Below are 459502 nucleotides of genomic sequence, written 5' to 3' on the forward strand. Positions count from 1 at the left end.
CAAACAACAAACGGGATCTAGCCCCCGACTCGAGTGCCCTCCTTCGTGCCCGATAAGGGACACCCCCCAGCCGGTCCTTGCCTCCGCCGCCGCGAGACACGGCGGCGGACGCACGGCAGCGACCGGAGGCTGTTACCGGGTGATGTTCTTGATCGGGAGCTCCTTGGTCGCACCCGATATGTAGTAGTCCTTGGGCGCCGAGAAGAGCACGAACTCGTTGTCGTAGCCGCGGACCGTGGTGTTGATCGTGAAGTTGCCGGCGGCGTCGGTGGTGGCCTGCGCCTGGTACTCGTTCTCGTAGTACTGCCGCAGGAACACCCGGGTGCCCTCGACCGGCCCGTGCCCGGCGGGCCAGGTGACCCTGCCGGTGACGGTCAGGCGCATACCGGCGCGCACGATGATGTTGCTGACCCGGTGGCTCAGGGAGCTCGCGACGGGCTGGACGCTCACCTCCGCGTCCGCGAACGCCATCTGGCCGTCGGTGGGGTCGTCCGTGTCGTACATGGCACGGAACATCACCTCGTGGCGGGGGTCGAGGTAGTGGCTGGGCTGGGCGTCCCAGCGGTCCGCCGGCACGTCCTCCAGTTTGAAGCGTCCCTCGGAGTCGGTACGGACGGTGCCCAGGCTGCGGGTCTCCCATTCCGTCGGGTCGATGGGGTCGCCCCACGGGTTCCAGGTCTTGAACAGGACGGACTGCTCGAGCTGGACCGGATGGTTCGCGGCGGGTTTCCCGTCCGGACCGGTCAGGGTCCCGGTCAGGTCGACCGTGCGGTGGTCGAAGTCGGTGGTGTCGGTGCTGGTGGTGAGGGTCACCGTGTAGTCCCGGTCCGCCGAGTGGGCGGACGGGACGACCACCGCGCTCGCGAGCAGGGTGAGGGCCGCCACGGCGATCGGTCGGGCGGCTGTTAAGCGCATACGCACGTGAACTCCGTTGTGGTGAGGCGTGATGTCGTGCCGGGAGCATGCGGGGGTGTGCCGGCATGGGTGTGACATCCGGGACGTCACCGGTGGTTGTACGGCATTTCAGATATGCACCGCTCGTGCACCCGGTGTTCGGTGGCAGGTCACCTACTGGTTCCTTTGCGCCTCGTGCTCCATGAGCTGGCCCGGTCGTTCGTGGGCGGTCAGGGTGTGCAGTGCGGCCCGGTCCAGCGGCTTGTGCACCTCGACGTACTCGCCGTGCGGAAGACGCCTGATCACACCGGTCGCCCGGCCGTGCAACACCCGCTCCCTGTCCTGGAGTTGGAGCCCCAGGCAGATGCGCCGGGTGACGATGAACACGAGCACCGGGACGGTCAGCGCAGCGATGCGGACCGCCCAGGTCACCGCGTTGATCGACAGATGGAGCCGGGTCGCCACGATGTCGTTGCCGCCGCCGGCCAGGAGGATCAGATAGAGGCTGATCCAGGCCGCGCCGATGCCGGTGCGGACGGGGCGGTTGCGGGGGCGGTCGAGGAGGTGGTGCTCGCGCCTGTCGCCGGTGATCCAGGCCTCCAGGAAGGGATACACGCCGATGAAGACGAGCAGCAGCGGGAAGACCACGACCGGGATCAGCACTCCGAGGACGAGCGTGTGGCCTCCAAGGGTGATCTCCCAGCCCGGCATGATGCGGACCAGCCCCTCCGCGAAGCCCAGATACCAGTCGGGCTGGGCGCCCGTGGAGACCTGGTCCGCGCGGTAAGGGCCGTACGACCAGACCGGGTTGATCGACGCCACCGCCGCGATCAGAGTGAGGGCGCCGAAGACCAGGAAGAAGAAACCGCCCGCCTTCGCCAGGTACACCGGCATGAACGGGGCGCCGACGACGTTGCGTTCGCTGCGTCCGGGACCCGCGAACTGTGTGTGCTTGTGGTACACGACCAGCAGCACGTGCGCCACGACCAGCGCCGCCATGATGCCGGGGATCACCAGGATGTGCAGCGAGTAGAAGCGGGCGACGACGTCATGGCCCGGGAACTCCCCGCCGAACACGAACATCGACAGATAGGTCCCGACGATCGGGACGGACAACAGCGCCCCGTTGACGAACCGCAGGCCCGTCCCCGACAGCAGGTCGTCCGGCAGCGAGTAGCCGAACAGGCCCTCGAACAGGCCCAGGAACAGCAGGGTCCAGCCGAGCAGCCAGTTGATCTCCCGCGGCTTGCGGAACGACCCCGTGAAGAAGTGCCGCATCATGTGCGTGATCATCCCGGCGACGAAGACCAGCGCCGCCCAGTGGTGCAGCTGCCGCATCAGCAGCCCGCCCCGCACGTCGAAGCTGATGTCCAGCGTGGAGGCGTACGCCTCGGACATGCGGACGCCGTTCAGCGGTAGGTAACTGCCGTGGTATGTCACCTCGTTCATCGACGGATGGAAGAAGAAGGTGAGGTACACGCCCGTCAGGATCAGGACGACGAAGCTGTACAGGCAGATCTCGCCGAGCAGGAAGGACCAGTGGTCGGGGAAGACCTTCCGCAGGTACTTCCGGCCGAGCGAGTGGATGCCGAGCCGCCCGTCGAACCAGTCCGCCACCCGCTCACCCCGGCCCGCGGGCAGCTCCCGGGCGCTCACGCCTCCTCCCGGCGCACGTGGGTCAGCTTGTCGGGGTTGCTGATGACGTAGACACCGGACACCCGGTCGCCGTCCGGCGTGAGATCCAGGACCAGGACGGCGTACGGCTCCTCGCCCTGGAACAGCACCACGGCGTCGTCGCCGTTGACGCGCCGACAGCCCAGCCGCAGCCCTCCCGCGCCGCCCTTCCTCGCGTACGAGCCGAAGAACCGGAGCGCCTTGTCCCTGCCGTGCACGGGACGCAGTGCCGCCGGCTTCCGCTTGCCGCCGGCGTCCGTCCACACCGTCACGTCCGGCGCGAGGATCTCCATCAGCGCGGCGATGTCCCCGCCCACCGCGGCCCGCACGAACCGCTCCGTCACCTCCCGCCGCACCCGTGGATGCGCCTCGTACAGCGGCCGCCGCGCATGCACATGCCCCCGCGCGCGATGCGCCAGCTGCCGTACGGCCGCCGGGCTGCGGTCGATGATCTGCGCGATCTCCGTGTGCGGGTACCCGAACACCTCGTGCAGCACGAAGACCGCGCGTTCCAGCGGCGTCAGCGACTCAAGGACGACCAGCATCGCCAGCGACACGGACTCGGTGCGCAGGGCCGGATCGTCGGCCGCGTCGTCCTCGCCGTCCGCGACCAGCGGCTCGGGCAGCCACGGGCCGACGTACGTCTCCCGGCGGCGGCTGATCGCGGCCCGCCGGGTCAGCGCGTGGTTGACGGCGATCCGCACGAGATAAGCCCGCGGATTGCCGACCCCGACGAGCGGCGCGCCCTCGTTGCGCGCCGTCCACGACAGCCAGGTCTCCTGCAGTACGTCCTCGGTGTCGGCGACGCTGCCGAGCATGTTGTAGACGACGCCGAACATCAGCTCGCGATGCTCGACGAAGACGCCGGTCGCGTCGTCGGTTACGGGTATGGGGGTGTCGGACATGCGTGGGCCTCCCAGTGCGCGCTCACTACTGCGAGGTCCGCCAGGGGCCGGAATGTGACATCCCACCGAGGAATGTGACCCACGTCTCGGCCTCGCGGCGGTACGCGCCTGCCCACCCGGGCGTCCCGACCCCGTCTGGTACCGGCATGGATCACGCTTGACCTGCGGGTATTTACGCGTAAGTACCCGAGCGGTACCGTGAAGGCATGCCAGCTCTGAATGTGGAGTTCAGCGACCGCGAGCTAGAGGACCTGCGGCAGATCGCCAAGGAACGCGGTACGTCGATGAAGGCGCTCGTACGGGAGGCCGCCGCGGCCGACATAGCGCGGCACCGGGCGCTGCAGGAGGGCGCCGAGGCGTTCCGCCGGTTCTTCGCGTCGCACGCCGACGAATTCGCGGCCGCCTTCCCCGACGACGAACCGTCCGCCAAGGGCGAGGGGCGGGCTGCCTGACTCATGGCACCCCCCGTCATTCACATCGACGTGCCCTGGCTGCTCCAGCGTCACGAAGAGGTCCTGCCCGACCAGCCCACGGTCAACGACTTCTCCGCGCTCGTCGCCGCCGTCGCCCGCCATCGCGTGGATCCGCCCCGCCTGGGCATCGACTCCGACCCGGCCTGGCGGGCCGCAGCCCTGCTGCACACCCTTGCCCTGCTCAAGCCGCTCCCCTCGGCCAACGCCCGCTTCGCCTGCGCGTCCGCGGTGGCGTACATGTTCGTCAGCGGCGTCGGCATCGACCCGCCCTACGGCGCCCTCGTCGACCTCGCACGTGACCTCATCTCCGGCAAGACCGACGTGTACGGCGCCGCCGACCGGCTGCGCTCCTGGCAGATCTGAGGCCTGCCGACCGGTCCCCGTTCTCCCCGCCGCCGGGGGCCGCCGACCGAGGGCGGGAGGAACGGGGTCGGCGGCCCGTTGCGCGCAGGAGTGCCGCCGTCCCGCGCGGGGCCTTCCGAGAGGCCGCTCCCAGTGGACTACGCCGACGTGCGCGCCGGGGAGCGCGCGTGGTGCTCCGGCGCGTGCGGGAGATTCACACGGGGCGCATGGAATGTCGAAAGCTCACGCAGGGGTGGCCAGTTGTCGCCGTTTCTGACTTTCTTTCAAAGGGGCGGATGTTGCCCGAGTGTCTTGTTGGCCATCCGTGCGCTGTGCGAGGGTGAACCACCCGTGGGGGGTGGAAAAGGCCGGAGCTCAAACGTTCCGTGGGGAACCGGAGCGGATGGGCTTAGGTGAATTCCTGCTCCCCGCGCCCATGCCGAAGAGGTACACACCAAGTCGCTCGGGCCTTTTCGGCGATCAGAACCTCTGCGTCATGAGCGTGGGAAGGAAACGTTCAGTGCCCACCCCCCACCCCCCTCGTCCTCCTTACCCGCCGCCCGGCGGGGTTCCGGAGGAATCCGACGAAGGTCTTGCCGGCCGGCTCCGGGGCCGTCCGGACGGCGAGGCCGCTCCCTCCGTCGCGCTGCTGATGGCGCGGCACTGGCAACCGGCCCACGAGTACGCGGTGATCTGCCTCGCCTCCCCCGGGACCGCCGCCGACATGGTCACCGCCGCCGCCTTCCACCAGGTCCTCGACCGCCTGACGCTTGGCGAGCCGGCCACCGCCCTTCGACCCAGGCTCCTCGTCGCCGTCCGGGACGCGGTGCGGCAGTGGTCGGCGGACGAGCGAATAGCGAGCGTTCTGCCGGAGCTGGGGAAACCAGCGGGCGGGCGCGGTATGCGTACCGCGAAGTCCATGACGCCCGAAAATCGGAAACTCGCCGATCGGTCATTCCAGGCACTTCCGGGACTTGCCCGTTGTCTGCTCTGGCATACCGAGGTGGAGGCCGAGCCGGTAAGCGTGCCCGCCGGCCTGTTGGGCATGGATGCCGTTACCGCCTCGGTCGCCCTCGAACAAGCGCGTGATAAATTCCGCGAAGGTTGTGTACATGCTCATCGGGAACTCGCGCCGACGAAGGATTGCCGGTTCTACAACCGCCTCCTTGACGTCCCGATTCGCCGGGGCGGCGCCTTGCTGCCGGATGTGCAGCAGCATCTGACGGAGTGCCGTTACTGCCGTGACGCCGCCGAACAACTGAGCCATTTCGAGGGCGGGCTGGGCGTACTCATCGCCGAGGCGGTACTCGGCTGGGGCGCACGCCGCTATCTCGACACCAGACCGGGGCGTACCAAGTCCGACGGACCCCGCCCACGCGGCTCCGCGCGGCACGGCGCCGGACGCCGTGGTCTGCTGTCGCGGATCCCCGCGCAGGTTCGCAGGCCGCCCGGCGCACCGCGTTCCTCGCGGACGCTGCTCACGGGAGTGGGCCTGGCCTCGGCCGGGCTGATCGCGATCATGCTCGCGGCGGGACTGCTGTCCGACGACGACGGGGTCGACCCGGCCGCATCCGCCACCGGCGGTGGCGCCGGATCCCAGCTGCCCCCGGCCGTGTCCTCCGCACCGCCCGGCACGGCGCAACTCCCCAACGCCCCGCGGCGGACCAGGTTGCGCAACGCCGACGCCGACCTGTGCCTCGACATCCGGGGCGAGCCGAAGGAAGGGGCGGGGACCAGGTTGGCCGAGTGCTCGGCCGACGACACCCAGCAGTGGTCGTACGAGAAGGACGGCAGGCTGCGCAGCGTGGTGGAACCCGATCTGTGCCTGGACTCGCACGTGGACGCCGGCGTGGTGATCCTGGGCAAGTGCGCCGACGAGGACTCCGAACGGGCCGACGACGTGCGCTACGACCTCACCGTGCGGGGCGAGTTGCTGCCCCGCTGGGACGAGCGGCTCGCCCTGGCCGCCACGACGGCGGACGCCGACGCCGAGATCGTCGTCAAGGTCCGCGAGGGCTCCGACACGCAGCGCTGGCTCACCGATCCGGCGACATCGGCGAGCCCCGGGTCGCTGTCGAGCGCGCAGGCCGAGACGCCCGGGGCGCGGTCGGTGCGGTTGGGGGAGGAGAGAGCGTAGGGCGGGGGCGGCTCGCGCCGAGCGCGCTCGGCGGCAGGGGCCGGCGGTTCTGACGGTCCCTGCGGTCGGGGCGCTCACCGCCGAAGCGGCTGGGGCCGCGGGGGGCCGGGCTGCGCCGCCGTGGCGGTGTGGGGCATGGGCCGCCACCGGTTTGGGGCCGGGTCGGGCCGAGGTCTGGACGGGTTGAGGTCCGGATGGGCGGGCGGGCTGGGTTGGGGCCGGGTCGGGGCGGGAGCCGGGGCGGTGGGACGCGTGGGGCGACGTGGCCTGAGCCGCCCCACCGCCGACCGCCCGGCCCGCCGCCGCACTGAGCGGAGAGGCGCCAGGCCCGGCTGCCAGGAGCAGGGCCGGCCCCAGCCACATCCCCGGGCTCCCACGCACCCGTGAACCCCCTAGTTCACGACATCCCGAGGCGCCCCGCCCGAGAGGAAGTCCGTCACGTTCTGGACGGCGGCCAGGGCGATGCGGACGAGGGTTTCGCGGGTGACGCCGCCGACGTGGGGGGACAGCACCACGTTCGGGGCGCGGAGCAGGCGCAGGGCCTGGGTGGGGGGTTCGGGGTCGAAGACGTCGATGCCCGCCCCGGCCACGGCGCCCTTCTCCAGTGCGTCCGCGAGGGCGTCCTGGTCGATCAGGGCGCCGCGCGCTGTGTTGATCACGAACGCCGTCGGCTTGAGCAGCGCCAGCCGCTCGGCGTTCAGCAGGAGCCTGGTCTCGTCGGTGAGCGGGGTGTGCAGGGAGACGTAGTCGGACGTGCGCAGCAGGTCGGCGAGCGGGACATGGCGGGCGCCGCCGAACTCGGCCTCCGTCTCGGGCGGCAGCCGTCGCCGTCCGGCGTAGACCACACTCATGTCGAACGCGGCGGCGCGGCGCGCGACTTGCCGGCCGATCTGGCCCAGGCCCACGATCCCGAGCGTCTTGCCGGACAGTTCGGTCAGCGAGTGCTGGAGCCGGGGGAGTGCCCAGTCGGCCTCGACGAGCGCGGTGTGGGCGGGAACGATCTGTTTGGCCAGCGCGAGCATGAGGGCGAAGGTCTGCTCCGCCACGTTCTGTGCCTCGGCGCCGCTGGAGCCGATGTTGCACACCCGCACTCCGCGCTCGCGCGCCGCCTCCGCATCGACGTAGTCGAAGCCGTGGCTCGCGCACTGCACGAGCTCCAACTCCGGTGCAGCTGCGAGGTGTTCGCCGGCCACCGGGGCGAGGGCGGTGATGACGACGTGCGCCGAGCGCAGCGCGGCCGGGTCCTCGCCGGCCGCCTCGACGACGGTGACGTTCGCGCCCTCGGGGAAGAGGGTGGCCAGTCCGGCTCCGATGTCCCGCCCGCCCACGTGCGGCGAGATGACGGCGAGGACGTTCTTCGTGGCGGTCATACGGATTCCTCGATGAGGTCGGCGGGGCCGATCGTGGCGGGGGTGGCGTGCCCGGACAGAGCGAGGGTGAGGTCGAGTTCGGCCAGCAGGCAGCGGATGACGTGCTCGACGCCCGCCTGTCCGTCGAGGCCGAGCCCGTACACGTACGGCCGTCCGACGAGTACCGCCCGCGCGCCGAGCGCGAGGGCCTTGAAGATGTCGTCGCCGGTGCGCACGCCGCTGTCGAACAGCACGGTCAGCCGGTCGCCGACCGCCGCCACCACCCGGGGGAGAGCGTCGGCCGCCCCGACGGAGCCGGCGACCTGGCGGCCGCCGTGGTTGGAGACGACGACGCCGTCCATCCCGGCGTCGGCCGCCGCGCGGGCGTCGTCCGGGTGCACCACGCCCTTCAGGACGATCGGGCCGTCCCAGTTCTCCCGCAGGAACGCCAGGTCCGGCCAGGTCTTCGCGGGGTCCGAGAACATGCCGACGAAGTGCATGACGGCCGCGTTCGGATCCTCGTGCACGGGCTTGGCCAGGCCCGCCTGGAAGGCCGGGTCGGAGAAGTAGTTGGCGGTCCCCACGCCATGCAGGAACGGCAGATATGCCTGGTCGAGGTCGCGCGGTCGCCAGGCCAGCATCGGCGTGTCCAGGGTGACGACCAGGGCGGTGAAGCCGGCCGCCTTCGCCCGGTTCAGGAAACTCCGGGCCACCTCCGGGTCCTTCGGCCAGTACAGCTGGAACCAGCGTTCGGCGTCCCCCATCGCCTCCGCGACCTGCTCCATCGGGGTGCTGGACGCCGAGGACAGGGTGAACGGCACGCCCTGCGCGGCGGCTGCCCGCGCCGCCGCGCACTCGGCGTCCGGGTGCATGATCGACAGCACGCCGACCGGCGCCAGCGCCACCGGAGCGGGCAGGGCGCGGCCCAACACCTCCACGGACAGGTCCCGTTCGTGTACGTCCCGCAGCATGCGTGGCACTATCCGGCGCCGCCGCAGCGATGCCCGGTTGGCGCGGGCGGTGCTGCCGTCGCCCGCGCTGCCCGCCACATAGCCGACGGGACCGGGACCGAGGCGCTGCTCGGTCAGCTCCTCCAGCCGGGTCAGATCGGTGGGCAGCCGGGGTACGACGCCCGTCATGCCGTTCAGATAGATCTCGTACTGGAAGTCCGCCCAGTGCTTGCCCATGCGTAGGCCCCGCCTCTCGTCACTGAGAACGCGCTGTACGCCGACCATACCGACCGGTAGGCGGGGGAGTGGATCAGGGGCTCGCCACCGACTCGTGCAGGATGCGTGCCAGTTCGCGCGGCTGGGAGAACATCGGCCAGTGGCCGGTGTCCAGGGTCACGAGTTCCCAGCTGTCGCTCTTGAGGAGTTCGGCTGCGGCGGGCATCGGCTCGTCGCCGTCGAGCAGGCACTTGATGTAGAGGCCCGGAAGCTCACTCAGCGGGCGGGGCATGACCGCCGGTTCGGTCAGCGTGGCCCCCGGGTGCGGGCTGGCGCCCACGATGCGGGCGATCTGTCCGTCCGACAGGCCCTGGCCCGCGTAGTCGTCCGCTGCGAGCGGTGGCCAGACGCCGCCGTTGTCCTCGATCGCCGCCCGCACCTCGTCGCTCGGCCAGCCCGACAGGAACGACTCCCCGTCGACCGCGGCATTGGCGTCGACCAGCACCACATGCCTCAGCCGGTCCCCGATCCGCTCGGCCGCCTGCCCGACCGGCACCCCGGCATAGCTGTGTCCGACGAGGACGACGTCCCGCAGACCGAGGCGCTCGACCTCCGCCACGATGTCCTGGACGTGGGTCCGCTGCCCGGCGGTGAGACCTGCCTTCTCGGCGAGGCCGGACAGCGTCAGCGGATGGGCGTCGTGCCCGGCCGCGCGCAACTCGCCCGCCACCTCGTCCCACGCCCACGCACCGAGCCACGCCCCCGCCACCAACACGAAATGAGTCATGCCCGCAACGTAGTCGACGGGTCTGACAATGCCCCGTCGTCGCCCGAAGCGCCCGGCCCCGTGATCGGCGGCACGGGAACCTCGACGGTACGGGCCAGTCGCGCACCCTCGGGGCCGTAGACCGCCCGCGGCTCGGGGAACAGCCGCAGCAGCGTCAGGAACAGGACGGCGGCGACTGCCAGCGACAACGGCAGGCCGATGTCCACCCCGTTCGCGAGATCGCCCAGCGGTCCGACGAACTGGCCCGGGATGTTGGTGAACAGCACGCCCAGCAGCGCCGCCACCCACCACGCGCTCATGCCGCGCCAGTTCCAGCCGTGCGCGAACCAGTAACGGCCGCCGCGCTGACGGCGGTTGAAGACCTGAAGGGCGTCGGGGTCGTACCAGCCGCGCCGGGTCCAGTAGCCCAGCATCATCACGACCATCCACGGCGTGGTGCAGGTGATGATCATGGTGGCGAAGGTCGAGATCGACTGGACCAGGTTCAGTCCGAACCGCCCGATGAAGATGAACACGATCGACAACGCGCCGACCAGCAGCGTCGCCTGCACCCGCGAGAGGCGCGGGAACACCGAGGAGAAGTCGAGCCCGGTCCCGTACAGCGCGGTCGTGCCCGTCGCCATGCCGCCGATCAGCGCCAGGAGACACACCGGCAGGAAGTACCAGCCCGGCGAGATCGCCAGCAGGCCACCCACGAAGTCGGGGGCGCCCGGGTCGACGTACTCAGGGACCTTCGTGGCGATGATGCTCGCCGTCGCCAGGCCGAACACGAACGGCAGCAGCGTCGCGATCTGCGACAGGAACGCGGCGCCCATCACCTTGCGGCGCGGGGTGCTCGCAGGGATGTAGCGCGACCAGTCGCCCAGGAACGCCCCGAAGGAGACGGGGTTGGACAGCACGATCAGAGCCGCGCCGATGAAGGACGGCCAGAACAGCGACCGGGTCGCCGCGTCCGCGGAGCCGGTGAAGACGCCTGTGTACGACGGGTCGAAGTCACCGGCGAACGCGACCACACCGAGCAGGAACAGCACGCTCGCCGCGGGCACGGCGACCTTGTTGACGAACAGCATGAAGCGGAATCCGTACACGCACACCGCGAGAACCAGCCCCGCGAACAGGGCGTACGCGACGACGTACGACAGGTCGCCGCGCGGCAGGCCGAAGAGCCGGTGCGCGCCGCCGACCAGGGCGTCACCCGAGCTCCACACCGAGATGGAGAAGAACGCGACGGCCGTCAGCAGGGACAGGAACGAGCCGACCACGCGGCCGTGCACACCGAGGTGCGCGGAGGACGAGACCGCGTTGTTGGTGCCGTTGACCGGTCCGAACACGGCCATGGGGCACAGGATCAGCGCACCCGCGACGACCCCGAGGAGTGTGGCCGCGAGGCCCTGCCAGAAGGAGAGGCCGAACAGGATCGGGAAGGCGCCGAGGACACAGGTGGAGAAGGTGTTGGCGCCGCCGAAGGCGAGGCGGAACAGGTCCAGCGGGGAGGCGCTGCGTTCGGCGTCGGGGATGCGGTCGACGCCGTGGGCCTCGACCTCCGTCAAGGACGGGGCGGGGGAGGGGGGTCGGGCCGGTGAGGCCGCTGGGAACTGTGGGGGCAAGGGAGGGCTCCAGCGTGGGCGGGGCGGTGGAGCGCGTTGTGGCGCGGCGGGACCGACGGCCGGTGCCGGCCGCTGCCGCTGGGGTGTGCGGGCAGCGCGGACGCCGTCCTCTCGGGGGTCTGCAGACGGTAAGGCGGTCCGCCGGAGCTGCACCAGAGGACGGTTCATCCACCTTCGGTGCCGTGCCTGGACGAAACCTCCATCAGTCGCCGTCCTCGGGTGCCTCCTCCGCGTCCGTGTCCGATGCGTCCGGCCCCTGTGCCCGCACCCGCTGGACGTTCTCCAGTGACTCACGCAGTTCGGTGAGCCAGTCGTCCGTGTGCCGCTGGACGAGGCGTACGCACCAGGCGAGGGCGTCGCTGCGGCTGCGGGCGACGCCGCCGGCGATCAGGGTGTCGAGGACCTGGCGCTCGGGCTGCCGGAGCCGCGTCATCACGGGGGCGGCGATGTGCGTGAACATAGCGCGCTCACCGTCGCACTCCACGCCCCAGGAAACCTTTCTGCGGAATCGGTGCTCCGCCTCGCGTGCCACCTCGATCCGGGTCTCCCGGGTGCGCTCCCGGAACTCCTGGATGCGGCCCTCCACGGCTGCCTCCCGCTCGGCTGCCGAGCCACCCTCGGCCAGGTGAGGTGCGGGAATGCGGCCGATCACGGTGATCTCCTCGCGGTCGACCGTGACCTCGGTCAGCTCCTCGAAGAGGTCGTCGGGCAGGCGGCCGGCGAACCAGCCGCGCAGTTTCTCTCGTTGCTCGCTGGTACTCATGTAATCACGATTACTCGGCTCGACCGTGAACGCAAGGGGCGCCGGGGCGTGTCAGCCGAGGGCTCAACCGGAATGTTTCAGGCCTATTAATGAGCGTGCGAGATCCGGCCACTCGGCGACTTGGAACGATCAAGAACCGCCAGGTTTCGGCGTTGGAACGTTCGAACTCCGTTACTTCACGCCACTGTTTCAATACGCAAGGTTACTGAAACTCGTGGTGTCGATGTGAGTTTCGGCGCCGGACTCGGCAGACTCCCGCTCGTCGCTTCGGCACCGATCGCGCCGGAGTCGTCACACCCTGTAACTCAAGCGGAAGGATGCACACAATGCGGAACACCGCGCGCTGGGCAGCGACCCTCGCTCTCACGGCCACCGCCGTCTGCGGACCCCTCACCGGATCCGCCCTGGCTGCCCCGGACCCTGCGCCCGCCTCCCTGTACGCCCCCTCGGCCCTGGTGCTCACCCTGGCCCACGGCGATGACGCCACCATGACGACGCCGGTGCGTGCCGTCACCCTGAGCTGCGCCCCGACCTCCTCCGGCACACATCCCGACGCCGCCTCGGCGTGCGGTGAACTGCGCAGTGTGGGCGGGAACTTCGACGCCCTCGGGAGTAGAGACGGGGTGTTGTGTACCAAGCAGTACGACCCTGTGCTCGTCACGGTCGACGGGGTCTGGCAGGGCCAGCGCGTCTCCTATCAGCGCACCTTCGCAAACGAGTGCGTGAAGAGCTCCTACGGGACCAGCCTCTTCGCGTTCTAGGGGACCGGGATCGCACGGCCTCGTGCAGTTCGGCAGCGGCTCGCGGATGGGGAGTGTGAGCCTGCCGAAGGGGCCCCGGCGATCTCGCACCGGGGGTCGGCCGGGCGGAGTGGGGCCGCCCGGTCGGCACCTCGGATTTTTTCCGAACGACCGACTTCCCGGGGGATACGGGTGACCGTCGCCGTGGGGGCATACGGATCACCCGTCTTCCCCGGGGACCCCCTCTCTGCCGGGGATCCCCTCTTCGCCGGGGATCCCCGGCAGCAGCGCAAACCGGTCCAGCAGGCCGGCGCCGCGCAACAGCCGCCGTATACGCGGCGCGTCCGATACGACCCGCAGGCGTCCGCCGCGGTACCTGGCGCGCGTTTCGGCCCGGCACAGGACACGCAGTCCCGAGCAGTCGAAGAAGTCGACCCGCCGCAGATCGACCAGCACATCCGACTCCGGTCGCGCCGTCGCCTCGTCCAGGTGCTCGGTGACCAGGGCCGCCGTCACCAGATCGATCTCCCCCGCCACCTCGACCACGGTGAACGGGCCGTGTCTGCGGGTGCGGGCATGGGTGTTCGCCGTGGGCGGCACGGACCGGGGCAAGCCCGCGGCCGGACCCTCGGTCGGATGGGAGGCGCGGTCGTCGGCGTCCGGCGTCATGTCCGCTCCACCTCGGCAAGGGCGCACTGATCACGGTAGTTACCCGGGGTCGAGCGTGAGCATCCCTACGGCACCGCGCGCAAGACGTGGTTCACTCGACTTCTGAATTTCGTCCAAGACGGTTGACTTCGCGTGTGCGGGCTCAGCGCTCCCTGGTCCGGTCGCGATGGCTGGTATCGCACCACGGGTAGCGGCGGCTGCGCCGGCAGGTGCACAGGGCCACGCGGAAGCGGTCGGAGGAGACGATCGTGCCGTCCTCCAGCTCCACCTCTACCGGGCCCTCCACCAGGAGAGGACCTTGGCGCTGGACCTTGATCCGGCGCGGCTCGTCAGACCGGGAGTTCGGCACGGACCACCACCAGCTCTTCCCTCTGATCCGGGGCGGACAGCAGGCCGTGCTGCCGCAGCCAGCCCTCCCGCGTGCGCAGCACCGGGCCGAACGGGACGACGCGACGCCGGGTCACGGAAGCCTTCAACCCTGCGTCGCGCAGATGCGACACGGTCCGCCCGGGGGAGCTGAGCGCGGAGTGCACCACCAGGAGGACCCCGCCCGGACGCAACAGGGCGGGCGCCTCCAGACAGATCCGGTCGAGGACGAGCCGCCCGTCCCGGCCCGCGTCCCACGCCCGCGCCGCACCGTGCGGTGCGCGGCCCGTGTCGGGTGCGGGGACGTACGGCGGATTGGCCAGGATGAGATCGAAGGACTGCCCGCGCACCGGCGTGAAGAGGTTGCCGTGCAGGATGCGGACATGGAGACGGGCCATCCAGGCGTTCAGCTGCGCCGTGCAGACCGCCCGCCATGACACGTCCACCGCGGTCACCCGCGTGCCGCGCCGCGCCGCCTCGATCGCCAACGCGCCCGAACCTGTCCCCACGTCGAGGACGTCCGCGCCGTCCGGCAGCGGTTCGTCGAGCAGGGCGTCGACGAGCAGATCAGTGTCTTCCTGAGGGGGGTACACACCCGGCGGCACAAGTGGCTTCACGACGCCCGGGTACCCCGGCATTCAGGAAATAAGGGAGATCCCGGACCGTTGGTGGTGATCGCGGAGCGACGATCGTCCCGCACGCCAGGCGCCGAGCAGCTGCTCGGCGAAGCGGTCCTCCAGGTGGCCGGTGACGTCGATGCCGAAGGCGACGTCGGGGGCGAGGTGCGGCTCCTCGGCGAGCAGACCTGCGATGACGTCCTGGCGCACGACCTGTTCGTGCACCGCGTCCGCCTCGACGTGCTCGTCGTAGAAGTGCTCGGCGGCGGGCCCGGCGCCCGTGCGGCGCATCGCCTCCGCCAGCCGCCGGGACGCCGGCGACGAGGTGATCTCGACGGCCGCGAAATGACCGACGAGCGCTCCGCGCAGTGCCCGGTGCAGTCCGAGCAGGGACATCAGGTTGACCGTGGCCAGGGCTGGTGCGGTCGCCTCGTCGACATACCGGCCGTACGTCGTGTCCAGGCCGAGGTCCGCCATCAGGTCGGCGAACAGGCGTGCGTGGACGCGGTCGGCGCGGCCGCCGCCGTACTCGTCGAACTCCACCGCCGCCATGCCGGCCTTTGCCCTGCCCCACAGCCGGGGCAGCACCCAGGCGTGCGGGTCCGCCTCCTTGAGGTGGTACAGGGACCGCTGGGTCACGTATTCGCGCACATGCCACAACTCGCCCTCGGCGCAGAGGTAGTGGCTGACGCCGGTGCCCTCGACGGGTTCGACGAGGAGGTCGGCCAGCGCGTCCTCGACGCTGTCGTGGGCGTCGGTGTCCGCGCGCAGGGCGGTCAGGAAGCGGTGCTCCAGCGCGGCGCGGACACGCAGCAGCTCGGGGTCCCACTCGAGGTGCTCGGGCACGCCGGCGAAACCGCGGTAGTGCAGCTCGTAGCAGAGGTAGAGGGCCAGCTGGAGATCGTCGCCGTAGACGTCCCCGCGTGCGACGTCCAGGCGCCGGGGCGGTGGCCCGTCACCCCGCAGATACTCCTGCACGGCGGCGGAAACGCCGCCTCGCGCGGACGGCAGCCGGGGCCCCTCGCCGCCGCCTGCCCTGTGGACGTCGTGTGCCATGGCCGCCGAGTACCCGTTGGGTGCAGGGCCACCCGTACGGCCAGCCGTCCTGTGACTGCTTGCTGCCTTCGGGCACGGGTGTCTGTGCCTCACTCGTCGCGTTCAGCTGGTCGCGGGTGCGATCCGTAGGGGCACCGGGTCGGCGCGGGCGTCCTCCTCCTCGAGGCGGGACACCTCCGCCCACCAGGACGCGCCGTCCTCGATGTGCCGCAGCATGATTCCCTCGCGGATCGCCCACGGGCAGACGGTGACCGTTCTGAGGCCGGTCAGCTTCATCGCCGTGTGCGCCACGACCGCGCCGGCCAGGCTCTGTTCGGCGCGCGGCGCGGAGATGCCGGGGAGCAGGGCGCGTTCGGTGGTGGGCAGCGCGGCCAGGCGGCCGACGGCCTCGCGCAGGGCGGAGCGCTCCAACCGCCGTTCCACAAACGGCCCGTGGCGCCCGGGTGCCGCCCCGCACAGGCGGCCGAGCTGCTGGAACGTGCGCGAGGTGACCGCCGCCGTGCGAGGTCCCTCCCAGCGGATCCGGGCCGCGACGTCCCGCAGTTGATGGCGGACCTTGCGGCGCAGCGCCCGTACCTGTGCCGCCGTCGGAGGGTCCTCGCCGGTGAAGAACTCATGGGTCAGCCGGGCCGCACCCAGCGGCAGTGACGCCACGAAGTCGGGCAACCGGCCGCGCCCGAAGGCCACTTCGAGTGAGCCGCCGCCGATGTCCAGCAGCGCGAGCGGCCCCGACCGCCAGCCCATCCACCGTCGCGCGCCGAGAAACGTGAGCTCGGCCTCCAGCTCGCCGGGCAGCGTGCACAGGCTCACCCCGGTCCGCGTCCGCACCGTACGCAGTACCTCCTGTCGGTTCGGGGAGGCACGCACCACGGCGGTCGCGAAGGCCAAGGGAGCGGTCGCGCCCCATCTGTGGGCGGTGCGCTGCGCCGCCGCGACGGCGTCGACCAATCGCTCGACGCACTCCTCGGGGATGGCCTCCCCGGGCCTGACCTGCTCCGACAGCCTCAGTCGCCACTTGGCGGTGTGCACCGGCAGCGGCACCCCGTCCGCCGCGTCGGCCACTACCAGCCGCACCGTCTTCGACCCCACGTCCACCACACTGATTCGCATGAATGCGGAAGTACCCGTTTCCTCGTGCAAGCAACGGGGTCAGCCACTGTGCGCCGTCGCCAATGACACAAGCGCCGCACTCCGGAGCCTGTGTATTCCTTGACTGGAATATAACCGCCGAGGCATATTGAATCCATGGCCGACGCCTCGCTCTGGACCGCCCTCGCCGATCCGCACCGACGGGCCATCGTCGCGCTGCTCCTGGAGCGGTCCCGGCCCGTCGGCGAGATCGTGGAGGCATGCGGGCTGAGCCAGCCGAGCACCTCCAAGCACCTGAAGGTGCTCAGGGAGGCGGGCCTGGTGCAGGTCAGACAGGACGCGCAGCGCCGCGTCTACGCACTGGATCCCGCGCCCATCGCCGAGCTCGACGCCTGGCTGGCCCCGTATCGAAAGCTGTGGAACACCAGCCTGGACAGGCTGGGCCGCCGCCTCGACCAGACGTCGGTCGACTCCGAGGAACCCACCACGAAGGACTGATCCACCATGACCGCCGACCTCACCGGCACCTATCTGACCCTGGACGACGGCCGCCCGGCCGTCCGCTTCAGCCGCACCTACGCCCATCACGTCGAGCGCGTCTGGCAGTTCGTGACCGATGCCGACGAACTCGCCCACTGGTTCCCCTCGCGCGCCGAGATCGAGCTGCGCCCCGGCGGCACCGTCAAGTTCAGCGGCGACCCGAACATGGAGGACTCCACGGGCCGGGTGATCGCCGTCGACGCGCCCCGGCACCTGTCCTTCGAGTGGGGCGGCGACGAGGTCCACTTCGACCTGGAGGCCCTGGACGAGGGGCGCACCCGCTTCACGCTCACCAACGTCCTGGTCGCCGAGAACACCGCCGCCCGCAACGGCGCCGGCTGGGAGGTCTGCCTGGCCGCCCTCGACGCGCATGCGCGCGGGGTCCGTTTCGAGGGACCGCACGCCGGGGCCGGTGCGCCCTGGAAGGAGTTCTACGACGGCTATGTGGCCGCAGGTCTGCCCTCCGGCGCTCCGGTCCCGGGCCTGGACGCCTGAGCGCGATCAGCTCGTCGTGTTCGTCGTGGCAGGCGCGCAACTGCTCCCGGCGCTCGGGATTCTCAGCTCCGTGAGGTAGTCGTCCACGGCGTGACGGGTGCAGTCGCTGCGGCCGTAGACACTGTGTCCGGCGCCTTCGTACGGCAGCAGGACGGTCGTCCCGCGGGTCTGGCGGTGCACGTTGGCCGCCCACGAGAAGTGGTTCGCCGGGTCGTGCCGCGCATGCAGCATGAGGATCCTGGGCGCGTCGGTGATGCGCAGGCGGTGCTGCGGGTTGTTCACCTCGTCGGGCCAGCCGATGCAGCCGGCCACCGCGGGATGCACGCGTGGTGTGCCGCGCATGTGCGGTGCGGCCCGCATCTCGGCCCGGGTCAGCCTGGCGTACTCCGGGTAGTCCTTCGCGCGCAAGCGCCAGTCCTGGCAGAAGACCGCGTAGAAGGGCTCCGCTTCAGTCTGCTCGTCCGCTCCCTGCGGGGGCGACGGCCGGACCTGCCGAGGCTGCACGGGTCGCTGCCGCTCGGGCGGCTCCTGCGCGTCGAGGCCCGCCACATAGGTGGCCAATTCCTCCCGGTCCGGGCCGTAGAACATCCTGAAGACGTCGAACGTGATCTCGTGCGCGGTCAAAACCCGGTCGGGATGCTCCGGATCGCGGATCTCCCCCCGGTCCGCCCGGGCGAGCAGTCCGTCCCACACGGCCGTGACGTCACGGCCGTGCAGGGCGCAGGAGCCGGTGCGGTCGCACCACTTCACGAACTCCTGGAACGAGTCCTCGGCGGCGGCAGCGGAGGAGACCAGGAACTCCCGGGCGCCGAGGCTGTGGTCGATGTTCGCGGTGAGCGCCATGGACCGGATCCGGTCGCCGTATTCCTCCGCGTACTGCTCGCCGATCAAGGTGCCATAGGAGTGGCCGAAGTAGTTGATCTTCTTCTCGCCGAGCGCCCCGCGCAGCGCGTCCATGTCCCGCACGACGCTCAACGTGTCCGCGTGGTCGAAGAGCGGACCGGTGTGCCGCCGGCAGTCCTCGCGCAACGCGCGGTTGTGATCGGCGAGCCGATCGAACTCCGCCTGGTTGCGGGGGTAGACCGACGGCTGTCGGCGCAGCAGTTCGGTGGAGCACATCACCGGGTGGCTGCGGCCGACGCCCCGCGGGTCGAACCCGACGACGTCGAACCTCTCCTGGATGCCCGGACTGAAGTGGGACTTGGCGTCGTCCAGGGCGAAGTCCACACCCGAAGCGCCCGGTCCACCCGGGTTGACCAGCAGCACACCGATCCGGCGAGCCGGATCGGTGGCCTTGCGACGGGCCACCGCGAGATCGAACGTCTCGCCCGACGGCCGGGCCCAGTCGACCGGCAGGCGCAAGGTGCCGCATTCCGCCGTGGCGTCCTCGGGACACGGTTTCCAGTCGATCGCCTGCTGCTTCGTCGACTCTGTGCCCGGCGGGTCGGACTGCGCCGCCGCCACGCTCGGCGTCGACGCTCCGGTGAGCGATCCGGCGAGTAGTCCGACGGCGAGCACTCCGGTGAGCCCTCTGATTCGTGGGTGCATGAAGTCCTTCCAAAGGTCCTGCGAACGGATCACGGGAATGCCCGCATGATCGAACGTGGCAGTGATCCACTCGGGGTCACAACCGTTCAGGACAGGAATCAGGGAAGGCACCGGGTCGTGGTCGGGGTCGTGTGGGGGAGATGCCTCAGGGGTTGTCGACCGAACCCCTGAGACCGCCCCGGACTTGCCACGGCTCCGGCCCGACCCACGGATCACGCCATCTGGCGCCGAACCAGCTCGTGCAGCCGCCCGTGCGTGTCCGCCAGCAGCTGTGCGGGCGGGCCCTGCTGGGCGACCTTGCCGTCCTCCATCACGATCACGCGGTCGGCGTCCAGCACCGTGGACAGACGGTGCGCGATGACGATGCGGGTGGCGTTGAGGGCCTTGGTGCTCTCGATGACCGTGCGCTGCGTCTCGTTGTCGAGGGCGCTGGTCGCCTCGTCGAAGAAGAGGATGCGCGGGCGGCGGATCAAGGCCTGGGCGATCATCAGACGCTGCCGCTGCCCGCCGGAGATAGCGCCGCTGCCCGACACGATGGTGTGCAGCCCCATCGGCATCCGCCTGATGTCCTCCGCGAGCCCCGCCATCTCGGCCGCCGCCATCGCCTCCTCCGGCGTGTACGGCTCCGTACCGCAGATGACGTCGAGGATGGACCCGGTGAACGGCTGCGCGTGCTGGAGCACGACCCCGCACTGTCGTCGTACGGCGGACTGGTCGAGCGCCGCCAGGTCCTGACCGTCGTACAGCACACTGCCCGAGACCGGCTTGTCGAAGCCGATCAGCAGCCTGAGCAGCGTCGACTTGCCGCAACCGCTGGGGCCGACGATCGCCACGAACTCGCCCGACCGCACGTCGAACGAGACGTCGTCGAGGACGAGCGGGCCGTCGTCCGAGTACCGGAAGGACAGGCGGCGCGCCTCGATCGCACCGGTCAGCGGCCCCGGCCGGGTGCTCGCCGTGCGCACCTCGGGCGTGGCCTCCAGCACTGGCTTGATCTCCTCGAACAGCGGCAGCGCGGCCACCGCCGAGACGAACGCTCCGGTCAGCTGGGTGACCGAGGTCAGCAGCATCGTCACAGAGGTGCTGAAGGTGAGGAACGCCGCCGCCGACATCGAGCCGCGCGCCGGACCGGCGAGCAGCATGAACATCAGCAGCGTGCACAGCGGCAGATACACCGCACCCAGCACCGTGGTGAGGTTCTTGATCCGCCCCACCTTCTGCTGGAGCTCCCGGCTGCGCGCGAACTGGTCCGCCCACGCCCCGTAGGCGTAGTTCTCGGCCGCCGCGACCCGCAGCTTGGGCAGCCCGCGCAGCGTCTGGAACGCCTGGTTGTTCAGCTTGTTGCTCAGCACCACCAGCCGCCGCTGCCAGCGCACCTGCCACAGCCCGAGCCCCAGGAACACCCCCGCGATGACGACGAGCATGCCGATCGCCGCCAGCGCCATCGGCACGCTGTACCAGAACAGCAGCGACAGGTTCATCGCGCCGACCGTCACCGACTGCGCGACGACCGGGCCGACCCCGGCCATCAGACGGCGGATCGAGCTGATGCCCATGGCCTGGCTCGCCAGCTCACCGGTCGAGCGCTCGGTGAAGAACTTCGTCGGCAGCCGCAGCAGCCGGTCCCACAGGGCCGGTTGAAGCGTCGCCTCGATACGGCCCTCCAAGCGCAGGATCGTCATGTTCTGCAACAGCATGAACGCCGCGGCCACGACACTGCTGATCATCACGGCCAGACAGAACTGCACGATCAGCTCGGTCTGGGCCTTCGGCACGAACTCGCCGAGCACCTTGCCCGTCGCGACCGGCACCAGCGCACCGATCGCGACCGTGACCAGGCCGCTGATCAGCAGGTTCGTCAGATCGCCGCGCGTGCCCCGCATGCTGAACCGCAGCAGCCGCAGCGGGCTCAACGCGCGATCGGGCAGCGGCCGGTAGAACATCACCGCACGCGGCTCGAACTCCTCCGCGTTGGCCTTCTCGATCGGCGTCTCACGGCCGGTCGCCGGATGCACGGCGACATAGCCGCCGCGCCGCCACAGCAGCGCCACCGGCGCACCCGACAGCGCCCGGTGACCCACCAGCGGCCCCACGTTGTCCCGCCACCAGGGTCCGTCCAGCCGTACGGCCCGGGTGCGCACGCGCGACGCGATGGCCACGCGCTCGACCGGGTCGAGCCGGTCGCTCTCGGTGCCGCTCTGCGCGGGCTCGGCCAGCGTGATCCCGGCCGCCCGCGCGACCAGCTTGCAGGCCGCGTAGCTGGCGTCCGCGTCGGCGGCCGTCGTGCGCTTGTCGCTGCGCTTGCCGATGGATGCCAGCAGCGTCCGGTCGGCCTGGACGCGCACCGCCTCGCCGGCCTTGATGCCCTCCGCCGTGCGCGACTCGTGGGTGCGCTCCAGTTGCTCGATCCAGCGGTCCAGCGTGGTCAGCAGGCGGTACTGCTGGTCGACCATGGACTGCCAGACCGCCGGGTCCATCAGCAGATCGGCGGCGGCCTCGGCGCCGTACAGCGAGCCGTACTGCACACTGCCCGGCGGCACCTGCATCCAGAAGACGTCGTCGTCGGTGACCTCGGCCGCCCGTTCGGTGGCCATGGGTGCCTGGAAGAGGACGGTGAGGCTGCGGCCGACGCCGAGTGCGAGGGCGTACTCCAGCGGGCTCGTCTGCGGCGGGACGTACTGCGGGTTGCCGTACTCGTCGTAGGACCAGGTCTGCGTGTTCGCGGGCTGGTACAGCTCGCGCAGTCCGATCCGGTGCACGACGCAGTCCCTGAGCGGGCGGGCCACCAGGGTGTGCTGCGGTCCCGGGACCGGCCCGAGCAGCAGGGAGCCTGCCTCCAGGCGGCCGAGGTGGTGCCAGTGGCCCTGCTGCCCGGCGTCGACCGCGAACAGGTCGACGGCGCCGGACGCGACCAGCCACAGCACCTGCGGGCCTTCGAGGTCGAGTCGGTTGTGCCCGGCGCAGTCGATGCGCGTGCCCATCTGCCCGAGCGCGTTGAGAACGAGGTCTCCCTCGTGGACGGCAGTCATCTCACCGCTCCTTGACCAGTGCCGCGTACGCGCCACCGCGTGCCACCAGGTCCTCGTGGCGGCCGCGTTCCACGATCGTGCCGTGCTGGAGTACGACGATCTCGTCGCTGTCGCGCACGGTGCTGAGCCGGTGCGCGATCACCACACAGGCACAGCCGCGCTTGCGCAGGTTGTCCATCACGATCTGCTCGGTCTCGGCGTCCAGCGCGCTCGTCACCTCGTCCAGCACCAGGATGCTCGGCCTGCGCACCAGCGCCCGTGCGATCTCCAGGCGCTGGCGCTGCCCGCCGGAGAAGTTGCGGCCGTCCTGCTCGACCCTGCTCCGGATGCCGCCCGGGCGGCGCATGACCACGTCGTACAACGCCGCGTCGCGAAGAGCGTCCACCACCGCCTCGTCGGGGATCGAGGGGTCCCACAGCGCCACGTTGTCGCGGACCGTGCCCTCGAACAGGAAGACCTCCTGGTCGACGAAGGAGACGGAGGCCGCGAGCGCGCCGCGCGGGATGTCCTCGATGCGCTGGTCGTCGATGCGGATGACGCCCTCCCACGGGGCGTACAGACCCGATATGAGGCGGGACACCGTCGACTTGCCGCTGCCGGAGCCGCCGACCAGGGCCACCTGCCGGCCGGGGCCGACGGTCAGGTCGAAGCCGGTGAGCAGAGGCTTGTCGAGCGGGCTGTAGCCGAAGGTGATGTTCTGCAGCTCGACGTGGCCGTGCAGCCGGCGTGTCGAATCGCCCGCGCCGGGGCGGCCGTAGAGCGGGTCCGCCTCGAAGTTCTCCACGTCCTTGAGGCGGGCCACGTCGGCGGCGAAGTCCTGGATGCGGCCCGCGACGCCGTTCAGGCGGGTGATCGGGGCGGTGAAGCGGGTGACCAGGGCCTGGAAGGCGACCAGCAGACCCACGGATATGCCCCCCTCGATCGCCCGCATACCGCCGATCCAGAGGATGAGCGCGCTGTTGAGTGTGGCGAGCGTGGGGGCCACCACCCCCAGCCAGGCACTCGGCACCCCGAGGCGCTGCTGCTCCTCCAGCGTGGTGGCGTGCTGTCCGGCCCACTTGCGGAAGTAGCCGTCCTCGCCGCCGGTCGCCTTCATCGTCTCGATCAGCTGAAGGCCGGTGTACGCGGTGTTGGTGAGGCGGGCGCTGTCGGCGCGCAGCTTCGCCGTACGGGTCGCGCGCAGGCGGATGACGACGCGCATGGCGACGACGTTCAGGAGGGCGACGCCGATGCCGACGAAGGTGAGCTGGGGGTCGTAGGTATAGAGGAGGATCGCGTAGAGGACGACGACCACCGCGTCCACGCCCGCCGCCGCGAGGTCACGTGCCAGCGTCTCGGACACCGCGTCGTTCGACTGGAGCCGCTGCACCAGGTCGGCCGGGCTGCGCTGGGAGAAGAACGTCACCGGCAGCCGCAGCAGATGGCGCAGGAAGCGGGCGCTGGAGAGGGTGGAGGAGATGATCCGGCCGCGCAGCAGGTTCGCCTGTTGCAGCCAGGTCAGCACCACGGTGAGCGCGACACAGGTCCCCATCGACGCGAACAGCACGCCCAGCAGGGAGGTCTGGCCGCCGATGAGGAACATGTCGATGTAGGTGCGGCTCAGCGCGGGCACCGCCGCGCCGACCACGACCAGGAGGAGGCTCGCCAGCACCGCGGCGGGCATGGTGCCCGCGGTGCCGCGCAGCCGCGCCGGCATCGCGCCGAGCACGCCCGGCTTGCGCCCGCCCTTGCTGAAGCTCTCGCCGGGCTCCATGACCAGGACGACACCGGTGAAGCTGCCGTCGAAGTCCTCCATCGGCACGAAGCGGCGGCCCTTGGCGGGATCGTTGATGTAGACGCCCCGGCGGCCGAAGCGGCGGCCCATGCCGTCGTAGACGACGTAGTGGTTGAACTCCCAGAACAGGATGGCCGGCGTCTTCACCTCGGCGAGGGCGGCCGTGTCCATCTGCATGCCCTTGGCCGTCAGCCCGTAGCTGCGGGCGGCCTTCAGGAGGTTGCTGGCGCGCGACCCGTCGCGGGAGACACCGCACGCTATGCGCAGTTCCTCCAGCGGGACATGGCGGCCGTAGTGGCCCAGCACCATCGCGAGGGAGGCGGCGCCGCACTCCACGGCCTCCATCTGGAGCACGGTGGGCGTGCGGACGGTCTTCGACTTCCCCTTGGGCACGGGGCGCTTCGGCGGTGCGGCGCGGCGCCTGCTGCGCGTCTCCTGTGCGGCGCTCACGGCAGCAGCCAATCGACGGGACGCTCGTCGGCCAGCCGGATCGAGGCGTCGGCCATGGTCATGGAGGTGAGGGAGAAGGGCGGGCCGTCCGCGGACGACCACTTGTAGCCGCTCTCGGTGCTCGACTTCTCGTCCAGTTTCACCAGTACGGCGACCGGCCTGCCGTCCTTGGTGAACTGCTCGCCGAGCTGGTTGTCCCCGAGGAACGCGGCGATCTGCTGCGCCGACTGCACGGCACGGTCGACCGACTTCACATGGCCGCGCAGGACGCCGTACTCCTGGGTGGGCACCGACTGGACGGTCAAGTCCACGGCAGCTTTGTCGGGGATGGACGCCGCGTTCTCGGCGGGAACGTACACCGTCGCGTACAGCGGGTCCTTGGTGTCGGCGACCTTCTCCACGGCGGCGACGTTCGCGCCGGTCTGGATGATCTGCCCGATGGTGGCGGCGAGCCCCGTGACCCGGCCCGCGGCGACCGTACGGACGACCGTCTCGCCCTCGGCCGTACGGACCTTCAGGACGGGGGACTTGGCGGGCAGCTGCTGGCCCTGCTTGGCCAGGACCGCGGTGACCTGCCCGGCGACCGGGCTCTGCAGGATGTAGCTGCCCTGCCCGTGGGTGAGGATGGCGGGCGCGCCGACGGTGGAGGCGACCGAGCCGGTCACCGCCCACACGGACGCGGCGGCCATGACGATGACGGTCACGGAGAGGACCAGCCAGCCCTGCGGGCGGGCGAAGCGCACCGGAAGATCGAGCTCCTCCGGTGACTGGAGCTTGGCGAGGGCCTGTTGGCGGAACTGCACGGAACTTTCCCTCACCTGAGGATGAGTGGAGACCGGCGCGCGTGGGCCGGTCGTGGTGCGGACGGTGCCCGTCTGTTTTCAGGCACCCAAGAGCCCCGGAGCCGGGGAATGGCTCCGGGACTCAGAGGTATGAAAGGTGCGATCAGAGACCGGCAACCAGACCCGAGACCGGGGCGGTGTTCAGGCCGGTGACACCCTCCACGGTGCCGACGACCGTGTCGACCAGGCCGGAGACCGGGGCGATGCCGTTGACAGCGTCGAGGGCACCGTTCACGGCGTTGACCTGCAGGCCGCCGGAGACGTTGTCGAGCTCGGCGTCGGAGATCTCGACGGTCGCAACCTGGGGGGTGGAGTTCATGATGGAACTTCCCTTCCTAATGGATATCTCACAAGGGGGAGCGGCCCCCTCTGGGGACAGATGACGGCCGCGACCGCAGGCGTCCGGCGCCCGTTTCCGGGAGCCGTACACGACCCCTGCGGTGCGATGGATCAAAGCACGCTGCGGGTACGGGCTTCCAATCAAACTTCGGCCTCACCAGGGCACTTTGATCTCGGCGGCATCGATCCGTGCAGAAGTGCCCACGCCATGTCGGCGACTTCTTCACATGCGTCACAGCATCGGCTCGGGCGAGCTGTTGCATCGCCTCGGAGGGGAGACGTGAAGGTCGCGGCGAATGCGACACTCCGGCCTCAAGGGGGTGACCCCCGGTAGCGCCCCTGTGCAGAACCTCGGCTCCCGGTGACTTCGTTGAGTATTGAATGTGTAGATTCGCTGAAGCATGGATTCCGCTCCACTTTCTCAACCGACCGTTACTGATCGGTAGCGGATCGTGTCAGCTCGGGATCGGCTCGGGATCGGCTCGGGGCCGGCTCGGATCAGCCCAGAAGCGCGTACACCGTGCTCGCCCGGGCCGCGATGTCCCCCGACGCCTCGTCGGTCATCGCGATGTCGGCGAACGCCATGCGACGGCCCAGCTTGGTGACGACCGCTTCGATCAGGACATCCGAACCGATCACCGCGCGCTGAAATGACGTCGACTGCTGCACCGTCGTCATCGGCCCGTACGACCCGCGCGCCGCCGACACGGCGATCACGGTGGCGGTGTCGGCCGCGGCCATCAGCGCCTGGCCCGACAGGGCGCCGCCCTCCCGGGCCAGCCCGTCCGACCAGGGCAGGCGCAGGACCGCGCGGTGGCCCTCCACCGACTGGACCGACAGGCCCAGTTCGAGGACCCAGGGGGCGAAGTTGGCGGAGAGGATCTTGTCGGCTTCAGCGGTGGTCATCGTCATATGGGGGATTGTTCCCGCCGCCGGACCGGCAGGTGTGGTCCTTGGCCGATTCGGTGTTGCGAACGCGACGCGCTGAAACGGAATTGAACGCCCCGTGCGGCGCGTGCGTACCAACTGCCAACCAGGCGCCCCGAAAAGCTGCCGCACAAGGCGGCACAGACCCCGTCCCCCAGGAGGTCGAGAAGTTTGAGTCACAAGCGAATTCCGAAGCGCAAGGCCGCGATAGCAGCGGGCAGCGTGGTGGCGCTCGGAGCGGCCGCGATCCTGCTGCCCAACGCCAACGCGTCGCAGGACGCCGCGACGGACAGCGCCGCCGCTCCCAAGACCCTGAAGGCGGGGGACGCGTCGGATCTCGCCTCGCAGCTCGCGGGAATGCTGGGCGACGCCTTCGCCGGTTCGTACTACGACGCCGAGAGCCAGCAGCTCGTCGTCAATGTCATCCCCGGCGACAACAACAACGTGATCGTCCAGGCGAAGAAGGCCGGCGCGAAGGTCCGCGAGGTCGAGAACAGCCTGAACGAGCTCGCGTCCGGCGCGCAGACCCTGAAGTCCGAGGCGACCATCCCGGGCACGGCCTGGTCGGTCGACCCCAGAACGAACAAGATCCTCGTCACCGCCGACAGCACCGTCACCGGCGACAACTGGGACCAGCTGGAGTCGACCGTCGACGGCCTCGGTTCAGGCATGGCGACCATCAAGAAGTCGGCCGGCACCTTCAAGACGTTCCTCTCCGGCGGCGATGCCATCTTCGCCGGCGGCTCACGCTGCTCCGCGGGCTTCAACGTCACCGCGGGCGACGGCACCCCCGCCTTCCTGACCGCCGGTCACTGCTCCCTCGGCGGCAACGAGTGGTCGGACACCGAGGGCGGCCAGCCCATCGCCACCGTCGACCAGTCCACCTTCCCCGGCGACGGCGACTTCGCGCTCGTGAAGTACGACGACCCGGCGACCGAGGCGCCGAGCGAGGTCAACGTCGGCGACCAGGCCGTCCCGATCAGCCAGGCCGCGGACGCCGAGGTGGGACTCCAGGTCTTCCGCATGGGCAGCACCACCGGACTGAACGACGGTCAGGTCCTCGGACTCGACGCGACCGTCAATTACCCGGAGGGCACCGTCACCGGGCTCATCCAGACCGACGTCTGCGCCGAGCCCGGCGACAGCGGCGGGTCCCTGTTCACCCAGGACGGCCTGGCGATCGGCCTGACCTCCGGTGGCAGCGGTGACTGCACGGTCGGCGGCGAGACCTTCTTCCAGCCGGTGACCACCGCCCTGGAGGCGGTCGGCGCGACCCTCGGCGGTGACGCCGCGGGCGGCGGTGCGGGTGCCGGTGACGAAGCCGGCGCGGGTGAAGAGGCCGGTGCGGGCGAGGAAGCGGGCGCGGGCGAGGAGGCCGGCGCGGGTGAAGAGGCCGGTGCGGGCGAGGAAGCCGGTGCCGGTCAGGAAGCCGGTGCGGGCGAGGAGGCCGGAGCCGGTGAAGAGGTCGGCGGCGGCAACGCCGACGGCACGGGCAACGGCCTCGGCGAGATCGTCGGAAACGGCGTCGGGAACTGACGCCCTGACACCGGCACACGGATCCGACTGATCCGGACGACAACGCGGTCCGGCCCTCCGGCGGGAGGGTCGGACCGCCGTCGTGTCCAAAGGCGTCAGCCGCGCGCCCGCAACAACAGCAGCGCCACGTCGTCGACACGCTCGTGCCGGGACGCGCTGTGCTGCACCAGCAGATCGGCGAGCTCGTCCAAGGGCAGCTCCCCGGCCTCGGTGAGCAACTGGCCGAGTTCGGCGAGCGCGTCCTCGATGTCGATGCCGGGGGACTCGATCAGCCCGTCGGTGTAGAGGACCAGCACACAGCCGGGCGTGAGCTCGACCTCCGTCGTCGGATACGTGGGCGAGCCGTCGATGCCCAGCAGCGGGCCCCCCGCGAGGTCGAGCACCCGCACGCGTCCGTCCGGCCGTCGCAGCAGCGGCGGCGGATGCCCGGCACGGGCCATCACCGCCCGCCCGTGGTCCGGATCGAGGCGCAGGTACAGACAGCTGGCGAACAGGTCCGAGCCGAGGTCCAGCAGCAGCCGGTTGGTGCTGCGCATGACCTCCTCCGGGGCCTGACCGACGGTCGTGTACGCCCGCACGGCGGTGCGGATCTGGCCCATCAGGCCGGCCGCGGTGACGTTGTGCCCCTGCACGTCCCCGATCACCGCCGCCGTCAGGCCGTCCTCCGTCGGCACCAGGTCGTAGAAGTCGCCGCCGATCTCCATGCCCTGGGTGGCGGGCAGATAGCGCGCGGCCGCTTCGACGCCCGGCAGCGGAGGCAGCGAGTGCGGGAGCAGAGCGGCCTGCAGTCCGTGTGCCAGCTGGTGCTTGACGTCGTAGAGCAGAGCGCGCTCCAGCGCCTGTGCGATGAGCCCGCCCAGGCTGGTCAGGACCGCCCGCTCGTCCGCCGGGAAGGGATGCCGCTCCGAGTAGGCGAGCACACAGGTGCCCACCGGCCGCCCCGAGGCGATCAGCGGCAGATACGCCCAGGCCGCGAAGCCGTCGGGCGTCGAGTGCCGCGTCGGATACAGGCGCTCCAGCTCCTGCTGGGAGTCGAAGAAGGCGGGCACGCCGGTGGTCAGGGCGTGCGTGCCCGGGGTCTGCTCGGTGAGCGGCAGGCCGTCGAAGCGCTCGACGATCCGCGGATCCGGATAGCCGCGGTGACCGAGCACGTGCAGCCGGCCCGCCCGCGACCCCAGGACGACCAGCGCCTGGCTGCCGACGGCCGGGACGATCTCGTCCGCGACCAACTGCACCACGTCCTGCACACCCGCCGCCTCGGTGAGCGCGCCCGCCAGGCTCAGCACCTGGGAGATGGTCACCAACCGTCCCGGCGGGTCGTCCTGCCGCGGCCCGCTGCGGCCCATCTCCGCCACCGCGCGGGCCCTGCTGATCCGCACGCTCAGACCGGTCGTGCTCGGATACATACGGAACGACAGCCAGTCACCGGGCGGGCGCAACGCCAAAAAGGACGTGGTGTGCTGGCTCATCAGCGCGGCCCGGTACCTGTCCTCGTACACGGGGTCGTTCAGCCAGGGCACGGACGCCCACAGCTGGTTGCCCAGCAGGCGGTTGACCGGGACGCCGATCAGCTCGGCCGCCGCGGGGTTGGCGAAGCTGACCCGGCCGTGCAGATCGAGCGAGCACAACCCGTACGGCAGCCGCGCCACCATGCGTGCCGCCTCCACCGTGCCGAGCGTGCCGGCGGCGCCGCTGAAGGCCGGGCCCGCGACCAGATCTGGCTCCGGCAGTGGCGGAAGGCTCTCCTCCAGGGCGCGTTCCAGCCGCACCGCGAGCCGTCGGCAGGCGGCGGTGAGATGGTCGCGCTCCCGCTCCGACAGCTCCGGGGGGTGTGCGCCGGGCCAGGTCACGAAGATCGCGCCGTAGGCGGTGGTCTCGGTGGCCACGGGCAGCGCGGCCAGCGCGAACGGATACGGCAGCACGACGGCGATCCGCGGATAGCGGGCCGCCATGTCCTCCTCGCCCCTGACCCAGACGAGCCGGCGCTCACGCACGGCCTCCGCGACCGGGATCGGCGCGCTCAGCCCGACCCGCTCCCAGGGCGCCGCGAACGCCCGGGGCAGGCCGGCCATCACCGCCATCTCCAGCACGGGCTCGTCGGCCGCCAGCAGATACACCGCACCGGAGTGCGCGTGCACCTCGTCCATCATCGAGGCAAGCGCCAGCGACAGGAGCGGCCGGCCGACCCGGGTCCGCGCGGCCGCCGGCGCCTGGGCGGACGTCTGCCCGTCGGACACGCCGACCACCTCCTCCGCAGGGCCGCGCGACGGGTCCCAGGGCTTCAAATCTCCCTCCTCACGGCCCGACGCGCACGGCGAGCGCCTCCGCGTCCCGCGGGGTCGCCCGACGAGCGGCGCGGGGATCCAGCGCAGGGTCCGGGCACGCCGCATCGTGACGTCGGCGTCCGCGCGGCGAGGGGGCTTACCCCCTGGCCGTCGACCCATGCCCCCACAGTCGATGCGCGACCCCGGCGTACGGGCGCCTCGCGTGCGCCCCCGCGCACCCTGATGGCCGGATCTTCGCGCCCGCAGACGGTCACGGACGCCAACAATGGGGCACGCGCTCAACACCATGAGAGCGACGAACGGCGGGCTGGAGGGGCGGCAGTGATCCGGGTCCTTGTGGTGCATGACGCGTGTCTGGTGCGTTCGGTGCTGGCGGAGTGGCTGCGAGGAGATCCAGGACTGGAGGTGTACGACGCCCCTTGGCGCAGCGCGCCCGCACGCGTGCGTTCCGTCCGGCCGGACGTCTGTGCCGTGGACCTGGAGTGCACGGACTCGTACGGCATACCGCCGCTCGCCGAGCTGCGATTACGGGACGCGGGCCGGACGCCGCCGCACTTGCTGGTGCTGGCGAGCGCTCACCGGCCGGGGCTGCTGAAGCGGGCCCTGGAGGCGGGGGCGCTCGGGTACGTCGACAAGGAGGGCTCGCCGGACCGGCTGGTGCGCGGAATCCGGCGCGTCGCCGAGGGGGAACGTTTCGTCGACGATTCTCTGGGCTTTGCTTTCCTCAAGGCCGCCGAGATGCCGCTGACCCGGCGTGAACTCAGCGTGTTATCCCTCGCGGCGGAGGGAGCCTCCGTCGCGGAGATCGCCGGGAGCCTGCACCTGTCCCACGGGACGGTGCGCAACTACATGGCGGCCATCACCCGCAAGACCGGGGCCCGCAACCGCATCGACGCGATCCGTATATCCCAGGGCGAGGGCTGGCTCTGACCGCTGCCGCGACACGGGCGTCCAGCCGCCGACGAGTTCGCGATAGCGCGCCGAGCGCGCCACGAGCTCGTCGTGTGTCCCGTACGCCGTGTCGCGGCCGTCCATCATCAGGACGCGGTCGGCACGGCGGGCCGAGCTGATGCGGTGCGCGACGACGACCAGCGTGCCGCCGGGGCGGGCCGCGAAGGCCTGCTCCGCGCGTTCCTCGGCCCGCGCATCGAGGTGACAGGTCGCCTCGTCGAGCAGCGCGAGCGGGGCGTACGACAGGTGGGCCCGGGTCAGCGCGATCAACTGCCGCTCACCCGCGGACAGCGCCCCGGGATCCACCCGGCCCTCCGGCCCGCCCAGCGCGTCGAGCACCGGCGCCAGCCCGACCGCCTCGGCGGCGGCGAGCAGCTCCGCGTCCGGGACGGGGTCGGGCCGCAGCAGGGCGAGGTTCTCGGCGAGGGTGCCGGAGAACACGTACGCCTCCTGCGGAATGAGCACCCGCCGCGCGAGCGCACCCCGCCCCGGCACCGCCTGGCCGCACACCCGGATCGTGCCGCACCGGGGCTCCAGCAGCCCGGCCACCAGCGCCGTCAGCGTGGACTTCCCGATCCCGCTCGGCCCGACGACGGCCAGGTGGGCGCCGGACGGGAGGGTGAGGTCGAGGTCGTCGATCACGGGGAGTGCGGTGGGGCCGTAGGCGAAGGTGACAGAGGTGAGGGTGAGGGCGGGGGGCTCGGGGGCGGTGGGGCATGGGAGCTGGGCGGCCGTTCGCAGGGAGGCGGCGTGCTCCGGGGGCCGTGCGGGTGTGTCGGCGGGAGACGGGGGCAGGGCCGGCCTGCCGTCCGGGTGAGTGGGCGATGCGGGAGGCCCGTTGGGTTCGGGCGCGTCGGCTTGGTCGGCCGGCCCACCGGTCGTGCCGAGCGTGCCTCGGTCGGTCGCCTGGCGGGAGACATCCGGCTCGCTCGGCGCACCGACCGTGCCGGACGCGCCTGCCACGCCGAGCCTCCGGGCCCTGTCCGGCCCGCCCTCCTCCGGCACCAGCCGCCGTATCACCACCGCCAGCCGCGACCCGCTCGTGCCCAGGCCGTGGACCAGGTTGTGCAGGGCGGGGAGCAGGGACTGGGTGACGTAGGCGAGGGCGCCCACCAGGGCGCCGGTGGTGACGCCGTGGCGCAGGAGCCAGGGCGCGGTGGCGAGGAGCAGCACGATCGGGAGCTGTCCGCCGAGGGCGAGGGCGGCCACGCGGAGCACCCCGAAGCGGGCGAGGGACCGGGCGGCCCGCAGCTCGGCGTCCACGAGCTCCCCGGCGCCCGCGGCGACCCGGTCCTCCGCGCCGGCCGCCGTGATGTCCCGCAGCCCGGGGCAGACGGCGCCGAGCCGGTCGGCCAGGGCCTCGTCGGCGGAGAGGAAGACCTCCTGTCTGCGGGCCAGCGGACGCAGCGTCGCCGCGAACAGGCCCACCCCCGCGGCCAGCGGCGGCAGGACGACGAGCAGCAGCAATGGGGCCAGCGAGAACAGGCCGGCCAGGGCGCCGACCGCGGTGAACACGAACGACCGCGACACCATGACCAGGCCCGCGAAGGTGTCCCGCGCGATCTCCACCTGCTGGGTGAGCCCGGACAGCGCCCCGCGGTCCGCCTCCCGCACCCCGCGCTCGACCACCCGCGTCACCAGCCGGTCCCTCAGCGGCTCGACCAGCGCCGCGACCGCCCCGTACACACGAGCCGTGCCGTACGCGCCGACGACGACCCCGAGACCGGCGACAGCAAGCCACCCGAGCCCGACCTCCGTACGGCCCCGGAGGAACCCGTCGTCCAGGGCGCGGGCCGGGGCGTATCCGATGAGGAAACTCTGACCCGTCTCCAGCACGGACCAGAGGGCCAGCCGTACGAGGACGGGCCATCGGGCCAGCAGGAAGCGCACCGCGCGCGGGTGCAGCCCGCGGGTCACGCCGATCCCTCCCCGGCTAAAGCCTCCCGGTACTCCGCGATCCCCCACAGCTCCTCGTGCCGCCCCACCGCACGCACCCGCCCGCTGTCCAGCCAGGCCACCGCGTCGGCGCGGGCCGCCGTCGCCGCACGGTGGGCGACCAGGAGGCGGGTGGCGGACGAACCCCCGGTCAGGGCCTCGGTGATGCGGGCCTCCGTCACGGTGTCGAGGCTGGACAGCGCGTCGTCGAGGATCAGCAGGCGGCCGTCGTGGGCGAATGCCCGGGCGAGTCCCAGGCGTTGGGACTCGCCGCCGGAGCACGGGGCGTCGGCAAGTGCGGTGCCATAGCCGTGGGGCAGGCGGCGGATGAAGTCGTCCGCGTGGGCCGTACGGGCGGCCTCCCGGATGCGGGTGGGGGAGGGGCTCGGCAGGCCCAGGCCGATCGCGTCCTCGACGGTGCCGCCCAGCAGGACAGGGCGTTCGAAGGCATGGGCCACGGCGTGGCGCAGGTCGTCGTGGGCCAGCTCGCGCACCGGCACTCCGTCGAGCAGGACTTCGCCGTCGTCCGGGTCGGCCAGGCGCCCGGCGATGGCGGCGAGCAGGGACTTGCCCGCGCCCGAACGTCCGACCACGGCCAGGGTGGTCCCGCCGGGGACGACCAGGTCGATCCCGTCCAGCACGGTGTGTCCGCCGCGCCGGGCGGTCACGCCGCGCAGCTCCAGGCGGCCGGGACCGGGAGGCAGGCGGCGCACGCCATGGGCGGGGGCGGGTTCGGCGACGACCTCGCCGAGGCGCCCGGCCGCCGCCCGGGCGCGGGCCAGGCTCGCGAGCTGCGCGACCAGCACGCCGACGCCGGTCGCCAGCACCGCGTAACGGGAGGCGGCGAGCATCTCGCCGACGGACAGCCTGTGTTGGGTGAGCAGGACGCCGGCTGCTGCGATGACACCGAGCTGCAGCAGCGGGGCGACGGTGACGGCCTGGGCGGCGGCCCGCCCCTGCACCCGCCACATGCGATGCCCCGCACGGGAGAGTTCGGGCAGCGGCCGCAGGATCCGTGCCGTCTCCCGGTCCGTCGCACCCGCCGCGTGGATGGTGCGCCGGCCGTCGACGGCTTCGGCGAGTGCGGCGGCGATCCGGCCCTGTTCCTGCTGGTAGCGAGTCATGCAGCGGGAGGTGTCGCGCGCGAAGGTCCGCAGCAGGGCGGCCAGTAACGGCGCCCCGGCGAGGAACACGGCCGCGAGCCACAGGTCGGTCAGGCCGAGTGCGACGATGCCCCCGACCGGTCCGGCGAGCGCGGCGAGCAGTGCGGCACGGGCAGCCGGTGCCGTGCCGGCCTGAGCGGCGTTGCCGACGAGCCGTGCGACCAGGTCACCGGACCCGAAGCGGGCGTTGGCCCGTGGGCCGACGGCCAGGACATGGCCGGTCAGCCGCCGCCGCAGCCAGGCGGTCGTCCGGGCATCGACGGTGCCGGCGAGGACGCTCTGGCATCCGTCCAGCAGAGCGAGCAGCAGTACGAGTCCGGCGCAGCACAGCACCCAGCCCGTCGCCGGTGCCCGCGCCAGAAGGAGGTCCAGGGTCCGCCCGAGCGCGGCGGGCAGCAGCAGCGCGGCCCCGGTCGCGGCGAGGGTCACCAGGCACAGGGCCGCCGTACGGGCCCCGCTGTGCCGGGTGGCGGCGCGCAGCAGCGTGCCCGAAGCGTCGTCGGCAGGAGTCGTCGTGCCCCTCATTCGGCTGCGGCCTCGCTCCCTCGTTGCGGGCAAGGGCCCCGGGCGGCCCTCCCGTGAGGGAGGGAAACCGCCCGGGGCCGCGGTTGCGCGATGTCCGTCAGAGACAGAGCGAGATGCTGGCCTGGCTGGCGCACAGGAGGAGGCTGACCATGCTGCCGCCGCCGGTGTACTCCTCGGTCTCCATCGTCTGCAGGTCGAGCAGTGCCATGTCGGGTCCTCTCATCGGTGGGGACGGGGTTGTGTCACGGCTCCGTCAGGTGGCGGAGCCGCGTTCCGGGTGCCGCGTCGGCGGCGGGAGGAAGGGCAGGTGGGCCGAGGTGGCGCTCGCCGCGTCGGCGCCGAGGGCGGCTCCGAGCGCGAGCAGGCAGCCGGCCGTTCCGGTGCCCAGGTCCATGGAGAGCCGCATCATCTGGTGTCCGGGGAAGGCCAGTTGGCCCTGGTAGGACATCGCGTACCAGCCGAGCCCGGCGATCTGCCCGGCCAGCCGGTCCGCGTCCGCGCCCGGTGCCGTCGTGCGGCTGAGGTGCAGGATCATCCCGGCGCGTCCCTGGAAGAGGCCGGGCTGGGCGTAGAAGCGTGAGGTGGCGGCGGTGAGGATGCCGGCGCGGGCCTGCTCGAAGGCGTCGATGCCGACGCCGGAGTCCCGCTCGGAGCGCCCACCCCCGCTGCCAGCGGCGTGCGCGAGGTAGTCGTCGACGACCATCCCCACCCCGACGCTCCCGTCGCCCAGATACGGCATGGTCCGCCAGCCCTCGTCGACCTCCAGCGAGCCGCCTTTCTGCTCCACGCAGCACGCCAGGTCCTGGCGCAGCGCCTCGCCGGCCGCGTCCAGCAGCCGCCGCTCGCCGGTCCGTTCGTACTGGCGCAGCAGGAACAGCGCGGGCCCGCTCGCGCCCCGCAGCAGTCCGGCGCGCGGCCGGGCCCCGGACGTCGGCGGTGAGGTCAGCCGCTGTACGAGGATGTCCGCGGCCTCCGCCGCACGCTCGCGCAGCTCCGGCTCCCCGGTGGCGTCGGCGAGCCCGCCGAGGACCAGCCCCAGCCCGGCCAGTCCGCCGCGCAGGTCGGAGGAGAGCCGCTGCCACCTCTCGCGCAGGACGGTGTCGATCAGGTCCAGGGCGCGCTGCCGGTGGCCGAGCATGTCGAGGACGTGGGCCACGCCCGCGAGACCGTCGTACAGGCCGAGCGGAGTGCCGACCGGTGGCGGGGCGGTGCGGTCGAGCAGCCAGCGTTCGCCCTCGTCGTAGCGCTCGGCGCCGGTCGTGGCCAGGGCGTACAGCACGCCGGCCGCGCCGTGGGCGAGGCTCAGCCCGCCGCCGTCGGAGAACTGGGCGACGTCGCCCGGGAAGAGCCGGTCCTCACGCTCCGGGGTGGCCGAGGCGAGCAGCGCCTTGACCATCGAATCGCGGCTGTAGGGCCAGTCGCCCGGCTCCACGAAGGACGCGGAGGCGGCACGGGCCGAGTGCGTGGCACGCTCGGGACCGGTCACGTCCCGGCAGATCTCGGCGACCGCCTCGTCCAGGAACTCTCGTGGCACGTCCGGGAACTGACCCATGATCACGTCCGCCAGATGCGCCGCCTTGTCGCGGTCCACCACGAACAACGAGGTGATCGGCAGGAACATCGCCAGCCTCAGACAGGCCAGCGCATAGCGGTCGACGTCGATGCCCCTGCGGTCGGCGGGGGCCAGGAAGCCGGGGTGGGCGACGACCTGACGGCCGTTCTCGCCCACCGGGGCCGCCGCCTCGAAGTCGAGCAGGGACACCGACTCGTCGTCGGGGGCGACCATGATGTTGAAGACGTGCAGGTCGTTGAAGACGATCCCGCGCGCGTGCACCGTCTCCACCGCACGCTCCACGGCGCGGTGGATGCGCAGGGCCCAGGCCGTGTAGTCGGCCACGGCGCGCGGATCCGGGTCCGGGCCGATCAGCGGGTGTCGTTCGGCGAAGAAGGAGTTGAGGGGGCGCCCGTCAACGAAGTCCATGACCAGGAAGCGGTGTTCGCCGAGCAGGAACCAGTCGCGCACCTCGGGCACCACACCGGTTCCCGCCAGCTGTTCGAGCGCCCGCCGCTCCCGCTCCAACCGGGTCACGGCGTCCGCGCCGTCCGCGGCGAGGCCCGCGTGCGGCCGGCCCTCCTTGAGGACCACCTTGCGTCCGTCCCGCGTGTCGGTGCCCGCGTACACCCCGCCGCCGTTGGAGAAGTGCAGCGCCTTTTCGATGCGGTACGGCAACTCCCCGACCGTCGTGGTGTTGCGGGCCGCCAGCTGCGGCGCGAGGAACGCGGGCAGCGTCACCCACTCCGGCACCTGGAACGACGGCGCCCGCCGGTCCGGCACCAACTGGCCTTCCCCGTCCCGCACCGCCGGCACCAGCGAACCGCGATCGTCGACGACGAAGAGGCGCGCGAAGGCGCCGTAGCGCACGTACAGCGGACCGTCGTCCCAGCGCAGATCGGTGAGGATGTACGGCCCCTCGAACCCCTCCAGCAGCCGGCCCAACTCGCGCAGCACCGTGTGGAGCTGTGCTTCGTCGGCCGGGTAGACGGTGACGAACTTGCCGCTGGAGTCGCGGCCCGCGTACTTGGCGTTGCGCAGATGCAGCAGCTGCGGGCCGGGCACGAACTTGAACGGGATGCCCCGCGGCACGCAGTAGTCCCACACGATCCGCGCGATCTTCTCCGCGTTCGCCAGGGTGGCCGAGGCATGGATCTTCCAGCCCTGCGCCGGGCCCTGCACCGGGGCGCCGTCCGGGCCGAGCGGCGTCAGCGTCAGCCAGTCGCCGATCCGTGCCGCCGTCCAGCCCTCGGGGACCTCGTCCCGCGCCGCCTCGTACAGACGCGCGGCGCCCTGCGTGCCCGCGGACAGCCGGTCCGGCGTCTCGTAGAAGTGCCTGTCGGCGAGCGCGTACACCTCGTAGCGCTTGTCCATGCGTCCCCCTCAGCTGGCCCGGCACCGAGACTTCCAGCGATGCAATGGCTACGGACAGTCACGACTGTCACGAGATCACCGTGCGGAACGCATGCGTAAAGATTTGTTCGGGGCCTTTCGAGCACCGGAATCCCGACCGCTCCACGGAACGCGCCACAGGGGCTGCGCAGGTGTCTCATTAGCGCTGTAATGGCGGACGTGGTCGGTGAGGGCGCCGCGGGACGCGGAACGAGAAGGCTGCGTGCCGAAGTTGCCCTCAAGACGGTCGCCGCCGAGCCCGGCTCACCGGACCGACTGCGCCGCGTGCTGGAACAGGCCCTCGTCTTCGGCGGAGCGACACTCGCCGCCGTGTACGCGCCGGGCGAGGACGAGGACCTGCTGTGCCTGGTCGAGTCCGCCGGTGTGCCGAGGACCTTCTACGGACTGCGCGACAGCTATCCGCGCTCCGGCCGGTCCGCGGTGGCCGGCGCCCTGCGCACCGGACACGCACGGTGGCTCGGCCCGGCGGAACTGGCAGCGCGAACGGAGTCCCGACGGACATCCGGCCGGGACTTCTTCCTGGCGGCCCTGCCGACCCGCGGCGACGAGGGCGGCGGCTGTCTGCTGGCCGTGAGCGAGCGCCCCGGCGGGTTCGACTCCGACGACCGGGAGTGTTTGGAGCTGATCGCCGATGCCGTCGCCTTCCCCGCCCTGCCCGCGGCAACGGACGGGGGCGAGCTGCCGGCCAACGCGTTCAGCCTCGCCATGGACACCGGCCGCGTCGAGGTCGGCGACGACATCCTGGCGCTCTTCGGTCTCGGCCCGGACGAGTTCGACGGCAAGGTCGAGACGCTGCTGGGCCTCACCGTCCCCGAGGACCTGCCGTCCCTGATGTCCGTCGTAGAGGCCGACCACACGGCCCTCGGCGACCGCGACCTGGAGTTCCGGGTCCTGCAGCCCGCAGGCCCGCCCAGGTGGCTCAGGCTGCGCGGGCGTCTGCTGCCGGGCGGCGAGGGACTCCCGGCCCGCATCGTCGGCACCGTTGCCGACGCCTCCACCCTGCGCGCCGAGGTCACCGACGTGGCCCGCGTCCAGCGTCTCGCCGCCGCGCTCGCCACCGCGGGCACCGTCCGCGACGTCAGCCACGCCGTTGTCACCGCTCTGCGGGGGCCGCTGCGCGCCGACCGCATCGCCCTCGCCGAGCTGGAGAACGACCGTCTGGTCGTCACCGTCCTCGACCCGCCCGACCCCGAGTCCTGGCCTCAGCTGTGGCGCGTGGAGTGGCGTACCGAATGGCCGGACGCGCCCGTGCGCGCGATGCCCACCCTCGCCGCCGCCCTGCGCGAGGGCCGCGCCCAGATCTGGCCCGCCGGCAGCCCGCTGGAACCGGCCCTCGCCGACGTCGGCCCCGGCGGCCTGGCCGTCCTGCCGCTGCCCGCCGGGGGCAGGATGGTCGGCGCCTGCCTGATCGGCTGGGACGCCCCGCACGACTTCGGCCCCGACGAGCGCGCCCTGCTCACCGCCTCCGCGGGCCTCGCGGGGCAGGCCCTGCTGCGCGCCCACGCCTTCGACGCCGAGCACGAACTCGTCGGCATGCTCCAGCGCCAGCTGCTGCCGCGCCGCCTGCCCCGGCTGCCCGGCGCGGAGGCCGTCGCCCGCTACCTGCCCACCACCGCCGGACTGGAGGTCGGCGGCGACTGGTACGACGTGATCCCGCTGCCCGACAACCACGTCGCCCTGGTCATCGGCGACGTCCAGGGCCACAGCGCGGCCGCCGCCACCCTGATGGGCCAGATGCGCACCGCGCTGCGCGCCTACGCCGCCGAAGGGCACCCCCCGGACGTCGTCGTCGACCACGCCAACCGCCTCCTCATGGACATGGAGACCGACCTCTTCGCCACCTGCTGCTACGTCGACGTCGACCTGGAGGAGGGCTCCGCCTGGTGTGTGCGCGCCGGTCACCCCCCGCCGGTCCTGCGCCACCCGGACGGCAGCACGGAGATCGTCGAGGCGGAGGGCGGCCCGCCGCTCGGCGTGCTGCGGCAGGCCGGCTTCCCGATGAGCCCGCTCGGCCTGCAGCCCGGCACGGTGGTCGCCCTGACCACCGACGGCCTCGTCGAGTCCGCCGACTCCGACATCGACACCGGCATGGCCCGGCTCGCCCGCGAACTCGCCCGCTCCGACCCCGCCCACCTCGGCCTCGTCGCCGACGCCCTGCTCGTGGGCGCCCGCCGCAGCGACGACATCGCCCTGCTCCTGATGCGCTACGACGGCATGGCCGTACGGCCCCTGCGCGCGAGCTGGACCGTCTGGCGCGTACCGCAGGCGGTCGGTCACGCCCGCCGCTTCACCCGCCGAACCCTGCGCGCCTGGGGGGTGCCGCCACAGGACATGGACGCCGTCCTGCTCGTCGTCTCCGAACTCGTCACCAACGCCCTCGTGCACACCGACGGCCGGGTCCGCCTCGACCTCACCTTCGTCAACCGCCGGTTGCGCGTGGCGGTCGCCGACTCCTCGCCGCGCACGCCGGTCAAACCGGCCGGCATCAGCTGGGAGGCCACCGGCGGGCGCGGCATCCTCCTGGTCGAGGCGATGGCGGCGACGTGGGGAACCGTGCCGGTCAGTGGCGGAAAACAGGTGTGGAGCGAGATCGTCCTCGGCGGCTGACGGAGTGCTCCGGTGAACGGCCGGTGGCATGGAAGTTGCGCGCGAGCCAATCCCGGCACCGTCAAATTGGCCGAATCGGGGCTAAGGTGAACCGATGAAGGCTCTCGTGCTGTCCGGTGGCGCCGGTACGCGCCTGAGGCCGATCACGCACACTTCGGCCAAACAGCTCGTGCCGGTGGCGAACAAGGCCGTGCTCTTCTACGGGCTGGAATCCATCGCCGCGGCCGGGATCACCGAGGTCGGTGTGGTCGTCGGTGACACCGCCCCGGAGATCCAGGACGCCGTCGGCGACGGTTCCAAGTTCGATCTGGAGATCACCTACATTCCCCAGGAACGGCCCCTGGGACTGGCACACGCCGTGCTCATCGCCCGTGACTACCTCGGCGACGACGACTTCGTGATGTACCTCGGCGACAACTTCATCGTCGGCGGAATCGCAAGCCTCGTCGACGAGTTCCGCACCAACCGCCCCGACGCCCAGATCCTGCTCACCCGCGTCCCGGACCCCCGCGCCTTCGGTGTCGCCGAACTCGACGACACGGGCCAGGTCGTCGGCCTGGAGGAGAAACCCGAACACCCCAAGAGCGACCTCGCCCTGGTCGGCGTCTATCTCTTCACCCCGCTGATCCACGACGCGGTCCGCGCCATCACACCGTCCTGGCGTGGCGAGTTGGAGATCACCCACGCCATCCAGCACCTGATCGACGCCCGCGCCGACGTGCGCTGCACGGTCATCAAGGGCTACTGGAAGGACACCGGGAACGTCGCCGACATGCTGGAGGTCAACCGGACCGTCCTGGAGGGCCTCACGCGCCGTATCGACGGCGAGGTCGACGACGCCTCGGAGACCGTCGGACGCGTGGTCGTCGAGGAGGGGGCACGCATCGTCAACTCGCGCATCGTCGGCCCGGCCGTCGTCGGCGCCGGCACCGTCGTCGAGGACTCCTACGTCGGCCCCTTCACCTCCATCGCACAGAACTGCCGTATCAATGACAGCGAGTTGGAGTTCTCCATCGTGCTGCGGGACTCCTCGATCCAGGGAGTGGGCCGGATCGAGTCCTCGCTCATCGGCCGGCATGTCGAGGTCACCCCCGCGCCCAGCGTCCCCAGCGCCCACCGACTCGTCCTCGGAGACCACAGCAAGGTGCAGATCCACACATGAACCTTCTCGTCACCGGCGCCGCCGGCTTCATCGGCTCGACGTACGTCCGCACGCTGCTCGCCCGCGACGCACCGGACGCGCCCGAGGCACCCCGGATCACGGTGCTGGACAAGCTGACGTACGCCGGCACCCTGGACAACCTCGAACTCGACCACCCCCGGCTGGAGTTCGTGCAGGGCGACATCCGGGACGCCGAACTGGTCGACAAGCTGATGGCCGAGGCCGACCAGGTCGTGCACTTCGCCGCCGAGTCCCATGTGGACCGCTCGATCACCGGCGCCGGCGACTTCGTCCTCACCAACGTGCTCGGCACCCAGACCCTGCTGGACGCGGCCCTGCGCTACGCCGTCGCACCCTTCGTGCACGTGTCGACGGACGAGGTCTACGGCTCGGTGGCGACGGGTTCCGCCACGGAGCAGGACCTCCTGCGGCCCAGCTCGCCGTACTCCGCCTCCAAGGCCTCTTCGGACCTGCTCGCCCTCGCCTACCACCACACCCACGGCCTGGACGTCCGCGTCACCCGCTGCTCGAACAACTACGGCCCGCACCAGTTCCCGGAGAAGGTCGTCCCGCTGTTCATCACCAACCTCCTCGACGGCGAGCGGGTGCCCCTGTACGGCGAGGGCCTCAACGTCCGCGACTGGCTGCACGTCGACGACCACTGCGACGGTGTCGACCTCGTCCGCACCAAGGGCCGCCCCGGCGAGGTCTACAACATCGGCGGCGGCACCGAGTTGAGCAACAAGGACCTCACCGCCCTGCTGCTTCGGGCCTGCGGCGCCGACTGGGACCGCGTGGCGCACGTCGAGGACCGCAAGGGCCACGACCTGCGCTACTCCGTCGACTGGACCAAGGCCCGCACCGAACTCGGCTACCGGCCCCGCCACGACTTCGCGTCGGGCCTGGCCGACACCGTCGCCTGGTACCGCGACCACCGCGCCTGGTGGGAACCCCTCAAGCGCCGCGTCGGCGAGGAGCACGGATGAGGTGGCTGGTCACCGGAGCGGGCGGCATGCTCGGCCGCGACCTGGTCGAGGAACTGCGCATCCGCGACGAGCAGGTGACCGGCCTCGGCCACCGTGCCCTCGACATCACCGCCCCCGACGCCGTCGACCGTGCCCTCGCCGCACACCATCCCGACGTGGTCGTCAACTGCGCCGCGTACACGGCCGTCGACGACGCCGAACAGGACGAGGAGAGCGCCCTGCGCGTCAACGGCGACGGCCCTCGCGTCCTCGCCCGGGCCTGCGTCGCGTACGAGGCCCGCCTGATCCAGGTCTCCACCGACTACGTCTTCGCCGGAGACGCCCGCACCCCCTATGCCGAGGACGCCGCGCCCGACCCCCGCACCGCCTACGGTCGCACCAAACTGGCAGGTGAGCGGGCCGTACTGGACGAACTCCCGGACGCGAGCGCGGTCGTGCGCATCGCGTGGCTCTACGGCGTCCACGGCCGCAACTTCGTGCGGACGATGACGGAACTCGAAGCACGCCGGGACACCGTGGACGTCGTGGACGACCAGCGCGGCCAACCGACGTGGAGCGCCGACGTCGCCGCGACGATCGCCGGCCTCGGCCCGCGCGTCGGCCGTGACATGACCGGCGTCCTGCACGCCACCAACTCCGGCGAGGCCACCTGGTACGACCTGGCCCGCGAGGTGTTCCGGCTCCTCGGCGCCGACCCCGACCGGGTGCGGCCCGTCACCAGCGAGGCCTTCGCCCGGCCCGCGCCCCGCCCCGCGTACAGCGTCCTCGCGCACGGCCGCCGGCAGCGGCTCGGCCTCGCCCGAGCACGCGACTGGCGCACCGCCCTGCACGAAGCACTGCCCCGGATCCGCAAGGAGACACCTTCGTGAAACGCCATGAGTTCCTGCGGGAACTGCACAAGGTCAGCGGCAACCGCAACTACCTGGAGATCGGCGTCAACGACGGCCGCAGCCTCCGGCTGTCCCGCGTGCCCACCATCGCCGTCGACCCCGCCTTCAAGGTCGTCACGGAGATCCGCTGCGACGTCCACCTGGTCAAGGCCACCAGCGACGACTTCTTCGCCCGCGACAACCCGCTCGTCCACCTCAGGGGCGGCCGTCATCCGGTGCGGAACCTGCGCCGCGGTCGCAAGCCGTTCGGGTACTGGCGGCGTACCGTCCTCGACCTGTCGTTCATCGACGGCATGCACCTGTTCGAGTACGCGCTGCGGGACTTCATGAACATCGAGCGGCACTCCGACTGGACCAGCGTGATCGTCTTCGACGACATGCTGCCGCGCAACGTCGACGAGGCGGCACGCGACCGGCACACCGGGGCGTGGACCGGCGACGTGTACAAGATCGCCGAGATTCTCCGGCGGTACCGGCCCGATCTGGTGACCGTCCTGGTCGACACCCAGCCCACCGGGCAGCTCGTCGTCTTCGGGGCCGATCCCAGGAACACGGTGCTGCGGGACCGGTACGACGAGATCGTCGCCGAGTACGAGGTGCCCGATCCGCAGAAGGTGCCCGAGGCCATCCTGGACCGGGCGTCGGCCGTGGCTCCGGAGGCGCTGATCGGGGCGGGTTTCTGGCGGTCGCTGGCACGGGCTCGCAGGCTCGGTGTGCGGCGCGGGCGGGCGTGGGTGCCGTTGCGGGCTCAGATTGCGGGGGTTGCCTCCGGCGGTTGAGCGGTTGAGCGGTGGTGCCGGGTTCGGCAGTCGCATGTCTGCGGGCTCGTCGTCGCTGGCCGCGCAGTTCCCCGCGCCCCTCAGGGCGTTGCCGAACCGCCTCCTGTGCGTAGCCGGTCGTAGTGGGCGGTGCAGGCCTCGTACGACGGGAGCAGGCCCGCCTCTCGCGCCTGTGCCAGGGACGGCGCCTGCACGTCCTTCGGGGACAGCACGGGTGGGATGTCCTCGGGCCAGGCGATGGCCAGGTCCGGGTCCAGCGGGTTCACCCCGTGTTCGCGCTCGGGCGCGTAGCCGGTCGAGCACAGGTAGACCACCGTGGCGTCGTCGGTGAGTGCCATGAAGGCGTGGCCGAGGCCCTCCGCGAGGAACAGGGCGTGTCGGCTGTCGTCGTCGAGGCGCAGGGCCTCCCAGCGCCCGAACGTGGGGGAGCCGACGCGGATGTCGACGACCACGTCGAGGATGGCGCCGCGCACACAGGTGACGTACTTGGCCTGACCGGGCGGCACGTCCGAGAAGTGCACGCCCCGCAGTACGCCCCGGCGGGAGACCGAGCAGTTGGCCTGGGCCAGCGACAGGTCGTGGCCGGTCGCCTCCCGGAACTCCGTGCCTCGGTACCACTCGTGGAAACTGCCCCGGTCGTCCGGGAAGACCTTGGGCTCCAGCGCCCAGGCGCCTTCGATGCCGAGCGATCGCATGCTTTCACCTCCTCGTGGCCAGGGCCCGCAGCCGGGCCGTCGTCCGCCCCACGGCCGTACCGAGCCTGCGTCGTGCCCTGCGGGCCAAACGTCGTACCGCACTGGGCCGCGGCGCCTGCACCACGCGCACTCCGCCGACCCCGGAGCGCAGGGCGAAGGGCAGCGGCAGAAAGCGTGGCCCCGGCACGCCGAGCGCCGCCCGCCAAGTCGCCCCGCGCAGCTCGCCGAGCGGCAGCACGGCCTCCAGCAGCGCCGCGGACCCTTGCGGCGACAGCGTGGCGGCGATGTCGTGGACTGTGCCGGACCCGGTGAGCCGGAGCGTCACCTCGGTGCCGTCGTCGGGGACGTGCAGGGGGAGCCGTGCGTGCAGGCGGGCGCCCGAGAGTGTGATCTCGGCCGGGGCGAGGGCGCTCAGGCCGACGCGGTGGGTCGCGCGGTCGACGTCAAGGGCGAGATGGGCATGCGGTGACGTCCAGTACGGCAGGACCACGCGGCCGCCGGTCACAGCGGCGTACGGCGTGGGGCGGTTCCCCCGCGGGGCGGGGCCCAGACGGCACTCCTTGGTCCAGCCGCCCAGCTTGACGCGGACGAGGGCGTCCCACAGACCGTCGCGGGTGAGGCCGGCGGGGTCCACGGTGGCGGTCGCGCGCAGGAGCAGCCGGACCCGGCCGTCGTCACCGGCCGGCACCTCCTCCCGGGTGAACTCGACCGGCTGGAAGTACTGGGCGGCGCTGACGCGCTCGCGCACCAGCAGGTCCGCGGTGGCCCCCTCGAACCGGGCGACAGTGTCGGCACCCACCCAGGCGACAGCCGCCGCCAGGTCCTCGGGCGGGCCGTCGAGAGGCGTACGGGCCGTACTCGCGGCGAAGGTCATCGGCTCCCCGGCGGACGCGTACTCCGCGGTGAAGGCGACCCGCAGGGTGCCGTCCTCCCACGCCACGCGTTCGGGGACGGCCGTGAGGGCGATGCCGGCCTCCCACTCGGCAAAGGCCTCGACGTCGTCGTACCGACCCGCGGCGATCAGCGCGGCGACGACCTGCTGCGTCGGCTGCAGTCCGGCCGCGACACCGGGACCGAAGCGCTCCACGACGACCCCGTGGATCTCCTCGAACAGGTCCCGGCGATAGTCCGCCGGCAGGGCGAGCAGCCGCCGGGCGCGCATCCGCTCGACCATCTCCACCCGCAGCCAGCGCCGGAACAGCCGGTCCCGCAGCGGCCCCGGCTCGGTGTACTGCTCGACGACGTCCAGGGCCTCACGGAGGTTCTTGAAGTAGCCGCCCGGGTCGAAGCGCTGGAAGCCGGCGTTCGAGGCGTCGTCCCGGCGGACGTGGTAGTAGCAGACGTAGTCGCTGAGCACCGAGATGTTGGACGCGCGCAGATACGCCTCGGTGACGAAGACATGGTCCTCCAGCCGTCGTCTCCCCTCGGGGAAGCGCAGGCCGATGTCGTCGAGGAAGGCACGGCGGAACATCTTGTGCGGGGTGAGGCTGTCGATCAGCGGCGCGTTCTCGACGGTGGCATGCGGGTGGTTGCGGCGGAACAGCTCCACCGGCACTCCGCGGCCCTTGCCCGCCATCTTGCCGACCACGACATCGGCGCCGTTGGCGACGCCGTAGTCGTACATCCGCTCAAGGGCCTCGTCACCGAGGTAGTCGTCGTTGTCCACGAACATCACGTACTCGCCCCGGGCGGCGGCGATGCCGACGTTGCGGGGCTTGCCGGACCAGCCGGAGTTCTCCTGGTGAACGACGGTCACCCGGGACTCCGTGGCGGCCAGCACGTCGAGCCGGGCCGGCGTGTCGTCGGTGGAACCGTCATCGACGAAGATCACTTCGTACTCGTCCGGAGGCAGCGACTGCCGCAGCAGCGACTCGATGCAGTCCTCGACATAGACCCCCGGGTTGTACACGGGGACGACCACGCTGACCTTGACCGGCATCGGTCTCCGAGCCCCCTAGGGGTCGCTGGGCGTTTGCGTCGAATTACGGCGCTCGTGGCCAAATGCTAACCCTGACACCGGGTTTGTCCACCGCTCAACCGTGGCGGCCTCGCGTCGGGAACCGGCCCGAAGATCGTCCGCGCGGGTAGCCTGAGGGCGTGCGCCTGCTGCTGATGTCCGACACCCACCTGCCCAAACGCGCCAAGGCACTGCCCGAAGGGCTGCTCGCCGAACTCCCGCGCGCCGACGTCGTGTTCCACGCCGGGGACTGGGTCGATTCGGCCACGCTCGACCTGCTGGAGAGCCGCAGCACCCGACTCATCGGCGTCCACGGCAACAACGACGGACCCGATCTGCGCGCCCGGCTCCCCGAGGTGGCGTACGTCGAGCTCGGCGGCCTGCGCTTCGGCGTGGTCCACGAGACCGGGCCCGCCCAGGGCCGTGAGGCGCGCTGCACGGCCAGGTTCCCCGACCTCGACGTCCTGGTCTTCGGCCACAGCCACATCCCCTGGGACACCACCGCGTCCACCGGTCTGCGTCTGCTCAACCCGGGCTCACCGACCGACCGCCGCCGCCAGCCCCACTGCACCTACATGACGGCGACCGTCACCGAGAGCGGGCTGGGGGAAGTGGAGCTGCACCGGCTGCCGCCGCGCTGAGCTCAAAAAGATCCGGGCCGCTCCGTATGCAGGGAAGCGGCCCGGGCGCTGCGATGCGCTGTCATGGACCTCCTTCCCGCACAGAGGCGTTGTTTCGGGGGGCCCTAAGGCCTCCTTGTCGCCCCCTACCCCTTCGCGTCCGCCTTACACCCCTGATCTCGGGTCGCTCGGGAGTCGATCGACGCCCGAGTTCACCTGCGCCGCGTCCGACGCCCCCGCAACAGGCGCACCAGGACCAGCAGCACCCCGACCGCCGCCACGGTCGCCCCCGCCCGCTTCGCCACCGGCACTCCGGCCGCGCGGATCAGGTCGAGCGGCTGTTCGACCTCCTCCTCGGCAACCGGCGCACCCTGCGCCGGCTCGGTCAGCCGCTCCGACAGACACGTGGCGAACTGCCCGACCAGCCGGTCACCCACCTCGGCCATCACCCCGCGCCCGAACTGCGCGGGCCGCCCGGTCACGGTGAGGTCGGTGTCCACCGACACGGCCGTGCCGTCGTCGCGCTCGCTGAGCGTGCCGGTCATCGTGGCCCGTGCGGTGCCCTGCCCGCGCGTCTCGCGGCCGCTCGCGATCAGCACCATGCGATGCGCCGTCTCGTCCTGCTCCTCGAAGACCGCGGTGCCCTTGTAGGCCACGGTGATCGGACCCACCTTGACCTTCACCGCACCGGTCACGGTCTTGCCGTCGTACTCCTCGACGCTCGCCCCGGGCATGCAGGGCGCGATGCGCTCGATGTCGAGGAGCGTGCGCCAGGCCTCGTCGACCGGGACGGGGACGGTGAACTCGTGGTGCAGCTCCATGGCTTCCTCCAACCGGGTGCTACGACGATGGATGGATCGCGCCCGCCGTGGCCGTCAGCGGGGCTCCCGTTCCGCCCCACCGCAGGGCGACGATCTCGGCGGCGACGGACACGGCGACCTCCTCGGGCGTACGGGCCCCGAGGTCCAGCCCGACGGGGGAGCGCAGCCGGGCCAACTCGGCCTCGCCGAGCCCGGCTTCGGCCAGCCGCTTCATCCGGTCGTCGTGGGTACGGCGGCTGCCCATCGCCCCGATGTACGCCGCCGGGCGGCGCAGCGCCTCCTCCAGCAGCGGCACGTCGAACTTCGGGTCGTGGGTGAGCACGCAGATCACCGTGCGTTCGTCGGTGTCGGTGCCGCTCAGATAGCGGTGCGGCCAGTCCACGATCACCTCGACGCCCGCCGGGAAGCGCTTCGGGGTCGCGAAGACCGGGCGGGCGTCGCACACCGTGACCCGGTAGCCGAGGAAGTCGCCGATGCGGGCGACCGAGGCCGCGTAGTCGATCGCGCCGAACACCAGCATCCGCGGCGGCGGTGCGAAGGAGTGCAGAAAGACGGAGACCGCGTCCTCGCGGCGCTCGCCGTGCGGGCCGTAGTGCCTGAGGCCCGTGGCGCCGAGGGCGAGTTCGCCGCGCGCGTCGGCGCTGACGGCCACGTCCAGCCCGGGCGTGCCGAGCGTGCCCGCGACCCGGTCCGGCCACACGGCGAGCGTCGCCCCGCGCGGCGCGGGCCCGTCGGTCACCGTCGCCACCGTGACCGGACGCCCCGCCGCGACCGTCTCCGCGACCTCGCCGAAGGTCGGGTCCGAGGCGGCCGTGACGGGACGTACCAGCAGGGTGATCTCGCCGCCGCAGGTGAGCCCGACCTCGAAGGCGTCCTCGTCGCTGTAGCCGAAGGTCTCCAGCCGCGCCTCGCCGCTCGCCACCACTTCCTGCGCGAGTTCGAAGACGGCACCCTCGACGCAGCCGCCGGACACGCTGCCCACGACCTCGTCGTCGGGGCCCACCGCCATCGCGGCCCCCGGGCCGCGCGGGGCACTGCGGCTGGTGGCGACCACGGTGGCGAGTCCGAACGGCACCCGGGCCGCGTACCAGGGGCTGAGCACCGGGAGAATCTCACGCATCGTCCGCTCCTCTCACCACCGCCGCCAGCCGCTCCAGGGCGGCCAGGCTGTGCCCCTCGACGAAGGCGTCCACGCTCGGCAGGGCCGCCGCCATCCCGGCCGCCAAGGGCGCGTAACCCGGCCGCGCCTTGCGCGGATTGGCCCAGATCACCCGGTGCGCCAGCCGGTGCAGGCGGCGCATCTGGGCCGCGAGCAGCTCCGGATCACCACGCTCCCAGCCGTCGGACAGCAAGACCACGATCGCACCGCGCGCCAGGCCGCGCTGCCCCCAGCGGTCCAGGAACGCCCGCAGCAGCTCACCCAGCCGGGTACCCCCGCGCCAGTCGGGCACCGCCGCCGCGACCGCCGCCATCGCCAGGTCGGGGTCCCGGTGCGTCAGCTCCCGGGTCACCCGGGTCAGCCGGGTGCCGATCGTGAACACCTCCGTACGGCTGCCCCGGGCGGCCGCGTGGGCGAAGCGCAGGAGCGCGTCCGCGTACGGCGACATGGAGCCGCTCACATCCACGAGCAGCACGACCCGGCGGGGCCGGTCGGTCCGCGCGTGCCGCCGCAGACGCGCGGGCTCCCCGCCGCGCCGCAGCAGCTCCCGCACCGTCCGGTGCGGATCGACCTCGCCGCGCCGGGCCGGACTCCGGCGCGCGGAGCACCGTGCCTCGCCGCGCAGCGCGAACGCGGCCAGCAGCCGCCGCACCTGCTCCCGCTCCACGGCGTCCAGGTCGGCGACATCGCGGTGGCGCAGGACCTCGACGGCACTGGCGAGGGAGGCCGCCGGCGGCGCCGCGTGCTCGCGGTCGGCACGTGTGGCGGTGCCGGCGCCGCCGCTGACGACCAGGCGCAGGCGAGGCGGGGGAAGAGCGGACACCGTACGGCCGGCCCGCCCGCCGTCACCGAAGTACGCGGCGAACACCCGCTCGTACCGCTCCAGGTCGTCGCGGTCCCCGCACAGCGTCAGCCGTCCCGCCCAGTACACGTCCGCCCGCATCCCAGGGCGCAGGGCGTCCACCGCGGACAGGAAGGCGTGCACGCGCTCGGCGTCGGCGTCGACGCCCGCCGCGCGCAGGGCACGGGCGAAGCCGAGGAGCGCGGCGTCCGCGGCGAGTACCCCGGTCACGTCCCGCACCGCCCTCACGCCCCTCGCGTCGCGAGCACCGCCGCGAGGTCCATCCCCCGTGCCCGCTCCGCGTCCTCCCGGTACTTCAGGACCGACCCGAGCGTGGCCACCGCCAGCTCCGCGTCCACCTCGTCCGCACCCAGTGCGTCCAGGGCCTCGGCCCAGTCGATGGTCTCCGCGACACCCGGCGGCTTGAGCAGGTCGTGCCCGCGCAGCTCCTGCACCAGCGCGGTCACCTGCTCCGCGAGGCGGGCCGACACCTCCGGCAACCGCCGCCGCACGATGGCCAGTTCGCGGGCGAAGCCGGGATGCTCGAACCAGTGGTACAGGCAGCGCCGCTTCAGCGCGTCATGCACCTCGCGCGTGCGGTTGGAGGTCAGCACGACCACAGGCGGCTCCTCGGCGCGCAGGGTGCCGAGCTCGGGGATCGTCACCGAGAACTCCGACAGCAGCTCCAGCAGGAACGCCTCGAACTCGTCGTCCGCCCGGTCGATCTCGTCGATCAGCAGCACCGACGGCTGTGTCTGCAGCGCCCTGAGCATCGGCCGTGCCACCAGGAACCGCCTGTCGTACAGCTCGCCCTCCAGCCGGTCCGCGTCGGTCACCCCGGCGGCCTCGGCGGCCCGCAGATGCAGCAGCTGACGCGGGAAGTCCCAGTCGTACAGGGCCTGCGAGGCGTCGATGCCCTCATGGCACTGCAACCGGATCAGCGGCGCGTCGAGCGCGTCGGCGAGAGCGGACGCGAGCGCGGTCTTGCCGACGCCCGCGTCGCCCTCGCAGAAGAGCGGCCGGCCGAGCCGCAGGGCCAGGAAGCAGGCGATGGCCAGCCCGTCGTCGACGAGGTACCCCGTCTCCTCCAGGCGGGCCCGCACCTGCTCCGGTCCGTCCCATCCGGTGATCGTCGCTCACCCCATCCCGGCGGCCGCCAGCACCGCCCGCTTGGTGAGGACCTGGGCCAGATGCGTCCGGTACTCGGGTGAGGCCGAGGTGTCCCGGGACGGCCGGGTGCCCTGCGCCGCCTCCTGGGCGGCCCGCGCGACGGCCTCGGGATCCCCGGCACCGGACAGCGCCTCCTCGGCGGCCGAGGCCCGCAAGGGCGTGGTGCCCATGTTGGTCAGCGCGACGCGTGCCTCGGCGATATGCCCGTCGTCGCGCCGTACCAGCGCGGCCACGCCGACGATCGGCCAGGCCTGGGCGATGCGGTGGAACTTCTCGTAGCGGAAGCCCCAGCCGTCCGCCTTCGGGATCCGGACCTCGACGAGCAGTTCGTCGGGCTCCAGCGCGGTCTGGAGATAGTCGACGAAGAACTCCCGCGCCGGGATCGTGCGCCGCCCCCGAGGCCCCTGCGCCACCAGCTCACCGTCCATCACCAGGACCACCGCGGGCAGGTCACCGGCCGGGTCGGCGTGCGCGAGCGAGCCGCCGAGGGTGCCGCGATGCCGTACGGCAGGGTCCGCGACCGTGGAGGTGGCGGCTGCCAGCAGCCCGGCGTGCCGCCGGACCAGCGGATCCGCGATGACGTCGTGGTGGGTGGTCATCGCGCCGATGACCATTGTGTCGCCGTCCTCCCGGACACCGCGCAACTCGGGGATCCGGTTGACGTCCACGACCAGCTCCGGGAAGGCCAGCCGCAGCCTCATCAGCGGCAGCAGGCTCTGCCCGCCGGCCAGCACCTTGGCGTCCTCGCCCGCGTCGGCGAGCGTGCGCACCGCCTCGTCGACGCTGCTGGGACGGGCGTAGTCGAATGCGGGGGGAATCATGCCGACGCCTCCTTCCCGGACCGAACGGCCTGCCAGACCCGTTCGGGAGTGCACGGCATCCGGATGTCCTGGACGCCGAAGGGACGCAGGGCGTCCACGACCGCGTTGACCACGGCGGGCGTCGAGGCGATCGTGCCCGCTTCGCCGACCCCTTTGACGCCCAGCGGGTTGGAGGTCGCCGGAGTCTCGGTGCGGTCGGTGACGAACTCGGGCAGGTCGGGGGCGCCCGGCACCAGGTAGTCGGCGAGTGTGCCGGTGACCAGGTTGCCCTCCTCGTCGTACACGGCCTCCTCGTACAGCGCCTGGGCGATGCCCTGGGCGATTCCGCCGTGCAGCTGGCCCTCGACGATCATCGGGTTGATCACCTTGCCGACGTCGTCGACGCACACGTACGACCGGATGTGCACGGCACCCGTCTCGGTGTCGACCTCGACCGCGCACAGGTGGGTGCCGTGCGGGAACGAGAACGTGTCGGGGTCCAGGACGTGCTCGGCGTTGATCGACGGTTCCATGCCGTCGGGCAGGTCGTGCGAGGAGAAGGTCGCGAAGGCCACCTCCTGGATGGTCTTGGTCGCCTCGGGCGAGCCCTTGACGGTGAAGGCGCCGTCCTTGAAGTCGAGGTCCGCCTCATTGGCCTCCAGCAGGTGCGCGGCGACCTTGCGGGCCTTGTCCACCACCTTGCGTGCGGCCTCGTGGACGGCGACGCCTCCGACGACCAGCGAGCGCGAGCCGTAGGTGTCCAGGCCGTGGGACGCCAGCACGGTGTCGCCGTGCATCACCTCGATGTCGTCGAACGGCACCCCGAGGACGTCGGCGGCGATCTGGCTCCAGGACGTCACATGGCCCTGCCCGTGCGGGCTGGTCCCGGTGATGATCTCGACCTTGCCGGTGGGCAGCACCCGGATGTTCGCGGCTTCCCAACCGCCCGCCGCGTAGTTCATCTCGCCCAGCCAGCGGCTCGGGGCGAGGCCACACATCTCCGTGTACGTGGAGACGCCGATGCCGAGGCGGACGGTGTCCGCGTGGTCGACACGGTCCGCCTGCTCGGCGCGCAGCTTGTCGTAGTCGAACAGGGCGAGCGCCTTGTCGGTGGCGGCCTCGTAGTTGCCGCTGTCGTAGGTGAGCCCCGCGATCGTCGTGTACGGGAACTCGTCATGCCGGATCCAGTTGTGGCGCCGCAGGTCGACCGGGTCCATGCCGATCTCGGCCGCCAGGTCGTCCATGATCCGCTCGATCGCGTACGTCGCCTCCGGGCGGCCGGCTCCGCGGTAGGCGTCGATCGGGGTGCGGTTGGTGAAGACACCGGTGCAGGAGAACTCGTAGGCGCCCATCTTGTAGATCGCCGGGTACATGGAGGCGCCGAGGATCGGGATGCCCGGGCTGAGCAGCATCAGGTAGGCGCCCATGTCGGCCAGCAGCGAGACCTTCAGGCCCAGCAGGGTGCCGTCGCTGCGGGCGGCGATCTCGATGTCCTGGACCTGGCTGCGGCCGTGGTGGGTGGCGACGTTGGCCTCGGAGCGGGTCTCGGTCCACTTCAGGGGCCGCCCGAGGCGCTTGGCCAGCATGAGGGTGATCACTTCCTCGCCGTACACCTGGAGTTTGGAGCCGAATCCGCCGCCGACGTCGGGGGCGACGACGCGGATCTTGTTCTCCGGGATGCCGGTGGTGACGGCGAGCAGGACCCGCAGGACGTGCGGGACCTGGGTGGAGGAGTAGAGGGTGAAGTCGCCGGACGCGGCGAGCGGGGTGACCACGACCGCACGCGGCTCCATCGCGGTGGGGATCAGGCGCTGCTGGTGGTAGCGGCGGGTCAGGACGATGTCGGCCTTCGCCTTGGCGGCCGCGTAGTCGCCGTCGGCCGTGCGGTAGTCGTAGCAGCGGTTGGTGCCCTTGTCGGAGTGGACCAGGGGCGCGCCGTCCGCGAGCGCGCCCTCGATGTCCAGGGCGGCGGGCAGTGGCGTGTAGTCGACCTCGATGGCCTCCAGCGCGTCGGCGGCCGTGTACCGGTCGCGGGCCACCACCACGGCCACCGGATCGCCGGCGTGGCGCACCTCGTCGACCGCGATCGGGGGATGGTCCGGCACCACGGTGCCCTCGGCGACCGGCCAGGCGCACGGCAGCGAGCCCATCTCCTGCGCGACGTCGCGTCCGCTGAACGCGGCGATGACGCCGGGGCGTTCGAGGGCCGCCGAGACGTCGACGCGGTCGATGCGGGCGTGGGCCATGGGGCTGCGCAGGATCGCCAGGTGCAGCAGTCCGGTGACGCTGATGTTGTCGGTCCAGTTGGTCTGCCCGGTGATCAGATGGGCGTCCTCCTTGCGGTACCGGGCGCGGCCCACCTCGCGTTCGACGGTCTCGCTCATGCCGTGACCTCCTCCTCGGAGGCGTCCAGGACCGCCCGGACGATGTTCTGGTAGCCGGTGCAGCGGCAGATGTTGCCCTCCAGGCCGTGGCGTACCTCGTCCGGCGTGGGGTGCGGGTGCTCGCGCAGCAGATCGCGGGCCGCCATGATCATCCCCGGGGTGCAGTAGCCGCACTGCAGCGCGTGCCGCTCGTGGAACGTCCGCTGCAGCGCCGTCCACTCGCCGTCGTGGGCGAGCCCCTGGACGGTGGTCACCTCGCTCCCGTCCGCCTGGACGGCGAGCACGGTGCAGCTCTTGACGGCCGTGCCGTCCAGCTCGACCGTGCAGGTGCCGCAGTTCGAGGTGTCACACCCGATCGGGGTGCCGGTCAGACCGAGACGGTCACGCAGGTAGTGGATCAGGAGGAGACGGGGCTCCACGTCGTCCTCGTACGTCGTGCCGTCCACCTTCACCGAGATGTGAGTCATGTGCCCTCCAGAGGCCGAGTGGAGATGAGAAGGGGGAAACATCGGCCGGGCGTGATGTACGTCACTCTATGGCGGCCGCGGTGTCACGGCGAGTGCTGCGGCACCGTTCGTTGAGCGTTAATCCATTGCCGGAACGGGGTCGATCCTGCTGCACTGCACGTGGCCCGTCGTCACGCGGACGGGACCCGTCGTCACGCACAGAGGAGCCGCAATGCGCACTGCGTTCATGTCCCCCCAGGAAGGAACGACCCCCTCATCGAAGGACATGACGCTTCGTGCATTTGCTCAACCTCGGGATCCTCGCCCATGTCGACGCCGGTAAGACCAGCCTGACCGAACGCCTGCTGCACACGGCGGGCGTGATCGACGAGATCGGCAGCGTCGACGCCGGGAACACCCGGACCGATTCCCTCGCGCTGGAGCGGCAGCGCGGGATCACCATCAAGTCCGCCGTCGTCTCCTTCGCGCTCGACGACGTGACGGTCAACCTCATCGACACCCCCGGCCACCCGGATTTCATCGCCGAGGTGGAGCGGGTGCTAGGCGTCCTGGACGGCGCCGTGCTGGTCGTCTCCGCCGTCGAGGGCGTCCAGCCGCAGACCCGCGTCCTGATGCGCACCCTGCAGCGGCTGCGCATCCCCACCCTTGTCTTCGTCAACAAGATCGACCGACGCGGGGCGCGCCACGACGCGGTCCTGCGGGCCATCTCGGAGCGGCTGACAGCGGCCGTCGTGCCGATGGGGACGACCGACGGCCTCGGCACCCGCGACGCCCGCTTCCTCCCCGGGCTCGGCTCGTCCGCACTCGACGTCCTCTCCGACCACGACGACGCCTTGCTGACGGCGTACGTCGAGGACACCGTCTCGTACGACCGGCTCGGTGCAGCCCTCGCCGAGCAGACCCGGCAGGCCTTGGTCCACCCGGTGTACTTCGGCTCCGCGATCACGGGTGCCGGGGTCGGCAGCCTCATCGACGGGATCAAGCGGCTGCTGCCCGCCGCCCACGGTGACCCGGACGGGCCGGTCTCGGGCACCGTCTTCAAGGTCGAGCGGGGGCCGGCGGGGGAGAAGGTCGCCTATGCGCGGCTGTTCTCCGGCACCCTGCGCACCCGCGACCGGATCCGCGTCGACGAGGCGGGCGCCGAGGGCCGGGTCACCGCGATCAGCGTGTTCGACCAGGGCGCCGACGTCCGGGGCGACTCGGTGCCGGCCGGCCGGATCGCCAAGCTGTGGGGGCTCGCCGACATCAGGATCGGCGACGTCATCGGCGAACCCCGCAAGGCGTACGGGCACTTCTTCGCCCTGCCCACCCTCGAAACGGTCGTCGTCCCGGCCGGTGACACGGACCGGCGGGCCCTGCACCGTGCGCTCACCCTGCTCGCCGAGCAGGACCCGCTCATCGACCTGCGCCACGACGAGGTAGGGCAGGAGACCTTCGTCTCCCTATACGGCGAGGTGCAGAAGGAGGTCATCCAGGTCACGCTCGCCGAGGAGTTCGGCCTCGACGTCACCTTCCGCCGGACGACGCCGCTGTGCGTCGAGCGGCCGGTCGGCCCGGGCGCGGCGGTCGAATTCAACAAGAAGGACGACAACCCCTTCCTCGCCACGGTCGGCCTGCGCGTCGACCCCGCCCCGGTCGGCGCCGGAGTGGACTTCCGGCTGGAGGTGGAGCTCGGCTCGATGCCGTACGCGTTCTTCAAAGCCGTCGAGGACACCGTCCGCGAGACCCTCGGCCAGGGCCTGTACGGCTGGCAGGTCCCCGACTGCACGGTCACCATGACCCACTCCGGCTACTCGCCACGGCAGAGCCACGCCCACCAGGGCTTCGACAAGAGCATGTCCAGCACCGGCTACGACTTCCGTGGCCTGACGCCGCTGGTCCTGATCGAGGCTCTGCGCCGGGCGGGCACCGAGGTCCACGAGCCGATGCACCGCTTCCGCATCGAGGCCCCGACCGACACCCTGGCGGCCCTGCTGCCGGTGTTCGCCAGGCTGCGCGCGGTGCCGCAGGCAACGGAGACACGCGGTGCCTCCTGCGTCCTGGAGGGATCGGTGCCCGCGGCCCACGTGCACGAACTGGAGCAGCAACTGCCCGGCCTGACGCGCGGCGAGGGCGAGCTGGAGAGTGCCTTCGACCACTACGCACCCGCCGCGCGCGGCACGCTCCCGGAGCGTCGGCGCACCGATCTCAACCCGCTGAACCGGAAGGAGTACCTGCTGAACCTGACGCGCCGGGTCAGCGGTTGAGAAGTGATGGCAGGGGCAGAACTTACTCCAGAGTCAGGGGTGTTGACTGTGTCGTGATATCACCGGACTGTAGTGGACATGCCGAACATCCGGACGCGTCTGCTCGTTGTCCTGGTTGTCCTCTTCGGATCCCTGACGGTGGCGGGCCCCGCTCCCGCCACCGCCGCCACCCTTCCCGGCTCCCTCTGGTTCGACGAAACGCCCCTCACCGTCCACAACGGCCGCTTCACCGACGGCCACGGCCGCGAGGTCGTGCTGCGCGGCTACAACGTCTCCGGCGAGACCAAGCTGGCCGAGAACAACGGCCTGCCCTTCGCCTCGGTCGCGGACGCGAAGAAGTCCGCGACCGCGCTGCGCGCCCTCGGCGGCGGCAACTCGATCCGCTTCCTGCTGTCCTGGGCCTACGCGGAACCCGTACGCGGCCAGGCCGACACCACGTATCTGGCCGCCGCCACGGCCCAGATGCGCGCCTTCCTCGACGCCGGCATCCGCGTCTACCCCGACTTCCACCAGGACCTCTACTCCCGGTACCTGTTCGACCCCGACAGCTGGTACACGGGTGACGGCGCCCCCAAATGGGCCGTGGACGCCGGGAACTACCCGGACGAGTCCTGCGGCATCTGCCTCTTCTGGGGGCAGAACATCACCCAGAACGAGGCCGTGAAGCAGGCGTCGTACGACTTCTGGCACAACGAGTACGGACTCCAGGACGCCTTCCTGGCCACCGCCCAGAAGACGATGGCGTACATCGAACAGAACGTCTCCGCCGCCGAGTTCGCAGGCGTCGTCGGCTTCGACCCCTACAACGAGCCGCATGCGGGCGTCCTCGACTCCGGCCAGACCAGCCGCACCTGGGAACGGGACGTCCTGTGGCCGTTCTACGGGAAGTTCCGGGCCCGCATGGACGCGGCCGGCTGGCAGGACAAGCCGCTGTTCGCCGAGCCGAACCTCTTCTGGAACGCCAACCTCGACTTCCAGAAGCAGGAGGGCGGCCTGCTCGACGCGGGCACACTCGGACCGCGGTACGTGTTCAACACCCACTTCTACGACCAGAAAGCCATCTCCGGCATCTTCATGTGGGGCAAGGCGAAGGACGGCCAGTACGCCGGTGACTTCGGGACCGTCCGCGACCGCGCCTCGGCCACCCGCACGCCCGCCATCATCAGCGAATTCGGCCACCCGCTGGCGGGCTCCGTCTCCGACAAGGCGCCGACCGTGCTCAAGGCGATGTACCAGGCCCTCGACTCTCGTGTCCCGGGCGCGAGTTGGTGGTCGAACCCGGCCGGCTCCGGCCCTGTGCTCTCCGGTTCGCAGTGGCAGTGGGACATCTACAACGGACGCCACCACGAGCTGATGAACGCCAACCCCGACAAGGTCCTCACCACCGGGGACGCCTGGAACGACGAGGACCTGTCCGCCGTACGCCTCGACGACTCGGGCACGCCCGTGCTCCGCCAGGACGGCCGGCTGCTCGACCGGATCTACCCGAGCGCGACGTCCGGTACGACCGTCGCCTTCACCTACGAGGACCGCTCCCGCGACGGCGACACCACCCTGACCTGGAACCCGGTGCCCAGCTCACTGCCGAACGTGGCACAGCTGGTGGGATCGGGACAGTACGGGCTGCTGGTGTGGCGCTCCAACACCGGCACGGCACCGACCGAACTGCACCTCCCGGCATCCTTCCCGACCGGGTCCACCACAGTGGTCTCCGACCTGGGCACGGCATACGCACCGCCGTCGTACACCTCGGCCACCCCGATCGGCGTGGCCGCGGAACCGGGCAGCACCGGCAGCCGGCGCCTGCTGCTCACCGACTCGGACTCCGGCGTCCTGCACTACGCGCTGGTGACGAACGGGGCGACCAGCCCCTCGACCACCGTGCTGAACGCCGCACGGTCCGAGCTCGCCGCATGGGCCGCGCGGACCGCCGGATAGCACCCGGTTGACCCTCCCCTTACGTCAGGCCGCAGGCTGTACCCCGACGAAAGGGCAGGTGAATGAGCTACTCCGTGGGGCAGGTCGCGGCCTTCGCCGGGGTGACCGTGCGCACGCTGCACCACTACGACCGGGCGGGACTGCTCTCGCCCGGTGACCGCAGCGGCGCCGGTTACCGGCTGTACGGCGACACCGACCTGGCCCGGCTCCAGCAGATCCTCTTCTACCGGGAACTCGGCTTCTCCCTCGACGAGATCGCCGAGATCCTCAAAGATCCGCAGGCGAACGCCCTGGAGCATCTCCAGTCCCGGCTGCGGCAGTTGAGCGAGGAGATCGGCCGGCTCCAGCGGCTGGCCGAGGTCGCCGAGCAGGCCATCGAGGTCCAGCGGACGGGCGTGGAGCTGACCCCCGCCGAACGTTTCGAGGTCTTCGGCGAAATCGGCTTCGACCTCAGTTACGCCACCGAGGCCCAGCTCAAATGGCAGGGCTCGGCGGGGCAGCAGGAGTCGATGGCCCGCGCCGCCGCCCACACCAAGGACGACTGGCGGCAGCTCATGGGGGAGGCCGCCGCCTGGCGCGGCGAGTTGCTCGCGGCCTTCGACGAGGGCGAACCCGCCGACGGCGAGCGGGCCCTGGACCTCGCCGAGGAGCACCGGCTGCACATCGCCCGCTGGTTCACCACCTGTCCGCCCGACATGCACCGGCGCATCGCGGACGACTTCGCCGCCGATCCGCGCGCCTTCGCGCTCGTCGTACCGCCCTCGCAGCAGCGGCCCGGACTCGCCGCCTATCTCTGCAAGGCCGTCCACGCGAACGCGGGCCGCCGGGCCGACCGTGAGGAGGACGGATGAGGATCCTGATCGCCGCCGCCGGATCGCGCGGCGACGTCGCGCCGTACACCGGGCTCGGGGCAGGCCTGCGCGAGGCGGGCCACGACGTCACGCTCGCCACGACCGACGCGTTCGCACCGCTGGTACGGGAGGCAGGCCTGGGGTTCCGGAGCCTGCCCAGCCGCCGGCAGACCCACGGCGGTGTCCAGGGCCGACGCGAACTGATGCGGACGGCCGCCGCGTTCGTCACCGAGCTGGGCCACGGCTTCGCCGACGCCGTGGCCCCGGACACGGACCTGCTCCTGCTGTCCACCACCACGGCCCCGCTCGGCCGGCACGTGGCCGAGGCCATGGACCTCCCGACGATCGGCGCCTACCTCCAACCCACCGCCCCGACCGGCGACTTCCCACCCAACGTCATGGGAACCCGCTCGCTCGGCCGCCTCGGCAACCGCATCGCCGGACGCCTCGCGCTGCGCATGGCCGACCGCGTCTACGCCGAAGCCGTGACCGGGCTTCGCCGCCGCCTCGACCTGCCTCCCCTGGGGCCGAGCGAGGTGCGCCGGCGACAGGAGCGCGCGAACTCGCCCGTCCTGCACGGCTTCAGCACGGCGCTGGTGCCACGCCCTTCCGACTGGCGCCGCGGACTCGACGTCGTCGGCACCTGGTGGCCGTACGTCGCACCGGACCGCCGGCTGTCGGCCGACGTGGAGGACTTCCTCGCGGCCGGCCCCCGCCCGGTGTTCATCGGCTTCGGCAGCATGGCGGCCGGCCACGGCGAGCGGCTCAGCGAGCTCGCGGTCCAGGCGCTGCGCCGCGCCGGACTGCGTGGCATCCTCCAGGCGGGCAACGCCGGACTCGCAGCCGCCGGCAACGACGTCCTGACCATCGGCGACGTACCGCACACGCTGCTGTTCCCGAGGGTGGCCGCGGTGGTCCATCACGCCGGGGCGGGCACCGCGGCGGCCGCACTGCGTGCCGGAGCGCCCTCGATTCCGGTGCCGGTCACGGCGGACCAGCCGTTCTGGGCGGCACGGCTCGCCGCGATCGGCGCGGCCACCGACCCGATCCCTTTCATGTCCCTCACCGCCGGACGGCTCGCAGGCGCCCTCGGCCGGGTCGTGCGGCAGCAGACGTACGCCCGTGCCGCCGCGGTCGCCGCGCGGCACATGGCGACCGAGGACGGTGTGGGGGCGGTGCTGAAAGCTTTGGGCTGAGCCCCTTCTCTGCAAGAGTGCGTACACGACAAAATTGATCGTCGGGTAGGCGAGGCGGTGGGAGGACAGCGTGGCGGGCAGGCTCAAGGCGCCCACCGGTCGTTACGGCGGCAAGTCGGCCGAGGAGCGAAAGGCGGAACGACGGCGACGCTTCCTGGACGCGGCGCTCCAACTCTTCGGCGACAGCCCCGGCTACCGGGGCACCACCGTGGCGGCACTGAGCGAGGCCGCCGGCCTGTCGACCCGCCAGTTCTACGAGGAGTTCCGCGCTCTTGAGGATGTCCTGACCGCCCTTCACCTCGAGGTCAACGCCTGGGCGGAGGAGGCCGTCCTGGCGGCGGTGACCGGCGCGCAGGGCCTGCCGCTGGCCGAGCGTGCCACCGCGATCTTCCGCGAGTACGCCGCGAACGTCACCTCCGACCCGCGCCGCATCCGCATCACCTTCGTCGAGATCGTCGGCGTCAGTGCCCGCCTTGAGGAACAGCGCCTCGCCCGCCGTGCCCGCTGGATCGACCTCGTCTGCGTCGAGGTGGCGTCCGCCGTGGCCCGCGGGGAGGCGGCCCCGCGCGACTACCGCCTCGCCGTGACCGCCTTCATCGGCAGCGTCAACGGGCTGCTGCACGACTGGAGCGCCGGGTGGGTGGACGCGACGCTCGACGAGGTCGTCGACGAACTCGTCCGTATCCTGCTGGGCATTCTGCAGCCGGCGGATCCGCGGCTTGCAGGTCGCTGAGACCGGGCCCGGGGCGCGAACTCAAGGCCGGATGATGGGTGCCCGCCCGAGCCTCACGTCCCGAGCCTTCGGCGGCTCATGCCGCGAGCCGGTTCACCGCGTCGACGACCTTGGCCGTACCGTCCTCGGCGCCCAGACCCTCGGCCAGGGCCTGGGCGCGCCGGCCGTACGACGGGTCGCCGGTCGCCTCACGTACGGCCGCCGTCAACGTCTCGGCCGTCAACTTCCGTAGCGGCACGGCCCGGGGCGCCACGCCGAGCGCGACCAGACGCGCGGCCCAGAAGCCCTCGTCGAACTGGATCGGCACCGGCACGGCCGGCACTCCGGCGCGCAGACCGGCGCCCGTCGTGCCCGCACCGCAGTGGTGGATCACGGCGGCCATCCGCGGGAACAGCGCGGAGTGCGGCACCTCGTCGATGGTCAGTACGTCGTCCCCGGCGGCTTCCAGGCCACCCCAGCCCCGCTGGATCACCGTGCGCAGCCCGGCCCGGCGCAGAGCGCGTACGACCTCGGTGCTCAACGCCGCCGGATCGGGCACGGTCGCGCTGCCCAGGCCCACGAACACCGGCGGCGGGCCCGCGTCCAGGAACTCCCGCAGCGCAGGCGGCAGTTGCGCCTCGCCGTCGTACGGCCACCAGTAACCCGTCACTTCCAGGTGCGGCTGCCAGTCGCGCGGGCGGGGCACCACCAGGGGGCTGTAGCCGTGGAGCGTGCGGCCCGGGCGCGCGGCGGTGCGGGGTTTGCCGCGTGACAGCCCCAGGCGTTCCCGGACGTCCGGTACGGCCGCCGAGAAGACACGGTGGATGGCGAGGTTCACGCCGTGTCCGGCGATCCGGTTTCCGACGGCTCCCCAGGAGCCGCCCCCGAGTATCGGCGGCCCGAACTCACGGGTCGGGGCGAGCGGTTGCAGGGGTAGGTTGACGACCGGCAGCGACAGGCCCTCGGCGATGGCGTGCCCCAACGGCGCGGTGGAGCCCGCCAGGAGCAGGACGTCGCTGGTCCGTGCGGCGGCGAGCATGTCGTCCGTCATCTCTCCGGCCAGCGCCCGCGCCATCCGGACCACCCGTACGAGCTTGCCCAGCCCGGTCCCACTGCGGTGCAGGCTCCGCCCCCGCTCCGACTCCAGCTCGGCCCGTGGATCCACCGGCATCGGATGGAAGCGCACACCCGACCCGGCAACCAGCCGCTCGAAGCAACCGTGCGTGACCAGGGTGACCTCGTGTCCGGCCCGGGACAGGGCGTGCCCGAGTCCGGTGTAGGGGGCGATGTCGCCCCGGGAGCCCGCCGTCATGATCGCTACGCGCACATCGGCCAGTATGGCGGTGCGTGCCGCCCATGGCGCCAACTGTGCCTCCGTAAGGGCGACTTCAGGTCTGCCCCATCCGTTGACTTCCCTCTCCCGTGGCCCTACTTTCAGCGCCACGTGTTCGATGTTCCGACGTGCGTACGAAATATCGAACCTGCTGAGTTTCTCCCGCACGAAGGAGCCCGCATGTACCCCCCGCCCCGAATGAGTCCCGTCGGCCGCCGCAGGACCACCGCGGTGCGTGCCCTCGTCCTGGTCCTCACGGCCGTCGCCGCCCTGCTGTTCGCGGCGCCCGCCCCCGCCCAGGCGGCCACGGCCCGTCAGATACCGGTGCCCACCGCCCCCATGGGCTGGGCGTCCTGGAACGCGTTCGCCGCGAAGGTCGACTACAACGTCATCAAGCAGCAGGTCGACGCGTTCGTGGCGGCGGGTCTGCCCGAGGCCGGCTACGAGTACATCAACATCGACGAGGGCTGGTGGCAGGGCACCCGTGACGGCGCCGGCAACATCACCGTCGACGAGGCGGAGTGGCCGGGCGGCATGAAGGCCATCGCCGACTACATCCACAGCAAGGGACTCAAGGCCGGCATCTACACCGACGCGGGCAAGGACGGCTGCGGCTACTACTTCCCGACCGGTCGCCCGGCCGCGCCCGGCTCGGGCAGCGAGGGCCACTACGAGCAGGACATGCTGGCGTTCTCCCGGTGGGGCTTCGACTTCGTCAAGGTCGACTGGTGCGGCGGCGACGCCGAGGGCCTCGACCCGAGGACGACCTACCAGGCGGTCAGTGACGCCGTCGCCGCGGCCAGCGCGACCACCGGCCGCCCGCTCGCCCTCTCCCTGTGCAACTGGGGCTACGACAACCCCTGGAACTGGGCCCCGGGCATGGGCCCGATGTGGCGGACGAACACCGACATCTTCTTCCACGGCGGTACACCGTCGTACGGCAACGTCCTGACCGCGTTCGACCGGAACATCCACCCCACGGCCCAGCACACCGGCTACTACAACGACCCCGACATGATGGTCGTCGGCATGACGGGCCTGACCGCCGCCCAGAACCGCAGCCACATGAACCTGTGGGCGATCTCCGGCGCCCCGCTCCTCACCGGCCTCGACCTCACCACCATGACCGCCGAGACGGCGAGCATTCTCAAGAACCCCGAGGTCATCGCCGTCGACCAGGACCCGCGCGGCCTGCAGGGCGTCGAGGTCGCCGAGGACACCTCCGGTCTCCAGGTGTACGGCAAGGTGCTGTCAGGCAACGGCAACCGTGCCGTCGTCCTCCTCAACCGCACGTCGACCACGCAGAACATGACCGTGCGCTGGTCCGACCTCGGCCTGACGAACGCCGCCGCGACCGTCCGTGACCTGTGGGCCCGGCAGAACCTCGCCACCACCGGCACGAGTCACACCACCAGCGTCCCGGCCGACGGCTCGGTGATGCTGACGGTCACCGGTGGCACGGAGCAGTCCGCGAGCACCTACAGCGGCACGTCTAGCTTCTCCGGCGTGGTCGCGGGAAGCGCCGGCCTGAAGACGGTCGAGGTCTCCTATACCAACAACACGTCGACGGCCCGCACGGCCACGCTCACTGTCAACGGCCAGACCCCGACCAAGGTCTCCTTCCCGCCGACCGGCTCCGCTCCCGGCAACATCTCCGTCAACGTCTCCCTCGCCAAGAGCAGCTCCAACACCCTCTCCTTCACCGGCGCCCCGACCCTCGACGGCATCGTCGTCCGGCCGCTGCCCGGTGGGAACGGCACGCTGATCGCGGGGACCGGGTCCGGCCGCTGCGCGGACATCGACGACAACACCATCGTCAACGGCACCGACGCCCAGCTGTGGGACTGCACCGCCGGGCGGAACCAGGTCTGGCAGTACAACAGCACCCGCAAGGAGTTGGTGGTCCACGGCAACAAGTGCCTCGACGCCTACAACCTCGGCACCACCAACGGCACCCGGGTCGTCATCTGGGACTGCAACGGCCAGAGCAACCAGAAGTGGAACCTCAACAGCGACGGCACCATCACCAACGTCAACGCCGGGCTCTGTCTTGACGCGTACGGGGCGGCCACCGCCAATGGCACCAAGCTGGTGCTCTGGAGCTGCAACGGCCAGGACAACCAGAAGTGGACGGTGAGCTAGTGCCGACCTAGGCGAGGCACACCACGAGCACACCGAGTGCCAGGGCGCAGGCCAGCAGCCAGCCGGCCAGCAGACGGCGCCGCAGGTCGCGGTACCTCGCCTCGTACTCGTCCCGCAGTCTCCCGGCACGCGCCGCAGTGTGTTGCCAGGAGCCGCGGGCGAGTGCGAGGTACTCCGCCTCGAACCGCCGCTCCACCTCGTCGCGCTGAGTGCCCGTCAGCCAGTGCAGCGGCGCGCTGAAACGGGCGGCGGCCGTACGGCCCTCATCGCGGGTCGCGGCGAGCAGCAGATGCCCCTCGACGTCGTTCAGGAAGTCGTCCGTGACGCTCACAGAGTGGTCAACTCCCTCTCCGGCGCGGGTGCGTGATGCAGGTCGAAGGCCGGGGATTCGGATCGGATCCGCGGCAGTATGACGAAGTTGTGCCGCGGCGGCGGGCAGGACGTCGCCCACTCCAGCGAGCGGCCGTACCCCCAGGGGTCGTCGGTCTCGACATTCGCGCCGTATTTCGCGGTCTTCCAGATGTTGTAGAAGAACGGCAGGAGCGACGCGCCGAGCACGAACGAGAAAACGGTCGACAGGCTGTTCAGCGCCGTCAGCCCTTCCACCGCCAGATAGTCGGGAATACGGCGCTGCATTCCGTTCACACCCAGCCAGTGCTGCACCAGGAACGTGCCGTGGAAGCCGACGAACAGCGTCCAGAAGGTCATCTTCCCGAGGCGCTCGTCGAGCATCTTGCCGGTCATCTTCGGCCACCAGAAGTGGAAGCCGGAGAACATCGCGAAGACGACGGTGCCGAAGACGACGTAGTGGAAGTGGGCGACGACGAAGTACGAGTCGGACACATGGAAGTCCAGTGGCGGTGAGGCCAGGATGACACCGGTCAGACCACCGAAGACGAAGGTGATCAGGAAGCCGACCGCCCAGAGCATCGGTGTCTCGAAGGACAACGAGCCCTTCCACATCGTTCCGATCCAGTTGAAGAACTTCACGCCCGTCGGGACGGCGATGAGGAATGTCATGAAAGCGAAGAACGGCAACAGCACACCGCCGGTGACGTACATGTGGTGCGCCCACACCGTCACGGACAGACCCGCGATCGCGATGGTCGCCGCGATCAGACCCATGTAGCCGAACATCGGCTTCCGGGAGAAGACCGGAATCACTTCGGAAATGATTCCGAAGAAGGGCAGGGCGATGATGTACACCTCTGGATGGCCGAAGAACCAGAAGAGGTGTTGCCACAGCAGGGCCCCGCCGTTGGCCGAGTCGAAGATGTGGGCGCCGAACTTGCGGTCCGCCTCCAGCGCGAACAGCGCCGCCGCGAGGACGGGGAAGGCGAGCAGGACCAGGACGGCCGTCAGCAGCACGTTCCACACGAAGATCGGCATGCGGAACATGGTCATGCCGGGGGCGCGCATGCAGATGATCGTGGTGATGAAGTTGACCGAGCCGAGGATGGTGCCGAAGCCGGAGAAGGCCAGGCCCATGATCCACATGTCGGCGCCGATACCCGGGCTGCGGACCGCGTCCGACAGCGGGGAGTAGGCGAACCAGCCGAAGTCGGCCGCGCCGTCCGGGGTGAGGAAGCCACCCACCGCGATGAGCGAGCCGAACAGGTACAGCCAGTAGGCGAACATGTTCAGCCGCGGGAACGCCACGTCCGGCGCGCCGATCTGCAGCGGCATGATCCAGTTCGCGAAGCCGGCGAACAGCGGCGTCGCGAACATCAGCAGCATGATCGTGCCGTGCATCGTGAACGCCTGGTTGAACTGCTCGTTCGACACGATCTGCAGACCGGGCCGGGCGAGCTCGGCGCGCATCAACAGCGCCATCACGCCACCGATGCAGAAGAAAGCGAACGAAGTGACCAAATAGAGCGTTCCGATCGTCTTGTGGTCAGTGGTGGTCAGCCACTGGACGACCCTGGTGCCTGTGACGTTTCTGATCCTCTTCACGCCCCGCCTGTGTCCGCGGCCCACCCGCACGTCACACTCGGGGGGCGCGACAAGAATCACGGAAACGGGTGTGACGATCCGGCCGGTGCCGGACACGAACGGAACATGAGCAACGACGAGATCTTCGCCGCTGCCTATCGCGAGCACTACTGGGCGGTCAGCCGCTATGTCGCGCGGCGACTGGACGGGCGTACGAGTGAGGTCGAGGAAGTGGTGGCGGAGGTCTTCACCGTCGCCTGGCGGCGCCGGGACGACCTCCCGGCCGCACCGCTGCCCTGGCTGTACGGCGTGGCGCGCAACTGCCTGGCGAACGCGGTACGCGGCTACGGGCGCCGGCGGAGACTGGTCGACCGGCTCGGCAACGACGAGACCGCGCACGGCCGGCACATCGTGGACAGCCCCGACGCGGAGGCACCGGGCGCCTGGGTGCACGAGGCGCTGCACCGGCTGTCCCCGGCCGACCAGGAGGTCCTGCGTCTGACGGCGTGGGAGGAACTGGGCGTCGAGGAGGTCGCCGTGGCACTCGGCTGCGGCAGTCGGGCCGCGGCCATGCGGCTGCACCGGGCCCGGCGCCGACTCAGAGCCGAGATCGACCGTTTGAGCCCGACGACCGTGTCCAAGGAACGAAGCCATGGCTGACGAACTCGAACTGCTGCGCGGAGCCAACCCGGTACCGGTCGACGGCCCGCACTTCGGTGACGGCCCGCTGGACCATCATGCGGAACGCCACCTCGACCGGCTGCTGCACGAACGCGCCACCGCCACCGCCACGCCCGCCACCGCCGCCGTCCCCCGTCGCCGCACCCGGCTGGCCTGGGGTCTCGCGGCCACGGCCGTCGTCGCGGCGCTCGTGTCGGCGTTGCTGTTCACGGGCCAGACGACGGCCCCCGCTGTCGCCGCGCCGCGGCCCCTGGTCGTGCAGACGGATACCTCGCCCGTCCCGCTGAAGGAGCTGGCCGAGCGTGCCGAGCGGGCGGCGGCGGACAACGCGCCCGCACTGCGCAAGGGCACGCACGTGCAGGCGTGGAGCCTGGCCATGAGCGACAAGAAGCCGCCCATCACGCTCCCGATCGAGCGCATCGTGCGATGGCACGCCGACGACAGCCACACGGAGATCGTCGTGGCGACCGACCCGCGCCACCCCGGCCGGCCGGTCCTGACCGACGAGGACGGCGAGCCGCGTCCGGTCGAGGACGGCCATGTCCTCAGCAAGCAGACGTACCCGCGCAGTTGGAGCGACGCTCCGCCGCAGTCGCCGCCTCCCACCGACGTCGCAGGCCTGCGTGCCTACCTGCAGGAGGCCGCGTACAGCAGGACCGCGCTGACCACCGGCGAGCTCCTCGACGCCGTCGGGTCGCTGCTCGGCACCTGGACGCTCGGCGCCCGCGAGTCGGCGACGCTCGCGCGACTCCTCGCGGACACGGCGGGGCTCAAGCCGCTCGGCCAGGTGACGGACCGTCTCGGACGGCGCGGACAGGCCTACGTTGTGGACCTGCCCGGCACCCGCGAGATGCTGATCATGGACCCGGCCACCGGCGCCGTGCTCGGCCTTGAGACGACCTTCACGAAGGCCGAACCGGAGTACGGCGTCAAGGCCGGCGACGTGATGTCGTACAGCGCGTGGATGCGCTGATCACGCTCGATGCCGGGTACGCCGGATACGGACAGCACGATGCGATGCAGGAAGCCGGCGAGGCCGCACCGCGCGCAGCGCCGTGCGCGCGAGAGCGGCGGACAGCAGTCGGCCCGCCGCGGACACCGGCCATGGCCGCCCGGACCTGACCAAACGTGACCGGCCCGCGGCGGCACGCGCCGAGAAGGTCCAGCTCAACCGTGACGTGACCTGGACCTCCGGCAGCGTCCTCCCTACTCGTCCCATGCCTCGATGATGATCTGCCGCGAGATCCTGCCGTCGCGCAGCGTGATCATCGACTCGGACATGACGCGCACACCGTCCGCATACTCACAGGACTCGCTGTAGGCCGCGCTGTCGCCCTGGATCACGCAGCCTTCCAGCTTGTGCGTCATGTCGCGGCTGTAGACATCGGTGAGCATGTCGGCGATCTCGTTGCGGCCGTGCAGCACCTTCGGGTGGCTGGGCTGGGCGTTGCGGTTCACGACGCGTATCTCCGCGTCGTCCGTGTACAGCGACAGAAGCGAATCCGGGCTTTGTCCTTCCACGGCCCGGCGCAGTGTGTCGGTGTCGAAAGACGGGCGTGCAGCGGTGCCCATGGTGACCTCCTCCGAGGCCCGCGGCAGGACGAGGAGCGGCCGCGAGGGCCTCACCTTTGAGAGTCCTCCGCCCCGCCGGACTCGGCAAGCCCAGCCGAATCCACGCGCCCGCCCAGGCCCCTCCGCGCCCCGGAACCGCCGTCCAGGAAGTGGAATCCGGGCCGTGGGTGCATGAGGAAGTCATGGTGGGAGATGTTCCACGCATATGCCCCCACCAGCGCGAATGCCACCCGGTCCCCGGCCCGCAGTCCCGGTGCCGGGACCCGGCGGGCCAGGATGTCCTTCGGGGTGCACAGCTGTCCGGCCAGTGTGATCCTCCCCGGGACTTCGTCCGAGGGGGCCCCGATCCCGGTTCGCTCGTCCGCGGCGGCCGGCCGTGGCCATGGGTGCGGCCAGGCGTCCACCGGCAGGACGGAGCACGGCTGGTCGTGCCCCTTGGTCGCCGGCGTCCGCAGATGGTGGGTGCCGCCCCGGACGACGGCGAACTCCTCGCCGTGACTGCGCTTCACGTCCAGTACCTCGGTGGCGTACCAGCCGCAGTACGCCGTGAGCGCCCGGCCCGGCTCGATGCGCAGGGTGAGCCCCGGGTGCCGTTCGGTCAGCCGGGCGAGCCCGATGCCGTACGTCTCCCAGCCGAAGCGCCGTTCCGGGGCGGCGTAGTCGACGTGCATGCCGCCGCCGACGTTCACTTCGGCGAGCCGGACACCGAGCCGGACGCCGAGCCCTGTCGCCCAGGCGACGACGGACTCGGCCACCGCCACCTGCTCCGGGGCTTCGAGCCCGCTGGCCAGGTGGGCGTGCACGCCGCGCAGTTCGAGCTGCGGGTACGTCCCGTCCGTCAGCGCGCCGATCACCGCTTCGGCTCGCTCGGGATCCATGCCGAACGGGGTCGGCCGGCCGCCCATGGCCAGGGAGCTGCCCGCCAACGTCCCGTCGGCCACCGGCAGGTTGACGCGCGGCAGCACCGCCACCCGCCGCCCGGGCGTCACACGTCGCGCCAACTCGGCCAGCATGCGCAGCTCGTGCGCGCTCTCGACGTGGAAGCGCTCGGCTCCCGTCTCCAGCGCGGCCGTCACCTCGTCCGGTGTCTTGCCGGGACCGCCGAAGACGAGCGGACGACCCGGCACCGCCTTGGCGACGTGGGCGAGTTCGCCGCCCGAGGAGACCTCGTAGCCGTCGACGTACGGACCGAGCGCGGCCAGGATCTCCGGCTCCGGGTTGGCCTTCGCGGCGTAGTACAGCTCGACCCGCTCGGGCAACGCGGCACGCACGGCGGCGGCGTGGGTGCGCAGGGCCGTCATGTCGTAGACGTACGCGGGCAGTTCGGTTGCGGGCAGGGACAGGATGCGGTCGCGTACCGCGGGCGTGGGGTCGGTCATCGGGCAGCGCTCCCGGTCGTGTCGCGCAGGATGTCCTCGGCGAGCGGCGACGGCAGCCGGACGTAGCCCGCCTCCCGGTCGGCCTTGCGCTCCCAGCGGGTGAGGAGATTGGCCTTGGCGGGCAACGGCACCCCGGCGAGCAGGGCGGACAGCCGGGGCGGGCAGCCGAACCGGTCGGTGTACGCCCGGAGCGTGTCGCGTACCCGGCTCCACAGCGCGGCCTCCGCCTGCGGGTGCAGGTCGGCGAGCGCGGCCAGCAGCTCGGCGATGTGGTTGACCAGCAGGCAGTACACGACGCGGTCCCAGCCGCGCTGTGCGTCGTAGGTCAGGGGCCCCGCGACCTCCGGCGGCAGCGCGGCGAGGGTGTCCTCGTGGTGGTCGAGGACCAGCTTGGTGCCCTCCAGGTCGCGGAACAGGACCTGGGCGGGCCGACCTTCGCCGTCGACGCAGATCAGGACGTTCTGGAGGTGGGGTTCGAGGACCAGCCCGTGGTCGAAGTAGGCGGCCAGGACGGGCGGCAGGAGAAGGTCCAGATACGTCGACCACCAGTCGAGGGCCGCCTGTTCGTCGGCCCCGGCGAGGAGGCGGGAGATGTGGGCGGGGCCGGTCGGGTACTCGTCGGCGACGGCGGCGGCGAGCAGGGGAGTGGTGCCCGGGGTGAGCCGTCGCGGCAGGCCCTCGCGGACGATGACGCCGAAACCCTCGAACAGTGCGCGGTCCGGTGTGCCGTCGGGGCCGGGGAGGGCGAGCGTGCGGTAGGCGGGCTCGCGCAGGACGGCGCTGGCGGGGAAGCGCTCGGCGAGGTCGGCCAGCGCCGGTGCCAGGACGCGGGTGAGGGCGACGGCGCCGCAGAGCTCGTAACTGCTGTTCTTGCGCAGGCAGTTGGTGATCCGCACATTCAGGCTGAACTTGAGGAACGTCTCCCCGTCGTACAGCGTGCGCACCGACGCGGTGGCGGCGAACGGCCGTCCGCCCGGGCCCACGTCGACGACGTCGCCGCGGTCCAGGGCGGCGCGCAGCAGCGGGTGCTCGCGGAGTGTCTCGTACTGCCAGGGGTGCGCGGGCAGCAGCCGGTAGCCGGCCGGCACGTCGGCGCGCTGCCGGTCCAGGGCGGCGACGGCCGCCGGGTCGGCGTGTTCCTCGGCGATCAGATCGGCGCGCACGGCGAGGTGCCGCAGCGGGAAGGCGGCCCCGGCCTCCGGGGCGTACGCGGACCAGGCGCGCGGGTCGCCCGTGCGGGCCTTCGGCGTGGGGTGGAAGCGGTGGCCGAAGAGGAGGGACTGCTCGGAGGCGAGGTAGGTGGAGAGCCGGTCGTCGGTCGGATGGTGAGCCGCACGCGTGGCGGCGAGAGCCGTGTCGACGGCCTCGTGGCTGGAGGCGATCTGCTCCAGGAACTCCTCGTTGCGCACGCCCGTGCGCAGCGACAGCTCGTCGTGGGTGTACTCGGCGAGGCGCCGCCAGCCCACCTCGGCCCATGCACCGTCCCGCTGCTCGCTCACCGGTCCGGTGAACCGGTGCGCACCCAACAGCGAGGTGCGGCGCAGGGCGACGCGCAGCAGGACGCTGCGGCGCGGCAGCCGCAGCAGCAGCCGTCCGTCGGTGACGACGGACTGGTGCTCGGGGCCGGACACCTCGCGCAGCAGGCAGTTGAGGAGGGTGTGGGCCACTGCCTCGTCGGCGGTGGGCAGGCCGGTGCGGGCGAGTGGGGTACCGCCCCGCTCGTCGAGCGGCGTCGAGAGCTCGGGGGAGCTCCCGTGGGAGTCGGTCAGGGAGGGCATCAGTGGCTCCAGCGGGTGCGCAGGTGCAGAGTGGGGAGAAGAGCGGCTGTGACGGCGGCAGCGGCGCCGCCTATCAGCACGGGTGCGGCCGGCCCGTAGCGGGCGCTGCCGGCCGCCGCGGTCACGCCGGCGGCTACCGCGCCGGCCTTGGAGAAGAACTCCAGTGAACCGAACAGCCTGCCGGGCGCCCGGCCCTTGGCGCTGTCGGCGGCCGGCACCGACAGACAGACCAGGCCGAGCGTGAGGCCGGCCCCCAGCAGCAGCCTTACGGCGATCAGCGCGGTCAGTGGGCCGGCGATCCCGTGTCCGGCGAGCCCAAGCGCTGTGCAGGCGAAGCCGAGCACGAGGCCGGCCCGTGGGCGGCTGCGGAAGGCGGCGTGCACCGCCAGCGCGGCCACCAGATAGCACAGGTGGGGCAGGGCGAACAGGACGCCGGCCAGCGCCGGTGAGGTGCCAGGGAGCCGGTCGCGGACGAGTTCGACGAGGTAGGGGAAGGAGATGACGGTCGCGAACACGAAGGCGAACTCCAGGGCGAACAGGCCCTTGAGCGACCACACCTCGGGCACCTCGGCGGATATGGCCTCCGGCTCCGGCCGAGGCTCCTCGGCCGGAGCCGGTTCGGGCAGCGCCGCGAGCAGCAGCGCGGCCGTCAGCGGCAGTACGGCGGGCAGGGCGTACTGCCGGTGCGGGGACAGCCAGCCCGACAGCGAGCCGACCAGGATCGGCGCGGCGACCAGCGCGGCCCGTGCGCTGCCCTGCATCAGGGTGAGCGCCTTCGACAGGGCCGGGCCCTCCAGGGCCGCGCCCAGATAGCCGTTGGACGCGGCGAAGGTGCCGCCCAGGACCCCCTGGAGCACCAGCGCCACCGTGAACGTGGCCAGCGAGTCCGCCCAGCCCGCCAGCAGGAAGGACAGTGCGAGCCCCAACTGGGCGCGCAGCAACAGCCGTTTACGGCCGTAGCGGTCCGTGAGCCGTCCCCACAGCGGGGCACCGAGCGCACCGAACACGGTCGGCACGACGTAGAGCACGCCCGCCCAGCGTGCGTCCCGGTCGCCCAGCTCCGGCAGGATCTCGGTGAGATACGGCGGCAGCCCCAGCGCGGCGAAGGACGCCACGAAGTAGCAGCCCGCCACCGCGTGCACCTGCCCGCGCCCGAACCCCGACCGCGGCAACCGCAGAGCTTGGGCGCTCATGCCGAAGCCCCCTCCCGCAGCAGGTAGTTGGGTCCCGTCGTGTAGTGCTTGTTGATGTCGGCCGCACCCGAGCGTTCCTTGGACAGCAGCGTCCCGGCGGACACCATCGCCTTCACCGGCAGCTCGGCGGCCTCCAGCACACGGGCGCGCAGGACGTCGGCCGCGTCGCCGCCGAGCCGGTCGACGGCCTCCGCCAGCCGGTCACGCAGGAGCTCCAGCAGCGCACGGCGGTACCGGGGCAGCCCGAACGCGTACGCGCCGGCGCACAGATGCACGGTGATCGTGGCGAAGAGGTCGGCGACCGGCCCGTCGTCCGTACCGAGGATCCGCGCGTCGTCGAACCCCCACGGCCCCGGCAGCACGGCGTCCAGCCGTTCGGTGTTGACGCGCGGCCCGTCGTTGTCCTTGAACAACAGCCGCAGGCTGCCCGGCCGCAGGACCAGCGAGACGTTCTGCTGGTGCGACTCCAGGGCGATGCCATAACCGAACAGCGTGGTCTGCCAGTCGAACAGCAGGGTGAGGGCCGCGTCGAGCAGGGCCGGCGGGTCGCCGCCGTAGAACCGGTCGGCGAGACCGTCGATCACCGGCCGTCCGTCGGGCGCCGGTGCGAGGAGCGCCGCCATCGGCACCACCACGGCGTCGTCGAGGCCGGACGGGTGGCGGCGGCACAGGACGGCGAGCAGCTCGTGCCCGGCATGCGCGTACGTCGTCTCGTCGGCATGCAGGATCGTGTCCCGGAACCGTGGCTCACGGTCGGTCACCGCCTCCAGCAGCCGCTGCCCCGCCGCACCGTCGACGAGCGTGCCGGGCTTGATGGTCCGCTTGTTGCGCAGCCCCAACGTCGCCGTGACAAGGGGGAGTTTGAGATGCACGGAGGGATCCGTGACCGTGACGACCGTCCTCATGGACAACGTCGGTACGACGTCCAGGTGAGCCCGGTCGGCGAGCACCGTGCCGTCCGGGAGGCCGGCGGCGCGCACGGCGTCGACGGTCAGCGGATGGACCGGCAGCATCACATGCGTGCCCAGAACCTCGGGCAGTCCGAGGCTCGCGGGCGTCGGCCAGAACTCCGGCAGCGCACCCGCCAGGGTGACCGCGTCCCGGGGCACGGCGACCCAGCGCAACGCGAAGCGCGGACGGAACTCCGGGGCATACGCCCGAAGTTGCTCCTCGTGCAGCCCCGAGCGGCCCCGCGCCGTCGGGTAGACCGGATGGTCGTGACGGGCGGCGAGGGTGTCGAACACCAGGCCGCTACCGAGGCCCGTCCCGCGCCAAAGGCCGTCCCCGAGGCCCGCCATGACCTCCGCCCGCGTCACGGCGTGCAACCGCATCGTGGCCAGCGTCTGTCGGCACTCCTCGGCGAACGCGTCGAAGCCGCCCCGGTCCTCCGGTTCGGCGAGCGCCCGCAGCGCGCCGAGCACGGTGTCGTGCGACGTCAGCTCGGCGCCGTCCGACTCGCGCAGCAGGAGCGGCAGCCGGGCGGCGTACACGCACTGGTAGCCGTCCTCGGCCACCGGCAGCAGCAGCGCGTCGCCGCCCGGCGTCGTCAGGCGCACCCAGTCGCCGTCCGGCCGGTGCACGAGAGCGCCGCGCGTGCGCAGCCCGGCCACGTCCTCCCGCAGCAGCGCACTGAGCACCCGCGTCAGCAGCTGCGCCTCGCAGGTGTCCGGCACGGCCGGCGCGGTCACGGCTTGATCTCCCAGCGCCGCTCGGCCAGGAATCCGGCCACCACCCGGTCCACGGTCGGCTGGTCGGTGCCGGTGGCCCGCAGGACGCCGAGGTAGTCGCGGTTGGTGCGGTACAGCTCGTGTCGCTCACCCGGCGCGCGCAGCGGACGGTACGTCAGATGCACGCCACTGACGTCGAGTTCAGTGGACTCCGGGGCGTCGACGAGGGTGCCCTCGCGGTCTGCGCACGGGTACTCCAGGCGGGCCGCACCGTCCCGGCGGGTGCCCAGGTCGGCCGGGAGCGGCTCGCCCAGGTGGGTGCGCAGGATGTGCTCGAAGAGCGGGATCTCCAGCAGCCGGGCGAGCAGCAGGTCGCACTGGTCGCCGATGGCGCGGTAGTTGACCTCGATGATCCGCGCCCGTCCCTCGTGCACCACGAACTCGGTGTGACAGGCGCCGAACCCGACGCCCAGCGCGTCCAGTTGCTCCAGAACCCGCGCGACGACCGGCTCGGGGTGGGCGGGGACGAAGGTGAGGCGTTCCTCGATGAAGTACGGAGGCGGCGACAGCTCTGTGTGGAAGCCGCCCAGGACATGGCGGACCCGCCCGTCGCCGAGGGTCTCCAGGGTGAACAGGTTGCCGGGCAGATACTCCTCGACGACCAGGACGGTGCCGGGGCGGCGCTCCAGGATCGCCTTGGAGTGTGTCACCAGCTCCTCCGGGCCGTGCACGAGGACGACGTCCTCGCTGGCCACGCCCTCGCGCGGCTTGACGACACACGGGTACGGCGTGCCGCCGGGTGCGACCGGTTCGGTCAGCTCGGCAGACCGGACGGTGTCCATGCCGGCCGCGGCCAGGCGGCGGCGCATCTCGGCCTTGTCCTTGCAGCGCAGGGTGGCCCGCCAGTCCTTGCCGGGGAGGCCGAAGTAGGCGGCGGCCAGGGCTGCCTGGGTCTGGAGGTGGTCGCTGTTGGTGAAGACGGCGTCGGGCTTGTGATGGGTCGAGACGCGGGTGATCACAGCCCGGAAGTCACGGACGTCGCACTCCAGGATTTCGATGTCCGGGTAGGCGCGGCGGTGGGAGTCGGGCTGGTCGGTGAGGACGGTGACGTCCAGGCCCAGCCGGGCCGCGGCGGGCAGGAAGCCCTCGGAGACGGAGTCGGTGGGGTTGAGAGCGAGCAGGTACAGGCGCATGCCGGGTGAACAACTTCCGCTAGCAGATGGGGGGTTGCGGGGCGGGCCGGGCGCCGGTCGGGTACGGCCCGCCCCGAGAGATAGCGGCAGTTACTTCGCCGAAAGCTCCACTCCGGTGGCTTTCGCGACGTCCTTGAGCATCTCCTCGGCGGCCTGGACGCCGATGCCGGACATCCAGGTCTCGTCAGGGGCCTCGAAGACCTTGCCGTCCTTCACGGCCGGGAGGTCCTTCCACACCGGGTTGGAGAGGACCTGCTTCTTCTGCGTCTTGGCCTCGGCGTCGGCGGCGGTGACGAAGATCAGGTCCGCGTCGGCCTGGTCGAGGGGCACGGAGCGGGCCCCGAGGGCGAGGCTGAGCGCGGTGCAGAGCGCCAGAGCGGCGAGGCCGGTGAGGAAGAGCGGTACGTGCCTGAGGGCACGGAAGGGCACACCGATCGGTGCGCCCTGTTGGGTCGCAGTCACAAACCGTGAGCTTAGGTTAGCCTTGCTTTAGACCTCAAATGCCGCGTGATCACTGTGGTGATCGCGATAGGTGATCAGCCGTCACGAGTCGGCGATCGGTCTTCGCGAACCGCGGAAACCCCACCTGGCACTTTCCACTTGATCACGAGTGTAAGGTAAGCCTTACCTATCTGGCTTTCGCCGAAACCCGCACAGGAGCACCGATGTCCGTGGCCCTGACGACCCCGCCGGCCGGCGCCGTCGCGCATACGCTCCGTGACGCCTATACGCGGCTGGGTGATCTCTGCGACGTGCTGTCCGTGCGGATCGCCGAGCGCGCGGACGATGAGGACCGGGCGGGAGTGTCGGCGGCGGAGCTGGTGAAGGACGAGGCCGTGCTCGACGCCTTCGTCGCCGCGGAGGCCGCCCGAATTCACGATCGCCACGGGGTAGTTCCACGCCGGGATGTCGCCGCCTCGCGCGCCCTGCACGACTACGCGTGGTCGGTCTCACTCCTCATGAGCGGCGTCTGGTACCTGGAACGCCGCGTGCCGCGAATCCGGCCCGAGGACCTGCGCCTGGACCTCGACTCGGCCGAGTTCACCCTCACGCCGGGGAGCGACCTCGCCTGCCTGGCCGACGACCCGGCCGCCCTGCTGCCGGGTGTCCTGACGGTCCCTCATGAGGAGGCCCTTCACGCCGAGTTGCGCACCGCTGTCGCCGATCACATGGGGCCACTCCTGGACGCGATGGGCCCCGTCACGCGCCGCCGCTCGCGCGCCCTGTGGGGCATGGTCGCCGACGACCTGGTCTCGGGCGTCTGGTACCTCGGCCGCACGCTCGGCCGTGAGGACGACGCCGTCGAGGCGGCCACAAGGCTGCTGCCGACCGCCATGACCCCGTACCCCGACGGTGCCGACTTCCGGCACCTGACGACCGACGACGGGCGCCGGCACCCGACGCGCACCCGCACCGGGTGCTGCATGTACTACACGATCCGCCCGGACGAGGCGTGCGGCACCTGCCCCCGCACCTGTGACGCGGAGCGGCTGCGCAGGCTCCAGGCCTGAACCGTCCGGACACCGGGGCCGCACGATGCCGCACGGGCGTCGTCACTCGTCACTCGGTGCTCGGTACTCGGTTTGACGCCCGGCTGTGGTCAGTCGGCCGTGGTCACTCGGCCGTCGCCAGGAACTGCGTCGCCGCCAGCTCCGCGTAGAGCGGGTCGGCCGCCACGAGTTCGCGATGCGTGCCCACCGCGCGCACCCGGCCCCCGTCCATCACGACGATCCGGTCGGCCATCGTCACCGTCGAGAGGCGATGCGCGACGACCAGAACCGTGGTTGTACGGGCCACATCGGCGACCGTGTCGCGCAACGCGGCCTCGTTCACCGCGTCCAGCTGCGAGGTGGCCTCGTCCAGGAGCAGCAGGCGGGGGCGGCGCAGCAGGGCGCGGGCGATGGCGACACGCTGGCGTTCGCCGCCGGACAGCTTGGTGCCCCGGTGGCCGACGAGCGTGTCGACGCCGCCGGGCAGCCGCGCGACCAGGCCGTCGAGGCGGGTCGTCTTCAGTACGCGTGTGACGGCGTCGTCGTCCGCGTCGGGATGGCCCAGCAGCAGGTTGTCCCGCAGCGAACCCGACAGCACCGGGGCGTCCTGCTCCACATAGCCGATCGCAGACCGGAGTTGGGCCAGTTCCCAGTCCGCCAGGTCACGCCCGTCGAGCGTGATGGTCCCGGCCTCCGGGTCGTAGAACCGCTCTATGAGGGAGAAGACGGTGGTCTTGCCCGCGCCGGACGGTCCGACGAAGGCGGTCATGCCCTGCGCCGGTACGGCGAACGTCACCCCGTGGTGGACGTACGGCAGATCGTCGGCGTACCGGAAGCGGACGTCCTCGAAGGCGAGCGCGGCGGGTTCGGCACCGGCGGAGGGCAACGGGGCGGGTGCGGCAGCCGGTTCGGCGGGCAGTTGCAGCGCCTCCTGGATCCTGGCGAGCGCCGCCGCGCCGGTCTGGTACTGCGTGATCGCGCCGACGACCTGCTGGATCGGCGACATCAGATAGAAGACGTACAGCAGGAACGCCACCAGCGTGCCCACGTCGATCGCCCCGGTCGCCACGCGCGCCCCGCCCACCGCGAGCACCGTGATGAACGCTATCTGCATCGCGAGTCCCGCCGTGTTGCCCGCCGCCGCCGACCACTTGGCGGCCCGCACGCTCTGCCGCCACGACTCCTCGGCTGCCTCGTGCAGCGTCCGCTCCTCCCGGTGCTCGGCGCCGGACGCCTTCACCGTGCGCAGCGCGCCGAGGATCCGCTCCAGCGAGGCCCCCATCACCCCGACGGCGTCCTGCGCCTGCCGGCTGGCCCGGTTGATGCGCGGCACGATCACACCGAGGATCGTGCCCGCGCCGAGGATCACAGCGAGGGTGACCAGCAGCAGCACCGGTTCCACCACACCCATCATCGCCACCGTCGCCACGAGGGTGAGCCCTCCGGTGCCGAGACCGACGAGCGAGTCGGTCGTGACCTCCCGCAGCAGCGTCGTGTCCGAGGTGATACGGGCCATCAGATCGCCCGGCTCACTGCGGTCCACGGCGGTGATGCGCAGCCTCAGCAGATACGACGACAGGGTGCGCCGCGCACCCAGCACAACCGACTCGGCGGTGCGCTGCAGCACATACGAACCGAGCGCGCCCACCGCCGCGTTGGTCACGACCAGCCCGGACATGATCACCAAAGCCCCGGTGATGGCCCGGTCGTGGGACAGGTCGTCGATCAACCCCTTTGCCACCAGCGGCAGGAGCAGCCCCGTGGCCCCGGTGACCAGCGAGAGCACGGCACCCACCAGCAGGGTCCACCGGTGCGGGCGCACATAGCCAAGGAGCAGCCGCCAGGTGGGCGGCGTGGATTCGGTCGCTGCGATGCTCACGGGGCTCCTTGGGGAGTCGAACGGAGCCTTCAGGCTACGTCGGCGCTCTCCTGCGGAGCCTGCCGTTTTCGTGCCCGCGCGAGCGCCGGGGCCGTTCGGTGACCGCGCGTAGGCTGCTGTTCCCGAGAACACCCGACGCCGGAGAGTCCCGTGCGGGCCGTTCGAGGCCGGCGGAGCGCGACTGCCTAGTCGGATGGCGTCTGTCGCACCCCCTTACCGATCAGTCACGACTAGGGTCGGCAGTGGACGAAGACCCGCCGAGGGAAGGGTGGAGCACCATGGCGCAGGAAGTACGCGGCGTGATCGCACCGGGCAAGGACGAGGCCGTGCGCGTGGAGACGATCGTCGTGCCGGACCCGGGGCCGGGAGAAGCCGTCGTACAGGTCCAGGCCTGCGGCGTCTGTCACACCGACCTGCACTACAAACAGGGCGGCATCAGTGACGACTTCCCGTTCCTGCTGGGCCACGAGGCGGCCGGCGTGGTGGAGTCGGTCGGCGAGGGCGTCACGGACGTCGCGCCCGGCGACTTCGTCGTCCTCAACTGGCGTGCGGTGTGCGGGCAGTGCCGGGCCTGTCTGCGCGGCCGACCCTGGTACTGCTTCGCCACCCACAACGCGAAGCAGAAGATGACCCTCGCCTCGGACGGCCGGGAACTCTCCCCGGCGCTCGGTATCGGAGCCTTCGCAGAGAAGACCCTGGTCGCCTCGGGGCAGTGCACCAAGGTCGACGCGGCGGTCACCCCGCAGGTGGCCGGCCTGCTGGGCTGCGGTGTGATGGCCGGCATCGGCGCCGCGATCAACACCGGCAACGTCGGCCGGGGCGACACCGTCGCCGTGATCGGCTGCGGCGGCGTCGGGGACGCCGCGATCGCCGGGTCGAACCTGGCGGGCGCGGCGAAGATCATCGCCGTGGACATCGACGACCGCAAGCTCGACAAGGCCCGCACGATGGGCGCCACCCACACCGTCAACTCGCGCGAGACCGACCCGGTGGACGCGATCCGTGAGCTGACCGGCGGGTTCGGCGCGGATGTCGTCATCGAGGCGGTCGGCCGCCCGGAGACGTACAAGCAGGCCTTCTACGCCCGCGACCTCGCCGGCACGGTCGTCCTCGTCGGCGTGCCCACCCCGGAAATGAAGCTGGAGCTGCCGCTGCTGGACGTCTTCGGACGCGGCGGCGCCCTGAAGTCGTCCTGGTACGGCGACTGCCTGCCGAGCCGGGACTTCCCGATGCTGATCGACCTGCACCTCCAGGGCCGTCTGGACCTGGACGCGTTCGTCACCGAGACCATCCAACTCGACGAGGTGGAGAAGGCGTTCGAGCGGATGCACCACGGTGACGTCCTGCGCTCGGTGGTGATGTTCTGATGACCGCCCGCATCGAACGCCTCGTCACCTCCGGCCAGTTCAAGCTCGACGGCGGCACCTGGGACGTCGACAACAACGTGTGGCTCGTCGGCGACGACCACGAGGTGATCGTCATCGACGCCGCCCACGACGCCGACGCCATCGTCAAGGCCGTCGGCGGCCGGCGCCTCACCGCGATCGTGTGCACCCACGCCCACAACGACCACATCGACGCCGCGCCCGCCCTCGCCGACCGCACCGGCGCCACGATCTGGCTCCACCCCGACGACCTGTCCCTGTGGAAGCAGACCCACCCGGACCGCGACCCCGACGCCCACCTCGTGGACGGGCAGATCATCGAGGGCCCGGGCGTCGACCTGACGGTCCTGCACACCCCGGGGCACGCGCCGGGCGCGGTGTGCCTGTACGACCCCGGACTGGGTGTCGTCTTCACCGGCGACACCCTCTTCCAGGGCGGTCCCGGCGCCACCGGCCGTTCCTACTCCCACTTCCCGACGATCATCGACTCGATCCGCACCCGCCTGCTCGCCCTCCCACCCGAGACCAAGGTCCTCACCGGCCACGGCGACGGGACCACCATCGGCGCGGAGGCACCCCAGCTTCAGGAGTGGATCGACCGCGGCCACTGAGGCCGCGTCCGCTTGACGCACCTCGACGCGCGCCTGCGCCCGGCCGGGTGACCCCACGGCAGGATCGGAGCAGGATCCAGCAAAAGACGACAGAAGATGTCCGGCTTACCCGGCACCCTCGAAGACGACATCGCTCGCAGAGGGTCGGGCGCACAGGGTCGGGAGGCCGGACATGTCACAGCCGTTGAAGGACAAGGTCGCACTCGTCGCCGGCGCGACACGGGGCGCCGGGCGCGGCATCGCCGTGGAGCTCGGGGCGGCCGGCGCCACCGTCTACGTGACCGGACGCAGCACGCGTGCCCGGCGCTCCGAGTACAACCGCCCCGAAACGATCGAGGACACGGCCGACCTCGTCACCGAAGCGGGCGGGCACGGCGTCGCCGTACCCACCGATCACCTCGACCCCGCCCAGGTCCGCGTCCTCGTCGACCGCATCGCGGACGAACAGGGCCGCCTCGACGTCCTCGTCAACGACGTCTGGGGCGGCGAGAAACTCTTCGCCTGGGACAGCCCTGTCTGGGAGCACGACCTGGACAAGGGCCTCAGGCTGCTGCGGCTCGGGGTCGAGACGCACGCGATCACCAGCCACCACGCCCTGCCCCTGCTCCTGCGCCACCCCGGCGGACTGGTCGTCGAGATGACCGACGGCACGGCCGACTACAACGGCGCCAACTACCGGAACTCCTTCTTCTACGACCTCGCCAAGACATCCGTCCTGCGCATGGCGTTCTCCCTCGGCCATGAACTCGGACCGCGCGGCGCCACCGCCGTCGCGCTGACCCCGGGCTGGCTGCGCTCGGAGATGATGCTCGACGCGTTCGAGGTGCGCGAGGACAACTGGCGCGACGCCCTGGAACGCGTCCCGCACTTCGCCATCTCCGAGACCCCGCGCTACGTGGGGCGCGCCGTCGCCGCCCTCGCCGCTGACCCCGACGTGGCCCGCTGGAACGGAGAGTCCCTCTCCAGCGGGCAGCTCGCTCCGGTCTACGGCTTCACGGACCTCGACGGCAGCCGGCCCGACGCGTGGCGGTACCTCGTGGAGGTCCAGGACGCGGGCAAACCGGCGGACACGACCGGCTACCGCTGAGGCGGCACCGGGTTCATGACCGGGAGCGGCCAGCGCGCCGAGTGGCCCGGCGGCAGGCCCAGGTCGTCGCGTACGGCCGTGTAGTAGCCCTCGCGCCCGGCCCGCTGCCGTTCCAGCAGCGCCTGCCAGGCCGCACGGTCGTCCCGGCCCTCCCGCACGAACCGTTCCATCTCCATCGCCGCCACGACCCAGACCCGCGCCTTCTCCACCACCTCGCGGCTGCCCAGCATGAGCAGCGCCTCACCCGAGGGGTCCCGGCGCAGGCTCGCCTCGGCCAGCAGCGGCTGCGCCTCTTCGAGACTCAGGGGATCCGGGTACGGATCGACGCCTGCCCGGGCGGCGACCCGGTACGTCACCGTGACCGTCTTCTTCACCGACTGCGCGTAGTCGGCGTACACCGTGAGCCGCCGCTCCTCCCAACGCGCCGTCTGCTCCCGCCGGAACCTCATCCGGTCGCCCCGCACGACCGCCATGTACGAACCGAGCGCGCCGATCACGACGCCTATGAGCGCGGGGAGTTGCTGAATGAACACGGACATGGGCGCACGCTATCTGCCCGGATGATCCTTCCGGCACTACGGTTCGGTCCATGACGGACACAACGCGCTTCGCAGGTCACGGAGTCCTGGTCACCGGTGCGGCCCGCGGCATCGGCGCGGCGACCGCCCGCCGGTTCGCCGAGGAGGGGGCCCGCGTGCTCGTCACGGACGTGGACGGGCCCGAGGCCGAGCGGACCGCGGCGAAACTGCGGGGGCGGGGACTCGCGGTGCGGGCGTCGGCATGCGATGTCGCCGACCTCGCGTCCGTCGAGGCGGCCGTCGCCCACGCCGTCGACGCCTTCGGCTCGCTCGACGTCCTGGTCAACAGCGCGGCCTCCTGCTCGCCCGACACCGCGCTCTTCGAGGACGGCCCGGACGAGGCGTGGGCCCGCGACCTCGACGTCACCCTGACCGGCACGTACCGCTGCTGCCGTGCCGCGCTCCCGGAGCTGGCCGCCACCGGCCGTGGAGCCGTCGTGAACATCGGCTCCGTCAACGGGCTGCAGGACTTCGGCAATCACGCCTACAGCGCCGCCAAGGCCGGCCTCGGTTCCCTCACCCGCACCCTCGCCGGGCACGCCGCCGCGCGCGGAGTCCGCGTCAACCTGGTGACGCCGGGCACGGTGCGGACCTCGGCGTGGGAGGGGCGGGAGGCGGAACTCGACGCGATCCGCCCGCTGTACCCGCTGGGCCGGGTCGGTGAGCCCGAGGACATCGCCGCCGCGGTCGCCTTCCTCGCGTCCCGCGACGCCGCCTGGATCACCGGCGCCACCCTCACCGTCGACGGCGGCCTCACCGCGGTCAACACCGGTTTCCGGGCTGCGGTGCGGCGCCCGGGCAACGCCTGAAACTCCCCACTCACCGAGTGAGCCGGACCACATAGGTCACAGTCAGGCCCGGCGAAGTTTCACCGTTCGGTCACAGCCCGGCGCGCGCCACAACCGAAGCCCCCGTACAGCGGTCTACCTGGCAGAAGTCCACAGGAACACCCAAGGGAGAGGCCCGGCCATGGGGGACAGACACAGACGGCGTGCCGTCGCACTCGGCATCACCACAGGACTCGTCGCACCGCTCGCGCTGACGATCGCCGCCGCACCGGCGCAGGCGGCTCCGAGCTGCACGACGCAGGCCGGCCCGTATCAGAAGAAGGTGGAGAAGTTCCTCGGCCGGCCGGTCGACGGCAAGCAGTCCAGCGCCGACTGCAAGGCCATCCAGGCCTTCCAGACCAAGCACGGCATCACCCCGAACGCCGGCTACGCGGGGCCCGTCACATGGGGCGTGATGGACCTCATGAACAAGCAGAAGGCCGTAGGCACGAACCCCAACAAGGACGGCAAGTGCCCCGTCAACAAGGGCCGCATCGCCTGCGTGAACCTCTCGCTCCAGCTGAGCTGGATCCAGGACGGGAAGAAGCTGGTGTACGGCCCGGTGCCGGTCCGTACCGGCCGCAACGGCTACGAGACGCGCACCGGTCTGAAGAAGATCTACTGGCGCAACATCGACCACGTCTCGACCATCTACGACGTGCCGATGCCGTACGCCCAGTTCTTCGACGGCGGCCAGGCCTTCCACTCGGTCGGCGTCAGCATGTGGAACCCGCCCGGCTCGCACGGTTGCGTCAACATGACCAAGACCGACGCGAAGAAGTACTGGTCGCTGCTGAAGAACGGCGACGACGTCTATGTGTACGGCCGCAAGCCGGGCACCTGACAGACGGCAGGCACCCGGCTCGCGGGCGAGCGGGGAGAAACGTCACGCCTCCGGCGCGTCCCCGAAGTCCGGGATCTCCAGCCTGGCCCCGCCCTGCCGCGCCGACTCGTGCGCGACGATGCCCGGCAGGGTGTAGCGGGCGGCCACCCACGCGTTCACGGACGGCAGTGTGCGGGTGTTGACCGCGGTCACGAAGTCGTCCACCAGGAAGTGGTGGCTGCCCTCGTGGCCGTTGTGCAGGTTGTCGAAGGCCCGCGGCAGCCGGGCGCGGTCGTGCACGGGCGCCGACCCCGAGGTGAAGGCCGCCCGCAGCTCCGGCGCGATGTGCTGGAGCGACGGGTCGTCGGGGGACATGGTGGGCTTGGGCTCCAGCAGCTCACTGATGTCCCTGACGCCCTTTTTGTCCTGCCAGAAGGCCACAGTGGCGAGCTGCTCCATGCTCGCCTCGGTGCCGAAGAACCGGAACCGCGACTCCCGTATGTGTGACGGGTAGCCGACCCTCCGGAACTCGTTCGTACGGAACGAGCCACCGCCCGCGACCTCGAACAGCGCGGTCGCGTTGGACACGTCGTTGCCGAACTGGCTGACGCTCTTGTCGAAGACCCCGTCGCCCCGGTCGTCCACGACCCCGATCGCCGACACGCTCACCGCATGCGTTCGCCAAGCCCCGAGCACACCGCCCACCGCGTGCGTCGGGTAGAGCAGCGGGGGATAGCTGGCGGTCGCCTTCCAGTTCTCGCCGCCGCTGTACTGGTACGCCTCGTAGAACCCCAGGTCCATGTCGTGGACGTAGTCGCCCTCGGCGTAGAAGAGCCGCCCGAAGGCGCCCTCGGCGATCTGGTTGCGGGCGTGCACGGTCGCCGGGTTGTACTCGCTGGTCTCGCCCATCATGTACGTCAGGCCGGTCGCCTTGACCGCGTCGATGATCGCCGCGATCTCCTCCGTGGTGATCGCCATCGGAACCGCGGAGTAGACGTGCTTGCCGGCGTTCAGGCCCTGCAGCACCAGCGGGCCGTGGGTCCAGCGCTGGGTGAAGACGGCGACCGCGTCGACGGCCGCCGACTCCAGCATCGCCTCGTACGAGGGGAAGGTGCCGGCCAGTCCCTGTGCGTCGGCGAGCTGCTCGGCCCGTTCGGGCAGCAGATCGGTGACGTACACGTCGCTGACACCGGGGTGGGCCTGGAACAGCGTGGCGAACTGGCCGGAGAACTGGCCGGCGCCGACGATGCCGAGGGAGAACGTCATGGAGTGTGTGCCTTTCACTGGCCGAGGATGAGGTTGATCTGGTCGTTGGTCCTGGTCAGGCCGCTCGCCGGGGCGTCGTTGGCGTAGACGTCCTGCATCGCGGGGCGCATCAGGGAGTACACGTCCGCCGCGTAGTCGGTGATCGGGAAGGAGAACATGGTGGAGTTCTTCCTGTCGGTGACCGGTTCGGTGAAGGCGGACACGTCGATGCCCTTCTTCCCGTACGCCGCCACGGCCGCCTCGGTGCCGTCAGGGGTCGCGGGGAAGACGATGCCGTAGCCGCCGACGGCCTTCTGGCACTCGTTCGAGGCGAGATACCGCACCCACTTCTTCGCGCCCTCCTTGTTGCGGGCGTTCTTGGTGATCGAGTCGGCGAGGCCGTTCATCATGGTGGCCCGCTTGCCGGTCGGGCCGGTCGGCGTGGGTGCGGTGCCGACGTCGAGACCCTTGGTGCCGTAGTAGGTGGAGATCATCCAGGCGCCGTCGAAGGCGGTCGCCGCCTTGCCGGAGGCGACCTGGGCGTTGGCCGGGTTGGCGCCGTCGGTGTAGTCGGTGAAGGGCGCGAGGTAGCCCTTCTTCGCCAGTCCGAAGTACCAGTCGACCACCGACTGGAATGTCCTGCTGTCGTACTGGTACTTGGTGCCCCAGCGCGCCCGGTCCGTGTAGTGCCAGCCCGCCGAGGCGACGAACGGGCTCCACGTGGTCTGGCCGTCCGCGTCCCCCGCGCCGCCGGTCGCCATCCCGTACACCTTGACGTTGTTCTTGTCGAAGCCCTTCTCGTCGCCTCGCTTGCCGTTCTTGTCGACGGTCAGATGCGCGATGGTCTTCTCGAAGGTGCCGCCGTCCTTCGGGTTCCAGGACAGGCCGTCGAGCCCGTCGGCCGCGAGCCCGGCCTCCTCGACCATCTTCTTGTTGTAGAAGAGGGCGACGGTGTCCCAGTCCTTGGGCGCGCCGTAGCGATGGCCGTCCTGGCCCTTCCAGTTGGCGGCCAGCCCCGCCTGGTAGGCGGAGTCGTCGATACCGAGGTCGTCCAGCGGTTCGAGCACGTTCAGGTCGGCGAACTGCCCGAACTTCTGGATGTGGTCGGTGAACACGTCCGGCTCGGTGCCCGCGATGAAGCTCGCGGTGAGCTTGGTCCAGTAGTCGGCCCAGCCCATCTGTGTGATCTTCACCTTCAGGCCCGGATTCTGCTTCTCGAACCCCTTCGCACAGGCCTGGTACGCGGGCAGCTGATTGGCGTCCCACAGCCAGTACGTCACCGTGTTCCCGCCCGACCCGGCCGCGCCGCCCTGCGCGCAGCCGGTGGCCAGGGACAGCACCATCGCCCCGGACAGGGCCAGGATCGTACGCATCCGAACTCGCATCCCAGTCCCCTTACTTGACGCCGGTGAAGCTGATGGAGCTGACGATGCGCCGTGCGAAGCAGCCGAACAGCACGAGCATCGGAAGGGCGGCGATCAGCGTGGCCGCCATCAGGCCGGACCAGTCGTAGCCCGTCTGGGGGGTCTGTGCCCGGAAGATGGCCAGCGCGACGGTGAGCACGCGCGAGCTGTCGCTGTAGGACACCATCAACGGCCAGAAGTAGTCGTTCCAGGCGGTGATGTACGTCAGCAGGCCCAGCGTGAGGATCGGCGTGGCCGCCATCGGCAGCATCACCCGGAAGAAGATCCGGATCTTCCCGGCCCCGTCCAGCAGGGCGGCCTCCTCCACCTCCCGCGGCACGTTCATGAAGAACTGCCGCAGGAAGAACACCGCGAACGGCGTCATGAACATCGTCGGCAGGGCCACGCCCAACAGGTTGTCGACCAGGCCGAGTTGCTTGATCAGCACGAAGTTGGGGAGCAGGGTGAAGATCGCGGGCACCATCAGCCCGGCCAGGAACAGTCCGAACACCTTCTCCCGCCCGCGCCAGCGCAGCCGGGCGAAGGCGTACGCCGCCATGGCGGAGAAGAAGATCTGGCAGACGGTGATCAGAGTCGAGACGATCACCGAATTGATCAGATAGCGCCAGAACTTGAGCCCGCCGCCCGAACCGCCCTGGGCGATCGCCTCCTCGGCCGACTGCAGACCGAGCGCACGCTCGAAGCCTCCGGTCGTCGGATCCACGGGCAGCAGATCGCCGGGGTGTGCGGCGAGCGCGGTGTTCGAGGACAGCGCGGTGCGCAGGATCCAGTAGAACGGCAACAGCGTGATGAGCACGACGGCGGCCATCACCGCCCAGGCCACGGCCCGTCCGAAGGAGGGCCTGCGCCTGACGCGCCGTACGGTCGTGGTGTCTGCCACGGCAGCCATGTCGGTGTCTCCCTTCCCTCAGCCGAGGTCGCTCTGGCCGGCCCGGGTGAGCCGGTACTGCAGGACGGTGATCGCGCTCAGCACGACCAGCAGGGCCACCGACATCGCCGAGGCGTACCCGAACTGGAAGCGCCCGAAGGCGGCGCCGTAGATGTAGTACTGCAGGACGTTCGTGGCGTTCGCGGGTCCGCCCGCGGTCGTCACGGCGACCGTGTCGAACACCTGGAACGAACCGATCACCGTCATGATCAGAACGACCGCCAGGACCGGTCGCAGCAACGGCATCGTGATCCGCCAGAACATGCGCCACTCGCTCGCGCCGTCGACCTTCGCGGCCTCGTACATGTCGTTGGGGATCGCCATCAGACCGGCGAACAGCAGCAGCGCGGTGTACCCGACATGCCGCCACACATTGATCAGGGCGATCGTCGGTATCGCCCAGGTCTCGTCCGCGAGGAACGGGATGCGGTCGGCGCCGATCCCCGCGATGATCTCGTTGCCGATGCCGAGCTGGGTGTCCAGCATCCACAGCCAGACGATGCCCGCGACGACGTTCGACATCAGATACGGCGTGAGCACGATCCCGCGCAGCACCGCCGATTGGGTCAGCCGCTGCAGCAGTACGGCGATGGCGAGCGCCGAGACCGTCTGGACGCCGATGTTGATGACCACGTACTCGACGGTGACCGCGAGCGATTCCCAGAAGATCGGGTCGTGGACCATCCGCACGTAGTTGTCCAGGCCGACCCACTCCGCCGGCGTGAGCAGGTTGAAGCGGGTGAAGCTCAGGTAGATGCCCCGCAGCGTCGGCCAGAGCAGGAAGGCCAGGAAGCCCAGCATCGCCGGAGCGATGAACACCGCGGCGAGCCGCCCGTCCCCCTCGTTCTCGCGGGAGCGCGCCCGCCGCGTCCTCGACTTGGTCCCCGCTCCCTCGGCGCCACCCAGCGGCAGGCGCGAAGGAGGGCTGCTGGAGGCGATGGTCATCAGGAGACTCCCTCGTCTGCGGCTCATCCTCGGCGCCACTTACTTTCGTCGCGGAAGAATCCAGCAGTCAAGAGGCACGCAAACATCTTCTTCAAGCCAGCCCGGGCGCTCTAGACTGGTCTCGTTGGTTTCGCATAGAAAAAAATCAGAGAGTAAAACCAGAGAAAGATCATGTGGGAGCCTGACGACCATGACCCCAGTAGCCGACAGCTGGCCCCCTCTCAGTCCCGGTGAACGCTCGGTGGCGATCGAGGTGCTCGTCGGCGGGCCCCTGTCGCGTACCGAGCTCGCCCGGCGGCTCGACCTGTCCGCGGGCAGCCTCACCCGGCTCACCAAACCGCTGATCGAGTCTGGCCTCCTCGTCGAGGTGCCCGAAGCGGGCGTTCCGGCCGAGGTGCGCCAGGGGCGCCCGTCCCAGCCGCTGGACGTCGTCGCCGACTCCCTCTCCTTCCTCGGCTTCAAGATCACCGACGACATGGTCTACGGCGTCCTGACCACCCTCAGGAGCGAAATCGTCGCCCGCTACGACCGCCCCCTGGTCACCCGTGAACCCGCCGCGGTCGTGGACCTGCTGGGGGAGATGACCGACGCGCTCGCCGGGGACCACCCGCGGCTCGCCGGGATCGGCATCGGCGTGGGCGGCTTCGTCGAGGACCGGGCCGTCGTCGGGGAGTCCCCGTTCCTGGACTGGCGTGGGGTGCCTCTCGCCGAACTTGTCGAGGAACGCACGGGGCTCCCGGTCGTCGTGGAGAACGACGTGGCCGCCCTGGTCGAGGCGGAGACCTGGTTCGGCGCCGGCCGCGGCCTCGACCGCTTCGTCGTCCTCACCATCGGCGCCGGGATCGGCTACGGACTGGTCCTCGGCGGCAAGCGGGTGCCTTACGCCGAGGAGGACCGCGGCTTCGGCCGCCACTGGATCGTGAACCCGAACGGCCCGCTGACCCCCGAAGGGGCACGTGGCAGCGCCGTCTCCCTGCTGACCATCCCCAGCATCCGCTACCAGGTCCAGGCCGCCACCGGCCGCGACCGCACGTACGAGGAGATCCTGGAGAGTGCCGCGGCGGGCGAGCCGATGTCCGCCCGGGTCGTCGAGGAGGCGGCCCGCGCCCTGGGTACCCTGGTCGCCCAGATCGCCAACTTCGTGCTGCCGCAGAAGATCCTTCTCGCGGGCGAAGGGGTGGGCCTCATGGATGTCGCCGGCAAGACTGTGACGGAGACCATCCGTGCCCAGCGGCATCCGCTGGCCGCGTCGATCGACCTCGAGACCAAGGTGTCCGATTTTCACGACTGGGCCCGCGGCGCGGCCGTGCTGGCGATCCAGGTGCTGGTGCTGGGAGCGACGGGCGACGCCTGAACTCCGCGATCTGCGGGGACAGATGGACGTGATCAGCAACACTGTCCGTTATGTCCATATTGCGCAGTCTTACTCACATGGCCTTCACCTGCGGCGCCGTATGCTTCACAGCATGTCCACCACTGTTGAAATCGCCTCCGATCGATCGGCTGACGAGGTCAACGAGGAGATCCGGGCGCTGTGGCGCCGGTCGGGCGGGACACTGAGCGTCGAGCAGCGCGAGGAATACCAGCGCCTCGTCCTGGAGTGGGCCGCCGCGGCCCTGCAGCCGGCAAAGGCGGCCTGACCGCTCGCCTCGGCGCAGGCCCGAGCATCCTCCTCGGCCCCTCTCGCCGCGCATCGCAACGCCCCACGCGGGCACCCCTGATCCCATGGGTGCCCTCCTCACTGACCTCGGCGGTCTGCCACGGCATCGTCGACTTCGCCGGCGGAATGCCCTCCCGGCGTGCACATCCCCCCGCCGGTGACGTACGTCTCACCGATCTGCCTCGGGGCGCCCTGTCCGGCGTCGGCAGCGCTGCGGCGATGCGTTTCCTCAACCGGGCCTGAGCCGGGGCGCGATGAGCACCGTCGTGCCCGCGAGCACCGTCACGTCCGTCGCATTGTCCGTGCTGGGCGCGGTGCTGCTGCTCGGCGACCGGCCAGGCGCGCTCGGCTGGCCCGGCTTCCTCGTCACCCGCCCGCACTCTGGCTCTCCCTGCTCGCCGCCCAGCGGCAGTTGCCGGCCGTCGCCATGGTCCTCGCCTCGCTCCACCCCGCGTTGCCCGTCGTCCTGGGATTCGTGCTGCTGCATGAACCCCCCACAGTGCGCCGGGTGATCGGGCTGACCGGAGCGGTGGTGGCGACCCTTGTGCGCACCCTCGGGTGACGGGCCACTCACCCCCAGGTCGCCGAGTAGTACCGCCGGTACGCTTTGCGGTCCTGCTCGGCCCGGATGAAACGGGTCGCCGCCAGGGCGACCAGGCTGCCCGCGATGACCAGCAGACCGGGACCGACGTTCTTCGGGTCCGCGAGCCGGGACAGCAGCGTCACGGCGGCCTCGCCCGTCACCGGCGCCGTCGAACCGGGCGACGCGTCACCGGGCGCGCCCGCGTCCTGCGACGGGGCCGGCGCGGCGCCCTGACCGGAGCCGTTCTGTCCGGCCACGATCAGCTTCATGTCGAGCGCGGTCAGCGCCTTGGTGACGGGCTGGAAGAACGTCGTACCGCCCGCGTTGCAGTCACCGCTGCCCCCCGACGTCACGCCCAGCGCGACCCCCTCGGAGAACATCGGACCGCCGCTGTCCCCCGGTTCGGCGCACACGTTCGTCTCGATCAGGCCCGTGACCGTGCCCTCGGGATAGTTGACCGTGGCGTTGAGCGACGTCACTTCGCCGTCGCGCAGCCCGCTCGTGCTGCCACTGCGGAACACCTTCTGTCCGACGGCCGGATCGGCCGCGCCGGTGATCCGCACGCCCTTGCCCTCGCCGATGGACACGACGTCGGCTCCCGCCCCGGCGTCCCCGCTCGCGTATTGGACCAGGGAGAAGTCGCCGCCGGGAAAGCTCTGCTGGATCGTCTGCCCGATCTGCTGCCGGCCCCGGTTGTCGGCGAACCACACCGAACCGTTCGGACCGCAGTGCCCGGCGGTGAGGATGAAGTCGCGCCGTCCGTCGGTCACGTTGAAGCCGGCCGAACAGCGCCCGGCCGTCGACAGCAGCGGCAGCGCCCCGTTGATGCGCGTCGTGAACGTGCCCTCGGTGCGCTCCATGCGGACGAAGCCGCCCATGTCCGCCGCGAGGTTCGTCATCCGGGACCAGTCCGCGGCGGAGACGGTGCTGTCGCCTCGTACGACCACCTCGTTGGAGCGGTAGTCCATGACCCACGCCGTACCGGCCACCCGGGGCGCCGAACGCAGCGTCGACGTCGCCGACTTCATCTCGTCCATGCTGTGGTCGACCATCTTCGCCTGGGCGCCGGCCTTGCGCACCTCGGCGGCGGCGCCCTCGTCGGTGACCGCGACGACCGCCTTCCCGTCGGCGCCGATCCAACTGCCCGCCGTACGGGACGTGCCCAGCCGTGAGACCAGCTCGCTGCCGGAGTCGCCGGCCGAGGCGGCGTAGGTGCGCGGGACGGCCGAGGCGTCCGGGGGCTCGCTCGCCACGGCGCGTGTGACCATCGTTCCTCCGAGGAGGAGTCCGCCGACCGCCGCCAGTCGCGTCACTCGCCGGACGAGACGTCGTCGTGCGTGCCTCATGCATGGCTCCCGAACCAGTACAGCGCGGCGTCAACGCCGCGGGGCCCTCCCGTGGTTGAGCACCCTCACTCCATACGTGGCCCGGTACGCGCGTGTTCACCGCACGGGCAATTCACCGCCCGTCACCGGCCACTGCGCGTCCTCACCGTTCCCGGACACCGGCACATCCCCCTATCTTGTGCCTCATGACCAGGATTCCGCACGAAATGTCCGGTGAACCGAATCCGCTGCGCGCACTGACCCTCGACCGCCTTCGATCGCGTACGAGCATGAAGTGGCGCGCCTACCCCGAGGACGTGCTGCCCCTGTGGGTGGCCGAGATGGACGTGCCACTGGCCGAACCCATCGTGCGCGCACTCACCGACGCCCTCGAACTCGGCGACACCGGCTACCCGGCGGGTACCGGCTACGCCGAGGCGCTCGCCGGTTTCGCGGAGAAGCGGTGGGGCTGGGAGGTCGCCGTGGAGCGAACGGCGATCGTGCCCGACGTCATGCTCGGCGTGGTCGAAATGCTCAAACTGGTCACCGGACCGGGCGATCCGATCGTCGTGAACTCACCCGTGTATCCGCCGTTCTACATGTTCGTCGAGCACATGGACCGCGAGGTGGTCGAGGCCCCGCTCGGCGCCGACCTGCGCATCGACCTCGACACTCTCGACGAGACGTTCCGGCGGGCGACCACGGGCGGCCGACGCGCCGCCTTCCTGCTGTGCAGCCCTCACAACCCGACCGGCACCGTGCACACCGCCGACGAACTGGCCGCCGTGGCCGCACTCGCCGACCGCCACGGCGTCCGCGTCGTCGCCGACGAGATCCACGCACCGGTCACCGCGGGCGGCGTCGACTTCGTGCCGTATCTGCGCGTCCCCGGAGCCGAGAACGGGCTGTCGCTGATGTCGGCGTCGAAGGCGTGGAACCTGGCCGGCCTCAAGGCGGCCCTGGCCATCGCCGGACCCGCGGCCGCCGCCGACCTGGACCGGATGCCGGAAGAGGTCAGCCACGGTCCCAGCCACCTCGGGATCATCGCCCACAGCGCCGCCCTGCGTGACGGCACCGCCTGGCTCGACGCCCTGCTGACGGGCCTCGACGACAACCGGCGCCTGCTCGCGGACCTCCTGGCCGAACACCTCCCGGCGATCACCCACCGCCCGGGCGAGGCCACCTACCTCGCCTGGCTCGACTGCCGCGCCCTGGGCCTCGGCGACGACCCGGCGGACGTCTTCCTGCGGCGCGGCCGGGTCGCGCTCAACTCCGGCATCCCCTTCGGCACCGGCGGAGCGGGGCACGTACGGCTGAACCTGGCGACATCACCCGAGCTGATCACGGAGGGCGTACGTCGCATGGCGGCGGCCCTCGACTGAGCCGCACGACGGGGGCGCCCCCGTTGGCGTCCCCACCTCCGCCGCCCGCACCCGCCCTGCCTAAACTGCGAGCCATGGACGATACGTCGCTCGAGACGCTCGGCGCGGGCCAGTACCTGCTCATCACCAGCTACCGCAAGAACGGCACCGGTGTCGCCACGCCGGTCTGGGTGGTCCGCGACGGAGACGCCCTGGGCGTGTGGACGGTGGCCGACTCGTGGAAGGTCAAGCGCATCCGCGCCCGGAGCGACGTCCTCGTCGGCCCCTGCGACCTGCGCGGCAGGCCGACCGGCGACCAGGTCCCCGCCACCGCCGAGATCTGCGACGAGGCCACCAGCGCCCACTACCGCCGGCTCATCGCCCGCAAGTACGGCATCACCGGCCGCCTCACCCTCTTCGGCAGCCGACTGCGCCGCGGCGTGAACGGCACGGTCGGCATCCGCCTGACGCTGACGCCGGCCGGCTGACCCCCGGTGGTGGCCGCGCCCAGGGGGTAGCGGAGCGCTTCGGGAGGGTTCCCGTCCGAGTCGAGTGAGCATGGTGCCGACGACCGCCCGTGCCGTCCGTCCGTCGTGCCCGTCGGGCAGGAGGCGGCGGCCGGGGGCGTCGTGGGTACGGCGCGCTCGGTGCGCGGGCGAAGGGGGAGAGCGCTGGTGGCAGGGGAGCGGGAGCGGATCATCGCCGGGCGGTACCGGCTGCGGCAGCGGCTCGGCGCCGGCGGCGGAGGTAGCGTCTGGCTGGCCGAGGACAAAAAGCTCCGGGCACAGGTCGCGGTCAAGGAGATCGACGTACCGGACGAGCCGGACGCACGGCTCGGCGACCCCGCCGACCGGGGGCGCGACGAGGCGCTGAAGGCCGCGCAGCTGCGCGAGCACCCGAACGTGATCACCGTGTACGACGTGGTCGAGGACGACGACCGTCCGTGGATCGTGATGGAGTACCTGCCCGGTACCCGCGACCTGCACGCCGTGGCCAGGCAGCGCGGCCCGCTGTCGAGTGAGGAGACGGCCCGGATCGGGGCAGCAGCCCTCGACGGACTCCGCGCCGGGCACCGGCTCGGCATCATCCACCGGGACGTGAAGCCCTCCAACATCCTGCTGGCGCCCGACCACTCGGGCACCGTCGACGGACGGGTCCTGCTCACGGACTACGGCATCTCGCTGCGGCCCCGCGAAACCCGGATCACCCGGAGCGGCATGGTCGTCGGCACCCCGGGCTACGTGGCACCCGAGCGGCTGGCCGGCGGCGAGGCGACCGCCGCCTCCGACCTGTTCTCGCTCGGCGTCACCCTCTACTTCGCCGTCGAGGGCACCGCCCCCTTCGAACGCGACACACTCGACGCCAGCCTCCTCGCGGCACTGAACACGGAACCCTCCGTGCCGCAGCGAGCGAGCGCCCCGCTCGGCCGCGCCATCATGGGCCTGCTGACCAAGGACCCGCTGAAGCGCATCCAGGCGGCGGAGGCGGCCGAGTTGCTCGCCGAGGCGGCGGGCGAGACGCTCGGCACCCGTGGCTCACGGCCCGGCCAACCTGCCCCGCCGGACGAGGGCGAGGGAAGCTCCACCCCCACCCGCCGTACACCGCTGAGCTCGCTCCCCACCCCGGTCCGGCGACTGCCCGTCCTCCTGGCGCTCACCGCCGTGCTGGTCGGGGGCGGCGGGTTCGCGCTGGGTGCCGTCACCTTCGGCGACGCGGGGGAAGGGACGCAGAGTCCGCAGGTCAGGGCGAAGCCTGCCGGAACTCCTTCCCCTGTCCCGTCCCCGACCGCCACCCGCAGCACGTACCCGTACGGCAGACAGGTGGGCCTGCGTGTCGGCCTCACGGCGGGCCAGTGCGTCGACGCCGAATGGAAGGGCGACGACTTCAAGGGGCGGCCGGGCCTCAAGCTCGTCGACTGTCACGACGACGACCCCGAGGGTCAGGTCATCGCGGCCGTCACGGCCGACCGCACCGCACCGGCACCGGACGCGAAGTCCGTACAGGGTGAGTGCACCCGGCGCACCGCGGACCTGCGGGGCACCATGCCCGACCCCGTGCTGTACGTCCTGATCCCCGAGGCCGGCCAGAGCGAGCCGCCGGCATCGGCTTGCCTGCTGTTCCTCAAGAACGCCACCGTCGGCGGCCCGCTCGGCGACTTCCGCAGGTTCGGCGACGAGGTGTACATCACTCAACTGGGCCCGGGTGACTGCATCAACTCCGAGGACGACGAGGACGGTTCGTCCACCGAGACCCTGGTGAGCTGCGACGGGCCGCACGACGAGCAGGTGGCCGGCTGGACCTGGGCCTCCGGGGAGGGCTCCTCGGACAGCGTCGACACCGGAGGGCTCTGCGAGGAGAAGTACGGCGTCGACTGGGCCCGCGGCAAGGGGCACGAGATGTGGGGCTGGTCCTCCACGGACGAGGAGTGGGACGCCGGCTTCCGCCACGTGATGTGCAGCGTGGCCCGCGAGGACGGCAAGAAGCTGCCCGCGGGAGGGCTGAAACCGGCGTACTGAGCCCGTCGCATGCCGCGTTGGCGGCCTTTGGGGACGGGTCCCGTCGCGCCTGCGGGACCCTGGTGAACGCATCCGTACGTGCCGAGAAGTCCACGAACCGTCGAGGAGACCAGCGATGCCCCTGTCCGCCAGCCTCGCGCGCGGCGTCGCACCCACGGCGCCCGGAACCCTGCACGCCCGCACGGTGACCGGCGATCTCACCGCGCCGCCGCGGCCGGGTTTGACGGTGCGTTTCGGGCGGGGCGAGCGGCCGGACGTGGACCTGGGCGTCGGGGTGGACGATCTGCGGGTGAGCCGGCGGCACGGCGAGCTGACGTACCAGCAGGGGCAGTGGTGGCTGCGCAACATCGGCCAACAGCTCGTCCGGCTGCCGCGCGGGCGGATGATGCACATGACGACCGAGCCGATGCCGCTCGGCCCCGGCTACACCCCGCTGTTCGTGAAGGGCTCCGGCTACCGGGAACACCTGGTCGAGCTGTACGTGGCGGGCCACGACGACCAAGGGCCCGTCTCGCGGCGCCGGGCTCAGACGCTGCGCCCCGAGATCTGGCCGCTCGACGACGACGAACGCCTGCTGCTGGTCGTCCTGGGCCAGCGCTACCTGCTGTACGAGGAGGACCCGCGCCCCCTCAGCTACGCCATGGCCGCACGGCAACTCGCCTACCTGCGCCCCGACGTGGGCTGGAACGAACGCAGGATCGAGTACCGCATCGAGGACGTACGCCGTCGCCTGCACCGCACCGGCTTCCGGTACCCCCTGCTGCACGACAAGTCCCAGGGCCGTCCCGGCGACAACCGCCTGCTGCACAACCTGCTGCGCGGCCTGGTGGAGTCCACCACGCTCGTACCGCCGGACCTCGACCTGATGGAGGAGCCCTCACCCCCGGACCCGGGACCGGTCCCGGAGCCCCACGCCTAGGGCCCCGGCATGACCCACTCCGCCTCGGGACCGTTCACACGGAGCCGCGGAGCCAAAGCTGCCACGGCGTTGGCCTGCCTGGCGGCGCCGGCCGCCCTCGCCGGCTGCGGCACGGACGAGGAACCCGCCCGGCCGTCGTCGGACCGGGCGCAGGCCACGCGAAGCCCCTCCCCGTCCGCCGACCCCGGACCCGGCAAGCTCTACGTCGTCTTCGAGGGAACCGAGAAGCATTCACACCGAGGACGATTGCCGGTCGTCGTGCCCTGCTCGGCACTCCCGGCCGTCACTCGGAGGGGTCGTGCATCGCGCTCGTCTCGGCCGGCGACGGTCAGTCGTTCCAGCTCACCGTCGTACCGTTCGGCGAGGGTGCCCCCGGCCCCGACGCACCCACCCTGGCCACGAACTTAGCCAAGGCGATTCTCGCCCACCTGAAGTGACGTCGGGCGCGGCCACCTCAGCGTGCGGGCAGCTTCGCGGCAGCCGAGGTCGCGAGGTCCGCGGCCATCGCGCACAGGTCGTCCACGGGCCGCCGTCCACGAGTGTCCACGCGCAGCATCTCGGCGTACGTATCGGCGTTCCGGCCGCCGTACTCGCGGTACTTCACGAACACCGTGCAGCTGTCGTCGCCGTCCTCGTTGTCGTCCTCCTTCCGCACGACGGCGTCGTGGCCGCCGAGCCGGACCGGGTCACCGTCCGCCGAGGTCTTGGGCTGGTCCCGGTGGAAGGCGATCTCCGCCCCCAGATCGTCGACGTCGCTGAACCACTCGCAGTCCCAGTTCGCGACACCGACCTCCGGGGCGCCGGCCTCGATGCCGGGGACGACGGACAGTGCCTCGGCGTCGAGCAGCTCGCAGGCGTTCGCCCAGGCCAGGGAGACGGCCGGGTAGGCCTGGGAACGGCGGGGGACCGGGCCCCGGCCGAGGACCTCCGCCGCGCTGCGGGCGGCCGAGTCGGCGACCGTGCACAAGGTGGCGGCACCGCCGACCACCGAGCCCTCCTCCTCGTTGGCGCGGACGCCGAGCAGGACACCGTCGGCAGCGGCGGAGGCGCTGTCGGGAGCGTCGTCCGGCGGGAGCAGCAGGCGCCCGCACTCGTCGCTCTCCGGCTGCTCCTCCATGATGCCGATCCGGCCGACGGTGCGCGTGGGGCGTGCCGTCTCCGGCGGTGTGCCCCGGCGCAGGTAGACCGTCACGTCGATACGGCTCTCGTCGTCGGGGTACAGATGCAGCTCGCAGCGGTCGAAGTTGCCGTAGTCCACGTCGACTTCAATCCTGCCGAACCGGCCGAGGGCGGCGGGGTCGCTCAGAGCGCACAGGTCGGCGGTGTGGGGATCGCCGACCAGGGACTGCCGTGCGGTGGCCGTGGCCCCGTCCGCGGGCAGGCCGTTGGCGGCACCGCGGGTGTCGACGCGGCCGTCGGAGCCGCCGGGAGCGAGGGCAACTCCGAGGGCCAGCGCTGCGGCGACACCGACGGCCGCGCCGAGCAGCGTGCGTCGTCGCCGGGGGCGTCCGGAGCGCCGGTCGTCCGACGGGGTGTCCGAGGCGGTCCCCGCGACCGCCGTCAGGAGACGCTCGACCTCCCTCGCGCCGGGCCGTTGCCGTGCATCACGCCGGAGCATCGCGGTCAGCGCGGGATACAGCGGTCCCATGGCGTCGGCGTCCACGTCGACGACGCCCTGCTCGGCCTTCCAGTACGTCAGGCGTTCGGCGTCCTCCCCGTCTTCCCCTTCCTCCACGGGCTCCCCACCGCGCGGAGGCGAACCGGTGACGAGCGCGTGGAGGGTGGCCGCCAGGCAGAACACGTCCGAAGCAGGCCGGGGAACGTTGCCCCGGGCCAGCTCGGGGGCGGCGTAGTCCGGGGTGAAGCTGAAGGGGCCGTTGGCCGTGATGGTCTCGGTGCCGCCGACCCGGTGGGAGGCACCGAAGTCCAGCAACTTCGCATCCCCGTGCCGGGTGAGGCCGATGTTGGCCGGCTTGACGTCGCAGTGGACGATGCCCGCCCCGTGCAGGGCGGCGAGCGCGTCGGCGAGCTGGGCACCGACACGGGCCGCCCGCTGCGGTGACATGCGCGGCAGCCGGTCCAGGCCGCCGCCGGGCACGTACTCCATGACGAACCAGTACGTCTCGGGCCCGTCATCGCCCGCAGGCACGGTCACGACGTCGAACAGGGTCACCACGTGCGGGTGGTCGCGGAACTTGGCCATGGCGCGCGGTTCGCCGAGCAGCCGCCGCACCGCGGTCTCGCGGTCGCCCTCGATCCGCTCCGGTTTCAGCGCGACGTCCTGGCCGACCAGCCTGTCGTGGGCCCGCCACACTTCGCCGCCGCGCCCCGCGCCGATGACCTCCTTGAGGACATAGCGACCGGCGAACTCCTCTCCGGAACGCACGGATCCCCCCTCACCCCGGTTCACGACGCGCACGGTCACGTGGCTGCGCAGCGCGCCTGCGATCAAACCTACGGCGTGAGGGGGCAGTTACTCGGGGTATCCCTCGAGTCTTCATGGGGCGCACTCATCTTGAGCGGCACGACGGATCACTGTGTCCCGACGGGACGGTGACGCGCTGCGGACGGGCATCCGGGAGCCCGCCCGCGAGGCGCGTCACCTCAAAGGCCCTCAGGTGCGTCGCCTCAGGACGCGTCCACCACCGTGCCCTTCACCACCGGCGCACCGGGCACCGGTTCCCCCTCGTCGTCGGTCAACTGGAAGCGCACCGACTCGGCCGGCTCGGCCACCGTGTCCTTGACCGTCGGCACCGTCAGCTCCGTGCTCGTGGCCCCCGTCGGGACGGACATCCACAGATTGAGGTCGTCCACCGCGGACAGCGGGCGCTCCGGATCCGGCGCCGCGCCGGAGGTCTCCTGGAGCCACTCGGGATCGACGTCCTTGGTGGACAGCACGGCACCTTCGGTGACCGGTACCAGGGCGAACACACCGCCCACCTCGACATCGGCCGCCGCGGACAGCGTCACCCGCCACTTCAACGGCTTCCCCTCGGTCACCCGGTCCGCGACCGGCTTCACCTCGATCGTGGGCAACGGATCGTCGTTCTCCGCGGTCACTCCGCCCAGGTGCGAACCGACCACAGCCGTACGGACCGCCTTGACGAAGACGTTGTGCGGCAGGTCGTAGCTGTAGCGGGTGTTGCCCCGGATCTTCACCGGTACGTCGATGTCCTGCGCACCCGGCCGCACCGTCACCAGCCGGTCCGTGGACCTGCCCGTGACCGGGTCGACGACGAACAGCCGTACCTGCCCGCTGCCGCTCCCCGACACCCGCACCGGCACCCGGTACGTCCGTTCGCCCGAATTCCCTTCCTTCACGGTCAGCCGTCCGACGTCGACGCGGGGCAACGCAGCCTCCCGCACCTCCGGCAGGCCCGGCTGCCACCCCCAGGCGTCCATCAGCCAGGCCCGCCCGGACCTCGTACGCGGCGTCAGCTCCAGGGACTTGACGTGCCTCAGGTCGAGCGCCGCCGCGTCATCGGCGCCGAGCGGCACCCGCACCTCGCGCGCCCAGTACGACGCCGTCCGGTCCGACCCCGGCAGTCCGTCGACCTTGACCCGGCCGAGGGCCCGGTGCCGCCCGGCGCTGTCGGTGACCGAGACGTCCAGCTGAGTCCCGGTGGTGTTCGGCGGCACGATCACACGCAGCGCCAACGCCTTCGCACCCGTCAAGGACACCGGCCGCTCGGGACGTACCCGTACGGCCGCCCCCGCCGAGGACCAGCGCAGCGCGATCGCGCGGCGGCCGGGCTCGCGGTCGGTCTCCCACCGCGCAAAGTGCGGGGAGCCGCCGGCCGTCTCCGACGACAGGCACGCGGTGGCCGTGGCGGGATGCACCGCCGAACACAGCCGGCCGCCTCCTCCGTTCACCGCGACCTTGTCGTCGGGCAGGAAACCGGCGCTCCGCCGACCGCCCACGGCATGGGTGAGGACGCGCGCCGGGTCGGCCGAGGGCGCGCGGCGGCCCGAGCCGTCGAGCAGCGGGCGTACTCGGTCGTCCTTGGCGACGAACAGCCGCGCCGCCGCCGCGATGTACGTGGCGCCCGCCTTGTGCTGCTGATCGGCGGTCAGCCGGGTGCGGGTGCCGGGCGCGCAGACCGGGTCGGGCTGCTCCTCGTCGTTCCAGAAGTCGTCGTCGGCGGGCGCCTGGGCCTGGCCCGGCGTCCACTCGCTGTTGAAGTAGTTGTGGTTGGCGCCGACCATGTACACCGCGCTGTGCAGCGCGGTCCCGCGGCTGACCCGGCGGGTTCCGTCGACGAACACCTCGCCCTGCAGATCGGAGACATCGCCGTCACAGCCCGGCAGGATCGTCATCGACGGTACGTCCGGAACCGGGTTCTGCCCGAAGATCGTCGGGCCGATGAGGACCGTGCCGCGGATGTGCCAGCGCACCGGGCCGCGATAGCCGTCCTGGTTCGCGGGCGGCGGGTAAAGGCTGTCCATCGCCGCCCGGTTGACGCCTTCGCCGCCCCGCGAGTGCCCGACGAGCAGCACACGGGACAGATCGGCCGCGGGCATCTGCCGTACGGGCGCGGGGGCCGTGGCCGGGTGGGCGGACCATTCGGCCCAGCGGGCGAGATGCTGCCGTACGAGCGAGGAACGGGCCTGCGCGCCGCCGTCCTCGGCGCTCCAGTCCTGGCCGTTGATGCCGTTGGCGGAGATCGACACGGTCACATAGCCCTGGGAGGCCAGGAGCCGCTGGTCACGCAGATAGCCCCGGTGGCTCGGCACGGGCTCGGCGTCGGCGGCACATGGCCAGTCGCCGCTGATCTCACCCTGCGGTGTGTAGCAGGTGGAGTGGCGGCCGTGCAGGAACAGGGCGAGAGGACGGCGGCCGTCGGCGCCCTTGGGCGCCACCACCGCGGCCCGCATCTCGACCGGCTCGGCGTATCCGGGGAGCCGTACCGGGTCGAGGTCGTACTCGCCCGTGACGGTCCGGTACGTGCCCGGTTTGCCGGGGTCGACCTGGTTCGCAGGCGGTCGCGGCGGGACGGTCACCGCCGAGCGAGCGCTGCCGGAGGTCGGGTCGGGCGCGTCCAACCGGCGGCCCGCGGCCCACACTTCCAGGTCCCGAACGGAGTCCAGCCGGACTCCGTCGAGGCCGAGCCGGAACGTACGCCCGTCCTTGGCCGGCGCCGGACGGCCGAGCAGCCGGTCACCTGAGTAGAACTCGACGCGGGCATCGCCCATCGGCACCCGCTCGTCGGACCGCCACACCAGCTTCCGCGCGGGCCCGTCACGGGTGATGCTCCAGTCGTCCGGCAGGCCCGCACCACCGCCATCGCCACCGCCACCGTCGGCGTCGGTCGAGTGCGCGAGCGGCCTTGCCTCGGACGCCGGTTGAGCCTGAGCCCACCCTGGCGACGCCCCCACCACCGTGAGCACCGCCAAGGCGGTGACCCATATTCGCCGGGCACGAATCACGTGCCCCTCCTTCCGTTCGCACCGGGACGGCCCCGGGCCCTTCACCTGGGAAGGACGGAAGGTGTTAGTTATGCGTTGCCTGTGTCGGGAGGGAAGAATGGTCGCTCGCGAGGCCAACTACGGTGGCCGCAACCGGAGATGGCCGCGCGAACGAGGGAGCGGGGGAGCGGGGGAGCGGGGAGGGCGGTCAGGTCCAGGCGCGGTAGGGCTCGTCGATCAGCTGGAACACCGGCTCGCTGCGGACCGGGTCCTTCGCCGTGGACAGCCGCACCCGGTCCCCGCTGTGAATGCCGATCGGCGGGCCGATGACCCTGCCGCGCACTACGAACCCCTCGGCCATCTCTATGAGGGACACATTGCGTGCCGCGGGGGTGTTGCGGTGGACCACTGTGGAGTGCCGGACGGTCCCCACCCCTTCGCTGCGCTCGGTCCGCAGGTCACTGCCCTGACAGACCGGACACAGCAGCCGGTGGTACATGGCCGTACCGCACCAGCTGCAGCGCTGGAAGACGATGGCGTCCCTGTCGGGGGCGGCGGGTTCGAGTACGCCGGCACCGGAACCGCCGGTCTGGCGAGCAACGCTTCCTGAGTGGTGGTACACGCTGGTCAACTCCCTGCGCTCGGCCGGAATCCCACGTGCGCGGGTCACCCGTGCACGGACGTGCCCGGTTCACCGTGCCACCGTGCACGGCCTCAGCGTATGGCACTGAGTGCCACTCGTAAAGGCACTGCGTACCCTGAATTATTCGCCTGGGCAGAGCGCGCGCATCATGCGCACGGGTCGAGCGTCCGGACTATGTGCCCGGCCGCAGCGCCGTCTCGATCTCCTGAACGACCCGCCACAGCGGGGCCCCGCGCCGGGATACGACGACCACCACGTCCTCGGCCGGTTCGTGACCCCCCGGTTCGCCACCATGCGCGTCGCCACCGTGCGCGTCGACACCGTGCGCGTCGACACCGTGCGCTTCGTCGCCGTCCGGGCGCGGGGCGGGGCCGGTGCCGAAGGCCGACTGCACATATCCCAGGGCGTGGTCCACCTCGGCGCTCGCGTCGCCCTGGCCGTCGGAGCGCAGCCAGGACCGCAGCGCGTTGTTGTGGGCCGCGACCACCGCGGCGGCGATCACGTCGGCCTGGAGCGTCCCGTCGCGCCGGCCGGCGAAACGCTCGCGCAGGTACTCGGCCAGCTGCCGCTCGTAGCGCCACACCACGGACAGCTCGTACGCCCGCAGTCCGGGCACGCTCTTGGTCAGGCGGTAGCGCTGTACCGAGAAGGTCGGGTTCTCCGCGTACATACGCAGCACCAGCCGGGCGGCGTCGCTCACCCGGCGCACTGGCTCGTGCTCCTCGCCGCTTGCCGCCAGGAAGGCCGTCATGTCCGCCAGGCACCGCTCGTGGTCAGGGAAGACCACGTCCTCCTTGGACGGGAAGTAACGGAAGAACGACCGTCGCCCGACGCCCGCGAGCGTCACGATGTCGTCGACGGTCGTCTGCTCGTAGCCCCGCTCCAGGAAGAGCTGGAAAGCCGCCGCGACGAGGGCGTCCCGCATGGGGGGCTTGGCGGCCGTGGCCTCCGCCCTCTCGCCCTTTTCCGCCCGCTCGGCCTTCTCGCCGCGGCCGGATGCCGCACTGCTGGAGCTCATGGACCGGAACGTAGCACCTGAGCTGGATGGATGGCACTCAGTGCAGCGTGATGGGGGAACTGAGTACTGTCCCCGAGTGCTGGCCCTGATGAGGTCCGGGCAGCCGCCCAGCCAGCGCCGACACCTTCGGGTGATCGTATTGATCGGAAATGATCGATACGATTGTGGGCGTAGAGTGAGCGCCTCGGGATCACGCTCCGCGTGGCCCGCGGGATCGTTCGACCGGCCTCGCCCCAGGGGGAACCATGCGACTGCACGTCGACCAGCGCCACGAGCGGGTGCTCGAACTCGTCCGGGAGCGGGGCAGCCTCCGCGTCGCCGAACTCGCCGCCGAACTCGGCGTCTCCGCCGTCACGCTGCGGCGCGATGTCGAAGCGCTCGCTGCGCAGGGCCGGGTGCAACGGCTGCACGGCGCGGTCGTGTGGCCGGGGGACACGGCCGCCGAGGTGCGCGAACGGCCGGCGGGCGCCGAGGGCGCGGTGATCGGAATGATCGTCCCGACCACGAACTACATCTTCGCCGACATCGTGCGCGGCGCCCGGCAAGCGGTCGCGGCCCGGGGCGGCCGGCTCGTGCTGGGGGTGTCCGGCTACGTCGACGCCGAGGACTCGGTGCAGGCCGACCACCTCCTCTCGGGCGGCGCGGAAGGACTGCTCGTCGCACCCAGCTGGTTCGGCGGTGTGCCCGAGAACGGTCAGGAGAAGTGGCTACTGGAGCACGATGTTCCCGCCGTCCTGGTCGAACGCCTGGCCCCGCCCGGAAACCCCGCCGCCGTGCTCGACCGGGTGCGCACCGACCGGGCCCACGGCGCCGCGGTCGCCGTCGGTCACTTCGCGAGCCTCGGGCACCGCAGGATCACCGCCGTTCTGCAGGAGGGACCGCACGCCAACCAGATCACTGCCGGCTACCAGGCGGCCGTGCAGGCCCTGGGGCTCGACGTGGACAAGGGCGCCGCCCCGACCGTGCGGGAACACGGGGACTACGAGGCGAGCGTCGACTATCTCGTCGAAGCGGTGAAGAAGCGTCGCGTCACCGCCGCGCTGGTGCACAGCGACGAGGACGCGATCGTGCTGGTGCCACGGCTCCAGGCATGCGGCATCCGGGTCCCGGACGACCTGGCGCTGATCGCGTACGAGGACGAGGTCGCCGGTCTCTCCGACGTACCGCTCACCGCCGTCGCGCCACCCACGCGCTCCGTGGGGGAGCTGGCCGCCAAGCTGCTGCTGGAGCGCCTCGCCGAGCGTCGCAGCGGGCAGCAGCCGGGGCCGCGTCAACACCTGGACCTGCTCCCGGAGTTGAGGGTCCGCTCATCCTGCGGTGGTGAATCGATCGGCGGATGAGCGAACATGGCTGGTCGCCGCAGGCCCCGGGATCGGCCCGGCGCCGCGTCCGCTACGGCATGCCGATGTCGCGGCCCAGGTGTTCGCCGCCCTCGGCCGACACCCCGACCGGCACTGGACCCTCGACGGCCGCCCCTTCGCCGCCGCCCCGCACGCGGTGCTCCTCGACATGGACGGCACGCTGGTCGACACCGAGTCGCTGTGGCTGCGTACGGTCCGTGAGGCCGTGCCCCGGATCGGCGCCGACGACCTCTTCGATGTCCTGGGCCGTTCGGCCACCGAGGCCGCCGCCCGCCTCCTGCCCCTGACCGGTGACGACGATCCGCAGTCTCTCGCCGCCGTCCTGGAAGCCCGCTTCCTGACGGCCGTCCAGCGTGAAGCAGCCCCGCTCCCCGGTGCCCTCGCGCTCCTCGATCTGCTCCAGGAGGCAGGCATCCCGACGGCGCTCGTCTCGGCGTCCTCGCGGCCGGTGATGGACGCCGTACTGAAGACGCTGGGCGCCGACAGATTCGGTACGACGGTCGCCGAGGGCGAGGCTCCGCACGGCAAGCCCGCGGCCGCCCCCTACCTCGCCGCCGCCCGGTCCCTGGGCGTGGACCCAGCGGCCTGTCTCGCCGTCGAGGACTCGCCCACGGGGGTCGCCGCGGCCGAGGCGGCGGGTTGCCGGGTGCTCGCCGTCCCCTCGTACGCGCCCATCGACCCCGGTCCTCGGCGCACCGTGCGGCGGGGCCTGGAGGGAGTCGGGAGGGAGGAGCTGTGGGCGGCCGGGCTGTGGCCTCGGCCGGTCCGGCGTCTGTTCGTCGGCCTCGGCTGGTCCGATGTTTGTTCGGTGACCGCCGGTCCGCTTACGATCGCCTCCCGCCGCAGCCGAGGAGCACCACATGCCGCCCGCCCGACCCCGCCTCCTGTACGTCACCGACCTGGCCTACCAGGCACGCGGGCGGCGCTACTGCGACGAGGACATCTTCCTCACCTCACGGCTGCGGGACGACTTCGACCTCGCCCTGTGCCACCCTCGGGACGCGGCCGCGCTCATGGACGCCTTCGACGCGGTCGTCGTCCGCAACAGCGGTCCGGTGCTGGGTCACCAGGACGCGTACGACGAGTTTCGCCGGCGCGCGGTCGCCGCGGGGACGCGGGTGTACAACCCGCTGTCGGGCAAGGCGGACATGGCGGGCAAGCAGTATCTGCTCGACCTGACCGTCGCCGGGTTCCCGGTCATCCCGACCGTGGACCGCAGCGAGGACCTGCACCTGCTGCCCGAGTGCGATCGGTATGTCGTGAAGCCCAAGCTCGGCGCCGATTCGATCGGGCTGCGGATCGTTTCGGACCCGGCCGCAGAGGGCGCGGGTGAGGAGTCCGGCGGGACCGTCCTGATCCAGCCGTGCGTCGATTTCGCCTACGAGGTCTCCTTCTACTTCGTCGACCACGACTTCCAGTACGCCCTGTACGCGCCGCACACCGACCGACGATGGCAGCTGGAGCCGTACGAACCCACCGACGGCGACCTGGAGTTCGCCCGGCGTTTCATCGAGTGGAACGGCATCGACCACGGTATCCAGCGCGTCGACGCCTGCCGTGCGCCGGGCGGTGAACTGCTGCTGGTCGAGTTGGAGGACCTCAACCCCTATCTGTCCCTGGACACCTTGGACGACAGGCGCCGGGACGCCTTCGTCGCCGCGATGAAGGCGTCCCTGCACCGTTTCCTCGCCGCGGGAGCCTGACCGCAGCCGCGCGCTCTCACCCCAGCCGAACGGTGATCTTCTGCGTCGCGCCCTTCGTCGTGCTCAGGTCGCCGAAGGTGAGCCTCAGTGACGAACCGGTCGTCGCCGCGGTCACGGTGGACGGTTTGGAGACCACCGCGGACACGGCCCGATTCCAGGTGAGCGTCAGGCCCGTCTGCATCCGCATCGGATCGCTGACGCAGATCACCGCCGTACCGTCGGACTTCTCACTGATCATCACGCAGCACGGATTGCTTGCCACGAGAGGTCCGACCGTGCCGCCGAACCAGAAGTTCACGCCTGTGAAGCCGAGCGAGCCAACGGCGACGCCCTGCTGGTCGTTGGTGTTGGCGAGGACGGTCAGCCAGGTCGTGGCGGCGGCGCGGGCCTGGGTCCGAGCGGCCGTCGCACACGGCATGAGCAGATAGGCATAGCGGCCGTCGGTCGGATTCGTGCCGTGATCGACGTACAGGGTCAGGTACTTGCGGTCGAGTACCGTCGTGGAGCCGCCCTTGTTGATGTCGCTCCACCGACCGTCCCGCGCGTCCCGCAGCGCCTTCACGGTCGCGCCGCCGGGGAACACATAGCCGCCGTGTCCGCCGATGTGCGCCCAGGTGGCGCCGGTGAGCGTCTCCGACCAGGGGTGGCCGGCGGGCTTGGCGGTGCCGTCGACGACGAAGGGGGCGGCGCCCGTGGGACCGAGGTTGCGATTCTCGACCGTCGTCTCCACCGCCGTGCCGTCGGTGCACTTGATGCCGGCACCGAGGCAGACGACCCTGTCGTCCAGGAAGAACCAGGACTTCTTCGCGAGCAGCGTGGACTGCAGGCCCTTCAGGTACTGCCCGATCGCCGCCCGCTGCCCGTCGGTGGCCCCGCCGACCCAGTTCACATCGGGCAGGGACGCACCCCAGTCGCCGCCCGCCGCGTCCGCGAGCGTTCTGCGCGACGTGGTCGTGCCGGGCAGCCGGTACGGGTCGACCGTGGGCCAGAAGGCGTCGCTGTACTGGCCGTTGCCGTAGGTGTCACCCCACCAATAGAGCATCCCGGAACCGGTGTGCCAGCCCCGCAGGTTCTCCCCGTTGCCGGTCTCGTAGTAGGTGACCCGCCGGTCGGCCATGCTGAGTGAGGCGGCCCAGCCGGGCCTGCGGTGCGTGGCCCGGGCCATGTTGGGAAACAGCCGGTGACCGGTCGGCTCGGCGATCGAAGTGATCGAGGTGTCGTCCAGGACCGACTCGAAGCGGGCCAGAGCGGTGAGACCGATCGTCTGATTGCTCATGGGCGGGCTGTAGTAGTCGCGTTGCAGCCACCCCTTGACCAGTCCGCGCCAGCGCGCGTTCTCCGTGGCACTCGCGCTCTGACCGAGCAGAACGATCGACGCGAGGATCGGATGGCCCCTGAGGTGATCGTCCTGCTGGATCTGTTTCGTGTCGGACGCGGACAGTCCCCGGCTGATCGCCCGCCCCGACACACCGTCCATCACCAACCCGTTGTAGAGGAACGGCGCCCACGCCCGCTCCACCGCGTCGAACACGATCTGCCGGTACGCGTCGGTGACCTCCCAACTCGACCCGGCCAGCAGCGCGAACAGCGACCCGAGCCCGCCGAGCAGCACCGAGCCGTACGAGCCCGTGTACGGCACCGTGGTGTGCTGGATGAACGACCCGTCCGTGTAGAGCCCGTCGCCACTGGTCACGTAGGGGAAGACGGGGGAGAGGGCGTCCCGCGCCAGGGCGACCTTGGCGGAGTTCGCGCCGACGATCCCGCGCAGTGCCAGCACCCGGCACAGGTCGACGCGGTTTGCCCCCGTGCTGGTGCCGGTGTAGTCGGCGACCGCCGAGTCGGGCACGAAGTGGTCCACCGCGGCGATGTAGTCGGCGATCCGGTCCGCCGACAGGTGGTCGTACATCAGCACACAGACGTCGAGCAGCGACTGCGGCGCACCGATCTGCCAGCTGTACCAGTTGCCGTAGCGGGCCTGGCCAGCGTTGTAGACCTCCGAGTGGAGGTGATCGAGTCCGGTCAGGATCGCGTCCCTGAGCCCGGTGTCGCCGGTCAGTCCCGTGCCCTGCTGGCAGTACGCCTGGGCGAGCGTGTTGAGCCGGTTGTAGCTGGTGTTCATGTTGCCGGAGTAGCCGTACGACTCCTGATCGGTGTCGGGCTCCGGGTCGGCGTACCCCAGGTCCGGCCAGAGCGAACCGGCGGCCGGGGCCATGGAGGACCGCAACCGACGTGCGGTGTCGCCGAGTTCGGCAAGTCGGCTCTTGAACGGTTCCGAGGTGGGGCTGAACCCGTCGCCCAGAATGAGCGTGCGCCACTTGGCCCGCAGGGTGGTGAACTCGTCAGCCTCCGCGGCCGGTACGGCTGACGGAGGCTCGGCGCTCGCCGGGCCGGACAGGCCGAGCGCGACAGCGGTGCCAGTGCTTGCGGTCAGAAAGCCGCGACGTGACCAACGAGTCGTCATGACGGCGCTTTCTAGCAGGGGAATGTTCAAACGCTCAATAGTCGATACCGAATTGATCGTATTGATCATTTGGGGAGGGTGGGGGTGAGGGTGGGAGTGGGAGTGAGGGCGGGCCTCCTCCGCTGAACCGCTGGGGCGGCAACCCCGTATCACTCCTCGGGAATTGGCGAAGCCCGTGAAGACGGGACGGAAGGAGAGCGGCGTGCCCACTCGGCCCGACCCCGCGCAGCCCGACGAAGACCCGGCCCTGGAACCGATCCGCGTCCTGCGTCCACGCCGCACCGACGCGCTCGCTGAGCTGTTCAAGGAGCTGGAGCAGGAGCGGAACGGCTACGAGACCGTGGTCGTGCCCGGTGCCCTGCCCGGCGCCGAGGAGGCGACCCAGGAACTCCCGGCCGTCACCGAGGAAACGAGGATCGCACCGCGCGGGACTGTCGCTCGCCCGGGCCCGGACGCGCCAGGCGCGGACACGCCAGGCCCGGGGTTTCGTCGCGCGGCCGTCGCGGTCGCCGTGACGGCCGCCGCGGTCATCGGCTTCGGCGGTGCGCTCCTGCTCTCCGGCCGTGACGGCGACACGGCGGCGGCGAAGGATCCGGCTCCGTCCACCACGGCCTCGGCGTCGGCCGCGCCCACCCGGAACGCGCCCGGCGCGGGTGGTTCAGCCGGCGCACCCGGCGCCGACGAACCCGGTGACCCTCCCGCCTGCAGCGCGTCCTTCCGGACCGTCAACAGCTGGCAGGGCGGCTATCAGGGCGAGGTGACGGTGACCGGTGCGCCCGCCGCCTCGGCCGCCGGCTGGACCGCGACGGTCGTACCGGCCGACGGTGCCCGCCTCACCCAGGTCTGGGACGGCACCCTCACCACGACCGGGGACGGCACGGCCACCGTCGCCAACGCGTCGTGGAACGGGAAGCTGGCGCCCGGCGCTAGCGTCACCTTCGGCTTCATCGCCGACACCTCGGCGTCCGGTGCCCCGTCGGCGGAGGTCACCTGTGCGGCGACGGCGGATGCGTCCTGACGCCGCCGCACGGCCGCGCGCCTCGGGTCGAAGGAAGAGCGGCGGCCGGTCAGCGCCCGTGGTCGACCAGCGCCTGCGACACCGCGCGCACACTGCGGGCGATGTGCTGCAGCTGCATGACCTCGGCCGCGTACAGCTTGATGGTGTGTTCGATGACCGACTCCGGCATGCCGAGGGCGGGCAGGTCCGCCCGGGCGGTCTGCAGCGCGGTGCGCGCGACCCGGATCTCGTTCTGGACCTGGATATGCGCATGGCGGGCGAGCAGCACGGGGTGGCGGATCAGGGCCGGGTAGCTGGCGTAGCGGGCCGGCACCAGCTCGCGCAGCCACTTGGCCGCGGAGCGTTCCCAGTCGTAGGAACCGGGGGCCTTGACCTGGCACGGCCAGTCCGGGGTGATGCGCGTGGTCGTCAGGGGCATGATCATCGCTTCCGGGTGTGCGGCGTCGTCCGGGGTGTTCGACGTGGTCGGGGCGGCCCCGGCCTAGGGGATGACCGGGGCCGCCGCCACGGGCGCTCGCGCAGGCGATGCCCGACCGAACAGCCCGCGCGCCGACGCGGGTAGGAGACGGCGGCAACGGGTGTTCGTTGAGGAGCCCGGAAGGGCAGACGGCGGTCGCACGACGGATGGGGTGACGTGCGCATGAACGGACCGGCTGCTCTCTGCGGGCGGATGGTGCGTGTGAAGTATTTATATATGCCGTCCGCTTTGCAAGACGTATGAAAACATTCATGCGCGCTTTGAAGTGAATGGTCCCCTTGTGGTGCGGTTCGAGAGAAGTGAGGGAGCGGTGCCCTGCGGGCGGGTGATGCGGTGGATCAGTCCTGGTGGGGGCTGTTCCGGCGGGATCAGTCCCGGAGGAAGAACTGGTGCTGGTCGGAGATCTGCTCGTAGTCCTCGAGCCGCGCCTGTGTCCGTTCCGGGTCGGCGTCGGTCATGGCCTGCAGCAGCGCGGCGGCCATCACGCCGGGCGCGGCGTAGGAGTCGAAGACCAGCCGGGAGCCGGTGTTGGTGGCGAAGACGACGTCCGCGTCGTCGGCCACCGGGCCGAGTGCCAGGTCGGTGATCAGGGCGACCCGCAGTCCGGCGCTGCGCGCGACCCGTACGGCGGTCAGGGTCTCCTGGGCGTGCCGGGGCATGGAGAACGCCAGCACCCAGGTGCCGCCCGCCTCGCGCGACTGCAGCAGCGCGTCGTAGGCGACGCTGCCGCCCCGGGTCACCAGCCGCACATCGGGGTGGACCCGGCGCGCCGCGTAGGCGAAGTACTCGGCGAGGGACGCCGAGATGCGCAGTCCGAGGATGGTCAGCGGCGTCGACCGGGACAGTTTGCGGCCGATGTCGATCACCTGGTCGGGATCGCCGAAGTCGCGCCGCAGGTTCTCCAGGTTCTCGATCTCGGCGTCCACGGCGGACTGCAGTTCGTTCGCGCCGTTCTCCTCGGCCGCGGGGCCCCCGGCGAGGTGCCCGAGCGCGATCGACTGGAGCCTCTCCCGTAGCGCGGGGTAACCGCTGAAGCCCACTGCCGCGGCGAAACGCGTCACCGACGGCTGGCTGACACCCACCCGTTCGGCGAGATCGGTGATCGAAAGGAACGCCGCTTCGGTGATGTGCTCGATCAGATACTGGGCGATGCGCCGCTGCCCGGGTGACAGCCGAGGCTGATCGAAGAGTGTCCTGAGCTGGGAAGTCGGGGACGCCTCCGCTTCGCCGGCGGACTTGCCCGAGGTGATCGCGGATGCCTGTGCGCGTGCCTGCTGCGGCGATGGCAGGGAGGCGGCTCCATTGTCTTCCACAGTGCTTCAACATAGCTCACACACTGTGGTGACCTGGGCTGGTATGGGGCCCGCGCTCACCGACGATAGATGGTGATCGAATGGCCGACCGTATCGATCGGACGACTGCTGTCGATCAATTCGGCCAGTCGGCCGGTCGCCTTGGCCACCGCGGAGTCCGACACGACCAGCAGTCCGCGCACCTCGCGGGCCGGTACCTTGCGCGGATCGGCCGCGTCGATGCCGTGGGCGGACGGCACCCCGCTGCCCTTGTACACGAGCCAGATCCGCTCGCCCCGATACCGCTCGTTCAGCCGGTCCGCGAGCCGGCCCAGGTCCTGGCCCCAGTCCACGTTCGAGTCGTGCAATCGCAGATGGGTCTTCGCCGGACCGCCGAACGCCTCGTTGGAGTACGGCAGGTAGTACGGATACGTTCGCAGGGAGCTGACCGCGACGAACGCGACCAGTGCCCCGACGGCGACCGGCGCCCACCGCCACCGCACCGCGAGCACACAACCCCCCGCCACCGCCAGGAACATCGGCACGAAGACGGCGTGCCGCGTGCCGAAGTCCCGTGACCCGAGCATGGCCGCGGCGAGCAGCACGGCGGCGGGCACCAGCAGGTAGGGCGCCGCCGGTCGCAGCCGCCGTACGGCCACCACCGCCACGCCACCCGCCGCCCACAGGGCGAGCATGCCGAGCGGCGTCTTCACCAGCAGGGCGGCCGGCAGGTAGTACCAGAGCGAACCCGTGTAGAGCCGGCCGAAGAGGAAGCCCTGCCACGGGTACTCCTCGAACCCGAACTGGACGCGCATCCCGTCGCGGTAGGACTCCGGGAACGGCAGCAGATCGATGACGAGTTCGCGCAGCCCGTGCACCACGGGTACCGGCTGCTGCGGCGCCCAGCGCAGCCGCGGGTCGACCACCAGGTACGAGGCCCACACCACGGCGATCGCGGCCACCGCCACGACCCCGGCGCTCGCGGCCGCCCACCCGAGTACCCGTCGGCGCGGCTCCGAGGGCGACTTCGCGCACCACACCGACAGTCCCGTGAGCGCAAGGAGGACCGGGACCGCGGCCAGGGTGCTCATCTTCGTGGCCAACGCCGCACCGAGGGCCACCCCGGCCAGTGGCACGTACCAGCGCGGCCGGCGGCGGGCCCGCCACAACAGCCAGACCGACGTCAGCACGAACCCGGCCGCCGGGACGTCCAGTGTGGCCAGCGAGCCGTGCGCGATGAGGTCGGGGGAGAAGGCGTACAGCCCCAGGGCCGCCAAACCGCCCGCCGGACCGGCCAGTTCACGGGCGAAGGCGAAGACGATCAATCCGAACGAAAGAGTCAGAACGATCACGGGGAGTCGGGCGAACAGCATCAGCCGCCATGGATCATTGCCCGACTCGTACAGCAGGTGCCGCCCCAACTGGCCCTGATCACCGGCGAAGGAGCGGTCGACATGTGGATCGGCCGCCGCCCCCCCGACGGCGATGACCAGCTTTCCGAGCGGCGGATGCTCGGGGTTGTGGATCAGCCGGTGCTCGTGCAGATACTCGGCCGCCGTGCCCACGTAGACGGGTTCGTCGATCGTCGGAGTCTGCTGTACCGCCGTCGTCACCATCGCCACGGCCATCTGGCCTAGCAGCACGACCACGAGGAGCGGCACGAGCCAGCGCCTGCCGGACAGCCGCGAGGACTGCGAGGGCTGCGAGACGGAGGCGTCGGGCACACCGGAGGGCGCCTCCGGGGTCCGAGCAGGGACCGAGGCAGGGACGGAGGCAGAAACCGCGTGCCGTTCGAGCGCCATCTTCCGCTCCGCGGCGCCGTCGACCCCGCGGCGGCGGGAACTGATCCGGAGCCGGCCCATGGGCCTACTCTGCACCAGGTCCCGCCGGGGACGGCGTCACCGCTTGAGGAGTCGTACCGACAGACCATCCGTCGTGTAGACGGGTACGGCTCGCAGCGTGCGGGAGTTCAGCTCCACCCGGTCGAACTGGCCGCGCAGCTGTGACGCCTCGATGACGGGCACCGTGGTGCCCGCGACAGGCGGACGCTCCGCGTCGAGGCGCAGCGACAGCACGCTGCCCCGGCCCAGCGAGATCCGGCGGGACACCTCGAGCGCCGGACCGTGGTTCTTGCGGACCAGCAGGGCCAGGGCGGAGTCGCCCTCCTGGACGTACGAACCGCGCACCCGCAGCACCCTGTCCGCGCGGAGCGTGCCGCCCTGCACTCGCACGTCACCCTCCCCGAGGGCGTTGGCGGAAGCGGCGACCAGCACGCCGTCCTCGACCACCGTGCCGCCGTGGTACCTGTTGTGCCCGGCCAGGGTGAGCGTGCCGGTGCCGCGCTTGGTCAGGCCGCCGTCGCCGCGGATGTCGTTGCGCCAGACGTCGGCCGCGCCGAAGCCCCCGGCCGCCGCGTCGAGCGTGACGGTCACGTCGGAGTCGAAGGCGCCGTAACCGTCCGCCGCGGTGAACAGGTCGAGCCGTCCCCACTGCTCGAAGCCGTCCAGCAGGACATATCCGCCGGGCAGCGCGGTCGTGCGCAGCACCTCGCGACGCTGGGTCGCGGTCAGGTACGGCTGACGCGTCTCCAGCAGCACCTCCGCGCCCTTCGGCACGGTCAGGGGCTCGTCGCGACCGCGCCGGGTCAGCACATAGGTCAGCTTCGGCCCGACCGTGCGGGCGTTGGCGTCACGGTCGGCGTAGGGGTCGGTGGCGCGGTCGGCCGCGTGGGCGTACGCGTTGAGGGTGTCGGCCGTCGTGCCGGTCCGCTGCTCGAAGTACGCCAGGGCCTGCGCGCGGGCGGCGGCCTTGAGCTCGGCGTTGGCCGGGTCGGCGAGGGCGGCGGCGGCCAGGGCGGTGGCCATGATGCGGCCGCCGAGGACGTCGACCGTGGAGTGCATGCCCGCCACGATGCGGGTGTGGCTGAGCTCGAAGGCGCGGGTCAACAGCTCCTGGAAGCGCTCGGGCACGGCGTAGGCGTACGCCAGGGCCGCCAGGTGCAGGGCGTTGGTGTGCCCGCTGGGGAAGCCGCCGTCCTCGGCCGCACTCTCGCCGCGCTGGCGCAGCAGCTGCGGGGCGACGACCACCTTCGACTCGTAGACGGGAAAGCCGAACTCGTCCTTCCTGCCGGTGTCGACGACCTCGCTGTCCTCGTTCATCCGCCACGGACGCGGGTACTGATAGGCGAACTTGGCCGGGTTGCCGGAGGCGAAGGGGCCGCGCACGGTGTCGACCAGCTTGGCCACCCGGCCGAGGTCCGAGTCGTACGAGCCCGCGCCGATCGCGGAACCGGCCGGAGCGTCCGTGGGCACGGTGTCGCTGATCTTCCCCGAGGGGGTGCCGTCCGGAGCGCTGGTGATCGATGTGACCGCCCTGGCGCCCGACTTGTACAGGTCGGCGAGCGGACCGAGACCGGCGATCACCGAGTAGCTCTGGTGCTGACGGTCGATGATGAACGATTCCTTCGCCTGGGCGTCCGTGCGCGCGGCGGTGATCCGGACGCTGTAGCGCATATTGGCGCGCAGCACGTCGGGCATGAGTGGCGTGCCGGTGTTCCAGGCGCCCCCCGTCTTCCACACCTTCGCGAAGCCGCCGAGAACGCGGACCACCGCGTTGGTCTCGGGCGTCAGGTTCGCGACGACGTTGGTCTTGTAGTCGTCGACGAACGCGGCTCCCTTCGCGGCGGCCTTGGCGTCCGCGGCGGGGAGCCAGCCGGCGACGGCAGGGACGGCCAGCAGGGCCGCACCGCCGCCGGCGGAGGTCAGGAGAAAGCGCCTTCTATTGAGGGACGGGGTGGCGTGGCGCCCGACGGATGCCGGCATGGTGCCTCTCTCGAGTTCATCGGCCCGAACGGCCGGGAGGAGATCGAAATGATCGACTCGACCGTCCCGGTGCACATCGGGTGCACATGAGACGCACCAAACACAGGGGGATCGAGTCTTACGAGCGAAGATCTACGGGCGAGTTGTGGCGGACTCGGGAGAGCGTGGAATCCGGCAGCTGTCACACAAGTGAACGGGCGAGCGCCAGGGCGCCCTCGACCGGCGGCACTTCCAAGCGCCACGGCCGGGCCCCCGGCACGCTGTCGGCGAGCGCGGCGGCGAAGGCGTCGAAGAGGACGGGCTGGGCGAGAATGGTGCTGCCGGCGATCACGACGTCGTCCACCGGGACCCCACGCGAGGCGAGTTGGCCGACCAGCGCGGCCAGCGACCGGCCGCCCTCGTCGATCACCGCACGGGCGAGCGCTGAACCGGCCCGGGCGGCTGCGAACACCACCGGCGCACGCCGGCCCCACTGGGCGGAAGCGCTCTTGGCGTTCTCCAACGCCGCACCGAGTGCGGGCACTTCGGGGACGCCGAACGCGTCGACCAGCCCGCGCGCCAGCGCGTCGGGTTCCTCGCCGAGATCGTGCGCCGCCCACACGGCCCGTACGGCCTCGCGGACGAGGCCCGCCGCGCCGCCCTCGTCGCCGAGGACCGCGCCCCAGCCGCCGACCTGGACCGCACTGCCGTCGGTCAGCCGACCGACCGCGACGGACCCGGTGCCGGCGACCAGCCCCACCCCCTTGTCCAACCCGGCGGCAGGAACGAGCAGTTCCGCATCACCCACCACCAAAGCCGGTGCGTCGAAGTGGAGTTGGAGCGCGGTGCGGATCTGCCCGCACTGGCGCGGTGTCTCGCATGCGTGCCCGCCGACCGCGAAGGCCGAGGGGCGCCCACCGGCCGGCAGGGTGTCGGCGGCCAGTGTCGCCAGCCAGCCGGCGGCGGCGACCGGGTCGTGCGGTCGCCAGCCGCTGCTGGTGCGGACGTGATCGGCGACCATGACGTCCCCCGCGAATGCGCGCAGATGCGTCTTGGTGCCGCCCACGTCGATACCGACCACGAGTGGGGACGAGTGGGGAGTGTCCTGCACGGATCCTCTTTCGTCGTTGCGCGTTGGCTGCGACGGCGGGCGGACCGTGCCTGAGCGGGCGCAGACGTCGCGACGAGCGGCGTGGATCCGCGCCGTTGTTCGTAGGGAAGCCCCGGGACGGGCTTCGTTGCCGAGTGCGGCAGGCGAGTACCGCATCAGTTCGTTAGGAAGTTAACTAACGAAGTAGGGTGCGTCAAGAGGCGCGGAATTCCCGTTGCCGAACGATCATTTCGGCGGTTCCGACCGCCGCGGCACGACCAGGGGAGACCATGGACCTGAGCGAGAGCGCGCGTGCGGTGTTCGCGGTGCTGGCCGGGGCGGGCACCGCCACCCGTCCCCAGCTGGCGGCCGGTGCGGGCCTGTCCAAGCCGACCGTCTCCGCCGCCGTCGCCGAACTGGAGGCCGCCGACCTCGCCGCGCACTCCGGCACCGCCTCCGGCGCCACCGGCAGGTCCGCCGCCGTCTACCGGCTCGGGCCGGCAGCCGGCGCCGTGCTCGCCGTCGACCTCGGCCCCGCCGAGACCCAGGTGCGCGGCTGCGCCCTCGACGGCACCCTGCTGGCCGAGGGCACCGGATCCCGCGACGCCGCCGCCGCCACCGTGCGCAAGGTCCTCGACGCACTGCCCGCCGGCGCTCCGCTGCGCGCCGTCGTCGTCGCCGTCGGTGACGTCACGACCCGGGACCGGGACGGCACCGGAATGCGGCCCGCGACCGCGAAGGCCGGCCCCGTCTTCGACGCCATGGCGGTCGCGCTGCCCCCGGGCGTACCCGTCCACCTGGAGAACAACGTCAACTGCGCCGCCCTCGCCGAATTGCACGAGGGTGCGGCACGGGGCCGCCGCACGTTCGGGTATCTGCGGATCGGCGTGGGCATCGGTCTCGGCATTGTCGTAGGAGGCCAGGTGTTGCGCGGGGCGAACGGGGCCGCCGGTGAGGTGGCCCGGCTGCCGTACCCGTGGGACGAGGGCCGCGAGCCGCGCCACGAGGCGCTGGAGGACCGCATCGGCGTACGTTCCCTGCTGCGGCGGACGGCCGAGACGTGGCAGGACGACGACGAGCCGAGCCCCGAGACCGCGGAGCGGCTGTTCGCCCTCGCCGGGGCGGGCCACGGCCCGGCCGGTGCCGCCGTCGCCGGGCACGCCGCCGACATCGGACGGCTGGCCGCCGCCGTGGCCGCCGTCCTGGACCCCGGGCTGATCGTGCTGGGCGGAGCCGTCGGCTCGAACCCGCAGCTCGTACCGGGTGTCCGGGCCGAGCTCGGCCGGCTGAGCTGGCCCACCGAGGTCGTCAGCAGCGCGCTCGGCGACAGCGGCACCGTGGTCGGAGCCACCCGGCTCGCCGTCGCTCGCGGAATCCAAACCGTGACCGGGGCGGTCCAGGCGAAGCATTGACGGACTCGACCCGCTTCTGCCAATGTCCGGACAAGCGCTTTCTGAGCCGGCGGGACCCGGCTCGGGACGAGGTACTCCGCCGTACATCGCGTACGGCGAGCCGTGCGAGGGCGTGCTCGTACGGTCATGGCCGGGACGACGGCCGTGGACCCTCGTCCGACACGGCGGAACGACCGGGCGAGGTCGCGGGCCGTAGGGCGCCATCCACAGAAGGATCCGAGCCGCGCTGACCGGCCGGGCAATCCGTCACGCACATCCAGGGAGGACCCGGTGGGTCACCAGATCTCGCGCAGAACCCTCTTCCGCACCGCGAGCGGACTGGCCGTCGCCGGCGCGCTCGGCACCTCGCTCAGCGCCTGCGCCGGAGGCACGGGCGCCGGCAGCACCAGCAGCGACCTGACCATGACGTGGTGGGGCAGCGACGACCGGCACAACGCCTACAAGAAGTCGCTCGCCTACTTCCAGAAGCAGAACCCGAAGATCAAGATCCGCGAGACCTACCAGGGCTACGACGGCTACTTCGACAAGTTCAACACCAACATCGCCGGCGGCAGCGCCCCGGACCTGCTCCAGATGGACACCGCCCTGGTGGCGCAGTACGCCCGCAAGGGCGTCCTCGCCCCGCTCGACTCCTACGTCGGCAAGACCCTGGACCTCACGGGCTTCTCCAAGACGCTCCTCGCCGCCGGCACCGTGGACGGCAAGCTCTACGGCGTCCCGTCCGGGATCGGCGTCAACCAGCTCACCGTCAATCGCAGCGGCCTGGAGAAGCTCGGCCTGAAGCTGCCCGACCGCGAGTGGACCTGGGCCGACCTGAAGAAGGTCGCCCAGGACGTCTACAAGAAGAGCGGCGGCAAGACGTACGGCGTCGACGACGGCGGCGGCTCCACCCTCCAGTGCTTCGAGGTGTTCGCCCGCGAGAAGGGACAGACCTTCTTCTCGGACGACGGCAAGAAGCTCGGCTTCACCTCCGACACCCTCCAGGAGTGGTGGGAGTACTGGGCCGAGATGCGCAAGACGAACGCGTCCCCACCGCCGGCCATCACCTCCGCCGCGCACAACGACCTCACCAAGAACGCGGTCGTCATCGGCAAGGCACTGTTCACCTTCGACTCCGGTGTCTACGGCGCGGGCGGGTCCATCACCGACGCCCAGCTGGACTTCCTGCCGACCCCGCAGGGCGACTTCTCCGGCGCCCGCGAGGGCAACTTCGTCAACGGCGGTGTGCTGCTGTGCGCCACCAAGGCCGGCAAGAGGGTCGCCGACTCGGTGAAGATCATGAACTTCTTCGCCCAGGACGACACGGCGATCAAGGACATGCAGCTGTTCCGCGGCATCCCGCCGACCGAGAAGGCCCGCAACCTGATCGCCTCGGGCCTGACCGAGACGGACAAGCTGAACATGGAGAACGCGGACTACATCTCCCAGCGTGTCTCCAAGGCGTCCAACGCCCTGCCCGCGCCGGTGCCGCCGCCGCAGGGGGCCGACCAGATCTGGGATCTGCTGTTCCAGTCGAACCTCGCGGTGGCCTTCGGCAAGAAGTCGATCAAGGCGCAGCTCTCCGAGTTCTTCGACCAGGCGGCGGGGATTCTCGGGGGTTAGCCCCTCGGGGAGTGCCGCGGAGGCGACCGCGATGGGCTGCCGTTCGGCTGCGGGCTCGTTGTGACTGGTCGCGCAGTTCCCCGCGCCCCTTGGGGCGTGGCAGTGAACCGGGGCTTCGAGACGTGCCGCCCCATCTGAGATACCGGGAGAGGGCCAGGGAGACATGAGTATGACCACCGCGCAGACCGGCGAGGTCGTCAAGGAGCCGTCGGCTCCGGCGACCCCGTCCGACCAGCGGGAACGTGACCGTATGCGTCGCCGCCTCGCCAGACGGCGGGGCGGGGGATGGTGGCCGTACCTCTTCCTGGCCCCCTGGTTCGTGGGCCTGTTCGGGCTGACGATCTACCCGATGCTCGACTCGCTGTACCTGTCGTTCACCAACTTCGACCTGCTGACGCCCGCGCAGTGGGTCGGCATGGACAACTACGACCGGATGTTCACCGACGACCCGGTCTTCTGGGACTCGGTGCACGCCACCCTCGTGTACGTCGTCGTCTCCGTGCCCCTGAAGCTGGCCCTCGCCCTCGCGGTGGCGATGCTGCTCAACCGCGATCTCAGGGGCATAGGCCTGTACCGGGCCGCCTTCTACCTGCCGTCCCTGCTCGGCGGGGCCGTGGCCATCGCGATCGTGTGGCGGCAGGTCTTCGGCGGCGACGGCCTGTTCAACGACTTCCTGGGCTGGTTCGGGCTCAACACCGGCCAGGACTGGATCTCCAGCCCGGACACCGCGCTCTACACGCTCGTCCTGCTGGCCGTCTGGCAGTTCGGCACGCCCATGGTGATCTTCCTCGCGGGGCTGAAGCAACTGCCGAAGGACGTGTTCGAGGCGGCCGCGATCGACGGTGCCGGCGCCGTGACCAGGTTCTTCAAGATCACCCTGCCGCTGCTCACTCCGATCGTCTTCTTCAACGTGGTCCTTCAGATCATCGACGCGTTCAAGACGTTCACTCCCGCGTTCGTGATCAGCAACGGCTCCGGCGGACCGCTCAATTCGACCATGCTGTACTCCCTGTACCTGTACAAGAAGGGCTTCACGGACCTGCAGATGGGGTACGCCTCCGCGCTGGCCTGGGTGCTGTTCCTGGTCATCGCACTGTTCACGGCGGTCAACTTCATCGCCAGCCGCTACTGGGTCCACTACGACGACTGAGCGAGGAGTCCTTCACCCATGTCCGCCATCACACCGCCCCGGTCCTCGACATCGCCGCTGCACAAGCTCCGCTCGGCCACCGGGACCCGCCGCATCTTCATCCACACCGTGCTCATCGGCGTCGCGATCGTCATGCTGTACCCGCTGATGTGGATGCTCAGCAGCTCCCTCAAGCCCGACACCGAGATCTTCACCCACCCCGGGCTCATCCCGACCGCGCTGCGTCCCGAGAACTACTCCGAGGGCTGGAGCGGCTCCGGCAACTCCTTCTCCCTCTACATCACCAACTCGCTGATCGTGACGATCGGCGCGGTGATCGGAAACGTCATCTCGTGCTCGCTGGCCGCGTACGCCTTCGCACGCTTCGAGTTCCGCGGCAAGAAGATCTGGTTCGGCCTGATGCTCGGCACCCTGATGCTGCCCACGCAGGCCGTCCTGATCCCGCAGTACACGATCTTCTACAACCTGACCTGGATCAACACGTTCCTGCCGCTGATCGTGCCGAAGTTCCTGGCCGTCGACGCCTTCTTCATCTTCCTGATGGTCCAGTTCATCCGCTCCATCCCGCGCGAGCTGGACCAGGCGGCCATGGTCGACGGGGCCAATCCGTGGAAGATCTACTGGAGGATCATCCTGCCGCTGATGAAGCCGGCGCTGATCACCACCACGATCTTCACCTTCATCTGGACCTACGACGACTTCCTGCACCAGCTCGTCTACCTTCAGCAGAACGACAAGTTCACCGTCCCCCTGGGTCTGACGCTGTTCCTCGACCAGACCAGCGGCTCCTCCTACGGCGCGATGTTCGCCATGTCGACACTCGCCCTCCTGCCCACCCTCATCTGCTTCCTCATCTTCCAGAAGAGGCTGGTGGAAGGCATGGCCACCTCCGGCATGAAGGGCTGACACCCGTGCATCTCCCTCGCCAGCTCGGCGCCCTGCACGACCTCCCGGACACCCCTCAGGCATACGACGCCGTCCTCGCCGGTGTCGCCGAACAGGCCCTGGCCCGGCTCACGCCCGAGGGCAATCTGGAACATCCCGACTGTGTCGACGACATCGGCGACACCTCACTCGGCGTCACCTCACTCCTGGCCCTCGCCTGGCAGCGCGGCCAGGACCCGCGCCTGCCGGAGGCGGTGCGCCGCAGCCTCGCCTTCCATCTGCGCGAGCGCGTCTACACCGAGGACAACCCCGGCTACCCGAACCTGCGGGCCCGCAACTCCGGTCTGCCGTACGCCCGTTACACCCTCGCACCCGGCGCCCATCCCATCGGTGACTGGCCGAGCACGGTATGGGCGCTGCTCCAGGCGGTCAACGTGCTGGACCTCGCGGAGGGACTCGTCGAGGACGAGCAGCGCGCCGAGCTGACCGAGGTGGCGCACGGCTACTGGCGCTGGCTGACCGAGGCGACCTTCTTCAATCCGCAGGAGGCCGGCAACCAGGCCATCGGCTGCATCGTCGGCGGACTGATGCTGGCCCGCCACCTCCCGCCGGGCCGACGCGACCTGGTGCGGTCGCGGGCGATCGCCCTGTACGCCGAGAAGATCCGCGCCCACCGGGTCGCCGACCGCGGCGCACTCCTGCCTCCCGAGCACGGCGGCGCCTACGACAACAACTACGGCCCGATCTCCCTGTCCTTCCTCGCCCAGGCCCACCGGGTCAGCGGCGAACAGGTCTTCGCCGAGGACGGCGACGCGCTCGCCCGGTACCTCGACGCCCGCCTGCCCGGCGGCGGCTTCGACAACGGCGGCCCGCGCTACAGCGAGCAGCACAGCGGCTTCGAGTCGGTCCTCGGCCTGCGCTACTTCAGCCGGCGCATCGGCTCCGACCTCGGCCGTTACCGGGGCGACACCCGGTGGGGCCGGCACGCGGTCAAGGCGGACGGCGGGGTCGACGGTCACTTCGCCTGGATGCTGGTCTGGCAGATCCAGGACACCGCGCGCTGGCACCGCACCCCGTCGCCGGTCCCGGCCCGCCACCAGCTCCGCGCAGGTTCGGTCTCGGTGGCCTTCGACGGCCGTATGACCCCGTCCCTGGTCGAGGCGGCGGGCACGTACTACCTCCCGGCGGCGGTGAACCGGCAGCACGGCTTCGGCCCCGTGACGGACGGCTTCCTCTTCTGCCGCCCGATGGGTGAGGTCCGCGTCCGGGACGTCCGCGCCGACGGCCTCACCGCCAAGCTGGTCACCAAGCCGGTCGTCGGCCGCGACCACGTCCTGCGCCATGTCCGGTCCCTGTACGTCACCGACGGCACGGCCTTGTGGGTGACGGTCGCGGTGGACCGGCTACCCGGCACGCCGTACCTGCTCGCGGGCCTGCCGTACGCCACCGACGACGGCGAGCGCGTACGCAGGACCGCCGAGGGCGAGGTCACGTCGGCCGGCGCACTGCGTCTGACGCACCCCGAGGCGGACGGCCTCGACCACTTCGACGCCCGCGCGGACCGGACCCAGGAGGAGGCGGCCTTCGCCCTCGCAGCCGACCCTCGCGGCTACGGCAACCCCGACCTGGGCTGGAGCCACCTGGTCACCTCGACGGCACTGGAGGCCGAACCGGCCCACGGCGCACCGGAGCACCTCCACGTCTTCGCCGTGCGCTACGGAGCGGGACGCCACGCAGCGGGGCGCCTCGGATCGACGGGCCCGTTCGCGCCCGCCTTCTCCCAGGACGGTCCGGGTCTGACGGTCCGGACCGAGGCGTTCACCGCTGTGATCGGCGAGGCGGCGGGCGACGCGCACGGAGAACCGGAGCTGACGCTGCAGGCCGTGTAGACCGGTCCTGCGGGCCGCATGTGCGGTCCTCAAGCCCCCGCCATGCGGTACTCATGCCCCCGTACGGGCCGTCGACGGCCCGTACGGGACGGGCACCACCGCGGCCGGCACCACCAGGTCGGCCCGGTCCCGGGTCGCGGCCACCAGCTCCGCGTTGCGCTGGTCGGAGCGCAGTACCCAGGCCACGGCCTCGTCGTGCGGTTTGCCGAACTCCTCGTGCCGGGCGATCAGCCGCCGCAGGCGCTCCGGTTCGTCGAGCTCGCAGAACCACACCTCGTCCAGCTGTGGCCGTACCCGCGCCCACGCATCCGTCTCCAGCAGCAGGTAGTTGCCCTCGGTCACCACTAGCCGGGCCGTGGCCTGCACCGGAACGGCGCCCGCGACGGGCTGCTCCAGAACCCGCTCGAAGGCGGGTGCGTACACGGTGCCATCGTCGGGATCCTCGCGCAGGCGCCGCAGCAGCGCCGCGTACCCCGCGGCGTCGAACGTGTCGGGTGCGCCCTTGCGGTCACGGCGGCCGAGCCTGTCCAGCTCCACGTCGGCGAGGTGGAAGCCGTCCATGGGCACATGCGCGACCCAGGGATCCCCGGCACCATTGAGTTCCCGCACCAGATGCTCGGCGAGCGTGGTCTTGCCCGCCCCCGGGCTGCCTGCGATGCCGAGGACCGCGCGGCGGCCGTCGCGTGGGAGGGACCGGGCACGGGCGAGGAGGTCGTCGAAGGTCAGGGCCACACAGCAGAGTGTGTCACCCGGTCGGCGATGACTTCCGGTGGTCCGCGGAGTCTCCTGGACAAGGGGATTCTCCTCGTCACGAGTCACCACGGGGAGGGGAAGGAAGGCGCGCACCATGCCGGACGACGACACCACGCAGATCCGCACACTGATCACGACCTGGGCCGACGCGGTCCACCGGGGTGACCTCGACGGCGTCCTCGCCGACCACACCGAGGACATCGTCATGTTCGACGTACCGCCGCCCCACGACGGCATCCGCGGCCTGCCGGCGTACCGCGCCACCTGGCCGCCGTTCTTCGAGTGGCAGGCCAAGGGCGCCTCCTTCGAGATCGAGTCACTCGACATCACCGCGGGCGCCGACGTGGCGTACGCCCACGCCCTCCTGCGCTGCGGAACCCCGGACGAACTCGCCGAACGCCCCACCCTCCGCCTGCGTCTGACGCTCGGTCTGCGCAAGGAGGGCGGCCGCTGGGTCGTCGCCCACGAGCACCACTCGTTCCCGCACGACTGACACACGACTCGCATCGTCCATGTCAGGCACCTGGCCGAACATCACACTGCACGCTTGCACCTTGCGCGTTAGTTTGTCCGTGTTTGTGATGATTTTCTCGGTTCCCCGTCGGCCAACTCGCCCGGCTGCGGGGCTCGGAACCCTACGACTCGTAGGGGTGAGGGGTGGACGATGGCCCACGGCACGAAACCCATGCTCACGGGCGTGGGACGGCGCGACGAGGCGCTCGCGTCCGGAAGGCCGTGGGGGGCCCGCGGCCACGGCCTGCTCGCGGCGGTGGCCGGTGCTTTCACCCTCGCACAACTCCTCCTCGTACGGCCCTCGATGGGCCTCGGCTGGGACGAGATCGTGTACGTCAGCCAGGTCGGCACCGACGCGCCGGCCGCCTTCTTCAGCGCGCCACGCGCGCGAGGCGTCACCCTGCTCGCGTGGCCCATCGCCTCCTGGTCGTCGTCCACGACACTGCTGCGCGTCTACATCGCCATCCTGTCCGGACTCGCCCTGTACCTGGCCCTGCGCGCCTGGCGCGGCCTGTTCCCGGCCCGTGTCCTGGCAGGCGCCGGAGCCCTCTTCGCCTCCCTCTGGGTGACCCTTTTCTACGGCCCGCAGGCCATGCCCAACCTCTGGGTCGCGTTCGGCGCCCTGTTCTGCGTCGGCTGCTTCCTGCGGGCCCGCGCGGACCGCTTCGACCGACGGGCCCTGTGGGGCGTCCTGGCCGGTGCCGCAGTGATGGCGTGGATGCGGCCCACCGACGCGGTATGGGTCACGCTGCCCCTGCTCGTCCTCGTCGTTGCGGTACGGCACTGGCGGCTCGGGGCCGCTCTCGCGGCGGGGCTCGTGGCCGGGGGCATCCAGTGGGTGATCGAGGCGTTCGTCAGCTACGGAGGTCTGCGCGAGCGGCTGAACCAGGCCTCCCGCATCCAGGGGGACCTGGGCTGGAACCTCGCCGTCGACGACCAGATGCGCAGCCTGGTGGGAAACACCCTGTGCCGGCCCTGCAACGGCGAGATGCCCGACCCGGCCGTCTACGCCTGGTGGTTCGTCGTCCCCCTGCTCGCCGTCTACGCACTCGCGGTCGCCGTCCTGGACGGACGCACCACCCGCACCCTGGTCCCGCTGCTCTGCGCCGTGACGGCCGCTTTCCCGTACCTGTTCCTGATCGGATACGCGGCCCCCCGCTTCCTGCTGCCCGCCTACGCCCTGCTCGCCATCCCGGTCGCGCACGCCCTGCTCCGCCTGGTCACCACGCCGACCGGCCGGTGGCGCCCGGCCGTCGGGGCCGTGATCGCGCTCGGGCTGGCCGGGCATCTGGCCGTGCAGTACGCCGTGCTGGACCACACCGTGGACCGCACCACCGCCAACCGCCAGGCCTGGGCTCGCTCCGCCGCCGAGCTCCACCGCCTCGGCGTGCGCGCGCCCTGCCTGCTGACCGGACACGAAGCGATCCCTGTCGGGTACTACACCGGCTGCGACTCCGGCGCGACGCGCGGCAACAACGCCAACACCACCACGGCCGACATCCTGCGGACCGCCCGCAGCGCACCGGTCGGCGCCCTCACCAATCCCGGCGGCAAGCCTCCCCGGTACGCCCGCGGCTGGGAGCTGCACCGCCTCGACGGCCTGGAAGTCCGCATCGCCCCGGCGCGGGGCGCGGGCGGACGGGCATGACGTCGGAGCCGTTCCTCGCCCCACCCCAGCGCCGACGGGCCTGCTGGCACGCCCTGCTCACGCTCGTCGTCCTCGTGGCCGTGGTGTGGCTGGCCCGCCGGCACTGGGCCGTGCTCGAGACCGGCGCGGTCCGGCTTGCCCTCGCCGACCGGGGCTGGCTGCTCGTGGCCGCCGCGGCCACGCTCGTGACGTGGCCCTGCTCGGCGCTCGCCCAGCAGGGTGCGGTGCCGCTCCGACTGCCGCCCGGCCGGCTCGCGGCAGGGCAGTTCGCCGCCTCCGCGGCCAACCATGTGCTGCCCGCCGGACTCGGCGCCGGCGCGGTGAACCTGCGGTTCCTCATACGCTGCGGCATGCCGATAGCCGCCGCGGCCACCGCCATCGCGGTCAAGGGCACCGCCGGTGCCCTCCTGCGCGGCGCGCTCATCGCCGTACTCTTCTTCGCCGCCGGCCCCGGCCTGCTGCATCTCCCGCACGTCAGCGGGGGAGTCCTGATCGGCGCGTGCGCCGTGGTGGCCGGCACGATCGTCCTGCTGAGCGGCCCCCTGTGGCCCCGGTGCAGCCGGGCGCTGACCGCGGCCTGGGCGTACATCGTCGCCGTCCACGCGAGACCGGTGCGGGCGGCGGCCCTGTGGGGCGGCTCGCTGGCCTTCGTGACGCTGCACTGCGCCGTGCTGATCGCCGTCACCCGCGCGGTCGCGCTGCCCCTCCCGCCGGCCCGGGTGGCACTGCTGTATCTCGCCGCGAGCACCGCGGCGGCTCTGCTGCCCACCCCCGGCGGCCTCGGCTCCCTCGACGCCGTGCTCGTCCTCGCGCTGGCCGCGGCCGGCGCCCCGGCGACCGCGGCCGCCTCCGCCGTACTCGGCTACCGGCTGCTGACGGTGTGGCTGCCGCTGATTCCCGGGCTGATCGTGCTCGCCGTACTCGTCCGGCGCGGGGCGCTGTGAGCGTGCGACCTGGAGAAGGTGCCCCACGACCCTCAGGACGAAGGCACCCCGCTTCACCCGCGCAGCCCCACCTCCTTGCGCCACTTGACGAACTGCTTGTCCGGATCGCCGGTGTATGCCCATGGCGCCCGCGTGGCCCGGCGCTGCAATATCCGGAACAGAGCCGCGGCGATGTCGTGTGCGCCCGCATGACAGGCCGCGTGAGCCAGGTAGTTGAGGTCGCGCAGCTCGCCGGGGGCCACGGTGTTGTCGGTGCGGCCCATGATCCAGCGCTCCCAGGTCCGGCGTACGTCACTGGCGGCGCCGTCGTTGCTCCAGTGCTGTCCGAGGCCGACCGAGGCATGCTGCCCCCGGGCCGCGTCAAGGGCGTAGCGGAACTCCTCGACCCGGGCGTACTGCACGAGCACCGGCAGCGGGCAGCCTGGCGGTGCCACGCCGGCCGCGTCACGGGCGAAGTCGTACATCAGGCCGTGGGTGCCGTGCCAGCGCGAGGAGTAGTAATGCAGCACCTGGAGGTGTCCCTCCACGCTGTACGGGTCGCGCTGGTGCAACTCGTCCCACCAGCGCGCCAGTTCCTGCCGCCGGACGCCCGACGGATACAGCCGCGCGACGGAGATCAGCGAGATCCACGGTGTCGGATCGTCCGGGTAGGAGTCGGCGGCCTTCAGGCACGACAGCACCGCGGTGTCGATGCGCTGCCGGTCGATCGGCACGCCCCGGCCCGCGGTGATTGCCACGTTGAACGCCCGGGCCGTCTCCGTCGCCGCCCGCAGCACCAGCGCGTCGGCGCTGTGCGGCTCGGCGGCCAGCCACGACTCAGCCGTCGAACTGCTCGCGCACGCCTGCGCGAGCAGCCGGGTCCGATGCCCGCGGACCAGCCAGTCGGGGCCGGTCGCCCGCAGCAGCTCCCGCAGCCCCTGCCAGCGGCCGATGACGATGTCCTGGCGGGCGCAGGTGAGGGCGGCGTCACCGCAGTCGGGGTCGAAGTCGGGAACGAAGCGGTCTTTCGCCATCGACGGCTCTCTCAGAAATCGGTGGGAAGACCCTCGTGGACAAGGGAGTCGGTGTCGGACCTGGTGCCGTCACGGCCGGCGGGAACGTAGTCCGCCTCGACGGTCTCGGCGGCGTCCAGTTTCGCCGGCCGGTAGTAGTCGCTGCCCTGCCGCCAGTACCAGAGCATCGGGATCAGCCCGGCCGCGAGACCGCCGATGCCGATCGTGATCGCGGAGGTACTCAGCTCGCCCAGCGACTCGACGAAGATCCAGAACATGAACAGGGCGCCGAACAGCGGCCATACGCCGCCGAGTACGAAGTTGCTCACCGACTTCAGCAGCATCCTGCGGTAGGCGACGACCACCGCGATCCCGGTCAGCCCGTAGTAGACGGCGATCTGCAGCCCGATCGCGGAGATGGCGTCGGAGAGGATCTCGCCCACCGTGCCGAGGGAGTTGGCGGCGACGAACATCCCCAGCGCCACCACGCCGACCACCGCGATCGCCACCCACGGCGTGTTCCAACGCCGGTGCACACGGCCCAGCGCGGCCGGCATCGTACGGTCCCGGCCCATCGCGAACAGCGAGCGCGTGACCTGGATGAGCGTGGTCTCCAGGGTGGCGATGGTGGACAGCATCACCGCCACGATCAGCAACTTCCCGCCCCAGCCCGGCCACACCTCCTCACCGAGCACGGCCAGCACGTTGGCGTCGTTGTCCCGGATCTGCTTCGAGGAGAGGATGACGTTCACCGCGATCGTGAACACCTCGAACAGCAGGAACACGATGCCGACCCCGATGAGGCCCGCGAGGCCGGTCGTACGGCGGCTGTTGCGGGTCTCCTCACTGAGGTTGCTCGTGACGTCCCAGCCCCAGTAGTAGAACGCGGCGATCAGCGCCCCCGACGCGAATCCCGTGACCCCGTCGAAATGGCCGAAGCCGAGCCAGGACCAGTCGAAGGCCCGGGCGTTGTCCGCGTGGAGCAGGGCGAGCACCGCGAACAGGGCCAGTATCACCAGCTCGACACCGGACATCACCAGCTGCGCCCGGACGGTGAGCCGCGCGCCGCCCAGCACCACGAGCAGCATGACCAGGAACCAGCCGGCGCCGACCAGTGTGGACAGCGCGGTGTTGTCCGCGAGGCCCTCGTCGAAGACGGCGAGCGTCATCGATCCGGCGGGCAGCGAACCGGCCACCATGAAGATCGTCGCCGAGATCACCAGCGCCCAGCCGCTGATGAAGCCCAGAAAGGGATGCAGGGTACGGCCGACCCAGGAGTAACTGGCGCCCGCGTTCACGTCGATCCGGCTGAGATAGCTGTAGGCCAGGGCGATGCCCAGCATGGGTATCGCGCAGTACAGCAGCGCGGCCGGGCTGGCCAGGCCCACCGCGCCGACGAGGACCGCCGAGGTCGCGGCGATCGAGTACGCGGGGGCACTGCCCGCGATCGCCATCACCACCGTGTCGAACGTACCGAGGGCATTGGCCTGCAGCCCTCTTCCCCTGTTGTTGCTCATGGATGCGCTGCTTTCCGTCGTGCACGACGTGGGGGCGAGCCGGCCCCGACGGCGTAAGGGGGGTGTGGGGGGTGGAACTACGCCACGAACCGGTGAGGGATGACCTCGGGTCAGGGGCGGCGGAACGGGGGTGGCGGACACTGTACGCCGTTGCGTCGTCGTGCAGTCACGCCGTGTGTGCGAGTGATGATAGCCACACTCCTTGATGCTTCAAGAGCCATGAGATCTTCCGGGGTTGGAGAACGCACAACGGGAAACGCGGTTCAGGACATGCACCGGCACAACCAGCCGCCGCGCGCGAGTGAGGAGGCAGCAATGGGCACCGAACACACGCCCGCCGAGTCGATGGCCGACGACGCGTACCAGCCCACCGGAGGCAACGAGGAACAACAGGACGCGGCTCCGCTCGACCTCCAGGACGCCTTGGACGAGCGGACCTACGACGACACCCTCGACGAGGGCTACTCCCCGCCCGAGAAGCCGCTCGGCGTCACCAAGTACGGCACCACGGCCGCCGAACAGCACGCCGGCGAGACCCTCGACGAGAGGCTCACCCAGGAGGTCCCCGAGGTGGCCGAGCCCGTCGGCGACGACGTGGGTGACCTGCCGGGCGGCGAGGGCGAACTCGTCGACCCGGAGGCGGGCACCGACCGTGCCGGCCGCCTGGTCGCACCGGACGAGGGCGCCCGCGCAGGCACCACGAAGGAGCAGATCGCCTTCGACCAGGGCATCGACGGCGGAGCGGCCGGCGCGGAGGAGGCCGCCATGCACCTGGTCGAGGACGACGCCGACCTGCCGGAGGGCGGCGTGGACACCTGATCAGGTTCGGGAGGCTCAGTCCCCGATCCGGTCGATCTGCCGCAGTCTGTTCGTGGCGTCGAGAGCGGCGACCTTGTAAGACTCCGCAAGCGTCGGGTAGTTGAACACCGCGTCGACCAGATAGTCGACGGTTCCGCCGCACCCCATCACCGACTGCCCGATGTGGATGAGCTCGGTCGCCCCCGTACCGAAGCAGTGCACACCGAGCAGCGTGCGGTCCTCGGGGGAGACCAGCAGCTTCAGCATGCCGTGCGAGTCGCCGATGATCTGCCCGCGAGCCAGCTCGCGGTAGCGCGAGATGCCGACCTCGAACGGCACCCGGTCCTCGGTGAGCTGGTCCTCGGTCCGCCCCACGAAGCTGATCTCAGGGATGGTGTAGATGCCGATCGGCTGGAGGTTGTGCATCCGGCCGACGGGCTCCCCGCAGGCGTGGTACGCCGCCGACCGCCCCTGCTCCATCGACGTCGCGGCCAGCGCGGGAAAGCCGATCACATCGCCGACGGCGTAGATGTGCGGCACCTCGGTGCGGTAGTGCTCGTCGACCGTGATCCGGCCGCGCGGGTCCGCGGTCAGCCCGGCCTTGTCCAGGTCAGTTCGTCGGTGAGCCCCTGCCGGCCCGCCGAGTACATCACCGCGTCGGCGGGGATCTTCTTCCCGCTCTCCAGGACGGTCAGGGTTCCACGGGTATGCCGCTCGACCGCGGCGACCGTCTCGCCGAAGCGGAACGTCACGGCGAGGTCCCGCAGGTGGTACTTCAGCGACTCGATCACCTCGACGTCGCACATGTCGAGCATCCCGGCCCGCTTCTCCACCACGGTGATCTTGCTGCCGAGCGCGGCGAACATCGAGGCGTACTCCATACCGATCACCCCGGCACCCACGATCACCATGGAGCGCGGCACCCGCTCCAGCGCCAGTACGTTGTCCGAGTCCAGGATCGTGCGCCCGTCGAACTCCACACTGGCGGGGCGCGCGGGCCGGGTGCCGGTGGCGATGACGACGTGCTCGGCGGTCAGCAGCCGTTCCTGGCCGGTGACCTCGCGCAGGGCGACGGTGTGGGGATCGATGAAGCGCCCGGTCCCGGCGTACAGGGCGACATGGTTGCGGGACAACTGGCTGCGGATGACGTCCACCTCACGGCCGACCACGTGCTGGGTGCGGGCGGTCAGGTCGGAGACGGTGATGTCCTCCTTGAGCCGATAGCTCTGTCCGTACAGATCGCGCTGGGTGAGGCCGGTCAGGTAGAGCACGGCCTCGCGCAGGGTCTTGGAGGGGATGGTCCCGGTGTGGATGGAGACGCCGCCGACCATGTCGGGGCGGTCGACGACGGCGACCCGGCGGCCGAGCTTGGCCGCGGCGATGGCCGCCTTCTGGCCACCCGGGCCGGATCCGATGACGAGCATGTCGAAGTCGGGCACCTTCAGGAGTCTGGCAGCCGCGAGACCCCTTCGAAAGGGTGAGCCGGAGACCTTTGACGATGTGAAGTGCCGGAGGAGCCCACGAGGTGAAGTTCCGTGGGAGCCAGGGGAGTTGCGCATTCGCCTTGCTGATACCGCAAGGCCCCGCCCACCTCCGGGAGAGGATGCCGGCCCCGGCGCGGAAATGCCCGCCAAGGGTCGATAATGCAGGTATGGGGCATCGACTCGTCGACGCGAGCGCACCGGCCAGGCTGGCCGCCCCCGAGGAGGGCATCGGCCGGGACGAGCTGGCGCTCGCGGCCCGCAACCACGGCCTGCCGCTCGAAGCCCTGCGTCACGACATCACCCCATCCGGACTGCACTACGTCCTGACCCACTACGACATCCCGTACGTCCCCGACGACACCTCCTGGCATCTGGCCATCGGCGGCCAGGTCCGCCGTCCACTGCGTCTGAGCCTGGCCGACCTTCGTACGTTCCCGCAGGTCACCACCCGGGTCACGCTGGAGTGCGCGGGCAACGGCCGGGCCCTGCTGACGCCACGGCCGGTGAGCCAGCCCTGGCTCGTCGAGGCGGTCGGCACCGCCGAGTGGACCGGCGTGCCACTGCGGCTGCTGCTCGCCGAGGCCGACATCGAGCCCGACGCGGTCGAGGTCGTCTTCACCGGCGCCGACCACGGGGTCGAGCGCGGCGTCGAGCAGGACTACCAGCGCGCGCTGCACCTCGACGTGGCCCTGGGCGGCGATCCCGAGGTACTGGTCGCGTACGCGATGAACGGCGCCCCGCTGCCCCCGCAGCACGGCCGCCCCCTGCGGCTGGTGGTGCCCGGCTGGTACGGCATGGCGCACGTGAAGTGGCTGCGCGAGGTCACCGTCGTCGACGAGCCGTTCACGGGGTTCCAGCAGGCCGTGGCCTACCGGCTGCGCCGGCAACCCGAGGACGAGGGCGAGCCGGTCACCCGCATCGCTCCCCGTGCCCTGCTCGTCCCGCCGGGCTTCCCCGACTTCATGTCGAGGGCACGCGTGGTCAGGCCCGGGACCGTGACCTTGGAGGGGCGGGCCTGGTCCGGGCGGGCCGCGGTGACGCGCGTAGAGGTCAGCCTGGACGCGGGGCGGACCTGGCAGGAGGCGGAGCTGGAGCCGGAGGACGGGCATCGCTGGGCGTGGCGCCGGTGGCAGCACAGCTGGGCGGCGATCCCCGGCGAGTACGTGCTGAGCGCCCGGGCCACCGACGCCGACGGGCACATCCAGCCCCTGGAGCAGCCCTGGAACCGCGGAGGCTTCGCGAACAACCTCGTGCAGCGGGTGCCGGTGCTGTGCCTGGACGAGGGCGAGGACGGGTCCGGCCAGTGACGCTGCGGGCAGGGGCCGGCCGCACGCGGCCGCCCCGGGTGCGGTGGCGCACCCGGGGGCGACCCGTGCGGATTCCGGCGGTCGGGCTTGGCCGTGTCCGCAAAGTCCCGCCTGCCTGCGACGCCTGGCACGCTCCCCCACTCTCTTCGCCGGGTGCGGCGGGAGGGTCCCCCCACTGCCGCACCGGGCGAAGTCCCGAGTACGTCCAGTACGTGGGCCTCCGCCCGGCACGCCGAGAGCACGCACCAGACGCCGCGGGGCCCGTCCTCCGGGCGAACGACGGGACCTTGCGGACACGACCTAGGGCAGCAGCTTGTCGAGGGCGGAGGGGCCCTCGGCGGCCAGCTTGCGCTTGGCCCATTCCAGATTGCGCGGGGTGAGGTCCTTGCCTGAGGCAAGCACTATGTCCTCGGGCGACACATCCGTGCCGGTGCGGGCGTGGAGCAGGTCGTCCGGGGTGACGCGCTCCCCGGACGGCCCGGACGCTTCGGGCTGGGACGTCGGCATCATCTCTGCTCCTCGGATCCGGGTGACTTCTTCGGGCCCGGTGCGGTCATCGGGTCTGATAACACCATTCAACGCCCGAGCAAACCCTGCATCCGGAGCCGCCGAGAGCCCCCTGCTCGTGGGCCCGCGTCAGCCCTCGAACGGCGTGAGTGTCAGCCGGATCCCGGTCGGTGCCGTGTCCTGGATGTACGAGGCGAAATCGGCGACGTCGTCGAAGGCGAAGCCGTACGCCTTGCCGTCCTCGTGGGCCGCGTGCATGGCCTTGGCGTAGTGGTTGGTCAGGTCGGTCCGGTAGAAGTCGGCGGGGTCGGTCGTCGGCTGGGCGGGATGGCTGATCAGCGTCGAGCGGTTGAAGCCGGCGCCGAGGACGGCGGCGACGGGACCGGTCGTGCCGTCGTTGGGGGCGGCGAGATTGCCGTCGCAGAACAGCACGTCCCGCGTGGACGGCTTGGCGAAGGACACCTGCGCGGGCCCGTCGAAGGCGAACCGCTCACCGCGTACCCGCCCCGTGAAGGTGCCCGCGTTGGTGGTGACGGTGAGGTCCCTCCCCGTGTACATGCTCCAGACCTCGTCGATGGACGGGGCGAAGTAGTCCTTGGTGAACACGCCGGCGTCCAGGCCGTGACCCGGGGCGATGACGCGCGTGTCGTCCACGACGAGCGGCGCGAACTCCTCGACCTGGCGCACGGCGGCGAACGCGGCCGCGCGTCCACCCTCGCGCAACTTGCCGGTCGTCTGGTCCTTGGCCCCCGTCAGCCGGATGCTCAGCGGCACGCTGAACATGTCGACCATGGTGGTGTTGCAGAACATTCCGGCGGCGTTGAAGGTGAACTCGGCGCAGTCGTGCAGCACCGGGTAGTTCGGGTCCGACGTCACCCAACCCGCGGGATACTGCAGCGCCGCGTTGCCGTTGCCGTCCGCGACGGCCTTGAACTTGAGCTTCGCGCCGAGCGACACATAGATCCGGCCGGACATGTGGGGGAGGGACAGCCGGGTCTCGCCGCCGCCGGACAGGCTGATCGCGTAGTCGGTGAAGCCGTCGGGGCCGTTGTCCGACAGGGCGATCGGCGCGAGGGTGCCGTCGGGCGTGACGCGCACCTGCCTGCCGTCCTGGTTGCCGACGATGTAGACGTGGACGTTCGCGTTGTCGAAGGAGCCGCTGTCGTTGACGATCGTCAGCGGCATCGACTCCGCCGCGGCAGGCGCGGCACCGCCCGCGGGCGTTTCCGCAAGGGCGTGGGGAGCCACGGTGGCGATGGCGGGGACGGCCACCGCGGCGCCGCCGAGGGCGAAGAGGAGCCTGCGTCGACCGAGAGTGCGCTGGTGACGGGGTGTCATGTGGGGGGTCTCCCGGAGTACTTGTGCGGGTACTTGGGCGCGGTGGCGACGGGACCCATAGGTCTGAGAGCGCTCTCGAAGCGGGCCTCGCCGCCACCGGTGGGCCCCGATGCTACGCACGCCCGCCGCAACGGCCAACGGGTCTGCATCGTGACCAAATCCCACTGAGCTGCGGGAACTTGAAAAGCCACGGAATGACCACGACCGCTTAACTCTCTCCTAAGTCCCACTTAAGCTCCGCAGGCGTCCGAAGATGCTCTGAGAGCGCTCTCCGTGCCCCTGTGCATCCGCCCGCATCCGCCCGCAAAAAACCATGGACGGACCCGGGAAAGATCACGTACGGTGTGGCTCCACGCCTTGAGACGGACGGAAGGAGGCGAGTGCCGTGCAGTTCACACCTTTTCAGCGCTCCCTTTCCGTTGCCCCGGCGTGTTTCGCGTGATCTGACCGGGAGCGCTCCAAGCAGTCTGTATCCCGGAGGAATCCATGACCGATCCGGTCATCCGTGCGCTCTCGACGAGCGACGCCCATCTTTTCGACGCACACCCCGACCCGCTCGGCGCCCGTGAGGGTCACCTGCGGACCCGTTTCCGCCCCGAGTGGAAGCGAGTCGCCCTGCGCGACGGCACGGTCGTCGCTCGCGGCGCCTGGTGGGGCGGCCCCGACGACTCGGAGCCCATCAACATCAACTGGTTCGACGTCGCCGAGGGCGAGGAGGAGGCCGGCGCCGAACTCCTGCGCTCCGCTCCCTGGCAGGTCGAACTCGAGATCAACCTGCCCGGCGGCTGGCGGGACGAGCCCGGCCTGAAGGCCGCGGCCGAGGCCCGCTTCGGCGCCGCGCGTGCGGCCGGCTACGAACTCCTGGTGGAACGCTTCCTGTACCGCTGGACCCCGGAACTCGGCCTGCCCGAACGGCCCGGCCGGCTGCGCTTCGTCGCCGAGCCCGATGACGCCGTCTTCTTCGACGCACTGCGCCGCATCCACTCCGTCACCCTTGACGCCCACGCGCTGCGGGCCATCGCGGAGGGCGGCCTCGACCAGGCCGCGCAGGAGGAGCTCGACTTCTTCCACTGGTGCCCGTCCCCACGGGAGTGGTGGCAAGTAGCGCACACCCCGGAGGGCGAGTTGGCCGGCATCCACATCCCGGCACACAACCCCTCCGGCCCGACGGTCGGCTTCATCGGAGTCGTCCCTGAACAGCGCGGCCACGGCTACGCCTACGACCTCCTCGCGGAGTGCACCCACGTCCTGGCCGAACAGGGCGCGGAGTTCGTCACCGGAGCGACCGACCAGGGCAACTTCCCCATGGCCCGCAACTTCGCCAAGGCAGGGTTCCCCGTGGTCAGGGAGCGCATCAACTTCGATGTGACGGGCCGGCCGTAGCCAGGAGCAGCCCCGAGCCGTAGGGGACACCGGGCGGCCCGGACCTTGATCTCAGGTCCGGGCCGCCCGGCGCCGCGCCGCCCGAGCGGTCGGCGGTCGGCGTCAGATCAGCACTCGCCGCCCCACACCGCGCTGTGCAGGGTGACGGGGCCCACGAAGTTGTCGGTGTTGGGGTCGTTCGGGTAGTGCAGGCACCCCTGGAAGTTTCCACCCGGGGCGGTGACGCTGAACCGGATGTGGTCGGCGCCCGGGTAGGGCACACCGTTGTTGACGATGTACATCCCGTGCTCCGAGCGCAGGTTGTACAGATTCCCCGTCGACTTCCAGGTCGGCTCGCCCCACGCCACGTCGTTGTTCCATACACAGACGTATCCCCTGGGGCAGTCCGCCACGGCGGCCGACGCCGACGGCGCCGACACCACACCCGTGGCCGCCGTCATCAGCAGTGCCGCCACGCCCACGCCGGCCCTCATGCGAAATCGTGCCTTCAACGTTTCCTCCGTCCGAGTCACTGCCAGGCGGCTGTTGTCGGCCCGGCCGATTCCAAGTGGCCAAGCATCGCGCCCGGTTCAGGGTCCCGGTCCCTGACAGATGTCAGGGACCACGAGCTCTCGGGCCTGCCTAAAGTGCGGGGCGATGAGTGCGGGACCCTCCCGCGAGCCGACCCGCCACGGCATCGAAAGGAACGACATGCGCAAGAGGACCGCGGCACTCGCCGCCGCCGGAGCACTCGCCCTCGTGTTCACCACCGCTCAGGGCGCCGCGGCCGAGGGTCACGGCCGCGGTTGGTACGGCGTGTGGGCGAACGGGGTCAACGTCCGCGACATGAACCAGGGCAACTGCGCCACCTCGCCGAGCACCTCGAACTGCCCCACGGTCATCGGGCAGATCAACTCCTGGGACGAGGTGCTCGTGTACTGCCAGATCCCGGGCCAGACGGTCGGCGGCAACCCGTACTGGGTGATGGTCTCGCCGCGGGGCTGGGACAAGTACGGAATCGTGTCCAGCTACTACATCGAGAACAGCACCAACTGGATCGACGGCGTCCCCGGCCCGAACGGCTGCGCGATCTAGTGCCGGAACCCGGTCCAGCAGGTCCTCGGCGGACGGCTCAGGGCAGGGCGCCCGCCGGAGTGCGCACCGCGTCGCGCAGGCGGGCGGCGTCCTGGCTGGGCGGGGCGCCGAACTGGCGGCGGTACTCGCGGCTGAACTGGGACGGGTTGTCGTAGCCGACGCGGTGCCCCACTCCGGTGACATTGCCCGGGTGGGTGGCGAGGAGCAGCCTGGCCTCCTGGAGCCGGATCTGCTTCTGGAACTGGATGGGGCTCATCGCGGTCACCGCCTGGAAGTTGCGGTAGAAGGCCGAGACACTCATGCCGGACATCCGGGCCACGTCCTCCACTCGGAAGGGCTGCGCGTAGTGCTCGCGGATCCAGCGCACGGCCCGCGAGACATGGCTGAGACTGCTGTCGGCGAGGCCGAGCTGGCGCACCGTCGCGCCCTGCTCGCCGGTGATGACGCGCCACAGGATCTCCCGCTTGACCAGCGGAGCCAGTACGGCCCGGTCGCGGGGTTCGTCGAGCAGGCGCAGCAGTCGGATCACCGCGTCGAGCAGGGCGGGCGAGGCGTCGCTGACGGCGATCCCCGACGGCGCACCTCCGGTCGTGCGCGGAGTGTCCGCGGGCCCGGCCCGCAGCAGCAGCTCGGCGACGGCGGACGGTTCCAGGACGAGTCCGAATCCCAGCGCCGGCTGCTCGGGGTCGGCCTGGGTGAACTGTCCCGTGACGGGCAGGTCGACGGACGCGACCAGGTACTGCCCGGGTCCGTATTCGAAGACCCGGTCACCCAGCGCGAGACGTTTCGCGCCCTGGGCGATGACCGCGAGCACCGTGCCCGACATGGAGGGCGCCGGCGGATCCGGCCGGTCGACCCTCGAGATCAGGACGCCGTCGACGGCGGTCGTCCAGTCGGGCCGTACGTGCCGGTCCAGCAGGGCGCGGAGCTCTTCCAGCTGCATGCCTCCATTGCAGCACCCTTTCGCGCCCCGGCTCCCGGGCACGCGAGGATCGTGCAAGCACGAGAGAGCATCGTTCTAACGTTTCCGCAGGTCAGGTGGGTTGAATGGAGTCATCGAGCTCCATACGACCGTACCCAGGAGGACCACCATGAAGGTCGCCATCGTCACCGGTGCCAGCTCCGGCATCGGACAGAGCGCCGCGATCGAGATCGCCAAGCGCGGAGTCGGAGTCATCCTGACCTACGGCAACAACCCGCAAGGAGGGAAGGACACCGTCGCCGTCATCGAGAAGGAGGGCGGTACGGCCGTCGCGCTGCCGCTGGACGTCGGGGAGACCGGCACCTTCGACGGGTTCCGCGACACCGTGGCCGGGGTCCTGCGCGACACCTGGCAGCGCGACTCCTTCGACTACCTGGTGAACAACGCCGGCTTCGCGCAGACCTCGCTGATCGAGGACACGACCTGGGAATTGTTCGACGGGCTCATGCGAGTTCTGCTCAAGGGCCCGTACTTCCTCACCCAGAAGCTGTTGCCGCTGATCACGGACGGCGGCGCCATCGTCAACACGAGCAGCAACTCGGCGTCCACCACCACCGGCCTGGAGCCCGGCTACTCGGTGTACGCCGGCATGAAGGGCGGCCTGGACGTGCTGACCCGCTACATGGCCAAGGAGTTCAGCGGCCGGGGCATCCGGGTCAACGCGGTCTCGCCCGGGGCGACCCGCACCCGCCTCGGCGACGACGCCTTCACCCGGTTCCCCGAGGTCGTCCCCGCCCTCGCCGCGAAGACCGCGTTCGGCCGCGTCGGCGAACCCGACGACATCGGCAAGATGATCGCCACGCTCGTCTCCGACGAGAGCCGCTGGGTCACCGCACAGAACATCGAGGTGTCGGGCGGCTACAACCTCTAGGGCTGCACCACCCGCCTCACGGGCCGGCCCGCCGCCTCCTGGGCTGGCCCACCCGCTTCCGGTGCCGGCCCAACTGCCGCCACCCGTCAGGCGTCGCTGTTCAACAACGCCTCGGCCGCAGCCAGGATCTCGGTGACCCGCAGGCCGAACGCCGCGTCGCACGGATGGGGCCGGCCGGTGCGGGAGGCGGTCAGCAGGGCGTCCGCGGCCCGGAGCAGGGCGGACACCGCGCTCTCGGTGCTCTCCGGCATCAGCGTCACACCGGCCGTGCCCCGCAGCTCCACGGTCGCTCCCGCCGCGGCGGCCGGCGCCGTGAGGCTCAGGGCCAGGGTGCTGGACGCGCCGCCGGCGTGGTCGAGGACCAGGTGCACCGTGTCGCCGGGCCCGTGTGCGGCGGCCGTCACCTGCCCGGCGTCGCCCAGGACCGGCAGCAGCACGGACAGGGCATGGGGACCCACGTCCCACAGCGCGCCCTTGTCCTGCCGCCACGGCGAGTCCGCGAACGGGTTGCCGTCACCGCTGAACACCGCGCCGAGCCACTCCGCCCGACCCGTGAACCAGCCTTCCACAGCCGCCTGTTCGGTGATCCACGCCTCGGTCTCCGGCTGGAAACGGGTGGTGAAGAAGACGACCGAGGCCACGCCGGCCCCTTCCACCGCCTCGACGACCGACCGTGCCTGCTCCACCGTCGGCGCGAGCGGCTTGTCCAGCAGCAGATGGCAGCCCACCCGTGCGGCCCGCGCCGCCAGGTCGGCCTGAACGGCCGGCGGCAGGGCGACGGCCACGGCGTCCACGTCGGCGAGCAGCGCGTCGACATCGTCGTAGGCACGCACGCCGTAGCTGTCGGCCAACTCCTTGGTGGGAGCCGTACGGCGGCCCCACACCCCCACGAAGTCCAGTTCGGTGTGCCGGCTCAGGGCGGGAGCATGAGCCATCCGGGCCCACGGGCCGGTGCCGAGCAGTCCGATGCGCATGCCGCCGCCTCTCACGATGCCGTCGATCGATCGGGGTGAGCGTGTCACATCGACCTGGAGGCGGCACAAGCGGTTACGTGGGCGATGCCGGCACCGGGAATTCAGCGTTGGCGTCACTGAATGCATTCGCTTTCTTCTATTGGACCTTCCGCGACCCGGAAGTCACGCTGGAGTCGGTCCGGTACCGCGTGCCATCCATGGCGCGCTCGCCGGGCGACATCGTTCTCCGCGCGACAGCCGAAAGAGGTCACCAGCCCATGCACACCCGCCGCATCGGGGATGCCGAGGTCAGCGCGATAGGCCTGGGCGGAATGCCCATGTCCATCGAGGGACGCCCGGACGAGGCACGTTCCCTCGTCACGATCCACGCCGCGCTGGACGCCGGCGTGGCCCTGATCGACACCGCGGACGCCTACCACCGGGACGCCCACGAGGTCGGTCACAACGAGACCCTGATCGCCAAGGCCCTCGCCTCCCACGACCGGGGCAAGGACGTCCTGGTCGCCACGAAGGGCGGCCATCTGCGTCCCGGCGACGGCAGCTGGACGCTGGACGGCAGCCCGCGGTACCTCAAGGAGGCCTGCGAGGCGTCGCTGCGCCGGCTCGGCGTGGAGGCCATCGGGCTCTACCAGTTCCACCGCCCCGACCCGAAGGTGCCGTACGCCGAGTCGGTCGGCGCCGTACGCGACCTGCTCGACGAGGGCAAGATCCGGATGGCCGGGATCTCCAACGCGAACCCGGAGCAGATCCGCCAGGCCAACGAGATCCTGGGCGGCCGGCTGGTCTCCGTGCAGAACCAGTTCTCCCCGGCGTTCCGCTCCAGCGAGCCGGAGCTGCGCCTGTGCGACGAGCTCGGCATCGCATTCCTGCCGTGGAGCCCGCTCGGCGGCATCTCGCGCGCCGGTGAACTGGGCTCCGCCTACGCCCCGTTCGCGCGGGCCGGCGAGGCCCACGGGGTGAGCCCGCAGCGCGTCTGCCTGGCCTGGATGCTCGCCAAGTCGCCGGTCGTCGTCCCGATCCCGGGATCGAGCCGCCCTGAGACGATCCTCGACTCGCTCGCCGCGACCGAACTCGCCCTCACCGCGGAGGAGATCGCGGAGCTGGACGCGGTCTGAAGCACTCCGGGAACCCGTTCCCGAACGCGGGTGTACTCCCTCTCGGGACGGGATGGGAAAGCGTTTGCTGCACGGCAGGTGTCTGCAATCATCCGGATCCCCGGGAAGGACAACGCCGATGGCGTCGTCGCACGAGAGACCGCTCGACCACCGCTACCGCGGCGAACACCCCGTACGCACCCTCGCCTATCTGTTCCGCGCCGACCGCCACCGCCTCGCGGCGGCGGTCGGCGTCTTCACCGTCAAGCACAGCCCGATCTGGCTGCTGCCGCTGATCACCGCGTCCATCATCGACACCGTCGTCCAGCACCAGCCGATCAGCAGGCTCTGGCTGAGCACCGGCGTGATCATGTTCATCCTGCTGGTCAACTACCCCCTGCACGTCCTCTACGTACGCCTGCTGTACGGCAGTGTGCGCCGGATGGGCACCAGCCTGCGTTCCGCCCTGTGTACGCGTATGCAGCAGCTCTCCATCGGCTACCACTCGCGTGTCAGCGCCGGTGTGCTCCAGGCCAAGGTCGTACGTGACGTGGAGACCGTCGAGCAGATGGTGCAGCAGACCGCGGAGACGGGGCTCGGCGCCGGCACCGTGCTCATCGGCGGCCTGGTCATCATCGCCATCCGCACACCGGAGTTCGTGCCCGTCTTCCTCGTCGTCGTGCCCGCCGCCGCACTCGTCGTCGCCCGACTGCGGGCCCGTCTGCGCACCCACAACGAGCACTTCCGCCACGAGGTCGAGACCCTGTCGTCCCGGGTGACGGAGATGACCCGCCTCATCCCGGTGACCCGCGCCCACGGACTGGAGGGCAAGGCACTGCGCCGCATGGACGGCACCCTGGACCGGCTGCTGACCTCCGGCATGCGCCTCGACCTCGTCAACGGCCGCTTCGGCTCACTCGCCTGGGTCGTGCTGAACGTGGTCGGCGTGCTCGTGCTCGCCGGCGCGGCGCTGGTCTCGTACTACGACGTCTGGGGCGTGACCGCCGGCGACGTCGTCATGCTGAGCGCGTTCCTGACGACGCTCACCAACTCCACGACGACACTGGCGGGACTGGCCCCGGTCATCACCAAGGGCCTGGAATCCGTCCGCTCCGTCGGCGAGGTCCTCCAGGCGCCCGAACTGGAGGACAACGAGGGCAAGGCCGAACTCGCCTCACTGCACGGCGCCGTGACCTTCGAGAAGGTCGGGTATGCGTACGAGGACAGCGGCCGGCCGGCCGTACGGGAGTTCAGCCTGACCGTCGCGCCGGGGGAGACCATCGCCCTCGTCGGCGCGTCAGGTGCGGGCAAGTCCACCGTGCTGAACCTCGTCATCGGCTTCATCCGGCCGACCTCCGGCCAACTGCTGCTCGACGGCACGGACATGAACGCCCTCGACCTGCGCACGTACCGCCGCTTCCTCTCGGTCGTGCCGCAGGAGTCGATCCTCTTCGACGGCACCATCCGGGAGAACGTCGTCTACGGCATGGACGACGCCGACGAGGAGACGGTGCGCGCGGCGCTGCGCGACGCCAACGCGCTGGAGTTCGTCGACCGGATGCCGCTGGGCCTCGACACCGTGGTCGGGGAGCGCGGGGCACGGCTGTCCGGCGGACAGCGCCAGCGCCTGGCCATCGCCCGTGCCCTGATCCGGGACCCGAGGGTGCTCGTCCTCGACGAGGCGACGTCGGCCCTGGACACCCACTCGGAGGCGCTCGTGCAGCAGGCCCTCGCCCGCCTGCTGCACGGCCGCACCACCTTCGTCGTGGCACACCGACTGTCCACGGTGCGCGGCGCCGACCGGATCGTGGTGCTGGGAGACGGCCGGATCCAGGAGACGGGCACCCACGAGGAACTCCTGCGCCGGAACGGGGCGTACGCCGCACTGCACAGCGGGCAGGTTGCCTGACGGACCCGCCCGGACAGCCGGACTACCGGCCGTCCACCACCCGGCCGAGTTCGATCCGGTCGATGTCCGGTGCCCAAGCCGTCGCATTGCCGAATGTCACCGTGTTGGAGCCCTTCCTCAGCTCCACGGGGAGGCCCACGGTCCAGTAGTCGTCCGAACTCCAGGTGTTCTTGAAGGTGACCTTCACCGGCGCCGCGTCTCCCACGGTGATGTCCGCCGTGCGGGACACGATGTCGGCTGTCGGGGCACCTGGACCGCATGTCGCAGCGCCAACTCGCCCTCGTACGAGACGCGGTGGCCACTTACAAGGCGATCCGCCCGGACCTGGCGCGGGCGGTGCCGTTCTGGCCGCTCGGGCTGCCCGGGTGGACCGACGAGTGGCTGGCCCTCGGGATGCGGACGCCCGACGACCGCACGTCGTACGTCCTGGTGTGGCGGCGCGGCGGGGGTCCCGAACTGAGTCTGCCGGTACGGCACTTGGCGGGGAGAGAGGTCAGCGCGGAGATCCTTCACCTGTCCTCCGTGTCCCCCGGATCGGCCGTCTGGAGCCGGGGCGGGCTGCGGGTGTCGCTGCCATGTACGCCGGCCGTTCTCCTCGTCCGCCTCGTCGCCCGACCGGCAATGCCACGATGACCTGCAAGACAACGGAGATATAACAACAGGCAACTAAAGGGTGTTCGGTGCGGTCTAGTCCGCCATGAAGATCTCTTTCCTGCTGCACAACGCCTACGGGATCGGAGGCACGATCGCCACCACCTTCAACCTGGCGCACGCCCTGGCCGACCGTCACGAGGTGGAGATCGTCTCCGTGCTGCGGCACCGGGAACGTCCGAACTTCGCCCTGGACCCGAGAGTGTCCTTAAGGCCACTGGTGGACCTGCGGCACGAGAAGGAACATCCCCTGCATCTCAGACCCGCGAAGGTGTTCCCCGTCGCCGAGTACCGCTACCGGCAGTACAGCGAGCTGACCGACCGGCGGATCGGCGAGAGCCTGGCGGCGACCGACGCCGAAGTCGTCATCGGGACCCGGCCCGGGCTCAACGTGCACCTCGCGCGCCAGGCGCCGGAGCACGTGATCCGCATCGGGCAGGAGCACCTCACCCTCGACAACCACCCGCCCCGGCTGCGCACCACACTGCGCCGGGCCTACCGCCGGCTCGACGTGCTGACCACGGTCACGGAGGCGGACGCCGCCGCCTACCGGCGCAAGATGAGGCTGCCCGGTGTCCGGGTCGAGGCACTGCCGAACAGCGTCCCCGAACCGGTGCTGCCCGCCGCGGACGGCACCGCCAAGGTCGTGGTCGCGGCCGGACGCCTGGTCCCGGTGAAGCGCTACGACCTGCTCATCGAGGCGTTCGCCCAGGTCGCAGCCGAACACCCGGACTGGCGCCTGCGCATCTACGGCAAGGGGGAGGAACAGGCACGGCTGCGGCAGCTCATCGAGAGCCTCGGCCTGTACGACAAGGCCTTTCTGATGGGCGCCGCGGCCCCCATGGAGGCGGAGTGGGTCAAGGGCTCGATCGCCGCGAGCGCGTCCAACTTCGAACCGTTCGGCATGACCATCGTCGAAGCCATGCGCTGCGGCCTGCCCGTGGTGAGCACCGACTGCCCCTACGGGCCCGGCGAGATCATCAAGGACGGCATCGACGGCCGGCTGGTACCGGTCGGCGACACCGACGCCATGGCAGCCGCGCTGCTGGACCTCGTCCGCGACGACGAACGGCGCCGGCAGATGGGCCGTACGGCCGTCCGGAACGCGGGCCGGTTCGCCCCGGTCCCCGTCCTGGAGCAGGCCGAGCGCCTGATCGACGAGGCCAGGTCGGCGCGCGGGACCGGGCGGCCAAGAACGCCACCGGACAGTGGGCCGATACCCCGCCGAATACAGCGAACCCTGGTCAGCCAGGGCTTCGCCACACGCGACGCCGCGTACGCCGTGGCCTCGCGCGCGCTGCGTGCGGTACGGAAGGAGCAGCGATGAGCACGGAACCCGGCACGGCGAGTGGCACGAACCTTCGCGCCGACTGCACGGTCGACGCCGACGGCCGGCTCACCTTCGCCCTCCAGCACCCCTCGACCGCTGTCCTGCAACGACCGTCGACCACTGCCCAGCTGCTTCTGAGACTGCGCCCCAAGAAGGGGCAGCCCGAGAAGACCCTCCACGCCCTCGACCTGGAACCCGCGGAGGACGGGCGTCTGCGTGCCGTACTGGATGCGCAGCCGGCACTCGCCGAGGGCCGGTGGGACGTCTACCTGCTCCCCGAACCCGGCGCGCCACGACAGCGCCTGCGCCCCGGGCTGCGTGACCTGCGGACCCTCGTCGACGGCCACCGCGGTGACCGGCGGGCGCCGGTCGCCGTGCGGATTCCGTACGTCACGAAGGACGGCTACCTCGCGGTGCGGGCATGGCTGCGTCCCGCTCACGCGGAGGTCGAGGGCGTCGACATCACGGACCGCTCGATGACGGTCAGGGCCCGGCTGCACGGCGCCTCGCCGGCCGAGGGTGCCACTGTCCGCCTGCGGCTTCGGGGTGGCGGCGGCACCGTACTGACCCTTGTGCCGCAGCCCGAGGACGACGGCCGAGGGTTCCGGTTCACCGTGGAGTACGGCGAGTTGGTCGCCGACGACGGCGGGACCGGGAACCGTGTCTGGGACCTGTTCGTGCAGACCGGACCTGCGGAGGGGACATCGCCCGTCCGGATCGGCCGCCTGCTGGACGACGTGGCGGACCGCAAAGAGATCTTCGTGTATCCGGCAGCCGACGTCGGTGGTTCGGTGGTGCGCCCCTACTACACGGTCGACAACGACCTCTCGGTACTTGCGGACAGAACCTGACCGCAAGCCTCCGTACGGTCGTGCCATGACTCAGACGCAGAAGATTCTTGTCACCGGCGCCACCGGAACCGTCGGCCGTCAGGTCGTCGCCGAGCTGCTCGCCCGCGGCCACGCGGTCCGCGCGCTCACCCGGAACCCGGCGAGGTCCGACTTCCCGCCCGGCGTCGAGGTGGTCCGGGGCGACCTGACCGAGCCCGACAGCCTGGTTCCGGCCCTGGAAGGAGTCACCGGCCTCCATCTGATCACCTTCGGCGGGGCTTACTTCGCCCCGCTGGAGACCGGTCCGCGCATCCTGGAGCTCGCGCGCGCGGCCGGCGTGCGCCGGGTCACCGTGCTGCACGGCGGCGGGCCGACCCCGCTGGAGGACGCCGTGCGGGCGGCCGACGGGGTGGACTGGACCGTCCTCATGCCGGTTGAGTTCATGGCCAACGCCCTGGAGTGGGCGGACGGGGTCGTGGCCTCGGACGAGATCCGCGAGCCGTTCGTCTCCCGGCTCAGCGCCATGGTCCACGAGGGCGATATCGGCGCCGTCGCCGCCGTCGCGCTCACCGAGGAGGGGCACGGGAGCCAGGAGTACGTGATCACCGGACCCGAACTGCTCACCGTCACCGACAAGGTGGCAGCCGTCGCCGCCGCCCGCGGCCGGGAGATCGCCCTCGTCGAGCTGACGCAGGAGCAGGCCGTCGCCCAGTGGCGGGCGGCGGGTCACCCGCAGGACGTCATCGGCTTCCTGCTGGAGGCGTACGGCAACACCCCAGAGGTGGGCCGTACGGTCGTCGACACCGTCGAGAAGGTCACCGGCCAACCGGCCCGTACCTTCGGACAGTGGGCGGCTGAGCACGCGCGCGAGTTCACGGCACGGTCCGCCGGGGCCGTCTCGTAGTCCTAGCGCCCCGCCGCCATCCGGGTCGCCGCGTCGTGGACGACCTGTGCGTGCAGCTCGAACAACGCCACGAGGTCGACGCTCTCGCCCTTGACCTCCCGCTGCACGAACAGGCCGTCGGCGCCGGCGATGGCGTAGGTGGTGAGGGTGTCCACGGCTTGCTCGTCCAGGCCGGGGAACAGGGTGGCGGCCACCTCGGCGATCTTTAGATGGGTGATGTCACGGACCTGGAGGAACGCCGTGCGGCCCCGAGGCTCGGTGGGGCGTCGCTCCAGGGCGAGCATCAGGCCGAGGCGGAGGAAGTCCGGTGCGTCGACAAGTGACTTGGCCACGTTGGCGGCCATGGTGGTCACCCGCTCCAGGGGCGTACCGGTCTCCTCGCCGGGCAGTTCGACGGCGGTGAGCCAGGCCTCGAAGCTGCGCTCGATGACCGCGGCGATCAGATCGTCCTTGTCCTTGAAATGCCAGTAGATGGAGCTGGCGGGCAGCCCGCACTTGGCGCTGACGGCCGCGATGGACGTGCCGTCGTAGCCGCGCTCACCGGCGATCTCCACGGCGGCGTCGAGGATGCGCTGACGTGACTCCACCCCGTTGGCGCGCTTCTTGCGCGCGGTCTCCGGCCTGGTCATGGGGTGCCCCTCCGGTTGTACAGGGCCTCGGACCCCTGTGAACGATCATGTCCTGAAGCGTCCACTTTAATTGGAGCATCCCCTACAGCAGGAGTGGCGCCGGTACGGCAGGACCGGCGCCGGGTCAGCCGACGAGCGTGTCCACCACGTCGAGGTCCGGCAGGTCGAGCGAGCAGATCCGCGCGGCCTCCTCGGCGGGGATCCCGAACTGCCGCAGCAGGCTGCGGGCGACCAGGTCGGCCGACCGGGCGTCGTCACGGTCGGGCTGGGCGTGCAGCAAGGAGCCCAGCGCCAGCACCGCGGCCGCCGTCATCGTCAGGGCGAGGTCCAGGTCCTCCACCTCGAACCGTCCCGCGTCCACCGCGACCCGGATGTCGTGGAACGCGCGGGGTGCCAGACCGCGCTGGGAGTGGGCCAGTTCGAGCCCCTGGCTCAGCAGGACGCGGCTCAGCTCCGGGTGGCGGCGGTGCAGCCGGCCGGTCAGCCGAAAACTCTGGGCGAAGGCGATCGCGGGGTCCTCAATGTCCGCGCTGAGGCGGTCCATCAGCGTGCCCCACCACTCCAGCGCCTCCTCGACCGCGACGCGGAAGAGTTCTTCCTTGCTGTCGAAGTGGTTGTAGAAGGAGCCGACCCCGATGTCGGCGAGCTCGGTGATCTCCAGGATGGGGACGTCCGTCCGTCCTTCGGCCAGCAGTCGCTGTGCCGCGCCCACCAGTGCCGTGCGCGTCCGCGCCCTGCGCCGGTCGACTCGCCCGGATGCGGTCCGCTCGGCCATCACGCCATCCTCCATGCCACCCCGTCACTCGCTTCACCCCGCACTCTAGCCGCCCCGCACTTGTTTCCTGAATATTTCTTCAGTTCTATTGACTGACGGTAAGTTCGGAAGTGAATATTTCTTCAGGAGGTGGTGGCCGTGGGTGGCACGCACAACGACCTGCACTCCGAGCAGGGAGCGCTCCCCGGAGAGCATCCGGGCCGGGCGGCGAACCCGGTGATCAAGGTCCATGACATCGCGTGGCTGGAGTTCTGCAAGCCCGACCTGGACCGCGCCGAGGCCTTCGCCCGGGCGTTCGGCTTCGCCACGTCGTACCGCGACGGCGGCGAGCTGCACCTGCGGGGCACCCGGGCCGGAGCCCCCTGCGTGATCGTCCGCAGGGGCCGGAAGTCACGGTTCCGCGGCCCTGCCTTCCGCGCGGCCGACACCCGCGACCTGCTGCGGCTGGCGGCCGGCACCGGCACCCGGGTGCACCCGCTGCCCGAGCCCCTGGGCGGGTCGGTCGTGGACCTGCTCGACCCGGGCGGCCTGCGGGTCCGCGTCGTCGCCGACGCGGACGAGCTGCCCGCGGTGACCGGACAGCGGTCGCAGGCGTTCAACTTCGGCGGCGGCCTCGACCGCACCAACGCCACGCAGCGCCCGCCGCGGGAACCGGCCGGCGTGCGGCGCCTCGGGCACGTCGTTCTCCAGACGACCACCTACCTGCGCACGCTGAACTGGTATCTGGAGCACCTCGGCCTGATCGTCAGCGACTTCCTCTACTACAAGGGCCAGCGCGAGCGGGGCCCCACCATGAGCTTCATCCGCTGCGACCGCGGCCGGACCCCGACCGACCACCACACCCTGGCCCTGACGCTCGGCCCCTCCAACCGGTATGTGCACTCGGCCTACGAGGTGACCGATCTCGACGCGCTGGCCGCCGGCGGCGAGCACCTGCTCGGCGCGGGCTACCGGCGCTCGTGGGGGATCGGCCGGCACATCCAGGGCAGTCAGATCTTCGACTACTGGCGCGACCCCGACGGCCTCCTCGTCGAGCACTTCACCGACAGCGACATGTTCGACTCCACCCTGGAACCCGGCTGGGCGCCCATGACGGCCTCCGGCCTGGCGCAGTGGGGCCCGCCGGCCACCAAGGACTTCATGGGCATCGCACCAGGCCGCGAATCCCTCGCCGAGCTGAGCTCGATCATCACCGCCCTCCGGAACGACGACAACGAGTTCGACCTCGAACGCCTGCGCGGCCTGCTGAAAGTGGCTTCCTCATGACCCTCTCCGTCCTCCGTACCTCCGACGCCTGGTGGGTCGCGCTCGACGAGAGCCGTGCCGTCCGGGTCGAGACCTCCGCGACGACGACCGCCGAACTCCTCGACGACGTCGTCACGGTCCACATGGCCCTGGCCGAGGCACGCTCGGGCAGCCGGTCGGCACAGCAGCCGCGCCGCATCGCCGAACTCCCCCTCGTCTCCCCGGTCAGCGCGCCGTGCCGGGTGGTCGCGCAGATGACCAACTACGTCTCCCACGTGCGCGACTCGGGGATGAACCCCGAGACCGTCCCGTTGACGTTCTTCCGCAAGACCTCCGGTTCGATCAGCGGCCCGTTCGACGAGATCGTGAAGCCGGCCCATGTCCGCTTCCTCGACTACGAGATCGAGCTCGGCCTGGTCGTCGGACGTCCCCTCGAAGTCGGCGCCACCGTGACCGCCGCCAACTGGAAGGACCACATCGCCGGCCTCGTCATCACCAACGACGTCTCCGCGCGCGACGTACAGCTGCCCAAGACCCAGTTCTACGAGGCCAAGTCCTACCCCACCTTCACCCCGGCCGGCCCCGCCCTGGTCCTGCTCGACGCCGCGGAACTCGACCGTCTCTCCGAGCTGAGGCTCGTCCTCAAGGTCAACGGCGAGATCCGTCAGAGCAGCGACCTGACCGACATGATCTACAGCCCGCTCCAGGCCCTCCAGGAGCTCTCCCGCTTCCAGGCCCTCGCACCGGGCGACCTCGTCCTCACCGGCACGCCCGGCGGCACAGCGCTCAAGGCGCCGCCCAAGCCGGTGGAGATCATCGGCGCGCTCCTGCCGCCGGCGATGAAGTGGAAGGCGTTCTTCAACTCCCAGGCGAAGAACCCGAAATACCTCCACGACGCCGACGTACTGGAGCTGTCCATCCGCACGCCCGACGGCGCCATCGACCTCGGCACCCAGCAGAACAAGGTGAGGTACGCATGACCACCGAGACCCCCCTGGCGTGGCCGCGCTACGACCACCCCGACGACCTGGCCGTCATCGAGGCGACGCCCCTCACCGCACGCGGGCTGCCCGGCACCTCGTACGACCTGCTGCGGCGGGCGGCCGAGCAGTGGCCCGAGCGGACCGCGCTGACGGTCCTGCCCGACGCGCAATCCTGGCGCACCCCCAGGAACCGCACCTACGCGGACCTCCTCGCCGACGTGCACCAGGCGGCCAACGCCCTGCACCACCTGGGCGTCGGCCGCCACGACACCGTCGCGCTGCTCTCCCCGAACTGCGACGAACTGGTCACCGCGCTCCTTGCCGCCCAACTCGCCGGCATCGTCACCCCCGTCAACCCGGCGCTCGCCGGTGGCCACGTGGCCGAGCTGGTCCGCCGGGCCGGTGCCCGCGTGGTCATCACCGCCTCCCCGGAGCTGGACCCCGACGCGTTCGCCACCAGCGCCGCACTCGCCCGCCAGGGCCTGGTGGACCACGTGCTCGTCCTGGGCCCCACCGGCGACCGGCAGGAGCCAGCCGCGCTGCCCGCCGTGGGGAACGCCGTCGTGGCCCGCCTCTGCGACGTCGCGGCGGACCGCCCGCACGACCGGTTCGTCGGAGAGCCGCCCACGGCCGCCGACCTCGCCGCCTTCTTCCACACCGGCGGCACGACCGGGGCGCCCAAACTCGCCGCCCATACGCACACCAACGAGGTCACCGACGCCTGGATGATCGCGGCCAACTCCGTCCTGGACGAGGACTCGGTCGTCTTCGCGGCCCTGCCGCTGTTCCACGTCAACGCACTCGTCGTCACCCTGCTCGCACCGCTGCTGCGCGGCCAGCAGGTCGTGTGGGCCGGACCGCTGGGATACCGCGACATCACGCTGTACGCGGAGTTCTGGCGCATCGTCGAGCACTACCGGATCGCCGCCATGAGCGCCGTGCCCACGGTGTACGCGGTCCTCGCGTCGTGTCCGGTCGACGGGGCCGACATCGGCTCGATGAGGTGTGCGATGGTCGGCGCCTCCGCGCTGCCCGACGGCGTGCGCACCGACTTCGAGGCGGCGACCGGAATTCCGCTGCTGGAGGGATACGGCCTGACCGAGGCGACCTGCGCCAGCGTCCGCGGGTTCCTGGAGGTCCGCCGGCCCGGTTCCGTGGGCCGGCGGCTGCCGTACCAGGACATCAAGGTCGTCGACCCGGCCACAGCCGAGGAGCGGCCGGGCGGTGAGGTGGGCGCCATCCTCATCAGCGGGCCCACGGTCTTCCCCGGATACGTCCAGGGCCACGACGGGGACGGCTATCTGATCAGCAGTCAGGGCAAGGTGGCCGACGGCTGGCTGGACACCGGCGACCTCGGCTATCTCGACGAGGACGGCTTCCTCCACCTCACCGGGCGCGCGAAGGACCTGATCATCCGGGGCGGCCACAACATCGACCCCCGGGTCGTCGAGGACGCCCTGCTCGCGCACCCCGCGGTCACCGGGGCCCAGGCCGTCGGACAGCCGGACCGGCGGGCGGGGGAGGTGCCGGTGGCGTACGTGACGATCGCCGACCCCGCGGTGACCGAGGACGACCTCCTCGCCTGGGCCGCCGAGTACGTCGGCGAGGCAGCCGCCGCGCCCAAGGCCGTCCGTGTCCTCGACGCGCTCCCCGTCACCGCGGTCGGCAAGCCGTTCAAGCTTCCCCTGCGAGCCGACGCCGCCCGCCGCGTACTGACCGACGCCCTGTCCGGCATCGACGACGTGGCAGGCGTCAGCGCCGAGGCCGACTCCGGGGCGGTGGCGGTCACCGTCACGCTGCGCGCCTCGGCGCCCGCCGCCACGAGGGCCGAAGTCGAGCGCCGGGTCGGCAACTTCGCGGTGCCCTGCCGCATCGCCGGACAGCAGCAGGGGGAGGACTGAGGCATTTCCTGGCGCGCATCGGCCGTTGCCGGGGTGCCCTCATCCGACCTTGATGAGGATGCTCCTCAGGGACGGCCGGTCCGCGGCTCCATCGTCCGCAACGGCGCTCCACTCACGGTCAAGGACTGTCCTGAACCGTACGATCGCCGTGCCGGGGCGCGACGCTCCGAAGATTTGGCGCAATCTGGTGCCCGAATTCGCCAAATCTGGACCTGAAGTCGTCTAGACCTCCTCCGGAGCCTTGAACCCCCGTGTCCGGATCTGCTTGGCTGACGGACCATTGGCCGCCGACCGGTGGCACATAGGGGGAATGGTTTTTGTGCTGGGCCGGCACGGGGGCATGGACGCGCCCCGCGACAGCGGTGTGCGCCCCGCCGGGTCGACCGCGGTCGGGGCCGATGAACGGGGACCGGACACCGCGACGTCGCCACCCGCGCGGCGGATGCGACGGGCGAACGTCCCGGAGCCTGCCGTCCGTATCGAGTCCGCCCCGCCACTGAGCGCGCGGACGACGCATCCCGGCCCGGCACACCACTCACACCCTCCATGCAGACCAGGGGAAGGTGCATGAGGAACTTCCGGCTGCTCGTCCTGGGCAACGGCATCTCGGCGTACGGCAGTTACCTGAACATGGTGGCGCTGAACGTCTTCGTCTACGACGCCACGGGCAGCGCGCTGGCCGCAGGCCTCTTCATGGCCGTACGCCTGGCGACGAATGTCGTGTCGGGCTGGGTGAGCGGGCGGCTCGTCTCGATCTACGACCGCAAGCGCCTGATGGTCGGCGCAGACCTGTGCCAGGCCGTGGCGCTGCTGACACTGCTGCTCGCACCGGACGCCACCCGCGTAGGGCTGCTCTACGTCCTCGCCGTGGTCACCGGCGGCTGCTCGACACTCTCCCAGGTGGCCCTGCGCAGCAGCATCCCGGAGATCGTCGGCGCGGAGCACCGCGTGCGCGCCAACGGGCTCCTGGTGACCGGGCGTTCACTCGCGATGATCGCCGGGTTCGCCTCGTCGGGTGTGGTGGTCGCGCAGCTCGGCTACTCCGCGGCGTTCGCCCTGGACGCCGCGTCCTTCCTGGTCTCGGCGACGGTGCTGTTCCTGCTGCCCGTACGCACCAGGGCGGTGCAGAAGGATGCCGCCGCCGGCGGCACCGCGGAGTCCTCCGGTGCCGCGCGCTGGACGGCGCGGGCGCTGCTGGCCACGGCGCCGCTGTTGATGGCGATGATCGCCGTCCGGGCGGTGGACGGGCTGGGCTCCTCGTCCCACAACGTCGCCCTGCCCATCTACTCCAGCGGCCTGGACCCCGACCATCCGGCCACGTTCATCAGCCAGTTCTGGGCCACCTGGGCCATCGGCAACATCGTCGCCCAGCAGGTGATCGGGCGGGTCACCAAGAAGACCGGGCGCACGCCCGGGGAGCGGGCGTTCGCGCTCGGCGCCTGTGTGATGTCGGCCGGGTTCATCGTCGTCTTCAGCGGGCTGCCGACCCTGCCCGCCGTCATCGCCGCGCTCGTCGCCGGCGCCGCCGACGGGTTCACCGAGATCGTCTACGTGTCGCGGCTGCAGGCCGCCCCGGACGAGCAGCGCGGCCGCCTCTTCGGGCTCTCCGCGTCGGCGGAGAACGCCGGCTTCGGACTCGGCATGCTCGTGAGCGGCGCCCTGCTGGAGACGTTCTCGCCACTGCAGGTCGTGGCCTCCTTCCACGGCCTCGCCATCGTCCTGTGCGGAACGCTGCTCCTGCTGCTTCTGCGCCGGGGCGGCCCACGTGACCATGTCGCTGAGGAAGCGGTCAGACGGGACAAACCGACTGTGACGGAGGGACGCGGCTGATGGCCATGAGCGACCCCGACCCGCGGATGGCCGTCATCGGCATGGCCTTCCGGCTGCCCGGCGCGAACACGCCCGAGGAGTTCTGGCGTGTCATCCATGACGGCACGGACTGCATCACCCGGTTCACGGACGAGGAGCTCGACGCCGCCGGCGTACCCGCCGAGGAGTACCGGGCAACCGACTTCGTCGGCGCCTCAGGGGTGCTGGACGACATCGCCGGTTTCGACGCCCAGCACTTCGCGATGAGTGCCCGCGAGGCCAAGATCACCGACCCCCAGCACCGCATGCTCCTGGAGTGCGCCCAGCACGCCCTGGAGGACGCCGGCTACCCGGACGAACGGGACGGCAGCCGCGTCGGCGTGTACGCCAGCACCGGATATCACCTGTACACCCTGCAGAACTACCTCCTCAACAACGTCCTGCCCACCCAGGCCGCCTCCGACTGGATGGCCGGCATGCAGATCACCGTCGGCAACTACGCCGACTTCACCGCCACCCGGATCGCCTACCGGCTGGGCCTCACCGGCCCCGCGGTCAACGTCCAGACGGGTTGCTCCAGTTCGCTGGTCGGCGTGCAGGCCGCCGCGCAGTCCCTGCTCATGGGCGACTGCGACATCGCCCTCGTCGGCGCCACCGCCGTCCACGTGCCGCAGGTCGTCGGCTACCGCTACGTCAAGGGCTCGATCCTCTCCAAGTCCGGCCGTCTGCGGGCCTTCGACGCCGGAGCCGACGGCACCGTCGGAGGCACGGGCGTCCTGGCCGTCGTACTGAAGCGGCTGGGCCGGGCGGTGGCCGACGGCGACACGATCCACGGTGTCGTCCGCGGCTGGGGCATCGGCAACGACGGCGCCGACAAGAAGGCGTTCGCCGCCCCCAGCGCCCAGGGGCAACGCGCCGCCATCCGCCAGGCCCTGCGCCGCGCCGGCGTCGACGCGGACAGCATCGGCTACCTGGAGACCCACGGCACCGGCACGCTCAAGGGCGACCCGATCGAGTTCGACGGCGCCACCGGCGCCTACCGCGAGGACACCGACCGCACCGGCTACTGCGCCCTCGGCTCGGCCAAGGCCAACATTGGCCACCTCGACGCGGCCTCCGGACTCGCCGGACTCGTCAAGACCCTGCTGGTCCTCAAGCACGGCGTCATCCCGCCGATGGCGAACTTCAGCGAGCCCAATCCCGCCCTCGACCTCGGCCACAGCCCCTTCTACATCCCCGGTACCGCCCGGCCCTGGCCCGAGAGCGACGGGCCCCGCCGCGCGGGCCTCACCTCACTCGGCGTCGGCGGCACCAACGTCCACCTCGTCCTGGAACAGGCTCCCGAGCCCGTTCCCCGGACCGACGCCGCCGCCCCTGCGGACGTATTGCTGGTCTCCGCGAGCAGCGAGGCCGCCCTCGCGGACAACGCCCGCGCCTTCCGCGACCGGTTACGGCAGCCGCCGGGGCACCACCTGGCGGACCTGGTCACCACCGCCGCGCTCGGCCGCGTCCATGGCCGCCACCGGCTCGCAGTCCGTGGCACCACCCCGACCGCGCTCGCCGACGCCCTCGACGCCTGGCTCGCCGGCACGGCCGGGGCAGCCACGGCGGGGACGACGCCGGTGGAGGGGCACGCGCGCGTGGCGTTCCAGTTCACGGGGCAGGGCAGCCAGTACGCGCGTATGGCCGACGCCCTGTATGAACGCTTTGCGGTCGTGCGCGAGGTGCTCGACGCCTGCGACGACCACTTCCGCGACCTCACCGGCGACTCACTGCTCGCCGCGCTGCGAACGGCAGACGCATCGGCGGAGGGGACACCGGAGCACACGCCCGACGGACCGTTCGCGGGCACGGACACCGCGCAGCCCGCGCTGTTCGCCCTCCAGTGCGCCCTCGTGCGGCTCTGGCGCGACACCGGCATCGAACCGTACGCCGTCACCGGGCACAGCGTCGGGGAGTACGCCGCGCTCCACGCGGCCGGAGCCCTCTCACTCCAAGACGGTCTGCGTCTCACCACCGAACGCGGCCGGCTGATGCAGCAACGCTGCGCCCCCGGCGCGATGGTGGCCGCGGCGGTGGACCGGGAGGCGGCCCTCGCCCTGGCCGCCGAAGTGCCCGGTCTGGAACCGGCCGTGACCAACGGAGAACGCGCACAGGTGCTCGCCGGGCCGGTCGAGGCCGTGGAACGGGCGTGTGCCCTGCTGGACGTGCGCGGCACGCCGGGCCGGCGGCTGACGGTGACCCGTGCCTTCCACACCGCTCTGATGGAACCGATGCTGGAGGAGTTCCGGAAGATCCTCGACGACGTCGACTTCCGTCCGGTACGGATCCCGTTCGTCAGCGCCCTCGACGGAATGACCCGCCCGCCCGGCTGGACCCCGGACGCCGACTACTTCCTACGGCACACCCGCGACCCCGTCCGTTTCGACGAGGCGCTGCGCGGCATCGGCGACGGGCGGCCCGACGTCCTGCTGGAGATCGGGCCGCACACCACCCTCAGCGGCCTGTCGCGCCGGGCGCTGCCCGCCGTGCAGTCCCTCCCGTCGATGCGGCGCGGTGCCGGGCTCGGCGCCCTGTGGGGCGCGGCGGCGGGGCTGCACTGCGCCGGGGCGGACGTCGGCTGGCGGGTCCTGCTGGCCGGCAGCGGCGGCAGGCGGGTCCCGCTGCCCGGATACCGGTTCCAGCACAGGAACTACTGGACAGGGCCGGAGTTGACGGCCCTCAGCACAAGAACAACAGCGAGTGAGGGAGCCGAAGTGGTTCAGCAAGAGGCAGCGGTCGCGCGCGTACTGCACAGCATCGTCGAGGCGACGGCCCGGCACCTCGGCGAGGAGCCGTCGGCGATCGTCGGCGACGCGTCCTTCTTCGACCTCGGCGCCGACTCGCTGCAGATGATCAGCGTGCTGCGGGAGCTGGAGCAGGAGCATCGGGTCAAGGTGACGATGCGGCAGCTGTTCGAGGAGACGGGAACGCCGCGGCGGCTCGCCGAGTTCATCGCCGCCCGGATGCCGGGGACGGCAGGCGGGACGGCACCGGTGGAACTCCCGGCAGAACGGGCGGGGTCGGCACAGCCGGTCGCTCCCGAAGTCCCCGCTCGCGAGCCCGCTCCGGAGCCCGTCGCGCCCCAGCCCGTCGCGCCCCAGCCCGTCGCACCCCAGCCCATCGCGCCGCCCAGGGTTGCCGCACCTGCACCCACACCTCCACCCACGCCGGCTCCCGCGCCCGCGCCGGCTCCCGCGCCCCTCATTCCCGCGCCCGCCACCCCCGCACCCGCCACCCCCGCACCCGCCACCCCCGCACCCGCCACCCCCGCACCCGCCACCCCCGCACCCGCCCCCGAGTACGCGACCCGCGAGGAGCTGGAGGACCTCGCCCGCAAACTCCAGCAGATATCCCAGATACAGCTGCAGATGATGTCCCAGCTCTCCCAGTTGCTGGCCCTCCAGACGGCCTCGGTGACCGAGCGGCTCAACGGCAAGGTGGCCAAGTGACCGGGCTGCACGGCATATCCGCCGCACTGGACCAGGATCTGGCGGCGATGGCGGAACTCTCGCAGCGCATCGCCGAGCAGATGGGCGGAGCCGCCGCCTCCGTCCCGGAGCAGCGGTCGCCGGAGGCACCGCGCGTCCACGGACCGCGCGTGACGGTCGCGAAGACCTCCGGAATGGTGCAGGGCGTGTCACCGCACTCCCAGCAGGAGCACCTCGCCGATCTCGTACGCCGCTACACCGCAAGGACCCCGACCTCCAAGCGGATCGCCCAGCGCTACCGCCGCGTCCTGGCCGACAGCCGTGCCGTCGTGGGCTTCCGCAGCGGTACGAAGGAGATGCTGTACCCGATCGCGGGACACCGGGCGAGCGGGGCACGGCTCCAGGACGTCGACGGCAACGAGTACGTCGACATCACGATGGGCTTCGGCGTCCTCCTGTTCGGTCACGAGCCCGACTTCGTCACCGAGGCCGTGCGCGAGCACCTGTCCCGGGGCATCCAGCTCGGCCCGCGCAACGTCGAGACCGGCGAAGCGGCGGAACTCCTCGCCGAACTGACCGGACTGGAGCGGGTCGCCTTCGCCAACTCCGGTACGGAGGCCAACTCGGCGGCCATCCGCCTCGCCCGCGCCGCGACCGGCCGCGACAAGATCGTCACCTTCCTGGGCGCCTACCACGGCCACGCCGACAACGTCCTCGGCCGCGCCTCGGGCAGCGGCACCGACCAGGTCACCGTGCCCGTCTCCCGAGGCATCCCGCAGGCTTCGGTCTCCGATCTGCTGGTCCTCGACTACGGCACCGACGCCGCCCTGGAGGCGATCGCCCGGCACGCCGGCGACATCGCCGCGGTCGTCGTGGAGCCGGTGCAGAGCAGACACCCCTCCCTGCGGCCCGTCGAGTTCGTACGGAAGCTGCGCGAGCTGACCAGCCGCCACGGCATCGTGCTGCTCTTCGACGAGATGCTGACCGGCTTCCGCCCGGCCCTGCGCGGCGCGCAGGAACTGTACGGCGTCACACCCGACCTCGCCACGTACGGCAAGCTGCTCGGCGGTGGCTTCCCCATCGGGGCCATCGCCGGCCGCGCCGACATCATGGACGGCGTCGACGGCGGCCACTGGTCCTACGGCGACGACAGTTACCCGCCCGCCGACACCACGTTCTTCGGCGGCACGTACATCCAGCACCCGGTGTCGATGGTCGCCGCGCGCGCCGTGCTGACCCACCTCAAGGAGCACAGCCCGCGCCTCCAGGAGCGGCTCAACGCGCGTACCGCCGAACTGGCCGCGACGCTCAACGGCTTCTTCGAGGCCGAGGAGTTCCCGCTGCGGATGAGCCACTTCGGCTCCCAGTTCCGCTTCGAGCACCGCGCCGACATGGAGCTCCTCTACCACCACCTGATGCTGCGCGGCGTGCACGTCTGGGAGTGGCGCAACTTCTTCCTGTCCACCGCCCACACGGACGGCGACATCGAGTTCGTGTCGGACGCCGTACGGGATTCGCTGCGCGAGCTGCGGACGGCGGGCTTCTTCCCGGGCGGGCGGCCGGTTGTGCCGAAGGCTGCGCCACCTGAACCGAAACCGGCAATCGCACCGGCACTCGCACCGGGCCGGGCCGCGGAACCGAAACCGGCTGTTCCCGCGGAGGCACCCGCCCCGGTCGCCGCCATGGCCTGGAACGCCGCCGCCGTCACCGACTCCCGCACCGCACCCGTGAGCCAACCCGCCGCCCGCACCGCCGCCCGCACCGCTGACTTCAGCGTCTACTTCTTCGGCGACTACCCGCAGGAGGCCTCCGGGCCGGCGAAGGGCGGCCCGTACGAACTTCTCATGGACGTCGCCCGGTTCGCCGATCGGCACGACTTCCATGCGCTGTGGATGCCCGAGCGTCACTTCCACTCCTTCGGCGGCCTCTTCCCCAACCCCGCCGTGCTCGCCGCCGCGCTGTCCCGGGAGACCGAACGCATCCGGCTCAACGCCGGCTCCGTCGTCCTGCCGCTCCACGACCCCATCCGGGTCGCCGAGGAGTGGTCGATGGTGGACAACCTGTCCGGCGGGCGTGTCGGCATCGGCGTCGCCAGCGGCTGGAGCGCCAAGGACTTCGTGTTCTTCCCCGACCGTTTCGGCCGGCACAAGGAGCTGATGTACGAACAGCTGGAGGAGGTGAGGAAGTTCTGGCACGGCGAACCCGTGCGCCGGGCCAGTGGGGCCGGCGAGGCCGAGGTACACCTCTTCCCGCGTCCGGTGCAGGACGCACCGCCCATGTACACCGCGGTGGTCGGCAACCCCGCCTCCTTCGAACTCGCCGCCCGTCACGACCTGGGCATCGTCACCAACCTGATGACCCAGAGCGTCGAACAGCTCGGGGAGAACATCGCCCGCTACCGGCGTACCCGGGCCCAGCACGGCCTGGACCCGGACGCCGGGCGGGTCGCCGTCCTGCTGCACACCTACCTCGCGGCCGACCACGACATCGCACGGAGCGAGGCGTACGAACCGCTCTCCCGCTATATGCGCGCGTCCCTGTCCGTGTTCAGCGGTGTCACCAACAGCCTCGGACACAACGTCGACCTGGCCGAGCTCAGCGAGGACGACCTGGACGCGGTGTTCCGCCGGGCCTACGGCCGTTACTGCGACCAGCGCGCCCTGATCGGCACGGTGGACAGCGTCCGCCCGGTGGTGGACGCGGTGACCGCGGCGGGCGCCGACGAGATCGTCGCCCTCGTCGACTTCGGTGTCGCCCCGGACGACCTGCGCGAGGGCCTGCCACATCTGGACGCGCTGCGCCGCACATACCGGCGGACGGCCGCGCCGGCCCCTGCCGAGGCGCCGCTGTCGCCCGGCCAGGAACGGATCTGGTTCCTGGAGCGCCTGCTCCCTGGTCGTACCGCCTACAACGAGGTCAAGGCGATCCGCCTCGAAGGCCCCCTCGACGTACCCGCATTGCGCGCGGCACTGCGCGGCCTCGTCGCCCGGCACGAGGGCCTCCGCACCGTCTTCCGGGAGAGCGGAGGCGAGCCACGACAGGTGGTGCGGGCAGCGCCGGTCGAGCCCGACTTCGAGGTCGTCGACGGCACCGGCAACCCGCGGACCGCGCTCGGCGACCTCCTGGCGGCGGAGAGCGCACGCCGCTTCGACCTGGCGGACGGGCCGCTGTTCGTCACCCGGTTGGTCAGGCTCGCCGAGGCGGAACACGTCCTCGTGCTGTCCCTCCACCACATCGTGGTCGACGCGGCCTCCGCCACGGTTCTCGCCCGCGACCTCTCCGCGCTCTACCGCGCCGAACGCGACGGCACCACTCCCGACCTGCCCCCGCTCACCTGGAGCTACGCCGACCACGCCAGGGAGCAGGCGGCGTCCGCGAACAGCCCCGAGGCCGACGAGGACCTGGCCCACTGGCGCCGCGCCCTCGACGGCGACCTGCCCGTCCTCGCCCTGCCCACCGACCGGCCGCGCCCGCCGACGATGACCTCCAACGGCCGGGCGGTCTTCCACACGCTCGACCCGGAACTCTCCGGGCGGCTGCGGGAGTTGAGCCGCGCCCGCCGCAGCACCCTGTTCATGACCCTGCTCGCCGGCTACGGGGCGATGCTGCACCGGATCACCGGGCAGACGGACATCGTCGTCGGCACCCCCATCTCGGACCGGCCCGAGCGGGCCCAGCAGGTGCTCGGGTTCTTCGTGAACACCCTCGCGCTGCGCCTCGACCTGTCCGGCGATCCGGCGTTCGGCACGCTGCTGGACCGCGTGCGCACGGTCGCTCTCGACGCGTACGACCACGCGCGCGTGCCCTTCGAGACAGTGGTGCGCGAGCTCGCCCCGCCCAGGGCGGTCGACCGGACTCCGGTGTTCCAGGCGTTCGCGGAGTTCCAGCGCGCCGAACCGTTCCGCTTCGACCTGCCCGGCATCGAGGCCACACCGCTGGACGCCGGCCCGGACAAGTCCCTGACGGACCTCACGGTCTACTTCACGGACCAGAGCGAGGGCATCCGCTGCCACCTGGAGTACAACACCGACCTCTTCGACCAGGAGACGGTCGACGACTTCTTCGCCACCTTCCGGACACTGCTCGCCGCAGCGGTCGACACCCCTGACACGCCGTTGTCCCGGCTCGCTCCGGCGGCCGTCGACACCGCCGCCGACGGGGAGCCCGTTCCGAGGTCCTGGCAGCACGGCCCGTCCCGCCCGCTCGCGGACACCACCGTCCACGACCTGGTCGCCCGGCAGGCGGCAGCGCGGCCGCACAGCACTGCCGTGATCAGCGGCGACACACGGCTGTCGTACCGCGAACTGAACGACCGGGCCGAGCAGTTGGCCGCCGCCCTGCGGGAACAGCCCGCCACGGACGGCGGTGCCGAGGTCGTGGCGCTGTGGCTGCCGCGCTCCACCGACCTCGTCGTCGCCATGCTCGCCGCACTCAGAGCGGGCCGCGCCTACGTGCCGCTGGATCCGTCCCTCGGCCGGGTGCGCGCCGAGCAGGTCATCGCCGAGTGCGGGGCGCGGACCGTGGTGTCGGCGCCTGCCGGGGCGGCCGTTCTGAAGCTGCCGCCGGGCGTGACCGTCGTACCCCCCGACGCGACCGCGACCGCACCCCACCCGCCGCGCCCCGCGTCCGCCACCGACGACCAGACCCCGTGCTGCGTCATCTACACCTCGGGCAGCACCGGCACACCCAAGGGGGTGGTGCTGGCGCACCGCGCGGTCGTCGACCTGTGCGAATGGCACCACCGGCGTTTCGCGTTCACCTCGGCCGACCGCAGCGCCGCCGTGTGCAGTCAGAGCTTCGACGCCTCGATCCTGGAGATCTGGCCGGCACTGACCGCGGGGGCGTCGGTCACCATCGCCGACGAGGAAATCCGCAGGGACCCGCTGTCCCTGGCCCGGTGGTACGCCGGCGAGAGCGTCACCTTCTCCATCCTCCCCACCGCCCTGGGCGAACAGTTGCTGCGGCTGCCTCCGCACGAGCAGCCGCCCCTGCGTCACCTCCTGCTGGGCGGAGACGTACTGCGCACCAGGCCGCGTCCCGAGGCGTCGTACGAGACGGTGAACGTCTACGGGCCCACCGAGACCACCGTGCTGTGCACCGCGGAAACCGTCGCCGCGCACAACGACGACCCCGCCCGTCCCATCGCGATAGGGCGCCCGGCCGACAACGTACGGCTGAGCGTGCTCGACGAGTCGGGCAGCCCGGTGCCCGTCGGCACGGTGGGGGAGTTGTACGTCGGCGGACCGGGCGTGGCCCTCGGCTACCTGCACCGCCCCGAACTCACCGCCGAGCGGTTCCTGCCCGACCTGGACGGCGGCCCGGACGCCCGCAGGTACCGCACCGGCGATCTGGTCCGCTGGACCGGCGGCGGGACGCTGGAGTTCTGCGGCCGGGCCGACGACCAGGTGAAGATCCGGGGCTTCCGGGTCGAACCGGAGGAGGTCTCCCGCACACTCAACGCCCTGGACGGCGTGCGCGAGGCGGCGGTACTCGCCCGGCGCAACGATCGCGGCGACGCGTACCTCGCGGCCTATGCCGTCCCCGCCGACCCGATCGGCGATGCGGCCGACGACCGGCAGGCCTATGCCGATCTGCTGGCCGAGGAACTGGGGGCCCGGCTCCCGGAGTACCTCGTGCCGCGCGCCTGGCGGGTCCTGCCCGCGCTGCCCGTGAGCGGCAACGGCAAGCTGGACCGCGCCGCGCTGCCGGCGCCCGACCTCGTCACCTCGGCACCGGCCCGCACGCCGAGTGCCGGCGGCGAAACTCCCACCGCCGGACACCTGACGGGCATCGAGCGGCGGGTGCGGGAGCTGTGGGCCGAAGAGTTCGGCATCGACGCCGACGGCATCGCGGCCGACGCCTCCTTCTTCGACCTGGGCGGCCACTCGATCACCGCGATGCGGCTGGTCAACCGGGTCCGGGAGGACTTTGCATCCGAGTACCCGATGCTGAGCTTCTACCAGGAACCGACGCTACGGGCCATGACGGCCCAACTGGCCGCGGCGGCGGGCGAGACCGCGGCGCCGGCGACCGCGAGTGCCTCACCCGAGGCGGACGAGGACGGACCCGGCACGGTGGAGCACCGCGCCCCCGCCACCGTGCAGCAGTCCCGCTTCGCCACCGTGCACGCCGACCACCGGCTCCCACAGGTCTTCAACGTGGCCCTGCGGATCACCCTCACCGGCGACCTGGACGTGGCGGCCCTGCGCACCGCCCTGACCGGGCTCGTCGAGCGGCACGAGGGGCTGCGGACCCGCCTGGCCCGCAGCGGCGACGGCTGGGAGCAGCAGGTGCTGCGGGCCCGCCCGGCGGAGCTGCCGGTGCGGGACCTGACCGGGCTGCCCGCCCGAGAACGGCAGGCGGCGCTGGACCGGGCCAGTTCCGAGGCGGCGGAGACGCCACTCGACCCCACCGGCGGGATTCCGATGGCGCTGCGCCTCCTGCGCACCGGCGAGAGCAACTGGACACTGCTCCTCGTCCTGCACCACTCCGCCTGCGACGGATGGTCCGTCAGCCTGCTCCTGAAGGAACTCGCCGGGCTCTACGGCTCGGCCGTGAAAGGCGAGCCCCATGCCCTGCCGCCCGTGCAGTGCCAGCCCGTGGCGTACGCCCATTGGCAGCAGGAGCAGGTGGACGAGGCGGCCGAGGAGCGGAAGGTGGAGTTCTGGCTGCGCGAGCTCGACGGAGTGCCGTTCACCGTCGACCTGCCGCTGGACCGGCCCCGGCCGCAGAGCGCGAGCGGACGGGGCGGCGCCGTGATGTTCACCGTGCCGGCCGAGACCCGGGCCGCCGTGGAGCGGCTGGCAAGGGAGCGGGGGACGACGCCGTTCGTGGTCACGGCCGCGGCGCTGGGCCGGATGCTCGCGCGGAAGTCCGGGCAGTCCGACGTCGTGTTCAACGTCTCCTACGCCAACCGTGAGCGCCGCGCGTTCGAGTCCCTGCTGGCCTGCACGGTCACCGGCTTCGCGCTGCCGGTGCGACAGGGTGTGGCGGGTTCCTTCGCGACCCTGACGGACCAGGTCGCCCGGACGACCGTGGAGTGCATGGACCAGGCCCTGCCGGTGCGCCGGATCGCCCCGGCGATGCGGGAGCGCAAGGGTGTCGACGTGCCGGACCGGCTGGACGTCGGCTTCGCCTACCAGAGCTCTCTGGACGCGGAGGTCGAACTGCCCGGTCTGACCACGGCCATCGAGGACCTCGCGCCCGCGGCGGCCCGCACGGAACTCACCTTCGGGCTCGTCCCGGCCGGCGACGAACTCAAGGGCTTCGTGGAGTACTCGGCCGACCTGTGGGACCGCGCCACCATCGAGGGCTGGACGCGTGACTACGTCGCCCTGCTGAGCGAGGAGGCCGACCGGGCGCTCGGGCGGTGACACCCGTCCGTGACGCCGTCCCGCCCCGCGCCACCCCGGCGCGCGGGTCGGCGTCACGGACGCTCACGCGGCGCTGCTGCTCCTCGGCATCCAGTGCCGGCACGTCACCTCGTGCTCACTGCCGAGGCTCGTCCACCAGCGCTCGCAGCACGCGGAGTCGAGCTCCGCACGGACGATCGCCTCGGCGGCGTCGCCGGCGCGCCCGGCGCGTGTCACCAGCTCCAGGAGCCACCGCCGCTGGTCGCCGATCACGGTCTCCCGCACCACCGCGATGACCGGCACGAGACTGGCGGCGGCGAACAGGCACGCCGCCCACGCGGGCCCGTACCGGATCTCCAGGACCGAGGTCCAGGCCAGCCCCGCGCTCGTGGCGATGTAGAGGACGCAGAGAAGGCGGCTGGAGCAGTTCATGGGCGTACACCGTCCTTGGGGCGGGATCGATACCCTTGTCCAACTGCTGACGGCCCGTGTGGACTCGGGTGATTTATCCCACCGTGACCTGACAGCAGGCCTCGCCCCGGTCAGGACGCGGCGCCGACCAAGGCCTTGGCCCGGAACGCGGCCCGATAGGAGTGCGGCGTGGTGCCGACCACCCGGCGGAAGCGCTCACGGAACGCCGTCGGCGACCCGAACCCCGCCTGACGCGCGATCCGTTCGATCGGATGGTCGCTGTTCTCCAGCAGATACTGGGCCCGCCGCACGCGCGCCCGCAGCAGCCACTGCAGCGGCGTGGTGCCGGTCTGCTCACGGAACCGGCGGCTGAAGGTGCGCTCGCTCATCCCCGAGCGCTCCGCCAACGCTGCCAAGGTGACCTCCCCGGCCAGGTTGTCCTCGACCCACTCCAGCAGGGGTTCGAGCGCCGAGCCGCGCGGCACCGGCGGATACTCGTGCACGATGAACTGCGCCTGTCCGCCCTCCCGTTCCAGCGGTACGACGGACATGCGCGCGGTGTGCGCGGCCACGGCCGAGCCCAGGTCCCGCCGGATCATGTGCAGACACATGTCCAGTCCCGCTGCGGCCCCGGCGGACGTGAGGATCTGCCCGTTGTCGACGTACAGCACGTCCGGCTCCACGTGGACGTCGGGGAAGCGCCGTGCGAGCTCGTCGGTGCCCATCCAGTGGGTGGTGGCGCGCAGTCCGTCCAGCAGTCCGGCCTCGGCCAGGACGAAGGCGCCCACGCAGACGGATGCGATCCGGGTGCCCGCCCGGGCCGCCTCGCGCAGGGCCGCCACCACGCCGGGGGAGGGCGGTCCGGTCTCGTCGCAGCCCGGCACGATGATCGTGTCCGCGTCCTCCAGCCCGTCCAGCCCTCGGTCGATCCGCAGGGCGAAGCCCTCCGTGCGCACCTCCGGCGACTCGGCGCACAGCCGGACCCGGTAGGGACGGCGGCCGTCCGGCAGCCGTGTCCAGCCGAACATCTGGAACGGTGTCGCCATGTCGAACGGCACCACGTTGTCGAGAACAAGGATCGCCACGGTGTGCATGAAGGACACCCTAGGCGGATTCCCGCCACCGGCATAAGCACAGGTGGATTCGGTGATGTGTGGTGAAAGGGCGGAGAGCGCGCTTGGCGGGAACCCGTTGGAGGCTGTCGTTTCTGCCCCTGTGCGATCACCCGGAAGATCCCTAGCGTGGGGCGGGTGACCAAGATCCTCCTCACCCTTCACGTCCTGGCCGCCATCATCGCGGTCGGCCCCGTCACCGTCGCGGCCAGCATGTTCCCCCCGGCCGCGCGCCGCGTCCCGGCGACCGACGGGGCGGTGGCGGTGGGCACCGTCCGGCTCCTGCACCGCATCTGCCGTGTCTACGGCGCCATCGGGGTGTCGGTCCCCGTCCTCGGCCTGGCCACCGGCCTGGCGATGGGAGTGCTGGGCAGCGGATGGCTCATCACGTCCATCGCCCTGACCGCCGCGGCCGCCGGCATCCTGATCGCCTTCGTCCTGCCCCGCCAGGAGGAACTCGTCGGCCAACTGAGCGCCGAGAAGCCCGTGGAGCGCTCGGTCACGGCTCAACTCGCCATGTTCACCGGCATCTTCAACCTCCTGTGGGCGACCGTCACGGTGCTGATGATCGTCCGGCCCGGTGCCACGACGGGCGCCTGACCCGGGCGGCGGGCAGCGGGGGACGGGCGGCACCGCGACCACGCGTCGGGGTGGAACCGCCCGTTCGTCGCACGTCAAGCGCTCTGGCAGAATTCGTACTTCAGTGTGCGTCGGCGCCTAGACTCGACAGCCGTGCCCATCTGCACACAGGGCCACGACATGAAAGGCGCGTTGACGGGTGTTCCAGGATTCCCCCATTTACGACCGGCTCATCGCGGAGCGCGGCGACATCCCCACCCAGGTACGCAGGGAGGCCGAACGCGTCAGCAGGGAAATCGAGTTCGCCATGCAGCCCCTGTTGCAGTCCAGCGGCCACGCACCCCCTCCCGGACGCCCCGCACCCCCCGCCCCGACCTGGCAGCGAAGCGCACTGCCGCCGGGGCCGCAGTCGCTCTGAGCCCGGACGGCCGGGCGGACCGGTCACGGCACCTTCGCGCTCGCCCCGTTGGCGTGCGGCTGCTCCTCGGAGGCCGGCTGCGCGAGCCACTCGGCGATGGTGCGGGCGATCGGCTGGCCCGTGTCGACCTCGATGAACCCGAACTGCCCCGACTGGTTGCACTCCAGGAACCACCACGTCCCGTCGGCGTCCTCGACGAAATCGAAGGCGCCGTAGGCGAGTTCCGCGTCCTTCAGATAGGCGCGGACGCCCTCGGCGACACGCGGCGCGACCTCGACGGGACACCACGGCGCGTCGGACGCGGCGAACCGGACGTCCACCTCGGTCTCTGTACCCGTCGCCTTGCGGGCTGCCAGCAGCTGCTCGCCCACCGCGGTGAGACGGATGTCGGCACGCTTGGCCACGCGCCGCTGCAGCAGCGTGGGCCCGAACGCGACAGCGGAGAAGTCCGCGTCCGGCCCCACCCTGCTGGTCGGCACCGCGCGCGGCGGATCCTGTGGGTGCGCGCCGGACACCGGCTTGACCACCAGATCCGGATACCGCTCGGCGAAATCACGGGCGGCCTGCGGGAACGTCGTGATCAATGTGGCCGGAACGGGCAGACCGCAGCGCTGCGCCAGCCGCAGCTGCCAGGGCTTGTAGCGAGCCCGGCGCGCCGCGTCGGGATGGTTCATCCAGCGCACGTCACAGCCGCGCAGCATGCCGTACAGCGCCTGCTCCGCCTCCTGCGTCAGCCAGGCGGAGGGCACGGCAGCCCGCGCCGCCGCGGCCCCCGGCCTGCGCATCCAGATCGACCGCAGGCCGCTGACGCTCACCAGGCGTCCCGCGGACGACAGATGGCCACGGAAAGAGCCGTGCACATACTCGCCCGACAGGGCGACCCCGTCGGTCACGTCGGCGGGATCGAGCCGGACCACCGGAACGCCGGATGCGTTCAGGTGCACGACCACCATGTCCGCCGTCACGTCTTCTTCGTTGGTCACAATCAAGACCGTCATCGTCGGCGACCTGCGTTCAGTCGTCGAAGTGGGTCTTCGAGCCCGCCGTGGATGTCGTGGTCCCCAACTCCCGCAAGAGCGCGTGATCACAGGCGGCTATTCGCCCGTCACGCAGCACGTTCAACTGCAGACCGGAGTCGTAAGCATATGCAGCGGCGACCTCCAACTCCGCTGCCGGCCGTGCATAGTTGAGCGCGAACGGTTGCATCGTCTCTCCCTCACAGGTGCTGCTCCGATCGAGCTTGGTCACCCAGGGGCGCCCTTCGGCCCGCCGACGCCCCTCGGTCTCCACTTACTTAAACGAATCGAACGAGTGATTGGTTTCCTTACTTTCTGTAATCAACGGCGTCCGGCGGTCCCGCATCGGGAGAACGGCGCAGGGTACGCAGTGCCAGCAAGAGCACGCCGATGTCGTCCAGATACACCGGATCGGGCATCAGATCGGTGGGCAGCACGAAGTACAGAACCGCGCCCCAGAACACCCAGCGCGGCCCCGTCGGCAGTCCGGCGCGCCGCATCACACGCCGCGTCCGCACGAGCCGCGCCAGTACCCAGAAGGCGACGGCGAGCACGACGGCCGCGAGGGCCACGACGACGACGATCACCGCGGTGGTCGACTCCATGGACCCTCCTCCTGCCGGCGGCGCGCACCATGTGCACCTGCCGGTCGGATTCCCCCTTGCGGCCTGTGCATTGCATGGCAGCGCTCACTCGGCCGCACCCCGTCACCCGTCAGGACGGAAGACGCACGGATCGGCCCGGTCACCTGCTCGCGCAGGCGCACGATCCGTCCACCCGCGCGCCGAAGCGAGCCCGCAGGACGCAGTACGCCCCATCCACTGATCCGGCGCAGCCGTCCTACGCCCCGCGGCGGCCCGGGATCTGCGGCTGCTCCTCGACGGCCCTGGCCTCCTGCGCGTCCCCCGACTCGGCCGCGGGCCTGCGTGTCCGGCCGGAGACCTTGAGGCGCTCGAAGGTCCGGGTCAGCTGCTGGAGCGGGGACGCCGCCGGGGACGCGGGGGTCTCGAGCGGGCTCTCGGGCGCGGCGTCGGCGGACTCCCGGAAGGCGGCCAGCGCCGCGTGCGCCTGCTCGGCGGCCTCCCGGTACAGATCGCGGGACTTCGTCATCGCCTCGAGCGCCTCGGCGTACATCGCCACGAGCTTGCGCTCACGATCGAGCTCCTCCTCGAGCGTCAGCAGCCGCCAGTCCTCCCGCAGGGCGGTGAGGGCCTGCTCGGCGCCGTCCGGCAGTGGGCGCGCCAGGGCGGCGAACCGCGTCACGGCGTGAATGAGCTCGGCCGGTTCGGTGCCGTCGAGGAAGACGCTGCGTACGGCGAAGTCGTCCGCGTCGTAGCCGGACGGCGCCGGGTTGCCGGGCAGCACCACGGCGCCCCCGCGCGGCACCTGCACGCCGAGGTCCCGCAGGGCCCAGTTCACGACGCGCAGTTGGCTGGGGGCGGCACGGTGCTCGACCAGCCGATGCCGCAGGCCCGGCGGCAGCATCCCGGCCAGCGGCGTGCGGCCGCGCTGGTCCGTGGTCATGGCCTCGTGGACGACCACATGGATGCCCCAGCCGTCTCGCGCGCAGTCCCGCAGCAGCTGCCGTACGGCCTTGTCGTCCGAAGGCAGGGGGTTGATGTCCGTAAGGCGCAGGTCCGAGACCGGCGTGTGGTCCCAGGTCGCGTCGGGTTCCTGAGGCCAGAACAGGGCGGCCGGCGACGGCCACCGGGGGTCCCACGGCGCCTCTGCCTCCGCTGCCAGCATCCAGTCCTGGCCGCTGCCGGAGTCGTGCTCGACGGTGAGCCGGGCTCGCACGGTCACCGACCCCGCGACCCGCCATCGGGCCTCGAAGATCCACTCCTGGGCGCCCTCGGTCTCGGGCAGCTCCAGGAAGTCGTCGATGGTCCGGCTGTCCTTGAGCCGGCGCAGGCTGAGCCGGAGTACCTCTTCCGCGGCGGGCCCGAGATGTCGGCCACGGGCCAACCACACCGAGGGGGGAGTCGTGGGGCGGGGGCTGGAGGAGCTGGGCATGGGGTCCATCTGTGGGCGGGAGCACGTGCTCGTATCAGTATCGTCGCCGCAGATGCCTGCCCGCTGGGCGGGGTCCGCACACGGGGTGTGCGCCATCCGCACCGGCCGGCGTCCCTCACTCGTGGTCCGCACCGCTTCCGGTCATGACAATGACTCGGTGAGCGGGACCCGCCCACCATCCGCATTGGGGCGGGTCCTGCTCGTGACTCGGGGTCCGCTCAGTTGTGGTACGTGATGTAGCCGTTGCCGTCCCGGTCGTTCCCGCTCTTGGTGTAGGAGTGCGAGTCCGCCCCGGCGCCGGAGGGCTTGTTCAGGTAGATCGAGTCCTTGTCGTTGTTCCACATGAAGTTGCAGTTGTCGCGGTAGACGACGTTCTTCGCGTCGGAGTCGCTGCCGTTGCCGCCCCGGAGCTTCACGTAGTCGCCGGGCTGGAGGTAGTGGTTGGCGGTGAAGGCGAACCGGTTGCCGGCCTTGTCCTTCACGACGTAGCCCTTGAGGTTGACCGTGGTACCGGACGAGTAGTTCTTGATCGTCAGGTACTCCTCGTCGGTGTTGCCGGTCCGGCAGTTGTTCGAGTCGCTGCCGGGTGCGTCGTACTGGATGCCGCGGATCTTCAGCGCGGACGAGTACTCGGTGGCCTGGGCCGGTGCGGCGGACAGTACGGCGAGCGTGCCGGCGGCGACGGCGGTTGTGGCGACGATGCGTATGCGCATGGAGAAATATCCCCCCTGTGTGGAGCTTGTGTGAAGATCAGGAGTGTAGGCAACTCCCGCGCGCGGTGGGGAGGCTTCACCGAAATGTGAGACGCGGGCGCGTCAGTGGGGGTATGCGCGCGGTGGCCGTTGATGGGTGAGCTCGTCGCGGAATTCCGCTATGACCGAGCTGATCTGGCGCATCAGCGCGGTGTTCTCGATCCGGTCGAGATACAGGTTGCGGCCGGCCAGGGCGGGTGCGTCGACGCAGAAGTACTGGGTCATGAGCGGATTGATGAAGAGTTCGCTGTTCCTGGTGCGCTCGGTGAACCGGACGTCGCCGAAGTCGCCGCGCACGGCAGCCGCGACGGAACCCTGGACGATGCTCGGGTGGTCCGGCGTGGCCCGCTGGGCATGCTCCACCGCGTCGAGGTACGCGCGCCCCTCCTCGCTGTGGCGCGGCAGCGAGAACGTCCCCAGGTAGCCGCCCTCGCGGTCCAGCGCGGCGAGGTTCTCCAGCACCAGGGAGTGGTTGACCCCGTGATAGGAGTCCACGCCGAACCCGAGGCAGGCCACGAGCCGCACCGGAACCTCGTCCAGCCCGGACACTGCGGCCAGGCTGGCCATGTCCTCCTCCGGCGTGCCCAGCCCGTGCTCGTCGCCGCGCATCAGGATGTCGGTCCCGCCGTCCACCAGCACGATGGCGTCCACGCCGCCCAGGTGCTCCAGGAGCGTGCGATAGGCGGCCCTGAGCGGCTGGACCCCTGTGCGGGGGAACGCGTACACCGTGTCGGGCAGGTCATGCACGGCGAGCCACCGCGCGAGCGTCCGCTCCGGGAAGTAGTCGCCCCGCACTGCCGTGTCGGGGCATATCGCCGCGACGTCGTGGTCCACCCACGCGTCGAGTGAGAGTCCGAACAGGTCCGAGAAGGACAGGTTGGCCAGCTGGACTTCCTTGCCGGCCGCGCGGAGCGCGAGCGCCAGGGGCAGTCCGGCGTACACGTCGAAACCGCCGCCCGCACCGGCGACGAGCACGCGGCGCGCGTCGCGCAGCCGGGTGAAGAAAGGGGGCTCGAGGAGGGAGAACACCGGGGGACGCTAACAGGTACTGATCACCGCAAGCGCGCCGATAAAGACCGAGGGGGCCGAGGGTTGGAACCCCCGGCCCTCAGCGAGGGTTGGGACCCCCGGCCCTCAGCCTTCAGCCTCAGCTTCGGCTACGGCGTCTTACGCGCCGCTCTCCCGCAGCATGTCCTCGCGCTCGACGAGCTTCACGCGCTCACGGCCCTGGGGCTCGCCCAGTGCCTTCTCGGCGGCGTCGAGCTTGTACCAGCCGTCCCAGGTGGTGAAGCGGATCTCGCGCTCGGCGAGGAAGGCCTCCACCGCCTCCGGCTCGGGCGAACCCGGCGTCTGCAGACGGCCATTGGCGAAGTCGGCCAGCAGGTTCGACACCGTCTCGTTGGCGTCGCCCTTGGTGTGGCCGATCAGGCCCACCGGGCCGCGCCGGATCCAGCCGGTGACGTACATCGACTGCAGGTGCTCGCCGGACTCCTGGATGACCCGGCCGCCCTCGTCCGGGACCGTGCCCGAGTCGATGTCCCAGGGCAGCTTGGGGAGTTTGTCGGAGAGGTAGCCGACCGCGCGGTAGATCGCGGTGACGTCCCAGTCCTTGAACTCGCCGGTGCCCTTGACGTTGCCGGTGCCGTCGAGGACGGTGCGCTCGGTGCGCAGGCCGACGACCTTGCCGTCCTCGCCGAGGATCTCGGAGGGCGACTCGAAGAAGTGCAGGAACAGCTTGTGCGGCCGGTTGCCGACGTCGCGGATCGCCCAGTTCTCCAGGGTCTTGGCGACCATGTCGGCCTGCTTGTTGCCGCGCCGGGTCTCGATCGAGCCCGCGTCGTAGTCGATGTCCTCGGGGTCGACGATGACCTCGATGTTGGGGGAGTGGTCCAGCTCGCGCAGCTCCATGGGGCTGAACTTCGCCTGCGCCGGGCCGCGGCGGCCGAACACGTGGACTTCCAGGGCCTTGTTGGCCTTGAGGCCCTCGTGGACGTTCGGCGGGATCTCCGTCGGGAGCAGTTCCTCCGCCGTCTTCGCCAGGATGCGGGCCACGTCGAGGGCGACGTTGCCGACGCCGAGGACGGCGACCTTCTCGGCCTCCAGCGGCCAGGTGCGCGGAACGTCCGGGTGGCCGTCGTACCAGGAGACGAAGTCCGCGGCGCCGTACGACCCGTCGAGGTCGACACCCCGTATCGGCAGCGCCCGGTCCGCCGTCGCACCCGTCGAGAAGATCACGGCGTCGTAGAACGCGCGCAGGTCGTCCAGGCTGATGGCGGTCGGGTAGTCGACGTTGCCGAAGAGGCGGATCTGCGGCTTGTCGAGGACCTGGTGGAGGGCCGTGATGATGCCCTTGATGCGGGGGTGGTCGGGGGCGACGCCGTACCGGATCAGTCCGAACGGCGCCGGCATGCGCTCGAAGAGGTCGATGGACACACCGGGTTCGGCGGCCACGTCGGACTTGAGCAGGGCGTCGGCGGCGTATATCCCGGCGGGGCCGGCTCCGACGATGGCTACCCGCAGGGGGCGGGGCATGATCAGGGTCCCTTCGAGCGATGACAAAAGTGATCTCGACGGGAAGCCTAAACTAAGGCAAGCCTAAGTCGGTACACGGGTCCGACCTATGAGCTCATAAATCAATTCTATGGGCTGAAAAGTGTGAGGACGACGCGGGGTGCCGCACCGCGCGACGGCGGCACGGCACCCCGTGGACGGGTCAGCCGATGTGGTAGCTGTCCCCGTACACCTGCCAGTCGAGCGGCGGGTTCAGATCGAGGTTGCCCGCGCGCAGGAAGACCCGCTGGGCGGTGTCGACCCGGCTGGTGTCGCTGTGGGCCTCCTCCTGCTTCATGGCCCACACCCGCGCGTCCAGGAACGCGTGCAGGTAGGTGACCTCGTCGCCGCCCTGCGCCGGCGGCCGGGCCTGGTTCAGCGCACGCCTGCGGATGTTGCGGAAGCTGGTCGGGTCGGTGCCGTCGCCGTGCATGACGATGGCGTCGTAGTACGCGAACTGGCCGAGCACGCGCAGCCCGTCCGTCTTGCCCTGCCGCACGGCCGGGCCGAAGTACACGCGGTCGCGCTCGTCGTCCTGCGCCCGCCGGAACTCCTGGTCCTGTGCGGCCCGGGCCCAGTCGCGCGGGAAGTTCGGGTCGAGTCCGTCGTGGGAGTCGGTGCCGTCCACCCGTCGCAGCGCCGGCAGGTACGGGGCGAGGACGTTGCCGGGGCGGCGGTCGGTGTAGAGCTCGACGAGGTCGAGCATGTCGCCCGTGCCGGAGCAGAAGCCGATGATCCCGGCGGTGTAGCCGCGGCCGTCGCCGATGTCCTCGATGTACTTGTACTGCGCCTTCCAGTCGAGCGAGGAGTTCTCCGCACTCGACACCAGCTTCATGGCGATCTCCTTCTTCGCCGGGTCGTCGAGTCCCACCGCGGCCGCGGACGCGTGGGGGGAGTTGAGGAGTGGGGCTGACGCGAGGGATGCGCCGACGAGGGCGAGCAGAGTTCGGCGCGACGTGCGTGCTGGGTGCTTCACGGCGGCTCCAAGTGGAGGTGGGGGGTGGAGTGTTGGCCGTTGCCTGACACTGATAGGAAGGTTTCCTATCAGATGGCGCGCGTGAGAGGCACCGGTTGCGTCGAAGGTTCGTACCTATGTACAAACAGCCGCCGATTACGGCAGCGGCTGCTCCGCCCAGATCACCTTGCCCGCGGGCAGGTACCGGGTGCCCCAGCGGTCGGCCAGCTGCGCGACGAGGAAGAGACCGCGCCCGCCCTCGTCCGTCATGGTCGCGTAGCGCAGATGCGGCGAGGTGCTGCTGCTGTCGAAGACCTCGCAGATGAGACTGCGGTCGTGCAGCATCCGGACCCGGATCGGCTCACCGCCGTACCGGATCGCGTTGGTGACCAGCTCGCTCAGGATCAGCTCCGTGGTGAACGACAGCTCCTCCAGGCCCCACGCCTCGAGCGTCCGTGTCACGTCGGAGCGCACCTGGCCCACGGCCGCCGGATCGGACGGCACCTCCCATTCGGCGACCAGGTCGGCCCCGAGCGCCCGGGTGCCCGCCACGATCAGCGCGATGTCGTCCCCGGCCCGGGTCGGGCGGCGGGCCTCCAGCACCGCCTGACAGGTCTCCTCCGGCGACGGGCCGGCCTGGGACAGCGCGTCGCGCAGCAGTTCGAGGCCCTCGTCGATGTCCCGTTCGCGGTCCTCCACCAGACCGTCCGTGTAGAGCACGAGCCGGCTGTCCTGCGCCAGCTCCAGCTCTGCCGTCTCGAACGGCAGCCCGCCCAGGCCCAGCGGGGGACCGGCGGGCACGTCGGGGAAGCCGACGCTGCCGTCCGGCTGGATCAGGGCCGGCGGCGGATGGCCGGCGCGGGCCATGGTGCACCGCTGGGTCACCGGGTCGTAGACCGCGTACAGACAGGTCGCGCCGGTCACCGGGGCGCTGTCGCCCTCCTGTGCCTCGTCCTGGTCGATGCGGGCGACCAGCTCGTCGAGGAGCGCGAGCAGTTCGTCGGGCGGCAGGTCCAGGGCGGAGAAGTTGTGCACGGCGGTACGCAGCCGGCCCATCGTCGCCGCCGCGTGCAGCCCGTGGCCGACGACGTCCCCCACCACCAGCGCGACCCGGGCGCCGGACAGCGGCAGCACGTCGAACCAGTCGCCGCCCACCCCGGCCTGCGCGGGCAGATACCGGTAGGCGATGTCCAGGGCGTTCTGCTCGGGCAGCCGGCGCGGCAGCAGGCTGCGCTGAAGCGTCACCGCCATGCTGTGCTCGCGCGTGTACCGGCGGGCGTTGTCGATCGACACCGCGGCCCGGGCGACCAGCTCCTCGGCAAGCGCCACCTCGTCCGCGTCGAACGGCTCGCCCTTCTGCGACCGCCAGAAGCTGACCACGCCGAGCACCAGGGACCCCGCCCTCAGCGGCACCGCGATCAGGGAGTGGATGCCGAACTCCACGACCTGCGCCGAGCGCTCCAGATCCTGGGCACGCCAGCCCGGCGCCTCGTCCAGCCGCGGCGCGATGACGGCGTGTCCGTCCTTCAGGGCGCGAGCCTGCGGCGAGGAGTCGACGAACCTCAGCTGCTCGCCCACCGGGTACAGCGGCGCGTCCTTGCGTATGCCGCTACTCGCCGTGCGTCGCAGCCGCGTCGCCGCCTCCGGCTGCCCGCCGCCCAGCACGGCCTCGTACAGGTCGACGGTGGCGAAGTCCGCGAAGCGGGGCACCGCCAGCTCCGCCAGTTCCTCGGCGGTGCGGGTGACGTCCAGGCTGGTGCCGATGCCCACACCGGCGTCGTACAGCATGTTCAGGCGCTCGCGGGCCTCCTCGGCCCGGCCGGACAGGGCCCGCAGCTCGGTCGAGTCGCGCAGGGTGGCGACGCTGCCGGACGGGCGGCCCCGCAGGGTGGTGGGGCGCTGGTTGACGGCCAGCAGCCGGTCCTTGATCAGGTGCACCTCGTCCGTGGCCATCCGGCCGGAGTCCAGCAGCTCGGCGGTGTCGGGGGCGAGGCCGAGATGCAGCACCCGGTGTCCCTCGGCGTCGGCGGGCAGGTCGAGCAGGCGGTGCGCCTCGTCGTTGGCGAGCAGCAGCCGGCCCTCGGTGCCGACGATGATCACGCCCTCCCGCACGGCGTGCAGGACGGCGTCGTGGTGCTCGTACATCCGGGTCATCTCGTGCGGCCCGAGGCCGTGTGTCTGCCGCAGCAGCCGACGGCTGACCAGCGCCGTGCCCGCCGTCGACAGGGCGAGCGCCACCGCCGCCGCGGTCAGCACCAGCGGCAGCTGCCGGTCCGCGGTCCCGCCCACGGTCGCCTTGGTGACCCCGGCCGAGACCAGCCCGACGACCTGCCCGTCGGGTGCCTTGATGGGTACGACGGCCTGTACGAGCGGTCCGATGGTGCCCGTGATCTCCTCGGTCACCACCCGGCCGGCCTGCGCGGGTGCGATGTTCCCGACGAACTGCTTGCCGATCCGGTCCGGCTTGGGGTGGGTGTAGCGGATGCCGTCGATGTTCATGACGACGATGAAGTCCACGTCCGTGGCCTTGCGCGCCGCCTCGGCACGGGGCTGCAGCACCGCGGACGGATCCGGGCTGCTCAGCGCCTCCCGCGTGCCGGGCGCGTTGGCGAACGACTCGGCGACGGCCACCGAGCGGTTGCGGGCCTCCTGCGTGGTGTCGTACCGCACCTGCAGCACCAGCGCCACCACCGCGGCGACGACCAGCAGCAGCACGATCACCACCTGCAGCAGGAACACCTGCCCGGCGACACTGCGCCCGCCCACCGCCGCCCGCAACGAGGCGAACCACCCCGTGCGCCGCCCCTGAGCCGGCTCGTCGCTCAGGACCCCTCGTTCGGGCACTCCAAGGAAGCGGTCGGACGCACCGCGTGTGCGCAGACCGCCGGGACGAGAGGCCGACCGGGCCCCGGATCGACCCAATAGTCGGACCATGTGCCCATGTCTACACTGCCGGGCCCCGGGAGGCGAGAGACGTCACGGACCGTGACAGGACTTGCCGGCTCTCCCACACCTCGGCCACGGGCGTGATGCCCTGATTGGGACAACTCCCGTCCCCGCAACAGGGATACGACGCCGAGGCTGCCCACAGCGCCATCGGCGCGGGCCTCAGCTCGGGCGCAGGGGCGTGGCGCGCCGAGTGGCGAGCAGCAGCGCGATGTCGTCGGGGCGGTCCGCCATGTGCCGGGCCGTCGCCGTGAGCCGGTCGGCCACGCCCGCCAGCGAGCGCCCGCCCGGCCGGGCGCCGGGGGCACCCGCCTTGGCCAGCGCCACCCGCAGACCGCTGATGCCGTCGTCGATGTCCACCCCGGGCCGCTCGACCAGCCCGTCCGTGTACAGCGCGAGGACGGCACCCGGCTCCATCCGCAGCTCCGACACCGGATACGTGGCCTGCGGATCCACGCCGAGCACGATCCCGCCGGGCAGGTCGAGCACATGGGTACGGCCGTCCGGGCGGCGCAGCAGCGGCGGCGGGTGCCCGGCCACGGCAGCCTGGGCGACGCCGGTCCTTGGATCGAGCCGGATGTAGCAGCAGCTCGCGAACAGGCCGGCGTCGAGGTCGATGAGCAGGTGGTTCGTGCCGCTCATGACCTCGTCGGGCGGCCGGTCGCCGAGCGCGAAGGCTCGCACGGCGCTGCGCAGCTGGCCCATGGTGGCCGCCGCCTGCACGCCGTGCCCCTGCACATCACCGATGACCAGCGCCAGGCCGTCCCCGGCGGCGACGACGTCGTACCAGTCACCGCCCACCTCCATGCCCTGGGTGCCGGGCAGATAGCGTCCGGCGGTCTCCATCAGCGGGTGCTGCGACAGCCGCCGGGGGAGCAGCGCCTGCTGCAGCCCACGGGCGAGGGCGGCCTCGCTCTCGTAGCGCTGGGCCTTCTCCATGGCGTGGGCGATCAGGCCGGCCATGGCGGTGAGCACCGTGCGTTCCTCGGTGCTGAAGCTGCGCGGCCGGTCGAAGCCCAGGATGCACGAGCCGACGGGTCGCCCGGAGGCGATCAGCGGCAGGAAGGCACGGGCCCCTTCCGTCGCGTCCAGCGCGATGCCCGGATAGGCGTCGGAGAGCTCCTGCATCGAGTCGAAGAACAGCGGGCGGCCACTGGTCAGCGTCTCGACCCCGGGCAGCCGGTCGTCCAGTCCGACACCGTCGAACGGGGCGAGGAACCCCTTGGGGAAGCCCGTCTCCCAGGCCAGGTACAGATGCCGCTCCTGCAGCAGGTAGATGGCGAGCCGTCGGCCGCCGAACGCGGGCAGCAGCTCCCGCATCACCACCGCCGACACCTGCCGCGCGGTGACCGCTTCGGTCAGCGCGATGGCGAGCACGATGGGGCGGTACAGCGGGGCGAGCGAGGGCGCGCCGGTCGTCGCCGGGGTGCCGTGCGCCTCCGGGGCACCGGACGGGCTGTCCGCGACCCGGTGCCCCAGACGGATCGTGCAGGTCAGAATGTCCGGGCCGGGATAGACGGACAGGGCGAGCCAGTCGCCGGCCAACGGCTGGGTGGCGCGCTCACGGCCGTGCGCGGACGGTCTTCGGACGTGGAAGTGGACCGGGTCCGGGGACAGCAGCGCGCCGCGCAGATGGTCCTCGAGGGTGGGCTGGTTGAGCCATGGCACGCCCTCCCACAGGGCCCGGCCCAGCAGCTCGGTGCGCGGCCGGCGCAGCAGCCGCGCCGCGGGCGGGTTCGCGTAGACGACCGTCCCGAGCCGGTCCAGGCAGAGCACTCCGTCCGGCAGCAGATCGGCCGCCGCGTCCGCCACGGTGCCCGGCCCCGGGTCGACGACCACGCCCCGTACGCTCGTCGCACGCGGGCGGGCGGAGTCGTCGTACGGCCCCCAGACCTCGACCAGGCGAAGGGCGCCGTCCGCGGTGCGCACGTACAGCGGCAGCGCCGGCGGCCGGCCACCGGCTGCCTCGCGCAGCGCCGCCAGGATCCGCACCGCGTCGCCCGGAGCGACCGCGTCCGCGAACGCCTCCGCCGTGCTGTGGGCCTCCGCCGCAGCCATGCCGAGTACGGCGTTCAGCCGTTCGTCCGCCGCCAGGACGCCCGTCACTGGATCCCAGGTGAACCGCCCGAGGTGCCCGGACGGAGGCCGGCTGGCCGGCGGCCGGACACACAGCGGCCCGCTCTCCCAGGACACCGCGGACGCGTCCTGGTCCTCCAGCTTCTCCAGCGCCATCCCCAGCTCCTCGGCCAACTGCGCGACGCGCTCGCGCAGAGGCAGCAGCTCGGTGCCGTCCGACGCCGACGGCAGCAGCACGGTCAGCACACCGAAGACGGTCGACGCACCCGCGACCGGAACGTGCACGGACCCGAACGGGAACGGCAGACCCGCCGCGAACTGGGGATAGCGGCGCATCGTCTCCGTCGCGTTGGGCAGCGCCACCTCGACCCCGAGCCGATAGGCGTCCGCGACGGGGAACGGCCGGTCCACATGCACTCGCCACCACGGCCGGAACAACGGCCCGGGCAGCCCTTCCAGCACCGCCAGACGCAGCAGTCCGGGCGTGCCGCAGCGCAGGTAGACCCCACCGGCGTGGCCACCGGTCGCGCTGATCGCCTCCGCCGAGGCATCGATCAGCAGCGCCGCCAGCCTGCCCGGCGCCCGCTCTGCGCCCTCGGCGCTCCCAGTCATCGGCCCTACCTCGTCCGTACGCCGTCACGCGCGCGACACAGCAAGAATGCGCCACGAGGCCCCCCGCCCGCACCTGGGCGGCACGAACCAATCACCCGGTCGCGGCACCGGACTCGGCACCGCACCCCGCCGAGTACCCAGGATGACGCGGACCGACGCCGGCACCGCAAATGGCAGCCCTCCGCAACCGGGCAGGGCCTGTCCCCGTTGTCGGTGCGAGACCCGGTGCTCTCGGGAAGACTCGGGAACGGACCGGCGGGGCGCACAGGCAGGAGACTGAGCCATGGAGTACTACGACCTCGGCACCTACACACGCTCCGTGACCACGTCCTCGACGCAGGCCCAACTCTGGTTCGACCGCGGGCTGCTGTGGACGTACGCCTTTCACCACGAGGAGGCCGTCGCCTGCTTCCAGGCGGCTGCCGAGGCCGACCCCGACTGCGCGATGGCCCACTGGGGCATCGCCTACGCACTCGGCCCGAACTACAACAAGCCGTGGGAGTTCTTCGACGACGAGGACCTGGTGCGCACGGTCGACCGCACCCACGCCGCCGTGGAGACGGCCCACGTGAAGGCGGCAGCCGCCACCCCCGTCGAACAGGCCCTGATCGGCGCACTGCGCGCCCGCTACCCCCAGGCGAAGGCCGTCGACGACTGCTCGGTCTGGAACGCCCCCTACGCCGACAGGATGCGCGCGGTCTACGAGCTCGCCCCCGACGACCTGGACGTGGCCACCCTCGCCGCCGACGCGCTGATGAACCTCACCCCCTGGCAGCTGTGGGACCTCAGGACCGGCGAGCCGGCCGAAGGCGCGCGCACGGCGGAGGCCAGGGCCGTCCTCGAACGCGCCCTCGCCACCGACGCGGGACGCGACCACCCGGGCCTGGTCCACCTGTACATCCACCTGATGGAGATGTCCCCGACCCCCGAAGCCGCCCTGCCGGCCGCGGACCGCCTGCGCGGGCTGGTGCCCGACGCCGGGCACCTGCGTCACATGCCGTCGCACCTGGAGGTGCTCTGCGGCGACTACCGGCGGGTGGTCTCGGACAACACGGCGGCGATCGCGGTCGACGAGAAGTACCACGCCCGGGCCGGCGCGATGAACTTCTACACCCTGTACCGCTCGCACAACTACCACTTCAAGATCTACGGCGCGATGTTCCTCGGCCAGTCGGAAGTCGCTCTCAGGACGGCCGCGGAGCTGGAGGCGTCCATCCCCGAAGACCTGCTGCGCGTGCCGAGCCCGCCCATGGCCGACTGGCTCGAGGCCTTCCTCGGCATGCGGTTCCACGCCCTGATCCGCTTCGGCCGCTGGCACGACATCCTCGCCCTGCCGATGCCCGCCGATCCCGGGCTGTACTGCGTGACGACCGCGATGCTCCACTACGCCCGCGGCGTCGCCCTCTCCTCGACCCACCGCGTCCCGGAGGCGGAGACGGAACGCCGGCTCTTCCACGAGGCCGTCGGCCGGGTCCCCGAGACCCGCATGCTCTTCAACAACACCTGCGCCGACATCCTCGCGATCGCCTCCGCGATGCTCGACGGCGAACTGGAGTACCGCAAGGGCAACCACGACGCCGCCTTCGCCGCACTGGAACGCTCCATCGAACTGGACGACAACCTCCCCTACGACGAACCGTGGGGCTGGATGCAGCCCACCCGGCACGCCTACGGCGCCCTCCTCCTCGAACAGGGCCGCGTCGAGGAAGCGGAGGCGGTCTACCGGGCCGACCTAGGCCTCGACGGCACCCTCCCGCGCGCCCTTCAGCACCCCAACAACGTCTGGTCCCTGCACGGCCTGCACGAGTGCCTGACACGCCTGGGCAGGACCGGGGAGGCACAGATGGTGGCCCAGCAGCTGCGTCTCGCCGCCGCGCTGGCGGACGTACCGGTCGAGGCCTCCTGCTTCTGCCGGCTCGACGCGATCACCGCGGGCGGCACCGAGGGGGACTGCTGCGCCGGCTGACGGGTTCAGCCGTCCGCAGGTGTGTCGGGCAGGGGCTGCTCGAACCAGACCACCTTGCCCGTGCTCACCCTCGTCGCACCCCAGCTCTGTGACAGTTGGTCGACGAGGAACAGGCCCCTGCCGCCCTCGTCGCTCAGCCGGGCGTGCCGCATCCTCGGCACGATCGGGGAGTCGTCACCCACTTCGCAGCGCAGCACGTCCGTGCAGAGCAGCCGCAGGGTGATCGGCCGGGACGCGAAGCGCACGGCGTTCGCCACCACCTCGCTGACCATCAGCTCGGTCGTCTCCACCAGGGACTCCAGTCCCCAGTGCCCCAGCGTACGGCGGGTCAGCCGGCGGGCCTGGCCCGCGGTCTGCGGGCGGGGCGCCATGTACCAGTAGGCGACGGTCTCCGGCAGGATGCCCTCGAAGCGGGCGGCGAGCAGCGCGATGTCGTCGTCCCGGCCACCCGCCCCCAACGCGCCGAGCGCCTCGTCGCACAGCTTCTCCAGCGTCGGCGGCGCGGGCCCGGACGTGGCCGCCCGCAACCGTGCGCGCAGCGCCTCCACCCCGGTCAGCACGTCCGAGTCGCGGGACTCGACCAGGCCGTCGGTGTAGAGCAGCAGGGTCGCCCCGGCCGGTGCGTGTGTCTCGACGGACTCGAATCCGCCGCTGCCGACGCCGATCGGTGCCCCGGGCGGGACCCGGAGAACCTCCGCTCGCCCGTCGGGATGCAGCAGCACCGGTGGCAGATGGCCGGCGCTGGACACCAGCAGCCGCTGCTGCACGGGGTCGTACATGGCGTACAGGCAGGTCGCCGTGTGCTCGCTGCCCAGCCGGCCCGCCTGCTCGTCGAGGTGGTGCAGTACCTCGTCCGGGGGCAGATCGAGCCCGGCCAGGGTCTGCACGCTGGTGCGCAACTGGCCCATGATCGCGGCCGAGGTCATGGAGTGGCCCATCACATCGCCGATGACCAGGGCGACCCGGTTGCCCGGCAGCGGGATCGCGTCGTACCAGTCACCGCCGACCTGCGCGGTCCGCGAGGACGGCAGATAGCGGCTGGCCAGTCGGACACCGGGCTGTTCCGGCAGCGACGGCGGGAGCATGGTGCGCTGCAACGTGTCCGCGATGGCCGCCTCACGCTCGTACAGCATCGCCTTCTCCAGGCCGAGAGCGGTGTGTGTGGCGAGCTGGGAGGCGACGATCAGGTCGTCATCGGTGAACTCGGGGCGGCCGGGTCCGCGGATGAGGACGGCGCTGCCGAGGACGTGGCTGCGGCCGTGCAGCGGGGCGATGATCAGCCGGCGGCCGGGCGGCACCGCCGGAGCGCTCGTCGCCCCGAGCAGTTCGGCGGCCGCGGAGGTGACGCCCGGTGTGTTTCCGAACACCGGTCGCCCGTCCTGGAGCAGTTTGCTCAGCAGGCCGTCCGCGGCGGGGGTCACGACCTCTGCCGCCGGGAGGGCGTGCGGACCGGCCGGGGGCGGTCCGGAGCCCCGCGCGTCCGGGGCCCGAGGTGACGCGCGGTCCGCGCTGCGCAGCCGCAGGACGCCGGGGGCGGCGCCCGCCTCGTCGCCGACCGGCAGCGGGGCGTACAGGTGCACGAACGCGGTGTCGGTGAATGCCGGTACTGCCGCGCGGCACAGTTCGCGCAGGGTCTCGTCGAGGTTCATGCCCCGGGCGATCCGGCGGGTCGCCGCGTCGAGGTAGCGGAGCCTGTCGGTGAGCGGCTCGGCGTCGTCCGGTCCCGCGGCGAGGGGAGTGCCGGGCGGAGCCTGTGTGGCCGGCGGTGCGGGATCACCACCTCCGAGCTGCTTCGTCATGCCTGTCCTTCCGGCCGTGCGGCCTGCGCCGGGGCGGGCGGGTCAGAGGTTGTCAGGCGTGCCGTCCAGTCCGCACCGCAGGAAGATCTGTACCTCGGGCTGGATGTCGGCGACCGACGGAGCGTAGGTGTACGAGGACTCCCCGACGATCTCGAAGCCCGCACCCTCGACGACCTCGCGCAGCTCGTCCCGCAGATAGCCGGAGACACGGATGCTGCTGCCGATGAACGGGATCGCGAAGTCGTCCACGTCGGCCTCCACCATCGACAGCGCGAACAGTCCCCCCGGAACCAGCAGGTGGCGGACGGTGCGCAGGGCGAGGGGGATCTCGGCGCGCGGCAGCATGAGCAGGGCGAAGAAGGCGGTCAGTGCGTCGAAGCGGCCGAGGTCCAGGGAGCCGCCGGGCCGCAGGTCGGCGATGTCCGCCCGGTGGAACTCGCCGCCGGGCACATGGTCACGGGCCAGCGCGACCATCCGCTCCGACAGGTCCACCCCGACGACGTCGAGGCCCCCCTCCGCCAGCTGGCGTGCGGTCGGGAGCCCCGTGCCGCACCCGAGGTCAAGTACCCGGGATCCGGGCGGCAGCGACCCGATGAGCCACTCGGCGGCTGCGACCTGCCCTTCCTTGTGCGGGAAGGCCTCGTCGTAGCGCCGGCCGATGGCGTCGAAAGCCTCGGCCTGACCGGTGCGGTCGAGCCGTAGGGTCCGGTAGTCGAGCTTGTCGGCGGGGTTGCTCACAAGGGTTCTCCTTGCAGGCATTATGGGCTATTTCTGAGGATTCCTATAGATGAGTCCGATCTGCCGGATCCCGACGAAGCACGCCGGGACTCTTTGGATCCCGGCGTGCCGCGGCGTCTCCCGGCGTGCCGACGGCCTACGGCGCCACGTCCTCCAGCCGCCGCCCGCTCGTCTCCTCCGCCGCCACCCCTGCCGTGACCGCCCCCACCAGGGCAACCGCCGCGAGGGTCACGAAGACGGTGCCGAGGGCGCCGCCCGCGTACACCGCGCCGACGACGATCGGGCCGAGGATGACTCCGAGCCGGTTCACGGCGCCGCCGAGGCTGGTGCCGAGGGCCCGCATCCGGGTCGGGAAGAGTTCGGGGGTGTACAGGTACAGGCAGATGTTGGCGCCGAAGAAGAACACCGCCGACAGGGACGTCCAGATCAGCACGCTGCTCGCCGAGCCGCCGGCGAAGAGGCCGAGGAACAGCAGGCTGAGGGCGGCGCCGCCCAGACACCAGGTGACGGTGTGCCGGCGGCCGACGCGGTCCACCGTCAGGGCGACGGCGAGGCAGCCGAGGAAGCCCGCGCAGGACGTCACGGTCGAGTACAGCAGCGCGTCGGACAGGCTCAGGTGGAAGCGGGAGCCGTAGATGGTGGGCAGCCAGGACGAGATGCCGTAGTTGACGAAGTAGCCGCAGAACCACAGGACGCAGACGACCAGGGTGCGCTTGCGGTAGCGGTCGGAGAGCAGCTCGCGCAGGGCCCCCTTGGCGGCGGGCTTGTGCGCGACGGGCGCCGCGGGCGCCGGCTGCGGCAGCGGCTCGCCGGTGATCCGCTCGACCTTCGTCTCGATCGACGCCATCGTCGCCAGTGCCTCCTCGTGCCGGCCGTGGTCCGCGAGCCAGCGCGGCGATTCGGGCACACAGCGGGCGACCAGCACGCACAGCACGCCGGGGATCGCGGCGAGGCCGAACATCCAGCGCCAGCCGAGGATCGGCATCAGCCACCAGGCCAGCACGGCGCACGCGGTGAGACCCGCCGGGAAGACCAGCTCGTACAGCAGGACGAAGCGGCCCCGTTTGTGGGCGCGGGTGATCTCGGCGATGAAGGTGGCCGCGACAGGTACCTCGCCGCCGATGGCGAGACCCTGCACGAAGCGCAGCGCCATGAACGGCCCCGGTGAGTCGCACAGCGTGAGCAGCAGGCTGCCGATGCTGGACAGGGCGATGCAAGCCGCGATCACCTTCACCCGGCCGATGCGGTCGGCGAGGCGGCCGGAGAGGAGCGCGCCGACGAGCATGCCCAGGGAGCCGACCGTGATCAGGGACGTGGTCTGCCCGGTGGTCAGCTGCCACTCGGCGCGCAGTTCGGGCAGGGCGTAGGCGATGAGCAACTGGTCGAAGGCCTCGAAGAAGGTCACCGCGCCGATGATGAGCCGGACGGTGACGTGCCACCGGCACAGCGGCAGGCGTTCGAAGCGGGCGCCGATCGCGGCGACGAGCGCCGCGGTGTCCGCGGGCCGGCCCGCGGTGGCATGGGGAGTGTCGGTCGTCATGGAGGGGTCCTCCGGACCCGCGCACGGGGTGCTGGGAAAGGCACAGGATACGCACGGGACGGTTCGGGCCGGTCGGCGGCGGCTGCACAGCCGTACGCCGGCTCGGCGACAGAGGGGACGGGGCTCGGAGATCGGGGGTCACCAGGCCATCTGGCTAAGCGCTAAATCTTTCAGCGCTCAAGTTTTATCCCGCCTGTGAAGCGGCCAGTCAAGGGTTCTTCCCCACGTGGTGCAAAAAACTTCCCCGGTTCCCCTTGCGACCAAAATAGTTAAGCCCTTAGATATTCAGGACTTCGATACATCCGATCCGGAGGTCCTGCCATGCCGCGCACACCAGTCGACGAGATCCTCATCGCGGGGTGTTCCAGGCGCGGCGCGGGCGCGCCGATCCACACCGTGAACCCCGCCGACGGCACCCCGATCACCACCGTCCACGCCGCCTCGCCCGCCGATGTCGACGAGGCGGCCGAGGCCGCCGCCGAGGCCGTGGCGACGCCCGCGTGGCGGGACCTGCTCCCGCACCGGCGCGCCCGCCTCCTGCACCGCATCGGCGACCTGATCGAGGAGCACGCCGACGACCTGTCCGCCCTGCAGACCGCCGACACCGGCAAGACGCTCACCGAGACCCGAGCGCTCGCGCTGAGCGCCGCCGCCACGTTCCGGTACACGGCCGCCGCCCTGGAGACCGCAGAGGACTCGCTCACCCCCGCCCGAGGGCCGTACGTCACGATGAGCGTGCACGAGCCGATCGGCGTGGTCGGCGCGATCAACCCGTGGAACTCGCCGATCGCCTCCGACGCCCAGAAGGTCGCCCCGGCCCTCGCCGGCGGGAACGCTGTGCTGCTGAAGCCCGCCGAGTGGACCCCGCTCGTCTCCCTCGCCTTCGGGCGGCTGGTCCACCGGGCGCTCGCCGAGGAGGGACTGCCGACCGCGCTGCTGTCCGTACTGCCGGGGAAGGGGCGCGTCGTCGGGGACGCGATCGTCACCCACCCGCTGGTCCGCCGCATCGGCTTCACCGGCGGCACCACCACCGGCCGCGCCATCGCCCGGACCGCCGCCGACAAGCTCGCCCCCGCCTCGCTGGAACTCGGCGGCAAGTCACCGACGATCGTCCGCGAGGACGCCGACATCGAGCAGGCCCTCGCGGGCGTGATGTTCGGGGTCTTCTCCTCCAGCGGGCAGTCCTGCATCGCCGGCTCCCGGCTCTTCGTCCACCGGTCCCTGTACGACTCCTTCGTCGCCGAGCTCGTCGAGCGCGTACGCAAGCTGCGCGTGGGACCCGGGACCGACCCCGACACCCAGGTCGCCCCGCTCGTCCATCACCGGCACCGGGACGCGGTCGCCGCGTACGTGGACCTCGCCCGGGAGGAAGGCGGGCGCGTCCTGTGCGGCGGCGCGGTCCCGGAAGGGGAGGCGTACGCCGACGGCGCCTACTACCTGCCGACCGTCATCGACGGCCTGCCGAACTCCGCCCGGACCTGCCAGGAGGAGATCTTCGGCCCCGTCCTCGTCGCACTGCCCTACGACGACGAGGACGACCTGGTGCGGCAGGCCAACGACAGCGTGTACGGGCTCGCCTGCGGCATCTGGACCCGCGACGCCCGCGCCGCCTGGCGGCTCGCCCGGCGCATCGACGCGGGGACCGTCTGGATCAACACCTACAAGCAGTTCTCCATCTCCACCCCCTTCGGCGGGACGAAGGACAGCGGCCTCGGTACCGAGAAGGGCCGCGACCTCATCCGCTCCTACCAGCGGCAGAAGTCCCTGTACTGGGGCACGGAATCCACGCCCCTGCCCTGGGCCAACTGAAACGCATCCCGGAGACCCTCACCATGACTCACCCCCCGATAGCCCGGCTGCGCGCCCTGCGCTCGGTCGAGCTGCTCACCCCGGAGTTCACGCAGGCCACCGACTTCTACGAGGAGGTGTGGGGACTGGAGGTCGTCGAAGCCGAGCCCGGCACCAGCTGGCTGCGCGGCACCGGCGACGAGCACCACGCCCTCCAGCTCACCCGCGCCGACCGGATCGGCCTCGGCCGGCTCGCGTTCGCCGTGGCCACCCCCGCCGAGATCGACGAAGCCGCACGGCGCCTCCAAGCGCGCGGCATCACGCCGGTCTGCGGACCGGGCCCGCTCGACCAGGTCGGGGGCGGCTACGGCCTGCGGTTCCACGACATCGACGGACGGCTCATCGAACTCTCCGCCGAGACCTGGGCCGTCACCGCCCGCGGCCGCGACGGCGCCGTGCCGGTCGGCGTCACCCACGCCGTGCTCAACACTCCCGACATCGACGCCTCGGTCGCCTTCTACCGGGACGTCCTCGGCATGCGCGTCTCGGACTGGTCCGAGCACCAGATGGCGTTCCTGCGCTGCAACGCCGACCACCACTGCATCGCCTTCAACCAGGCGCCGTGGGTGTCGCTCAACCACGTGGCGTACGAGATGAGGTCGGTCGACCACTTCATGCGCGGCCTCGGCCGGCTCCGGCACCACGGCGTCACCCCCGAGTGGGGTCCCGGGCGGCACGGGCCGGGCAACAACACGTTCTCCTACTTCACCGACCCGACCGGCCTCGTCTGCGAGTACACCTCCGAGGTCGCCCAGGTCGTCGAGGACGCCTGGATCTGCAAGGTGTGGCGGCGCACGCCCGAACTCTCCGACGTCTGGGGCACGGCAGGCCCGCCCTCCCCGCAGATCCGCGCCCACATGGCGGGCACACCCGACGGCAGTCCTGTCGTCCCGCCCGTCGACGCGGAAGCCGACACCGCAGCAGATGCCGCAGCAGATGCCTCAGCCGATGCCTCAGCCGATGCCGAAGGAGTCCCCGCATGAGCAGCACCGCACCGAGCCGGGCCGCCACCTCCCGCCGAGTCGGCCTCATCGGCTGGGGCGCCATCGGCCGCGTCGTCGGCGGGGCCCTCGCCGCCGGCGAGATACCCGGCGCCGAACTGGTCTGCGTCGTCGACAACCGGCCGCTCGGCGACTCGGTCCCGGCACCGCAGCGCACCCTCGAACAGGCCCTGGACTCCTGCGACCTGATCGTCGAGGCGGCCGGGCAGGGCGTCGTCCGGGAATGGGGTACGGCGATCCTCGCCTCCGGCACGGACCTGCTCGTCGCCTCGACCGGGGCGCTCACGGACGAACAGTTGGCGAAGGAACTCCTCAACGCCGGACCGGGCCGGGTGTACTTCACCGGCGGCGCGGTCGGCGGCCTCGACCTGCTCCAGGCGGTACGCGCCATGGGCCCCCTCGACGGGGTGCGGCTGACCACCACCAAGCTGCCGTCCACCCTCGAACAGCCGTGGATGGACGAGGAGTTGCTGGGCCGGATGCGGTCGGCGACCGGGCCGGTCGAGGTGATGGCCGGCACCGCGCGGGAGGTACCCGTGAAGTTCCCCAAGTCGACGAACGTGGCCGCGTCCGTGGCCCTCGCGATCGGAGACCTGGACGCGGTGCGGGTGAGCGTCGTCGCCGACCCCGACGCCGCGCACACCTCGCACGTGGTCGAGGCGAGCGGCGCGCACGGCACCTACCGCTTCGAGGTACGCCACCTGCCCGACGCCGCCAACCCGGCGACCAGCCAGGTCGTCCCCTACGCGGTACTGCGGTCGCTGGCCGCCCTCGCCGGCCGGACGGGACAGATCCTGTGACGGCTCCTGCTGCCGCGTACGACCCGGCGGGGCTCCGCCTGGAGGAGGCGGGGGACAGCGGTCCGCTCGTCCTGTGCCTGCACGGCATCGGCTCGTCCTCGGCTGCCTTCGCCCCGCAGTTCGCGGCGCTGAGCGGGTCGTACCGGATGGTCGCCTGGGACGCCCCCGGATACGCCAAGTCGGCCGACCCGACCGGCCCGTTGACCATGGACGACTACGCCGACCTGGCCGCAGACGTGATCCGCGCCCGCGGCGGTGCCGCCCACGTCCTCGGCGTCTCCTGGGGCGGCGTGATCGCGCTGCGGCTGGCCACCCGCCATCCGGACCTCGTCGAGTCGGTGACGGTCGTCGCCTCGACGCCCGGCTCCGGCACCGATTCCGACAAGGCGGCAGCAATGCGGGCCCGGGCAGACGAGCTCGCCCGGCTCGGCCCTGACGCCTTCGCCGCCGCCCGGGGCCCGCGCCTGCTGTCCGCCGCCGCGCCCGCCGGCCTCGTCGGGCGCGTCACCGCCACCATGGCCGCCGCCGTCCGACTGCCCGGCTACGGCCACGCCGCCGAGGCCATGGCGGCCACCGACCTGCGCGGCGAACTGCACCAAGTCACCGCGCCCACCCTCGTCCTGTGCGGCGACCAGGACCGGATCACCGGTCCTGACGCCTCACAGGTCCTGGCCGGCGGTCTGGACAGGACCGCGTACGTGATCGTCAAGGACGCCGGTCACCTGGCCAACCAGGAGCAGCCCGAGCACGTCAACGCCTGGCTCGCCTCCCATCTGCACATCGTCACCCACCGCTAGGAAGGCCCGAATCCCATGCCGCTGACCACCGACGACTACGACAACAACGGCGACCTCGCCAAGTACACCGACGCCCTGATCGCCACCAAGGACTCCCGCGAACCCGACTGGGGCACCCTGTCCTTCCAGGAGAAGGCCGGCCCGCAGTTCAAGCGCGCACAGATCCGCTACGTCGGCTCCGGCGCCACCGGCGACCACGACAACGACAACCGGATCCTCCCGTCCGGCGGCTTCACGTTCTCCAACATGCTGCTGCCGCCCGGCGCCGAGGGCCCCGCCCACACGCACCACGACGTCGAGGAGGCGTTCTTCGTCCTGGAGGGCCAGGTCCGCGTCGGCATCCACCGCGGCCCCGACGAGGTCGAGTACCGCACCCTCGGCTACCGCGACATGATCGTGGTGCCGGCCGGCGTCACCCGCTCCCTGAAGAACGAGGGCGACACCGACGCGCTGTTCTGCGTGATCATCGGCACGCAGAAGCCGCAGGTGCCGACCTACCCCGAGTACTCGCCGCTCTACGGCGTCACCCGTGACTGAGCAGAGCACCGCGCGTACGGTCGTCGTGACCGGGGCGGGCCGTGGCCTGGGGGAGGCCATGGCCCGCCGGGCGGCGGCCGACGGGTATCGCGTCGTGGTCGCCGAGATCGACGCCGCCCGGGGCGAGCGCACGGCGGCGTCGATCCGCGAGAGGGGCGGCACGGCGGACTTCGTGCCGCTCGACGTCGCCGACCAGGAGTCGGTCACCGCGCTCGCCGGCCGGCTGGCGACCTCCGGCCCGGTGTACGGCCTGGTGAACAACGCGGCGCTCGCCAACGGCGTGGGCGGCAAGGAGTTCCAGGACATCGACGTCGAGACCTGGGACCGGCTCATGGCGGTCAACGCCCGCGGGCCCTGGCTCGTCGCCAAGCATCTGCTGCCGCTGATGAGCCGGCCCGGCCGGATCGTCAACATCGCCTCGGACGCGGCCCTTTACGGCTCTCCGCGCCTCGCCCACTACATCGCCTCCAAGGGCGCGGTCATCTCCCTCACCCGGGCGATGGCCCGCGAACTGGGGGAGCGGGGCATCACCGTCAACGCCCTCGCCCCCGGCCTCACCGAGGTCGAGGCCACCGAGACGGTCCCGCCCGAGCGTCACGCGCTCTACGCCGAGGGCCGCGCGATCTCCCGGCCGCAGCAGCCCGACGACCTGACCGGCCTCGTCTCCTTCCTCCTCTCCGAGGAATCCCGGTACCTCACCGGTCAAGCGATCGCCGTCAACGGCGGCTTCACCATGCACTGAACCACCCCATCTGCAAGGAGTACGTCATGGATCTCGGCCTCGCCGGCCGCACCGTCCTGGTCACCGGCGGCAGTTCGGGCGTCGGCCTGGCCACGGTCCGCGCCCTGCTCGACGAGGGCGCCCGCGTCGCCACCTGCGGACGCGACCCCGAACGGCTCGCCAAGGCCGCCGCCTGGCTCGGCGCGGGCCCCGACCGACTGTTCACGGGAGCGTGCGACGTCCGCGACGCGGCTGCCGTACGGCACTTCACGGAGGAGGCCGCCGAGCACTTCGGCGAGGGCCTCGACGGTCTGGTCAACAACGCCGGGCAGTCCCGCATGAAGCGCCTCGACGAGACGACCGAGGAGGACTGGCGCGACGAACTGGAGCTGAAGTTCGCCGGCGTACTGAACCCCCTCTCCGCCGCCCGGAGTTATCTGCGCGCCTCGGACACCGCCGCCGTCGTCAACGTCAACGCGGTCCTCGCCAAGCAGCCCGAGACCCGCCTGATCACCACCAGCGCCGCGCGCGCCGGCATCCTCAACCTCTCCAAGTCCCTGTCCGCCGAACTCGCCGCCGACGGCATCCGGGTCAACTCCGTCTGCCTCGGCCTGATCGACACCGGCCAGTGGACCCGCCGCCACGCCGCCGCCGACGACGGCCGGACGTACGAGGAGTGGCAGGCCGGCCTCGCCGCCGACCGCGGGGTCGCACTCGGACGCCTCGGGCGCGCCGAGGAGGTCGCCTACGCGATCGTCGCGCTGCTCTCCCCGCGCGCCTCGTACATCACCGGAACCAGCATCGACGTCTGCGGCGGAGTCGGCCGCGGCATCCTGTGAGGACTCTTCCCATGCAGTACGACAACGGGGGCGAACTCCTCGTAGCCCACCTGAAATCCCTCGGCATCGACACCGTCTTCGGCGTCGTGTCCGTACACAACCTGCCCCTCGTGGAGGCCGTCGACCGGCACCTGCGCTTCGTACCGGTCCGGCACGAGGCGACCGCCGTCAACGCGGCCGACGGCTACGGACGGGCGCGCGGCTCGATCGGCTGCGCCCTCACCTCGACCGGCACGGGGGCGGGCAACGCCGCCGGTTCGCTGATCGAGGCACTGGCGTCCGGGACGGCCGTCCTGCACGTCACCGGGCAGGTCGAGTCGGCGTACCTGGGCAGCGGGCGGGGCTTCATCCACGAGACCAAGGACCAGCTCGGCATGTTGAGCGCGGTCTCGGCGTACGCGGCCACCGTCACGTCCGCCCGTGATGCCGGGCACATCCTGCGTGAGGCTGCGTCGGCGGCACTCGCGGTGCCCGGCGGCCCCGCCAGCGTGGAGTGGCCGATCGATCTGCAGTACGCGGCGCAGGATGATGCCGAGGAGACAGTCCCCGGCGCTTCGCCTCCCCCCACGGATGCCGCCGAACTCGCCGCAGCTCAGCAGCTGTTGAGCGGCTCCCGTCGCCCGCTGATCTGGGCCGGCGGCGGTGCGTGCCGCGCCCGACCGGAACTCCTCGCACTGCTGGAGACGACCGGGGCCGGCCTGCTCACCTCCAACTCCGGGCGTGGGTCCGTTCCCGAGGACCACCCCCTCGTGATCGGCAACTTCGCCACCACTCCGGCCGCCCGCGCCCTGCTGGCCGACGCCGACGCCCTCGTCACCGTCGGCACCCACTTCCGCTCCAACGAGACCGCCGACTACGGCCTCAAGCTCCCCGACGCCCACATCCAGATCGACGTGGACGCGGCCGCACTCGGCCGGGTCTACCCGGCACGCCACGCCCTGCACGGCGACGCGGCCACCGTCCTGCCCGCCCTGACCGGGGCCGCCGTGCGCGCGGACGCCGACTGGACGGCCCGTGTCACCGCTGTCCGCGAGGAGGTCCGGGCCGCCCTGCACGAGGGCATCGGACCCCAGGCCGCGATCTGCGACGCCCTCGCCGCCGCCCTGCCGCGCGGCACCGTGGTCGCCCGTGACGTCACCATCCCGTCGTCCTCCTGGGGCAACCGGCTCCTGCCGATCCACGACCCGCGCGCCAACGTCTTCCCGCGCGGCGGCGGCATCGGACAGGGCCTCGGCATGGGCATCGGTGCCGCGCTCGCCCGCCCCGACGAGCCGACCGTGGTGATCGCAGGCGACGGCGGCCTCGCCGTGCACTTCGGTGAACTCCTCACCGTCGCACAGGAACGGCCCCGCCTGACCCTGATCGTCTTCAACGACGGCGGGTACGGAGTGCTGCGCAACATGCAGGACAAGTACGCCGAACGCCGTTCCGGCGTGGACCTGTTCACGCCCGACTTCGGCCCCCTCGCCGCCGCCTGCGCCCTGCCGTACGCCCGCATCGCCGCCCCGGCGGACGCCGCACCGGCCCTTGAGGCGGCCCTCGCCGCCGACGGCCCGACCCTCGTCGAGGTCGACCTTGCAGCGCTCGGCCCGATGAAGAACCCGTTCACCCCGCCCGTCAAGATCCCCACCGCGTAGGGAGGCCACCGCCATGACCACCACTGCCGACGAGCACGAACTCGACCTCCTCGTCCGCCGGATGACCTGGGAGGCGGACGGCGTGCTCTCCGTCGAACTGACCCGGCCGGACGGCAAGCCGCTGCCCGCCTGGACCCCGGGCGCCCATCTGGACCTGCACGTCGGCGGGTTCGTCCGCCAGTACAGCCTCTGCGGCGACCCGGCCGACCCGACCACGTACCGCCTGGGTGTCCTCAACGAACCCTCGTCGCGGGGCGGCTCGCGGCACGTGCACACCAAGCTCCGCCCCGGGCAGAGCGTCCGTGCGGCCGGCCCGCGCAACCACTTCGCGCTGGAGCCCGCCTCCTCGTACGTGTTCCTCGCCGGTGGCATCGGTATCACTCCGATTCTGGCGATGGCCCGCCAGGCGGAACGGGACGGCATCCCGTACCGCCTGGTCCACGGCGGCCGGTCGCGCGCCTCGATGGCCTTCGGCGCCGAGCTGTCCGCCCTCACCGGCGACGTGACCCGCGTACCGCAGGACGAGCGGGGCCACCCCGACCTGGCGGCCGCCCTTCGGGACCTGCCGGCCGACGCGCTCGTCTACTGCTGCGGGCCGGAACCCCTCCTCAAGGCCGTCGAAGAGGCTTGCCCCGCAGGGCAGTTGAGGGTGGAGCGGTTCGCCGCCCCCGTCGTCGAGCGCACCGGCGACGACACCCCCTTCGAGGTCGAGTGCCGCACCTCGGGCGTGACCCTGACCGTCGACGCCGCCACCTCCATCCTGGAGGCCGCCGAGAACGCGGGACTGAACGTCAACTCCTCCTGCCGGGACGGCATCTGCGGCTCCTGCGAGACCCGCGTGCTGGCCGGCACCCCCGACCACCGCGACTTTCTGCTCAGCGAGACCGAACGCGCCACCGGCAGGACGATGATGCTCTGCGTCTCCCGGTGCGCCTCCGACCGCCTCGTCCTCGACCTGTGAACCGTACGGAGACCCTGATGACCACCGAAGCCACCACGTGGCCCTACCTCACCCCGCACCAGACCCGCGACCACGAGCCCACCCCCTACGAGCTGAAACTCGCCCGGACGCTGGAGGAGATCTTCACCCACGACGGCCACGAACTGGCCGACGTCGTCGGCGGGCTCAACGCCCGCCAGGTCCGCACCCCGTCCGGAGAACCCTGGACCGAGGAGACCTTCCGTACCGAGATGCACCGCCTGGGAGCCTGAGATGCCACTTTCCGTATCCGACACCGCGGACCACGTCTACGCCCACGGCCTGCGCAACCAGTGGCACCCGGTCGTCCCCTCCCACTTCGTCGCGCCCGGCGGTCTGCGCAAGGTCACCGCCCTCGGCGAGAACTGGCTGCTGTTCCGCAAGGCCGATGGGACCCTGTCGATGCTCGCCGACCGCTGCCCGCACCGCGGAGCGCCGCTGTCCCTCGGCAAACACCTGGGCGACCGGGTGGCGTGCTGGTACCACGGTGTCGAGGTCGACGGCTCCGGCACGGTCACCTCCGTCCCCGGCCTGCCCGGCTGCAACCTGGAGGGCAAGACACTCGTCACGTCCCTGCCGGTGCGCGAGGTCGGCGGTGCGATCCTCGCCTACTTCGGCGACGACGAGCACCCGGAGCCGGCGGACCTGACCCTCCCCGAGCCGCTCACCGACCCCGCCGTCTCCGCCTTCCTGTGCTACGCCGAGTGGGACGTGCCATGGCGCTACGCGATGGAGAACCTCCTCGACCCGATGCACGGCGCGTTCCTGCATCACGAGTCGCACACCATGTACGACGGCGACACCCGGGCGAAGTTCCGCATCCGGGAGACCGAGCGGGGCTACTTCTTCGAGAAGACCGACCAGCGGGGCGTCAACTTCGACTGGGTGGAGCTGTGCCGGACCGGCGTCGACTGGGTGGACCTGTCCATCCCGTACCCGCCGTCGGCGGGACCGGGCGGCCCGTTCGGCATCGTAGGCATGGCCTGCCCGGTGGACGCCGAACGCACCGGAGTCTTCTTCTGGCGCTACCGCAGGGTCGACGACTGGCAGCGCGACACCTGGCGGTTCCTCTACAAGGCGCTCATCGAGGAACGCCACTGGCAGGTCCTCGAACAGGACCGCGTCATGCTGGAGGCCATGCCCGCCGACGCCGACCAGTACGAGAACCTGTACCAGCACGACCTCGGCGTGGTCCGCCTGCGACGCCTCTACCAGGGCCAGGCGGCACAGCAGTCCAAGGCGGCGCCGCAGTCGTAGTCCTCGAGACGGCCCGGGGGAGGGCGCGGCCCGCTCGTCAGCCCGCCGCGCCTTCCCCCGCCGCGCCTTCCCCCGCCGTGTCGGATTCGACGATCGAGAGTTCCAGCCCGGACAGCAGCCGGGCGAGTTGGCGGCGCTCGGTGAGGGTGAGCCCACTGAGCATCCGCCGCTCGTTCTCCAAATGCTCCGTGAACACCTCGTCCACCTTCTTCAACCCGGCGTCGGTGAGCCGCGAGTAGACCACGCGCCGGTCCACCGCGTCGCGCTCGCGCACCAGGAGCCCGTCGTTCTCCAGCCGGTCCAGACGCAGCGTCACGCCCGCCGACGAGATCAGGCCGGACGCGGCGAGTTGGCCGGCCGTGAGCCGGTAGGGGGCGCCGGCCCGGCGCAGCGCCGTGAGCACGTCGAACCCGGCGACCGACAGGCCATGCTTCTCGATCTGCGCGGTGAGCCGCGACTGGTACTGCAGGTAGGCACGGTGCAGCCGGGCGAGCACCTCCAGCGGCGAGGTGTCCAGTCCCGGTCGCTCGCGCGCCCAGTCCTCCACGATCCGCGCCACGGCATCCGGCCGCTTCGCCCTGCGCTGAGCCATGTCGTCCCTTCGCGGAATCCTGTCGGAAAACGCGGGCTCCGTGGCCCGGCGCAACCTCGGAGAAATCTTAGCCCTGAAACAACGGGCGGCGAACGCCTCCGGTCATTCACCTGGCTGACCGGGCGGCGCGCAGCAAGTCGAAGAGGTACGGCATCGAGTCGTCGGGGGTGCGCAGCAGCGGGGTGGTGAGGCGGTCGCGAACGAGCGGGTAGAGGAGGACGACGCCGGGGCCCAGGTCCGCCGGGGTGAGGGCTCCCACCTCGCCCACCGCGTGGAGCACATCGAGTCGGTGCCCGACGACACCGTGGGCCGGTTCGCCCGCCTCGGCGTCATCGCCTCCACGCTGCCCCCGCACACCGGCTACACCCGGGCCGACCGGTCCGACGAGTGGTCCCTGCGGCTCGGCGACGAACGTGCCTCCCGCGCCTGGCGCCTGCGCGATCTGCGGGACGCGGGGGCGGTCGTCGCGCTCGGCTCGGACTGGCCCATCGCCCACTACGACGCCCGCGCCGTCCTGGCCACCGCACGGACACCCCCGGGGCGCGGCCTCCGCCAGGGCGGGACTCATTGGTCTGCAGGCTCTGGAGGGCTGCACCACACACGCGGGCCTCGCGGCCGGCGAGGCGGCCTCTGCCGGCCGGATCGCCGAAGGCTTCCGGGCCGACCTGACCGCAGTGGGCCTCGACCCGGTCGGCGCACCCGCCGACGAGGTCGCCGAGGCGCCGGTCCGGCTCACCGTGACCGGCGGGCAGATCGTGCACCGGAGCGCCTGAAGGGGCGCGGCACGAGAGGCCGCGGCCCGGTCAGGGCAACTCCGCCTGTGCTGGGCTGTCCTCGAGGAAACCGCCCGACTGGTGCTGCCACAGCTTCGCGTAGGCACCGTCCACAGTGAGCAGTTCGTCGTGGGTGCCCTGCTCGACGATCCGTCCACGGTCGAGGACGACGAGCCGGTCCATGGTGGCCACCGTGCTCAGCCGGTGCGCCACCACGAGCGCGGTCCGCCCGTCCATGAGCCGCCACAGTGCCTCCTGGACGAGGATCTCGCTCTCGGAGTCCAGGGCGCTGGTCGCCTCGTCGAGCAGCAGGATCGGCGCGTCGCGCAGAATCGCCCGGGCGAGGGCGACCCGCTGGCGCTGGCCGCCGGACAGCTTGATGCCGCGCTCGCCCACCATGGTGTCGAAGCCGTACGGCAGCGCGTCGGCGAATTCCGTGACGTGTGCGGCCTCCGCCGCGTGGCGGATCTCGGCATCGGTGGCGTCCGGCCGGGCGAAGGCGATGTTCTCCCGCAGCGTGCGGTGGAACATCGCCGGGTCCTGCGGCACATAGGCCATCAGGCCGCGCAGGTCCGCCTGGCGGAGCATGCTGATGTCCTGACCGCCGATCAGGATCCGGCCGCCGTCGATGTCCGTCATGCGCAGCAGCAGCCGGGTCAGCGTGGTCTTGCCGCCGCCGGAGCGGCCCACGAGGCCGATCTTCGCCCCGGCGGGCACGGCCAGTTCGAGGCCCTCGAACAGGGGCCGGCCGCCGGCGTGGGCGAAGGTGACCTTCTCGAAGCGGACGTCGGCGGGCGCGGGCAGCAGCGGCTCCGGCAACGGCGGATCGAGCACGGTCGGTGGCGTCAGCAGCAGTTCGGTGAACTGGGCGGCCTCCGTCATCGAGCTCTCCAGCCGACGGTAGATCTGATTGAAGTCGAACATGATCCGCGTCGCGTTGTTGTAGTAGGTGAAGGCCACCACGATCGCCTCCACACCGTGCGCGCCCCCGGCCAGTGTGACCGCGAGCAGCAGCCCCAGCGCGTTGGTCAGCACCGACATCGGCGCGACCAGCGTGTCGATGCGCAGATTGCCGTAGTCCCACGCCCGCAGGGTGAGCCGGCGTGACACCGCGACCCGGGAGCGGTGCTCGGCGGCCTCGCGCTCCTCGGCGCCGAACGCGCGCACTGTGTCCATGTTCATCAGGCTGTCGGCCACGTGCCCCGACACCCGGGCGATCGCCTCCTCCCGCTGGTCGACGAGGGCCTGACGGCGCCGGATGAGGGGCACCACACACCCCGCCGTCAGCGCGATCATCGCCAGCAGCCCGACGACGAGCAGCGGTTCGTAGCGCCACAGCACCACCGCGCCGAACACCAGCGGCACGAAGCTGCCCACGATCTGGAACGTCAGCGTGTCGACGAACTGCTCGAAACGCGAGGCGAAGCTCAGCACGCGCTTGGTGAGCGACCCGGCGAAGTTGTCGTGGAAGAACGCGGCGTCCTTCGCGAACAGCTCGTCCATCCCGATCACGTACAGATGCTCGATGCCGAGGGCGTCCAGCCGGTTCAGGCAGTGCAGCGCGACCCGCCACAGCGCCTCGGCCAGCAGCAGCACACTGACGAAGCCGAGGACGTACGGAAGCGTCGAGCCGACCGTGACGTCCCCGCCGTCGGCGATGTCACCGACGAGCTTGGCCACGATCAGCGGTGCGACGTAGTTGATGCCGATGTTGCCCAGCGCCGACAGCGCCATCGCGGGAGCCGTCAGCAGCCGAAGCCGGGCCAACTCCCGTCCGTAGTAACGAAGTGCCAGAAGTACCGAGCGCCTGCCCGGCTGAACCTTGTGCGATTCAGGAGTTCCCATTTCGTCCCGAGTGTCCCGTGGCGGCGACCGCGGAGTCCAAGCGTTTTCCGGTCGGTGAGGGGCTCACAGGGGGCGTTCGGTGACCCGCGCCGGAGCGTGCGGTCGCACGGGAATCACGACTTTCCCGTACCACAAGTAACATGATCAACTTTGTCCTCAGGTGGACCTCGCAGTCACCGCGGCACCCGCTCCGCCACCGACCCTCCTTCCGTCGTCAACTCCGAGGACCTCGATGTCGTCTCAGACCGATGCCCTGCAACAGGCACGTGCCGACTACGAACACCACATGCAGACCTGCCGGCAGTGCTACGCCGACTCGGCTGCGTGCGCGGTCGCCAAACACCTGCTGCGCCTGTACAACAACACCCGTAGAAGCGGCGCCCAGCCGGGCGCGAGAGGCCGCTGACCGTCACTCATGGAGGACCGCGTGCGACGCCTGCCCTACTCCCCGTCCGGCTGGACCATGGCGGTGTTCGGCGTCCTCGCCGCCGTCATGGGCGCGGTCGGGCTCGTCGCCCCGGACGCCCTGCTCACCGTCATGGGCTTCGCCCCTGAGGCGGGCTCTCGGCGCGCGGAAGGGGACCACACGCTGGTCTTCCTGACCGCTTCCTCCATGGCAGCGCTCAACATGGGCGTCTACTACGTGCTGGCCGCGCTCTCCGACTGGAAGGCGTTCTTCCGCTGGACGGTCCCCTTCCGCCTGCTGACCTGCACGGTCTTCACATTGGCGGTGATCAGCGGCCGCGCCCCCGCCGGTTTCCTGGGCGTGGGCCTGTGGGAGGGGATCGGCGCGGTGGTCACGGGCGCGGCCCTGCGCCTGGAGAGCCGGCGCGCAGCGGGCTCCGGCCAGGTCGAGGTCGGGGTCAGCTGAGCACCGTCTCCCAGGTGTCGACGGCGTAGTGCACGGCCATGCCGTGCCGGGCGTACAGCGCGGGCGCCCCCGTGGGGTTGGCGGTGTCCACGCCCAGCCCCACCGTGTCCCGCCCTCGCGCCGCGAACGCGGCGAACGCGTGCCGCAGCAGCAGACCGCCGAGACCGCAGCCGCGTGCCTCACTCAGCACGCCGATGCTCCGGATCCAGCCCATCGCCTCACGGTCGTCGCGGGCGAGCAGGAAACCGACGTCCCCCAGGTCCTCCGTACCGGCGATCCACACCAGCGACCAGTCGAGCCCCTCGGCGTCGACGTCGTGCAGCCACTGGTCGTAGCTGCGCGGCTGGAAGTCGAAGTGCTCGGCGAAGCTCGACTGGTACAGCGCGTGGACGCGCGCACGGTCCGCCTCCTCGGCACAGGCCCGCAGCCGTATGCCGTTCGGAAGTTCCGGTACGAGGTCCACGGCGGCGTCAACGGGCCGTTGCAGCACGTGATAGCGCCGTACGACGCACCAGCCCCGTCGCTCGATCAGTTCCGTGTCGAGCGTGGGCTCGGTGTTGAGGTGCAGATGCACCACCGCCCTGGCCGCACCGTTCTCGCGGGCCTTCTCCAGGGCACGGGCCTGAAGCGCGTCCAGGATGAGTTCGCCGGCCTGCTGGTGGTCAGGCAGCACATAGTGGTCGACGTCGACGCGCTCACTGGCCGATTCGGCCCACAGCAGGCCGTACGCGACCAGCCGTTCGCCGTCGAAGGCCAGCCAAGAGTCGCTTTCCAGAACCACGTCGGGCCGCTTCAGGTCGGCCTCGACGGTGTGCAGGTCGGTCTCGGGCCTGCCTATCTCGATGCGGTCGACTTCGTTGAGCAGTTCGGTGATGGCGGCCGCGTCGGTGAGGCCGGCCGGCCGAAGGGCATAGGGCATGGGCCAAGGGTCGGGGGAGGGGAGGACGGCCGCAACGGCTTTTCGGTGCCCGCCCGCCCGCCCTCCTCTCCACGTGCCGGAGGCCGATCAGCAGGACGCGGATGCGGGCAGGTCCCCGTACGCGTTGCCCTTGAGGTGGACCGCGCTCACGTAGCCCTCGACGAGCGGACGTTGACGGTCTCGTACGGTACGACGGCGTAGGGCGCGGCCATGATGCGGGCCCCGCCCGCGTCCGCGTCGGATGCCCCCACGGAGTTCGCGGCGGTGAGCGGCCCGAGCAGAGCCAGCGCACCGGCGCCGACGAGCGCCGTACCGCGGACGGTCGGGGCCGGCGGCAACCGAGAGCGCCACGAACTCGTCTTCGGGATCATGGTCACCACAAGCGTCGCCGGCACCCTGACGGCATCCTTGCGCCAGCTGTTCGATTTCGCCTGGACACAGACACGGTCCTGCGCCTTCGCCATCGCCCTGATGTCCGGCGTGGCCGCCTCCGCCCTGCTGCCCGGCCTTCCCGTGGCCCGCTACGACCTGCTCGTCGTCTACGGCGTGCTGCTGACGCTGCTGTTCTGGCTGCGCGGCTGGGAGAACGGGCGAGACGTCGCCGTCATCGCCGTCTGCCACGTCATCGGCCTGGCCTTCGAGCTGGTGAAGGTGTCCCTCGGCTCATGGAGCTACCCGGAGCCCGCCGTACTGAAATTCGCGGGCGTCCCGCTGTACGGAGGTTTCCTGTACGCCGCGGTCGGCAGCTATGTCTGCCGCGCCTGGCACCTGTTCGACCTGGAGCTGGTCCGGTACCGCCCGCGGGCGACGGCCGTGGTCGCCGCGGCCATCTACGTCAACTTCTTCAGCCACCACTGGCTCCCCGACGCCCGCTGGCTCCTCGCCGCCCTGCTCCTGGCCGTCACCGCGGGCACCTCGGTCCGCTACACGGTGCGCACCACCCGCCGCAGGATGCCCCTGGCGCTGTCCTTCGTCCTGATCGGCTTCTTCCTGTGGGTCGCGGAGAACCTCGCCACCTACCTGGGCGCGTGGCGCTACCCCTACCAACTCGACGGCTGGCAGCCCGTGGGAGTGGAGAAGTTCGGCGCCTGGGCCCTGCTGATCAGTGTGACGTTCGTCCTCGCGGCGGTGACCCGGTCGCGCGGGCGGCCTGCATCAGTTTGCGAGTGAAGCGATGCAGGTGGGGGTCCATCGAGTCGAGTGACTCGGCGAGCACCCGCTCGGGAGTCAGCCATCGGATCGCCGTGAACTCCTCCTCGTCGTAGGAGGTGAGGGTTCGGGCGTCCGCGGTGATGACGTACCAGAGCGAGACGTCGGCGTGTTCCCCCTGGCCGCGGGTTCGGGTGACGGTGAGGAAGAGGGGGTGCTCACCCGTGATGTCCGAGGCGACCGCCGGAATACCCAACTCCTCCCGGCACTCGCGTTCAACCGCCGCCCACGGGCCCTCACCCGGCTCGACGTGCCCGCCCGGGGGCAGCCACAGGCCGGCTTTGCGGTGCGCGACCAGCAGCAGTTCGCCGCGCTCGGCATCCAGCACGACGAAGTAGCTCACAAGGTGCGTCTCCGGGACGTCGGGCTTGCGCGTCCGGTGGACGGGTGCGCCGCTGGAGAGCCACGCACCGGCCAGGCGCAGGTGGGCCCGCTCAAGGTCGTCCCAGGGGGCGATGCCGTTGACCAGGCCGATCAGCTGGGCCCGAAGGCGACTGTCGGAGGAAGCAGGGACGCCGGGTGAGGACACCATCGCTGCATTCTCGCATCGAGCGCGCGACCGGAGCCGAACACGGCGGGGGCTTCGCCACAGCCCCCGCCGCCTACCGCCAACCGCTCGTCGTCACTCGCCCTTCGGCCCCGCCTGCTGCACGACCTCGAAGGACCACAGCGTGGACCCGCTGGCCGCCGGCTTCGGGCGCTCGGCGCCTTCCGGGCCGCCGCCCTGGTGGGCCGACTTCATGGGGCCCTCCATCCAGGCCTGGAAGGACTCCTCGTCGCGCCAGCGCGTGTACACGAGGTAGGTGTCGGTGCCCTCGACCGGCCGGAGGAGCTCGAACCACTCGAACCCGTCCGAGTTCTCCACGGCGTGGGCACGGGAGGCGAAGCGCTTCTCCAGCGTCTCGCGCTGCTCGGCGGGCACGGTCAGTACGTTGATCTTGACTACGCTCATGGTCCTCATCCTGCCGCACGGCCGCCGGCAGAGGCGCGGCGGCTCGTGCTTCACAGGTGTGGCGCCACGAATCAGGTCCGGTGCGTCAGGCCGTGTGCAGGGTCAGCCCGTACCGGCCGAGTATCTCGTTCACCGGCTGGAACCAGGTCTCCCCGCCGCCGGAGCAGTTGCCCCAGCCGCCCGAGGTGACCCCTTGGGCCTGGTCACCGCTGATGAAGGAGCCTCCGGAGTCGCCGCCCTCGGCGCAGACGCTGGTCTTCGTCATCTGGTGCACCGCGCCCTGGCTGTAGTTGACCGTCTCGTTCTTGGCCAGCACGGCTCCGCAGTGCCAGTGCGTCGTGGAGCCGGAGCGGCATATGGACGTGCCGACGGGCGCCTCGGCCGAGCCGCGTACGAGCTGGTCCGGGACCGTACCCCAGCCGAGGACGACCGGCACGGTCCACCAACCGCTGCCGACGCTCACCCAGGCGTAGTCGTTGTCGGGGAACGAGGAGCCCTGGAACGTTCCGATGTAGCTGCCGTCCCAGCCCCGGACACCGGCTCCCTGCCCACCGCAGTGCCCGGCGGTGACGAAGCCGCCGTGCACCGAGAAGCCTATGGAGCAGCGGACGTTGCCGGTGTAGTAGGGGTCGCCGCCGACCGTTCCCGCCGCGAAGGTGCGCGGGGCCGCCGCGATTGCCTCCACGGTGACGGGTCCGGCCGCACGGGCGCGGGAGACGAAGCCGCGGACATCGTTGTCCGACCGCTGGTCGCGGACGACCTTCACGACGACCGTGTTGGCCGCCGGATCGACGTGCCAACTGCTCACCCCGGACGGCGCCGGGAGACGGTCGATGCGTGCCTTGACCGCGTCGAGGTCGCGCGCACTGTGCGCGACGGTGCGCACCGTCACGCCGGTGGCGCGGACCGCCCGTACGGTCGCGGGCGCGGCGTCCGACGTGACGGCCACGGTGAGCCGTTCGCTGTCGGCGTCGAACCACGAGCCGCCGTAGGCGGACCCGGCGGCCTTGCGCGCCTTCGGTGCGACGTCCATGGCGGTGCGTTCCGCGGCCAGACGCGCCTCGGCCCGCTCCTTCGACAGGCCGAGGTCGCGCTGCATCGCCTGCAGCAGTGCGGGGGAGGCCGGTTCGGCATCCGCCACCGTGGGGGAGCCGTCCGCCGTGGCCCGCGCGGTTCCGCCCGCGGTCCAGCTGCCGAGGACCAGGAGCGCGGCGAGGCCGGCGTACTTGAGTCTGATGCGTCTCAAGGGAGTTGCCCTTCGTCGTTCCAACAAGGTGGGGTGGAACAACCGCAATCTGAGAGCGCTCTCATTCAGGGTCGGGCAGAGCCTAGCCCTGACGACGCATCAGGTCCATACCAGCGACCGGGTTCGAGTGGGGGCCGGCGGCCCGGATGCCTCAGCCGAGGTTTCCGGTCCGCGCGTCCTGCCACAGGTCGACGCCGCCGTCGGTGGCGTACTTGTCGATCTCGGCCAGTTCCTCGTCGCTGAAGTCGAGGTTCTCCAGCGCGGCCACGTTCTGCTCCAGCTGCTCGGTGCGCGAGGCGCCGATGACCAGCGAGGTCACCCGCGGGTCGCGCAGGGCCCAGGCGAGCGCCATCTGGGCGAGGCTCTGGCCGCGGCGCGCCGCGATGTCGTTCAGCGCACGCAGCCTGCCCAGCATGTCCTCCGACAGCCACGTCTCGTCGAACGACTTGCCCTGCGTGGCGCGCGAGTCGGCGGGGACGCCGTCGAGGTAGCGCCCGGTCAGCAGCCCCTGTGCGAGCGCGGTGAAGCCGATGACGCCGAAGCCCTCCTGCCCGGCGGCCTCCAGCAGGCCCTCGTTCTCGATCCAGCGGTTGAGCATGCTGTACGACGGCTGGTGGATGAGCAGCGGTGTGCCCAGCTCCCGGAGGATGGCGGCCGCCTCCCGCGACCGCTCGGCGTCGTAGGAGGAGATGCCGACGTACAGGGCCTTGCCCTGACGGACGGCCGTGTCGAGCGCCCCCATCGTCTCCTCCAGCGGCGTGCTCGCGTCGAGCCGGTGGGAGTAGAAGATGTCGACGTACTCCAGCCCCGTTCGCCGCAGCGACTGGTCGAGCGAGGCGAGCACGTACTTGCGCGAGCCGCCTCCCTGACCGTAAGGACCGGGCCACATGTCCCAGCCGGCCTTGGTGGAGACCACCAGCTCGTCCCGGTACGGCGCGAGGTCCTGCTTCATCAGCCGGCCGAAGTTGATCTCGGCGGAGCCGTACGGCGGGCCGTAGTTGTTGGCGAGGTCGTGGTGGGTGATGCCGAGGTCGAAGGCGCGCAGGGCGATCTCGCGCTGGGCCTCGAAGGGCCGGTCGTCACCGAAGTTGTGCCAGTACCCCAGGGACAGCACGGGAAGGTCGAGTCCTGAGCGTCCGGTGCGCCGGTATCGCATGGTGCCGTTGTACCGCTCGGGATCCGCGACGTGGTTCATCGAGTGTTCTCCGCAGGGTCGGGGTGGTTCGGTCCAGGTGAGGACGTGTTCACTGTGCTCCTGCCTGATTCTGACGTCCAACGCATCCTTTTCATCGGATTCAGCGATGCCGTCTCTGAATGGCGCTCCGACCTCACGTGCGGCCCCGGCCCACGGTCGTCGTCGGCACGTTGTAGCCCTCCAGCCGCACGGCCGGCCTGCCGGAGGCGAGGGAAGCAGCCGGCCAGGACAGCGTGACGGTGCGGGACTCGCCGGGGAGCAGCCAGAGGTAGTTGTCGCCGTACAGCGTGGGCAGGACCCGGTGACCGGACCCGGCGTCGAGCAGGGAGAGCCGCACCATCGCCGCGACCGTCGTGCCGCGGTTGCGTATGCGGGCGGTGAGGCCGTGGCGGTCGCCCGAGCGGTTCGTGTCGGTGATCTCCACCGACACCCTCGTGCGCGCGACCTGGTTCAGGGCGCGCATGTCGCCGGCCTCGCGGTACCGCCAGTAGGTGTTCTCGGCCAGCAGCTCCCCGCGCGCGTCCACCAGGCGCAGCCGCAGCAGATGGAGGCCGGGCAGGTCGTCCGCGCGGCTCGCGGTGAACGCCGGCGCGGTCGACGAGGCGGCGACGTCCACGGTCGCGCGCTGCTCGGCGCCGAGCCGACGGCCGGAGAGGTCGTAGCGGCGCGCCGAGAGCGTCGCACCCGAGATACGGCGGGGGGTGTGGTTGACCGCGATCACCTCCCCGCTCACCGGGTCGGCCTGCACATGCACGGCCTCGCTCGCCTTGCGGACCCCGTAGTAGGCACCGTTGACGTCGAAGTCGTAGTCGTACGTCTGCCACACCGTGCTGTACCAGGCGGGATGGGACATCCACAGCATCAGCCCGCTCGCGTCGTCCCACAGCCGGGCGTTCCACGCCTCGAACATGGCCCGGAAGTTCTCGTAGTTGACGAACTGCGCCTTGCGGCAGAAGTCGTCGAGGTCCTTCGCCTCGCCGAGTCTCGCTTCGATGGCCGCCCGGTAGTTCTGCGGTGCCTGGTTTCCGCGGGTGCTCCAGTCGTGGTAGTACCAGGCGCCCTTGACGGGCCACTCCGGCTCGTCGCCCACGAGCCGGCGCATGGTCTGCGCGGTCGGCAGCACCGGCATGCCGATCTCGGTGTGGAAGCCGAAGCTGCCGCTGCCGTAGGTGGTCGCGGAGGAGTAGCGCTGTGGTTCGACCCAGCCGTACGGGCCGCCGCCGGAGACGATGCCGCCCGCGGAGTTGTTCTGGTACAGCAGATCGGGCGCCTCGGCGCGGACCGCGGCACGCATGCCGTCGTCGACCGGGCCGGGAGGGTTGCCCTCGTTGGCGCCGCACCACACGACGATGCTGGGGTGGCTGCGGTAGCGGCGCACGGTGTCCTGCGCCAGGCTCAGGAAGGCCTCGTGGTCGGGCGGGTCCATGGCCCAGGCGTTGGGGAAGTCGTTCCAGACCAGCAGGCCGTGCTCGTCGCAACTGGCGTAGAACTCCTCGCGGTTGCTGGACCCCAGCCAGTTCCTGATCATGGTGAAGTTCATGTCGCGGTGCATCCGCACGGCCGCGTCCATCCGCTCGGCGGGCATCCGCCGCAGCAGCTCGTCCCAGCCCCAGTTGCCGCCCCGGCAGAACACCCGGACCCCATTGACGCTGATCTTGAGCGGCACGGTCGAGTTGTCGACGGACTTCACGTCCGTCCAGTCCTCGCCGTCGTCGGACACCTGGACGGTGTACTTCTTCGCGTATGCCTGCTCCCACAGGATGACCACGCGGTCGAACCTCACCCGCTCGCCCAGGTCGACCTGGATCGACTGCCCGTCCTCGTACGCCGAGGACCAGCGGGTGCCCGGATCGCCGTCCACGGCGTTGGCCGCTCTGCCGCCCGTGCCCTCCTCCGAGGACGCGGTGGCCGTCTTGCGCAGCGCCAGGTCGGTGCCGGGGGAGGAGCTGTTCACGACCGACAGGTTCCACATCGACGCGCCCCAGCTCGTCGCCCGGCTGTGGCACAGCACCCGGACGTGGCGTGCGGTCCGCGCCTCGAACTCCACGTTCTGAAGGGCCGCCGCGCCCGCAGTGCGGAAGGGGAGCGGAGCAGCGGTGTTGTCGACGGCCGAGGCCTCCCGCCAGTCGGTGCCGTCGTCGGAGACCTGGACGGTGTACGTCTTCGCGTACGCCTGCTCCCATGTGACGACCACGCGGTCGAAGGACACGGCGGCGCCGAGGTCCACCTCGATCCACTGCTCGTCCTCGAACTCCGACGACCAGCGCGTCTTCGGATCGCCGTCCGTCACGTTGCCGGGCCGATTGGCGGGGTCGTCCACGGACGACGACGTGGCCGGCCTGTGCAGGGCCAGGTCGGTGCCGGGGGAGGAGCTGTTCACGACCGACAGGTTCCACATCGACGCGCCCCACTCGGTGGCCCGGAGGTGGCACAGGATCCGCACGTGACGGGCCTTCTGCCGGGCGAAGTCGACGGTCTGTGCGTAGGCGTCGCCGCCGGACTGGAAGGTGAGCGGGACGTCGAACTCGTAGCCGAACTGGCGGATGCCGAACCGGGTCGTGCGCCGGTCACTGACCTCGCCCACGACCGAGGCGGTGAGGGTCAGGCGGTGCAGGGCCGGCTCACCGTAGCCGTTGGGCCACCACAACTTCGGCTTGCGGACGCGCAGTTGCGGGTGATCGGCCGGGCTGAAGGTGACGTCGGCCGTCTCGCCCGCGGGAACCGTGACCGTCCGGGTCAGCCGTACGTCGTCGAAGGCGGCGGAGACGGTGACACTCCGGGCGGCGGAGTCCGCGTTGCGCACCGGGACCACGACGGTCAGCTCGGCCGTGCCGGTATCGGGCAGATCGGGCAGCCGGGTGTCCACGCGCGGGTCGCCGATGACAGCCGCTCCCGTCGAGCGGAGCCGGACGTGGTTCCAGATCCCGGCGGCCCGGTCGCGCACCGCCGGCATCCAGTCCCAGCCCGAAGCGGCCAGATACGTCGGCGAGTTGCGGTTCATCATGTTCGCCCCGGCGTCCACGAACGCCAGACCGGCCGGCCCCTTGTCGCCGGGGCTGCCCGGGTACGGCATGGGCTTGATCCGCACGGCCAGGGCGTGATCACCGCCGCCGGTCAGGAACTTCGTGACGTCAAAGGCGGCGCGTGCGAAGGGGAACACGACGGTGCCGAGCCGGCTGCCGTCGAGCCAGACCTCGGCCTCGTGGTTGACGCCGTCGAACTCCAGCCAGACGCGGCGCCCGGTGCCGGTGCGCAGTCCCTTGGGCAGGCGGAACTGACGTCTGTACCACCAGGCGTGCCGGGAGAGAGCCTCCGGCACGTGGAGGTTGTTGAACCCGGCGACCGGGTCGGGCAGGTGCCCCTGGTCCACCAGGGAGGACAGCACGGTGCCGGGCACCGTGGCCGGCAGCCAGCGGCTGGTGTCCACCGACGGCTCCGACAGGTCGGTGCCCTCCCCGCCGGCCCAGTCGTCCATCGTCAGCTCCCAGCCGGACTCCAGCGGTACGGTGCCGTCCGCGGCGACCTTCAGCGCCTCAGGCGTGCGGTGCCGGACGCCCCAGTCCGTCCAGCCGGTGGCGTCCGGGCGGCGCTCGCCGCACGTGCCGTACACCTGGAGGCCGTTGAGGCCCAGGGGGTTGGCGTTGGAGCGCTTGTGGACGGTCATGCGCACCCACCGCGCGCTGACCGGCCGGGGCAGCGCGATCTCCACGACGCCGCCCCGGCCGGACTCGGTGCGGTACACGGACGTCCACGACTCGCGGTCGCGCGAGGTCTCGATCACGAAGCCGACCGCGCAGCTGGACAGGACCTCCTGTCCGGTGGTGTTGTCCCGCGGATTGCCCCCGGGCGCGTCGACGTAGGGCGGATCGTCCGCGGTCGCCTCGAAGGTGAGCCGCAGCGACTCCACCTCGCACAGCGCCTGGAGGTCGACGCAGATCCACTGCGGGTCACCGCCTGCGGCACGCCAGCCCGTCCCGCGCACCCCCACGCCGTCGAGGCCGTCCACCGCGAACTCGGCCGGCGTGGGGGCATGGTCGGTGGAGGAGACCGACACCGGTCGGTACGCGGCGAGTTCGCCTCGGGTGGGAGCCTGGCGCGGGTGGCCGGTTCCGGCCGAGGCGGCGCCGGGCGGCAGGCTCATGCCGATCCCGAAGCCCGCGAGAAGGGTGGACCCGGCGGCGAGTACGGCACGGCGGGACGGCACAGAAGGCTGATCCGGCATGGGACAAGGGCTCCGATCAGGGATGTCCGGTGAACGAGGCGACCTGAGAGCAGGGGTGTGACAACGTTGTCGAACAGCGCCTGACAACGTTGTCAAACCCTGCACCGCGGGCGTGAGCCCGTCAAGACTTCCGGCACGGCCGAATCCGTGTTTCTTTAAATTAGTAATTAATATTGACAGGGTTCCGGCCGCGCGCCACAGTCATCGCCGTGACGCCGACGGCCCCGGCCCCCTGCACGGCCCGCGTCACACCTCCTCCTGCTTCCCAACCTCCGGGAGAGGCACGTGACTTCACTCGCCCTCGCGACCGCGATCTCCGTGGTCCTGACCGCGTCCGCGACCCCCACCGCCACCGCGCACACCGCCGTTGACCAGGGCGCGCCCGACTATTACGACAGCGGACTCGCCCCCACGCCGTACATGGGCTGGAACACCTACTACGGGCTCGGCGCGCCCACCGAGAAGGAGGTCAGGGCGGTCGCCGACAAGCTCGTCAGCAGCGGGCTGCGCGACAGCGGCTACGACATCGTGTGGCTGGACGGCGGCTGGCAGGCCGACAACCCCCGTGACACGCAGGGGCGGTTGACGGCCCACCCCGACCGCTTCCCGTCCGGCATCCCGGCCCTGGTCTCCTACCTCCACCGGCGCGGACTGAAAGCCGGCATCTACACCGACGCCGGCACCTACGACGGCGGCAAGACCTGCGGGCTCGGCAGCCGCGGCCACTACGACCAGGACGCACGGCAGTTCGCCGACTGGAAGATCGACGCGATCAAGGTCGACTTCCTGTGCGGCATCGGGGCGAAGCTCGATCCCGGGCCCGCGTTCAAGGAGTTCAGCGACGCCGTCGCCAAGTCCGGCCGCAGGATGCTGCTCAACCTCTGCAACCCGCTCACCGACGACTGGGGCCTGCCGCACACACCCGAGCAGGACGCGCACAACACCTACGCCTACGCCCCGACCATCGCGGACTCCTGGCGCACCGGGACGGACATCGCCTCGGGTACCCCGAGCCCCGGCCAGTGGCCCAACGTGCTGCGCAACATGGACGCCAACGCCTGGCACCCGGAGGCTCAGGGGCCCGGTCACTACAACGACCCCGACTACCTCATCCCGATGCGCCGCATGACCGACGGGTCGTACGAGCTGACGCAGGAGGAGTCCACCACCCAGTTCGTGATGTGGGCCGAGATGGCCTCGCCGCTCGTCCTCGGCTCCGACCCGCGCACCCTGTCCGAGTCGATGATCAGGACCCTCCGCAACCCCGAGATCATCGCCGTCAACCAGGACCCGCTCGCCGTCCAGGGCGTCCGTGTCGCCACCGACTCCGTGGGCGACGTCTACAGCAAGGTCCTCTCGGGGCAGGGCCGCCGCGCGGTCGTCCTCCTCAACCGCTCCGACCAGCCGGTCCAGCGCACCGTGAACTTCGCCGACGCGGCACTGGGCGGTGCGGTCGAGGTGCGCGACCTGCGGGCGCGCGCCGATCGTGGCACGCACACCGGGTCGTACACCGTCGAGGTCCCCGCCCACGGCACCGCGTTCCTGACGCTGACCGGCGCGGACGCCCTGCCCGGCACCGGCCTGGGGGAGAAGGCCACCGCGAGCCCGGCTGTGGTGCGCACCGGCGACACGCTCAGCACGTTCTTCCGCGGCCCCCGCGGAAACCTCGTCCAGCACTCGGCGTCGACGAACGGCAGCGGAACGCCGCGTACCAGGGACCTCGCAGGCCCGGCCAGGGGCGGGATCCTCGGCCAGCCCGCCGCCTACGCGTCCGTCGGCGGCCGTATCGACGTCTTCGTGCGCGGCGCCGACTCCCGTGTGTACAGGCGGGTGTTCGACGACGGACGCTGGGGTGGCTGGCAGAGCCTGGGCGGGCGCGTGACCGACGCGCCGTCGGTGGCGTTCACCGACCCCACGCACTGGACTCTCGTCGCGCGCGGGGCGGACGGGCGGATCGTGCAGCGCGGGCCGTCTTCCAACTGGTCGTCGCTGGGCGCGCCGGGTGACCGGCCGACGTACGGCAGGCCGTCCGCGGCCGTCGACGCGCAAGGGCGGGTCCATGTCGTCGTGCGGACCTCGGCGGACGACGTGTGGACGCGGACGCGGGACGCCTCGGGGGAGTGGTCGCAGTGGACCTCGCTCGGCGGAACCGTGAGCGGCAGTCCGACCCTCGTCGCCGTGGGGGGCGCAGTGGTGCTGTACGCGCGGGCCGGTGACTACACGCTCTGGCAGCGGCGCTACGACGGTGCGGCCTGGCAGGGCTGGTCGAAGCGGGAGGAGTTCCCCGGTGCCGCCTTCGAGGGCTCGCTCGGGGTGGTCGCGGGGGAGGGCGGCGCGGTCGACGCCGTGTTCCGCGGGGTCGACGGATATGTCCACCGGACCCAGTTCAAATAAATTAGTAATTAATCTTGACGTGGTGGAAGCGCCACGTGAACCTGGATCCGCCGCGCGGACCCACAGGGAGCACTCCATGACCAACCCTCAGCCCAGCCGACGGCGCTTCCTCGCCGGAGTCGGCGCCGCCGGGACGGCCTCGCTGCTCAGCGGCTGTGTCACGTCCACCTCCTCCTCGAAGTCCTCGTCCACGGGCGCTGTCACCCTCCAGTCCAACCTGTCGGCGCCGCAGGCCAAGGCGGCGATGGAGGACATCGTCGCCGCCTACGGCAAGAAGGACGCCGGGAGCGTCAGCCTCAACACGGTCGCCGCGGAGACGTTCCGCACCCAGCTGCCGACGTACCTGACCTCCGCCAACCCGCCGGACGTGTACACCTGGTACCCGGGCTCGGTGGCGGACGCCTACGCGAAGAAGGACCTGCTGCTCGACCTGGGCGAGCTCTGGGACTCACCTGACCTCAAGCGCTACTCCAAGGCACTGAACTCACTGTGCACCGCCGGCTCAGGCAAGAAGGTCTTCGTGCCCACCACCTACTACTGGTGGGGCATGTTCTACCGGAAGTCCAACTTCGCCAAGTGGGACGTGCGCGAGCCGCAGACCTGGGACGACTTCCTCGACCTGTGCGACAAGCTCAAGAGCAAGGGCGTCGCCCCGATCGGGCTGGGCGCCGGCGGCAACACCGCCTGGGTGGCCTCCGCCTGGTTCGACTACCTCGACATCCGCATCAACGGCGCCGAGTACCACCGCCAACTGCTCGCCGGACAGCACCGGTTCGACGACCCCGAGGTGCGCAAGGTCTTCGACCGCTGGCAGGAAGTGCTGCCGTACTTCGACCCGAACGGCACGGCCGGCGCCTTCCAGGACGCCACGACCGCGCTGCTGAACGGCCGCAGCGGCATGATGCTGATCGGCACCTTCTTCGCCGACGCGGCACCCAGGGACGCCCTCGACGACATCGACTTCTTCCGTTTCCCGGTCATCGACGCGAAGGTCCCGCTCGCCGAAGAGGCCCCCACCGACGGCTACTTCGCCAGCGCGCGCACCGGACGCCGCGACGGGGTGCTCGACCTGCTGGGCTACCTCGCCACGGCCGAGGCGCAGGAGATCTACATCAAGGGATCGTCCGGCACCGCGCTGCCCTGCCACCCCGACGCCGCCGACGCCGGCACCGCGCTGGTGAAGAAGGGCCGTAAGCACATCGAGGAGGCCGCTGAGATCACCCAGTACTTCAACCGTGACTCCAGCGACGCTCTCCAGCCCACCGCCGACACCGCGCTGACCAAGTTCCTCGCCAAGCCCAAGGAGATCGGGAGCATCCTCACCGACTGGCAGCGCGACGCCGAGAAGATCTGGAACGCCTGACATGGCCGTCCTGACCGCCCCCCATCGCAAGCTCCCGGTCCCGGCGCCGTCCCGTGGCGGCCGGGGCCGGGGACCGCGGCGCACACCCCCGCTGGTGGTCGCCTTCGTCCTCGTCCCGCTGCTCGCCGAGGCGGTGTGGGTGTTCTGGCCCGCGCTGCAGGGCTTCTATCTCGCCCTGACCAGCTGGGACGGCGTGTCGGCACCGAAGTTCGTCGGCCTGGACAACTTCCGGGAGATGGCGGGGGACGACATCTTCCGCGGTGCGGTCGGGCACACCGTGCTGTGGCTGGTGCTGTTCGGCGGCCTCTCCGCCCTGCTGGGCCTGGCCGCCGCCCTGCTGCTCCAGCAGGAGCGGCGCGGCATCGGCTTCTACCGCGCCGCCCTCTTCCTGCCCGTCGTGTTCTCCCTGGTCGCCACCGCCCTGGTCTGGCAGGCCATCTACCAGCCCGACGGCGTCCTCAACCAACGCCTGGAGTCGGTGGGCCTCGGCAGCCTGCGGCACGCCTGGCTCGCAGACCAGGACACAGCCCTGTACGCGGTCATCGTGCCCGCGCTGTGGCGGCAGATCGGCTACGTGATGGTCCTCTACCTCGCCGGGCTCAAGGGCATCGACCCGGCGCTGTACGAGGCAGCCAAGGTCGACGGTGCGAGCGCCTGGCAGCGCTTCCGGCATGTCACCCTGCCCCAACTGCGCAGCGTCAACGCGGTCGTTCTGTCCGTCATCGTCATCGACTCGCTGCGCTCCTTCGACGTCGTCTGGTCGCTGACCCGCGGCGGCCCCTACCACTCGTCCGAACTGCTGAGCACCTACATGTACTCGACCGCCTTCCAGTCCCTGCGCCTCGGATACGGCTCCGCCCTGGCCGTCGTCATCTTCCTGCTGGCGTTCGGCGTCATCGCCTCCTACCTCGTGCGCGCCTTCCGGGAGACCGACTGATGGCGACCACCCGTGCCGACGCCACCCGTACCCCGGCCACGCGCCCCTCCGCCGGATCCGCGGCGCTGCGCCGCCGCCGTACCGCCACCGCGGGATTCCACCTCGGCGCCGGTGCGCTCGCGGTGCTGTGGCTGCTGCCCATCGTCCTGGTCCTGGTGACCAGCCTGCGCTCCTTCGACGACATCGCCGCGCACGGCCTGGGCAGTTGGCCCCGCTCCTTCACCCTGGACAACTTCCGGCTGGCCTGGGTCGACGGCGGCCAGCAGCGCGCCCTGATCAACAGCCTGCTCGTCACCGTCCCGTGCGTCCTGGTGACGCTGGCCCTGGCGGCCATGGCCGCGTTCGCCCTCAGCCGCTACGAACTGCCCCTGCGCCGCTCCCTGTTGCTGCTCATGCTCGGCGGCAACCTGCTCCCGCCGCAGATCCTGCTCATCCCGGTGTCCAAGCTGAGCGAGCTGATGGGCGTCCACGACACCCTGACCGCGCTCATCGGCGTGCAGATCGGCTTCGGTGTCGGGTTCTACGTCTTCGTCCTGCACGGCTTCATGCGGGCACTGCCTGCCGAGATCCAGCAGGCCGCGGTCGTCGACGGCGCCGGACCCTGGCAGATCTTCTGGCGGATCATCCTGCCGCTGACCCGGCCCGCCCTCGCCGCGCTGAGCGCCCTGTCGTTCACGTGGATCTTCAACGACCTGCTGTGGGCGATCACCGTGCTGCGCAGCGACACCAAGATGCCGATCACCGCCGCCCTCATCGGACTCCAGGGACAGTACGTGTCGATGTGGAACGTGATCGCCGCCGGCTCCGTCATCGCCGCCGCGCCCACCGTCGCCGTGTTCCTGCGGTTCCAGCGGCACTTCGTGGCCGGCCTCAACCTGGGAGCGGTGAAGTGACCTCGCACCTGCGCTGGACCCTGCGCACCGAGCACACCAGCTACACAGTGCGTCTCTCCGAGCAGGGCCCGTGGGCCGAACTCGACGCCTGGGGCCCGCTCGGCGTCGAGCACGGGCCCTGTGCCCTCGACCGCTCCAGGCGGACCCACTTCATCACGCCCGCCGACGCGGCCCCCGCCGAGTATCTGCCGCACGGACTACGGCCGTTCACCGGCGCCGACCTCATCGCGGCACGCCCGGGCCAGGAGCGGGGCGTGTGGTGGGACTTCGACGGAGCGGAGGAAGAGGAGGGAACGCTGCGGCTCGCCTTCACCGACGAGACGCTCGGCCTGCGTACGGTCCTCTGCTACGAGACCGTGCCGGGCACGGACGTGATCCTCCGCTGGACCGAGCACACCGGCAGGGAGGAACTGCGACTGGAGCGGTTCGACTCCGGCGCAGTGAACATCCCGGTGACCGACGCGGCCCGCCTCACCTACCTCACCGGCCAGTGGTCGCAGGAATTCCAGCGCACCCAACTCGACCTGCCCAGGGGGACGTTCACCATGGGCAGCCTCCAGGGCGCCCCCGGACACGCCTACGCGCCCTGGCTCGCCGTGCAGGACGGGGACGCGCAGGCCACGTACGGCATCGCACTCGAATGGCCGGGCAACTGGCACATCACCGCCGAGGCCGAACCGGGCGGCTCGGTGCGCGTGCGCGCCGGGCGGGTCCCCCACGAAGGCGCGATCCTCCTCGCGCCCGGAGACACCCTCGTCACTCCCCGCCTCGCCTGCGCCTTCAGCCCCGACGGACTCGACGGTCTGTCCCGCGTCTGGCACCGCTACGAACGCCACCTCGCCGGCGACCGGCTGCACCGCCCCCGCAAGGTCCTCTACAACTCCTGGGAGGCCACCGGCTTCGACGTCGACGCCGCCGGACAGCTGGAGCTGGCGAAGGCGGCGGCGGACATCGGGGCCGAGCTGTTCGTCGTCGACGACGGGTGGTTCACCGGCCGCGGCGACGACACCGGTGGGCTCGGCGACTGGTACCCCGACCCGGCCGGCTTCCCGCAGGGCTTCGACCGGTTCGTCGACGAGGTGCACGGCCTGGGCCTCGACTTCGGCCTGTGGGTCGAACCCGAGGCCGTCAGCCCCGGCGGCCGGCTCCACACCGAACACCCGGACTGGGTCTACCGCATCGACGGCCGGCCCGCCCGACTGATCCGCAACCAGCTCCTGCTCGACCTCGGCCGCACCGACGTTCAGGACTTCGTGATCGGCACCCTGGACCGGCTCCTCGGCACGTACGACATCAGCTATCTGAAGTGGGACATGAACCGCCCGCCCACCGAACGCGGCCGACCCGGCGCCGGGCGAGCCGACCGCCTCGACCTGGACGCCGAGCACGTCCACGGCTACCTGCGCGTCCTCGACCACCTGCGCACCACCCACCCCGACGTCACCGTCGAGGGCTGCGCGGGCGGCGGCGCCCGCGTCGACCACGCCACCCTGGCCCGCACCGACGTCGTCTGGCCCAGCGACAACACCGCCCCGCTGGACCGGCTGTCCATCCAGTACGGCTTCCTGCACGCCCACGCCCCGCACGTCATGAGCTCCTGGGTCACCGACGCGCCCGGCGTCTTCGACCCACGCCCGCGCAGCCTCGCCTTCCGCTTCGTGAACGCCATGTGCGGGGTCCTGGGCATCGGGGCCGACCTGCGCGCATGGACGCCGGAGCAGCGGACCGAGGCCGCGCTGTGGATCGCCCGCTACAAGGAACTGCGCGAGGTCATCCACCACGGAGAGGCCCGGCTGCTCGGCTCGCCTGCCGACGCCACCTGCGGGGTGCAGTACGACGCGGGGGACCGCACGGTCGTCGCCGCGCTCGGCACCGGACGGCTCGACGGTTCGCCCCTCGTGCCCGGCCGCCCCGACCGGCTCCGGCTGCGGGCACTGGAGCCGACGGCACGCTATCGGGACACCGCCACCGGGACGACGTACAGCGGCGCCCATCTGCTGCACTACGGGCTGCCGTTCGCCTGGAGTGCCGATCATGATGCGGACCTGGTGGTACTGAAACGTCAGTGAGCCGCATATGTTTCCCGCACGGCCTGTCCCCGCTCACGGAGCATGCGCGACACGCTCACGAAGGAGTCGATCACGATGGACCGCTTCACCGGCCGCACGGCCGTGGTCACCGGTGCGGCCTCAGGCATCGGCGCCGCCACCGCCGCACGCCTCGCGGCGGAGGGAGCCGCCGTCGTCCTCGCCGACGTGTCGCCGGAACGCGGCACGGCGGTCGCCGAACGGATCGTGAAGGACGGGGGCCGGGCCCGGTTCGTGCGGGCCGACGTGGCGGCCGAGGACGACTGGCAGCGGATCGTGGCCGCCGCCCACGGCTTCGGACCCGTGGACGTCCTCGTCGGCAACGCCTACACCGTCGACGTCGTCCCGGCCCACGAGATGACCCTGGAGTCCTGGCAGCGGCAGCTCTCCGTCAACCTCACCGCGAGCTTCCTCGGCTTCCGGGCGCTGCTGCCCGATCTGCGGGCCCGGCGTGGAGCGACCGTGCTGACCTCGTCCGTCCACGCCCGCGTGGGCATCCCCGGCCACCCCGCCTACGCCGCGTCCAAGGGCGCGCTGCTGTCCCTGTGCGGTCAGCTCGCCGTCGAGTACGGGCCCGACGTCCGCGTCAACGCCGTCCTGCCGGGCCCCATCCTCACCGCCGCCTGGGACCGGGTGCCGCCCGAGGACCGCGAGCGCAGCGTCGCCGAGACGGCCGCCCGCCGCTTCGGCACCCCCGAGGAGGTGGCCGCGGCCATCGCCTTCCTGAGCGCCGACGAAGCCGCCTACATCACCGGCACGAGCCTCGTCGTGGACGGCGGCTGGAGCGTCGTCAAGGCGTCCGCATGACCGCCGCCGTCCCCACTCCCCAGCAGAAAGGCTGTACGACATGACGCCCTACGCCCGCCGCGGCGTGCACGGCCAGACAGTGGAGGCCCTCGCCCGCCGCATCCTGGGCGGCCGGATCCCCGAGGGAGCCACGCTCGACCTGGTGGCGCTGCAGAGCGAGTTGGACGTCAGTCTCACCGCCCTGCGCGAGTCCCTGAAGGTCCTCGCCGCCAAGGGGATGGTCGACGCCCGCCAGAAACGCGGCACCTTCGTCAGAGCCCGCGCCGACTGGAACCTCCTCGACGCCGACGTGCTGCGCTGGCAGTTCGAGGGCGCCGACCTCGCCACCGACGCCGACCGGACGCTGCTGGCCGACCTCGCCGAAGTACGCGCCATCGTCGAGCCGGCCGCCGTACGCCTCGCCGCCGAACGCCGTACCGACGCCGACCTGGCGGCCCTGGACGCGGCGCTGGAGGCGATGGGCGAGCAGGGCTCCGACCCGGGACTGGCCGTGGAGGCCGACCTCGCCTTCCACCGCGCCCTGCTCTGCGCCACCCACAACGAGTTGCTCCAGCGCATGGAGATGGTCATCGAGCCCGGCCTCGCCCACCGCGACCGCATCGTGCACAGCCACCCGCACAGCGAGGACCCCGTACCGGCCCACCGGGCCGTCCTGGACGCCGTACGCGACCGGAACGCGCAGGCCGCGGAGGCGGCGATGCGGGCCCTGCTCGTCCAGGCCGGACGCGACCTGGACCGGATCGACGGACCCGACGACACGAAAGGCAACGGCGGTAAGTGAAGATCACCCGCATTGAAGCGTTCCTGGTCCCGCCGCGCTGGCTGTTCTGCCGGATCGAGACCGACGACGGCGTGGTCGGCTGGGGCGAACCCGTCGTCGAGGGACGGGCCGAGGTCGTCCGCGCGGCGGTGGATGTCCTCGCCGAGTACCTCGTCGGCCAGGACCCGCTGCGCATCCAGGACCACTGGCAGGTCCTCACCAAGGGCGGCTTCTACCGCGGTGGCCCCGTCCTCTCGAGCGCCGTCGCCGGCCTCGACCAGGCCCTGTGGGACATCGCCGGCAAGACGTACGGAGCCCCCGTGCACGCCCTGCTGGGCGGCCCCGTGCGCGACCGCGTCCGGGTCTACGCCTGGGTCGGCGGCGACGAACCCGCCGAGCTCACCGAGCAGATAGCCGCCCAGGTCGAGGCCGGTTTCACCGCGGTCAAGATGAACGGCGCCGGCGCCACCTCGCCGATCGGCACCGCGGCCGAGACCGCGGGCGTCGTCGCCCGCGTGGCCGCCGCCCGCGAGGCGCTCGGCCCCGACCGCGACGTCGCCGTGGACTTCCACGGCCGCTTCACCGCCGCGAGCGCACGCCGGGTCCTGGCCGAACTCGCCCCGCTGCACCCGCTGTTCGTCGAGGAACCCGTCGTCCCCGAACACGGCCATCTCCTGCCCGGCCTGGTCGCCGCGACCCCGATCCCCCTCGCCACCGGCGAACGCCTCTACTCCCGCGCCGAGTTCCTGCCCGCCCTCACCTCGGGCATCGCCGTGGCCCAGCCCGACCTGTCGCACGCCGGCGGCATCTCCGAGGTCCACCGCATCGCCTCCCTCGCCGACACCTACGGCGCCCAGCTCGCCCCGCACTGCCCGCTCGGCCCGATCGCGCTGGCCGCCAGCCTCCAAGTCGCCTTCGCCACAACCAACTTCCTGATCCAGGAACAGAGCCGCGGCATTCACTACAACAAGGACGCCGACCTGCTGTCCTACCTCGCCGACCCCGCGCCGTTCCGTTTCGTGGCCGGCCACGCACCGCTGAACGACGCGCCGGGCCTGGGCATCACCATCGACGAGGCGGCAGTACGGGCGGCCGACCGCACCGGACACGCCTGGCGCAACCCCCTCTGGCGGCACGCCGACGGCTCCTTCGCCGAGTGGTGACGACCGTGCCGGCCATCACCACCGACCCCGCGCACGGCGGCCGCTGGACGTCCCTGCGTTCGGCGGGCCGTGAATGGCTCTGGCACCGTTCGGCGCCGGAACGGGACAGGGCCGTACCGGGTGATGCGTTCGTGGACGCGGGCGGCCTCGAGGAGTGCATCCCCACCGTCCGCGGCCTCCCCGATCACGGCGACGTCTGGTCACGCCCCTGGACCCGCACCGGCGACACCGAACACGTCGAGTGCGAATCCTTCGCCCTCGCACGGTCGATCCGCGCGACGCCCGACGGCACCCAGGTCGACTACACCCTCACCGCACGGCCCGGGTTCCGCTTCGTCTGGGCCGCGCACGCCCTGCTCGACCTCTCCCCGCACGCCACCCTGCGCATGCCCGCCGGCGCGACCACCCGCCTCTTCCCCGAGGCTGCCCCGCTCCTCGCTCGGAGCTGGCCCGCCGGGGCACCCTGGATCACCGGCAGTTGGCCCGCGCCCCACGGACTTCCCCTCGACCGGCTCGGCCCCGACGACGGCACCGCGGTCGGGGCGGTCGTCGACTCGGCGCGGTGCTGCGTCCACGACGACCGCGACCGGCTCGCCCTGGAGCTGGTGGCGGACGGACAGCCCGTGTCGACCGCCCTGTGGCGCAACCTCGCCGGCTACCCCCAGACGCACCCGTACCGGAGCACGGGCGTGGAGCCCATGCTCGGCCGCGTCTTCGACCTCGCCGACGCGGGCCCCGACGACGCCGCGCGGGTACCGGCGTCCGGCGAGGTCCGCTGGCGTCTCACGCTCACCGGGGCCTGCCGCTGCCCCTCGACCCCCGCCCAGAAGGAGCACCGTCCGTGGACCTGACCGCCGCGCTCGCCACCCACCGCCTGGTCGCGATAGTGCGGGGCGGCGACCCCGACGCCGCACTGCGCACCGTGCTGGCCCTGGCCGAGGAGGGCGTCGAACTCATCGAGGTCTCCCTCGCCGCGCCGGACGCCCTCTCCGTCATCGAACGCGCGCGGACCACGCTCGGCCCGGACCGACCCCTCGGCGCCGGCACCGTCCTCACCGCCGAGGACGCCCGCGCCGCCCACAGCGCCGGAGCCGACTTCGCCGTCACCCCAGGACTCGGCGACGGCGTCCGCGCGGCGCGGGAGCTGGGCATGCCGGTCCTCGCCGGCGTGCTGACCCCGACCGAGATCATCGCGGCCCAGGCCATGGGAGTGGCCGCGCTGAAGGTCTTCCCGGTCGCCGAGGCCGGGGGAGCGGCCTATGTGAAGGCCCTGCGCGGCCCGTTCCCCGACGCCGCGTTCGTCCCGGTGGGCGGAGTGGACGAGGACGTCGCCCGTGCGTGCCTCGCGGCCGGTGCGATCGCGGTCGGCGTCGGCTCCCCTCTCGTCGGCGACGCGGCCGACGGCGGCAGCATCACCGCGCTCAGGGAACGCGCCCAAACCTTCCGCAAGGTCGTGGAAGAGGCGACGCGATGACCGCAGAACTGCGCCCCACCCGACCCGACCGGCTCGAACTGGGCGAGGGCATCCGCTGGACCGGCTCCGGCATCGTCCTCGTCGACATCCTCGCCGGCCGTCTCCTGTCGGCCCCGGACGACCCCACGGCACCCCTGCGCACGGTGGCCCAACTCCCTGTCCCCCTGGGCGCGGTGGCACCCCTGGCCGGTCACGCCGGCACCTGGATCGCCGCCGCGGGCACCGGCATCTGCGTCCTCCACTCCGACGGCACGGTCGACTGGCTGGCTCGGCCGGAGGACAACGCCCGGACCGCCATGCGCATGAACGACGCCGTCGCCGACCCGTTCGGCCGCTTCTGGGCCGGCAGCATGGCCTACGACGCCGAGGCGGGCGCCGGTTCGCTGTACCGCCTCGACCTGGACGGCACGGTCGTTCGGGTACTGGAGGGCATCACCGTGCCCAACGGGCCGGCGTTCACGCCGGACGGCAGCGTCATGTATCTCGCCGACAGTGCGCGGGGGGTGGTCCGGCGCCATCCCGTGGACCCCGTGACGGCGGACCTCGGCACACCCCAGGAATTCGTCACGATCGCGGAGGGCAGCCCCGACGGCATGGTGGTCGACGTCGAAGGCGCCGTGTGGATCGCCGTCTGGGGCACCGGCACCGTCCGCCGCCACCTGCCCGACGGCACGCTCGAACGCACCCTGCGGCTGCCCGCGCGGCAGCCGGCCGGGCTGTGCCTCGCCCAGGACGTCCTGCACATCACGACAGCCCGGGTGGGCCTCGCCGCACCGGGCCCGGACGACGGAGCCCTGTTCAGCGCCCGGGTGCCCGTACCCGGCACGCCGACGCCCGCGGCTCGGATCGACCTCGCCCGGGGTGCTGCGACCAGCGGGGGGCCGGCGAGGCCGACCACCGTCGCAGCCCCGGCAAGGCCCACTGCAGTCGGGGACCAGGCGTGATCGCCGGGCGTCCGCCCGGTACGGCAGCCGGGAGCACAGCCGCGGAGACATCCGGCGTGACCGTGGGGCGGCCGTCCGGTCCGGCCGCTGTAGGGGCATCCGGGACGGCAGCTGCTGACGCTTCTGGTACGACCACTGCGCTGCCATGCGCTGCCGGAGTCGCAGAGGCACGCGGCATGACCGCTGCGCCGCTGTCCGGTCCGGCCGCTGTAGGGGCATCCGGGACGGCAGCTGCTGACGCTTCTGGTACGACCACTGCGCTGCCCTGCGCTGCCGGAGCCGCAGTGCCACGCGGCATGACCGCTGCGCCGCCGTTCAAGACGGCAGCCGTAGGGGCATCCGCGACTGCACCCGCTGAGGCCTCCGGCATGACCGCCGCGTCGCCATCCGGCACGTCGGCCTTCCGGGCATCCGGCACGCCGGCCTTCGAGGCATCCGGCACGCCGGCCCTCCGGGCATCCGCCACGCCCGTCCCTCAGGTATCCGGCACGACCGCCGCCCCCTGGCGCCCCACCCCGGGCCCGGTCGTCTGCGTCGGCGAGACGATGGCGGCCCTGGCCCCCGACCCACCGACCCCGCTGGCGACCGCGGCGGACCTGCGGCTGTCGGTGGCGGGAGCCGAGTCGAACGTCGCCATGTACCTCGCCGACCACGGCATCCCGGTGACCTGGCTCTCCGCGCTCGGCGACGATCCCTTGGGGCACCGCGTGCGCACCGCCGTGGCCGCCGCCGGTGTCGACGTGTCGCACGTGCGCACCGACCCCCACCGGCCGACCGGCCTGCTGGTGAAGGACCCGGGCCCAGCCGGAACCCGCGTGCACTACTACCGGCGCGGCTCGGCCGCCTCCGCCCTGGGGCCCGAGGCCCTGGACAGCGAGCCCCTGCGGACGGCCTCGCTGCTGCACCTGACCGGCATCACACCGGCGCTGTCCGAGCCGTGCCGTCAACTGGCGACAAGGGCGCTGACCGCCGAGGGCGACGCACGCCCGTACGCGGTGAGCTTCGACGTCAATCACCGCGCCGCCCTGTGGCCGGACGGGTCGGCCCCGACGGTGCTGCACGAGCTGGCGGACCGGGCGGACATCGTCTTCGTCGGCCTGGACGAGGCACAGGCCCTGTGGGGCGAGAAGCTGACACCGGCGGACGTACGGGAACTCCTCCCGCGCCCGCACATCCTCGTCGTCAAGGACGGGGCGAACGCCGCGACCGCGTTCAGCGACGAAGGAACGGCCACGGTGCCGACGCCGCGTACGACGGTGGTGGAGGCGGTCGGCGCCGGCGACGCGTTCGCGGCCGGCTTCCTCGCGGGGCTGCTGCGGGGCGGGACCACGGCACGAGCCCTCCGACTGGGCCACATCACCGCCGCCTCCGCCCTCCAAGTGGCCGGAGACCACGGGCCGTTGCCCGACCTGGAGGACATGGAAACGCTGCTCGGTCTCTCGGCGCGGGAGTGGGCGGAGCGGGCCGGGGGCATGCCGCCGGCCTGAGCCGGGCCATGCCCCGGTGGGCCTCCGCCCCAGCCGGGACCCGGCTCGACGAGCGGTGCGGCATTTACCTCCCTATGCTCCATTTGTGTGACGAACATATTCGATGAGCTCGTGGAGAAGCAGCGCGCGGCCGAGCAGGCGCACCATCGCGTGGAGGAGCTGCGGGGTATGTACGGGCCGCCCGCTCAGGAAGGCGGCTGGAGCCCGCGGCAGACCACCACGTACAACACGGCGTGGCGCGCCTGGCGGGACCTGGCTCGTGATCTGCGGACCGCCGTCGCCGACTACGCGAAGGCACAGGGCGAGCCGCGCAGCGATGTCGAGACGCAGGTGAGGAAGGCCGTCCTGCAGCAGGAGCCGGGCGACGTCGGCGCGTAGCCGGCGCGCAAGGGACGAAGATCCGCACAGCCTGGCTCCGCCGAACTCTTGACGCAGTCAGTCTCGTTACGCAACTCTGAAGGTCACAAGTGTTCGTCGGGGATGGAGTGGGTGCGGAGTGGAGTGGACGGGCGCACGCTATGCGGATACGCCGACGGTCGAGGTGCGGACGTGGGTGGACGCGTCGCCGGACCGGGTGTGGGAGATCGTCTCCGATGTGACGCTGATGCCGGACATGAGCGATGAGCTTCAGTCCGTGCACTGGCTCGACGGCGCGGTCGGGCCCGCCGTGGGTGCTCGGTTCGTCGGCAGGAGCAGGCACGAGTCCCTGGGGGAGTGGGAGACCACGTCGCATGTGATCGAGTGCGAGCCCCCGCACGTCCTCGCCTGGGCCGTGTCCGACCCAGCCAGCCCCTCCGCCGTCTGGCGCTTCCGCCTGGAGTCCAAGGACGGCGGAACCGAACTGGCCGAGTGGATGCAGATGGGGCCCGGACGGTCCGGTCTGTCGTTCGCCATCGACAGCATGCCGGACAAGGAACAGAAGATCGTGTTCGTACGCCTGCGTGAGTTCGAGCGCAACATGACCGTCACGCTGGGGCAGATCAAGAAGCTGGCGGAGGCGTGATGAGGGCCGCGATCACCGTCGAGGCGTCTGGTCTCGGCTCCTGGACCCGGCAGGCGGACTTCGTCGTCGAGGCGGAGAAGCTGGGCCTGGACATCTGCTGGGTGGCCGAGGCATGGGGCTCGGACGCGCCCTCCGCCCTGGGCTACTACGCCGCCCGCACCGAACGCATGCTGCTGGGCTCCGGAGTCATGCAGGTCGGGACGCGCACCCCGGTCGCGCTCGCGCAGACCGCGATCACCCTCTCCAACCTGTCCCAGGGACGCTTCCTGCTCGGCCTCGGCCCCTCGGGCCCGCAGGTGATGGAGGGGCTGCACGGCGTTCCCTTCGCCCGCCCGCTGGCGCGCGTCCGCGAGACCGTGGAAATCGTGCGGCAGGTCCTGGCCGGCGGCAAGATCGACCACTCCGGCACCGAGTACCGCATCCCGCTGCCCGGCGGCGACGCCGTACCGATGAAACTGTCGATGCGGGCCGAGCACCCCGTGCCGCTGTACCTGGCCGCACTGTCACCGGCGATGCTCCGGCTGACCGGCGAGGTCGCCGACGGCTGGCTCGGCACCAGCTTCGTGCCCGAAGGGGCGGCGGGTGCCTACTTCGCCCACCTGGACGAAGGGCTGGCGCACGGCGGGCGCGTCCGGGCGGATCTGGACGTGTGCCAGGGCGCCGAAGTGGCCTTCGCCGCCGACGAGGACGCCCTGAGCGCCATGGTGACCGGCCGCAAGAAGGAACTGGCCTTCAGCCTCGGCGGCATGGGCTCTACGTCCACCAACTTCTACAACCGCGCCTACAGCAGGCAGGGCTGGGCCGAGGTCGCCGCGGAGGTACGGCAGCGCTGGCAGGCCGGCGACCGGGAAGGGGCGGCCGGGCTGGTCACCGACGAGATGGTCCTCGCGACCACGTTGATCGGCACCGAGACCATGGTCCGGGAGCGGCTGCGCGTCTGGCGCGACGCGGGCGTGGACACCGTCCGCCTGTACCCGGCCGGCGCGGACCTGGCCGCCCGGCTCGACACCCTGGGTCGTGCGATCGAGCTGGTCCACGAGGCCGGAGCGCGGCCATGAGCGCGCGGACGTCCTTCGCGAACTGGCCCTGCTCCATCGCGCGGACCCTCGACGTGGTGGGGGACGCCTGGACCCCGCTGGTCCTACGGGAGGCGTTCTACGGCTGCCGCCGCTTCGACGAGTTCCAGGGGGAGTTGCGCATCGCCCGGAACACGCTCACCGACCGGCTGCGCCGCCTGGTCGAGGCGGGGCTGCTGGAGCGACGACTCTACGAGAGCGAGCCGCCCCGCCACGAGTACCTGCTGACGGAGCAGGGCAAGGACCTCTTCCCGGTCCTCGCCGCGATGGCGAGCTGGGGCGACCGCTGGCTCGCCGGGCCCGAGGGACCTCCGGTCACCCTGCACCACGAGGCCTGCGGCCACGACGGTCACGCGGAGGTGGTGTGCTCCACCTGCCACGAGCCGCTGCACGCCGACGACACGACGGCACGGATGGGCCCCGGCTACCCGGACCGCCTCAGGTCCCGGCCCGACGTACAGCGCCGTTTCTCCAAGGGCTGATTCGACCGGTATGTGCGAGGCTTGTGATACTCGCTCAACTGCCAGTAGATTCAGGCGAGTTCGTGCGGGTGCACTTCATACAACTGGGGGGTTTTGAAATGACGCTCAAGAACCGGATCGAACATCTGAGACTGCGCGGGGCAACCGTATCCGCAGCCATTGCCGTAGCAGCCGTCACCACCATGGTCGGTGCGTCTCCTGCCGCGGCCATGTGGATCGACGACAACCCCGGGCCCACCGTCGACAACTGCTCGCCCGGCCACGTCTGCGTCTACGACACATTGATTCCCGTGGGCAATCCGGTCCCCGAGCACCGTTACTACTACTACGGCACGTACAACTTCGTGAACGAATACGACGACCACACCGTCTGGAACAACCAGACCGGCGGCGCCCGTGCCCTGCTCTGCCTTGGCTACAACGGTACGAACTGCACCGTGACCATTCCCGCCGGGAAGGCGTTCCACGGTTCGCTGACGCCGTACAACTCGATCAAGCTGGTGCCCTGACCGTCCCTCACCGGATGCGGTGCAGCTTCCAGAACGGATTCAGGTCCTTACCCGTCACGGATTGTGCGGCCTTCTTGAATTCCGCGGTGGTGGAAACGCCGTACCAGTGGTCGCGGGCGTACTGCTTGAGAAGGCGGGCCATGCTGTCCGCTCCGAGAGTGCGTTCCAGATCCGCCAGGGCGCAGGAGCCGGCCGTATAGAGGAAGTGGTATTCGCCGGGGTGCCCGGCCCAGTACGCCATCGAATTGGTCAGCGCCGCTTCGTCGCTCGGCCACTCGACCTCTGACCAGCAGTCGCGGGTTTCCCAGCCGTAGAAGCGGGCGTTGGCGTACTGGGCAAAGCTCTCGTCGAGCCAGGGCGCGCCGTATTCGTCGTTGCCCACGATGCCGTACCACCACTGGTGGGCGACTTCGTGGACGACGGCGCTGCCCTCCTCGGTGGTGCCGAGGAGTACCAGGCCCGGATATTCCATCCCGCCGCCGAACCCGCTGGTCATCACGAGGTCGATCTCACCGTACGGATAGCGGCCGAACTCCTCGCCGAACCGGTCGACGGCGGCGGCACCGTCCTGACGGGTGAGGCGCACCCCCTCCGCGGACGTGCCCGGCGCCCAGTAGGACTTCACCCGCACGCCGCCGGGCGTGATCTCGGTGGCGGAGCGGAACGGGCCCGCCGCCCACGCGAAGTCCCGCACTTGGTGCGCGACGCTGAGCGTCAGACTGCGACCGGGCTCGGCGGGACGTGTCCAAGTGCGGCCGGTGGCCGGGACCTTGAGGGTCCTGGGGTGGTCGATGGCCACCCGGAAGTCGCCCGCCAGGGCGTAGAAGCTCTCCCCGGTCGACACATACGGATCGAGGTGCCAGCCCTTGGCATCGTGCACGGCCAGCACCGGCAGCGCATTGCCCAGGAAGCGGAAGGCGCCCTCGCGGCCGAAGCGGTTGTTGCGCTCGGGCACGGCGATGGAGACGTCGAAGGCGACGACCGCACGCTCCCCGCGCGCGAGCGGCTTCGGCAGAGCGATCCGCAGCGCCGTGCAGTTCACGGAGAGCCGGCCCGCAGTGCCCCCGCTGACCTCGGACACCTCGACGGGCGACGGCGCGCCGGGCGTGCCGCACCTGTCCACGCCGTTGCCCCAAAGGCGTATGTACACCTCACGCAGGGGGCGATCGGAGGAGTTGCGGAACGACACCCGCTGCCTGCCCGTCCAGCGGGAGCCGTCGGCGTTGCCGCGCAGCGTCACGTCGTAGCGAAGCCGATCCGGTGTCGCCGCGCGCATGGTCGTGGCCTCGGACCTGGCTGCCGTGACGGCATCGGCGCCGGTGCCGCCCTGCGCGGCGAGCAACGCGAGCAGGACAACCAGTAGACGACCAGCGGTCCTTGACGGCCACGAGGGTAACGACGGCATGGGAGCGGATCATGCCACAGCGAGTGAGGCATGAGCCCTCGCCGACGGGAAGTGGCGAGCTCGACCCCGCTCCCGGCGTAGTACGCGGGAGGTGGTGAAGACTGCGGGCATGGAGTTCTTCTGCTACCACCGTGATCGGCCCGGCTCTCTGAAACTGCGCGACCAATTGCTGGAGGAGCACTGGTCGTACATGGACCTCTTTGCCGCGCAGATGATCGCCCGGGGGCCGACGTTCGCCGCCGACGGTGACACGCCGTCCGGCAGTGTGCACATCGTCGACCTGCCCGACGCCGCCGCCGCCCGCGCGTTCGCCTTCGACGAGCCCAACTACCAGGCCGGCGTGTACCGGGACGTCCTGATGCGCCGTTGGCGAAACCTGCTCGGGCGCACCATGTGGGACTTCCCCGGCGGGGCCACCGAGGGCGATCGCTACCTGGTGCTCGGCCTCGGCTCGAGACCGGCCGCCGACCACGATCTGCCGCCCGAGCAGGAGGAGTTGATCGCCTACGGGCCCCTGCTGTCCGACGACGGAACCGCCTGGCTGGGCACGGCAGCACTGGTACGGGCGCCGGACGCGGCGACGGCACGTGCCGTACTGACGCCCGAGCGGTACGCCGATGTCGAGGTCCACGACTGGCAGTTCGGCGGGCGGCAGTCCTGAGGCGAGGCGAGGCCCCCGGAGCCCACGGGACCGAACCGCCTCACGTGTCAGTCAGCCGTTGCGAGCCTCGACGCGCGGGCTCGGGGTCCCGTCCCCGGGCACCGTGCGCATGGTTCGCAGCGGCGACAGGAGGTTCGGGACAACACTCAGCGTCATACCGGCCGCACCGATGCCCAGGGTCCCCGCCGCCCCGAACACGGAGCCCGAGGCTCCACCCAGCAGCCCGCCCAGCGGGATACCGCCCCAGGACACGAAGCGGGCAGTCGCGCTCACCCGGCCCAGAAGCCGATCCGGGGTCAGGGCCTGTTGGACGCTCGACTGGGCCACGACACGGACCACGCCACCCAGGGAAAGCCCCGCGAGTCCGATCGCGGCGACGGCCACGCTCCACCCCGGCCGTGCCAGCGGCATCAGAGCCGTCGGCGGACACGTGAGCAGCGGCGCGAGCCAGATGACCGGGCCCTGTCCGCACCATTTCGAGAGCCTGGTCGCCAGCAATGCACCCAGCAGGGCACCGCAACCCATTCCCGAGAGAACGAGGCCGATACCGAAGGGCTCGAGACCGGCCTCTCGCTCCAGGAACACCAGCAACATGGTCTGATACATGACCAGGAAGAGATTGAATGTCCCGTCGGCCGACAGGATGGCGCGCAGGGCAGGCTGCCCGTGGACGAACTTCAATCCTTCCGTGACGTCTTTGACCAGTTGAGGTCGCTCGCTCGACTCCGGCTTCTGTTCGCGTGTGCGGATACCGGCAGCGAGCAGGCCGGACAACGCCATTCCCGCCGAGCTCAGCACGAGAGTCACGGGGGCTCCGACCAATCCGACCAGCGGCCCGGCCACCCCCGGTCCACTGATACTGGTCACCGAGCGGATTCCCGAGAGCTTTGAGTTCCCTTCCAGCAGATTGTCGCGCCCCACCAAGTGCGGTAGGTAGCTGACGTACGCGACATCGAAGAACACGGTCAGCACTCCATGAGTCAGAGCGACCGTGTAGAGCCACCACATGGTGAGAATGTCGGCCCACCACGCCATGGGTATCGTCAGCAGAGCCAGTGCTCTCGCGAGATCAGTGCTGATCATCACCGATCGTTTCCGCATGCGGTCCACCCAGGCGCCGGCCGGCAGCCCGACCAAAAGTGAGCCCGCCGTGCTCATTGCGGTCAGCAATCCGACCTCGAACTCGTCGGCATGCAAAGCGGCGATGGAGACAAGTGGAAACGCCAGAAACATGATGCGATCGCCCAACTGACCCAGCGCAGTGGCGGCGAACAGACGCCCGAAGTCCCGATGGCGTAAGAGCCCGGGCCGTGAGGTCTTTGGCATGTGTGGTCACACCTACTGTCAGATCCGGAAACGACGCCTTGAGACGCCTTGATGAGTACAGGCGGCTAGGGACAGTCGACCGCGAATTCGTAGGCCACTTCCCGGCGCCTGTCCGGAATGACCATGTCGGACGTCTCCACCGGACGCCCGTCGGTGTCGTAGATCGTCCGCTCGATCTGGAGCACCAGATCCCCGAGACAGATCCCCAGCAAGTTCGCCTGCGCGCGGGTGGCTCGTGCCGGACGGGGCAGTTCGATCACGGTCTCCACGACAACGCCGAGGGAGCGCATGCGCTGGACAACCCCCTTGCCCGCGAGGGGGCCCTTCTCGGGCAGTACGACCGGCGTCCCGTCCGTGATGGCCATCGGCTCCCACGACTCCGAGAGTTGGACGGGCAGCCCGCCGGCGAGGAACTCGTAGTGCGTGCGGACGCACAGGTCCCCGGGGCTGATGGCGAGTCGCTCGGCGATGCCCTCAGGGGCGGGGACACGTACCTGGCTGTGCGCATCCCATGCGTCGGCCTTGCCCCGTTCCTTCACGCCGACGACGGAAGGGGAGCCGCCGCCCGTATGTTCGCCGCGCCGCGAGCGGACCAGCCGCAGGCGCTCGCGCGGCACGCGGACGTAGGTGCCGGAGCCGGCGCGCCCTTCGAGGAGACCGTCGATGATCAAACGGTCCGTGGCCCTTTGCAGGACGTTGCGTCCGACCCCGTACTCCTCGGCCAGCCGCACCCTGGACGGCAGGCGTTCCCCGATCGCCCACTCTCCCGCGAGGATCCGCGCGCGCAGGGCCTCGGCTACGGCAAGATACGGCGCGTGTCGGGGCACGGGGACTCTCCGGTTGTTCCGCTGCGCAGCAGCTCGCACGGGCAAGGGGCGTTGGCAAGCTACTGCACCGGCGGAAAGCTACTGGAGTAGAAAAGCGCTCGGTGTCCGTGCTGCGTCCTGGCTTCGTGCGCGGCGAGGGGTGACCGCGCCGCGACGGACGCACCTGGCTGACGTTCTCAGACGGGGTAGGCGTGGGTCTGTGTCGCCTTCACCGTCGCCCAGACCTCCGCGCCCGGGTGCAGATCGAGTTCGGCGGCGGCGACCGTGGTGAGGTCGGCGGCCAGGGGGAGTTCGCCGGCCAGGTCGGCGCGGATCTGATCGCCGTGCGTCTCCAGGCCGGCGACCCGGCACCGCCACAGGTTACGGGCGCTGGAGCCGGCCGGGCGGTCGCGGTGGAGCGTGACCGCGCTCGGCGGGAACGCCACGAAGACGGGACCGGAAAGGTCTTCCGTCGTGGTGACGGACGGGCCGTCGTCGAGCCGGACGGTGTGCCCCTCGGCCTCGCCCCGATAGAGGTTCAGACCGACCAACTGGGCGATGTAGTCCGTACGGGGGTGGCGGGCGATGTGGGACGGGGTGCCCTCCTGGACGACCTGGCCGTGTTCGACGACGACCAGTCGGTCCGCCAGGACCATGGCGTCGAGCGGATCGTGCGTGACGAGTACGGCCACCGCCTCGAACTCGGTGAGGTGGCGGCGGAGTTGGGCGCGGACCTCCAAGCGGGTACGGGCGTCCAGGGCTGCCAGGGGTTCGTCGAGCAGCAGCAGCCGGGGGCTCGTGGCGAGCGCACGGGCGAGGGCGACGCGCTGGGCCTGGCCGCCCGACAGTTTGCGTGGCTTGGCGCCCGCGTGGTCCGTCAGCCCCAGGCGCCCGAGCCACTCTGCGGCCTGCGCCCGCGCCTCGGCCTTGGACGCGCCCCGGCAGCGCGGTCCGAAAGCCACGTTGTCGAGGGCGGTGAGGTGGGGGAAGAGCAGGTAGTCCTGGAAGACGACACCTACCGGGCGGGACTCGGGCGGCGTACGGTCCAACTCCGCACCGTCCAGCCGCAGATGCCCGCCGCTGAGCGGGGTCAGGCCGGCCAGAGCACGCAGGGCGGTGGTCTTCCCGGCGCCGTTCGGGCCGAGCAGCGCGACGACCTCGCCGGGCGCGACGGCCAGCGCCACGTCGAGGCGGAAGGCACCACGGTCCACGACGAGGCGGGCGTCGAGCCCGTCCAGAACGGCGTCGGCGTGGATGTCGAAGGTCTCGGTCATCCGGCAGTCATCTCAGAGTCGGGCAGGTCCGGCCAGCGGTGGGCGGGCGAGCCTGCGGTGGTTCGAGTGGCGTGCAGGGCGGGTCGTACGGCGGTGGTCCGGCGGTCGGGTGGGGCGCGGTGGTGGGTCGGCGGGCGGTCGGAGAAGCTGGGTGGTCGGGCTGTCGTGCAGCGGTCGAGCAGGGCGGGTGGCCCGGTTGTCGTGCTGTGGTGGGCGGGCCCGGGGTTCGGGCTGTCGTTCTGGGGTTCGCGGAGGGCGGTGGTCGGGCTGTCGTCCGCGGGCCCGGCAGGAGGGCGGCCGGACCGTTTCCCCGCGGACGGGAAGCCCCGGACGGTCAGGCCGGCCTCCCACGGTCGCGCAACCCCGCTCATCCCGCTGTCATCCAGCGGTCCCGCAACCCTGCCAGCACCGCGATCGACACGGCCAGCAGCACCAGGCTGAGGGCGATCGCGGCCTCCGGGTCGCTCTGGAGGGCCAGGTAGACGGCCAGGGGCATGGTCTGGGTGCGGCCCGGGAAGTTGCCCGCGAAAGTGATCGTCGCGCCGAACTCGCCGAGTGCCCGGGCCCAGGCCAGGACCGCGCCCGCTGCGATGCCGGGGGCGATGAGGGGCAGCGTGACCCGGCGGAACGCGGTGAAGCGGGAGGCACCCAGGGTGGTGGCCGCCTCTTCGTAGCGGGGATCGGCGGCCCGCAGGGTGCCCTCGACGCTGATGACGAGGAACGGCATCGCCACGAACGCCTCCGCGATCACGACACCCGCGGTCGTGAACGGAAGCGTGATCCCGAACCATGAGTCCAGCCACTGCCCGACGATGCCGTTGCGGCCGAGCGCCATCAGCAGCGCGACACCGCCGACGACCGGCGGCAGGACGAGGGGCAGCGTGACCAGGGCCCGTACGAGGCCGCGGCCCGGGAACTCGACCCGGGCCAGCAGCCAGGCCAGCGGCACGCCGATCACCAGGCTCACCGCGGTGGCGGCCGTGGCGCAGATCAGGGACAGCTGGAGCGCCTGCCACACCTCGGCGCTGGTCAACTGCTCGGGCAGACTGCGCCACGGAGTCCGTACGAGCAGGGCGATCAGCGGCACGATCAGGAACGCGAGGCCGATCAGGGCCGGGAGCAGCAGGGGAAGCGGCACGCCCCTGCGGATGCGTCGACGCCGCGGCCCACCCCTCAGGGAATCGGTCGCGGCGCCGACCTTGTCGCTCGGGATCACGGCTTGAGGAACCCGGCCGCGGTCAGGACCTGCCGGCCCTCGGCGGACTGCACCAGCGTGATGAACGCCTTGGCGGCCTCGGCGTTCTGCGCGTCCTTGAGCAGGGCGATCGGGTAGTCGTTGACGGCGTCGTCGGACTCGGGGAACTCCACGCCCTCCACCTTGTCACCCGCCGCGTGCACATCCGTCTTGTAGACGACGGCCGCGTCGGCCTCCTTCAGCTCGACCTTCGTCAGGGCGGCCTTCACGTCCTGCTCGTAGGAGACGGGCGTGAGCTTCAGGTCGCTCGCCTCCAGGGCCTTCTGCGCGGCGGCGCCGCACGGCACCTCCTTGTCGCAGAGCACGACCTTCAGGCCCGACTTGGTGAGGTCCTTGAGGGAGGCGATCTTGTCGGGGTTGCCCGGGAGTGTGGCGATCTCCAGTTCGTTGCGGACGAAGGTCGAGGGTGTGCCGGAGGCGTCCCCCGCATCCGTGACGATCTTCATCGTCTTGGGGCTGGCCGAGGCGAACACATCGGCCGGGGCGCCGCCCGTGATGCTCGCGGCGAGCGAGTCGCTGCCGCCGAAGCTGAAGGTGACCTTCGTACCCGGGTGCTGCTTCTCGAACTCCTTGCCCAGCGTCGTGAAGCTCTCCTTCAGCGAGGCCGCCGCGAAGACGGTCACCTCGCCGGAGAGCTTGCCCGACGAGGAGGCGGACGCGGACGAGTCCGACGTCGTCGAGGAGGCGTCGTCGGACGACGAGCAGGCGCTCAGCGCCAGCAGCGCGGCGGCTCCTGCTCCGGCCACCTGCAGGGTCCGGCGGTTCCGGCGCGCGGTACGGGTCATCACGGGTCCACTCCCTCTGGTCCTGACGGACGCACAATCACTGGTGGTCCTGACGGACCATCTTCGGTCTCTCGACCACCACGTTGGTCGACTTGATCACGGCCACCGCCGGAACACCGGGTTCCGGCTTCAGCTCCTCAGCCGACTCACGGCTGACCGTCGCCACCACCCGGACCGGTCCGGCCCGGGGATGATCCGGTGACCATGTCGTCGCGTTCGGCGGTGAGTCTCCCGCCGTCGACCAGACGCCTCACGGTGTCGGCGCTGACGCCGAGGAAGGCGGCCGCGTCCCCGATCCGGTAGGTGTGCATACGCCGATGATAATGCCGCAGATGCGAGGAGAAAGTCTCCTGTCGCATCGCATGAGCCGGAGCTGTGATCGAACGGGGTAGCATGTGCGTTTGTACGGGCCGGGGGTCCGGGTACGGTCATCCGGGAGGTGGTAGCCCGTGAGTCAGTCCTTGGCAGCTGCCGGTACGGAAATCGGGCAGGTGGCGGAACTCGCCCTCACCGGCGATCTGATCCGTCCGGCTCGCCTGACGGTGTCCGACCTGCTCGCCTGGCCGCAGCACGAGGCCGAGGTCAGCTTCGAATGCGCCACCAGCGGCATCCGGCACCACCGTTTCACCGGGCCGCTGCTGCACGACGTTCTGTCGGCGGCCGGCCCCGGCTTCGACCCGGCCCGCCGCAAGGACCGCCTGCGCTTTCTGATCGCGGTCTCCGGCGCGGACGGGCATCACGCCCTGCTGTCCTGGGCCGAGATCGACCCGGACTTCGGCCGCGCGCCCGTCCTGCTCGCGGTCGGCATCGACGACACCTCCCTAGACCGCGCCGGCCCACAGCTCGTCCTGCCCCAGGATCGCTGCGGGGCCCGGCACATCAGCGGCATCACCGCGATCCGCGTGGACGGCGGCTACACCTCGTGGGCATGAGTTCCCGGCTTCAGCGTCCGCTAGTCCCTTGATCCCGCCTCGCCGACCGCTCGCCGAACGCCTCGACCTGCGGTCGGCCCTGCTGTGCCGGTCGTGACCGGCGGAGCCGGTGGGTAGGCCCACCGCAACCCCGGGAGGTGAGGCATGCAACTGCGCCAGCTGGAATACCTGGTCGCACTCGCCCGCGAGCGCCACTTCGTCCGCGCGGCGGCCGCCTGCTACGTCTCTCCCAGCCGTCCCTGTCGGCCGCGATCCGCGCCTCGAACACGAGCTGAACGTGCCGATCGTCCGGCGGGGCAGACGCTACGAAGGCCTCACCCCGGAGGGCGAGGTGGTGCTGGCCTGGGCGCACCGCATGCTCGCCGAACGCGACGCCTTACGACAGGAGTTGGCCGCCCTGCGCGACGGCATCACCGGCACGCTCCGGCTCGGAGTCGTCCCCACGGCACTCCCCGCCGCCACCCTCCTGACGACCCCCTTCTGCGACCGCCACCCGCACGCCCGTGTCAGCATCGAGTCGCTGCCTCTCTACGAGGAGCGGTACACGCTCCTGACCCCGGTCGACGGCCCGCTCGGCGCCGCACAGGTGGCAGGTTGGTCGCAGGCCGCCGCCCTCCCGCTGTGACTGCTCAACTCCCGTATGCGCAACCGCCGCATCATCGACGAGTGCTTCGCCGCCGACGGCGCCACGACCACCCCGCGATCGAGGCGCGCCCTGCGTAGCGGCCAGTTGGCGGCCCGCCCCTGCCGACCACCCGTGGGGGGTCATGCCCCACCACGGCATGACCCCCCACATCTCCGGCTCCTCCCTCTCCGCCCAGTCCCGCTACGCGGTCGGCACCCGGGAGATCCTGGAGTCCTGGCTGGCGGGCACCCCGATACGCGATGAGTACCGGATCGTGGACGGCGGCGCACTGGCCGGAGCCGGGGCGCCCTCGTACTCCGTCACGAAGTGATCGCCCGGCCGGCCGGCAGCGGCCCCGAGGCGATGGCACAGGCGCCGGGACAGGCGGTCAGGGCGGAGCCGCCCTACCGCCGGCAGGTAGCAGTGACCGCCGGCGAACACTGTCCGTGGCGACAACTAAGCTCCCGCCCATGAGTGAGGCAGACAGAGGTCCCGGCAGACGAGTCGTCGACGGGCGCTTCGAATTGGAGGCCCGCCTCGGTGGCGGCGGGATGGGGACGGTCTGGCGGGCCAGGGATCTGGTGCTGCACCGGCTGGTGGCGGTCAAGGAGGTCCGCCCGCCGGACCGGGACCTCGCCGAATACGATCCCGACAGCGCGCGGATGCTGCGCGAACGCGTACTGCGCGAGGCCAGGGCCCTGGCCCGGATCGACCATCCGAACGTCGTCACCATCCACCACATAGTCGACGGCGGCGACGGCACCTACCCGTGGATCGTGATGGAGCTGGTCAGCGGCGGCTCGCTGGCCGACCGGCTGGCCCAGGGGCCGATGCCGCCGGCCGAGGCGGCGCGCATCGGCCGGGGCGTGCTCGCCGCCCTGACCGCCGCGCACCACGCCGGCATCCAGCACCGGGACGTGAAGCCCGCCAACGTCCTCATGCGGCCCGACGGGCGCCCCGTCCTCACCGACTTCGGCATCGCAGCGATCCGCGAGTCGACCAACCTCACCGCCACCGGTTCCATCATCGGCACGGCCGACTTCATGGCACCGGAACGCATCTCGGGGCACGAGGGCGGCTCTGCCTCCGACCTGTGGTCGCTGGCGATGATGCTGTACAACGCCGTCGAGGGCCGCCACCCGCTGCGTCGGGGCAACACCCTGGCCACCCTCGCCGCGGTCCTCCACGACGACGTGCCGCCGCCGGTGCGTGCCGGGGCCTTGGGGGACGTCCTGATGAGCGTGCTCGTACGGGACCCGTCGGCGCGGCCGTCCGCCGCAGTGCTGGACCGGAGGCTGGCCGAGGTCGAGTCCGATGCGGGCGGTGCGGGCGGTGCGGACGGGCCGGACGGCCCGGTGGTGCGGGACGAGGCAACGTCGTACTCGCTGAACCCGCCGTCCGCCCACACCTACGCGTCCACCCCGGCCTCCGCCCCTGCAACCCCCTCGTACCCCGCCGGGTTCGGGCCGCCGCCGGTCCAGCCCTGGCCGGGGCAGGCCCCTCCCCAGCCGTTGACTGTGCCCGCGCAAGCAGCCCCTCGACGCCGCCCGGGCCGGACCGCCCTGCTGGCCGTCTCCGGGACGTCGCTCGCCGGCGCCCTGGCTATGCTCTGGTGGCTGCTGCCCATCGGGGGCGACTCGGGTGACACGGACGCGCGCGGCAACACGCCCTCCACCTCGGCCCCGCAGTCGACCGTCTCACCGACCGACGCCGATGCCGGCACCGACGCCGACGCCGATCCGGCGGCCCGGCAGTCGGAGCAGCCGACGACCGGCACCCTGCTCACCCCGGACGGCATCCGCGAAGCCATCAAGGCGTTCAAGGAGGAGACCGGCCGGAACAGGTTCGGCGACTTCACCGTGTACCCGGAGTACGCCTCCGCCGAGCTGATGGTCGACGGCAGCGACACGAAGTACGACTCCTACACCTACCGCCCGGGCCAGGGTGTGGAGAAGGGCATCATCTCCGGCACCCTCTCCGGCGGCGACCAGCCCGTCAGCCTGGACGACTTCAACTGGGACCGGGTTCCCGCGCTCTTCAAAGAGGCGGAGAAGAAGCTCAACGTCGACAAGCCGGAATCCCGGTACCTGCTGGTGCGGCAGCCCAGCGACGTCTTCGGCACCCCGGCCGGAATCGCCGTCTACCTGACCGACGCGTACCAGGCCGGCTACCTGGAGGCCGACACCAAGGGCAAGGTGACCCGCGTGATGCCGGCGGAGGACTGACACCCGCGTCCGGGGCACCCGGAGTTGTTCAGGACCGTCGGGCCTCAGGCTCCTCGGCGGCCACGTCGTCCCAGTGGACCGTGCGGTCGCACCACCGCTGCAGCAGCGTGCGGTCGTGGCCGATCGCGAGTACGCCCGCGCCGGTGGTCCGGCGGTAGTCCTCGACGACCGTCACCAAGGCGGCGGTGGTGGACGCGTCGAGCATCGCCGTCATCTCGTCGCACACGAGCCAGCGAGGGCGGCACACGAGGGCGCGGGCCAGGCAGGCGCGCTGGAGTTGGCCGTCGCTGGCCTCGTGGGGGCGCCGGGAGAGCAGGTCGGGGGTGAGGCCGACGGCTTCGGCCAGTTCGGCGACCCGTTCCGCCGAGCCCTCCCGTCGCCCGGTGGCGAGCAGGGGCTCGGCGATCAGCTGGGCCAGGCGCAGCCGGGGGTCGGCGGAGAGGCGGGGTTGCTGGAAGACGACGCCGAAGGCGGTGCGCTGTTCGCGCGGGGCGGCGTGGCGCCAGCGGCGGACGGGGGTGCCGTCGAGGATGACGGTTCCGGACTCCGGGCGGTGCAGGAGCGCGGCGACCCGGGCAAGGGTGGACTTGCCGCAGCCGCTGGGGCCGAGCAGGCCGACGGCTTCACCCGGTTCGACCGTCAGGGAGGCGTCCCGTACGACGGGCGCGCCTGTGTCGTATCCGGCGGTGATGGCGCGCAGTTCAAGCACGGGCGTCCTCCGGGACGTGCGGATGGTGGCAGGCCACGGCCCCGGTCACCGGGGGCAGACCGGCGCAGGCGTCCGTGGCAAGGTCGCAGCGCGGCGCGAAGGCGCATCCGGCGGGGAGCTCGCCGAGCTCCGGGGGCATGCCGGGGATGGGTGCGAAGGCGCGGTCGGGGAGGGCGTCGAGGAGGCCGCGGCTGTAGGGGTGGCGGGGGCCGGGGGTGCCGAAGAAGGCGGCTGCGGCGGTGAGTTCGACGATGCGGCCCGCGTACATGACGGCGACCCGGTCGGCGATGCGCTCGGCCGCCGCCAGGTCGTGGGTGATCATCAGCAGGCCCCGGTCGCCGTCGTCGATGTGGCGTCGCAGTTCGTCGACCGTGTGCTCCACCAGGTCGCGGTCCAGCCCGGTGGTGGGTTCGTCGGCGAGCAGGAGAGGCGCGTCGCCGACCAGGGCGAGGGCGGTCGCGGCACGTTGGGCCAGCCCGCCGGACAGTTCGTGCGGGTGGCGGTCGAGGTGGTCCAGGGGGAACGCCGTGCGCTCGGCGGCCGCCTCGGCAGCGGCACGTACGTCCGCCCGCCCCCGCACACCCGTCAACGCCCTGACCGTCTCCTCCAGTTGCGAGCGGATGGTGCGGACCGGGGTCAGGTGGGCCGCGGGGCTCTGCGGAACCAGGCCTATCCGGCGGCCCCGCACCGCGCGGGCAAGCGTTCGCTCGTCGGCGGTGAGCAGGTCGAGGTCGCCGAGCCGGGCCTCGCCGGCGGTCTGGGCGTTGGCGGGCAGCAGGCCGAGGAGGGCGGAGGCGAGGACGGACTTGCCGCAGCCGCTCTCGCCGATCAGGGCGAGGCATTCGCCGGCCGCCACGTCGAAACGGGCGTCGGTGACGGCCGCGACACGGCGTCCGCCGGGCATGAGGAAGCGCACGGACAGCCCACGCACCGACAGCACGGGAGGTCGCTCGGTCACAGCATCAGCTCCGATCGGCGGCGCGGGTTGATCCGCTCCCGCCAGGCCCCGGACAGCCCGGCGATGGCGAGGGTGGGGACGATGATGAACAGGCCCGGGAACAGGGTCGGCCACCACTGTCCGGCGAGCAGCGAACCCCGCGCGCCCTGGATGAGGTTCCCGAGACTGGCCAGGTGCGTGGGCAGGCCGAGCCCGAGGAACGACAGCGCCGACTCGTGCCACATGGCGTGCGGCACCATCAGTACGGCGGCCAGCGCGGCCTGCGGCAGCACGGCGGGCAGCAGATGCCGTACCGCGACCCGCCAACGCGACGCACCGCCGGAGACGGCGGCGTCGATGTACGGGCGTGACCGCAGGGACAGGACCTCGGCGCGCACGATCCGGGCGGTGGACAGCCAGTGGGTGAGCGCGACCGAGACGATCACCGGCCAGACGCCCGGCCGGAACATCGCGACGATGAAGATGCCCAGCAGCAGATGGGGTACGGAGGAGACCGTGTCGACCACCCGCATCAGCGCGCGGTCGGCCCAGCCGCCCAGTGCCCCGGCCGTGGCCCCGACGGCCGTGCCGATGACGGTCGCGGTCAGCGCGGCGGCCACGCCGACCAGCAGGGAGACCCTGAGGCCGTAGACGCAGCGCAGCAGCAGGTCCCTGCCGACGTCGTCGGTGCCGAAGGGATGCGCCCAGGACGGCGGTTGCAGTTTGGCGGCCAGGTCGACGGCCTGCTGGTCGAGCTGTACCAGCGGCGGTACGAGCAGCACCGCGAGGACGGTCACGGCGACCAGCGCGGCCGAGGTGCGTATGCGCAGGGTGCGGGTCGAGCGGCGCTCGGTGCCGGGGGAGCGCCAGGCGGGCCCGGACCGCACCTCGGTCTCAACTGACGTCATGGGAGTCACATTTCACTGAGCTTCACCCTCGGGTCGAACAGTCCGTAGAGGAGGTCGGCGAGCAGGTTGCCGACGAGGACGGCGGCGGCAGCCAGCGTCGTGAGCGCCGCGAGCAGGGGGAAGTCGACGGCGGTGGCCGCCTCGACGGTGGCCGCGGCGATGCCCGGCCAGCTGAAGACGGTCTCCACGAGCAGGGCGCCCGTGATCAGTTCGGGGACACGGGAGCCGATCAGCGTGAGGACCGGCAGGAGCCCGGAGCGCAGCGCGTGGCCGAGCAGGACGGTGCTCTCGCTCAGGCCCCTGGCCCTGGCGCCGCGTACGGGGTCCTCCGCGAGCGCGTCGCCGACCCCTTGCCGTACGTACAGGGCGAACCAGGGGAGTTGGGAGACCGCGAGCACCCCGGCGGGCAGGATCAGATGGCTCGCCACCTGCCCCGCGGTGACCTGTTCGCTGGCCGTGTCCGTGAGGCCGCCGGCCGGGAGGACGTCCAGTTGGAGGGCGAACAGCCAGACGGCGAGCAGCGCGATCCAGAAGACCGGGGCCGCTTCCAGGGTGTACGCGAGCGAGCTGACGGCCCGGTCCAGCATCGAGCCCGGGCGTCGAGCGGCCAGCACACCGAGCAGCGTGCCGGTCAGCACGGCGGCGACGAACGCGACCGTGCACAACAGGGCGGACCATACGAGGCGTTCCCCGATCACCTGCGCCACGGGCTGCCGCAGCACGCTGGAGTGGCCCAGGTCGCCGCCGAGGGCGGAGGTCAGCCAGTGCCACCAGCGGGCGGTGAAGGGCTGGTCCACGCCGAGGTTCTCCCGCAGCCGGTCCAGGGTCTCCTGGTCGGCACCGAGGGCGGCCGTGCCGGCGTACGCCTTGACGGGGTCGAAGGGGGATGCGGCGGCGATGGCGAACACGCCGAACGTGACGACCATCAGGACGGGGACGGCGAACAGGGTCCGCCGTCCCGCCAGGCGTGACATCGCTCCCCAGGGCAGGGACCTGATGCTCACTTCTTCGGCTGCCAGTCCTCGATGTTCCACCAGGGGCCGCTCGCGAAGCCGTGCTCGTGCGGTTCGAGCTGCGTGGTCAGCCCGTCCCAGCGGTCGGCGAGCACATAGAGGTGGTCGATGTGGGTGAGGAACGTGTAGCCGGGGTTCTTCACGAGCTCGCGCTGGACCGCCTCGTACGCGTTCTTGCGCTCGGCCGCGGCCTGGGTGCGGCGGCCGGTGTCCAGGGCCTTGTCCACGGCCGGATTGTCGTAGCGGGCCATGTTGTTGAAGCCGTCTCCGGCGAGGGAGGAGTGCAGCAGGGTGTAGAGGCCGAAGTCGGGGTCGCCGGTACTGCCGAAGCCGGCGAGTACCGCGTCCTTCCCCATCCGCGGTTCGATGACCTCCCAGGTGGCGCTCTCCACCGTCACCTTGATGCCCGCCTTCTTGGCGTCCGAGGCGTAGGCGAGGGCGTGGTCCTGGCGGACCTTGTCGCCGGACGGGTAGAGCAGCGTGAACGCGGCCTGCTGCGCGCCCTTGGCGCGGATGCCGTCCTTGCCGGCCTTCCAGCCCGCCGCGTCCAGAATCCGCCGGGCCTTGTCCAGGTCCTGTCCCCGCTCGATGCCCTTGGCGAACGCGGGATCGTCGACGGGCAGCGGCCCGTACGCCGGTGTACCCGCGCCGTCGAGGATCTTGTCGACCATGGCTTCGCGGTCCACGGCGGCATCCAGGGCCTGCCGGATCGCGCGGTCGCCGGTGACCTTGCCGGCGGTCGGGAGGGTCACGGCGCGGAAGTCGTAGCTCCTCGCCTCGTACGACTTCGTGCCGTCGTCGTGCTTGAAGGTGGTGGCGAGGTTGGGCGGCAGGACCGCGCCGTCCAGGTCGCCGGAGCGCAGCCGGGTGGCGCGCACGTTGTCGTCCGCGATGACCGCCATGGTGAACGTCTTCACCTTCGGCGCGCCGCCCCAGTAGTCCGGATTGGCCTTGAAGGTGAGCTTCTCGCCCTTGCTCCAGGCGGACAGGACGTACGGGCCGGTACCGACGGGCTTGGTGTTGAAGGAGCCGGTGTTGGGGTCCTGCCCACCCGCGACATGCTCGGGGACGACGGGCAGGACCGTGCGCCCGGCGAACGGCGCGTACGGGTACTTCAGCGTGAAGACGACCTTGTCGTCACCGCTCGCCCGCACGTCCTTGACGGCGTCCAGCTCGCTGCGGGCCGTGTTGTTGGTCTTCTCGTCCAGGATCGTCCGGTAGGTGAAGACCACGTCGTCGGCCGTCAGCGGCTCCCCGTCGCTGAACTTCACGCCCTCGCGCAGGGTGTACGTGTACGTGAGGCCGTCGGCGCCGATCTCGGGGAGCGTCTTCGCGAGGGCGGGTCTGAGCTTCAGGTCGGCATCGCGGGCGAGTAGACCGTCGAAGATCTTCGAGTTCCCGTCCTTGCCGTAGCCGAGCAGCGGGCTGAGGGTGTCCGGCTCGGAGGCCACGCCGATCACGACGGATTCGGCGGCCTTGCCGTCGCTGCCACCGCCGCCGGGTGCGGAGCAGGCGGCGACCCCGGCCAGCATCGCCGCCGCCGTCACGGCAGCACTTCGTACTCGACGGGTCGTCATGAGCGTCACACCCTTGCTGCTTGCGAAAGACCTGCATCCATCTAGTTATTGCGATGAGTATGCAATAAGAGTCGGGGTGCTGTGTACCAGGGGGCTGCGCGGGGGCCAGGCATGACGGAGGGCTCCCGCAAGCACGTGACGTGCGGGAGCCCTCGGGTTGGTGGGGGTCAAGTGGCGGCGGGTGCCGCGGGCAGCACGTGGTCGCCGACCTTGTCGGTGCTCAGGCACAGGGAGCAGACGACGGCGTCATGGGTCAGGCAGGCGGCCACGTCGGGCCGCTCGAACTGCTGTCGGCACACATGGCACTCGTACGTCGCGCCGCTGGGGTTGCCGTCCGCGTCCAGGATCGGTTCGGCGATGCCGTCGTCGGTACGGCGCAGGTAGTACTTGCCCCTGGTGGCCACGGCCGTCAGCGGGGTGAGGGCGAAGGCGATGACGGCGGCGGCGACGGGGGAGTACGGCTGGAGGGTGTCGCCCAGCGCATGGAAGTACATGGCGATGGAGAGCCCGGAGGCGGCGACGAAGGCGACGACACCGACCGGATTGACGGCATAGAGCATGCCGCGGCGGAACTCGGGGGCGTGCGGCGAGAGCTTCAGGAGGTACTTGTTGACGCCGATGTCGGTGGCGACGGTGACGACCCAGGCGATCGCGCAGTTCGAGTAGAAGCCCAGAATGCTGTTGAGGAAGCTGAACATGTCCGCCTCCATCAGCGCGAGCGCGAAGGCGAGGTTGACCAGGACGAAGACCATTCGGCCCGGGTAGCGCCCGGTGACGCGGGTGAAGGAGTTGGTCCAGGCGAGGGAGCCGGAGTAGGCGTTCGTCACGTTGATCTTGATCTGGCTGATCACTACCAGGACCACGGCCAGCGGGACCACGAGCCAGGACGGCATCATCGCGTCGAAAGCGCCCTTGAACTGCTGGATCGGCTCCGGCGCGGCGGTGGGCCCTACCTCGCCGAGGATGTACACGGCGAGGAAGACGCCGATGGCCTGCTTGAGCGCGCCCAGCACGACCCAGCCGGGCCCTGCCATCACCACGGCCGTCCACCAGGCGCGTTTGTTCGCCTCGGTCTTGGGCGGCATGAAGCGCAGATAGTCGATCTGCTCGCCGATCTGCGCGATCAGCGACAGACACACGCCCGCGCCCAGCAGTACGGTGGCGGTGCTGACGCCGCCCTCGCCGTCGGTGCCGGCGTGGGCGAGGAAACGGTCGACGGTCCCCGGGTCGGTGGCGACCAGGTAGACCAGCGGGGCGACCATCAGCAGCAGCCAGATCGGGGTGGTCCACACCTGGAGCTTGCTCAGCGCCGACATACCGTAGATCACCAGCGGGATCACCATCAGCGTCGACACCAAGTAGCCCAGCCACAGCGGCAGTCCGAGCCCCAGCTTGAGACCCTGGGCCATGATCGAGCCTTCGAGGGCGAAGAAGATGAAGGTGAAGCTGGCGAAGATGACGCTGGTGAGGACCGAGCCGAAATAGCCGAAGCCGGAACCTCGGGTGATGAGGTCCAGGTCGACGTTGTAGCGGGCGCCGTAGTAGGCAAGCGGGAAGCCGGTCACGAAGATGACGACGGCCGCGACGAGGATCGCGAGCAGCGCGTTTCCGGTGCCGTGGGCCAGGCCGATGCCGGCGCCGATGGAGAAGTCGGCCATGTAGGCGATGCCGCCGAGGGCGGTGGTCGCCACGACCATCGGGGTCCAGCGGCGGTAACTGCGGGGTGCGAAGCGGAGGGTGTAGTCCTCGAGGGTCTCCTTGACGGCCTGGTCGGTACCCGGCGATGCCTGCTGCTCGGGTCCGGGCTCGGTGACTTCTGCCAGTCGTGGCTTCGTGCTCACGCCACGCCTCCTTGCTGCGGGTCGGGGACTGCCGTGGGGGGCGCCTCGGTCCGGGAGCGGTGCGAGGGGTGGAGTCCCGCGTGACGAACGTCGGCGAGACAGGAACGCTAGGCAGGAGTCGTTTCCCCTGAGGACTCCTTGGATGAAGGGCATGTTTCCCGCAGGACCGGAGTGACGGCCACTGCCCTCAAGGACCTCAAGGAGCGCCGGTTTCGTATCAACTCGCCTTGTGTACCGCGGCGTCCAGCAGTGGGCCGAGCTCCCGCGCCACGGTCGTCAGCGCCCGGACGTCCCGCTCCGCGCGCGCCATCAGGATCGCCCCCTCCAGCGCGCTGATCATGAGCGTCGCGAGCGAACCGGCCCGCTCCCGCGGCACACCCATGTCCACCAGAGCCTCGGTGACCGGCCCCGTCCAGGTGCCGAACGCGGCGGTCACCGCCTCCCGCGTGGACTCGCTGGACTCGGCCCAGTCCACGGTGGCGGCGGCGACGGGGCAGCCGCCCGCGAACCCGGCGGCTTCGTACTCATCGGTCCACTGGCGGACCATCTCCGCGAACAGACCGCTCGGCGTCGGCTCGTCCAGCGCGGCAAGGAACCGGGCGACACGGTTGCCCGCGTACCGGCCCGCCCAGCCGACCGCCTCATTGACGAGCTGCTCCTTGCCGCCGGGGAAGTAGTGCTGCAACGAGCCGCGCGGCGCACCGGCGTGCACGGCGACCTCACGCATCCCCGTGGCGGCGACCCCGTCGCGCCGGATGAGCTGGGCCGCACTGAAGACCATCCGCTCGCGCGGCCCTCGTTCGGACACAGCCATGCCGACCTCCAGCCACCGTTCTCAATGTTCCGGAGTCCAGTCTATGACCGTCGTCATATCGGGGGGTTACTATGACCACTGTCATAGAGAATGGCGGTGCATCGTGGACGTGGGATTCATCGGTCTCGGAGTCATGGGACAGCCCATGGCGCTCAACCTCGCCCGGGCCGGAACGCCTCTTGTCGTGTGGAACCGCAGCCGCGACCGCTGTGAACCCCTGCGCGCCGCCGGCGCCCACATCGCCAAGACTCCCGCCGAGGTCTTCGCAAGGGCGGAGACGGTGCTCCTGATGCTCGCCGACGAGGCCGCCGTGGACACGGTCCTCGGACGTGGCACCCCGGACTTCGCCGCACACATCGCCGGACACACCGTCGTCCACATGGGTACGACCGCGCCGGAGTACTCGGCCGCCCTCCAGGACGCCGTCCGGGCCGTGGGCGGACGCTACGTCGAGGCGCCGGTCTCCGGCTCCCGCGTCCCGGCCGAACAGGGCGCTCTGGTGGCGATGCTGGCCGGCGACGACGCGGTCGCGGCCGTACGGCCCGTCCTCGCCCCCATGTGCCGCGAGACGTTCGACTGCGGCGGCGTACCGGGCGCCCTGCTGATGAAGTTCTCGGTCAACCTGTTCCTGATCACCCTCGTCACCGGTCTGACCGAGGCGTTCCACTTCGCCGGCCGGCACGGGCTCGACCAACGCCTGCTCCGGGACGTCCTGGACGCGGGACCGATGGCCAGTGCCGTCTCCCGGATGAAGGGACCCAAGCTGCTGGCCCGGGACTTCGCGGTCCAGGCCGGGGCGGCGGACGTCCTCAAGAACAACCGGCTGATCGCCGAGGCCGCCCGCAAGGCGGAAGTGGCGTCTCCCCTCCTCGACGTCTGCCACGCCCTGTACGGCGAGACCGTCGCGCAGGGCCACGGCGGCGAGGACATGGTGGCCGTACTGCATGCGCTGGAGACCCGCACGGAGGGCTCCGCCGTGCCCGGCTCCCCGGACAGCAGCGCTGATCGCCGCCCCACCGTCGACAACACCACGCCATGAACGGCGAGCCGGCACCGAACCCCGCCCGCCGCACGGCCCGATTGCACACGGAGGTACGGCCATGAGCTGGACGATCGAGCGGCGGGGCCGGGTGGCCGTGGTGACGATGACGACCAATCCGGTCAACGCGCAGGGTCGCGCCTTCTTCGCCGATCTGCATGAGGCGTTCGACCGGCTGGAGCGCGATCATCCGGAGTGCCCCGTCGTACTGACGGGCACGGCCGGCCGGTTCTCCGCCGGCCTGGACCTGGGCGAGCACTTCCCGCTGTTCGCAGGGGATCGGGCGGCCGTGGCGTCGTGGTTCGTGGACTACCGGGCGACGAACATGCGGCTGTTCACCTATCCGCGTCCGACAGTGGCGGCGGTGAACGGGCATGCGTTCGCCGGGGGCCTCATCACGGCGGCGGTGTGCGACTACCGGGTGTCGGTGGCACAGGGAGCAAGATTCGGGCTGAACGAGGTGCCCATCGGAATCCCGATGCCCTCGGTGTACGTGCGGATGCTCGCGTACGCATGGGGTGAACCGGTCGCGTCCCGCGCCTGTCTGCTCGGCGAGATCTTCAGCCCGGCGCAGGCACATGCGCTGGGGATGGTGCACGAACTGGCCGAGGCCGGTGAGGTGGTGGAGCGGGCGGTCGAGGTCGCCGGGACGACGCCGCAGGACTGCATCGAGCAGTACGCGTTCACCAAGCGGGCCTGCCAGGCCGCCGCGCTGCGGGACATCGCCGACCTGGCCGATCCGCTCGACGAGGAGTTGCCTGCCGGGATGACGAGCGACGGGGCGAGGCATGCGCACCGGCGGTACTGGCAGCACCTCAAGGGCGGCCCGGCTCCGTGGTGACGGGCCGCAGCGAGGACGCGTCGGACCGCGGCGCCGAGCATCTCCCGGCCTGGGTGACATGGCAGCGCAGGCCGTTCCCCGACGCCAACCTCCTCCTGCTGCACGGCCGTCGACCGGCCCTCGTCGACAGCGGATTCGTCGGCCACGCGCAGGAGACGTCCGCGTGGGTGCATGCCAGGGAGAACAGCCTCGCCATGGTCGTGAACACCCACTGGCACTCCGACCACGTCGGCGGAAACGCCCTGCTCCAGGCGGGCGGCGCGGCCATCGCAGCCGGTGCCCCGGACGCCAGGGCCCTCGCCCGCCGCGACCCCGGGTGCTGTCTGGCGGAGTACCTCGACCAGCCGGTCGCCCCCTACACCGTGGACCTGCCGCTCCACGACGGGCAGGTTCTTCGCCTGGGCGATGCCGACTGGCAGGTCGTGTCCACCCCCGGACACACGCCGGGCCACCTGGCACTGTGGCAGCCGGAGGAGCGGCTGCTGGCCGTCGGCGACGCGCTGTCCGACTACGATGTCGGCTGGATCAACCTCGCCCTCGACGGACCCGACGCCGCGACCCTCGCGCTCAACTCCCTACGCCGGCTGGCGGACCTCGACCCGAACGTGCTGCTGCCCGCACACGGACCGATCCCCACCGACCCCGGGGCCGCCTTCGCCACCGCACTGCGCCGCGCACAGCGCCTCGTCGACGATCCGGCCGGACCGGTCCGGTACGGCGCCCGGAGAATCTTCGCCTTCGCCCTGATGATCCGCGACGGAGTGCCCTCCGCCGAGGTCGATTCCTACCTGCTCGCACGAGCATGGCTGACCGACGCGGCACGACAACTGAACCGGGGGCCCGAGGACTTCGCGGCCGAACTGGTCGACTCGATGCTCCGCAGCGGCGCCATCGTCCTGCGCGCCGGGCGGCTTCATGCGGCGGCCGAGCACACCCCTGTCGCCGCTGCGTCCCTGCGGGCAGTACCGTTCCCGCGGGCATGGCCGAGGCAGGGCACCGTCAGCGACGGGTGACCGTTTAAGGTCATCCGATGACGAGTAGCAGCGTGTCGCGGGCCCAGGTCCTCGACGGCACCCCGCCGACGGCAACTCCCGACGAATGGCAGGCCCGTCTGCGCCGGTTCGGATACGTCGGACGCCCTCGGACCGACACCCGCGAACGTCTCGTCCCGCCCTTCCCCGAGCCCTCGACCCGCATCCCGACCGAATGGCTCGCATGGCTGGGGCCGGTACTCGTCGCCGCCCTGGCCGCGGCGATCCGCCTCTGGCACCTCGGGCGTCCGCGGGACGTCGTCTTCGACGAGACCTACTACGCCAAGGACGCCTGGTCCCTGCTGCAGTTCGGCTACGAGGGCACCTGGCCCGACCGCAAGATCGCCGACCCGCAGATACTCGCGGACCCTCAGGTGATCCCGCTCTCCGACACCGGCGCCTTCGTCGCACACCCGCCGATGGGGAAGTGGGTGATAGCCGTCGGCGAGTGGATGTTCGGTCTCGACCCGTTCGGCTGGCGCTTCATGACGGCGATCCTGGGCGCGCTGTCGGTGCTGATGCTGTGCCGAATAGGTCGGCGCCTGTTCCGTTCGACGGCGCTGGGCTGCCTGGCCGGCGCGCTGCTGGCCGTGGACGGCCTGCACTACGTGATGAGCCGCACGGCACTGCTGGACCTGATCGTCATGTTCTTCGTACTGGCGGCCTTCGGAAGCCTGCTGATCGACCGCGACCACGCCCGGGCCCGACTCGCGGCCGCCCTGCCCGTCGGTGAGGACGGCCATGCCCGCCCGGACCGTCACACCGGCGAGCACGCCGGGGCGGGAGTACGTCCATGGCGGCTCGCGGCCGGCTTCTTCCTGGGGCTGGCGGCCGCGACCAAATGGAACGGCCTGTACTTCCTCGCCTTCTTCATGGTCCTGACCCTGCTGTGGGACGTCGGCTCCCGCCGCGTGGCAGGGGCCCGGCACCCGTACCGGTCGGTACTGCGCAAGGACCTCGGATGGTCGGTGCTGTCCTTGGTCCCCGTCGCCGTGGTGACGTACGTGGCCACATGGACCGGCTGGTTCCGCTCCGACCACGGCTACGCGCGCCACTGGGCCGACGGCCGTGGCGGCACCTGGTCGTGGATCCCGGCCCCACTGCGCAGCCTGTGGCACTACGAGTACGGGGTGTACCAGTTCAACGTGGGGCTGCACAGCTTCCACAAGTACGAGTCCAACCCCTGGAGTTGGCTGGTCCTCGGCCGCCCGGTGCTGTTCGACTACGAGTCGCCGGAACCCGGAACGGACGGCTGCCGCACGACGGTCGACTGCTCGCAGACGATCCTCGCCCTGGGCACGCCCCTGCTGTGGTGGACGGCGTGCTTCGCCCTTGCGTATCTGCTCTACCGGTGGGCCCTGCGCCGCGACTGGCGCGCCGGCGCGATCCTGTGCGCGGTGGGCGCCGGTTACCTGCCCTGGTTCCTGTACCAGGACCGCACGATCTTCTCCTTCTACGCGGTCGTCTTCGTGCCGTACCTGTGCCTGGCCGTGGCGATGATGCTCGGCGCGCTGCTGGGTCCGCCCGGGGCGGGCGAGACGCGCCGTACGGGGGGTGCGGTCGCGGCGGGCGCGCTGGTCCTGCTCATCGCCTGGAACTTCATCTACTTCTTCCCGATCTACAGCGGGCAGACGATCCCCTACGCCGACTGGCACGCCAGAATGTGGCTCGACACCTGGATATGAGTCCAACGGGGGCCCGCCTGCCGGTTGTTCGCGAGGCGTCCCTCTCGTCACTCGCAGAGCGCCGTCCGTACGGCCGCCTTGATGTCGTCGCTCTGTGCGTCCGGACCACCCGGGCCGAGGTTCACCATGACCGTCGCCTGCCCGCCGTCGACCGTGGCACCGGCCGCCGCAGGGCAGCGGCCTGCTCTCCAGGCCGAGGCCGTACGCGCGGCCGTCCGAGTTGCCGGTGTGCGCGCCGTGGCCGAAGACGAGATGGCCCGGCGTGGGGCGGCTCAGGTCGAGACGGTCGGGGTCGGGGAAGCGCGTGGGGTCCCGGTTGGCCGCGCCGATGCAGGGGAACAGGGACTCGTCCGCCGGGACGGTCATCGCCGAACTCGACGGGCTCCGGGGTGCCCCGCCAGCTGGTGAAGGGCAACGGGCCCTCGTAGCGCAGCAGTTCCCCCATGCCGGTCGCGAGGAGGGCGGGATCGTCGCGGAGCGCGGCGAGTTGGCCGGGGTGGGCGAGCAGGGCGTGCAGGCTGTTGCCGACGTTGTTGATGCTGGGGTCCTGGCCGGCGACGAGCTGGTGACTCGGGGCTGATCGCCAGGGACGGAGTCGCTGGCGGCGCCACCCTGTGACCTGCCGTCCCGACTGCGCACGGCTCAGGGATGGGTTGTGGGGTGAGTAGTCATCACACACACGGCTGAAAAGGATCATGCCAGGGAGCGGAACTCGGGCGTCAGCTCCCCGGCAGATCGCTCCCGGTCTCAGGACGCGGAGAGTTCCTCACGGACCGTGCGGGCCGCGGCGACAAGGTTCTCCAGGGAGGCGCGCGTCTCGGGCCAGCCGCGGGTCTTCAGGCCGCAGTCGGGGTTGACCCAGAGCCGCTCGGCGGGGATGGCTTCAAGTCCCTTGCGCAGCAGGGCCGCTGCCTCCTCGGTGCTCGGTACGCGAGGGGAGTGGATGTCGTAGACGCCGGGTCCCGCCTCGCGCGGGTAGCCGTGCTCGGCCAGTTCGCGGGCCACCTGCATGTGCGAGCGGGCCGCTTCCAGGCTGATGACGTCGGCGTCGAGGTCGTCGATGGCCTGGACGATGTCGCCGAACTCCGCATAGCACATGTGCGTGTGGATCTGTGTGTCCGGGCGTACGCCGCTGGTGGTGAGGCGGAAGGATTCCGTGGCCCAGTCCAGGTAGGCCGGGTGGTCGGCGGCGCGCAGCGGCAGCGTCTCGCGCAGCGCGGGCTCGTCGACCTGGATGACCGAAGTGCCTGCGGACTCCAGGTCGTTGACCTCGTCGCGCAGGGCGAGGGCGACCTGCCGGGCGGTGTCGCCGAGCGGCTGGTCGTCGCGGACGAAGGACCAGGCGAGCATGGTGACCGGGCCGGTGAGCATGCCCTTGACCGGACGGGAGGTGAGGGACTGGGCGTACTGGGTCCAGCGCACCGTCATCGGCTCGGGGCGGGAGATGTCGCCGGCCAGGATCGGCGGACGGACGTAACGGGTGCCGTAGGACTGGACCCAGCCGTGCTGCGTGGCGAGGTAGCCGGTGAGCTGCTCGGCGAAGTACTGGACCATGTCGTTGCGTTCGGCCTCGCCGTGCACGAGGACGTCGATCCCGGTCTTCTCCTGGAAGGAGATGACCTCCTGGATCTCGGCCTTGATGCGCTCCTCGTACCCTGCGGCGTCGATGCGCCCGCCGCGCAGATCGGCGCGTGCGGTGCGCAGTTCGCCGGTCTGCGGGAAGGAGCCGATGGTGGTGGTCGGCAGCAGCGGCAGGCGGAGCTGGGCGCGCTGCGCGGCGGCCCGTTCGCCGTACGGCTGTGAGCGGCGGGTGTCCGCGTCGGTGACCGCCGCCGCCCTGGACCGGACGGCCGGGTCGCGGGTGATCGGAGAGCCGGCGCGGGACGTCAGGTCGGCCCGGTTGGCGGCGAGTTCGGCGGCGATGGTGTCGGTGCCCTGGGCGAGGCCCTTGGCGAGGGTGACGATCTCGGCGGTCTTCTGCCTCGCGAAGGCCAGCCAGCGCAGGACCTGTGGCTCGATGTCCCGCTCCAGACCCGTGTCCAGGGGCACATGGAGCAGTGAGCAGGAGGCGGCCACGTCGACCCGGTCGGCCAGCCCGAGCAGGGTGCCCAGGGTGGACAGGGACTTCTCCAGGTCGTTGACCCAGATGTTGCGTCCGTTGACCACGCCGGCGACCAGGCGCTTGCCGGGCAGACCGCCGGCGGCGGCGAGCGCGTCGAGGTTGGCGGCGGCGGACTCGGTGAAGTCCAGTGCCAGCCCGTCGACGGGGGCCTTCGCCAGCACCGGCAGGGCGTCGCCGAGCCGGTCGAAGTACGAGGCGATCAGCAGCTTCGGGCGGTCGGTGAGGGCACCCAGATCGCGGTAGGCGCGCTCGGCGGCGTTCAGCTCGGCCGGGGTGCGGTCCTGCACGAGTGCGGGCTCATCGAGCTGTGCCCACTGGGCGCCGGCCGCGCGCAGGTCGGCGAGAACCTCGGCGTACACCGGCAACAGGCGGTCCAGGAGCGTCAGCGGCTCGAAGTCGGCGGGCACACCGGGGCCGGGCTTGGCGAGCAGCAGGTAGGTGACCGGGCCGACCAGGACGGGGCGGGCGGCCAGGCCCAGCGCCAAGGCCTCCTTCAGCTCGGCGACCTGCTTGGCCGAGTCGGCCGTGAAGACGGTGTCCGGGCCCAACTCCGGCACCAGGTAGTGGTAGTTCGTGTCGAACCACTTCGTCATCTCCAGCGGTGCCACGTCCTGCGTGCCGCGGGCCATGGCGAAGTAGCGGTCGACGGTATCGGCCGTGACGGCGTCCCGGTGCCGCGCGGGGATCGCGCCGACCATGACGGTGGTGTCCAGGACGTGGTCGTAGTACGAGAAGTCGCCCGTCGGGACCTCGTGGATGCCGGCGTCGGCCAGCTGACGCCAGTTGGCGGCGCGCAGTTCGGCGGCCGTGGTGCGCAGGGCGTCGGGCGTGACGCGGCCCTTCCAGTAGCCCTCGATCGCCTTCTTCAGTTCCCGGTTCGGGCCCTGGCGGGGGTAGCCGTACACGGTGGCCCGTGCTGCCGCGGCTGCGGACTTCGTGGTCACGGAGATCTCCTTCGCGAGATGAATCCCTGGAATCCCGGGGACGGGACGAGAGCGCGAAGGGGTGACGAACCCGACGGTCGGAGCGTGCGCGGCTGGGCACGGTCGTCCGCCTGGTATGTACGCCGACCCGCCCTCGAGGTCACCGGGATGTCCGCGCGCGAGGTGTCCGCGCGCGGGCAGTTGGCAGGTCTTCGGACTCGCGGGCACGTCCTCCTGACCGGAGGACATCTACTGGCCGTCGCTTCCCAGGCCCCGTTCGTCGGGCCCAGTGCGGATGACGGCGGTCGTTCCCACTCACCGCTGCGGGGCAGTCCCGGATTCCCACCGGGTTCCCTCTTGCGACGCATCCCACCTGGAGGGCGGGGCGAACCAGCTGCACCCGCCAGCCTACGGGGTGGCACCTCGCAGGGGCGGACGGCGTCCGTCTTTCGGATGGTGAAATGGGACACCCGTGTGCCCGAGTTCCCCGAGCTCCCCGAGTGCCGGGAGTTCCCTGAGATCCCCGAGCTTCCCGAGCGTCCCTGGGCTCGCAACGCCACAAGGCGGGAAGCGCGCCGCGTCCGCGCTTCCCGCCCTTCCCCTGTGTCCGCCGCGCGGGAACCCTCACTCCCGGCGGCGACCTGGGCCCCTCGGCCCGCGGCGTACCAGGCCCTCAGTCCTGGTCGTAGACGTGGAACCCGCGGCCGGTCTTCCGGCCGAGCAGTCCCGCCTCCACCATCCGCTGGAGCAGCGGGGGAGGGGCGTAGAGGGGTTCCCTGAACTCGTCGTAGAGCGACTCGGCGATCGAGGCGATGGTGTCCAGCCCGATCAGGTCTGCCAGTTTCAGTGGGCCCATGGGGTGCGCGCAGCCCAGCTCCATGCCCGTGTCGATGTCGGCGGCGGTGGCGAAGCCGGACTCCGCCATCCGGACCGCGGACAGCAGGTACGGGATGAGCAGAGCGTTGACGACGAAGCCTGCCCGGTCCTGGGAGCGGATGACGGTCTTGCCGAGCGCGCGGACCGCGAAGTCCTCGACGGCGGCGACGGTCGTCCCCGACGTGTGCAGCGAGGTCACGACCTCCACCAGGGGCAGCACCGGCACCGGGTTGAAGAAGTGCAGGCCCACGACCCGGTCGGCCCGGCCGGTCGCCATGCCGAGCCGCATGACGGGGAGTGAGGAGGTGTTGGTCGCCAGCACCGCCTCCGGGTCCTCGACGATCTTGTCGAGCGTGGCGAAGACCTCGGTCTTGGCGGCCGGGTTCTCGACGACCGCCTCGACGACGAGCTGCCGGTCGGCGAGATCGTCCAGGCTGCCGCTGAAGACCATGCGGGCGAGGGCGTCCCGAGCCGCGGCCTCCTCCAGCTTGCCGCGGCGCACCGCGCGGCCGAGTGATGCCGCCACCCGGTCCCGTGCCGCGCGGGCCGCGACCGCGTCCACTTCGCAGACCACGGTGTCGAGCCCGGCCCGTGCGCACACCTCGGCGATCCCGGCCCCCATCTGCCCGCCGCCGACCACCCCGACGCGCCGGATGCCCCCGCTCACGCGCCGGCCTCCGTCCGCTTCACGAGGTGCCGGGTGTACGCGTCCGGAGTGAAGAACTGCGGCAACTCGCCTGCCAGCGCCGTCCGTTCGAACAGGGCGCGGATCTCGTCGACGGGCGCCCACGGGTATGCGGCGCCGAGCGCGACGACCTCGTCGTCGAGCAGCCGCAGCACCGTCTCCCGGTCGATCACCCGGTGCCGGAGCCACTGCCAGATCTGCACGCGGGCGATCTCGGCGGTGGCCGCGTCCTCCATCAGGCCGTACAGGGCGACGGCGCCCTGCCCGCGCAGCCAGGCGGCGAAGTAGCGCAGCGCGACGGCGATGTTGCTGCGGACACCCTCCGCGGTCGGCGGCCCGCTGATCCTTCGCACCGACAGCAGGTCGGCCGCGGTCACCTCGACGTCGTCGCGGGTACGGTCGAGTTGGTGGGGCCGTTCGCCGAGGACACCGTCGAAGACCTCGCGGCAGACGGGGACCAGCCCGGGGTGGGCCACCCAGGAGCCGTCGAAGCCGTCCTCGGCCTCACGCTCCTTGTCGAGCCGGACCTTGGCGAGCGCGGCCTCGTTCGTGTCCGGGTCCTTGCCGGGCACGTGGGCGGCCATGCCGCCGATGGCGTGCGCGCCGCGACGGTGGCAGGTGCGCACGAGGAGTTCGGTGTACGCCCGCATGAAGGGGGCGCTCATCGTCACCTTGGCCCGGTCGGGGAGGAGGAAGTCGGTGCGGTGACCGAAGGTCTTGATCAGGCTGAACAGGTAGTCCCAGCGGCCCGCGTTGAGTCCCGCGCTGTGCTCACGCAGTTCGTAGAGGATCTCCTCCATCTCGAACGCGGCGGTGATCGTCTCGATGAGGACCGTGGCGCGGATCGTGCCGCGTGGGAAACCGAGCAGTTCCTGGGCGAGGACGAAGACGTCGTTCCACAGGCGTGCCTCGTAGCGGTTCTCCAGCTTCGGCAGGTAGAAGTACGGACCGTACCCGGCGTCGATCTGGCGCTGGGCGCAGTGGAAGAGGTACAGGCCGAAGTCGACCAGGGCGGCGGGCACGGGCCGCCCGTCCAACTCCAGGTGCTCCTCGTCGAGATGCCAGCCACGCGGGCGGACCATCATGGTGGCGAGCCGGTCGCTCTCGCCGAGCCGGTATTCCTTGCCCTCCGCCGTGGTGAAGTCGATACGGCGCTCTACGGCGTCGAGCAGGTTGAGCTGGCCGCCGATGACGTTGTCCCAGAGGGGAGCGGTGGCGTCCTCGAAGTCCGCCATCCAGACCTCGGCGCCGGAGTTGAGCGCGTTGACCGCCATCCGGCGGTCCGGCGGGCCGGTGATCTCGACGCGGCGGTCGGTCAGGCCGGGTGCGGGCGGTGCGACGCGCCAGGCCGGGTCGGCGCGGACGGCGGAGGTGACCAGGGGGAAGCCGAGCGGTGAGCCCGACGCCAGCCGCAGCGCCAGCCTGCGGCGCTCCTTCATGAGTTCCCGGCGGCGTTCGCCGAACTCCGCGGCGAGCCGGCCCACGAAGCCGAGGGCGGCAGGCGTGAGGATCTCGTCGTGACGGTGGCCCGGACCGGCGAGGACGCGGACATCGTGGGTCAATGCGGTGGTGGACATCGGGTCTCCTGAGGGGTGGGAGCGGAGGGGCTGGACGGGGACGGACGCCCGCCCCTCAGCTCGACAAGTGCGGCCCGGCGGCCGAGGTCGTGTCCGCAAGGTCCCGTCGTTCGCCCGGAGGGCGGGCCCGGCGGCGTCTGGTGCGTGCTCTCGGCGTGCGGGGCGGAGGTCCTCGTACTGGACGCACTTGGGCCTTCGCCGGGTGCGGCGGTGGGGGAACCTCCCGCTCGGGCGAAGCCGAGAGGTGGGGGAGCGTGCCAGGCGTCGCGGGGCAGGCGGGACCTTGCGGACACGAACTAGTGGAACTGCTCTTCCTCCGTGGACCCGGCGAGCGCGGTCGTGGACGAGGCGGGATTGACCGCCGTCGACACCAGGTCGAAGTACCCCGTACCGACCTCGCGCTGGTGCTTGACGGCGGTGAAGCCGTGGGCCTGCGCGGCGAACTCCTTCTCCTGGAGGTCGACGTAGGCGGTCATGCCGTGCTCGGCGTAGCCGCGGGCGAGGTCGAACATGCCGTGGTTCAGGGAGTGGAAGCCGGCCAGCGTGATGAACTGGAACTTGTAGCCCATCGCGCCCAGTTCACGCTGGAACTTGGCGATCTGGTCGTCGTCCAGCGCGGCCTTCCAGTTGAAGGACGGCGAGCAGTTGTACGCCAGCATCCGGTCCGGGTACCGGGCGTGGATCGCCTCGGCGAACTCGCGGGCCTGCTCCAGATCCGGGGTGCCCGTCTCCACCCAGATCAGATCGGCGTACGGCGCGTAGGCCAGACCGCGGGCGATGACCGGCGCCATGCCGCCCCGCACCCGGTAGAAGCCCTCCGCCGTGCGCTCGCCGGTGACGAACTCGGCGTCGCGCTCGTCGACATCACTGGTGAGGAGGTTGGCGGCGAGAGCGTCGGTGCGGGCGACGATGACGGTCGGCACGTCGGCGATGTCTGCCGCCAGACGGGCCGCGTTGAGGGTGCGGATGTGCTGCGAGGTCGGGACGAGGACCTTGCCGCCGAGGTGGCCGCACTTCTTCTCGGAGGCGAGCTGGTCCTCGTAGTGGATGCCGGCCGCACCCGCCGCGATCATCGCCTTGGTCAGCTCGAATGCGTTGAGCGGGCCGCCGAAGCCGGCTTCCGCGTCGGCCACGACCGGCGCCAGCCAGTCCGTGGTGTCGCCGGCGTCCTCCGCGGTGGCGATCTGGTCGGCGCGCAGCAGCGCGTTGTTGATCCGACGCACCACCTGCGGAACGGAGTTGGCCGGGTAGAGGCTCTGGTCGGGGTAGGTGTGCCCGGCCTGGTTGGCGTCGGCGGCGACCTGCCAGCCGGACAGGTAGATCGCCTGGAGGCCGGCCTTGACCTGCTGGACGGCCTGGCCGCCGGTCAGCGCGCCCAGGGCGTGGACGTAGTCGAGCTCGTGCAGTTGGCGCCACAGCCGCTCGGCCCCGCGCCGGGCCAGCGTGTGCTCCTCGCGGACACTGCCGGACAGCCGTACGACGTCCTCGGCGCTGTAGGTGCGCTCGATGCCCTGCCACCTCGGGTCGGTGGCCCAGCGCCGTGCGAGCTCCTCGGCCGCGTGCTTCCTCGCCTCTGCCATGACTGTCACCGTCTCCTCGGTCTGTTGCGTCTGCCAAATCGTGTGTTGCTCTCCGCACGAATGGCACTGCGTGTCTCATCAAGGGGTGCGGCCCGCCGTCACCCCGAAGGGCGAAGGTGAGCAATGCTGCCGGTACGGGCTGCCGTCCTGCCGGGATCTCCGACGTCAGGGCTTGAATCGCGCCCCGGTTCCGGGCGGAGCCTGCCGGGTCCGGCGGGCCGCACTCACACTCTGGCACTGGCACTCAGTGCCGCCAACCGTGGAAGCCTGCCAAGCTTTGCGAATCTTCCGGCCGCCGTTTGCCAACTTTGCGAAGGACGTGAGGTGCTCTGGCCGGCGTACGCTGACCTGGTCTCAGCCGGTCCCTACATGGAGGAACGCACGCGGTGAGCAAGACCTATGCGGGGGCACGGCTGCGAAGGCTCCGCGAGGAGCGCCGAATGAGCCAGGCCGAGTTGGCCCGGGTCCTCGCCATCTCGCCCAGCTATCTGAACCAGATGGAGCACGACTCCCGCCCGCTCACCGTCCCCGTCCTGCTCCGGCTGACCGAGACCTTCGGACTGGACCCGAACTTCTTCTCCGAGCGCGACACGACCCGTCTGGTGGCCGACCTGCGCGAGGCGCTCACCGGTGAGATCGCCGAAGCCCGCGTCTCCCCGTCCGACCTCGCCGAACTCGCCTCCCGCATGCCCGCGGTCGCGCGGGTCCTCCTCGACCTGGGCCGCCGCAATCAGCTCCTGTCCGAGCGGCTCGCGGGAGCGGCCGACGGCCGGGACACCGCCGTCGAGACACCGCGCTCACCCCACGAGGAGATCCGGGACTTCTTCTACCGCCGCCAGAACTACCTGCACGACACCGACCTCGCGGCCGAACGCCTCGCCGACGAGATGGGCATCCGGCCCGGCGAGGTCGTCGGCGCCCTCACGGCGAGACTGGCCGACGCGCACGACGTCCGCCCGGCCGCAGGGACCGGCGACCGGCTGCACCACTTCGACGCGGCGACCCGCACCCTCCACCTGTCGACCCGCCTGCGCCCCGGCCAGCGAGCGTTCCGCATGGCCACCCAACTGGCGCTCCTCGAATACGGCGACGAACTCGACCGTCAGGCCGCCGAGGACTTTCCGCCCGGCTCACCCGCCCACGCCCTGGCCCGCATCGGCATCGCCAACTACTTCGCGGCCGCGTTGATCCTGCCGTACACCGCCTTCCACACGGCGGCCGAGGAGTTCCGCTACGACATCGAGCGCCTCACCGACCGCTACGGCCTCGGCTACGAGACGGTCTGCCACCGCCTGAGCACCCTCCAGCGACCCCGACTGCGCGGCGTGCCCTTCTCCTTCGTGCGTGTCGACCGTGCCGGGAACATGTCCAAACGCCAGTCGGCCACCGGCTTCCACTTCTCCCGGGCCGGCGGCACCTGCCCCCTGTGGAACGTCTACGAGGCGTTCGCCGCCCCCGGGCGCATCCACGTCCAGATCGCGGAAATGCCGGACGGGCAGCGCTACTTGTGGACGGCCCGTGCTGTCACCCGGCACCGAGGCGGCTGGGGCGAGCCCGGCAGGACGTATGCCATCGGGCTCGGCTGCGAGATCCGCCACGCCCATCGCCTCGTCTACTCCGACGGCCTCGACCTCACCAACGCCTCCGCGGCGACCCCGATCGGGATGGGCTGCCGGGTCTGCGAACGTCTCGACTGTCCTCAGCGGGCGGCTCCTCCGCTGGGCAGGACACTCGCCGTCGACGAGCACAGCAGCACCTTCGTGCCGTATCCGGTCGAGGCTGAGAACGACAGACGGGCGTGACCGGCCCGGGCGCTGTCGTTCAGCCGGCAGAAGGAGCCGTACCGGGTGGTGCGGTCGGCCTCCTCGATGCCGGGGACGAGGACCGCGTCAAGGGTTGGGCGGCCAGGGACCGGGCGGGGTGACGAGGGCTCAGGAAGACGACGATGCCCGTGCCGTCGGGGGAGGGGTGGGTGGCCTGCGTCCAGCCGTGGCGGCGGTAGAAGGACATGGCTCGCCCCGACCGGACGGAGGTGAGCAGCCAGGAGCGGCCTTCGGGGGCGTCTGCGGTGACCGCTTCCAGCAGGTCGGCGGCGAGGCCGGTGCCCCGGGTGGCGCCGCGGACGGCGAGTTCGTCCACCTCGCGGGCCCCGCACAGCCAGTCGACGCTGCGGTCGGGGCCGAGCCCGGCTGCGGCCTGCGGGTAGCAGCGGTCGGTGGGGAGGGGGGTGGGGGTGGTCCGGGCGGTGGCGAAGCCGAGGGCCTCCTGGCCGTCCAGGGCGAGCGCGGCGGTGAAACCAGGACGGCGGACGTCCAGCGTGAGCCGCTTGGCGAACTCGACCGCGTTTTCCTCGCCCTCGTTCCATGGTGGGCCACTGAAGGCGTCGAGATAGACGGCGCGCAGCGCGGCGGAGTGGGCGAGGAGATCGGCGCCCTTGAAGACCCGGACGACAGGGCTCATCAGGCCGCCACCGCCTTGGTGATGGCCGCCACAGGGTGCAGCGCCGCGTACTCCAGCGGCGCCGACGGATCGATCGACACGTCCAGCGGGGCCGGTTCGGCTCCGGCACGCACGAGGAGGTCGCCGACGGCGGCGATCATCGCGCCGTTGTCCGTGCACAACCGCAGGGGCGGCACACGCAGTTCGACACCCGCGGCGCGGCAGCGCTCCTCGGCCAGGGAACGGACACGGGAGTTCGCGGCAACCCCGCCGACCACGACCAGGGTGCCCACACCGTGCTCGACGCAGGCTGCCACCGCCTTGCGAGTCAGTACGTCGGCGATGGCCTCCTGCAGCGACGCCGCGCCGTCGGCGACGGGCAGTTCACGGCCCGCGTGCCCCTCCGCCCACCGCGCGGCAGCCGTCTTCAGCCCGGAGAAGGAGGAGTCGTACGGCTCGTCGCGCGGGCCGGTCAGCGGGCGCGGGAAGGGGGCAGCGCGCGGATCCCCCGCGCGCGCTGCCCGGTCGATGGCCGGACCGCCCGGATACGGCAGCCCGAAAACCCGCGCGACCTTGTCGAAGCACTCCCCGGCCGCGTCGTCGAGGGTGTCGCCGAGATGGACGATCGGATCGCGGGCCAGGTCCTGGACGAGGAGCAGCGAAGTGTGGCCGCCCGAGACGATCAGCACCATGCAGGGATCGGGCAACGGCCCGTGCTCCAGGGTGTCGGCGGCGACATGGCCGGCGAGGTGGTGCACGCCGAACAGGGGGACACCGAGCGCGTACGCGATGCCCTTCGCCCCGGCCAGCCCCACCTGGAGCGCGCCCGACAGGCCCGGTCCGGTGGTGACGGCGACCGCTCCGATGTCGCAGAGCCGCAACCCGGCACCGTCCAGGGCCTGCTGGACCACCGGTCGTACCGCATGCACATGGGCGCGGGCGGCGATCTCGGGCACGACACCGCCGTAGCGGGCGTGTTCGTCCATGCTCGACGCGATGGCATGGCCGAGCAGCCTGCCGTCCTGGACGAGACCCGCGCCCGTCTCGTCGCAGGACGACTCGATGCCCAGCACGATCGGAGATTCCTTGCGCCCCATACCGGATCACCCCTTTCTGCACCATCCATGCTATTGCAATCCATGTGCAATAAGGAAATCCTGACGCGGGCTTTGCCGCCCCTGCGTTGTTCTTGCAACTGATGGGCAGAAGCCTGGGCCGCGCGGCTGAGAACAGCCATCGGACCAGCAGTAAGGCCCCCACCTCCATGACTTCCTCGTGGCACCGCATCGTTATGTCCATGACCCGCAAGGAGTGGGCGAACCTCGGCGGAATGGCCGCGTTCATCCTGGTGCTCCACGTCATCGGCTGGTTCACCCTCGTGGTGGTCGTCGCCCCCGAGCACTACAGCCTGGGCAGCAGGACCTTCGGTATCGGCATCGGCGTCACCGCCTACACCCTCGGCATGCGGCACGCCTTCGACGCCGACCACATCGCCGCCATCGACAACACCACCCGCAAGCTGATGAGCGAGGGGCAGCGACCGCTGTCCGTCGGCTTCTGGTTCTCCCTCGGCCACTCCTCGATCGTCTTCGCCCTCGCCCTCCTGCTCTCCCTGGGCGTCAAGGCGTTGGCCGACCCGGTGCAGAACGACGACTCGGCGCTGCACAGCGTGACGGGCTGGATCGGTACGACGGTCTCGGGGGCGTTCCTCTACCTCATCGCGGTCATCAACATCGTGATCATGGCCGGCATCTGGAAGGTCTTCCGGCGGATGCGCACCGGCCACTTCGACGAGGCCGCCCTCGAAGAGCAGCTCAACAACCGGGGCTTCATGAACCGCCTCCTCGGCCGCCTGATGAAGTCGATCACCAAGCCCTGGCAGATGTACCCCCTGGGCATGCTCTTCGGTCTCGGCTTCGACACCGCGACCGAGATCGCACTCCTCGTCCTCGCCGGCTCGGGCGCGGCATCAGGGCTGCCTTGGTACGCCGTCCTGTGCCTGCCGCTCCTGTTCGCGGCCGGCATGTCGCTGCTCGACACCATCGACGGCTCGTTCATGAACTTCGCTTACGGCTGGGCGTTCTCCAAGCCGGTCCGCAAGGTCTACTGCAACCTCACCATCACGGGCCTGTCGGTCGCCGTCGCCCTCATCATCGGCACCGTCGAGCTGCTGGGCCTGATCGCCGAGCAGGCGGACCTGCACGGCCCGTTCTGGGACTGGGTGTCCGGCCTCGACCTGAACGTCATCGGCTACGTCATCGTCGGCCTGTTCTTCGCCACGTGGGCGTTGGCCCTGGTGGTGTGGAAGGCCGGCCGCATCGAGGAGAAGTGGACGGCCGGCCTGGCGCGGCCCGCGCAACCGGGCTCGGGCAGCAGTGACACCGCGCTGCGACACGGCCCAGGTCCTAGGTCCAACGCCTGATCGAAAAGCTGTCGCTCTTACTGTTAACGTGCAGCTGCATACCATTCGCAATAACGTCGGAGGACGTTGGACATGGCGGTTTACACGCTCCCGGAGCTTCCGTACGACTACGCGTCGCTCGCCCCGGTCATCAGCCCCGAGATCATCGAACTGCACCACGACAAGCACCACGCGGCGTACGTGAAGGGCGCGAACGACACGCTGGAGCAGCTCGCCGAGGCGCGGGACAAGGAGTCGTGGGGCTCGATCAACGGCCTGGAGAAGAATCTGGCCTTCCATCTCTCCGGCCACATCCTGCACTCGATCTACTGGCACAACATGACGGGCGAGGGCGGCGGCGAGCCGCTGGAGAAGGACGGCGTGGGCGAACTCGCGGACGCCATCGCAGAGTCCTTCGGGTCCTTCGCGAACTTCAAGGCCCAGCTGTCCAAGGCGTCGGCCACGACCCAGGGTTCCGGCTGGGGCGTGCTCGCCTACGAGCCGCTCAGCGGCCGCCTCATCGTCGAGCAGGTCTACGACCACCAGGGCAACATCGGCCAGGGTTCGACGCCGATCCTGGTGTTCGACGCCTGGGAGCACGCCTTCTACCTCCAGTACCGGAACCAGAAGGTCGATTTCATCGAGGCCATGTGGCAGGTCGTCAACTGGCAGGACGTGGCCAAGCGCTACGCCGCCGCCAAGGAGCGCGGCAACAGTCTGCTTCTCGCGCCGTGACGCCGTAACACGCCGCGGATGCCCTGCTCGTGATCGTCTTCTCACCCTTCACCGGCAGGCAGCACGACGAAGGGCTCCCACAAGAACCTGACTTGTGGGAGCCCTTCGCGATCTCGTGGCGCTGTCTCGTGACGCTCTGTCCTACTGCGCACCCGAGCTCTGCGGCCTCGGCCCCTCCGGGGCGACGGTCTCCCCCGGAATCACCCGAGGCGCCCCCGGAGCGTCCTCGTCCTTCATCGCCCTGGCCTCGGACTTGAGGATGCGCGCCGACTTGCCCGCCGAACGGGCGAGTTCGGGAAGCTTCTTCGCGCAGAGGACGGCGATGACGACGAGGAGGATGATCACGAGTTCGCTCAGTCCGAACATGAGGTTCCCGTCCTTCTGGTGAGCTGGGTGACGTGGTGGAGCAGGTGGAGCAGGTGTGAGCAGCGTCCCACGGTCGAGCGGGCCCCCGCTGTCAGACGTCGACACCGAAGTCGGCGGCGATCCCGGCGAGCCCGGAGGCGTAACCCTGTCCGACCGCTCGGAACTTCCAGTCGGCGCCGTGGCGGTACAACTCGCCGAAGACCATGGCCGTCTCGGTCGAGGCGTCCTCGGACAGGTCGTAGCGGGCGATCTCGGCCCCACCGGCCTGGTTGACGATGCGGATGAAGGCGTTGCGGACCTGGCCGAAGCTCTGGCCGCGGTTCTCGGCGTCGTGGATGGAGACCGGGAACACGATCCGGTCGACGTCGGCGGGCACGGCCGCCAGCTCGACCTTGACGGACTCGTCGTCGCCCTCGCCCTCACCGGTGAGGTTGTCACCGGTGTGCTCCACGGAACCGTCCGGGCTGGTGAGGTTGTTGTAGAAGACGAAGTGCCGGTCGGACGGGACCTTGCCGGAGGCGTTCAGCAGCAGGGCGGAGGCGTCGAGGTCGTAGTCGGTGCCGGTGGTCGTGCGCACGTCCCAGCCCAGTCCGACCAGGACGGCGGTCAGGCCCGGTGCCTCCTTGCTGAGTGAGACGTTGCCGCCCTTGGACAGGGAAACTCCCACTGATGCTCTCCCCTTCGCGTGAGGTGAATGCGCTGATTGCGGTCCCCTGAAATCTACATCACTGTAGAAGGAATGGAAGGCCGCCTCTGCTTTCCTTACGATGTACCGCTCGATGAATCGCATATGACGCGCAGGTCAGCGGAAGGGAGACAGGGCATGGCGGATGACCGGCAGCGTTCCCGGCGCCGGGGACAGGGCGAGCTGGAGGCGCTGATCCTGTCGGCCCTACGGGAGGCGGACGGTCCGGCGACGGCCGGCTGGGTGCAGGAACGGCTCGGCGGGGATCTCGCCTATACGACGGTGATCACGATCCTGACCCGTCTGCTGGCCAAGGGCGCGGTGACCCGGGAGCGTGCGGGCCGCTCCTTCGCGTGGACGTCGGCCTCGGACGAGGCGGGCCTCGCGGCGCACAGGATGCGCAGGGTGCTGGACGCCGAGAGCGACCGCGGGGCCGTGCTCGCCAGCTTCGTCACCGGTCTGGGGCCGGACGACGAGCGGCTGCTGCGTGAACTGCTCGGCCAGTCCCGGAGCGAACCGGGCGGGTCCCGGAGCGAAGGGGACAACTGACACCTCATGGGGGTCTTCGTCTTTCTCCCGCTCGTCCTGCCGCTCACGGCATGGCCGATCGCCCGCCTCGCCGAGCAGCACCTGCATCCGCGCACCGCGACAAGGCTGCTCACCGCCGTCGCCGCCGTCATGGCGGTGTGCAGCACGGTGTGCCTGGCTCTGGCGATGGTGGTCGGCACCGCCCAACTGCCCGGCAACCCGCTGCCCGACGGCTGGTCGGACCCCGAGGTGCGAGCAGCCGTGCCGTACGACGAGATCGTCGGCAAGGCCGCCATTCCGGCGCTGTGCACGGTGGTTGTGGCCTGCGGCCGGACACTGTGGCGGCACGGCCGGTTCCGCCGCCACGCCCACCGGGCGCTCGCCGGGCTGCCGGGTACCGGGGTGGTCGTACTCCCCGACGAGGTGCCGTATGCCTACGCGCTGCCGGGTGGCCGACGGGACCGGGTGGTGGTCACCACGGGGCTGCTGGACCGCCTCGAACCCGCCGAACGCCGGGCGCTGTTCGCTCACGAGCGGGCCCATCTGGCCGCGCGGCACCACCGTTTCCTGCTCGCCGTCCAACTGGCCGCGCGGGCCAATCCGTTCCTGCGCCCGCTGCGTACGGCGGTGTCGTACACCGCGGAACGCTGGGCGGACGAAGAGGCGGCCCGGGCCGTCGGCAGCCGCAGCGCGGTGGCGAGCGCGATCGGCAAGGCGGCGCTGGTGTCCCGGGGCACTCCGGTCGCGACGCTGGCGGGCTTCGCGGCGCCGGGGCCGGTGCCGCGCCGAGTGGCCGCGCTGCTCCGGCCCGCTCCGCAGGGGCGTCGTTGGCCGTCACTGTTCACCTCGGTGGGCCTGGCGGCGTGGTGCGCTGCCGCGGGGACGGCCGTCTCGGCGATGTCCTCCGCGAACTCGGCGGTGACCATGGTCCTCATCCTGCGCGCGGCGACGCCTCTCTGAACGGGGGCTTCCCGAGCGGACATTGGGGTTCCCGGCCGGCCGTCGACGGGTGCTGCCACGGGAATTTCTCCGGTTCGTACGATCCAGGCAACGGATGTTGCAAAGATCGTCGTCTGTTCCGGGTGAGGGGTTCGGGCTTCGGCCATTCATCTACAGAGGGGGCGCGGTGACGGGAACGGGGAAACGCCGGCGTATGCAGGGCGGCGCGGGGAAGACCCGGTTGACGCGGAGGGGGCGGATCCTGGCGTGGGGGGTGGGGACGACGTCGGCCGTCGTCCTCGGAGTCGCCGGGGTGGGTGCCTGGGTCTACCAGGACCTCAACGACAACATCAAGTCCGCCGACGTCGATGACAAGATCGGCGGGGACCGGCCCGAGAACCTCAGCCCGGGGTCGAAGAACATACTCGTCGTCGGCTCCGACAGCCGCGACGGCGCCAACGCGGAGTACGGCAAGGACCTGACCACCATGCAGTCGGACACGCTGATGGTCCTGCACGTCCCGGCCAACCGGAAATGGGCCACGGTGGTGTCGTTCCCCCGTGACTCGTGGGTGGAGGTACCGGCCTGCGACAAGGGCGACGGGAGCACCTCCGCGCAGCACCACTACAAGATCAACGAGGCGTTCGCGCTGGGCGGCACCAGCGGCGAGGTCGCCGGGGCGGCCGCCTGCTCCATCAAAACGGTCGAGGCCAACACGGGCCTGCGCATAGACCACTTCATGTCCGTCGACTTCCAGGGCTTCAAGGGCATGGTCGACGCCCTGGAGGGCATCGAGGTCTGCCCCGAGCAGGCCATCCACTCCAAGAAGGCCCGACTGGACATGGAGCCCGGCTGCCAGACGGTCGGGGGTGAGAAGGCGCTCGGCTATGTGCGTGTCCGCTACGGCGTCGGCGACGGCTCCGACATCGGACGCATCGGACGCCAGCAGGAGTTCATGGACGCCCTCGCCGAGAAGGCACAGGCCAAACTGACCAGCCCGAAGGCGCTCTACGGCTTCCTGCAGTCGGCCACCAAGTCCCTGACCACGGACCCCGATCTCGCCGGCATCAAGCCGCTGTACGGCCTTGCGTCGGAGCTCAAGGGGATCCCGAGCGACCGGCTGACCTTCCTGACGGTCCCCAACTACCCGCGCGAGGCCGACGTGGCCACCGACAAGGCCAACGTCGTCTGGCAGTACCCGCAGGCCACCGACCTGTTCAGCTCCCTCGCCAGGGACAAGGAGGTCGACAAGAAGCGCCTGGAGGCGGACACGAAGAACCCCTTGTACGCCTCGTCCGTGCGCGTCCAGGTTCTCAACGGCACGGGGACCTCGGGGCTGGCCGGCACCGTCGCGGAGAAGCTGCGCGCGGCCGGCCTCACCGTCGCGGGCACGGGCAACGCCCCGCAGAACAGCGGCACTACGAAGGTCACCTACCCGGCGGGCCTGGAGAAGCAGGCCCGGGCGCTCGCGGCCCGGCTGCCCGGAGTCCGGGCCACGCCAGACCCGGCCGCGGGGGCGGGAGTGGTCACCCTGGTCGTCGGCAAGGACCTCGACCTCGACGACATTCGCTGACCCGCCGAGCCGGGGCGGACGCCGCCCGCCCCGGCAGCCGGCCGCGTCCGCCCGAGGCGGGCGGGTGCCGACCGCTCAGAGGTCGAACTCGTGCGGCGGCAGGTCGAGCGCGTAGCACGCCTCCCGCACCACGGCCTGCTCGTCCTTGTCGAAGTCGCCGTCGGCGCCGCCGATGACGATGCCGATCTGGATGACGGCGCGTGCCTCGGCGGGCTTCTTCCTCGCCTTGGCGATCTCCTGCATCACGCTCACCTTGCCGAAGTCGAAGTCGGTGGTGAGCCGGTTCAAATTCTCCTCGAAGCGCCGGCGCAGATCCTCGGCAGGGAAGTTCTGCAACACCTCGTTGGTGGCGAGCAGTTGGGCCACCCGCTGCCGCTCGGAGGGGTCGACCGTGCCGTCGGCGGCGGCGACGAGCGCGCACATAGCCATGCTCGCGTCGCGGAAGGCGCCGCTCCTGAGGTCGTTCTTCCTCGCCACCAACTGGGTCTGCATCGTCGATGCGGACTCCTTGATGCGGTCCCACAGGGCCATGAGAACTCCAAAAAGGGTATGGGCTGCTTCGCGGCCGCCGAAGCAGGCGGCCGCATCTTCTACAGTAGTGTAGAAGATGGCGCGTCAGTACACGGTGCGGTTGAATCGATGCAGGGACATGTGCTTAGGGTTCTGGCGATGTCCGTTGACGCCACCCCCGCACCCACTGTCACGCGCGCACCGGAGCGACGGCAGGAGCCGCTGCTGTCCGCAGGAGCGGCAAAGAGACGGGTCGAGCGGCGGGATCCCTTCCTCGACAACGCCAAGTACCTGGCGGTCCTGCTGGTGGCGGCGGGCCACGCCTGGGAGCCGATGCGGGAGGGAAGCCGGGCCGTCACCGCGCTGTACATGCTCGTGTACGCCTTCCACATGCCGGTGTTCGCGGTGATCTCGGGCTACTTCTCGCGCGGCTTCGAGGCGGAACCCCGCAAGCTCGGGCGGCTGCTGACCGGTGTGGTGGTCCCGTACATGGTCTTCGAGGTGGCGTACACCCTCTTCACGCGGTGGACCAGCCATGATCCCGACCGGCCGATCAGCCTGCTGGACCCGCTGTACTTGACCTGGTTCCTGGCGGCGCTGTTCGTCTGGCGGCTCACGGCTCCGATCTGGCGGCTGGTGCGCCGGCCGCTGCCGCTCGCTCTCGGCGTGGCGATGCTGGCCACCCTCTCGCCCTCGATCGGCAGTGACCTCGGTCTCCAGCGTGTCCTGCAGTTCCTGCCGTACTTCGTGCTCGGCCTGCAGCTGAAGCCGGGGCACCTCCTCCTGGCACGCCGCCGTAAGGCGCGCACCCTCGCCCTGCCGGTCCTCGGCTGCGCCCTCGTGGTGGCGTACTTGGCGGTCTCGCGGATGGACTACGGCTGGTTCTTCCACAGCGAGAGCGCCCAGGAACTCTCCGCCCCCGCCTGGTACGGCCCCCTGATGACCCTGGCCACCTTCGGCTGTTCGGTCGTCCTGGTCGCCGCCTTCCTCGCCTGTGTGCCCGGGCAGCGGACCTGGTTCACGGTGCTGGGCGCCGGCACGCTGTCCGGCTTCCTGCTGCACGGGTTCGTGGCCCAGGCGGCCAAGTACTTCGGCTGGTACGACCACGCCTGGATCCGGCAACCCGTGGGGGAGGTCGCCGTCACGCTGATCGCGGTCGCGGTCATGTCCGTGCTCTGCGCCCCCGGGGTCCAGCGCGTCCTCGGCTGTGTGACGGCACCACTCGCACCGCCGACGTCCCTGGGCCGGCCCGCCCGATACCCGAGCCGACGCCGGCCGGAGCCGGCCTGACGGCCCGTTGCACCCTTGAGTCCGTGCACGGGGTACGGACGTTGTCGGCAGTGTTCGTGCAGGTCCGCCACCAGGCGTTTGTGCAGGTCCACCACCAGGAAGGATGGGAGTTGGGCCTGATGGCGGGAGCGGCCGGGAGGGGATGCCGGAACCGGCCGTGTGCGGTGCCGAGCAGATGTGGACGTCGGCCACCGTTCGCCCTCGCCCTGCCCGTCACACCTGCCCCCGGCGAAGACGCCCATGGCTCCGGCTGCCCCACCGCCCCACCCGCTCGAGGACGGCGACCAGTACGGGGAAGGAGAGCCATGGTTCAGTCCGACGACGAGGGTCTGGGCGCGCTCGAAGCACGACTGGCGCGTGATGACCCCCGCTTCGCCCGGGCGCTGGGCGCCGGACGGCCCACCAGACCCCGCGAGTACCGCCGCACCGGCGTCTGGTGGATGCTGACGGGCGCGGTTGCCGTACTGGTCACCGGAATCGTCGTGGCCGACGGACTGCTCATCGCCGCCGGCCTGGTCCTCACCGGCATCGCCGGGCAGCTCTTCGATCCGCATCGCCCGCGCACCGGGCGCCGCTGCCCGCCGCGTCGCTGACGCGCCGGACCGGGACGGCCGCGGATACGACAACTTCCGTATGATCATCGGAATTTGGCATGCGCTAGAATCCTTTACCGAGCCCTTACGCTCCGTTGAGCGAGGGGTTGCTCAGTCGTTGGTGGTCGTTGCCGGTTCCGGCCGACGTGATGGGGGGCGTGACATGGGTCCAGTCATCCGTGTGCGCGCCGAGGTCACCTCACGCGTCGAGAACGCCGCCCGCGACGGCGTTCCTGATACCGGCAGCGTCGTCGGCCTGAGGGGCCGCTCCGCGCGCTGACGCGCCCCGCGCCCGACGAGGAAAACCGGCCACGGTACGCCGGTCACCACGTCACTCGCGGGCGGGCACACCTGCCGGCCCGTTGGAGCCCGCCGCAAGGACACGACCCACCTCGCCATGCGCTCAGCCGCTCACCCGGCCCGCGCACACGAACCTCAGCACCGTCTCGCCGCACGACACCACCGAGCCGGCCGGCCCGCGCGGTTGCCCGCACCCGCGACGGCACCCAGGCACTCCCGGAGCTCAACTCCGTTGCCGGCACCCGCACCTGGCACAGACGCCGCCACCGAACCGATCACGGAGGTCAGACGCCCGTGCACAACACCACAGCCATGCTCATCGAACTCGGCGCGATCATCCTCGCCCTGGGGCTGCTGGGCCGCCTCGCCGGCCGGGTGGGCTTCTCGCCCATACCCCTGTATCTGCTCGCCGGACTCGCCTTCGGCCACGGCGGCATCCTTCCTCTCCAGGCCAGCGAGGAGTTCGTCGCCACCGGCGCCGAGATCGGCGTCATCCTGCTGCTGCTCCTGCTCGGCCTGGAGTACAGCGCCTCCGAACTGGTCGACACCCTCAAGACCCAATACCCCTCAGGCGCGGTCGACTTCGTCCTGAACGCCGTCCCCGGCGCCGCGATGGCCCTGCTGCTCGGCTGGGGCCCGGTCGCCGCAGTCGCCCTCGCCGGTGTCACCTGGATCTCCTCGTCCGGCGTCATCGCCAAGGTCCTCGGGGATCTGCGCCGACTCGGCAACCGCGAAACCCCGGTCGTACTGGGCGTGCTGGTCCTCGAAGACCTCTCCATGGCCGTCTACCTGCCCATCCTCACTGCCCTGTTGGCCGGCGTGAGCCTCGCGGGCGGCGCCCTGACCCTGCTGATCGCCCTGGCCACGGTCGGCGCGGTGCTCTACGTGGCGCTGCGCCACGGCCGCCTCGTCAGCCGTGCGGTCTCCTCGGACAGTGCGGAGATGCTGCTGTTGGTCGTGTTCGGCCTCACTCTGCTCGTCGCGGGCATCGCCCAGCAGCTCCAGGTGTCGGCGGCGGTCGGTGCGTTCCTGGTCGGCATCGCGCTGTCCGGCGAGGTCGCCGAAGGGGCCGGCAACCTTCTCACGCCGCTGCGGGACCTGTTCGCCGCGGTGTTCTTCGTCTTCTTCGGCCTGCACACCGACCCCGCGGACATCCCACCGGTCCTGGTACCCGCCCTCGCCCTGGCCGTCGTCACCACCCTCACGAAGATCGCCACCGGCTACTGGGCCGCCCGCCGTGCCGGCGTCTCACGCAAGGGACGCTGGCGGGCAGGCGGAACCCTGGTGGCGCGGGGCGAGTTCTCGATCGTCATCGCCGGACTCACCATCGGCGTCGAGCCGCGCATCGGCCCGCTGGCCACTGCCTACGTACTCATCCTGGTCGTACTCGGCCCCCTCGCCGCCCGCTGGACCGAGCCCCTGGCCCGCCGCCTGGGTCGCCGCTCGCCGCGCGAAACGCCGGCCGTGCCGACGGTGGCCGAGCCGGCCGAGGTCGCGCATGCGAACGGCTGAGCCGCCCAGCCCGGGGCGGGTGGGCGCGACGCCGGCGGGATCGCCGACGCACGCGCCCGGCCCCGTCGGCCGACGACAACTGCCGTTGCCGAAGGGGGAGAACGTGACAACGACGGAGTGCGCCACCGACGTGTTTCTCGAAGGATTCGAGCGGATCCTCGCGGACGCCGCCGCCTCGGGCCGCCGTCTGACCCGCGCCGAGATCGAGTCCCGCAGGGCCCTCGGCGCCAGGGCAGCCGAGGCGGGGCACGGCTGGCGTGCCCTGGTGCGCGCCCATCTCGCCGCGGGCAGCCGCAATCGGCCCGTCCAGGCCGGCCCCGACACCGTCCTCGCCGTCATCGAGCAGGCGGTGGACGCCTTCGCCGACGGCTACGAGCGCGCGCAGCGGCTCGTGATCCGCAAGGAGGAGGCCGCCCGCCGCGAGTTCATCGACGACCTGCTCCACGGGCGCGGCGACCCGGGGCATCTCGCCGCCCGCTGCGAGCGGTTCGGGCTGCGGCTGTCCCGCGCCCACGCAGTGGCGGTGGCCGAGGGACCGGAGAAGTGCGACGAGACCGACCCGGCACCCCGCCAGGTGGCGGGGGAGTTGTTCGCACGCTTCGAGAACCGGCGCATCCTGTTCACCACGAAGGACGGGCGGATGGTGTGCGTCGCCCCCGGTGATCAGGACGACGTCCTCGCCCACTTCGCCAGGCTCGCGCACACCGCCACCGGCGGCGGCCAGGTCGCCGTGGGCCGTCCCCGGCAGGGCGCGGTCGGCATCGGCCACAGCTACGAAGAGGCCCTCAACACCCTGGACGTGGCTCAGCGCATGGGCCTCGACGATCCGTTGCTCCGGGCCGCCGACCTGCTCGTCTTCCCCGTGCTTGCCCGCGACCGGCAGGCACTGGTCGACCTGGTCCACACCGCACTCGGCCCGCTGGAGCAGGCGCGCGGCGGCGCACAGCCGTTGCTCGACACGCTCACCGTGTACTTCGACTCCGGCTGCGTGGCCGCCGCCGCGGCCCGGCACCTGTCGCTCAGCGTGCGCGCGCTGACGTACCGGCTGGCCCGCATCCGCACCCTGACCGGCAGCGACCCCACCGATCCCGCACACCGGTACGCCCTGCAGACAGCGGTCATCGGCGCCCGCCTCCTGAACTGGCCGAACAGACCTCTGTGAGCGCCTGGTTCTCCAGGTGCGGTGGCGATCGCCTACGACCGGCCGGCGGTGTCCGGATCGTCGACCGTTTCGAGCGGTGCCGCCGGTGATGCCGCGCGCTCGGCCGGGACATGGGCCGTCGGCGAGGGCTTCCCCAGGCGGGCGACCAGTCGCATGGCCACCGGTTCGGTGTAGCGGGCGGTGAGCGGGCCGAGGATGACCAGGATGAGTACGTAGGCGGTGGCGAGCGGGCCGAGGGAGGGCTCGATGCCCGCGGTGACGGCGAGTCCGGCGATGACGATGGAGAACTCGCCGCGGGCCACCAGGGTTCCGCCTGCGCGCCAGCGGCCCTTGGCGGAGATTCCGGCGCGCTTGGCCGCCCAGTAACCGGTGGCGATCTTCGTGAGGGCGGTCACGAGGGCCAGAGCAAGTGCGGGTACCAGGACGGGCGGAATGCTCGCCGGGTCGGTGTGCAGGCCGAAGAAGACGAAGAACACCGCGGCGAACAGGTCCCGGAGCGGAGCCAGGAGATTGTGCGCGCCCTCGGCTGCCTCGCCGGACAGTGCGATGCCGACCAGGAACGCACCGACCGCCGCCGACACCTGGAGCTGCTGGGCGAGCCCGGCGACCAGCAGGGTCAGGCCGAGGACGACCAGGAGCAGTTTCTCCGGGTCGTCGCTGGAGACGAAGCGGGAGATGTGGCGGCCGTGGCGCACCGCGAGCAGGAGGACGAGTCCGGCGACGCCGAGTGCGATGGCGAGGGTGGCGCTGCCCGCCGCGAGACCGGCCCCGGCGAGCAGGGCGGTGATGATCGGCAGGTAGACGGCCATCGAGAGGTCTTCGAGGACCAGGATGCTGAGGATGACCGGGGTTTCGCGGTTGCCGAGTCGTCCGAGGTCACCGAGGACCTTGGCGATGACGCCGGACGACGAGATCCAGGTGACGCCGGCCAGGACCACCGCGGCGACCGGTCCCCAGCCGAGCAGCAGGGCCATGACCGCGCCGGGCAGGGCGTTGAGGGCGGCGTCGACGAGGCCGGCCGGGTACTGGGTCTTGAGGTTGGAGACCAGGTCACTGGCCGTGTACTCGAGGCCGAGCATCAGCAGCAGCAGGATCACGCCGATCTCGGCGCCGATGGCGACGAACTCCTCGCTGGTGCCGAGCGGGAGCAGTCCGCCTTCGCCGAAGGCGAGTCCGGCCAGCAGGTACAGGGGTATCGGCGAGAACTGGAAACGGGCGGCGAACCGGCCGAGCAGACCCAGGCCGAGGATGATGGCGCCGAACTCTATGAGGAAGACAGCGGAGGAGTGCAAGGCCGGTCACTCCCGTCCGAGTATCGCGGCGGCCGCCTCCACACCCTCGCGGGTGCCGATCACGATCAGGGTGTCACCGCCCGCCAGCCGGAAATCCGGCGTTGGCGAGGGGATGGCTTCGGCGCGGCGCAGCACGGCCACGATGGACACGCCGGTCTCGGTACGCATCCGGGTCTCGCCCAGCACCCGCCCGTTCCAGTGCGAGGTGGCCGACAGCTCGACCCGCTCGGCCACGAGGCCCAGGTCGGTCGTGGACAGCAGGTTCGGGCTGTGGTGCGCCGGCATCAGCGCGTCGATGAGGGCCTCCGCCTCTCCCGACGTCATCCGCACCGACAGCGCGCACGCGTCCGGATCGTCCTGCTGGTACGCGTTCAGCGTCCGCGACCCGTCCCGGTGCGCGACCACGGACACGCGACGCTGCTCCCGGGTGGTGAGGTCGTAACGGACCCCGATTCCCGGCAACGGCGTACTGCTCAGGCGTGGAGCGCCCACCACGGTCCCCCTGTCTGGTTCGGGTATTTCTTTGGACAACCTTTAATGACACCCTAACGAGCGCCCGGAACCGACCGCCGGGCAGGTGACCCGGCGGCCGCCTGGAACAATGGGTTCGGGGGAGATCGGGGAGGAAACGTCAGCATGATCGAGTGGGTGTCGCTCAGCTCCGGTGCCAGGCCCGTTCCCCGGCCCGTCGCCACCCCGCTGGTGTGGGCCGCGGCCTTCGGCGGGGCGCTGGCGCTGGTGGCACTGCTCAACTCCCTCGTGGGCACCGACCGGCCCGGGCTCGCCCTGGCCTTACTGTCCCTGCTGGCCGCCCTGCTGGGCCTGTGCGCCCGCTTCACCGCGGCTCCCGGCACGGCCCTGCTGTGCTGGCTGTTCCTCAACGGCTTCGCCATTCCGCCCGCCGGCATCCTCACCTGGGTCGGGCACCGCGACACCTTCTGGCTGACCTGCCTGCTCGCCGCTGCCCTCGTCGGTACGGCTCTGGCACGCCTGCTGCACGCCCGGGCCGCCTACCGCCGCCTCACCGGCGGCCTTGGCTCCACAGGGCCGGGCACCGGCAATGGGCCGCACGACGTGTGACGCTTGACGACTGGCGCAGGCAAGGCCGCGAAGACAGCCGTCGAGGGTCATTCGGTCGGCGGAGTCAGCGACCTGACTAACCCGGTCCACCCGTCGGGAACGCCCGCCCATGTCGCTTGCTACCTGGCGAGCAGGGCCGGCCGGCGACGTCGACCGATCCGGCGGGCGCCGCCTTCTCCCTTTGCAGGCGAACCACTTCACGGGGTGGGAGTTCCCACCTCGCCGGTGCCCCGCATCGCATGGTGCCGGCCTGCGAACAGCCCGAAGAGGCCCGCCAGTTCGGATGTGCCCGGCGTCCTTGTCCGTGCGCGTCGGCATGGCCAGGAGGCCGGCACCTGGTCCGACGGGGCGGGCAGGACCATCGCCCGGATCACCACCCTGGAGGGACTGACCGTCCAGGTGCGCGACATCAGCGTGCGGACCTGACCGTCAGGTCACGGACCTGTGCGCCGGTCGGGCTGCCCTGCGGGGGCTTGTGTCGCTTCCGGGGCCGGTGTCGCTTCCGCGTCCGTGTGCGTGGGCGTCACCGCGCGCCCGCCCGGGTGGCGCAGGGCGCACAGGAAGCCGATGCCCAGGGCGATGGCCATGCCGTAGAACACCCACTGGTTGGCCTCGGCGAAGTCCATGCGCACCGCGTTCATCGAATCGCGCAGAGCCGTGGCCGCAGGTCCCGTGCCGGTGGGTGAACTGTTGTCGCCCGTGCCCGTGATTGACTCACTGATATTGCGGGCCACGTTTTCCGCCACGTCGGGCGGGAAGCCGCGGGCTTCCAGGGTTTGCGTCACGTTGGAGTTGGTGCGGTGCGTCAGCACGGTGCCGAGGACGGCCAGGCCCACGCTGGCCGCGTAGTTGCGTACCGTCTGGGTGATTCCGGTGACCTCCCCGTAGGAGGGACCGATCGCCCGGTTGACGGCGTCCGTGGAGGCGGGGGCGAGGATGAAGCCGATGCCCGCGCCGGCAAGGGCGGCGTACGGCCACTGGTCGTGCATGCTCAGATCGGTGAGTTTCTCGGCCCACAGGGCGAATCCGACGCAGCCCAGGACGCAGCCGATCTTCAGCGCCGGGCGGGCGCCCTGCTTGTCGAGGATCCGGCCGCCCCACTGCGAGGCGATCGCGAAGCCCGCGAAGAAGTAGAGCAGGAACAGCGCCGCCTGGTTCGGCGAGGCACTCAGACACACCTGGGCGTACACGGAGGCGAAGAAGAACAGCGGGACGAAGGCCAGCATGGCGAAGAAGAGCACCACCGTGTCCACCGTGAACGCCCGGTCCTTGAAGACGCGCAGATCGATCAGCGGATGGTCCACTCGCCGCTCGTACGCGACGAACCCGCAGAGCACCAAGAGACCGCCGACGATGCAGACCCAGGTCGCCGCGCTGCCCCACCCCCAGGACCACGCCTGCTGAAAACCGAGGACGCTCAGACCCATGCCGACGACGATCAGAACAGCACCCCGGACATCGAGCGTGCCGGGTCGTCGCCGGTCGGCGATATGGGCGAATGCCGTGAGGGCCAGGGCCACGATGGCCACGGGGACGTTGACCCAGAACACGGCGCGCCAGGTCCAGTTCGTGAGCCAGCCGCCCAGGAGAGGCCCGAGGGCCGTCAGCGCACCGGAGATCCCGAAGAACAGGGCGAGGGCACGTCCGCGCCGCTCGCGCGGGAACACCGCCACCACCACGGCCAGCGCCGCGGGGAACAGCAGTGCCGCCCCGAAGCCCTGGGTGGCCCGGAAGGCGATCAGCCAGCTCTGTGCCGCGTCGCCCTCGGGGACGCAGCCGCACAGCACCGACGAGATGACGAACACCAAGGTGCCGATGACGACGATCCGGCGCGGCCCGTAGAGGTCCGCGAGACGGCCGCCCAAGGCGAAGAAGGCGGCCAGGGACAGCAGGTAGGCGTTCACGACCCACTGCATGCCAGAGGTTGACAGACCCAGTTCACGGACGATGTCCGGGGCGGCGATGGCGACGATGGTCTGGTCGATGAACGTCATCGCAACCGCGAACATCATGGCCGTGAGCGCCAAGGTCTGTCGTGGTGCCGACCGAGGTTCGGGCGCGGCTTCGCCACGCCCCAGATGGGTGCCACTCACCCGTCCAGTCTGCGCCCGGTCCGCCGCCGCCGCATCACAAGCGGCTCCTGCGGGTGAGTGGCCCGGGGGCACCGCTCTCCTGACGTGCGGACGGGTTGCCGGAATGCGACATCACCCCTGAAGGGCAAGGGTGCCGTCGCAGTTCTGCCAGCCGCCTCACCATGAAGCCTGCTGGACTGACCGTCGGTCACACTGCCTTTCACGGACGGAATGTCATGTCGGCAACCACCACTGCCTGTCCGGCCAACGGTCCGCTCCCGTCCTCCCGTTCCCCGCTGACGGGATGGACGGCCGTGGTCTCCGTGATGCTGGGGATCTTCGTCATCGTCACCACCGAGATCCTGCCGATCGGTCTGCTGACCTCGATCGGATCGAGCTTCACCGTGTCGGACGGAATGGCCGGCCTGACGATGACCATGCCCGGCTTCGTCGCGGCGATCGCCGCTCCACTGGTCACGGTGGCCACTGCGCGCTGCGACCGACGACTGATGCTGTGTGTCTTCACGATCTTGTTGGCGTGGGCGAACTTTCTCGCCGCCGCGGCGCCCGATTACTGGCTCGTGCTGGTCTCGCGGGTCATGGTCGGCATCACGATCGGAGGCTTCTGGTCGATCGGGGCCGGGCTGGCGGAACGACTCGTGCCGGCTGCCTCGGCTCGCAGAGCCACCGCCGTGATCTTTTCCGCCGTCCCGCTGGGATCCGTCCTCGGCGTACCGGCCGGCACCCTCGTCGGAGACCTCGCCGGATGGCGAACGGCCTTCATGGCCATGGGAGTTCTCGCAGTCGGCGTCCTGGCCATGCTGCTCGTGTTCGTGCCGCCGCTTCCGCCGGTCCAGGTCACACGGCTCGGTGTGCTCAACGGCCTGCTCCGCAGCGCCAACACCCGCTTCGCGCTTCTGCTGACGTTCCTCGTCGTGCTGGCGCACTTCGGCACCTACACATATGTGACACCGTTCCTGGAACAGGTCACTCACGCCGGCGGAGCACTGATCACCACCTTCCTGCTGGTCTACGGAGCCGCCGGCATCCTCGGCAATTTCCTGGGCGGCGCCTGGGTGACCCGGTACCCGCGCACCGTCTTCGGGCTGGCGTCCGGCCTGATCGCCGCGGTGACCCTCCTGCTGCCGGCACTGGGCCGCGGGAAAGCCGGCGCGGTGGCACTGCTGATCGTGTGGGGCATCGCGTACGGCGCCGTACCGGTCGCGTCGCAAACCTGGTTCGCCAAGGCGGCACCACACGCCCCGGAAGCGGCATCGGTCCTGTTCACGGCCTCCTTCCAGGCGACGATCTCCATGGGAGCGCTGGTTGGGGGCATCGCGCTGGACCGCACCTCTGCGTCCGCGGTGATGCTGTTGGGCGGCTGTACGGCGGGACTCATGGTCCTGGCGGTAGGAACACGCCGCGCCGCCCTATCGTGATGTCGATCGGATCACGAGTCACAGCGGTCACCAGGGAGGACCACCATGACTTCTTCTCCGCACAACGACAGCGACAACGACTTAGCCGGCCTCCTCTCCAGGCGCCGCTTCGCCCGGCTGGGTGCCCTCGGACTTGCTGGAGTTGTAGGCGCGCTCGGTCCCGGCTCGACTGCCGTTGCTGCCGGGCGGGACGGGCAGGATCACTACGACCGTGCCCGGGCGCTCGCCGGAAGTGACCCGGTTCTGCTCGCCCTTGTGACGGCGCTGACGCCCGACTTCGAGTTTCCTCGTCCGTCCGCGCCGGAGCCGCTGAAAGTTTTCGACAACCTGGCCTTTGTGAGCACTGGTTGGGTCTCCGCGATGGCAGTGCTGACCGATGACGGGATCGTGCTGATCGACTCGCTCACCTCGCCCGCGGACGCCGAGGACGTTCTCGTCCCCGGGCTGCGTGAGCTGGGCGCCGATCCCGCGACGATCAAGTACGTCGTCGTCACGCACGGGCACGACGACCATTTCGGCGGCGCACAGTATCTCGCGGACCGGTACGGAGCGCGCGTTCTGATGGCGCCTGCCGACTGGGACCTCATCGCCCGGACCCGACCGGACAACGCCCCCACCCGGGATCTGGACATCGTGGACGGGCAACGGCTCACGCTCGGCGGCACGACGATCCGACTGCACCACACCCCGGGCCACACGGCGGGCACCGTCTCGCCGATCATCCCCCTTCGGTCGGGATCCGACCGCCACACGGCCATGCTCTGGGGTGGCGTGAACCCGCCCGGCACGGTGCCGGAACTGTGCACCTACCGGGCGTCCGTGCGTTCCTTCCGGAACCGGATGCGCCACGCGAAGGTGGACGTGGAGCTGTCCAACCACCCCAACGATTACGGCCTCCAACGCGTCGAACAGCTGCGGAACCGACCCGACGGCGTCAACCCCTTCGTGCTCGGCGAGCCGCGGGCACAGCGGTTCATGGCGGTCCTGGATCTCATGCTGCGGGGCAGGATCGCCGACGCCGGCCGGGCGCTCTCTGGTGGCGTGGGGGAGTAGGAGGTGGTGAGGTGAGGCCTGTCAGGAGGTGACTGCGCAAGGCCGCGGAAGGGGACGTGCATGTCCGCACCGGCTCGTTCCGACCCGCTGCCGAAAGTGCTGATCGCCTTGACCGCGGTCACCGGGATCGTCGACGCGGTGGCCTTCCTGGGCCTCGGGCAGGTCTTCACCGCTTTCATGACGGGCACCATCCTCTTCCTCGGCTTCGCGGTCGCCGGTGGCGTCGGACTGACGCCCATGGGTTCGCTCACGGCACTCGCCGGTTTCGCGGCCGGCGCGGTGGCCGGCAGCCGACTCGGCGCTGTCACGGCTGCCCGGCTCCGCCGGTGGCTGCTGACCTCCGCCGCCATCGCGTCCACGCTGCTGGTCGCCGCTGCGCTCGCGGCGATCGGACTGGACAGCGTGCGGGGCGACCTGGAGCCGCGGCACTATGCCGTGATCGCTCTGACCGCACTGGCCATGGGTGTGCGCAGCGCGACGATGTGGCGGCTCGGGGCGGGCCTGAACACCACGTTGGTGACCGGCACGCTCGTCACCCTGGTCAGACACTCGGAGCTGGGCGGCGGCACGCCGGACACCTCCCAGCCGTACCGCGCCGCCGCTCTCGCGGCGGTCTTCACCGGCGCGGCCGTCGGCACGCTGCTGCTGCGTGCCGGGCTGACCGTTGCGCTGCTCGTCGCCGCCGCGGGGGTACTGGGCGGCATCGGGGGCTACGTGGCTCATCCGGCGTCCGGACGGGCGCACAATGCCTGACCCGGCCGTACGTCTGCCCCGGTCGGAGAAGCGGGACCTGCCTCGCCGGTAAAGGCGGAGCAAGTCCCGCTGCATGTGCGTGCGGTGTCAGCGGATCAGCACTCGCCCCGCCAGACGACACGCGTGATGGTGAGCCCCGGCTCGGCGTTGGCCTTGTACTTGCCCGGGCCGGGGTTGTAGTGGAAGCAGTCGGTCGACGGCTGACCGCCGAGGAACGACGTCACGTCGACATGGTCGGCGCCCGGGTAGACGACTCCGTTGTTGAAGATGGAGCCGACGGCCAGGTTGCCGGACCAGTTGCCCGCGACCTTGAGGAGGAGCCGTCCCGTTTGATTGGCGCCGCTGTAGGCGCAGAAGTAACCCTTGCCGCAGCCCGGCGGGTTGGCTTCCGCCGACGCCGCAGGGGCGAGGGCGAGGACGCCGGCGAAGGCGGCCGCGACGGTCCCGGCACCCAGAGCGGCGAGTCGCTTTCCGGTCAGCATGATGAGCATCCCTCCGTTGTCAGCACTCGCCGCGCCATACGACCCTGACGACATGGGTGCCCGGAACGGCATTCGCCTTGTAGCCGCCGGGGCCCGGGTTGTAGTGCAGGCACGCCGTTTCCGTGCCGCCCTCGACGGTGTAGGTCACGTCGACGTGGTCGGCGCCCGGGAAGGGCTTTCCGTTGTTGAACGCGGAGCGGAAGGCGACGTTGCCGCTCCAGTTCCCCTTGGTTTTCACCACGAGTTGACCGGTCTGGTTCTCTCCGCTGTAGGCGCAGAAGTACTCCTTCGGGCAGCCCGGTGGATTGGGTTCGGCCGAAGCGGTCGGCGCGGTGACCAGCACGGTGGCGAAGGCGGCAGTGGCCACCGCCCCGATCGCGGCACGTTTGCGCATGTCTTTCTTCCCCCTTGGTCGGCATGGCGAAGATCTTGGTCGTGTACGTCTTTCAGGCTGCCCGTCACCGCCCCTTCCTGCCAGGTGATTCGGCGCGCGCCGAAAGTGACTGCTGACGCACATGGACGACGGTGCGCGCCGGGCGAGTTGGCGTGAAAAGAGATTTTGCGATTCACCGAAATACGGGGAGTATCGGGAGGACCATCCCACGCCGAAACTTCAGTTGATCACGCGACCGACTGAGATGGAATTCCGTGCTCCGAGTGCACTTCACGCGCCAAGACCTGCTCAGGACACGCGTCGCCGCCGCACCCGACCCGCTGTGGGAGCTCGTGCTCAGCGTGAACCTGCTGGCGACGCGTCAGGGACGTGCCGTATTCGACGCCTGGCGTGCACAGGCGCGGGTCGGGCTCAGCAAGGTGCCCCGTCAGCAACTGCACCTCGTCCGGGCGTTGGCCCCACCGCGCGGCAGTTTTCCCGACTTCCTCAACCCGGCGGAGGCCTCCGAGGGGTTGTCCGAGGGCGTGCGGGCCGTTCTGTCCACGCCTCGCCGGCGTCTGACCAGGGAGATGAACGTCCTCACCGCGGCACCGAGGTGGCTGCGTCCGCTCGCGGACGGCGAGCCCTGGGCACTGGAGAACCTCGGGCAGGCCCTGCACGGGTACTTCCACGCCGCACTGGCCCCCTACTGGTCCGCCGTACGGGCGCAGATCGAGGCCGACCGTGCGGTGCGGGCGCGGGAAATACTGCGGGGCGGGGTCGACGCGCTGCTGTCGACGCTGGGCCCGTCGATGCGCTGGCGGCCACCCGTGCTGGAGACGCAGTATCCGCTGCAGCGCGAGTGGCGCCTCGAAGGCAGGGGCCTGCTGCTGGTGCCCTCCGTCTTCTGCTGGCAGGCACCGATCACCCTGACCGACCCGAGCCTGCCGCCCGTGCTGGTCTATCCCGTCGCCCGCACGCACCGCTGGTGGCTGCCTCCCCAGGGCGGCACCGGGTCCCGGGCGCTGGCGAGACTGCTCGGCCACGGGCGGGCCGCCGTGCTCCGGGCCCTGGAGGACGGGTGCACCACGAGCGAGGTGGCCCGGCGCGCGGGGGTGACCCCGGCGACGGTCAGCGAGCACGTGAGGATCCTGCGGGAGGCAGGGCTCGTCGCTTCGGTCCGCGACCGGAACACAGTTGTGCACGTCCTCACCCCGCTGGGCCACAGCCTCCTGACCGCGAACAGGTCCGGCCAGCCGCTCACGGTCGGCAGTTAGCCCGCCGATCGCCGGGCCCACGTGCTGCGCCGGTACAACCTCCGGCCGACTCGCTGGTCTGATTCCTCGGGGTGTTCATGGGATCCGAGCAGCAAATCGCCTTCTTTCTACGGGCGTTGAAGCACGGCGACCGATGGCGGCGCGCCGCCGCGGCCAAAGGACTGGGGAGGGTCGGACGGGCCGAGCACGCGTGGGTCCTCGTCGGAGCGGCGGACGACCCTGCACCCGAGGTGCGTGAGGCCGTGGCCGTGGGGCTCGGGCGCAGCGGGGTCGCCGGGGCGGGCCGTACCGTGTTGCCCGCCCTGATGGGCGACGAGGATCCGTGGGTACGGCGCCGGGCTTCGCGCGCCGCGATCCGCCTCGGGCTCGACGGACCGGCGGTCGTGGACGCCTTCTCCCGCCTGCTGCGCGACCCTGACCATCATCTGCGGATCAACGCCCTGGACGGCTTGGCGGCCCTGGGCGTGCCAGGTGACGTCCCCGGCCTCGTGGCGCTGCTCGGCGACCCGGAGGGAGCCGTGTGGGGACGCGCCCGTGCGCTCGTGTGGCGCTTCCGGGACGACCCGGCCGTCGGCGCGGAGCTGATCCGTACGGCCGAGCAGGGCGCAGCACAGGCTCGCGTGCAGGCTCTCGAACTGCTGCCCAGGCACTCGACCGAGCGCCTTCTCGGTTCGCTGGTCACGGGACTGCGCGACGAAACGGCCCAGGTGCGGATCGCGGTGACGCGCCGCCTGCTCCACGTTGAGGACGCGCACACGCAGGACGCCCTGGCCGGGGCGCTGGAGGACGAACGGGACGCGCACGTCGCGGACTTACTGCTGCACGCGCTCGGCCGGCGGGGCGAGGAACGGGTCACCGGACCGGCGACGCGGTGGCTCGCCGACTCGGTCGCCGGACTGTCGGCCGCGTACGCGCTCGGAGCCGCCGGCACGCGGACCGCCGCCACGACGCTGCGTACGGCCCTCATCGACACCGCGCTGCCCGGCCGTACGCGTGCGGCCGCTGCGAAAGCCGTTGGGGAGGCGGGGCGATGGGACGCCGTCTGGGTGCTGCTGCCGCTGCTGGACGACCCCGACGGCGATGTGCGAGCGGGTGCCGTGGCCGGCCTGGACGCGTTGGTGCAGGAGGGGCTTCGACCGTGGGAACGCCACGCTGTGGCCGAGGCGTTGGTGGCCCACCTCGTCGCCGATCCCGACACCCTCTGGCAGACGCACAACGCCCTCATCGGCCTGGCGGAGGCGCTGCCCGCCCTGCGACGGACCGTGGACCGGACCCCTTCGGCCGAGGTGCGGGCCGCCGCGCTCTCGCTGCTGGACACGTACAACGCCACCGACGAGGACACCGGTGCGGACCTGGCGCGCTTCGTCCATGCTCTGGAGGACCCGGACGAGACGGTCCGGTTCCACGCCGCGGAGGGTCTGGCGCACTGGCTGGCGGACACCGGGACCCGGCCGCAGGACGGGGAGCGGCTGCGCGCCCTCCTCACCGCCCTCGCCGCGGAGGCCGCCGAGGCAGAGACCCGCGCGGCGGGCGACGAGGCGCTGCGGGCACTGGACGGGCGCGGTCCCGACTCGCCGTGACGGCGGCTCAGGCCGCCGCCTCGCGACCGCGCTTGTCGGTGTGGATCAGGCCCTGATCACGATCCGTTGGAGGCTTTGGTGCGGTTGTCCGGCACGGCGTCGCCGGCGAGTGCGTCGCCGCGGCCGTAGTGGTGGGTGGTGAACATGTAGAGCAGGCCGGTGCCCAGGACCACCGCGCCGCACAGCAGGACGATCCAGTTCTCCCACCAGGACTTCTCCGGGGAGCGGGCCCAGCAGATGTTGATGATGGCGAGGATGCCGTAGGCCAGCGCGGCGATGTTCACCGTGAGACCCCAGCGGCCCAGGGTGAACTCCCCCGCCGGTTTCCAGCCCTTGAGCCGGGCGCGCAGTGCGGCCAGGACCACCATCTGGAACGAGCCGTAGATGCCGAGGATCGCGAACGAGACGATGTTGGTGAGGGCGTCCTCGGAGAGCAGTGAGGCGAAGGCGATGATCAGCGGCACCGCCGCGGACACGAACAGCGCCCAGCTCGGCACCGCACGGGCGTGGACGAACCGCCGCAGCAATTGGTGCCCGACGATCATCTCGTCCCGGGCGTAGGAGTAGATGAGCCGCCCGGCCGCGGCCTGGAGGCTGATCGTGCAGGACAGGAAGGAGATCAGCACCACGGCCATCACCATCCGCGCCCCGGTCTCGCCCATGGCGTCGTACAGCACGTCCACCACCGGGTCGGCCTGCTCGCCCGAGATGATCGCGTTGAAGTCCGTGACCGACAGCAGCAGCGACATACAGGTGAACGTGGCCGCCGCGCCGCCGATGTAGATGGTGCGGCGCATCGCGCGGGGGATGACCCGGCCCGGGTGGGCGACCTCCTCGGCGGTGTCGCCGCACGCCTCGAAGCCGTAGTACTGGTAGAGGCCGATGATGCCGGCTGCCAGGAACGCCGGCAGGTAGGAGCCGTCTCCTTCGACGCCGTAGGTGTCGAAGATGACGCCGAGGTTCTGGTGGCGGTGGGTGGACAGCAGGTAGACGCCGACGACGAGGGCGCCGATGAGCTCGCCGGCGAAACCGATGAGCGCCGCCGTCGACAGTGCTTTGGTGCCCATGTAGTTGACGAGGATGGCGACGACGATGAGCACGGCGGTGCACAGCACGGTGGTGTGCACGGTGGCTCTGAAGCCGAAGAGGATGGCGATGTAGGGGCCGGCGCCGTACGCGACGGAGGTGATGGTCACCAGCAGCGCCCACATGTACACCCAGCCGGTCATCCACGCCCAGCGCTTGCCCCACAGCCGCCGGGCCCAGGGGTAGACGCCGCCCGCGATCGGGTACTGGGCGACGATCTCCCCGAAGATCAGCGCGACGAGGAACTGGCCGCAGCCGGCGATCAGGAACGCCCAGATCATCGGCGGTCCGCCGTCGGCGATCGCGATGCCGAAGAGGGTGTAGGTGCCCACCACCGGGGAGAGGTAGGTGAAGCCGAGGGCGAAGTTGGCCCAGGGGCTCATGTCCTTGCGGAACTCCGAGCCCGGTTCCCCTCCGGGGATGCCGGAGGCCGGTGCGGGAGGCTGGGTGCCGGTCACCGCTGCACCTCTCTTTCGATGTGGCCGGGGCGGCCGGTGATGCCGGCCTTCGGGACGTCGGGGGCGCCCGATCGGCGCGTACCCACCGGGTGGTACACGATGTGCGCGGTGGTGGGGGCCATGGGTGCCTTTCTTCGGTGGTCGTCGTGCGGGGCGGGCGGGCGGCCGGCCTTGCGTCGGTGGTCCTCGTGCCTCGGGCCGGCGGCGTGCTGCGTCGCCTCAGCCCTTGAACCAACCGGAGCGGGCGGGGGCGAGGTTCTGGTAGATGTGCTTGGCCTCCTGGTACTCGCGCAGCCCGGTGGGACCCAGCTCGCGCCCCACGCCGGAGCGGCCGAACCCGCCCCACTCGGCCTGCGGGACGTAGGGATGGAAGTCGTTGATCCATACGGTGCCGTGGCGCAGCCGCCCGGCGACGCGCTGGGCGCGGCTCGCGTCGGAGGTCCACACGCCGCCCGCCAGGCCGTAGCGGGTGTCGTTGGCCAGCTCCACCGCCTCGTCCTCGGTGCGGAAGCGCTCTACGGTGACGACCGGGCCGAAGACCTCCTCCTGGACGATGCGCATGGAGCGGTCGCAGTCGGCGAAGATGGTCGGCAGCAGGAAGAAGCCGCTGCTCAGATCGGGGTCGTCGGGGCGGGTGCCGCCGGTGACGAGCCGGGCGCCCTCCTCCTTGCCGATGGCGATGTAGCTCTCGACCTTCTCGCGGTGCTCGGCGGAGCTGAGCGGGCCGCTCTCGGTGCCTTCCGCCAGGCCGTTGCCGAGCCGGATCTGCCGCGCACGGTCGGCGTAGGCCTCGACGAACCGGTCGTGCAGGGAGTCCTGGACGAGCAGGCGCGAACCTGCCGAGCAGACCTGTCCGGAGTGCAGGAACGCGGCGTCGAGCGCGTAGTCGACGGCGGCGTCGAAGTCGGCGTCCGCGAAGACGATGTTGGGGTTCTTGCCGCCCAGTTCCAGGGCGATGTTCCGCGGACCCTCCGACGCGCTGGCCATGATGGCCCGTCCGGTGTTCAGACCGCCGGTGAAGGACACCAGGTCCACGTCGTGGTGGCTGGTCAGGGCCGCGCCGACGGTCGCGCCGGGGCCCAGCACCAGGTTGGCGACGCCGGGCGGTGCGCCGGCCTCCTCGATGAGACGGATCATCGCGATCGTGGTGAGGGGCGTGACCTCGCTGGGTTTGAGGACGAAGGTGTTGCCTGCGGCCAGCGCGGGCGCCACCTTCCAGGAGGCCTGGAGCAGCGGGTAGTTCCAGGGGGCGATGAGCGCGCACACGCCGAGCGGCTGGTAGACGACGCGGCTGAGGACGTCCGGGCCGACGTCCACGATCCGGCCGCCGTCCTTGCCCGCGAGCTCGGCGAAGTAGCGGAACGCGTTCGCCACGTCCTCCACGTCGATACGCGCCTCGGTGAGCGTCTTGCCCGTGTCGAGTGTCTCGGTGTGGGCGATCTCCTCCTGATCGCGCATCAGCAGGTCGCGCACGCGCAGGAGGAGGTCCGCCCGGTCGCGGGTCGGAGCGTTCGACCAGTCGCCCTTGTCGAACGCACGCCGGGCGGCGCGCACCGCGCGGTCCACGTCGGTGGCGTCGGCCTCGTCGACGGTGGTGACGACAGAGGCGTCGTAGGGGTTGACCACCTCCCGCCGTCCACCGGCCGTGGCCTGTGTCCACTCGCCGTCGATGTACAGCTCACCCACCGCGGGGCCTCCTTCGCATCCGGCCGGTGCCGATCGGCTCGACGGTCAGCAACATGGCCCATCGGGCGGGCGTCGGCCACGTGGCGCACCGCCGTGCTTGCGTCCGGGTGACCCAGAGGACCCAGGTGGGCTAGGGATGTTCCCCCTGGAGCCGTTCGCCGACGTGCGCCACGGGGCACCGCTCACGGCATCCGTTCCGCCGCCCGGTCCTTTTCGTCGGGCGCCACCATCGCCTGGGTGAGCGGAATCCGCGCCAGGGCGAGGACGCCGGCGGCGATCAGCACGACGCCGAACAGCTGGGGCAGCAGCCACCACCCGGTGCGGATGCTCTCCTCGTAGAGCGTGATGCCGAGGGCGAGGCTCACCAGCGCGTCGCCGAGGGTGAGCGCGGGCTGCGAGGCAACCAGCGGACCGGCCTGCATCGCGTTCTCCAGCAGGAACAGCGCGCACACGCCGGTCGCGGCGAAGGCGTACGTCTGCCAGGCGGAGAGGAAACCACCGAGTCCCTGCTCCTCGAGGATGTGCGTGGAGGCCTTCATCAGCGCCGCGGTCAGCGCGTAACTGATCGCCGTCGCGGCACCCAGACAGGCCGCCCGGGCCCGGCCTTCCGGGCGCCGCAGGGCGGCGAGCGCGAGACCGGCGACCAGCCCCATGCAGACGGCGAGCGCAGGAATCCAGCGGTCCAGCTCCACGTGCGTGCGATTGCCGCTGGGGGAGGCGGCGGCGAGCGCGACCCCCAGACCGGCGACCACCACCGCCACGGCCAGCCAGCCCCTGCCCGGCAGACGCCGGTGCATCAGCAGCGACGCGACGATGAGGGTGAGCGGCAGTTCCAGGATGAACAGCGGCTGCACGATCGTCAGCGGGCCGGTCGCCAGCGCGAGGGCCTGGCAGATGGCGGCGGCGATCACCGCGAGGATGCCGGCCAGCCACACGGGGCGGCGCAGCAGGTCGAGGATGAGACCGGCCCGGAACCCCTTGGAGCTCGGCACGGTGAGCGCCGCCTTGCGCTGGAGCACCGTCGCGACGGCGTTGCTCAGTGCGGCGCAGATCGCGAAGAGGACCGAGAGCGGAGTGTGCAGCTTGGGTCACCTCCAGGATCGGCGGGCGCGTGACGCCGACCGGCTTGTGCCGGACATGGCCGGCCGGCTTCGACCGACCGTGGCCGGCGGTGTTCCGCCGACCACGGTGGGCGGACTTCCTGGGGCCATGGTCGCCCGGACGGACCGGCGTGCGCGATCGGAGGCAGTGGCTGCCGGTCGTTGACCATGGGCCGGGTGGCTGAGCGCAGCGGACTGTGGGGGCCTGCGCCGAGCGTCGCCGTCGGCCCCGCGGCGACCGTGCCCGCGACGGTGGGTCGACTGGGGTGACCTGCGTGGACATGCTGCACCTGCGTTACTTCGTCGCCGTGGCCGAGGAGCTCAACTTCTCGCAGGCGGCCCGCAGACTGCACATGTCGGCCTCTCCGTTCAGCCGGCGCCGGTGAATCTCTGGAGATCCCCGGCCGCGGCTTCGGCGGGCTCACTCAGGCGGCGACGACCAAGCCGCTCATTGTCGCCGTCGAGGGCTGGGCCATGGGCGGCGGCTTCGAACTCGCCCTCGGCTGCGACCTGATCGTCGCCGCGGACGACTCCCGCTTCGGCCTCCCGGAAGTCAGCCGCGGCCTGATCGCGGCCGGTGGCGGAGTGATACGGCTGCCCGAGCGCATCCCTCACCACCTGGCCATGGAGCTGCTGCTGACCGGCGAGCCGGGTCACCGGCGAACAGGCCGGCCGGCTCGGCATCGCCAACCGTGTCGTGCCGGCCGGGGAAACCGTGGCCACGGCACTGCAGCTCGCCGAACGGATCGCGCGGAACGCCCCGCTGGCGCTGGCCGCCGTCAAGGAGTTCGTCCGCGCCGCCGACGGCGCCTGCGAGGACTGGGCGTTCGCCGACAGGCGCGGCACATGGCCCAACTGGCCGCCTCCGCCGCCGTGCGCGAGTGCATGACCGCCTTCACCGAGCGCCGCTCCCCGGTCTGGCAGGGCCGGTAGCGGCCGAGGGAACCGAGGGAGAGAACGCATCCCGCATCCCGGACGGCCAAGGCATACGTCACCTCCCGGATGCGCGAGGTCGTGGCGTGGTGCCGGGAGACCTTCGGCGGCAACGGCATCGTGCTCGGTCACGACATCGCCCGCTTCTTCGCCGACGCCGAGGCGATCTACTCGTTCGAAGGCGCCCGCGAGAGCGCCTTCGTCCGATTGCGTCCATGCAATGTGGGCGCTTGCGTGTAGTGCGCGTGCGCAAGTAACGTCCCGGGGTACACAGCCACCGAATCCGTAAGTGAAAGGGGCTGCCAGGCATGCAGATCGATCTGAAGGGCCGCACCGCACTGGTCACCGGTTCCACCCAGGGCATCGGCGCGGCGATCGCCGCCGGACTGGCCCGCGCCGGGGCCCGCGTCGGCGTCAACGGCCGTAGCCCGGAGCGCGTGGAGCAGAGCGTCGCCGAGTTGGCCAAGCAGGTTCCGGGCGCCGAGTGGGTGCCGGTGCCGGCGGACGTGACCACTCAGGAGGGCGCGGACCAGGTGGCCGAGACGCTGCCCGAGGTGGACATCCTCGTCAACAACCTCGGCATCTTCGGCTCGGCAGACCCCCTGGAGATCAGCGACGAGGAGTGGCGGCGCTACTTCGAGGTGAACGTGCTGTCCCCCGTACGGCTGACACGGCTGTTCCTGCCGGGCATGACCGAACGCGGCTGGGGACGCGTGCAGTACATCGCCAGTGACTCGGCGATCGTCACCCCGGCCGAGATGATCCACTACGGAATGTCCAAGACCTCGCTGCTCGCGGTCAGCCGGGGATTCGCCAAGCACGCCGCCGGCACGGGCGTCACGGTGAACTCCGTCATCGCCGGGCCCACCCACACGGGCGGCGTCGAGGAGTTCGTCTACGAACTGGTCGACCGGGACCTGCCCTGGGACGAGGCGCAGCGCGCGTTCATGCGCAAGCACCGGCCGCAGAGCCTGCTGCAACGGCTGATCGAACCGGAGGAGATCGCGAACATGGCGGTCTACCTCAGCTCGGACCAGGCCTCGGCCACCACCGGCGGCGCGGTGCGCGTGGACGGCGGGTACGTCGACTCCATCCTGCCCTAGCGCAGTGCGCGGGGTTGGCGGCATGGGTTACCACCTGCGCAATGGTCCGCACGGCTACGGCCTCGTCACGAAGGTGCTCCACTGGCTGGTGTTCGCAGCCATCGTCGTGCAGTTCGCCGTGGGCTACCTCCTCGACGTGGACGACCGTGGCCGGGGGCGAGGCCGTGGCCGTGGGCGGGGTGAGGGCTCGGGCCACGGACGGGGCCGTGGCAGAGGCGGGGAGGACGGCTACGACCCCTTCGGCGACGACGCGCTGCTCACGGTGCACGTCGTCCTGGGCGCCACCGTGCTGCTGCTCGCTGCCGCCCGCCTCGCCTGGCGGCTGGCCACACCGCTGCCCCCGTGGGCGCCGACCCTCACCGCACGGGAGCGACGCCTCGCACACGGCACCGAGACCGCCCTGTACGTGACCACGTTCGCCGTACCCGTCACCGGTCTCGTGCTGCTGCTGTCCGGCGACGACGACCTGCTCGGCGTCCATGTCGCGGCCCAGATCGTCCTCTACGCGGCTCTCGCGGTGCACGTCGGACTGGTGCTCAAGCATCAGCTGATCAATCGTGACCGGCTGCTCGGCCGCATGCTCTGAAGCCCGGCCGCGCCGTCCGGCCGGGAGTCAGGCGCGGCCGGTGAACAGGCCGTGGAAGCCGTACGGCACGATGTGCGGGGCCTGTGCCCGGGCCAGTACGTCCAGCGTCCGGGCGGACAGGACCAGCAGGGACGACGAGCCGTTCGCGGAGTCGAGGACCAGGGACAGCAGTACACCGTCGTCCTCGTCGGCCGCGTCCGGGGCGGGGACGAAGACCGGCTCGCCGGGATAGCAGCCCTCCTCGTGCCAGGTCAGGGTCGCGCCCGTCCGGGTGTCGACCTTGACGAGCTGGTTGATGAAGTCGTCCTCGCGGCCGTCGAGGGAGCTCACGCCGTACGCGTACCGGTAGTCGCGCCCGTTGTGCCGCTCGTAGGCGATGCGCGGCAGCTCCATGGACTCCTCCGCCAGCCGCTCCGTCTCGACGCGTCCGGTGCGCAGACCGATGCGGAAGCGGGTGGGATACGAGACCGGAACGCCCCCGCCGGCCCGCAGCCGGTCCAGGTAGAGCGCGTCGATCACCGAGGCGTCGGAATAGGCGCACAGATCGAGCACCAGGTCACCGTCGCGGTCCTCGTCCTCCCAGGCGTTGATGTGATGGAAGGCGAAGCACGCCGTCGTCTCGTACACCCCGCGCACGCCGCCCTCGCGCTGGTCGAAGACGATGAAGCGGGTGCCTCGCTCGGGATCCCAGCGGTAGTTCTCGATGAACGGCCGGCCGCTGAGGATCAGGCTGAGCGGGTTCACGGTGAGCGGGAACTCGGCCAGGACGACGTACCGGCCGGTGATCGCGAAGCTGTGCATGTACCCGGGCCTGGTGACCGGGTGGCGGCCGATCAGCTCGCGTTTCGTGCCCGTCGTCGGCTGGCGGTGGACGCGGTACTCGCTGCGCCGCGCGAAGTGAGTCAGCTGGTTCACCAGATCGCCGGTGCCGGGGTCCTGGTGCGGGTGGGCGGTGGTCAGCTGGCCCTTCAGCGCGTCCTCGTAGCCGACGACACCGGCGGTCGCGAGCGTGTCGGGGTCGAACTCCACCGGCAGCGGTGTCTCGGTCAGCGCCACGAAGCGCTCGCCGAAACGGGCCACGCTGACGTTGGTGTTCGCCACTTCCGGACGCGAGAAGACGCTGAAGAAGCGGGCGAACAGGGAGCGGCACGGGTCGGTGGCGAACTCCGGATAGGCGATCCGGCCCGACTCGCGTGCGGCCCTGCTGCTGGGTGTGTCGACGAACCTGTTCGTGTAGGTGACCCGGCCGTCGGCGAAGGCGAAGCGGTGCAGCATGGCCTGGCCGTCGAACCAGTGGCGGAACGCCCTGCCGGCGGCCCCGCTCCCGGCCTCGAAGCGTGCCGGGCCGTTGCGCAGCAGACTGCCGCGCAGCCACGTCGGCAGGGTGCCCTCCACGGGCAGTTTCCGGTCGCTGACCTCGGTGTCGAGGGTGCGGAACCCTGCCGCGTACCCCTTCTCCGTGTTCATGCGGATCACCTCACAGTCCACAGTGGACTATTGTATGTGTCATCAAGGCGACCACAGTCCACAGTGGAATGTCAAGGGAAGGCTCATGCCCGGTACCGAACTCAACGCGTCCGCGGCCTCGCTGCTGGGATTCCTGCACGCGGGCGAGGCCAGCGGCTATGAACTGGTCAAGCTCGCCGAGGAACTGATCGGCGACTTCTGGACCCTGACCCGCAGTCAGGTGTACCGGGAGCTGGCGACGCTGGCGGACCGCGGCCTCGTGTGTGCCGGACCGGCCGGGCCGCGGGCACGGCAGCCCTACCGGCTCACCGAGGAAGGTCGTGCGGCGTTCGCCGAGTGGGTCACCCGCCCGCCGGGCACCGAGCAGATCCGCTACCCGCTGCTGCTCACCATCGCGTTCGGTTCGGCCGTGGAGCGGGAGCGGCTGCTGGAGTTCGTCGCCGAGCACCGAGCCCTGCACGAGAGCCGGCTGGCCGGCTACCGGGAGCGCACCGCGGCCGGCGGACTCGACGCGTATCAGCGGGCGACCCTCGCCTTCGGGCTGCGCTACGAGGAGGCCGTCCTGGAGTGGATGGACGAGCTGCCCGGAATCCTCGGTGAGACCTGAGCCGCAGCGCCTCCCACGCCGGCGGTGGCCCGTTGTGGCAGGTCAGCCTTCTGTCTCCGCGGGGGGTTCCGGCAGCGGCTGCTCGGCCCAGATGGTCTTGGAGTTGCGGCCGTAGCGTGTGCCCCACCGTTCGGCCAGCTGGGCCACCAGGAACAGGCCGCGGCCGCCCTCGTCGGTGCTGCTGGCCTGGCGCAGGTGCGGCGAGGTGCTGCTGCTGTCGGAGACCTCGCAGATCAGCTGGCCGTCGCGGATCAGCCGGAGCACGACCGGGCCGCCTGCGTAGCGGTAGGCGTTCGTGACCAGCTCGCTCACGATGAGCTCGGTGGCGAACGCGCACTCCTCCAGCCCCCACTCGGTCAGCCGGTCCGTGACCAGTGCCCGGGCCCGCGCGGCGGCGGTGGCCTCGGCCGACAGCTCCCAGGTGGCCACCTGCTCCACCGCCAGCACCCGGGTCCGGCCCAGCAGCAGCGTGACGTCGTCGGCGGACCGGTCGGGCAGCATCGCGTCCTCCACCGCCTTGCACATGTGCTCCAGCGACTGGGCCGGACCGGACAGCGCGGCACGCAGCAGGGCCAGGCCCTGGTCGATGTCGCGATCGTCGGCCAGGAGGAGACCGTCGCTGTACAGAGCGATCAGGCTGCCCTCCTCCAGTTCCAGCTCGGCCGTCTCGAACGGCAGCCCGCCGAGGCCGAGCGGCGGTCCGGCGGGCAGGTCGAGCGGGCGGACCTGGCAGTCCGGCCCCAGCACCGTCGGCGGCGGGTGACCCGCGCGGGCCATGGCGCAGTGCCGGGAGACGGGGTCGTAGATCGCGTACAGGCATGTCGCGCCCAGGATCTGGGGCATGTTCGCATCGATCTGCTGCTGTTCGGTGGCCAGCTGGTCCACCAGGTCGTCGAGCCGGGCGAGGACCTCGTCCGGAGCCAGGTCGAGGTGCGCCAAGGTGCGCACGGCCGCGCGCATCCGGCCCATGGTCGCCGAGGCGTGCATGCCGTGGCCGACCACGTCGCCGACGACCAGCGCGACGCGCAGCCCCGACAGCGGAATGACGTCGAACCAGTCGCCGCCGACCCCGGCGGAGGCCTGCGCGGGCAGATAGCGGTGGGCTGTCTCGACCGCCGGGTGCTCGGGCACCTCACTCGGCAGCAGGCTGCGCTGGAGGGTTTCCGCGGCCTGGTGCTGCTGGGTGTAGCGGCGGGCGTTGTCGATGCAGACCGCGGCTCTGGCGGCGAACTCCTCCGCCAGGGTGAGGTCGTCCTCCTCGAAGGGCTCCGGCCGCTGGGAGCGCCACAGGCAGACCAGGCCGAGGATGACACCGCGCGCGGTCAGCGGCACCACCATCAAGGAGTGGACACCCATCGCGAGCGCCTTCGCGGTCCGTTCCGGCTCGGCGGCGAACCATCCGCGATTGCCCTCCACGAGGGGCTCGAGGACCGGACGCCGTTCGGCCAGGCACCGTGACGGCGCCGTGTCCTCGGGGAAGGAGAACAGTTTGCCGACGGGATACATCACCTGCCGGACCCCGGGCTGGATGCTGTGCGCCGCCATCCTGCGCAGCGGGCCCGTGGCGTCGGGTGCGGGCTCCTCGCCGCGCGTCACGGGCTCCAGCAGATCCACCGAGAGCGCGTCGGCGAGTTCGGGAACCGCCGACTCGGCCAGCTCACGTGCCGTCGTGGCCACATCCAGGGTGCTGCCGATCCTGGCGCCGGCCTCGTTGAGCAGCGCGAGCCGGCGACGGGCCCGGTGGCGGTCGGTGACGTCCTCGACGATCTCGGTGACGCCCAGCACCCTTCCGGACGGGTCCTGCATCCGGAAGGCGGAGATGGAGATGAACAGTTCCTTGCGGGTGTCGCTCAGCAGCCGTGCCGGTTGCTCGGCGAAGATCACGGGCCTGCCCGTCTCCAGGACCGACCGCAGCTTCTCCTCGGCGAGGTCCGCGTCCGCACCGAGGAGGAACTCGCCCGCGCGTCGCCCGCGGTACGCCTCCGGCGGCAGTCCGCCGAACCTTGCGACCGCCCGGTTCATCCGCAGCACGCGCAGGTCCGGCCCGAGAACCACGACACCCACGGGGGACCGGCTGAAGAGGCCGTCCAGCACGCCCCTGTCGATCTCCCACTGGATGACGTCCTCGGCGCGCGAGCCGACGAGAAGCCACTCGACGCTGGAGTCCAGCCGTTGCACGCACCGGGCCCTGAACCCCACGTACACGCGGTCGCCCGCGCGGTGCCGTAGCGGCAGCAGCCCGAACCAGCCGCCCTCCCGCAGGCACGCGTGCGTCGCCTCGGCGATCACGGACTCGTCCCCGCTGTCGATCAGGACCTCGCGGACCTGCCGGCCCAGCACCTCGTCGGCCCGGTATCCGAGCAGCTTGGTGGCCTGCTCGCTCCAGGCGACGACCCGACCCCCCCTGTCCACAACGGCGGAGGCGGACTGGTGGATCGAGAACGGATCCTCCGGGCTCTCGCTGAGCGTCGTCGGGGGTGTGTCGTGCATCGCCCACCCGTCCCGCGCCGTTCGCGGGGCCGTACTGCGGCCCCGGGGCGCTCCTACCGTTCGGCATGCCTGGCAGCGGCTCAGTCCCAGTATCGGGTGTACGGGCACACCGTGCCTCAGAAACTGCTCCTCAAGGTCCGGCGGGCAAGGTCATCGCGGCAGAGCCCGGGCCAGGAGAACCGCCACGTCGTCGTCGGCGCCCTCGGGCATGACGTGGGCCAGGAGGCCGTCGCAGATCTTCGCCAGTGGGCGGCCCGGCTCCCGCAGTGCCTGTGCCAGACGGTGCATGCCCTGGTCGAGGTCCGTGCCGCGGGTCTCGATCAGGCCGTCGGTGTACATCACCAGAAGCCCGTGCGCGGGGAGGACCACCTGCTGGACCTCGCAGTCCATTCGGCCGACGCCGAGGGGCGGGCCCGCCGGGCAGTCCAGGAAGGTGACCGTTCCGCGCCCGTCGGCGACCACGGGCGGCGGGTGACCCGCCCTGGCGATCAGACACAGGCCGGTCCGCGGATCGTGAACGGCGTACAGGCACGTGGCCATCTCGTTGTCGCCCAGATCCGCCACCACGGCGTCCAGGGCGGGCAGCACCTGGTCGGGCGCGGGCTCCTGGCGGGCCAGGGTCCGGATCGCCGTGCGCAGCTGCCCCATGACCGCCGCCGCGTGGATGCCGTGCCCCATCACGTCCCCGATCACCAGGGCGGTCCGGCCGTCCGACAGGGCGATGGCGTCGAACCAGTCGCCGCCGACCTCGTGGTCACCGGCCGGCAGATAGCGCCCGGCGAGTTCCAGTCCGTCGACGGGAGGCAGGACGGGGTTCATCAGGCTGCGCTGCAGGGTGAGGGCCGCGTCGCGCTCCCGGCTGTACATGCGCGCGTTGTCGATGTTCAGCGCCGCCCGGGCGACCAGTTCGTCGATCAGCAGCGTGTCCTGGTCGTCGAACGGCCCGCGATGCCGGGTCCGGGTGACGATGACCGCGCCGAGCACGCTGCCGCGGGCCACCAGCGGGATCAGGCGCGCCGCGCCCACATGGGTGCGCAGGTAGGAGCGCAGCCGGTCGGCGCCCGGGGCGATGATCATGGGGCCGATGTCGGACCGGGACAGGTTCATGGGCCGGCCCGCCGTGATGACCTGCTCGTACACCGACCCCTGCGGGACCTGCTGGGTCATGCCGACGGCGAGTTCGTCGACCGGCGCCGCCGGATCGGTGAAGGACGCCGCCGCACGGCGCACCACGCCGTGCGCCGATGCCGCGGTCTCGTCCGGGGCCACCGCCTCCTCCAGCAACTGCACGTCGGCCGAGTCGGCCAGCCGGGGCACCAGCACGCGGACCACCTCCTGCGCCGTCTGCCGCAGATCCAGCGTGGAACCCATCTGCGTGCCCGCCTCCGCCAGCAGCGCGAGCCGCCGACGCGCCCGCTCCGCCTCCAGGTGGGCGCGCTGTCCCTCCGTGACGTCGATCACCGAAGCGATCAGTCCGATCCGCCGGCCGGCGCCATCGAGCAAGGGCGCGTAGGAGCAGGACCACGTCCGCAGCAGGTCCGGCTGCTTCGTGCTGACAGCGGAGTAGCGGAAGTCCACCACCGCCTCACCCCGGTCCAGGACCTGCCGCATCACCGACTCCAGCACCTCGGTGCCGGGGGCGACCTCGCTCACGCGCCTGCCGACGTGCTCCGCCACCGGTACGCCGTCCACACGGGCCAGCGCCTGGTTCACCCGCAGGAAACGCAGGTCGGAACCGAGCATGGCCAAGCCGATCGGGGACTGGGTGAACAGCCCCTCCAGAGCCGCCAGCGCATCGCGCATCTGCTCCACGGCGGTCGTCTCCGCCGCGATGGCCATCACGCCCGTCCGCCGCCCGTCCGCGATCGGGCAGATCCACATGTCCATGTCGACCAGATGCCCGTCCCGATGCCGGACCGGTAGCCGGGCGACGACCGCCGCGCCCCCCTGCACGGTCCGGGTGAGCCGCTCGGCCAGGTCGCGGTTCTCCTCGGGGACGAGCACACGGTTGACGTCCTGACCCACCACCTGCTCCGGGGTGTGACCGAGCAGGTCGTGGGCGGCGAGCGACCACTGCGCCACGCGCCCCTCGGCATCGGCAACCCACAGGGCCAGCGGCAGCAGATCCTGGAACACCCCTGGGTGTCCCACCGCGGACATGCGCCGGTCGGGGGTTTCGCCGACCGCTTCGTGCGCATGCGCACCGTAGGGACTGGCGCTGGTCATAGGGGCACCTCGCTCACCCGACACCGGCCCACCGCGGCCCGGGGTCCGCGACGGACCGACGCCACCCTTGACCACAGGAGGCTCAAGGACAGCGTAGGCCCGTCCGGCCGCTCGGGGGTCGTCGGTGCGCTGTGACAGGTTGCCGAACCTGGGCAGGTGAGGGTGGAGATCGAGAGTGGCCCGGCTCACATGGCGTGAAAGAGGCGCCGCCGACACCATGGGTGCTCCGTCACCGCAAGGCTGAAGGGATCAAGAATGTTCCGCAAGGTGCTGGTCGCCAACCGCGGGGAGATCGCGATTCGTGCGTTCCGCGCAGGCTATGAGCTGGGCGCGCGCACCGTCGCCGTCTTCCCGCACGAGGACCGCAACTCCCTGCACCGGCTCAAGGCCGACGAGGCCTACGAGATCGGCCAGCCCGGACACCCGGTACGGGCGTATCTCTCCGTGGAGGAGATCGTCCGGGCGGCACGCCGCGCGGGAGCGGACGCCGTGTACCCGGGGTACGGATTCCTGTCCGAGAACCCCGATCTGGCCCGGGCCTGCGAGGAAGCGGGCATCACCTTCGTCGGACCGAGCGCGGACATCCTGGAACTGACCGGGAACAAGGCCCGCGCGGTGGCCGCCGCCCGCGAGGCCGGCGTACCCGTGCTCGGCTCGTCCGCGCCCTCCAACGACGTCGATGAATTGGTTCGCGCGGCCGACGACGTCGGCTTCCCCGTGTTCGTCAAGGCGGTCGCGGGTGGCGGCGGCCGCGGCATGCGCCGCGTGGAGGATCCCGCCCAGCTGCGGGAGTCCATCGAGGCGGCGTCCCGTGAGGCGGCGTCCGCGTTCGGCGATCCCACGGTGTTCCTGGAGAAGGCGGTCGTCGAGCCCCGCCACATCGAGGTGCAGATCCTCGCCGACGGACAGGGCAACGTGATCCACCTGTTCGAGCGGGACTGTTCGGTGCAGCGCCGCCACCAGAAGGTGATCGAGCTGGCGCCCGCGCCGAACCTCGACCCGGAGCTGCGCGACCGGATCTGCGCCGACGCCGTGCGGTTCGCCCGCCAGATCGGCTACCGCAACGCCGGCACCGTGGAGTTCCTCCTCGACCGCGACGGCAACCACGTCTTCATCGAGATGAACCCGCGCATCCAGGTCGAGCACACCGTGACCGAGGAGGTCACCGACGTCGACCTGGTGCAGTCACAGCTGCGCATCGCCGCCGGCGAGACCCTCACCGACCTCGGCCTCGCCCAGGAGACCGTCACGCTGCGCGGCGCCGCGCTGCAGTGCCGTATCACCACCGAGGACCCCGCCAACGGGTTCCGCCCGGACACCGGCCGCATCAGCGCCTACCGCTCGCCGGGCGGCTCGGGCATCCGCCTCGACGGCGGCACCACCCACGCCGGTACGGACATCAGCGCCCACTTCGACTCCATGCTGGTCAAACTCACCTGCCGGGGCCGGGACTTCAACACCGCGGTGGGCCGTGCCCGGCGCGCCGTGGCCGAGTTCCGCATCCGCGGCGTGGCCACCAACATCCCCTTCCTGCAAGCGGTGCTGGACGACGCCGACTTCCAGGCCGGCCGGGTCACCACGTCGTTCATCGAGCAGCGCCCGCACCTGCTCACCGCCCGCCACTCCGCCGACCGCGGCACCAAGCTGCTGACCTACCTGGCCGACGTCACCGTGAACAAGCCGCACGGCGAACGGCCCGACCTGCTGGAGCCGTTGACCAAGCTGCCCGAGCTGCCGGCCGGTGAGCCGCCGGCCGGGTCCCGGCAGCGGCTCGCCGAACTCGGCCCGGAGGGCTTCGCACGCTGGCTGCGCGCGTCCCCGACCATCGGCGTCACCGACACCACGTTCCGCGACGCCCACCAGTCGCTGCTCGCCACGCGCGTGCGCACCAAGGACATGCTCGCCGTCGCTCCCGTGGTGGCGCGCACCCTGCCCCAGCTGCTGTCCCTGGAGTGCTGGGGCGGCGCGACCTACGACGTCGCCCTGCGCTTCCTGGCCGAGGACCCGTGGGAGCGCCTGGCGGCCCTGCGGGAAGCCGCGCCGAACATCTGCCTGCAGATGCTGCTGCGCGGCCGCAACACCGTGGGCTACACGCCGTATCCCACCGAGGTGACCGACGCCTTCGTGCACGAGGCGGCAGCCACCGGCATCGACATCTTCCGCATCTTCGACGCCCTCAACGACGTCGCCCAGATGCGGCCCGCCATCGACGCCGTACGGGACACAGGGACGGCCGTCGCCGAGGTGGCCCTGTGCTACACCTCCGACCTGTCCGACCCGTCGGAGCGTCTGTACACGCTGGACTACTACCTGCGTCTGGCCGAGCAGATCGTCGAGGCGGGCGCGCACGTACTGGCCGTCAAGGACATGGCGGGCCTGCTGCGCGCCCCGGCCGCGGCGACGCTGGTGTCGGCCCTGCGCAGGGAGTTCGACCTGCCCGTCCACGTCCACACCCACGACACCGCCGGCGGGCAGCTCGCCACCTACCTCGCCGCCATCCAGGCCGGCGCGGACGCGGTGGACGGCGCGGTGGCGTCCATGGCGGGCACCACCTCCCAGCCGTCCCTGTCGGCGATCGTGGCCGCGACCGACCACTCCGACCGCCCCACCGGCCTCGACCTCCAGGCCGTCGGCGACCTGGAGCCGTACTGGGAGAGCGTCCGCAAGGTCTACGCCCCCTTCGAGGCGGGTCTGGCCTCGCCGACCGGCCGCGTCTACCACCACGAGATCCCCGGCGGCCAGCTCTCCAACCTGCGCACCCAGGCGGTCGCGCTGGGCCTGGGCGACCGCTTCGAGGAGATCGAGGCGATGTACGGCGCCGCCGACCGGATGCTCGGCCACCTGGTCAAGGTCACCCCGTCGTCGAAGGTGGTCGGCGACCTGGCCCTGCACCTCGTGGGCGCGGGCGTGTCCCCGAAGGACTTCGAGGCGGAGCCTGCCAGGTTCGACATCCCCGACTCCGTCATCGGGTTCCTGCGCGGCGAGCTGGGCACCCCGCCCGGCGGCTGGCCCGAGCCGTTCCGCACGAAGGCGTTGCAGGGCCGCGCCGAGGCCAAGCCGGTCCAGGAGCTGAACGCCGACGACCGCGAGGGCCTGGCGAAGGACCGGCGGTCGACGCTGAACCGGCTGCTGTTCCCGGGCCCGACCCGCGAGTTCGACACGCACCGCGACACGTACGGCGACACCAGCGTCCTCGACAGCAAGGACTTCTTCTACGGGCTGCGCCCCGGCAAGGAGTACTCCGTCGACCTCGAACGCGGTGTCCGGCTGCTGATCGAGTTGCAGGCCGTCGGCGACGCGGACGAGCGCGGCATGCGGACCGTGATGTCCACCCTGAACGGCCAACTGCGGCCGATCCAGGTCCGCGACAGGGCGGCGGCCTCCGACGCCCCGGTCACGGAGAAGGCCGACCGTGCCAACCCCGGCCATGTCGCGGCACCGTTCGCCGGCGTGGTGACCCTCACGGTCGCCGAAGGTGACGAGGTGACGGCCGGCGACACGGTGGCCACCATCGAGGCGATGAAGATGGAGGCCTCGATCACCGCCGCGAAGTCCGGCAAGGTGGCCAGGCTCGCCATCAATCCCATTCAGCAGGTCGAGGGCGGCGACCTCCTCGTCGAACTCGCCTGAGCGGCCTCCAGGGCCGGTGGTGCAGGGGCACGGTCTCGCGGACTTCTCCGCCGGGCCGTGCCCCTGCCGCCGGCACGGCGTCAGTCTGACTGTTCCCGAAGGGTGTCAGCCTGTCCGTTCCTGGAGGAAAGCCATGAGCAGGGCCGTGAGTTCGGCAGGCGCGTCCTCCTGGACCAGGTGGCCTGCGCCGGCGATCGGCTCCAGCCGCGCGCCGGGGATCCGGGCGGCCAGCTCGTGGCCCTTCGCCAGGGGGATCCAGGTGTCGTCCGCGCCCCAGCAGACCAGGGTCGGGAAGCCGATCTCGCCGTAGCGCTCCTGGACCTCGTCGGTGTAGCGCTGGTCGGCCTGTGCGATCTGCCGGTAGAAGGCCGGTTGGCCGACATCGCCGAGCCAGGGCAGGGTGAGCCGGTCGAGGACGGCAGGGTGCAGGCCGGGGCTGCTGGCCGAGCTGACGTACTCGCGCACCAGTGCGCGGTGCAGAGCGGGCGGCAGTTGGTCGAAGACGTCGCAGTGCTCGCCGACGAGACGGAAGAACGGGGAGCCCCACGGGGCCAGCGCCACCGGGTCGACCAGGGCGAGCGCGCGGTAGCGGGCTCCGTGCAGCAGGTGTGCCCGCAGGGACACGGCTCCGCCGAAGTCGTGCGCGACCACCAGAGGTTCGTCGAGCTTCCAGTGCGCCAGGAGCTCGGTGAAGACCCTGCCCTGGGTTGCCAGGGAGACATCCTGGTCGGCCGACATCTCTGATTCCCCGTAGCCGGGCATGTCCCACACGAACACCTGGTGGCGACGGGCGAGCGCGCGGGCGACGGCGCGCCAGACGTACGACGAGAAGGGCGTGCCGTGGAGGAGGACGACCGGATCCTGGCCGGGTTGCCCGAGGCTGCCCCAGCGGATCTCGCCCGACGTGCTGCGGAATGTCTCGGTCAGCTGCCATTCACTCACGGGTGCTGGTCCTCTCGGTCGTTTCTGCCGAAGTCGGTGTGGTCCGCCGAAGCCTCAATCATGGTGAGGACGGCACTGAGCGCGACGGCTCCGTCGAGCAGTGCTCTGGAGCGCGTGGCGATGCCGGCCTCCCTGGCGGCCAGCGCGGACGTGACGTCCTCCGAGCGGTGGGCGCCTCGCAGCTCCGGCACGAGGGCCCGCAGGGGTGCGATGCGGTAACCGGCCTTGCGCAGCTGATGCACGATCCGCGCATCCCGGACCTGGGCGGGTGTGTACCGGCGTGTGCCACGCGCGGGGTCGCGGTTCGGGACGACGAGTTCCTCCGCATCCCAGTGCCGCAGCGTCGAAGGACGGACGCCGAGAGCGGCGGCGAGGTCGGAAACGCTCATCGAGTCCGACGCCCGTACGTCCTCGATCGGTTCACCGGCGATGGCCCGGGCCGCCTCCTGGGCCAGCCTCAGTTCCCTGCGCTCCGTGTCGAGTCGGGCGTGGGCCGCGTCGAGCAGGGCCAGTGCCTGCGAGGCGGGGGTGCGGTGGACGGCCCGGACGATCCTCTTGGCCTCGGTCGGACCCACGCCCGCAGCGAGGGCACGGTAGGCCAGCGCCGACTGCACATGCGGGTCCCCGTAGATCCGGTAGCCCGTGGCGGTGCGCGTCGCCGGCGGAAGGACACCGTCGCGTTCGAGATTGCGCACCTGTTGAACGGAGTACCCGCAGCGCCGCGCGACATCGGCGGTGCGCAGAACACCTGATTTGAGACTTGCCACCCTGAAGGTCCTCTGTTTCCGCCTCGAAGTCTCCACAAGCACTTCAGTGCAACGCTAGAGCACATGACCATGGACGAGATCATCAGCTTCGTGGACGGACTGGACGGCGTGCTGACTCTCAGGCCGGCGCCCGGCGACGGCACACCGGAGATCAGCTGGGGCGACACGTTCTTCTTCTACGCGCCCGATCGGGTGCCCCCGACCACGACCCAGCCGTTCGCGACGATCGTGACCAAGAACTACCCCGGCGACGAGGCCTCCCGTCTGGACCGGGCGGACACCTTCCGCGTGAACATCAACGCCGGGAAGGAAGCGTTCGTCCGATGGACCGGTCACGCGCCCCGCGAGCCGGCCGCCCGCGAGGTCGATCCCAGCGCCGCCGACACCGTGATCGCCCACCCCGTCTACGGCGCCGCCGGCTGGCTGGCGGTGGTGAACCCGGGCCCGCGCACCGCAGCGGCAACCCGTGAGCTGCTGCGTGCGGCCCATCACTTGGCACGCTCCCGCCATGAGCGACGCACCGCGTCGACTCCCTGAGGCCGGACGCGCCCGCCCCGCATGCGCCCGGGCGCACCGCATCGCACCCTGGTGCTATGGCAGGTGCGCAGCCCATCGTCATCTATCCGCCCGCCGAGGACGGCGGCCGGCGGGTGCGTGCGGACACCCGGTTCCTGGGCATGGCGTACGGGCTCCTGGACGTGGCCGAGTTCCTGAGCCTGGCGGGGATCGAGGACGCCGATCCCGAGTACGTACGGCAGTCCGGGCTCATCGAATGGCGGGGCGGCGGCCCGGACGAGTGGGGGCACTGAGCGGGGGCGACCACGACCACAGCCTCGCCTGCACGGGCTCCTCGGTCGGTCAGGCGGCCTTCTTCTTCCCTCGGCGCCCCGACCGGGCGAGGGCGTCGATCAGCTGGTCACGGGTCATCTTCGAGCGGCCCGGGACGTTCTGGTCGGAGGCCTGCTGGTAGAGCTCCGGCTTGCTCATCCGCCGCAGCTCGCTCTTCTGCGCGGGACGGTCGGCGGCCGACTTCTTCTTGCGCTCTTTCCTGGCGCCACCCCCGGGGGAGCGGGCCTGGTCGAGGCTGTGCTGGAGGACGTCCATCAGGTCGACGACGTTGGTCGCCTCGGGGGCCTCCTCGGCGACGGCGATGTCCCTGCCCTCGGCCTTCGCCCTGACCAGCTCGCGCACCTTCTCCTGATAGGTGTCGTGGTAGCGGGCCGGCTCCCATTCGGCGCTCAGCGCGTCGACCAGCTGCAACGCCATGTCCAGCTCCTTGCCGCGGCCGGCCCGGCCGGAGGGCAGCTCGGGCAGTTCGCTGCCCGGGTCGCGGACCTCGTCGGCCCAGTGCAGGGTCTGCAGGACAAGGACCTGGTCGGCCGCGCGCAACGCGGTCAGGTACTGCCTGCCGCGCATCACGAAGGTCGCGATCCCCGCCTTGTCCGCCTCGGCCAGCGCCGCGCGCAGCAGCTCGTACACCTTCAGGTGCTCCTTGCCGCGCGGGGCGACGTAGTACGTGCGGGCGAAGTACACGGGCTCCATGTCGGCCAGGTCGACGAAGTCCGAGATCTCGATTGCCTTCGAGCGGCCCGGCGCGATCTCGTCCAGCTCGTCGGGGTCGATCACGATGTACTCGCCCTCGGCGGCCTCGAAGGCCTTGACGATGTCCTTGCCGTCCACTTCCTTGCCGGTGCGCTCGTTGACCCGCCGGTTGCGGATCCGGTCCGCGGTGCCGCGCTGCAACTGGTGGAAGTGGACGGTGTGGTCCTCGGTGGCGGTGTACAGGCCGACCGGCACGCTGGCCAGCCCGAACGTGATCACCCCTGTCCAGATCGCACGAGCCATGCCGTCCCGCTCCGTCCCGCGTGCAACCGACGGCCCGTTGGGGGCCGTACCTCACCTCCACGCTCGCACCCCGCACCCCGTCCCGCGCGCGGAGAGCGGATCGGGAGTGCCCTCACGCGTCCGCCAGACGGTTGGGCTGAAGCAGGAGCAGAGCGATGTCGTCGGTGTGACGGTTGGTGTGGCGGGTGTGGCGGACCAGGCGGTCCACGAGTTGGTGCAGGGGCAGATCGCTCGACTCGCTGAGGTGCTGTGCGAGGTCGGCGATGGTCTGGGTGATGTCGGTGCCGGGGACTTCCACGAGGCCGTCGGTATAGAGGGCGAGGAGCGTCTCCGGGCCCAGGGGCAGGGTGGTGAGCGGGTAGGAGGGGGTGCCGAAGCCGAGGCCGAGCGGAGGGCCCGGGCGGACGTCGACGGGATGGGCCCGGTTGTCGGGGTGGCGCAGGAGCGGCGGAGGGTGCCCCGCGCTGGCCAGGGTCACCTGGTGGCGGGCGAGGTCGAGGTGGGCGTACAGGCAGGATACGAAGCGGCTGGCGTGCAGGTCGGCGAGGTCGCGGTCGGTGCGGGCGAGGACCTGGTCGGGGGCGGCGCCGGCCGTGGCATGGGCGTGCACGGCCATGCGGACCTGGCCCATGAGGGCCGCTGCCGTCATGTCGTGGCCCTGCACGTCGCCGATGACGGCCGCGGCGGTGGTGCTGGTCAGACGGATGAGGTCGTAGAAGTCGCCGCCGATGTTCACACCCTGGCTGGCGGGAAGGTAGCGGGCGGCGACCTCCAGACCGGCCACGGTCGGCAGAGCGTGCGGCAGGAGGGTCTGCTGCAGGGCGTGGGCGAGGTTGTGCTTGGCGTCGTAGAGGCGCGCACGGTCCAGGGCCTGGGCGATGAGACCGGCGAGGGGCGTGAGGATGGACCGTTCGGCGGCGGTGAAGGTGTGGGGCCGGTTGTAGGCGAGGATCAGGCAGCCGATGGGGCGACCGGAACTGAGCAGCGGCAGGAAGGCCCAGGCGTGCTTGTCGCTGATCTGCGGTGCCCTCGGGTAGAGGCGGGCGAGTTCGCCGCGGTTGGCGAAGAACAGGGACGCACCCGTGGCCAGGGCGCGTCCGGCCGGCGTCAGGTCGGCGTCGGTGGGCAGTCCGTCGAACTGCTCGATGAGAGCGGGGTCGTAGCCACGGGAACCGATGATCTGGATCCGGCCGGCGTCCGCGGCCGACATGATCATGCCGTGGGCGCCGAAGGCAGGCAGGATCTGGTCGGCGATCAGGTCCACGACGTCCTGGACACCGACGGCCTCCGTCAGTGCCGCTGTCAGAGCCATCAGCAGATGGATCCGGCTCGCCGGCGGAGTGCTGGCGGGGGAGGCGGGCTGGATACCGAGGGGCTTGGACGACTGGTCGGGGGTGATGAGGATGCTGGTGCCGCTGTCGTCCGTGTGCAGGCGCAGGTCCAGCCACTGGTCCGGTGGGCGCAGGACGGTGAGGGCGAGGTGCTCCCGGCTGCTCATGGCAGTGCGGTACGCGTCCATGTACGCGATGTTGTCGAGCCACGGAAGTGCCTGCCAAGGCTCGGTTCCCAGCAGTTGCTTCGCCGGTCTGCCCAGCAGACGGGCGGCTGCGGTGTTCACGTAGGTGATGCGTCCGCCCAGGTCGAGGGCGAGAGTGCCGAGGGGAAGGCGCTCCACGAGGTCGGCCGCCGCGACCTCGGACTGGGGCCTCGGCTCCGCACGGTGCGGATGGACGAAACGGGGCCGGTCCGGAATGACCGGAGCGACGGCCTCCGCGTCCAGAACGCGCGCGATACGGCGTGCGCTGACGGCGATGCGGCCGCGCTCGCGGCGGCTCAGGCGGGGGGACCGGTCCGGGGCCCAGATCAGCAGCAGCGCACCCCGGCAGTGCCGGATCTGCTTCAGCGGGACGATCGCGAAGGCGACCTGGTAAGGGATGGTCGCCGCGGCGCGCGGGTACTCACGGGCCAGCGCCTCCAGGGAACTCACCCAGACGAGCTGCTCGTGGCGAACCGCATCCTGGGCCGGGCCGCGGATGGCGAACGACATCCGCCACCACGGTGCGAAGGCGTCTACCGGGAGACCGCACAGTGCGAGCAGACCCATGGTGGTCTCGGCCGGGTCCAGCGCGTAGACACCCCCGGACCTGGCGCCGGTGCGACGCACAGCCGTCGCCAAGGCCTCACCGAGCGGATCAGCCACCTCCGGCTGCTCACCGGACCCGCTCATGCGGCGCACCACCCAACGCCCATGTTCAGAACGCTAAGCCCGACCTGGCGTGACGGCATGTGGATCAGGCGTCCTGTGCCGTGCCGGGCGGCGACGTCGGCGTGCCGAGGCGGCGCCGCAGAAACGGCTCCTGGGACAGGACGGCCCCCGTGCTCAGGCCTACCGCGACCGCCACGCACACGATGATCAGCCAGGACAGCAGCACGAAGACCGGACCCGCGGAACCGTAGTCCGCCAGTGCCCGATTGAGCGCCCGTGGCATGTAGAAGTGCGCGGTCAGGGACAACGCGCTGACCGCGATCGCCGTGATGACCGCACCCGGCAACAGGGGTGACCAGCGGATGCCGCCGCCGAGCAGAAGGTGCTGGGTCCACCACCACAGGACCGTCTCCGCGATCAGGATGGCCGGGATTCCCAGTCCCGCCCCGAGGCCGCCGCGGTTGTGCAGCAGCCCCTGCCCGACCAGCGCGCCGAGCCACAGGACGATCCACGCGAGCCACCGCCACGGAGCGACCTTCGCCCCTGACCGGGGCAGCAGCCAGGCCCGTCTGCACAGGCGCTGCACCGCGCGACTGACGGCGGTGGCCGACAGCAGCACCATGAGTGCGCCGACCACGCCGGTCGCCTGGCGCAGATCGTCGCTCGGGGGTTGGAACGCCTGCTCCAACTGCCCCTTCGCCTGCCCGTTCAGACCGAAGACGGCACTGACCGCCGAGGTGACCTGTTCCTGCACCGCCGGCGGCGCGTACGCACTCAGCACGAACACCAGGGGAACGGCGGTCAGGAAGCACTGCGCCGCGATGCGGGTGGCGGAGTCGAAGATGTTCACCGACACCATGCGGTCCACGAGCCCCGTGACCACCGGGAAGCGGGTCTCCACGCGCGCGTGGACTGCCTTCAGCCAGGCAGTCAGTTTCCGGGTACGACCACGCCACCAGGACGCGTGCAGCAGCGAGCGTATCCGCCGGGGGCCGCCGGCCGGGACGCCCCTGCCGCCGCGCGGCATCAGTCACCGGCGCGCGGGTAGCCCGGGCATGGTGTGCTGACCCGCTCCGCCGTCGCCACCCGTGCGGAAGTCTCCATCGCGCCGCTCCTTCCCGGACTCCAGATTGCGCGACCGAGCGGGCAACGGCACTCCGTCGCCCGCCAAGAGGCGCGTACGCGGACGCCGGGGACGCCGGTCAAGAGATGCGGCGGAGCACGGCCGTGCCTACGCTCGTGCCGTACGGCGCCTGATGGGATCGCCCATGGTCGTGGACCTGCTGCTCATCGCCCTCGCCATCACGCTCGACCCCCTTCCGCTCATGGCGTTCGTGCTGGTGGTGGCATCCGGCAGGGGGGTACGGACAGGGCTCGCCTTCATCGCGGGCTGGATGGCGTGCTTCGTCGCGGTGATCGCCCTGGTCCTGACGCTGACCGGCGGGCAGCCCCCGGCTCCCAGGTCGCCTCCGTCCACGGCGAACCTCGCGGCCAAGCTCCTCATCGGGGTGTCGCTGATCGGGTACGGCCTCCACCGACACCGGCACCGACGACCCGGCCACGACCGCACATCGAAGGCCACGCCCGACGACGCCGCAGTCTCGCCGTCGCGCGGCAAGTCGTCCTCCTTCCTGGCCACCCGGATGGACCGCGGCTCGCTCTGGCCGGCGGCGGCGCTGGCCGTCCTCCTCCAGCCGTGGGGACTCGTCGCGGCGGGCGCCGTGACCGTGGTGGAGGCCGACACCTCCCACGGCACGACATGGGTGGAGCTGATCGCGTTCTGCATCGTCGCGACCGCCGGCCTGCTTGCCGTCGAGCTGTACGTCGTACTGAAACCGGCATCGGCCCGGCGCCGCCTGCTGAGCCTGCGCACCTGGATGGCGGACCACGCACATCAGGCCATCGTGCTCGGCAGCATCGCGATCGGCCTGTGGCTGACGGGAAAGAGCGTCTACGAGCTGGCAAGTTGACCGCCCGGCCGTCCCGGAGCTCCCGGACCGCCCGGACGCCCCGGACGTCCCGGAAGGACCTCTCGCGCGGCGGCTCGCCGGGTCCGGGGCGATAGTGGGCCTACCGGAGCGCTCCACCGTCACCTCAGGGAGGGAGCTTGACCGCGAAGCCCGACGGCCCTCAGGTCGTGATCGTCATGGGCGTGTCGGCGTCCGGGAAGTCCACCGTCGGGACGCGGCTGGCCCAGCAGCTCGGCGTGCCCTTCCTGGAGGGCGACGAACTGCACTCCGCGGCCGAGATCGCCAAGATGGCCGCCGGGCACCCCCTCGACGACGCCGACCGCCGGCCCTGGCTGGCGGCCCTCTGCCAGTGGATCCGGTCGGTCGTGTCACACGGGGGCGGTGGCGTGGTCGCGTGTTCCTCACTCAAGCGCCGCTACCGGGACGAGTTGCGGAGCGCGGGCGAGGGCGCGCACGTGTGCTTCATCCACCTGGCTCTGGATCATCGGTTGGCGGCGGAGCGGATCGCCGCCAGGAAGGGGCACTTCATGCCGCCTGGGCTGCTGGACTCCCAGTTCGCGATCCTGGAGCCGCTTCAGGACGACGAGCCGGGCGTCACCATCGACGCCGGCGCACCCCGGGAGCAGGTCGTGGCAGCGGCGCTGCGAGCGGTGGCCGAGCCGGACGGATAGCGGGCCTACCGCTTCCCGCTCACAGGAGACCCGGATGGAACTGGTCCACTTCCGTATGGTGATGCCGGCCGCCCTCACCCGGCCGGCCGTCGGCCTGCTCACCTCGCACGGCAGCGTGCTCAATCTCGTCGTCGTGAGGTCGAGCCAGATCCCCGAGGGCGACGCGGTGGAGTGCGACGTGGTGCAGGGCGTCGCCAACGACGTGCTGAGTCAGCTGCGCGAACTGGGCGTCGACCGTGCCGGGTCGATCGCCGTGGACGGCATCGACGTGATGTTCTCGCAGCAGGCCGAGCAACTCGAAGCCGACCAGCCGAGCGCGCTCGTCCACGCGCCGTTGTGGGCCGGCGTCGAGGCGCGCATCCGCGCGGAGGGAACCTACCGGCCGTCCTTCTACCTGTTCCTGGTCATCGCCGGGATCATCGGCTCGGTCGGCATCATGACGAACTCTCAGATCCTCATCGTGGCGGCCATGGTCGTCGGCCCCGAGTACAACGCCATCACCAGCGTCGCCCTCGGCCTCGACCGCCGTAGCCGGCGCAGGGTCCGCGAGGGGGTGCGTGCGCTGGTGGTCGGGTTCTCCCTGGCGATCGTGGCCACCTTGGGATTCGCCGCGGTGGCCCGGGGCTTCGGCCTTCAGTCGGAAGCCTTCGACCTGGGTCTGCGGCCCGTGTCCAACCTCATCGGGACGCCGAACTTCTTCTCCGTCGCCGTGGCCTTTCTCGCCGGCATCGTAGGAATCGTCTCGCTGACCGAGGCGCGCGGCAGTGCCCTGCTGGGTGTCTTCATCTCCGTCACGACCATCCCCGCCGCCTCGGACATGGCGGTCTCGCTGGCTTTCGGGGACTGGGACCACGTCTGGGGCTCGTTCGTCCAGCTGCTGCTCAATGTGGTCGTCCTCGTGGCCGTCGGTGTCCTCGCTCTCCGTGTCCAGCGGCGACTGTGGCACCGCGCGACCCGACGGGCCGCGGCTTCCGGGCGCTAGGCCGTGTCCGCAAAGTCCCGCCCGTCCCACGACGCCTGGCACGCGCTCTCGCGACGGGACTTCGCGGACACGACCTAGGGCATGCCGGACGGTCCCTGCCCGGCCCCGCACTCCCGCCGCCCTCATCCCCGCGCGCCGATCTCCGACCCCCGGCTTAGTCTGAGGCGGGGGGCATTCGGGTGAAAGCACGCCGAGAGGTGGCCTCGATGGACGACTACCCCCTGATCGAGAACCACGGCCTCCTCGGCGACCTGCAGACCGCCGCACTGGTGACGACCGACGGCTGCATCGACTGGTTCTGCGCCCCGAGATTCGACTCGCCCAGTGTGTTCGGGGCACTGCTGGACCAGAACAAGGGCGGGCACTGCACGGTCCGGCCGCAGACCGGCGCCTACGCGACCAAGCAGTTGTACTTTCCCGACACGGCCATTCTGGTCACCCGCTTCATGACGGAGGCGGGAGCCGGTGAGGTTCTCGACTTCATGCCGGTGACGGGCGCGACGGTCACGGAAAGTCACCGCCTGGTGCGCATGGTCCGCTGCGTGCGCGGCAAGATGACCTTCGAGGTCGAGATAGCGCCGCGGTTCGACTACGGCCGACAGGCGCACAGGTTGCACATCACCACGCACGGGGCGGCGTTCGCCGCGGAGGACGGCACGGCACTCACCGTGCACCCCATCCGCGAGGCCGACGACGAGCGCTTGCTCGACCTGCTCGCCGACCGACGGGACGCCCTGCACTTCACGCTGACTCTGGAGGCGGGCCAGGAGCGGGGGCTGGCACTGGAGTGGGGCGCCGACGGGCCGCCCAGGGAGATGCGACTGGCCGAATACCATCAGCTCTTCGACGAGACGGTGCGGTTCTGGCGTAACTGGCTGGGCCAGTCCCGCTACACGGGACGCTGGCGCGAAGCCGTGGAGCGCTCCGCGATCACCCTGAAACTGATGACGTTCGCGCCCACCGGCGCCGTGGTGGCCGCCCCGACGGCCGCACTGCCGGAGCAACTGGGCGGGGAACGCAACTGGGACTACCGGTTCACCTGGATCCGGGACGCGTCCTTCTCGGTGTACGCCCTGCTGGGGCTCGGTTTCACCGACGAGGCAAGGGCGTTCATCCTGTGGCTCGCCGACCGGGTCAACGAGCGAGCCGGACGGCACGGTGACACCGGTCCGCTGAACATCATGTACAAGGTCGACGGTTCTTCCGACCTGGACGAACAGGTCCTCGACCACTGGGAGGGCTACGCGGGATCGGCGCCGGTGCGGATCGGCAACGGCGCCGCCACGCAGCTCCAGCTGGACATCTACGGCGAGGCGTTGGACAGCATCTACTTCGCGCACCGGCACGGTCTGCAGCTGGGGCACCGGGGGTGGAACTCCCTGCTGACCAACCTCGACTGGCTGGTCGACCACTGGGACCAGGCGGAGGAGGGACTGTGGGAGACCCGCGGCGGCCGGCAGGACTTCACCTACGGCCGCGTCATGTCCTGGGTCGCCTTCGACCGAGCCCTGCGGCTCTCCGACGCGAACGGACGCCCGGGCCCCTCCGAACGCTGGCGCAGGGCACGCGACGACTGCTACGAGCAGGTCATGGCCAAGGGCTGGAGCGAGGAACGCGGGGCCTTCGTCCAGCACTACGGCAGCGAAGTCCTCGACTCCTCGCTGCTGCGCATGTCGACGGTCGGGATCATCACGCCGGAGGACCCGATGTGGACGAAGACCCTCGGCGCCATGGAACAGGAACTGGTCAGCGACAGCCTCGTCTACCGCTACAACCCCGACGCGTCCCCCGACGGCCTGCGCGGCTCCGAAGGCACCTTCTCGCTGTGCACGTTCATGTACGTCGACGCGCTGGCACGCGCGGGACGGACCGGCAAGGCGCGGCTGGTGCTGGAGAAGATGATGGGATACGCCAACCACCTGGGCCTGTACTCGGAGGAGATCGACCCGACGGGCCGTCAGCTGGGCAACTTCCCGCAGGCCTTCACCCATCTCGCCCTCATCGACGCGGCCATCACTCTGAACAAGGCACTCGAGCGGGCCTGACGCCGCCCCCGCTTCAACCGGCCGTGTCCACGCGCGGTGCCGGCGCGGGCCCGAGCAGCACGAGCGTGTCGCCCTCCGCGGCCGTGACCGCCCGTGCCTCGGTCGTCGGCTCCAGGCGCCCGTCCGGCCGTACGACGAAAAGCGTCTCGTGCCCCGGCGGATACGGGGCCGACGCGGGCTGTACGTGGAAGCGGGCGCCGTGCGCATGGCGGTCCGCGACGGTGTGGCGGACGAGTTCGCGGCCGAAGAGGATCTCTCCGGAGGTGTAGGGGGCGACCACGCCCCGGGTGTCCGGCGGTGGGCCCACCCGGTAGACGGGGCCGTCGACGCTGTCCCGCAGGACGACCGAGACGAGCGCGTTGAAGTCGTCGTCGTCCGTGAGGAGGAAGACCGACGTGATGCCTTCCAGGCGGGCTTGCGGATCGGTCGCCACGGCCATGAGTTCCCCGGCCGCCTGCTCGATGCCCGCCGCCTCGATCCGGGCCCGCCCCCGGGTGGATCCCGCCCACATCAGCACGTCCAGCCCGGCCGTGCGCAGCGCCCGGGCGAGGTCCACGACCCACGGGTCGTCGCCCAGCAGCAACGGCCGGAAACGCGCGGTGCGTACGACGTCCAGCTTGGTGGCCACGGGCTTCGCGGTCAGTCCGTAGACGAGGACCGTGCCGACGATCACCAGGAAGGTGACCGGGAGGATCTTGTCCGCGTCCCGCAGACCCTCGTCGGTGAGCGCGGCCGAGAAGGTCGTGGCGGTGGAGGCGGCGACGATGCCGCGCGGGGCCATCCAGCCGATGAGGGCGCGCTCCCGGCCGGTGAAGTCCGTCCTGAGGGTGGACAGCAGCGCGATCACCGGCCTGACGAGCAGGACGAGCGCCGCGACCAGCACGAGGGTGGGCAGCAGCACCGGAACGAGCGAATCGGGCGTCACCGAGGCCGAGATGGCGACGAACAGCAGACCGATGATCAGCTGCACCAGCGTCTCGAAGAACGGCCGCCGCGCGGGCATGTCGAAGCCCGGCAGGTTCGCGGCGACGAGGCCGGTGACGATCGCGGCGATGAGTCCGGTGTCGTCGTACACCGCGTCGCAGCACGCGGCCACCACCACGACGACGGCGAGCTGGGCGAGCGTGCCGAGGGTCTCACCGAGGCGGAGCAATCGGAGGGTGAGCCACAGGAGCGCGGCCCCGACCACGCCGCCCGCCAGACCGACGGCGATGCTGCCCAGGAACGAGCCCACCCGGAAGTGACCGGTCCGCAGGCCGCCGGCGACGATGGAATGGAAGACGACGGCGCCGAGGATGCCGCCGACGGCGTCGATGAGGGAGCCCTCCCACACCAGCACACGCCGCACCTTGTCCGACGGCTTGACGTGCTCCAGCAGCGGACCGACGACGGTCGGCCCGGACACCACGAGGATCACCCCGATCATGCTGGCCACGGCCGCCGGAACGCCGAACAGGGCCGGCCCCACGGCCATCACCGCCGCCCAGGTGAGCACCACTTGGAACACCAGGAGCCGGATGACGGTGTTGCGGGTCGCCCCCGTGAGCAGACGCATGTCCAGCCCCAGCCCGGCGTCGTACAGGATGAGCGCCACCGACAGCGACACCAGCGACGAGAAGTCCTCTCCGACGAGCTGGTCGGGGTGGACGATGTCGGTGAGGGCTCCCGCGGTGAACCCGGCCGGCAGGAGCACGATCAGGGCCGGGATCCGCAGCCGGCCGGCCAGGATCTGGGAGCCGACGGCGAGGGCCACGACCAGGGCGAGCCCCAGCAGGATGTCGTCCTCGCTCACGGTGCCCTCACCCTTCGCCGCGGGGCTCAGCCGTCGTCACCGGCACCGAGCCGCAGATCGGTGTCGGTGAGGCCCTCCAACTCCCCGTGGGTGTCCAGCCAGTACAGGAGGACGACCGCGGGCATGACGAGCACGACGGCGACGAGGGTGACCACCCCCAGCCAACGCAGCGTCGTGTCCGCACCCGCGCCCTGCGCGATGGTCAGGGAGGTCGGGACGAGGTACGGCCGCTGTGCCAGGCCCCAGGCGATGACCGCGGACGCCACCACGCCGACCGCGGTGACCCGCGACCATGACCCGGACGGGCGGATCAGCAGCCAGGCGGTGGCCAGGGTGCTCACCGCCGCCACGATCACGAACACGAGTCCCGCCCCGTGGGTGAGTCCGTGCCACACGTGCGCCGCGTCGTCGTGCGCGACGATCAGGGTCACCACCGACAGAGCGGCGACGGCGGCCAGGGCGGCCAGTGCCCGCCGCCGGAAGTAGCCGTCCAGGTCCGGTGCTTCGAAGCGCCGGGCGTCCGCGGCGAGGAACACGGCGCCGAGCAGGGCGGTGGTCGCCACGGCGAGCACGCCGAACAGCAGCGGGGTGGGGTGGGCCCAGGCGTGGTCCGAGGGCTTGGCGTCCGCGGTCACCCGACCCGACGCCACACCGCCCGCCGCGGCGCCGAGGAAGAACGGGGTCAGGAGCGAGGAGACGGCGAACACAGCGCCGTACAGGCGCCGTCCGGCCAGCCGCTGGGCGGGCTTGCGCAGCGCGAACCCCGCGCCGCACAGGACCGTGCCCACGACGGCGAGAGCGAGCGGCAGCCACATCGACTGGAACAACTGCTGGAAGAGGACCGGGAAGCCCGTCCACATGATGACGAGTACGAAGATCAGCCAGACGTTATTGACCTCCCACACGGGCGCCATCGCATGGTCGACCAGCCACCGGGGCCGCTTGCCGCGCTCCGCTCCGCCCGCGATCAGGTCCCAGAACCCGGCTCCGTAGTCGGTGCCGCCCGCGCAGGTGTAGGCGGCGATCGCGAGCAGCAGGACGACGGCGATGACATCGGCGATCACGGCCGGCCCTCCGCGGACGCGGACGGTCCGTCACCGCCGGAGGGCGCGGCACCGGACGGGACGGGGGGACGCGGCCCGTAGGGGGTGTCCGTCTCGGGCGCCTCCGTGCTCGCCCGCGCCCCGGTTCCCGCCCTGTCCTCCTCGTCGGCGAGCCGCCAACGGGTGCGCATCCGCAGCAGGATCGCGAGGAACGACCCGAAGATGAACACATACACGACGACGACCAGGCCGAACATGGTCCACAGCGTGCCGGACCGGGTCGAGGTGACCGCTTCGGCGACCCGCATGTTCTCGTAGACGATCCACGGCTGGCGCCCCACCTCCGTGGTGATCCAGCCGCATTCGACGGCGACGACGGAGGCCACGCCGGACACGGCGGCGCACCGGTAGAACCAGGGCGAGGCGGGCAGTCGGCGCCGCCGCCACCAGATCAGGGCGTACCACAGGGCGAGCACCGCGAGCAGCGAGCCGATGACGACCATGGCGTCGAAGGCCCAGTGGGCGATGGTCGCCTGGGTGGCGTTAGGCCGCTGGTCGGCGGGGACGGAGGTGAGCCCGGTCACCCGGGTGTCGGGGCTGAAACCGGCGAGGATGGAGTCGAGTTGCGGAATCTTGATGCCGCCGGAGATGGTTCCGTCCGGATGCAGCCGGCCGAACAGGTACTCCGGCATGTGCGTGTCGGTCTTCCAGACGATCTCCATGGCGGCGAACTTCACCGGCTGCTTCTGGAAGACCTGCCGGGCGATGGAGTCGCCCAGCATGAACTGCACCGGCGTGAACACCGCGGCGACCGTGAACGGGACGGCGAAGCCGAGCCGGTGGTAGCGGTCCCGGCGCCCGCGCAGCCAGCCGACGGCGTAGACACCGGCCACGATGTAGCCGGCCGTCACGAGCATCGCCACGACGAAGTGCCAGTACTGCGGGCCGAACATCGGCGTGAAGATCGCCTTCCAGATGTTCACGTCGACGGGGTCGCCCGCGGAGTCGAGGCGGAAGCCACGCGGCGTGTTCATCCAGGAGTTGGCCGCCAGGATCCCGAAGGCGCCGAGCAGGGCCGTGGCGGGCAGCGGCAGAGCGAGCAGGAAGTGGGTCCGGGCCGGGAGGCGTCGCCAGCCGTACAGGTAGATCGCGATGAGGACGGCCTCCAGGAAGAAGGCCCACGCCTCGACGCCGAACCCGATGCCGAAGACATCGCCCCACCTGCCCATCAGGCCCGGCCAGAGCAGCCCGAACTCGAAGGACAGCACGGTGCCGGTGACCACCCCGATCGCGAACTGGACCGCCATCACCGCCGACCAGCGGCGCGCCAGCAGCAGGGCCGTACGGTCGCCGCGGCGCAGCCCGTAGCCGTGCAGGATGAGCGTGATCAGCGGCAGGGCCACACCCAGGGGCACCAGGATGATGTGGGACGCCAGGGTAAAGGCCATCAGGGATCTGGCCGGCAGCATCTGCGCCGGCGCGTCCGCCAGCACCTGCAAAGTGATGTGCATGGATGGGTTCCGTCCGGGGCCGTCGTGCGTGCGCTGTCAGCCGCCGGTGGCGAAACCGGGGAAGAGGGTCATCCCGCCGTCCACGTACAGCGTGGCGCCCACCACGTAGTCCATGAGGTCGGAGGCGAGGCCGACGGCCGCGTGCGCGATGTCCTCCGGGTCGCCGACGCGGTCGTAGGGAATCAGCTTGAGGAGGTCGTCGCGGGCCGCGGGCGTCTCCCAGGCACTGCGGTTGATGGGGGTCGCGATGGCGCCCGGGGCGATCGCGTTGACGCGGATCTTCTTCGGCGCGAGTTCCTGCGCGAGCGTCTCCATCATCATCTGCACACCGCCCTTGGACGAGGCGTAGTTGACGTGCCCGGCCCACGGGATGACCTGGTGCACGGAGCTCATGCAGATGATCTTGCCGGCGGCGCGCGACACCTCCGGGACGACACCGCGCCGCAGGAACTCCTTGGTGGCCTCCCGGGCGCACAGGAACTGCCCCGTCAGGTTGACGTCGATGACCTTCTGCCACTGGGCGAGGGTCATCTCGGTGAACGGGGCGTCGCGCTGCAGGCCGGCGTTGGCGACCAGGATGTCGATCGTGCCGAACTCCTCGACCATCCGGTTCGTCATGGCGACGACCTGGTCCTCGTTGGAGACGTCCGCCTCGTAGGCCGCCGCCCGCACACCGAAGGACGTGATCTCCTCGACGACCTTCTCGGCCTCGTCGCCGCCGGCCACGTAGTTCACCACCACGTCGGCGCCCGCCCGGCCCAGAGCCACGGCCGTCGCCCTGCCGATGCCGGAGTTCGCGCCGGTAACCAACGCCTTCTGGCCCTTGAGCAGGTGGGCGGGGATCACGTCGCGGGGCACGCCCTCGGGGGAACTCACGATGACTGTCTCTCCATTGCGTGGCCGGGTCGCCCGGGCCGTGGCCCGGAGGTCAAGGGGTCACACAATCACCGCGGGCGCGCGGCGGCGCGTGGCACGAGCCGGTGTTGGGCCGACCGGCTCAGGAACTTCGCCCGCTCGAAGGCGAGTCGCCGGGCCCCGCTCAACCCAGCCGTTCCAGGAGGTGATCGCCCACCCGCAGGGCGTTCGCCATGGCCGTCAGGGACGGGTTGACCGCGCCGATGCTCGGGAAGAAGCTCGTGTCGACCACGTACAGGTTGTCGACCTCGTGTGCCTTGCAGTGGACGTCCAGGGCGGAGGACGCCGGGTCGGTGCCGAACCGCACCGTGCCCGCCTGGTGCGCGGTCGCCCCGATGGGCATCCCCTTGTGCAGGTAGATGCTGTGCGACAGCAGGTGGTGCTCGTGCATGCCGAGATGACCGAGCATGTGCTGGAGCTTGTGCCGCAGGCGCTTCAGCCCGGCCGTGTTGTTGTCCTCGTCGAGCGTCAGGCGGATACGGCCGTCGCCCTCCAGCGTGACCCGGTTGTCCGGCAGCGGCAGATCCTCCCCGCACAGCCAGAAGTCGACGGCGTGATGGGCCAGCACCTCGAAGGGCATGTCGGGGGCCACCGCCCCGGCCCAGCGCGGCGCCTCGCCGTGGATCTGCTCGGCGTCCGACTTGCCGAGCATCTGGATGCCGCCGAGCGGATACTCCCAGTCGTCCGCGCCGAGGTACCAGTCGTGCAGTGCCAGCGTCTTCTGGAACCGGGTGTCGTTGGGCTCCTTCGACACGGCCATCAGCGCGAGGTTGTTGTGCCGCATGTAGTGGCGGCCGACGACGTCGGAGCTGTTCGCCAGCCCGCCCGGATGCCGGTCGTCGGCCGAAGCGAGCAGCAACGCGGCCGAGTTGACCGCTCCGCACGCCACGACCACGATGTCGGCCTCGAAGCGGGCCTCATGCCCGTCGGCGAGCGTGGCGACGACCGCGGAGACGCTGCGCCCCGTCGGGTCGGTGTCGAGGCGTGTGACGTGGGCGTTGGTGATCATCTCGACATTCGGTTGCCGCAAGGCCGGTTCGACGCAGACCACTTGGGCGTCGGACTTGCCCCGGACCAGACACGGGAACCCGTCGACCCGGTTGCAGCGGATACAGGCGCTGAAGTGGGTCGCCCCGCCGTTCGCGTCCTGGGTGAGGTCGACCCCGATGGGCAGATGGAAGGGGTGCAGGCCCTGCTTCTCCAGGTCGTCGCTCAACTGCTGGATGCGCGGCTCGTGTTCGACCGGAGGATGGGCGTACTGCTCGCTGTACGGGCCCTCCCAGGGGTCCTCGCCGTGCCGCCCGTGCACCCGGTAGAGGTGTTCCGCCTGGGTGTAGTACGGCTCCAGGTCCTCGTAGCGGATCGGCCAGGCGGGGGAGAGGCCGTCGTGGTGACGCAGCTCCCCGAAGTCCTCGGGCCGCAGCCGGAACAGGGCCGCGCCGTAGAACTTGGTGTTGCCGCCGACGTAGTAGTTCACCTCGGGCGGGAACTCGTTGCCGTGCTTGTCCAGCCAGAACTCCGGGGCCCGGTACTTGCCCTTGACGAACACGGCCGTGGAGTCCCAGTTGTCGCGCTCACGCGGGAGGTAGTCACCGCGTTCCAGGATCAGGACCCGCTTGCCCGACGGGGCCAGCCGGTGGGCGAGCGTTCCCCCGCCGGCTCCGGTGCCGATGATGATGACGTCGTACTGGGGCGAGTCGCCCATCACGACCACCGTCCTTGGCTGGGGTGGTCTCCCGCCGCGGCGGTGACCCGGACACGTCTGAGGGCCCTCTTCGAACGTATACGGACCCCGCAGATGCGGCATCCGCAGGGGAACCCGCCCCGGTCGCTCACAGAACGGCGATCGGGTTCACCGGCGAGCCGGTGGCGGACGGAAGCCGCAGCGGGGCGACCACGCACAGGAACTGCGAGCGCGACGCACCGGCGCAGACCTCCGCGAGCTCCTCGAGGTCCAGCCAGTCCAGCAGGTGCAACCCCATGGCGTTCACGGCCAGGACGTGCACGGGGTAGCCGACGCCGGTCACCGCGCTCGGTGCCGCGTCGTTGTTGCCGTCCGATCCGAGTACGGCGACCCCCCGCTCGGCCGGGAAGCGCATCGCCTCCGGATGCAGTCCGGCCCTGGCCTGGGACGGGTCCCAGGCGCCGAGACTCCGTCGCCGGCCGCGATGCCCCACGCGCACGAACAGCAGATCCCCCGGGCCGACCGTGACCCCCTGTGCGGCCTCGGCGGCCTCGAGGTCCTCGGCGCTCACCTGCTCGCCGGGCTCCAGCCACGGGACGCCCCGCAGCCGGGGGATGTCCAGCAGCACACCGCGCCCGACGATGCCGTCCCGCACGAGGTCCAGCGTCAGGGCGCCGGCGTGGTCCGGCGTCACCGTGCCTGCCGGGACGCCGCCGTAGAGCCGGCCGTCGAACATGACGTGACAGAGCGCGTCGAGGTGGCTGTCGGCGTCGCCGTGCACGTTCATGGCGAACCGGTCGCGGGCGAAGTGCAGCCCGTGGGCGGTGGACTCCTGCGCCGTCGGGGCGACCATGCGGTAGGACGCGGGCTGCGGATCGTCGGGCCCCGGCACGGTCTCGATGGGTGCGGCGAGCGAGACGGTACGCCCGGTACGGACCTCGCCGACGGCGGCGACGACCCGCTCGGGCGTGAGCCGCGACAGCGCCCCGCGGGGACCACCGGTGCCGTCCGCCTGCTCACGTAACCTGCGGTACAGGGCCCGGAAGGCCGCCTCGGACATGTGCTCCGGCGCCGAGGTCCGCGGACGCGAACTCATCGCAACCGACGGCCGAGCCCGGCCGGGCTCCGCTGAGCGGTGACCTGGACGAGCACTGCGAGCGCGGTGCGCTTTCGGCGATCGGCCATGTGAACTCCGTTTCCATGGTGGCTCCCGGCAGCGTCAGGCGCCCTCCGACCGGGCTTCCGGTGCACCGGAAGCCCGGTCGGCCGAGGGCCCGTCCGGTGGGCCGGAACTCGGGTGGGCCGGGGGCCCGTCCGGTGCGGGGGCCGGCTTGCCCAGCGGTGGGACGGGACGGCCCGGGGGGAGCAGTTGGGCCGTCACGAAGCCCACCACCGCCGCGAGCAGCACCACGGGAGTCATCGCCGCGCTGCCCATGAGCAGCACGACCAGCACCGCACTGCTCACCGGCAGTCGCAGCGCGGCCGCGGCCGAGGCCGCCATGCCCGCCGCCAGGCCGGGCACGACTCCCAACCCGGGCAGGGGTGCCAGCAGGACGCCCAACGCCGCGCCCAGGAACAGCGCGGGGAAAATGGGACCGCCGCGCAGACTGCCCAGACACAGCGCGTACGCCGCCCCCTTGCACAGCAGCACGGCGATCAGAGCGCCGACGCCCCAGGAGTGGGGGTCTTCGGCCAGCCTGGCCAGCGTGGCCTGGCCGGAGGACGCCACGTCCACCGGTGACCGGTCGACGGCCAGCGTGTAGACCGTGCCGCACGCCCCGGCGGCCAGGGCGCAGACTGCCGTATGGACGACGGTACGTTTTGCGACGAACACCGCGGCCAGGCGCCCGGTGTCGAGGATCAGGTGCACAGCGATTCCGATCGCGACGGCCATCGGAATCGTCCAGAGCACGTCCCCGGCGTCGAGGCGGGGCGTGGGCACCCCCAACGTGAGCGTCAGGTTGCCTATGGACAGCCCGGTCCAGCGGCCGAACCCGGTGAAGATCAGCGACCCGATGCCGCTGGACAGGAGCGCAGGCAGCATGACGGCGAACAGCCGCGGCCCGCCCACTCCGGCCACCTCGATCAGGATCACCGCTCCGACCAGCGGGTTGCCGAAGATCGCCGGAAGCGCCGCAGCTGCGCCGGCCGCGGCGAGAAGTGCCGTGTTCTGCGCCGTGACCGGGGCGCGCGCCAGTTGCCCGAAGAGCAGGGCCAGACCGCCGCCGAGCGCGATCAGCGGGGCTTCGGGGCCGAGGGTGGCACCCAGCGGCAGGCTGGCCAGGGCCGCCAGGATGACCCCCGGCAGGGTGACCGGGGGCTGCCCCGAGGCGTGGAGGCCCGCGGCGGGAACGTGACCGCCGGCTCCCGGCAGATACCGGACCACGAGACCGACGGTGATGCCGGCGAGCGTCAGTAACGGCAGCGGCCACCACCACGGAGGGGTGTCCCAGCCCAGCCCCGAGGGCAGGTCGGCCCACAGCAGGTGTTCGAGTTCGTGCAGCGCGGCCAGGAACCAGAACGCGGCCAGCGAGACCGGGACACCGATCAGCGCGGAGAAGACGAGCGCCTTGTGGTAGGCAGGGGTGCGCAGCAGCTCGCGCAGCCGGTCGGCCTCTTCCGGCTGCGTACCGGTGGCGGGCGCGGCCGAGGGCCCCGGCTCAGGCACGACCCCGTTCCCCCCGCGTCAACCGAGGACCTGGCGCTTCTGGGCCGCGAATTCCTCGTCCGTGAGCACGCCCTGGGCCTTGAGGTCGCCGAGCTGCTTCAGCTGGTCGATCTTGCCGGCCATCTCGTCGGCGCTCGACTGCTGCGCGGCCGGCGCGGGTGCGGCGGGGGCCGGCGGTGCGACGCCCTGCTGGTAGGCGACCTGCCGTTCGGTGTCCTGCTGGGCCCACCGGCCCGCCTGCCGCCGTGAGACGCGGTTCGACACGGCCGTGGCCGTCCCCGCGACGACGGCGGTGCGGGCGACGCCGCGAAGGAGTCCTGGCATGTCACTCATCTCCCCTGTGATCCGTGGGTGGTGTGGCGCCGGCCGGTGTGGCACCGGGTGGCGTGGTGCTGCGAGGGCGGCATCGGTTCCCCCTAGGGCGCCGCCGTCGCCTCGGCGGCCTCCAGCGACGCCAGCAACGCGTCCACGGGGATGCGCCCACTGGCCACCACCTCGGCCCCGCCGCGCCGCAGCGCACGGGCCAGGGGCGCGGCCCAGACGTTCTCGTACACGACGACGGCGGCGGAGTTGCCGGCCTCCAGCGCGGCACCGGCGTCGTCCAGGTCGCCCTGGTCCAGAAGTCCTGACGAGGCTCCCTCGAACACGGTCAGGTCGACCTCGTCCCCGACGTTGCGGAGTTCCACCAGCTCGACCGAACCGTCGGTGCCCTTGTGGATGAAGACGAGGTCGAGGATGCGGATGACGCCGCCCTCGACCAGGTCGACGAGCAGGGGCAGCCCCTCACCCGTCATACGGCTGCCGGGGAACTCGACGATCAGGTAGTCGACGGGCCCCATGTCCCCGATGTCCTGGTGCATGGCCACTCCTCAGAGGTGGGTACGGGCCCGGTCACACTTCGTCGGACGTCGGTCGCCCGCGGCGCAGCCGGAGGATCAGACCCTCCAGCCATTGCAGCACTCGGCCCGGCGCCCTGCATGTTCACGGGGCGCCCGGGCCCCCGGCGTCCGACCGGATCCCCGGCCGATGTCAGGTTTTGACGCTCACCGTCTCGTCGGGCATCCGTGTCGTCTGCCCGCCCGGTCCACGTCCGGCGTAGTGCATGGCGATGCAGGCCCCCAGGTACAGCGCGGCGACGACCAGCAGCAGCGCCTGATAGCCCGTCATCAGGGCCAGGTACTCGAGCGCGCCCCCGGTCAGCGCACCCAGGAGATTCGCGCCGAACGCCGACGTCGGGTCGGCGGCCTGCGCGAGCCGGTCCGAGAAGATGAGGTTGGCGCAGAAGATGGGCGCGAAGGCCAGGGCGATGGCGGCGGCCAGCCGGCCCGCGGTGGGCAGGGAGAGCACGGCCTGCGGCGGGACGAGAAAGGCCACCGCGAGAGAGCCGAAGAGCATCAGCTGCAGCACCAGCATGTTGACCCGCCGCAACCTGCGCCGCACCTCGACCGCGGCCAGGACGGAGAGCAGAACACCGAAGAAGACAAGGGCGTTGACCAGCCAGGTCGTGCCGAAGTAGAGCGCGAAACCGATCACGTTCTTCGTTTCGAGCAACAGGAAGGCCGCGCCCAGCAGGAACATGTCGAAGTAGCGGAACGTGCTGCGGATGCGGACCCCGGCCAGGCGCACCGACAGCAGTGTCACCAGCAGGATCGCACCCAGGGCGCCCAGATAGATCGTGGGGATGGTCCGGTGCAGCAGATACGGGAACGGGTGGTCGTCGGTCGCGGCCGCCGGGACCGGCCCGCTCGGCTGCCAGGTCTGCTTGCAGGACTGGTCGGCGGGGGTCATTCCGGCCACCAGCACGGCCGCGTTCCGTTTGAACGTCGTCATGCAGGGGGCGTGGCCGTACAGGTCGTCGAGGTCGCCGGCGAAGCGGTCGACCAACCAGCTCTTGCGGTAGTAGTTGTACATCGCGAACGCGCCGTCCGGCGTCAGGTGATCGCGGGCCGCTTCGAACGCCTGCCGGGTGAAGAGGTAGCTCTCCAGCCGCAGGTTGCTCGCCCCCGACACCAGGGTCAGGGAGTCCGGCAGCGCCAGGATGATGAGGTCGTACTTGGCGTTCGTCCGCTCCAGGAACGCCCGCCCGTCGTCGATGTGGACGTGCACCCTGGGATCGTCGTACGGCCTGGCGGGGTGCAGCTGCGCGCCGATCTCCTGGAGGCGGGGATCGATCTCCACCGCGTCCACGTGCTGTGCTCCGTGCGCCAGCGCGACGGCGACGTCGTTGCCGTTGCCGGCTCCGATGATCAGCACGCGCTTGTGCGGGTTGCGGGGCGTCTGGTCGTACGCCTGCCGATAGGGCGAGTTCTCCCGCATCAGCACCGGGAGCGGCGCGGTGCTCTGGTGCGGGACACCGTTGGCGGAGATGTAGTACGTCCGCGTGGTGGTCGGCGAGGACTTCAGCTCGATCTTGTAGTACGGCGACCAGGAGATGCCGGCCGTCGTCGACTCCAGGAACAGAGCGGCGACCATCGCCGCGAGGGGGACGCCGTAGAAGAGGGTGTTGCGGCGGCCTCCGATGATCAGCAGGGCCACGGCCGCGAGCACACCCCACACCACCGAGGGGGCGCGCAGCCAGGACAGTACGGCGAAGGAGACCGAGCCGGTGATGCTGCCGAGCAGGTCGTAGCGGTAGGCGTCGAGTGAGGGGAGTTGGCGGAAGAGGTCGGCGGTGATCTTGCCGATCCCCGCCATGATCACCGCGGTCAGCAGGAAGATCGCCGGCAGCGTCACCCACTGGGGAAGGCCGGTGGTCTTCACGGCGGTGAAGTAGATGACCTCACTGCTGCTCTGACGGACCTGGACCGGATACGTGCGCACGAGGATGACGAGCAGAGCCAGGGGGATCGGGGTCCAGCGTTTGAGCCACTGTCCGCGCGCGGCGGGGAGCAGGAAGCCGATGCCGATACCGAGGAACGATCCCAGCAGGATGAAGTTCGAGAAGTAACTGAGATGGACGACGTTGGCGCCTGCCCATCTGATCAGCGCCAGCTCTACGAAGAGCATGGTGGTGCTGGCGAGCACCAGCCTCCAGCGCACCGAACTTACCTTTTGTCCGGAATCGGTCAGCTTCATGCCGGATTACGGTGCCATTTCCGGGTCGACGAGTCGAGATGCCTTGCCGGTGGGAGTCGCGGACATTGAGGCGGACACCGGACAGGAGCACTGTGGCGAGAAGCGGGACGTCAGACGTGTTCGAGGAGGCGCTCCAGCGGCCGGGGCACACGATCGAGGTCCAGGTGCGCGACCAGCGACTGCGCGTAGAGCGCCTTGCGACCGCTGTGCGTGCCCATGAAGCGCCGCAGTTGGTGTTCCACCGGCCGTTCCCGCTGGGCCGGCTGGTTCCGGAAGGTCTGGAAGGGGCGCGACTCACCCTCGGCCTCGATCACCTCCTGCACGTTCTCGGCGCCGAGAGCGCGGATCAGCTCGTCCTCCAGGTCGGCGACACACATGTGGAACCCGAGTGCCTCCAGCCCGGCGTGGGTGAGACCGGACCCGAGTCCGACCCGCTCCAGATGGCGCCGGAAATGCCGTTCCTCACCGATGTCGCAGAGACCGGCCAGCGGGAGGCCGAGCCCCGGCGGACCGCACACGTCCAGGAAGTGCCCGATATTCGTCGCACCTCCGAGCGGCACCACCGCGACGCCCTCCGTACCGAGGTCACGGCCGTGACGCGTGGCCAGCGCTTCGAGCGCGACCTGATCGCTGCTTCCCTCGACGAGCACGATCGTCCGCACCTGGCCGCCGGCCAGCTCCCGCGCCGTCGCGGCGGCCGTACCCGCCCTCGCGCCGCCGGCCGCCCAAGTGACCACCGCGCGGCGCCATCGCGTCAACTCGTCCACGAGACCTCGCTTCCCCGAGCCATCGTGACACGCCGGAGATCCTGTACGCGCGGACGTTTTCCGTGGGCGCGTGGGCGCGTGGGCGCGTGGACCCGTGGGGCACGTAAATCCGTCGCGCCCCGCGCGCGTGAGCCGTTAGCCTCCGGCTGAGGCGCAGTGGGATGCGTTTCTCGAAGGGGGCCCGGCATGGACATCGGTGGCGTGCGGACCGACCGATTCGGCTTGCTGCTCGACCAGTTCGACCGCGCCAGGGAGATGGCGGAGGTACGGCTCACGGGACTCGGCGACGAGGAGTACCTGTGGGAGCCGGCACCCGGCAGTTGGTCGATCCGGCGCCGGGCCGAGGCGACGACGCCGAGAGCCTTCGGGCCGGGTGAGTGGCTGCTGGACCAGGGCGCCCCGGACATCCCCTCCAACGAGTACGCCGAGGTCGCCCGGCAGGCAGTCGGCGGCATGTCCGTGGCGAAGATCGCCGAGGACTGGAGCGTGAGCGTCGAACGCGTCGAGCAGATCCTCGCCCACACCGGCCCGACCGAGCCGGACGAGACACCGATCACCACGATCGCCTGGCGGCTGGGCCACCTGCACTACCAGTTCGCCGGCCAGTGGGAGTGGACCTTCGGCGAACGGCGTCAGGACCCCAAGCTGATGGTCGACTTCAGCCCGTCCGCCGCTTTGACGCTCGACCGCTTCTGGGCAGTGCTCGACCGCTGGCGCGAGAGCGTCGGCGCCATGACGGACGAGCAGCTCGACACGATCGGCTTCTCCCAGTACCCCTACGGCTCCGACCCCGACGAGCCGTTCATCTCCGCCCTGTGGGGTGCCAACCTCGAGCTGATCCACCACATGGCCGAGATCGCGCTCCTGCGAGACCTGTGGCGGGCTCGCCGTACGTGATCAGCGTCCCGTAGTCTCCGTCTGTTCGGGGCAACGGGGATGCGGTACCGAAGGCGGGGGACGGGGCGATGACGATGACGTATCGGCGTGCGGTGATACCGGCGTTGGTCGGAGGGGTGCTGCTGACGGCGCTGCTCTGGTGGGCGGGGGCGAGTGCTCACGCGCTTGAACTGCCGGGTGCCGACGGGGTGCTGGGTGGGCAGACCGCCGTGGGACTCCAACAGTGGCTCGCTCCCTGGGCGTACGATCCTCCGGCCTCGCTCCAGTACGGCGACCGCTACCGCGAGTTGTACGGCACCGCGCTGCAGATCCGCTTCGGCGCGGCCTTCGCCTTCTTCGTGCTCGGCGCGCTGCTCCTGGTCCGCCGGCTGCCGCCGGTGCGGGGCCGGATCACGGCCACGTTGCTTGCGCTATGGGCCTGGGGTCTGGTGGCCGGGACCCTCGCGGTGACTGTCTCGGCCCCGTGGCTGATCGCCGCATGGGGGCACGGCAGTTACCGCTTCCTGCCGCAGTTGGCGAGTGTGGGCGCCTCCGGGCGGCAGATCCTGATCGTGACCGCGCTGGTCGCGGCGGCGGGCACGGTGCTCGCCGCCCGGGTCGCCGACAAGGGGACCGAGCCGCCGGCACCGGAGGCCGTGCCGGCGCGCGCCGCCCGCCTGGCCGCCACCGTCGGGACCGCGGTGATCGCGCTGTCCCTGGTGGTGCTGTCGTACCAGCGGGTCGCCGCCGCCATCCAGACGTCCGCCGTAGGTGATGGGCTGCTCTCCGAACCGGGCGACCTGTTGCGCCAGTGGCTGTTGCTGGGCGCCTGGTCGGGCCCCTCTGGGGCGGCTCTCGGGGACTGGCTCGTGGTTCGCCTCGCCGATGCGTTGTTGCTCGCCGTGGTGTGGTGGGCGCTACGGCGGTTGCCGGCGCTGCTCACCCGGGCCACGGTCCCGGCGATGGCGGTGGCCACGGTCTGCGCGACCGTCCTGGGGCTGCTGGCGAGCCAGTTGCTGCGGATCGCGATGGACGGGACAGGCATGAGCTACGGGCTGCTGCAGGCGTTCGCCGGCCTGGGCGGCGGCGTCCCGGCCGCACTGACCTTCGGCCTGGCGGCGGGAGCCGCGGCGGCCGTGACCCTGAGGCTGGCCGCGGGCCGCGTCGATGAGACAGCGAAGGCCACGGTCTCCGCGTAGGCCGGCGATACAGGCAGTACAGGAAGTACGGGCGACACCGGCGGCACACACGGAACGAGCAACGTCAGTGACCGGAAAGGGAGTTGACGGCCCGTCGAGTGCCGCCGGATACCTTTCCCACCCCCGGACCGGTGTGCCGCGCCAAGCGCCAACTCATTGACAGGTCCATACCAGAGCGCGATTCTGAGAGCGCTCTCAGAAGCGTCCTGATCGACCGGAGTCGAACGGAGACAGAGCATGCTGCGCACACTCAAACGCAGAGCCTCGGCCGTGGGGTTGACCATCGCCACGGTCCTCACCGGAGGGCTGCTCACGGCAGGCGCGCAGTCGCCGGCCCAGGCCGCGGTCCCGGCGACGATCCCCCTGGAGATCACCAACAACTCCGCCCGCGGCGAGCAGGTGTACATCTACAACCTCGGCACCGAACTGTCGACCGGACGGCAGGGCTGGGCCGACGCGGGCGGCACCTTCCACCCGTGGCCCGCGGGCGGCAACCCGCCGACCCCCGCACCCGACGCCTCGATACCGGGGCCGGCGGCGGGCCGGTCGACGACCATCCGCATGCCGAAGTTCTCCGGCCGCGTGTACTTCTCCTACGGCCAGAAGCTGGTGTTCAAGCTCACCACCGGAGGCCTGGTCCAGCCCGCCGTCCAGAACCCGACGGACCCCAACCGGAACATCCTGTTCAACTGGTCCGAATACACACTCAACGACTCCGGCCTGTGGATCAACAGCACACAGGTCGACATGTTCTCCGCGCCGTACGCCGTCGGAGTGCAGCGCGCCGACGGGAGTACGGCCAACACCGGCCGGCTCAAGCCCGGCGGATACAACGGCTTCTTCAACGCCCTCAGAGGACAGCCCGGAGGCTGGGCCAACCTCATCCAGACGCGACCCGACGGGACCGTGCTGCGCGCCCTGTCACCCCTGTACGGCCTGGAAACCGGCGCACTGCCGGCCTCCGTCATGGACGACTACATCAACCGCGTCTGGCAGAAGTACTCCACCTCGACCCTGACGGTCACGCCGTTCGCCGACCAGCCGGGCACCAAGTACTACGGCCGGGTCTCCGGCGGCGTCATGAACTTCACCAACACCGCCGGCGCCGTCGTCACCAGCTTCCAGAAGCCGGACGCCTCCTCCGTCTTCGGCTGTCACCGCCTGCTCGACGCGCCGAACGACCAGGTGCGCGGCCCGATCTCGCGCACACTGTGCGCCGGGTTCAACCGATCCACGCTGCTGGTCAACCCCAGTCAGCCCGACTCCAACGCCGACGCCTTCTACAAGGACGGCGTCACCAACCACTACGCCCGGAAGATCCACGCGCAGATGGCCGACGGCAAGGCGTACGCCTTCGCCTTCGACGACGTGGGCCACCACGAATCGCTCGTACACGACGGCGATCCACGCCAGGCCTACCTCACTCTCGACCCCTTCAACTGACAGCCCGTCACAGATGGGCCGGGCAGCCACCGGCACCGTGAGCCGATCGCGGTGCCGGTGGATTGCGTGCCCGCGAGGCCTCGCCGCCGTACGGAGGCGTCGGGCTGCGGTTCGTAGCGGGTCCGCCGACAATGGGCAGTGGATCACTTGTCCGGCCCGCCCAGGGCGCCGCGGCGGCGTCGGCCCGAGAGGAACGTGCTCATGCGCGCTGAGTCTTCGCCGGCCGCGCGGGCGGGGGCGTTCATCGCGGTCGCGGTCGCCCTGTTCTGCATCCAGCTCGACTTCTTCGCGCTGAACCTGGCCGTCCCCGGCATCGCCGACGAATTCGCCGTCACCGCCTCGGCCGCCCAGTGGACGCTGTCCGCGTACATGCTCTCCATCGGCTGCTGCTTCATCGTGGGCGGCCGGGTCGGCGACGTCTTCGGCCGCAGAGGCGCCCTGCTCGGCGGGACCGCGCTGTTCGCGGCAGGGTCGGTCGGCTGTGCGCTCGCGCCGGGGCTCTGGGCGCTCGTCGGGGCACGGATCGTGCAGGGCATCGGTGCGGGTTTCGTCTTCCCGGTGTCGGTCTCCGTCATCACCAACGCCTTCCCCGACACGACCCGGGCCCGGGCGCTCGGGGCGGTGTTCGGGATCGCCAACGTGGGCACGGCGCTGGGGCCGTTCATCGGCGGCGGCTTCACCGAGGGGCCCGGCTGGCGCTGGATCTTCTGGCTCCTCGCGCCACTGAGCGTGCTCGCGCTGGTCGTGGCGTACGTGTACGTCCCCGACTCCCGGGACCCGACGGCCCCACGCCAGCTCGACCTGACCGGCTGCCTGACCGTCGTGTGCGCCCTGGCGGCGCTCACGCTGGCCGTGGAGCGGGGCAGCGCCTGGGGCTGGGACCATGCCCGCACCCTCACCCTGCTGGCGATCGCCGCCGTCGCGGGCGCCCTGTTCGTCCGGCGGGAGCAACGCGCCCGGCATCCGCTCATCGACCTGCGGCTCTTCCGCAACACGCCCTACGTCCTGGTGACCGGCGCGGGGACCGTCACCAACATGGGCTACGCCGTCACCGTCTTCGTCTCGACGCTGTACCTCCAGCAGGTGCGGGGGCTGTCCCCGCTCGTCGCCGGCGTGGTGTTCCTCGCGCCCGCCGTGTTCGTGGCGCTCAGCGGGCCGCTCGGCGCCAGACTGTCCCCGCACATGCAGCCGACGGCGGTGATGGCGCTCGCCGGGGCGGTCGCCGGTTCGGGCATGATCGTGCTCAGCCTCGTCACGGCCTGGTGGCTGTACGTTCCGGTGTTCGCCTGGTGCGGACTGGGCCTCGGTCTCGGCTGGACGTTCGCCAGCGTCGCGACCCAGCAGGTGGTGGCGCCCGAACGGGCCGGCGAGGCCTCGGGTGTGCTGCTGACGTTCCTGGTCACGCTGGGCGGCGTGGCGCTGGCGGGTGCCGCGGCCGCCATCACGGCGATGGTCCCCGAGCGGTCGGCGGAGGCCGCGTACGACGTGATCCTGCGCTTCGGAGGCGCGGTGATCCTCGCGGCTTCCGTGGTCGTCATGGCGGTACGCCACCGGCTCGTGGTCATCGGCAGGGTCCCTTCGCTCGGCTCGCGGGCGCCACGTGGCCGGCGCCGGCCGTGAAGGGCGGGGCGGAGCGGACGCAGATCCTGCACCGGTCGGTGCGGGTGACTGTCGCTGCGGCCGCGGGTTTCTACAGCTTCGTGTACGGGCTCGACGAACCGGTGCTGGCGCTGTACGGCCTCTTCGCGCCGATCTCCCTCGGCCTGTTGTCCCCGATCCCCGGGTCCGGGCGGCAGCGTGCCGCGGTGATGCTGAAGGCGCTGCCCGTGGGCCTGCTCCTGGTCACGCTGGGAACCGGGCTGGCGGTGAAGACCTGGGCGGCGGTGCTCGGCATGCTCGTCGTGGGCTTCTTCCTGGCCTTCGCCGCGATCGCGGGCCCACGCCCGGCCGGAGCGGCACCGGGACTCCAGCTCTTCTACATCCTGGCCTGCTTCCCGCCGTACGAACCCGAGACGCTTGGGCTGCGGCTGGCAGGGCTGACCTTCGGAGTGGTGGCGTTGGTGCTGTGCGAGCTGTTCCTGCTGCCACAGCCGCCGGACCCGCCGTACCGGGCGACCCTCGCCGCGGCGCTGGCGACGGCGGGCGACACCATCGCGGGGCGGAACAGCCTGTCTCCGGAGGCTCTGCGCGAGGCAGGGGCGCGGCTACGGCTGTCCGGCATCCCGCCCGCGGAACGCCCTGCCGGCCCGGGCCGCGCGGCCCGCGGCCTCGCCCAGGCGGGGTCCGCAACCCGCAGGCTGCTCGAACAACTGGCCCATCTCACCGAGATCGGCGAACTGCGCGAACTCGTCCGGGAAGGCGCCGGCGCGGTCGGCGGCCGGGGCGGCACGGGCCGTCCCGACACACCCTCCGGGTTGCTGCTGCCGCAGGTGGCGGCCTTGTGCGACGAGACCGACACCGCCCTGCGCACCGGCCGGCCCGCCCCCGGACCACAGCGGATGGACAAGGCCATCGACGCCTTCCAGCAGTTGCGCGTACGCCAGGCCACGGGACCTGCCGCCGACGTACCGCCGGTGCCCGTGCTGCGTAGGCAGGCGGCGCTGCTGGCCGTCGCCGAGTCGACGCGCATTCTGGAGATCTCCGTACGGGTAGGCCTCGACGGGCGGCGCACCGCGCCGATCCAGCCACGGGAACTCTTCTGGTACACGCAGGCGGCGGCGCCCCAGCTGTGGCTGCGCCGGTTCACCGGCAACATGACGCTGCGCTCGGTGCAGTTCCAGAACGCCGTACGGATCGCCGTGGCTCTCGCCGCCGCACGGCTCGTCGCCGGCTCGCTCGACCTGACCCACGGCTTCTGGGTGCTTCTGGCGGTGCTGACACTGAGCCGGACCACCTTCGGGGCGACCTGGGCGGCCATCCGACAGGCCGTCACCGGCAACCTCGTGGGCGCCGTCGCGGCGGGCGCCCTGCTCATCGGCCTCGGCCGGCACACCGAGGCGTACGCCGCGATCCTCGCGCCCGCCATGCTCATCGCCTTCGCGCTCGGACCACTCTTCGGCATCGCCTGGGCCCAGGCCCTGTTCACGCTCGTGGTGTCCACCGCGTTCGCCCAGATCGCCCCGGTCTCCTGGCGGCTGGCCGAGGCACGGATCGTGGACGTGGTGACCGGCAGCGCCATCGGCCTGCTGTGCGCGATGCTCGCCTGGCCGGCCGGCGCCCGCAGAGAGGTACGCAGAACCATGGCGGGGCTGCTGCGGGACTGCGGCCCGCTGATCAAGGGCACCGTCGACATGCTGACCGCCGTTCCGCCGGGGTCGGCCCCTGCCCCGCCGACGCTCCCCGCCCTGCACCGGCTGCGCCTCGCCGAGTCCGCGTACGCCCAGTTCCGCAGCGAGCCCGGGGCCGACCCGCCGGTGAGTGCCGACTGGCACGGCGTGCTCATCACGGCCAATCACATCCTGCTCGGCGCCCAGTGGCTGGCCCGCTTCGACCTGCCCGCGACCGCGCTGTCCCCGGACACCGCCGACCGGGCACGGACCGGCGCCCGCGCGCTGGCCCAGGTCACCGACCGGCTCGCCGCCCTGTGCGCCGCCGGCCCGACGCAGCCGCTCGGGGCACGGCCGACGCCGCCCTCGGAACCGGACGGACCGCTGCTGCCCGTGCTGGTCGACCTCGACATGTGGTTGCGCAGCCTCACCATCCAGCTGTCCCGGATCGAGGCGGGGCTGCCCGAGGCGCTCAGCGGGACGGCCCGCGGCACGCCGGCCGCCCATGGAAGCCAGGGAAGTTAGGGGGCGCGCCGTGTCCAGCGGGAATCTCCGCTCCGAACTGCGGCCGCCCTCGGCGCGAGGGTGGGTGTGGTGGCTGCCGTTGGCCGCGGTGCTCGTCGACGTGGCGGCCGAACTGATCGTCAGAGGACGCGAACCGGTGAGCTTCATGCTCATCGCCGTACCGCCGCTGGCCGCGGCGACACGCGGACCGCGGGGCACCGCCCTGTCGGCGGTGGTGTGCCTGGGGCTCCAGATGTGGATGGCCGCCCGGCGCCCCGGCCACTTCGACGAGCAGCACCACGTCGCGATGTACCTTGCCACGACCCTCATCGGCATCGCCAGCATTGCGCTGGCCTGGCAGCGGGAGCGGACGAGGCGGCATCTGATCCGGGCCAACTCGGTCGCCGAAGCCATGCAGCGCACCCTCCTGCGTCCCGTACCGCGCAGGCTCGGACCGGTACGAGCCGCCGGGTTCTACGAGGCGGGGGAGGGCGGCACGCTCGTCGGCGGGGATCTGTACGACGTGTGCGAGACGTCCTTCGGAGTACGCGCGATCATCGGCGACGTGCGCGGCAAGGGACTGGACGCGGTCCAGACGGTCGCGGCGGTGCTGGGCAGCTTCCGGGTCTCGGCCCACGAATGGCAGAACCTGAGCAGCCTGGCCGAGCGCCTGGAGCTCAGCATCGCCCGTAACAGCCCGGCCGGCGGCGACGGCGACCCCGAACTGTTCGTGACCGCACTGGTGCTGGAGTTCCCGCCGGAGGGCGGCGAGGTACGAATCGTGGACCGCGGCCATCCCTCGCCCGTGGTGGTCGGCCCGCAGGGCGCCCGACGGCTGATCACGGCACCCGGTCTGCCCCTGGGCCTGGGCGCGATGGCGCCGGGCGCGGTCGACACGACCGTCCACCTGCTCAAGCCCTCCGAGGTGCTCCTCCTGCACACGGACGGCGTGAGCGAGGCGCGCGACGCGGACGGCGTCTTCTACCCGGTCCTGGAGCGGCTCGGCGAACGTTTCTCGGGCCGGCACGCCGTCGACCCGGAGACGGTCGTGTCGTTCGTACGCAGCGACGCCGAGCGCTGGTCGACGCAGTCGGACAACGACGACCGGGCCGTCCTCGGCCTCGCCCTGGACGATCGGCCATCTCGGCCGCGCTAGCGGGAAGTTGACTGTTCACCAGTTCTGAACATCAAGTACAACTTTGCCGGTTCTTGGTGTAGCTCTGCCGTGGATTACGTGAGCCTCGTGGGCACCACACGGTGACTGCAGGCCCACCGGTAACAGGGTGCAGCGGCCTGGTCACCAACCCCCCCCACGTACGGTGGAAAGGCAACAACGATGACGATCAACCGCGCTCTGCGGTACGGCGGCCGCACGCTGGCGCTGACGGCGACCGCCCTCGGGACGATCGCGGCGGCCGTGCCCGCTGCCGCCGACGAACAGCCCACGGCGGAGCAGATCCTGGCCGACTGCGCTTCCGGCGAAGGCAAGTGCAGCTTCAACTCCCCCGAGATCGGCGAGGCTTACCTCGGCAAGCCCCGTCAGGTCTCCGAACTGCTCTACAACTGCACCGCCTCGCCCGCCGCCCAGACGATGTCATGGGCCGACACCGTGGGCTCCTCCCACTCGGTGGGCGGCTCGATCACCGTCGGCGGCGGCATCGAGGGCATCATCACCGCCAGCGTCACCGCGACGTACAACTACACGTGGCAGAGCTCGCACACGGAGACGAGCTCCTTCACGGTGAACGTGCAGCCGGGGGAGGTGGGTTGGATCTCCCGCGCCCAGGTGATGCAGGACATATCCGGCACGTGGCAGACCCACTACGACGACCCCAAGTGGGGTCACTACTACTGGTTCGTGCCCGACGTGGTCACCGGCCCCGCCCCGAACGGCACGGACGGCAAGCACAACGCGGTCGTGGTCGAGTCCCGCAAGATGACGGCCGACGAGAAGAAGCTCTGCTCCAGCGGCTCCACCAAGAACGAGGTCTTCACCCGCGACAGCTGAACCGGGCCACCTCAGCGATGCGGGCGAGCCGGCCGGAAGACCGGCCGGCTCGCCCCCGGCTCACCTTCGTGCCGCGAGGAGGGAACGGAGGTCAACGACCCGGTAACCACGGTCGGAGATCGCATCGAGGATGCGTGGCAGGGCCTGGGCATCGATCACCTCGGTGCGGCCCTGCGACGCACCCACGTGCATCTGAAGGATCGCCCCCGGGCGCACGGCGTCCAGTGCCCTGCGCACCGCGTGGTCGACGGTCATGCCGCCCTCGGAGCCCTTCCACCCGTTGGTGTCGGTGGTGAACTCGACGTCCGCGAACCCCAGCCCGTTGACTTCCCCGATCTGGGCAGGGCTGGTCTCGCTGTAGGGAAACCGGAAGAACGGGGTCAACGCCCCGCCCGCCCCGCCCGCCCCGGCCGCACGCAGGGCCCGGTCCGCTGCCTGCACCTCGCGGCGCCTTCCCGCGGCCGACAGATCCGCGAAGTACGGGTGGCTGTAGGAGTGGTTGCCCAGCCCGTGCCCCGCAGCCGCGATCCTCTTCACCACCTCGGGGTACCGGTCGGCGAAGGTGCCGGTCAGGAAGAACGTGGCCGGCGCGTGCCGCCGCTCCAAGTCGCCGAGGATGCCGGTCAGGCCGGCGTCGTTCCAGGCCGCGTTGAACGTCACGGCGACCACCCGCTCGTCCGTACGGATCACCCGGTTCTCCGATCCGAACAGTGCCCGCAGCCCCTCCTGGTCCGCGGCTGCCGCCGGGCGCGAGGGGACGGGCCCGGCCGCCAGTGCCTCCGGTCCGGGCACCACGGCCCCCCAGAGAAGGACGAACAGCGCGGCGACCACCGCGATCAGCCGGCGGTCCACACGGGGGTGCATAACGACGAGGGAACGAGTCTCCATGCCACCGGCATCGGCCGCTCGGTGCCCTTCCTTGAGTGTGCTCGCCCGCGGAGGGCTCACCGTTCTCTGATCGGCAGCGTTGGTTTGTCGCGCGATTGCCGCGGCACTCGGAAAGCCACACGGATGGTGGTGTCCTGCGGGGTGATCAGCACTGTGTGAGGTGCGTCGGCCAGACGCATCAGGACCTGGCCCGGCAGTCGGGCGGAGCATAGGGCGGTCGATGACGACGATCGGCGTTGAAGAGGAGTACCTGCTGCTCGACCCGGACACGGGCCTGCCGGTGGCGCGGGGGCCCGAGGTGCGGGAGGCGGCGGGTCTGGGGCGTCTGGCGGCCGACCGGGAGGTGCAGCACGAGCTGCTCCAGGCGCAGGTCGAGGTGGCCACCCCGGTGTGCGACACGCTGGACGAGGCCGGGGGGCACCTGCTGCGTCTGCGGCAGGCCGTCTCGGTGGCCGCCGAGGAACACGGCTGCCGGCTCGCGGCCTGTGGGACATCACCCCTGCGGCATGGTCGTCCCGAGGCCGTGACCGACGAGGCCCGCTACCGGGCGATGGTCACGCAGGCGCCGCAGCTGGTGGCGGAGCAGCTGGTCAACGGCATGCACGTGCATGTGGCCGTGCCCGGGCGTGAAGAGGGCGTCCAGGTCCTGAACCGGATCAGGGCATGGCTGCCGACACTGACCGCCATGTCGTCGAATTCCCCCCTGTGGGACGGGCAGGACACCGGCTTCGCGAGCTGGCGCACGGTGATCTTCAGCCGCTGGCCGGTCAGCGGCCTGCCCCCGTCGTTCGAGGACGCCGCGGACTACAACCGGCGCGTGCAGCGACTGCAGGACGCCGGTTTGATCGTCGACACCGGCCAGGTGTACTGGCAGGCCCGCCTCTCGCCGCGCTTCCCCACCATCGAGGTGCGGTGCTCGGACGTCCAGCTGAGCGCGGACGAGGCGATCATGCTCGCCGGGATCATCCGGGCTCTTGTGGAGACCGCCCTGAGGGAAGCCGCCGCCGGAGCGCCGGCGCTCACCCACGAACCCGAACTTCTCCGGGCCGCGATGTGGCATGCGGCCCGCCACGGCCTCCGTGACACCCTGGTCGGCCTCGGCGGCACGCTTCAGCCCGCCGCCGCCGTACTGCACCAACTCCTGCGCCACATCTCTCCCGCGCTCGACGCGTCCGGCGACACCCGGCAGGTCACGGCACTGGTACGTCGGCTCCTGCGCGACGGAACCGGCGCCGACCGGCAACTCACCGCGCTCGCCGAAGGCGGCCTCCAGGCGGTCACCGACCTGATCGGCGTTCGGAGCACTGTGCCGTAACCACAGAGATTTTCCCCTTGTAGACGGACGGCTCCTGGGTACTCGCCGCACAGCGAAAGGAGATCAAGGATGAGCACAGTCAAGGAAACCGTCGAGGTCGAGGTCCCCGTCGGCACCGCCTACAACCAGTGGACGCAGTTCCAGGAGTTCCCGAACTTCATGGAGGGCGTCGAGGAGGTCCGGCAGCTCGACGACAGCCACAACCACTGGACGACCAAGATCGGTGGGGTACGGCGGGAGTTCGACACCGAGATCGTCGACCAGCTCCCTGACGAGCGGATCACCTGGCGCACCGTCAGCGGCGACACGCAGCAGAAGGGCACGGTCCGCTTCCAGCGCGTCGACGACACCCACACCCGGGTGGAACTCGTGATGGACGTCGAACCGAGCGGAGCCGCCGAGAAGGCGGCGGACATGGCGGGGACCATCGACCGTCGCATCAAGGGCGACATGCGCCGCTTCAAGGAATACATCGAGCACCGCGGGATCGAATCCGGAAGCTGGCGCGGCCGCATCACTCCCGGATGAGCCCGAACGCCTGGATGGACCCGGGAGCCCGACGCACATCAGGTCCTGGGACCATCCGAGGCACGGAGGTCCGGGCGGTTACGCCTGGGCGAGCGCGATGAGCAGGGAAAGAGAGTTCCTCCAGGCCATGGCACTGGTGGCGGCGTCCTCCAGAGCACCGCTCTCGGTGATCCGGACCAACGTCCCGTCGCCCTCCGGCGACAGGGCGATCTCGACAAGGTCGCCAGGTTCCGGCAACCACCGGAAGGCGAAGCGGCGGCCGGGCTCGACTGCCTCCACCCTGGCGGGAAACGCTCCGTGCTCGTCCCAGCGCAGAACCATCGCGCCACCCGGTGCCAACTCGATGTCAGCGCCCCCGAACGCGTACCACTGCTCGACGTACTGAGGGCCGGTGATCAGCCGCCAGGTGCGGTCGGGGTCGGCGGGGACGAGGGCCTGTTCGGAGACTTCCATAGCTCGACGATAGGGCCGAGGAGGGCGCGGAGCGGGCCGGCTCGGCGTACATGGACGCCCGACCGAGGGCAGCGAACTCCTGGCGCGGCTGTCTAACTCCCCTGCTGACGACGCACCATCTCGCCGATCCAGATGGGTGCGAAAGGAGAGGTGCAGTTCGGGGGAGTCGGGTAGTCCTTGAGCACTTCCAGGCGCTCGCCGATGTCGATCGCGCGGGCGCGGTATTCGGCGTGCTCAATCCCGATCTGAGCCAGACAGTGGTTCATCGCCCACTGCAGACGATCCGGGGCGCCCTTCATCTCCGCCTCGATGACATCGAGCAGTCCCGCCAGGTCGAGGCCCTCGGGCTTCTTCGCCACCCGCTCGGTGGTCAGCGCCCAGCCGGCGCTGGCGACCACCGGATCCGGGTCCGTGAACCAGGCGAGGCGCAGTTCCTCGGAGTGCGGGTTCTTCTTGACCACGTAGTTCACGAGCCAGTCGTGCACCTTGGGGGCACGTGTCTCGCGGACCATGGTGTCCAGCTCGTCCCGCTCGAACGCCTTCGGCCGGCAGATCAGCATGGCGAGAAGCCTCGCGGCGGTGTCGTCCGTCGCCCAGAGCTCGCGCGCAAGGTCCTGCTGCGTCTTGAGCTGCTTCGCGAGCGCGCGCAGCTTGCCGAGGTTCACACCGTGATCGTCGCCGCGCCTCTCATTCGCCGCGCGCATCTTCGGGTCCTCAAGCACGGCCAAATCGGCCATGACCTGTGCCACTGTCGTCTCGGTCACCTCGGCCTCCTCGCTGTCGCGCCTGAAATCTAGCCGACGGTCACCAATCTTGGCGACGTTCAGATCTCGACCTCGGGGTAGGACTCGGTGTAGCTGTCGCCGTCGGCGCCGTAGTAGGTGCAGGTACGAGCGGCGAGGTCGACGTCGTACCAGACCACGCCGGCCCTCCAGCAGCCCTCGACGAACTCGGGGAAGGTGGTCTCGCCTGCCTGATCGGTGCGCAGAGCCGACACGAGTGCCTGGCCGTCGAACGGCAGGACATCGACCATGCCGGTCACCAGGGGCTCGCCCTGAACAGCGACGGGGCCGGTCTCGGTCAGGTAGAGCATGGCATTCGACGGCACCGCCATGCGGCAGCGGGCAACGCCGGCCTGCCGCAGCGATTCGGCGAGGTACGGGAAGCCGCCGACCTTGGGCCGGATGGCGGCCGCGCGCGCCAGAGTGGCCTGCAGATTTGATATCGCGGTGCTCATGATCTTCTCCAGGAGATCGGTGGGTGGTGCGGGGGCGCGTTGCGATGGCCCCAGCCAGTAATATGACAACATGTTTCCCAAGCGGAAACATGTTGTCAATGTGAGGAGCGGGCATGTCCGACGAGGTGGCCCTGCTGGTGGCGGACGTGTACGAGGCAGCTGGAGCGCTGCGGAAGTCGGGGGAGGTGATCGCCGCATCCCAGGGGCAGACGCAGGCGCGATGGCAGCTCTTGAGCGTGGCGTCCGGCACCCCGCTGACCGTGGCCCAGGCAGCCCGCCGCCTGGGAGTCGCACGCCAAGGCGTGCAGCGCCTCGCCAACGACCTCGCGAACGAGAGCCTCGTCGCCTTCCGCCCCAATCCGGATCACCGCAGTTCGCCGCTGCTGGAGCTCACGCCCGCCGGGCGCCGCGTCCTGGACGGGATCACGGTCCGCGCGGCAGAAGTCCACCGCAGGCTGGCTGCCGACATTCCGGCCGGTGAGATCGCCGCGGCCCGTGAGCTGCTACGTCGCGTCATCGACGAGGTCCGCCGCCAACACGAGGGGTAGGCCTGGAAGGCCCTGCTCGCCGGTGCGGCTCGTGGCACTCGACAGCCCGCGCCGAGTGAGAGTGTACGTTCGTACGCTCCAGCTTGTAGGCTCCGCCGCATGACAGTTGACGTATTGCGTCCGCCCACCCGGCATGAACGGCATGCCCGTGCGGCCGTAGCCATGCTGTTCTTCACGAACGGGGCCCTCTTCGCCAATCTCATTCCGAGATACCCGCAGATCAAGGCCGACCTCGGCATCGGGAACGCCGCGTACGGACTGGCCGTGGCGGCCTTCCCGGCCGGTGCCATCGCGGCCGGCCTGGCCGCAGGTGTGCTCATCCGACGGCTGGGGTCGGCCCGTGTCGCGGTGGCCGGAACCCTGCTGACCGGCGCGGGAGCCCTTGCCGCCGGACTCGCGGGGTCGGCGGCCGTGTTCGCCGGAGCGCTGTTCCTGGCCGGGGCCATGGATGCCATCACCGATGTCGCCCAGAACGCGCACGGCCTGCGGGTGCAGCGCCGCTACGGACGGTCCATCATCAACTCCTTCCACGCCGTCTGGTCCGTCGGCGCCGTCACGGGCGGTTCGATGGCCGCCGCCGCGATCGCGCTGGGTCTGTCACGCGGGCAGCACCTGCTGATCTCGGCGGTGGTGTTCGGGATCGTTTCTCTCGTGGCGCTGCGCCACTGCCTGCCCGGTCCCGACACCGAGCCCGTGGCGGAGGAGGCAAAGGTCCGGGACGAGAGTCCGCAGCAGTCCTCCCAAGGCGGCCTGCGCGTGGGTTATGTGCTCGCGGCCCTCGTCGTCATCGCGACGGCCGGCACGGTCGTCGAGGACGCGGGCAACTCCTGGGCGACGCTCTACCTCTCCGACTCCCTGCACGCCTCGGTCACCGTGGCGGCGTCCGGATTCATCGCCCTGGTCGGTGCCCAGTTCGTCGGCCGTCTCGTCGGCGACCGTCTGGTCGACCGGTTCGGTCAGCGCACAGTGGCGCGCACCGGCGGGCTCATAGCCGCGGCCGGCATGGGGCTGGCGCTGGCCGTGCCCACGGTGCCCGGCACGATCCTCGGCTTCGCCGCGGCCGGGTGCGGCGTGGCCACCCTGGTGCCGGCCGCGATGCAGGAGGCCGACGAACTGCCCGGCCTCAAGCCGGGGTCGGGGCTCACGATCGTGTCCTGGCTCATGCGCCTGGGCTTCCTGTTGTCCCCGCCCGTGGTCGGCCTCGTCGCCGACGCGACCAGTCTGCGCGTGGGCCTGCTGGTGGTGCCGCTCGCCGGGCTCCTCGTGATCCTCGTCGCCCAGGTGCTGCAGAACCGTCGCCGGTAACTCCCGTACCGCCTCGACGTAAGGGAATCGGGAACCCCATACCGATTCTGAACCCTGGCGCCCCCACGCCGCAGAATGTACGTTCGTACACTCTGCGGTGTACGCTCGTGCGCATGCCGACGGACTACTTCGCGCAGGATCCGCGCACGAACCTCGAGCGCATGCAGGCGGGCGACCTCTACATCGCCGACGATCCGGAGATCGCCCGCCGGCAGCAGGAGGCCGTTCGCCTGGCCGCTCGCTACCAGGCCGGCTACGCCGAGGACGCCGACGCCGCCCGGCCGATCCTCGCCGAACTGCTCGGCGCGCTCGGTGAGGAGGCCCACGTCCGGCCGCCCCTGTACGTCGACTACGGCAGCAACATCACCATCGGGGCGCGCACCTTCGTCAACTACAACCTCACCGCACTGGACGTCGCGGCCATCACCATCGGTGACGACTGCCAGATCGGACCGAACGTCCAACTGCTCACCCCCACCCACCCGTTGGAGCCGCAGCCCCGCCGCGACAAGCTGGAGGCCGCCAAGCCGATCACCATCGGCGACAACGTGTGGCTCGGCAGTGGCGCGATCGTCCTGCCCGGCGTCACCATCGGGGACAATTCCGTCATCGGCGCCGGTGCGGTGGTCACCAGAGACATCCCCGCGAACGTCGTCGCCGTCGGGAACCCCGCTCGCGTGGTGCGGAGCCTGTAAGTCTGTCGTCATGGCCACCGGACACACCGACCCCCAGCGCCGCGAACGCATCATCGCCGCCACCCTCGACCTCATCGCCGAGGAGGGCATCGCACGCGTGTCCCACCGGAAGATCGCCGTGCGCGCCGGCGTCCCGCTGGGATCCATGACCTATCACTTCAGCGGTATGGACGACCTGTTGCGCGAAGCGTTCAGCCGCTTCACCGACCACATCGTCGCCGTCTTCGACGCCCACCTGTCCGCCCCGGCCAATCCCGACCAGGCCCGGCAGGCAGTGGCCGACCTCGTCCACATGCTGTCCGAGGGAAGCGGACGCGACCTGGTGCTCACCCAGGAGCTGTACACCCTCGCCGCCCGCCAGCCCGCCTACCGGGAACTCACCCACGAATGGATGCGCCGCAGCCGCGTCCACCTGGAAAAGCACTTCGACCCGGACACCGCCCGCCAACTCGACGCGCTCATCGAAGGCCTGACCCTCCACCGTGCCCTCTCACGTCAACCCCACGACCGTGCCCTCACCGTCGAGGCGATCGCCCGCATCACCGCAACCGGCACGCGTGCCCCCTGACCCGAGCGCAGATGTCTGCACAGCCTTGACCGGTCCGGACCGGGGAACCGCGCAAGATCACCCCATGGATGTAGCGACAGAACGATTCGCCAGGTGAACGGCGCGATACTCCCTCAGCAGCGTGGGGCGGCACGGCGATCCTGATGCAGGCATCCAACTGATCGGCAGGCACCGGGCCTTGGGCCCTTCAGCCCTGCCCCGGCCAAGGAGTCTCCCTTGCGCATTCGCCGTATGCTGACCGGCGCTCTCGGTTCCGCCGCTCTCGTCCTCACGTCCCTGGGCGCGGTGACCGCCCAGGCGGGCCCCGCGGCAGCCGACCCGTGCGGCTTCTACGAGACCGGTTCCGACGCCTTCTACAACCACTGCACGTCCGACGGCTCGCGGGTGGTCATCAAGGTCGAGGTCGCCCTCGCGGCCGACTACGAACGGTGCGTCGGCCCGGGCAAGTCCTGGCTCGGTTCCGCCAGCAAGATTCAGGGCGCCCACTACGTCGGTCGTACCTGCTGACGGATCATCACCCCCGGGTGACGCGGCGTCGGGCAGTTCACGAACGGGTCAGCCGGCTCGGGCCGGCCGGCCCGTTCGGTCGGCCCCCGGTGGACACGGCCTAGGGCAGACGGATGTTGGTGAGTGGGATGTTCCAGTCATTGCTCTCGACGGTGCCATGGTCGTCCTGAGCCGGGGCCGGGGCGGCGAACAGCATCAGCCCGGCGAAGACGGTGGCCAGTACGGCGACGACGCGACGCTTCACAAGTCCTCCTCGACGACGACAGCACCGACCACCATGCTTCGGACCGACGGCAGAGGCCCCCGAAGGCACGCCGCGCAGCCTGCGGATTCAGCCGCTTGGTGGCGGGACCGCCCCTTCGGTGAAGGAACAGGGGCCCGCGGGATATGCCTGCGTGACCGCACCCCAACGGAAAGAGCGATCTCTACGGGAGTGTTGCAAGTGACCGTGAACGAAGAGGCCGAGGCAGCGCCGCAGGCGGATGCCGGATCGGAGCCTGCCGTGGTGTGGGTGCCCCGCGAGGAGTGGATCAAGACCCAGCCTCAGGCGCTCATCGCCTCGTGCGTCATGCTCCTGGACGGTCAGGGGCGGATCCTGCTCGTGCGCTACGGCCCCGGCCAACCGATGGCCGGGGACTGGTGGCTGCCGGGCGGAATACTCGATCACGGAGAAGACCCGTGCGCGGCGGCGAGGCGGGAAACCTACGAGGAGATCGGAGTCGAGCTCCGGTCCGCGCCGAGGCTGATCGGCATCGACCACCGCGTGGACGTCTGCGGAACCGGGCCGGTGCTCGACTGTTTCTTCGACGGCGGAACGCTCGCAGAGGGCACCCCGATTCGTCTGAGTCCCGAGCACGATCAGTACGCCTTCGTCAGCCTGGACGAACTCCAGGACGTGCAAACCGCCACGGACGTACGTACCTTGACGGCACTTCACGCTGCGGTTGTCTCCGGCACGGCGGTCTGCATGCGGGAAGGTGAGCCGGTGCAGGAACTGGCCGGCTCAGGCACCCGACCGGGTGACCGTCAGATGCGTGACTCCGCTGGGTGAGGAGGTGGCCTCGATGTCGTAGTCCTTGTCGAGGTCCTCCAGCCCGTCCCAGAGGCGGACGCCTCGGCCGAGCACGATCGGGACTACCGCGACGTGCATGTGGTCGATGAGTCCGGCGGCAAGGAAGTCGCGGATCACGGTGGGCCCGCCGCCGATGCGTACGTCCTGGCCGCCCGCTGCCTCGCGGGCCGTCTCGAGCGCCTTGGCGGGTGAGGTGTCGAGGAAGTGGAACGTCGTGTCGCCCTCCATCTCGATCGACGGGCGCGTGTGATGAGTGAGGATGAAGGTCGGCGTGTGGAAGGGCGGATTGGGTCCCCACCAGCCCTTCCACTCCTGGTCCTCGTGCCATCCGGGGTAGCCGTACTTTCCGGCGCCCATGATCTCGGCCCCGATCCCCGGCGTGAACTGCCGCACGAGGGCGTCGTCGAGGCCGCTGGTACCGCCGGGCTCGCCGACCCTTTCGTGCCACCACCGGGTGGCGAACATCCACTCGTGCAGCCTCTCGCCGGCGTGCCCGAACGGCGCGTCACGGCTCAGCCCCTCGCCGGTGGCGAAGCCGTCGAGCGAAATGGAGAAGTTGTGGACGCGGGCGCGTGACATGGCTGACGACTCCCTTGCCAATGGATCGGTGACCGGATCGGCAACCGGGCCGGGTTACTCCCAGTCGTCGCTCAGCCACCACCTGGGGCCGCTGGAAGCCGCCACCGAGGTCGGTCATACGTGCGCCTCGGCCGCGTCTTCGCCGCGGGTCGTTTCATCGTGGCACGGACTCGTCGAGGGCGGCCATCGGATCGAGCACCTTGCCACCCCGAGGTCGCGGTCCGGGCTCGGCCGGTTGGCGCCGGACGGCCCTTGATGCCGATGACCGTTGTGTCGCGGTGACGAAGGATGCGCTGCTCCACCTGCGCGCCCCTGCCGCGATGAGTTCCGGCCGGGTTGCGAGTCTGTTCTGGTGACCGCCGAACGACGCCGTACGACGCTGCCCGGCACCGAACGCCACGGAGGACACCATGACGACCACGCCGCACGACCCGACCACCGAGCTGCCGGGCCGCCCGCCCGTCGTCGACCTGGCCACCTGGCAGGCCGCCCGTGACGAGCTCGTGGTCCGCGAGAAGGCCCACACGCACGAGGGCGACGCCATCGCCGCGGCCCGCCGCCGGTTGCCGATGGTGGAGTTCGACGGGACCGTCGAGGTCGTCGGACCCGACGGGCCGGTCCCGTTCCTGGACCTGTTCCAGGGCCGCGACGAGCTCATCGTCTACAAGCACATGTGGTACGACGGCGCGCCGCACCAGGGGCAGTGCGAGGGCTGCACCACCACGGCCTGGCACATGAAGGACGCCGTCTACCTCAACGCCCGCGGTGTCTCCTTCGCCATCGTGACCACGGGCGAGTCGGACGAGGTGGCTTCGTTCGTGGACTTCATGGGCTACACCCAGCCCTGGTACTCGGTGCGCGACGTCGACGAGCCGGTCGGCGGGGACATGGGATACCTCACCTGCTACCTGCGCGACGGCGACCGCGTGTTCCTGACCTACTCGACGACCGGGCGGGGCAACGAGCCGGTCAACGGCTCCCTCGGCCTGCTCGACATGACTCCCTACGGCCGCCGCGAGGGCTGGGAGGACAACCCGGAGGGCTGGCCCGAGGCCCCTGAGGCCGGCGCCCCGGTCGGTGGGCACGGCTCGCCGATCTGCTGGTACTGGCGCACGGACGCCGACGGCGTCGCCACGTGGGGCCCGACCGGCCGCCCCGTACCGCAGTGGACCCGCCCCGGCGCGACTCCCGTGGAGACCCTTGGTCGACAGGGTCGGTGCCACTGACGCGTCTCGGCGGAAACAGCACGGCTGAGGTCCCGTCGCCGGCTCATGACCGGCGACGGGCGCCCGGTCCCAGGCGGGCCGTGACGTCCCAGGGGTTGAGGGAGGAGTGTTCCGCGGAGCATTCGACGACGACCCGGACCGGAGCGTCGCAGTCGGTGTGCCGGATGTCCAGCAGGGTGTCCTCGGGGTCGAGGAGGTGCGTCTCGCCCCACTGGCCCAGCGCCATCAGCGCGGGCCACAGGTCCCAGCCCTTGCGGGTCAGGCGGTACTCGTTGCGGGCGCGGCTGCCGGGCTCCTGGTAAGGAACGGTTTTCAGGATGCCGGCCGAGGTCAGCTTGCGCAGGCGGTCGCTGAGGACGGCCTCCGACAGGCCGATGTGGCGGTGGAAGTCGTCGAAGCGGCGGACTCCGTTGACGGCGTCGCGCAGGATCAGCATGGTCCATTTCTCTCCGACCACGTCGAGCGTGCGCTGGACGGGGCAGTTCTCCGTGCTCGCCTCAAGCCACTCCATCCCACCATCGTACGGGCCTGGCTTCGCCATTGACAGTCAGATGGAAGCAGAGCTAGCTTCAACGGACGAAGTCAGAGGGGAAGGCGCTGGACCGTGGGACGAACACGTACGTACTCCTGGGACGATCCCGTCGTCCTGGCGGAAGCCGCCGGACGCATGGCAGGTATCGACTTCCTGCATGAGCTGGTGGCCGGGCGGCTACCGGGACCGCCTGTCAGTCGCACCCTCGACTTCACCCTGGACGAGGTGGAGCCCGGCAGAGCGGTGTTCTCTCTGACGCCGGGCGAGGAGCACTACAACCCGATCGGCAGCGTGCACGGCGGCATCTTCGCCACGCTCCTCGACTCGGCCGCGGGGTGTGCCGTCCAGTCCACCCTTCCGCAGGGCATGGCGTACACCTCGCTCGACCTCACCGTGAAGTTCCTTCGGCGGATCACCGTGGACACCGGGACGGTGCGCGCCATCGGTACGGTTGTCAATCAGGGGCGTCAAACCGCGCTGGCGCAGGCGCAGTTGGTCGACGCGAAGGATCGTCTTCTCGCGCATGCCACCAGTAGCTGCATGCTGTTCCCGGTGCCGCCCACTCAGGGGTGAGCGGCCGAGGTGCCCTTCGTCGTCCGTGCCGGGTCTCAGCCGTTCACGAGGTGTGACCGGAGCGGCGGAGAACGGGCCGCAGGGCCTCGATGACGCTCGCGTCATCCACGGTGGAGGGGATGGGTTCGTCGTGGCCGTCGGCGATGCCCCGCATCGTCTTGCGCAGGATCTTCCCCGAGCGGGTCTTGGGCAGAGCGGCCACGACCGTGACGTCCTTGAGGGAGGCGACGGCGCCGATACGGTCGCGTACGAGCTGGACGAGTTCGGCCTCGACCTCGCCCGGTTCGCGGGCGGTACCGGCCTTCAGGACCACGAAGCCGCGCGGCACCTGTCCCTTGAGGGCGTCGGCGACGCCGATGACGGCGCATTCGGCGACGTCCGGGTGGGCTGCCAGGGCCTCTTCCATGCTGCCGGTCGACAACCGGTGTCCGGCGACGTTGATGACGTCGTCGGTACGGCCCATGACGAACACGTAGCCGTCCTCGTCGATGTGCCCGCTGTCGCCGGTGAGGTAGTAGCCGTCGAAGGCGGAGAGATACGAGGCGACGTAGCGGTCGTCGTCGTTCCAGAGCGTCGGCAGCGCGCCGGGCGGCAGGGGGAGCTTCACGACGATCGCTCCGTCGACACCCGGGGGTACCGGGGCGCCGGACGCGTCGAAGATGCGGACGTCCCAGCCCGGCAGTGCGCGGGTGGGGGAGCCGGGCTTGAGTGGGGCGGCTTCGATGCCGGCCGGGTTGGCGACGATGGGCCAGCCGGTCTCGGTCTGCCACCAGTGGTCGATCACCGGGATGCCCAGGAGGGCGCCGGCCCAGTGGTAGGTCTCGGGGTCGAGCCGTTCACCGGCGAGGAAGAGATAGCGCAGGTGGGAGAGGTCGTAGTCCGCCGTGAACGCTCCCTTCGGGTCCTCCTTGCGGATGGCCCGGAAGGCGGTGGGCGCCGTGAACATGGTCTTGACCCGGTACTCGGCGGCGACGCGCCAGAACTGGCCCGCGTCCGGGGTGCCGACCGGCTTGCCCTCGTACAGGACCGTCGTCGCGCCGACCAGCAGGGGTGCGTAGACGATGTACGAGTGCCCGACGACCCAGCCGACGTCGGAGCCGGTGAACATCGTCTCGCCAGGACCCACGTCGTACACGGCGCCCATCGACCAGTGCAGAGCGACCGCATAGCCGCCGCTGTCGCGGACAACTCCCTTGGGTTTTCCGGTCGTTCCGGACGTGTAGAGGATGTACAGGGGATCGGTGGCGGCGACGGGAACGCAGTCGGCCGGCGGTGCGGCGGCGGCCAGCTCGGCCCAGTCGAGATCGTCCGGCCCCAACTCGGCCCGCTCCTGCGGGCGTTGCAGGATGATGCTCTTCTGCGGCTTGTGGGTGGCGAGTTCGATCGCCCGGTCGAGCAGCGGCTTGTACGCGATGACACGCTTGCCCTCGACGCCGCAGGAGGCGGAGACGACCACCTTGGGCGCGGCGTCGTCGATACGCAGGGCCAGCTCGTGCGGGGCGAACCCGCCGAAGACGACCGAGTGGACCGCGCCGACGCGCGCACAGGCCAGCATCGCGACGGCGGCCTCCGGCACCATCGGCATATAGATCACCACCCGGTCGCCCCGCCCCACACCGAGCTGCGCGAGCGCCCCGGCGAAGGCCGCCACCTCGTCCCTCAACTGCGCGTAGGTGTAAGTGCGTTGGGTGCCGGTGACGGGGGAGTCGTAGACAAGCGCCGGCTGGTCGCCGCGGCCGGCTTCGACGTGCCGGTCGAGCGCGTTGAAACAGACGTTGAGCCGTCCGTCGGGAAACCAGCGGTAGAACGGGGCGCCCGAGGAGTCCAGGGCGCGCTGCGGAGCGACATCCCAGTCGATGGCCTCCGCCGCCGTCAGCCAGAAGCGCTCCGGGTCCTTCGTGCTGGCACGGAAGACATCCTCGTACTTTCCCATCACGGACTCCTTCGTCCCGTCGGTGCCTGACTGCGGTGGCGTGGAAAGGGGCGGGGGACACCAACACCGTATGCCGCCCGAGCGACAAGATCGAGTGGGACGCGGCCGTCGGGGCCGGTCGAGGAGTGCGGTGCCGGTGGTGCGTCCCCGGTGAGCCGGAAGTGGAGCTCAGCCCCGACGGACTCGCAGCCCCTCCGTCACCAGGCCGATCCCGAACTCGAAGTGGGGCGCGAAGTCGGTGCTGGTCAGCGTGGGGAGGGTGGCGCTGAGATGCGGATACGAGCCCGCTGTCACCGCGGCGTGCAGGACTTCCGGAGCTGCCGGAGCCCCGCTCTCCGGCTGGAGGGCCGCCTGTTCCTCCAGGGTGTGTCCCACGGTGAAGTTGACCACCGCGAACAGGGCCCGGGCCGCCTCTTCGTCGGTGAAGCCCGCATCGCGCAGAACTCCGACGAGGCGGTCGGCGAAGCGCAGGGTGTTCGCCCCGGTGGAGTGCGTGCCGGCGAAGACGCGCGCGCCGTCGCGATGGGCGAGCAGTGCCGCGCGCATCGCGTGGGCGAGAGCGCCCAGTTGCTCGCTCCAGTCGCCGTCGGTCGCCTCCCCGCCTGATTCCGCCAAGCCCGCCAGCATCCTCTCCGCCATCGCCGTCAGCAGGTCCTGCTTGGTCGCGAAGTAGCGGTACAGCGCACCGGCTTGGACACCCATCGACTCGGCGAGCCGCCGCATGGTCAGTGCTTCCAGGCCGGACTGATCCAGCAGGTCGAGTGCCGTTTCGACGGTGCGCACAGGGTCGAGTCGCGCGGGCCGTCCGCGGGCGGGGGTTGACGTGGAACTCATGGCTCTCACTATAGTGAACGGCGTTCACGTGAACACTGTTCACTAAATGGGAGGCGCGATTCTGATGGCCGTCGATGTGATCGTCGTGGGTGCCGGCCCGACCGGGCTCATGCTCGCCTGCGAGCTGGCACTGGCCGGCGTACGTACCCGGATCCTGGAGCGCCGCACCGAAGCGCAGCGCGACTCGCGGGCGCTGAGCCTGCACCCACGCAGCGTGGAACTGATCGACCAGCGGGGGCTGCTCGACCGGTTCCTCCGGCTCGGCCGGACCGTGCCGGGCTGGCACTTCGCAGGGCTGCCCACACACCTGGACTTCAGCCGCCTGGACTCCCGGCACGGCTACACGCTCTTCCTGGCCCAGGCCCGCACCGAGGCCCTCCTGCACGAGCGGGCGCGCGAGCTGGGTGTGCAGATCAGCCGGGGATACGAGACCGTCGGCGTACGTCAGGACAGCGCCGGGGTCGCCGTGGAGGCGCGCGGCCCCGGGGCCCGTACCGAGGCACTGCGCGCGCGGTACGCGGTCGGCTGCGACGGCGGACGCAGCGTCGTACGACAGGCCGCGGGGATCGACTTCCCGGGCACGGACGAGACCCTGACCGGAGTGCTCGGGGACTTCGCCGTCATGGACCCGCAGCCCGGCGCGCTCGACGACGCGCGGGCCCGCGGGCTGATCATCGCGCCACTTGAAGAAGGGCTGACCCGGATCGTCTGCCTGGACCCGGAGCGGATGCGCGTGCCGTCCCTGGAACCGGTGACCCTAGAGGAGTTCCGTACGTCCCTCATCCGTGTCGCCGGCACCGACTACGGCATCGCCGAGCCCCGCTGGCTGTCGCGCTTCGGCAACGCGACCCGGCTCGCGGCGAACTACCGCTCCGGGCGCGTCCTGGTGGCGGGCGACGCCGCCCACATCCATTTCCCGGCGGCCGGGCAAGGGCTCAACACCGGGCTCCAGGACGCCATGAACCTGGGCTGGAAGCTGGCGGCCGTCATCAACGACTGGGCGCCGCCCGGGCTGCTCGACAGCTACGACGCGGAGCGCCGGCCGGTCGGGCAGTCGGTCACGGAGAACACCGAGATCCAGACCCTGCTCGTGGAGCTGACACTCGTCCCGCGGTACGAGCGGGCGGGCGCCGCGCTGCGGGGGTTGCTCGACCAGCTGCTGGGCATGCCGGAGGTCAACCGGGGACTCGCCGACCGGATTTCAGCACTCGGCACCGTCTATCCGCCGACGGTCCCGGACGCCGATCCGTTGGTGGGGCGGCGCATGCCCGACGTCGGACTCAAGGCCGTGGAGTCGGCGGCGACACGGGTGTACGAGCTGCTCCACCAGGGCCGCTTCGTTCTGCTCTCGCCGGCCGGGGACCAGGGCCCGAAGGCGGCCGTCGACTCCGGGTACGCCGACCGGGTCGCGGCCGTGAGTGTCGACACGTACGACGAGCATGCGGAGCTGGACGGAGTGCGCGAGGTCCTCGTACGGCCCGACGGGCACGTGGCCTGGGCCACCCGGACCGGCGATGCCGACGAACGTGGTGATGAGCGGGCCCGGGCGTTGACCGCCTGGGCCGGTACTCCCGCTTGATGCGCGGCCTGTGGCCCTTGAGGCGATCCCGGACGCGCTTCGCCCTTCCGTCAGTCGAGCAGGACGCCGGGGTTGAGGATGTGGTGGGGGTCCAGGGCGTCCTTGGTGGCGCGCAGGGCCAGTGCGAAGGGCTCCGGGCGTTGCAGGTCGTAGCCGGGGCGGTGGTCGCGGCCGACGGCGTGGTGGTGGGTGACCGTGGCGTGGTGGCGGTGGAGCAGGTCCGTCACGACGGCCTTGATGTCGTCCCAGACCTCGACCTCGTCTCCCGGGCGGCCGGCGACGGCCACGGTGAAGTAGGGGGCCGCGCCGTCGGGGTAGACGTGGGTCAGACGGCAGTTGATGGCGGCCTCCTGTCCCGTGGCCTTCAAGGCGGCGGCGCCGACTTCGGTGCGGACCGCCTCGATCAGCGCGGGGAGCCTGTCCCACGTGGTGGCGGTCTCGAACGTCTCGACCACGGCGCCCATGCGGGCGAGGCCGTCGCGCAGATACGGCATACGCAGGAACGCGGAGCGCCAGGCGTTGACGGCCCCGTCGGCGGGAGCGTCGCCGTGCGCCGTCGGTGCCTCGCCACGGCCGCCGTGGGCGCGAGCCAGGTCCAGAGCGGTCGCGAGGCGATCGTCGACCTGGGCGGTGGCGGACTCGAAGCCCAGGACCAGGATGGCGGATCCGTCCTGCGAGGCGCCGGACAGCGCGGCCTCGCCGGGGTCGAGCAGGCGACAGTTGGCCGGGAAGAGGTCGGACTGGGCGATCACGCGCACCGCGTCCAGCGCGCGCTGGAAGTCCGCGAACGCCACCGACGCCGAGGCCTTGAACCGGGGGCGCTCCTGCAGCCGCATCCAGGCCTCGGTGATGACGCCCAGGGTGCCCTCGGACCCCAGGAACAGCCGGTCGGGCGACGGCCCCGCACCGGACGCGGGCAGCCGCCAGGACGTGCCCGCTCCCGCGGGTGTGATCACGCGCAGGGACTGCACGAAGTCGTCGATGTGCGTGTGGAGGGTGGCGTAGTGGCCCCCGGCCCGGGTGGCCAGCCAGCCGCCGAGGGTGGAGAACTCGAAGCTCTGCGGGAAGTGGCGCAGTGTGAGGTCGTGGGGCCGCAGCTGTGCCTCCAACGCGGGACCGAGAGCCCCTGCCTGGATACGGGCGGCGCGACTGGCGGTGTCGATCTCCAGGACCCGGTCCATCGAGGTCAGGTCGAGCGACAGCACAGCCTGGTGGGCGTCGCCGCGGTACTCCACGCCGCCGACGACCGAGGAGCCGCCGCCGAAGGGGATGACGGCCAGGCCGCGCTCGCCGGCCCACTCCAGCAGGTCGGCCACCTCCTGGTCGCGGGTCGGGCGGGCGACGAGGTCGGGGATCCGGCGGGGACGGCCGCGCAGGGCCCGGATGACATCGCGGTAGGCCTTGCCCATGGCGTGGGCGGCGCGGGCCCCGGGGTCTTCGGTGACCAGATGCGCCAGGGCGGGCGGCGGCATCACGCCGGGGCGGCCGATGGCGAGGTCGGCGACCCGGGGTATCGGCAGCGGGCGGGCCAGGGTGCCCGGCAGCAGGGCGCCCAGGGCGGCGCATTCGGCGTCCTCGGGGTGGGCGTCGGTGTAGCCCCAGCCCCACCAGGAGCGGGAGGCGCCGGGATCGATCGGGTGGATCGCGGACTCGGGCATGACGGCGCTCCCAGCGGATTGAATTTACCCTACGGTAAATTACCGTAGGGTAAATTAGAGCCCATGACAAGACTGAACTCCAAGGCCGGTACCAAGGGCGTGCCACGGGCCGCGCGCGAACGGCAGGTCCTCGCCGCGGCCACGGAGGAGTTCGGTCGTCATGGCTACGAAGCCACGACCGTGGCGGCCGTCGCCGCGCGCGTGGGCGTCACCAAACCGCTGGTGCACCAGTACTTCGGCAGCAAGCAGGATCTCTACCTCGCCTGCCTGAAGCCGATCGGCGACCGGCTGCTCGAAGCCATCCGCGCCGCGATGACTGCGGGCGACACGGACGGGCCGCCCGCGCCCCTGCGTGTGCTGCACGGGTTGTTCACGGCGCTGGACGGGCAGCGCGAGGCGTGGTTCGTCCTGTACGACGCGTCACTCCCGCCCGACAGCGACGCCGCCGACCGCGCGGCGTACTACCGCGGCGCCATCGACGACCTGGCGGCGATCGGAACCGCCGATCTCGTGCACGCGGACGGTGCCGGCGATCCGCTCGACGCCGACGCGCTCAAGCATGCCTGGAGGGGCCTTTGCACGGCCCTGGTCCGCTGGTGGATCAACCACCCCGACCAGACGCCGGAGGCCATGGCACAGAGGTGTGCGCGGCTCTTCGTCGTCGGACGCGGCGTCCTGGGCACGGGTGGCGACAGCGGGTCACCTTCGGAGCCGAGCGCACCTACCTCGTAATGCGCGTACTCGGCCGCTCTGGGACCGTGCGGCGGTGCGACGGGCATGGCCCGATCGGACGGTGCCCGCCGCTGCCGCCGCCGCTCAGAAGTCCGTGGGCAGCCCGCTGGCCTCGGCAATTCCCCGGAGCTCTTCTGTCTCCCTGTGCCGTTCCCTGATGTAGTCGGCGATCTCGCTGAGGCGGTCGGGGTCGGAGGCGGTGGTCGCGTCCGTGACGATCCGGACCGGGCCGGTGTCGTCCACGTCGATCTCGACCACTTCGTTGTCCATACGGCCGGTGACGGCGGTGGCGATCACCAGGGCGGCCTCGTCGCGCACCTCCTGCGGCAGCTCCTCGCCGCCCCCGGAGTCGAGCGCTACGTCGAGGCCGGAGAGGCGCTCCTCGGCGATCGCCTGGAGGACCGGTTCCACCAGGCGCCGCAGAAGACGGTAGTCCTCCGTGTCCATCCGGATGCGCAGGAGGTCCAGGTACGCGTCCACGGGCCGGCCGTCGCCATTCGGAATCTCGGAATCGCTCATCTGCTCCGTGTTTCCAGCACGACGCCGCTCACACACGTTGCCAGCGAGCCATGGCGAACGAGAACACACCGAACAGCACCAGACCGGCTGCGACGCAGGCCAGCAGCCAGGGGCCGAGCGGAGTGTCGGCGAATGTACGCAGAGTGTCGTCCAGCCCCTTGGCCCGGTCGGGCTCGTAATCGATCGCCGCACGGACGGCGAAGACACCCGCCACGGCGAACACCAGCCCGCGCGCCACACCACCGACCACACCGGTGACGTCCACCAGCTGTCGTGCCCGGCGGCTCATCTGCCCGAGCTTGAGCTTGTCGTGGTACTTGCGCAGGATGGCCCGTACGGCGATCCAGCCGCCGGCCACGACGACGGCGATCCCGGCCGCGCCGACCAGCCACTGGCCGGCGGGCATCTCCAGTGCCCTGGAGGTGGCGTCCCGTGACTGCTGGTCACTGGATCCGCCACCACTCTGGTTCCGGGTCGCCGCGAAGGACAGCACCGAGTACGCGACGAAGACGTAGAACGCGAAGCGGACGGTCGCCAGCAGTCGCTTGCGCGCGCTGCGGCCGTCCTTGCCGACGGAACCGAACAGCGCCTCGGACAGCCGCCACAGGGCCATCCCGACGAGGCCGATGCCCAGCGCCCACAGCAGTACCGCACCAAATGGCCTGTGCGACAGTTCCTCCAACGCCCCGCCGCGGTCGGCCTGTTCGCCGGTGTTGCCGAAGGCGATCTGCAGCGCCAGCACACCGACGAGCAGATAGATCACTCCCCGGGCGGCAAGACCCGCCCGCGCCGCTCCCTCGGTGACCGAACCCCGCGCTGCCCGCTCCGCCCGGAACCGTCCCGTACGTGCCAACGCACTCGTGTCCATGGAGACCTCCCGGCAGACCGAATGCCCCGGCAATGCCGTCACACACGCTGCCCTGCCGCCGGCCAGGGGAATTTCCGGTCAGCCGGGGCCGGTGCCGTGACCGCGTCGGTGTCCTGGGGCAGGTGTTCTCCATGGGCGCGTACGTGGAAGCCAACGGAACCACGATCTGGACCGAGAGCCGGGGCGAGGGGCCCGGTGTCCTGCTGATCGCAGGGCTGAGCGATCCCGCGGAGGCGTGGCAGGCGCAGCTCGACGGGCTGTCGGACCGGCACCGGGTCATCGCCTTCGACAACCGGGGGTCGGGGCGGACCCCGCTGCCCGACGGGCCCATGTCCGTGGCGATGATGGCCGACGACGCCGCGGAACTGCTCCGGGCTCTCCAGATCGACAGGGTGCATGTCGTCGGTTTCTCGGGCGGCAGCGCGATCGCGCAGGAGCTGGCGCTTCGTCACCCGGAAGCTGTCCGCAGCCTCGTCCTCACAAGTACGTGGGCACGAGCGGATGCGTACTTCACCAGCATGGCCCGCTTCTGGCGGTGGCTGGTGACACAGGCGCCGGACGAGCGCGCCATGCTGGAGGCGTTCTTTCTGTGGATCTACACGCCGCGCGCCCACGCCGACGGCACGGTGGAACGGTTCATCCAGGAAACGCTCGCCTTCCCGTACCCGCAGTCCGCCGAGGCCTTCCAGCGTCAACTGGAGGCGTTCATGCCCCACGACACACTCGACCGGCTTCCCGGCATCACGGCACCGGCCCTCGTCCTGGCCGGCGAACGGGACATCGCCGCGCCGCCGCGGTTCGGACGGACCGTGGCCGACGTCATCCCTGGCGCCCGCTTCGAGATCCTGGCGGGGGAGGCGCATCAGCCGTTCCAGGAGTCCCCGGACGTGTTCAACGCACGGGTTGGTGACTTCTGGCGCGAGGTCGAGGGCGGGATCCTGCCGAACTGAACCGACGACAGGTGACCTCGGGCCGACGAGGAGTCTCAAGGTGACCTTCGGTACCGCTCCCGTCCGCACGTACGCGTGCCCGCACTGTCAGTGGGTGCTGCCAGGATGACGTACATGAGGATCAAGGAAGTCGCACGTCACGAAGTCGCCGAGCAGCGGATCGAGAACACCCTCGAGCGCGGGGCCCACACGGCCTTCGGTCACGCATCGGCCATGCGACACGACGGTCGGCCGTTGCGCCGGAGTCTGCGTGAAATGGGCGGCGATCTGCTCGACTTCGCCGCTGCCCGCACCCTGCAGGACCCCGCCCTCGACGAGCCGCGATCCCGTGCTGTCCTGCTCACGGCGGCGGAGTGCGCCCTGGGGGAGCTGACGTTGGGCTGCTTCCCCAACGGCGACTTCGACATTCCCCTCCCTCTCGTCGGCGAGACGCTCAGCAACGCGGACATCCGGTACCGGGAACGCAGCGAACCCGCCGTTCCGGCGACCACGGCCCGGACCTGGGTCCAGGCGTTCGCCCTGTGCGTTGCCAGTGGCCTGATATGGCAGCGGGAGCGCGTGATCGGCCCGCTGCTGCACGAGGACTACGCGCCCGCCGTCCGTGACGGAATCCCGTACTCGGAGCGGGAGTCGGTATCCGCGCCCGCCGACCTCGCCGAGATGGACGCGCTGTGCGCCTACCTGACCGTCGTGCACGGGCCGGTGCCCGGCGCGCTGCCCGGCCCGGTCCCGCTGTGCAAGCCGGACGCGGAGGCCCGTGCGCGGGCGGCCGGGCAACTCGACGCCGGCGGGACGCCGACGCCGGACCAGCGGCTGCTGCGGGTTCTTCTCGACGACGACCAGGTCACTTTCGAACGTGCCCTGGAGGAGCGGCTCGTGGCGCACCGGGTGAACGTCGGAAGCGACCCGGCCCCACGCAGTCTGCTGCCGGTGGGTGTCGTGGCGCTGGCCGCGCTGGCCTCCCTCGCACACGGCTGGCAGTTGGGCGTACGGTCCGGCTACCTGCCCGAATCCCTGGTGCGTGCGCCGCGGCGGTAGCCGTCGGTAGCGTGGCCGTCGTGATGGTGGGAACGGGTGAAACCCGGCTGGTCGTCCTGCGCGGCAACAGCGCCTCCGGCAAGTCGTCCGTGGCGGCCGGCCTGCGCGAGCGGTTCGGCCGCAACCTGGCCCTGGTCGGCCAGGACAACCTGCGCCGTATTGTGCTGCGCGAGCGCGACCGCCCCGGCGCCGCCAACATCGGCTTGATCGACATGACGGCCCGCTACGCACTGTCCGCCGGGTTCCACACGGTCGTCGAGGGCATCCTGAACGCCGACCGGTACGGCCCGATGCTCACAGACCTGATCCACGACCACCGGGGTACCACGCGCTGCTACTACCTGGACGTGCCGTTGCAGGAGACCCTCGTGCGGCACGCGACGAAGCCCGATCCGGCGTTGCTGGCCCAGGTCACCGACCAGCACCTGCGCGACTGGTACCGCGAGCGGGACCTGCTGCCCGACGGGATCGAGACCGTCATCGGCGCAGGGAGTTCCTTGCACGCGACGGTGGACCGCATCATGCGCGAGACGGGCCTGGACGGGGTGCCGGCGATCGACCGCTGAGGGGACACGGGGCGGCTGGACCGGCTGACTGATCCGATGCCGCCCTCCCGTGCGCGTCATGAGACCCAGGACAGGCCGTCCGCCGCGACGGTGAGTCCCTCAGGGGTGGTCGGGCCCGGTTCGTCGAGCGGACTGCCGTACAAGGCCTGTTCCTGGAGGTCATTGCCGGTGCGGAAGGTGTCGGTGACGACTTGGGTGGCCAGCAGGGGGTTCACGCGGTCGTCGCCGGTCGCCAGGCGGTCCACCGCGCTGTTCAGTTCGGCGGACGCGGCACTCCAGTGGGCGTGGCCGGCGGCGATCACTGCTGTGTCGCCGGAGGCCACGCCGCCGGCCAGCTCGGCGAAGGCGGCGACTTCGTCCAGGTCGACCCGGGTGACCTTCTTCGCCGACCAGAAGTACGACTGCTCGTTGCGCTCCATGTCGTAGAAGGCGATGAGGAACTCGTAGAACACGCCGTACTCACGGCGGTAGCGCGCCTCGAACTCGGCGAAGCCGCGCACCTCGGGGACGCTGCCGTCCAGGGCGGAGTTCACCGCGCGGGCGGCCAGCAGGGCGCCGTACGTCGCCAGGTGGACTCCGGAGGACAGCACCGGGTCGACGAAGCACGCGGCGTCTCCGACGAGGGCCATGCCCGGTGTCCACAGTGACTTCTTCCAGTACGAGTAGTCCTTGCGCACGCGCACCCGGTCGTACGGCGGCTCGGTCGCGACCGGTACGCCCGTCAGCAGGCGGTCGACTTCCGGGCACGCCTTGATCATGTCCTGCCATGCGCCGCGCGGGTCATGCTGGACGGCCGCATAGTGCTCGGGTGAGATCACGGCGCCGACGCTGGTGAGGTCGTCGCGCAGCGGGATGTACCAGAGCCATCCGGCGTCGAACGCGGCGCAGAAGATGTTGCCGCTGTTCGGTTCGGGGAGGCGGCGGCCGCCGGCGTAGTAGCCGAACACGGCGAGGTTGCGGAAGAAGTCGGAGTACACGCGGGCGCCGCCGACGTGAGGGTGAATCCGGCTGGTGTTGCCGGACGCGTCGATCACGAACCTGGCGTGCGCCGTGCGCGCGGTCCCGTCGGAGTCGGTGTAATCGACGCCGTGCACCCGCTCGCCGTCGGTGAGAACGCGGCGTACGGGACTGCCCTCGCGCACGTCGACGCCGACGCGTTCGGCGTTGCGCAGCAGGATCTCGTCGAACCGGGAGCGCTCCACCTGGAAGGCCGTCGCGGTGGGCTCGGGCAGGCGGGGCGTCATGGAAAAGGAGAACTGCCAGGGCTCAGGGGCGCGGCCCCAGCGCAGTGTCCCGCCGCGTTTGAGGGTGAAGCCGGCTCGCGCGACCTCGTCGGCCACTCCGAGGATGCGGCACAGCCCGTGCACGGTGGCGGGCAACAGCGACTCGCCGATCTGGTAGCGGGGGAAGGTCTCGCGCTCCAGCAGGAGCACCCGGTGCCCGCGCAGGGCCACGGCCGTCGCGGCGGTCGAGCCGGCCGGCCCGCCGCCCACGACGACGAGGTCGTAGTCCGAGGTCATCGAAGGGCTCCTGTTCTCGACTATGGCTACGCGGCCAGGCATTCGTGATGGCCATTGCAGTGGTGGTGTGCGTCGTCATCGGGGCGTGGGTGCTCGTGGTCATCCGGTCAGCCAGGCACGGATCGCCGCTGCCGTGTCGTGGGCATCGCGGTTCAGCACGGAGAAGTGATCGCCGGGCAGGTCCGCGCTGTCGTGGGACAGCGGCCAGTGGGGCTGCCAGTCCCCGTCAGGAGCCGTCTGCCGCATGTGCGGGGTGGGCCGGCCACGCAGCAACAGGGTCGGGACCGGCGACGGTTCGGGCTGCCAGTTCTCGAGCACGCGCGCGTAGCCACCCCCGGTGATCAGCAACGAGTCGTCCAACTGGTCGACCACGTCGTCCGGCAGAGCGGCGCCGGCGGACACCAGGGCCAGCCCGCGAGGGTCGTTGCGGCGCATCAGTCCGGCATGGGAGTCGATCAGGATCACACCGGCCGGCGGGTGTCCCGTGTGCGCGAGACGACGGGCAACGGCGTGCGCGATCGCGCCGCCGGCGCAGTAGCCGACGATCACCGGTGCCCGGTCCGTGGGCAGAGCCCGCACGGTCTCGGCGTGCGTCCGCACCAGCGTGGCCATGCCGTCCGGGACGGCCCGGCGCGTCCCGAATCCGGGATGCTCCAGCAGGTACAGGTCGCGCTCGCCGTCGAACCGCTCGGCCAGAGCGGTGGGTTCGCGGTGCAGCGGCGAGAGGTAGTCCGGGATGTACGCCAGCGGTGTGCCGCCGCCGTGAGCGAGCCGGACCGGCGGGACGGCATGCCGGGTGCGTTCCTTCTCGGAGAAGGTCGGCAGGGCGTGGGACGCGAGATGCCGCAGACCCATCGCCTCCAACGGCCCCTGATCGCACAGCACTCGGTGGTAGAGGGCGCTGAACCGGAAGGGGGAGGAGGGCGTGGAGTGAGGGTCGTGCGCGTCCCTTACGTCGTGCGCTTCCGCTGAGCTGTCCGCCCGGTCTGCCGCCGGAGTTGGTGTTTCGGAACTGTCCTGCGGCACCGCGCCCGCCTCGACCAGAGCGGCGTGGACGTGCGCGGCCAACTCGGGCAGCGTGGGGAACTCCATCACGACGGTCGGAGCCAGGCGCACGCGGGTGAACGCGCTGAGGCGGTTGCGGAGCTGTACGGCAGTCAGCGAGTCGAAACCGAGCTCGCTGAAGGCCCGTTCGGCGGGGAGCGAGGCCGGGTCGGCGAAGCCGAGCACCGCGGCGACCTCGACGCGGATCAGCTCGGCCAGGACGGTCTCACGTTCGGCCGCGGCGACGACGGCGAGCCGCTCACGCCATGCGCCGGGCGCCGGCGCCGCAGCCCTGACGTCCCCCTCAGCCTCAGCAGTCCCAGGGTTCGGTACGTCAGGGACGTACCGCTCCGACCGAGCCGTACGCTGTGCCACCAGATCCGCGAGGACGGACGGCGCGGCCGGGCCGCCCGCTGCCGCGAGGTCCAACGGGATCGGCACCAGCACCGGTTCCGCAAGGCGCATGGCCGCGTCGAGGAGTCGTACGCCTTCCCCTTCGGTGACGGACAGCACGCCGCCCTCGCCGAGGCGGGCGGGCGCGACGCGGGCCGCCATCCCTTCCTCGTCCGCAGTGGTCCACGGACCCCACGCCAAGGCCTGGGCGGGCAGCCCGTGCGCCACGCGGTGCCGGGCGAGCGCGTCGAGGAAGCCGTTCGCGGCCGCGTAGTTCGACTGGCCCGGCCGGCCCAGGACTCCGGCGGCCGAGGAGTACAGCACGAACGCGGACAGACCGAGGTCCTTCGTCGCCGCGTGCAGATGCCAGGCGCCGTCCGCCTTCGGCGCGAGCACGGCCGCCAGCCGGTCCCCGGTCATCGTGTCCACCACGCCGTCGTCCACCACCCCGGCAAGGTGGAAGACCGCCGTCGGCGCCGGTCGGCAGGAGGCGACCAGGGCTTCGACGGACGCGCGGTCGCTCACGTCGCACGTCACCACGCGCACCTTCGCCGGCAGACCGCCCGCCCAGTCCGGGACGCGTCCGCTGCGGCCCGTCAGCAGGAGGTGCCGTACCCCGCGTTCGGCGACCAGATACCGCGCGAGGCTCACTCCGAGCGCACCTGTGCCGCCGGTGATGAGCACCGTCCCCTCGGGGTCCAGGGCGGGCGGCTCGGTGGTGGGCGGATCCGTGAGGATCAGGCGGGGCACCAGGACCACACCGTCGCGCACACGAACCTGTGGCTCGCCGGATCGCAGCGCCGTCTCCAAGTCCCCTGATGCGGTTTCCAAGTCCCGTGGCGAGCCCGGAAGTCCACCCCGGTCGACCAGCACGATCCGGTCCGGGTGCTCGGACTGGGCACTGCGCACGAGCCCGGCGACCGCGGCCTCGGCGAGGTCCGGGTCGTCGCCGGTGGCGTTGTGGGTGAGCACCATCAGACGGCCCGGCCGCGCATCGGAGGTCCATTCGCGTACGGCCTCCAGCACGGCGGTGAGGAGCTCACGGACGCGTTCGGGCGGGGTGGCGTCCGCGGGCAGGGCCGCGGCGAGTCGGGCCACGTCGAGGAGTTCGTGCTCCGTGCTCGCGTCGTGGACCGGCGCCGCGGGCCGCCAGGTGAGGCGGTATGTCTCGGCTCGCGCTGCGGCGGCCGTCGGGATCGCGCGGGTGACCATGGACTCCACGGCGGCCAAGGGCCGACCGGCGGGGTCGGTGAGGGTGACCCGGAACTCGTCCTCACCGAGGCGCCGTACGACGGCCCGCGCCGCCGAGGCACCGGTGGCGTACACCGTCAGGCCCGTGCAGGCGAGCGGGGCCCGCGGCTCACGCGTTCGCGCGCCCGGCTCCTCGGCCAGCAGCGCGGCATGCAGCGCCGCGTCGAACAGAGCGGGGTGCAGGGTGTACGACTCGGCTGTTGCCGATTCAGCAGCTGACAGCGCCAGTTCGGCGAAGACCTCTTGGTCCCGGCGCCACAGGGCGCGCACCGCGCGGAAGGCCGGCCCGTAGTGGTGGCCGTTCGCCGCGAGGCGCGGATAGTCGACGGCTGTCCGCTGGGCGCCGGCGGGCGGCCACGCCCCTCCCGGCTCGGTGGGCGGAGCCTGGGCCGGCGCGGTCGTCGCGGTGGCATGCCGGCTCCACGGCCCCGTGGTGCCGGCCGTGCGGGCCCAGACGGTGACCGGGCGCCCGCCCGCTGCGTCCGGTGCTCCGGCCACCACCTGCACCTGTATCCGATCCGCCGGGGACAGCACGAGCGGCTCGTGGAAGGCCAGTTCGGCCAGCCGGACGGCGCCGGGGGTGCCGGTGGCTCGGCAGGCCAGTTCGGCGAAGAGGGTGGCGGGCACCACGGTCCGGCCGCCGATCGCGTGGTCGGCGAGCCAGGGGTGGTACGTGGTGGACAGTACGGCGGTGTGCCGGATCCCGGGCCCGTCGGCATCGTGCTGCGGCAGGCCCATCAGGGGGTGACCGGACGGGGTGCGATGCCGGACGGCGTTCAGCCAGTAGCGCTGTCGCTGGAAGGGATAGGTGGGCAGCGCACGCCGACCTGCACCGCTGCCCGCGTACACCGACCGCCAGTCCACCGGCACCCCGTGCACATGAAGCGCGGCCAGCGCCTCCACTGCCGTACGCGGATCGGGGCACGACGTGAACACCGCGCCCGCGTCCGGCGCGACGCAGTCCTCTGCCGCCACTGCGAGCGAGGAGGAAGGCGCGGCCTCGACGTACGCCGTGATGCCTTCGCCGGCCAGCCAGCGCACCGCGTCGGCGAACCGAACCGTCTCACGCGCCTGCCGTACCCAGTGCTCGGCGTCGGTGAGCGCGTCCTGCTCCGGACGGCCGGTCAGCGTGGACACCACCGGAACGGACGGCCGTTGGAAGGTCACCGTCTCCGCGACCGCCCGGTACTCGGCCAGCATCGGGTCCAGCAGCGGTGAGTGGAAGGCGTGGCTGACCCGTAGCCGGTGGGACGGGCGTCCGATGGCGGCGGCCAGCGCGGTCACCGCGTCCTCGGCGCCGGACAGCACGACCGACGTGGGTCCGTTGACCGCCGCGACCGCCACCCGGCCGGGCTCCTCACCGAGATGGCGAGTGACGTCGGCCTGCGTCGCACGCACGGCGATCATCGCGCCGCCGGTGGGCAGGGCCGCCATCAACCGGCCGCGGGCGGCGACCAGTCGGACCGCGTCGGCCCGGGAGAACACACCGGCAAGGTGAGCGGCGGCCAGCTCACCGATCGAGTGACCGACCAGGAAGTCCGGCCGCACGCCCCATTCGGCGAGCAGCGTGTGCAGGGCGACCGTGAAGGCGAACAGCGCGGGCTGCGCGTAGTCGGTGCGATTCAGCAGGGCGGCGTCGGGGGAGTCGATCACCTCCAGCAGCGGCCGGTCGAGCCAGGGCGTGAACTCCTCGCACCACCCGGTGAACGCCGCGTCGAAGACCGGGAAGGCGGCGCGCAGTTCGCTGCCCATCCCGGGCCGCTGGCCGCCCTGGCCCGCGCAGAGCAGCGCCACCTTCGGGCGGGTACGGGCGGTGCCCCGCAGCAGCGCCGGTGTGTCGACACCGTCGGCCAGGGCGCGCAGCCCGGCGAGCAGCCCCTCGGCATCGGCGGCCAGCACGGCGGCCCTGTGGGAGAGGGGTGCCCTGCTGGTCGCCAGTGAGTACGAGACGTCCAGCGCTGCGGACGCGCCGGTCACATCAGCCAGCGCGGCGGCCAGCTTCGCGGCATGGGCGCGCAGGCCGGCCTCGTCGCCGCCGCCGACCAGCCAGGGCGTTGTCGGCAGTCGGGCCGCCGGCACGGTCGGGGCGGCCGGGAGGACGTCGGTGCCGGGTGCCCGCTCCGATCCCGCGCCCGATCCCGCGCCGGCTCCGTGCGGGGAACGGACGCCCGGTTCCGTGCTCGCCACGGCTCCGCCCTCGGACCCGGACCCGGTGACCCCCGCCCCGCCACCGGAATCGGCCTCCGTCGGCTCCTCGATGATCACGTGGGCGTTCGTACCGCCGATGCCGAACGACGAGACCGCCGCACGCCGCGGCCGTTCCCGGCGTGGCCATGGCCGCGCCCGGTCGAGCAACCGCACCGCGCCGGCGGCCCAGTCGACGTGCGGGGAGGGCTGCTCCGCGTACAGCGAGGCCGGCAGTTCGCCGTGGTGCATCGCCTCGATCATCTTGATCACGCCCGCCACGCCTGCCGCGGCCTGGGTGTGCCCGAGGTTCGACTTGACCGAGCCCAGCCACACCGGGTCGTCCGGATCACGGCCCTGCCCGTAGGTGGCCAACAGGGCGCCGGCCTCGATCGGGTCACCGAGCGCGGTGCCCGTGCCGTGCCCCTCCACCACGTCCACGTCCGATGCCCGCAGTCCCGCGTCGGCGAGGGTCAGCCGGATCAGTTCCCGCTGCGCTTCGCCGTTGGGGGCGGTGAGACCGTTGGACGCTCCGTCGGAGTTCACCGCGGACCCGCGCAGCACGGCCAGCACCGGATGGCCGTTGCGCCGGGCGTCCGACAGCTTCTCCAGCAGCACCAGACCGACGCCCTCGCCCCACGCGGTGCCGTCCGCACCCGCGGCGAACGGCCGGCAGCGGCCGTCCGGCGACAAGGCGCGCTGCCGGCTGAACGGGACGAACGGCTGCGGACTCGACAACACCGTCACACCGCCGGCCAGTGCGAGCGTGCACTCCCCGGCGCGCAGCGACTTGGCGGCCAGGTCCATCGCGACCAGCGAGGACGAGCAGGCCGTGTCCAGGGTCATGACCGGTCCGCGCAGCCCCAGGACGTAGGCGATACGTCCGGAGGCGACACTGCCGGACGACCCGATGCCGATGTGCGACTCCAACTCGTGCGGCGAGACGCCGTTGCCGTAGCCGACGTGCATCAGTCCGACGAACACGCCGGTGCTCGTGCCGCGCACGTCCGGCGCGGGAATGCCGGCGCGTTCCAGAGTCTCCCAGGCGACTTCCAGCAGCAGGCGGTGCTGAGGATCGGTGGCCATCGCCTCGCGCGGCGACATACCGAAGAACAGGGGGTCGAAGTCCGCCACGTTGTCGAGGAAGCCGCCACGCCGGGCGTACGTGGTGCCGATCCGGTCGGGGTCGGGATGGTGGAGGGAGTCGATGTCCCAGCCCCGGTCGGTGGGAAAGTCGCCGGTGGCGTCCACTCGGTCGGCCGTCAGACGCCAGAGGTCTTCGGGCGTGACCACCCCACCGGGGTAGCGGCAGCCGACGGCCACGATCGCCACCGGCTCGGCATGCGGACGCTGCGGTGCCGCCGTCGCGGGCGCGGCCGGGCAGGTGGCCGTGGGCGCGGCGGTCCGCTGCAGTCGGGCGTCCAGATAGGCGGCGACCGCGGCCGGGTTCGGGTGGTCCCAGACCAGCGTCGCCGGCAGCCGCAGCCCCGTGCGCAGGCTGAGCCGGTGCCACAGGGACATCGCGTCCATGGAGGTCAGGCCGAGATCGGCGAACGCGGTGCCGGGATCGGCGGCCGACCCGCGGATGGCCGATGCCTCCGCACACACCAGGTCGGTCAGCGCGGCCCGCCGCTCGCCGGACGTGCGGTCGGCGAGCAGTTCGAGGGTCGGCTCGGCCGCCCGCTCGGCGAGGGCCTCGCGCAGCAGGGCCCGGCGCGGCTTGCCCGCAGCGGTGCGCGGAACGGCCGGCGTGAACAGGACCTCGTCGGGAACCTTGTGCGCGGAGAGCACCGCGGCGCAGGCCCGCACCAGGCCCGCAGTGTCGAGGGTGGACTGTGCGGGAACCACGAACGCCACCGGAACCTCGCCGAGCAGCGGATGCGCCCGCGCCACCACGGCCGCGTCCCGCACCCCGGGCAGGCCGCGCAGCACCTGCTCGACCTCGGCCGGGTCGACGTTCTCGCCGCCGCGTACGATCCGGTCGCCGACCCGCCCGGTGACGCTCAGGCAGCCGTGCTCGTCGAGTCGACCCAGGTCACCTGTCCGGTACCAGCCGTCGCGTACGGCATCGGCGGTCTCCTCGGGCCGGTTGTGGTAGCCGAGCATGACGCCAGGTCCGCGGACCCAGATCTCGCCCTCTGCGCCGTCGGTGACCGTGCGTCCGCTCTCTGGATCGACCAGCCGAATGTCCGTACCGGGCAAAGGCGGCCCGCTGCTGCCGCGCCCCGACGACCCGTCGGGCAACTCCATCGCGATCTTGCCGCAGGTCTCGGTGCTGCCGTAGCCGTCGAGGAGCGGCGCACCGAACCGTGTCCCGACCTGCTCTCGCAGATCCGGGTCGCTGGGGGCGCCGGCGGTGACACAGAATCGCAAGCCGGGCATTGCCCCCAGGCCGCCATCGAGCAACTGCCGGTACGTGAGGGGAACTCCACCGAGGACCGTGGGCGCGTACTCCTCGACCAGCCGGACCAGTTCGCCCGGCTCCGGTGCCGCAGTGATCCGTGCGCTCGCACCGGCCACGGTGGTCCCCAGTACGCACAGCGAGTGGGCGTAGGTGTGCGACAGAGGCAACGGCCACAGCACCCGGTCGGTCGCCGCCAGCCCGAGCCGGGGGACGTAACAGGCGACGGAGGACCAGAGCGCGGAGCGCTGGCTGGACACCGCGGCCCTGGGCGTACCGCTGGTGCCGGACGTGTAGAGCAGCCACGCCGGTTCGTCCAGGCCGAGATCGTCAGGGGGCGAGGCCGGGGTTTGGGCGACGAGGTCCTCGAATCGCGCGGCGCCGTGGGGCAGTTGGCCCTCGCCGGTCACCACCAGCCGCAGTTTCCGACCTGCCGTCAGCCGGGCGATCCGCGGCAGGTTCCGCCGGTCGGTGACCAGTACCTCCGGATCACAGTCGGCCAGCAGCGCCGCGAGTTCCGTGTCGGTGGCGCGAGAACTCAACGGCGCACCGACGGCGGTGGCCCGTACGGTGGCGAGGAGACCCTCGACCACCTCCACGCTGTTGTCCAGGCAGAACGCCACCCTGGCACCCCGGCGGACCGCCAGCCGCACCGCCAAGCGAGCCGTCCGACGCTCCAGGTCGGCCCAGCTCACCGCGCGCCGGTCATCGGCGAACGCGACCTTGTCGCCATGGCGTAAGGAGTTCTCGACGAGCAACTCCGGGACAGACCGCACCTCGAACACGTCCGCCACACCCACCAGACATCCCCCTCGTCCGCACCGCGTCGACTTGTCGATCAGCGTACGGCGCGGGAGACGGTGCACGGCGGTGAAGGCCTGTGATGCCGCCGGGGACGCGCTCACGACGTCACACGACACTCAAGGGCGGTCACCGCCACCGAAAGGATCGCGGTGACCGCCATCGACGAGTGCCGCAGGGTCAGGGAGGGGGCGTTGGGTCAGTCGGCGTAGACCCGGCCGTCCTTGATGACGTAGTGGGTCGGCTCGGAGCAGCCGAGGGACGGAGTGAGTAGCAGGCTCACCGTCAGCGGGGCGGGCTCGGTGCTTGCGGTGGAGAGCTGGCAGACGGCGCCCGCGCCGGTGAGGGGGAACCAGAACCAGCCGTCCACGTCGCCCACGGTGACGCGGTCCGACTCCTTCCAGGTGCCGTCCGACTGCGTGTATACCTGCAGACGCACGGAGGCGGCGTACTCGTCCTGCGTCGAACGCAGAGCGGTGAGCGTGATCTTGTAGTCGGTACCGAGCACCGACGAGGCGATCTGCCGTGTCTGCGGCGCTGCGGCTGCCGTACCGGCCGTCGACGCCCCGGCGCCGGCGGCGCCGAGTGCCGCCGCCATCAGCATCGTGAGGGCTACGGCCGTGCCGCGGCGGGTGCGGGTGCGGGTGCGGGTGCGTGTGCACATGCGTGCCAAGCTCATGTGTTCCCCCGTTGGAACGAGTTGGGAAGAAACGCTCGGAGGCGTTCCGGTCAGAGGTGAAGACACGTCACCTCGGTCTGGGGTTGTACGGGCTTTCGGCCGCGGTGGCGGGCCGGCTCGGTGAAAGTGGACGCGGCTGCCGAGCTGCCCCGGAACCTGCGGTGGAAGGCACCGCACAGGGCCGGACCATCCGCCTGCCCCGTCCCGGGCCGGGGAATTGGTGTCGTAGGTGATGGTGGGAGCCTTGCCGACCTTTGGTCAGCAGGGTGTAGCCCAGAAGGATCTCCATCGGCGTTCGTCAGGACGGCGTCCCGTCGGCGGGCTACCGTACAGAAACGCTGCGTCGCCCACGGTCGTCCGAGGAGGAACCCTGTGCCATCGCCCTGCGATCCCGAGAACGCTCCCGTCGGCGATGTGGGTGCAGCACTCATGATGATCGACTCTCGGCTCAGAACCATCTACGCGGGCAAGGCCGAGACCGACCCCGAACAGCAGCAGCTGGTCGACCAGTTCATCGCGTCGCTGGGCCCCGAGGAAGTCGATGACCTGGTGGACGGCGCGTGCACGCTGATCTACATGTTCGTGCAGTGGCTGCGTATGACCTACGAGGACCACGACAGGGACGTCATCGAGTACGTGGTGCCCAGTTTCGTGGGCTCGCTGCGCATGATGCCCAAGAGCATCCCTGCCGAGTCCATTCCCACGATGGCCGCCCTGGTCGTCGCGGCCGGTACCGGCCTGAGCCCCGGGCTGTGGCGCAAGCAGTTCGGCGACTGGACCGGGGACGAGATGAACCCCCTGGAAGCCACGGCGTTCCTGCTCGCCGAGCACATCAACCGGATCACCGACGACCGCGACTTCGCCACCCGCATGATCACCGAAGCTCTGTCCAGCTCGAACATGGACTGACGCAGAGGTTGACCTGAAACCGGCCCGCAGCCATCCCTGCCCACCGGTCCAGACCAGTGGCGGTCGAACCGGAGCTCTCCAGCAGCCCGCGGATGCCGGATTCCCCCCTCCCACCTGGGCCGTAGAGCCTGGAGCGCCCCACGGCGGTCCTCCGTGATCCACCGCCGAGGCCGCCGTCGGCCCGGAGGGACCGTTCGCCACGCACCTGCGTTTTTCCGTCAGGTTGCGCAGCAAGACCACGAAAGCTCCACAGATACCTCACTATTTGACGCGACGGATGCGTCGACGACCGGTCTCTGAGGGGGAAGCCGGCGTCACGCGCGGGGGTGCGTTCGCTCAGCGGAGCCGTGCTCGCCCCTGCCCTGGGAGGGGACAGCACCGCATGAAGCGGACCTTGAGCACCACTCTGCTCACGACGGGCGCGCTCATAGCCGCCTTAGGTGTACCGACCGCATACGCCGCGGATCCGCCGCCGCCCCGCATCGACCTGCGGGTGCTCGTCGTCAGCGATGGAGGCCCGGCCACCGACGCCATCGCCGCCGAACTGGACACCGCGGGAACCCCGTACACGGAGATCGACCTCACACAGTCCGGCCGCCCGGTGATCGATGCCGGATATCTCGCGGACACCGTGGACGGCCGGGACCGCGCCAAGTTCCAGGCGGTCGTCCTTCCCAACGACAACCCGTTCCCCGCGAACTCGCCCGAGATGGCCGCCCTGGTGGCCTACGAGAAGGCCTACGACGTCCCGCAGGTCGACGCGTACACGTACGCCCGCCCCGAGGCCGGACTCCAGTACCCGGTGTACGGCGGCTACTCGGGCAGCGTCGACGGCGTGCAGGCCCGGGTGACGGACGCCGGGCGGGCGGGTCCGTTCGACTACCTCGACGGGCCGGTGCCCTTCGAGGACAACTCGCCCACCGTCGGCGAGAGTTACGCCTTCCTGTCGACCCCGATGGCCGGAGCCGACTTCACTCCCTACGTGCAGGCGCCGATCCCGGGCACGAGCAAGCAGGGCTCGCTGGTGGGGGAGTACCGGCACGACGGGCGGCGTGAACTCGTCGTCACCTTCGTCTACAACCAGTACCAGCAGCAGTTCCGGCTGCTCGCCCGCGGCATCGTCGAGTGGATGACCGGCGGAGTGCACCTGGGCGCCTCCCGCAACTACTTCGCCGTACACGTCGACGACGTGTTCGCCGCCGACGACCGCTGGAACTCCACGCTCAACTGCACACCCGGCGACGTGGACTGCACCGACCCCGACGCCACGCCCGACCCGATCAGGATGACGCCCACCGACGTCGATCACGCCGTCACCTGGCAGCGCGAGCGCGACTTCACTCTCGACCTCGCCTACAACGGCGCCGGCAGCGTCGACCACCGCGAGGACAACAACGGAGCCGACCCGCTGGCCGACCGACTCATCGCCGGACGCGCCGAGTTCCGCTGGATCAACCACACCTACACACACGCCTTCCTCGGCTGCGAACAGGACACCTCCGTCGTGCCGTGGCGGTGCGCCACCAACACCGACGGCAGCACCAAGTGGGTCAGCCGCGCCGATGTCGCCGACGAGATCGCCCACAACCAGGTGTGGGGTCAGCAGGCTCAACTGCCTTTGGGCAATGACGAGTTGGTGACCGGCGAGCACTCCGGGCTGCGGGTTCTGCCGCAGCAGCCGGCCGACAACCCCAACCTGGCGCTCGCCCTCGCCGACACCGGCATCGGCTGGCTGGCCTCGGACAACTCCCGTGAGCCCGGCCAGCGGAAGGTCGGGCCCGCCACGACGGTCCCCCGCTACCCGATGAACATCTTCTACAACGCGGGCCGGGCGGCCGAGCAGGTCGACGAGTACAACTGGATCTACACCAGCCGCGCACGGGGCGGCAGCGGCATCTGCGAGGACAACCCGGACACCACGACCTGCCTGCCCGCGCCGCTCGACACGGCCACCGGCTACGCGCAGCACATCGTGCCCCTGGAGCGGCAGATCGCTTTCGGCCACGTCCTCGGCAACGACCCCAAGCCGCACTTCATCCACCAGTCCAACCTGGCCGAGGACCGGATCGCCTACCCGGTCCTGGACGGCGTGCTCGACACCTACGACACGCTGTTCGCGCAGAACACGCCGATGGTCAACCTGCGGATGAAGGACATCGGCAACGAGCTGAAGCAGCGCGCCTCCTGGCGGGCCGCGGTGGGCGACGGGCAGGTCACCGCCTACCGGATCGGTGACACCGTCACCGTCGAGAGCCCCGGCGGCGTGGCCGTCCCCGCCACCATGCCCGAGGGCACCACCCGGGCCGGCTCGGCCTTCGGCGAGGCGTACGCGGGCGAACGGTCCGGGTGGGCCCCGGCCGCCGAGCCGCTCACCCTCACCCTGCCGCAGTCCGCGGCCTCCACCACGGCCCCCGGCACGGGCGGTGCCGCGTCGGCCACCGCCCCGGCACCGGACGCCCGCGTGCCCGAGGGCGTGGCCGAGCCGGTCCTGCCCGCGGGGAGCTGACCGGCGTACCGGCAGCGAGGTCCCGGCCGCCCGTCGGCAGGCCGGGACCGGCATCCTTCCCCACACCTCGGCCGTGGAGCACATCAATGCACGTTCACCACGGCGCGCGACGCAACGACGCCGCGCGCGTCACCCTGCTCACCGAAGGCACCTACCCGCACAGTCACGGCGGCGTGAGCGTCTGGTGCGACCAGCTCGTCACCGGCATGCCCGACATCGAGTTCGACGTCATCGCCGTCACCGGCACCGGACGGGAGCCCATCGTGTGGGACCTCCCCGACCACGTCCGCGACGTCCTGTCCGTTCCCATGTGGGGTTCCGCTCCGGAGGGCCGCCCACCGCGCGGCCGGTCCCGTCGCAGGCTCACCGACGCCTACGAGCGGTTCCTGACCGCGCTCGTCGACCCCGGCGCCGAGGACGGCTTCGCACCCGCCCTGCACACCATGGCGTGGGCGGCGGCGAACGGCGAACTCAGCCCATTCCTGCGGGGCGACACGGCGATCGCCGTCCTGACCGCCGTATGGACGCGTCCCGGGCTGGCCGTGCGCGAGGCGCGGCCGACCCTGCACGACGCGCTCACCGCCACCGCCCTGCTCGAACACGCGTTGCGCCCGCTGGCCGCGCCGTCCCCGCAGGACGGCGTCGCACACGCCGTCAGCGGAGGTGTCGCCGTCCTGCCGGGGCTCGCCGCCCGCGAGCGGTACGGAGTTCCGCTGCTGCTCACCGAGCACGGGGTCTACCTGCGCGAGCGCTACCTCGGATACCGCACCGCGCCGTACCGCTGGCCCGTCAAAGCGGTGATCCTGGACTTCTTCCGGCTGCTGGCCGAGGAGAGTTACCGCCAGGCTGCCCTGATCACCCCGGGCAACCGCTACAACCGGCTGTGGGAGGAGCAGGGCGGCGCCGACCCGGAGTCGATCCGCACCGTCTACAACGGCGTCGATCCCGCCGCGTTCCCGCCGGCCGGTCCGGAGCCGGAGGCCCTCACGCTGAGCTGGGCCGGGCGCGTCGACCCGATCAAGGACCTGGAGACCCTGATCCGTGCCTTCGCGCTCGTCCGGGACCGACTGCCGGACGCCCGCCTGCGGTTGTTCGGGGGTACGCCCCGGGGCGGAGAGGCGTACCGCGAGCGCTGCGAGGCCCTGGCCGCCGAGCTGGGGCACGGCGACGCCGTGACCTTCGAGGGGCGCGTCGACGACATCAAGGACGCCTACGCCGCCGGCAACGTGGTGATGCTGTCCAGCATCAGCGAGGGCTTCCCGTTCACGCTCATCGAGGCCATGTCGTGCGGCCGGGCGACCGTCTCCACCGACGTCGGCGGAGTGCGCGAAGCCGTCGGCGACACCGGCCTCGTGGTGCCGCCGCGCGACCCGGCCGCCATGGCCGCCGCCGCGCTGGAGCTGCTGGACGATCCCGTCCGGCGCCGGGCGATGGGCGAGGCGGCACGGCTGCGGGTGATCGAGCAGTTCACCCTGCGGCAGACCATCGACACCTTCCGCGCCATCTACCACGAACTGGCGGCAGGCAAAGCAGAGTTGCCCGCCAGAGTCGTGCTGCCCGCTCCGGCGGTCACCGGCACGAGGAGCCTCACCGGATGAGCGGACCGATATCCCTCGAACCCGGCGACGCGGGGCAGGACACCCTCGCCCTGCGGCTGGCCGAACCCCGCCCGCCGCGCCGCCGCCCACGCTGGGCGCTGGACGACGCCACACTCGCGATACGGCTGCCCGGCCACGGCCCCGACGAGGCGGCGGTCAGCACGCTCGCCGCCGAACTCGCCGACGCCATAGGGCCCGCCGTCCATCCCTACGAGGTGGCGGCGCTCCTGGAGGCGGAGGGCCTGTCCGCCTCGCTGATCAAGGAGCGGTACGGCCACCCCAACCTCTTCTCGCTGGCTACCGCGCTGTACGAGAGGGTGCCCCGGACGTTCCCCGAGCCGCCGCCCGCGACCGACCCGTGGCGACCGGACACCCTGCGCTGCCTGCTGCGCGGCGTGCTCTTCGCGCTCCCCGCCCTGGCCTACCTCCTCATCGCACCGCTCTGGCCGATCGACCGGCACGCGCCTGTGCTCATCGTGGCGGGCATCGCCTCGTGGGCGTGGGGACAGGCACTGGGCCATCGCGCGCACCTGCGACTGGTGACCGGACGCCGGGAGGCGTCAGGCACGCTGCTAGCCGGGTCCGCACTGGGCGCCGCGGTGGCCACAGCCCTCGCCGCGCTGCCCGCCGACGGCCCGTCGGCCATCGGCGTGGCGGCCGCCCAATCGCTGTATCTGGCCGGGGCGAGTGTGCTGCTCGTCCTGGGCCGCGAGCGACTGCTGCTGGCCGCGCTCAGCCCGCTCATCGCGGGCGCCGCGGTACTCCCGTGGTGGGAGCCCGGGCCGGAACTGCGGGTCGGGTTGCCTCTCCTCGCCCTGCTGGCCACGTCGGTGGCCGCCGGACGAGTCCTGTGGGCGGGGCGCGCAGGCCAGGCCGCTGCCGACGCCGGGCGGCCGCGACTTCGCGCATCCCTGCCGTACGGTCTGTTCGGACTCGCCGCGGCGGTGCTCGTCATGCTGGAGGGCCGGCGGCAGCCGTACGCGGTGATCGCACTGACCCTCAGCATGGGCCCCGCCGAGTGGCTGCTGTACCGCTACCGAGGCTGGTCGGTCGCCGCGTTACGCGTCAGCGCGACTCCCGGCACCTTCCTGCTGCGCTCGGCCGCCGTACTCGGCCTGTGCCTGTCCGGCTATCTGCTGTTGCTGCTGCCGGCGGCCCTGCTCACCGACTCCGAGGCCTCCCTTCTCCTGCTCGCGGCGGCCCTGTGGACCGCCCTGCTCCTGCAGGCGTTCGGGGTGGCCTGGCCGCCCGCCGTTCTCTGCCTGGCCGCCGCCGGCGCGGCCGGAGCGGTGACCCTGCTGCACCTGCCACCGGGACCGGCCGTACTGCCGGCCGCCTGCGGTGTGGCCGCCGTCTGTCTCGCGGCCTGCGCGATACGCCTGCTCGGCCGGCCCTCCCCGCACGCCTGACCACGCGAACGACCCCTGGCAGACCGCAGACCCGCATCCCGTCCACGCCGGGTCTCCCGCCTGACGACCACTACGAAGGGACCAAGAGTTGACCTCCGCACCGCTCGCCGCCGTCACCGGAGCCGAAGGCTTCATCGGCTCGCATCTCACCGAGGCGCTCGTCGCCTCCGGCCACCGCGTGAGGGCCATGGCCCAGTACAACTCCTTCTCCTCCTACGGCTGGCTGGAGACCCTGCCCTCCGACGTCCTCGACCAGGTGGAGATCGTCCTCGGCGACGTACGGGATCCCGGCTCGGTACGCGGCCTGCTCGACGGCGCCGACTGCGCGTACCACTTGGCCGCGCTCATCGCGATCCCGTACTCCTACCAGGCCCCGCACAGCTACGTGGACACCAATGTCACCGGCACGCTCAACGTGCTGGAGGCGGTGCGCGCCCTTCGGACCCCGCGCCTGGTGCACACCTCGACCAGCGAGACGTACGGCACCGCGCAGACCGTGCCGATCACCGAGGACCACCCCATCAACACGCAGTCCCCGTACGCCGCTTCGAAGGCGGGTGGTGACCGGCTGGCCGACAGCTACCACGCCAGTTTCGGCACCCCCGTGGTGACGCTGCGGCCCTTCAACACCTTCGGCCCGCGCCAGTCGATGCGCGCCGTGATCCCCACGGTCATCGGCCAGGTGGCGGCCGGGCAGCGCACCATCACGCTCGGAGACCTGCGCCCCACCCGGGACTTCACCTTCGTCGAGGACACCGCCCGGGCTTTCCTCGCGGTGGGCACCGCGCCGGCCGAGCAGGTCGTCGGCCGCACCTTCAACGCCGGGACCGGCGGCGAGATCTCCGTCGGTGACCTCGTCGCGCTGATCGGCAAGGTCATGGACGCCCCCCTCGACGTCCGCGAGGACCCCGAACGCCTGCGGCCCGCGGCCTCCGAGGTGATGCGGCTCGTCGCCGACGCGACCCGGCTGACCGCGGCGACCGGCTGGCAGCCCGGCCACACGCTGGAGGAAGGGCTCGCGCGAACCGCCCGGTGGTTCGTCGATCCGGCCAACCTGGCCCGCTACAAGACCGGCATCTACAACATCTGACCCGCCCGGCACGTACCCGCAGGAGGTATGTCATGCATGCAGTCATCCTGGCCGGAGGAAAGGGCGTTCGGCTGCGGCCGTACACCACCGCGCTGCCCAAGCCGCTCGTCCCCATCGGGGATCAGCACGCCATCCTGGAGATAGTGCTGCGCCAGCTGTCCACGGCCGGCTTCACCCGCTGCACCATCGCCATCGGCCACCTCGGCGAGATCATCCGCGCCTACGTCGGTGACGGCACCCAGTGGGGTCTCAGCGTCGACTACGCCACCGAGGAGAGCCCGCTCGGCACCATGGGCCCCCTGCTCACCCTGCGCGACCGGCTGCCCGAGAACTTCCTGGTCATGAACGGCGATGTGCTCACCGACCTCGACTACGCCGACGTGCTGCGCAGGCACGAGGCGTCCGGCACACCCCTGACCATCGCCACGTACGCCCGCAAGGTGCACATCGACTTCGGGGTGCTGACCACCGACGCCAGCCGCGTCGTGGCCTTCACCGAGAAGCCCAGCATCGACTACCGGGTGTCCATGGGCGTCTACGGCGTCTCCCGGGCCACCCTGGACGGCTACACCCCCGGGCTGCCGCTGGGCTTCGACGAGCTGGTGATGGACCTGCTCGCGGCCGAACGCCCGCCGCACGCCTACGAGTTCGACGGCTACTGGCTGGACATCGGCCGCCCCGACGACTACGACCGGGCCAACGCGGAGTTCACCAGCCGCAAATCGCTGCTGCTCAAGGGAGCCTGAGGGAACCATGCACATCCTCGTACTCGGCGCCACCGGCTACCTCGGCACGCACATCACCGAGTACCTGCGCGCCCTGCCGGACGCGCGGGTCCTCGTCGGCGGCCGCTCGTCCGCCGCCGACATCGGGGTGGACCTGGCCGCCGACCGTCCGCAGGACCTGGCGGCGGCCCTGGCCGAGGTCGCGCCCGACGCCGTCGTCAACTGCGCGGGCGCGACCGGGGGCGACGCCGTCACCCTCGCGGAGGTGAACGCCCGCGGTCCCGCCGTGCTGTGCGCGGCACTGCGGGTCGCGGCGCCCGGGGCCCGCCTGGTCCATCTGGGCTCGGCCGCCGAGTACGGGCCCGCCGAGGCCGGAGCACGGGTGACGGAGTCGGCGGCGACCCGGCCGGCCGGCCCGTACGGCGCAACCAAGCTCGCGGGCACGGTTGCGGTGACCGCGTCCGGGCTGGACACGGTGGTGCTACGGGTGGGGAACCCGGTGGGCGCGGGGGCACCGCCCACCGGGCTGCCCGGCCGCGTCGCCGCTCTGCTCGCGGGCGCCGGGGACGACCCGGCGGCGACGCTGCGACTCGGTGACCTCTCCGCGTACCGCGACTTCGTGGACGTACGCGACGTGGCGCGGGCGGCCCAACTGGCGGTCACCGCCGCGGGACCGCTGCCGCCGGTGCTGAACATCGGCGGCGGTGACGCCCGCCCGGTGCGGGACCTCGTGCGGGGGCTGGCGGACGCGGCAGGCTTCCGCGGCCGGATCGACGAGGCGCAGGGCACCGCATCCGTCCGCTCCGCGCAGGTGTCGTGGCAGTGCTCGGACATCACCGCCGCCCGCCACGCCCTGGGCTGGTCGCCGTCCCACGCTCTCGACTCGTCCCTGGCGGCACTGTGGGCGGCCGTCCGCCCACGGGCCCGCAGCGCCGAGGGGGCACCGGCGCGGTGAGCCTGCTCGTCCCGCTGTACGTGCATCCGGCCGAGGACCCGGGCGCCTGGCACCGGCTCATCACGCGCGCCGCGCGCACCTACGCCGTCGTACTGAACCCGGCGAACGGCCCCGGCCGCGCCCCCGATCCGGCGTTCGTCAAGGCTGCCGAGGCACTGCGCGCGGCGGGAGCCCGTCTGCTCGGCTACCTCGACACGGACTACGGAGCCCGTGAACACGCCGAGATCACCGCGGATCTGCGCCGGCATCAGGAGTGGTACGCCGTCGACGGCTGCTTCCTGGACCAGGTGCCGGCAGCCCCCGACGCACTGCCGGACTGCCGCCGCCTGGTCCGCTCCGCCCGCCGGCTCGGGGCCTCCACCGTGGTCCTCAACCCCGGCGTCCATCCCGCACCCGGCTACGCCCGGCTCGCCGACCTGACCGTCACCTTCGAGGGCCCCTGGTCGAGGTACGTGTCGGACTTCAGCCGCCCCTCGTGGACCGAGCGGCTGCCCCCCGACCGACTGTGCCACCTGGTCTACGGCGTACCCGAACCGCTCGTGCCACTCGCCCTGAGGACCGCGCAGGAGCGGGGCGCGGGCGTGTGCGGCCCGGTGACGGGAGAACCACCGAACCCCTGGTCCGGGCTGACGCCGGCGCTGACCGAGGGGGAGAGCTGACCGAGGGGGACAGGTGAGGCGAAACGTCCAGGCCGCCGCAGCCACCCCTGCTGACCCTGGCTGATCCGACCGCGTCCCTCGTCATGCCGCGTCGGCCGTGAGCCGGCCGATGACCCTGATTGCCTGCCGTCGAGTGGCCAGGCGGCGGGTTCCTGCTGTCCATGGCGGCATGCGCCGTGCGGACGACGTCGACGGGGGAGGCTCGGTGAGGCCCAGTACGAACGCTTCGCCGCGTTGACGAGTACCCCGCGCCCTGCCGTACGCAGGTGCTCGATGACCAGGCCGGCAGACGTCGCGGTGCGAGGCCGGATGCCGTGGCCTCGCACCGCGGGACGGTCAGATGCCGAAGGGTGCTGCGTAGTGGACGGTTCCGCCGGGCAGCGGGTGGGTGGCGTCCAACGTGAGGGCCATCAGGGCCTCGTCGGGTACGTCGATGGTCAGGCCGATGCCGTGGGCGGAGGCGCGGTCGAAGCCGAACCGGGGGTAGTACGTCGGGTGCCCGAGGACGACGACGTAGTGCTCGCCCTTGTCCTTGGCCGCTGCGAGTGCGGCGCGGATGACCGCGGAGCCGGCGCCGCTGCTTTGCTGCTCGGGCCGCACGGCGCACGGGGCCAGGCACAAGGCCGGGACGTCGCCGATGTGGCAGCGGGTCAGCAGGGCGTAACCGACGGGGCGGCCGTCGTCGTCCGTGGCGACGAGGGACAGGCCCTCGATCCAGGCGGGGTCGGCGCGCAGGGCGTCGACGAGGTCGGCTTCCGAAGACGTCGCGAACGCGGCGAGGTTGATGTCGCGGACGGCGGGGACGTCGGCGCTGGTCTCAGCGCGCGTGATCCAGTTGCGCATGATGGATGATGATCCGTTTCCAGGTGGTGTTCGTGCAGGCGCCCCGCGAGCTCACGCTCCCAGCGAGGGCGGACAGGACGGTGTCAGGCCACGGCCCGGGACGTGAGGGAGACCCGGACACTGCGCATGGTGGCCACGAGCGCGGTCATCAACCCCACCTCCCTGTTTCTCTGATCACCTGTGGACACGAACAGCCGTCAGCATACACAGGGCGCCTGCGTGAGGTGCCGGGTGGGATCACTCCTCCCGGCACACCGTACGAGGGTCGGCCCCCTTGCGGCCCGGCGGTGCGGAGAGCGGCTGGTCGCTGCCCGCGGGCCGCCCGCACACGGTCGCCGAGCGCACCTTGTGGTCGCGATAGGTCACCCGTACGATCTTGTAGCCGTGCCCCCGCTGGTCGGCGTAGGGCTGGCTGCCGGCGAAACTGACCGTGCCGACCGGCAGGTTCGGGTTGGGCCGCCAGCGCAGGTCGGCCCAGGTCTCCGGTGCGGTCTGCGGGGCGTCGCCGTTCTTCGAGGCCCGGTACAGCACCGCGGTTGCGCTGTAGGCCAGCACCGACTGACCGCTGGAGAACAGCGGGTCGTCCCACGGCCGGGCCGGGTCGGCGAGCGCCCTCGTCGCCGCGCCCGCCGGGAGCAGCTCGCTGAGCACGCGGTGGGAGTCCTGGTAGAAGCCCGTCGCGCCGACGAGGTCCATCGGTGCCAGCGCGAAGTGGTAGAGGGTGACCTCAGGAGGGATGCGCAGACTCTCGCCCTCGTCGTAGTTGCTCTTGGTCAGGTCGTCGCCGGTGAACACGGTCATGGGCCGACCGGAGCAGCCGGGCGTGGACCCGAGTTGGGACATCAGGTTGGGCACGTCCTCCACCCGGCCCGCGAAGTACAGGGCCCGGGGCACGGGTTGACTGGCGCAGATCGCCTCGACCGGGTCGGTGAGCTCCGGTTCGCCGTTGGGGCTGAGCCGGTAGGACCGGGAGGGCTGCAAGGTGAAGCCGGCCCGGTCCAGCATGCCCTTGCCCACTCTGGCCTGCTCGGTCGTGTAGAAGTCCTTCTCGCTGCCGACCTTGCGGGCCAGCACCACCGCCCGGTCGCCGTCCTCGCGCCGGGCGAGCTGCCTGGCGACGACGAGCATCGCGTTCGCCTCCTCCTCGTCGGTGGCGGCCAGCCCGAACCAGTTCGACAACTCCCGCGCCAGATGGCTCCCGGAGTTGGTGGTGCTCACCACGGGCAGGCCCGCGCCCTTGAGGATCTCCACGGCGTCATCGCTCTCCGTGGTGTCCCGTCCGAGGCCGACGACGCCGACGACCGACCTGTCGCGCCGGGCCAGTTCGGCTATGTGCCGGGCCATGGGCAGCACCTGGAGCATGTTCTCGCCCGCGTTGGCCAGCAGGACTCTTATCTTCGTCGGCTGGTGGGTGCTGACATTGGCGTAGCGCTGGTAGAGGTAGACGCCCGTGATCTCCTCCAGCCCCTTGCGGGTGCCGGACTCGTCGGCCGCGGTGACCGGGCCGGCGTAGACGATCGTGACGTACTTGTCCTTCGCGCCGATCTTCGCGTTCTCGGCCCGGATCGCCTGCTCGACGGCGTCGAAGGTGATGCCCTTGCCGGCGCCGTACAGTTCCAGCGCGTTGCCCGCGGCCAGCCGTACGTCCCCGGTCGCGACCCCCACGCACTCGCCGCCCACCAGGACGGAGTCCGTGTTGGAGCCGACCAGCCGGCCCTCGCAGTAGCGCTGGGCCATCCACCGGTTGCCCAGGAAACCGAGGCAGAGGGCGATGGCGAGGACCACCGCCAGGCAGGGCCTGGACCACAGCAGCCAGGCCGCGGTACGGCGGATCCTGGTGGTGGAGTGCTGTATGGAGTGCCGGCGGACCAACTCGTCGGTGGACAGCGGTATCCGCAGGATCCACGGCAGCGCGGCCGCCCGCCCGGGGGACTGGCCGACGTTGAGGCCGGTCACCCACTCCTGGTACCTGGCGTCCGCCCCGAAGAGGCGCTCCGGATCGTCGCCTGCGGACCCGGCCGGATACGGTGCTGCGGGCAGGCTGGGACCTCGGGCAGGCAGGCCGGGCGTCTCGGATCCCGGCGGGCGCAACCGCTCGGCCGCCGGGATCGCGGCCAGTACCAGCAGCGGGTCCACTTCACTGCGACGGCTTCGTACGTTGCTGATCGCCCGCAGCAACAGCAGTCCGCCGTCGTCCTCGGTGGCGCACGGCAGGTACACCACGGGCGGGACCGTGCGCTTTCGGCGCCGCAGGTCCAGTGTCCGCGGCCGGAAGTTCTCGCGGAGATCCTCCAGCAGCGCCAGCACCCGCAGCTCCAAGTGGAACTGACGTGCCGTCATGTCACCGGCCTCGGCGGCGACGACCTGCTGGGCGGCTGCGAAGGCCCGGCCGCGGATGGTCGCCCAGGACTTCGTGGGCCGCCACCGCGACCACTCGGCGGCGGCCGGGCGGTCGCTTGAAGGCGCCAGGAACGTGGTGGTCGCGAACCACCGGCTGGCCCGCCGCAGCCACAGCAGCGGCGGCGCGCTGCGCGCCAGCAGATGCGCCACACCGAACGCCGCCAAGGCCAGGGCACCGCCCCACACAGCCGTCTGCCAACCGCCCTCGCCCAACAGCACGCTCAGGCAGGCGATGAACATCGCCCCCACGAAACCGGACGGGTTCACCACGGCGCCGACGGTGTCGGCCAGCCCCGAGGCGCGGTTCGACTCGTCGGCGCCGTCCGTGTCACGCCCCGGCCGCCAGCGCAGCTCGGCCAGCCGTCGCATCAGCCGTTCGCGGCGCTGGGCGGCGGACCACACCGTGCTGACCTCTCCGCCGACCTCCGGCGCGGCCTGCTCGATGGCCCGCAGCAGCCGTGAGCGCGGAAAGGCGAAAGGCTTGTACTGGGACTGGTTCTGGTTGTCCCAGGGGTGCTCACACAGCTGGCGCACCATGTCGATCGCGGAGGAGTAGGCGTCCACGCCGCCTGAGCCGTCCAGCCGCTTGGCGATCAGCCCCCGCGGCTGATGGCCCTGGCGGACGAACTCCACGACCTGCTCGACCCGCCGGTCGAGCGTGCCGGTGTCGTCCTCCTCGGTGGCCTGCAGGACCACCAGCGGCGTCACCGGAGGGTGGTCCCGGAAGTTGTCGATGAGTCGTCTCATCAACGCGAAGACGGCGTCCGCAGCCTCGATCCCGGCGCTGCCGCTCCACACCTCTTTGCTCACTCGCTCCGCCCCCGTCGCATCCGCCCGACCCGGGCACTCCCGGATCCGATGGAGATACCCACGCCCAAACACCCTGCACCGAAAGGACGTTGCGATTCTCGCGACGCTGCACCGGCCGGCGTGTGGGCCGGTCGAGGTCAGCCGGTGGGATCGAGAAGGATCTTGCGGACCCCGTCCGAGCGGTCGGCGAAGAGTTCGTACGCGGCAGCGCCCTGGGAGAGGGGGAAACGGTGGGACACCACGACCTCCGGCTCGATCCGGCGTGCCTGGGTCAGCGCGATCAGGGTCGGAAGCTCGTAGTGGATCGAGCACAGACCGATGGCGAACTCGAGTTCCTTGATCTGTGCAAGTCCCATGTGGAAGGGGAACGCCTTGCTGTGGCTGACGCCGATGACACTGACCCGGCCGGCCTGCCGGACCGCCTTGAGGGCGAGCTCGATGGTGGCGTCCGAGCCCACGGCCTCCACCACCGCGTCCGGGCCACGACCCCCGGTCATCTCCCGTATGGCGGCCTTCGTGTCCTCGCCCTCGACCGGTTCGACGCCCAGGGATGCGGCGAACGCGCGTCGCTCCGCGACCAGGTCGGCACCGAGCACCCGTGCGGCGCCCATCGAGAAGGCGGACTGCGCGGCCATCAGACCGACGGGACCCAGACCGATGACCAGCACCGTCTCGCCGGGCTGGATCCGGGCGCGACGGCAGCCGTACCAGGCCGTCGGAGCATTGTCCGTCAGGACGACGGCAGCCTCGTCGGAGATGCCTTCGGGCAGGTGCACCAGGTTGATGTCGGCGTAGGGCACCGCGAGCGCCTCGGCCTGGCTGCCGGGGAGCTGCGGGCTCACGCCGTAGCAGAGCTCCGTACTGGACTTCGCGTTCTCGCAACGGGCGGTGAACCCGGCCGCGCAGGACCGGCACCGGGTGCAGCCGGCCGAGGCCGGAACGAGGACCCGGTCGCCGGGCTTGAAGCGGGTGACCTGGTCGCCGATGTCGACGACCACGCCGACACACTCGTGTCCGGGTGTGTAGCCCAGTTCCGGACTGAACGGGTTGCCCTGGTAAATGTGCAGGTCACTGCCGCAGATACCGGCCGTGGTCACCTGGACGACCGCGTGGGTGGGGCTCGTGACGGCCGCATCGGGGACGTCCGTGAAACGGATGTCGTGACGGCCGTGGTAGGTAAGTGCCTTCATCGGAACGCTCCTCCCCCTGCCGGCTCAGTCCGCGATCTTCAGCACGAGCTTGCCCTGGTTCTCACCGCGGAACAGGCGCATGAGGGTGTCGGGGAACGCCGCCACGTCACCGGACACCACGTCCTCAAGTGACTTCAGCCTGCCTTCCTTCCGCCACGTGGCCATCCGGGCGATTCCCTCGGCGTATCGGTCGGCGTAGTCGAAGACGACCATGCCCGTCATGGTGGCCCGGTTGACCAGCAGCGACAGGTAGTTCGCGGGGCCCTGCGGCTTGACGCTGTTGTACTGGGAGATCGCGCCGCAGACGACGACGCGGGCGCCGCGTGCGAGCCGCAGAAGTACCGCGTCCAGGACGTCGCCGCCGACGTTGTCGAAGTACACGTCGACGCCGTCGGGGGCGTGGGTGCGCAACGCCTTGCGGATGTCCTCGTTCTGGTAGTCGATCGCGGCGTCGAACCCGAACTCGTCGACCAGCAGCCGGCATTTGGCCTCGCCGCCGGCGATGCCGACGACCCGGCAACCCATGATCTTTGCGATCTGACCGACGACGCTGCCGACCGCTCCCGCCGCACCGGAGACGACGACCGTCTGGCCCGGCTCGGGACGCCCGATGTCGATCAGTCCGAAGTAGGCCGTCAGCCCCGACATGCCGAGGGCGCCCAGGTACGTCGGCAAGGGGGCCGCCGCCGGATCGACCTTGATCACATCTCGTCCGTCCGACAGGCAGTACTCCTGCACGCCGAACGACCCCGAGACATGGTCGCCGACCGCGAATCCGGAGTGCCCTGAGGCGATCACGCGTCCCACCGCACCGGCGCGCATGACCTCACCGATCTCCACCGGGCGGATGTAGGACCTGCCCGCGTTCATCCAGCCGCGCATCGCCGGATCGATCGACAGACAGAGCACCTGCACCAGGAACTCCCCGTCGCCCGGCTGCCCGATCGGCTCCTCCACGTGCTCCCAGTCGGTGGACCGCGGCTCGCCCACGGGACGCGCGGCCAGACGCACCTGGTGGTTGGTTCGGCTCATCTTCGGCGACTCCTCAGTCCTCGCGGTGACCAGGTCGGCGGGCATACCATCCGGTCGGTATGGCCCGTGAGCGTACGGTGCCGAGGCGCGCGAGGCAAGGTATGCCGGGCTCGAGACGAGGACCCGGCTTCGGGGCATACCTGAAATCCGAGGTCGGACGAACGGGTTCGGTGGGCATTCGGTCAGGGAACAGCCGTACGACAAGGAGGGGCGACGCCATGGGTACCGCCGTCCACGTGCCACAGACCCGGGACATGATCGGGGAGGAGCTCTCCGGAGACGAGGCGTTCGCCGCCCTGCGCCACTACGGGGGGCTGCGGCTGCTGGCCGACTCCTTCGCACGGTTCCGTTACGCGGACGGGTTCACCAACGCCCGAGCGCTGGCCTTCCAGGTGGTGCTCGGGCTGGTTCCCTGCACCGTGGCACTTGTCGGCCTGGCGACGTCGGTGCACACCGAGGGCGTGGGCCGGGTCGTCGAGCTCACCCTCGGCCGGATCGTGCCCGGCGCGAGCGCGGAGATCGTCGCGGACGCCTTCGACGGGACGCGGCGCACCGCGCACGGCGATGTCTGGAGCACACTCGCCCTGTGGCTCGGTCTGGGCTTCGCCCTCCTGAACCTCGCCTCTGCCATGGGCCAGATCGAGCGTGGCGCCAACCGCATCTACGGCATCGAGCGCGACCGTCCCTTCCCCCGCAAATACGCGCGGGGGATAGTTCTCGCGATCGCCGCCGGTCTGCCCCTGGTCCTGGGGTTCGTCGCGCTCGTCGCCGGTGAGGCCGTGGGCGAGGCGGTGGCCGAGACCGCCGGCTGGGCGGACAGTGTGCCGCAGTGGTGGAGTGTGCTCGACATCCCGCTGGGCCTCGCGCTGGCCTGGGTGGCCTCCGCCGTGATCTTCCGCTGGTCGCCGCGGCGCGTCCAGCCCGGCTACACGTGGCTGGCCTTCGGTTCGGCCGTGCACCTGTTGCTGTGGGTGGCGGCCACCTGGTTGCTCGCGCTGTACGTCAAGGAGAGCGGTGCCTTCGGTGCCGTGTACGGCCCTCTCACCGCCTTCATCGCCCTGCTGCTGTGGGCCAACCTCACCGCCGTCGCACTCTTCCTCGGCATCGCGTTCGCCGCCCAGCTGGAAGCGGCCCGCGCCGGCATCGAATCACCGGTGCAGCCCGACCCCGGCCCGGGCAGGTGAGGCCGGCCGCCCGGTCGTTCCTCCGCGCGAGGGATCGCGGCGGTCCGCAGGCATAGACCTTTCCAGGCGGGGCACTTGGAGTTCTGCTCGGCGCCATCTGTGTCGATCACTGGCGTGAGCCATGTATGCAGTCTGTCCCTCGCGGCGGCGTCGGCCGCCGAGCGAGCTGTGCTTCGAGAGAGGAATCGCCATGCTCCTTCCGGCTGAGAAGGAACTGCGTACCGCGCTGGCCCGATTCGCCGAGGCGCGCATCGCACACGACGTGCTCCCCACCGGTCGCACCAGCCGCGCTCTCGAAGATGCCACGTACACGCTCTGCGTGATCACAGGCGCCTGCACGGCCGACGACGCTCTGTTCGCAGCGGATGCACTGCTGCAGAGGTACCGCGCCGACCGTGAGGGCCCCACGCAGGAGGACAAGACGCTGGCCGCGTAGGACGGGAGACGGGACGACCTGCGTCACGAGCCGGCGGCTCCCGCGGAACGGCATGTGCATCGACGAGTCAGCCCGCTCCCACGCAGAGATCGACGTGATCATTGACGTGACCCACACGGGGAGGACTGGGACTCCGCCACCCCTACGGCCCTCGGACCCCCGAGCCGGAAGCTCGCCGCGAGTCGGGGCGCCGCGGGTGAGCAGTACGCCGTGGTGCTGCGGGAGCGAGGGCGCCCGCGGTCGATCGCCGTGCTGTACATCGCAGGGGCGTACGGCTGTCTCGGCGTGCGGGTGTACGTCGCCCGCCTCCAGCCGCTCGCCCGGCCAGTGGGGGGAGTCCGATCGGCGGGTGACTCCGGACTGCTCCGAGCGGAGTCCACGAGTGGTGGACGGACGGGACTCACCGACCTCGGCGAGCACGGCGCCGGCCTGGGCGATCGCTTGGTGGCTCGCGACCCCGAGGCAGGCTGAGCTACTGCGGCCGGCCCGGCCGGGCGAGCGCGGCTCTGATCGCCGGCCACTCCGGACGGATGCCTGGATGGCTGCGGAGCGTTTCGCGCGCCGCAGTGCCGGCCTCGCCGCCTTCGGCGACGGTCACCTCCAGACAGCGCCGGTGGAGCTTGCCCCAGCGGTCGTCTACGAACGAAGGGAGATCAACACGCCACGCCGTCAGATGCCTGACCGGTTACGGCAGATCAGTCCGTCGCTTCGCGGACATCCTTTCCCTGCTCGGCGAACGCCTTGAAGTCCTGCATGTGCTGTTGCGACTGCTTGCGGAAGGCGCCGGGCATCAGAAGTCCCACCACCTTCATCAGAAAGCCGCTGAACCGGTATTCGTTCTCGCACTCCCAGAGCGTCGTTTCCGGGCCGGCTTCGGTCAGCCGGTCGCGCACGGCGCTCCACATGCCCTCGCCGACGATCTCGCGGTCGAAGTGAACGACGCTCGCTTTCGGGATCTCGCGCAGGTCTGCCGGTTCCCGGCGTGTGATGGTCTCGGTGCACTCCATCTTCCGCTGGCCCATCTGCATCACGACCCGCGACTGGGTGCCGAGCTGCCCGTGCTCCCCACTCAGCGGCTCGTGCAGCACCAGGCCCCGCAGCCATTTCGGCAGGTGTACCGGGTCGGCGAGCAGCTGGGCCACCTTCTCCCGCGGCAGGGCGATCTCGAGGGAGACGGTGTATTTCATGGGGCGCATCGTTCTTTTCCTTCTAGGTGTGGGACAACGTGCTTTGTAATGCTCCTCATGCTCCTCGGCTGAGGGCACTGCATTCTGTGTCCGTAAAGTAGAGGGCAGACGTGTGATCAGCGGTTGGGTGCCAGAGGATGCGTTCACTGTGCGATCTCGGTACGCATTGATGAGCTTACGCAGTGCGGGAGCGGCCCTTCGCCCTGGCGATTCGTAATTGTCATCGTGGGTGCGAGCGCCGATGGCGCCGGTCAGCCCACCGCAGCAGGAATGTCAGGCCGGGTCGGTTCCGTAGAACATGGTGGTGGCCTCGACTGCGACCGCGACGTGCTCTGGTTTGCCAGCGCCGGCCAAATGAGCCTGGCCCCAGGCTGCGGCGTCTTAATATTGCTCAAGGCCCGGATCATGCTGCGCGAGTGGGCAAAGGGCCAGCACCTGCTGTGGCAGGCCAGCCAGGTCGAGGGCCGTTCTTCGATCGACCTCGACGCCCAGGCGCACGCACGACGCGGTCCTGTCCCTGACCGAACTCGGCGACGACGAGACCCGCTCCGAACGGGGCACCCGATGACCGAGGCCCCGCTTGCCGCGGTCCCTGTCCGCCCTCCCCCTGGGACGTCGGACTTCCCGACGTCCCAGGCCCTGCTCACCAGTCGCGACATCCTGCTGCTCGGCACCTCCGGCGGCCTGCTCCCCTCCCGATCCGCGTTCCTCGTCCTGCTCAGCGGGCTTCCGGCCGGCCGGATCGGCACGGCGATTGCGATGGTGGCGGCGTCGGAGTGGGCATGGCGATGACCCTGACCGGCGTCGGCCTCGCGGTGCTGCGCGGCCGTGAGGCCATCCTCGAATGAGCTTCGGCCTCAGCCGTGCGGCGCACTTGGAGCAGCCGCCTCCCGGCCGTCTCCGCCGGGGCCGTGGTCATCGGCGGCACCGTGGCATCAGCCGCCGCCGCGGGCCGCGTCCTGGCACCGTGAACTTCCTACCGGGCCGGCGCCGTGAGGTCGTAGCCGCCCTGGATCACCTTGGAGTGGGCGGCCGGCGCCATGCACTTGCTCAGCAACGGCTCGCCGGCCGCGGTGCCTCCGGAGAGCCCGATGCGGCTGGGACCGCTGCCCTCGCCCTCTCCCACGTAGAAGCTGATCCCGATGCGGACGTGCCGCTTCAGATAGTCGTCCCAGGCACCGACGTTGCCCCCGGTGCGCACGAGGCGTCCGGTCACGGTGGCGGTGGGGCCGCCGCTGGTCAGGCAGGCGACCTTGAAGTCACCCCAATTGACCTTCTCGGGCTCGCCATTGGCGGCAGGCATCCGGTGGTGGATGCGGAAGCTGCCCCAGGCCTTGTCGGGCGTGGTCCAGCCGATGCCCTTGAAGGTGGCGTGAGCGTCGACGGTGACCTGGATGTCGTGACCGGCATCGGGGTAGTCCATGCGGCCCCAGCCCTTGAGGCTGGACATGAGCGCCGCGGAGGAGGCAGAGGCCCGGGGGGGGTGTCGGGCGTGGCTGCGGGGACCGTTGCCGCGGAGGCCATCCCCGCGGGACGCAGTCCCGCCCGGCCGGAGCCGACGCTCCGACCGGGCGGGATCTGCGACTTCGGGCGGTGGAGCGGTGCCCTCACACTCTTCCCTGAACTCTTCCCTCTCACTGCGGCCAAGGCCGGGCGTGTGTGCTGGCCGCGCCGATCGCCGCTCTCGCCGCCCGTTCGACGAGTGAGATCCCGCTTTCCATCGTCGGGTTGCCGTCGCTGAGGACCGAGACGAGATACCGGTGCCCGTGGACCGTGACCTGACCGACGCTGTTGATGACCCACAGGTCGGTCGTGTTCCGCCGTAGCCAGCCGTTCTTGAGGGCCCATCGGGAGCCGGGGGAGCGGGCGGCGGACACCCCCCAGTCCTGGTCGTCCGTGATGCCATCCATCAGGTCCCCGATGGAGGCACGGGATGCCCGGGTCAGCCCTCTGGGTGCGGGGGGAGCCCATCGGCCCTCGGCGAAGACCGCGCGCAACAGCTTGACCTGGTCCGTCGCGGTGGTCTGGGTGAGGCCCCAACTGATGCCGCCTTGCGTCGAGGAGAGCCCCAGGCGCTCGTTCGCCGCGTCGAGGCCTTCCGCCCTGCCGATCGCCTGCCACAGGACGTTCGCCGCTTCGTTGTCGCTCGTCCGGATCATCTCCTCGGCGTGGAGGCGCTCCGGGTACGTCAACTCGCGGCCCTCGTCCTGTGCCTGGAGCAGCAGCGCCGCGAGGATGTTCACCTTGCTGATGCTTGCGGTGTCGAACGTCGCCTCCTCGCCGTACGACGTGATCTGCTGGTAGGCGCTGTCCAGGTCGAGCACCGCCACCGCCAACCGCGTGTCGCCGTCCGGCAGGACCGGCCTGAGTGCTCGCGCGAGAGTGCCACGCAGGTTCTCGCGCGGCGCCGCGGCCAGCCCGGGGGCCGGCGCGCCCGCCCGCGCGGAAGGCGTCTGCGCCTCGCGGGGCGCCTCGGTGGCGGAGCAGGCGGCGAGCGACGCCACGACTGCGGTGGCGGCGCCGGCGGCGCAGACCCTCAGAGTGTGCGCGAGGCGCTCGTGTGTCGGGTGCATTCGGTTGGGCTGTCCGTCGGGCATGGCAGGGCAGGCCTCGGTGTTCCTGTCGGGGCGGCGGAGAACAAGCAGAAAATATGACAAACGAGTTGTGATGGTGGTGATTGACATCAGGATCGGCGTGTCGGGCGCCCGCGGGTGGCTCCCGCATGCTTTCGACCCTTGCCTTCGCGGTCATTCATTGCAACGAACCGTTGCATTCAGCGACAAGGCCATTGCATCAAATTGGCGCTGTTGACCTGGGAATACGCGTTCTTGCACATTGACCGAACTGTGAATGCAACGTAGCTTTCGGGAAGCTTCAAGCCACCCGCGACATCGCGAGATGAGGAATGGGCATGAGCGAGTCCCTCCACACCGTCACGACGCTGCCGACGCAGCGTCAGTCCGGCTGCCCCTTCGACCCGCCGACAGAGCTGCTCGATGCCCGTCGGCACGGCCCCATCAGCCGCTTCACCCACGAGGGAGGAAAACCGGGCTGGCTGATCACCGGATACGACCTGGTCCGGTCGGTCCTGGCCGACCCGCGGTTCAGTTCCCGCAAGGAGCTCCTGAACGTGGGCGACTTCGAGGTCCCTCCGGCGCCGCCCGGCGAGTTCCTCCTCATGGACGAACCGCAGCACGGGCGCTACCGCAAGCCGCTGGTGGGCAAGTTCACGGTACGAAGGATGCGGCTACTCACCGAGCGCATCGAGCAGATCACCGCCGACTGCCTGGACGCCATGGAGAAGGCCGGGCCGCCGACCGATCTGGTGAGCGCGTTCGCCAAGCCCATCCCGACCATCGTCATCTGTGAACTGCTGGGCGTGCCGTACCAGGACCGGGGCTCATTTCAGCAGCAGATCGACACGTTCATGGGAGGGGAGACGAGCGACGAGGAACTGATAGCGGCCTACACCGCAACCCAGGACTACCTTGCCCAACTGGTGGCCGCCAAGCGCGCGAACCCCACCGACGACGTGCTCAGCGAACTCACCGACAGCGACCTCACCGATGAGGAGCTGAAGGGGATCAGCCTCATCCTGCTGGCCGCCGGATTCGACACCACCGCGAACATGCTCTCCCTCGGTACCTTCGCGCTGCTGCAGAACCCGGCACAACTGGCCGCGCTGCGCGCCGACCCCGAGCTCACCGACAGGGCCGTGGAGGAACTGCTGCGGTATCTGAGCGTCGCCAAGACGTTCATGAGGACGGCCCTGGAGGACGTCGAGGTGGGCGGCCGGACCATCGAGGCGGGCACCACCGTCGTCCTGTCCTACAACACCGCCAACCGAGACCCCGAACGCTTCGCCGACCCCCACACGCTGGACCTCCAACGGCCGGACACGGCCGGGCACCTGGCCTTCAGCCACGGCATCCACCAGTGCCTGGGGCAGCAACTGGCCCGCGTCGAGATGCGGGTCGCCTTCCGCGCGCTGGTCGACCGGTTCCCCACACTGCGTCTGGCCGTACCGGCTGAAGAGGTCGGCCTGCGCCCGGAGACCGCGGACATCTACGGAGTGAAGAGCCTCCCCGTCACCTGGGACGAGGAGGAGTCGGACGAGGAGGAGTCGGACGAGGCGGAGTCGGACGAGGCGGAGTCGGACGAGGAGGAGTCGGACGAGGAGGAGTCATGACCACGACGCACCTGCGCGTCGACCGCGAGCGCTGCATCGGCGCCGGCATGTGCGCACTGACCGCCCCTGAGGTCTTCGACCAGGATCCGGACGACGGCCGTGTGCTCCTGCTGCACGCCGACCCGCCCACCGCCCATCGCCAGGCCGCACAGCTGGCCGTCGGCGTGTGCCCCTCCGGGGCGATCACCCTCCACGGACCGAAATCCAGCGGCCCCTGACGCACGGGCCACCGCGGCCGGACCCAGGAACCCGAGCCACTCGTCGGCGGGGTCTTGCGTGTGTACTCGGCCCTGGCCCACGTGAGCGGGCGTAGCGCCGAGAGACAGGAGTCGCGCAGCCAATTCCGCCCAGAACCGGCCGACCGCCGAGTCGTCGGCGCCCGCGACGGCCGCCGCGTCATCCAGGCATCACTCGCTCTCGACCGCCGGTTCGCGGGAGAACGACTCCCAGCGGTCGAGCTCGGCCAGGCGGGAGCGCAGCGAGCTTCGGATCCCCTCGACCGGGTCCGCTCCGACGGCCACACGCAGGGGCGGGGCTCCTCCATCTCCACGACCGCCGTAATGGCGTTGGCCACCTGCTCGGGGTCGACGAAGGCCTCGGCCGGCAGCGCGGAGAAGTCCGTGCGGGACTTCCCCACGGTGTGTACACCTCGTTGGGGGCGACGATGTGGGCGGAGGCGGCGAAGTCGGTGCCGAGTTCGTCTACCTTGCCGATCCGGGCTCCCGGTCCGAGGAAGCCTTGGCCGTCCTGTCGTCCTGTCGTCCTGGGCCGCCGGTCCAGAGCCATGCCGACGAGCGCACGACGGCCCCCGACTCCCATCAGGGGACCGAGCGGCGGCGGAACACGGCCGGGTAGCGCTCGTCGTCCGGTCGCCGGACGGGACCTTGTTCGAGTCAGGGACCGGGCTGCCGGCCCCGACCGCCGGCGACGCCCGTCATGGGCCCGCGTGCGCTCACGTCGTGGGCGTGAATTCGGGCAGGGTGAGAGCCGAATGGGCCGGTCGTCCCTCCGCGGCGGGCATGGCGCTGAGATTGCGCAGCATCTCGTTGCGCAGCTCCAATGCCTGAACGGTGGTCGGGAAGAGTGCGGCATCCCCCTCGCCGACCAACTCCTGGTTCACGGTCACGAATTGACGGGTGTTGTGTTCGTAGGCTGCGAAGCCCGCTGCGTGGTCCCGGTCGGCAAGGGAACCGGCGAGCATGTACGCGCCGACGAGCGCGAGACTGGAGCCTTGTCCGGTGAGGAACGAGGGCGCGTACGCGGCGTCGCCGACCAGCGCGACCTTGCCGCTGGACCAGCGGGGCATGCGGATCTGGCTGACCCCGTCGAAGAACAGGTCGTCGGCGTCGCGCATGGCGGCAAGCATGCCCGGGACCTCCCAACCCGCGTCGGCGAAGACCGCTGTGACCAGGTCCCGTTGGGCTTCCGGGTTCCGGAACGCGTCGTACGGCGGTTCCGGGTGGGCGAAGTTCAGGAAGGCGTGCACGTCGGCGTTGTCTCCCACGGCGTAGAGCACCGCGGCCCTGCCCGGGGTGTTCCACAGCACGGCCTCGTGGGAGAGCCCGAAGGTGTTGCGCATGGTGAACCCGGCGAAGCAGTAGCCGAGATATCGGTGGAACTGCTTTTCTGGGCCGAACAGGAACTCGCGGGTACGTGAGTGCAGACCGTCCGCGCCGAACACCATGTCGAACGTACGCCTGCCGCCTCCGCGGAAGGTGACGTCGACCCCGTGACCGGACTGGTCGAGGGTGTCGATGGAGTCGTTGAACAAGAACTCCACGTCGTCACGGACCGCCACGTACAGAGCGCTGGTCAGATCCCCGCGCCGCACCTCCAGGTCCCGCCCCGCGACACCGCCGGTGACGGTGTGCGGGTTCACCGAGGTCACCTCGCTGCCGTCCTCGTGGAGGAAGGTCAGCCGGCGCAGGTCGACGTGCGCGTCCCGGAGGAGCGGCAGGATTCCCATCCTCCGGACGACCTCAAGGGCGGTGCCGCGTACGTCGATGGGATACCCACCGCCACGAAGTGAGCTCGCCTTCTCGACCACCGTGACGGCGAATCCGTAGCGGTTCAGCCAGAATGCGAGGGCGGGCCCCGCGATGCTGGCCCCCGATATCAGGACGTTGCGCCTCGGCGCCGTACGGATGCCCCTCGACTCCGCCGACTCCCTCGACAGGTCGGTGCGCGTCATTCCTTGACTCCTTTGCTCATGGTCCGGACGACAAGCAGGCACAGCGCCGTGACGGCGCCGGCTAGGACGAAGCCGGTGACGAAGGCCCATTCGGCTGGGACGTCCGACCCGGATGGGGTCGCGGCGGTGAGGATCGCTCCGCTGACCTGCACACCCACGGCATAGCCGAGCACGCGAGTCACCAGGACCAGGCTGGTGGCGATGCCGGTGTCGCCTTGCTCGACGGACGTGGCGGTGCCGGTCACCAGCGCCGTGACGCACAGACCGTTGGCAAGCGCGATCATCATCTTGGCGATGACGATGTGCCAGACCTCGGTGTGCACGGCGGCCAGGGCGATCAGGGCGGCGGCCATGATGACGATCCCCGCGGTGACCACGGCGCGCGAGCCGAAGCGCCGCGTCCCCATGCCACCCATCGGCCCGGCCAGCGACGCCGCCACCGCGCCGGGCAGCAGATAGAAGCCGATCCGGGTGGCGTCGGCCCCGAAACCGTATGCGTCGGCGGACACCGCGAACAGTTGCGGGACGAGATGGACCGGCACCGCGGTGCCGACGCAGATCAGGAACGTCAGCAGACACGACTGCCACACCGCGGGCCGTGCCAGCATGCGCAGATCGACCATCGGCGAGGCCGCACGACGTTCCACGGCGATCCATCCGGTCGCGAAGGCGGCCAGAACCACGATGAGGGCGCCGAGCACGAGCGGCTGCGCGCCGATGTCCGGTGCCAGCGCGAGCACGAGCATGAGCGTGACCAGCGTGCCGCTCAGGAGAAACAGGCCGGGCCAGTCGATCCCGGTGTCGCCCGACCGGCCGGACCGGCCCGGCAGATCGCGCGGCATCAGCCTGTTCACCAGCGCGGTGGCCCCGATGACCGCGATCGTCGGCAGCGCGAACATCCAGTGCCGGGACAGCCCTTCCGCCACAGGCCCGGCCGACAGCGTTCCCGCCATCCCGCCGCCCACGAACAACCCGCTGACCACCCCGATGGCGACCTTCGACTCTCCCGCGGGGAGGTGTTCGCGCACCAGAATGAACGACAGGGGCAGCGCGCCCACCATCGCTCCTTGCAGTACCTGGCCGAGCAGCAGCACGGGCAGGCTCGGCGCCAGGGCGGACACCAGGCCACCGGCCGAGACCACCGCCATCAGCCGGACCAGGACCCGTTTTCCGCCGTAGCGGTCGCCTAACTTGCCTGCGACCGGTGTGATGAGCGCGCCCGTGATGAGGAGCACGATGCTGAGTAACGCCCCTTCGGCCGGACTCATGTCCAGGTCCCGTTGCAGGAGCGGGAGCGTCGGCGTCACCACCGACTCCAAGGCGCCGGTGGCGACTGCCAGCAGGCCGAGAGCCGCGACAGCGGGCTTTCCGATGCGGACCGGGGGAGCGAGCGTTGCGGTCATGGACGTCCTTTCCGTCATGCCGGGCGAGGTGCGCTGGGTGCTCTGTGGGCAGGTCGGGTGCCGCCCTCCGGCGTGAACCCGGGGAAGTGGCAGCCGAGTTGGCGCATGCACGGCTCCGCCCGGCGGAGCGGGTCGACGAGTGAGGTCCTCGCGATGAGCCGAGATTACACTACACCGTGCAGTGTAGGACGGGTAAGATGGGGCCATGCCGACCACGAAGACACTGCGCGAGGGGTCCACGCCGAAGCGGGCCGCCATCCTCTCGGCGGCCCAGGAACTGTTCCTTGCCGACGGCTTCGACCGGTCCAGCGTCGACGCTGTCGCCGCCCGGGCCGAGGTGTCCAAGCGGACGGTCTACGACTACTTCGGCGACAAGCAGACGCTGCTGAAAGCGGTCGTCGACGCCGTCGGCCAGTCGCTGATCACCACGATCCGACGCACCCTCGACGAGACCCTCACCGCCCTCACCGAGGACGCCGAACTCGAGGACGCGCTGGTCACGTTCTCGATGCGGATCGCGACCGACATGCTCGGCTCGGCGGAGTACGCAACGCTGCAACGACTGGTCCGGGCAGAATCCGCCCACTTGCCGAGCCGGGGCTACAACTCGATGGCCGACACCCCCGACGAGGCAATCGCCGAGCGGTTCGCCGCCCTCGCCGCCGCCGGGCTGCTCGAGGTCCCCGACCCCCGCCTCGCGGCCGACCAGTTCATCGCGCTGACCTTCGGCGTCGCCCTGGACAGACTCGGTTCGGCGAACGCCGCGGAGGATGCCCGCGTCCGGCCCCTCATCGTCGAGGGAGTGCGGACGTTTCTCCGGGCCTACCGGACCAGGCAGGGCGGGCCCGTCTCGTAGGCCCTTCAGTCCACCGGATGCCCGGGCTCGATCGAGACGGCATCAGCGAGCCGTAGCAGTGGCGAGTCGTCCGTCTCCCCGCGCTCGCCGTACTGCACGGGATCCAGGACGAAGCCGACATGGTCGCCTGCGTCGGTCTTCTGCTCGATCCTCCCGACGAACCACGCGCACGCGTCCTGCAGCACGTGGGCCCCGCCGTGCCCCGGGGCCCACGCCGCACGCGCGAACTTGTCCACCTGGTGACCGGTTTCGCCACCGAACAGGGCAGCGAGCTCCTGCTGCTCCCGGGTCAGGAGATGTACGGCGAGGAAGTCGGCCGCACAGGCCACCTCATACGTCCGGTTCACCTTCGACAGCCACACCACGAACCGCACCGGCCGGATGGAGCACTGCGAGGCGAACCCCACGAGACAGCCCGCCCGCTCGTCGCCGGCCGTGGCCGTGACCACGTACATGTCGGGGTTGAGCCTGTCGGTGAACGCGTCCATGCCCACCATGTTCACGCATACGCCCGCTCTCGACTCCTCGCCTCGCCAGATGCTCGGTGGTCCCATAGGGTCACGGTGCCGATACGACATTACGGGCGGCGCGGCCGGCGAGCGCACACAGCAGCTCCCCACTGGCCGGGCGGTCCGGCGGACGTTTCCCGGGAAGCCATGGTCATGCAGCTGTGGCTCAGGCGATTGAGGAGCGCTGATGTCAGGACAGTTTGAAGCGACGGTCGAGGTCGATCGACCTGTCGAGGCGGTGTTCGACTACCTCGCCGACGGACGCAACGATCCCCAATTCAGCCCTCGAGTGCTCGGGATCGAGAGGGTTCCCGACGCCCCGACGACCGTAGGTACGGTCTTCCGCAGCACGGTCAAGGACGCCGGCATGAAGACCGCCAGGGAGTTCCGCATCACCGATCTCGAAGCCCCGGTACGTATCCGGTGGGCCGAGGCATCGAAGAACACAGTCACGGTCCGCGAAGGCGGATACGACCTGGAGTCCCTGGCCGACGGCAGGACCCGGGTTCGTATCTACAACGTTCTGGAGGGCCACGGCGTTGGCAAGCTCCTGGTGGGCCTTGCGCTCGCGGCCGCCCGCAAGGACGCCGACGCCTTCGGCGCCCGGATCAAGGCAGCGGCCGAAGGGGCGATCGTCCAGCGCTGACGCGTCTCGAACGGGTTGGCCGACGAACCAACCGACGCCGTCAACTTCCGTGACGCGGGCGGCTGTCGGACCAAGGGCGGCCACTGGGTGAAGGTGCGTGAGGCCTACCGGTCCGACGCCCTCGACCACCTCAACGACGCCGACCTCGCCAAGCTCGAACGCCCCGATACCGACGCCGTGTACGACCTGCGGATGGCGTCGGAGCGCTCGGCCGCCCCGGACCGGGTGCCGGCCTGCGCCACCTACACCGTCGCCGACGTCATGGGTGCCCCGGACGCCATCACCATGCCGCGCTCCGAGGCGGAAGCCGTACTGCTCACGGCGCTGGGCGTGCCCCGTGAGACCGTCATGGCCGACTACCTCGCCGCAACACCCACCGTGCCGCCGTCAACGAGGCGACCTTCGCGGCGCTCCCCGCCGAACAGGCAGAGATCAGCAAGCCGCTCCTCGACGTTCGCCCCGAGTACTCCGCACGGCCGACTTCAGAGGCGTAGAAACCGGCGCCCGAACTCTCATCCGCGCTTACGCAGGTATGCCTCCAGCTCCGCGGCCCCGGTCAGCATCGCCCGCCCGCGGGCGGACAGTCGGCCGCGCCAGTCGTACAGGGCGGCCTCCAGTGGTTCCAGACCGCCGGCCGACCGCACCTGGGCGATCAGCGGGGCGATCTGCTCCAGCAGGTAGCCGCCCCTCCTGAGTTGGTGGGCCAGCCGGGCGTCCCGCACATCGGCCTCGTCGTAGCGGCGGTACCCGGTCCGCGGGTCACGCCGAGGGCTCACCAGCCCGACGCGCTCCCACTTACGCAGCGTCGCAGGCCGGATTCCGAGGTCCTGTGCCAACGGCCCGATGAACGTGCCGCCGGGCTCGGCCGCAGTAGGGGGCTCCAGGTCGCGGAGGGCGCTTTCCACGGCCTGCAGGGTCCGCCGGTCGTCGAGAAGCTGGGCGTGGCTCTCGTCGATGAGCCGGAACGCCTCGTCGTCCGAGCCCTGGTTCACGGCCCGCATGACCGACGACGCCGTCTGGTGACCGTGACCGGGCACCAGGGCAAGAAACGCACACAGGGCCCCCGCGTGCAGCGAGGTGTAGGTGCGGTAGCCGTGGAGTGTGCGGCCGGCGGTCGGAAGGATGCCTGCCTCCTCGTAGTTCCTGACCGCCTGGGTGGACAGGCCGTGCCCGCGTGCCAGATCAACTGGCCGCAGCCGTTCCTCGGTTTGAAGGTTTTGTCCCATGCTCCTGCCAATATCGCGAGAAACTTTCAACCGAAGGTTCAACGATACCGTTGAAGGCATGGCGACTCCCATCAAGGATTCCATCCACGCCTTCGAGGCCGCGGCCGTCATGCGGCTGCTGCCCGCCCGGCCCCGGCTGCTCGCCCTGGGCGAGCCCACCCACGGCGAGGACACGCCGCTCGAAATGCGCAACGAGTTGTTCCGGCAACTCGTCGAGCAGGAGGGCTACCGGACAATCGCGATCGAGAGCGACTGCATGACGGGCCTGCTCGTGGACGACTACGTCACCTCGGGCAGGGGGTCTCTCGATGAGGTCATGAAGCACGGATTCAGCCACGAGTGGGGCGCCTACCCGGCCAACCGCGAGCTCGTGCGCTGGATGCGCGCCCACAACGACGGCAGGCCCACGTCCGAGCAACTCCGCTTCGCCGGCTTCGACGGCCCGCTGGAGATCACCGCCGCCGCGAGCCCCCGACAGGCCCTCACCGCACTGCACGGCTACCTCACGGCCAAAGTGGACGCGGACCTGCTCCCCTGCACCGCTAAGACACTGGACCACCTGCTCGGTGCCGACGACCAGTGGACCGACCCCGCCGCGATGATGGACCCGGCCCAGTCCATGGGGCAGTCGGCAGAGGCCGCTCAACTGCGGCTGCTCGCCGACGATCTGGTCGCTCTGCTGGACACCCAGACACCGCACCTGCTCACGGCGACCTCACCGGACGACTGGGACCGGGCACGCCTGTACGGACGCACCGCGACCGGCCTGCTGCGCTACCACCACTGGATGGCCGACACCTCACCGGCGCGCATGACCCGGCTGTGCGCACAGCGGGATCTGATGATGTCCCACAACCTCCTCGCCGTCGCGGCCAGGGGCCCGGCGTTCATCCACGCCCACAACTCCCATCTCCAGCGGGCCAAGAGCACGATGCAGATGTGGGAGGGTCCGGTGGAGTGGTGGAGCGCCGGTGCCCTGGTGAGCGCTCAACTCGGCCAGGAGTACGCCTTCGTGGCCACGACCCTTGGCACGATCCGACACCAGGGAGTGGGCACCCCGCCCCCGAACACCCTCGAAGGGCTCCTGTACGCGCTCCCGGACGACCGCTACGTCATCGACGCCGCGCGCCTGGCCACCGCGCTCGGCGACATGCGGCCGGCGCTCCGCGAATCCCCCTGGTTCGGCTACGCCCCGTTCGACCCGGCCCACTTGGCGGACACCGACGGCATCGTGTTCGTCAAGGACGTCCTGGACGTCCCGCACAGCTGAGGTCAGCGAAAGGAGTCGCCATCGCCGACGGTGAGGTCAGGCACCTGTTCGCTGCCTCGGACTTGGGCCAGGACATGCTCTACAGCCCCATCGAACATCCTCCGCGGGAACAAGCACGCCGTAGATATTCGCTTGCACGTCATCGTCACTCGGGTCAACGTCGCCTGACACCTGACGAAGGCAGAGAAGATGACCACGCAGACCCACCCCGTCGACCACGAACTCATCCAGGCCGCGGCGCATGTCGCCAGCACTCGCTGCCGGGGCGACAACCACACCATGGCGGCCGCGGCCCGCGCCCAGGACGGCCGGATCGTCACCGCGGTGAACGCCTACCACTTCACCGGAGGCCCCTGCGCCGAACTCGTCCTCATCGGCGCGGCAGCCGCCCAGGGTGCGTACGGGCTGGACACGATTGTCGCCGTGGGTGACCGCGACCGAGGGGTTGTCCCCCCGTGCGGCCGGTGCCGTCAGGTCCTCCTCGACTACTTCCCCGCCCTCAAGGTCATCGTCGGCGAACAGGACCGCGTCCGAACCGTCCCTATCACCGACCTGCTTCCCGAAAGCTATGTCTGGGCCGACCACCAGCTCGACGCCGAGTAGACCGTGCCACCCAGACCGATACCGTCGCCCAAGATTGGCGCCGTCAGCCGAAAACAGAGCGAGCGTCTGGCGCATCGGCATATGGCAGCCCGGCGGCGGAGCGGATGACATTGTGCGCCCGACGAACGACGGAGGTGTGTGGCGTGGACGCGGTGACGTCGCGATACGGCGGTGAGGTCCTGCAGGATCGGGGCTGGGCCGGCGACCCGTGGCAGGGAGTGGACGCGGCGGCTCTCGCGCAGGCCGTGCGGGCCCAGGCGGGGCGGCCGGTGACGGGTATCGACGACATGGCGTCGTATCTCGCCCGCCAGGTGTCGGACGCCTCCCACCGCGAGGTCCTCGGTCCGCTTCTCGACGGTCAGGGGGCCGGCGGTGTCGTCGTGCGGCGCGGCGCGGTTCTGGCCTCGTGGGGCGACCCGTCCCGAGCGGAGATGGCCTACAGCGCCACGAAAAGCGTGCTCTCGCTGGTGGCGGGCATCGCCTTCGACGACGGGGCGTTGCGCCTGGACGAGCCCGTGTCGCAGTCGGTGGACCTGCCCGAGTTCGGCACCGAACACGGGCGTGCGATCACCTGGCGCCACCTGCTGGACCAGACCAGTCAGTGGGAGGGCGAGCTGTGGTCCAAGCCGACCTGGGTGGACGCGCAGAGCACCCGCGAGGGCACGGAGTCGGCGGGCGGCCTGCCCGGCGCGGGCTGGGCCTACAACGACGTGCGGGTGAACCTGACAGCTCTGGCGCTCACGGTCCGGTTCGGCCGTGCCCTGCCGGACGTGCTGCGCGAGCGGGTCATGACAGCGGTCGGCGCCTCCGACGGCTGGTCCTGGCACGGCTACGCCAACTCGGTGGTCGACGTCGACGGCACCGAGGTGCCGGTGGTCTCCGGTGGCGCGCACTGGGGCGGCGGCCTGTGGATCAGTGCCCTGGACCTGGCCCGCATCGGCATGCTGTGTCTGTGCGGCGGGACATGGGGGGAACGCCAGGTCCTGTCGCGTCGCTGGATCGAGGAGCTGTGGACTCCCTGCCGGGTCAAGCCCGAGTACGGCCTGTCGTGGTGGCTCAACGACCACGGCACGGTGTGGCCCGGGGCCCCGCGCACGGGCCGCTGTGCCCGCGGCAATGGCGGCAATCACCTGCTGTGGGTGGACCCGGCACGCGACCTGGTGATCGCCTCACGCTGGGGCGCCGAGGTGGAGCGCCTCCTGGCCGGGGTTTCATCGGCGGTGCCGCCCCACGCGTGACGCGCAGGAGGCGCTTCTCAGCTCGGCTTTCACGGCATCCTCGCCAGGCCTGACCCGCGTTGCCGGCGGCGCCCCTTGCCGCCGAGGAACCAGGCGATCTCACAGCGGCACTGGCAACCGAACCCCCTTGCGTCCGGGGCTTCTTGCCAGGCACCGGCGGCCGCAGGCCTGGGAGTACGTGCGCGACGGCGGCATGGTTCTCGTCCTCGCCCACCAGGACGTGACCACGCAACAGCTGGATGTGCAGGGAGGCTCCACCCTTACGGCCTGGTACGCAATTGCCTCGCGCTGAGCCGCCCTGCGATCTACCCTCGCGGCCATGACGTCACACGATGCGCCTGAAGTCTCCCGGATCGCTGCCGGCAATGCCGGGCTGGTGATCCGGCAAGAGACGCCTGACGATCACCGAGATGTGCGCGAGGTTCATACGCGCGCCTTCGGTGACAGCGAGCGGGTTCCCGGGCTCGTGGAGGCACTTCGCGTTGCGGAGGCTGCATTGGCGCCGATGTCCTTCGTCGCTGTCGTTGATGACCGGGTCGTCGGGCATGTCCTGCTGAGCGCGACGCGGTTGGACGCTCCGCGCCGGATCGTGGACGTCCTGTCCTTGTCACCGCTGGGCGTGGACCCGGAGTTCCAGCGTCAGGGCATCGGTACACAGCTCATCGCCCACGCCCTCGAGGCGGCCGACAGCCGGGGTGTGCCGTTGGTATTCCTGGAAGGTTCGCCGCGCTACTACGGCACGCGCGGCTTCGAGGGTGCCGGCGCGGTGGGCTTCCGTTCGCCGTCGCTGCGTATCCCTGAAGCGCCTTCCAGGTCGCCCGGTTGTCCGCTCACGAGCCGTGGATGACGGGCACCTTCGTTTACTCAGAGGCGTTTTGGGCGTTTGACTGCGTCGGCCTGCGCGACCCCGAGGACTGAAGGGCTACCCGACTCGACCTGATTCAGGGCTGTCAGATTCGGGTCACTGAACCCAGCCCGGCCAGCCGGGTTGTGAACGTCAGACAGCCGCTCGCGGCGGCGCGGCCCGAAGGGCACATCAGCCCCCAACGTCATCTCCCGGTGCGGAAGCTCTCGCGGCCCACGACCGGCGACGGCGTCCGCGAGGGCCGCGGCCAGGTCTCCGCCGTATGTAGTGTGCCCAAATGACAAGAAGCGAGCGGCTCGCGGAGCAACTGGACTGGCACTGGCGCACGAACCTGCGGCCACGGCTGGACGGTCTTACCGATGAGGAGTACTTCTGGGAGCCGGTGCGCGGCTGCTGGAGTGTCCGCCCGCGTGGCACGTCGGCCGCATCGATGTCGGAAGGTTCGGGGGAGTGGACGATGGACTTCGCGTCCCCCGGCCCGGTGCCGGCGCCGGTGACCACGATTGCCTGGCGGCTGGCGCACATCATCGTCTCGTGCCTGGGCTATCGGGTCGGATGGTACTTCGCTGGCCAGGACGTCGACTCCCAGACATTCGCCTACGCGGGGACCGCTGACGAGGCGCTGAAACAGCTCGATGAGACGTACGGGAGATGGAACGAGGGGGTCCGCTCGCTCTCGGACGCTGACCTGGAGAATCCACCTCCGGTGGGTCCTGAGCAGTTTCCGATGGAGAACAGGGTCCTGCACGTCAATAGGGAGCTGATCCATCACGGCGCTGAGATTTCCCTGCTGCGCGACCTCTACCGCTGGCAGGACGGAGCCGTACCGCGCCGAATGTGACTTTCCGGTGACCGGCGATCGAGCTTCGGAACCTACGTGGACTCAGTGACGCTCCTTGGCTGCGAGCGGGCTCCTTCGAGGTTCGTCAGGGCGAACAGGGCGCGCGGCAGGCCGGTCGCGCGGGCGGGATCGGTGCGGCGGTTGGTGAGGATCCGCCAGTTCTTGAGATGGGCGAAGCCGTGCTCGACCGGGCGCGTGCGGCGGCGAGCGCCCGTTTCGTTCGCTTCCTCATGCGCCGGGGCCTAGTTGTTCGACGTCGAACGGTGCACCGTGCCGTGATCAAGGCCATCGGAGAGATCAAGCCGCTGCCGGCCGCCCGAAGCTTCGCTGCCCCCACCGGGTTCCGGCTCACCGGCTCACCGCTCGCCATGCGGCAGGCGACCTCGGGAATGGATCACGCCGACTCGTGGCTGTGACGAATGGATCATGCCGGACAGTCCCGCCAATCGGCTTTGTCCGCCCCGCTACTGAGGGAGTATCAACATCGTGTCCATCACCAAGCCCGTCACCGAGCGCGAACGCGTCAGCGCCGATCCCGACTGGTACGAGACGGCCGGAATCTCACTGGGCGTCCGCGTCGGCGACCTGGTCTTCACCTCGGGACAGGCTCCGATCGACGCCCATGGCGGCACTGTGGGCGAGGGTGACTTCGAGGCACAGGCCCGCCAGGCGCTCGCCAACCTGTCGACGGTCCTGACGAACGCCGGCTCCGGCCTCGCACACGTGGTCAAGGCGACGGTGTTCGTCACCGACATCGCCCAGCAGGACGTCTACGCGGCACTGCGCGCCGAACACTTCCCCGAACGACCACATCTGGCGGAATCCTTCGTGGAAGTGTCCTCGCTCGCAGACCCCGCATGGATGATCGAGATAGAGGCCATCGGCCTCATCCACCAGGGCTGACTCCAACACCGCCGCCGGCCGGGACTGTGCCTGCCACGCTGATTCCCGGCCGAGGCACCGAGGCACCGGTGCCTCGCGGCTTCAACCGGTGCCTCGTGGCTTCATGCGGGTGCGGCGTGCCAGGCGCAATCGACAATGACGCCGACGGCGCGCTCTCGGCGCATCGAGACGGTTAGGATCAGGGGCCGAACCCTCCCGTCAGAGCTGGGATCTCCGTGCCGAGTGGACAACACCTTTCCGCCATCCGCCCCGCGACCGGGGCAGATCTTGATGATCTCCAGGGTCTGGCGCGTCGCACGATTGACGCCTGCTACCGCGCATTCCTCGGTGACGAGGGAGTGGACTGGTTCATCGGCAGTGGGGCTTCGGACGCTCACGTCAAGAGCCATCTCGAGAAAGGCGGGGTGCACTGCCTCAGCCAGGAGGGCCGGATCATCGGCTTCTCCATCATCGATGGCTCCACGATCGACTTGATGATGATCGACCCGGATCGTCATCGCCGAGGGCTTGGCCGTCGCCTGCTCCGTCACGCGGAAGAAACGCTCCTCGCCCGGTACGCGTCCATCCGGCTGGAGAGCTTCGCGGACAACGCTGCGGCCAACTCGTTCTATGAATCGTGCGGATGGCGCCACGGGGACAGGCTTGAGGGCGAGGGGCCGACCAAGGTTGAGTACGTCAAGAACGCAAGCGGCGACTGACGAACTCCGGGGCTTCAGGCGTTCGCGGACTGGAAACCCTCGGCGCTGACGTTGGGCATCACCGTGCTCGTCACACGGTAACGGCCGTTGGGGACATCGCAGGATTTGGTGACGTGCACAGCCAGCGGTCCCGCCCATTCATACCCTTCGTGCTCGCCGTGCTGTGCCAGCCGGTCGGTGAGAGCCTGCCCCACCTGACCTGCGTTGCGGGCGAGTTCATCGTGGACGTGTTCGGCCAGTTCCACGTCGTACGCGTTCGGGACCACGACCCGGCTTTGGCTGCACACCACGGCGTTGCTGTCACACTCACGCCGCAACGCATCCACCAACTCGACCGGTTCCCTGCGGAAGAGCTGTCCCCAGAGCGCCTCTCCGGCGCGCTCGAGAGTCCGTTCCCATCCGGTGAGCGTGCTCATCTGCTCGTCACTCCTTCGTCCTCGTCATCACACTCGTCGTCACGCGTCGCCATTCGTCAGGCGTCGCCATTCGTCACGCGTCCATCGTCACTCGTCATCAAGGCGGCACGCGGCCGCGGTTCAACCCGGTGCGTCCGACTGCGGCCCCGTCACCGGCAGCAACCGCAACGCCTACTCGAAACGGCACCGGTCCTCCTCGTCCCACGAGCGGGTGTCACGCGGCTCGACGTACGGCTCCTCCTGTGGCGGGTACCCTCCGGCGATGGCGCGCTGGCGGGCCGTCTCGGCGTCGAACTCAAGGCCCAGCAGGACGGCGATGTTGGTGATCCACAGCCACACCAGGAAGACGATCACGCCGGCGAAGGCGCCGTAGGTCTTGTTGTAGGAGGCGAAGTTCGCCGCGTAGAACGCGAAACCGGCCGAGGCGATCATCCAGATCACCAAGGCGAGGACGCTGCCCGGCGTGATCCATTTGAAGCCGCGGATCTTCGCGTTGGGACTGGCCCAGTACAGAATCGCGATCATGAAGGTCACCAGGATGACCAGGACCGGCCATTTCGCGATCGACCACACCGCCAAAGCGGTGTCACCCACCCCGAGCACGTCGCCGACCCGGTGGGCGACGGCGCCGGTGAAGACCACGATCAGGGCGCTGAGCACCGCGAGGATCACCAGCACGATCGTCAGGGCCAGCCGCAGCGGCAGAACCTTCCATACGGGGCGGCCTTCCGGCACGTCATAGACGGCGTTGGACGTGCGGATGAACGCCGCCACGTAGCCGGACGCCGACCACACTGCCAGGGCCAGGCCGACGATCGCCATGATCGACCCGATGCCGGAGTTGCCCTGCAGCTGGTGCACCGCGTCGCGGATCACGTCGTGGGCGGCGCCCGGGGCGAGCTGCTGGACGTGGTCCAGCACCGTACTGCCGGCCGACTGCCCGGCAACTCCCAGCAAGGAGACCAGCACCAGCAGGGCGGGGAACAGCGACAGGATGCCGTAGTAGGTCAGTGCGGCCGCGCGATCCGTGAGCTCGTCGTCCTTGAACTCCTTGAGCGTGCCGCGCAGCACCGCCAGCCAAGACTTCCTCGTCATCCGGGTGAGTGAGTCCGGCTCCTTGCGTTCCACGTCCGGACCCGGACCGAACCTTTCCTGCTCGCCTGTGCGGGCGTGCCTGTCAGGGCGGTCTTCCTGCGTGCCGGCCTCCGGGCCCTGTGTGGGGCCACGGTCAAGGCGAGCGTCCTCGCGTCTGTGTCCCGGTTTCATGAGCTTCGCCATAGGCGGCGAGTAACCACAAACGACGCAGTCACCCGGCTCGAGCCCTACTGCGGTAAGCCGGCGCGGTGTTGCCCCGGGCCGACGTCCTCTCGGGCGGCGATCCGAACCGGTGAAGGAGCCGCCGCCCATCGCGCACGGCCACTGCCTCGCGTGAGCCCCGTCTCACCTGGGCGGCGCCACTTGGCTATGCAACGAGTTGCATATAAAGATCGAGGTATGGCGCTCGAGCACGCGATCCTCGTCTCCCTGCTGGAGAAGCCGGGCACCGGCTATGAGCTGGCCCGGCGGTTCGACCGGTCCATCGGATACTTCTGGACCGCCACGCACCAGCAGATCTACCGCGTCCTCAAGCGCATGGAGAGCGATGGCCTGCTCGCCGTCCGCGGACTGCCGCAGCAGAACCGGCCGGACAAGAAGGAGTACTCCGTCGTAGGGCCCGGCCGCGCCACCCTCTCACGGTGGCTGCACGAATCGATCGAACCCGAGAGCATCCGGCACGAACTGGCCGTGAAGATCCGCGGCGCGGCCTTCGACGACCCGTCCGTGCTGATCCGTGAAGTCGAACGGCATCGGCAGGTGCACAGCGACCGGCTGGCGCACTATCTCGCCGGTGAGCAGCGCGACTTCACCGGACAGGCGGCCCCCGCCCGGCTCGACGCCGGTCAGGAACTCCAGCATGTCGTGCTGCGCGGAGGAATCGCGTACGAGCGAATGACCGTCGCCTGGCTCGACGACGTACTCGCCACCCTTCGCCGGCTCGGCACGTCAGACCCGCATTCCTGAACTGCCGGCCACGGCCGCTCGCGCTCCGCGACCTTCAGTTCTGCACCCTCAACCCTCAACCCTCGACTCTCGGAAGGCGGACCTCCATGGCCGACCCCCTCCTCTTCAATCCGCGCACGTACGATCCGGCACAGTTCGACCCCGAGACCCGCAGGTTGCTGCGCGCCACCGTCGAGTGGTTCGAGGACCGGGGCAAGCGCAGGCTCATCGAGGACTACCGCTCCCGCGCGTGGCTGGCCGACTTCCTCGCGTTTGCTGCCGAGGAAGGGCTGTTCGCGACCTTCCTCACCCCGGCGTCCGCCGCCGGAAACAAGGACCAGCGCTGGGACACGGCCCGGATCGCCGCCCTCAACGAGATCTTCGGGTTCTACGGTCTCGACTACTGGTACGCGTGGCAGGTCACGATCCTCGGCCTCGGCCCGGTCTGGCAGAGCGACAACACTGCGGCTCGCACCCGCGCGGCGGAACTCCTCACCCAGGGTGAGGTGTTCGCGTTCGGCCTGTCCGAGAAGACCCATGGCGCCGACATCTACTCCACCGACATGCTGCTGACGCCGGACGGCAACGGCGGCTTCACGGCGCAGGGCTCCAAGTACTACATCGGCAACGGCAATGCCGCCGGGCTCGTCTCGGTCTTCGGCCGACGCACCGACATCGAGGGCCCGGACGGCTACGTCTTCTTCGCCGCCGACAGCCGTCACTCTGCGTATCAGCTCGTGAAGAACGTCGTCGACTCCTCGAAGTACGTCAGCGAGTTCCGCCTCGAGGACTACCCGGTCGGTCCCCAGGACGTCCTGCACACGGGCCGCGCCGCGTTCGACGCCGCCCTCAACACCGTCAACGTCGGCAAGTTCAACCTCTGCACCGCCTCGATCGGCATCTGCGAGCACGCGATGTACGAGGCGGTCACCCACGCGCACAACCGCATCCTGTACGGCCGCCCCGTCACCGCGTTCCCGCACGTACGCCGCGAGCTGGCCGACGCGTACGTCCGCCTCGTCGGCATGAAGCTGTTCAGCGACCGCGCCGTCGACTACTTCCGTTCCGCCTCGCCGGACGACCGCCGCTACCTGCTCTTCAACCCGATGACGAAGATGAAGGTGACCACGGAGGGCGAGAAGGTCATCGACCTGATGTGGGACGTGATCGCCGCCAAGGGCTTCGAGAAGGACACCTACTTCGCACAGGCCGCCGTCGAGATCCGTGGGCTGCCCAAGCTCGAAGGCACGGTCCACGTCAACCTCGCGCTGATCCTCAAGTTCATGCGCAACCATCTCCTGAACCCGGCGGAGTTCGAGCCCGTGCCGACCCGCCTCGACGCGGCCGACGACACGTTCCTCTTCGAGCAGGGCCCGGCCCGTGGCCTCGGCTCCGTGCGCTTCCACGACTGGCGCCCCGCCTACGACGCTTTCGCCGGTGTGCCGAACGTCGCCCGCTTCCGGGAGCAGGCCGACGCCCTGTGTGAGTTCGTCGCCACCGCAGCCCCCGACGAGGAGCAGAGCCGCGACCTCGATCTCCTCCTCGCCGTCGGCCAGCTGTTCGCGCTGGTGGTCCACGGCCAGCTGATCCTGGAGCAGGCCCGCCTGACGGGCCTTGACGAGGATGTCCTCGACGAGCTGTTCTCCGTCCTCGTCCGCGACTTCTCCGCGTTCGCCGTCGACCTGCACGGCAAGGACTCCGCCACCGCGGATCAGCAGCGTTGGGCGCTCGGTGCCGTCCGGCGTCCCGTCATCGACGAAGCGCGCTCGGGACGCGTCTGGGAGCGTGTCGAGGCACTGGCCGGGGCGTACGAGATGGCGCCGTGACGGCGTCCTCAGGGGGCTCGTCGACACGTGACGGTCGTGGTCCCCGGGAGCACTGACGCCGGCACCACAGACCTCGCCGGTACCCGCTGTAGCCCTTGCCGCGGCGGGTACCGGCGACGCCCGCCCGCTTGGCCCAGCAACGTATCGGCGAAGAAGGGGGAGACGAAGCGTCTCGTGAGGGCTCTTCGTGGTTCACCGCGCTATTCGCTGATGTGGGCGAAGCCGCCCGCGGTGTTATTCAATGAGGTGTGCGGTCAGGGATCTCGGGGCCCGGTCGCACGCGTCCGATTACAGCCCCGGTGCTGCGCCGGGGATTGCTGAGAGAGTCGCATGGACTCCACACCCTCCCGCTCATCCTCTTCGGCGTTCCACCTGGTCAGCCGAGCCCTGGGGCGCTACATCCCCCGCGGTGGAGCGGCTGCCGGGCCCGCCGACGCGCAGGGCGACCGCAGCCCGCGCCACCCCGCACCCGACGACCCGGCAGCCAGTCATCAGGAGCAGATCCTCGGCGCGGTCAATGTGGACCGGGATTTGATGATCACCCGCGCCAATCTGGACGCACCCGTGTTCGCGGGTCTGGACGCCGTGGCGGGCAAGCCGTTCGTCGATCTCCTGCCACCCTGGGACGTACCGACGGTCACACGGCGGTTGCGGCAGGTCATGGAGAGCGGTGAGGCGCACGTCGCGCGAATCCAGCGCCTGCGCCGCAGCGACGGGTCGGAGCTGGTGGTCTCGCTGAGCATCCTGCCCGCTGCGGCGCCCGAGGACGGCCTGACCGTCTCCATGATCGCCATGGCCAGGAGGCTGCACCTGTACGCCGCCGAGACCGCGATCGGCACCTCGCTGGACATCGGCGAGACCGCGCAGTCGCTGGCGGAGTCCCTCTTGGCCTGGGGAGACGTGGCGGCCGTGGACCTCGACTTCGCCGTGTGGACGGGTGAGGGAGTCACCGGGCAGGTGCAGAGGCGCATCCGACTGCGGAGGGCAGCCCTGGTGCCGGACCGGGCATGGCCCGAGGGCTACGTGACACCGGGCGGCGACCTCCCCAGCGACGCCAGTCGCCTGCTGGCACAGGCAGTGCTGCAGAACGATGCTCCGCAGACCATCGTCATACCCGACCGGGAGGCGATCGAGCGGGTACTCGACAACCCACGAGTCGTGCGTGCCCTCGTGCCCGTCGACCGGTCGGCGGGTGTGGCGTGCATACCACTGGTTCTGGACGGCGTGCCGCCCCTGGTACTGGGCGTGGCGGAGGTCTGGCGGCGGGCGGACCGCCCCTTCCGCGACAGCGAGCTGTTCGACTTGCAGGAACTCGTGGCCAGGACCGCCCACCACGTCGACCTGGCTCGCCAGCACCAGCGAGAGCACACGCAGGTGCTGGCACTGCAGCGCCGACTCCTGCCGCGGACCGGCGGTGACACCATCGAGATCGCCAGCGTCTACCAGCCCGCCACTCCCGACAGCGCCGGCGTCGGCGGCGACTGGGTGAACAGCTTTCCGCTGTCGGACGGCCGTACCGCGCTGGTGGTCGGTGACGTCGTCGGGCATGGCCTGGGAGCTGCCGCAACCATGGGCCAGCTGAGCATGGAAGCCCGCGCCCTGCTCTCCGCGGGGCTCGCGCCCGACGAGGTACTGGAGCACCTGGACGAGACCGTGACCCTGCTGGACGACGCGGAGTCGGGCCTGACGGCCGGCTACAGCGCCCTCGGCTCGACCTGCTGCATCGCCCTCTACGACCCGGTCAGCCACCAGGTGGCCCTGGCCAGCGCCGGCCACCTCCCCCCGGTCCTGATCACCCCGGACGGGCACGCCGGCCCGCTCCCGCTGCCCCCTCACCCCGGCCTGGGCGCCGAGTTCGCGCTGCGGGAGCCGTTCGACGTCCACACCTTCGTCGCCGCCCCGGGCTCCCTGCTCGCTCTCTACACCGACGGCCTGGTCGAAGATCCCGCTCTGTCGATCGATGAGGGCATCGACAGACTGGCCGCCGCCGTGTCCACGGTGCACCCCTGGGACGCACTGCAGCAGGCCGCGCGGCACGTCGTCTCCGAACTGGCTCCCGTGCGCCCGCGCGACGACGTGACGCTGCTGCTCGCGCGGATGATCGGCTACCGCAAGGGGGACACGGCGACCTTGCGGCTGCCCGCCCGCTACGACGCCCCCGCTCGCGCACGGGCACAGGTCTTCGCGCTGCTGACGCAATGGCGTATCAGCGCCGCCACCCGGGACAAGGTCGTGCTGCTGGTCAGCGAGCTGGTCACGAACGCGGTCCGCTTCGCTGCCGGACCCATCACGGTACGGCTGATCAGGGCCGGCAACGGCCTGCTGTGCGAGGTGGGAGACACCGGTAACGGCAGGCCACGCCTGAGGCGGGGCGCCCTGCTCGATGACGGTGGCCGTGGCCTGAGTATCGTGCACAGGCTCACCACCCGGTGGGGAGTGCGCTGGACGGACACCGGGAAGGTCGTCTGGGCGGAAGTCGCGAGGTGAAGCTGCTTCGCGTCGGGGAGGCGGCAGGCGTACGGGAGCGCGGCCAGGTTCAGCCGGGGCGGGGTTCTCCTGGTACGCAGTTCTTCTCGTACGGGGTGGCGCGGCCTCGTTCTACAGCCACTGCCCTTCCAGTGCGGTGGCGGTGAGACCGGGCGCCGCCGCGTACAGAACGGCGCGATTGCCGGGCTTCTGCTTCCCCGCGTCATGTGCCCGCCGCAGGATGTCGAACACGGCGGCGCCTCCGCGGTTGCCGCTGGTGTAGCTGTCCCGGCTGTAGTCCAGCAGCCCCGACGGCCACGCCTCGGGCATCGTCTGCTCCATGTACTCCAGCACCCGGGTCCCGCCGGGGTGGGCGAGCAGCACGTCGGGGTGCCAGGAGTCGGGGTCGTCCTGGTAACGCTCGCGCAGCCAGTCCCACATTGCGGTGACCGTCTCCTGCACGGCACGCGGTCCACGCCGGTCCATCACGAAGTGGGTGCCGTCCGACCGTGTCTCCAGGCGGTGCAGGTCCTGGGTGCCGGGCAGGGTGTGATTCCAGGCGGCGTCCAGCCGCAGCACCGACTCGGGCCTCGGGCGGCCCGTGACCACCGCGGCCACTGCCGTGTCCGCGAACAGCAGCCGGACGATCAGCGACTCCAGGGTGTCGTCCGCGGGCTGGTAGGTCGTGCTCAGCGCTTCCGAGATGACGATCAGAACCACCCGGTCGGGGTCTGCGGCCACGAGATCCGCCGCGAGCGCCAGGGAGCGGGTCCCCGCGATACAGGCCCACTGCGTGGCCGGCAGCAACATCACATCGTTGCGGAGCGAAAGCCTGTTGGCCAGGGCTATGTCCAGTCCGGGCAGCGCCGGCGTGGTGGAGTGACTGGTGATCAGGCAGTCGACGTCCGAGGCGTCCAGCCCGGCTGACTGCAGGGCCCCGCGCGCCGCACGCTCCCCGTAGGACTGCACGGCCTCCCAGGCCGGCGCCGTGCGCTCCTGGACGGTCTGCGGCGCGGGTACGGCCTCGAGGGCGGCGATCACGCGGTCCACGTCCTGCTGTGTGAACCCGTCGCGTACAAGCGCCTCTTGGGTCGGCTCGACGCCCACAGCTTGCAGGGCGCTGCCGCTGCCGGGCGCTACAGCGGTCTCCAACGGCAGCATCCACCCGCGGGTCTCGATGCCGGTACTGGCCGCTATGCCGTCGACCCGCGGCGCCCACGCCGCATCCGGGTGCCGGTCGCTCACCTCGGCCACGATCTGGCTGGTCTTCACTGCGTGCTCGCCGTGTATCACGGCAGGAGGAGAGAGGTAAGCGGCCATGATGGGGCACCTTCCAAGAGGGAACGGGGGAACAGGGGAGGGGAAACGAGGGGGAGGGCCACAAGTGCTGTGTCATGGGCCACGTAGGAACTTCGCGCCCAAGAGCATGCAGAGGGGCCCCACTTCGGGCGTCTGCGTCCGTCCCGAGCCTGGCGCTAAATGGACATTTGCGCTGTGATGCAGACAACTTAGGCGTGGACTGGAATCCGTGACACGGCACACACCGCTGTCTGCGACGGGAGCGCGCCGCCAGGTCGGTGAGCCTTGATGTCGAGCCGTATCGCGGTGAGTTCCCCATGTCCCCACGCCGTTCGGAAGCGGCGTCGAGCTTGCGATGGCGACTGCCTGGGCGACGGCCCCTCCTGGGGTCGTCCACGTCCGGCACGGCCCGAGGTGTTCGCTGGTCGCACGGTCCTCGCGTTGACGCATGCCGATATAGGCATATGATTGCTGCATGGCACGAGCGGCGACGACCTCGGACGCGTTCAACGCGATCGCCGAACCGCAGCGGCGGGAGATCCTGCTGCTCCTGCGGAGCGGCGAGCGGCCCGTGACCGAACTGGCGCGGGACCTGGGGATGACCCAGCCGCAGGCGTCCAAGCACCTGCGGGTGCTCCGCGAGGTCGGGCTCGTGCGGGTCCGCGGGGCGGGCAAGCAGCGGCTGTACGCCCTGGACGCACGCGGGCTGCGGCCGGTCCACGAGTGGGTGGGCGGCTTCGAACAGTTCTGGCACGAGACCTTCGACCGGCTGGACGAGTACGTGCGAGATCTGAAACAGGCAAGACGGGAGGAACCACCGGATGACGACGACCAGTAGCGGCGGCGAGCATGACCACACGACGGCGGACCGCGAGGTCGTGGTCTCCAGGGACATCGGCGCCCCACGGGAGCTGGTGTTCGAGGCGTTCACGCAGGTCCGCCACCTGTCGCGGTGGTGGGGACCGGACGGGTTCACGACCACGACGCGGTCCTTCGCGTTCCGCGCGGGCGGGGTCTGGGACTTCGTGATGCACGGGCCGGACGGGACCGACTATCAGGAGTGGATCACCTGGACCGAGATCGTCCCGCCGGAGCGGATCGCGCTGGTGCACGGCGAGTCCCGCGACGACCCCAATGCCTTCGAGTCGGTCCTGACCTTCGAGCCGGCCGGCGAGGAGACCCGGATCGTGATGCGCACGGTGTTCCCCACCAAGGAACTGCGCGACGACGCGGTGGAGAAGTACCACGCGATCGAGGGCGGCGAGCAGACGCTGCGCAACCTCGCGGACTACGTCGCCCGACTCACCTCGAACGAGACCGCCCGCAACGAGACCACACCGAAGGGAGCGGAAGGCTGATGGCCGGGAAGGTGTTCTTCAGTGTGACGATGTCACTCGACGGCTTCATGGCCCCGGAGGCCGTGCCCGTCGAGGACGTGTTCTCGCCCGAAGGCCAGACCGACCCGAGGGTCCGGCGCTGGATGGCGAAATGGTCGGAACTGCAGGCGTGGGCGTTCCCGCAGCGCTGGTTCAGGGAGAACCTCAAGCTCGGTGAGGGCGGCGAGGAAGGACTCGACAACGACATCGCACGGGCGACGTACGAGCGCACCGGCGTGAGCGTCATGGGCAAGCGCATGTTCGACGCCGGCGAGCTGGCATGGCCTCAGGAGGCGCCGTTCCACACCCCGGTGTTCGTCGTCACCCACACCAAGCGTGACGCGTGGGAGCGGCCGGGCGGCACCACCTTCCACTTCGTCAACGACGGCATCACCAGCGCCCTCGACCAGGCCCGCGAGGCCGCCGGCGACCGCGACGTCCGCATCGCCGGCGGCGCCGAGACGATCCAGGAGTACCTGGACGGCGGCCTGATCGACGAGTTCTCGATCACCCTCGCGCCCGTGCTGTTCGGCACCGGCATCCGCCTGTTCGACCGTGTGGACCCGGCCCGCCTCGCCCTCGAGCAGACCCGCACGGACGCGTCATCCCGGGTGACCCACCTGACCTACACCGTCGGGAAGCGGTAGCCGGCGCACCGCACGGCAACTCACAGTCCCGCGACCTTGCCGCTCGCCGAGATCTCGTAGACCAGGGTGACCGTGCGGTGTCCGCCGGGCGCCAGGCGCAGGTCCCAGCGTGCGATGCCGTCGGCGTCGACCGCATCGGGCTCCGGGGCGCAGGCTTCCCTGCGCAGGCGTACTTCCACCGCCGAGACCTCGGACACCGGGATCCGCTCCCGAAGCGCGATGACCTGCTCGCGCTGTTCTCCGGGCGCGTTGAAGCGGGACACATGCAGCCGGACCGTGCGGGTGATGACGGTTCGCTGGGTCAACGTCGCAGTGTCGCGGGACTCTTCGGCCTGCCGGATCACCCGGTAGTCGTCGTGGCTGCCGAAGGCGAGCTCGACAGGGGCACCCGGTGCGGTGAAGCTCAGTGTGCCGCGGCCGGTGAATCCGCTGCCGCGAACCAGGTCCACGGGCCCGGCCAGCAGCGCGTGCCCGGAGACGTTGTCGAACCGCACGACTTCGGTGACCAGCGGCGACAGTTCGGGCGATGAGGAGTACTCGCTGCTCGCGGTGGCGGTGACGGCGGTGAGCGGTACCCGGTGGGCGCAGCCGTCCGCGGGGACGGAGACGGGCGCGGGGGAGTGCAGCACACGCGTCCGGCCGCCGTCGTCCACTCCAGGAAGACCGAGTACCGGGGCCGGCCCGAGGTCCGCGGTCTCCTCCTCGCGCAGCTCCACGTCGACCGTGCGGCGCTCCGCGGCGGAGCGGTCCCTGAGGGTGAGACGGTCCTCGGTCAGCTGCGGCGGTTCGGTGGTCAGTGCCGAGCGCGCCGTCGACAACGTGAGGTGTACGTCCGACCAGTCCTCGCCGGTGCGCTGCCAGACCATCGCGTCGGTCTCCAACGTCAGCGATTCCCCGTCGAGTACGGCCCGGTAGGCGGGGCGCCACAGCGCGCACGAGGTGAGGTGGGTCAGACGCAGCCGGACCGGCTCGGCGACTGGGGCCTGTACGGTCAGCTCGACATGGCCCACCAATTCGGCGGGCTGTTCCTCGGAGAGGTTGATGGCCTGCTGGGCCTCCGTCAACTCTCTGGCGAGGTCCGTCAACCGTGCTTCGGCGGCACGGAGTTGCTCGGCGTACAAGTCGCGCTCGGCGTCGATCCGGTCCAGTTCGCCGTTCCAGCGGGATTCGTCCGTCTCCCCGTAGCCGGTCCCTTCGGCGATGTCCCGCAGCAGATCGGCGGCGAGCCGGCCGAGGAGGTCGAGGCGGGCGCGCCGCCGGTCGCGTGCGTGGCCGAGCGTGAGCCGTTCCTCTTCGAGGGCGCGGATCCGCGTGCGCAGGGCGGAGTCGTCGGCCGAGGGCAGCGGCGCCTGCGGTGTCCAGGTGCGGACGATCCGCACGTCGAGGACGGTCGCCCGGTGGTCGCCCGCCAGTTCCGCGTGGAGCGTGCGGTCGACCGCCAGTGAGCTGATCGGCCCGAGGCGCAGTCGCTGGATGCCTGCGCTCAGGTCGAGTTCGGCGGTCCGCTCGATATGGGCGCGGTCCTCCAGGCAGGTGACAGCTGTGACGGGCAGGGGGATCGGCCGGGTGCCCGCATCCATGTCCGTGTCCGTGACCGTGTCTGTGTCCATGGGCATGGTGTCAGCTCCTGCGGTTGCCGCCGACCAAGGCCTTGGCGGCCGGGACGCGGATGTCGTAGCCGCCGTCGAGGGTGGCGCTGCCGCCGGCGGGGAGGTCCACCCGCCAGACGCGGGTCCCCGGGGCGTGCCGGTCGGGGCCGCTGTCCTGCTCGGGCGCTGTCCAGTCGGCCCGTTCCTCGATCCGGACCTCCGGTTCGGTGGTGACCGGAACCTGTTCGCGGACCTCGACGGTGGCGGCATGGGCCAGCCGGTTGCCCAGTTCCACGTGGACCTGGTGGGCGAGCACGGTCGTGTTGTTGCGCAGACCCGATGTCGACTCGCGCAGGTTCGTGCGGCGGGTGACCCGGATGCCCTCGGCCGGTCCCAGACCCATCCGGCGAGCGCCGCCGGGAGCGAGCGTGGGCAGGGCGGCGGTCGTCAGGAAGTCGTCGTCGCTCGTGACCTCCACCGGCCCCGCGAGCAGGGCCTGGTCGGTGGCGTTGGACAGCACGAGCGTGGCGTAGACCGTCTGCTCCACGGACGGCACGCACACGTACTCGGTGCGTAGGCCGACCGGGATGTCGGTGACGGTGACGGTGTGCCAGGTGCCGTCGGAGGGGATGTCGGCGCGGGCGACGGCGTCGTAGCGGTGGTCGAAGGAGCCCGCCGACTCGCGGGGCCGCACGGCGTGTCCGGGCAACGGCAACGCGGACACCGCGTCCGCGCTGCGGCGGTACTCGTCGGCAATCGCGTCGTAGGGCGTGTGAGGAAAGAGCCTGCCCCGGCGGCCGTCGTTCGCCTCGGCGCCGAACAGCACGAGCGCGGCGTAGTCGAGCTCCGCGCCGCTGGGCTGCGGCGGACCGACCGCCACCGGTGATGCCTGGGGCGCAGGCGGCGGACCGGCCTGGACCGCGGCCGCCGACGCCATGGCGTCGGGAGCAGCGACGCGCCTGGCCGCGGGCCCAGCCCCGGCGCTCGGTCGTCCTGACGGCGTCCTCGGCGCCGCCGGGGCCGGACCGGCGGCGCCGAACGCGGCCGGCGGAGCACCGGCGAAGCCAGTGAGTTCAGCGGGTCCGGGGGGCGGCGCGCCGTATCCCTGCGGTGCCGGCGGAGGGGGCGGGACGGTACCGGGCATGGGGGGCGGCAAGGTGTAGTCCAGCGATGCCGGCGGCGGGGGGACTTGCGCGGGTGTGGGCACGGCGGGCGTGCCGTACCCCTGCGGTACCGGAGGCGGGGGGAAGGCACCGGTCGCGGCCACAGGCACAGGCACTGCGGCCGAAACAGGACGGGGACCTGCCGCGTCGTAGCCGGAGAAGAGATCGGCTAGCCCCACGGGGGGCTCCCGCCAGCCGGAGGGCGCGGGGGCGGGCTGCCGCCGTCCCACCCGGATCGACCGCAGCCTCGGCAGGTCGGTGCGGCGCCGCAAATCAGCGGTGGCCAGCCCGACGCGGACCCCGGTCCAGTCCTCTCCGGTGCGCTGGGCGACCGAGGCACGCAGCACCAGGGTGCCGCTGTCGTCGCCCTGACGGTGCGTAAGACGGTAGGCAGGGACCCAGACGGCGCCCGGCACACCGTACTCAAGCTCCAGTTCCACAGTGCCGGTTCCGGTTCCGGTTCCGGTTCCGACGAGTGTCAGGACCGCGACGACCGTGGTCGCGACGTGTCCGGACTGCACGTCGGTGGAGGCGCGGACCCAGCGATCCGTGGCCACGGAGAGTTCGTGCTCGACGCGGCGCAGTTCCTCCTCCAGTTCGACGAGCCGGAGGTGCAGGACCCGCAGCCGCTCGTCGACGAACTCGGCGAGCCGCAGCCAAGCGTCGGCGGGGGTACGGCGGGGCGGGTCCTCGGGCTTGCGGGTCGGCGGAACGGGGCGCAGCCCCGTCACTTCGGAGATGAGGATCAGCTGCCGGTCACGGCGGCCCTGTGCCGCGGCGCAGACGTCGCGCAGCCTCTCCATCTCGTGCCGCAAGGTGTCGGCGGTGTCGGCGCCGGAGGGTTCGGCATCCACCTCCACACGCACCTCGGTGACGCGTACGCCTTGGTCACCGACGACCTTCGCGCGCAGCGAGCCCGGGTCCATCGACCGGGGCATTCCCGTCACCCGCACCCTGCCGTCCGCCGGCACGGTGCCCCGCGCCACCCGGGTGCAGAGCGCACCCTGCGCGTACACCACGACCGCGTCGAGCGACGACGCCCATCGCTGCGCTACCTCAGACTCCATACACTCCGCCCCCGTTGTGTCCGTGCCGACCGAAGCCTACGCCCCGGCCCAGGCATGACATAGATCACGTCAAAACGCTGCCGGATCTTGGAATGCGCGGTCTCCGGTCGCTGCTGCACTGTTCATGGGCTCGCCCTGTGTGGGGGCGCGCTGGGCAACGGTGCTCGACGCGGCCGGCCGAGGTAGGTCCCCCCGACCTCGGCCTTCTCTGCTCCCTCGTCCTGCTCGTCCTCGGACCGCTGTCTTCGAAAGGTTCCCCCGCACCATGCCTCTGGCTCTGCTGGCCCTTGCCGTTGTCGCCTTCGGCATCGGCACGACCGAGTTCGCCACCATGGGGCTGCTGCCCCAGATCGCCGACGGGATCGGGGTGTCGGTGCCGCACGCCGGCAACCTCGTGTCGGCGTACGCGCTCGGCGTCGTCGTCGGTGCCCCCGTTCTGACCGGCATCGGTGCACGCATACCGCACAAGAAGCTGCTGCTGCTGTTGTCGGGACTGTTCGTGGTCGGCAACATCGCCTCCGCGCTCGCCCCGAACTTCGGTCTGCTGTTCGCCGCGCGTTTCCTGGCGGGACTGCCGCACGGCGCGCTGTTCGGCGTCGGCGCCGTCGTCGCCTCCAGGCTGGTCGCCCCCGAAAGGGCCGCACGCGCCGTGTCGATGATGTTCCTCGGCCTGACGGTCGCGAACATCGTCGGCGTCCCGGCCGGCACCGCGCTCGGCCAGCAGTTCGGCTGGCGGTCCGCCTATGTCGCCGTCGCCGTCATCGGGCTCGTCGCACTCGCCGCACTGGCCGCGTTCGTCCCGCACCAGCCACGCGGTCAGCAGGCCGGCATCCGCCACGAGGTGCGGGCCATGAAGAACCGGCAGGTCGCGATCGGCCTGGCCACGGCAGTGGTCGGCTTCGGCGGCTTCTTCGCCGTCTACAGCTACCTCGTGCCGATGTTGACGCACCTGACGGGCATGTCCGACACCTCGACCACTTTGGTCCTCGCGCTGTACGGCGTGGGCATGACGGTCGGCACGCTGATGGCCGGCCCCCTCACCGACCGCGCCCTGCGCCCGACCCTGTACGCGGGGCTGGCACTGCTCGCGGCCGGACTGGTGATGTTCTACTTCACGGTCCACAGCACCGTTCCGGCCCTGGTCACGATCACCTTCATCGGCGCGATGGGTGCCCTCATCACCACCCCCGTCCAGATGCTGCTCATGGCGAAGGCCAAGAACGCCCCGACGATGGCCGCGGCCTCCAACCACTCCGCCTTCAACCTGGCCAACGCGGGCGGCGCCTGGCTCGGCGGACTGGCCATCTCCGCGGGCTGGGGCTGGGCGTCGCCCAACCTCGTCGGCGCCGCCCTGGCTGTCGCAGGCCTCGGCCTGGCCTTCACGGGGGGCCTCATGGACCGGCGCGGCGGACGCTCCGCGACCTCCGAAGTGATCACGTCATCCGCTGCGGAAACCCCGACGGAGGCGGCACCCACCACACCGGCCAAGGGATGACCCCCGGCCGGCGACGTCGCTTCGCAAGATGAGGTGGCCTGTGTGAGACACACAGGCCACCGGTTCGATCACACTCATTTACGTTCGCCGATTACCAGTTGTCCGGCGACTGCCCTTGATCCCGGGACTACCAGTTGTCCGGCGACATGATGCGCTCGCGAATCCAGACTCCGGCGGGCTTCAGCGGTGAAGTGCCGGTCCAGGGGCCGGACCTGTCGCACGTCCCGGTCTTGAAGACGGCCCCGGAACGGTTGTCGTCGGAGAAGTTCCAGTTCGTCCAGCTGATCTTCTTGGAGGCCATGAGGTCGAGGTAGCGCTGCGACATGGCGAAGTCGTTGCTGCCCTCACCGGCGTAGTTCTGGGTGCCGAACTCGGTGACGAACACCGGGAGCTTGTCGGCGGCTCGGGAGAGCGTCGCCAGGTACTCGTCGCGGTGCGAGTACGCGTAGAAGTGGAAGGTGTACATGATGTTGGACGCCCTGACCGGGTTGTTCACCACTTCCGACTCGTTGGCGCCCTCGGAGACACCGAACGAGGACCATGCGCGGGTCCCGACCAGCACGGGAGCGTCGGAGTCGATGCTGCGGATGGTCGGGATGATCTGCTCCGCGTAGCTCTTGATCCGTGACCAGCTCACGCCGCTGGGCTCGTTGGCGATCTCGTAGAGGACGTTGTTCTTGTCCTTGTTGCGGTTGGCGATGTCGGTGAAGAACTGCCGGGCCTTGCTCAGGTTCGTGTGGGGGTCGCCCGGGGTGAGCATGTGCCAGTCGACGATCACGTACATGCCGCGGTCGGTCGCCTGCTGGATCAGGGAGTTCGCGAGGTTGGTGAAGTGCCGCGGGTTCGTCTCGTAGCCGCCCTCCTGCACGTAGGTCGAGACGCGCAGGACGTCGGCCTTCCAGTCGCCGGCCAGGGCGTCGAGCGAACCGCTGGTCAGGCAGTGCGGGTACCACTGGGTGCCGTGGGTGCTCATGCCTCGCAACTGGATGGGGTTCCCGCGGCTGTTGCAGAGCTTGGTGCCACAGACTCTGAGCTGGCCGTTGACGGAGACCGGCGTGGCGGCCGCGGCACGCTGATCCGTGCCGGCCGCTCGGGCGGTGCCGGTCGGGATGACGCTGAGGAGGAGCAGGAGGATGCTGCCGAGCGCGGCGGCTACCGCACCCTGCCGAAGCGACAGAGGTGATGCCCTCATATGAACCTCGTTCAGGTGGGGGATTGATAGGAAACTTTCCTAACCAGGAAAGCAGAGCCCACTTGGGGCTACAAGAGCCCTGTCGTCATCCACAATTGCTTCGGCATTCACAGAGATGTGGTTCGCTATGTGACTGAGAGGCATACGCGGAGCCGGGCCCTCCACCAAGGCACGAGCCTGGCGGCCGGCCCGGTTGAGGGTGCGTTGGAGCTGCGCGCCGGAGCTGCTCGCGGGAGCCGCTCGCCGAGCCGAGGGGCGTTTGTTGCGGTCTGGTGTCCGTTAGCCGGGCGTTCGGAGTGGTCACGCACCAGGCTCTCGGCGGACCGTGCGGCACGCCGACCCGGGTCCGGCAGGCCTGCGGAAACGCCGAACTGTCACTGGGGCGGCGTCCACCGCCCTCCGCTGGTCGCAGCCCTCAACAACCGGCTGCGACCAGTACGTTCATCGCCGGCCCTGGTCCCCGTCGTGTACGGACGTGAGTCCGTTGAAGACGCCCGTGTAGGCGGTGCCGTCAGGGCCGATGGTGACCGGGGCCCAGTTGTTGTCGTAGAGAAGGCCGGTCCCGACGAGTTGCTTCCACCGCGTGGCGCCGGTGCGGAAGTCGACGGCCGTCAGGTACCAGGCGGCGACGCCAATGGAGTTGGGGTCCTTGGTGTACAGGTAGATCAGGCCGTTGGCGGTGGAGAGCTTCGGCACGACGGACGGGGCTCGCTCGCTGCTCTCCCAAACGGTGTGGCATCCGCTGCCGTCGGGGCTGACGTCGATGCGGGTGACGCCACCGACGACGCTCTTTGCGAAGGTGAGCGATCCGACGTTCTCGTAGCCGTAGTTGTTCTCGACGACGAGGCTGTTGCCCCAGCTGATCAGGGAGTTGTCGGTCGTGGATGCGCCGGAGCCGAAGACCGGAACCTTGCACAGGACCCGCTCGCCGGCCGACACGCCGGTGCCGCGCCGGTAGACCAGCACGTTCATGCGGTCGTCGGCGTTGTCGGTGATCGCGACGTACTTCCCGTCGGGGCCGAAGATGTCCGGGGTGGTACCCGAACCCTGGTTGACGGAACCCGGCTTGCTGCCGGTGCCCCTGTCGTAGGCCTGCCGCCACACCACGGATGGTGTTCCGTCCGCAGCGGCGGTGAACTCGTACAGGGCATGGTCGGAGACGATCGACACACCGTCGACGGCAACCGAGAAGGAGTTCTGAATCTCCTCGCCGGCCAGACGAATCGAACGGACAGCGCCCGTTCCCGGGTCGACGGTACCGACCCGGCCTTGCCGGGTGACCCACCAGATGCGGCCCTGCCAGTCCGGCATCACCGACGTGATGGGGTCGCACTCCCCACTGGGGTACAGGTTGGTCCAAGTCACGCAGTCGTGCGGGGTGTGGCCGGTCAGGTCCCAGTCGTCGGCGACGGTGAACTCCCAGCTGCCGTCGGGCTGTTGTCGGTGGGCGAGACGGATGATGTGCTGCCGCGAGTCCGCGAGCACCAGGCGGTCCTCATCGTCCAGGTACGAGTACGCGCCCCCGGACGTGTCCTTGAAGATCCGGGAGAAGTCCAGCCGGGTGATCGCTTCCACGGTGGACGGGCGCTGCGGCAGCTTGTACTCCGCCAAGGTCGCGAGCGTACGGGGATCGAGCAGCTTGACCAGGAACCCGGTGAACGTCCCGCACACCGTGACGATCCGTCCTGCCCTGTCGAAGGTCACGTTCGCGCACTCGCCGCCGAGGGCCGCCATCTTCTCGCTGCCGACCTCCGGCCCATTACCCAGAGGGCCGCTCCACGGGTACGTCGCGCTGCCCCAGGCGTCGGCGTGCATGCCGCTGCGGCCGTTCGCTGCCATGTAGGGATGCCGAGGCGGCTGCTCGCCGGGCAACGGCTTGGGCTCGGCGGGTTCGCCCGAGTAGGAGGCGACGAGACGGTGGCCGGGCGCCTTCGGGATCGGGTCCGCCTGCCCGGGGACCGTGGCGGCCACCAGCGTGGCTGCCACGGCCAGGGCGACGGCCGAGGCACGTCTGACTGCTGGTAAGGACATGCGACTCCTTGGTTGCGTACGACGATGCCGCGCCGTCGGTGACGGTAGGAGCCGGCCCTTGAGGTGTCCACGCAGATGCGGGACTTTTCCAGGGACTGCAATCATTTGCCGGGCCGAGCGACCGCACTGGTCCGGGTTTCGGGCCACTCATTGCACGTGCCCATGTGCCTCTTCGGCAGCCGCCCGCGCTGCCCCCGGCGCACCGGACAGAAGGCGTTCCTCCCGCCGGCGCGGGAGGAACCGAAGGGGCAAACTCAGCCGCCGCTCTTTCGCCGGAATGACCGCTGACTGGCGGCCGGGCCGTGCGCACCCCGGATCTTCGACGCGTCGCTGCTCGCGGACAGGGTCGCCGCGTCCTCCTCCTGCCTGGCACGCTTGCGCGCCAGGGCCTCCCGGAACTTGCCCTTCAGGTCGTACTGGCCCTCCTCGTCGGGCGCCAGGGCAGGGCTCTCGGACTCGACCGGCTCCGAACCTTCTTGCTGTGGAGACTCTGTAGTCATGGCGACCTTCCTGGGTTCGGACAGTGTGAGCACAGCTTGTCATGCTGGGTCCCGTGCCGGCCCCGCGTCCGGCGTCGAGCGATCCGGCCCGCACACCCCGGCAGGGCGATGCACTCGGGGACGGGCGGGTAGAAGTGCGAGGTGACCGACCTCGTAAGGACCGCCCGGTGCTCCGCGCGGCGAACGTGGCGAGCCAAGTGCGCACCTCGTGCGCCGGGTTGCGATGTCGATCACCCGCTTGCGGGCGTGCCTCCCGGGACGTGGCTGTGGGGTGACGGCCGTTCAGCAGCATGTCCCGCTGCGCCGGGGCAGCCGCAGGTGGTGGTGCGGCCCGGCGGGTCGGTCGCCGAGCTCGGCTCGGCCAGGTCGGATCAGTTGGCCGGCCCCGTAGTTTGCCGTTGCTGGCGTGTGCGCGCGGGGCAGGTCACGAGCGGGTCGACGATGCTGCCGGAGCGCGGTGCTCTTTCGCGGAGGCTCCGGCTGTCCAGACACGCCGTGCGAGAGCGAGAGTCCGCACAGTGGCCAGGGGGATCGGCATGAGGGTGATGGCGACGCCGCCGACAGCGATCGAGTAGAAGCAGAAGCCGGCCACGGCGGGTTGTTGACCCGCATCGCCTGTAGCCAGCCACCGCAGCGCCAGGATCGTGGTGAGCAGCAAGGAGGTCGAAACGGCCGCCCAGAGCAGCGCGAGACCGGCGAGGAGCGCCGAGTTCCGCAGCCGCTTCCACGCGGCCGTCACCCATCCGTGCGGGTGGGTGACGGCCTGAGAGGCCAACTCGGCGACATCGTGCTCAAGACGCTCTGTGCTTCCTGCCGACGGCTGACCAGGCGCTTGGCGACTCGGTGATACTCCACCGCCCCTACAAGCCATAGCTTCTCAGGGGCGCTCTCCTTGCGCAGCAGGCATGCGCCGGACCACAGATCGCCGTGAGGGTGTCGGCGGCCCGCATGGATTGTGTGAGCCGCCGGTGCGGACGATGTGCTGCGGACCGCGGCTTGATCAGACCTGGTAGCGGTCGGCGGCGAAGAGGTGGAGGTTGTCGGCGACCCAGTCGGAGGCGCGCCGCAGTCCTTCGTCGAGCGGGACCCGCGGCTCCCAGCCGGCCCACTCCCGGGCGCGGGAGTTGTCGGACAGCAGCCGGTGGACCTCACTGCCCGTCGGCCGCAGCCGGCCCGGGTCGACGACGATCTCGGCGTCGCGGCCGGAGGCGTTGATGAGCGCCTTGGCGAGGTCTCCGACGGAGATCTCCTGACCGGTGCCGAGGTTGACGGCGTGGCCGAGGGCGCGATCGCAGGCGGCCAGGGCCAGGAAGCCGTGGGCGGTGTCCGTGACGTAGGTGAAGTCGCGGGTGGGCGTGAGCGAGCCGAGCTTGATCTGCCTTGCTCCGGCGTGCAGTTGGGACAGGATGGTGGGGATCACCGCACGGGCGGACTGCCGGGGGCCGTAGGTGTTGAAGGGGCGTACGACCGTCACCGGCAGCTCGAAGGCGTGCCAGTGTGACAGCGCCATCATGTCCGCGCCGATCTTGGAGGCGGAGTAGGGGGACTGCGGCTGGAGCGGGTGGTCCTCGCTGATCGGTGCGGTACGTGCGGTGCCGTAGACCTCGCTGGTGGAGGTGTGCACCAGGCGCCGCACCTGGTGCCGGCGGCAGGCCTCGGCCACGTTCTCGGTGCCGACCATGTTGGTCTGGACGTAGGCGCCGGGGGAGTCGTAGCTGTAGGGGATGCCGATCAGCGCGGCGAGATGGAAGACGGTGTCGCAGCCCTCGACCGCGTCCATGACCCGCCCCGCGTCCCGGACGTCGCCGGCGAGTATCTCGACGGGGCTGTGCGGGTCGGCGAGATAGGAGGCGAGGTGGCCCTTGTCGCCGTAGGGCTTGTAGTGGACGAAGGCGCGGACGCGGGCACCTCGGGAGACGAGCAGATCGACGAGAGTGGAACCGATGAAACCCTCGGCGCCGGTGACCAGCACGGTGCGTCCGGTCCAGTCGAAGTCGGCGGGCGTGGGCTGGGGAGCGGGGGTGGTCATCGGGCGATCTCCGTCTCGGTCGTCGTGGGAAGGATGGGGTGGCGGGAGGGGCGGCCGGCCAGACGCAGCACATGGGCGGCCAGCAGGTCGGCCGCCTGTGCGTGCCGGCCGGGGTGCGCGGCGGCGGACATGGCGGCCAGCCGGGACGGCTCGGCCAGCAGTGGCTCGGTGAGGACGGCCAGGCGGTCGGCGTCGGTTTCGGCGTCGGGCAGCAGCAGTCCGGCGCCCGCGTCGGTCAGGACCCTGGCGTTGTGGCTCTGGTGGTCGCCCGGCGCGTACGGGTAGGGCACCAGCACGGCCGGTGTACGGGTCGTCGCGAGCTCGGCGACGGTCGCGGACCCCGCGCGGCAGACCGCCAGGTCGGCGGCCGCGTATGCCAGGTCCATGCGGTCGAGATAGGGCACGGCGGTCGCCACCCGGTCGCCACCGGTTACGGCGAGCTGCCGGCGGGTCTCGTCCAGGGCGGCAGGCCCGGTCTTGATCAGCAGGTGTACGTCGGTCCGGTGCCGCCAGCGCTGGGCGAGGCCGGTGGCCGCTGCGGTGAGCCGCGCTGCCCCCAGGCTGCCGCCGTTGACCACCAGCAGTCGGCCCTCGACCGGAACCCCGAGCCCCCTCCGGGCCTCGGCGCGCTGCCCCGTTCGGTCCAGTGCGGCCAGTCCCGCTGCGATCGGCATGCCGACGACGTCGGCGTGCCGGCTGCCGGTCAGATGCCCCCGGCTCTCCTCGAAGGCCAGGGTGATCTGGTCGGTGAGCAGCGCGGCGAACCGGTTGGCACGTCCGGGGACCGCGTTCGATTCGTGGATGACGCTGGGCAGCCCGGCCATCCGCGCCCCGACGATCACCGGGGCGCTCGGGTAGCCGCCCATGCCGACCGCGACCTGCGCGCCCTGCGCGCGCAGCACCGCCTTGGCCTGGGTACCGGACTTGATCAGCGCCGCCGGCAGCAGGAAGCGTCTGGCGCCGAGCGACGGATCGAACGGGATCATGTCGACGGTGTGGAGGCGGTAACCGGCCTCGGGGATGAGCCGGGTCTCCAGCCCGCGCTCGGTGCCCACGAAGGAGATCACGGCGTCGGGCGCGGCTCGCCGCAGCGCGTCCGCCAGGGCCAGACCGGGATAGATGTGCCCACCCGTGCCGCCCGCGCCGATCACCACCGACAGCCGGGCCTGGGATATGTGCGATGTCCTCATGGCGATCACGCTGCTGACCGCCTCTAAGAAGTTCCTAAGAGCGCGTTTTGGCAGGCTGTCTGCCATGAGTGGTGATGGTGGGTGCCCGAGCGCACCGAAGGTTCTGGTGGTCGACGACGAGCCGGAGGTGCGGTACGCCGTGGAGGACGGGCTCGCGGTCGAGGGCTATCGGGTGCGCGGGGCGGAGGACGGCATGGCGGCGCTGACCGCCATCGCCGACTGGGAGCCCGACGCCGTGGTGCTCGACGTCATGCTCCCCGGCCTGGACGGCCTCGCGGTCTGCCGTTGCCTGCGTTCCCTCGGCGACCGTACGCCGGTGCTGGTGCTCACGGCGCTCGGCTCGGTCAGTGAGCGGGTGGACGGTCTGGAGGCAGGGGCCGACGACTACCTGGTGAAGCCGTTCGCACTGGACGAGCTGGTGGCACGGATCAGGGCCCTGCTGCGCCGTACCGCCGTGACCGAGCCGGACGCCGGGAGCGAGCTGGGCTTCGCCGACCTCGTGGTCGACCCGGCAACCCGGACCGGACGCCGGGCAGGGCGCGCGATCGAGTTCAGCCGCACCGAGTTCTCCCTGCTGGAGCTGCTGCTGCGGCACCCCGGACAGGTGTTGCCCCGGGAGACGATCCTGGAACGGGTCTGGGGCCGCGACTTCGGCCCCGAGTCCAACTCCCTCGCCGTCTACGTCGGCTATCTGCGCCGCAAGCTGGAGGCGGACGGCGAGACCCGGCTCGTCCACACGGTGCACGGAGTCGGCTACCGGCTGGACCTGGCATGACCGCACCACGACGCCACCGCTCGCAGCCCGAGCCGCAACGAAACGGTCGACGCCGGCACGCCCGATGGCTGCGTCGCCGCCCTCTGCGCACCCGCCTGACCGTGACCGCGTCCCTGGCGGTGGCGGCCGTCGCCGTAGGCCTGTGCGCCGCAGCCTTCCTGGTCATCCGTCACCAACTGCTCCACCAGCTCGACCTGCACCTGACCCAGTCGGCGCGACTCGCGGCCCAGCAGTACCGGCAAGAGCCGCCCGGCGTCGTGCAGGGCCAGTGCCGCTTCCTCGCCGCCCCGGCCTGCGCCCAACTGGTCCCCGCGCAGCCCGCTGACGACCCGGAGCAGCCGTACCTGCTGCCCGTCACCAGCACCACCCGCGAGGTCGCCGCAGGCGCCCACGGGCCCTACTACAGCGAGGTGCGACTGGCGGGCCACAGCGCCAGGATGCTCACCACGCCACTGGACGAAGGCCGAGCCATCCAGGTCGCCGTGCGTGCCGACACCGTCGACCGAGGGGTCCGGCAGGCCGCGGTACTGCTCACTGTCATGGGCGGGGCCGGCGTGGTGCTGGCCGGGGTGCTCGGATCCTGGGTTTCCCGCACAGGTCTGGCACCGGTCAGTCGGCTCACGGCCACTGCCGAGCGCATCGCCTCCACGCGTGACGCCCGGCACCGCATCGAGCTGCCGCCAAAAGGCTCTGGCAGAGACGACGAGATCACCCGCCTCGCGGCCTCTTTCAACACCATGCTGGACGAGTTGGAGAAGTCCGTCACCGCTCAACGCCGCCTGGTTGCCGACGCCTCCCATGAACTACGCACCCCGCTGACCGCTCTGCGCACCAACGCCGAACTCCTGACCAGGGCCTCCCGCCTCAACGACGCCCAGCGCGAGCGCGCGGCGAACGCGCTCGCCCGCCAGCTGCGCGAGGTGACCCTCCTGGTCAACGACTTGATCGAACTTGCCCGGGACGAGGAACCGGACCCGCTGATTGAGGACGTACGTCTGGCAGACGTCGTGGCGCATGCCGTCGACGCAGCCCGCGATCACTGGCCGGCCGTGCCCTTCGCGCTCTCGGCCGACCCCGGCGTGCGCAGCGCCACGGTCGCCGGTGTGCCTGCCCGGCTCTCCCGGCTGCTGTCGAGCCTGCTGGACAACGCCGCCAAGTTCAGCCCGCCCGGCCGGCCCGTCGAGGTCACCCTCACCACCGCCCCCGGCACGCTGGAACTGACCATCCGCGATCACGGACCCGGCATTTCCGACGAAGACCTCCCTTACGTGTTCGACCGCTTCTACCGGGCCCGCACCGCCCGTGCCCTGCCCGGCTCCGGCCTCGGACTGGCCATGGCCCGCCAGATCGCCCACGCACACGACGCCGAGCTGACGGCCGAGCACGCGTCCGGGGGAGGGGCGCTCTTCCGGCTGCGGGTTCCGTGTTGATGCGCTTGACGCTCCGGCGAACATGGCGACGGAGCGCCGCCTGTGCGGCAGTGGTCGGCGGTATGTGCCGTACGGCTATCCGAGGTTGCGGTCCGGCCTCGAACACCGCTGAGGACGTTGCCCGCCCGGCCGACCGTGGGTTGAACGGCTCATGGACGATTGGTTCGCAGCGCTGGACGGCGCGACCCCGACCCCGACCGACCCCGCGGGATGCCCCTACTGCGCCTGCCTCCTGGCCGCACACCCGGCTGACGGTGCCTCGCCCGAAGCAGAGGTGGGGGAGGACGGCGACAACTTCGCGAGTTGGCTGCGCTTGTGCATGGTGCTCGTCGCAGGGGTGAGCGTGGTGCTGACGTTGTCCGGAACGTGGGCAGGATGAGGTACGCAGGCACGTCAGGGCCGGCGTGGGACCGTGCCCCGCACGCCGCGGTTGGCCAGATGTCCATGGACAGATGCCGATGGTCAGATGCCGATGGTCAGATGCCGAACGATGTGGCGTAACGGTTCCGAGGGGCGGCGGGTGGCTGGCATCCTGCAACAGCGAAACCCGGACCCACTGTTGGGCAGTTGTTGGTCAGCGCATCCAGGCTCGGGTGCCGAACGAGGTGCATGCCTGTGAGGCGAGGAGGGCGGCGGCGTGCAGGCCTTGGACGAAGCTCTGTGAGGTCAGGTGCCGCTGGTCGGCAAGGTGATGGGTGAGGGCTCCGTGCAGGATGTCTCCCGCGCCGAGAGTGTCCGCCACCGGCACGGTGGGCACCGCGATGGTCCCGCTGTCGTCGGGGCCTGCCCACAAGATGGGCCCGCCTCCCTGCGTGACCGCCGTCCAGGAGACCCCGTGGCGTCCGAGAGATTGCAGAGTGTCGGTGGGGGTGCGAACGCCAGGCGGGTGGAAATCGGCGGAGCAGACGGCCACGTCGATCCACGGCAGGAGGTTCTGTGTCCCCGGCTTCCAGCTGCCTGAGTCGAGGACGGTGCGGCGGCCGGCGACTCGCGCGGCTCGGGCGGTGGCCGTGGCCAGTTCCATGTGATGGCCGTCGAGTTGGACGATGTCGCAGGCTGCCACCAGCGAGTCCAGATCGTCGGGTGGGGCGAACCTGTGTCCGGTTGCGTTGGTCGAGGCGACGGCGCGTTGTCCGCTGGAGGCGGTGACCATGATGGAGGACACAGCGGGCGGGTCGGTCGACGGAACCGCCAGGTCCGACACCGTCACTCCTGCCCGCTCCAGGTCGGCCTTGATCGCGAGCCCCAGCGGGTGGGAGCCGATCGCCGTGAGCAGCCTGGCTGCGCCGCCCAGGTACGCGAAGGTCACGGCCGCGTTCGCAGCCGGGCCGCCGGCGGCCACGGTCTGTTCGCGGGCGGTGAGTTTCTCGTCTGGCGCCGGGACGTGATCGACGAGCTGGATGACATCCAGTGTGCACAGGCCGACGAACAGCCCTTCAGGCCGGCTTCTCTTTCGTGGCCCCATCCAGTTACATCTCCTCTCGCCCCGGCGCCGCGCCCGGGGAGTCACGTCGTGGACTCGCCGCTTCCCGCCAGATCAACGGGCCCGGTTCCTTCTTCCGTGCCCCGGCCCGCGGTGACCCATCCGCCCGCCCGCTGGTGGCTTGAGCGCTGCGTCCGACGTGTCCCTTGCACAAACGCATTTCCTGATCACAACCCGTCGCGTTCGCCCTGACCATCGGTGTGGCGATCGACGCCTTGGCCATACGCGTGACGCTCGTACCGGCGGTGCTCGCTCTCGCCGGCCGGGCGCCTGGTGGCTGCCGCGCCGGCTGGACCGGAACCTGCCCGGTCTCGACGTCGAGGGAACCAGCCTTCGGAAGGCCCGGCGACGGATGACCGGCGACTCCGGGCCGTCACTTGGAGCCCTTGTCCCACGGCATCCGGTGGACTCGTCATGCGGTCGGCACCTCCAGGCGCAGGATCCCGTGCTCGGCGCTGGGCAGCGGCACAGCCCGGGACATCGATCTGATCGCCGGGCACAACCGGGACGAGTACCGTCTCTTCCTCTACCGTCTCTTCCTCGTGCTCGGCGGCCGTCGGTACAAGCGGGCGGCGACGTTGGAGAACCCGTCCGAGGGCTACGTGCGGATGGCTCGCGCCGATGTCGAACCGCGGAGCGATGGGGCGCAGCGTCAAGGGATCGCCGGATCGCTCCCCCGGTGAGGGCGAACTCTGCCAGGGCCGGGGTGGCCTCGGGGGCATATCCCCGTCCGTGGCGGGAAGCCGCGAAGCCGTATCCGATCTTGAGGGCGCCCTCGCTGGGCGGCCAGAACAGGCCGCTCGATCCGACCACCAAGCCGCTCTCGCGTTCGACGATCAGACAGTGACCATACGCTCCGAGCCAGGCGGTGTGCTGGTCGAAAGGCCCGCGATGACTCGATCGCGGCCAGCGGGAAAGTCGTCCGCCCAGTGCGGGGACCTGGTGTCGTGAAGGACACGGCAGGTGCTCCCAGCCTCCTCAAAACGGTGCGTCAGTTGACCGGGGCGGGCAACGACGCCCTCAGGGCCGGCTCGTGATTGACACCCCGGCACCGTCGCCGCGCTCATCCGTCGATCCGGTCTCCGATGGCTACCGCTGCGAGGCAGGACCGATGCCACGGAGGTTGAGCGCGTGGGTCAAGAGACTGTGGCCGCCGGCGGGTTCCATCGGTGGGTGCGCGGCACGTTGTGGGAGACGCCGTAGTCCTGCTTGAGCTGTTCGGGGATGGCGTAGTGCATGACTCGCCCGCGGGTGAGGGAGGACAGCTCGAGGATGGTGGTCAGGTGGCCGAGACGGTCCAGGGCCCAAGCGCCGAGCGGGGAGCGGTCCTCGATGGTTTCGAGGATGCCGAGGAGGTGGGGCAGAGTCCTGACTACGGTGTCCCATGGCGTCTGCGGCACGCGGAGCCAGTCGGCGCAGGTGTCGCCGATGAGGTGCCGGATGAGGGCGGAGACGATCGGATCGAAGAAGGTACCGGGCACGACCTCCTCGTAGAGGTCGATGAGTTGCCGGGTCAGGTGCGTGCCCTCCTCGGAGGGCCCCATGTGCCGGATCATGTAAAGATCGAGGAACGCGCGCGCCTCCTCCACGGTTTTGGGGACGGCGTCCTGGTCGACGCCGAGCATGGCACCGACGACGCGCCACGCGTAGTAGTAGGCTTCGGCGCCTTCCTGTGACATGTGGATGCCGAGACGGTGCAGGCTGTCCAGGACGAGCAGGGAGAAGAACATCTGACCGCCGATCATGTCCTCCTGGCAGATCGGCGTCCCCAGCCCGGTGCTGTCCCACCGGTCCTCGCGCTTGAGGTGGTGGCGGATGGAAGCGTGCAGGAGGCGCACCTTCTGGGCGGCGGGGATGAAGCGGCTGCCGCTCTCGAAGGCGCCCGGCTGCATCAGGTAGACGGTGAACTGACCCGTCTCCGCCATGCGTTTGGAGGGGTACTTCAGTCCATGGCTGGCCGACAGCAGTCTTGCGACGTGGGGGACGACGTAGCAGGCGGGCATGGAGGCGAAGGAGAGCGCGGTGGAGATGTGCACGTTGTTGTCGATGAAGAAAAGCCGGGCCTTTTCCATCTCCGCCCAGTCCACCCAGGACGGCGGGACTCGGGTGGCCTCAAGGTACTCCCGGGCGACATCGGGCAGCCCGTCCGGCAGGGGAGCCCCGGCGGTGGAGACGTAGCGCATCAGGGTGTTGAACGTACCTACCTGGCCGCTCTCGAAGAGTGCGGCGACGGTGGCGTCGGCGAGTTCGTCGCCGCCGCGCCGTAGGGAGTCCATGGCTGCCTCGGTGTAGTTCATGGCGGGGCTCCTTGCTTCTTCGGAACCGTCGACTACCGATGGGGTCGACGACCGATGGGGGTCGACGGCTGTTCGGAGGGCCGGCGGCCGGGCCTGGCGTGGCTGTGCCAACCGGGGTGCAGAGGTTCAGGACTGGCGGTCTGCCGCGGACTGCGCCAGCGTGGCCAGCGCGCTCGTGGCAAGTGCGGGTACGGTCAGCTCGTGGAGAGCGTCGAGTGCCTCCTGGACGCGTGCGCTGATCATGTCCTCGATGCGGTCGGGTGCCCCGAGCCGGCGCATCACCTCGCGCACCGCGTCCAGCGCGACCTCGTCCGGACGGCGCCGGCCGAGCAGGGCGCGCAGCCGTTCGCGGTCTCCGTCACCGGCAAGGCGCCAGGTCTCTGCCAGCAGGGTTGTGGGCCGGTGGCCGCGCACGTCGTCGGCGTTGGCCTTACCGGTGCGTTCCGGGTCTCCGAACAGGCCGAGCAGGTCGTCCCGCAGCTGGAACGCCTCGCCCAGCGGCAGCCCGTATGCGCAGTAGCCCTCACGCAGCCGCGCCCCTGCACCGGCCAGGGCGCCGCCGATCAACAGGGGCTGTTCGACGGTGTACTTGGCGGTCTTGTAGCGGATCACCTTCAGCGACGCGGTGGTGTCCGGACCGCCTCCGGTGCGCAGGATCTCCAGGCACTCGCCCGCGATCAGCTCGCGAGCCATCACCGACCACAGGGGGCGAGCCCGGGCGAGGTATGCGGCGGGCAGCCCGCTGGTGGCGAACAACTGCCCGGCCAGCGCCATCAGCAGGTCCCCGACCAGCATCGCCAGCGACCTCGCAGCGGCGTCGGTGCGCGGACGGCGCCGCACGGCACCACGCAGCGCGATGTGCGCTGTGGGGCGCCCGTGCCGCAGCGGACTGTCGTCGATGAGATCGTCGTGCACGACTGCGGCGGCATGCACCAGCTCCATGGAGGCCGCCGCCCGCACCAGTGCGTCGCTGTCCGGCTGCCCCACCGCACGCCAGCCCCAGTAGCAGAAGGCCGCCCGCAGCCGCTTGCCCTCCGCGACCGCCGCCTCCAACTGCTCGGCCACCGGGGTCAGGAGCGGATCGATCGCGGCGAACCGGTCGGCCTCCTGGGCGACGAACTGGTGCAGTACTTCGTCGATGCGGGCCTTGAATACGGCTGGCTCCCACCGGTCAGATGATGCCATCGGCGGCCTTCCGGGACCGGGCGTGCCGGGCGAGGATCTCTAGGTGGGCCGGGGGCACGGCAGCGTACCGATCCAGGGCCAGGCGCCCACGCGCCATCAGCTCGTTCTCGGCCTGCGCTGCCAGCTCTGCGGAATCCGAGCGGCGCAGCAGCCCTCGCAGCGTCCCCACTGCCGAGCCCAGCGTGCTCACCGCCAAATCGGTCAGCCCGGCCACGAGCAGCACCGCCTGCTCGTCCAAGCCGTCACGCCGTCCCGCTTGTCGCGTCATGGTTTCCCCCACCCCACAGAACGTCCTGGCGGCGCCGGTCACGCGCCGTGCTTTTGAGCATCGGTCAGACCGGGCGCGACAGCAGAAGAACTCACCATCGAGGGATCACCTCGCTCGGGAGTACGGATCAACGGCGGGGCATCCCTGGCCGACCTTGGCCCTGTCCGGCAAGTGCAGGTGTTCGCCCCGGAACTGTGCCCGCAGTGCTCGGTCATGCGTGACCAGGACGATGGCACCCGGGTAATGGGCCAGCGCGGCCTGCAGTTCTTCGACCAGCGCGGGGGAGAGATGGTTCGTCGGCTCGTCGAGCAGCAGGAGGTCGGTGGGCTCGGAGACAAGCCGTGCCAGTTCCACGCGGCGGCGCTGGCCGTACGACAATTCGCCGATGCGGAGACGGAGTTCCACCGGGCGGAAGAGGCCGAGGGCCAGCAGGGCGTCCGCGTGCTCGTCGACGGAGACCACACGGCCCAGCGCGAATGCCTCCGCCACCGTCAGGTCCGACGGCCATGGCGTCTCGTCCTGGCGCAGATGGCCCACCCGGCCCGGCACCCGCACCGAGCCCTCGTCGGGCGGCAACTCACCTGCGAGCAACTTCAGCAGCGTGGTCTTGCCCGCGCCGTTGGGGCCGGTGACCAGTAGCCGGCCGGAAGGGCCGAGACTGAGTGAGTCCAGGTGAAGGCGGTGTCCAACGCGTATGTCCGACAGCTGCACGGAGGGGAGCTCCGCCGCTGGCGTATCCGTACCGTCCCCCGCCGTCCCGATGCGCGCGGTGAAGGTCAGCGGCTGCGGTGGCGGCGCCACCGGGTTGGCCGTCAGCCGGCCGACCCGCTCGCGCGCGTTGCGGATACGGGCCATCGCGCCGTGCGCCCGGCCGCGGGCCCGGAAGCCGCCGTGGCCGAAGTTGGCCAGCGGTGCCTTGCGCGGGATGCCGTCGAGGCGGACCGCATGGCCGGCCGCCAGCCGCTCGTTGCGGGCCAGTTCGGCCCGCCACTCCTGGTACTCCTGGAGCCGGTTGCGGCGTTCCGCGGCCTTGGAGGTGCGGTAGCCGGCGTAGCCGTCTCCGTACCGCGTGACCCTTCCCGCCTCGGCCTCCAGGACCGTCGAGGTCAGGCGCTCCAGGAAGACGCGGTCGTGGGTGACCGCGAGCACCGTGCCGCGGTGTGCCCGCAGCTGCGCCTCCAGCCACTCCACGGCATGGTCGTCCAGGTCGTTCGTCGGCTCGTCCAGGAGCAGCAGCTCCGGACGGCCCGCGAGAACGGCTGCCAGGGCCAGTCGGGAGCGTTCCCCGCCGGAGAGGGTGCCGAGTCGCCGGTCGCGGGGGAGCGCGGGCAGGCCGAGATGGTGCAGGGCGAGGTCGACGCGGTGGTCGGCGTCGTAGCCCTCGCGCGCCTCGAAGCGTTCGAGGAGGGCGGCGTACGTAGCGAGCGCCGTCGGGTCCGCGCCTGCGCCGAGCGCCTGCTCGCATCGGCGCAGCTCGGTCTCCAATGCGCGCAGATCCGCGAGTGCCAGGTCGACGGCGTCCTGCACGGTGGCGGTCGGGGGCAGGGGGATGGTCTGCGGCAGGTAGCCGATGCCATCGGCGGCGGTCACGGTCAACTCGCCGCTGTCCGGGCGTTCCTGGCCTGCGATGAGCCGCAGAAGGGTGGACTTGCCGGAGCCGTTGTCACCGATGAGCCCGACCTTCTCGCCCGGCTTCAAGGCGAAAGAGACCTGGTCGAGGACGGTGCGGCCGGGATAGCGCTTGGTGACGTGGTGAAGGGTGAGTTGTGAGCAGTGCATGAGTGGGTCCCTCCTGGCCGCGGGCTTCGCCCCGGGCCGGGTCGGGTGGATGAGAGGGCACGGTGGGGCGCGGCGATGGCGGAGCGGTGCTCTACGCCGTCGGCGCCGGCTTTCTCACAGGGAACCCATGCGGAGGACGGTACGACATAGCGGAGGGTTTGGCAAGACGATACGTATCGTCACGTAGGGAGGTGTCACCGTTGTGGTGCCGCCTTACGGAGGCGGGTGCTGGTCATGGCGCTGCGCCGGCTGCGGCGTTTCAACTGCTCGGGGTTGCACGGCCGGAGCATCTGGTGGGCCCGGACGTAAGCGGAGGATCACCGAGGCCGCGGAGGGCCCGGTCGTCGTCATCCGGGTGTCCAAGACCTCCTCCACCGTATGTGCGCAGCCGCCGCGGCAGCCGCCCCGCGACCTGCCCGGTCCGGCGGCTCTGGCGCGTGTGGAAGGAAGCCGTACGACTCGACGACCCGGACCGCAGTGGTTCCTGTCCGGGGATCCGTTCCGCCGGCCCTCCTCACCTGTCTGTGGGGAACCCGGCGGTGAGATGGGCCGACAGCTGCCCCGGCGCGTCTTCCTGGAGAAGGTGGCCCGCGCCCTCGATCCAGTGCAGCTCGGCGTGTGGGATGCGCTGGTGCAGCCATTCGGCGTACTTCGGGGGGAGGATGCGGTCCTCGCGACCCCAGAGGAGGCGTACCGGAAGCGACATGCCACCCAGCAGGTGCTCGTACGCGGCGGTGTCCGCCTGCCTGATCTGGCTGTACTGGCGGTAGAACGCGGCCTGCCCTGCGGCCCCCCGCCACGGTGCGAGGAACGTTTCAAGCACTTCCGGCCGGAAGCCGATGTGCGTCGCGTGCCGCATATGGCTGGCGACGAGCGCTTCGTGCGCGTAGACCGGAAGCTGCTGGAAGACATCCGCGTGCTCCAGGACGAGTTGGAAGAGTCCTCGCTCCCAGTCACCGCCGCTCACTGCGTCGAAGAGGGTCAGGTCCCGGTAACTCCTCTCCTCCAGCAGCAGTGTCCGCAGTGCCACGGCCCCGCCGATGTCGTGGGCGACGACGCTCGGGTGGGACAGCTCCCAGTGGTCGAGGAGCCCTGCGAAGTTCCTCGCGTGAGCCGCAAGGCTGAGGTCCTGGCCCTCGCGCTGGTCCGACTGGCCGAAGCCGAGATGGTCGAAGACGAAGACCGTGCGAGTACGGGCGAGCGCTGGAGCGATGTCCCGCCAAAGAAAGGAGGAATACGGGGTGCCGTGCACCAGCACGACCGGATCCCCGCTGCCGAGGACGCCCCACCGCACCATCCCTTCAGGCGTCTCGAATTCCTCGCCAAGTGTCCAGTTCACCCTTGGTCTCCTCTTCTGCAGCGTGCACGGCACCTTTCACCAGGACCGCGGCCGATGCCGACCTGGCAAGACGTCCCGTGCCTCCCGACCTCATCAACGACACCCGTCCGGAAACGGGCGCTTTCCCGAGCCATCGACAACTGACTTCCCATTCTCTGGGGGAGGCTGTGTGGGGCGAGGCTCGAGCGGAGGGTCCGAGCAGCTCAGAGCCCATGCCGACCCACCTGGTTGGCGCAGTAGGTATGGCGCCGCCGCCGAATCGACTGGTCCTCAGGTGTTCTGTTCACACCCCTGCAGCAGACACAGCGAGGGCCGCCGTGGACGCTGGTGGGTCCGCGGCGGCCCTCGTGGGCGTGACAGTCGGTCAGTGGCTGCCGGCGAGTTCGCCGCTGAGCCTTTCGTGGATCTGGGCGCTCGGCTTGTTCAGGCCGATGATCTCGACGGCCTTGCCGCGCTGGGCGTACTTGGTCTCGATCGCGTCGAGTGCGGCGACGGAGGAGGCATCCCAGATGTGGGCGGCGCTCAGATCGATGACGACCTTTTCGGGGTCGGTGGCGTAGTGGAACTGGCGGACGAGGTCGTTGGAGGAGGCGAAGAACAGCTCGCCGGTCACGGAGTAGACCACGCTGCTGCCGTCGGGGTCGGTGACCGCTGTGACGTTCGAGAGGTGGGCGACGCGCTTGGCGAAGATGACCATGGCGGTGACGGAGCCGACGACGACGCCGATGGCGAGGTTGTCGGTGGCGACCACGCAGGTGACGGTGATGACCATGACGGCGATTTCCCCGGCCGGCATCCGCTTCAGCGTCTTCGGGGCGATGGAATGCCAGTCGAACGTCGCGAACGACACCATCACCAGCACCGCGACCAGGGCCGCCATGGGGATGGCGGACACGACCGGCCCGAAGACGATGCACAGCGGCGTCCGGTCACCCGATACGCGGGATCCGGACGACAAGGAGCCACCTTGTCAGTCTCTGCTGGTGGGACCTCAAGACCCGCGACGTTCTGCTGGTGGGACCTCAAGACCCGCGACGTCCCCGGCCGCGGCCCTTCTCGACGGCGCAGGGCCGGCGCTTCGTGGTGGATGAGGGCGGTCGGCGCAAGGCCACCAAACCTTCATCGCCCCGACCCTCTTGACCGACGTTTCCGAGGCACCGAGGTCGCCCGCGAGGAGATCGTCGGCCCGTTGATCACGGTCGAGGCCTACGCCGACGAGGAGGAGGCGGTACGACGGGCCAACGACGTCCCGGTCGGCCTGCAGGCGACGGTGCGGACGGAGAACGCCCGCCTCCTCAGTCACGACATCTCGGCGAGGCTCGACTTCGGGACCGTGTGGGCCAACTCCCATCTGGTACTGGCCGGCGAGGTCCCCCGGGGCGGCTTCAAGGGCTCCGGCTGCGGCCGCGATCTGTCGATCTACGCCTTGGACGACTACTCGCGGACCAAGCACGTCCTGCACAACCACGGGTGCTGACACGGGAGCTGGGAAAGCATTGGATGTGCGGGAGTGTCAACAACCCCCTGATCAGTCCCTTCGGCCTGAACAACCTGCTCTCCGTAACCGCATCGTGAGCACATCCCACGAGCCCGCCCACAGCGAGGACGCCTGCCCAAGGCCGCTCGGCGATCACCTCCGGCGCCGGTGATGTCGAGGCGGTCGGCGATCAGGGGGCGGTAGGCGCCCTTGGCACACCGACGGCCTGCCCAACAGCGCCACAGGCATGAACGACCCCTGCACTTCCCACTGTTCATCTGAGAGATCAGCTCGCCCCACATCGAGAACATCGCGGCACGGGGCGAGTCACCACCCGCGTGGAAGGCGTGGCAGGATCGCGGCCATGTCCCTCCGCGTTCCCCGCCTCTGGATCGGCTCGACCGAGATCATCGCCCTCGCCGACGCCGAGGGCCCGTTCTTCTCCCCGCGCACCGAGGCCTTCCCCGAGGCCACGGCAGCTCAGTGGGCCGAGGCCGACCGCTACGACCCGGGCGCGGTCGACGCCGAGGGCCGTTGGCGGCTCCAGTTCCGCGCGTACGCGATTCGCGGTGACAAAGGCCTCACCGTCGTGGACGCCGGGATCGGTCCGGCGGACAGCCCGGCCGGCTCGTGGGCGCCCGTGCCCGGCGCGCTCCCCAAGTCGCTCGCCGCCGCGGGCATCGACCCGGCCGAAGTCGACACCGTGGTGCTCACACATCTGCACACCGACCACGTCGGGTGGGCGGTCGTGACCGAGGCGGCCGTCCCATCGACGGGCGGCGCGGTGGACGGCGACGCTTCGACCGGCGGTGCGACCAGCGGCCGCCGCCCTTATTTCCCGAACGCCGAATACCTGCTCCAGCGGGCCGAGTTCGACGCCCTCGACGCGCTCAACCCGCGGCTTCGTGAGACCCTCACCGACCCGCTCGCGGCCGCCGGTCGGCTCCGGCTCCTCGACGGGGACGCACCGCTGCGCGCCGGGCGCGTGGTCGCCACGCCCGGTCACACGCCCGGACACCAGAGCGTGCTGGTCGCCGAGGGGCGGGAGCTGGCGCTCGTCACCGGCGACCTCCTGGTGCACGCGCTGCAGCTGCTCCACCCCGAGCTCGCCTACGCGCACGAGGCCGACCCTGAGGCGGCCAGGCACTCGAGGGAGCGCATGCTCGGCCGCGACACCGCCACCACGCTCCACCTGGCGACGCCGCATTTGACGGAGCCGTTCCTCTCGGCGTGATGGAGCCGCATGACGCACGGACAAGCGGCCGTTGACCCGATCAGCGAGCGGCGTCCAGGTTCACGGCCAGCTCCTCGGTCTCTGTCCAGAACCGTTCGTCGGCGTCCTGGAGCCGGGAGGCCGCCTGCTTCATGTGGGTCAGCGCGGCGGCGCGGGCCGCGTCCGGGTCGCCGGTGCCGATAGCCGCGAAGATGGCGTGGTGTTCCTTGCGGACCTCTTCGATGAAGTCGCCGCGGCGGGCCTCGTTGGCGCGGGTGACGCGGATGCCGCTGCGCATGACCTCGCCCAGGTACCGCATGGTCGAGACCATGACCGCGTTGCCGGTCGACTCGGCGATGGATCGGTGGAAGGCCAGGTCCTCCTCCACACCGTCACCGCCGGCCGCGACCGCCGCGTCGATCGCGTCCAGGGCCGCCCGCATGCGGGAGAGGTCGGCGGCGGTGGCGCGGGTGGCCGCGAGGGACGCGGCCTCGCCCTCCATCGCGCGCCGCACTTCCACGATCTGCAGGACCTTGGACTTGGTGTCGGCGGCCTCGGCCTCCAGGTCGAGCGGCCGGGTGCGGCGCGGCAGGATGAACACGCCGCGGCCCTGGCGCGGCTCGACCAGGCCGGCGTTGCGGAGCCGGGACACGGCCTCGCGCACCACCGTACGGCTGACGCCGAGCTGCTTGACCAGCTCGACTTCCGTCGGCAGCTTGTCGCCCTGGGCCAGCCGTCCGGACTCGATTTCCTCCGCGAGGATCGCGGCGACCTGATCCGCGAGCCGGACGGGACCGCTCACCTTGGAAAACATGGTGTTCAGTCTATCGGCGCGGGTCCAGTCGAACTCGCCGCGAGCGGCTCGACGACCGCCTCCGGGTGCGCCTCGATGTAGTCGCGTACCACCGACTCGAAGCTCGGGTCGGGCTCCAGGCCGAGGGCGGCGGCGCGGGCGTTGTCGAACTCGGCGGGCCATGAGCCCACGATGGCCTCGACCGCCGGGTCGGGTGAGATCGTCACCAGGTCGGCGACGGAGTCCCCGGCGACGCGCCGCACTGTGGCCAGTATGTCGGCGACGGACACGGTGAGCGCCGGCAGGTTGACCGGCAGCCCGCCGTCGATCCGGCCCGGACCGGAGCCCCGCTCGGCCTCGGCGATGCGCAGGATGCCCTCGACGGTGCGTTGCGGCGAGGCCAGGGCCACCCGCAGGGCGGGATCGACCGGGCAGGTCGCCGGCAGGCCCGCCAGCGGTTCGCGGACGATCCCGGACAGGAAGCCGGAGGCGGCCGCGTTCGGCTTGCCCGGCCGCACCGACACGGTCATCAGCCGGGCCACCCGCCCGTCGAGGAAACCGCGCCGCGTGTACTCGGCGACGAGTTGCTCGCAGACCAGCTTCTGCGTCCCGTAGCTCGACCGTGGGCTCGGCAGCGTCGCCTCGCTGACCACCGGCGGCAGCGGCAGCGTCGGGTCGGAGCCGTACACCGCGACGCTGCTGGAGAACACGACGCGTACCGTCGGCCCGCCGGCGGCCGACTGCGCCCGCGCGGCGTCGAGCAGCGCCCTGGTCGTGTCCAGGTTGGCGCCCATCCCGAGGTCGAAGTCGGCCTCGCACTCGGCCGAGACCGCGGAGGCGAGATGGATCAGCACGTCCACCGGCTCCGCGAACACCTCACCGATCCGGTCGGCCAGATCGCCCTGCACGATGTCGACCAGCGGATCGGCCGCTTCGGGTGCCTCCAGCGGGACGAACCGGTCGGCGAGGACGAGCCGGTCGACGGGCGCGCCGCGGAACGTCCGGCGCTCCAGCAGTGCGGCGGCGACCCGGCGGCCCAGGAAGCCGAAGCCACCTGTGATGACGATCCTCATGCGGTTTCTTCTCCTCGGAATCCTCGGACGTGCAGGTTGTTCTTCAGCCAGGCGAGCCCTTCGCTCGTACCGGCGCGGGGGCGGTACTCGCAGCCGATCCAGCCGTCGAAGCCCAGCTCGTCGATGACGGAGAACAGATGGCCGATGGCGAGTTCGCCCTGGTCGGGCTCATGGCGGTCGGGCACGCCCGCGATCTGCAGATGGCCGACCCGGCCGGTCGGCAGGTCCCGGCGCAGGGTCGTGGTGAGGTCACCCTCGACGATCTGGCAGTGGTAGAGGTCGAGCTGCACCTTGAGATTCGGCGCGCCCACCGAGTGGACCACGGCGTGCGCCTCGGACTGCCGGCTCAGGAAGTAGCCGGGCATGTCACGGTGGTTGATCGGCTCGATCAGGATGTCGACGCCGACCGCGGCGGCCTTCTCGGCGGCCCAGGTGAGATTGGCCAGGTACGTGTCCCGGGCCGCGGACACGGCGTCGGGCCCGACCAGTCCGGCCATCACGTGCACCCGGGGGCTGCCGAGGGCCGCCGCGTACTCCAGGGCCCGTTCGATCCCGGAGCGGGTCTCGGCCTCGCGCCCGGGCAGCGCCGCGGTACCGCGCTCGCCGGAGTCCCAGGCGCCGGGCGGTGCGTTGAACAGGACCTGGCGCAGGCCGTTCTCGTCGAGCAGCCGGCGCAGTTCGGCGGCCTCGTAGGCGTACGGGAAGAGGTACTCGACGGCCTCGAAGCCGTCCGCCGAGGCCGCGGCGAAACGGTCGGGGAAATCGTGCTCGGTGTACATCATCGACAGGTTCGCGGCGAACCTCGGCATGGTGTGGCTCCTCGGTCGGGCCGGTGGTTGACGATCCGGCCCGGCTAGCGGTTGACGATCTGCTTCTTCGTGGTGAGGACCGCGCCCGCGCCGACGACGAGGCTGAGCGCCAGCACGTACATCGGGAGCTCGGTCGAACCGGTCGCGTCCTTGAGCGCGCCGATCATGTAGGGGCTGACGAAGCCGGCCAGGTTGCCCACCGAGTTGATGACGGCGAGACCGGCCGCCGCGGCGGTGCCGCCCAGGAACGCGGTCGGCAGCGACCAGAACAGTGGGGCACAGGTCAGCACACCGGCCGCGGCGAAGGACAGCGCGGCCAGGGACAGTGCGGTCGACCCGGACCAGCTCGCCGCGAGCGAGAAGCCGACGGCGCCCATCAGCGACGGGATCACCAGGTGCCAGCGGCGCTCACGGAGCTTGTCCGCGGACCGTCCGAACACGTTCATCGCGACGAGTGCGGCAAGGAACGGCACGGCGCTCAGCACACCGATCGCGAGGCTGCCCTCGATGCCGGTGGACTGGACGAAGGTGGGCATCCAGAAGGTCAGGGCGTACTGGCCCATCACGAAGCAGAAGTAGATGAGGCACATCAGCCACACCTTGGGCTCGCGGAAGGCGCCCCATACCTTGCCGTGCACGGTCTGGTGCGCGGTGTCCTCGGCGATCGCCCGCTCGACGATGCCTTTCTCCTCGTCGCTGAGCCACTTCGCGTCGCGCACTCCGTTGTCGAGGTAGAAGAGCGTCGCCACACCGATGATCAGCGCCGGGATGGCCTCCAGCAGGAACATCCACTGCCAGCCCTGCCAGCCGTTCACGCCCTGGAAACGGTCCATGATCCAGCCGGAGAGCGGGTTGCCGAAGATGCCGGCGACCGGGATCGCGGACATGAACAGCGCGATCACCCGGGCCCGCCGGTGCGAGGGGAACCAGTAGGTGCAGTAGAGGATCACGCCCGGGTAGAAGCCGGCTTCCGCGGCACCGAGGAGGAACCGGAGCACGTAGAACGTGGTCTCGCTGTTGACGAACATGAACGACGCCGAGACCAGGCCCCAGGTGATCATGATCCGGGCGATCCAGGTACGGGCGCCGATCCGCTGCAGCATCAGGTTCGACGGCACCTCGAAGAGGAAGTAGCCGATGAAGAACAGACCGGCGCCCAAGCCGTACGCGGCCTCGCTGAACCCCAGGTCGTCCGACATCTGCAGCTTGGCGAAGCCGACGTTGACGCGGTCCAGGTACGAGAAGACGTAGCAGAGGATCAGAAAGGGGACGATGCGTCGTACGACCTTGCGGAAGACGGCGTTCTCACGGGCGAGGTCGGGGGTGGCCTCGTCCGTCGTCGCAGACAGGGACATGGAGCAATCCTTCGTAAGCGGCTCAGGGGATTCTCTGACGGGGTGGGGGCTGGTCACCACGCTGCTCGGAACGTGGACCTCAGTTCGTCGATCGCGTGACGGGGGAGTGGCTCAGGGCGACGATCGGTCAGGAGCCAGAGACGGGCCGTCTCCTCGAGTTCCTCGAGGACGGCGAGGGCGGTGGCCGGGTCGGGACCCCAGACGACGGGGCCCAGACGTTCCAGCAGCACGGCCCGGATCGGAGTGCCGCCCGCCGCCCGGTCGGCGATCCGGGCGGTCACCAGGTCGGTCACGCGCGGATCGCCGGGCCGGTGGTAGGGGACGAGCGGAACGTGCCCCACCTTCATCACGTAGTACGGCGTGATGGGCGGGAGCACGTCGTCCTGGTGCCACACACCGGCCAGGGTGAGCCCGACCAGGTGCGTGGAGTGGGTGTGGATGACGAACCGGGCCGCGGGGTCGGCCTCGTAGATGCGCCGGTGCAGCGCGAGGGTCTTGCTGGCGCGGTCGCCGGCCACCTGCTCACCGGAGGCGTCGACCAGCGCGAGCCGGTCGGGGTCGAGGAAGCCGAGGGCGGCGTCGGTGGGCGTGATCAGGTGGCTGTCGCCGACCCGCGCGCTGATGTTTCCGGCGCTGGCGTGCACATATCCCCGGGCGAACAGGCTGGTGCCGACCCGGACGATCTCGCGGCGCGCGGCGTCCACGGCGGTGTCCGGTGTGGTGTCCGTGGTCACGTCGGTGGTCACGACGCCTCCCCGTCCAGGAGGGCCAGCGAGTCCGTGAAGAAGTCGGGGCCGCCGAAGTTGCCGGATTTGAGGGTGATGTGGAGGGTGTCTCCGCCGGGCAGCGTTGCCGCGCACCACGGCACTCCGGGTGCGATCTGGGGTCCGATACGGAGCCGGGTGATGCCGAGCGCCTGGACGACGGCGCCCGAGGTCTCGCCGCCCGCGACGACGAGCCGGCGGACCCCGCGGTCCACGAGTCCCCGCGCCACGCGGGCCAGTGTCCGCTCCACCAGCTCACCGGCCTCGGCGGCACCGAGCCGGCCTTGGACGGCCCGTACCGCGTCGGGTGCCTCGGTGGAGTGGACGAGGACCGGCCCGTCCGCGAGGTGCGCGTCGGCGAAGGCGAGCGCCTGCCCGGCCACGTCCTCACCGGCCGCGATCCGCAGCGGGTCCACGCTGTAGGCGGGCCGTCCGGTGCGCAGGAACTCCAGCACCTGCCCGTTCGTGGTGTCGGACACCGAGCCGGAGACGACGGCGGCATGCCCGTCGGCCGGCGGCAGTTGTGCGGCCGCGGCGGACGGCTCGAAGCCCCAGTTCGCGGGCAGCCCGATCGCGAGTCCGGAACCGGCTGTCACGAGCGGAAGGTCCCGTACGGCCTCGCCCAGCCGCACGAGGTCGTCGTTGGACACGGCGTCGACGATCGCGACCCCGGCACCCTCCTTGCGCAACTCGTCGAACCGGGTCCGGACGGCATCGCCGCCGCCCGCGACGACGGTGTGGTCGACGAGACCGACGGGCCGCCCGGTCTGCGCCCGCAGTACGGACACGAGGTTGGAATCGGTCATCGGCGTGAGCGGATGGTGCCGCATCCCACTGTCGCTGAGCAGCACGTCACCGACGAAGAGGTGACCCTTGAAGACAGTGCGGCCGTTGTCGGGGAACGCCGGAGTGGCGATCGTGAAGTCCGCGCCCAGGGCGTCCATCAGCGCCTCGGTGACCGGGCCGATGTTGCCCGCGGGGGTGGAGTCGAAGGTGGAGCAGTACTTGAAGTAGATCTGCTCGGCGCCGGCGGACCGCAGCCAGGCGAGGGCCCGGAGTGAGGCGTCGACGGCGTCGGACGTGGGGGTCGTCCGCGACTTGAGGGCGATGACGACGGCGTCGGCGTCGATGGCCTGCCCGTCGATCCGGTCCTCCGGTACGTCGATCAGCTGGACGACGCGCATGCCCGCACGCACGAGGTTGTTCGCGAGGTCGGTGGCGCCGGTGAAGTCGTCGGCGAGGCAGCCGAGTCGGATTCCCATGTCAGCCCTCCGCCTTGGGCAGGTCCGTCGGATCCGGGAGGCCGGCCCGCTTCGGCAGGTCCACGCCCGGGAAGATCTTGATCACCGCGCTGTCGTCCTCGCCGCCGAGCCCGGAAGCCGAGGCGTGCAGGAACATCTGGTGCGCGGCGGAGGCGAGGGGGAGCGGGAACCTGTCGGGCCGCGCGGCGTCGAGCACCAGCCCGAGGTCCTTGACGAAGATGTCGACTGCGGACAGCGGCGTGTAGTCCCCGGCGAGCACATGCGCCATGCGGTTCTCGAACATCCAGGAGTTGCCCGCGCTGTGCGTGATGACCTCGTACAAGGCTTCGGCCGGGACCCCGGCCTTGATGCCGAGGGCCATCGCCTCGGCCGCCGCCGCGATGTGCACGCCCGCGAGGAGCTGGTTCACGATCTTGACCTTGGAGCCGAGCCCGGCCCGCTCGCCGAGCCGGTAGACCGTGCTGCTCATGGCCTCCAGGAACGGGTCGGCGAGTGCGTACGCGGCGGGGGAGCCGGAGGTCATCATCGTGAGCTCACCGGCGGCCGCGCGGACGGCGCCGCCGGAGATGGGGGCGTCCAAGTACAGCACGCCCTTCGCGGCCAGCCGCGCCTCCAACTCGGCGGACCAGCCGGGGTCGACCGTTGAGCACATCACGTAGACGGCACCCGGGCGGAGTCGGTCGGCGGCGCCTTCGGGGCCGAACAGCACGGCCTCGACCTGTGCGGCGTTGACCACGACGCCGACGAGGACCTCCGTCTCGGCGGCGAGGGCGGCGGGGGAGGCGTACGCGGTGCCGCCGTCCCGGGCGAAGTCCGCGCCCACCTGCGGTCGGAGGTCGTGGACCCCCACCTCGTGTCCCGCGCCGCGGAGGCTGCGTGCCATGCCGAGACCCATGGCCCCGAGCCCCACCACGCCCACGCGCGTCGGTGCCGGCCTGTCCGGCGTCTGCTGGTCGTTCATGCCCATCCTCGTCCTGCTGTGCGGCTCTCTCACGGGGCGCGGCCGGTCTCGTACCGCGCGCGACCCTGGTCGCTCGCCCCGGTCATGCGGCGATCGGGTCATATGATGACCTGAGGATGGACTCCCTGCCTACTGTGATGCCAGTCACATGAGTGCGGGATCGCGGTCGGGGTCCTGAGGCGGGGCGGGTACGGCAGCCTTTGCCTCGTCGACGACGGCGCACCAGGTGGACCGTCCGTACGGGGACACAAACCTCGACGGGGACCCGCGTGAACCTCACTGCGGGCTCGACGGCTCGCCGCCGTCGTTCCGCGGCGGCCGTCGATCAGTCGGGGCTGAGCCGCACGGATCCGTGAACCCCGGCTCTGCGTCCCCGCAGTCACCTCCGTAGGACGACGCAAGCACGACGCATTAGCCGTCGCTGGTTCGGGAAACCGAAGAAGGAATAGCGCCGCGCGGCCGTCGGTGCGGCGCAGATAACGTGCGCGAATGAAGTGGATTCAGCGGGCCGCCGGCGCGGTCGTCGGCTCGGCGGTGGGTGACGCCCTGGGCGGCCCCTTCGAGTTCGGTCCCCAGGGAGCGTTCTCCGCGCGGTTTCCCGTGCCTGGTGCTGGTGGCGAGATGTGCGGAGGGGGTGGCTGGGACCCCGGCGAGGCCACTGATGACACGCAGATGGCCGTCCTAGTCGCGGAGTCGCTGCTGGAGCGGGGCGGACTGGACCTGCCGGACATCTTCGCCCGCTTCCAGCGGTGGGCGGCATCAGAACCCAAGGACATCGGTTTGCAGACCGAAGACGTCCTCACCAACGGCATGCCGTGGGACCTCGCCGCCGCGATCCATTTCCAGGTCAACCAGCGAGCAGCGGGAAACGGCTCCTTGATGCGGGCATCGACCTCCGCGGTCCACTTCGCGCCCGCCGGCCAAGAAGCCACCATGGACGCGGCCCGCCGCATCGCTGCCCTCACCCACGGTGACCGCGCGGCCTGGGAAGGCACCGCGATATTCCACGAACTCATCCGCGTCACGTTCGAGGACACCGACCCCCTCACCGCGCTCCCCGACATCCTGGCTCTCGTCCACCCTGACCACCGCGCCCGCTACGCCACGGTCCTCGCGCCCGACTGGCACCCCGATCAGGCGACCGAGTTCAACGGTGCCGTCTGGCCCTGCCTGGGCTCCGCCGTCTGGGCTCTGCGCACCACCACCGGCTTCGAGGACGCGATACGTGCGGCGATCGACCTCGGTGGTGACACGGACACCGTCGCCGCGGTGACCGGCGGCCTCGCAGGGGCGTACTACGGGCTGGATGCGATCCCCGCCCGCTGGACCCAGCCGCTCCATGTCCCCCTCCCAGGGTCCGACGGACGGGTGCTGCACCTGACAGATCTGCTCCGCCTTGCACACCGCCTCGGAGGCTGAACCGATCGGTCTCCACCTTCACGCTCCCCGAGGGAGCTTGAATGCGCCTTGGTGCGGGAGAGCCGGAGCACCACCCGGCTGGCGACGGGCACCTGCGGTCGCCGACGGGGTGTTTCGCCGCAGCCAAGGCGCGGCGGCGGGGGGCCTGGACGCGGTACGGGCCTGGCGGTGACTCTCACACGAGACCACCGACCACCTTGTGTTCGCCAGGGAACCTGCCCGCATGCATGAGCAGCAGGCGGTGGAGGTACTGGAAGCGGTGGAGGTACTGGAAAAGGCGCCGTGCGACGTCTCCGCCGATGTCGAAACTCACCGGCCTGCGGTCGAGGGCATCGCCTGGAACGTCGCGGACTCCTCGCGCGGTGCCCCCAGCCTCCTGGTGGTGGGCGCCGAGGGTCACCACCGGCACTTCGTTCTTCAGTTGGGCCGGGTGGCCTACGGAGTGCTGTACCACTCGGCCTGTCCGGTCGCCATCGTGCCCAAGCGGGGGTGAGCATTCGGGCAGGACGCCCTGCTCGACAGGGTCGCCGTCCTGCGGCTGACCCTTCCAGTTTCACGGCCCTGCGACCTACGACTTCCGGAGTTCCCAATGTCCAAGGTGGAACACCAGAACGCCACCGCACTGCCCGACGACGAACTGCTTACGCTCGAAGCCCACTGGCGCGCCGCCAACTACCTTGCCGCGGGACAGATCTACCTGATGTCGAACCCGCTGCTGACCGAGCCCCTGAAGCCGGAGCACATCAAGCCCCGGCTGCTGGGCCACTGGGGCACCTCGCCCGGGCTCAACCTCGTGTACACCCACCTCAACCGGGTCATCAAGACGCGCGGGCTCGACGCGCTGTGCGTGTGGGGCCCCGGGCACGGTGGTCCGTCCGTACTCGCCGGCTCGTGGCTGGACGGAAGCTACAGCGAGATCTACCCAGACGTGTCGCGCGACGCGCAGGGGATGGAGCTGCTGTTCCGGCAGTTCTCCTTCCCGGGGGGTGTGCCGAGCCATGTGGCGCCGGAGGTTCCGGGGTCCATCCATGAAGGCGGCGAGCTCGGATATTCGCTCGCTCACGCCTACGGCGCCGCCTTCGACAACCCGGACCTGCTCGTCACATGCGTCATCGGCGACGGCGAGGCGGAGACCGGACCACTGGCCGCTTCCTGGCACTCGAACAAGTTCCTCGACCCGGTCCACGACGGCGCGGTCCTGCCGATTCTGCACCTCAACGGCTACAAGATCGCCAACCCGACCGTGCTGTCCCGCCTCCCCGATGCCGAACTCGACCAGCTGCTTCGGGGATATGGCCACGAGCCGCTCCACGTCACCGGCGACGACCCCGCCGCCGTCCACCGGGCGATGGCCCACGCCTTCGACGAGGCACTGGACCGGATCGCCCTGACGCAGCGGTCCGCCCGCGAGGGCGACGCCGGCGAACGCGTCCACTGGCCGATGATCGTCCTGCGCACCCCGAAGGGCTGGACCGGCCCTGCCGAGGTCGACGGCCTGCCGGTGGAGGGAACCTGGCGTGCCCACCAGGTCCCGCTCGCCGGCGTACGGGAAAACCCGGAGCATCTACGGCAGTTGGAGGCATGGCTCCGCTCGTACCGGCCCGAGGAACTGTTCCACCCGGACGGCCGACCCGTCGCCGACGTCCTCGCCTGCGTTCCCGACGGTTCCAGGCGCCTGGGCGCCACCGCGTACACCAACGGTGGGCTCCTCCTACGAGACCTGCCCATCCGGCCGCTGGACTCCTTCGCCGTGCCCGTCGACAAGCCCGGAACGACCCTCCACGAACCGACCCGAGTCCTCGGCGACCTCCTCGAGCAGGTCATGAAGGACACCGCACGCCGACGCGACTTCCGCGTCGTCGGCCCGGACGAGACCGCCTCCAACCGGCTCCAGGCAGTCTTCGACGCCAGCGGCAAGGCCTGGCAGGCGCAGACCCTTCCGGTCGACGAGCACCTGGACCGTCACGGCCGGGTGATGGAGATCCTTTCCGAACACCTCTGCCAGGGCTGGCTGGAGGGCTACCTCCTCACCGGCCGGCACGGACTGTTCTCCTGCTACGAAGCCTTCGTGCACATCGTCGACTCGATGGTCAACCAACACATCAAGTGGCTGAAGGCCTCGAGGGAGCTGCCGTGGCGCGCCCCCATCGCCTCCCTCAACTACCTGCTGACTTCACATGTCTGGCGGCAGGACCACAACGGCTTCTCCCACCAGGATCCCGGGTTCGTCGACCACGTCCTCAACAAGAGCCCCGAGGTGGTGCGGGTGTATCTGCCGCCGGACGCCAACACCCTCCTGTCCGTCGCCGACCACGCGCTGCGCAGCCGCGACTACGTCAACGTGGTCGTGGCCGGTAAGCAGCCCTGCTTCGACTGGCTGTCCATGGACGCCGCCCGCGCCCACTGCGCCCGCGGCGCCGGCATCTGGGACTGGGCCGGCACGGAGAACGGCGCCGAACCGGACGTCGTCCTCGCCTGCGCCGGCGACGTGCCCACCCAGGAGGTCCTGGCCGCCGCCCAACTGCTCCGGCGTCACCTGCCCCAACTCGCCGTGCGCGTGGTCAACGTCGTCGACATGGCCCGGCTGCTGCCGCGCGAGGAGCACCCGCACGGCATGACCGAGTTCGAGTACGACGGCCTGTTCACCACCGACAAGCCGGTGATCTTCGCCTACCACGGCTACCCTTGGCTGATCCACCGTCTCGCCTACCGCCGGTCCGGCCACCCGAACCTGCACGTACGTGGCTACAAGGAGTCCGGTACCACGACCACGCCGTTCGACATGGTTGTCCGCAATGACCTGGACCGATACCGCCTGGTCATGGACGTCATCGACCGCGTCCCCGGCCTCGCCGTCCGTGCCGCCACCGTACGCCAGTCGATGGCCGACGCCCGCACCCGCCACCACGCCTGGATCCGCGAACACGGCACCGACCTGCCCGAGGTCGCCGAATGGACCTGGAACGCCTGAATCGGCCTGCTCCTGGGCGGAGTTCGCCCACGGGCAGTTGCTGAGGGCCCGGTGCTCAGCGAGAGCCGGGCCCTCAGCAACTGCCCGCATCGCCCTTACAGAGGGGCCGAGTGGGCCCCGTGCCGGACACCGGCCCCAGTAGGACAGCGCAACCGGTCAGGAATCCTGCCGCTCGCCAACGGCGTGAGGAGGGCCGCATGCGGCCTCGCCGACCAGCACCTCGGGCGGTGCGGGCCTTTGGGCGTACTTGAAGGACGTCTTCGGCGACCTGGCTGAGTCCGATCCTGGTGTGCTGAGACCGCTAGGAGCACCGTGAAGCCGCCATACGCGGTTACGCGGCCCAGCGTGGTCAGCACGCCGGTGGCTCATCCGGAGCTCGCGCCCCGTGTCCCGCCGCCTGGACCGGTTTGGTTGTCGGCCAGGGTGCGGGCGCTGTCCTCACGCCCGCACCCACTCAGGGCTCAGGCCCGGTGGCTGCCGTAGTAACCGCCGAGCTGCTCGTGATAGCCCGCATCCTCAGCGTGCTTGTCCTTGTCGAACTCGGGAGCGTTCTTGATCTGCTCTTTGGTCCGGTCGACGAAGATCGTCTCGGCGGCCGTGTCGATGTCGCTGACGAGGCCGGCCGGGACAAGGACATGCTTACCGAAGATCCACACCCCCGTGTCGACCACGAGGTGGGAGGCGCCGACGTCGTCGGAGTGCTTGTCGACCTTGCCGATGCTCCCGTCAGTCGCTTCGACCTTGTAGCCGATCAGGCTGCTGCCCGCCGTATGACCAGCCGTGGGCTGATAGCCCCACATGTCCGCACTCACGAATCCATCTCCATCTGCAACGAGTTCACGGCCGAAATAAATTGTCGGCCCGGATTCCTTGAATTGTTCATGCGCCGAGTGCCCGCTGCTGCCGACCGTACTCATCACCCGGTGCGTACATCGCAGAAAACGTACCTCTATCAGCGGTACCAGCTGCCCCGGGATCCGCCGTCGGGCCGTAGAACGAACCGCAAAACTCAGCACGCACAGGAAGAGAACGGCAACTTCACCCCAGGGGCTCAAATGTGAACCCCGCAACGAAAGCACCAGAACAAACAGAAGAATGAGGTGCAATTGAAGCCGCAATTATCGGTCTGGGGGAGCGACACGCTTCACCTTAAACTTGAACGCGCCGACTGGGTCACCCACCACCCCACCGGTGGCGCGACGAGGCAACGGGCCCGTGTCCGCGCCCCGCACGACGGATGCGTCACCACCCTTCCGCAACTGCACAGCGACTGGCTATTACAGCGGGTGCTGCGAAAGAGCAGCTCCTGGCTGCGACAACTGCTCGACGAGGCGCACGCGCACGCTCTGGGCCCCTGGGGTCGCGCGGGCCGCCGCGTCGGCGGCCAGATGCGCTCGAACGCAGGCCAAGTTGCTGCAAGGCCAAGCTCTCAAGACCCCGTCACCTCGGAGCGCGTCCTCTGTGGACTGTATCGGCGGTCCTGGGCGTGGGCAGGAATGACCGCACCGTCTCGCGTCGTAACGCGAGGGCGATGGCGCGCGCCTCGATGCCTGCCTGACGAAGGACACCCGTAAGGGGATTGGTGTATCCGGCAAAGTACAGGCGTGCGGCTTCGGGGTGGGTCTGTGCCCCTGCGGCGAGGGGTTGCCCGTCCTCGTCGAGTACGCCCAGGGGTCCGACCAGGTCGTGCAGGTTGGTCCGGTACCCGGTGGCGGCGATGACCGTGTCGGGTCGCATTCGGGTGCCGTCGGCCAGTACCACGTCGGGTCCGTCGAACGCCTGGACGGCCGCGACCGGCTCCACTCGACCGTACCGGACGGCGTTCACGAAGCCGTGGTCGAGCACGGGGTTGACCCCTTCACGGGCATTGCGGGTGTACAGACCTGTGCGGGGCGGGGGCAGTCCCCGTGAGGTCAGGTCGGGCACCGCGAGACGTTGCGTGAGCAGGGAGGTGCGGTCGCGCCACGCGAGCGGGAGGGCCTGCGTCAGTCGGCCGGCCACATGCCATCGTGCGCTGGAGCGGGGCAGGATGTTGGGTGGGGTACGGACTGCGATCCGTACCCTCCCAGCTCCGGCCTCGGCCAGGACGCTCGCGATCTCGGTGCCGCTGTTACCGGCGCCGACGACCAGGACGTCCCGCCCGCGGTAGGGGGCCGGAGAGCGGTAGTGGGCCGAGTGCAGCAGGGTGCCGGTGAAGGTCGAACGCCCGGGCCAGCGAGGGAGGTTCGGGGTGTGGCAGCGGCCGGTGGCCACCACGACCGCACCCGTGGGCACCGGGCCATCGAGGGTGTGCACCAGCCACTGTGCTTCCGAACCGGGCTCGGCCCGTTCGATGCGGTCCACCGGGGTGGTCACCCGGACGTCCAGTCGGTGATGGGCTACGTAGCGCTCCAGGTATCGCACATAGTCGTCCCGGCTCACCCACGGGCCCGCCTGGCGCGGCACCGACAGGCCGGGGAGCTTCGACGTGCCGGGAGTGGTATGCAGTCGCAGGTGGTCATAGCGCTGCGCCCAGCTCGCTCCCACGCGGTCCGACCGTTCCAGGATCACGGTCGGCTCTCCGGAGCGGTTCAGTAGCGCGGCGGCCGCCAGGCCGTGGGGGCCGGCTCCGATCACGAGCGTGGGAGCGCTGAGGTCTCGTTGTGGTGTCGGGGGCATCGCCTCCTACAACGGCAGACCGCGGCGCACGTCACGCCCAACTGGCAGGTATGGAAGAGCGGGTGACCGTCGTTACACCGCCGGTACGGACTCGTTGGACACCGGGCAGCAGACGTTGCGTGGGGG

396 protein-coding genes, 12 pseudogenes and 1 riboswitch are annotated in these 459502 nt (G+C 71.0%); of the genes and pseudogenes, 204 read left to right on the top strand and 204 right to left on the bottom strand.

Translation table 11 applies throughout. From position 1 onward, the window contains the following. Positions 1-132 precede the first annotated feature (132 nt). The 3 genes from ACZ7L5_RS16960 to sigJ form a co-directional block, all read right to left on the bottom strand. Positions 133-915, bottom strand: coding sequence for an acyl carrier protein (locus tag ACZ7L5_RS16960; RefSeq protein WP_471517381.1), 783 nt, complete (start codon positions 913-915; stop codon positions 133-135). 153 nt (positions 916-1068) lie between these two features. Beyond that, positions 1069-2550 carry a cytochrome bc1 complex cytochrome b subunit gene (gene qcrB / locus ACZ7L5_RS16965; protein WP_471517383.1) on the bottom strand — a complete coding sequence of 494 codons (1482 nt, stop codon included), beginning with the start codon at positions 2548-2550 and terminating at the stop codon, positions 1069-1071. Beyond that, the gene (sigJ, locus tag ACZ7L5_RS16970) at positions 2547-3473 is read right to left on the bottom strand and encodes an RNA polymerase sigma factor SigJ (protein WP_471517384.1); all 927 of its coding nucleotides are present in this window, start codon (positions 3471-3473) and stop codon (positions 2547-2549) included. The genes qcrB and sigJ overlap by 4 nt, the downstream gene beginning before the upstream one ends. A gap of 206 nt (positions 3474-3679) precedes the next feature. On the opposite strand from sigJ, the gene ACZ7L5_RS16975 reads away from it, so the two are divergent. The 3 genes from ACZ7L5_RS16975 (at position 3680) to ACZ7L5_RS16985 (ending at position 6425) form a co-directional block, all read left to right on the top strand. Further along, positions 3680-3925: a hypothetical protein gene (locus ACZ7L5_RS16975; RefSeq protein WP_048578995.1), complete on the top strand. Its 246-nt coding sequence runs from the start codon at positions 3680-3682 to the stop codon at positions 3923-3925. Between the two features lie 3 nt (positions 3926-3928). Next, complete coding sequence (locus tag ACZ7L5_RS16980) at positions 3929-4309, top strand: toxin Doc (protein WP_365059738.1); 381 nt, start codon at positions 3929-3931, stop codon at positions 4307-4309. 499 nt (positions 4310-4808) lie between these two features. Further along, the gene (locus tag ACZ7L5_RS16985) at positions 4809-6425 is read left to right on the top strand and encodes an RICIN domain-containing protein (RefSeq protein WP_471517385.1); all 1617 of its coding nucleotides are present in this window, start codon (positions 4809-4811) and stop codon (positions 6423-6425) included. A gap of 392 nt (positions 6426-6817) precedes the next feature. On the opposite strand, the gene ACZ7L5_RS16990 is transcribed toward ACZ7L5_RS16985, so the two are convergent. The 5 genes from ACZ7L5_RS16990 to ACZ7L5_RS17010 form a co-directional block, all read right to left on the bottom strand. Then, positions 6818-7795: a 2-hydroxyacid dehydrogenase gene (locus ACZ7L5_RS16990; protein ID WP_471517386.1), complete on the bottom strand. Its 978-nt coding sequence runs from the start codon at positions 7793-7795 to the stop codon at positions 6818-6820. Then, positions 7792-8961, bottom strand: coding sequence for a lactate 2-monooxygenase (locus ACZ7L5_RS16995; protein WP_471517387.1), 1170 nt, complete (start codon positions 8959-8961; stop codon positions 7792-7794). Before ACZ7L5_RS16995 ends, ACZ7L5_RS16990 begins: the two co-directional genes overlap by 4 nt. Before the next feature lie 73 nt (positions 8962-9034). Then, positions 9035-9727 (bottom strand): alpha/beta fold hydrolase, encoded by a 693-nt coding sequence (locus ACZ7L5_RS17000; protein WP_471517389.1) that lies wholly within the window; start codon positions 9725-9727, stop codon positions 9035-9037. Then, positions 9724-11334: a purine-cytosine permease family protein gene (locus ACZ7L5_RS17005; RefSeq protein ID WP_471517390.1), complete on the bottom strand. Its 1611-nt coding sequence runs from the start codon at positions 11332-11334 to the stop codon at positions 9724-9726. Before ACZ7L5_RS17005 ends, ACZ7L5_RS17000 begins: the two co-directional genes overlap by 4 nt. 202 nt (positions 11335-11536) lie before the next feature. After that, positions 11537-12097 (bottom strand): hypothetical protein, encoded by a 561-nt coding sequence (locus tag ACZ7L5_RS17010; RefSeq protein WP_471517392.1) that lies wholly within the window; start codon positions 12095-12097, stop codon positions 11537-11539. Positions 12098-12423: 326 nt separating this feature from the next. Here ACZ7L5_RS17010 and ACZ7L5_RS17015 point away from each other — a divergent pair, with 326 nt between their 5' ends. After that, positions 12424-12858, top strand: coding sequence for a protease inhibitor (locus ACZ7L5_RS17015; RefSeq protein WP_328877471.1), 435 nt, complete (start codon positions 12424-12426; stop codon positions 12856-12858). Between the two features lie 198 nt (positions 12859-13056). On the opposite strand, the gene ACZ7L5_RS17020 is transcribed toward ACZ7L5_RS17015, so the two are convergent. The 5 genes from ACZ7L5_RS17020 to ACZ7L5_RS17040 all read right to left on the bottom strand — a co-directional run bounded on the left by ACZ7L5_RS17020 (position 13057) and on the right by ACZ7L5_RS17040 (position 16655). Continuing rightward, a complete protein-coding gene (locus ACZ7L5_RS17020; RefSeq protein ID WP_471517393.1) occupies positions 13057-13506 on the bottom strand; it encodes an STAS domain-containing protein in 450 nt (149 codons plus the stop codon). Between the two features lie 142 nt (positions 13507-13648). Continuing rightward, the gene (locus tag ACZ7L5_RS17025) at positions 13649-13855 is read right to left on the bottom strand and encodes a CDGSH iron-sulfur domain-containing protein (RefSeq protein ID WP_328877469.1); all 207 of its coding nucleotides are present in this window, start codon (positions 13853-13855) and stop codon (positions 13649-13651) included. Beyond that, positions 13836-14510 (bottom strand): HemK2/MTQ2 family protein methyltransferase, encoded by a 675-nt coding sequence (locus ACZ7L5_RS17030; RefSeq protein ID WP_471517394.1) that lies wholly within the window; start codon positions 14508-14510, stop codon positions 13836-13838. Before ACZ7L5_RS17030 ends, ACZ7L5_RS17025 begins: the two co-directional genes overlap by 20 nt. Next, entirely contained in the window at positions 14511-15545 is a 1035-nt protein-coding gene (locus ACZ7L5_RS17035; RefSeq protein ID WP_471517395.1) for an iron-containing redox enzyme family protein, read from the bottom strand. A gap of 102 nt (positions 15546-15647) precedes the next feature. After that, positions 15648-16655: a Ppx/GppA family phosphatase gene (locus ACZ7L5_RS17040; RefSeq protein WP_328877466.1), complete on the bottom strand. Its 1008-nt coding sequence runs from the start codon at positions 16653-16655 to the stop codon at positions 15648-15650. A gap of 135 nt (positions 16656-16790) precedes the next feature. On the opposite strand from ACZ7L5_RS17040, the gene ACZ7L5_RS17045 reads away from it, so the two are divergent. Next, on the top strand, positions 16791-17132 hold the full coding sequence (locus tag ACZ7L5_RS17045; protein WP_471517396.1) for an ArsR/SmtB family transcription factor: 342 nt from the start codon (positions 16791-16793) through the stop codon (positions 17130-17132). A gap of 6 nt (positions 17133-17138) precedes the next feature. Next, positions 17139-17669 carry an SRPBCC family protein gene (locus tag ACZ7L5_RS17050; RefSeq protein WP_471517397.1) on the top strand — a complete coding sequence of 177 codons (531 nt, stop codon included), beginning with the start codon at positions 17139-17141 and terminating at the stop codon, positions 17667-17669. Positions 17670-17675: 6 nt separating this feature from the next. Here the strand turns inward: ACZ7L5_RS17050 and ACZ7L5_RS17055 are convergent, their stop codons facing one another. The 6 genes from ACZ7L5_RS17055 to ACZ7L5_RS17080 all read right to left on the bottom strand — a co-directional run bounded on the left by ACZ7L5_RS17055 (position 17676) and on the right by ACZ7L5_RS17080 (position 26563). Further along, the gene (locus tag ACZ7L5_RS17055; protein ID WP_471517399.1) at positions 17676-19217 is read right to left on the bottom strand and encodes an alpha/beta fold hydrolase; all 1542 of its coding nucleotides are present in this window, start codon (positions 19215-19217) and stop codon (positions 17676-17678) included. A gap of 212 nt (positions 19218-19429) precedes the next feature. Continuing rightward, positions 19430-22246, bottom strand: coding sequence for an NHLP bacteriocin export ABC transporter permease/ATPase subunit (locus ACZ7L5_RS17060; protein WP_471517401.1), 2817 nt, complete (start codon positions 22244-22246; stop codon positions 19430-19432). Between the two features lies 1 nt (position 22247). Next, entirely contained in the window at positions 22248-24470 is a 2223-nt protein-coding gene (locus ACZ7L5_RS17065) for an NHLP family bacteriocin export ABC transporter peptidase/permease/ATPase subunit (protein ID WP_471517402.1), read from the bottom strand. After that, entirely contained in the window at positions 24467-25273 is an 807-nt protein-coding gene (locus ACZ7L5_RS17070) for a hypothetical protein (RefSeq protein ID WP_471517403.1), read from the bottom strand. The genes ACZ7L5_RS17065 and ACZ7L5_RS17070 overlap by 4 nt, the downstream gene beginning before the upstream one ends. Positions 25274-25415: 142 nt before the next feature. Next, entirely contained in the window at positions 25416-25631 is a 216-nt protein-coding gene (locus ACZ7L5_RS17075) for a hypothetical protein (RefSeq protein ID WP_030052098.1), read from the bottom strand. Positions 25632-26149: 518 nt separating this feature from the next. Next, the gene (locus ACZ7L5_RS17080) at positions 26150-26563 is read right to left on the bottom strand and encodes a PaaI family thioesterase (RefSeq protein WP_471517405.1); all 414 of its coding nucleotides are present in this window, start codon (positions 26561-26563) and stop codon (positions 26150-26152) included. A gap of 186 nt (positions 26564-26749) precedes the next feature. Here ACZ7L5_RS17080 and ACZ7L5_RS17085 point away from each other — a divergent pair, with 186 nt between their 5' ends. Further along, positions 26750-28114 carry a S1 family peptidase gene (locus tag ACZ7L5_RS17085; protein WP_328877458.1) on the top strand — a complete coding sequence of 455 codons (1365 nt, stop codon included), beginning with the start codon at positions 26750-26752 and terminating at the stop codon, positions 28112-28114. Between the two features lie 95 nt (positions 28115-28209). Here ACZ7L5_RS17085 and ACZ7L5_RS17090 read toward each other — a convergent pair whose 3' ends face one another. Further along, positions 28210-30360 (bottom strand): PP2C family protein-serine/threonine phosphatase, encoded by a 2151-nt coding sequence (locus tag ACZ7L5_RS17090; RefSeq protein ID WP_471518110.1) that lies wholly within the window; start codon positions 30358-30360, stop codon positions 28210-28212. 261 nt (positions 30361-30621) lie between these two features. Here ACZ7L5_RS17090 and ACZ7L5_RS17095 point away from each other — a divergent pair. Then, a pseudogene (locus ACZ7L5_RS17095) lies at positions 30622-31245 on the top strand (LuxR C-terminal-related transcriptional regulator); the annotation flags it as partial. Here ACZ7L5_RS17095 and ACZ7L5_RS17100 read toward each other — a convergent pair. The 4 genes from ACZ7L5_RS17100 to lanKC all read right to left on the bottom strand — a co-directional run bounded on the left by ACZ7L5_RS17100 (position 31168) and on the right by lanKC (position 37899). Beyond that, on the bottom strand, positions 31168-33267 hold the full coding sequence (locus tag ACZ7L5_RS17100) for an ATP-binding cassette domain-containing protein (protein ID WP_471517407.1): 2100 nt from the start codon (positions 33265-33267) through the stop codon (positions 31168-31170). The pseudogene ACZ7L5_RS17095 and the gene ACZ7L5_RS17100 sit on opposite strands and share 78 nt — an antisense overlap. Then, positions 33264-34973 carry an ATP-binding cassette domain-containing protein gene (locus ACZ7L5_RS17105; protein ID WP_471517408.1) on the bottom strand — a complete coding sequence of 570 codons (1710 nt, stop codon included), beginning with the start codon at positions 34971-34973 and terminating at the stop codon, positions 33264-33266. Before ACZ7L5_RS17105 ends, ACZ7L5_RS17100 begins: the two co-directional genes overlap by 4 nt. A 97-nt stretch (positions 34974-35070) precedes the next feature. Then, positions 35071-35181, bottom strand: a complete 111-nt coding sequence (locus ACZ7L5_RS17110) for a SapB/AmfS family lanthipeptide (RefSeq protein ID WP_471517409.1) — start codon at positions 35179-35181, stop codon at positions 35071-35073. Between the two features lie 45 nt (positions 35182-35226). Continuing rightward, the gene (gene lanKC / locus ACZ7L5_RS17115; RefSeq protein ID WP_471517410.1) at positions 35227-37899 is read right to left on the bottom strand and encodes a class III lanthionine synthetase LanKC; all 2673 of its coding nucleotides are present in this window, start codon (positions 37897-37899) and stop codon (positions 35227-35229) included. Positions 37900-38088: 189 nt separating this feature from the next. Between lanKC and ACZ7L5_RS17120 the strand changes: the two genes are divergently transcribed. From ACZ7L5_RS17120 to ACZ7L5_RS17140, 5 genes are all read left to right on the top strand, one after another. Then, a complete protein-coding gene (locus ACZ7L5_RS17120) occupies positions 38089-40545 on the top strand; it encodes a SpoIIE family protein phosphatase (RefSeq protein WP_471517411.1) in 2457 nt (818 codons plus the stop codon). Positions 40546-40639: 94 nt separating this feature from the next. Then, positions 40640-41707 carry a glucose-1-phosphate thymidylyltransferase gene (locus ACZ7L5_RS17125; RefSeq protein ID WP_471517412.1) on the top strand — a complete coding sequence of 356 codons (1068 nt, stop codon included), beginning with the start codon at positions 40640-40642 and terminating at the stop codon, positions 41705-41707. Beyond that, positions 41704-42693, top strand: coding sequence for a dTDP-glucose 4,6-dehydratase (rfbB, locus tag ACZ7L5_RS17130; RefSeq protein WP_471517414.1), 990 nt, complete (start codon positions 41704-41706; stop codon positions 42691-42693). Before ACZ7L5_RS17125 ends, rfbB begins: the two co-directional genes overlap by 4 nt. Then, on the top strand, positions 42690-43562 hold the full coding sequence (gene rfbD, locus ACZ7L5_RS17135) for a dTDP-4-dehydrorhamnose reductase (RefSeq protein WP_471517416.1): 873 nt from the start codon (positions 42690-42692) through the stop codon (positions 43560-43562). The genes rfbB and rfbD overlap by 4 nt, the downstream gene beginning before the upstream one ends. Next, positions 43559-44362: a class I SAM-dependent methyltransferase gene (locus tag ACZ7L5_RS17140; RefSeq protein WP_471517417.1), complete on the top strand. Its 804-nt coding sequence runs from the start codon at positions 43559-43561 to the stop codon at positions 44360-44362. The genes rfbD and ACZ7L5_RS17140 overlap by 4 nt, the downstream gene beginning before the upstream one ends. Positions 44363-44442: 80 nt before the next feature. Here the strand turns inward: ACZ7L5_RS17140 and rfbC are convergent, their stop codons facing one another. Both rfbC and ACZ7L5_RS17150 read right to left on the bottom strand, forming a co-directional pair. Continuing rightward, positions 44443-45057, bottom strand: a complete 615-nt coding sequence (gene rfbC / locus ACZ7L5_RS17145; RefSeq protein WP_471517418.1) for a dTDP-4-dehydrorhamnose 3,5-epimerase — start codon at positions 45055-45057, stop codon at positions 44443-44445. 4 nt (positions 45058-45061) lie between these two features. Then, entirely contained in the window at positions 45062-46996 is a 1935-nt protein-coding gene (locus ACZ7L5_RS17150) for a glycosyltransferase family 2 protein (protein WP_471517419.1), read from the bottom strand. 158 nt (positions 46997-47154) lie between these two features. Between ACZ7L5_RS17150 and ACZ7L5_RS17155 the strand changes: the two genes are divergently transcribed. After that, positions 47155-47655: a metallophosphoesterase family protein gene (locus tag ACZ7L5_RS17155; protein ID WP_471517420.1), complete on the top strand. Its 501-nt coding sequence runs from the start codon at positions 47155-47157 to the stop codon at positions 47653-47655. A 191-nt stretch (positions 47656-47846) separates the two neighbouring features. Here the strand turns inward: ACZ7L5_RS17155 and ACZ7L5_RS17160 are convergent, their stop codons facing one another. From ACZ7L5_RS17160 to ACZ7L5_RS17190, 7 genes are read right to left on the bottom strand one after another with little or no spacing between them, the layout of a single operon-like run. Continuing rightward, positions 47847-48455, bottom strand: a complete 609-nt coding sequence (locus ACZ7L5_RS17160) for an SRPBCC family protein (RefSeq protein ID WP_471517422.1) — start codon at positions 48453-48455, stop codon at positions 47847-47849. Positions 48456-48474: 19 nt separating this feature from the next. Then, positions 48475-49575, bottom strand: a complete 1101-nt coding sequence (locus ACZ7L5_RS17165; RefSeq protein ID WP_471517424.1) for an XdhC family protein — start codon at positions 49573-49575, stop codon at positions 48475-48477. After that, positions 49568-50686 (bottom strand): vWA domain-containing protein, encoded by a 1119-nt coding sequence (locus ACZ7L5_RS17170; RefSeq protein ID WP_471517426.1) that lies wholly within the window; start codon positions 50684-50686, stop codon positions 49568-49570. The genes ACZ7L5_RS17165 and ACZ7L5_RS17170 overlap by 8 nt, the downstream gene beginning before the upstream one ends. Positions 50687-50700: 14 nt before the next feature. Continuing rightward, complete coding sequence (locus tag ACZ7L5_RS17175) at positions 50701-51585, bottom strand: AAA family ATPase (RefSeq protein WP_471518111.1); 885 nt, start codon at positions 51583-51585, stop codon at positions 50701-50703. Between the two features lie 6 nt (positions 51586-51591). Beyond that, positions 51592-52446 carry an FAD binding domain-containing protein gene (locus ACZ7L5_RS17180; protein ID WP_471517427.1) on the bottom strand — a complete coding sequence of 285 codons (855 nt, stop codon included), beginning with the start codon at positions 52444-52446 and terminating at the stop codon, positions 51592-51594. Beyond that, positions 52443-54809 carry a xanthine dehydrogenase family protein molybdopterin-binding subunit gene (locus ACZ7L5_RS17185; RefSeq protein WP_471517429.1) on the bottom strand — a complete coding sequence of 789 codons (2367 nt, stop codon included), beginning with the start codon at positions 54807-54809 and terminating at the stop codon, positions 52443-52445. The genes ACZ7L5_RS17180 and ACZ7L5_RS17185 overlap by 4 nt, the downstream gene beginning before the upstream one ends. Further along, positions 54806-55276 carry a (2Fe-2S)-binding protein gene (locus tag ACZ7L5_RS17190; protein ID WP_328877441.1) on the bottom strand — a complete coding sequence of 157 codons (471 nt, stop codon included), beginning with the start codon at positions 55274-55276 and terminating at the stop codon, positions 54806-54808. Before ACZ7L5_RS17190 ends, ACZ7L5_RS17185 begins: the two co-directional genes overlap by 4 nt. Positions 55277-55551: 275 nt before the next feature. Here ACZ7L5_RS17190 and ACZ7L5_RS17195 point away from each other — a divergent pair, with 275 nt between their 5' ends. The 5 genes from ACZ7L5_RS17195 to ACZ7L5_RS17215 all read left to right on the top strand — a co-directional run bounded on the left by ACZ7L5_RS17195 (position 55552) and on the right by ACZ7L5_RS17215 (position 62240). Next, complete coding sequence (locus ACZ7L5_RS17195) at positions 55552-57522, top strand: GTP-binding protein (RefSeq protein WP_471517431.1); 1971 nt, start codon at positions 55552-55554, stop codon at positions 57520-57522. Positions 57523-57600: 78 nt separating this feature from the next. Beyond that, positions 57601-59460 carry a cellulase family glycosylhydrolase gene (locus ACZ7L5_RS17200; RefSeq protein WP_471517432.1) on the top strand — a complete coding sequence of 620 codons (1860 nt, stop codon included), beginning with the start codon at positions 57601-57603 and terminating at the stop codon, positions 59458-59460. Positions 59461-59522: 62 nt separating this feature from the next. Then, the gene (locus tag ACZ7L5_RS17205; protein WP_471517433.1) at positions 59523-60311 is read left to right on the top strand and encodes a MerR family transcriptional regulator; all 789 of its coding nucleotides are present in this window, start codon (positions 59523-59525) and stop codon (positions 60309-60311) included. Next, the gene (locus ACZ7L5_RS17210) at positions 60308-61507 is read left to right on the top strand and encodes a glycosyltransferase (protein WP_471517434.1); all 1200 of its coding nucleotides are present in this window, start codon (positions 60308-60310) and stop codon (positions 61505-61507) included. The genes ACZ7L5_RS17205 and ACZ7L5_RS17210 overlap by 4 nt, the downstream gene beginning before the upstream one ends. A gap of 70 nt (positions 61508-61577) precedes the next feature. Then, a complete protein-coding gene (locus ACZ7L5_RS17215; protein WP_383230379.1) occupies positions 61578-62240 on the top strand; it encodes a TetR/AcrR family transcriptional regulator in 663 nt (220 codons plus the stop codon). A gap of 76 nt (positions 62241-62316) precedes the next feature. Here ACZ7L5_RS17215 and ACZ7L5_RS17220 read toward each other — a convergent pair whose 3' ends face one another. Then, entirely contained in the window at positions 62317-63531 is a 1215-nt protein-coding gene (locus tag ACZ7L5_RS17220; protein WP_471518112.1) for a glycosyltransferase, read from the bottom strand. Between the two features lie 201 nt (positions 63532-63732). Between ACZ7L5_RS17220 and ACZ7L5_RS17225 the strand changes: the two genes are divergently transcribed. Further along, complete coding sequence (locus ACZ7L5_RS17225; protein ID WP_471517436.1) at positions 63733-65694, top strand: RICIN domain-containing protein; 1962 nt, start codon at positions 63733-63735, stop codon at positions 65692-65694. Between the two features lie 7 nt (positions 65695-65701). Here ACZ7L5_RS17225 and ACZ7L5_RS17230 read toward each other — a convergent pair whose 3' ends face one another. Together ACZ7L5_RS17230 and ctaD are read right to left on the bottom strand one after the other, a co-directional pair. Continuing rightward, complete coding sequence (locus ACZ7L5_RS17230; protein ID WP_471517437.1) at positions 65702-66025, bottom strand: hypothetical protein; 324 nt, start codon at positions 66023-66025, stop codon at positions 65702-65704. After that, complete coding sequence (gene ctaD / locus ACZ7L5_RS17235; RefSeq protein ID WP_471517439.1) at positions 66022-67650, bottom strand: aa3-type cytochrome oxidase subunit I; 1629 nt, start codon at positions 67648-67650, stop codon at positions 66022-66024. Before ctaD ends, ACZ7L5_RS17230 begins: the two co-directional genes overlap by 4 nt. 105 nt (positions 67651-67755) lie before the next feature. On the opposite strand from ctaD, the gene ACZ7L5_RS17240 reads away from it, so the two are divergent. Together ACZ7L5_RS17240 and ACZ7L5_RS17245 are read left to right on the top strand one after the other, a co-directional pair. After that, complete coding sequence (locus tag ACZ7L5_RS17240; RefSeq protein ID WP_471517441.1) at positions 67756-68289, top strand: RNA polymerase sigma factor; 534 nt, start codon at positions 67756-67758, stop codon at positions 68287-68289. Beyond that, on the top strand, positions 68282-69283 hold the full coding sequence (locus tag ACZ7L5_RS17245; protein ID WP_471517442.1) for a CU044_5270 family protein: 1002 nt from the start codon (positions 68282-68284) through the stop codon (positions 69281-69283). The genes ACZ7L5_RS17240 and ACZ7L5_RS17245 overlap by 8 nt, the downstream gene beginning before the upstream one ends. 233 nt (positions 69284-69516) lie before the next feature. Here ACZ7L5_RS17245 and ACZ7L5_RS17250 read toward each other — a convergent pair whose 3' ends face one another. The 7 genes from ACZ7L5_RS17250 to ACZ7L5_RS17280 form a co-directional block, all read right to left on the bottom strand. After that, the gene (locus ACZ7L5_RS17250; protein ID WP_471517443.1) at positions 69517-69882 is read right to left on the bottom strand and encodes a nuclear transport factor 2 family protein; all 366 of its coding nucleotides are present in this window, start codon (positions 69880-69882) and stop codon (positions 69517-69519) included. Positions 69883-69932: 50 nt separating this feature from the next. After that, positions 69933-71261 carry a type III PLP-dependent enzyme gene (locus ACZ7L5_RS17255; RefSeq protein ID WP_471517444.1) on the bottom strand — a complete coding sequence of 443 codons (1329 nt, stop codon included), beginning with the start codon at positions 71259-71261 and terminating at the stop codon, positions 69933-69935. Beyond that, positions 71258-73039 carry an IucA/IucC family protein gene (locus tag ACZ7L5_RS17260; RefSeq protein ID WP_471517445.1) on the bottom strand — a complete coding sequence of 594 codons (1782 nt, stop codon included), beginning with the start codon at positions 73037-73039 and terminating at the stop codon, positions 71258-71260. Before ACZ7L5_RS17260 ends, ACZ7L5_RS17255 begins: the two co-directional genes overlap by 4 nt. Next, a complete protein-coding gene (locus ACZ7L5_RS17265) occupies positions 73039-74232 on the bottom strand; it encodes an MFS transporter (RefSeq protein WP_471517446.1) in 1194 nt (397 codons plus the stop codon). The genes ACZ7L5_RS17260 and ACZ7L5_RS17265 overlap by 1 nt, the downstream gene beginning before the upstream one ends. Continuing rightward, positions 74229-75920, bottom strand: coding sequence for an IucA/IucC family protein (locus ACZ7L5_RS17270; protein ID WP_471517448.1), 1692 nt, complete (start codon positions 75918-75920; stop codon positions 74229-74231). Before ACZ7L5_RS17270 ends, ACZ7L5_RS17265 begins: the two co-directional genes overlap by 4 nt. Further along, positions 75917-77092, bottom strand: coding sequence for an ATP-grasp domain-containing protein (locus tag ACZ7L5_RS17275; RefSeq protein ID WP_471517449.1), 1176 nt, complete (start codon positions 77090-77092; stop codon positions 75917-75919). Before ACZ7L5_RS17275 ends, ACZ7L5_RS17270 begins: the two co-directional genes overlap by 4 nt. A gap of 90 nt (positions 77093-77182) precedes the next feature. Beyond that, a complete protein-coding gene (locus ACZ7L5_RS17280; protein ID WP_471517450.1) occupies positions 77183-77554 on the bottom strand; it encodes an ABC transporter substrate-binding protein in 372 nt (123 codons plus the stop codon). 203 nt (positions 77555-77757) lie between these two features. Here ACZ7L5_RS17280 and ACZ7L5_RS17285 point away from each other — a divergent pair, with 203 nt between their 5' ends. Beyond that, complete coding sequence (locus tag ACZ7L5_RS17285) at positions 77758-78603, top strand: (2Fe-2S)-binding protein (protein WP_471517452.1); 846 nt, start codon at positions 77758-77760, stop codon at positions 78601-78603. Between the two features lie 103 nt (positions 78604-78706). Here ACZ7L5_RS17285 and ACZ7L5_RS17290 read toward each other — a convergent pair whose 3' ends face one another. Beyond that, positions 78707-80461: an ABC transporter ATP-binding protein gene (locus ACZ7L5_RS17290; protein WP_471517454.1), complete on the bottom strand. Its 1755-nt coding sequence runs from the start codon at positions 80459-80461 to the stop codon at positions 78707-78709. A 278-nt stretch (positions 80462-80739) separates the two neighbouring features. Between ACZ7L5_RS17290 and ACZ7L5_RS17295 the strand changes: the two genes are divergently transcribed. From ACZ7L5_RS17295 to ACZ7L5_RS17305, 3 genes are all read left to right on the top strand, one after another. Then, the gene (locus ACZ7L5_RS17295; protein ID WP_471517456.1) at positions 80740-81828 is read left to right on the top strand and encodes an S-(hydroxymethyl)mycothiol dehydrogenase; all 1089 of its coding nucleotides are present in this window, start codon (positions 80740-80742) and stop codon (positions 81826-81828) included. Beyond that, positions 81828-82457 carry an MBL fold metallo-hydrolase gene (locus ACZ7L5_RS17300; protein ID WP_471517458.1) on the top strand — a complete coding sequence of 210 codons (630 nt, stop codon included), beginning with the start codon at positions 81828-81830 and terminating at the stop codon, positions 82455-82457. The genes ACZ7L5_RS17295 and ACZ7L5_RS17300 overlap by 1 nt, the downstream gene beginning before the upstream one ends. A gap of 172 nt (positions 82458-82629) precedes the next feature. Continuing rightward, positions 82630-83544: an SDR family oxidoreductase gene (locus tag ACZ7L5_RS17305; protein WP_471517459.1), complete on the top strand. Its 915-nt coding sequence runs from the start codon at positions 82630-82632 to the stop codon at positions 83542-83544. Here ACZ7L5_RS17305 and ACZ7L5_RS17310 read toward each other — a convergent pair. Next, positions 83535-84083, bottom strand: a complete 549-nt coding sequence (locus ACZ7L5_RS17310; protein ID WP_363036488.1) for a hypothetical protein — start codon at positions 84081-84083, stop codon at positions 83535-83537. The genes ACZ7L5_RS17305 and ACZ7L5_RS17310 overlap by 10 nt on opposite strands. Before the next feature lie 50 nt (positions 84084-84133). On the opposite strand from ACZ7L5_RS17310, the gene ACZ7L5_RS17315 reads away from it, so the two are divergent. Both ACZ7L5_RS17315 and ACZ7L5_RS17320 read left to right on the top strand, forming a co-directional pair. Continuing rightward, positions 84134-84931, top strand: coding sequence for an SDR family NAD(P)-dependent oxidoreductase (locus ACZ7L5_RS17315; protein ID WP_471517461.1), 798 nt, complete (start codon positions 84134-84136; stop codon positions 84929-84931). A gap of 160 nt (positions 84932-85091) precedes the next feature. Next, on the top strand, positions 85092-85793 hold the full coding sequence (locus ACZ7L5_RS17320) for a L,D-transpeptidase family protein (protein WP_471517463.1): 702 nt from the start codon (positions 85092-85094) through the stop codon (positions 85791-85793). 42 nt (positions 85794-85835) lie between these two features. Here the strand turns inward: ACZ7L5_RS17320 and ACZ7L5_RS17325 are convergent, their stop codons facing one another. The 4 genes from ACZ7L5_RS17325 to ACZ7L5_RS17340 are packed head-to-tail and all read right to left on the bottom strand — an operon-like array spanning position 85836 to position 90314. Beyond that, complete coding sequence (locus ACZ7L5_RS17325) at positions 85836-87038, bottom strand: Gfo/Idh/MocA family protein (RefSeq protein WP_471517465.1); 1203 nt, start codon at positions 87036-87038, stop codon at positions 85836-85838. A gap of 14 nt (positions 87039-87052) precedes the next feature. Next, positions 87053-88390, bottom strand: coding sequence for an ABC transporter substrate-binding protein (locus ACZ7L5_RS17330; protein ID WP_471517467.1), 1338 nt, complete (start codon positions 88388-88390; stop codon positions 87053-87055). A 22-nt stretch (positions 88391-88412) separates the two neighbouring features. After that, the gene (locus ACZ7L5_RS17335; protein WP_365063649.1) at positions 88413-89330 is read right to left on the bottom strand and encodes a carbohydrate ABC transporter permease; all 918 of its coding nucleotides are present in this window, start codon (positions 89328-89330) and stop codon (positions 88413-88415) included. 18 nt (positions 89331-89348) lie between these two features. Next, positions 89349-90314 carry a carbohydrate ABC transporter permease gene (locus ACZ7L5_RS17340; protein WP_328420017.1) on the bottom strand — a complete coding sequence of 322 codons (966 nt, stop codon included), beginning with the start codon at positions 90312-90314 and terminating at the stop codon, positions 89349-89351. 190 nt (positions 90315-90504) lie between these two features. Between ACZ7L5_RS17340 and ACZ7L5_RS17345 the strand changes: the two genes are divergently transcribed. The 3 genes from ACZ7L5_RS17345 to ACZ7L5_RS17355 all read left to right on the top strand — a co-directional run bounded on the left by ACZ7L5_RS17345 (position 90505) and on the right by ACZ7L5_RS17355 (position 92217). After that, positions 90505-91668: an ROK family transcriptional regulator gene (locus ACZ7L5_RS17345; protein WP_471517469.1), complete on the top strand. Its 1164-nt coding sequence runs from the start codon at positions 90505-90507 to the stop codon at positions 91666-91668. A 100-nt stretch (positions 91669-91768) separates the two neighbouring features. Then, positions 91769-91954 (top strand): hypothetical protein, encoded by a 186-nt coding sequence (locus ACZ7L5_RS17350; protein ID WP_328884230.1) that lies wholly within the window; start codon positions 91769-91771, stop codon positions 91952-91954. An 89-nt stretch (positions 91955-92043) separates the two neighbouring features. Further along, complete coding sequence (locus ACZ7L5_RS17355) at positions 92044-92217, top strand: hypothetical protein (protein ID WP_471517471.1); 174 nt, start codon at positions 92044-92046, stop codon at positions 92215-92217. Here ACZ7L5_RS17355 and ACZ7L5_RS17360 read toward each other — a convergent pair. Next, complete coding sequence (locus tag ACZ7L5_RS17360) at positions 92204-92461, bottom strand: hypothetical protein (RefSeq protein WP_471517473.1); 258 nt, start codon at positions 92459-92461, stop codon at positions 92204-92206. The two genes, ACZ7L5_RS17355 and ACZ7L5_RS17360, sit on opposite strands and share 14 nt — an antisense overlap. 83 nt (positions 92462-92544) lie before the next feature. Beyond that, positions 92545-93903 (bottom strand): S1 family peptidase, encoded by a 1359-nt coding sequence (locus ACZ7L5_RS17365; protein WP_471517475.1) that lies wholly within the window; start codon positions 93901-93903, stop codon positions 92545-92547. A gap of 185 nt (positions 93904-94088) precedes the next feature. Here ACZ7L5_RS17365 and ACZ7L5_RS17370 point away from each other — a divergent pair, with 185 nt between their 5' ends. The 4 genes from ACZ7L5_RS17370 to ACZ7L5_RS17385 all read left to right on the top strand — a co-directional run bounded on the left by ACZ7L5_RS17370 (position 94089) and on the right by ACZ7L5_RS17385 (position 98678). Next, positions 94089-95264: a MalY/PatB family protein gene (locus ACZ7L5_RS17370; protein ID WP_471517477.1), complete on the top strand. Its 1176-nt coding sequence runs from the start codon at positions 94089-94091 to the stop codon at positions 95262-95264. Positions 95265-95338: 74 nt separating this feature from the next. Next, positions 95339-95731 (top strand): PPOX class F420-dependent oxidoreductase, encoded by a 393-nt coding sequence (locus ACZ7L5_RS17375; RefSeq protein ID WP_363036466.1) that lies wholly within the window; start codon positions 95339-95341, stop codon positions 95729-95731. Between the two features lie 186 nt (positions 95732-95917). After that, positions 95918-97759 carry a serine/threonine-protein kinase gene (locus ACZ7L5_RS17380; RefSeq protein WP_471517479.1) on the top strand — a complete coding sequence of 614 codons (1842 nt, stop codon included), beginning with the start codon at positions 95918-95920 and terminating at the stop codon, positions 97757-97759. 115 nt (positions 97760-97874) lie between these two features. After that, positions 97875-98678, top strand: a complete 804-nt coding sequence (locus ACZ7L5_RS17385; protein WP_471517480.1) for an FHA domain-containing protein — start codon at positions 97875-97877, stop codon at positions 98676-98678. Between the two features lie 454 nt (positions 98679-99132). On the opposite strand, the gene ACZ7L5_RS17390 is transcribed toward ACZ7L5_RS17385, so the two are convergent. The 4 genes from ACZ7L5_RS17390 to ACZ7L5_RS17405 all read right to left on the bottom strand — a co-directional run bounded on the left by ACZ7L5_RS17390 (position 99133) and on the right by ACZ7L5_RS17405 (position 105652). Then, the gene (locus tag ACZ7L5_RS17390) at positions 99133-101064 is read right to left on the bottom strand and encodes a serine/threonine-protein kinase (RefSeq protein WP_471517482.1); all 1932 of its coding nucleotides are present in this window, start codon (positions 101062-101064) and stop codon (positions 99133-99135) included. 242 nt (positions 101065-101306) lie between these two features. Then, complete coding sequence (locus ACZ7L5_RS17395) at positions 101307-104105, bottom strand: hypothetical protein (protein ID WP_471517484.1); 2799 nt, start codon at positions 104103-104105, stop codon at positions 101307-101309. 187 nt (positions 104106-104292) lie between these two features. Beyond that, positions 104293-104706: a Zn-ribbon domain-containing OB-fold protein gene (locus ACZ7L5_RS17400; protein ID WP_471518113.1), complete on the bottom strand. Its 414-nt coding sequence runs from the start codon at positions 104704-104706 to the stop codon at positions 104293-104295. Positions 104707-104899: 193 nt separating this feature from the next. Next, a complete protein-coding gene (locus ACZ7L5_RS17405; protein WP_471518114.1) occupies positions 104900-105652 on the bottom strand; it encodes a TetR family transcriptional regulator in 753 nt (250 codons plus the stop codon). A gap of 338 nt (positions 105653-105990) precedes the next feature. Here ACZ7L5_RS17405 and ACZ7L5_RS17410 point away from each other — a divergent pair, with 338 nt between their 5' ends. From ACZ7L5_RS17410 to ACZ7L5_RS17420, 3 genes and pseudogenes are all read left to right on the top strand, one after another. Then, positions 105991-107085 (top strand): substrate-binding domain-containing protein, encoded by a 1095-nt coding sequence (locus ACZ7L5_RS17410; protein ID WP_471517486.1) that lies wholly within the window; start codon positions 105991-105993, stop codon positions 107083-107085. A 169-nt stretch (positions 107086-107254) separates the two neighbouring features. After that, positions 107255-107755, top strand: a pseudogene (locus ACZ7L5_RS17415) (HAD family hydrolase); the annotation flags it as partial. 211 nt (positions 107756-107966) lie between these two features. Next, on the top strand, positions 107967-108809 hold the full coding sequence (locus ACZ7L5_RS17420; protein ID WP_471517488.1) for an ATP-grasp domain-containing protein: 843 nt from the start codon (positions 107967-107969) through the stop codon (positions 108807-108809). Positions 108810-108825: 16 nt separating this feature from the next. Here the strand turns inward: ACZ7L5_RS17420 and ACZ7L5_RS17425 are convergent, their stop codons facing one another. Then, positions 108826-111270 (bottom strand): polysaccharide lyase 8 family protein, encoded by a 2445-nt coding sequence (locus ACZ7L5_RS17425; RefSeq protein WP_471517490.1) that lies wholly within the window; start codon positions 111268-111270, stop codon positions 108826-108828. Positions 111271-111472: 202 nt separating this feature from the next. On the opposite strand from ACZ7L5_RS17425, the gene ACZ7L5_RS17430 reads away from it, so the two are divergent. Continuing rightward, a complete protein-coding gene (locus ACZ7L5_RS17430) occupies positions 111473-112288 on the top strand; it encodes a cellulose binding domain-containing protein (RefSeq protein WP_471517492.1) in 816 nt (271 codons plus the stop codon). Between the two features lie 49 nt (positions 112289-112337). On the opposite strand, the gene ACZ7L5_RS17435 is transcribed toward ACZ7L5_RS17430, so the two are convergent. From ACZ7L5_RS17435 to ACZ7L5_RS17455, 5 genes are all read right to left on the bottom strand, one after another. Beyond that, positions 112338-112712: a hypothetical protein gene (locus ACZ7L5_RS17435; RefSeq protein WP_328877390.1), complete on the bottom strand. Its 375-nt coding sequence runs from the start codon at positions 112710-112712 to the stop codon at positions 112338-112340. Between the two features lie 422 nt (positions 112713-113134). Further along, on the bottom strand, positions 113135-114055 hold the full coding sequence (locus ACZ7L5_RS17440; protein ID WP_328884228.1) for a MurR/RpiR family transcriptional regulator: 921 nt from the start codon (positions 114053-114055) through the stop codon (positions 113135-113137). Positions 114056-114135: 80 nt separating this feature from the next. Continuing rightward, on the bottom strand, positions 114136-115920 hold the full coding sequence (locus ACZ7L5_RS17445; RefSeq protein WP_471517494.1) for an ArnT family glycosyltransferase: 1785 nt from the start codon (positions 115918-115920) through the stop codon (positions 114136-114138). Positions 115921-115956: 36 nt separating this feature from the next. After that, positions 115957-117879, bottom strand: coding sequence for a phosphatase PAP2 family protein (locus ACZ7L5_RS17450; RefSeq protein WP_471517496.1), 1923 nt, complete (start codon positions 117877-117879; stop codon positions 115957-115959). Positions 117880-118060: 181 nt separating this feature from the next. Next, on the bottom strand, positions 118061-118969 hold the full coding sequence (locus tag ACZ7L5_RS17455; RefSeq protein ID WP_471517498.1) for an N-acetylglucosamine kinase: 909 nt from the start codon (positions 118967-118969) through the stop codon (positions 118061-118063). A gap of 269 nt (positions 118970-119238) precedes the next feature. Here ACZ7L5_RS17455 and ACZ7L5_RS17460 point away from each other — a divergent pair, with 269 nt between their 5' ends. From ACZ7L5_RS17460 to ACZ7L5_RS17480, 5 genes are all read left to right on the top strand, one after another. Continuing rightward, positions 119239-120360 carry an ROK family protein gene (locus ACZ7L5_RS17460; protein WP_471517499.1) on the top strand — a complete coding sequence of 374 codons (1122 nt, stop codon included), beginning with the start codon at positions 119239-119241 and terminating at the stop codon, positions 120358-120360. A 270-nt stretch (positions 120361-120630) separates the two neighbouring features. Beyond that, the gene (locus tag ACZ7L5_RS17465) at positions 120631-121962 is read left to right on the top strand and encodes an ABC transporter substrate-binding protein (RefSeq protein ID WP_471517501.1); all 1332 of its coding nucleotides are present in this window, start codon (positions 120631-120633) and stop codon (positions 121960-121962) included. A 169-nt stretch (positions 121963-122131) separates the two neighbouring features. Continuing rightward, complete coding sequence (locus ACZ7L5_RS17470) at positions 122132-123112, top strand: carbohydrate ABC transporter permease (protein WP_471518115.1); 981 nt, start codon at positions 122132-122134, stop codon at positions 123110-123112. Between the two features lie 18 nt (positions 123113-123130). Beyond that, positions 123131-124018 (top strand): carbohydrate ABC transporter permease, encoded by an 888-nt coding sequence (locus ACZ7L5_RS17475; protein ID WP_328877384.1) that lies wholly within the window; start codon positions 123131-123133, stop codon positions 124016-124018. Between the two features lie 5 nt (positions 124019-124023). After that, positions 124024-125886 (top strand): hypothetical protein, encoded by a 1863-nt coding sequence (locus ACZ7L5_RS17480; RefSeq protein WP_471517502.1) that lies wholly within the window; start codon positions 124024-124026, stop codon positions 125884-125886. A gap of 51 nt (positions 125887-125937) precedes the next feature. Here ACZ7L5_RS17480 and ACZ7L5_RS17485 read toward each other — a convergent pair whose 3' ends face one another. Then, entirely contained in the window at positions 125938-126618 is a 681-nt protein-coding gene (locus tag ACZ7L5_RS17485) for a nucleoside/nucleotide kinase family protein (protein ID WP_471517504.1), read from the bottom strand. 115 nt (positions 126619-126733) lie between these two features. On the opposite strand from ACZ7L5_RS17485, the gene ACZ7L5_RS17490 reads away from it, so the two are divergent. The 3 genes from ACZ7L5_RS17490 to ACZ7L5_RS17500 all read left to right on the top strand — a co-directional run bounded on the left by ACZ7L5_RS17490 (position 126734) and on the right by ACZ7L5_RS17500 (position 129744). Then, positions 126734-127132, top strand: a complete 399-nt coding sequence (locus tag ACZ7L5_RS17490) for a YybH family protein (protein ID WP_363036421.1) — start codon at positions 126734-126736, stop codon at positions 127130-127132. A 171-nt stretch (positions 127133-127303) separates the two neighbouring features. Next, positions 127304-128800: a hypothetical protein gene (locus ACZ7L5_RS17495; RefSeq protein ID WP_471517506.1), complete on the top strand. Its 1497-nt coding sequence runs from the start codon at positions 127304-127306 to the stop codon at positions 128798-128800. After that, a complete protein-coding gene (locus ACZ7L5_RS17500; protein WP_471517508.1) occupies positions 128797-129744 on the top strand; it encodes a lysylphosphatidylglycerol synthase transmembrane domain-containing protein in 948 nt (315 codons plus the stop codon). Before ACZ7L5_RS17495 ends, ACZ7L5_RS17500 begins: the two co-directional genes overlap by 4 nt. A 53-nt stretch (positions 129745-129797) precedes the next feature. On the opposite strand, the gene ACZ7L5_RS17505 is transcribed toward ACZ7L5_RS17500, so the two are convergent. Together ACZ7L5_RS17505 and ACZ7L5_RS17510 are read right to left on the bottom strand one after the other, a co-directional pair. Next, the gene (locus ACZ7L5_RS17505; RefSeq protein WP_328877379.1) at positions 129798-130757 is read right to left on the bottom strand and encodes a hypothetical protein; all 960 of its coding nucleotides are present in this window, start codon (positions 130755-130757) and stop codon (positions 129798-129800) included. Positions 130758-130768: 11 nt separating this feature from the next. Then, positions 130769-132253 carry an APC family permease gene (locus tag ACZ7L5_RS17510; RefSeq protein ID WP_471517510.1) on the bottom strand — a complete coding sequence of 495 codons (1485 nt, stop codon included), beginning with the start codon at positions 132251-132253 and terminating at the stop codon, positions 130769-130771. Positions 132254-132568: 315 nt separating this feature from the next. Here ACZ7L5_RS17510 and ACZ7L5_RS17515 point away from each other — a divergent pair, with 315 nt between their 5' ends. Next, a complete protein-coding gene (locus ACZ7L5_RS17515; RefSeq protein WP_471517512.1) occupies positions 132569-133072 on the top strand; it encodes a DUF5709 domain-containing protein in 504 nt (167 codons plus the stop codon). 15 nt (positions 133073-133087) lie between these two features. Here ACZ7L5_RS17515 and sthA read toward each other — a convergent pair. After that, a pseudogene (sthA, locus tag ACZ7L5_RS17520) lies at positions 133088-134490 on the bottom strand (Si-specific NAD(P)(+) transhydrogenase). Between the two features lie 212 nt (positions 134491-134702). Here sthA and ACZ7L5_RS17525 point away from each other — a divergent pair. Continuing rightward, positions 134703-135842, top strand: coding sequence for a sulfite oxidase (locus ACZ7L5_RS17525; RefSeq protein ID WP_471517513.1), 1140 nt, complete (start codon positions 134703-134705; stop codon positions 135840-135842). Positions 135843-136142: 300 nt separating this feature from the next. Here ACZ7L5_RS17525 and ACZ7L5_RS17530 read toward each other — a convergent pair whose 3' ends face one another. Both ACZ7L5_RS17530 and ACZ7L5_RS17535 read right to left on the bottom strand, forming a co-directional pair. Beyond that, positions 136143-136349, bottom strand: a complete 207-nt coding sequence (locus ACZ7L5_RS17530; protein WP_328430330.1) for a hypothetical protein — start codon at positions 136347-136349, stop codon at positions 136143-136145. A 129-nt stretch (positions 136350-136478) separates the two neighbouring features. Then, positions 136479-137687 carry a glycoside hydrolase family 64 protein gene (locus ACZ7L5_RS17535; protein ID WP_471517515.1) on the bottom strand — a complete coding sequence of 403 codons (1209 nt, stop codon included), beginning with the start codon at positions 137685-137687 and terminating at the stop codon, positions 136479-136481. A 486-nt stretch (positions 137688-138173) separates the two neighbouring features. Here ACZ7L5_RS17535 and ACZ7L5_RS17540 point away from each other — a divergent pair, with 486 nt between their 5' ends. Beyond that, on the top strand, positions 138174-139070 hold the full coding sequence (locus ACZ7L5_RS17540; protein ID WP_471517517.1) for a GNAT family N-acetyltransferase: 897 nt from the start codon (positions 138174-138176) through the stop codon (positions 139068-139070). Between the two features lie 107 nt (positions 139071-139177). On the opposite strand, the gene ACZ7L5_RS17545 is transcribed toward ACZ7L5_RS17540, so the two are convergent. After that, positions 139178-139543 carry a peptidase inhibitor family I36 protein gene (locus tag ACZ7L5_RS17545; RefSeq protein ID WP_471517519.1) on the bottom strand — a complete coding sequence of 122 codons (366 nt, stop codon included), beginning with the start codon at positions 139541-139543 and terminating at the stop codon, positions 139178-139180. A 217-nt stretch (positions 139544-139760) separates the two neighbouring features. Here ACZ7L5_RS17545 and ACZ7L5_RS17550 point away from each other — a divergent pair, with 217 nt between their 5' ends. Beyond that, the gene (locus ACZ7L5_RS17550) at positions 139761-140144 is read left to right on the top strand and encodes a hypothetical protein (RefSeq protein ID WP_471517521.1); all 384 of its coding nucleotides are present in this window, start codon (positions 139761-139763) and stop codon (positions 140142-140144) included. 37 nt (positions 140145-140181) lie between these two features. Here the strand turns inward: ACZ7L5_RS17550 and ACZ7L5_RS17555 are convergent, their stop codons facing one another. Further along, complete coding sequence (locus ACZ7L5_RS17555; protein WP_471517523.1) at positions 140182-141087, bottom strand: AraC family transcriptional regulator; 906 nt, start codon at positions 141085-141087, stop codon at positions 140182-140184. 148 nt (positions 141088-141235) lie between these two features. Between ACZ7L5_RS17555 and ACZ7L5_RS17560 the strand changes: the two genes are divergently transcribed. Next, positions 141236-141997 (top strand): SDR family NAD(P)-dependent oxidoreductase, encoded by a 762-nt coding sequence (locus ACZ7L5_RS17560; protein ID WP_471517525.1) that lies wholly within the window; start codon positions 141236-141238, stop codon positions 141995-141997. 86 nt (positions 141998-142083) lie between these two features. Here ACZ7L5_RS17560 and ACZ7L5_RS17565 read toward each other — a convergent pair whose 3' ends face one another. Then, complete coding sequence (locus tag ACZ7L5_RS17565) at positions 142084-142971, bottom strand: Gfo/Idh/MocA family protein (RefSeq protein WP_471517527.1); 888 nt, start codon at positions 142969-142971, stop codon at positions 142084-142086. 257 nt (positions 142972-143228) lie between these two features. Between ACZ7L5_RS17565 and ACZ7L5_RS17570 the strand changes: the two genes are divergently transcribed. Further along, positions 143229-144086, top strand: a complete 858-nt coding sequence (locus ACZ7L5_RS17570; RefSeq protein WP_471517529.1) for an aldo/keto reductase — start codon at positions 143229-143231, stop codon at positions 144084-144086. 118 nt (positions 144087-144204) lie between these two features. Then, positions 144205-145974: an ABC transporter ATP-binding protein gene (locus ACZ7L5_RS17575; RefSeq protein WP_471517531.1), complete on the top strand. Its 1770-nt coding sequence runs from the start codon at positions 144205-144207 to the stop codon at positions 145972-145974. A 22-nt stretch (positions 145975-145996) separates the two neighbouring features. Here ACZ7L5_RS17575 and ACZ7L5_RS17580 read toward each other — a convergent pair. Then, a pseudogene (locus ACZ7L5_RS17580) lies at positions 145997-146221 on the bottom strand (hypothetical protein); the annotation flags it as partial. Positions 146222-146232: 11 nt separating this feature from the next. Between ACZ7L5_RS17580 and ACZ7L5_RS17585 the strand changes: the two are divergent. The 4 genes from ACZ7L5_RS17585 (at position 146233) to ACZ7L5_RS17600 (ending at position 149689) form a co-directional block, all read left to right on the top strand. Further along, positions 146233-146607, top strand: coding sequence for a hypothetical protein (locus ACZ7L5_RS17585; RefSeq protein ID WP_471517533.1), 375 nt, complete (start codon positions 146233-146235; stop codon positions 146605-146607). Between the two features lie 64 nt (positions 146608-146671). Further along, the gene (locus ACZ7L5_RS17590; RefSeq protein ID WP_471517535.1) at positions 146672-147952 is read left to right on the top strand and encodes a glycosyltransferase family 4 protein; all 1281 of its coding nucleotides are present in this window, start codon (positions 146672-146674) and stop codon (positions 147950-147952) included. Further along, a complete protein-coding gene (locus ACZ7L5_RS17595) occupies positions 147949-148806 on the top strand; it encodes a transferase (RefSeq protein WP_471517537.1) in 858 nt (285 codons plus the stop codon). The genes ACZ7L5_RS17590 and ACZ7L5_RS17595 overlap by 4 nt, the downstream gene beginning before the upstream one ends. A gap of 25 nt (positions 148807-148831) precedes the next feature. Then, entirely contained in the window at positions 148832-149689 is an 858-nt protein-coding gene (locus tag ACZ7L5_RS17600) for an SDR family oxidoreductase (RefSeq protein ID WP_471517539.1), read from the top strand. Between the two features lie 2 nt (positions 149690-149691). On the opposite strand, the gene ACZ7L5_RS17605 is transcribed toward ACZ7L5_RS17600, so the two are convergent. Continuing rightward, positions 149692-150318: a TetR/AcrR family transcriptional regulator gene (locus ACZ7L5_RS17605; RefSeq protein WP_471517541.1), complete on the bottom strand. Its 627-nt coding sequence runs from the start codon at positions 150316-150318 to the stop codon at positions 149692-149694. Positions 150319-150442: 124 nt separating this feature from the next. After that, positions 150443-151093 (bottom strand): TetR/AcrR family transcriptional regulator, encoded by a 651-nt coding sequence (locus ACZ7L5_RS17610; RefSeq protein ID WP_471517542.1) that lies wholly within the window; start codon positions 151091-151093, stop codon positions 150443-150445. A gap of 138 nt (positions 151094-151231) precedes the next feature. Here ACZ7L5_RS17610 and ACZ7L5_RS17615 point away from each other — a divergent pair, with 138 nt between their 5' ends. From ACZ7L5_RS17615 to ACZ7L5_RS17640, 6 genes are all read left to right on the top strand, one after another. Next, complete coding sequence (locus ACZ7L5_RS17615) at positions 151232-152359, top strand: VOC family protein (RefSeq protein ID WP_471517544.1); 1128 nt, start codon at positions 151232-151234, stop codon at positions 152357-152359. After that, on the top strand, positions 152356-153318 hold the full coding sequence (locus tag ACZ7L5_RS17620; protein ID WP_471517546.1) for a fumarylacetoacetate hydrolase family protein: 963 nt from the start codon (positions 152356-152358) through the stop codon (positions 153316-153318). Before ACZ7L5_RS17615 ends, ACZ7L5_RS17620 begins: the two co-directional genes overlap by 4 nt. Further along, positions 153315-155222, top strand: coding sequence for an acyl-CoA synthetase (locus ACZ7L5_RS17625; RefSeq protein WP_471517547.1), 1908 nt, complete (start codon positions 153315-153317; stop codon positions 155220-155222). The genes ACZ7L5_RS17620 and ACZ7L5_RS17625 overlap by 4 nt, the downstream gene beginning before the upstream one ends. 567 nt (positions 155223-155789) lie before the next feature. Next, entirely contained in the window at positions 155790-157052 is a 1263-nt protein-coding gene (locus ACZ7L5_RS17630; RefSeq protein WP_471517549.1) for an MFS transporter, read from the top strand. Further along, positions 157052-160522 (top strand): type I polyketide synthase, encoded by a 3471-nt coding sequence (locus ACZ7L5_RS17635; RefSeq protein ID WP_471517550.1) that lies wholly within the window; start codon positions 157052-157054, stop codon positions 160520-160522. Before ACZ7L5_RS17630 ends, ACZ7L5_RS17635 begins: the two co-directional genes overlap by 1 nt. Continuing rightward, positions 160519-167874, top strand: coding sequence for a MupA/Atu3671 family FMN-dependent luciferase-like monooxygenase (locus tag ACZ7L5_RS17640; protein WP_471517552.1), 7356 nt, complete (start codon positions 160519-160521; stop codon positions 167872-167874). Before ACZ7L5_RS17635 ends, ACZ7L5_RS17640 begins: the two co-directional genes overlap by 4 nt. 63 nt (positions 167875-167937) lie before the next feature. Here ACZ7L5_RS17640 and ACZ7L5_RS17645 read toward each other — a convergent pair whose 3' ends face one another. Both ACZ7L5_RS17645 and ACZ7L5_RS17650 read right to left on the bottom strand, forming a co-directional pair. Continuing rightward, positions 167938-168285 carry a hypothetical protein gene (locus tag ACZ7L5_RS17645; RefSeq protein ID WP_328877352.1) on the bottom strand — a complete coding sequence of 116 codons (348 nt, stop codon included), beginning with the start codon at positions 168283-168285 and terminating at the stop codon, positions 167938-167940. Between the two features lie 110 nt (positions 168286-168395). Then, positions 168396-169358, bottom strand: coding sequence for a GlxA family transcriptional regulator (locus ACZ7L5_RS17650; RefSeq protein ID WP_471517555.1), 963 nt, complete (start codon positions 169356-169358; stop codon positions 168396-168398). Positions 169359-169514: 156 nt separating this feature from the next. On the opposite strand from ACZ7L5_RS17650, the gene ACZ7L5_RS17655 reads away from it, so the two are divergent. Both ACZ7L5_RS17655 and ACZ7L5_RS17660 read left to right on the top strand, forming a co-directional pair. Next, positions 169515-169976, top strand: coding sequence for a DUF2269 family protein (locus tag ACZ7L5_RS17655; protein ID WP_471517557.1), 462 nt, complete (start codon positions 169515-169517; stop codon positions 169974-169976). A 178-nt stretch (positions 169977-170154) separates the two neighbouring features. Beyond that, entirely contained in the window at positions 170155-170373 is a 219-nt protein-coding gene (locus ACZ7L5_RS17660; RefSeq protein ID WP_328877349.1) for a hypothetical protein, read from the top strand. A 23-nt stretch (positions 170374-170396) separates the two neighbouring features. Here ACZ7L5_RS17660 and tgmB read toward each other — a convergent pair whose 3' ends face one another. The 10 genes from tgmB to ACZ7L5_RS17710 form a co-directional block, all read right to left on the bottom strand. Beyond that, positions 170397-171371: an ATP-grasp ribosomal peptide maturase gene (gene tgmB / locus ACZ7L5_RS17665; protein WP_471517559.1), complete on the bottom strand. Its 975-nt coding sequence runs from the start codon at positions 171369-171371 to the stop codon at positions 170397-170399. A 16-nt stretch (positions 171372-171387) separates the two neighbouring features. After that, a complete protein-coding gene (gene tgmA, locus ACZ7L5_RS17670; protein ID WP_328884225.1) occupies positions 171388-171579 on the bottom strand; it encodes a putative ATP-grasp-modified RiPP in 192 nt (63 codons plus the stop codon). Positions 171580-171697: 118 nt separating this feature from the next. Further along, positions 171698-171994, bottom strand: coding sequence for a DUF1232 domain-containing protein (locus ACZ7L5_RS17675; RefSeq protein WP_471517561.1), 297 nt, complete (start codon positions 171992-171994; stop codon positions 171698-171700). Positions 171995-172229: 235 nt separating this feature from the next. Then, on the bottom strand, positions 172230-173402 hold the full coding sequence (locus ACZ7L5_RS17680; RefSeq protein ID WP_471517563.1) for a hypothetical protein: 1173 nt from the start codon (positions 173400-173402) through the stop codon (positions 172230-172232). A 218-nt stretch (positions 173403-173620) separates the two neighbouring features. Next, positions 173621-174115 carry a lamin tail domain-containing protein gene (locus tag ACZ7L5_RS17685; protein WP_471517565.1) on the bottom strand — a complete coding sequence of 165 codons (495 nt, stop codon included), beginning with the start codon at positions 174113-174115 and terminating at the stop codon, positions 173621-173623. Between the two features lie 102 nt (positions 174116-174217). Then, positions 174218-175183: a DUF1152 domain-containing protein gene (locus ACZ7L5_RS17690; protein WP_471517567.1), complete on the bottom strand. Its 966-nt coding sequence runs from the start codon at positions 175181-175183 to the stop codon at positions 174218-174220. Between the two features lie 138 nt (positions 175184-175321). Continuing rightward, complete coding sequence (locus ACZ7L5_RS17695) at positions 175322-176686, bottom strand: FAD-dependent oxidoreductase (RefSeq protein WP_471517569.1); 1365 nt, start codon at positions 176684-176686, stop codon at positions 175322-175324. Between the two features lie 181 nt (positions 176687-176867). After that, the gene (locus ACZ7L5_RS17700) at positions 176868-177680 is read right to left on the bottom strand and encodes a chitosanase (RefSeq protein WP_471517571.1); all 813 of its coding nucleotides are present in this window, start codon (positions 177678-177680) and stop codon (positions 176868-176870) included. Positions 177681-177815: 135 nt separating this feature from the next. Beyond that, on the bottom strand, positions 177816-180593 hold the full coding sequence (locus ACZ7L5_RS17705; RefSeq protein WP_471517573.1) for a SpoIIE family protein phosphatase: 2778 nt from the start codon (positions 180591-180593) through the stop codon (positions 177816-177818). Positions 180594-180767: 174 nt separating this feature from the next. Further along, positions 180768-183293: a SpoIIE family protein phosphatase gene (locus tag ACZ7L5_RS17710; protein ID WP_471517575.1), complete on the bottom strand. Its 2526-nt coding sequence runs from the start codon at positions 183291-183293 to the stop codon at positions 180768-180770. 283 nt (positions 183294-183576) lie between these two features. Between ACZ7L5_RS17710 and ACZ7L5_RS17715 the strand changes: the two genes are divergently transcribed. After that, the gene (locus tag ACZ7L5_RS17715; protein WP_471517576.1) at positions 183577-185259 is read left to right on the top strand and encodes a hypothetical protein; all 1683 of its coding nucleotides are present in this window, start codon (positions 183577-183579) and stop codon (positions 185257-185259) included. 5 nt (positions 185260-185264) lie between these two features. Here the strand turns inward: ACZ7L5_RS17715 and ACZ7L5_RS17720 are convergent, their stop codons facing one another. The 3 genes from ACZ7L5_RS17720 to ACZ7L5_RS17730 all read right to left on the bottom strand — a co-directional run bounded on the left by ACZ7L5_RS17720 (position 185265) and on the right by ACZ7L5_RS17730 (position 189336). After that, positions 185265-187058, bottom strand: coding sequence for a SpoIIE family protein phosphatase (locus tag ACZ7L5_RS17720; RefSeq protein WP_471517578.1), 1794 nt, complete (start codon positions 187056-187058; stop codon positions 185265-185267). Between the two features lie 42 nt (positions 187059-187100). Continuing rightward, positions 187101-187796, bottom strand: a complete 696-nt coding sequence (locus ACZ7L5_RS17725) for a class I SAM-dependent DNA methyltransferase (protein ID WP_328877338.1) — start codon at positions 187794-187796, stop codon at positions 187101-187103. Between the two features lie 136 nt (positions 187797-187932). After that, positions 187933-189336, bottom strand: coding sequence for an MFS transporter (locus ACZ7L5_RS17730; RefSeq protein WP_471517580.1), 1404 nt, complete (start codon positions 189334-189336; stop codon positions 187933-187935). 321 nt (positions 189337-189657) lie between these two features. On the opposite strand from ACZ7L5_RS17730, the gene ACZ7L5_RS17735 reads away from it, so the two are divergent. The 11 genes from ACZ7L5_RS17735 to ACZ7L5_RS17785 are packed head-to-tail and all read left to right on the top strand — an operon-like array spanning position 189658 to position 199752. Then, complete coding sequence (locus ACZ7L5_RS17735) at positions 189658-191145, top strand: aldehyde dehydrogenase family protein (RefSeq protein WP_471517581.1); 1488 nt, start codon at positions 189658-189660, stop codon at positions 191143-191145. Positions 191146-191168: 23 nt separating this feature from the next. Beyond that, positions 191169-192167, top strand: coding sequence for a VOC family protein (locus ACZ7L5_RS17740; protein ID WP_471517583.1), 999 nt, complete (start codon positions 191169-191171; stop codon positions 192165-192167). Then, positions 192164-192985, top strand: a complete 822-nt coding sequence (locus tag ACZ7L5_RS17745; protein WP_471517584.1) for an aspartate dehydrogenase domain-containing protein — start codon at positions 192164-192166, stop codon at positions 192983-192985. The genes ACZ7L5_RS17740 and ACZ7L5_RS17745 overlap by 4 nt, the downstream gene beginning before the upstream one ends. After that, positions 192982-193782 carry an alpha/beta fold hydrolase gene (locus tag ACZ7L5_RS17750; RefSeq protein WP_471517586.1) on the top strand — a complete coding sequence of 267 codons (801 nt, stop codon included), beginning with the start codon at positions 192982-192984 and terminating at the stop codon, positions 193780-193782. The genes ACZ7L5_RS17745 and ACZ7L5_RS17750 overlap by 4 nt, the downstream gene beginning before the upstream one ends. A gap of 15 nt (positions 193783-193797) precedes the next feature. Beyond that, entirely contained in the window at positions 193798-194319 is a 522-nt protein-coding gene (locus tag ACZ7L5_RS17755; RefSeq protein ID WP_471517588.1) for a cupin domain-containing protein, read from the top strand. Continuing rightward, the gene (locus ACZ7L5_RS17760; RefSeq protein ID WP_471517590.1) at positions 194312-195061 is read left to right on the top strand and encodes an SDR family oxidoreductase; all 750 of its coding nucleotides are present in this window, start codon (positions 194312-194314) and stop codon (positions 195059-195061) included. The genes ACZ7L5_RS17755 and ACZ7L5_RS17760 overlap by 8 nt, the downstream gene beginning before the upstream one ends. A gap of 26 nt (positions 195062-195087) precedes the next feature. Then, the gene (locus tag ACZ7L5_RS17765) at positions 195088-195879 is read left to right on the top strand and encodes an SDR family oxidoreductase (protein ID WP_471517591.1); all 792 of its coding nucleotides are present in this window, start codon (positions 195088-195090) and stop codon (positions 195877-195879) included. Positions 195880-195890: 11 nt separating this feature from the next. Then, positions 195891-197516: a thiamine pyrophosphate-binding protein gene (locus tag ACZ7L5_RS17770; protein ID WP_471517593.1), complete on the top strand. Its 1626-nt coding sequence runs from the start codon at positions 195891-195893 to the stop codon at positions 197514-197516. A 13-nt stretch (positions 197517-197529) separates the two neighbouring features. Then, entirely contained in the window at positions 197530-198477 is a 948-nt protein-coding gene (locus ACZ7L5_RS17775; RefSeq protein ID WP_471517595.1) for a PDR/VanB family oxidoreductase, read from the top strand. Positions 198478-198494: 17 nt separating this feature from the next. Continuing rightward, entirely contained in the window at positions 198495-198728 is a 234-nt protein-coding gene (locus tag ACZ7L5_RS17780; RefSeq protein WP_363036327.1) for a recombinase-like helix-turn-helix domain-containing protein, read from the top strand. Position 198729: 1 nt separating this feature from the next. Then, a complete protein-coding gene (locus ACZ7L5_RS17785) occupies positions 198730-199752 on the top strand; it encodes a Rieske 2Fe-2S domain-containing protein (RefSeq protein WP_471517598.1) in 1023 nt (340 codons plus the stop codon). Between the two features lie 37 nt (positions 199753-199789). On the opposite strand, the gene ACZ7L5_RS17790 is transcribed toward ACZ7L5_RS17785, so the two are convergent. Next, a complete protein-coding gene (locus ACZ7L5_RS17790) occupies positions 199790-200344 on the bottom strand; it encodes a MarR family winged helix-turn-helix transcriptional regulator (protein ID WP_471517600.1) in 555 nt (184 codons plus the stop codon). A 106-nt stretch (positions 200345-200450) separates the two neighbouring features. Beyond that, positions 200451-200612 (bottom strand): hypothetical protein, encoded by a 162-nt coding sequence (locus ACZ7L5_RS17795; protein WP_471517602.1) that lies wholly within the window; start codon positions 200610-200612, stop codon positions 200451-200453. Here ACZ7L5_RS17795 and ACZ7L5_RS17800 point away from each other — a divergent pair. Beyond that, positions 200589-201117, top strand: a pseudogene (locus ACZ7L5_RS17800) (amidohydrolase family protein); the annotation flags it as partial. The gene ACZ7L5_RS17795 and the pseudogene ACZ7L5_RS17800 overlap by 24 nt on opposite strands. A gap of 30 nt (positions 201118-201147) precedes the next feature. Here ACZ7L5_RS17800 and ACZ7L5_RS17805 read toward each other — a convergent pair. Next, positions 201148-202962 (bottom strand): ABC transporter ATP-binding protein, encoded by a 1815-nt coding sequence (locus ACZ7L5_RS17805; protein ID WP_471517604.1) that lies wholly within the window; start codon positions 202960-202962, stop codon positions 201148-201150. 232 nt (positions 202963-203194) lie between these two features. Here ACZ7L5_RS17805 and ACZ7L5_RS17810 point away from each other — a divergent pair, with 232 nt between their 5' ends. After that, complete coding sequence (locus ACZ7L5_RS17810) at positions 203195-203368, top strand: hypothetical protein (RefSeq protein ID WP_328877322.1); 174 nt, start codon at positions 203195-203197, stop codon at positions 203366-203368. Between the two features lie 57 nt (positions 203369-203425). Next, complete coding sequence (locus ACZ7L5_RS17815) at positions 203426-203833, top strand: hypothetical protein (RefSeq protein ID WP_363036524.1); 408 nt, start codon at positions 203426-203428, stop codon at positions 203831-203833. Here ACZ7L5_RS17815 and ACZ7L5_RS17820 read toward each other — a convergent pair. Both ACZ7L5_RS17820 and ACZ7L5_RS17825 read right to left on the bottom strand, forming a co-directional pair. Further along, positions 203826-204752, bottom strand: coding sequence for a GNAT family N-acetyltransferase (locus ACZ7L5_RS17820; protein WP_471517606.1), 927 nt, complete (start codon positions 204750-204752; stop codon positions 203826-203828). The genes ACZ7L5_RS17815 and ACZ7L5_RS17820 overlap by 8 nt on opposite strands. Positions 204753-204898: 146 nt before the next feature. After that, a complete protein-coding gene (locus ACZ7L5_RS17825) occupies positions 204899-205123 on the bottom strand; it encodes a hypothetical protein (protein WP_471517608.1) in 225 nt (74 codons plus the stop codon). Between ACZ7L5_RS17825 and ACZ7L5_RS17830 the strand changes: the two genes are divergently transcribed. Continuing rightward, complete coding sequence (locus tag ACZ7L5_RS17830) at positions 205122-205922, top strand: DUF817 domain-containing protein (protein ID WP_471517610.1); 801 nt, start codon at positions 205122-205124, stop codon at positions 205920-205922. The genes ACZ7L5_RS17825 and ACZ7L5_RS17830 overlap by 2 nt on opposite strands. On the opposite strand, the gene ACZ7L5_RS17835 is transcribed toward ACZ7L5_RS17830, so the two are convergent. The 5 genes from ACZ7L5_RS17835 to ACZ7L5_RS17855 form a co-directional block, all read right to left on the bottom strand. Continuing rightward, positions 205855-206493, bottom strand: a complete 639-nt coding sequence (locus tag ACZ7L5_RS17835) for an NUDIX hydrolase (RefSeq protein WP_471517612.1) — start codon at positions 206491-206493, stop codon at positions 205855-205857. The two genes, ACZ7L5_RS17830 and ACZ7L5_RS17835, sit on opposite strands and share 68 nt — an antisense overlap. 90 nt (positions 206494-206583) lie before the next feature. Beyond that, complete coding sequence (locus ACZ7L5_RS17840; protein WP_362386395.1) at positions 206584-206913, bottom strand: antibiotic biosynthesis monooxygenase family protein; 330 nt, start codon at positions 206911-206913, stop codon at positions 206584-206586. 85 nt (positions 206914-206998) lie between these two features. After that, a complete protein-coding gene (locus ACZ7L5_RS17845; RefSeq protein ID WP_471517614.1) occupies positions 206999-208159 on the bottom strand; it encodes a S1 family peptidase in 1161 nt (386 codons plus the stop codon). Positions 208160-208310: 151 nt separating this feature from the next. Beyond that, positions 208311-209354 (bottom strand): L-glyceraldehyde 3-phosphate reductase, encoded by a 1044-nt coding sequence (gene mgrA, locus ACZ7L5_RS17850; protein ID WP_365056864.1) that lies wholly within the window; start codon positions 209352-209354, stop codon positions 208311-208313. 133 nt (positions 209355-209487) lie between these two features. Next, entirely contained in the window at positions 209488-213576 is a 4089-nt protein-coding gene (locus ACZ7L5_RS17855; RefSeq protein WP_471517616.1) for a discoidin domain-containing protein, read from the bottom strand. Between the two features lie 285 nt (positions 213577-213861). On the opposite strand from ACZ7L5_RS17855, the gene ACZ7L5_RS17860 reads away from it, so the two are divergent. The 17 genes from ACZ7L5_RS17860 to ACZ7L5_RS17940 all read left to right on the top strand — a co-directional run bounded on the left by ACZ7L5_RS17860 (position 213862) and on the right by ACZ7L5_RS17940 (position 230955). Beyond that, a complete protein-coding gene (locus ACZ7L5_RS17860) occupies positions 213862-215970 on the top strand; it encodes a DUF8189 domain-containing protein (RefSeq protein WP_471517618.1) in 2109 nt (702 codons plus the stop codon). Positions 215971-216046: 76 nt separating this feature from the next. Then, positions 216047-217333 (top strand): ABC transporter substrate-binding protein, encoded by a 1287-nt coding sequence (locus tag ACZ7L5_RS17865; RefSeq protein WP_471517620.1) that lies wholly within the window; start codon positions 216047-216049, stop codon positions 217331-217333. 1 nt (position 217334) lies between these two features. After that, positions 217335-218270, top strand: coding sequence for a carbohydrate ABC transporter permease (locus ACZ7L5_RS17870; protein ID WP_471517622.1), 936 nt, complete (start codon positions 217335-217337; stop codon positions 218268-218270). Further along, positions 218270-219163 carry a carbohydrate ABC transporter permease gene (locus ACZ7L5_RS17875; protein ID WP_471517624.1) on the top strand — a complete coding sequence of 298 codons (894 nt, stop codon included), beginning with the start codon at positions 218270-218272 and terminating at the stop codon, positions 219161-219163. The genes ACZ7L5_RS17870 and ACZ7L5_RS17875 overlap by 1 nt, the downstream gene beginning before the upstream one ends. After that, entirely contained in the window at positions 219160-221232 is a 2073-nt protein-coding gene (locus tag ACZ7L5_RS17880) for an alpha-galactosidase (RefSeq protein ID WP_471517625.1), read from the top strand. Before ACZ7L5_RS17875 ends, ACZ7L5_RS17880 begins: the two co-directional genes overlap by 4 nt. A 42-nt stretch (positions 221233-221274) precedes the next feature. Beyond that, positions 221275-222057: an SDR family NAD(P)-dependent oxidoreductase gene (locus ACZ7L5_RS17885; RefSeq protein ID WP_471517626.1), complete on the top strand. Its 783-nt coding sequence runs from the start codon at positions 221275-221277 to the stop codon at positions 222055-222057. Between the two features lie 40 nt (positions 222058-222097). Beyond that, entirely contained in the window at positions 222098-222838 is a 741-nt protein-coding gene (locus ACZ7L5_RS17890) for a FadR/GntR family transcriptional regulator (protein WP_471517628.1), read from the top strand. Next, positions 222835-223980: a galactonate dehydratase gene (gene dgoD, locus ACZ7L5_RS17895; RefSeq protein ID WP_471517629.1), complete on the top strand. Its 1146-nt coding sequence runs from the start codon at positions 222835-222837 to the stop codon at positions 223978-223980. Before ACZ7L5_RS17890 ends, dgoD begins: the two co-directional genes overlap by 4 nt. Positions 223981-223985: 5 nt before the next feature. After that, the gene (locus ACZ7L5_RS17900; protein ID WP_471517631.1) at positions 223986-224831 is read left to right on the top strand and encodes an aldose epimerase family protein; all 846 of its coding nucleotides are present in this window, start codon (positions 223986-223988) and stop codon (positions 224829-224831) included. After that, a complete protein-coding gene (locus tag ACZ7L5_RS17905) occupies positions 224822-225454 on the top strand; it encodes a bifunctional 4-hydroxy-2-oxoglutarate aldolase/2-dehydro-3-deoxy-phosphogluconate aldolase (protein ID WP_471517632.1) in 633 nt (210 codons plus the stop codon). Before ACZ7L5_RS17900 ends, ACZ7L5_RS17905 begins: the two co-directional genes overlap by 10 nt. Next, positions 225451-226398 carry an SMP-30/gluconolactonase/LRE family protein gene (locus ACZ7L5_RS17910; protein ID WP_471517633.1) on the top strand — a complete coding sequence of 316 codons (948 nt, stop codon included), beginning with the start codon at positions 225451-225453 and terminating at the stop codon, positions 226396-226398. The genes ACZ7L5_RS17905 and ACZ7L5_RS17910 overlap by 4 nt, the downstream gene beginning before the upstream one ends. Positions 226399-226943: 545 nt before the next feature. Continuing rightward, positions 226944-227885: a sugar kinase gene (locus ACZ7L5_RS17915; protein WP_471518116.1), complete on the top strand. Its 942-nt coding sequence runs from the start codon at positions 226944-226946 to the stop codon at positions 227883-227885. Between the two features lie 87 nt (positions 227886-227972). Beyond that, entirely contained in the window at positions 227973-228263 is a 291-nt protein-coding gene (locus ACZ7L5_RS17920; protein ID WP_365056828.1) for a hypothetical protein, read from the top strand. Between the two features lie 118 nt (positions 228264-228381). Beyond that, a complete protein-coding gene (locus tag ACZ7L5_RS17925) occupies positions 228382-228888 on the top strand; it encodes an SRPBCC family protein (RefSeq protein ID WP_471517635.1) in 507 nt (168 codons plus the stop codon). Further along, positions 228888-229946 carry an LLM class flavin-dependent oxidoreductase gene (locus ACZ7L5_RS17930; protein ID WP_471517636.1) on the top strand — a complete coding sequence of 353 codons (1059 nt, stop codon included), beginning with the start codon at positions 228888-228890 and terminating at the stop codon, positions 229944-229946. Before ACZ7L5_RS17925 ends, ACZ7L5_RS17930 begins: the two co-directional genes overlap by 1 nt. Continuing rightward, complete coding sequence (locus ACZ7L5_RS17935; protein WP_363043993.1) at positions 229943-230446, top strand: winged helix-turn-helix transcriptional regulator; 504 nt, start codon at positions 229943-229945, stop codon at positions 230444-230446. The genes ACZ7L5_RS17930 and ACZ7L5_RS17935 overlap by 4 nt, the downstream gene beginning before the upstream one ends. Before the next feature lie 98 nt (positions 230447-230544). Next, positions 230545-230955 (top strand): hypothetical protein, encoded by a 411-nt coding sequence (locus ACZ7L5_RS17940; protein ID WP_471517638.1) that lies wholly within the window; start codon positions 230545-230547, stop codon positions 230953-230955. Between the two features lie 7 nt (positions 230956-230962). Here ACZ7L5_RS17940 and ACZ7L5_RS17945 read toward each other — a convergent pair whose 3' ends face one another. Beyond that, positions 230963-232360: a M1 family metallopeptidase gene (locus ACZ7L5_RS17945; RefSeq protein ID WP_471517639.1), complete on the bottom strand. Its 1398-nt coding sequence runs from the start codon at positions 232358-232360 to the stop codon at positions 230963-230965. A 109-nt stretch (positions 232361-232469) separates the two neighbouring features. On the opposite strand from ACZ7L5_RS17945, the gene ACZ7L5_RS17950 reads away from it, so the two are divergent. Beyond that, entirely contained in the window at positions 232470-233021 is a 552-nt protein-coding gene (locus ACZ7L5_RS17950; RefSeq protein ID WP_471518117.1) for a YciI family protein, read from the top strand. Between the two features lie 51 nt (positions 233022-233072). Here the strand turns inward: ACZ7L5_RS17950 and ACZ7L5_RS17955 are convergent, their stop codons facing one another. The 7 genes from ACZ7L5_RS17955 to ACZ7L5_RS17985 all read right to left on the bottom strand — a co-directional run bounded on the left by ACZ7L5_RS17955 (position 233073) and on the right by ACZ7L5_RS17985 (position 238778). Continuing rightward, positions 233073-234347: an MFS transporter gene (locus ACZ7L5_RS17955; protein ID WP_471517641.1), complete on the bottom strand. Its 1275-nt coding sequence runs from the start codon at positions 234345-234347 to the stop codon at positions 233073-233075. Between the two features lie 65 nt (positions 234348-234412). Next, on the bottom strand, positions 234413-235174 hold the full coding sequence (locus ACZ7L5_RS17960; protein WP_471517643.1) for a GntR family transcriptional regulator: 762 nt from the start codon (positions 235172-235174) through the stop codon (positions 234413-234415). Positions 235175-235350: 176 nt separating this feature from the next. Next, positions 235351-236427, bottom strand: a complete 1077-nt coding sequence (locus tag ACZ7L5_RS17965; protein ID WP_471517644.1) for an ABC transporter ATP-binding protein — start codon at positions 236425-236427, stop codon at positions 235351-235353. Positions 236428-236794: 367 nt separating this feature from the next. Next, positions 236795-237643: a molybdate ABC transporter permease subunit gene (gene modB / locus ACZ7L5_RS17970; RefSeq protein ID WP_471517646.1), complete on the bottom strand. Its 849-nt coding sequence runs from the start codon at positions 237641-237643 to the stop codon at positions 236795-236797. Next, a complete protein-coding gene (modA, locus tag ACZ7L5_RS17975) occupies positions 237640-238467 on the bottom strand; it encodes a molybdate ABC transporter substrate-binding protein (RefSeq protein ID WP_471517648.1) in 828 nt (275 codons plus the stop codon). Before modA ends, modB begins: the two co-directional genes overlap by 4 nt. A gap of 37 nt (positions 238468-238504) precedes the next feature. After that, on the bottom strand, positions 238505-238636 hold the full coding sequence (locus ACZ7L5_RS17980; protein WP_471517650.1) for a TOBE domain-containing protein: 132 nt from the start codon (positions 238634-238636) through the stop codon (positions 238505-238507). Next, entirely contained in the window at positions 238614-238778 is a 165-nt protein-coding gene (locus tag ACZ7L5_RS17985; RefSeq protein WP_471517651.1) for a helix-turn-helix domain-containing protein, read from the bottom strand. Before ACZ7L5_RS17985 ends, ACZ7L5_RS17980 begins: the two co-directional genes overlap by 23 nt. 138 nt (positions 238779-238916) lie before the next feature. Between ACZ7L5_RS17985 and ACZ7L5_RS17990 the strand changes: the two genes are divergently transcribed. From ACZ7L5_RS17990 to ACZ7L5_RS18005, 4 genes and pseudogenes are all read left to right on the top strand, one after another. After that, positions 238917-239399: a molybdopterin-dependent oxidoreductase gene (locus ACZ7L5_RS17990; RefSeq protein ID WP_471517653.1), complete on the top strand. Its 483-nt coding sequence runs from the start codon at positions 238917-238919 to the stop codon at positions 239397-239399. A gap of 277 nt (positions 239400-239676) precedes the next feature. Then, positions 239677-240024: a hypothetical protein gene (locus ACZ7L5_RS17995; protein ID WP_471517655.1), complete on the top strand. Its 348-nt coding sequence runs from the start codon at positions 239677-239679 to the stop codon at positions 240022-240024. A gap of 109 nt (positions 240025-240133) precedes the next feature. Further along, positions 240134-240355 (top strand): annotated as a pseudogene (locus tag ACZ7L5_RS18000) (NAD-dependent formate dehydrogenase); the annotation flags it as partial. A 139-nt stretch (positions 240356-240494) separates the two neighbouring features. Continuing rightward, positions 240495-242249, top strand: coding sequence for a serine/threonine-protein kinase (locus tag ACZ7L5_RS18005; protein WP_471517656.1), 1755 nt, complete (start codon positions 240495-240497; stop codon positions 242247-242249). Between the two features lie 28 nt (positions 242250-242277). Here the strand turns inward: ACZ7L5_RS18005 and ACZ7L5_RS18010 are convergent, their stop codons facing one another. The 7 genes from ACZ7L5_RS18010 to ACZ7L5_RS18040 form a co-directional block, all read right to left on the bottom strand. Next, positions 242278-242958 (bottom strand): ABC transporter ATP-binding protein, encoded by a 681-nt coding sequence (locus ACZ7L5_RS18010; RefSeq protein ID WP_471517658.1) that lies wholly within the window; start codon positions 242956-242958, stop codon positions 242278-242280. Then, positions 242951-243916, bottom strand: coding sequence for an ABC transporter ATP-binding protein (locus ACZ7L5_RS18015; RefSeq protein WP_471517660.1), 966 nt, complete (start codon positions 243914-243916; stop codon positions 242951-242953). The genes ACZ7L5_RS18010 and ACZ7L5_RS18015 overlap by 8 nt, the downstream gene beginning before the upstream one ends. Continuing rightward, positions 243913-244803 (bottom strand): ABC transporter permease, encoded by an 891-nt coding sequence (locus ACZ7L5_RS18020; protein WP_365056782.1) that lies wholly within the window; start codon positions 244801-244803, stop codon positions 243913-243915. The genes ACZ7L5_RS18015 and ACZ7L5_RS18020 overlap by 4 nt, the downstream gene beginning before the upstream one ends. A gap of 5 nt (positions 244804-244808) precedes the next feature. After that, entirely contained in the window at positions 244809-245777 is a 969-nt protein-coding gene (locus tag ACZ7L5_RS18025; protein WP_471518118.1) for an ABC transporter permease, read from the bottom strand. Positions 245778-245803: 26 nt separating this feature from the next. Beyond that, positions 245804-247393 carry an ABC transporter substrate-binding protein gene (locus ACZ7L5_RS18030; protein ID WP_471517661.1) on the bottom strand — a complete coding sequence of 530 codons (1590 nt, stop codon included), beginning with the start codon at positions 247391-247393 and terminating at the stop codon, positions 245804-245806. Between the two features lie 167 nt (positions 247394-247560). Next, positions 247561-249234, bottom strand: coding sequence for a purine-cytosine permease family protein (locus ACZ7L5_RS18035; RefSeq protein WP_471517663.1), 1674 nt, complete (start codon positions 249232-249234; stop codon positions 247561-247563). 217 nt (positions 249235-249451) lie between these two features. After that, a complete protein-coding gene (locus ACZ7L5_RS18040; protein ID WP_471517665.1) occupies positions 249452-250048 on the bottom strand; it encodes a TetR/AcrR family transcriptional regulator in 597 nt (198 codons plus the stop codon). Positions 250049-250148: 100 nt separating this feature from the next. On the opposite strand from ACZ7L5_RS18040, the gene ACZ7L5_RS18045 reads away from it, so the two are divergent. The 5 genes from ACZ7L5_RS18045 to ACZ7L5_RS18065 all read left to right on the top strand — a co-directional run bounded on the left by ACZ7L5_RS18045 (position 250149) and on the right by ACZ7L5_RS18065 (position 255224). Continuing rightward, on the top strand, positions 250149-251087 hold the full coding sequence (locus ACZ7L5_RS18045; protein WP_471518119.1) for an NAD(P)-dependent oxidoreductase: 939 nt from the start codon (positions 250149-250151) through the stop codon (positions 251085-251087). Positions 251088-251148: 61 nt separating this feature from the next. Beyond that, positions 251149-251928, top strand: a complete 780-nt coding sequence (locus tag ACZ7L5_RS18050) for an enoyl-CoA hydratase/isomerase family protein (protein WP_471517666.1) — start codon at positions 251149-251151, stop codon at positions 251926-251928. Further along, positions 251922-252941: an MBL fold metallo-hydrolase gene (locus ACZ7L5_RS18055; RefSeq protein WP_471517668.1), complete on the top strand. Its 1020-nt coding sequence runs from the start codon at positions 251922-251924 to the stop codon at positions 252939-252941. The genes ACZ7L5_RS18050 and ACZ7L5_RS18055 overlap by 7 nt, the downstream gene beginning before the upstream one ends. Positions 252942-252958: 17 nt before the next feature. Next, a complete protein-coding gene (locus ACZ7L5_RS18060; protein WP_471517670.1) occupies positions 252959-254644 on the top strand; it encodes a dolichyl-phosphate-mannose--protein mannosyltransferase in 1686 nt (561 codons plus the stop codon). Positions 254645-254972: 328 nt separating this feature from the next. Continuing rightward, positions 254973-255224 carry a hypothetical protein gene (locus ACZ7L5_RS18065; RefSeq protein WP_471517672.1) on the top strand — a complete coding sequence of 84 codons (252 nt, stop codon included), beginning with the start codon at positions 254973-254975 and terminating at the stop codon, positions 255222-255224. A gap of 167 nt (positions 255225-255391) precedes the next feature. On the opposite strand, the gene metE is transcribed toward ACZ7L5_RS18065, so the two are convergent. The 4 genes from metE to aceA all read right to left on the bottom strand — a co-directional run bounded on the left by metE (position 255392) and on the right by aceA (position 262407). After that, a complete protein-coding gene (gene metE, locus ACZ7L5_RS18070; protein ID WP_471517674.1) occupies positions 255392-257710 on the bottom strand; it encodes a 5-methyltetrahydropteroyltriglutamate--homocysteine S-methyltransferase in 2319 nt (772 codons plus the stop codon). 165 nt (positions 257711-257875) lie between these two features. Next, positions 257876-258099, bottom strand: a riboswitch (cobalamin riboswitch). 263 nt (positions 258100-258362) lie between these two features. Further along, positions 258363-259232: a 3-hydroxybutyryl-CoA dehydrogenase gene (locus tag ACZ7L5_RS18075; protein ID WP_471517676.1), complete on the bottom strand. Its 870-nt coding sequence runs from the start codon at positions 259230-259232 to the stop codon at positions 258363-258365. Next, positions 259229-260827 (bottom strand): malate synthase A, encoded by a 1599-nt coding sequence (gene aceB, locus ACZ7L5_RS18080; RefSeq protein ID WP_471517678.1) that lies wholly within the window; start codon positions 260825-260827, stop codon positions 259229-259231. Before aceB ends, ACZ7L5_RS18075 begins: the two co-directional genes overlap by 4 nt. Positions 260828-261123: 296 nt before the next feature. Next, on the bottom strand, positions 261124-262407 hold the full coding sequence (aceA, locus tag ACZ7L5_RS18085) for an isocitrate lyase (RefSeq protein ID WP_471517680.1): 1284 nt from the start codon (positions 262405-262407) through the stop codon (positions 261124-261126). Positions 262408-262793: 386 nt separating this feature from the next. Between aceA and ACZ7L5_RS18090 the strand changes: the two genes are divergently transcribed. Next, positions 262794-264209 carry a short-chain fatty acyl-CoA regulator family protein gene (locus ACZ7L5_RS18090; protein ID WP_471517682.1) on the top strand — a complete coding sequence of 472 codons (1416 nt, stop codon included), beginning with the start codon at positions 262794-262796 and terminating at the stop codon, positions 264207-264209. Positions 264210-264228: 19 nt separating this feature from the next. On the opposite strand, the gene ACZ7L5_RS18095 is transcribed toward ACZ7L5_RS18090, so the two are convergent. Both ACZ7L5_RS18095 and tsaD read right to left on the bottom strand, forming a co-directional pair. Next, on the bottom strand, positions 264229-264867 hold the full coding sequence (locus tag ACZ7L5_RS18095) for a GNAT family N-acetyltransferase (protein ID WP_471517684.1): 639 nt from the start codon (positions 264865-264867) through the stop codon (positions 264229-264231). Then, the gene (gene tsaD, locus ACZ7L5_RS18100) at positions 264867-265943 is read right to left on the bottom strand and encodes a tRNA (adenosine(37)-N6)-threonylcarbamoyltransferase complex transferase subunit TsaD (RefSeq protein ID WP_471517686.1); all 1077 of its coding nucleotides are present in this window, start codon (positions 265941-265943) and stop codon (positions 264867-264869) included. The genes ACZ7L5_RS18095 and tsaD overlap by 1 nt, the downstream gene beginning before the upstream one ends. A 167-nt stretch (positions 265944-266110) precedes the next feature. On the opposite strand from tsaD, the gene nicT reads away from it, so the two are divergent. Together nicT and ACZ7L5_RS18110 are read left to right on the top strand one after the other, a co-directional pair. Beyond that, positions 266111-267268 carry a Nickel transporter NicT gene (nicT, locus tag ACZ7L5_RS18105; protein WP_471517688.1) on the top strand — a complete coding sequence of 386 codons (1158 nt, stop codon included), beginning with the start codon at positions 266111-266113 and terminating at the stop codon, positions 267266-267268. 72 nt (positions 267269-267340) lie between these two features. Continuing rightward, positions 267341-267982, top strand: coding sequence for a superoxide dismutase (locus ACZ7L5_RS18110; RefSeq protein ID WP_328877268.1), 642 nt, complete (start codon positions 267341-267343; stop codon positions 267980-267982). Positions 267983-268123: 141 nt separating this feature from the next. Here ACZ7L5_RS18110 and ACZ7L5_RS18115 read toward each other — a convergent pair whose 3' ends face one another. After that, positions 268124-268348 (bottom strand): twin-arginine translocase TatA/TatE family subunit, encoded by a 225-nt coding sequence (locus ACZ7L5_RS18115; RefSeq protein WP_363042468.1) that lies wholly within the window; start codon positions 268346-268348, stop codon positions 268124-268126. Between the two features lie 91 nt (positions 268349-268439). Continuing rightward, the gene (locus ACZ7L5_RS18120; RefSeq protein WP_471517690.1) at positions 268440-269015 is read right to left on the bottom strand and encodes a TerD family protein; all 576 of its coding nucleotides are present in this window, start codon (positions 269013-269015) and stop codon (positions 268440-268442) included. Positions 269016-269171: 156 nt separating this feature from the next. Between ACZ7L5_RS18120 and ACZ7L5_RS18125 the strand changes: the two genes are divergently transcribed. From ACZ7L5_RS18125 to ACZ7L5_RS18135, 3 genes are all read left to right on the top strand, one after another. Further along, a complete protein-coding gene (locus tag ACZ7L5_RS18125) occupies positions 269172-269582 on the top strand; it encodes a BlaI/MecI/CopY family transcriptional regulator (RefSeq protein ID WP_471517692.1) in 411 nt (136 codons plus the stop codon). 6 nt (positions 269583-269588) lie between these two features. Further along, positions 269589-270521, top strand: a complete 933-nt coding sequence (locus ACZ7L5_RS18130) for a M56 family metallopeptidase (RefSeq protein ID WP_471517694.1) — start codon at positions 269589-269591, stop codon at positions 270519-270521. A gap of 193 nt (positions 270522-270714) precedes the next feature. Further along, a complete protein-coding gene (locus ACZ7L5_RS18135) occupies positions 270715-272073 on the top strand; it encodes an LCP family protein (protein ID WP_471518120.1) in 1359 nt (452 codons plus the stop codon). A 75-nt stretch (positions 272074-272148) separates the two neighbouring features. Here the strand turns inward: ACZ7L5_RS18135 and ACZ7L5_RS18140 are convergent, their stop codons facing one another. Continuing rightward, the gene (locus tag ACZ7L5_RS18140; protein ID WP_471517695.1) at positions 272149-272604 is read right to left on the bottom strand and encodes a tellurite resistance TerB family protein; all 456 of its coding nucleotides are present in this window, start codon (positions 272602-272604) and stop codon (positions 272149-272151) included. Between the two features lie 138 nt (positions 272605-272742). Here ACZ7L5_RS18140 and ACZ7L5_RS18145 point away from each other — a divergent pair, with 138 nt between their 5' ends. The 4 genes from ACZ7L5_RS18145 to ACZ7L5_RS18160 all read left to right on the top strand — a co-directional run bounded on the left by ACZ7L5_RS18145 (position 272743) and on the right by ACZ7L5_RS18160 (position 277440). Continuing rightward, a complete protein-coding gene (locus ACZ7L5_RS18145) occupies positions 272743-273873 on the top strand; it encodes an acyltransferase family protein (protein WP_471517697.1) in 1131 nt (376 codons plus the stop codon). 305 nt (positions 273874-274178) lie between these two features. Next, positions 274179-274466 (top strand): DUF3040 domain-containing protein, encoded by a 288-nt coding sequence (locus ACZ7L5_RS18150; RefSeq protein WP_363046570.1) that lies wholly within the window; start codon positions 274179-274181, stop codon positions 274464-274466. Positions 274467-275060: 594 nt separating this feature from the next. Continuing rightward, positions 275061-276278 (top strand): cation:proton antiporter, encoded by a 1218-nt coding sequence (locus ACZ7L5_RS18155; RefSeq protein ID WP_471517698.1) that lies wholly within the window; start codon positions 275061-275063, stop codon positions 276276-276278. Between the two features lie 103 nt (positions 276279-276381). After that, positions 276382-277440 carry a PucR family transcriptional regulator gene (locus tag ACZ7L5_RS18160; RefSeq protein WP_471517700.1) on the top strand — a complete coding sequence of 353 codons (1059 nt, stop codon included), beginning with the start codon at positions 276382-276384 and terminating at the stop codon, positions 277438-277440. 32 nt (positions 277441-277472) lie between these two features. Here ACZ7L5_RS18160 and ACZ7L5_RS18165 read toward each other — a convergent pair whose 3' ends face one another. Together ACZ7L5_RS18165 and ACZ7L5_RS18170 are read right to left on the bottom strand one after the other, a co-directional pair. Continuing rightward, positions 277473-278732: a cation:proton antiporter gene (locus ACZ7L5_RS18165; protein ID WP_471517702.1), complete on the bottom strand. Its 1260-nt coding sequence runs from the start codon at positions 278730-278732 to the stop codon at positions 277473-277475. Between the two features lie 6 nt (positions 278733-278738). Beyond that, complete coding sequence (locus ACZ7L5_RS18170; protein WP_365056709.1) at positions 278739-279224, bottom strand: cation:proton antiporter regulatory subunit; 486 nt, start codon at positions 279222-279224, stop codon at positions 278739-278741. Positions 279225-279368: 144 nt separating this feature from the next. Between ACZ7L5_RS18170 and ACZ7L5_RS18175 the strand changes: the two genes are divergently transcribed. Both ACZ7L5_RS18175 and ACZ7L5_RS18180 read left to right on the top strand, forming a co-directional pair. Next, on the top strand, positions 279369-279812 hold the full coding sequence (locus ACZ7L5_RS18175; protein ID WP_471517705.1) for a hypothetical protein: 444 nt from the start codon (positions 279369-279371) through the stop codon (positions 279810-279812). Positions 279813-280097: 285 nt separating this feature from the next. Beyond that, on the top strand, positions 280098-280238 hold the full coding sequence (locus ACZ7L5_RS18180; RefSeq protein ID WP_471517707.1) for a hypothetical protein: 141 nt from the start codon (positions 280098-280100) through the stop codon (positions 280236-280238). Between the two features lie 8 nt (positions 280239-280246). On the opposite strand, the gene ACZ7L5_RS18185 is transcribed toward ACZ7L5_RS18180, so the two are convergent. Continuing rightward, positions 280247-281824: an MFS transporter gene (locus ACZ7L5_RS18185; RefSeq protein ID WP_363037009.1), complete on the bottom strand. Its 1578-nt coding sequence runs from the start codon at positions 281822-281824 to the stop codon at positions 280247-280249. A gap of 296 nt (positions 281825-282120) precedes the next feature. Here ACZ7L5_RS18185 and ACZ7L5_RS18190 point away from each other — a divergent pair, with 296 nt between their 5' ends. Genes ACZ7L5_RS18190 through ACZ7L5_RS18200 form a run of 3 tightly spaced genes read left to right on the top strand, consistent with a single transcriptional unit; the run spans position 282121 to position 285129 of the window. Then, the gene (locus ACZ7L5_RS18190; RefSeq protein WP_471517709.1) at positions 282121-283323 is read left to right on the top strand and encodes an MFS transporter; all 1203 of its coding nucleotides are present in this window, start codon (positions 282121-282123) and stop codon (positions 283321-283323) included. A 45-nt stretch (positions 283324-283368) separates the two neighbouring features. Next, a complete protein-coding gene (locus ACZ7L5_RS18195; protein ID WP_471517711.1) occupies positions 283369-284376 on the top strand; it encodes an MBL fold metallo-hydrolase in 1008 nt (335 codons plus the stop codon). A gap of 60 nt (positions 284377-284436) precedes the next feature. Continuing rightward, complete coding sequence (locus tag ACZ7L5_RS18200) at positions 284437-285129, top strand: DUF1275 family protein (RefSeq protein ID WP_471517713.1); 693 nt, start codon at positions 284437-284439, stop codon at positions 285127-285129. Between the two features lie 95 nt (positions 285130-285224). Here ACZ7L5_RS18200 and ACZ7L5_RS18205 read toward each other — a convergent pair whose 3' ends face one another. Both ACZ7L5_RS18205 and ACZ7L5_RS18210 read right to left on the bottom strand, forming a co-directional pair. Continuing rightward, positions 285225-285611: a peptidase inhibitor family I36 protein gene (locus ACZ7L5_RS18205; protein ID WP_467481917.1), complete on the bottom strand. Its 387-nt coding sequence runs from the start codon at positions 285609-285611 to the stop codon at positions 285225-285227. A gap of 19 nt (positions 285612-285630) precedes the next feature. Next, entirely contained in the window at positions 285631-286005 is a 375-nt protein-coding gene (locus ACZ7L5_RS18210) for a peptidase inhibitor family I36 protein (protein ID WP_328877250.1), read from the bottom strand. Positions 286006-286268: 263 nt separating this feature from the next. Here ACZ7L5_RS18210 and ACZ7L5_RS18215 point away from each other — a divergent pair, with 263 nt between their 5' ends. Beyond that, on the top strand, positions 286269-287261 hold the full coding sequence (locus tag ACZ7L5_RS18215; protein WP_471517716.1) for a winged helix-turn-helix domain-containing protein: 993 nt from the start codon (positions 286269-286271) through the stop codon (positions 287259-287261). A 77-nt stretch (positions 287262-287338) separates the two neighbouring features. After that, entirely contained in the window at positions 287339-288841 is a 1503-nt protein-coding gene (locus tag ACZ7L5_RS18220; RefSeq protein ID WP_471517718.1) for a HEAT repeat domain-containing protein, read from the top strand. A gap of 56 nt (positions 288842-288897) precedes the next feature. Here ACZ7L5_RS18220 and ACZ7L5_RS18225 read toward each other — a convergent pair whose 3' ends face one another. The 4 genes from ACZ7L5_RS18225 to ACZ7L5_RS18240 form a co-directional block, all read right to left on the bottom strand. After that, entirely contained in the window at positions 288898-290385 is a 1488-nt protein-coding gene (locus ACZ7L5_RS18225; RefSeq protein ID WP_471517720.1) for an APC family permease, read from the bottom strand. After that, positions 290382-290507 carry a hypothetical protein gene (locus ACZ7L5_RS18230; protein ID WP_471517723.1) on the bottom strand — a complete coding sequence of 42 codons (126 nt, stop codon included), beginning with the start codon at positions 290505-290507 and terminating at the stop codon, positions 290382-290384. Before ACZ7L5_RS18230 ends, ACZ7L5_RS18225 begins: the two co-directional genes overlap by 4 nt. Positions 290508-290604: 97 nt before the next feature. Further along, positions 290605-292071 (bottom strand): aldehyde dehydrogenase family protein, encoded by a 1467-nt coding sequence (locus tag ACZ7L5_RS18235; protein ID WP_363037020.1) that lies wholly within the window; start codon positions 292069-292071, stop codon positions 290605-290607. 182 nt (positions 292072-292253) lie between these two features. Beyond that, positions 292254-293153, bottom strand: a complete 900-nt coding sequence (locus tag ACZ7L5_RS18240; RefSeq protein ID WP_471518121.1) for a DMT family transporter — start codon at positions 293151-293153, stop codon at positions 292254-292256. A gap of 293 nt (positions 293154-293446) precedes the next feature. On the opposite strand from ACZ7L5_RS18240, the pseudogene ACZ7L5_RS18245 reads away from it, so the two are divergent. From ACZ7L5_RS18245 to ACZ7L5_RS18270, 6 genes and pseudogenes are all read left to right on the top strand, one after another. After that, a pseudogene (locus ACZ7L5_RS18245) lies at positions 293447-293551 on the top strand (LysR family transcriptional regulator); the annotation flags it as partial. Positions 293552-293645: 94 nt separating this feature from the next. Beyond that, positions 293646-293759 (top strand): annotated as a pseudogene (locus ACZ7L5_RS18250) (enoyl-CoA hydratase-related protein); the annotation flags it as partial. Positions 293760-293868: 109 nt separating this feature from the next. Then, positions 293869-294060: a hypothetical protein gene (locus ACZ7L5_RS18255; RefSeq protein WP_471517725.1), complete on the top strand. Its 192-nt coding sequence runs from the start codon at positions 293869-293871 to the stop codon at positions 294058-294060. Between the two features lie 80 nt (positions 294061-294140). Then, a pseudogene (locus tag ACZ7L5_RS18260) lies at positions 294141-294344 on the top strand (acyl-CoA dehydrogenase family protein); the annotation flags it as partial. A 68-nt stretch (positions 294345-294412) separates the two neighbouring features. Next, positions 294413-295207: an SDR family NAD(P)-dependent oxidoreductase gene (locus ACZ7L5_RS18265; protein WP_471517727.1), complete on the top strand. Its 795-nt coding sequence runs from the start codon at positions 294413-294415 to the stop codon at positions 295205-295207. A gap of 22 nt (positions 295208-295229) precedes the next feature. Next, the gene (locus ACZ7L5_RS18270) at positions 295230-295793 is read left to right on the top strand and encodes a cytochrome b (RefSeq protein WP_471517729.1); all 564 of its coding nucleotides are present in this window, start codon (positions 295230-295232) and stop codon (positions 295791-295793) included. Between the two features lie 27 nt (positions 295794-295820). On the opposite strand, the gene ACZ7L5_RS18275 is transcribed toward ACZ7L5_RS18270, so the two are convergent. Then, the gene (locus ACZ7L5_RS18275; RefSeq protein WP_471517731.1) at positions 295821-297260 is read right to left on the bottom strand and encodes a carotenoid oxygenase family protein; all 1440 of its coding nucleotides are present in this window, start codon (positions 297258-297260) and stop codon (positions 295821-295823) included. A gap of 85 nt (positions 297261-297345) precedes the next feature. Here ACZ7L5_RS18275 and ACZ7L5_RS18280 point away from each other — a divergent pair, with 85 nt between their 5' ends. Beyond that, the gene (locus ACZ7L5_RS18280) at positions 297346-297867 is read left to right on the top strand and encodes a PadR family transcriptional regulator (protein WP_471517733.1); all 522 of its coding nucleotides are present in this window, start codon (positions 297346-297348) and stop codon (positions 297865-297867) included. A 42-nt stretch (positions 297868-297909) separates the two neighbouring features. On the opposite strand, the gene ACZ7L5_RS18285 is transcribed toward ACZ7L5_RS18280, so the two are convergent. Then, entirely contained in the window at positions 297910-300357 is a 2448-nt protein-coding gene (locus ACZ7L5_RS18285; protein WP_471517735.1) for a SpoIIE family protein phosphatase, read from the bottom strand. Between the two features lie 150 nt (positions 300358-300507). Then, the gene (locus ACZ7L5_RS18290; protein WP_471517737.1) at positions 300508-302583 is read right to left on the bottom strand and encodes a SpoIIE family protein phosphatase; all 2076 of its coding nucleotides are present in this window, start codon (positions 302581-302583) and stop codon (positions 300508-300510) included. 255 nt (positions 302584-302838) lie between these two features. Here ACZ7L5_RS18290 and ACZ7L5_RS18295 point away from each other — a divergent pair, with 255 nt between their 5' ends. Further along, positions 302839-306213: a pyruvate carboxylase gene (locus ACZ7L5_RS18295; protein ID WP_471517739.1), complete on the top strand. Its 3375-nt coding sequence runs from the start codon at positions 302839-302841 to the stop codon at positions 306211-306213. A gap of 105 nt (positions 306214-306318) precedes the next feature. Here the strand turns inward: ACZ7L5_RS18295 and ACZ7L5_RS18300 are convergent, their stop codons facing one another. Further along, on the bottom strand, positions 306319-307155 hold the full coding sequence (locus ACZ7L5_RS18300; RefSeq protein WP_471517741.1) for an alpha/beta fold hydrolase: 837 nt from the start codon (positions 307153-307155) through the stop codon (positions 306319-306321). Continuing rightward, positions 307152-307964, bottom strand: a complete 813-nt coding sequence (locus ACZ7L5_RS18305) for a MerR family transcriptional regulator (protein WP_471517743.1) — start codon at positions 307962-307964, stop codon at positions 307152-307154. The genes ACZ7L5_RS18300 and ACZ7L5_RS18305 overlap by 4 nt, the downstream gene beginning before the upstream one ends. A gap of 21 nt (positions 307965-307985) precedes the next feature. Here ACZ7L5_RS18305 and ACZ7L5_RS18310 point away from each other — a divergent pair, with 21 nt between their 5' ends. Then, complete coding sequence (locus ACZ7L5_RS18310) at positions 307986-308459, top strand: DUF6194 family protein (protein ID WP_471517745.1); 474 nt, start codon at positions 307986-307988, stop codon at positions 308457-308459. 56 nt (positions 308460-308515) lie between these two features. Further along, positions 308516-308731 (top strand): hypothetical protein, encoded by a 216-nt coding sequence (locus ACZ7L5_RS18315; RefSeq protein ID WP_362386279.1) that lies wholly within the window; start codon positions 308516-308518, stop codon positions 308729-308731. A 49-nt stretch (positions 308732-308780) separates the two neighbouring features. On the opposite strand, the gene ku is transcribed toward ACZ7L5_RS18315, so the two are convergent. The 3 genes from ku to ACZ7L5_RS18330 form a co-directional block, all read right to left on the bottom strand. After that, the gene (ku, locus tag ACZ7L5_RS18320) at positions 308781-309767 is read right to left on the bottom strand and encodes a non-homologous end joining protein Ku (RefSeq protein ID WP_471517747.1); all 987 of its coding nucleotides are present in this window, start codon (positions 309765-309767) and stop codon (positions 308781-308783) included. A gap of 112 nt (positions 309768-309879) precedes the next feature. Next, entirely contained in the window at positions 309880-311994 is a 2115-nt protein-coding gene (locus ACZ7L5_RS18325; protein WP_471517749.1) for a SpoIIE family protein phosphatase, read from the bottom strand. Between the two features lie 64 nt (positions 311995-312058). Then, complete coding sequence (locus ACZ7L5_RS18330; protein WP_471517751.1) at positions 312059-312874, bottom strand: YhjD/YihY/BrkB family envelope integrity protein; 816 nt, start codon at positions 312872-312874, stop codon at positions 312059-312061. A gap of 367 nt (positions 312875-313241) precedes the next feature. On the opposite strand from ACZ7L5_RS18330, the gene ACZ7L5_RS18335 reads away from it, so the two are divergent. The 4 genes from ACZ7L5_RS18335 (at position 313242) to ACZ7L5_RS18350 (ending at position 317641) form a co-directional block, all read left to right on the top strand. After that, a complete protein-coding gene (locus ACZ7L5_RS18335) occupies positions 313242-313943 on the top strand; it encodes a GAP family protein (protein WP_471517752.1) in 702 nt (233 codons plus the stop codon). A gap of 176 nt (positions 313944-314119) precedes the next feature. Further along, positions 314120-314614 (top strand): gluconokinase, encoded by a 495-nt coding sequence (locus ACZ7L5_RS18340; protein ID WP_471518122.1) that lies wholly within the window; start codon positions 314120-314122, stop codon positions 314612-314614. Positions 314615-314648: 34 nt separating this feature from the next. After that, positions 314649-315596, top strand: a complete 948-nt coding sequence (locus tag ACZ7L5_RS18345) for a DUF389 domain-containing protein (RefSeq protein WP_471517754.1) — start codon at positions 314649-314651, stop codon at positions 315594-315596. 179 nt (positions 315597-315775) lie between these two features. Then, positions 315776-317641, top strand: coding sequence for a glycoside hydrolase family 15 protein (locus ACZ7L5_RS18350; RefSeq protein ID WP_471517756.1), 1866 nt, complete (start codon positions 315776-315778; stop codon positions 317639-317641). Positions 317642-317654: 13 nt separating this feature from the next. Here the strand turns inward: ACZ7L5_RS18350 and ACZ7L5_RS18355 are convergent, their stop codons facing one another. The 11 genes from ACZ7L5_RS18355 to ACZ7L5_RS18405 form a co-directional block, all read right to left on the bottom strand. Then, positions 317655-319433: a cation:proton antiporter gene (locus ACZ7L5_RS18355; protein ID WP_471517758.1), complete on the bottom strand. Its 1779-nt coding sequence runs from the start codon at positions 319431-319433 to the stop codon at positions 317655-317657. Between the two features lie 26 nt (positions 319434-319459). Further along, the gene (locus ACZ7L5_RS18360) at positions 319460-320497 is read right to left on the bottom strand and encodes a cytochrome d ubiquinol oxidase subunit II (protein WP_471517760.1); all 1038 of its coding nucleotides are present in this window, start codon (positions 320495-320497) and stop codon (positions 319460-319462) included. Beyond that, a complete protein-coding gene (locus ACZ7L5_RS18365) occupies positions 320494-321987 on the bottom strand; it encodes a cytochrome ubiquinol oxidase subunit I (protein WP_471517763.1) in 1494 nt (497 codons plus the stop codon). The genes ACZ7L5_RS18360 and ACZ7L5_RS18365 overlap by 4 nt, the downstream gene beginning before the upstream one ends. Positions 321988-322023: 36 nt before the next feature. Continuing rightward, complete coding sequence (locus tag ACZ7L5_RS18370; RefSeq protein ID WP_471517765.1) at positions 322024-322863, bottom strand: SDR family oxidoreductase; 840 nt, start codon at positions 322861-322863, stop codon at positions 322024-322026. A 163-nt stretch (positions 322864-323026) separates the two neighbouring features. After that, on the bottom strand, positions 323027-324607 hold the full coding sequence (locus ACZ7L5_RS18375; protein WP_471517767.1) for a GMC oxidoreductase: 1581 nt from the start codon (positions 324605-324607) through the stop codon (positions 323027-323029). A gap of 127 nt (positions 324608-324734) precedes the next feature. After that, the gene (locus ACZ7L5_RS18380; protein ID WP_471517769.1) at positions 324735-325646 is read right to left on the bottom strand and encodes a cyclase family protein; all 912 of its coding nucleotides are present in this window, start codon (positions 325644-325646) and stop codon (positions 324735-324737) included. Positions 325647-325805: 159 nt separating this feature from the next. Further along, positions 325806-327254 carry a chloride channel protein gene (locus tag ACZ7L5_RS18385; RefSeq protein ID WP_471517772.1) on the bottom strand — a complete coding sequence of 483 codons (1449 nt, stop codon included), beginning with the start codon at positions 327252-327254 and terminating at the stop codon, positions 325806-325808. A gap of 18 nt (positions 327255-327272) precedes the next feature. Then, positions 327273-327578 carry an SHOCT domain-containing protein gene (locus ACZ7L5_RS18390; protein WP_471517774.1) on the bottom strand — a complete coding sequence of 102 codons (306 nt, stop codon included), beginning with the start codon at positions 327576-327578 and terminating at the stop codon, positions 327273-327275. A 92-nt stretch (positions 327579-327670) separates the two neighbouring features. Continuing rightward, entirely contained in the window at positions 327671-328114 is a 444-nt protein-coding gene (locus ACZ7L5_RS18395) for a DUF6325 family protein (RefSeq protein WP_328877217.1), read from the bottom strand. Positions 328115-328283: 169 nt separating this feature from the next. After that, positions 328284-330293, bottom strand: coding sequence for a spermine/spermidine synthase domain-containing protein (locus ACZ7L5_RS18400; RefSeq protein WP_471517776.1), 2010 nt, complete (start codon positions 330291-330293; stop codon positions 328284-328286). Between the two features lie 146 nt (positions 330294-330439). Continuing rightward, a complete protein-coding gene (locus tag ACZ7L5_RS18405) occupies positions 330440-331096 on the bottom strand; it encodes a TOPRIM nucleotidyl transferase/hydrolase domain-containing protein (protein ID WP_471517778.1) in 657 nt (218 codons plus the stop codon). Between the two features lie 186 nt (positions 331097-331282). Between ACZ7L5_RS18405 and ACZ7L5_RS18410 the strand changes: the two genes are divergently transcribed. The 7 genes from ACZ7L5_RS18410 to ACZ7L5_RS18440 all read left to right on the top strand — a co-directional run bounded on the left by ACZ7L5_RS18410 (position 331283) and on the right by ACZ7L5_RS18440 (position 340392). After that, on the top strand, positions 331283-331993 hold the full coding sequence (locus tag ACZ7L5_RS18410) for a DinB family protein (RefSeq protein WP_471517780.1): 711 nt from the start codon (positions 331283-331285) through the stop codon (positions 331991-331993). 74 nt (positions 331994-332067) lie between these two features. Then, entirely contained in the window at positions 332068-333171 is a 1104-nt protein-coding gene (locus ACZ7L5_RS18415) for a hypothetical protein (protein WP_471518123.1), read from the top strand. Between the two features lie 237 nt (positions 333172-333408). Continuing rightward, positions 333409-334614 carry a glycoside hydrolase family 64 protein gene (locus ACZ7L5_RS18420; RefSeq protein ID WP_471517782.1) on the top strand — a complete coding sequence of 402 codons (1206 nt, stop codon included), beginning with the start codon at positions 333409-333411 and terminating at the stop codon, positions 334612-334614. Positions 334615-334815: 201 nt separating this feature from the next. Continuing rightward, entirely contained in the window at positions 334816-336234 is a 1419-nt protein-coding gene (locus tag ACZ7L5_RS18425; RefSeq protein WP_471517784.1) for an MFS transporter, read from the top strand. Further along, positions 336231-338405, top strand: a complete 2175-nt coding sequence (locus ACZ7L5_RS18430; protein ID WP_471517786.1) for an FUSC family protein — start codon at positions 336231-336233, stop codon at positions 338403-338405. Before ACZ7L5_RS18425 ends, ACZ7L5_RS18430 begins: the two co-directional genes overlap by 4 nt. Positions 338406-338415: 10 nt before the next feature. Further along, a complete protein-coding gene (locus ACZ7L5_RS18435; RefSeq protein ID WP_471517788.1) occupies positions 338416-339540 on the top strand; it encodes a PP2C family protein-serine/threonine phosphatase in 1125 nt (374 codons plus the stop codon). A 180-nt stretch (positions 339541-339720) separates the two neighbouring features. Beyond that, positions 339721-340392 carry a hypothetical protein gene (locus ACZ7L5_RS18440; RefSeq protein WP_328877209.1) on the top strand — a complete coding sequence of 224 codons (672 nt, stop codon included), beginning with the start codon at positions 339721-339723 and terminating at the stop codon, positions 340390-340392. 60 nt (positions 340393-340452) lie between these two features. Here the strand turns inward: ACZ7L5_RS18440 and ACZ7L5_RS18445 are convergent, their stop codons facing one another. Further along, the gene (locus ACZ7L5_RS18445; RefSeq protein ID WP_471517790.1) at positions 340453-341256 is read right to left on the bottom strand and encodes a polysaccharide deacetylase family protein; all 804 of its coding nucleotides are present in this window, start codon (positions 341254-341256) and stop codon (positions 340453-340455) included. Positions 341257-341500: 244 nt separating this feature from the next. On the opposite strand from ACZ7L5_RS18445, the gene ACZ7L5_RS18450 reads away from it, so the two are divergent. Together ACZ7L5_RS18450 and ACZ7L5_RS18455 are read left to right on the top strand one after the other, a co-directional pair. Beyond that, a complete protein-coding gene (locus ACZ7L5_RS18450) occupies positions 341501-342595 on the top strand; it encodes a carboxylate-amine ligase (RefSeq protein WP_471517792.1) in 1095 nt (364 codons plus the stop codon). Between the two features lie 69 nt (positions 342596-342664). Further along, positions 342665-343123 (top strand): SRPBCC family protein, encoded by a 459-nt coding sequence (locus ACZ7L5_RS18455; RefSeq protein WP_471517795.1) that lies wholly within the window; start codon positions 342665-342667, stop codon positions 343121-343123. A 78-nt stretch (positions 343124-343201) separates the two neighbouring features. Here ACZ7L5_RS18455 and ACZ7L5_RS18460 read toward each other — a convergent pair whose 3' ends face one another. From ACZ7L5_RS18460 to ACZ7L5_RS18470, 3 genes are all read right to left on the bottom strand, one after another. Then, the gene (locus ACZ7L5_RS18460; protein ID WP_471517797.1) at positions 343202-343576 is read right to left on the bottom strand and encodes an SRPBCC domain-containing protein; all 375 of its coding nucleotides are present in this window, start codon (positions 343574-343576) and stop codon (positions 343202-343204) included. A gap of 92 nt (positions 343577-343668) precedes the next feature. After that, complete coding sequence (locus tag ACZ7L5_RS18465; RefSeq protein WP_471518124.1) at positions 343669-344313, bottom strand: DNA alkylation repair protein; 645 nt, start codon at positions 344311-344313, stop codon at positions 343669-343671. 86 nt (positions 344314-344399) lie between these two features. After that, entirely contained in the window at positions 344400-344813 is a 414-nt protein-coding gene (locus ACZ7L5_RS18470) for a DUF1398 family protein (RefSeq protein WP_471517799.1), read from the bottom strand. 113 nt (positions 344814-344926) lie between these two features. Here ACZ7L5_RS18470 and ACZ7L5_RS18475 point away from each other — a divergent pair, with 113 nt between their 5' ends. From ACZ7L5_RS18475 to ACZ7L5_RS18495, 5 genes are all read left to right on the top strand, one after another. Further along, positions 344927-345361: a MarR family winged helix-turn-helix transcriptional regulator gene (locus ACZ7L5_RS18475; RefSeq protein WP_471517801.1), complete on the top strand. Its 435-nt coding sequence runs from the start codon at positions 344927-344929 to the stop codon at positions 345359-345361. Between the two features lie 99 nt (positions 345362-345460). Then, positions 345461-346666, top strand: coding sequence for an MFS transporter (locus ACZ7L5_RS18480; RefSeq protein ID WP_471517803.1), 1206 nt, complete (start codon positions 345461-345463; stop codon positions 346664-346666). 113 nt (positions 346667-346779) lie between these two features. Next, positions 346780-347361 carry a sugar O-acetyltransferase gene (locus ACZ7L5_RS18485; protein WP_471517805.1) on the top strand — a complete coding sequence of 194 codons (582 nt, stop codon included), beginning with the start codon at positions 346780-346782 and terminating at the stop codon, positions 347359-347361. A gap of 10 nt (positions 347362-347371) precedes the next feature. After that, complete coding sequence (locus ACZ7L5_RS18490) at positions 347372-347929, top strand: TetR/AcrR family transcriptional regulator (protein ID WP_363037101.1); 558 nt, start codon at positions 347372-347374, stop codon at positions 347927-347929. Positions 347930-348145: 216 nt separating this feature from the next. Continuing rightward, positions 348146-348436: a DUF6355 family natural product biosynthesis protein gene (locus tag ACZ7L5_RS18495; RefSeq protein WP_328877200.1), complete on the top strand. Its 291-nt coding sequence runs from the start codon at positions 348146-348148 to the stop codon at positions 348434-348436. 100 nt (positions 348437-348536) lie between these two features. Here ACZ7L5_RS18495 and ACZ7L5_RS18500 read toward each other — a convergent pair whose 3' ends face one another. Then, on the bottom strand, positions 348537-348680 hold the full coding sequence (locus ACZ7L5_RS18500) for a hypothetical protein (RefSeq protein ID WP_471517808.1): 144 nt from the start codon (positions 348678-348680) through the stop codon (positions 348537-348539). 198 nt (positions 348681-348878) lie between these two features. Here ACZ7L5_RS18500 and ACZ7L5_RS18505 point away from each other — a divergent pair, with 198 nt between their 5' ends. Next, complete coding sequence (locus ACZ7L5_RS18505) at positions 348879-349487, top strand: NUDIX hydrolase (RefSeq protein WP_471517810.1); 609 nt, start codon at positions 348879-348881, stop codon at positions 349485-349487. Here the strand turns inward: ACZ7L5_RS18505 and ACZ7L5_RS18510 are convergent. Next, positions 349440-350087 (bottom strand): dihydrofolate reductase family protein, encoded by a 648-nt coding sequence (locus ACZ7L5_RS18510; protein WP_328877197.1) that lies wholly within the window; start codon positions 350085-350087, stop codon positions 349440-349442. The two genes, ACZ7L5_RS18505 and ACZ7L5_RS18510, sit on opposite strands and share 48 nt — an antisense overlap. 410 nt (positions 350088-350497) lie before the next feature. Here ACZ7L5_RS18510 and ACZ7L5_RS18515 point away from each other — a divergent pair, with 410 nt between their 5' ends. Further along, complete coding sequence (locus tag ACZ7L5_RS18515) at positions 350498-351313, top strand: DUF899 domain-containing protein (protein WP_471517812.1); 816 nt, start codon at positions 350498-350500, stop codon at positions 351311-351313. A gap of 43 nt (positions 351314-351356) precedes the next feature. Here the strand turns inward: ACZ7L5_RS18515 and ACZ7L5_RS18520 are convergent, their stop codons facing one another. Continuing rightward, a complete protein-coding gene (locus tag ACZ7L5_RS18520) occupies positions 351357-351824 on the bottom strand; it encodes a winged helix-turn-helix transcriptional regulator (protein ID WP_363037111.1) in 468 nt (155 codons plus the stop codon). A 93-nt stretch (positions 351825-351917) separates the two neighbouring features. Here ACZ7L5_RS18520 and ACZ7L5_RS18525 point away from each other — a divergent pair, with 93 nt between their 5' ends. After that, entirely contained in the window at positions 351918-352418 is a 501-nt protein-coding gene (locus ACZ7L5_RS18525; protein WP_471517815.1) for a PaaI family thioesterase, read from the top strand. 43 nt (positions 352419-352461) lie between these two features. Here ACZ7L5_RS18525 and ACZ7L5_RS18530 read toward each other — a convergent pair whose 3' ends face one another. Both ACZ7L5_RS18530 and ACZ7L5_RS18535 read right to left on the bottom strand, forming a co-directional pair. Then, a complete protein-coding gene (locus ACZ7L5_RS18530; RefSeq protein WP_471517817.1) occupies positions 352462-354351 on the bottom strand; it encodes a propionyl-CoA synthetase in 1890 nt (629 codons plus the stop codon). Positions 354352-354519: 168 nt separating this feature from the next. Next, complete coding sequence (locus ACZ7L5_RS18535; RefSeq protein ID WP_471517819.1) at positions 354520-355185, bottom strand: TetR/AcrR family transcriptional regulator; 666 nt, start codon at positions 355183-355185, stop codon at positions 354520-354522. 64 nt (positions 355186-355249) lie between these two features. On the opposite strand from ACZ7L5_RS18535, the gene ACZ7L5_RS18540 reads away from it, so the two are divergent. Beyond that, positions 355250-356764 carry a monooxygenase gene (locus tag ACZ7L5_RS18540; RefSeq protein ID WP_471518125.1) on the top strand — a complete coding sequence of 505 codons (1515 nt, stop codon included), beginning with the start codon at positions 355250-355252 and terminating at the stop codon, positions 356762-356764. Between the two features lie 50 nt (positions 356765-356814). Here ACZ7L5_RS18540 and ACZ7L5_RS18545 read toward each other — a convergent pair whose 3' ends face one another. Beyond that, positions 356815-358422: an FAD-binding oxidoreductase gene (locus ACZ7L5_RS18545; RefSeq protein ID WP_471517822.1), complete on the bottom strand. Its 1608-nt coding sequence runs from the start codon at positions 358420-358422 to the stop codon at positions 356815-356817. A gap of 63 nt (positions 358423-358485) precedes the next feature. On the opposite strand from ACZ7L5_RS18545, the gene ACZ7L5_RS18550 reads away from it, so the two are divergent. Further along, positions 358486-359154 (top strand): TetR/AcrR family transcriptional regulator, encoded by a 669-nt coding sequence (locus tag ACZ7L5_RS18550; RefSeq protein ID WP_471517824.1) that lies wholly within the window; start codon positions 358486-358488, stop codon positions 359152-359154. Between the two features lie 84 nt (positions 359155-359238). On the opposite strand, the gene ACZ7L5_RS18555 is transcribed toward ACZ7L5_RS18550, so the two are convergent. Both ACZ7L5_RS18555 and ACZ7L5_RS18560 read right to left on the bottom strand, forming a co-directional pair. Next, on the bottom strand, positions 359239-359673 hold the full coding sequence (locus tag ACZ7L5_RS18555) for a hypothetical protein (protein WP_328877190.1): 435 nt from the start codon (positions 359671-359673) through the stop codon (positions 359239-359241). Between the two features lie 28 nt (positions 359674-359701). Next, positions 359702-360541 (bottom strand): DUF1206 domain-containing protein, encoded by an 840-nt coding sequence (locus tag ACZ7L5_RS18560; RefSeq protein WP_471517826.1) that lies wholly within the window; start codon positions 360539-360541, stop codon positions 359702-359704. A gap of 131 nt (positions 360542-360672) precedes the next feature. Here ACZ7L5_RS18560 and ACZ7L5_RS18565 point away from each other — a divergent pair, with 131 nt between their 5' ends. The 3 genes from ACZ7L5_RS18565 to ACZ7L5_RS18575 all read left to right on the top strand — a co-directional run bounded on the left by ACZ7L5_RS18565 (position 360673) and on the right by ACZ7L5_RS18575 (position 363095). Beyond that, a complete protein-coding gene (locus tag ACZ7L5_RS18565; protein WP_471517828.1) occupies positions 360673-361491 on the top strand; it encodes an alpha/beta fold hydrolase in 819 nt (272 codons plus the stop codon). 114 nt (positions 361492-361605) lie between these two features. Beyond that, positions 361606-362529, top strand: coding sequence for an immunity 49 family protein (locus ACZ7L5_RS18570; RefSeq protein WP_471517830.1), 924 nt, complete (start codon positions 361606-361608; stop codon positions 362527-362529). Positions 362530-362552: 23 nt separating this feature from the next. Continuing rightward, on the top strand, positions 362553-363095 hold the full coding sequence (locus ACZ7L5_RS18575) for an AAA family ATPase (protein WP_471518126.1): 543 nt from the start codon (positions 362553-362555) through the stop codon (positions 363093-363095). A gap of 56 nt (positions 363096-363151) precedes the next feature. Here ACZ7L5_RS18575 and ACZ7L5_RS18580 read toward each other — a convergent pair whose 3' ends face one another. From ACZ7L5_RS18580 to ACZ7L5_RS18590, 3 genes are all read right to left on the bottom strand, one after another. After that, a complete protein-coding gene (locus tag ACZ7L5_RS18580) occupies positions 363152-364615 on the bottom strand; it encodes a tryptophan 7-halogenase (RefSeq protein WP_471517832.1) in 1464 nt (487 codons plus the stop codon). A 99-nt stretch (positions 364616-364714) separates the two neighbouring features. Next, a complete protein-coding gene (locus ACZ7L5_RS18585) occupies positions 364715-372793 on the bottom strand; it encodes an SDR family NAD(P)-dependent oxidoreductase (protein ID WP_471517834.1) in 8079 nt (2692 codons plus the stop codon). Positions 372794-372888: 95 nt separating this feature from the next. After that, complete coding sequence (locus ACZ7L5_RS18590) at positions 372889-373353, bottom strand: hypothetical protein (protein ID WP_471517836.1); 465 nt, start codon at positions 373351-373353, stop codon at positions 372889-372891. A gap of 387 nt (positions 373354-373740) precedes the next feature. On the opposite strand from ACZ7L5_RS18590, the gene ACZ7L5_RS18595 reads away from it, so the two are divergent. The 8 genes from ACZ7L5_RS18595 to ACZ7L5_RS18630 all read left to right on the top strand — a co-directional run bounded on the left by ACZ7L5_RS18595 (position 373741) and on the right by ACZ7L5_RS18630 (position 383219). Continuing rightward, positions 373741-374277, top strand: coding sequence for a hypothetical protein (locus ACZ7L5_RS18595; RefSeq protein WP_471517838.1), 537 nt, complete (start codon positions 373741-373743; stop codon positions 374275-374277). Positions 374278-374659: 382 nt separating this feature from the next. Beyond that, the gene (locus ACZ7L5_RS18600; protein ID WP_471517840.1) at positions 374660-376783 is read left to right on the top strand and encodes a hypothetical protein; all 2124 of its coding nucleotides are present in this window, start codon (positions 374660-374662) and stop codon (positions 376781-376783) included. Between the two features lie 86 nt (positions 376784-376869). Next, complete coding sequence (gene pelF, locus ACZ7L5_RS18605; protein ID WP_471517842.1) at positions 376870-378381, top strand: GT4 family glycosyltransferase PelF; 1512 nt, start codon at positions 376870-376872, stop codon at positions 378379-378381. After that, positions 378378-379790, top strand: a complete 1413-nt coding sequence (locus ACZ7L5_RS18610) for a hypothetical protein (protein WP_471517844.1) — start codon at positions 378378-378380, stop codon at positions 379788-379790. Before pelF ends, ACZ7L5_RS18610 begins: the two co-directional genes overlap by 4 nt. Positions 379791-379878: 88 nt before the next feature. Beyond that, entirely contained in the window at positions 379879-380880 is a 1002-nt protein-coding gene (locus ACZ7L5_RS18615) for a GDP-mannose 4,6-dehydratase (RefSeq protein WP_383240731.1), read from the top strand. 32 nt (positions 380881-380912) lie between these two features. Further along, positions 380913-381626, top strand: a complete 714-nt coding sequence (locus tag ACZ7L5_RS18620; protein ID WP_471517846.1) for a nucleotidyltransferase family protein — start codon at positions 380913-380915, stop codon at positions 381624-381626. A 7-nt stretch (positions 381627-381633) separates the two neighbouring features. Continuing rightward, on the top strand, positions 381634-382560 hold the full coding sequence (locus ACZ7L5_RS18625; protein WP_471517848.1) for an NAD-dependent epimerase/dehydratase family protein: 927 nt from the start codon (positions 381634-381636) through the stop codon (positions 382558-382560). Continuing rightward, complete coding sequence (locus tag ACZ7L5_RS18630; protein WP_471517850.1) at positions 382557-383219, top strand: spherulation-specific family 4 protein; 663 nt, start codon at positions 382557-382559, stop codon at positions 383217-383219. The genes ACZ7L5_RS18625 and ACZ7L5_RS18630 overlap by 4 nt, the downstream gene beginning before the upstream one ends. A 336-nt stretch (positions 383220-383555) precedes the next feature. Here the strand turns inward: ACZ7L5_RS18630 and ACZ7L5_RS18635 are convergent, their stop codons facing one another. The 4 genes from ACZ7L5_RS18635 to ACZ7L5_RS18650 all read right to left on the bottom strand — a co-directional run bounded on the left by ACZ7L5_RS18635 (position 383556) and on the right by ACZ7L5_RS18650 (position 389494). Beyond that, entirely contained in the window at positions 383556-384062 is a 507-nt protein-coding gene (locus ACZ7L5_RS18635; protein ID WP_471517852.1) for a GNAT family N-acetyltransferase, read from the bottom strand. Positions 384063-384299: 237 nt separating this feature from the next. After that, a complete protein-coding gene (locus ACZ7L5_RS18640) occupies positions 384300-387272 on the bottom strand; it encodes a type 1 periplasmic-binding domain-containing protein (protein WP_471517854.1) in 2973 nt (990 codons plus the stop codon). Between the two features lie 137 nt (positions 387273-387409). Further along, positions 387410-388462 (bottom strand): alcohol dehydrogenase catalytic domain-containing protein, encoded by a 1053-nt coding sequence (locus tag ACZ7L5_RS18645; RefSeq protein ID WP_471517856.1) that lies wholly within the window; start codon positions 388460-388462, stop codon positions 387410-387412. A 24-nt stretch (positions 388463-388486) separates the two neighbouring features. Further along, the gene (locus tag ACZ7L5_RS18650; RefSeq protein ID WP_471015014.1) at positions 388487-389494 is read right to left on the bottom strand and encodes an NADP-dependent oxidoreductase; all 1008 of its coding nucleotides are present in this window, start codon (positions 389492-389494) and stop codon (positions 388487-388489) included. 218 nt (positions 389495-389712) lie between these two features. On the opposite strand from ACZ7L5_RS18650, the gene ACZ7L5_RS18655 reads away from it, so the two are divergent. The 3 genes from ACZ7L5_RS18655 to ACZ7L5_RS18665 all read left to right on the top strand — a co-directional run bounded on the left by ACZ7L5_RS18655 (position 389713) and on the right by ACZ7L5_RS18665 (position 391585). Further along, positions 389713-390678 carry a YihY/virulence factor BrkB family protein gene (locus tag ACZ7L5_RS18655; RefSeq protein ID WP_471517858.1) on the top strand — a complete coding sequence of 322 codons (966 nt, stop codon included), beginning with the start codon at positions 389713-389715 and terminating at the stop codon, positions 390676-390678. Positions 390679-390868: 190 nt separating this feature from the next. Beyond that, positions 390869-391114: a DUF5133 domain-containing protein gene (locus ACZ7L5_RS18660; RefSeq protein WP_471517860.1), complete on the top strand. Its 246-nt coding sequence runs from the start codon at positions 390869-390871 to the stop codon at positions 391112-391114. Between the two features lie 249 nt (positions 391115-391363). Continuing rightward, positions 391364-391585, top strand: a complete 222-nt coding sequence (locus ACZ7L5_RS18665) for a hypothetical protein (protein ID WP_471517862.1) — start codon at positions 391364-391366, stop codon at positions 391583-391585. Positions 391586-391809: 224 nt separating this feature from the next. On the opposite strand, the gene ACZ7L5_RS18670 is transcribed toward ACZ7L5_RS18665, so the two are convergent. Then, positions 391810-392301 carry an SRPBCC family protein gene (locus ACZ7L5_RS18670; RefSeq protein ID WP_471517864.1) on the bottom strand — a complete coding sequence of 164 codons (492 nt, stop codon included), beginning with the start codon at positions 392299-392301 and terminating at the stop codon, positions 391810-391812. 354 nt (positions 392302-392655) lie between these two features. Here ACZ7L5_RS18670 and ACZ7L5_RS18675 point away from each other — a divergent pair, with 354 nt between their 5' ends. Beyond that, positions 392656-393093 carry a hypothetical protein gene (locus tag ACZ7L5_RS18675; RefSeq protein ID WP_471517866.1) on the top strand — a complete coding sequence of 146 codons (438 nt, stop codon included), beginning with the start codon at positions 392656-392658 and terminating at the stop codon, positions 393091-393093. 184 nt (positions 393094-393277) lie between these two features. Here the strand turns inward: ACZ7L5_RS18675 and ACZ7L5_RS18680 are convergent, their stop codons facing one another. Both ACZ7L5_RS18680 and ACZ7L5_RS18685 read right to left on the bottom strand, forming a co-directional pair. Further along, positions 393278-393751 carry a hypothetical protein gene (locus ACZ7L5_RS18680; RefSeq protein WP_471517868.1) on the bottom strand — a complete coding sequence of 158 codons (474 nt, stop codon included), beginning with the start codon at positions 393749-393751 and terminating at the stop codon, positions 393278-393280. 184 nt (positions 393752-393935) lie between these two features. Continuing rightward, positions 393936-394874 carry a serine hydrolase gene (locus ACZ7L5_RS18685; protein WP_471517870.1) on the bottom strand — a complete coding sequence of 313 codons (939 nt, stop codon included), beginning with the start codon at positions 394872-394874 and terminating at the stop codon, positions 393936-393938. Positions 394875-395212: 338 nt separating this feature from the next. On the opposite strand from ACZ7L5_RS18685, the gene ACZ7L5_RS18690 reads away from it, so the two are divergent. Together ACZ7L5_RS18690 and ACZ7L5_RS18695 are read left to right on the top strand one after the other, a co-directional pair. Next, positions 395213-396490 carry a cytochrome P450 gene (locus ACZ7L5_RS18690; RefSeq protein WP_471517872.1) on the top strand — a complete coding sequence of 426 codons (1278 nt, stop codon included), beginning with the start codon at positions 395213-395215 and terminating at the stop codon, positions 396488-396490. Continuing rightward, a complete protein-coding gene (locus ACZ7L5_RS18695; RefSeq protein ID WP_471517874.1) occupies positions 396487-396708 on the top strand; it encodes a ferredoxin in 222 nt (73 codons plus the stop codon). Before ACZ7L5_RS18690 ends, ACZ7L5_RS18695 begins: the two co-directional genes overlap by 4 nt. Positions 396709-397442: 734 nt before the next feature. Here ACZ7L5_RS18695 and ACZ7L5_RS18700 read toward each other — a convergent pair. Together ACZ7L5_RS18700 and ACZ7L5_RS18705 are read right to left on the bottom strand one after the other, a co-directional pair. Then, complete coding sequence (locus ACZ7L5_RS18700) at positions 397443-398681, bottom strand: FAD-dependent monooxygenase (protein WP_471517876.1); 1239 nt, start codon at positions 398679-398681, stop codon at positions 397443-397445. Then, positions 398678-400084, bottom strand: coding sequence for an MFS transporter (locus ACZ7L5_RS18705; RefSeq protein ID WP_471517878.1), 1407 nt, complete (start codon positions 400082-400084; stop codon positions 398678-398680). The genes ACZ7L5_RS18700 and ACZ7L5_RS18705 overlap by 4 nt, the downstream gene beginning before the upstream one ends. Positions 400085-400289: 205 nt before the next feature. Between ACZ7L5_RS18705 and ACZ7L5_RS18710 the strand changes: the two genes are divergently transcribed. After that, a complete protein-coding gene (locus ACZ7L5_RS18710; RefSeq protein ID WP_471517880.1) occupies positions 400290-400940 on the top strand; it encodes a TetR/AcrR family transcriptional regulator in 651 nt (216 codons plus the stop codon). 5 nt (positions 400941-400945) lie between these two features. On the opposite strand, the gene ACZ7L5_RS18715 is transcribed toward ACZ7L5_RS18710, so the two are convergent. After that, entirely contained in the window at positions 400946-401437 is a 492-nt protein-coding gene (locus ACZ7L5_RS18715) for a flavin reductase family protein (RefSeq protein WP_471518127.1), read from the bottom strand. Positions 401438-401636: 199 nt separating this feature from the next. On the opposite strand from ACZ7L5_RS18715, the gene ACZ7L5_RS18720 reads away from it, so the two are divergent. Continuing rightward, a complete protein-coding gene (locus ACZ7L5_RS18720; RefSeq protein WP_467482042.1) occupies positions 401637-402095 on the top strand; it encodes an SRPBCC family protein in 459 nt (152 codons plus the stop codon). Between the two features lie 93 nt (positions 402096-402188). Continuing rightward, positions 402189-402296 (top strand): annotated as a pseudogene (locus ACZ7L5_RS18725) (tyrosine-protein phosphatase); the annotation flags it as partial. A gap of 311 nt (positions 402297-402607) precedes the next feature. Here ACZ7L5_RS18725 and ACZ7L5_RS18730 read toward each other — a convergent pair. Further along, positions 402608-403321 (bottom strand): TioE family transcriptional regulator, encoded by a 714-nt coding sequence (locus ACZ7L5_RS18730; protein WP_471517882.1) that lies wholly within the window; start codon positions 403319-403321, stop codon positions 402608-402610. Positions 403322-403379: 58 nt separating this feature from the next. Here ACZ7L5_RS18730 and ACZ7L5_RS18735 point away from each other — a divergent pair, with 58 nt between their 5' ends. The 8 genes from ACZ7L5_RS18735 (at position 403380) to ACZ7L5_RS18770 (ending at position 409739) form a co-directional block, all read left to right on the top strand. Next, positions 403380-404591 (top strand): erythromycin esterase family protein, encoded by a 1212-nt coding sequence (locus tag ACZ7L5_RS18735; protein ID WP_471517884.1) that lies wholly within the window; start codon positions 403380-403382, stop codon positions 404589-404591. A gap of 189 nt (positions 404592-404780) precedes the next feature. Then, positions 404781-405194: a cytidine deaminase family protein gene (locus tag ACZ7L5_RS18740; protein ID WP_471517887.1), complete on the top strand. Its 414-nt coding sequence runs from the start codon at positions 404781-404783 to the stop codon at positions 405192-405194. A gap of 143 nt (positions 405195-405337) precedes the next feature. Further along, the gene (locus ACZ7L5_RS18745) at positions 405338-406432 is read left to right on the top strand and encodes a serine hydrolase domain-containing protein (RefSeq protein WP_471517889.1); all 1095 of its coding nucleotides are present in this window, start codon (positions 405338-405340) and stop codon (positions 406430-406432) included. A gap of 319 nt (positions 406433-406751) precedes the next feature. Beyond that, entirely contained in the window at positions 406752-407279 is a 528-nt protein-coding gene (locus ACZ7L5_RS18750; RefSeq protein WP_471517891.1) for a GNAT family N-acetyltransferase, read from the top strand. Between the two features lie 295 nt (positions 407280-407574). Beyond that, positions 407575-408138 carry a DinB family protein gene (locus ACZ7L5_RS18755; protein WP_471517893.1) on the top strand — a complete coding sequence of 188 codons (564 nt, stop codon included), beginning with the start codon at positions 407575-407577 and terminating at the stop codon, positions 408136-408138. 275 nt (positions 408139-408413) lie between these two features. Next, on the top strand, positions 408414-408554 hold the full coding sequence (locus ACZ7L5_RS18760) for a hypothetical protein (RefSeq protein WP_471517895.1): 141 nt from the start codon (positions 408414-408416) through the stop codon (positions 408552-408554). Between the two features lie 70 nt (positions 408555-408624). Beyond that, the gene (locus ACZ7L5_RS18765) at positions 408625-409041 is read left to right on the top strand and encodes a RidA family protein (RefSeq protein WP_471517897.1); all 417 of its coding nucleotides are present in this window, start codon (positions 408625-408627) and stop codon (positions 409039-409041) included. A 338-nt stretch (positions 409042-409379) separates the two neighbouring features. Continuing rightward, the gene (locus ACZ7L5_RS18770) at positions 409380-409739 is read left to right on the top strand and encodes a GNAT family N-acetyltransferase (RefSeq protein ID WP_471517899.1); all 360 of its coding nucleotides are present in this window, start codon (positions 409380-409382) and stop codon (positions 409737-409739) included. A gap of 14 nt (positions 409740-409753) precedes the next feature. On the opposite strand, the gene ACZ7L5_RS18775 is transcribed toward ACZ7L5_RS18770, so the two are convergent. Continuing rightward, complete coding sequence (locus ACZ7L5_RS18775) at positions 409754-410155, bottom strand: DUF3662 domain-containing protein (protein WP_471517901.1); 402 nt, start codon at positions 410153-410155, stop codon at positions 409754-409756. 171 nt (positions 410156-410326) lie between these two features. Continuing rightward, entirely contained in the window at positions 410327-411433 is a 1107-nt protein-coding gene (locus tag ACZ7L5_RS18780) for a YihY/virulence factor BrkB family protein (RefSeq protein WP_471517903.1), read from the bottom strand. A gap of 216 nt (positions 411434-411649) precedes the next feature. Here ACZ7L5_RS18780 and ACZ7L5_RS18785 point away from each other — a divergent pair, with 216 nt between their 5' ends. From ACZ7L5_RS18785 to ACZ7L5_RS18795, 3 genes are all read left to right on the top strand, one after another. Next, positions 411650-412216, top strand: coding sequence for a PadR family transcriptional regulator (locus tag ACZ7L5_RS18785; protein WP_471517905.1), 567 nt, complete (start codon positions 411650-411652; stop codon positions 412214-412216). An 86-nt stretch (positions 412217-412302) separates the two neighbouring features. Next, on the top strand, positions 412303-414021 hold the full coding sequence (locus ACZ7L5_RS18790) for an acyl-CoA dehydrogenase family protein (protein ID WP_471517907.1): 1719 nt from the start codon (positions 412303-412305) through the stop codon (positions 414019-414021). A 330-nt stretch (positions 414022-414351) separates the two neighbouring features. Beyond that, on the top strand, positions 414352-416508 hold the full coding sequence (locus ACZ7L5_RS18795; RefSeq protein WP_471517909.1) for an ATP-binding SpoIIE family protein phosphatase: 2157 nt from the start codon (positions 414352-414354) through the stop codon (positions 416506-416508). A gap of 111 nt (positions 416509-416619) precedes the next feature. Here ACZ7L5_RS18795 and ACZ7L5_RS18800 read toward each other — a convergent pair whose 3' ends face one another. Next, positions 416620-417807 carry a beta-ketoacyl-[acyl-carrier-protein] synthase family protein gene (locus tag ACZ7L5_RS18800; RefSeq protein ID WP_467482058.1) on the bottom strand — a complete coding sequence of 396 codons (1188 nt, stop codon included), beginning with the start codon at positions 417805-417807 and terminating at the stop codon, positions 416620-416622. Between the two features lie 454 nt (positions 417808-418261). Between ACZ7L5_RS18800 and ACZ7L5_RS18805 the strand changes: the two genes are divergently transcribed. Genes ACZ7L5_RS18805 through ACZ7L5_RS18815 form a run of 3 tightly spaced genes read left to right on the top strand, consistent with a single transcriptional unit; the run spans position 418262 to position 419809 of the window. Further along, entirely contained in the window at positions 418262-418624 is a 363-nt protein-coding gene (locus ACZ7L5_RS18805) for an ArsR/SmtB family transcription factor (protein WP_471517910.1), read from the top strand. After that, positions 418608-419144, top strand: a complete 537-nt coding sequence (locus ACZ7L5_RS18810) for an SRPBCC family protein (RefSeq protein WP_471517912.1) — start codon at positions 418608-418610, stop codon at positions 419142-419144. The genes ACZ7L5_RS18805 and ACZ7L5_RS18810 overlap by 17 nt, the downstream gene beginning before the upstream one ends. Then, positions 419144-419809: a dihydrofolate reductase family protein gene (locus ACZ7L5_RS18815; protein ID WP_471517914.1), complete on the top strand. Its 666-nt coding sequence runs from the start codon at positions 419144-419146 to the stop codon at positions 419807-419809. Before ACZ7L5_RS18810 ends, ACZ7L5_RS18815 begins: the two co-directional genes overlap by 1 nt. Before the next feature lie 20 nt (positions 419810-419829). Here ACZ7L5_RS18815 and ACZ7L5_RS18820 read toward each other — a convergent pair whose 3' ends face one another. After that, the gene (locus ACZ7L5_RS18820; RefSeq protein WP_471518128.1) at positions 419830-421389 is read right to left on the bottom strand and encodes a mucoidy inhibitor MuiA family protein; all 1560 of its coding nucleotides are present in this window, start codon (positions 421387-421389) and stop codon (positions 419830-419832) included. 40 nt (positions 421390-421429) lie between these two features. Continuing rightward, positions 421430-423628, bottom strand: coding sequence for a DUF4139 domain-containing protein (locus ACZ7L5_RS18825; RefSeq protein ID WP_471517916.1), 2199 nt, complete (start codon positions 423626-423628; stop codon positions 421430-421432). A gap of 265 nt (positions 423629-423893) precedes the next feature. On the opposite strand from ACZ7L5_RS18825, the gene ACZ7L5_RS18830 reads away from it, so the two are divergent. Beyond that, positions 423894-425123: an MFS transporter gene (locus ACZ7L5_RS18830; protein WP_471517918.1), complete on the top strand. Its 1230-nt coding sequence runs from the start codon at positions 423894-423896 to the stop codon at positions 425121-425123. A gap of 127 nt (positions 425124-425250) precedes the next feature. On the opposite strand, the gene ACZ7L5_RS18835 is transcribed toward ACZ7L5_RS18830, so the two are convergent. The 6 genes from ACZ7L5_RS18835 to ACZ7L5_RS18860 form a co-directional block, all read right to left on the bottom strand. Further along, entirely contained in the window at positions 425251-426315 is a 1065-nt protein-coding gene (locus ACZ7L5_RS18835) for a glycoside hydrolase family 5 protein (RefSeq protein ID WP_471517920.1), read from the bottom strand. A gap of 441 nt (positions 426316-426756) precedes the next feature. Further along, positions 426757-428346, bottom strand: coding sequence for a hypothetical protein (locus tag ACZ7L5_RS18840; RefSeq protein WP_471517922.1), 1590 nt, complete (start codon positions 428344-428346; stop codon positions 426757-426759). 254 nt (positions 428347-428600) lie between these two features. Continuing rightward, positions 428601-428846 carry a DUF5302 domain-containing protein gene (locus ACZ7L5_RS18845; protein WP_365056385.1) on the bottom strand — a complete coding sequence of 82 codons (246 nt, stop codon included), beginning with the start codon at positions 428844-428846 and terminating at the stop codon, positions 428601-428603. A gap of 424 nt (positions 428847-429270) precedes the next feature. Then, positions 429271-429621, bottom strand: coding sequence for a hypothetical protein (locus tag ACZ7L5_RS18850; protein ID WP_471517924.1), 351 nt, complete (start codon positions 429619-429621; stop codon positions 429271-429273). Positions 429622-429846: 225 nt separating this feature from the next. Next, complete coding sequence (locus ACZ7L5_RS18855; protein ID WP_471517926.1) at positions 429847-430875, bottom strand: GDP-mannose 4,6-dehydratase; 1029 nt, start codon at positions 430873-430875, stop codon at positions 429847-429849. Beyond that, complete coding sequence (locus ACZ7L5_RS18860) at positions 430872-432065, bottom strand: UDP-N-acetylglucosamine--N-acetylmuramyl-(pentapeptide) pyrophosphoryl-undecaprenol N-acetylglucosamine transferase (protein WP_471517928.1); 1194 nt, start codon at positions 432063-432065, stop codon at positions 430872-430874. The genes ACZ7L5_RS18855 and ACZ7L5_RS18860 overlap by 4 nt, the downstream gene beginning before the upstream one ends. Positions 432066-432129: 64 nt before the next feature. On the opposite strand from ACZ7L5_RS18860, the gene ACZ7L5_RS18865 reads away from it, so the two are divergent. The 3 genes from ACZ7L5_RS18865 to ACZ7L5_RS18875 all read left to right on the top strand — a co-directional run bounded on the left by ACZ7L5_RS18865 (position 432130) and on the right by ACZ7L5_RS18875 (position 434649). Continuing rightward, a complete protein-coding gene (locus ACZ7L5_RS18865; protein ID WP_471517930.1) occupies positions 432130-432840 on the top strand; it encodes a response regulator transcription factor in 711 nt (236 codons plus the stop codon). Next, the gene (locus ACZ7L5_RS18870; protein ID WP_471517932.1) at positions 432837-434270 is read left to right on the top strand and encodes a sensor histidine kinase; all 1434 of its coding nucleotides are present in this window, start codon (positions 432837-432839) and stop codon (positions 434268-434270) included. Before ACZ7L5_RS18865 ends, ACZ7L5_RS18870 begins: the two co-directional genes overlap by 4 nt. 151 nt (positions 434271-434421) lie before the next feature. Beyond that, complete coding sequence (locus ACZ7L5_RS18875) at positions 434422-434649, top strand: hypothetical protein (protein ID WP_471517934.1); 228 nt, start codon at positions 434422-434424, stop codon at positions 434647-434649. Positions 434650-434844: 195 nt separating this feature from the next. On the opposite strand, the gene ACZ7L5_RS18880 is transcribed toward ACZ7L5_RS18875, so the two are convergent. Further along, entirely contained in the window at positions 434845-435735 is an 891-nt protein-coding gene (locus tag ACZ7L5_RS18880) for a PfkB family carbohydrate kinase (protein ID WP_471517936.1), read from the bottom strand. 218 nt (positions 435736-435953) lie between these two features. On the opposite strand from ACZ7L5_RS18880, the gene ACZ7L5_RS18885 reads away from it, so the two are divergent. Together ACZ7L5_RS18885 and ACZ7L5_RS18890 are read left to right on the top strand one after the other, a co-directional pair. Further along, positions 435954-436109, top strand: a complete 156-nt coding sequence (locus ACZ7L5_RS18885) for a hypothetical protein (protein ID WP_471517938.1) — start codon at positions 435954-435956, stop codon at positions 436107-436109. Between the two features lie 30 nt (positions 436110-436139). Continuing rightward, entirely contained in the window at positions 436140-436436 is a 297-nt protein-coding gene (locus tag ACZ7L5_RS18890) for a hypothetical protein (protein ID WP_471517940.1), read from the top strand. Between the two features lie 52 nt (positions 436437-436488). On the opposite strand, the pseudogene ACZ7L5_RS18895 reads toward ACZ7L5_RS18890, so the two are convergent. From ACZ7L5_RS18895 to ACZ7L5_RS18925, 7 genes and pseudogenes are all read right to left on the bottom strand, one after another. Beyond that, a pseudogene (locus tag ACZ7L5_RS18895) lies at positions 436489-436566 on the bottom strand (GNAT family N-acetyltransferase); the annotation flags it as partial. A 323-nt stretch (positions 436567-436889) separates the two neighbouring features. Beyond that, positions 436890-438050: an oxygenase MpaB family protein gene (locus ACZ7L5_RS18900; RefSeq protein WP_471517942.1), complete on the bottom strand. Its 1161-nt coding sequence runs from the start codon at positions 438048-438050 to the stop codon at positions 436890-436892. Between the two features lie 126 nt (positions 438051-438176). Then, positions 438177-439235, bottom strand: coding sequence for a polyprenyl synthetase family protein (locus ACZ7L5_RS18905; protein WP_471517944.1), 1059 nt, complete (start codon positions 439233-439235; stop codon positions 438177-438179). Then, a complete protein-coding gene (locus tag ACZ7L5_RS18910; protein WP_471517946.1) occupies positions 439222-439503 on the bottom strand; it encodes a polyprenyl synthetase in 282 nt (93 codons plus the stop codon). The genes ACZ7L5_RS18905 and ACZ7L5_RS18910 overlap by 14 nt, the downstream gene beginning before the upstream one ends. Before the next feature lie 105 nt (positions 439504-439608). After that, positions 439609-441282, bottom strand: coding sequence for a TlrC/CarA/OleB/SrmB family ABC-F type ribosomal protection protein (locus ACZ7L5_RS18915; protein ID WP_471517948.1), 1674 nt, complete (start codon positions 441280-441282; stop codon positions 439609-439611). Between the two features lie 514 nt (positions 441283-441796). Beyond that, on the bottom strand, positions 441797-442579 hold the full coding sequence (locus ACZ7L5_RS18920) for an alpha/beta fold hydrolase (protein WP_471518129.1): 783 nt from the start codon (positions 442577-442579) through the stop codon (positions 441797-441799). 406 nt (positions 442580-442985) lie between these two features. Beyond that, positions 442986-443540: pseudogene (locus ACZ7L5_RS18925) on the bottom strand (STAS domain-containing protein); the annotation flags it as partial. A 270-nt stretch (positions 443541-443810) separates the two neighbouring features. Between ACZ7L5_RS18925 and ACZ7L5_RS18930 the strand changes: the two are divergent. Then, a complete protein-coding gene (locus ACZ7L5_RS18930; protein ID WP_471517950.1) occupies positions 443811-444098 on the top strand; it encodes an aldehyde dehydrogenase family protein in 288 nt (95 codons plus the stop codon). 364 nt (positions 444099-444462) lie between these two features. Continuing rightward, the gene (locus tag ACZ7L5_RS18935; RefSeq protein ID WP_471517952.1) at positions 444463-445332 is read left to right on the top strand and encodes an MBL fold metallo-hydrolase; all 870 of its coding nucleotides are present in this window, start codon (positions 444463-444465) and stop codon (positions 445330-445332) included. 40 nt (positions 445333-445372) lie between these two features. On the opposite strand, the gene ACZ7L5_RS18940 is transcribed toward ACZ7L5_RS18935, so the two are convergent. From ACZ7L5_RS18940 to ltnD, 7 genes are read right to left on the bottom strand one after another with little or no spacing between them, the layout of a single operon-like run. Continuing rightward, positions 445373-446125 carry a FadR/GntR family transcriptional regulator gene (locus ACZ7L5_RS18940; RefSeq protein WP_471517954.1) on the bottom strand — a complete coding sequence of 251 codons (753 nt, stop codon included), beginning with the start codon at positions 446123-446125 and terminating at the stop codon, positions 445373-445375. 5 nt (positions 446126-446130) lie between these two features. Beyond that, positions 446131-447177 (bottom strand): D-erythronate dehydrogenase, encoded by a 1047-nt coding sequence (denD, locus tag ACZ7L5_RS18945; RefSeq protein WP_471517956.1) that lies wholly within the window; start codon positions 447175-447177, stop codon positions 446131-446133. Beyond that, complete coding sequence (gene otnI / locus ACZ7L5_RS18950) at positions 447174-447986, bottom strand: 2-oxo-tetronate isomerase (protein ID WP_471517957.1); 813 nt, start codon at positions 447984-447986, stop codon at positions 447174-447176. Before otnI ends, denD begins: the two co-directional genes overlap by 4 nt. Positions 447987-448030: 44 nt before the next feature. Continuing rightward, the gene (locus ACZ7L5_RS18955) at positions 448031-449341 is read right to left on the bottom strand and encodes an MFS transporter (protein WP_471517958.1); all 1311 of its coding nucleotides are present in this window, start codon (positions 449339-449341) and stop codon (positions 448031-448033) included. Between the two features lie 53 nt (positions 449342-449394). Then, the gene (locus ACZ7L5_RS18960) at positions 449395-450087 is read right to left on the bottom strand and encodes a class II aldolase/adducin family protein (protein ID WP_471517959.1); all 693 of its coding nucleotides are present in this window, start codon (positions 450085-450087) and stop codon (positions 449395-449397) included. Further along, positions 450084-451367 (bottom strand): 3-oxo-tetronate kinase, encoded by a 1284-nt coding sequence (gene otnK, locus ACZ7L5_RS18965; protein WP_471517960.1) that lies wholly within the window; start codon positions 451365-451367, stop codon positions 450084-450086. The genes ACZ7L5_RS18960 and otnK overlap by 4 nt, the downstream gene beginning before the upstream one ends. Position 451368: 1 nt before the next feature. Then, positions 451369-452328 carry an L-threonate dehydrogenase gene (ltnD, locus tag ACZ7L5_RS18970; protein ID WP_471517962.1) on the bottom strand — a complete coding sequence of 320 codons (960 nt, stop codon included), beginning with the start codon at positions 452326-452328 and terminating at the stop codon, positions 451369-451371. Between the two features lie 489 nt (positions 452329-452817). On the opposite strand from ltnD, the gene ACZ7L5_RS18975 reads away from it, so the two are divergent. The 3 genes from ACZ7L5_RS18975 (at position 452818) to ACZ7L5_RS18985 (ending at position 456718) form a co-directional block, all read left to right on the top strand. Beyond that, on the top strand, positions 452818-453747 hold the full coding sequence (locus tag ACZ7L5_RS18975) for an ADP-ribosylglycohydrolase family protein (protein ID WP_471517964.1): 930 nt from the start codon (positions 452818-452820) through the stop codon (positions 453745-453747). A 223-nt stretch (positions 453748-453970) separates the two neighbouring features. Next, on the top strand, positions 453971-454240 hold the full coding sequence (locus tag ACZ7L5_RS18980; protein ID WP_471517966.1) for a hypothetical protein: 270 nt from the start codon (positions 453971-453973) through the stop codon (positions 454238-454240). Positions 454241-454336: 96 nt separating this feature from the next. Further along, the gene (locus tag ACZ7L5_RS18985; RefSeq protein WP_471517967.1) at positions 454337-456718 is read left to right on the top strand and encodes a phosphoketolase family protein; all 2382 of its coding nucleotides are present in this window, start codon (positions 454337-454339) and stop codon (positions 456716-456718) included. Between the two features lie 461 nt (positions 456719-457179). Here the strand turns inward: ACZ7L5_RS18985 and ACZ7L5_RS18990 are convergent, their stop codons facing one another. Further along, positions 457180-457530, bottom strand: coding sequence for a PRC-barrel domain-containing protein (locus ACZ7L5_RS18990; RefSeq protein WP_471518130.1), 351 nt, complete (start codon positions 457528-457530; stop codon positions 457180-457182). 628 nt (positions 457531-458158) lie between these two features. Next, positions 458159-459376, bottom strand: a complete 1218-nt coding sequence (locus ACZ7L5_RS18995) for a flavin-containing monooxygenase (RefSeq protein ID WP_471517968.1) — start codon at positions 459374-459376, stop codon at positions 458159-458161. Positions 459377-459502 lie beyond the last annotated feature (126 nt).

The sequence above is a fragment of the Streptomyces sp. NPDC107528 genome (assembly GCF_055639295.1).

Bases quoted from the DNA above. Each gene is read 5' to 3' on its own strand.
- ACZ7L5_RS16960 (WP_471517381.1), bottom strand. From the start codon at position 915: ATGCGCTTAACAGCCGCCCGACCGATCGCCGTGGCGGCCCTCACCCTG.
- sigJ (WP_471517384.1), bottom strand. From the start codon at position 3,473: ATGTCCGACACCCCCATACCCGTAACCGACGACGCGACCGGCGTCTTC.
- ACZ7L5_RS16975 (WP_048578995.1), top strand. From the start codon at position 3,680: ATGCCAGCTCTGAATGTGGAGTTCAGCGACCGCGAGCTAGAGGACCTG.
- ACZ7L5_RS16980 (WP_365059738.1), top strand. From the start codon at position 3,929: ATGGCACCCCCCGTCATTCACATCGACGTGCCCTGGCTGCTCCAGCGT.
- ACZ7L5_RS16990 (WP_471517386.1), bottom strand. From the start codon at position 7,795: ATGACCGCCACGAAGAACGTCCTCGCCGTCATCTCGCCGCACGTGGGC.
- ACZ7L5_RS16995 (WP_471517387.1), bottom strand. From the start codon at position 8,961: ATGGGCAAGCACTGGGCGGACTTCCAGTACGAGATCTATCTGAACGGC.
- ACZ7L5_RS17000 (WP_471517389.1), bottom strand. From the start codon at position 9,727: ATGACTCATTTCGTGTTGGTGGCGGGGGCGTGGCTCGGTGCGTGGGCG.
- ACZ7L5_RS17010 (WP_471517392.1), bottom strand. From the start codon at position 12,097: ATGAGTACCAGCGAGCAACGAGAGAAACTGCGCGGCTGGTTCGCCGGC.
- ACZ7L5_RS17015 (WP_328877471.1), top strand. From the start codon at position 12,424: ATGCGGAACACCGCGCGCTGGGCAGCGACCCTCGCTCTCACGGCCACC.
- ACZ7L5_RS17020 (WP_471517393.1), bottom strand. From the start codon at position 13,506: ATGACGCCGGACGCCGACGACCGCGCCTCCCATCCGACCGAGGGTCCG.
- ACZ7L5_RS17030 (WP_471517394.1), bottom strand. From the start codon at position 14,510: ATGCCGGGGTACCCGGGCGTCGTGAAGCCACTTGTGCCGCCGGGTGTG.
- ACZ7L5_RS17035 (WP_471517395.1), bottom strand. From the start codon at position 15,545: ATGGCACACGACGTCCACAGGGCAGGCGGCGGCGAGGGGCCCCGGCTG.
- ACZ7L5_RS17040 (WP_328877466.1), bottom strand. From the start codon at position 16,655: ATGCGAATCAGTGTGGTGGACGTGGGGTCGAAGACGGTGCGGCTGGTA.
- ACZ7L5_RS17045 (WP_471517396.1), top strand. From the start codon at position 16,791: ATGGCCGACGCCTCGCTCTGGACCGCCCTCGCCGATCCGCACCGACGG.
- ACZ7L5_RS17050 (WP_471517397.1), top strand. From the start codon at position 17,139: ATGACCGCCGACCTCACCGGCACCTATCTGACCCTGGACGACGGCCGC.
- ACZ7L5_RS17055 (WP_471517399.1), bottom strand. From the start codon at position 19,217: ATGCACCCACGAATCAGAGGGCTCACCGGAGTGCTCGCCGTCGGACTA.
- ACZ7L5_RS17060 (WP_471517401.1), bottom strand. From the start codon at position 22,246: ATGACTGCCGTCCACGAGGGAGACCTCGTTCTCAACGCGCTCGGGCAG.
- ACZ7L5_RS17075 (WP_030052098.1), bottom strand. From the start codon at position 25,631: ATGAACTCCACCCCCCAGGTTGCGACCGTCGAGATCTCCGACGCCGAG.
- ACZ7L5_RS17080 (WP_471517405.1), bottom strand. From the start codon at position 26,563: ATGACGATGACCACCGCTGAAGCCGACAAGATCCTCTCCGCCAACTTC.
- ACZ7L5_RS17105 (WP_471517408.1), bottom strand. From the start codon at position 34,973: ATGAGGGGCACGACGACTCCTGCCGACGACGCTTCGGGCACGCTGCTG.
- ACZ7L5_RS17110 (WP_471517409.1), bottom strand. From the start codon at position 35,181: ATGGCACTGCTCGACCTGCAGACGATGGAGACCGAGGAGTACACCGGC.
- lanKC (WP_471517410.1), bottom strand. From the start codon at position 37,899: ATGGACAAGCGCTACGAGGTGTACGCGCTCGCCGACAGGCACTTCTAC.
- ACZ7L5_RS17120 (WP_471517411.1), top strand. From the start codon at position 38,089: ATGGCGGACGTGGTCGGTGAGGGCGCCGCGGGACGCGGAACGAGAAGG.
- ACZ7L5_RS17125 (WP_471517412.1), top strand. From the start codon at position 40,640: ATGAAGGCTCTCGTGCTGTCCGGTGGCGCCGGTACGCGCCTGAGGCCG.
- rfbB (WP_471517414.1), top strand. From the start codon at position 41,704: ATGAACCTTCTCGTCACCGGCGCCGCCGGCTTCATCGGCTCGACGTAC.
- rfbD (WP_471517416.1), top strand. From the start codon at position 42,690: ATGAGGTGGCTGGTCACCGGAGCGGGCGGCATGCTCGGCCGCGACCTG.
- rfbC (WP_471517418.1), bottom strand. From the start codon at position 45,057: ATGCGATCGCTCGGCATCGAAGGCGCCTGGGCGCTGGAGCCCAAGGTC.
- ACZ7L5_RS17150 (WP_471517419.1), bottom strand. From the start codon at position 46,996: ATGCCGGTCAAGGTCAGCGTGGTCGTCCCCGTGTACAACCCGGGGGTC.
- ACZ7L5_RS17160 (WP_471517422.1), bottom strand. From the start codon at position 48,455: ATGGAGCTGCACCACGAGTTCACCGTCCCCGTCCCGGTCGACGAGGCC.
- ACZ7L5_RS17165 (WP_471517424.1), bottom strand. From the start codon at position 49,575: ATGCGTGAGATTCTCCCGGTGCTCAGCCCCTGGTACGCGGCCCGGGTG.
- ACZ7L5_RS17180 (WP_471517427.1), bottom strand. From the start codon at position 52,446: ATGATTCCCCCCGCATTCGACTACGCCCGTCCCAGCAGCGTCGACGAG.
- ACZ7L5_RS17185 (WP_471517429.1), bottom strand. From the start codon at position 54,809: ATGAGCGAGACCGTCGAACGCGAGGTGGGCCGCGCCCGGTACCGCAAG.
- ACZ7L5_RS17190 (WP_328877441.1), bottom strand. From the start codon at position 55,276: ATGACTCACATCTCGGTGAAGGTGGACGGCACGACGTACGAGGACGAC.
- ACZ7L5_RS17200 (WP_471517432.1), top strand. From the start codon at position 57,601: ATGCCGAACATCCGGACGCGTCTGCTCGTTGTCCTGGTTGTCCTCTTC.
- ACZ7L5_RS17205 (WP_471517433.1), top strand. From the start codon at position 59,523: ATGAGCTACTCCGTGGGGCAGGTCGCGGCCTTCGCCGGGGTGACCGTG.
- ACZ7L5_RS17210 (WP_471517434.1), top strand. From the start codon at position 60,308: ATGAGGATCCTGATCGCCGCCGCCGGATCGCGCGGCGACGTCGCGCCG.
- ACZ7L5_RS17220 (WP_471518112.1), bottom strand. From the start codon at position 63,531: ATGACGGCGGGCTCCCGGGGCGACATCGCCCCCTACACCGGACTCGGG.
- ACZ7L5_RS17225 (WP_471517436.1), top strand. From the start codon at position 63,733: ATGTACCCCCCGCCCCGAATGAGTCCCGTCGGCCGCCGCAGGACCACC.
- ACZ7L5_RS17240 (WP_471517441.1), top strand. From the start codon at position 67,756: ATGAGCAACGACGAGATCTTCGCCGCTGCCTATCGCGAGCACTACTGG.
- ACZ7L5_RS17245 (WP_471517442.1), top strand. From the start codon at position 68,282: ATGGCTGACGAACTCGAACTGCTGCGCGGAGCCAACCCGGTACCGGTC.
- ACZ7L5_RS17250 (WP_471517443.1), bottom strand. From the start codon at position 69,882: ATGGGCACCGCTGCACGCCCGTCTTTCGACACCGACACACTGCGCCGG.
- ACZ7L5_RS17255 (WP_471517444.1), bottom strand. From the start codon at position 71,261: ATGACCGACCCCACGCCCGCGGTACGCGACCGCATCCTGTCCCTGCCC.
- ACZ7L5_RS17260 (WP_471517445.1), bottom strand. From the start codon at position 73,039: ATGCCCTCCCTGACCGACTCCCACGGGAGCTCCCCCGAGCTCTCGACG.
- ACZ7L5_RS17265 (WP_471517446.1), bottom strand. From the start codon at position 74,232: ATGAGCGCCCAAGCTCTGCGGTTGCCGCGGTCGGGGTTCGGGCGCGGG.
- ACZ7L5_RS17275 (WP_471517449.1), bottom strand. From the start codon at position 77,092: ATGCGCCTGTACCTGCTCGCTCTCAACCCCACCGACTCCGTCTCCGAG.
- ACZ7L5_RS17285 (WP_471517452.1), top strand. From the start codon at position 77,758: ATGTCCGTGGCCCTGACGACCCCGCCGGCCGGCGCCGTCGCGCATACG.
- ACZ7L5_RS17295 (WP_471517456.1), top strand. From the start codon at position 80,740: ATGGCGCAGGAAGTACGCGGCGTGATCGCACCGGGCAAGGACGAGGCC.
- ACZ7L5_RS17300 (WP_471517458.1), top strand. From the start codon at position 81,828: ATGACCGCCCGCATCGAACGCCTCGTCACCTCCGGCCAGTTCAAGCTC.
- ACZ7L5_RS17305 (WP_471517459.1), top strand. From the start codon at position 82,630: ATGTCACAGCCGTTGAAGGACAAGGTCGCACTCGTCGCCGGCGCGACA.
- ACZ7L5_RS17310 (WP_363036488.1), bottom strand. From the start codon at position 84,083: ATGTCCGTGTTCATTCAGCAACTCCCCGCGCTCATAGGCGTCGTGATC.
- ACZ7L5_RS17315 (WP_471517461.1), top strand. From the start codon at position 84,134: ATGACGGACACAACGCGCTTCGCAGGTCACGGAGTCCTGGTCACCGGT.
- ACZ7L5_RS17320 (WP_471517463.1), top strand. From the start codon at position 85,092: ATGGGGGACAGACACAGACGGCGTGCCGTCGCACTCGGCATCACCACA.
- ACZ7L5_RS17325 (WP_471517465.1), bottom strand. From the start codon at position 87,038: ATGACGTTCTCCCTCGGCATCGTCGGCGCCGGCCAGTTCTCCGGCCAG.
- ACZ7L5_RS17330 (WP_471517467.1), bottom strand. From the start codon at position 88,390: ATGCGTACGATCCTGGCCCTGTCCGGGGCGATGGTGCTGTCCCTGGCC.
- ACZ7L5_RS17335 (WP_365063649.1), bottom strand. From the start codon at position 89,330: ATGGCTGCCGTGGCAGACACCACGACCGTACGGCGCGTCAGGCGCAGG.
- ACZ7L5_RS17340 (WP_328420017.1), bottom strand. From the start codon at position 90,314: ATGACCATCGCCTCCAGCAGCCCTCCTTCGCGCCTGCCGCTGGGTGGC.
- ACZ7L5_RS17345 (WP_471517469.1), top strand. From the start codon at position 90,505: ATGACCCCAGTAGCCGACAGCTGGCCCCCTCTCAGTCCCGGTGAACGC.
- ACZ7L5_RS17350 (WP_328884230.1), top strand. From the start codon at position 91,769: ATGCTTCACAGCATGTCCACCACTGTTGAAATCGCCTCCGATCGATCG.
- ACZ7L5_RS17360 (WP_471517473.1), bottom strand. From the start codon at position 92,461: ATGCAGCAGCACGAATCCCAGGACGACGGGCAACGCGGGGTGGAGCGA.
- ACZ7L5_RS17365 (WP_471517475.1), bottom strand. From the start codon at position 93,903: ATGAGGCACGCACGACGACGTCTCGTCCGGCGAGTGACGCGACTGGCG.
- ACZ7L5_RS17370 (WP_471517477.1), top strand. From the start codon at position 94,089: ATGACCAGGATTCCGCACGAAATGTCCGGTGAACCGAATCCGCTGCGC.
- ACZ7L5_RS17375 (WP_363036466.1), top strand. From the start codon at position 95,339: ATGGACGATACGTCGCTCGAGACGCTCGGCGCGGGCCAGTACCTGCTC.
- ACZ7L5_RS17385 (WP_471517480.1), top strand. From the start codon at position 97,875: ATGCCCCTGTCCGCCAGCCTCGCGCGCGGCGTCGCACCCACGGCGCCC.
- ACZ7L5_RS17405 (WP_471518114.1), bottom strand. From the start codon at position 105,652: ATGCGGGACGCCCTCGTCGCGGCGGCTTTCCAGCTCTTCCTGGAGCGG.
- ACZ7L5_RS17410 (WP_471517486.1), top strand. From the start codon at position 105,991: ATGCGACTGCACGTCGACCAGCGCCACGAGCGGGTGCTCGAACTCGTC.
- ACZ7L5_RS17420 (WP_471517488.1), top strand. From the start codon at position 107,967: ATGCCGCCCGCCCGACCCCGCCTCCTGTACGTCACCGACCTGGCCTAC.
- ACZ7L5_RS17425 (WP_471517490.1), bottom strand. From the start codon at position 111,270: ATGACGACTCGTTGGTCACGTCGCGGCTTTCTGACCGCAAGCACTGGC.
- ACZ7L5_RS17435 (WP_328877390.1), bottom strand. From the start codon at position 112,712: ATGATCATGCCCCTGACGACCACGCGCATCACCCCGGACTGGCCGTGC.
- ACZ7L5_RS17445 (WP_471517494.1), bottom strand. From the start codon at position 115,920: ATGGGCCGGCTCCGGATCAGTTCCCGCCGCCGCGGGGTCGACGGCGCC.
- ACZ7L5_RS17450 (WP_471517496.1), bottom strand. From the start codon at position 117,879: ATGCCGGCATCCGTCGGGCGCCACGCCACCCCGTCCCTCAATAGAAGG.
- ACZ7L5_RS17460 (WP_471517499.1), top strand. From the start codon at position 119,239: ATGGACCTGAGCGAGAGCGCGCGTGCGGTGTTCGCGGTGCTGGCCGGG.
- ACZ7L5_RS17470 (WP_471518115.1), top strand. From the start codon at position 122,132: ATGACCACCGCGCAGACCGGCGAGGTCGTCAAGGAGCCGTCGGCTCCG.
- ACZ7L5_RS17475 (WP_328877384.1), top strand. From the start codon at position 123,131: ATGTCCGCCATCACACCGCCCCGGTCCTCGACATCGCCGCTGCACAAG.
- ACZ7L5_RS17490 (WP_363036421.1), top strand. From the start codon at position 126,734: ATGCCGGACGACGACACCACGCAGATCCGCACACTGATCACGACCTGG.
- ACZ7L5_RS17495 (WP_471517506.1), top strand. From the start codon at position 127,304: ATGGCCCACGGCACGAAACCCATGCTCACGGGCGTGGGACGGCGCGAC.
- ACZ7L5_RS17500 (WP_471517508.1), top strand. From the start codon at position 128,797: ATGACGTCGGAGCCGTTCCTCGCCCCACCCCAGCGCCGACGGGCCTGC.
- ACZ7L5_RS17505 (WP_328877379.1), bottom strand. From the start codon at position 130,757: ATGGCGAAAGACCGCTTCGTTCCCGACTTCGACCCCGACTGCGGTGAC.
- ACZ7L5_RS17510 (WP_471517510.1), bottom strand. From the start codon at position 132,253: ATGAGCAACAACAGGGGAAGAGGGCTGCAGGCCAATGCCCTCGGTACG.
- ACZ7L5_RS17515 (WP_471517512.1), top strand. From the start codon at position 132,569: ATGGGCACCGAACACACGCCCGCCGAGTCGATGGCCGACGACGCGTAC.
- ACZ7L5_RS17525 (WP_471517513.1), top strand. From the start codon at position 134,703: ATGGGGCATCGACTCGTCGACGCGAGCGCACCGGCCAGGCTGGCCGCC.
- ACZ7L5_RS17530 (WP_328430330.1), bottom strand. From the start codon at position 136,349: ATGCCGACGTCCCAGCCCGAAGCGTCCGGGCCGTCCGGGGAGCGCGTC.
- ACZ7L5_RS17535 (WP_471517515.1), bottom strand. From the start codon at position 137,687: ATGACACCCCGTCACCAGCGCACTCTCGGTCGACGCAGGCTCCTCTTC.
- ACZ7L5_RS17540 (WP_471517517.1), top strand. From the start codon at position 138,174: ATGACCGATCCGGTCATCCGTGCGCTCTCGACGAGCGACGCCCATCTT.
- ACZ7L5_RS17545 (WP_471517519.1), bottom strand. From the start codon at position 139,543: ATGAGGGCCGGCGTGGGCGTGGCGGCACTGCTGATGACGGCGGCCACG.
- ACZ7L5_RS17550 (WP_471517521.1), top strand. From the start codon at position 139,761: ATGCGCAAGAGGACCGCGGCACTCGCCGCCGCCGGAGCACTCGCCCTC.
- ACZ7L5_RS17555 (WP_471517523.1), bottom strand. From the start codon at position 141,087: ATGCAGCTGGAAGAGCTCCGCGCCCTGCTGGACCGGCACGTACGGCCC.
- ACZ7L5_RS17560 (WP_471517525.1), top strand. From the start codon at position 141,236: ATGAAGGTCGCCATCGTCACCGGTGCCAGCTCCGGCATCGGACAGAGC.
- ACZ7L5_RS17565 (WP_471517527.1), bottom strand. From the start codon at position 142,971: ATGCGCATCGGACTGCTCGGCACCGGCCCGTGGGCCCGGATGGCTCAT.
- ACZ7L5_RS17570 (WP_471517529.1), top strand. From the start codon at position 143,229: ATGCACACCCGCCGCATCGGGGATGCCGAGGTCAGCGCGATAGGCCTG.
- ACZ7L5_RS17575 (WP_471517531.1), top strand. From the start codon at position 144,205: ATGGCGTCGTCGCACGAGAGACCGCTCGACCACCGCTACCGCGGCGAA.
- ACZ7L5_RS17585 (WP_471517533.1), top strand. From the start codon at position 146,233: ATGTCGCAGCGCCAACTCGCCCTCGTACGAGACGCGGTGGCCACTTAC.
- ACZ7L5_RS17590 (WP_471517535.1), top strand. From the start codon at position 146,672: ATGAAGATCTCTTTCCTGCTGCACAACGCCTACGGGATCGGAGGCACG.
- ACZ7L5_RS17595 (WP_471517537.1), top strand. From the start codon at position 147,949: ATGAGCACGGAACCCGGCACGGCGAGTGGCACGAACCTTCGCGCCGAC.
- ACZ7L5_RS17600 (WP_471517539.1), top strand. From the start codon at position 148,832: ATGACTCAGACGCAGAAGATTCTTGTCACCGGCGCCACCGGAACCGTC.
- ACZ7L5_RS17605 (WP_471517541.1), bottom strand. From the start codon at position 150,318: ATGACCAGGCCGGAGACCGCGCGCAAGAAGCGCGCCAACGGGGTGGAG.
- ACZ7L5_RS17610 (WP_471517542.1), bottom strand. From the start codon at position 151,093: ATGGCCGAGCGGACCGCATCCGGGCGAGTCGACCGGCGCAGGGCGCGG.
- ACZ7L5_RS17620 (WP_471517546.1), top strand. From the start codon at position 152,356: ATGACCCTCTCCGTCCTCCGTACCTCCGACGCCTGGTGGGTCGCGCTC.
- ACZ7L5_RS17625 (WP_471517547.1), top strand. From the start codon at position 153,315: ATGACCACCGAGACCCCCCTGGCGTGGCCGCGCTACGACCACCCCGAC.
- ACZ7L5_RS17630 (WP_471517549.1), top strand. From the start codon at position 155,790: ATGAGGAACTTCCGGCTGCTCGTCCTGGGCAACGGCATCTCGGCGTAC.
- ACZ7L5_RS17635 (WP_471517550.1), top strand. From the start codon at position 157,052: ATGGCCATGAGCGACCCCGACCCGCGGATGGCCGTCATCGGCATGGCC.
- ACZ7L5_RS17645 (WP_328877352.1), bottom strand. From the start codon at position 168,285: ATGAACTGCTCCAGCCGCCTTCTCTGCGTCCTCTACATCGCCACGAGC.
- ACZ7L5_RS17650 (WP_471517555.1), bottom strand. From the start codon at position 169,358: ATGCACACCGTGGCGATCCTTGTTCTCGACAACGTGGTGCCGTTCGAC.
- tgmB (WP_471517559.1), bottom strand. From the start codon at position 171,371: ATGACGGTCTTGATTGTGACCAACGAAGAAGACGTGACGGCGGACATG.
- tgmA (WP_328884225.1), bottom strand. From the start codon at position 171,579: ATGCAACCGTTCGCGCTCAACTATGCACGGCCGGCAGCGGAGTTGGAG.
- ACZ7L5_RS17675 (WP_471517561.1), bottom strand. From the start codon at position 171,994: ATGGAGTCGACCACCGCGGTGATCGTCGTCGTCGTGGCCCTCGCGGCC.
- ACZ7L5_RS17680 (WP_471517563.1), bottom strand. From the start codon at position 173,402: ATGCCCAGCTCCTCCAGCCCCCGCCCCACGACTCCCCCCTCGGTGTGG.
- ACZ7L5_RS17685 (WP_471517565.1), bottom strand. From the start codon at position 174,115: ATGCGCATACGCATCGTCGCCACAACCGCCGTCGCCGCCGGCACGCTC.
- ACZ7L5_RS17695 (WP_471517569.1), bottom strand. From the start codon at position 176,686: ATGCCCCGCCCCCTGCGGGTAGCCATCGTCGGAGCCGGCCCCGCCGGG.
- ACZ7L5_RS17705 (WP_471517573.1), bottom strand. From the start codon at position 180,593: ATGGTCCGACTATTGGGTCGATCCGGGGCCCGGTCGGCCTCTCGTCCC.
- ACZ7L5_RS17710 (WP_471517575.1), bottom strand. From the start codon at position 183,293: ATGACTGGGAGCGCCGAGGGCGCAGAGCGGGCGCCGGGCAGGCTGGCG.
- ACZ7L5_RS17715 (WP_471517576.1), top strand. From the start codon at position 183,577: ATGGAGTACTACGACCTCGGCACCTACACACGCTCCGTGACCACGTCC.
- ACZ7L5_RS17720 (WP_471517578.1), bottom strand. From the start codon at position 187,058: ATGACGAAGCAGCTCGGAGGTGGTGATCCCGCACCGCCGGCCACACAG.
- ACZ7L5_RS17730 (WP_471517580.1), bottom strand. From the start codon at position 189,336: ATGACGACCGACACTCCCCATGCCACCGCGGGCCGGCCCGCGGACACC.
- ACZ7L5_RS17735 (WP_471517581.1), top strand. From the start codon at position 189,658: ATGCCGCGCACACCAGTCGACGAGATCCTCATCGCGGGGTGTTCCAGG.
- ACZ7L5_RS17740 (WP_471517583.1), top strand. From the start codon at position 191,169: ATGACTCACCCCCCGATAGCCCGGCTGCGCGCCCTGCGCTCGGTCGAG.
- ACZ7L5_RS17745 (WP_471517584.1), top strand. From the start codon at position 192,164: ATGAGCAGCACCGCACCGAGCCGGGCCGCCACCTCCCGCCGAGTCGGC.
- ACZ7L5_RS17755 (WP_471517588.1), top strand. From the start codon at position 193,798: ATGCCGCTGACCACCGACGACTACGACAACAACGGCGACCTCGCCAAG.
- ACZ7L5_RS17765 (WP_471517591.1), top strand. From the start codon at position 195,088: ATGGATCTCGGCCTCGCCGGCCGCACCGTCCTGGTCACCGGCGGCAGT.
- ACZ7L5_RS17770 (WP_471517593.1), top strand. From the start codon at position 195,891: ATGCAGTACGACAACGGGGGCGAACTCCTCGTAGCCCACCTGAAATCC.
- ACZ7L5_RS17775 (WP_471517595.1), top strand. From the start codon at position 197,530: ATGACCACCACTGCCGACGAGCACGAACTCGACCTCCTCGTCCGCCGG.
- ACZ7L5_RS17780 (WP_363036327.1), top strand. From the start codon at position 198,495: ATGACCACCGAAGCCACCACGTGGCCCTACCTCACCCCGCACCAGACC.
- ACZ7L5_RS17785 (WP_471517598.1), top strand. From the start codon at position 198,730: ATGCCACTTTCCGTATCCGACACCGCGGACCACGTCTACGCCCACGGC.
- ACZ7L5_RS17790 (WP_471517600.1), bottom strand. From the start codon at position 200,344: ATGGCTCAGCGCAGGGCGAAGCGGCCGGATGCCGTGGCGCGGATCGTG.
- ACZ7L5_RS17805 (WP_471517604.1), bottom strand. From the start codon at position 202,962: ATGGGAACTCCTGAATCGCACAAGGTTCAGCCGGGCAGGCGCTCGGTA.
- ACZ7L5_RS17810 (WP_328877322.1), top strand. From the start codon at position 203,195: ATGTCGTCTCAGACCGATGCCCTGCAACAGGCACGTGCCGACTACGAA.
- ACZ7L5_RS17815 (WP_363036524.1), top strand. From the start codon at position 203,426: ATGGCGGTGTTCGGCGTCCTCGCCGCCGTCATGGGCGCGGTCGGGCTC.
- ACZ7L5_RS17820 (WP_471517606.1), bottom strand. From the start codon at position 204,752: ATGCCCTATGCCCTTCGGCCGGCCGGCCTCACCGACGCGGCCGCCATC.
- ACZ7L5_RS17830 (WP_471517610.1), top strand. From the start codon at position 205,122: ATGGTCACCACAAGCGTCGCCGGCACCCTGACGGCATCCTTGCGCCAG.
- ACZ7L5_RS17825 (WP_471517608.1), bottom strand. From the start codon at position 205,123: ATGATCCCGAAGACGAGTTCGTGGCGCTCTCGGTTGCCGCCGGCCCCG.
- ACZ7L5_RS17835 (WP_471517612.1), bottom strand. From the start codon at position 206,493: ATGGTGTCCTCACCCGGCGTCCCTGCTTCCTCCGACAGTCGCCTTCGG.
- ACZ7L5_RS17840 (WP_362386395.1), bottom strand. From the start codon at position 206,913: ATGAGCGTAGTCAAGATCAACGTACTGACCGTGCCCGCCGAGCAGCGC.
- mgrA (WP_365056864.1), bottom strand. From the start codon at position 209,354: ATGAACCACGTCGCGGATCCCGAGCGGTACAACGGCACCATGCGATAC.
- ACZ7L5_RS17855 (WP_471517616.1), bottom strand. From the start codon at position 213,576: ATGCCGGATCAGCCTTCTGTGCCGTCCCGCCGTGCCGTACTCGCCGCC.
- ACZ7L5_RS17865 (WP_471517620.1), top strand. From the start codon at position 216,047: ATGACCAACCCTCAGCCCAGCCGACGGCGCTTCCTCGCCGGAGTCGGC.
- ACZ7L5_RS17870 (WP_471517622.1), top strand. From the start codon at position 217,335: ATGGCCGTCCTGACCGCCCCCCATCGCAAGCTCCCGGTCCCGGCGCCG.
- ACZ7L5_RS17875 (WP_471517624.1), top strand. From the start codon at position 218,270: ATGGCGACCACCCGTGCCGACGCCACCCGTACCCCGGCCACGCGCCCC.
- ACZ7L5_RS17885 (WP_471517626.1), top strand. From the start codon at position 221,275: ATGCGCGACACGCTCACGAAGGAGTCGATCACGATGGACCGCTTCACC.
- ACZ7L5_RS17890 (WP_471517628.1), top strand. From the start codon at position 222,098: ATGACGCCCTACGCCCGCCGCGGCGTGCACGGCCAGACAGTGGAGGCC.
- ACZ7L5_RS17910 (WP_471517633.1), top strand. From the start codon at position 225,451: ATGACCGCAGAACTGCGCCCCACCCGACCCGACCGGCTCGAACTGGGC.
- ACZ7L5_RS17915 (WP_471518116.1), top strand. From the start codon at position 226,944: ATGGCGGCCCTGGCCCCCGACCCACCGACCCCGCTGGCGACCGCGGCG.
- ACZ7L5_RS17930 (WP_471517636.1), top strand. From the start codon at position 228,888: ATGAGGGCCGCGATCACCGTCGAGGCGTCTGGTCTCGGCTCCTGGACC.
- ACZ7L5_RS17935 (WP_363043993.1), top strand. From the start codon at position 229,943: ATGAGCGCGCGGACGTCCTTCGCGAACTGGCCCTGCTCCATCGCGCGG.
- ACZ7L5_RS17940 (WP_471517638.1), top strand. From the start codon at position 230,545: ATGACGCTCAAGAACCGGATCGAACATCTGAGACTGCGCGGGGCAACC.
- ACZ7L5_RS17945 (WP_471517639.1), bottom strand. From the start codon at position 232,360: ATGCCGTCGTTACCCTCGTGGCCGTCAAGGACCGCTGGTCGTCTACTG.
- ACZ7L5_RS17950 (WP_471518117.1), top strand. From the start codon at position 232,470: ATGGAGTTCTTCTGCTACCACCGTGATCGGCCCGGCTCTCTGAAACTG.
- ACZ7L5_RS17955 (WP_471517641.1), bottom strand. From the start codon at position 234,347: ATGCCAAAGACCTCACGGCCCGGGCTCTTACGCCATCGGGACTTCGGG.
- ACZ7L5_RS17965 (WP_471517644.1), bottom strand. From the start codon at position 236,427: ATGACCGAGACCTTCGACATCCACGCCGACGCCGTTCTGGACGGGCTC.
- modA (WP_471517648.1), bottom strand. From the start codon at position 238,467: ATGACCCGTACCGCGCGCCGGAACCGCCGGACCCTGCAGGTGGCCGGA.
- ACZ7L5_RS17985 (WP_471517651.1), bottom strand. From the start codon at position 238,778: ATGCACACCTACCGGATCGGGGACGCGGCCGCCTTCCTCGGCGTCAGC.
- ACZ7L5_RS18005 (WP_471517656.1), top strand. From the start codon at position 240,495: ATGAGTGAGGCAGACAGAGGTCCCGGCAGACGAGTCGTCGACGGGCGC.
- ACZ7L5_RS18020 (WP_365056782.1), bottom strand. From the start codon at position 244,803: ATGACGTCAGTTGAGACCGAGGTGCGGTCCGGGCCCGCCTGGCGCTCC.
- ACZ7L5_RS18025 (WP_471518118.1), bottom strand. From the start codon at position 245,777: ATGTCACGCCTGGCGGGACGGCGGACCCTGTTCGCCGTCCCCGTCCTG.
- ACZ7L5_RS18030 (WP_471517661.1), bottom strand. From the start codon at position 247,393: ATGACGACCCGTCGAGTACGAAGTGCTGCCGTGACGGCGGCGGCGATG.
- ACZ7L5_RS18040 (WP_471517665.1), bottom strand. From the start codon at position 250,048: ATGGCTGTGTCCGAACGAGGGCCGCGCGAGCGGATGGTCTTCAGTGCG.
- ACZ7L5_RS18050 (WP_471517666.1), top strand. From the start codon at position 251,149: ATGAGCTGGACGATCGAGCGGCGGGGCCGGGTGGCCGTGGTGACGATG.
- ACZ7L5_RS18060 (WP_471517670.1), top strand. From the start codon at position 252,959: ATGACGAGTAGCAGCGTGTCGCGGGCCCAGGTCCTCGACGGCACCCCG.
- ACZ7L5_RS18065 (WP_471517672.1), top strand. From the start codon at position 254,973: ATGCAGGGGAACAGGGACTCGTCCGCCGGGACGGTCATCGCCGAACTC.
- aceB (WP_471517678.1), bottom strand. From the start codon at position 260,827: ATGTCCACCACCGCATTGACCCACGATGTCCGCGTCCTCGCCGGTCCG.
- aceA (WP_471517680.1), bottom strand. From the start codon at position 262,407: ATGGCAGAGGCGAGGAAGCACGCGGCCGAGGAGCTCGCACGGCGCTGG.
- ACZ7L5_RS18095 (WP_471517684.1), bottom strand. From the start codon at position 264,867: ATGAGCCCTGTCGTCCGGGTCTTCAAGGGCGCCGATCTCCTCGCCCAC.
- tsaD (WP_471517686.1), bottom strand. From the start codon at position 265,943: ATGGGGCGCAAGGAATCTCCGATCGTGCTGGGCATCGAGTCGTCCTGC.
- nicT (WP_471517688.1), top strand. From the start codon at position 266,111: ATGACTTCCTCGTGGCACCGCATCGTTATGTCCATGACCCGCAAGGAG.
- ACZ7L5_RS18110 (WP_328877268.1), top strand. From the start codon at position 267,341: ATGGCGGTTTACACGCTCCCGGAGCTTCCGTACGACTACGCGTCGCTC.
- ACZ7L5_RS18115 (WP_363042468.1), bottom strand. From the start codon at position 268,348: ATGTTCGGACTGAGCGAACTCGTGATCATCCTCCTCGTCGTCATCGCC.
- ACZ7L5_RS18125 (WP_471517692.1), top strand. From the start codon at position 269,172: ATGGCGGATGACCGGCAGCGTTCCCGGCGCCGGGGACAGGGCGAGCTG.
- ACZ7L5_RS18130 (WP_471517694.1), top strand. From the start codon at position 269,589: ATGGGGGTCTTCGTCTTTCTCCCGCTCGTCCTGCCGCTCACGGCATGG.
- ACZ7L5_RS18135 (WP_471518120.1), top strand. From the start codon at position 270,715: ATGCAGGGCGGCGCGGGGAAGACCCGGTTGACGCGGAGGGGGCGGATC.
- ACZ7L5_RS18140 (WP_471517695.1), bottom strand. From the start codon at position 272,604: ATGGCCCTGTGGGACCGCATCAAGGAGTCCGCATCGACGATGCAGACC.
- ACZ7L5_RS18145 (WP_471517697.1), top strand. From the start codon at position 272,743: ATGTCCGTTGACGCCACCCCCGCACCCACTGTCACGCGCGCACCGGAG.
- ACZ7L5_RS18150 (WP_363046570.1), top strand. From the start codon at position 274,179: ATGGTTCAGTCCGACGACGAGGGTCTGGGCGCGCTCGAAGCACGACTG.
- ACZ7L5_RS18175 (WP_471517705.1), top strand. From the start codon at position 279,369: ATGATCGAGTGGGTGTCGCTCAGCTCCGGTGCCAGGCCCGTTCCCCGG.
- ACZ7L5_RS18185 (WP_363037009.1), bottom strand. From the start codon at position 281,824: ATGATGTTCGCGGTTGCGATGACGTTCATCGACCAGACCATCGTCGCC.
- ACZ7L5_RS18190 (WP_471517709.1), top strand. From the start codon at position 282,121: ATGTCGGCAACCACCACTGCCTGTCCGGCCAACGGTCCGCTCCCGTCC.
- ACZ7L5_RS18195 (WP_471517711.1), top strand. From the start codon at position 283,369: ATGACTTCTTCTCCGCACAACGACAGCGACAACGACTTAGCCGGCCTC.
- ACZ7L5_RS18200 (WP_471517713.1), top strand. From the start codon at position 284,437: ATGTCCGCACCGGCTCGTTCCGACCCGCTGCCGAAAGTGCTGATCGCC.
- ACZ7L5_RS18205 (WP_467481917.1), bottom strand. From the start codon at position 285,611: ATGCTGACCGGAAAGCGACTCGCCGCTCTGGGTGCCGGGACCGTCGCG.
- ACZ7L5_RS18210 (WP_328877250.1), bottom strand. From the start codon at position 286,005: ATGCGCAAACGTGCCGCGATCGGGGCGGTGGCCACTGCCGCCTTCGCC.
- ACZ7L5_RS18220 (WP_471517718.1), top strand. From the start codon at position 287,339: ATGGGATCCGAGCAGCAAATCGCCTTCTTTCTACGGGCGTTGAAGCAC.
- ACZ7L5_RS18230 (WP_471517723.1), bottom strand. From the start codon at position 290,507: ATGGCCCCCACCACCGCGCACATCGTGTACCACCCGGTGGGTACGCGC.
- ACZ7L5_RS18265 (WP_471517727.1), top strand. From the start codon at position 294,413: ATGCAGATCGATCTGAAGGGCCGCACCGCACTGGTCACCGGTTCCACC.
- ACZ7L5_RS18270 (WP_471517729.1), top strand. From the start codon at position 295,230: ATGGGTTACCACCTGCGCAATGGTCCGCACGGCTACGGCCTCGTCACG.
- ACZ7L5_RS18275 (WP_471517731.1), bottom strand. From the start codon at position 297,260: ATGAACACGGAGAAGGGGTACGCGGCAGGGTTCCGCACCCTCGACACC.
- ACZ7L5_RS18280 (WP_471517733.1), top strand. From the start codon at position 297,346: ATGCCCGGTACCGAACTCAACGCGTCCGCGGCCTCGCTGCTGGGATTC.
- ACZ7L5_RS18285 (WP_471517735.1), bottom strand. From the start codon at position 300,357: ATGCACGACACACCCCCGACGACGCTCAGCGAGAGCCCGGAGGATCCG.
- ACZ7L5_RS18290 (WP_471517737.1), bottom strand. From the start codon at position 302,583: ATGACCAGCGCCAGTCCCTACGGTGCGCATGCGCACGAAGCGGTCGGC.
- ACZ7L5_RS18295 (WP_471517739.1), top strand. From the start codon at position 302,839: ATGTTCCGCAAGGTGCTGGTCGCCAACCGCGGGGAGATCGCGATTCGT.
- ACZ7L5_RS18310 (WP_471517745.1), top strand. From the start codon at position 307,986: ATGACCATGGACGAGATCATCAGCTTCGTGGACGGACTGGACGGCGTG.
- ACZ7L5_RS18315 (WP_362386279.1), top strand. From the start codon at position 308,516: ATGGCAGGTGCGCAGCCCATCGTCATCTATCCGCCCGCCGAGGACGGC.
- ku (WP_471517747.1), bottom strand. From the start codon at position 309,767: ATGGCTCGTGCGATCTGGACAGGGGTGATCACGTTCGGGCTGGCCAGC.
- ACZ7L5_RS18325 (WP_471517749.1), bottom strand. From the start codon at position 311,994: ATGAGCGGGTCCGGTGAGCAGCCGGAGGTGGCTGATCCGCTCGGTGAG.
- ACZ7L5_RS18335 (WP_471517752.1), top strand. From the start codon at position 313,242: ATGGTCGTGGACCTGCTGCTCATCGCCCTCGCCATCACGCTCGACCCC.
- ACZ7L5_RS18340 (WP_471518122.1), top strand. From the start codon at position 314,120: ATGGGCGTGTCGGCGTCCGGGAAGTCCACCGTCGGGACGCGGCTGGCC.
- ACZ7L5_RS18345 (WP_471517754.1), top strand. From the start codon at position 314,649: ATGGAACTGGTCCACTTCCGTATGGTGATGCCGGCCGCCCTCACCCGG.
- ACZ7L5_RS18365 (WP_471517763.1), bottom strand. From the start codon at position 321,987: ATGCACATCACTTTGCAGGTGCTGGCGGACGCGCCGGCGCAGATGCTG.
- ACZ7L5_RS18375 (WP_471517767.1), bottom strand. From the start codon at position 324,607: ATGGGCGACTCGCCCCAGTACGACGTCATCATCATCGGCACCGGAGCC.
- ACZ7L5_RS18380 (WP_471517769.1), bottom strand. From the start codon at position 325,646: ATGTCCGAGGCGGCCTTCCGGGCCCTGTACCGCAGGTTACGTGAGCAG.
- ACZ7L5_RS18390 (WP_471517774.1), bottom strand. From the start codon at position 327,578: ATGCCAGGACTCCTTCGCGGCGTCGCCCGCACCGCCGTCGTCGCGGGG.
- ACZ7L5_RS18395 (WP_328877217.1), bottom strand. From the start codon at position 328,114: ATGCACCAGGACATCGGGGACATGGGGCCCGTCGACTACCTGATCGTC.
- ACZ7L5_RS18410 (WP_471517780.1), top strand. From the start codon at position 331,283: ATGGACATCGGTGGCGTGCGGACCGACCGATTCGGCTTGCTGCTCGAC.
- ACZ7L5_RS18415 (WP_471518123.1), top strand. From the start codon at position 332,068: ATGACGTATCGGCGTGCGGTGATACCGGCGTTGGTCGGAGGGGTGCTG.
- ACZ7L5_RS18420 (WP_471517782.1), top strand. From the start codon at position 333,409: ATGCTGCGCACACTCAAACGCAGAGCCTCGGCCGTGGGGTTGACCATC.
- ACZ7L5_RS18425 (WP_471517784.1), top strand. From the start codon at position 334,816: ATGCGCGCTGAGTCTTCGCCGGCCGCGCGGGCGGGGGCGTTCATCGCG.
- ACZ7L5_RS18440 (WP_328877209.1), top strand. From the start codon at position 339,721: ATGACGATCAACCGCGCTCTGCGGTACGGCGGCCGCACGCTGGCGCTG.
- ACZ7L5_RS18445 (WP_471517790.1), bottom strand. From the start codon at position 341,256: ATGCACCCCCGTGTGGACCGCCGGCTGATCGCGGTGGTCGCCGCGCTG.
- ACZ7L5_RS18450 (WP_471517792.1), top strand. From the start codon at position 341,501: ATGACGACGATCGGCGTTGAAGAGGAGTACCTGCTGCTCGACCCGGAC.
- ACZ7L5_RS18455 (WP_471517795.1), top strand. From the start codon at position 342,665: ATGAGCACAGTCAAGGAAACCGTCGAGGTCGAGGTCCCCGTCGGCACC.
- ACZ7L5_RS18460 (WP_471517797.1), bottom strand. From the start codon at position 343,576: ATGGAAGTCTCCGAACAGGCCCTCGTCCCCGCCGACCCCGACCGCACC.
- ACZ7L5_RS18465 (WP_471518124.1), bottom strand. From the start codon at position 344,313: ATGGCCGATTTGGCCGTGCTTGAGGACCCGAAGATGCGCGCGGCGAAT.
- ACZ7L5_RS18470 (WP_471517799.1), bottom strand. From the start codon at position 344,813: ATGAGCACCGCGATATCAAATCTGCAGGCCACTCTGGCGCGCGCGGCC.
- ACZ7L5_RS18475 (WP_471517801.1), top strand. From the start codon at position 344,927: ATGTCCGACGAGGTGGCCCTGCTGGTGGCGGACGTGTACGAGGCAGCT.
- ACZ7L5_RS18480 (WP_471517803.1), top strand. From the start codon at position 345,461: ATGACAGTTGACGTATTGCGTCCGCCCACCCGGCATGAACGGCATGCC.
- ACZ7L5_RS18485 (WP_471517805.1), top strand. From the start codon at position 346,780: ATGCCGACGGACTACTTCGCGCAGGATCCGCGCACGAACCTCGAGCGC.
- ACZ7L5_RS18490 (WP_363037101.1), top strand. From the start codon at position 347,372: ATGGCCACCGGACACACCGACCCCCAGCGCCGCGAACGCATCATCGCC.
- ACZ7L5_RS18510 (WP_328877197.1), bottom strand. From the start codon at position 350,087: ATGTCACGCGCCCGCGTCCACAACTTCTCCATTTCGCTCGACGGCTTC.
- ACZ7L5_RS18515 (WP_471517812.1), top strand. From the start codon at position 350,498: ATGACGACCACGCCGCACGACCCGACCACCGAGCTGCCGGGCCGCCCG.
- ACZ7L5_RS18520 (WP_363037111.1), bottom strand. From the start codon at position 351,824: ATGGAGTGGCTTGAGGCGAGCACGGAGAACTGCCCCGTCCAGCGCACG.
- ACZ7L5_RS18530 (WP_471517817.1), bottom strand. From the start codon at position 354,351: ATGGGAAAGTACGAGGATGTCTTCCGTGCCAGCACGAAGGACCCGGAG.
- ACZ7L5_RS18535 (WP_471517819.1), bottom strand. From the start codon at position 355,185: ATGAGTTCCACGTCAACCCCCGCCCGCGGACGGCCCGCGCGACTCGAC.
- ACZ7L5_RS18540 (WP_471518125.1), top strand. From the start codon at position 355,250: ATGGCCGTCGATGTGATCGTCGTGGGTGCCGGCCCGACCGGGCTCATG.
- ACZ7L5_RS18545 (WP_471517822.1), bottom strand. From the start codon at position 358,422: ATGCCCGAGTCCGCGATCCACCCGATCGATCCCGGCGCCTCCCGCTCC.
- ACZ7L5_RS18550 (WP_471517824.1), top strand. From the start codon at position 358,486: ATGACAAGACTGAACTCCAAGGCCGGTACCAAGGGCGTGCCACGGGCC.
- ACZ7L5_RS18555 (WP_328877190.1), bottom strand. From the start codon at position 359,673: ATGAGCGATTCCGAGATTCCGAATGGCGACGGCCGGCCCGTGGACGCG.
- ACZ7L5_RS18560 (WP_471517826.1), bottom strand. From the start codon at position 360,541: ATGGACACGAGTGCGTTGGCACGTACGGGACGGTTCCGGGCGGAGCGG.
- ACZ7L5_RS18565 (WP_471517828.1), top strand. From the start codon at position 360,673: ATGGGCGCGTACGTGGAAGCCAACGGAACCACGATCTGGACCGAGAGC.
- ACZ7L5_RS18570 (WP_471517830.1), top strand. From the start codon at position 361,606: ATGAGGATCAAGGAAGTCGCACGTCACGAAGTCGCCGAGCAGCGGATC.
- ACZ7L5_RS18575 (WP_471518126.1), top strand. From the start codon at position 362,553: ATGGTGGGAACGGGTGAAACCCGGCTGGTCGTCCTGCGCGGCAACAGC.
- ACZ7L5_RS18580 (WP_471517832.1), bottom strand. From the start codon at position 364,615: ATGACCTCGGACTACGACCTCGTCGTCGTGGGCGGCGGGCCGGCCGGC.
- ACZ7L5_RS18590 (WP_471517836.1), bottom strand. From the start codon at position 373,353: ATGTGCACACGCACCCGCACCCGCACCCGCACCCGCCGCGGCACGGCC.
- ACZ7L5_RS18600 (WP_471517840.1), top strand. From the start codon at position 374,660: ATGAAGCGGACCTTGAGCACCACTCTGCTCACGACGGGCGCGCTCATA.
- pelF (WP_471517842.1), top strand. From the start codon at position 376,870: ATGCACGTTCACCACGGCGCGCGACGCAACGACGCCGCGCGCGTCACC.
- ACZ7L5_RS18610 (WP_471517844.1), top strand. From the start codon at position 378,378: ATGAGCGGACCGATATCCCTCGAACCCGGCGACGCGGGGCAGGACACC.
- ACZ7L5_RS18620 (WP_471517846.1), top strand. From the start codon at position 380,913: ATGCATGCAGTCATCCTGGCCGGAGGAAAGGGCGTTCGGCTGCGGCCG.
- ACZ7L5_RS18625 (WP_471517848.1), top strand. From the start codon at position 381,634: ATGCACATCCTCGTACTCGGCGCCACCGGCTACCTCGGCACGCACATC.
- ACZ7L5_RS18635 (WP_471517852.1), bottom strand. From the start codon at position 384,062: ATGCGCAACTGGATCACGCGCGCTGAGACCAGCGCCGACGTCCCCGCC.
- ACZ7L5_RS18645 (WP_471517856.1), bottom strand. From the start codon at position 388,462: ATGAAGGCACTTACCTACCACGGCCGTCACGACATCCGTTTCACGGAC.
- ACZ7L5_RS18650 (WP_471015014.1), bottom strand. From the start codon at position 389,494: ATGAGCCGAACCAACCACCAGGTGCGTCTGGCCGCGCGTCCCGTGGGC.
- ACZ7L5_RS18655 (WP_471517858.1), top strand. From the start codon at position 389,713: ATGGGTACCGCCGTCCACGTGCCACAGACCCGGGACATGATCGGGGAG.
- ACZ7L5_RS18660 (WP_471517860.1), top strand. From the start codon at position 390,869: ATGCTCCTTCCGGCTGAGAAGGAACTGCGTACCGCGCTGGCCCGATTC.
- ACZ7L5_RS18670 (WP_471517864.1), bottom strand. From the start codon at position 392,301: ATGAAATACACCGTCTCCCTCGAGATCGCCCTGCCGCGGGAGAAGGTG.
- ACZ7L5_RS18675 (WP_471517866.1), top strand. From the start codon at position 392,656: ATGAGCCTGGCCCCAGGCTGCGGCGTCTTAATATTGCTCAAGGCCCGG.
- ACZ7L5_RS18680 (WP_471517868.1), bottom strand. From the start codon at position 393,751: ATGTCCAGCCTCAAGGGCTGGGGCCGCATGGACTACCCCGATGCCGGT.
- ACZ7L5_RS18685 (WP_471517870.1), bottom strand. From the start codon at position 394,874: ATGCACCCGACACACGAGCGCCTCGCGCACACTCTGAGGGTCTGCGCC.
- ACZ7L5_RS18690 (WP_471517872.1), top strand. From the start codon at position 395,213: ATGAGCGAGTCCCTCCACACCGTCACGACGCTGCCGACGCAGCGTCAG.
- ACZ7L5_RS18695 (WP_471517874.1), top strand. From the start codon at position 396,487: ATGACCACGACGCACCTGCGCGTCGACCGCGAGCGCTGCATCGGCGCC.
- ACZ7L5_RS18700 (WP_471517876.1), bottom strand. From the start codon at position 398,681: ATGACGCGCACCGACCTGTCGAGGGAGTCGGCGGAGTCGAGGGGCATC.
- ACZ7L5_RS18705 (WP_471517878.1), bottom strand. From the start codon at position 400,084: ATGACCGCAACGCTCGCTCCCCCGGTCCGCATCGGAAAGCCCGCTGTC.
- ACZ7L5_RS18710 (WP_471517880.1), top strand. From the start codon at position 400,290: ATGCCGACCACGAAGACACTGCGCGAGGGGTCCACGCCGAAGCGGGCC.
- ACZ7L5_RS18715 (WP_471518127.1), bottom strand. From the start codon at position 401,437: ATGGTGGGCATGGACGCGTTCACCGACAGGCTCAACCCCGACATGTAC.
- ACZ7L5_RS18720 (WP_467482042.1), top strand. From the start codon at position 401,637: ATGTCAGGACAGTTTGAAGCGACGGTCGAGGTCGATCGACCTGTCGAG.
- ACZ7L5_RS18730 (WP_471517882.1), bottom strand. From the start codon at position 403,321: ATGGGACAAAACCTTCAAACCGAGGAACGGCTGCGGCCAGTTGATCTG.
- ACZ7L5_RS18735 (WP_471517884.1), top strand. From the start codon at position 403,380: ATGGCGACTCCCATCAAGGATTCCATCCACGCCTTCGAGGCCGCGGCC.
- ACZ7L5_RS18740 (WP_471517887.1), top strand. From the start codon at position 404,781: ATGACCACGCAGACCCACCCCGTCGACCACGAACTCATCCAGGCCGCG.
- ACZ7L5_RS18750 (WP_471517891.1), top strand. From the start codon at position 406,752: ATGACGTCACACGATGCGCCTGAAGTCTCCCGGATCGCTGCCGGCAAT.
- ACZ7L5_RS18755 (WP_471517893.1), top strand. From the start codon at position 407,575: ATGACAAGAAGCGAGCGGCTCGCGGAGCAACTGGACTGGCACTGGCGC.
- ACZ7L5_RS18775 (WP_471517901.1), bottom strand. From the start codon at position 410,155: ATGAGCACGCTCACCGGATGGGAACGGACTCTCGAGCGCGCCGGAGAG.
- ACZ7L5_RS18780 (WP_471517903.1), bottom strand. From the start codon at position 411,433: ATGGCGAAGCTCATGAAACCGGGACACAGACGCGAGGACGCTCGCCTT.
- ACZ7L5_RS18785 (WP_471517905.1), top strand. From the start codon at position 411,650: ATGGCGCTCGAGCACGCGATCCTCGTCTCCCTGCTGGAGAAGCCGGGC.
- ACZ7L5_RS18790 (WP_471517907.1), top strand. From the start codon at position 412,303: ATGGCCGACCCCCTCCTCTTCAATCCGCGCACGTACGATCCGGCACAG.
- ACZ7L5_RS18795 (WP_471517909.1), top strand. From the start codon at position 414,352: ATGGACTCCACACCCTCCCGCTCATCCTCTTCGGCGTTCCACCTGGTC.
- ACZ7L5_RS18800 (WP_467482058.1), bottom strand. From the start codon at position 417,807: ATGGCCGCTTACCTCTCTCCTCCTGCCGTGATACACGGCGAGCACGCA.
- ACZ7L5_RS18805 (WP_471517910.1), top strand. From the start codon at position 418,262: ATGGCACGAGCGGCGACGACCTCGGACGCGTTCAACGCGATCGCCGAA.
- ACZ7L5_RS18810 (WP_471517912.1), top strand. From the start codon at position 418,608: ATGACGACGACCAGTAGCGGCGGCGAGCATGACCACACGACGGCGGAC.
- ACZ7L5_RS18815 (WP_471517914.1), top strand. From the start codon at position 419,144: ATGGCCGGGAAGGTGTTCTTCAGTGTGACGATGTCACTCGACGGCTTC.
- ACZ7L5_RS18820 (WP_471518128.1), bottom strand. From the start codon at position 421,389: ATGGATGCGGGCACCCGGCCGATCCCCCTGCCCGTCACAGCTGTCACC.
- ACZ7L5_RS18825 (WP_471517916.1), bottom strand. From the start codon at position 423,628: ATGGAGTCTGAGGTAGCGCAGCGATGGGCGTCGTCGCTCGACGCGGTC.
- ACZ7L5_RS18830 (WP_471517918.1), top strand. From the start codon at position 423,894: ATGCCTCTGGCTCTGCTGGCCCTTGCCGTTGTCGCCTTCGGCATCGGC.
- ACZ7L5_RS18835 (WP_471517920.1), bottom strand. From the start codon at position 426,315: ATGAGGGCATCACCTCTGTCGCTTCGGCAGGGTGCGGTAGCCGCCGCG.
- ACZ7L5_RS18840 (WP_471517922.1), bottom strand. From the start codon at position 428,346: ATGTCCTTACCAGCAGTCAGACGTGCCTCGGCCGTCGCCCTGGCCGTG.
- ACZ7L5_RS18845 (WP_365056385.1), bottom strand. From the start codon at position 428,846: ATGACTACAGAGTCTCCACAGCAAGAAGGTTCGGAGCCGGTCGAGTCC.
- ACZ7L5_RS18855 (WP_471517926.1), bottom strand. From the start codon at position 430,875: ATGACCACCCCCGCTCCCCAGCCCACGCCCGCCGACTTCGACTGGACC.
- ACZ7L5_RS18860 (WP_471517928.1), bottom strand. From the start codon at position 432,065: ATGAGGACATCGCACATATCCCAGGCCCGGCTGTCGGTGGTGATCGGC.
- ACZ7L5_RS18865 (WP_471517930.1), top strand. From the start codon at position 432,130: ATGAGTGGTGATGGTGGGTGCCCGAGCGCACCGAAGGTTCTGGTGGTC.
- ACZ7L5_RS18870 (WP_471517932.1), top strand. From the start codon at position 432,837: ATGACCGCACCACGACGCCACCGCTCGCAGCCCGAGCCGCAACGAAAC.
- ACZ7L5_RS18875 (WP_471517934.1), top strand. From the start codon at position 434,422: ATGGACGATTGGTTCGCAGCGCTGGACGGCGCGACCCCGACCCCGACC.
- ACZ7L5_RS18880 (WP_471517936.1), bottom strand. From the start codon at position 435,735: ATGGGGCCACGAAAGAGAAGCCGGCCTGAAGGGCTGTTCGTCGGCCTG.
- ACZ7L5_RS18900 (WP_471517942.1), bottom strand. From the start codon at position 438,050: ATGAACTACACCGAGGCAGCCATGGACTCCCTACGGCGCGGCGGCGAC.
- ACZ7L5_RS18905 (WP_471517944.1), bottom strand. From the start codon at position 439,235: ATGGCATCATCTGACCGGTGGGAGCCAGCCGTATTCAAGGCCCGCATC.
- ACZ7L5_RS18910 (WP_471517946.1), bottom strand. From the start codon at position 439,503: ATGACGCGACAAGCGGGACGGCGTGACGGCTTGGACGAGCAGGCGGTG.
- ACZ7L5_RS18915 (WP_471517948.1), bottom strand. From the start codon at position 441,282: ATGCACTGCTCACAACTCACCCTTCACCACGTCACCAAGCGCTATCCC.
- ACZ7L5_RS18920 (WP_471518129.1), bottom strand. From the start codon at position 442,579: ATGGTGCGGTGGGGCGTCCTCGGCAGCGGGGATCCGGTCGTGCTGGTG.
- ACZ7L5_RS18935 (WP_471517952.1), top strand. From the start codon at position 444,463: ATGTCCCTCCGCGTTCCCCGCCTCTGGATCGGCTCGACCGAGATCATC.
- ACZ7L5_RS18940 (WP_471517954.1), bottom strand. From the start codon at position 446,125: ATGTTTTCCAAGGTGAGCGGTCCCGTCCGGCTCGCGGATCAGGTCGCC.
- denD (WP_471517956.1), bottom strand. From the start codon at position 447,177: ATGAGGATCGTCATCACAGGTGGCTTCGGCTTCCTGGGCCGCCGGGTC.
- otnI (WP_471517957.1), bottom strand. From the start codon at position 447,986: ATGCCGAGGTTCGCCGCGAACCTGTCGATGATGTACACCGAGCACGAT.
- ACZ7L5_RS18955 (WP_471517958.1), bottom strand. From the start codon at position 449,341: ATGTCCCTGTCTGCGACGACGGACGAGGCCACCCCCGACCTCGCCCGT.
- otnK (WP_471517960.1), bottom strand. From the start codon at position 451,367: ATGGGAATCCGACTCGGCTGCCTCGCCGACGACTTCACCGGCGCCACC.
- ltnD (WP_471517962.1), bottom strand. From the start codon at position 452,328: ATGAACGACCAGCAGACGCCGGACAGGCCGGCACCGACGCGCGTGGGC.
- ACZ7L5_RS18975 (WP_471517964.1), top strand. From the start codon at position 452,818: ATGAAGTGGATTCAGCGGGCCGCCGGCGCGGTCGTCGGCTCGGCGGTG.
- ACZ7L5_RS18980 (WP_471517966.1), top strand. From the start codon at position 453,971: ATGCATGAGCAGCAGGCGGTGGAGGTACTGGAAGCGGTGGAGGTACTG.
- ACZ7L5_RS18985 (WP_471517967.1), top strand. From the start codon at position 454,337: ATGTCCAAGGTGGAACACCAGAACGCCACCGCACTGCCCGACGACGAA.
- ACZ7L5_RS18995 (WP_471517968.1), bottom strand. From the start codon at position 459,376: ATGCCCCCGACACCACAACGAGACCTCAGCGCTCCCACGCTCGTGATC.